Here is a 461,373-nt window from a genome sequence, read left to right on the forward strand (position 1 = left end):
CAATCTCAACATTAACGGAGCCTTTCAACCTGACAAATTCATTATTGAGCTGATTCCACTCAGTAATAAAATCAGAAATACATTGCGGCGTATTGTCATTGTGACCATCAAATACGCTGCTGTTGTAAGTGCATACCATTGGTATAACGATACTGGAAAATATGACATCAAGCCGTTGGTGTTTATCCATCAAAGCCCGCCAATGCTCAATATCGGGAATGTTATTAGGCAGCTTTTTTGAGATTAAACTAAACTCACGACGTAAATAGTCCCCGTTTACGTGTTTGGTAATATCACCAGCCAAATCTCTGATACCACCGCTCCCGGATTTATATAATTTAGATTCGCCCAGCCATAACTTTTTTTCATCACCATTGATGCTGATTTGAACACCGTCAAAACCATGCGCAGGTACATTGTGAGAATCTTTAAAATAGATTTTAGATATTAAAGGTACGGTATTATGAAAATCTCGTAGCAGCAAGTGTAAGATCAGTTCACCAAATTCGCCTCTGGTTTGGTATTTTTCTGTCAGATAAACGGTCTCCGCGGCCTCTTTAAGGCGTTCTATGATTTCGGTGAGGGGGACTTGTTCCCCGCAATGATAGCCCAAGGCAAATTCTGGAATGACATTTCTGATGACATCTACTAAGGGCACAAAACGGAATTTGTTTTGGTCAAAACCGACATAGTACGCTTTAAGCGTAGCGTCAGAAATCTTTTCTTCAAGAACTAAATCAGATTTAAACGGCCGAAGCATTGGTATTACGATATGTGACAGAAGGTTTATTAAGCATACTCTTTTTTAGAATATTTTATAAATATATATAATAAACATCAAAGTCCATATTTTCAGCACACTACGGCTTTTTTACACTCAGCGTCAATATCAAATAAAAAATAAGTTCTCAATAAAGCCGATAGCCAAAAAAAGTGTTGATTAAAACGCTGTCGACAATTTTCTAATTTTTAGCTATCACTAACGGCTACACGACTTCCCGTAAGGGCTTTCAATCGTGTCTTTTTCCGCAAACCTATTACCAGGTCCAGCGCCAGGCCATGATCTACCGCTAACAGCTGGCGGACACGCCCCAGTTCCTGGTAGTGGCCGTCCGTTTCCATTTGCTTAATTTTTACTTCTGTATTCAGGGAGAACAGCGCTAATAGTGTCGCTGCATACGCCAGGTAGCTCCAGCTTTCATTTGCCAAAGCCAGCAATGCGCGGGCTTCATCGGATGCGTCCGCCGCGTTTGCTGCTTTTGCCAGATTTTTCAGCTTCTTACCCAGCAATCCTGCCGCCGTTTCCAGTTCAGTTGTTGTATAGTTGCCGGGCTTCATGCCGTATAAGGCTGCCAGCACCGCTTCCGCGCCCGGCACCTGTCTTAATTGACGCAAAGCCTGTAGCATCGCACGGATCTTCGCATCCACTTCATCTGTCACCAGCCTCTGCACGATTACCGGCAACTGACGGTCGTTTACCGCCAGTTCCAGGATATTCCGGAAATAACGGATTACATCCCGCGGTAAACCGCCCGCGAGGCAGAAAGCCAGCGAAAAGAATGGCATCGGCTTGCCCACTATACGGCGCTGAAGTAATAATTGTGTAGCGGTCAGGTTCAGGTAATCCACGTAAACAATACTGTCAAAAGAACTGTCGAACACATCCCGGAACGGCATACCCCGTCGCTCAAAACTGTTCATCGCATTTTCGGATACCGAGATCAGGTAAAACACCCGCGGGATACCGAAGACCGATTTGATCTCATTCAGGAATAATTTGGCATCCTCTTCAGAAGCCATTTTATCCAGCTCATCAATCCCGATGATTACCTGATAGTCTGCCGTGCACTGTACAAGGAACTCCGTAAAAGCCGCTATAATCTCCGGGTTGCTCAGCTGCTTTTCTGCGAGGGTCATAGCCCTCGATAGACTGCCTTCTAAGGCCACCGGCAATTTCAGGCTTCCCGACCAGCCTGTTGTATAGCTTTGCTGAAATTTCAGCTTTTTGAGCCAGCGGAGTGCAGATTCAGGCAGTTCCGGGGAACGATTTCGTAGCGCCTCCCGCCTCCGCTTGACCTGGTCAGTCCGTAGCATCGCCCGGATGACTGAGAAAAAAACCATAATTCCGCTGCGGTCACGCTTACCAAAAACAAGAAAAATAAATCCCATGCCGATTAACAGCAATGCTATATTAAAAAGAGTGACGGGCGCAGCATCGCTTTTGCTGACCTGGTAGGTATAAAAACCAAGAAAGGATGTGGTCGAATCCGGCCGCGCGACAGATGCAGTGTCCACTGCGGCTTTCATTTTAACTTTATTTGTATCACTACCCGCAAGCCGCTTTTTAAGATTATTCGCTACCGTAGGTTTCACCTGTATACTGTCCGCTTTGCCTTTTACCTGTGCCTTCGATTTAAGCACGGAGTCGGCCATTGCCGCTTGCCGTTTTCCGATGGTGGTATGTAGCTCCTGGTGCCATCTGTACAAGGTTACTGACATGATCAGCAAGAGTAGTCCTGTCAGGATAGACAAAACCGGCAGGTAGCTCCAGATCCAAAGTCGTGAGGAACGGAAAGGCTGTTCCTGATTGCGCCGCATTTCATCCTCAAAGATGTCCGCCGGCATCCGGTCCGTATCCTTCAGCACACTCAGACAAACTGCAGAGAACAGGTACAGAATAAACTCCCGCGGATCATACTTTACCGGCGCCAACACCATAGTCGCCAGTACCTTTTTTTCCTTTAACTGGCTAACCGCCCGGTTAGGCCCGCAATAAGTCTGGATTAATGTGCTCTTGCCCGCTCCGCGTGGACCCGCGATACCTATACTGCCTCCGGGCATATTGTCAAACAGGAAATCCAGTTTTTGCTTCGCCTGGGAATCGATTGTTTGACTCACATCGATCACCTCGGCCAGACCTTTACCTTCGATATGGGCGAGCGATAAAGCATAAGACGGCGTAATCCGCTCATTTATCATTGCCCGAATCATTTCCAAGACTCCCTTATCTCGCAGGTTGGCATCCGCCAGCGTAGTCAGATCGGCATGCTTAGTTTGCCAGGACAAATAGTCATTATATCCATCGGGCCCGGTCATTCGCTGTAAAAAACGTCCGTTCCACTGTTTGATGACTAGGTAGACCATCCATTGGAAAGCACGGTAGAAGAAGACCAGGACACTAAATAAAATCAGACCTGCAAACCAGCTCCGAAGAGCAGAATAGTCCCAGCGGAAGGTATCCTCACCGCCCGGTAAATATCTGGTTAGCCAAACAATAATCGGGAACAGTACGAAGGTTACTACTAAAGACATAAAAAGCGGGATCAGCTTTAGCCGGTAGGCTTTCACATAGCGCACTTTCGGTTCACATAGATATTTGTCATTGGCCGTTTCGAACTGGGCGATCCTCTGCTCTAGTTTGTCCAGCTCCAGCAGATCGCTTGTAGCCGTTTCCCAGATCTTGTCCGCAGCATCTAGCAGCGCCCGGCGAATGTCGCCCAGCGAGAGCTGGCCTTCCGCCATCCCCCTGGAGATGGCCGGGTCCTGCAAGCAGTCTTCGGCCAGTTTCGCTAAACGCTTGTCATCTTTGTAAGGTTCCATTATAAAAGGATAAGGTCTTTAAAAGTAAGCATTTGCCCAACAAAAAAAAGAAGACCTAGCTAATGGGATCAGACAGGTTGATAAGCAAACTCAGCCTGTTTTTAATGTGCTCACTTTCTTATCCACGATATTTGATGGTCATATCTTATCGGGCTTAAAACCAGTCTTTCTTCGTTGTAGTGGTTCACTCTTTTTGTCAATTAGTTCATCAAGATAACGAAATACTATTTCCATATTTTTATCTTGACTGTTGACCTTGGATTTAATTTTTTTGATTTCGAGTAATACCCTTCGCCCTCCGCTCCCTTTCTTTGACATCACAATTTGTGATGTCAAAGATGAATATTCATTTTCCGAAAGCTGAAACATGAAGTCAGGCGGGAATCGTTTTAGATTTCTATTTACTGATTGATTTAAAACACGCGTTTCAATATTGTATAATTCCGCCAAATCGCTTGCCAGCATTGTTTTATGCCCACGGATATAATAGATTTTATTCCTGATGAAATCATCAGGAATAAATTGATTTTCCATTTTTTTAGATTGAAAGGATAAGATGAGAATAAGCTCTATAAGGTGCTATTTTGCCACCTTATAGAGCTGTAACTATTAAACGGTTAGATATTTCTGTTTAAGAGCTGCCATATCCTGGCTCACTTTTAAGTCAAGGATTTTAGCATAGTGCTGGGTGGTCTTGATATTGGTATGCCCTAACATTTTGCTGACCGTTTCTATCGGTACGCTATTGGAAAGGGTAACTGTTGTGGCAAACGTGTGCCTCGCCAGGTGGAACGTCAAATGTTTAAGAACATCCGATAGGTCAGCTATTTCTTTAAGGTAAGCATTCATTTTTTGATTGCTCAATACAGGCAATAGCAGTCCTTTATTTTCACATTGGGGATGATCCTGATAACGGTTTAATATCGTTAAGGCTACAGGGAGCAGTGGTATGCGGGAAGATGTGTCCGTTTTTTGGCGACTGGTAAATATCCACTGCTCACCATCCATGCCGATGCCGATCTCGCTGCGTTTTAGCTTCTTTACATCAGCATAAGACAAACCGGTGTAACAGCAAAAAACAAAAATATCTCTTACTTGCTTCAGGCGCTCAATCGTAATCTTTGGGGATGTCGTAATATTATCAAGTTCCTGCTGTGTAAGAAAAGTGCGTTCTTTTGCCTTAGCAGTGGATTTAAAATTGATGAATGGATTTTGCTTTAGCCAGCCATTAGCAATACAGTGATTAGCTATTTTTTTAAGATGCTTAATGTATTTGGCGGCAGATACCCCGGTAATTTTACAATCTGCTTTCAGGTAAAACTCAAATCCTGTAATAAAGGCGTAGTTTAATTGGCTAATCTCTATATCTGTTTTGCCATATTTTTTTTGCAGGAAGCCAGTAAGGTGTTTTTCAGAGGTATTATATCCTTTTAATGTATTCGCTTCAAACCCATTACCAATCAATGCCTTTACTTTAGCATTATGTTCAGCAAACAGTTGCATCAGATAGCGGCTCTTTTCTGTTTTTCCTGTGAATTGGTTCTGCAGGCTTTCAGTGGTGATGCGCTGGTTTGCATCAATCAGCACCTGGTGCGCATTTCTAACTTTGGTTAGCAGGCTGTCCAGATAATTATTAAGCGATTTGATCTCTTCTTTTGCGCCGATGGCCCGACCCGCATGGCTGTTCCATTTGGCCGGATCACATTCACGTCCGGCAGACATTTCTACGCGTTTACCATTTACGGTAATGCGCATGTAGACGGCCATAGGGCCGCATTTGTAGTTCTTTTGCTTTCTCAGGTAAAAAAGCAGGTGGAAATTACTTTTCATAATTACAAGCTTAAAAGTGAAACAAAAGTAAGTTTGTAGCCTGCTATTATCAAGATGTTTAATGATTGAACATCTTGATAATCAATTAATTATAAGCAATTCGGTGCGTAGCAATTTTCCATTTAGGTACGCACCGAATTTGCGTCTTTTTCGTTGCAATTGGGTGCATAAAATGGTGTTTTGATATAAACAAAAAAACCTGCAATCATTTGATTTGCAGGTTTTTAGCATCTTTCGATATTGTTTTTAGTAGCCCGTAGGGGAATCGAATCCCGTTTATGAAATTTTTAATTCGTTCAATAACTTCAATTGTTCGACCAAATGGTTCGAATTATGTCCAGTTTGGGGAACGTTTTCGAAACAATTCAAAAATTATTTATGCGGTTTAGTCTCTAGTGCTATGTTAGATTTGATAGTCCGATGGGAAGAGTGGCAAAGCAAAAAGGAATCGATCAACTACTTATTTCGTGGTTTCAAGGGGGCACCCGGGTAGATCCGGTAGCTTAATTATTAGCAGCGGCTTTAGTAGACAGCTAATTTGTACTTCAGTAAGGCATAATTAGACAAAGCCCTTATGATTTAAATTTACAGCACATCATTATTAAACTGAACTACTATTTAAATGAATTCAGTCACTTTAATTGCAACTTTATCATCGGGTACAGGTCTAATTAATCAAAGTGGAACATCATTTGGAAAATCATGCGGCAGATAAACAACTGGTTGAGCTGGTATTGGCCGGTAACCGCTATGCTTTCGGTAAGATCATCAAAAATACCGAAGGGCTGGTGGCGATGATTGTTTTTAAAATGATCACTAACAGGGATGACCGCAAGGACCTGGTACAGGATATTTACCTCAAAGCATTTCATGGGCTGCCCGGCTTCCGGTTTAAGTCCAAACTATCCACCTGGATCGGGCAGATCGCTTACCATACCTGTTTGCATTATCTGGAGAAAAAAAAGCTGCTGCTATTGGACCAAATCGGTAACCGTGAAGAATCAGATAATCTGACTTTGGAAGGGCTCAGCAGCCGCAATTTAAGCATTTTCGAAAATGAAATCGAAACAAGGCTGAACAAAAAGGAATTAAACAATATTCTGGAGAAAGAGATCGATAAGCTCCCGCCGGTTTATCGCACGTTACTTAGCCTATACCGGGAAGAACTGAGCAACGAGGAAATGGTGCAGATCACGGGCTTACCCGAAGGTACAATAAAAAGCTACCTGTTCCGTGCGCGGAAAACATTAAAAGAAAATATATTGGCCAATTACAAAAAGGAGGACTTATGAATAAGGTTCATTTGAGCGAGGAAGAAATTCAGCAATACGCGCTGGGGAAGGGAAATTTAAATACGATAGAACATATCGGCTCCTGCGTATCCTGTGAAGCAAAAGCGGCCAATTACCGGCTGATCTTCTCAGAAATGGACGAGTTGCCCCAGCCGGCTTTTGACTTTGATGTGGCAAGCCTTGTACTGGCGCAGCTGCCCCAGCCTGAAACCACCGTTGCCGGGGATGAGCGCTGGTTTTATCTGCTCATTTTTGCCGCACTGGCTTCGATCGGCATCCCGGTTTATGTCTACCGGCTGTACTTTTTTAAAATGTTCAAGGGTATTTTGCCGGAGGCTATGTACCTGGTTGTTCTGATCATCCTGTTTATACTCGTTTTCCAGGGCATCGAAATATTCCGAAAGTACCAGAAACAGCTAAATATCTTAAATTATAAATAAACTGCAACTTTAAAAGTAGCTGCCGCTCTAATACCCTATAAACAGCATTAGAAAACAACATGAAAAAACTCATCATCACCATAGGCACTCTGGCAGGAACATGGACCACCGCCGCCGCCCAAAATTCAAACGCTGCTGAAGATACCTTCAAATATGATGCGCTTCACCTGTCCAGCACCATTCTGACCATTGTAGTATTTGGCGTAATGATACTCACCTTTATCAGATGGCTGCTGGACTTTCGGCTTAAAAGCAAGCTGATCGAAAAAGGCGCGCCGGACCATGTAGTATCGCAGCTTTTACAACCTATTACCAGCGACAATAAAAATGTAACCATTAAGTGGTTTGCCCTGTTAATGGGCTTAGGTACGGGTCTCTCCTTTGTAGATTATTACCAGCCCTTAGGCATCCATTCCCTGGCGATCATGTCCTTCAGCCTTGCAGCCAGTTTCCTGGGCTATTATTTTTATATCAACCGCCGGGAAAAACCATAAGTAGTTCGTAAAATATTGAAACAATCTTTTTGAAAAATACTGCCCTGAAAACGGGCCTGGAAAAATACTGCCTTAATTAACCTTAAATGTATATGAAACCAATTAAACGATATACCATCAAACCCATTTGCATACTGCTTTCTGTATGCTACCTGATCCTCCTTACCGGGTTGTTTTCCCGGGTTTCGGCCCAGGACCTCAAATCTGCCTTCCCGGTAAAAGGTTACAGGGAAACCGCTGCCAAAGTCAATGACCTGGTGCATACCAAACTCAACGTGCGTTTTGACTATAAAAAGCGCTATTTATACGGCAGGGAATGGCTTACCCTGCATCCTCATTTTTATCCGACCGACACCCTTCGTCTGGATGCCAAAGGGATGGATATTCATACGCTGGCGATCCTGAAAAATGGTAAAAATATACCCTTGCATTTTTCTTATGACAGTCTGAGCTTAAATATCAAACTGGATAAGGTTTACGATCCATTCGAAAATTACACGCTGTATATCGCTTATACGGCGAAGCCCGAAGAATTGAAGGGAAGGCGAAATAACGAACACGGCTTGTATTTTGTTAACCCGGACGGTACCGAAAAGGATAAGCCAACGCAAGTCTGGACACTGGGCGAACCGGAAAACAATTCTTGCTGGTTCCCAACGATCGACAAGCCGAATCAAAAAACCACCCAAGAGATCAGCATGACCGTTCCCGGCAAATATGTGACCTTATCCAACGGCCGCCTGGCATCGCAGAAGAATAACGCTGACGGTACCCGTACCGATACCTGGAAGATGGAGCTGCCCCATTCACCCTACCTTTTCATGATGGCAGTAGGTGATTTTAAGATCATTAAGGATAGCTGGCACGGAAAGGAAGTTAGCTACTACCTGGAGCCGAAATACGCCCCCTACGCGAAAGATAATTTCGGAGTTATACCAGAAGCCATTGATTTTTTCGCCAAAACTTTAGGGGTGGACTTTCCCTGGAACAAATATGCAGAGGTGTCCGTCCGTGATTATGTAGGCGGGGCGATGGAAAACACCACTGCAGCTATATTCGGTAACGTTTCTACCAGAAGAGAACTGGCCGATAGTTATTACAATTCGGGCATGGAACATGAGCTGTTCCACCAGTGGTTTGGCGACTATGTGACCTGTGAAAGCTGGAGCAATATTACCCTCAATGAATCCTTTGCTGATTTTGGGGAACTGATCTGGCTGGAGCACAAATACGGCAAGGATGCAGCGGATGCACATCTCCAAAACGGGTTGCAGAACTACGTGGACCGGCAGGATGCCCGTACCAAAAATCTGGTCACTTTTTATTATACAAATCCCAAAGACCCATTTGGCATTACGTATTCTAAAGGCGGGCGCATTTTAAATATGCTGCGCAACTACCTGGGCGATGCGGCATTTTATAAGGGCCTGCACCTTTACCTGGCCACCTACGCCTTTAAAAACGCCGAAGTACCACAATTGAGAATGGCGCTGGAAGAAGCCAGCGGCCTCGACCTGAACTGGTTCTTTAACCAATGGTATTATGGCGCGGGCCATCCGGTACTGGATATCCGCTACCAATGGGACGAGGCGGCAAAAACGCAAAAGGTTTTCGTGCAGCAAACCCAGGATGGGACCGCTTTTACTTTACCCATCGCAGTGGATGTGTATGTTAATGGCGTAAAAGAACGACATAAGATCTGGCTCCGCAGTCATTCAGATACCTTAGTGTTTAAAACGTCCTCAAAACCCGACCTGGTTAATGTTGATGCGGATAAAATGCTGGTTGCAGAGAAGACCGATCATAAGACCCTGGCAGAGTTGGTCTACCAATATTTCCATGCGCCGCTTTACCTGGACCGCTATGAAGCCATGAACCTTGCAGAAAAGAACGCAGATGGCCCGGAGGCGCAGCGCGTGCTGATAGCTGCTTTAAAAGACCCTTTCTCAGGCTTGCGCCGCAAAGCGATCTGGGCACTTAATCAAAACAAGGAAGATATCCGTAATATGAACGCCACGCTGCGGGATGCCGCTTTGCCTTTGCTGGTAAATATTACCCGGACAGACCCGAACAATTTAGTGCAGGCAGATGCGATCAATACGCTCTCAGTATTGAAGGACCCGGCCTACCTGAACCTGTTCAGGCAAAGGCTCAACAGTCCATCATATTCGGTATCCGGAGCCGCTCTTAACGGGATCATCCGCATAGATCCGGCATTGGGCTTGAGTTTAGCCAAACAATTTGAAAACGACAACGAGGGGCAACTGAGCCAGGCGATCATCAGCGTGTATGCGGATCAGGGCGGGGATGCTCAATGGCCCTTTGTTTACCAGCGTTATCATGAAGCCGAAATACAGAACCAGATCCACGTGTCTAAAGCATTTTCGGGGATGATAGGCCACCTAACCAGGCCGGAAGCCGTTTTACAAGGTATTGAGGAACTCAAACAAGTGGCTATCCGGTACAAGGGCGATGGCGTGGCCCCTTTCATGATCAAGATGCTGGACAGCATCAAAGACCAGCGTACCCGGCTCAACGATGCTGCCGGTGCTAAAGCATCCGCGGATGCCATTCAGCAAATCAATGATGCCAAATAATGATATTTACATTAAATACGAATGCGATGAAACTCCTGTCAAAACCAATAATACTAATACTTTTTCTATTATTTATCCTTTTTAGAACTGCTTTTGCGCAATCTGTAAATGATATTTCAAAACAGATTGCGCCCGAATTGCTGCAACAGGATTTCACCGCGTTGCGCGACACACTGCAAAAAATACATGCCGGGCTATACCGCTATAAAAGCAAAGCGGAAATGGACAGGCTGTTTGACCGCTATTTCAAAGAGCTGGACCATCCGATGAACGAAGTGGCTTATTTCGCGATCATCAGCCAGCTGATCAGCGGGATAGAGGACGGACATACCGAATGCTTTCTGCCAAAGGACTTTATCAACCAGTTCATAACTCAGGTCAAGCTGTTCCCGATCCAGCCCAGGTTCATTGGCAACAACGCCTATGTGCCCTGCAATACCAGGGAGTTACCGGCAGGGACAGAGATCATATCTATTGATCATCGAAGCATTGGCACAATCAGGAAGCGGCTATTTGAACACTTATCATCCGATGGCCGTATCCAGACAGAAAAATATGTCAAGGTCAATGACGGCCATGATCCCTTTGCCTATTTGTATAACGTGGTTTATGGAATTAAGGAAAATTTTGAAATAAAATATAAAACAGTCGGAGGTGCCACGGCGGTAAAAACCATTGCAGCGGATTATTTTAAAAACATGGAATGCCCTCCTCCTGGGAGGGTTATACCCAATCGTTACCTGGAGTTGGCTTATCAGCCAGGTAATGTTGCTGTGATGACCATCCGGACCTTTGCTAATGAATACCTGGTTCAGACCAAAGAAAACCTCGCTGACTTTTTAGCCGCATCATTTAAGGAGCTGGAGAATAAAAAGATTGGCAGCCTGATCATTGACCTGCGGGAAAATGGCGGCGGTGACGACAGCAACGGGGCTTTGCTTTACAGTTACCTGACGGATCACCCGTTTGCCTATTATGCCTCCCTGAGTTCAACTACGAAAGCCATAAAGGACCATCCCGACCTGGTGGAATTACAACAACCGCATAAGGGTAATTATAAGGGAAAGGTCGTTTTCCTTACCAGTGGTAAAAGCTTTTCCGGCGCAGCTGAATTTTCATCCATTGCCAGATCAAATAATCGGGGTGTTTTTGTCGGTGAGGAAACCGGGGGCGGCTATTACGGAAATACCTCGGGAAATAAAATAACATTCTTCCTGCCGAACACCCAAATCAAGGTAAATATCCCCGTATTTAAATATGTCATGGCAGTAAAAAAAACCAAACATAAAGACAGGGGAACTATTCCTGATTATTTGATCGTACAGTCTATGAATGATATTATTCAACACCAGGATGTCCAAATGAATTTCGCGATAGAAATAGCACAGCAATAAGAATTTACCTTAAACAAAAAGACTTATATCCCATTTCGGCTATTTACATAAAAGAAAAAGCAATTCTCAACTTATAAAGCTCAATTAGGAGTGCCATTTTAATCGTCTATACGAAAATCATCTCTGCAACCTAACCCAATTAATTAAAGAAAAAGCAGGCTTTTTTCATGCTTATGATATAGGCTATAGGTGGTCAATAGAGAAATGGAGCCCTTTTTATGCAACTTGTAGTTTGTTCAATAACACCAGTTGCTCCACCAAATGGTTCGAATTATGTCCAGTCTGGGGATGAAAATCTAATTTGAAGTAAGTTTCCTTATTTGTTCTGCAGCATTTTTATTATTTGGATTTAGCTGGATTGATTTTTTATAATTGGTGAGTGCCTCGGGTTTATTACCGGCTATCTCCAATACTTCTGCATAGCTATCATAGGCATTAGCACTGCCCGGATAGAGGATCGTATTCAATTTAAAGATATTAAGTGCTTCGGAAGTTTTCTTTTGATTCAACAACTGGTATCCCCAGGTGTTAAGTGAATTTTCTTCCAACCGGAAAGAAGTATCTCGTTTTTTTAAATAAGAAGCAACAGAAACAGCCTTATCAAAACCTTTTGTTAATAATTGGGCTCTTAATTTTTTAAGGTTCGGAGCTAAGCCAAAACCATTTGCCTCATGCATATCGGGGATATAGTACCCGGCGATTTCGTCGATGAACTGATCAGGGTTACCACCCATTAGATTGGTCAATACAACAATGGAAAGATCATCTTTTAGGTAAACAAACAGTGCAGACCTGCCGCCGCCTACCGGGCCTACAGCAGGATGCTCATCCCTGGTAACTGTTGGCCATCCCAAAGCATAACCATTGGTTAGTCCGTTAAATCCGCCTATTTTTCCATTATTCAGGATCGCCGGTTTCCACAGGGTTTCAATACTTGCTTTGTCCTTCAATAGCTTACCCTCTTTTAATGCAATAATCCAAGTAGCCATATCCCCAGCTGTAGACAATATACCAGCTGCGGTTCTAAAAAACAAAGGAAATTGGATATATGCTGTACCAGGCGTTTTGTTCATCGTAAATTGACCATCAACCATTTTGGTCATCCTATAAGCACCTGCAGTATTTGGAATGACGTCATAAGAGTCTCCGAACCGGGTTAAAGGCATGCCAGCCACTTTGAATTGTCTTTCTTCAATGAATTGAGTGAAATGCATGCCGCTTAATTTATTGATGATTTGGCCAAGCAATACATAACCTGTTTGGTTATAACTGAATTTTTCACCTCTATTAAATTCCATTGGCAAGGCTTTTACCTGTTTCAATGCAAGTTTTTCTATTCCATGTCCAAGTACCATTTCATCTTCGTCAAGTATATCGGGCAATCCGGAAGTATGCGTCAACACCTGTTGTAAAGTAATTTTTTGCCATGCAACAGGCAAGCTATCCAGGTACATGGATATAGGGTCTGTGATTTTGAGTTTTCCTTCCTCGGCCAATTGCATAATAGCCACACCTGTGAAGGCTTTTGTGATAGAGTTTATAGAAAAGATACTTTTATCGGTAGCAGCAATATTATATTCAAGATTAGCTGTACCATATGTTGTTGTTTTAATGATCTTGTTATTGTGTATTATAGCAAGTTGCAATGCAGGGATATGTTTCTGATGCATCTTTTGTTTAATAAACACATCAATGCTGTCGGATGTAAGGTTTTGTGCTTGCGAAGAAATTGGTGTGAGAAAAGCTGCAACTAAAAGGATTTTGATAGTATTTGTAAAGTTCATAAATATAAAGTATGCTTGTAAGATATCCGATTTTGCCCTATGTTACACCACGAAATAAGATTTTATTTTGGAATAGTGAATGGGTTTTTATGAACAAAAATCACGAAAATAATCTATGTTCAGCTAGATCTCGATGTTTTCACCGAATTATAAGAAAACAAAAAGCCGCTCAACTTTCGCAAAGAATCTTCGTAGGTCACACCGGAATTGACTACTGTCCTAAGCAATCTGTAATCCGTTCAAAATCATCAGTTGTTCAATCAAATGGTTCGAGTTATGTCCAGTCTGGGGAGCGAAATGGCTTTTACGATATCGTAAAAGCCATTTTTAATTTTATCCCATTTTTAAACCTGCGTTTAAGTGAAATAGGGGCACATTTTGGTTCAAGCCCATTCTCCTTACGGGCAGTGGGCAAATATATTAACGATTTTTTTATTTTAATTTACTGTTTTACAGGTAATTATTTGATTTTTTATAGTAGTTGATTTTCTGGAAGAAATTTAATGAGGACATTGCATTGCTATCCGCCCGATGCTAAACCCTGGTCCTGGCGGGAAATACTGGTCAAAGAGCCGGAGGGCACATCATGTGCCCTCCCTGTAGTTATGCTTTAGATACTTGCTATCCTGTTTAAATGCCAAATACAGTTGCCATGCTAATTTTTAGTCTTACCCATTTAATATTGATCGTAAAATACCAAACTTGCCTTCGCCAGGGTATTTTTATAAATCGTAAATCCGACGCCAGGAGGAAGGGTGCTTGCATTTAATCCCAGTTTATCGGTTTTAAGTGCATACACCGTTATAATATATTGGTGTATGCCTGTATTAGCAGGCGGGCAAGGCCCACCATACCCGCCAACACCAAAGTCGGTGAGAGATTGTATTGCACCTTTTGGAGCCAGGTTTGCCGAAATCTTTCCGGCATTTGTAACAAGCTCATTAACGTTAGCGGGAATATCGAACATAATCCAATGCCACCAACCACTTCCGGTCGGCGCATCACTATCGTACATCGTAATAGCAAAGCTTTTAGTACCTGCCGGAGCGTTTGTCCATGAAAGCTGCGGAGATTGATTTTGACCGGTACAGCCGGCTCCATTCAGTCTTTCTTTCATGGTAGCCTGCCCCTGCAGGTCTTTACTATAAAGCGTAAATGTCTTCTGGGCAAAACCTGTAGCTGTGATTAGCAGGAAACAGATGATTAAACTTGTTCTTTTCATTTTATTTGTTTCAAAATTGTTAATACGATCCGGCTTCTTAATCGCAGGGCACCGACTGTCTTCAGGTGTTTTATTTTAAATTGGTTTTAAAGAAAGCTTCCAGCTTATCAAAAGGAATCAAATCTGTCCGGTCGTAAAGGTCAACGTGTCCGGCATTTGGAATTACAACCAATTCCTTCGGCTCCGCAGCCCTTTTATATGCATCAAAACTAAATTCCCTTGAATGGGCATTTGAACCGGTAATAAAAAGCATTGGGCGCGGCGAAATGGTTTCAATATCATCAAAAGGATAAAAATTCATAAATTTTACTTCCGCAGAATTGGTCCGGTTCTCTGTTTCCATCAGGGTATGTCCCTTGGGGATATGAATACCACGCTTTGTTCTGTAAAAGTCAAAGAACTCCTTGCGTATTGTATCAGCGTCCGCAGGTAATTTTTCCGGCAGATAATTCATATAATTGGGTTTCCCGCCCAAGAAATCAGCATAACGGTGCTCTGCAGCCGCAGCCAGGAATTGCCTGCGCTGTTCAAGTGTTTGCGACTTGTTCAACCCATTGCGGGTAACAGCACCCATATCATACATACTCACGGTTGCAATTGCTTTCAGCCTCGGATCGATTTTAGCCGCACTCACCACAAAACTTCCGCTACCGCAAATTCCGATAATGCCGATGCGCTCTTTGTCAATAAATGAACGTGTACCCAAAAAGTCGACCGCAGCACTGAAGTCCTCGGCATACACATCCGGCAAGACCGCATTAATCGGTTTACCCTCACTTTCTCCCCAAAAGGACAGATCTATGGCCAGTGTAATAAATCCACGGTCTGCCAGTGTAGAGGCGTACACATCCGCACCCTGTTCTTTAACAGCGCCCATTGGATGACCTACGATGATAGCGGGTTGCTTTTGCTTCTGATCGAGATTTTTAGGAATAAAAAAGTGGCCTATAACCTCCATCTGATACTGGTTTAAAAAAGAAACCCGGTATAAATTTACCTTATCGCTTACCTTAAAGGTAGTAAAGCCTGTTGCTGAGATCTGTTCCATTTTCAATTTGTTTTTTTGTGTTTGTGCCTGTATATGTCCTGTCATCATCATTGAGAACAGCACTATTCCTGCTAAGTATTTCATTGGTCTATGTGTTTAATTATTTATATTATTTGTTTTCTCTTTTCTTAAAGGCCAGCATAGCGGCCAGGGCAGCGACGAACGTAAAAACAGCGCTGGCAAGGAAAACGCCTTTAACGCCGGTGTGATCCATCATGATTCCGCCTGATGCCGCACCCGTGGTTATAGCAAGTTGAATAATCGCGATTTGCAAGCCGCCGCCGCTTTCAGTTTCATCCGGTACCGCACGTGTCAGCCACGCCGTCCAGCCTACCTGGATTACTCCCAAAAACATTCCCCAAAATGCAGTCAATAAAAAAGCGACCGGGATGATGTTCCCGAATATTGGCAGAAGAACAGCTACGCCGCACATTAAAAATGGCATAAGGATCAGAGAGCGTTGTAAGCTCCACTCAAAAAGGTATTTCGATAGTACTGTTCCAATAAGATTCGCGACACCGAACCCTAGGAGCAAAACGGAAAGCTGGTCATTAGCAACCCCAGTAACTTTCTCCAGGAACGGACGGAGATAAGTAAATAACGATGCATAGCCGATGAACATGAAGAACGTCCCCAGCATACCTCCTTTGACAGCGGGGCGCTTCAGCAGTTTTAACACGGAACCTAAACCGGGCGGGTTTTGTGTTGGCATCGAAGGCAGCGTTGCCGCCTGCCAGACCAGCGCACCTACACTTAGTCCTGATACAATGAAAAAAACGTTTCGCCAACCGAGCAGCGTTCCCAAATAGCTTCCCAATGGTGCCGCCGCTACTGTGGCAACAGATACTGCCCCAAATATGATGGAGAGTGCTCCGGGAACCAATTTAGGTGGTACCAGGCGCATAGCTGTCGCTGCGGCCATACCCCAGAATCCGCCGAGCCCGATGCCTAATAAAATTCGGCCAGCCAGCAAAAATGTAAAATTCGGTGAGAGCGCTACCAGGAGGTTGGATAAGACCTGCAACACGCAAAATGCTAACAGTACCCATCGCCTGTCCGTTTTTTTAGTTAACACGCCCGTAAACAGGCTTGAGGCCATGGCAACTATTGCCGTTACCGATATTGCCTGACCGGCTGTTCCCTCGCTTATATTTAGGCTTTTAGCCATTGGGGTCAGCAAACTGACTGGCAAGAACTCCGAAATGATCAGACAAGCTACACCCAGAGAAATAGCGTACACTGCATTCCAGGATGGTTGGAGATCTGCAACAGACGTATCAAATTTTAATTCCGGACTTTCCTTTCCTGCGATGTTCATAGCATCTGATTTGTTTTTCAGATGCAAAAGTACTGCAGGTGCTGCCGCCCAAGTTAAAAGATTTCAAACCAATACTTAAGAATTTCAAATCTCGGACGCCCTGAAATTGCGGGGATTCGTGCCTGCTAATTTTTTAAAGAAGTTGTTGAAGTAAGAAGGATAATCAAAGCCGAGGGCATAGGCGATGTCAGAAATGTTCCAATCGGTATGCTGCAGCATGGCCTTGGCCTCATGAAGTACCCGTTCGGATATGTGCGCTGTCGTTGACTTCCCGGTAATTTCATTAACTGACCGGTTGAGATAGTTGACATGGACATTTAGGTTCCTGGCATAATCCTGTGCGGTCTTCAATTGCAGGGGACGGTCAGCCGTTTCTATCGGAAACTGACGTTCAAGCAATTCAAGAAAAACCGATGTGATGCGGGACGCCGCATTTTTATGCTGATCAAAGTTCTCTGAAGGCTGTAATTTAAGTGCCTCATGTATGATAAGATTGATATAATTACGGATCAGGTCATCTTTGTAAACATAATCTGTGCGTTGTTCTTCAATCATTTTCAGAAAGATGGTATTTAAAAAATCCCGCTGCTGATGATTAATTTTTAAGACCGGCGTACCACCAATCTTAAAAAACGGAGATTGTTGTAAGCTTTCGGAGCGCTCAGAAAGCTTTAAAAAATCTTCAGAAAAAAGACATGTATAACCGACATAAGTGGTTGAAAGCGTCTCCCAGGAATAAGGAATATGGGGATTGCCAAAAAACAACACCGTGTCATTGGCTTCAAAGCTTCTGTCAGCATAATGAATAATACTTTTGCCGGTCGTTAAGCAAATTTTATAAAAGTCTTTCCGGCTGTAAATGCGTGTGGCGTTACTGTCTTCCTCAATTTTGAATATATTAAAGCCTTTTAGTTTAAGTTCCTTGTTAAATTCCGAAACTGCGCGAGGCGTTTGATCTTTCATGCACAAAATTATAAAATTCAAACCTGGATGTCAAGCAACTTATGCTGAACATTTAGAACTGTGTAGGCGATTAAGGATTTGATGCGCAAGAAACTATTTCTGGATTGAACAATCCATACCTTCGTTAGGGGTGTATTTTATGTTTTTGTTTTTTTCTGCCGTTTCTTTTCCCCATTCAGCGATGGATTTAAGTAAAGGAATAAGAGATTTGCCAAAATCTGTCAATTCATAATCTACTTTCAACCGTGTAAATATTGTTAGCCCTGGGCCAACAGATACCCCTAACTATTCTAAACTTGGTTTCCCTGAAGAAGCGGTAGGTCAATTTAAAGCGCACTATGCTTCCAGCACCGCCGTAAAGAGAATGGGAAGTGCTGACGAAATTGCCAAAGTAGTTATATTCTTAGCTTCCGAAGATGCAAGTTTTATTACAGGATGCGAACTGATTGCCGACGGCGGTTTTATAAATTATGCGCTGAAATAATCAGCACTAACAAATCAAAGCAAACCTAAAAGCGGCGACTTCCGCTTTTAGAGCTTTTCGCTCTACAAAATAAAATAGTGATTTAAAGAAATCATACGATCAATATTAATTTAGAATAAGAGTTCAGTGTTCTCATCAATCAGCATTCGGCTACTTTGTGTCAGATCTTTCATTTTTTTAAATTTTTATCTTTGGACGGAAAGTCCGGGGAAGGCGGCAACAAAATAGAGATACGTGTGGCCACCGGCCAGTTAAACAGCTTTATAGGAAAGGCAAAAAGCGGGGATCAACGATACCTGCAGTTTAAAGCCAGTGATGACCAGGTGATGTCGGCAGGGCTAATCGGACCTGTAACAATTAGACCCGCTATTAATGTAAAACGATGAAGATTGTAGCGGAAGTCAATTTATTATTGTGCTCTTTACAGCTCGGCTTAGGCGGCTTATGATGTTTACATGAGGTATTAATATCATTTTCCATGCCTCATGTCATTCGCCGGATTAAAAACTTCTCAGTTTATCATCTAAAAAATCTTAATTGCCAATAGTTTTAAGTCATCCAAAAAGCAATGCAATATCCTTGTCGAATCTCTTAAGCAACTTTTAGTTCGTTCAATAACTTTAGCTGGTGAATCAAGTGGTTCGAATTATGTCCAGTCTGGAGCCAGAATGGGCAAGCACCAAAAAACGGTCGTTTGGTCTTCTTTTTTACCTTTTATTTCGCTGTTATCAAGTAGATACAAGAGTATAATTCACTTGTAAAAGCGGTTCGATGTTGCAATTCTTCGAAAGTGAATTTTTGGGGGTACATCGAACCGATTAATTGCCTCTTGTTATAACTTTCTGATTTTTAATAGATTGTATTTGATTTTGGTTAACGTGCTCATCGCCGGTCTAAGTAGCGGTTCAATATTCGCAGTTGCCGCAAACAATGATTTCACTCACACGAATTTGTTCATAGGTATAAACGGTTTTGCACAGTTTTCGTTCCTGGATAACCGCGAAAATTTGCCTATTGACTTAGATGTTAATTTCAATGAAATGACTGATTTCTATTCCCATTATACGGAAGTTAAAAGAAATTATGTATATCAACAAACCAATTATGTGTATGTGTGCCTAAGCCGAGTAACTGGAAAACTGTTTTTAGTTAGGGAAGGTGATTTTAAGAAAACCTCAGACATTAACTCCCAAGGGGCGATGTTGAACTTCTACAGAACTATTGAAAAATATTGGACTGTTTATTTATCGGATAGGTTAGAAAGTGATTTGCAAAGAGATGCTCATATATTATTTTCACTTTATTCTCACGAAAAAAACATTTTCCAAAAGTACATTAAAGTAGTTATCGGTTTTATTACATTTATTAAGCCAACTGGACGGGAGTTTACTTACAAATTTAATGATATAAAAAAAATGTATTCAAAAGAAGGTGAATTACGAATTCAACATAAATTTTGAAACAACTATGTTTTTCTTCAAATCGGGAAACGAAGATGTTATACCAATGGTAAACCTGTGTAATAGATTCTTTTTTTTTAAAGCAATTGAAATTTTGTTAGGCTATTCAATTTAGTTAGTAATGAGCTTGCCATTAATGAAGACGGCGGAAATAAAAGACCTATCCTGAGCATGATCACAAAAGAAAAATTATTAATAAATCTTCATACTTTAAAGGGACGTATAGCCCGAAAGCCCGCGGTTTATACCACAGATTTTCCAAAGACAATGAAAGAGGGCTTATATAGATTTAATCAAACAATAATTGCCATGAGAATATTCCAGACCATTTTTTTTCTGCTGATCTTCGTATCTCCTTTAATCGCCAATTGCCAAATGGCCCCTCTGATAACACCGCGTATGCGTGTAATCATAGACAATGATTTTGGCGGTGATCCGGACGGTCTTTTCCAATTAACACACCTGCTGTTGTCGCCATCGGTTGAGATAAGGGCTATTATCGGTACGCACCTAAATGCCCGCGATGGTTTCGACCCTTCTAAAACACAGGCGGATAACGCTGCAAAAAAAGCGCATGAATTATTGTCGGTGATGAAAATGGATGGGAAGATCCCGCTTATAGCCGGATCCAATACCGGCATGCCAAACGACAGCACGCCGGTAAAAAGCGATGCCGTTGATTTTATTCTAAAGGAAGCATTACGCACCGATACCAAGTTGCCATTATATGTGTTATGCGGCGCCGGGCTTACCGAAATTGCTTCGGCGGCATTAACCAAACCGGAAATTGCTGAAAAGCTAACACTAATATGGATCGGCGGCGCTGAGTACAGCGGTCTTGCCTTACCTCCACCCAATGGTTCGGCAGTAGAGTATAACCTGAATATCGATATTTTTGCCGCAAGAGCTTTATTTAACCGCAGCCAGGTAAATTTATGGCAGGTGCCGCGAAATGTTTACCGGCAAGCATTAATATCTTATGCGGAATTGGCAACGCGGATCAAACCAAATGGAGAGATCGGCAAGTACCTTTTCAACACCCTTGAGAATTTGATAGGAAGACTGCAAAAATACAAGTTTAATATCGGCGAAACCTATGTGCTGGGGGATAGCCCGTTGGTTTTGCTAACCGCTCTTCAATCATCGTTCGAGGCCGATCCGTCATCAAGTGATTACATGAACAATCCTTGCCCCATCATTACGAGCTCAGGTGTTTACCAATCAAATCCCAGCGGAAGAAAAATTAGGGTATATCAGCATATCGACACCCGGTTAATGTTCGGCGATTTTTTTTCGAAACTGGAATTGTTTAAAAACTGAGACATATAAAAATGAATTTTTTGAGAACGCTGTCGAACTGAAGTCTGTTTAACATGACGATAGTCTCTGAGTGGACATTCCGAAGCCCTTGATCACCATGTATGGAAATAACGAACCATTTGTTCTGCAACACTTTGATCATATTAATTCATTGATCAATAATTGTAATTCTCTAAAAGTGATAATACAAATCGGTGCTTCACATTGCACGGAATCGCCTGGTCAAGCCTCCCAGAATATCCAGACAAAGCTGGAAAGAGCATAACGGATTGTTTTTTGAGCACGAAGGTAGCCACGCTGTAAGATTGGGTGACTGGAAATTAGTATCGCAACGACCTGAGAATAAATGGAATCAGTACTGACCGCTCCAAATTAAATGACTTGAGCGCCAAATATCCTCAAAAAGTAGCTGAACTCGAAGCAATGTACAGCGCCTGGGCCACCCGGGTAGGTATGGTGGAATTTGATAAATTATCAAAATCAAAGGTGAATAATTTAATAAGGTAGTAAGTAAGTCAAGTGTCAATACTAACCATACCCAAGTTAAAAGAGAATGCTTTTTCGCAGCGGATCAGCTTCGGGCGAAAGCAGGCAGAACGATGGTGGGTATGTGTAATGGAAAGGGCATAGCAAGTTTTTGCAGAAGTGGGGGTAAGAGCGGCGAAGCGGGGCAAAATAATTGCAGCCCGTGGTTCAGTCCGGTTTGCAGGCAAAGGCTTGAGCGCAAAGAAGCCTTTCTGCTGCAAGCCTTTTTGGTTACATTTTTGGCAAAAAAAGTAACTGGCTCTCGCGCGGCCAAGAGCGCGACGAAGTAAGTTCATTGACCAAAGATAGTTACCTGCACGTCTTGGACTGCTTTGTTCCTCGATATGTCATTTTAATCCTGATTTAAAATAGAAACTCGGTGCGGCTTTCAGACCGCTCAAAATTTGCGCAAACGTTTCTGGGAACGTTTGCACGTTTTTAGTTAGCCAAATCCTTTTTTTTTTTGCTGTCAGCCACTAATCTTGTTTAGGATTTAACGGTCCTTCCAATTATAAGGCGAGAAATAGCTGTGTTAAAATAAAAACATGTCGGTAATAAAAATAAGGTTTGGGATAGCGGTTTTGCTTTTGGCAGGTTGCTTTACATCGCGGGCGCAGGTTCAGCAATATTCCTGGCAGCATTTGCCGCAGGCAGGTAAGCCCGTGTTTAAAAAGGATACCATCAATATTTTAAAATATGGAGCTAAGGCAGATGGCCTTACGCTAAATACAACCAGCATCAACAAAGCAATTGCCGCATGTAGTGCAAAGGGCGGCGGTGTGGTGCTCATTCCGCAGGGTTTGTGGTTAACTGGTCCGCTGGTTATGAAAAGCAATGTAAACCTGCATGTAAGCCGTGCAGCGCTGTTGCAGTTTACTAACGATAAAAGCCAGTATAAACTGGTTGAAGGCAATTATGAAGGCCATGTCGCGGTGCGTAATGAATCGCCGGTATCCGGTACTAATCTTACAAATATTGCTATTACCGGTGAGGGGATCATTGACGGGCACGGCGAGGCCTGGCGGGCGGTCAGTAAAGACAGGCTCACCGCAGCCGAATGGAATAAGCTCGTAGCATCGGGCGGTATAGTGAGCGAAAATGGCAGATCGTGGTATCCATCCCAAAGCTATGTTAAAGGGCTCAAAACTTCGGGAGCAGGTGTAATAGGTAATGGAAAAACCCTCAGGGACAATGAACCTTTTAAAGACTTTTTCCGGCCTAATATGCTGGTGCTTACCAACTGTAAAAAAGTATTGCTGCAGGGTGTTACTTTACAAAATTCGCCCGCCTGGGATATTCACACTTTATTATGCGAAGACCTTACTGTACAGAATGTAAGGGTTAGAAATCCCTGGAACGCGCAGAATGGTGATGGCATTGATGTGGAATCCTGCCGGAATGTTTTGATTGAAGGGAGCACTTTTGATGCGGGCGATGATGGCATCTGCATCAAATCGGGCAGGGACGAAGAGGGCCGTAAACGAGGCAGGCCAACCGAAAATGTAATCGTAAGGGATAATGTGATTTATCGCGCCCATGGTGGTTTTGTAATAGGCAGTGAAATGTCGGGCGGGGCGCGTAATATTTTCGTGTCTGACTGTACATTCATTGGTACGGATATCGGTTTGCGTTTTAAAACCACGCGCGGCCGCGGAGGTATGGTTGAAAATATCTTCATCAAAAATATCAGCATGAGGGATATTGCCCATGAGGCCATTCTTTTTGATATGTACTACAGTGGTAAATCGCCGGGCGAATCAGATGATGTAAACAATCAGACCGTTGTGGCGGTAACAGAAGCTACACCCTCATTTCGCAAGTTTTATGTGGACAATGTGGTTTGTAACGGTGCCGAAAAAGCGCTCATGATCAGGGGATTGCCGGAAATGGGGATTAAAGACATCCACATCGAAAACAGCACTTTCAAAACTGTTAAAGGTGCCGATGTAATAGAGGCACAGAATATTTTCTTAAAAAATATCTGCTTCAAAAGCAAAGAAACCAGTCCGCTCATCAATATTCAAAACAGCAGCAGCGTAACTTTTAACCATATTACCTATGGCGATACCAGGCTGCTGTTCAGGATCGCCGGGAAAAAGTCGCAGCAAATTAAATTGCTTGATACGGATGCCTCAAAGGCAAAAAACAAAGTTGAGTTTGTTTCAGGCGCAGCAGAAAGCACGCTAACCAGTTCAAAATAATGAATGGCGAAACAAAGATTGTGGCTGATTGAAAAAATACATTGAACAGCACCTGTGCCGGGAATGATAACCGGATGTAACATTGATAAAATGAGCTATATGATGAAGAAAATATTGATGCTATGTGCTTTCCTGCCTGCAGGAATTGGGCTCAGGGCACAAACACAGCCATGGTCGCAGCGGATGGCTAACACCGCTATTCGTATTTGGAAAGATTCGTTGCCGGGAACTAATTGGTCGTATGATCAGGGGATCGTTTTACAGGGACTGCAAAGCGTTTGGCAGCAATCGGCAAAAGGCGAATATTTTAGTTATATCCAAAAATCAATGGATAGGTATGTAGGCACAGACGGAACCATCCGCACTTATAAGGCCAATGATTATACTTTGGATAATATCCTTTCGGGCCGAAGTTTGTTGTTTCTGCACCAGGTATCAGGTGCCGAAAAGTACTATAAAGCAGCTTCACTACTTCGTAAGCAATTAAATGGGCAGCCCAAAACAGCTGAAGGAGGCTTCTGGCATAAAAAAAGATATCCCAATCAAATGTGGCTGGATGGCTTATATATGGCCGAACCTTTTTATGCAGAATACGCATCGGTTTACCATGAGGATGTCGATTTTGACCAGGTAGCCGATCAGTTTATCTGGATGGAGCAACATGCGCGGGATAGCAAAACAGGGTTGTTGTATCATGCCTGGGATGAAAGTAAAAAGGAGCGCTGGGCAAATCCTCAAACTGGCCTGTCGGCAAGTTTATGGGCCCGTGCCAATGGTTGGTATGCCATGGCACTGGTTGATGTGTTACCCTATTTTCCGACCAATCACCCTAAACGTGCCGCGCTGCTCGCCATTTTGAACCGCCTTGTTGTGGCGATACAAGGTAGCCAGGATAAAAACTCGGGTTTGTGGTACCAGGTGCTTGATAAGGGGGGCAAAAAAGGTAATTATTTGGAAGCATCCGCATCTTGTATGTTTGTTTATACGCTGGCTAAAGGTGTAAGGGAAGGCTATTTGCCTCGAAAGTATTTACCGGCAGCCCGGAAATCATATGATGGCATTATCAAAAATTTCATCGAAATAGATGCTGATGGGCAGGTAAACTTTAACGGCACGGCAGGCGCTGTTGGTGTTGGTGGTGAGCCATACCGCGACGGTAGTTACGAATACTACACCGGCGTAAAAACTGTTACTAACGAAACCAAAGGTGTAGGCGCTTTTATGTTAGCAAGTGTGGAGATGGAGCGCCTAACTAACCTGAATTTAGGCAAAGGAAAAACCGTGCTTTTGGACAGCTATTTTAATAATGAGCATCACAATGATGTTACCGGCAAAAGTATCCCGTTCCATTACAAATGGGAGGAGCAAGATAACAATGGCTTTTCGTTTTTAGGGCAGATCTTTAACAATTACGGTCTGCAAACCAAAACTTTAAATGAAGCGCCGGATGCGAATAACCTCAAAAAGGCAGCAGCCTATGTTATTGTTGATCCCGATATCCCAAAGGAAAACCCTGATGCTAAATATATTGAAGAACCGCATGTTAAATCGATTAGCAACTGGGTGAAAAATGGCGGGGTATTGGTTGTATTAAACAACGATACGGGCAATGCCGAGTTTGTGCACCTGAACAAACTGATGGCAAAATTTGGTATTAGTTTTAACCTAAATAGTGTTAACAGGGTAGTAGGGCGCAACTTTGAACAAGGGGCAATTAATATTTCCGCCGGCAATTCCATCTTTAAAACGGCGCGCAAGGTTTACATCAAGGAGTTGAGTACGTTGCAGCTAACTAATGCCGCTGTTCCACAATTAATCAATGGTAAAGATATCATTGTAGCTACTGCCAAATATGGCAAGGGCACCGTGTTTGCAGTTGGCGATCCCTGGTTTTATAACGAATATACAGACGGCCGGAAACTGCCTCCCGAATATGACAATTTTAAAGCAGCCAACGATTTAGTAAGCTGGTTGGTTAAACAAATCCCTCAAACAAAAAAATAGCAACTTCATTACAACCCATAAGCACATGATATTATCACGATATAACCTAAACAAAACAACTGTACCGGCAACTGAATTACCGCCTGCTAATGTATTCGATCTGCCTGAAAAAGTGCTGCAGTTCGGAACGGGGGTATTACTGCGAGGCCTTCCCGATTACTTTATCGATAAAGCTAATCGTGCCGGGATCTTCAACGGCAGGGTAGCGGTTGTTAAATCTACCGATAAAGGCTCAACTACTGATTTTGATATGCAGGATGGTTTGTACACCATTTACTCCAAGGGGATTGAAAACGGCGAAGAGGTTAATGAGCAGGTGATCTGTTCGGCAATCAGCCGCGTGCTTTCTGCTTCAAGCGAGTGGGAGGAGATTTTGGAAATAGCCCGCAGTAAAGATTTACAGGTAGTGATCTCTAACACAACTGAAGTGGGTATCCAACTGGTGAAGGAAGATGTGCGCAAACATCCGCCGGCATCATTTCCCGGCAAATTGCTGGCTATATTGTATGAGCGCTATAGGGCATTTGACGGAAGGCCTGATACCGGTTTGGTGATCATCCCAACCGAGCTGATCATCGATAACGGCAAAAAACTGGAATCCATTGTGCTGGAACTTGCGCATTTGAATAAACTGGAGCCCACTTTTATGGACTGGCTGGAAAGCAGCAATAGTTTTTGCAATTCGCTGGTGGACAGGATAGTGCCCGGCAGACCAGATCAGCAAATGAGCGACGCCATGGAAGCCGAGCGCGGTTATACCGATAACCTTAGTATCATGTCTGAAACTTATAGTCTTTGGGTTATCCAGGGCGATGAAAAAATTGCCGAAGTATTATCTTTTGCCCAGGCAGATAAAGGCGTGGTAATCACGCCTGATATTGAATTGTTCAGGGAGTTAAAACTCCGGTTGCTTAACGGTACGCATACACTGAGCTGTGCCGTAGCTTATCTTTCAGGTTTTAAAACGGTAAAGGAAGCAATGGACGATGCCCATTTTACAAAGTTCATTACCCAGCTCATGTTTACCGAGATCATGCCGTCCATCCCTTATCAGATTGATGAAGATGTAGCCCGCGATTTTGGTAATAAGGTGCTCGACAGGTTTCGCAATCCGAACATCAGGCACGAATGGTTAAGCATTTCGGTGCAGTACGCCACTAAAATTAAAATGAGGGTTATTCCGTTATTATTAAACTATTACAAACAAAATAATAGAGCACCTCAATTGATGGCCCTTGGTTTCGCGGCTTTTATCCGCTTTATGCAAATTACCGAAATTGCCGATGGTAAGTACACCGGAACAGCGTATTCAGAGAATTATGCGGTAACTGATGACCAGGCACCCACTTTAAGCAAAGCATGGAACGCTGCCGATGTCGAAACAGCCATAGCCTCTATCCTTAAAAATAAAGGCCTTTGGGATGCCGATCTGACAACGTTATCCGGCTTTACGGAAGCGGTGACAGCGCAGTTTAAGCTTATTAACAAACATGGAAAACTGGAAATAAGTGCTATTTAAACAGGAAGAGAGATGAAACAGAATATATTAAAAATACATCCTGCCGATAATGTACTGGTAGCATTGACCGATCTACAGGCCGGCGAGCAGGTTACTTACAAAGGTGAAAGTTATACAGTAAAGGAACCAGTACCGGCTAAACATAAGTTTGCCATTGTGGAAATCCCTGAAGGGGGCGAGATCATCATGTATGGGGTATTGGTAGGTAAGGCTCAAAGTCCGATAGCGGTTGGCGGTTTGCTTAGTACTGCCAATGTAAAACACGCGGCAAACAGCTTTTTAACAGGCCAAAGCCATACCGATTGGCACAAGCCGGATATTAGTAAATGGGAAGGCAAAACATTTAACGGCTATCACCGGGGCGATGGCAGCGTAGGCACCGCAAATTACTGGCTGGTTGTGCCGATGGTGTTTTGCGAAAATCGTAACATTGAAGTATTGCAGGAAGCTTTGGTTAAACCTTTAGGCTATGGCCGAAAAAAAACATACGAGATCAAGGCACAGGAGTTGATTGGCAAAATAAAGGCGGGGGCAGAGATAGATGAGGTTTTATATACTGAAATAGGCAGTGATACCGCGCAAAGCGCAGGCAACAAGGTTTTCCCTAACGTTGACGGCATTAAGTTTTTAACGCATACAGGTGGTTGCGGCGGTACCCGTCAGGACTCGACTGCGCTTTGCGGTTTGCTGGCTGGTTACATTACGCATCCGAATGTAGCCGGAGCAACGGTTTTGAGCTTAGGCTGTCAGAATGCCGAGGTGAAAACTTTGCAGGAAGAGATCAACAAACGCTCACCACAGTTTGACAAACCCTTATATATTTTAGATCAACAGAAAACGGGCAAGGAGGCCGATTTGATGGAACTGGCGATCAGGCAAACACTTGCTGGCTTGATGCAGGCCAATCAGTATACCCGTAAACCGGCTGCTTTAAGTAAGCTGACCATTGGGTTGGAGTGCGGCGGTTCAGATGGCTTCTCGGGCATTTCGGCAAACCCAGCTATCGGTTACACTTCGGATCTACTGGTAGCTTTGGGTGGTTCCGTTATTTTGGCCGAGTTTCCGGAACTATGTGGCGTGGAGCAAAACCTTATTGACCGTTGCCTGGATAAAACCAAGGCCGAACGCTTTGCCGACCTGGTACGTACTTATAGTCAACGCGCAGAGGAATCCGGTTCAGGCTTTTACATGAACCCATCGCCGGGCAATATTAAAGATGGTTTGATCACCGATGCTATCAAATCTGCCGGGGCGGCTAAAAAAGGAGGTACATCGCCGGTGGCCGATGTGTTAGATTATCCCGAAAAAGTAACACAACCGGGTCTTAACCTGCTGTGTACACCAGGCAATGACGTTGAATCAACCAGCGCCGAAGTTGGCTCAGGTGCCAACATCGTACTGTTTACCACGGGCCTGGGGACACCTACCGGTAACCCGATAGCGCCGGTTGTAAAAATTGCAACCAACACCGCGTTATTTAACCGTATGAACGATATTATCGACATCAACACCGGTACTATTGTGGAGGGTGATGAAACCATTGAACAAGCAGGAGAACGCATTTTGGACTATGTTGTAAAAGTGGCGAGCGGAGAAATTGAAGTCCACGCGGTACGTCACGGACAGGATGATTTTATCCCGTGGAAAAGAGGAGTTTCGCTTTAAATTGCATATTTACTTTTTCCACCCGTGTGCGTGTCCCCACAAACACCCATAGAAAGGTGTTGAGGGGTATGTGGAATGAAGAGAGTTAGAAGGAAGAAATAGCCAAAATAAAAAGCACCAAGTTTCCGTGAGGACACGGAAACAGGAGAGAAATATGACGAAAAACTGATGAAAATACTAACCTGTACCACACCCGGTCAGCTGGAATACGGCAATGCCGATATGCCGCAATTAAAACCGGGTTATTCGTTGCTCAAAATAAAACGCATAGGCATTTGCGGTACCGATTTGCACGCTTTTGAAGGGACACAACCTTTTTTTAGCTACCCACGAATTTTAGGCCACGAGCTTGCAGCCGAGCTGGTTGAAGCCGGCGATGCCCAAGGTTTTGGAATGGGTGAATCTGTTACTTTTATTCCGTATTTCAATTGTGGGCATTGTATTGCCTGCCGCTCCGGTAAACCAAACTGCTGTGTAAATATCCGGGTTTGCGGTGTACATACCGATGGTGGCATGGCCGAATACCTGCAGGTTCCATCGCATTTACTGGTTCATGGCGAGGGATTGAGTTTTGATGAACTGGCATTGGTTGAACCGCTGGCAATAGGCACTCATGGCGTGAGACGTGCCGACGTAAAACCGTCCGAGTTCGTATTGGTTATCGGTGCAGGTCCAATAGGCTTAGGTATTATCGAATTTGCCCGAATTGCCGGTGCAAAGGTCATAGCTGCCGACGTAAATGAACAACGCCTTAACTTTTGCCGTGAAAACCTGAAAGTCGATTATACCATCAACGTAAAGAACGAAGATGTAGCCGAACGCCTGAAAGAGATCACCAATGGCGAGATGCCTACGGTGATTATCGATGCAACCGGCAATCAAAGAGCTATAAACGGGGCATTCCTGTACCTGGCGCATGGCGGCAGGTACGTGCTGGTTGGCTTGCAGCGCGACGAGATCATTGTAAGTCACCCCGAATTTCATAAGCGAGAATCTACCTTAATGAGCAGCCGTAACGCCACCCGCGAGGATTTTGAGCATGTGATTCGTTCCATGAAAAGCGGACTGGTAAACCCGCAAACGTATATCACCCACCGGGTGACTTTCGATGAAGTAAAAGATCAGTTTGAAAGCTGGCTTAACCCCGCCAACGGAGTTATAAAAGCAATTGTGGAGGTATAAGTGATAATGAAAAGGGCGTTTTTGATCGGCTTGTTTTTTTGCATTGTGGTAAATGCTTTCGCACAGCAAAAGCATGTGCTGAGTTTTGAAAAGCTAAAAACCTACGTAAACGGTTTTAATAAAATAGATACCGAAACGGTAAAGAATTACATTACCAATGACCATGCCTACGAATGGCTTGTCAAAAATGTTCCTTTGTTTGAATGTCCCGATTCGGCAATTCAGAAGATCTATTATTACCGCTGGTGGACGTTCAGGAAACACCTCAAACAAACGCCCGACGGCTTTATTTTTACCGAATTCATAACCCCGGTAAGTTTTACGGGCGTTTATAATAGTTCAAGCAGCGCTCTCGGTCACCAGGTTTATGAGGGGCGCTGGCTGCATGATCTGCAATATATCGATCAGTATATTAACTTTTGGCTTTATATCGATCCTAAGCAAAAGAAACCGCACCTCCACGCTTTCAGCAGCTGGATTGATGACGCGGTTTATAATTACTACCTCGTAAACCCTAACAAAAAGTTTATTGCGCAGGCGTTGCCTTTGCTCAATGCCGATTACCATGTGTGGGAAACAGAAAAGCAGCTGCCTTCAAAACTGTTCTGGCAGTTTGATGTGCGCGATGCCATGGAGGAAAGTATCAGCGGGGGACGCAAGGTCAAAAACATCCGGCCTACTATTAACAGCTATATGTATGGTAATGCGGTAGCCCTGTCAAAAATGGCAGCGTTAACCGGCAATGATTCACTGAAAACAAAATATGCACAAAAAGCTATCAACCTGAAAAAGCTGGTGCAGGACAGTCTCTGGAACGATAGCGCTTCCTTCTTTGAAGTGCGCAAACCCGACGGGCATTTTGCCGGTGCTCGTGAGGAACTGGGCTTTATCCCCTGGTATTTTAACCTGCCCGATGATAAGCCGGTATATGCCAAACAATGGGATCAGTTGATAAATCCCAAAAGTTTCAACGCGCCATGGGGCATTACCACTGCCGAACGCAGGCACCCACTGTTCCGCACCCACGGTACCGGGCATGGTTGCGAATGGGATGGAGCGGTGTGGCCATTTGCCACCACGCAAACCTTAAAAGGACTGGCCAATCTGCTTACCGCGTATCAAAATAAAGGCACTATGACGCCGGGTGTTTTTTATAATGAACTGCATAAATATGCCCTTTCACACATTAAGCGGGGACAGCCTTATTTGGGTGAATACCAGGACGAAAAAACAGGCTATTGGCTTAAAGGTGATAACCCGAGGAGCAGCTATTATAATCATTCCGGCTTTTGTGATTTGATTATCAGCGATCTTGTGGGTTTAAAACCCCGCGAAGATAATATTTTGGAGATCTTCCCGCTGGTTCCTCAAAACCAATGGAAATGGTTTGCATTGGATAATGTACTTTATCACGGGCACACTATCAGCGTGGTTTGGGATAAAACAGGCACAAAATATCACAAGGGCAAGGGGTTCATCATTTATGCCGACGGTAAGGTGATATCCAGGAGTGTACAATTAAAACATGTACTGGTAAAGCTCCCGGCTTAATCCTGACTCATTTTCTCTCTTTTATTGGCTTTGCTGGCTTAAATGATGATAATATCGTATAGTAGATAGAGAAAATATCAGATGAAATTACAGCAGCGTACTGATATTTTTGAATACTATACGACCAATTAAGTTCACAACCAAAGGTATCGTTTGAGATACTGAAGCCTTCGTTTTAAAAAAACGGGCTTTGGTAAGCCTGTTTAATACGAATGAAAATGAAGATGTCCAATCGTTATCTCCTGCTGTTATTCGCGCTGATCTTTTCTTTTCATTCAAGCTTACACGCGCAAAAACCTTCAAAAAAAATCACCATTATTACCTTGCCTAAACATCACGCAAGGATAAGTTATGGTGTGCAAAAACTAACGATTGCCTTGCAGCACGCAGGCTATTTGGTTGCAGAGCAATCCTATAAAGGCACACTCCCTTCAGGCAATGCAATCATTATCGGTTTACTTACTGATGCACCTATTGAGAAATTAATCGGTTCTGCAGTCAATCGTCCCGGCAAAGAGGGCTTTATCATCAGTGATCAGGGACTTAAAAATAAACTGCTGATAGGCGGTGCCGATAATTCCGGCGCGCTTTACGGCTGCCTTGAACTGGCCGATCAGATCGCACTGAATAGAAAGCTGCCTGTAAATATTAATATGCATGACCAGCCTGAAATGGTTTTGCGGGGTGCGTGCGTGGGCGTACAGAAGCCTGCCTTGTTACCCGGTCGCGGTACTTATGAGTATCCTTATACACCGCAAAACTTTCCCTGGTTTTATGATAAAGCCCTATGGATACGCTACCTGGATTCGTTGGCCCAAAACCGCATGAATTCATTGTATCTGTGGAATGGCCACCCGTTTGCATCATTAGTGAGGGTAAAAGAATATCCTTACGCTGTTGAGGTTGATGATGCTACCTTCAAAAAAAACGAAGAGATCTACAGTTTTTTGGCGGATGAAGCTGATAAACGGGGCATCTGGCTTATCCAGGGCTTTTATAATATCATTGTATCCAAACCCTTCGCCGAAAAAAATAACCTGAAAACGCAGGACAGGAACCGGCACATCGTACCCGTAATTGCCGATTATACCCGTAAATCTATCGTTGCATTTGTACAAAAATACCCACATGTAGGTTTATTGGTTACGCTGGGCGAAGCCATGGAAGGCGTTGGCCAGGATGATATTGATTGGTTCACGCAAACTATTATTCCGGGAGTGAAGGATGGCTTAAAAGCTTTAGGCCGCACGGATGAACCGCCGATTGTACTCCGCGCACATGACAGTGACGCGCCGGCGGTAATGAAATATGCCAAACCCTTGTATCACAATTTGTATACCATGGCCAAATACAACGGCGAAGCCCTCACCACCTATGAGCCACATGGCCCATGGGCCGATCTGCACCGCACCTTGAGTAATATCGGTACCGTGCAGATAGAAAATGTACATATCCTCGCCAACCTGGAGCCATTCCGATATGGCTCAGCCGATTTTATACAGAAATGCGTGCAGGCCATGCATACAGTTTACGGCGCAAATGCCCTGCATTTATATCCGCAGGCATCCTACTGGGACTGGCCTTACACGGCTGATAATACCGGAGGCAAGCGTTTGTTGCAGTTAGATAGGGATTGGATCTGGTACAAGGCATGGTCGCGCTATGCCTGGGACAGCAAGAGGGACAGGGCAGGGGAAATTCGTTACTGGGCAAGGCAACTGGGCAATAAATATGGATGTGACCAAGCCGGCGGCGAGGCCATTTTAAAAGCTTATGAACAATCGGGCAATATCTCGCCCGAATTGTTGCGCCGTTTCGGTATTACTGACGGTAACCGCCAAACCATGACTTTAGGAATGCTGATGAGCCAGTTGGTCAATCCCGAAAAGTTTGGCTTGTTTTCTTTACTGTATAATTCGGAAGGCCCTGTTGGTGAAATGATGAGCGAGTATGCCGAAAAGGAGTGGAGACACCAACCTCACACCGGCGAAACACCGGTTAAGGTTATCGATAGTGTAATACAGCAAGGGCAAAAAGCGGTCGAGGCTATCGACAAAGCCTTTCCCCGGGTAAGTAAAGATAAAGCTGAATTTACCCGTTTAAAGAACGATATATACTGCTATAACGCGATGGCCAAAAGTTATGCTTACAAGGCAAAGGCAGCCTTATGGGTACTGCGCTATAAATATTCGGACAGCGTTGCCGACCTGGAAAAGGCACTGCCCGAGCTGCAAACCAGTTTGGATTACTATAAACAACTGGTTAAACTAACCGAAAATACTTACCTGTACGCCAACAGCATGCAAACTAAACAGCGCAAAATCCCGGTTGGCGGTAATGATGCAAAAATGAAAACCTGGGTTGAGTTGTTGCCGGTTTACCAAAAAGAACTGGACAATTTTAAACGCAATATCGATTCGCTAAAATCGCCGCAAATCCAGCAAAAGCAAAAAGAGGTTACCGTTTTGAAAGATGCGCCTGTACAATTTGAAAATAGTGGCAGTGGTAGTAGCAGTTATCAGGTAAACGTAGGTGAAGCGATTTACACCGATACATCTGCCCTGATAAAAAATATAGCCAAAGAATTGGCAGGTTTAAAAGGTATCAAGTTATCCAGGGCGGATCAGCAGAAGAACGGAACGACGATCAGTTTTAAAAGCGATAAGCCAGTAAAAGTACTGGTTGGCTTTTTTAATAGCAAAATGCCCCAATACCTGTCCGAGCCGCAACTGGAAACAGATGCCAGCGCCAATGATTACGGCCAGGCCGATATCAAGATTGCCAATGCTATTCAAGTTGATGGCTTACCGCCTGTAAATATTCATACTTATACATTTAAAGCGGGGGCAAACACCCTTACCTTAGGCAGGGGTGCGGCGCTTGTGTTGGGGATTATTGATGCAGATGCCAATATACCGGTTTACGATGCAGGCTTAAGCAACGAAGGAAATATTAAAGACTTACGCTGGCTTTTTAATTGATATGGTGAACAGCAGGAAGAGTTTATTTATTGTGATATTCATGTTTGGAGTTGTGCAGGCATTTAGCCAGTCGCAGCCCCTGAAGCTTTGGTATAAACAGCCCGCCCAAAAGTGGACTGATGCCTTACCCATCGGGAATGGCCGGATAGGAGGCATGATCTACGGCGGCGTTACCGAAGACCATATCCAATACAACGAACAAACCCTGTGGACAGGCGGTCCCCGCGATTACAACCGTAAAGGTGCTGTGAAATATTTGGAGCCTATCCGCAAGCTGCTTGCTGAAGGCAAACAGGTCGAAGCGGAGGCATTGGCGCAGCAGCATTTTATGGGGATGAAAAGCAATGAAGCCACTTATGCCGCTGATTCGGCTAAGTGGGTTAGTATGATGTTTGCTATGTATGGTCCACAGGATGAGATGATGCGTGATGATAGCTGGAAAACCATCACACTACCTACAGAACAGGGTTGGGAAGCTCAACCCGGATTTGAGGGTGTAGATGGTGCAGTTTGGTTCATTAAGCATTTTAATATTCCTGCCGGGTGGAAGGGGAAAAACTTAGTAATTAGCTTAGGCAGGATACGTGACATAGACCGAACCTGGCTTAACGGAGATTACATTGGCACTACTTCGGGTAATGGTTATAGAAAATACATCATCCCTGCTAATAAATTATTTGTTGGCGATAATAAACTTGCCATACAGGTAATCAATTTTTACGATAAGGGTGGCTTTACAAGTAACGCCAAAACTTTATCAGTTTATCCTGAAGGACGTGAAAGCGATGCGATTAGTCTTGCAGGTCAATGGAAATATTTTATACAGGATGATAACCCGCCTGCATACCCCCGTTACAACGCCGATTATCAGCCATTTGCCGATCTGTACCTGCAATTTCCAAAACAGGAGGTAACGGACTATAAACGCGATCTCGATCTTACCAATGCCACGGCTCATGTAAGCTACAAAGCCGATGGCGTTACCTACACCCGTGAATATTTAAGCAGTGCACCCGATCAGGTTATGGCTGTGCATCTGACGGCGGACAAACCCGGTAAAATTACCCTGAATGCGTTGTTGGGCAGCTTGCATAAAAACTATGTCACCCGTAAAGTTGATGATCATACACTTGCCCTGTCGTTGAAAGTAAAAGGCGGCGTTTTACGTGGTGTAAGCTATCTGTACGTGCAGGCAAATGGCGGTAAGGTTGTGGTTGGCCCGAAAAATATAGCCGTTAGAGGAGCTAACGAAGCAACTTTTTATCTTACAGCGGCAACTAATTTTAAAAACTATCGTGATGTTTCGGGCAATCCGGAGGCTATCTGCAGAAAACAGATCGCCACTATAACCCATAAGAATTATGGGGGTATCAAAGCGGCCCATGTCAAGGATTATCAAAGGTATTTCAATACGTTTTCCGTTGATTTAGGTAAAGGAGAAAATGCTGATCTGCCAACTGATGAGCGGATCCTGAAGTTTGGACAATTGCCTGACCCTTCTTTTATCAGCTTATATATGCAGTATGGCCGGTATCTGTTGATCTCGTCTTCAAGACCCGGTAATGGCCCGGCGAATTTACAGGGTTTGTGGAATAACCTGATTACGCCGCCGTGGGGCAGCAAGTTCACCACCAATATCAATCTCCAAATGAATTACTGGCCTGCCGAACTGCTTAATTTATCGGCTTGCAGCGAGCCGTTTTTTAGCATAGTTGATGATCTCGTTAAAACTGGTCATGAAACCGCTGTTGAACATTACGGTGCACCGGGTTGGGTATTGCACCACAACACCGATTTATGGCGAGGGACTGCGCCGGTTAATGCTTCCAATCATGGCATCTGGGTGAGCGGCGCGGCCTGGCTTTGCCACCAGTTATGGGAACATTATTTGTATACCGGCGATAAGGGCTTTCTGCAAAATCGGGCATATCCCGAAATGAAAGGAGCTGCCGAATTTTTTGTACACTTCTTAGTGAAAGATCCTAAAACAGGCTACCTCATCAGCACACCATCCAACTCGCCGGAGCATGGCGGTTTGGTCGCGGGGCCGACAATGGATCACCAGATCATTCGCGATCTGTTTAAAAACTGTATTGAAGCCGCCAGAATATTAAACATTGATAAAGCTTTTGCCGATACGCTAAAACTCAAATACAGCCAGATAGCACCCAATAAAATTGGCAAATACGGTCAGCTGCAGGAGTGGCTGGAAGATAAGGACGATACTACCGATACCCACCGGCATGTTTCGCATATGTGGGGTGTTTATCCCGGTACGGATATCACCTTTAAAACTCCTGAATTGCTGAAAGCTGCCGAACATTCCATGAAATATCGGGGCGATGAAGGCACAGGCTGGAGCATTGCCTGGAAGGTAAATATCTGGGCGCGCATGCACCAGGGTGATCACGCTTACCTGATGCTGACTAAATTATTGTCGCCAGCAGATGTAAGTTCGGGGAAGGAGAAGGGCGGGGTTTACCACAACCTGTTCGATGCGCACCCGCCGTTTCAGATCGATGGCAATTTTGGCGGCGCGGCTGGTTTAGCTGAAATGCTTTTACAAAGTCAGGGTGATGCTATTGAGTTACTGCCCGCTTTACCAACTGCGTTGCCAAAGGGAAATATCAAAGGTATCTGTGCAAGAGGTGGTTTTGTGCTGGATTTTGAATGGCAAAATGGACGGTTGGAAAACCTGCAGGTGCTTTCAAAACTTGGTAATCCCTGCCGTTTAAATTATGCCGGTAAAACGGTCAATCTCGATACTCAAAAAGGTAAGATTTATCGCTTTGATGCGTATTTGAAGCAATTGTAAAATGCGGGTAACAGAGACATTTAATGAGCAAAATGGCAGGCTGATTTATCGGTTGGCATTTTTGTTTTTTATGACACTGTTAGGCTTTAATTTATCTACAGTCAACGCTCAGCAGAATATCCGCAGAGAAATCTCATTAAATGCTAATTGGAAAAGCATTGCTGATGATTATAACTCCAAAGCGCACAACGGTTTTGAACAGCAAAGTTTTAACGATGCTAAATGGCAAGCAGTAAACGTACCCCATAACTGGGATACGTATGAGGGCTATCGCCGGCTGAAACATGGCAACAGGCACGGCACCGCATGGTATTGTAAAACATTCGCGCTTGAAAAAAAACAAAATGATAAACGCTATTTTCTGTGGTTTGAAGGCGTCGGCTCTTATGCAACAGTTTGGCTTAACGGTAAGCAAGTTGGCTATCATGCCGGTGGCCGCACTTCATTTACTCTTGATGTAACGGATGCTGTTAAAGCAGGCAAGCAAAACCTGCTGTGTGTTAAAGCAGATCATCCCTCTTTTATCAAAGATTTGCCTTGGGTTTGTGGCGGTTGTTCTGATGATCCTGGTTTTTCAGAGGGCTCGCAGCCAATGGGGATTTTTAGGCCGGTACATTTGATAGTTACCAAGGACGTGAGGATTGAGCCTTTCGGCGTACACATCTGGAATGATACTACCGTTCGCGAAAAATTGGCAACGCTTAATCTTGAAACTGAAGTTAAAAACTATGGAGCCAAGCCATCTACTATAGTTGTCACAAATAGTTTGGTCAACGCCGGTGGTAAAACTATCACGCAAGCTAAAACAATTAAAACACTAAACGCCGGAGAGACTAATGTAATAGCTCAACAATTTGCCGATGTTAAAAATGTGCATTTATGGTCGCTGGAAGAACCTTATTTGTATCAGGTAACTACAGAGGTTTGGGCCGATGGGAAATTGATCGACAAAATGCAAACGCCTTATGGTATCCACTGGATCAGCTGGCCTATTGGCAGGAACAACGATAATCGTTTTTACCTCAACGGAAAACCTGTTTTTATCAATGGCATTGCCGAATATGAACACCTGATGGGGAAAAGCCATGCTTTTAGCGATCAGGAAATCAAGGCTCGGGTAATGCAGGTAAAAGCTGCCGGTTTTAACGCTTTCAGGGATGCACATCAGCCCCATAATTTAGCTTATCAGCAATATTGGGATAAGCTTGGCATATTATGGTGGCCGCAGTATTCGGCACATATCTGGTATGATTCACCCGCGTTCAGGGCCAATTACAAGGCTTTACTGGTTGATTGGGTAAAGGAACGCCGCAATAGTCCCTCGGTTATTCTTTGGGGCTTGCAAAACGAAAGTAAATTGCCCGCCGATTTTGCCCACGAGTGCAGTGAGATCATCCGAAAACTTGATCCTACGGCTTCATCGCAACGCAAAATAACCACCTGTAACGGCGGCGAAGGTACCGATTGGGATGTGCCTCAAAACTGGACGGGCACCTACGGTGGTAATCCGCTAACATATGGCGATGACTTGAAAAAACAGATCCTGGTTGGCGAATACGGCGCCTGGCGAAGCCTCGGCTTACACACCGAAGGCCCTTTTAATGCAAACGGCCCGTTAAGTGAAGATCGCATGACCCAGCTCATGGAAACCAAAGTCCACCTGGCCGAATCCGTAAAAGCTCAGGTTGCCGGGCATTTTCAATGGCTGCTGTATTCACACGAAAATCCCGGCCGTACACAGGGCGGCGAAGGTCAGCGTGAGCTCGACAGGGTTGGCCCTGTCAATTACAAAGGGCTGTTTACACCCTGGGGGCAACCCACCGATGCTTTTTACATGTACAGGGCAAATTATGCACCAAAGGATAAGGAACCAATGGTATACATCGTATCGCATACCTGGCCAAACCGCTGGATAACTCCGGGAAAAAAAGATAGCATTATCGTTTATTCCAATTGCGATGAGGTGGAGCTTTTTAATGATCTCAACCATGAATCTTTAGGTAAAAGAAAGCGCCAGGGTATTGGCACACACTTTCAATGGGATGACGCGAATATTAAATACAATGTGTTATATGCAGTGGGATATATAAATGGTAAACCAGTAACGCATGATGAGATCATGCTGAACCATTTGCCGTCGGCGCCACATTTACCAAGGGAGGATCCTGCCATTCTGAAGCCACAAGCCGGTTACAATTATTTATATCGGCTCAATTGCGGCGGCCCTGATTATACCGACAGTTACGGCAATAAATGGACGGCCGACAGGCATCAGGGCAATAAACAACAGCCCGGCTCCATATCATGGACGGATGATTATCCCGGTATGCCATCCTTCTTCGCCAGCCAGCAACGCACTTTTGACAGGATTGGCGGAACGGCAGATGGTGAACTGTTCCAGACGTTCAGGTATGGTTTAGATAAGCTGAAATTCAATTTCCCGGTACCCGATGGAGATTACCGCATCGAACTGTATTTTACCGAGCCCTGGTATGGTACGGGTGGTGGAATGGATTGCTCCGGCTGGCGTTTGTTTGATGTAGCCGTGAATGATAAAACTATGCTTTATGATCTCGATATCTGGAAAGAAGCCGGGTATGCGAAGGCGCTTAAAAAAAGTATTAACGCACATGTTACTGGCAGGATGCTAACTTTATCTTTTCCAAATGCCGCTGCCGGCGAAGCTATCATCTCTGCTATTGCTATCAGTACTTTAAACAAACAAATTAAACCTCACCAGGCGGGTTCCGGAATAATTGGTCAATTGCAGGGCAATAATAAATGGACAGTAAAAAGCTGGATGGATATCGGCCAAAAACAGTATACCGATGCCGGGATAATCTTCAATGATTTGCCGCCCATATTTTACGGTGCCAATTGGATCAGCCCCACCCAACCCTTCCCGGAAGGGAGGGCTTTAAAAGTCTCGCTTACCGGGGGAGATTTAGAGGGGGCTTTTACCTTAAATGCTAATGCGGACGTTTATGTAGCGATGGATGTACCCGCATCTCAAAGACCAGCCTGGCTCTCAGATTATGAAAACACCGGCTTATTTGTAAAAACTGACGCTGATGGCGGGCATCCATTACCTGTTTACAGGAAACGTTTCAAAAAAGCTGATGTAGTCACTTTAGGTGAAAATAAGGGTAAGTTCATGTATACTGTAGTGGTACTGCCTGTTACTTCGCTGCAACCGGCAACGGACCTTCGCAAAACCGTGAGCTATAAGGCCGAGACTGCTGAATTAAAGGGCGACGGCTTAAGGCCCGACACCCTGAACGGAAAAAAAGTAGTTAAATTTAGCAGCGGAGCAGGTGGCAGTGTGGCATTCGCGATAACCCCGGGTGTTGCCGATCTGTACGCTTTGCGCATCAAATATTATAACCAAACCAACGAAATTTTCACGGCAAAAATGCAGTTACTGGCTGCCGATGGTACGCTGATGAAGGAGGAAGAACTAAGTTTTAAACCGGTCGCTAAAAATAAATCGGGCACGGTTGCAACTAACACGGGCACAAGTATCAACGCGGGTAATTATAAACTGGTAATCACGGGCATTAAAGCTGATGGTTTGGCTGTTTCGGGCATCGAAATGCAATAAATATTAAAATGAAAAGAAAGATCTGCCTGTTGTTTCTGCTGCTTCCTTTCGGCGCTTTTGCTCAAAGCCCGAAGGTGCTTAACCTGCAATGCGAGTACAAAACAAACCCGCTGGGTATTGAATCGCTCAAGCCAAAACTCAGTTGGCAAATGCAAAGCGATGCCCGCAATGTAATGCAAAGGGCTTACCGGGTTTTGGTAGCTGATGACGCAACTCAGCTTACAAATGACAACGCCGATATTTGGGATTCGGGCAAAGTGCCCTCAAGTTCCTCGTTGCAAATATCCTGCAATAGTAAGCCAATGCAGGCTGCCAAAACTTATTACTGGAAGGTAATGGTTTGGGATAATCATGGCAAAGCATCTGCATGGAGCAGTACCGCCAGCTGGCAAATGGGTTTGCTCACAAAGGCCGACTGGCATGGCGCAGATTGGATAGCCTATGATAAATTGCCCGATTCATCGGCCATTGTGCCATTTTATCATGGCAAGGGACCTAAAAAACTGGGTGCTGCTAATGATGTTTTGCCTTTGATGCGCAAAGCCTTTAATGTGGAAGGCAAGCTAAAAAAAGCCACGCTTTATTTATGCGGATTAGGACATTTTGAATTAAGCCTGAACGGTAAAAAAGTGGGCGATCATTTTCTTGATCCCGGATGGACAAAATATGATAAGCAGGCATTGTATGTGCCTTTTGATGTAACCAGTCAACTCATTGCCGGTAAGAATACCCTTGGCGTAATGCTGGGCAACGGGTTTTATTATATCCCACGTGACAGGCGTTACCGCAAGCTAACCGGTGCTTTCGGCTATCCTAAAATGATTTGCCGTTTAATGCTGGAGTATGATAATGGTAAAGTTGACAATGTGGTAAGTGATGGCTCCTGGAAAACTGCTCCTTCACCGGTTACTTTTAGTAGTATTTATGGGGGCGAGGATTATAATGCCAACCTCGAACAACCCGATTGGGATACCAATAATTTTGACGATTCAAAATGGCGAAGTGTGGTTAAGGTAGATGGCGTGCCGCAGTTAAACGCGCAAATGGCCGAACCTTTGAAAATCATGCAGGAGTTGAAGCCACAAAATAAAAAGCAACTCGCTAACGGTGCATGGATCTACGATCTTGGTCAAAATTTTTCGGGGATCCCTGAAATTAGCGTTAGGGGTAAAAAGGGCGATACGGTGAGGATTGTCCCGGCTGAACTCGTGAATGAAGATGGCAGCGTAAATCAAAAGGCCTCCGGCAGTCCACATTATTATAACTACGTTTTAAAGGGCGATGGGCTTGAAACGTGGCACCCGCTATTTACCTATTATGGGTTCCGGTATTTTCAGGTTCAGGGCGCTGTTCCTCAAAATGAAGCTAACAATCAGCAATTGCCCATAATTGTTGGCATCAAAGGCTTGCACACCCGTAACGCCGCTGAAACTGTGGGTAGTTTCACCTGCTCAAACCAACTGTTCAATAAAACTTTTAAGCTGATTGACTGGGCCATGAAAAGCAATATGGCCAGCGTATTTACCGATTGCCCTCACCGCGAAAAGCTGGGCTGGCTGGAAGAAGCGCATTTGGTTGGCAGTTCCCTGCATTACAATTATGACATAGTAGGTTTGGCGCGCAAGTGTATCAATGATATGCGTATCTCGCAAACCGAAGACGGGCTGATCCCCGAGATCTCGCCCGAGTACGTGATGTTTGACGAACCTTTCCGCGATTCGCCGGAGTGGGGGAGCAACGCGGTGATCCTGCCCTGGTATGTGTATCAATGGTATGGCGATAAAGAGGTGCTTGCCCAAAACTATGACATGATCAAACGGTACCTCGCCTACCTGGATAAAAAATCTCAAAAACATTTACTGTACCAGGGCCTGGGCGATTGGTATGACCTCGGCCCGAACCCTCCCGGCGTTTCGCAGCTAACGCCGCAGGGTATTACAGCTACTTCGCTGTATTATTATGATCTGGATCTCGCCGGTAAAATAGCAACCCTGCTCGGCAAAACTGATGATGCCGCATCATACAAAAAACTGGCTGCCGAAGTTAAACAGACTTACAATCAAAAGTTTTTTAATGCCGACACCAAACAATACGGCACAGGCAGTCAGGCTGCTAATGCTATGTCTGTTTATGCTGAACTGGTTGAACCGCAATACAAAAAGGCGGTTGTAAATAACATTGTAAAAGACATCCGCGATCGTGGCAATGCACTTACCGCCGGTGATATTGGTTACCGTTACCTGCTGCGTGTGTTGGATGATGAAGGCCGGTCGGATGTGATCTATGATATGAATAGTCGTGCCGATGTGCCGGGCTATGGTTACCAGCTTGCCCATGGTGCTACAGCCTTAACCGAATCATGGGCTGCACTTACTTCGGTATCTAATAATCATTTTATGTTAGGGCATTTGATGGAATGGTTTTACCGTGGTTTGGCCGGAATCCGACCTGCGGATGATGCTATCGCATTTAATAAAATCGAGATCCGGCCCGAAACTGTGGGTGATGTTACCTGGGCTAAGGCCAATTACAAATCGCCGTATGGCAGCATCATTAGCAGCTGGAAAAAGGAAAAAGGACAGTTTAAATTGGAGGTGAGCATTCCCGCAAATACTATGGCAAGCATTTATCTGCCTGCTAAAAATACTGCTGTAATTATGGTGGATGGGCAAAATATCAAAGCAAGGCACGATCTTAAGTTCGTCGGTTATCACGATGGAAAAGCGGAAATAAAAGCCGGTTCGGGTAATTATACATTCATTGCCAAATAATATTAAATCAACATGAAAAGCATTTTTAAACCCTTTACACTTTTCATTTGCGTTTTTTTACTGCTGAAGGCACACGCACAGGAGGTGCCCGAAAAGGTGATGAAAAGCATTTACAAACAGGTAAAAACACCTCATAAATATGGCCTGGTAATAGCGCCCGAAGATAATAGTCAAAAAGCCGACTGCCCTACGGTTTTTCGTCAGGACGATAGCTGGTATATGAGTTATATTATTTTTAACGGCCGAGGTTATGAAACCTGGCTGGCCGATAGTAAGGACCTGCTGCACTGGAAAACCCGCGGCCGCATCCTCTCGTTCTCTGACGATACCACCCGGTGGGACAATAACCAAAAAGCAGGCTATGTAGGCCTGCAGGATTATAAATGGGGCGGAAGTTATAAGCTGCAACAATATAACGGCAAATATTGGTTATCGTATTTCGGGGGGCAAAGTAAGGGATATGAAAAAGGCTTATTGTCAATAAGCGTAGCTTCTACTGATAAGAATCCGGGTACGGTGCATGAATGGCGGGGATTAGATCATCCTGTGCTGTCAAGCATCGATAAAGATGTAAGCTGGTGGGATAACCATACCCAATATAAGCAAACCTTGGTTTGGGATAAAAAGAAGCTGACCGGTCACCCTTTCATTATGTATTATAATGCCAATGGCGACAGCGTAAATAAAAAGCGTGGTGCCGAGCGGATTGGTATGGCTGTATCTGACGATATGCTGCACTGGCAACGTTTTGGAAAAGACCCGGTGCTTAACCACGGCGATGGCATTACCGGCGATCCCTACATCCAGCAGATAGGAAATGTGTATGTCATGTTCTATTTCGGTGCCTTTTGGAAAACCGGTGACCCGGGTGTGTTTAACCGCTTTGCTTGCTCGTATGATCTGGTACACTGGACAGATTGGACAGGCGAAAAGCTTATTCAGTCATCCGAACCTTATGATAATATGTTTGCCCATAAATCATGCGTTGTGAAGTATAAAGGCGTGGTTTACCATTTTTATTGTGCCGTAAACAAAGCTGATCAGCGGGGCATAGCTGTGGCTACCTCAAAAGATCTGGGTAAAAGCGAATTGAACTTTGTTGCCCCTCCTGTTAAGAAAAGCAAATCAAAATGAGGCTCTGTTATCTATATGCACTGTTTTTAATGTTTTTCGTGGTTGATTTTGCATCTGCTCAAAACGCACGCAAAACAGAAAATTTCAATACCGGCTGGAAGTTTTTCTTGGGCGATGATACTACTGCCAAACAAGCAAAATATGACGACAGTCGCTGGCGTAAACTTGATCTTCCGCATGATTGGAGTATTGAAGGGAAATTCGACGGTAAAAACCCAACTACCCAAGCCGAAGGCGGTTTGCCTGCTGGTACAGGCTGGTACCGCAAAAACTTTGTGATCCCTGCATCGTCAAAAAGCAAAAACGTTTTTATTGATTTTGACGGCGTTTACCACAACAGCGAAGTTTGGATCAACGGGCATTATTTAGGTAAAAGGCCCAATGGTTATATTTCGTTCAGGTATGATTTAACGCCTTATCTCAAGTTTGGAGCGCGGCAAAATGTGATCGCGGTTAGGGTAGATAACAGCGATCAGCCTAATTCACGCTGGTATACAGGTTCGGGCATTTACCGCAATGTATGGTTAACTACTACGAATAAAACCTATCTGCCGCAATGGTCGTCATTTATAACTACGCCGCAGGTTGGTCAGCAAAATGCGACGATAAATATCCGTACGGTTTTACCTGGTTCTGTTAATCGCGAATTGAAACTCAAAGCTTCTATTTTGGATGCTAAGGGTGAGGTTGTCGGCGCTACAGTGAGCGCTGTAAAAGATACTGTAATACAGCAGGGTATCCAGTTAAACAATCCTCAATTGTGGTCGGTGAATCATCCGTGCCTGTACAAAGTGAAATTGCAATTGATAGCTGCTGATCAGGTTATTGATGATTATACCACAACTATAGGTGTTCGCTATTTTAGCTTTGATGCTGATAAAGGCTTTAGTCTGAACGGCGTATCGATGAAAATTCTTGGCGTTTGCCTGCATCATGATCAGGGTGCTTTAGGTACGGCTGTTAACGTACGCGCCATTGAGCGTCAATTGCAGATCTTAAAAGATATGGGCTGTAATGCTATTCGTACCGCGCATAATCCACCAGCACCCGAATTGCTCGACCTATGCGATAAAATGGGTTTCCTGATAATGGATGAAGCCTTTGATATGTGGAAGAAGAAAAAGAGCAAACATGATTACCACGAGGATTGGGGAGAGTGGCACGTAAAAGACTTGCAAGACCAGGTTTTACGCGACCGGAACCACCCATCCATTTTTGCCTGGAGCATCGGCAACGAGATCAGGGAGCAATTTGATAGCACAGGTGTAAGCATAGGCCGCGAACTGGTAAAAATTGTAAAGCAACTGGATAGCACAAGGCCCGTTACATCAGCATTAAGCGATGCTGATCCTAAAAGGAATTTCATTTACCAGTCGGGTGCGCTCGACCTGGTTGGGCTAAACTACCACCAGGAAGTATATGCCGATTTTCAGAAAAACTATCCTGGTCAAAAAATTATCGGTACCGAAAATATGTCGGCACTGGCAACGCGCGGGCATTATGATATGCCATCGGATAGTATCAGGCGCTGGCCAAAGGATGGTAAAACGCCTTTGAAGGATGGCAATGTCGATTTTACTGTATCGGCCTACGATAATGTATCGGCTTATTGGGGCTCAACGCACGAGGAAACCTGGAAGATCATCAAGGAATATGATTTTCTTTCGGGACTTTTTGTGTGGACGGGCTTCGACTACATTGGCGAACCAACTCCATATCTGTGGCCGGCCCGCAGTTCATACTTTGGTATTGTTGATTTGGCCGGCTTCCCCAAGGATGTGTATTACATGTATCAAAGCGAGTGGACAAGCAAACCTGTTTTACATATTTTTCCGCACTGGAACTGGAAACCTGGCCAGCTGATTGACGTTTGGGCCTATTACAATAATGCTGATGAGGTAGAGGCTTTTTTAAATGGGAAATCGATTGGGGTTAAGAAAAAGAACGGTGACGACCTGCATGTAATGTGGCGTGTAAAATATGAGCCGGGAATATTGAAAGCGGTATCCCGCCGTAATGGTGAAGTAGTTATGACCACGCAGGTAGTTACAGCAGGCGCACCTTATAAAATACAGTTAAAGGCCGACAGAAGCAAAATTAAAGCCGATGGAAAAGACCTGTCATACATTACCGTATCTGTTTTGGATAAAAATAACGTTCCGGTGCCCGATGCCAATCAATTGGTTAAATTTAAAGTAACGGGGCGGGGAATCCTGAAAGCTGTTGATAATGGTTCGCAAACAGATCTGGAACCATTTGTATCCAATCAGCATCGTGTATTTAACGGTTTGGGGCTGGCTATTATTCAATCTAAATCTGTTGCAGGGGAAATTATTATTAAGGCTGCTGCCGATGGGCTACAGTCTGCCCGCTTAATTATTGAAAGCGCGCGTTAATGAGTCATTACCTTACGGAAAAGTGCGGGTTTGTGCGATTCTTCTCGTAAGAGCAGGACTGTTGCATTCTAATATATAATCGCAAGTTCAAGCGTCTTTCGCTTGAATTATGGTTCAAGTAAGTGTCCACGCTTACCTCTTTGATTATTACGCGAGCATGGACGCTCGAAAAAAGACAACACTCGGGCGTGGACGCTCGACCGTGCTTTTTTATTTTCTGTTTGATATCCTTTCCGTTGAAGATAATATCCTACAATAGCCGGCGAAAATATTACAGTAAAGACTAACACTAGTAGATTACATTTGTTATGCAATTTTAAACCATAATACTAAATTTACTGTACCACCCGATAAACGCATGAAAGTGTTGCCCGTGTTAGATTTTACCATTATAGGTATTTACCTTATTGCCATGGTGCTGGTGGGTTTTTATTTTTCGCGTAAAAATAAAAATGCAGAGCAGTTTACCGTTGCATCCGGTTTAATACCGGGCTGGGCTATCGGTTTATCTATTTATGCCACTTTTTTAAGCAGTAACACCTTTTTGGGAGTACCGGGCAAAGCCTACGGCGGCAACTGGAACGCTTTTGTATTTAGCTTATCCATGCCTTTTGCAGCCTGGATAGCGGTTAAATATTTTATACCATTTTATCGTAACACCGGCAACATATCAGCATATACACATTTTGAAAAACGCTTTGGCCCCTGGGCAAGGGTTTACGCGGTTATTTGTTTTTTGCTTACGCAGATCGCCCGTATGGGTTCTGTGTTTTTTGGCATCGCGCTGAGTTTGCAGGCACTTACTGGCCTATCTATGAAAACCATCATGATTGTAATGGGGATCTCCATTGTCCTGTATACGGTATCCGGCGGCATCAAAGCCGTGATCTGGACAGAGGTTGTTCAAGCCATCATTAAAACTTTGGGGGCCCTGCTGATCATTTACCTGGTGGTAAACAGCATTCCCGGCGGTTTTGGTAAGATTGTAGAAATTGGCAAAGCCGATCATAAATTCAGCCTGGGCAGTTTTTCGCTTAACCTTACCGAGCCAACATTTTGGGTGATCCTGTTTTACGGTTTCTTTATCAATCTCAATAACTTTGGGATGGATCAAAATTATATCCAGCGGTATCATGCGGCTACATCTACCAAACAGGCAGCAAAATCGGTATGGCTTTGTGTTGGTATTTATGTGCCGGCATCTTTCCTGTTTTTTGTAATAGGCTCATGCTTATATGCGTATTACAGCCAGCACCCGGATCTGATCTTAATCCTTAAACATCAGGTAGCTATTGAACGCCTGCCTGCAACTGCTACGGCAAATGAGGTTACCGCATTTATGGGCAAACTTACGCCTGCCGATTATGGTGATAAGATCATGCCGCATTTCATGGTCACCAAAATTCCTGCGGGCCTGGTTGGTATTATCGTAGCCGCCATTTTGTCGGCGGCCATGAGCACCATCAGTTCGGGCATGAACTCATCGGCTACCGTATTTACCATTGATATCTACAAAAGATATTTTAAACCACAGCTCAACGAAAAAGATACGCTGAATGCATTGCATATCGGTACTGTGCTTTTTGGGTTTGCAGGTATGGCGGCGGGCATAGCCATGATAGGGGTAAAGAGCATCCTCGAATTATGGTGGCAGCTTTCGGGGATTTTCGCGGCGGGCATGCTTGGTTTGTTTTTGTTGGGGATTATCAGCAGACAAACCCGTAACCACGAGGCTATTATTGCCAGTATCATAGGTGTTTTGGTGATTCTTTGGCTTACTTTTCCGGCCCTCATTCCAGAACAATACGCTGCCCTGCGCAGTACGCTGAATACCAATATGATCATTGTTGCAGGCACATTGGCCATATTTTTAACAGGGATATTCTTAACCAAAACAAGGCAGTTAACAGTTTAATTTAATCATCAAATGGAGCAATCAAAAAAGGGTTTTATCCCGGTAATGTTAACGCCTTTTAAAGATAACGGTGCGGTTGATTATGCAGCGCTAACCCGTTTAACCGAAATGTACCTGCATGCCGGTGCTGCCGGTGTATTTGCCAATTGCCTGTCGAGTGAAATGTTTGAACTGAGCGGCGAAGAGCGCCTGGCAATAATCAAACATGTGGTTGAAACTGTTGATGGCGCTGTTCCGGTTGTAGCCACCGGCACTTTTGGTGGCCCAATTGAAAAACAAGCCGACTTTATAAAACGGGTGTATGATACGGGCACTTCGGCGGTAATTGCCATTACAAGTTTACTGGCCGATGTTGATGAGCCGGATACTACACTTAGCGACCGCGTATTTGAGCTGTTCGATCAAACCGAAAAAATCCCTTTGGGTTTTTACGAATGTCCGGTGCCATACAAGAGGTTATTATCGGCAGAACAGCTTCATCACTTTGCTGTCACCGGCAGGGTAATATATCATAAAGATACCTGCCTTAACCTGGATATGGTAAAACAGAAACTGGAGGCGAGTAAAATTAATCCGGCTTTTGGTTTGTATGATGCCTACATGGTCCATGCGGTTGAATCGCTGAAAGCTGGTTCGGCAGGTTTATCCTGTATCCAGGGGAATTTTTTTCCGGAGCTTATTGTTTGGTTGTGTGATCATTACGCCGATGCATCGCGCCAGCACGAGGTGGCCATGGTACAAGAGTTTTTAACCGAAAATATGGACGTAATGCACAATGTTTATCCGGTTATTGCTAAATATTATCTTACCAAACGGGGTTTAAAAATAACTACTATAACGCGCCGCGATGTTGGGTATTTTTCGCAGGCTATCCGTAACAAAATAGAAGATCTGTACAGTAACTATACCGCACTGCAAAGCGAGATAGGTATTTATTAGTCTTAAGTCGAAAGTAAGAAGTCATGCTTTTTTATTTTTACTTCAGACTTCTGACTAACAACTTAAGACTTCACTAAATCAAGCAGAAATTGCCTGCTTTTGTCCTTTAATATACCGGCGTTTATATTCAAGCGGGGTCATGCCGGTAACCCTTTTAAAGTGCCGGTAAAAGTTTGAAATATTATTATAGCCGCATTCAAAGCACAAAACCTCGGTAGGCAATTTATCTTCTATCAAAAACCTGCAGGCATGACTGATCCTGATCTCGGTTAAAAAATCAAAATAAGTTTTCTTGGTCATCAGCTTAAAATATCGACAAAAGGAGGTAACGCTCAGGTTGCCAATAGCGGCTATTTTTTCCAGGCTGATCTCCTGTTTATAATTGGCCAGTGTATATGAACATACTTTATTGAGGCGGATGGTATCTGATTCGTTGGATTGGTGAAAGTCACTGTGCGACAGTGTTATCGGTTCAAAGTCTTCATTTTCGGCCAGCACTTTTAATATCGAAAGCAGGATAATGATCCTGTCGAGATTAGTAGCCTCAACCGCTTGCCGCATCAGTTTGGCCAACTCGGTTTTTGCCTCGCCCTTGATGACCATACCACTTTTGGCCTTTTCAAAAAGTTTGGGCAACATGAATGCTTCGGGTAAATTTAACAGGTAACGACCGAGACAGTCTGGCAAAAAATGGATTACGATTACCTCAACATTCAATCCGGATTCGGGCAAAAAGTATTCATCCTTGCACCGCCAGCAGTGCGGGAGGGCTTCACCAAGCAATGTAATTTCGCCAGGCGAAAAATTGCTGATATTATCACCAATAAACCTAACCCCTTCGCCCTTGATTACGAAGTGTAATTCAAGCTCAGGATGGTAGTGCCAGATGCCGCGGAAGGTGGGCAAAATATCGTGCCTGATACTGAATGAATTTTGCGGTTTTACCGCAACCTTGAGAAAATGGGGCTTCATTTTGTAAAAATCAATAAAGGTTAGCAGGCCGGTCGGCAATTAGGTGCGCGCCTCGTCGGTTTATATTTTTAAAAGTAGCAATTTTTAATTAAACCGAATTTGCAGCAATGTAATTTTCTTTTGACAAAAATTTAGCTGAACAGGAAAAATAGCTTATGATAAGATTGTATAATAAATGGATAAATACAAACAGGAAACGCAAAGGCTAACCATTGATATTTGTTAAAGCAACTTGTAAATCAGGCTGCAAGATACCAGGGAATAAACCAATAAAATTAATTATACTTTTTATCAGGCTTTTAGAACTGACAAGATTTTAATACTTAATTAATTGTAATGTAAACAATTAATTAAGTAAAAAATGGCAGTATATTATAAACTTTTTGAAGGCTTTAGATAAGCTGTATAAAGAATTTAACCAATTGAAACAACCATGAAACACTTTAAATATATAGCAATATTGTTATTATCAGTTGCAGGCAACGTAGCTTTTGCACAAACAGCAACCGATAATAACTATATAAAGGTGATTACCGAACGCGCAAACAAAATTGTTACGGGGGCCGGCATTACCGATTCGGTGAAATTTAAAAAGGTACGTGATATTGTGGTTGCGCAGTACAGCGGTTTGAATGCCGTTTATGATGCCCGTAAAACAAAAGTGAACGATATCAAAACGCAAATGGGTGACGATAAAGCCGGGGCCAACGCCAAAATTGCCCTTGTTGACAGCGATGCGGTAAAGCAGGTTAAAGTACTACATGCTTCATATATCAAAAAGCTGAACAAAGAGGTAAGTGCCGATGAGGTTGACAAGATAAAAGACGGCATGACCTATCGCATCTATCCCATTACCTACACTGCCTACCAGGACGAAATCCCTAATCTTACCGAAGAACAAAAAGGTAAGATAAAAGGGTGGCTGCTGGAAGCAAGGGAGAACGCGATAGATGCAGAATCGGCGGAAAAAAAACATGCGTGGTTTGGCAAGTTTAAGGGCCGCATTAATAACTATCTGTCTGCACAAGGCTATGATATGAAAAAGGAGGGGGAAGAATGGCAAAAAAGGATCAAGGAGCGGCAAGCCGCAAAACAATAATTTGAACTAACCTAATATTCCCGGTATCATGATATAAGCTTTAGCCGGGCAAACCAATTATACCAATTAATTAACCTGATCATGAAAATTAAATTATCAAGTTTATGAGAAAACTTTTCCTCTTACTTTCGGTGTTGCTGTGCATAGGCAGTGCGCTAAAAGCCCAGGATCGTAACATAACAGGTACTGTTGTGGACGAAAAAGGTGCTCCTTTGCCGGGAGTTGCCATCCAGGTAAAAGGCAGCACCACCGGCACTATTACCAATGCCGATGGTAAATATTCAATTAAGGCTACTAACCTGCAAGCTATTGTGGTTGGAGCTAAGTTTCTTGGGTACAATTACCAGGAAAAATCATTGAAAATTGGCGAAATGAATGCCGATTTTAAAATGATGCCATCACAAAATGCCCTTGACGAGGTGGTAGTAGTAGGTTACGGTACCCAAAAGAAGATCCACTTAACGGGTGCGGTTGCGCCTGTGGATATGAAAGCTATTCAGGATATCCCTACTACCAACCTTGCGGCCGCGCTACGCGGAACAAATGCCGCGGTTAGTGTAACCGGAGGTATTGCAAGGCCGGGCCAAAGCGGAACAATCACTATCCGTAACCCTGTTTTCCTGGCAAAAAATGGCGGCAGTACTACACCCTTATATATCATTGATGGCGTGCAGCGTACCGAATCAGATTTCAACCTGCTTGATCAAAGCGAGGTTGAGAACATTTCGATACTGAAGGATGCTGCAGCGGCCATTTACGGTATTTTGGGCGCGAACGGTGTTATTGTTGTAACAACCAAACGTGGCCAGGCCGGCGGGCCAAAGGTGAGCTTTAGCTCCTCTGTTGGTGTGGCCGATGCCATTCAATTGCCTAAAATGATGTCGGGCTTTCAGATGGCTACCTATTTAAATGATGTTGAGCAAACAAGGTATAACCATACCATCACTCCCGAAGGTTATATCAACGGCGATTTAAGCAATAAAGATTTAAAATATTACACGCCTGATGAGCTTGACTATTTCAAAGCTAATAATCAAAATTTTTTGGAGCAGGCATTTAAACCGGCAGTAACAACCCGTAACGCGCTTAGCATAACAGGCGGTAACGACAAGGTGACTTATTTTGCAGGTGCTAACTATGTAAATCAAAACTCTAACTTTAAAGGTGTAAATACCAACCGCTTTGGGTTTAGGGCGAGTGTTGATGCAAAGGTGGCAAAAGGCTTAAAACTGTCATTGTCATTGAGCGAAGATCTCGCCAAAAGCAAAATATACTGGTATAAGCTTTCAAGCACCAGTGAAAGTCCGGACAACGACTTTCTGTCGCTTAACCAGGCACCACCATGGCAAAAATATTTTATTGACGGACACCCTGTATACTTAGGAACCAGCAATAACGATAACCTTAACTTTTTTGCTGTTCAAAACTCCAATAACTACACAGGTAATAATAATACCATATTTAATGGTTTAGCCAATTTGAGTTATGAAATTCCGGGTATTAGCGGGCTAACGGCCAATGTAAGCTATAACCGTAACATAAATAATGCTTTCAACAAGCAATATGGCTCAACATTTTATTACAATCAATATTCCGGCGAAGGGGATAACAACCATATTCCGGGAGGGACTGTAGTAGGCGTAAAAGCCATAAAAAATGGTGACAAGGTTCGCCTTACCCCGTCACTGGCCGATAATTACCAGTTCAACGCGAACCTCACTTATCACAAAAAGTTTGGTGCACATGAAATTACTGCGCTGGCATTATATGAGCAGTACGAATCATATAGCGAAGGTGTGGCAGCTGAGGTCATCGGAGTAATTGTGGGCGGAAAAGACAACCAGAACTTCACCACCGGCGATCAGTCATCAAACCAGGCTACTTTGGTAAAAGAATATGGCCGTAAGGCTGTTGCTGGCAGGGTAAATTATGCTTATGCCGATAAATACCTGGTTGAACTGGCCATGAGAGCGGATGCTAATACCAACTTTGCGCCGGGCCATCAATGGGGATATTTTCCGTCCGCTTCAGTAGGCTGGGTGCTTTCAAAAGAAAATTTCTTTAAATCAGTAAGCTTTGTTGATCTGCTGAAATTCAGGGGATCGGTTGGTTTGCTGGGTTCTGATAATACACCATCGTACTTATACGCGGTTAACTACCAGTTTGGTACCGGTAACAAAGGCGGCGCGGTTTTCGGTGGCAATGGCGACAGGGGTTTGGGTGCGCTGTTAAATATCGCTATCCCTAACGCTAATTTAACCTGGGACCACGACTTAAAAACGAACTACGGTTTGGATGCTGCTTTTCTGAATAACCGCTTATCAGTTTCTGCAGATTATTTCTGGGAGCACCGCTATGACATGCTTGCTTCATTAAACACCTCTGTTCCGGTAACTATTGGTGCAGCGCCATCTGCCGAAAACTATGGCATCATCAATACTTTCGGTTACGAGATCTCTGCAAGCTGGAAGGATAAGATAGGATCAAACTTCAGTTATAGTTTCAGCCCGTTCTTTGCCTGGAGCGATAATAAATATATCAAATATGATATCGCTGCCGCACAGGTTGGTACCATCCAGGATTTGACTGGTAAATCAGGTGATCCCGGTACACTGGGTTACAAATCGCTTGGTATCATCCGTACACAAGCCGATGCTGATGCTATCATTGCCCAAAGGGCTGCCGCCGCCGGTGGTGCGCAAAACGTTAAGATCTTCGGTTATACTCCGTCTCCCGGTATGATCAACTATGTTGATAAAAATGGCGATGGTATCATCAAACAAAATGATGTTAATGATCAGTTTTATTTAGGTCATAAAGCATCAAACCACTACAATCTTGGTCTGAACTTTGGCGGCACATACAAAACTTTAAGCTTAAATGTGGTGATGGGCATGAGCTGGGGTGGTAACCAGTCAATTGAGAGCGCGGCCATTAAACAGGCTACAGCTAACCAGAACAGGCCGGTATTTTGGACCGACCACTGGACCCCATCTAACCCAAATGCTAAATATCCCGATCCTTATTATTCAGACGATGTGAGTGCTACAAGTGATTTCTGGTTTGTTAGTCCCTTTACCTGGAATATTTCCAGCGCTAATTTAAGCTATACCCTGCCTGTTGGTTTAACCAAAAGGCTCGGCATGTCAAGCATAAGGGCATATGTGGTAGCTACAAACCCAATCAACTTTGTAAACCCGTTCCCTGATCATTATCGTGACATTTCATCACCATTTGGTGCATATCCGAACTTACGTACAGTATCTTTTGGTTTAAACTTAGGCTTCTAAACTTTGAAAGACATGAAATTATTTAAAACCATATTTGCAGCTTTGATCGTATCAGCCCTGTTTACAAACTGTAAAAAGGTGCTCGATAAAGAGGATCTTACCCATAGCACCCCAAGCCAGGTATTTAATGACTCAACGGTTGCTATATTAAACATCAATTACCTGTACACTGCTAATCAGCCGGGTTGGTTTGGCGACACCGGCGGAGCTATAGGCGGCGGCGGTGATAAGTGCGACGAATTTTACAGTGATAACGCTTTTGTAAAAGGAACTGTTACTATTGAAACCGTTGGTGATATCGGTACATCGGTAAACATCACCAATAACTACGGCCGTATCCGTAACATTAACCAAACCCTGCAGGACCTTGATGCCAGTACTTTACCGGCTTCTACCAAAAACAGGTATAAAGCACAGGCTTATTTTTGGAGGGCCTTCCGGTATTTCGATCTGGTAAGGCTATACGGTGGTGTTCCGCTGGTATTAAAACCGCTGGATGCCATTGGCCAGGATGCCAAAAACGCGGCCTTATTGCCTCGTAACAAAACTTCTGAGTGCTTTAAACAAATTGTGAGCGACCTCGACAGCTGTATCAAATACCTGCCCGCAAAATGGAACGGAAGTGATTACGGCAGGATCACATCGGCAGCTGCTGCCTCATTTAAAGGCAGAGTGTTGTTGACCTATGCAAGTCCTCAGTTTAATCCAAGCAATGATGCCGCACGCTGGCAAACCGCTGCTGATGCAAATGATAAGGCAATGCAGATCCTGACCGCCAATAATTACGGTTTAAACCCATCGTACGATAACATGTGGTTTACCGAAAGTGGCAGCAACCCTGAAGCTATTTTGGTTACCGGTTTTAACACGTCAACAAGCGATCAAAACCAAAATAACAATACTTATGATAACGCAACCCGTCCGGCTTATTTAGGTACTAAAGGTGGTTCAAACCAACCTACCTGGGATATTGTAAAATCATACCCAATGCTTGACGGTAAGGCTCCGGGAGCATCAGCAAAATATGCTTATGACGATTCAAAGTTTTTTGATAACCGCGATCCAAGGTTTAACAAAACTATAGCATACAATGGTTGTAACTGGCCTATAAACAGTAACACTTCATACCGTTTGTGGACCTACTTTTACTACAATAAGGCAGATGGATCGGGCGTTAAAACTACTGAACCTGCATCAGCAACAAATTCCGGATTTTACCTGCGTAAAGCTATCGATCCAAACGTTAGTGTAGCCAATGCACCATATGTAGGTACCGATTGGATGGAGATCCGTTATGCCGAGGTTTTACTAAACCAGGCAGAATGCGCCGCCGCATTGGGTAATGTAACCACCGGTTATACCAATATTGCCGCTATCAGGAAACGTGCAGGGATTGAGGCAGGTACCGATAACCTGTATGGTTTAGACGCAGGTATGAGCCCTGACCAGATGATTACAGCTATCATGAACGAGCGGAAAATTGAGTTTGCTTTTGAAGGTAAACGTTACTGGGACCTTCGTCGCCGTAAACTGCTCGAAAGCACGTTGAATGGTAAAAAGAGGACGGGGCTTACAGTTACGCTTAACAACAACGCGAGCGGCAAAGATTATATCACCGGTACACGTGATGCTTCCGCAGCGGCATCTTTAGATGATATGTACAGCACATTGTTCACTGTTAAAACAAAAACTTTGGATTCGTATACCATCGCGGTTCAGGCGGGCGATTACTTTTTCGGCATCCCCGCGGCTGCATTGTTAAACAATGTCAATTTACAGCAAAACAACACCTGGGGCGGGCCGTTTGATCCGCTTCAATAATCAATTAATTGAACGGCGGGTGCGCCACTTTAACAAGAGAATACATTATATAGCATATGAAAAAACACACAGCTTTATTTTTAGTAGCAGCGGCATTGGGTTTAGCTAAACCGGCTTTTGCCCAATACCCGGAGATACCGGAGAAGGTTAAAGCAGAAAGTGAAGCTTTGATGAAAGAGGCTACCCGTCGTTCAGATTCAGCATGGGCGGTTGCCCTGCCTATAATACAGGCCGATCAGCGCCGGGGAAAAGTATATGTACCATGGGCCGCGCGTCCAACCGATCTGCCTCAGGCAAAGATCCCGGCTTTCCCAGGTGCCGAAGGCGGTGGTAAATTTACTTTTGGAGGTCGTGGCGGCAAGGTATATGTAGTTACCAGTTTAGCGGATAGCGGCCCGGGTACTTTGCGTGAGGCTTGTGAAAAAGGTGGCGCACGCATCGTAGTATTTAACGTCGCGGGTATCATCCGCATCAAAACTCCGATCATTGTAAGAGCGCCATATATCAGTATTGAAGGGCAAACTGCTCCGGGCGACGGTGTTTGTATTGCCGGCGAATCATTTTGGGTGAACACGCATGACGTTGTAATCCGCTATATGCGTTTCCGCCGCGGCGAAACCAATGTTGGCCGCCGTGATGACGCTTTAGGCGGCAACCCGGTTGGTAATATCATTGCCGACCACGTATCTGCAAGCTGGGGTTTGGACGAAAATTTTTCCATGTACCGCCATATGTTTGATCCGGGCGATGGCTCGAAAGAAGAGAAACTGGGTACTGTGAACATCACTATCCAAAACTGTATCTATTCCGAATCGCTTGACTACTGGAACCATGCTTTCGGTTCAACAACAGGCGGCGAAAACAGCTCATTGATGCGTAACCTTTGGGCCGATAATACCGGCCGTAACCCATCAGTTGGTTGGAATGGTGTTTACAACTTTGTAAACAACGTCGTATTTAACTGGCACCATCGCTCAATGGACGGCGGCGATTACACCACCAATTATAACGTGATCAATAACTACTTTAAACCAGGGCCGGTTACACCTAAAAACGAGCCCGTTGGCCACCGCATCCTGAAACCGGAATCGGGCAGGAGCAAGTTGAAAGAAAAAGTATTCGGTCGTGTTTACGCCTCAGGCAATATCATGGAAGGTTATCCTGAAGTTACTAAAAATGCATGGAACGGCGGTATCCAGGTTGAAGGACCTGGCGGTAAGGAGTTACCTGATGCAGGCCCGTACAAGGATTATATGAAAGCCAACGAGCCTTTCCCTATGCCGCCGTTAACTATCATGTCGGCAAAGGATGCCTTTAAATTTGTCATCGCAAACGCCGGCGCGACATTGCCAAAACGCGACCCGGTGGATGTGCGCATCACTGAACAGGTACGCACGGGTAAAATCACTTATAAGGAAATGGAAACCGATACCGCTTACCAGTTTAAAGTGCGTAAACTGCCTAAAGACTCGTACAAACTTGGCATTATCACTGCCCCATGGCAGGTTGGCGGTTACCCTGAATATAAAGGTACGCCCTATAAAGATTCGGACAATGATGGTTTGCCTGATGCCTGGGAACTGGCACATGGTTTAAACCCTAAAGACGAAAACGATTCGGCGCTGCCTGCAAAAAATGGTGGCGGTTATACCAATATCGAAGTATATTTAAATACGGTAGCTGCCAAAGGCGAAAAGAAACTGGCTGCTTTGAAATAAAGGCTGCCATTGTAGAAGATCATTGCCGTTGGTTTTAACCAACGGAATAATTAAATGGGAACAAAGAGGGCTTTAGCCCAAATGCAGCTTGCATATTTAGGCTAAAGCCGGGATTTTTTAGCTTCTGTTACCGTTGGTTAAAACCAACGGCAATGAATGACATTTTAAAAAACTGCTATAATGCGGGGATTGAGGTTTATAAGGATTTATTTTTTGGTTGGTTTAATGACTGGGGGGATGCTTTTGCATACCCCCTTATTTGCGCAGGATAAAAAGAAAGCTCCTAAACCGCAACCGCCTGTAGCTGCCGACAAAAACGGCAAACTGGTTTACACAGTCGCTCCCAACGGCGACCGCATTCCCGATTATTCGTACTGTGGGTATATGGCTTCCGAAAAACCGGTCCCATTTGTGCCTGTAAAAGTTGTAGTGCCCCTAAAGGCCGGTGACGGTACATTGAGGATCCAGGCTGCCTTAGACTACGTGGCCGGTTTGCCTGCCGATAAAGATGGTTTCCGCGGAGCAGTATTGCTCAATAAAGGCGTGTACCAGGTAAACGGCAACCTAAAAATTAAGGCTTCGGGCGTTGTTTTACGGGGAAGCGGGATGGCTGCCAATGGTACTGTATTATTTGCAGCCGGAACCGACAGGGAAACTTTTATTCATATTACCGGAAAAAGTGACCGGCAAACATCTAAAGAAATTAAAATTACCGACGCTTATGTGCCGGTAAATGCCAATACCCTGCACATTGCCGATGGCGCAGGTATTAAAACCGGCGACATGGTTTTGATCCACCGCCCAAGTACGCAGGCATGGATCAATACAATAAAAACTGACCATTTTGGAGGTGACTTGACCGCTTTAGCCTGGAAACCCGGCGAGCGTGATATTTACTGGGATAGGAAAGTGGTTGCGGTTGATGGCAACGCGGTAACCCTTGATGCTCCTTTAACAACAGCTTTAGATTCGGCTTATGGAGGCGGCTTAATAGCTTCTTATCAATGGCCTGGCAGGATTGCACAAGTTGGTGTCGAAAATATAAAACTACAGTCGGCATATAATACAGCTAATGCTAAAGACGAGGCCCACCGTTGGGTGGCCATCACCATGGAAAACGTGAGTGATGCCTGGGTACGCCAGGTAACATTTGAACATTTTGCAGGTTCGGCAGTATTTGTTGCACCAACAGGTAACCGCATCACGGTTGAGGATTGTAAGTCACTTGCACCGGTTTCTGAAATAGGTGGGCAGCGCCGCAACACGTTTTTAACCATGGGCGGGCAAAACCTTTTTCAGCGCTTATATTCTGAGCAGGGCTTTCATGATTTTGCTACCGGATATTGTGCGCCGGGACCAAATGCTTTTGTACAATGTATGTCGGCAGGCTCGCTAAGCTTTAGCGGAGGTATCGATAGCTGGGCATCTGGTGTTTTATTTGATATTGCCAATATAGATGGGCAACCGTTAAGTTATATGAACCGGGGGCAGGACGGACAAGGCGCCGGATGGAGCGCCGCTAATAGTTTGTTTTGGAATTGTACTGCCGCCCGTGTTGATTGCTATCAACCTCCAACCGCTCAAAACTGGGCTTTTGGCACCTGGGCACAATTTGCCGGTGATGGATACTGGAGTACATCAAACAGCACCATAAGCCCAAGAAGTTTTTACTACACGCAATTAGCTAACCGACTGAATAAAGACGTAACTAAACAGGCCGGGATCTTGTATCCGGCTACCGAACCATCAAGCAGCCCGACGGTTGAACAGGCTGCTGAGCTGATGGCCGCTGCCCGGAAACCTGCGGTAACTATCAGCAACTGGATAGATCAGGCACCTAAAAGAAATTCGATTAATACTTCATCTGCAAATGCAAAAATTATTGATGAAATAGGATACAAAACTGCTGCAACTGCTGCGTTAGCTCCCAAAATGGTTGTTACCAACGGCTGGTTAACCCGTGGTAATGTGGTATTAACAGGCAGGCATTTTGAAACCCCATGGTGGAGCGGCACCGTTCATCCTGATTATACCGAAAAGGAAGCCAAACCGGCCATCACCCGCTGGGTACCCGGCCAAACCGGTACAGGTTTAACTGATGACCTGAACGCTGTAACTGATTGGATGCGGAAAGATAATGTCGTAGTTTTTGAGCATAATTACGGTTTATGGTATGACCGCCGCCGCGATGATCACGAGCGCATCCGCAGGATGGATGGCGATGTTTGGGCCCCGTTTTATGAACTACCCTTCGCGCGCAGCGGAAAGGAACTGGCTTACGACGGCTTAAGCAAATACGACCTTACAAAATATAATACCTGGTACTGGAGCCGCTTGAAACAATTTGCTGATCTCGCCGATCAGAAAGGCCTGGTGTTGGTTCATCAAAACTATTTTCAGCATAATATTATTGAGGCTGGCGCGCATTATACCGACTTTCCGTGGCGCACAGCAAACAATATTAACGGCACCGGTTTCCCCGAGCCTGTACCTTACGCCGGTGACAAGCGCCAGTTTATGGCCGAGCAGTTTTATGACGAAAACGATCCATCAAGGCGCAAGCTTCACATTGCGTACATCAATAAATGTATGGACAACTTTGCCGGTAACACCGGGGTGATCCAGCAAATCGGGGCGGAATTTACCGGTCCGCTGCATTTTATGAAGTTTTGGGTTGAAACTATTAAGCAATGGGAAGCAACGCATAAAAAGAAACAATTTATTGGCTTAAGCGCTACCAAGGATGTACAGGACGCCATCCTTGCCGATCCGGCAACTGCTTCGGTTATCAACGTGATCGACATCCGTTATTGGTATTACCAGGCCAACGGAACGGCTTATGCACCCATTGGTGGCCAAAGCCTGGCACCACGCCAGCAAGCCCGGATCTTTAAACCCAAGGCTGCATCATTTGAACAGGTTTACCGGGCGGTACATGAGTATCGCACTAAATATCCTGATAAAGCGGTATTGTTTTCTGCCGATGATTATGACCGTTTCGGCTGGGCGGTATTTATGGCTGGGGGATCATTACCCGTGCTGCCTGCAGGTACCAATAAAGCTTTCCTAACTGATGCAAGCGGTATGAAACCCATTGCGTTGCCCGGTTCGCCAAAAGACCAATGGGGGCTGGCATCGTCAAAAGGATATATTATTTACAGCAATAGCGGTGAGATCCATCTTGATCTATCAGCTGGTATCAGTTACAAAGCACAATGGATCGATCCAAAAACCGGCGAACTCTTGCGTGGTGAAGAAACGATAACAGGTGCCGCTAACACAGAAATTAACGGACAGGGGAACGGGGTTGCTATTTTGTGGCTGAGACGTAATTAAATGATTTGAAAAAATACATAAAAGAATAAAAAAGCGGGCATAGGGCAGTGCGATTCCCCTCTTGAGAGGGGCGGAGGGTTGTGTTTATTAAAGCGATAATAAACCGCGGATCAAACACACCCCTGCCATCACTCAACCCAACGCGCCCCCTTCAAGAGGAGAACTTTAAAAAATGCTATCGTTACTATATTATGCTTAAAAAAGCCACCATATTAATTGCCATTGCCTGTTTGTTTTTTGCATTTAAAAGCAATGAAACAACTATGCCGCCTTTAAGCATATCCACCAACCATCGCTACTTTATGGCCGGCGATAAGCCTTTTTTCTGGTTAGGCGATACCGGCTGGCTGCTATTCTCTAAATTAAAAAGGGAAGAAGCCGAACAATACCTTGATACTCGCGCCAAGCAGGGCTTTAATGTGATCCAGGTGATGGTGGTGCATAGCATCAAGGAAACCAATGCCTATGGCGATTCGGCCCTGAACAATAAAAATATAGCTCAACCTAAAATAACTCCCGGCAACACTTTCGGTAAGGGAAGGGCGTATGATTACTGGGACCATATCGACTGGATCATTACCAAGGCTGCCGAAAAAGGTTTGTACGTGGCGCTCGTACCCGTTTGGGGATCGGTTGTAAAAGAGAACCACATTGGTGCTGAAAAAGCGAAAGTGTATGCCGGATTTTTAGCCAAAAGATACCGTGAACGATCAAATGTGATCTGGATGAATGGCGGTGATATTGCCGGTTCAGATTCAGGGAAAACCTGGAATTCTATTGGTAATACTTTGCATGATTTGGACGGCTCGCATCTCATTACCTACCACCCGCGGGGACGAACACAATCATCAAAATGGTTTCATAACGAAAGCTGGTTAGATTTCAATTGCTTTCAGTCCGGCCATCGTACTTATGTACAGGATACTTCAAAAAAAGATTTAAAATACGGTGAAGACAACTGGCGCTATGTGGAAACGGATTACAATCTATCACCCGTAAAACCAACGCTTGATGCCGAGCCATCGTACGAAAAAATCCCTTACGGATTACATGATATCAAACTACCCCGCTGGACGGCTGCGGATGTAAGGCGCTATGGCTACTGGTCGGTTTTTGCCGGGGCCTGTGGTTATACTTATGGCGATAATGACGTGATGCAAATGCACAAACCAACAGATAAAGGCAGCGCATATGGCTCGAAAGGCTATTGGTATAATTCGGTTAACGATCCCGGTGCAAAACAGATGGATTACCTGAAAAAGTTGATGCTTTCGCGCCCGTATCTTGATCGTATACCGGATCAGTCATTAATTGCCGGTAATAACGGCGAAAAGTATAACAGGCTCATCGCTACCCGTGGCACAAACTACGCCTTTTTATATACCTATACTGGCAGGGAAATCAATGTAAATACGGATAAACTGGAAGGTACAAAGCTCAAAGCTTCCTGGTTTAATCCCCGTAACGGACAAATTACAGCTATCGGCACATTCGCGAAAGCCAAAACAATCAAATTTAAACCGCCCGGCAAAATATCAAACGGTAACGACTGGGTGCTCATTATTGATGCGATATAAGTGAACAGGACAATTAAACATATCAGCTTATTATTAGCTCTTGCATTGATGTTTTCATGCAGGGCAAGTAAAAGCGTGTACCTTTTTACATCGTTTCATGAGCCGGCCAATGAAGGTTTGCGCTTTTTGTATAGCTATGACGCTTATCACTGGAACGCTATAGACCACATCTTTATTAAACCTGAAGTTGGCGATGCCAGGATCATGCGCGATCCTTCCATCGTGCAGGGGCCCAATGGTACATATTATCTGGTATGGACGACTGGCTGGAAAAACGATAAAGGCATCGGTTATGCCAGTTCAAAGGATTTGATACACTGGTCGGCACAACAACATATTGAGGTAATGGCCAATGAACCTACCGCGGTGAATGCATGGGCACCGGAGTTGTTTTATGATGACGAGAACAAATATTTCATTATTGTTTGGGCCTCAACTGTTCCATTTAGGTTTCCAAAAGGACAGGAGGATGAGAATAATAACCATCGCCTTTACTACGCTACTACCAAAGATTTTAAAACGTTTAGTCCCTCAAAGCTTTTCCTTGATCCGGGCTTTAGTGTAATTGATGCGGAGATCGTAAAGCGGGCAAAAGATGATTATGCGCTGGTTATGAAGGATAACACAAGGCCCAATCGTAACATCTTGGTAGCATTTAGCAACAATCCTTTAGGGCCTTACAGCAATTATACACCAAGATTTACGGAACCATACAGCGAAGGCCCGAGCATGACTAAGGCGGGTAACAGTTGGCTTATTTATTACGATTCGTACCGCTTAAAAAGATATGGTGCTATGCGCACAACCGACTTTAAAACTTTTATAGATCTGGCCGATAGCGTAAGCGTACCGGTAGGGCACAAGCATGGTACCATATTTAAAGTCACCAAAAAACAGCTGGGGCAGCTTTTACAGGCAGCCGGGCAAACTAAGGAAGCTAAACATGAATAAGTTTATTATCATATTGTTTTTTATATCGATGGCCGGGATTGCCAAGGCACAGGATATCGTGCATTACAGCGGTAATACGGTTGCCAATGTCGATTATCATCATGGGCAACTGACGCCGGTAATTGGTGTGCATAGTAAGCAGATCTTCCGGGCCAACCGGAAGCATCCTGAACTGGCCGACGGTTATGGCTTTACCTATAACCATGCCCCCATGCTGGCTTACTGGAATAATACATTTTATGTTGAATACCTGAGCGATAAGGTAGGCGAAAGCGTGCCGCCAGGCCAAACCCTGCTCATAACCTCGAAGGATGGCGAAACATGGTCGAAACCCACGGTGGTTTTTCCTCAATATAAAATCCCTGATGGTACTACTAAAGAAGGGTATCCCGGAGTGGCTAAAGACCTGTATTCGGTGATGCACCAGCGCATGGGCTATTATACTTCCAAGTCAAAACGCTTGTTGGTGTTGGGCTTTTATGGTATTTGTTTAGACGGTCATGACGATCCGAACGATGGCTTAGGCATAGGCCGCGTGGTGCGCGAAGTTTTGCCGAACGGCAAATTCGGGCCGATATATTTTATCCATTATAACCCTAAATGGAACGAAAAGAATACCTCATTTCCTTTTTATAAAACCAGTAAGGACAAAGGTTTTGTACAGGCCTGTGATGAGCTGATGGCCAATCCGCTGATGATGATGCAGTGGGTAGAAGAAACGAATAAGAAAGACCCTCTGATCCCGCTGCATAAAGATTATAAAGCATTTAACTTTTATCACCTGCCCGATGGCCGGGTTGTTGGCTTATGGAAATATGCCCTTACTGCTATCAGTACCGATAACGGTAAAACATGGCCTACCAACGCTTCCCGCGCGCCGCGTTTTGTAAATGCCAACGCCAAGATCTGGGGGCAGCGCACATCTGATGGTAAATATGTTACCGTGTACAATCCATCGGAATTCCGTTGGCCGCTGGCATTATCGGTTAGTAAGGATGGATTGGATTATACCAACCTTTTGCTGGTTAACGGCGAGATCACCACCATGCGTTATGGCGGGGCTTATAAATCATACGGTCCGCAATATGTGCGTGGTATTGAGGAAGGGAACGGTACCCCGCCCGATGGCAAGCTTTGGGTAACCTATAGCATGAACAAGGAGGATATCTGGGTATCATCGATCCCGGTACCGATCACCGAAAAGGCGGATGCACATGCCAATGAAGTTTTTAACCAACTGCCGGCCGGCAAAGAACTGGAAAAATGGAATACCTATAGCCCGCAATGGGCACCTGCGGATATCGACAAAACACCAGACGGAGAACGTGCTTTGACATTAAAAGACAGCGACCCTTTTGATTTTGCCAAAGCCGAGCGGGTAGTACCTGTTTCAAAAAAATTAATGACCGATTTCACCATCACAGCCGGGCAAAACAACACCGGTATGCTGGATATTGAATTTCAGGATGAGAAAGGCACGGCTGCGATCAGGCTTACGCTTGATTCTGCCGGGCAATTCAGGACAAAGGCCGGGTACCGTAACAAAAACTTCATGAAATATGAGGGAGATACCCAGTTCCATGTAGTGATAAAGCTGAATACAGATACCCGCTTTTACACTGTGAATGTAAATGGTAAGGATGTACTTACCGGGCTGTTTTTTGCCCCGGTGCTGAGCGTAAACCGGGTTGTATTCCGTACCGGGGATATCAGAAGGTTTCCGGATGCCGATACGCCTACCGATCAGGACTATGATCGTCCAAACGCCGGCGAAACCGCGAAGCAAGCAGTTTTCTATATCAAGTCATTTAAAACAAGTAATTACTAATAATGCCGCGCCTGATAAAATATTGTTGGTTGACGATCTGCCTGCTCAGCTCCGGGATTGCCGGGGCGCAGGTGGTTTTGCCTAAAATATTGGGCAACAATATGGTATTGCAGCGTAATGCCCCCGTACCCGTTTGGGGTACCGCGTCGCCCGGCGAAAAGGTGACTGTAAAGTTCAATAAACAGAGCAAAACAACCACAGCCGATGCATCTGGCAAATGGATAGTGAAACTTGATCCAATGCAAGCATCCGCCAAACCAGCAACATTAACGATATCTGGTATAAACACTATAAAACTCGAAAATATTTTAGTAGGAGAGGTGTGGCTTTGCTCCGGCCAATCTAACATGCAGTACGAAATGCGCAAGAACAGCAAAGTGAAAAAGCCGGATACCAGTACGGAAAATTCCCCGGTTGATGAGTTGGAACGCGCGCATAACCCGCAGATCAGGATTTTCCTCACTACGCAGAAAAACTTGATTAAGCCTGATTCTATCCATTCTGGTTGGAGTGTTGCCGAGGATTCGGCTTTGAGAGCGTTTTCGGCGGCGGGGTATTTCTTTGCTAAAAACCTGCAGTATGATTTGAAAGTACCGGTGGGTATTATTTCATCGGCAGTGAGCGGAAGCCGGATAGAGCCATGGGTATCGCGGGAGGGTTTTGATGCTATCCCATATTTCAAAGCAAACAATATTAAGATCGATGGCGATCCAGGTAAATTCTATACTAAAATGATTGAACCGCTTGCCCCGTTTGCACTTAAAGGTTTTTTATGGTACCAGGGCGAAAGCAACTGCTTTTTAGGCGAAACCATCAGCTATACTTACAAAATGGAAGCGCTCATCAACAATTGGCGCAAATTATGGGGCGATAAAACACTGCCGTTTTACTACGTGCAGATAGCGCCCTATTACTATACCCAGGGTAAGGGACCGGTAACGTATACACCGTTCACTGAGCCGGAATTTCGCGAAGCACAGGCCGCCGCCTTGCAGGTTCCGCATACAGGTATGATCATCACTACCGACCTGAACGATGACCTTAAAAATATCCACCCGCCTTTTAAATGGGAGGTAGGCCGGAGGCTGGAATTACAGGCATTGGCCAATACCTATAAACACCCTGTAGTTTTTTCAGGGCCGGTGTATAAAAGCATGAAGATAAGCCGCAACAAGATCATTCTGGAATTTGATCACATAGGTGCCGGACTAACAAGCCATGATGGTAAACCGCTTACCGATTTTACCATTGCCGGTGCCGATGGAAATTTTGTTGCGGCCAACGCTACAATAAAAGACAATACGGTTGAAGTATCTGCCGGATCGATTACCAAACCCGTAGCCGTGCGTTTTGCCTGGTCGGAATCTGCACAGCCCAATTTTTATAATAAGGATGGTTTGCCTGCTGCATCCTTCCGCACGGATAACCCTTTGAAGTTTACCTTAACTGCTAACTGAATATACTAATGAGATCTGCCTGTTTTAAAATATGGATTATTTTGCTGTTTGTGATAAGCGGGATAGCAGCCCGTGCCCAGGAAACACAAAAGCTGTTCCTGTCGGGCACCGGCAGCGATCATACCGTAAACTGGCAGTTTTACTGTACCGGGGGCAATAACGCCGGCAAATGGACTACCATCCCCGTGCCATCAAATTGGGAGTTTCAAGGCTTTGGCAAATACAATTATGGACTTGCGAAGGATAGTGTAAAGGGTAAAGAGCAAGGCCTTTATAAATACGGGTTTAATGTGCCTGCATCATGGCAGGGCAAAGCCATCAATATTGTTTTTGATGGCTCTATGACCGATACTGAGGTGAAATTAAACGGCAAATCGGCAGGGCCAGTTCACCAGGGCGCATTTTACCGTTTTAAGTATGATGTAAGCGCTTTGCTCAATTACGGTAAACCGAACTTGCTGGAGGTAACGGTATCTAAACATTCTGCCAACGCATCGGTGAACGCGGCCGAGCGCAAGGGTGATTTCTGGATCTTTGGCGGTATTTTCAGGCCGGTATTTTTGGAAGCATCGCCAAAATCTCACATCAGCTACTATGCTGTTGATGCTAAAGCTAATGGTAATATAAAGGCGCAACTCAGACTGGTTTCTGTAAAATCGGGCTCGGTAACAGGGCAAGTTTATACACAGGCAGGGCAAAAGTTCGGCGCTCCGTTTTCTGTGAAGGTTAATGCTGGTGACACCGTTGCTTATATCAGTATGCATCTTGCTTCGCCTAAATTATGGTCGCCGGAGTTTCCTAACCTGTATAATGTGGTATTTACGCTGAATGAGAATGGCAAAGCTGTTCATACAGTAAAACAGCGCATCGGTTTCCGTACGGTTGAACTTAGGGCGCACGACGGCATTTACGTAAACAACGCGAAGATTAAATTTAAAGGCGTAAACCGCCATTCATTCTGGCCGACAACAGGCAGGGCGCTCAATAAAAAGATCAGCATTGAAGATGTACAGCTGATGAAGGATATGAACATGAACGCCGTACGCATGTCGCATTATCCGCCCGATGATCATTTCCTGGATGTGTGCGACTCTTTAGGCCTTTTTGTGTTAGACGAACTCACTGGCTGGCACCACGCTTATGATGACGTAGTTGGTTCAAAGTTGACAAAGGAACTTATCGAAAAAGATATTAATCACCCTTCCATTGTGGTGTGGGATAATGGTAACGAAGGCGGTTTTAACTTTAACCTCGATCATTGGTTTGATGAGTTGGATATTCAGAAACGGCCGCTGGTCCACCCATGGGGCATCTTCCGGGGAACAAATACACAGCATTATATCAATTATGACTACGGTACCAATACCGGCATCAACGGTCATGACATATTTTTCCCAACCGAATTTTTACATGGCCTGTACGACGGCGGTGCTGGTGCTGGTTTAGATGATTTCTGGAAACAGATGTGGCATACGCCAATTTCGGCAGGTGGATTTATATGGGATTTTGCTGATGAAGCTGTGGTTCGCACCGATAAGAACGGCGAACTCGACAGCGACGGCGATCACGGCCCCGATGGAATCATCGGCCCGTATCATGAAAAAGAGGGAAGTTACTACGCCATCAAAGAGATCTGGAGTCCAGTTTATCTTGAACCTCGGGAGATAACGCCAGCTTTCAATGCCGCGCTTCGCTTAGAGAACAGATATTCTTACACCAACCTCAAACAATGCACATTCAGTTATAAACTGGCTACGCCCAATGGTGCCAGTTCAAAAACTAAAACCGGTAGCATCGCTTCGCCGGATGTTGCACCGCGGCAGTATGGGAACCTGCAATTACAACTACCCAAAGGCTGGCAAAATTTTGATATACTGTATATCTCTGCATTTGATGTAAACAAGCATGAACTGTTTACATGGAGTTTTCCGATAAGCAGTCATGATCAAATCACCAACCGTATCATTAGCAAAACAGGAGGAAACAAAGCGCTGATCAGCGAAACCGATTCGCTGTATAATGTGAGAACCGGCAATGGTATAGAGCTGGCTTTTAACCGCAATTCGGGCATATTGGTTAGTGTAAAAAATGCCAAAGGCGATATCCCTTTTAACAACGGGCCAATATTAGTTGAAGGGCAGGATCAAACAGGTTTTCAAAAACTCACTTATCATTACGATGGGGATAACCTAATAGTTGAAGCAGTATTCCCACCTAAAAAATCCGAGCCTTTATTAAAGTGGACGATCTACCCATCGGGCTGGGTGCAGCTTGTTGTTAAATACTGGCCTATTGGCGAGGAAGCCACCCTGATGGGTGTCAATTTTTCTTTCCCCGAAAAAGAGATCAAAGGTGTTACTTATATGGGCGATGGCCCTTACCGGGTATGGAAAAACCGGATGAAAGGTACTTCGCTGGGCGTTTGGGATAAAACTTACAACAATACCATAACCGGGCAAGGCAAGGTCGTTTACCCCGAATTTAAAGGCTATTACTCCAACCTCTACTGGATGAAACTGCAAACCACCGGGCAGCCGGTAACCATTGTTTGCAATAGCAGGGATGTGTTCATGAGGTTGTTTAACCCAGCCAATCCTAAAAATGTGTACAACACTGCCCCGCTTTTTCCTTCGGGCGATATCTCGTTTATGCACGGTATAACCCCGATAGGAACCAAATCGCAAAAGCCTGAAAAACTTGGGCCTGGGGGCCAAAAGAACCAATATTTTAATTACGATAGGAATATAGAAGATGCGCTCACGCTCAACCTGTATTTTGATTTTTCGGGTAAATAATAAATGAAAAGGATATTCACATATCTCATTTTGGCTGCTGCGGTTATTGTAAACTGCCCCGGCAATTGCTATGCGGATAGCCGCATCGGTTTACAAAACCTGCGCTGTGAAATGCTGAACAATCCTTTAGGCATCGGCACAATAAAGCCTCGCTTAAGCTGGCAGATCACAAGTGATGCTCGTAACACAAACCAGGTAGCCTATCAAATCCTGGTAGCTTCAACTCCCGAAAAGTTAACAGCAGGGCGGGGTGACCTGTGGGATTCGCATAAAGTGAGTTCTGATGCATCTGTTATGGTTAACTACTCGGGTAAGGCGTTAGATAGCCGTGCAGCGTGTTACTGGAAAGTTAGGGTGTGGACTAACAATGGTGCAACGGCCTGGAGCAAACCGGCAAAATGGAGTGTAGGCCTTTTAAACCCCACCGACTGGAAAGCCAAATGGATAGGCTGCGACCGCGGTTTTGCCTGGGATAGCGTATCGAAGTTTTCCCGTCTTTCGGCGCGGTATTACCGTTGCCAGTTTGATTTGAAGCCGGGCATTAAAAAAGCTACGGCTTATATAGTTGGTCTTGGCCATTACGAATTATATGTGAACGGTCAACTCCTTGGTGACCAGGTCCTGGCCCAGGCCCCTACGGATTATACCCAATCTGTCAAGTACAACACGTTTGATGTTACAGATCACTTGAAAAAAGGTGACAATGCCATCGGAACGGTATTGGGCAATGGCCGCTATTTTACCATGCGCCCAAAATACAAGCCTAAAAAGATCAAGGAGTTTGGTTTTCCAAAAATGTTGCTGCAACTGGAGGTAGAATATAATGATGGTACAAAGCAAACCATCATAAGCGATAACAACTGGAAATTCACTGCCGATGGCCCTATCCGTACCAATAACGAGTATGATGGCGAGGAATACGATGCCACCAAAGAATTTCCGGGATGGAGCAAGCCAGGCTTTGATGACAGCCAATGGCTTAAGGCCGAATTAGTACAGGCACCCGGCGGCAAGCTTGATGCGCAGATGAACGAGCCCATCAGGGTAATGGATACCATCAAACCCATCGGCATCAATCAATTGAAAAAAGATGTATGGATCCTGGATCTGGGGCAAAACATGGCCGGTTGGCTTCAAATGCGGGTGAAAGGGAACAGGGGCGATAAAGTAACCCTTCGATATGCCGAAACCGTGCAGCCTAACAATGAGCTTTATGTAGCCAATCTGCGCGACGCCAAAGTAACCGATGTGTATACGCTGAAAGGTGGAGCAGAAGAGATCTGGCACCCCGTATTTGTGTATCACGGATTCCGGTATGTGGAGATCAGCGGTTATCCCGGTAAGCCCGAATTAAATGATTTTGAGGGACATGTTGTTTACGATGCCTTGCCGACCATCGGCCATTTCGAAACATCCAACGATATCGTCAACAAGATTTATCATAATGCTTATTGGGGAATATTGAGCAACTATAAAGGTATGCCGGTTGATTGCCCGCAGCGTAACGAACGGATGCCATGGCTGGGCGACCGTGCTGTTGGTTCGCTGGGCGAAAGTTTTGTGTTCGCCAACGATAATTTCTATGCCAAATGGCTGGATGATATCGCGCAATCGCAGAAGCCGGACGGCGCTATACCGGACGTAGCCCCGGCCTACTGGAATTATTACAGCGATAACATGACCTGGCCTGGCACTTATATTTTGGTGGCCGATATGCTTTACCGGCAGTTTGCGGATAAAGCGCCTATCGAAAAGAACTATGCCTCCATGAAAAAGTGGATGGATTACATGCGGTTTAAATACATGAAAAACAACATTGTCACCAAAGATAAATATGGCGACTGGTGCGTACCTCCTGAATCTCCGGAGCTGATCCATGCCAAAGATTCTTCGCTTAACACCGATGGGCAACTGATCGCGACAGCTTACTATTACAATCTTTCGGGCCTGATGGAAAAGTTTGCCCGTATGCTGCACAAACCTGCTGATGCGCAGTTTTTCGCCACAATAAAACAGAATATCGGTAAAGCATTTAATGATAAATACTTTGATAAAACCACGTCAAAATACAGCAATAATACAGTTACGGCCAATCTGCTGCCGATGTATTTCGGGATCACTCCAACTGCCAATAAACAAGCTGTATTTAAAAATATAGTAGCAAAAATAAATGACGCTCATGACCATATCAGCACGGGCGTTATTGGCACCCAATGGCTCATGCGGGGGCTTACCGAATTTGGTCGCCCTGACCTGGCCTGGAGGATAGCCTCCAATACAACTTACCCGAGCTGGGGTTATATGGCCAACAGGGGCGCAACCACTATTTGGGAATTGTGGAACGGTGATACCGCTAACCCGGCTATGAACTCCCGTAACCACATTATGCTGCTGGGCGATCTGATTGCCTGGTTTTACCAGGACATAGCCGGTATAAAAACAGTTAATGCCGGTTTTAAGCAATTGGTTATGCAGCCCGCAATTACTGGCGAATTGGATAGTGTTAATGCCTCGTACCAAACGCCTTATGGCCTTGTGCGCAGTAATTATACCAGCACCAAAAAAAGTTTTAACTGGCATGTCACTGTGCCGCCAAATAGTTCGGCCCGGGTTTATGTGCCTGCAAAAAATATAAGTGAAGTAACCGAGGGCGGGGCTAAAATATTAGGGATAAAAGAAATTAAGCCCCTGAAGATGGAAAATGGCCGTGCCATTTTGAGCATAGGTTCAGGTGATTATGATTTTGAAGCTAAGTATTAAAGAAACATCGATATGAAAAAATTAAATATTGCGGGTATTATGCTGATTGCATTGCTTTCGCTTTCAAGCACTGTTAATGCTCAGGAACAGCAGGCGGCCAAATCAATTCCAACGCCGGAGACCCAGGCCAAAGCCGATGCCGAAGTTGATAAAAAAGCTACCGATTGGGTTGCCTCCTTGTCCCTTACCGATACAGCAAAGACTATCCGTGTAAAAAATGTAATAGCAACCCACCTTAAGGCAATCCGCGATTGGAACAACAACCATTCATATGAAATGGTTCCCGCAGGTATTGACCCTGCAACGGGCAAGATGCTGAGCACAATGGACAGGCAGATCATCATCAATTCGTCCCTGCCGAAATCTGTTCACGAAAACCTGATGGCCGGTTTACGTGCCGATTTAACCGAAGAGCAGGTGGAAAATGTGCTTGATAAATATACCATCGGTAAGGTGGCTTTTACTTTGGCCGGCTACAAATCCATAATACCTGATCTGACGACTGTTGAAGAGGCAACCATTCTCGCTAACCTGAAACAGGCCCGCGAACAGGCCGTGGATTTTAAAAATATCAAACAGGTATCGGCCATATTCGAAATCTACAAAACCAAAAACGAACAATACCTCAACAGCAACGGCCGTAACTGGCACAAGCTATATGGCGATTACACCAAGGCCATCATTGCAAAAAAGGCTGCTGATAAAGCGGCAAAAGATAAAGCTGTCACTCAAAAATAATAATACGATGCTAAAAAAGATCTTGTTTATCAGTATCGGGGCTTGCCTATTCATAGCTAATGCATTTGCCCAAAATCCATGGCGCAAGGGCATTATCAAAGATGAGTTTATTTATGAGAAAGCACCTTACCCGGAATGCCACGCGGCAACCATCGCCGAAACACCAAACGGCCTTGTAGCCTCATGGTTCGGAGGCACTAAGGAGCGCAACCCCGATGTATGTATCTGGGTGAGCCGTTTTGTTAATGGCATATGGACGGAAGGTATTAATGTTGCCAACGGCATCCAAAACGATACCTTACGCTATGCCTGCTGGAACCCGGTACTATATCAGGTACCCAAAGGTGAATTACAGCTTTATTATAAAATAGGCCCAAGTCCGGCAAAATGGAAGGGTTTTATAAAAACATCCAAAGACGGCGGCATTAGCTGGTCGGAGCAGAAAGCTTTGCCAGAAGGCTTTTTAGGGCCGATCAAAAACAAACCTGTGTTATTGAAAGATGGCACATTGCTGAGCCCGGTAAGCACGGAAGGTAAAGCATGGCAGGTACATTTTGAAGCCACTAAAGACTTCGGCAAAAACTGGACGATGATAGGCCCGATCAGTGACGGTAAAGACATGAAAGCCATACAGCCGAGTATTTTAACTTATAAAGATGGCAGGTTGCAGGCGCTTTGCCGCAGCCAGAACAGGGCTATTCTCAGCACATGGTCTAAAGATAATGGACAAACATGGTCTGCTTTGGAGAAAACTTCATTGCCAAATAATAACTCCGGTACAGATGCGGTGACATTAAAAGACGGTCGGCAGCTATTGGTTTACAACCATGTTTTGCCGCCGGGAAATCTGGCCAAAGGTGCCCGTACACCGCTTAATGTGGCTGTTTCCAAAGATGGTGTTACGTGGTATGCGGCGTTGATTTTGGAGGATTCGCCTATCAGCCAGTATTCTTATCCATCGGTTATCCAAACTTCGGATGGTATGGTACATGTGGTTTATACCTGGCGCCGGCAAAAGATAAAGCATGTGGTTATTGACCCTTCAAAGTTGGAGCTGAAAGAAATAAAAGATGGTATTTGGCCTAAGGTGGAGGGTTATACACTTCCGGTGGCCAGTGGTGAAACTAAGGATTTGTAAGGTGGAGAAAATGGCAGCAAGTTGAACGGGGTATCATACTGATGCCCTCGAAGCATGGTGGGCAGACCTTTACGCGCGACCCTCTGACAGGCAGGCTAAGGCTTACGAAGTTTTTAAAACATCGTAAGTCGGGACTTTATTTGATTGATTGTTTAAATGTATAGACGCATTACATGCGTCTCCCGTGAGCAAATTAATTGTAAAGCCACTTGTCCTAAAGGAGACGCATGTGATGCGTCTACACAAAAAAAATAAAGCGATGAAAAAACTAATCTACATACAACTAACCTGCCTCACAACAATGTGTTTCACTGCCCATGCGCAGCAAACAACAGACGCCATGTACAGGAAAACCCTGAAAGATGTGCTTAATGAGGTACAGGAAAAATACCACGTAAAGATCAAATATACCCCTGCGCAGGTAAATGATAAATGGGTTAACTATGCCCAGTGGCGTTTCAGGGCCAATGTAGATACCACGCTGGCCAATATCCTTACTCCGCTCGATTTAAAAGTGAATAAGGAAGCCCTAGGCAGGTACAAACTGAAGGAATATGAATACTTCCGCTGGTCGGTAAGCGATGGCTGGAAGGAGCTTGACAGAATAGCCGCCCAATACCACGACCGGGATAGCTGGGAACAACGTAAAGCGATACTGAAACCCCAATTGTATAAAGCTTTGGAACTATCGCTCTTGCCTGCTAAACCTGCTTCAAAACCCATCATCACACCTAAACGGATCTATGACGGTTACACGGTTGAGAATATCGCTATCGAAATTTTGCCTGGGTTGTACATCAACGGCTCTCTTTATAAACCATCCAAAATAAAAGGAAAGATCCCGGTGATCTTAAGTCCTGATGGGCATTGGGAACACCAGCGTTACCGCGCCGATTGCCAGATCCGTTGTGCCTCGCTGGCGCGGATGGGGGCTATGGCTTATAGCTATGACCTTTTTGCCTGGGGCGAATCCCTGCTGCAATTTAAGGATGAAGATCATCGTCGCAGCCTGGCACAAACTATCCAGGCACTTGGCGCTATCCGGATCCTGGATTATGTGCTATCGCTTAAGGAAACCGATCCTGAACGGGTGGCAATTAGCGGAGGCTCGGGCGGTGGAAGCCATACCGTGTTAATGACTGCCATGGATGACCGGATCAAACTAAGTGCTCCTGTTGTATCGGTATCATCTTATTTTTATGGGGGATGCCCTTGCGAAAGCGGGATGCCAATTCACCAATGCGGCAACGGGACTGATAATGTAGAAATAGCTGCCATGGCTGCACCGCGCCCGCAATTACTGATCTCCGACGGGCAAGACTGGACAGCCAATATGCCCGAACATGATTTTCCTTACCTCCAAAAAATGTACGGCTATTACGGTGCTGCCAATAAAGTAGAAAATGTACATCTGCCCAATGAAGGCCATGATTTTGGTCCTTCAAAAAGAGCGGCGTTGTACGCCTTTATAGCCAAAAACTTTCATCTCGACATTAATAAAATTAAAGATAGTAAAGGTGGTTTCGATGATGGAAAGGTCACCATTGAAAAAGAACCCGCTATGTATGTATTTGGTGATAAAGGCGAAAAACTCCCATCGAATGCTATAAAGGGATTTGAGCAATTGGAAAAAGTATTTGGACAGGCAACAAAAAAATAAACTATGAAAAACAGATTGATCCCGGGGTTGTGGATAGGATTAATGATGTGTGCTTTTGGCCCACCGTCGGTTGCACAAACGGTATCAAAGCAACGCTATAAAGTAGCGGTCGTTGATCTGATGATCCTTAAACGGCAAAAGTTAGGGGCGTTTCAGCTGGTTAAAGATATCGGTGCGGATGGCGTTGAGGTAGATATGGGTGGTCTTGGCGACCGCGAAACTTTTGATAACCAACTGGCCAATGATTCCATTAAAAAAGTATTCCAGAAAAAGGCAAAAGAGCTGGATTTGGAGATCCCTTCCATGGGCATGACCGGCTTTTTCGCTCAGTCATTTGCCGAGCGGCCAACAGCGATTAAGGCGGTTACTGATTGCATCAACACTATGAAACAAATGGGCGTTAAGGTTGGCTTTTTGCCGATGGGCGTAAAGGGCGATTTAGTGAAATTTCCTGAATTGCGGCCCGCTATTGTTGCCCGCTTAAAGGAGGTCGGCAAAATAGCCGAAAAGGCGGGTGTTGTAATAGGCATTGAAACCGCGCTGGATGCCAAAGGCGAATTACAGCTACTCAAAGATGTAGGCTCATTAGCTATTAAAAGCTATTTCAATTTTGAAAATGCTATCAGGAACGGTCGCGATTTGAGCAGCGAGCTTAAGGTGTTGGGCAAAAATAATATCGTTCAGATCCATTGCACTAATGATGATGGTGTTTGGCTGCAAAATGATCCAAAAATAAATATGGAGCAAGTAAAGGCTACTTTGGATAAAATGGGCTGGACGGGCTGGCTGGTTATCGAACGCTCACGCGACGCCAAAGACCCGCGCAATGTAAAGTGGAATTTCAGCGCCAATACCACATATGTAAAGTCAATATTTCAAACTAACTAAACCATAAATGAAGCGCTGCCGCATAGTTGTTTTGATGCTCCTGTCAAATTTTATTTTGACCGGTAGCGTTTTTGCGGCCGAGATTTGGGTATCGCCAAAAGGCTCCGATAAAAATAGCGGAACCCAGCAGCAACCGCTGGCAACCGTAGCTATGGCACTCCGAAAAGCCCGTGAACTGAGGCGATTAAATGATGAACCGATAAAAGGCGGCATCTATATTAAAGTATTAGCGGGAGTTTACCAGTTAGCTGAACCTTTATTTGTCCGCCCGGAAGATTCAGGTACAGCCGATAGCCCGACCATTATTGAAGGTGAAGGTATAGGCAAAACCGTTTTAAGCGGCGGCGTTACTGTAACGGGATGGCGTAAAGTAAATACAGTGATTCCCGGTTTGCCCGCCGAAGCTAAAGGCAAAGTTTGGGAAGTAGATGCGCCAATGATTGGCGATGAACCTTTACAATTCAGACAGCTTTGGGTAAATAACGTAAAGGCGATCCGCGCTCGTGATACCGATGCCCCGGTAATGAACCGCATTCTTTCCTGGGATCACAAAACCGAAACCTGTATTATTCCATCAGCGGCTTCGCTGGATGCCTCACATATCAGTGGCATGGAAATGTTTATTCACCAATGGTGGGCAATTGCCATTTTGCGGGTTAAGGCTGTTAAAGTAATGGGGGATAGTGCCCGCTTATCGTTTTACCAGCCAGAAAGCCGCATCCAGTCGGAGCACCCATGGCCCGCACCATGGATCTCCAAAAAAACGGGCAATTCGGCATTTTATCTTAGCAATGCTATCGGTTTTTTGAACCACCCGGGTGAGTGGTATCATGATCGCGTGGCCAATAAGATCTATTATATCCCACGCAAAGGCGAGGATCTGCAAACAGCTATTGTGGCTGTGCCGGAACTGGAAACATTAGTAAAAATGGAAGGCACTCTTGACCGCCCGGTAAATTATTTCGGCTTTAAAAATATCAGTTTTGAGCACAGCAGCTGGCTTCGGCCATCAAAAGAGGGTTTAGTACCTCACCAGGCCGGGATGTATATGCTGGATGCTTACAAGTTAAAAGTCCCCGGCACGCCGGATAAAAAAGGGCTGGAAAACCAGGCATGGGTAGGTCGACCGAAAGCTGCTGTCGAGGTGGCTTATGCATCGCACATCGCTTTTGATGGTTGCGGTTTTGAACATATGGCCTCAACTGGGCTGGATTTTAAACGCGGTATGCATAATGATGTGGTTAAGGGATGTCTGTTTAAAGATATCGGCGGTACGGCAGTCCTCGACGGTATATATTCCGATGAGGCACAGGAAGTTCACCTGCCTTATAATCCAACTGATAAACGGGAGATCTGCACCAATGATACCATCGCCAATAACCTGATAATTGATGCCACTAATGAAGATTGGGGATGCGTTGGCATTGGTGCGGGTTATGTAAAAGGCATCAGCATAACGCATAACGAGGTCTGTGATGTAAACTACACCGGCATCAGCATGGGTTGGGGCTGGACAAAGACTATCAATGCCATGAGCGATAACCGCATCATGGCCAACAAAATTCATCATTATGCCCGTAATATGTATGATGTGGCCGGCATCTATACGCTCTCGGCCCAGCCCGGTTCGGTGATCAGCAATAACTATGTCGACAGCATTTACAAAGCCCCTTACGCGCATGACCCGCAGCATTGGTTTTACCTGTATACCGACGAGGGCTCGTCATACATCACGCTAAAAAACAACTGGTGCCCGGCCGATAAATTCCTCAAGAATGCAAACGGCCCCGGCAATGTTTGGGAAAATAATGGTCCGCAGGTTGATGTGGTCATCAAAAATGCCGCCGGGTTGGAAGTGCCTTATCGCTACCTGTTCCAATACAGATCAATAAATCGGGACAACCGGCCAATCAATCATAAAACAGAATGAAAATATTAAAAGCATATATAGTTTGGCTAACGGCGGTTTTACTGTTGCTGGCATCTGATGTAAAAGCAGCTTCAAACCCTTATGCCATTATCGAAGTGACGGGTTCGCAAGGCAAGCAACTCAATTATGCGGCCTTATTGAATATCGCCCGTAAGCAGGGGTTACCGGCTTCGGCTGTTTACCGTTGGGATAATCATCTCATTGTTTATGGCAAGCATTTAAATACGGCATCCATCCAAAACAGCGCTCGGGCGGTATACCCATCATGCCAGGTTACGGTTTACAGCAGCCCGTTTTATGATTTTAACCGCGAACAGCGTTGCGGCGGGAGTGGCCTTGCTAAGCAATGGGATAATATTATACTCACTGCGAACCTGGTTAATGATGAACGCCTGCAGCAGGAATATATCGATTACCACATTACCCAGTTTAAAAATTGGCCCGAGGTGGCTAAGGGCTTTTGTAATGCCGGTTTTCAGCAATTACTGGTATTCAGGAACGGGCGTCGGCTGATGCTGGTGATCAGTATCCCGAAAGGCAAAAAGCTTGACGACCTCAATCCTAAAACCATCGAAAATAACCCGCGGGTAAACGATTGGAACAGGTTGATGAAAAAATACCAGGAAGGTGTGCCCGGCACGCGAAAGGGCGAGATATGGGTATTTTTTAAACAGGTAACAGACAACAGCGACACTAAACGATCATTATAAAATGAAAATAGGAATATTAGGATTAGGCGAAGGGCGCAGCACCATGTCGGCAGTATTGAAAAGCGATAAGCTTGAACTGAAAATGGTGTGCGACAAGAATATTGAATTGTGCAAACAACGCGCCGAAGAATTTAACTTTCATAACTACACTACCAGTTACCAGGACCTGCTCAATGATGCTGAAATAGATATCATTGCCATTTATACGCCCGATCATCTGCATGCGGAACATGTTAAACAGGCTTTATTGCATGGCAAACATGTGGTGTGCACTAAACCTTTTATTGATGATCTGAGCAAAGCCGCCGAACTGCTTGAACTGGTTGCACAAAGCGGCAAAAATGTATTTGTAGGTCAAAGCTCCCGCTTTTTTGAGCCAATGAAAAAACAACGCAAAGATTATGAAGCCGGTTTAATAGGGGATTTGATCACGGTAGAGGCTTATTACCATGCAGATCACCGGTGGTTTTTGGAGAAGCCATGGTCGTTACAGCAGGCTTTTAAGTGGTTGTACGGGGGCTTAAGCCACCCGGTAGATTTTATCCGCTGGTACCTGCCCGATATTGAAGAGGTGATGGGTTACGGCATGCTGAGCTCTAACGGAGCAAAAGGAGGCCTCAAGAACCCGGATACGATGCACTTTATTTTCAAAGCGAAGGACGGTAGGATAGCACGTGTAAGCGGTTGTTATACCGGTCCGGTGCAGCCCGTTACCCGCGACAGTGAGATGAGCTGCATTTTACGCGGCACCGAAGGCTGTAGCCAGGGTGATTATATGGACCTGCGCTATGCCATCACCGATAATACCGGCGAAGAGCGCATCCTAACCTGGGAACATAAATTGAAACATTATTTCAGGTTTGAGGGCAAAAGCCACCACGCCGGCGAGTATCAAAATTACCTCGAATATTTTGCGGATAGTATCACCCAAGGCTATACAGCTTATCCCGATATTAAAGAAGGCATCGGTACTATCGCTTTGCTGCAAGCTATGGACCGCTCCTTACAAAGCGGTAAACCCGTAAAGGTTGATGATATCCTCACCGAATTTAATTTAACCGTAAATGAGTTAAGCGCATGATATTGGGCATGAGCAATATCGTATCGCGCCTCACGCTGTTAGATTACTCCGTTGTGGCTGTGTACCTAATTGTTTTAATGGTAATCGGTTATCGCGCCAGTTTCGGCAATAAAAACAAAACGGATGAAACGCTTTTCCTGGCCAATAAATCGCTGGGATGGGCGAGTATTGGTTTTAATATGTGGGGCACCAACGTGGGGCCGTCCATGCTGCTGGCTTTTGCAAGCATCGGTTACAGTACAGGCATCGTAGCCGTAAATTTTGATTGGTATGCTTTTGTGTTCCTGATGCTGCTGGCGCTGGTATTCGCGCCGAAATATATCGCTGCCAAAGTATCAACCATGCCCGAGTTTATGGGCAACCGTTATGGCGATTCTACCCGTAACATCCTGGCCTGGTACGCTTTGATCAAAATGCTCATCTCGTGGCTATCCTTAGGTCTGTTTGCCGGTGGATTTCTGGTGAGGCAGATCCTCGGGATCCCCATGTGGCAATCCGTTATTGTACTGGTTTCATTTGCCGGTTTGTTTGCCTTTACCGGCGGTTTAAAAGCTATCGCCAAAGCAAATGTATTCCAGATGCTGTTGCTCATTGGCGTATCATTAATTTTAACTGTGCTGGGAGTAAACAAAGCAGGCGGGTTATCAGCAGTATTTCATCAAACGCCCAATAATTACTGGAACTTGATTCACCCGGCAAGTGATGTTAAATATCCCTGGTATGCTATTTTGCTGGGTTACCCGGTATCGGCAGTAGCTTTTTTCTGTACAGATCAGGCCATGGTACAATCGGTATTGGGTGCTAAAAACCTGGAACAGGGACAGCTCGGCGTTAACTTTATTGGCTGGCTCAAAATATTATCCCTGCCGTTGTTCATCCTCACCGGTATCCTGTGCTTTATCCTCTACCCACATCTGAGCGATCCGGCACTGGCCTATATGACTATGGTCACCAATCTCTTCCCGCCGGGTATGAACGGGCTGGTTATTGTGGTATTGATCGCTGTTTTGGTGGGTACCATCGGTTCATCGCTTAACTCATTGAGCACGGTATTCACCATGGATATTTATGCTGAAAAGATCAATCCTAACGCTACTAACAAAGACCTCATCAGGGTTGGGCGCTATACCGTAATTGCCGGCTGCCTGTTTGCTATAGGCATGGCGCTGGCAATTGACAGCATTAAAGGCCTCAACCTGTTCGATGTATTTCAATCGGTATTGGGCTTTATTGCGCCGCCGCTGGCCGTGGTTTTCCTGCTTACGGTTTATTGGAAACGTACTACCCGTAAAGCTGTAAATGTCATCCTGTCAGCGGGTTCGGCTTTTAGTCTTGGCACCGGTGTGGTTTATTTATGGGTGTTGCCATCCGCAAAGTACAGTTTTTGGCCGCATTACCTGATGCTGTCGTTCTTCATCTTTGTCTTCCTGGCAATATCGGCGGTCCTGATCTCGCTGCTCGATAAAGAACCAACAGTTTACAGGGCCACCTTATCCGAAATACACAATACCGCGAAGCCTACCAGGCGCGTAAAAGTGGCCTGGGCACTATTAACAATAGTGATGATTGCTTTATACCTCATTTTCAACGGACATTAAACTATGTACAAAACATCTATCCATATAAAATTTAACAAACTATATGTATTGGTCATACTGCTGAGCCTGATGTTTTTTGCCGATACAGCTAAAGCGCAAAAGGCAACCTGGATCTGGTATCCCGGCGATTATGAAGTATGGCTGAGTAACCGGATGCAGAACCGCCGCACCGAGCGCGGGGCCTTCTTTCCGCCGTTCTGGAAGCTGGACAGTCATTATGTACTGGTTGATTTTCATAAGGATTTTACGCTTGCAAATGCTGAAACTGTTGAGTTTGCCGTTGAAGGGCAATACAATGTAAAGCTTGATGGAAAGGCTTTTTCAGGTTATCCAAAAAACATTCATATGCCGGCTGGCAGGCACAGGCTTAGTCTCAAAGTTTATAACCAGGCTGCTGCACCCGCCATATTTGTTAAGGGGCAGCAGCTAATGTCAGATACCTCCTGGCTGGTAACCTATGAAGATAAGGAGTGGATTGATGAATCGGGCAAAACCTCTGATGTATCGGCCACCAAATACGTGAACGCCGGCAACTGGAACTTTGATTCGGCAGATAAATTACCTTCAGCATTCCGTTTGCCTACGGAGGAGCACAAACCGGAAAAGACTGAGCGAAAAGAGCATTCCATTTTGGTAGATTTTGGTAAGGAAACTTTCGGTTATGCGAAACTCATCGGCTTGAAAGGAAAAGGGAACGTTAAACTCTGCTACGGCGAGTCCAAAGAAGAAGCTTTAGCTACAGCAACCTGCGAATTGCTGGATAGCATTCACATAGATCAGCCTCAAAAAGCTGATTATACTATGGAGGGCTCGCGCGCTTTCCGTTACATCAATGTGTTGTTTGATGACAACGTAAGTGGCGATGGCGTTTCCATGTTTTATGAGTATTCGCCGGTTGAGCAGCGGGGGAGTTTTAAATGTTCGGATGAGCAGATCAATAAGATCTGGGATGTTTCGGCTTATACCCTGCACCTGAATACAAGGGAGTTTTTTATCGATGGGATCAAGAGGGACAGGTGGATCTGGTCGGGCGATGCTTATCAAAGCTACCTCATGAATTATTACCTGTACTTTGACTCACCAACGGTAACGCGCACGCTGTATGCCCTACGCGGTAAAGACCCGGTAACCAGTCATATCAATACCATTATGGATTATACCTTTTACTGGTTCATGGGTATTTATGATTATTACCAGTATACCGGCGATAAAAGTTTTATCAAACAAATGTACCCGCGCATGCAAAGCCTGATGAGCTACTGCCTGCAGCGCCGCGACAAAAACGGACTGATGGAAGGCCTGCCCGGCGACTGGGTATTTATTGACTGGGCCGATAAACTGAGCAAAAAGGGAGAAGTAAGCTTTGAACAATTGCTGCTTTGCCGCAGTCTCGAAACCATGGCCTTATGTGCCAATATCATGGACGATAAAACAGGCAACGATCAATATCAAAAACTCTCAACCGGATTGAAATCAAAGATCTTTGACCTGTATTGGAACAAAGAAAAACATGCTTTTGTGCACAGCATAATTGATGGTAAACAAAGCGATAATGTAACCCGGTACACTAATATGTTCTCCATATTTTTCAATTACCTGACGGACACTCAGCAGCAGGAGGTAAAAAAATATGTATTACTGAACGATAAGATCCAGAAGATCACCACCCCCTACATGCGCTTTTACGAGCTCGAGGCCCTTTGCGCCATGGGCGAACAAAGCTATGTGCTGAAAGAAATGAAGGATTACTGGGGAGGGATGCTGAACCTCGGCGCAACTTCTTTTTGGGAAGAGTATAACCCCACTAAAACCGGTGCCGAGCATTACGCCATGTACGGGCGTCCGTTTGGCAAAAGCCTGTGCCATGCCTGGGGAGCAAGCCCGATATACCTGTTAGGAAAATATTATCTCGGTGTAAAACCAACGGCGCCGGGCTATCAGCAATATGTTATCGAGCCTAACTTGGGTGGTTTACAATGGATGGAAGGCAGTGTGCCTACCGCCAATGGCGATATTAAAGTATCATGCAGCATCAAACAAATCAAGGTAAACAGCGGCACAGGAACCGGTCTGCTTCGGTTTGCGAGTACATCGAAACCGGTTTGTGAGGAGGGGGAATTAACTGCAAAAGGAAACGGCATCTATGAACTTACCATCCAAAAGCAAAAACAGTATACTGTAAGCTATAGCGCGAAGAAATGATGAAGAAGCGATTATTTATCCTGTTTCTAACGGCATTTTCGTCAACCGGGCTTTACGCGCAGCTGGTTGATAAAACACCCGCGCCTATCCCAAATGTGCCTGCAGTTTATGATGCCGAACCATGGGAAAACCCCTTGGTTGATGGTATCAACCGGGATGCTGCACGGGCTACCGGGTATTCATACAGCAACATTAAAGATGCGCTGGCGGGCGATAGGGAAAAATCAGGCAGGATGCTATCCTTAAACGGCTACTGGGATTTTAGTTATGCAGCTAAACCTGCCGATGCCCCAAAAGATTTTTATAAAAGTAGGGTAAGCGGCTGGAAAAAGATCGTCGTACCCTCAAGTATTGAGATGCAGGGTTACGATAAACCTATTTATAAAAGCGCGGTTTATCCTTTCCGCCCGGTTAACCCGCCGCATATACCGCAAGATTATAATGGCGTTGGCAGCTATCAGCGTACGTTCACCCTGCCTGCCGGTTGGAAGGATATGAACATCACCCTGCATTTTGGCGGGGTAAGTTCAGGCTTTAAGGTTTGGTTGAATAGCAAGTTTTTGGGTTATGGGGAGGATAGTTTTTTACCTTCGGAGTTTAACATTACCCCATACCTGCAAGCAGGCGAAAACGTGGTATCTGTGCAGGTGATCCGCTGGAGTGATGGTTATTTCCTGGAAGACCAGGATCAATGGCGCATGAGCGGCATCCACCGGGAGGTGATGTTGCTGGCCGAGCCCAAATTGCGGATTGCAGATTTTCAATGGCAGGCCAAACTGGATAAACAATATAAAGACGCCGTTTTCAGTATTCGACCACGGATCGAAAACCTGACCGGTAAAGCTGTACCCGGCTATAAAATTGAGGCCCGGCTTTTTGATAGGAACAATAAAGAAGTACTTCAACAACCCCTGGAGCGGAGTGTGGAAAGCATCATCAACGAGATCTATCCGCGGCTGGATAATGTAAAGTTCGGTCTGCTGGAAACCACCATGAAAAACCCGGAAAAATGGAGCGATGAAAAGCCGAACCTGTACACACTTACCTTATCTTTAGTTGACAGTGCCGGTCAAACATTGGAGGTTAAAAGCTGCAAGGTTGGGATCAGGAGTATTGAGTTTAGCAAAGAGGATAGCAAGCTGCTCATCAACGGTAAAGTGACTTACCTGTACGGCGTAAACCGGCCGGATCATGACCCGGTAAAAGGCAAAGCGCTATCCCGTGAGGACATTTTGAATGATGTGCGTACCATCAAACGCTTCAATTTTAATTGCATCCGCACCAGTCATTACCCCATGGATCCGTACCTGTACGATCTGTGCGATGAGTACGGTATACTGGTCATAGACGAAGCCAATCTCGAAACACATGGCCTTGGCTCAAAACTAAGTAACGACCCGATGTGGACCGGCGCTTACCTCGATAGGGCAACCCGGATGGTGATGCGCGATAAAAATCATCCAAGCGTGATCATCTGGAGTTTAGGGAATGAGGCCGGTCGCGGGCCAAACCATGCGGCTATGGCCGGTTGGATCCATGATTTTGATATTACCCGGCCGGTTCATTATGAGCCTGCACAGGGCACACCGCAGGCCGAAGGCTATATCGATCCAACCGATCCGCGCTATCCCAAAACTAATGATCATTCGCATCGGCTGCAAAACCCCATTGATCAGCCTTATGTGGATATCGTGAGCCGGATGTATCCCGGAATTTACACCGCCCCCTTGCTGGCCAATCAACAAAATGGCGATAACCGCCCGATATTTTTTGTGGAGTACTCGCACGCGATGGGTAACTCCAACGGAAATTTAAAAGAGTTTTGGGACCAATGGCGATCAACTAAGCGGATAATTGGCGGGGCTATCTGGGAGTTTAAAGACCAGGGATTGCTAAAACATGATTCAACGGGTAAGGCTTACTACGCCTACGGCGGTGACTATGGCGAACGTTATTTTGATAATTTCACCATCAAAGGCATTGTAGCATCCGACGGCAGGCCGAAGCCCGCGATATATGAGTGCAAGCATGTTTTTCAGCCCGCAGTTTGCGAACTGCTTGACGCTGATAAAGGAACCATCCGCATCAAAAATTGGCATAGTGTGGCTTCACTGGCCGATTATGATGTGGACCTGCAGGTTAGGGAAGATGGTAACGTTATTCTTAATAAACCAATCCCCCGCATTAACCTTGCGGCCGGGCATGATACCATCATCAGCATAAAACGATACCTGCCCAATTTAAAGCATAATCATGAATACCTGGTCGATATCCATTTTACCCTTGCTGAAAATAAGCCATGGGCAGCTAAAGGTTATGAAATAGCAAGCGATCAGTTTCAGCTGACTAAGCCCGAATTTTCAGCGGTTCATCCTGATGCTAAAAAATATTCGGCAGTGAAAATCTCAGAAGATGACAAAGTGTACCACGTCAGTGGTAAAGATTTTGAGATAGGCATCAGTAAAGTTAACGGGGCTTTAAATTCCTATATCAGCAAAGGGCAGCAACAGGTATTTGCGCCGCTGTTGCCTCATTTTACCCGCCCGGTTACCGATAATGACCACCGGGGATGGAAAATGGAGAAAAAACTAAAGGCGTGGTTTAATGCTGTGCCTGTATTGAAAAAGATTTCAGTCTCTAAACCCGGCGACGGTTCGGTGATCATAACCAGCATTTATTCTATGCTGAATGATAGCGCTTCGGTAAAGATAAACTACACCATTCGCGGTGATGGGTTGTTAAAAGTTTCTTATTTTCTTGATGTTAAAACGGGTTTACCAAACCTGCCCAAAGTTGGTATGCAGATGGGGATAGCACAGGCTGACAGTAATATTAGCTATTACGCTCGGGGACCTTATGAAAACTATATTGACAGGCGTACGGGTTCGGAAGCGGGGACCTATTCACAACCAATCAGTCAATTCATGGAGCCTTATGTGGTACCGCAGGAAAACGGTAACCGCACCGATGTACGCTGGATGCTGCTGCACCATAAAACCGGCGGCTTGGTGGTAACTGCCGATAGCCTGCTCAGCATGAGCGCCTGGCTTTATACCGAAGAAAACATCCAAAAGGCAAAACACACCAATAAACTCCAGGATGCAGGTTTTATAACCCTTAATATCGATCTGGTACAAATGGGCGTAGGTGGTAATGATAGCTGGTCGGAAGTAGCCGAGCCCTTGGAGCAGTACCACATCCCGGCAAAAAACTATGGTTACAGCTTTTATCTGAAGACTTATCAGGGCAAACCCGATGCTGCCGGAAAAGCGGCGTATCAAATGAAATTTAACAAAACGCAATGAGGAAGCACGTTTTTATAACCGGTATTTGCCTGTGCTTCCTGGTTGTTCAGGGGATGGCCCAGCAGCACAAACCGTTACCCCAAAAAGATGCTTTGAAACAAGCTTTTCTACACCCGCCCGAATCGGCAAAGCCTTGGGTGTTCTGGTACTGGATGCAAGGCGCTGTAAGTAGGGAAGGTATCACTGCCGACCTGCTGGCCATGAAGCAAGCCGGTATTGCCGGGGCTTATTTAATGCCTATCAAAGGGCCGGCTAATCCGCCATATCTTACGCCGTCAATTAAGCAGTTAAGCCCCGAATGGTGGGCTATGGTGAAATTTACCATGCAGGAAGCCGACAGAATAGGTGTAAAATTAGCCATGCACGATAGCGATGGTTTCGCGCTGGCAGGCGGCCCCTGGATAACTCCTGAACTTTCCATGCAAAAAGTAGTATGGTCAAAAACTGAGGTTGAGGGCGGCAAAGCTTATCATGATACTTTGCCTGTACCTTTGCACTATAAAAATTATTATAAGGATATCGAAATATTGGCTTATCCATCGCTTCCCGGCGAGGGTCAGAGTAGTTATGATGAGCATTCAAAGGTAACTACCAATCTGCCGAATACCGATGTACAATATCTTGCTGAAAAAAGGAATACCAAAAGCTTTACCAGTAATGAGTCTTGCTGGCTACAGTTGGAATTTGAAAAGCCATTTACCTGCCGTTCTCTCATTATCCATACGGCTGGGAACAATTACCAGTCGGAGCGGCTACTGCTTGAAGTAAGTGATGATGGTAAAAATTTTCGCTCATTAGGCCGACTTGAGCCACCGCGCCATGGCTGGCAGGATGGGGATGCCGAAATTACCAATGCTATTGAACCAACAACTGCAAAATATTTCAGGTTTACTTATGATAAAAATGGATCAGAACCAGGGGCGGAAGATCTTGATTTTGCCAAATGGAAGCCTACATTAAAGCTTTCGGGGATTGAGTTGTTAAGCGAGCCGCGCATCCATCAATATGAAAGTAAAAACGGTGAGGTGTGGCGCTTAAGCAAGTGTACTACAGAAATCCAGTTACCGGCTAATCTTTGTGTCGATAAAAGCAAGGTTATTAACCTTACTAATAAATTAAGCGCGGATGGTAAACTCAACTGGATTGCACCTGCGGGCAACTGGACTATCATTCGTATTGGTCATACTTCCACCGGGCATACCAACGCTACAGGCGGTGGCGGCATCGGTCTGGAATGTGATAAGTTTAACCCTGAAGCTGCCAAAACGCAGTTTGAGAACTGGTTTGGTGAGGCTATCAAACAGGGGGGGGCTGAACTGGCCAAACGGGTTTTGAAGATTTTTCATGTAGATAGCTGGGAATGTGGCAGTCAAAACTGGTCGCCGATTTTTGCCGGTGAATTTAAAAAACGGCGAGGGTATGATCTGTTGCCATATCTTCCATTAATGGCCGGTGTGCCGATGGAGAGCGCCAAAAAATCCGAAAAGGTATTGGCCGATGTGCGGCAAACTATAGCCGAGTTACTGGTAGATAATTTCTATGGCACAATGGCTAAGCTGGCACACGAAAAAGGCTGCACATTTACTGCTGAAAGCGTTGCCCCAACCATGATGAGCGACGGCATGCTGCATTATCAAAAGGCCGATATCCCGATGGGAGAGTTTTGGTTCAGAAGCCATACGCATGATAAACCCAATGACATGCTTGATGCGATATCCGGCGGCCACATCTACGGAAAAAATATTATCCAGGCCGAGGCTTTTACGGAATTAAGGCTTTTGTGGGATGAACATCCCGGTATGCTCAAAACTGCTGCCGATCGTAATTTTGCCCTTGGCATTAACCGTTATGTTTTCCATGTGAATGTACATAACCCCTGGCTCGATCGTAAGCCCGGGATGACGCTTGACGGGATCGGACTGTTTTTTCAGCGCGATCAAACCTGGTGGCAGCCAGGAAAAGCCTGGTTTGATTATATCGGCCGTTGCCAGGCCATGTTACAGCAAGGCCACCCGGTTACCGATATCGCTGTTTTTACTGGCGAGGAAACCCCACGCCGTGCTATTTTGCCCGACAGGTTGGTGAGTACCCTGCCGGGGATCTTCGGTGCTGAACGGGTCAAACAGGAAGCTGAACGTTTGGCTAATAAAGATGTGCCTGTCATCAATTCGGTTGAAGATGCGAACCACTCAGCCAATATGGCTTTACCTGAGAATTGGATCGACCCCCTGCGCGGTTATGCTTATGATTCTTTCAACAAAGACGCATTGCTGCGTTTAGTTACCGTAAGAAATGGCCGGATCATTTTGCCTGGGGGGGCCAGTTATGCCATACTGGTTGTTCCGGGGATAAGTCAAATGTCACCGCAACCATGGCAGTTATCGGCAGAGGTTATTAAAAAACTTCAACAATTGGTGAACGAGGGGGCTACGGTTTTGTTGGGCGACGAACGGATGAAAGCTACTTTAAGTGGCGTCAAGCAGACATCGGAAACTAAACTGCTGATCGGCCCTTACCAGAAAGATACTTTTGATGAAATCGGCATTTCTCGCGATCTGATCGTTATGGATTCGGTAAATCAATCCGCAAAAGATCTGGCATGGACACATCGCAGGGCTGATAATCTTGATATCTATTTCATCTCCAATCAGCAGGCTTTAAACCGCACTGTCAATTTATCGCTGAGGGTATCATGCCGTGTTCCTGAATTATGGGATCCTTTAACCGGGGATATGAAACGTTTGCATAGTACCAGTGAATCGGCTCGTACAAACCTGAGTCTTAACCTTGTTGCAAATGGTTCCGCTTTTATTGTTTTCAGAAACAGCCACCCGGATACAAAACTTGAGTTGGATAAAGCGGTACATTTTAAAACGGTACAAACTTTTACAAGCTGGCAGATACAGTTTGATCCTAAATCCGGAGGACCTGAAAAGCCGATTACGTTTGATAAACCGGATGACTGGTCGCTTAGTAATAATGACAGCATAAAGTACTACTCCGGAACGGCTGTTTACAACCGCACTTTTCAGTTTACCGGGAAACCGGACAGCAAACTATACCTTGATCTGGGCAATGTTGCCAACCTTGCTGAAGTATACGTAAACGGGATCAACTGCGGCACTGCATGGACATTCCCTTATCGTGTAAACATCAGCAAGGCGGTTAAATTTGGAGAAAATAAGCTAATAATTAAAGTAACCAATACCTGGGCCAACCGCCTCATGGGCGATCATGTGCTGCCGGAAAATAAACGAATTACATGGACAAATGCACCTTACAGGTTGGAAAGCCGCCCGCTTTTGCCGGCTGGATTACTCAGCCCGGTTAGGTTGCTCACTTATATCCCTTAATAGTATGAAAACATCATATAAGTATCTCGCCGTCCCCTCTGGGTCTCTCGCAGAGGACCCTGAGGTTCCCTCCTCCTCTCGAAAAGCTAAAATGAAAACATTGTATAAATATCTTATCATCACATTATTGGTAATTGCCGGCGGCAGGATTTCGGCACAAAACAAAGCATTGGTTAACACCAGCAAAAGCAATTACGCCAAGTTAAGTAGCCTTGATATGGGCTCGGTACAGTGGACGGGTGGTTTCTGGGCCGACAGGTTTAAAGTTTGCCGTGATACCATGATCCCCAACCTGTGGCGGGTTTATACCGACCCAAAGATCAGCCACGCTTACCGTAATTTTGAAATAGCCGCCGGATTGGACACAGGCTCACACGAGGGGCCGCCCTTTCATGATGGGGATTTTTATAAGCTGTTTGAAGCAGTAGCGAGCATGTACGCAGCCACGCATGATCCGGCACTTGACCGCTTGATGGATAAAACCATAGCCGTTATTGCTAAAGCGCAACGGGCCGACGGCTATATCCACACGCCAACCATTATTGAGGAGCGCAAGAACAGCATTAAAGAAAAGGCCCTTAGTGACCGCCTCAACTTTGAAACGTATAATCTTGGTCACCTGATGACCGCCGCCTGCGTGCATTATCGCGTTACGGGTAAACCAACTTTGCTGAAAGTAGCTATCAGGGCAACCGACTATCTTTACAAATTTTATAAAACCGCTTCGCCAGAGTTGGCCCGGAATGCCATTTGCCCTTCGCATTATATGGGCGTAGTAGAGATGTACCGCACCACCCGCGATCCTAAATATCTGGAGCTGGCCAAAAACCTTATCGATATCCGCGGCCTGATGAAAGATGGTACTGATGATAACCAGGACAGGGTGCCTTTCCGCCAGCAAACTCAGGCCATGGGGCATGCAGTGAGGGCCAATTACCTTTTTGCCGGTGCTGCCGATGTGTTTGCCGAAACGGGCGACACCTCCCTGATGCATACTTTAAATTTAATGTGGAACGACGTGGTGAACCGTAAAATGTATATCACTGGTGGCTGCGGATCGCTGTATGACGGTGTTTCGCCGGATGGGACTTCCTATAATCCGAACGAGGTACAAAAAATTCATCAGGCTTATGGGCGCGATTACCAGTTGCCCAGCTTTACCGCTCATAATGAAACCTGCGCCAATATTGGCAATGTTTTATGGAACTGGCGCATGCTGCAAATAACAGGCGATGCAAAATATGCCGATGTGATTGAACTGGCACTATATAACAGTGTGCTTTCGGGCATCAGCTTAAGCGGTCGCGATTTTTTATATACTAATCCCCTGGCCTATTCAGATAGTTTGCCGTTTAAACAGCGCTGGTCGAAGGATAGGGTTAGGTATATCAAACTCTCCAATTGCTGTCCTCCAAACGTGGTGCGTACCATTGCCGAGGTGAGCGATTATGCTTACAGTGTATCGGATAAAGGTTTGTGGTTTAATTTGTATGGCAGCAATACCATAACGGCTAAACTGAAAGATGGAACGCCAATAAAAATGACCCAAACTACCAACTATCCATGGGATGGAAAGGTCCGCATCCGGTTTGATGATGTGCCGGGAAATAAAGCTTTCTCGGTGTTTTTGAGGATCCCGGGCTGGTGTAAAGGTGCAAGTATCAAAATGGCCGATCAGCCGGTGCCACAGTTAGGTGCCACTCCGGGAGCTTATACCCAGTTGAACGCCGTTTGGCGAAAAGGAATGACAATTGATCTTGACCTGCCTATGCCGGTAACGCTGATGGAAGCTAATCCGCTGGTTGAAGAAACCCGCAACCAGGTAGCGGTTAAACGTGGCCCGGTGGTGTATTGCCTTGAATCGGCCGATCTGGCGGAGGGACAAAAGATCTTCAATATAGCGCTGTCAATTGGCAATGTACTCAAACCGGAAATGATCAGGATAGATAACAGCGAGATTATGAGCCTTGTTGGAAAAGCCGACGTTCGGGATGAAAACAATTGGAGTAACAGGCTTTATAAAGAAGTATCCGCACCAAAACAAAACGCTACTGATATCAGGCTGATACCATATTATGCATGGGGAAACCGTGGGCATGTGGATATGGAAACCTGGTTGCCGCTGGATTTTTAAGAGGGAAGGTTAAAGGCGAAAGGTTTTTAAGGTGTTCCGCGTTTTCACGCTCAAAAAATGGAATGGCCCTCTTTTTACAAAAAAGAATACCGGGACTTTTTCGATTGTTTTTTTCCGGAATCAAAAAATTGGGACACCCGATTTGTTACAATTGAGAAGAGGGTTTTATCGGCTTAGCATCACTGTAATATCTTTCCTTCTCTCTTCCGGAAAAACTTTCATATCAACTATTTTTCCATCCTTTAGCTTCGCTTCAACAGTGGTGTTGTAAGGCGCGTGAAGTAAAAAATGCACATCCCAATCCTTTGGCCAGGCAGGAAAAAGCAGGATCTTTTTATCATCCACCTGCATCAGCATTTCCTGCAGACCGATCATGCCCGAGCCACCCCAATTATGGTCGGGTGCCCAGTCGAAACCCGGTCCCCAGAATGCGGGGAAACGCCTGCCTGAATTTTTGAGTTTAAAGGTGGTCAGTTTGGCAGCTTCACTGGTAAGTCCTAAGCGGGCAGCAAAAATGTTATCTTGTTTCCAGCCTATGCCGCTCCTGAATTTGGCTACGAGGGTATCCAGTTTCCATGTGTTCAAAGCGGTATCTAAGCCCGGTTTGCCTAAGCCGAAGATTCCCCATGGAAATACCGGGTAAAACTGGGTGTTCTCTTCGTTACTAACCCGTTCCCATGATTTGGCAGGAGTGAGGGTTTTGCGACCATCAATTTCTGCAAATGTTAATGGGGGGATGCGTTTCAGTAAGCTGGTCAATTTCAAGCGCTCGTCGCCCGTTAAATAGGTATCTGGCAGGGCCAGCATTCGTTTGGTGATGGTTTGCAGGGCTGCTATGGTAGAGTTGGAATTATAAGCCATCTTAAAAGTTTCGGCGGATGAACCGGGGTATAAAACCAAATGGCCATTCCCATTAAGTGCTTTAGCGCTTCGTTTGTGGGAAAGGTATTGGTAATGCTCGTCAAAGAAAGTAAGGCAACTTTCAATGAAAGGAATGTATTGGTGGATATCATCGCCTTTGTACCGCTCAGTTTCCAGCATCATGAGGCAAAACTCAAAAACGGTATCCCAGGTATATTCAAGCCAGGCGTTGTATTCTATGCCCTTATCAAAATCGGCGGGGCGTTTCCAGGTATATTCGGCACTATTCGGCAAACCGAAATTCTCTACTTGTTCGGTAAAGCAGGCCCCGTTATGCCCCCAATAAACCTGACTGCGCAACTCGGCGTTTTTTAGGGAATGGAGATAGAAATCAAATTCCGGTTTCATCATGTCAATATCGCCGCTTTTCAACATCGGAAAATATACCAGCCGTTGATTTTGGGCAGTCATTAAACCGCCGCCCCAATTACGGAAATCGGGTGTAAAGGCATATTGCGGATTTACAAAAACGGGATCGTAAGTAAAAAGGCCACCGTTAAATTTAGTGGGGGCTTGTCCATAAGCATTACAGCCCAGCATGTACCTGAATAACTGGTAATTTTTACCGTTTTGCCATGCTGAAGTATCATTGGCAGGCTTATCGTTATTGATATAGATAAAGCTCCGGCCCCAGTACTGCTTCCACCAGTCGGCTGTTTTTTGCCATACTGTTTTGTGGTTGGATTCTGCTTCGTTAACTACTTTCTGTAATCCCTGTTGCCATTCATTTATGGATGTGGTTTGTTGAGTGCTTAGGCAGATCTCAAGATCCTGTTTGGCAGCGGGTTTGATGCTCTCCAGCCTCCAGCCTTCAAAGTCAGTATTAAGATATTGCCCATTTACAGTACCAGCAGGTTTCAGATTTTTGCCTTGCATCAGCCCTCCGAAGGTGAGGTTCTTAAGCGGATTGTACATCTGATCTTTAACCGCATCCATACCCTGCTGTTTTACAGTAACGTCAAATATGGTAGAATCGAGGTTGTGATGGTAGAACTGGATGGCGTCGCCTTTAAATGCAATATTATCCTTCAGCGTTTTTATATCGTTGCGAGGGGCAAATTTCCAGGAGCCTTCATTTTTTTCGAGGCCTTTAACCTCCCTGTCGCGGTAGCGCCAGCTTTCAAAAGTGGCTTCGGTTTTAATGGCTTTATTGCTGCTGATATTAACATGAATCACCGGGCGGTAAACATCAACCCAAAGTTTTATTTCGGCTTTTAAATCGCCGTTTTTTCCGTGGATGAGAATAGAGCCATTTTGAAGTTTTAGCTCCTGTTTAAAATCACTTCCACCGAAAGGATTTGGCGATAGTTTGATCCTTATGCGGCCGGGTTTGAGCATGGCGTTGTTTTCATCAAAGGTGCCGCTGCGGGCTATATAAAAGAGCAGTTCGCCTTTTTCAACCCATACATTCAACCCGATATCGCCGCCGCCGCAGGGCATGGACTGGCCCGAGTTTTGGCTCTGGCTTGTCCAAACTTCGTTGTATTGTTCAATGCCTTTATTTTGGGCTAACGCGATATTGCAGTACAGAAAGCAAAGCAGCAACAAGAGTTTTTTCATATTACCAATCGTCGGTTCTGAATGAGGAAACGGGGAGCCCGTTAGTGCCGAACAGATCGCCCACCACAAAATCCCTGAAGGCGTAACGCACAGCCACAGGCTCTTTTACCAAAGCTGAAGATACAATAATTACACTGCCCGATATCATGGCTTGCGCCGGGTAAAATATTTTGTCCTTACCCGCTATTTCAAAGTTTTGGATTGGTTTATTGAAGGAGGTCAATCCGTTCTCAGCATGTTCAAACCTGATGGTAGCCCGGTTGCCATCCACCGTCATTTCTTTATACAGCGGGCTCGCATAATCGAACCCTTTAATACCATAAGTTTGCGCTAAGGCGAGATAGGCCAACCGTGTACCTACGGGTTCTTTCCTTGGCGGGTGAATAGTCACCTGCTCACCAATATCAAGCAATACGGCCATACCACTGTTAGGTATAACTTTTAACGATTTACGCTGAGCGTCGCGCAGGTAAGCTGAATTGTATTTGCCGCCAGCATTGTATGGTGGTAGCTGGGTATAATCATAAGGTGCTATCTGCGTATAATAAAACGGAAAATCGCCTTGTTGCCATAACTCGCGCCAGCGTTTCACCATTGCCGGGAAAAGCTTTTCATATTGGCCGGGCCGGTCATAATTTGATTCGCCCTGGTACCAGATACAGCCTTTGATACCGTAGTCAATCACCGGGTTCAGCATGCCATTGAACAGAGTAGTAGGTGTGCGTGATACGGCTTTAATAGAATCTGTTTTAGCCGGGACCTTGATCTCCGGGAAGTCTTTCAGTCCCTCAGGATCCATCCATGCTTCTGCACTCGAACCACCGTAACAATCGCTAATGAGGCCGATAGGCACATGCAGCATTTCGTTCAGCAACCTGCCAAAATAATAACCGGTTGCACTAAAGTTGGCAACAAATTCGGGTGAAGCAACATGCCATTCGGAAGGTTTGCTATTTTCCTGTACTTCAGTTACTGATGAACGGGGAACAGTATAAATATGGATGTTGTTATTAGCAGATTTTAGTATCGCATCAAGGGACCCGTTTATCGGCTGGCTTTTATAACCCTTCATAGGGATCTCCATGTTTGATTGCCCGGTGCAAAGCCAAACTTCGCCAATCATTACGTTGTTTAGTTTGATGGTATTACCATCGCTGATGGTTACGGTATAAGGGCCGCCGTAAACCGGGGTGCTTACTTTGGCTAGCCATTTGCCGTTTGCATTTACTTTGACTTTATAGCTTTTCTTATTCCATGAGGCGTTGATGATAACGGTTGAGGCGGCTTTGTCCCAACCCCAGATCGGGGCTTCGCTTTGCTGTTGCAGCACCATGTTATCAGTAAAAATGGATGCCAGTTTTACCTGTGCCTGCGAGGATATAAACAGGAATAAACCCAGGCTTGATGCCAGTAATTTTTTCATTGCAGTAAATTATTTTGTAAGCTTTCCCGCGCGCTTAGTCTCAAGCCATCCGCTGAAAAGCAGGTTTTTATTCAAGTCGGGTTTAGGGAAAAACAGGCTGGCCAGGGATCCGATTATAATCACCACCAAATGGCTGTACACGCCCAACATGTACTTATGCTGATTAAAATTGTATTTACCCAGATCAAGCAGGATATGTTTATCGGCATCCAAGCCTATTTTGGTAGAGGTTAAAAAGGCATAAGCCGTAAACAGGATACAGGCTATGATCCCGATATTTAATCCCTGCCGGTTAGCCCGGTTGTTGAATAAGCCCAGTAAAAAAATGCCCGCTATGCCGCCCGAAAATATAGCGTACAGGGTAAACACAATACCTAAAGCGCCCTCATCACCGGCAAGCAGGTATAGGGTAGCTATGCCCATTGCCCCTAAACCTGCCAGTATTACTATCCATCTTCCGGCTTTCAAATATTCTTTATCTGATTTATTGGGTTTGAATTTTTTATAATAATCCTCCACACCGATAGCCGACAGGCAATTAAGATCGGCTCCCAGGCTGGAGATAGCCGCTGAGATCAATGCGGCCAATATTAATCCCACAACACCTGTAGGTAGTTTGCTCATGATAAAATAAGGGAAAACAGCATCAGCCTTAATACCTGCCGGTAAAGGGTTTTGCTGGTAGAAGGCAAACAAAGCCGTACCGATAAACATAAATAGTGCCCAAAGCGGTACGGTAAGCGTTATACCTAATATGGATGCCCTGATGGCCGCTTTATCTGTTTTGGCAGTAAGATAACGCTGAACCATGGTTTGATCGGTGCCGTATTTTTGAATGGCGTAAAATACACCGTTGATAGCCATTACGATGAAGGTGAGCTTTTTGAAATCCCAGGAATAAGGACCGAAGTTGTTTTTATGGTTCACGCTGGCAATGTGCCATAGTTCGGGGAAGCCACCTTTGATAGAGCAAATGAGGATAATGAATGATGCTATCCCGCCGGCTATCAGCAAAAAGCCCTGTACCACATCAGCCCAGATCACCGCCTCAATACCCCCTATGAGCGTAATTACAATGATCACAACACCAATTATCCAGATGATCACAAATGTATTGGTGTTGGTCATGTTAGCGAGCGCCAGCGCCAGCAGGAAAAATACCGTACCCATTTTTGAAAAATGGGTTAATACGAAACTTACAGAACTATAAAACCGGGCAAATAAGCCAAAGCGTTTTTCAAAGTATTCATAAGTACTTACGCCTATCACCTCGCGATAAAGGGGCACTATAAACCAAACCATCAGGAGCAAAACTATGGGTACCATTAAGCCCTGCACCAGCAAGATCCAGTTGGATGTAAAACCTTCGCCGGGATAGGCCAGAAAGGTTACACTGCTGATAAGCGTAGCCATTAATGACATACCTATTGCCCATGCAGGGATTGAACCGCGCGATACGAAATATTTTTTAGTGGAGTTTTGTCCTTTTGAAAATCTGAGACCGATGGTTAATGAAATGGCCAGTGCCAGGGCTATGATGATATAGTCTGCCAGGTGCAGGGTTTCATGTTTCATATGCAGGTATAGTTATTGGTTCCCCAAACGGGAGCCGGCCAGGGGTAGCTGCCTGGTTTTAAAGTTAAACATAATTGGTTATTGCCGGCTACGCGCATATGAATAACTCCGGGAGCTATTAGTTTTGAGGGATATAATTTTTCGATGTCTAAACGTTCAAGTATAGCCCAGGCAGTTGCGCCACCCTCAATCAGTAATTCATGAAGCGAGGTGTGCTCGATAACCTGTCTTACAATAGCTGCCATTTTGTGGCTCAGCAATACCGGGTCGACTTTAATGTTCTTAATAAAATCGGGGTTTATAGCAATGATGGCATTATTACCAGCGATGATACTGGAAGCTACGTGGCTGGCAAAAAGGGCATGCACATTATCGCCGCTGGTTTCGGCACAGATGGTTGCCGCAGGTACGTAATGTACCGGGATATTATTATGCTTGCCATTGTTTAAGTTTAGCTTGCCCTGGTAAAAGGTACTGCCAAATACAAACAATCGCCTGCCGGTGGTTTCAGGATCAGGCGTTTCAATCTTTTGAGCTGAACGCAAGTGTTGAAGTAGGTAGGTAAACAAGTTTGCCGAACCTGCCAGCAGGGTGTCGCTATCTGTTTTATTTATCCAATATCCAAGGTCTTGCTCATCATTAGCTGCACCCATAAGGATTCCCATTGGGGGCAGTTTTTCTTCTTTTTTTACAAGGCGAATCTTTTCATCAGCCCTCAATAATTCAATGATATTTGAGCTTAAGGCAGGGAAAGTTGGATCGTTGGCAAAATCACTGAGATGGATAGGCACACCGTTGTAATAAAATGTATCGCCAATGAGTTTTTTTGAGTGATAAGGATTGCCAGGCACAATGAGTGCCCTTTTTAATCCTGATGCTATCAGCTGGCTTTGTAGTTCCTCAACAATGTGCCCCCGTAAAACTGAGTCTATTTTTTTGAAAATAAACCGGGGCTTTAGTTGTAGCAGTTGAACCGTAAGGTCATGCATGATCGCCTTAGCCTTATCTAAAGGAAGTGATCGGGTGTCAGTAGCTATAATCAACAGATCGGCATCGCAGCGTTCATCAACAATGGTACTAACCTCAGTTCTTAACCCGTGGTTGAGGCCAATTCCGGCAAGCTCTGCCGCACCTGTTAAATCATCTGCAATTACAGCGATCATATCCTTATACTTTTATCCTGTTTTTGCTCAACTGTACGGCAGACTCAATAGCCAGGATCATAGCATCACTGCTGGCAACGCCTTTACCTGCAATTTCAAAAGCCGTACCGTGATCAACCGAAGTACGGATGATAGGCAAGCCCATAGTAATGTTAACGCCTTTTACACTATCCATCTGCTGTTTTTCGGCGTTCCATTTAAAGCCGGTGAGTTTAAAGGGGATATGTCCCTGGTCGTGGTACATGGCCACTACGCCACCATAATACCCGGTTGATGCTTTGGAAAACAAGGTATCGGCAGGCACCGGGCCTTCTACATCATAACCTAATTTTAGCGCCTCTTGTACAGCTGGCAGAATCTCCAAATCATCTTCGGTACCAAACAAGCCCGAATCGCCGGCATGCGGGTTAAGCCCGGCTATGCCGATCTTTAGGTTTTTTTCTCCAAGAGAGATGAGGCCATCCTGTAAAAGTTCAACAACTTCAACAATCCGGTTTTTTTTTACCAAATCGCAAGCCTGCCTTAACGACACGTGGGTTGATACATGGATCACCTTCATATTATGTTCTACCAGAAGCATCGCATATTTTTTTGTGCCGGTGTAATGGGCATATATCTCAGTGTGCCCTGCGAAATGGTGCCCGGCCTCATTAATCGATTTTTTGTTGATAGGCCCGGTTACAGTAGCGTCAACTTCGCCGTCAAGCGCCAGTTCAATTGCTTTTTTTACTGCTTCAAATGAGGCGTTGCCAGCCATCGCCGAGATTTCCCCAAACTTGAGTTGTTCCAGATCTACATTATGGAGATCGAATACATCAGGCTTTCCAAATTCAAAGTTTGCTTTGCGGATATCTTTTATGGAGTTGATATGTGCATCTAAGTTCAATCTTTTTACGATGTCAAAAAATACGCCAGTGTCGCCAATAATTACCGGGCGGCAAATCTCAAACAGCCTTTCGGTAAGTAAGGCCTTAATCGCTATCTCGGGACCAATACTGGCCGGATCGCCCATGGTTATCGCTATGATTGGTTTCTCGGCTGTCATTGGTATATTGGTAAGCTAAGATTTTCAATATTAAGCATGCTCTGTAGTTTCTTTTGCAGGTCGGCAGCTTCGGCATCACTAACTTTCAATAGCGGTGGCATCATGTACGGACGACACAATCCGGCGCTTTGCATTAAGGACTTCAGTGCTGCCAGCGATTCGCCCAGCAGGCGTTTGCCCTGGTAGATATCACCCACTAAGTTAGAATGCCTTTGTAATTGCAGGGCAGCAGGCTCATCATCATTATCGGCCGCGACAATCATTTTATAATAGATATCGGGGAACAGGTTTCCGGTACTTGGCACCAGGCCATCGCTGCCGGTAAATAATGCATGGGCAGATTGTGCGCCCCAGCCCAAAAAATGACTGAAATCGGCGCGGCCGATCCATAGTTTGAGCGAATCTCTTAAGCGGTCATAGTTCCGTTCCGAATCCTTGGTGCCTACGATATTATCATGATAGCTTAATTCATCGAGCAGGTTTAAGTTGATAGATACATTGGTGGTGGCGGGGATGTTGTAAACTATCAAGGGGATAGGTACTTCATTGGCTAGGGTTTCAAAGTATGTTTTAATTTCATATTCAGTTAGTGTGAAATAGGCAGGCAGGTGCGCTACCGCAACATCAATCCCTTCACCAGCACAACGCTTGGCCAGTTCAATGGAATCGGCCAGGCAATTTGATGAAATACCTGCATAAATCAACCGCCCCGGCTGCCTTACTGATGTTGCCAGTTTAATAAAATCGAGCTTAACATCGTTTGGCAATGAGGCAGATTCACCGGTGGTACCCAGTATGAAAGGTACACCGCCGTAATTGAAAATATTATCGAATATCTTTTCAACCGCTTCATGGTCAAGTTTATAATTGTCAGTAAGTGGTGTAATTGATGGCACTACCAAGCCATTATATTTCTTTTTTAGTTTCATTAGTATGTTTTAATAAGCAGCCTCGTAAATGTTAACAGCGTCATCTATGTTTATCGGTCGCGGGTTGTTTTTAAGCAAGCGCGTAATTTTCATGGCGTCGGCCGCCATTTGCGGTATGGTGTTTTTATCTATGTCTATTTCTTTTAAGCTTGCAGGGATGCCGCAGTCTTTAATCAACTGACGGATCTTTTCTACTCCGGCCTTAGCTGTTTCAAAATCATTGACACCGCTATTGCAACCCAATGCACGGGCAACAGCGGCATATCGTTCCGTGGTTGCCGGAATGTTATACTCCATTACAAAAGGAAGCAATAAAGCATTTGATAAGCCATGGGCAATATGGTACATACTGCCCAGCGGATAAGAGAGGGCATGGACACCGGCCGTATTAACAGGACCTAAACAAAAGCCGCCCATCAAGCTGCCGATAGCCAATTGTGTGCGGGCTTCTTCATCGGTACCATCATTTACTGCTTTAACCAAATTGCCGGCTATAAGCCGGATCCCTTCAATCGCATACATGTCAATAAAAGGATGTGCATACAAATTTGTATAAGCCTCAAGGCAATGCGTTAGCGCATCAAGACCTGTCGCGGCGGTAACCTCTGCCGGGAGACTGACCATCAAATCCGGATCAATGATCACAACATCCGGAACCAGGTAAGGGCTGATAATGCCTTTTTTCTGATCATCTACATTATCTATCAATATCGCATTTGGCGATGCTTCGCTGCCGGTACCTGCTGTCGTAGGTACGCAGATCAGTTTTTTAGTACGGGTTTTAAGCAGACCATTGCCTGTTATCCCTGCCAGCGTTTGGTCGTTGTTAATTTGCGCTGCTATGAGCTTGGCTATGTCAAGGACGCTGCCGCCGCCAATACCTATGATTACATCAGCCGCGGTGTGCTTTACTGATGCAAGCAGATCTTCAAAGTCTTTAAATGAAGGCTCTTTCACTATTGAGGTATCAACGTGAACAGCAATCCTGGCTTCTTTAAGCTGAACTAAAACAGGTTCAAGTTTTCCTGACAACGGGCTGATGGTAATGATCAAAGCCGATTTATACCCGCTGTTAATAATCTCATCAGTTAATTTTAAAAGCGATTTTTTGCCAACAATTATCTGGCCCGGAAACCGGATAGTGATGTCGCGATAAGGATGTTCAGTTTGCGGCATATACTTATTATATTATAATGGCGGGCCTTTTTAATTGGTTTTGATATAAAACAAAGATGGATAATGCCACCCCCCATTTTTATCCAACCGTTATCCAATTATTGTACGATATTATCAAAAGGTATATCTGCCCGTAAGTCATTATGATATGATATGCCTGTAATTGGCTTTTATGGATAGCAATGGTGATAAATGATCTCTGAAATGCAGGGAGACGGCTCATGACAGTTCGATAACAAAGGCCCGGTAACTTAGCAAAAAGGTGATTTTGAGATAATAGGGTAAATTTTTAGCTGTCTGAATAGCTACTGTCGCTCTTATTCGAAATCAATCAAATCACCATAGCATAATTATAACTCACCCGGTCAGATACGGTACTTTTAATATTTTCTGTTAACTCAATAAATACACACGCCCATGAAAGTAGTAAAAACAGTAGGACAATTTATTATAGAGAAACCGGCAGGTTTTCCTTTTGTCAAAGGCGAGCTGTCACGGTTTTTACGTGAAATAGGCATTGCCGCTAAAATTGTAAATCGCGAAATCAGCAAGGCTTGACTTATTTGATATCATCGGCGAAACCGACTCGGGAACTCCCATGGTGAACGGCATATACTAATGAGCAATTCATTTCGGCCTTGCGCATCGGCAGCGAGTGCTGTGTTGTAGCATCTGAAGAAAATGATGAACCTATCCAACTACCCCAACAGTATCCAAACGGAAAACTAAGATTGGTATACGAATGTAACCCGATGGCCTTTATTGTTGAACAGGCAGGCGTCGCTGAATCTACCAGGTTAAATAATAAATGCGCTAAAAGACACTGTTTTTAATATCGGCTCCAAGCAACTCATCCAGCTTTAGAAAAGCCGATTGTGCTGGCCATTTAGTGTGAACCATCCAGGATAGATCAAACAAATACAAAATAAACTGGATTTGCTGCAAAGAGGGTTCAATTATTGAACATTTTAGACCAATTTTTAAACCTCTGTATAGAGTTCTGTTAATATGTTTGTTTCAACCAACTATAGACCTGTTTCTCTGAAAAGGATTTTTTCTATCCGATATTTTATGGACCGGCTATTTGCGGATGAACTTATACCTAATATAACATGCATCTTAAAAAACTGAACTTATTAGCAATTTTGCTATTTTGCTTATGCGTAGAAGCAAACGGGCAAAAAAAAACATCCGTTTATTCCTGGCAACATCTGCCCACCGCCGAATTGCCATCCTTTAAAACCGACACCTTCAACATTGAAAAATTTGGTGCCAAAGCGGGCGGGTTCACACTAAATACGCAACGCATCAACGCTGCTATCAACGCGTGCAGCGAGCATGGTGGCGGCGTTGTACTCATCCCTTCCGGATTTTGGTTAACCGGCCCTGTTGTAATGAAAAATAATGTTAATCTTCATATCAGCCGGGCGGCAGTACTACAGTTTACATCTGATAAAAGCAGTTTCGCGCTCATTGAAGGAAACTTTGAAGGGCACAAGTCCATCCGCAATCAGTCTCCGATCTCAGGTAAGGACCTGCAAAACATCGCCATTACTGGCGAGGGTATTATTGACGGGCACGGCGAGGTTTGGCGCGCGATGGGTAAAGACAATATTATCGACCGCGATTGGAAAATACTCATTGCTTCGGGCGGTGAGCTTAGCGATGACGGCCGTACCTGGTACCCATCGGCCAGCTATGCTAAAGGTGCCCGCACCCGTAATGCAGGCTATATACAAACCGGTAAAAAACTGGACGATTACCAGGAGATAAAAGACTTTTTCCGCCCTAACCTCATCGTATTCAGTAATTGTAAAAAGGTGCTGCTGCAGGGTACAACCTTTCAAAACTCCGCAGCATGGTGCCTTCATACGCTGCAATGTGAAGACCTGACATTTGATGGCGTGCATGTCCGCAATGCGTCAAATGCGCAGAACGGGGACGGTATGGATATTGAATCCTGTTCAAATGTGCGGGTGGTTAATTGCACTATTGACGCCGGAGATGACGGGATCTGTATTAAATCGGGAAAAGATGAAGAAGGCCGAAAAGTTGGCAAACCCTGTCAAAACATTTTGATCCAAAACAATGTGGTATACAGCGCGCACGGTGGTTTCGTGATCGGCAGTGAAATGTCTGGGGGCGCACATGATATTTTTGTTTCAGACTGCAGTTTTTTTGGCACCGACAACGGCTTGCGTTTTAAAACTGTAAGAGGACGTGGCGGCGTGGTTGAAAATATTTATATCCGTAATATTTCCATGCGCGATATTGTGCACGATGCGATCCTGTTTGATATGTATTATTTTACTAAGGCGCCTTCATTGGCCCAAACCGGCGGTGACGAAGAAAAGCCGCCTGTTGACGCCGGAACTCCTCAATTCCGTAATTTTTATATTAATAATGTAGTTTGCGATGGTGCCAACCGGGCCATGCTCATCCGTGGCCTGCCTGAAATGAGCATCAGGGGCATCCACCTGGAAAATATTTCGATCAAGGCCGATCAGGGGGCCGAAATTATTGATGCCAGCGACGTTAGCCTGACCAAAGTAACGCTGCAGTGCAAAACCACCCGACCGTTGGTTCATATAGAAAACAGTAACAAAATCAGGGTCGACTCTCTTGCATCAGCAGTAAAGCCTGATCTGCTGTTGAGCATTAATGGCAAGCATATGGGGCAGGTTGATTTATTGCATACAGACACCAGTTCGGCCAGCCAGGTGGCAGAATTTAAATATGGCGCGGATAAATCTGCATTAACAACAACAAAATAAGCCGACAGGATAAATGATGAACCATTTGTTTTTCAAATTGACGGTACTGGCATTAGTGATCTTTTCAACCCATACACAGGCCCAAAATTTTATGGAGATATGGCCGCATGGTCATATCCCAAACTCTAAAAACCTGCGGCTTACTGACAGCGTAGCAAATGAACGCATCTATAGGGTAATGCTGCCGGGAATGTACGCGTTCTTTCCCGGGAAACAGGAAAACAAGGGCGCCGCAGTGGTTATTTGTCCGGGCGGCGGCTATGAGCGGCTTGCCTACGTGATCAGTGGGTTGCAACTGGCTAAATGGTTCAACACCATGGGGGTTTCGGCATTTGTGCTTAATTACCGCCTCCCTAACTCTCCTGACTTGAAGCAACGTGAAATCGGCCCGTTGATGGATGCACAGCGAGCCATTCGCCACATCAGAGCCAATGCAGCAAAATGGGGCATCGACCCAGATAAGATAGGCATCATGGGGACATCGTCAGGTGGGCATCTTGCTGCTACCACAGCTACCCAAACCACCGACGTAAGTGCAATTAAGGATAGCCTTGACCGTGTTTCATTCAGTCCTAATTTTGCTATTCTGGTTTCGCCGGTGATCGACCTCAGTACGTCGTATGCACATGCGGGTAGTGTTAAAAATTTACTGGGGCCTAACCCTACTGAAGATCTGAAGCGGCATTTTTCGGCCCAGCTTAACGTAAGCAGCACCACTCCCCCATGCTTTATTGCCGATGCGGTTAATGATAAAGCAGTAAACCCAATGAACAGTCTGATGTTTTACCAGGCACTATTGCAAAACAACGTGCCGGTAAGTTTTCACGCATTTCCGCAAGGCGCACATGCAATAGCGCTGCGCAATAATCCCGGGTCGACTGAGTTGTGGACCAAACTATGCGAAATGTGGCTGATTGAAATGAACATCATCCCCGAAAAACTGTCAACCAAATAACTATAACATCACCATGAAAAAACCGCGTCAAAGTAAAATCTATCGGTTTAGCCTGGCAATTATGATGCTGGGCGGCATAGCATTAAGCTTTATCCCGCCTAAAAAGAAGTTAACCATTTTTTTAGCAGGCGATTCAACAATGGCTGATAAAAAGGTAAGTGCATATCCCGAAACCGGTTGGGGCACGAGTTTCAAGAATTTTTTCGACTCAACTGTGGTTGTAGTTAACAAGGCCCAAAATGGCCGCAGCACCCGTACTTTCATCACCGACGGCCTTTGGAAACAGATTGCCGATAATTTGAATGCAGAAGATTATGTGCTGATACAATTTGGCCATAACGATGAGGTGCCTACCAAAAAATCGGCTACTACAGAAACGGAGTTTAAAAACAACTTGATCTTTTATATTGATCAAACGCGGAGCAGGAACGCAATACCTGTACTGATCACCCCGGTAACACGCCGCAGCTTTGACAGTACAGGCACAGTAACAGATACCCATGCGCGTTACGCCCGGATTGTACGCGATGTAGCCACAGAAAAACGTGTACAATTGATAGATCTTGACCAGGAAAGTACGGGGCTGGTGCAACGCTTTGGCCCTGAACAGTCTAAATTGCTGTACAATCACCTGCAGCCCGGCGAAAACCCCAATTACCCTGACGGGAAAAAAGACGATACCCATTTCAATGAACTGGGTGCCCGCAAAATGGCCGAGATTGTATTGGCAGACCTGCGCAGGCTGTCGCCTGAAATTAACAGCCGCGTAATAGGATCTGATCGGGGACTAACCAGGTAGCATCATGAAAAACAAAACCCTTCTATTGGGCTTAGCTTTAGGCCTGCTTGCATTTACAAAAGTTTCGGCACAATCTCAACAATGGCTAACCGCTACCCCGGATACCTCCTTTAACATCACCCGCGACTTTAAAAACAATGTAAAGAAATATCCCTTTATTAAGATCGTCCCAGATAGCCCTTCAGCGGCAGTAACTGAAGCCCGAAACCTGGTTTATGGCAAAGTAGGCAGCCGCGAGCTGCATATTGATGCCTTTACGCCATCAGCAGCTAAGAAAAAGCCTACCCCCGCGGTAATTATCGTACACGGCGGTGGCTGGCGTTCGGGTAACCGTGCGCAGCATGTTCCGCTGGCACAGCATTTGGCAGCCCTGGGTTATGCGAGCTTTACGGTAGAATATCGCCTGTCTACCGAAGCGCTTTACCCGGCAGCGGTGAATGACATCAAATCGGCAATCCAATGGCTGCATGCTAATGCTAAAAGATTTAATATCAATACAAATAAGATCGCCGTTTTGGGCTTTTCGGCTGGCGGGCAATTGGCCGCATTGGTAGGAATGACTTCAGGTTCAGATAAATTCGATGTGCTGGACTCAAATAAAGGTTATTCAAGTTCTGTACAGGCCGTGATCGATATTGATGGTACGCTCACATTTGTGGCGCCTGATGCATGGGAAACTCAAAATCAACAAACGGTTGCAGCCTCAACCATGTGGATAGGCTACAAACGGACCGAAAACATTGAGATCTGGACAGCGGCCAGTCCGCTTACTTATGCCGAACGTAATAAGCTGCCTTTTTTGTTCCTGAATAGCGCGGTTGACAGAATGCATGCCGGTCGTGATGTATTTAAAGAGATGATGGATAAAAAAGGCGTATATGTGCGGATTGATAATTTTAAAGATACGCCGCATACTTTCTGTTTATATCAGCCCTGGTTTAACCCTATGGTAAACGACATTGATCAGTTTCTAACTAAAATATTAAAATAAACACCATGATGAAAAGCTTTTTACGCCTGCAAATACTTGGTTTTATATTGTTAACAGCTCAAGCGGTCAGCGCACAATCCGCCAGGCCCTATTCTCAGCAAATGGCCCACACGGTGATGACTATCTGGAAAGACAGCCTGCCCACAGGCAATAGGTGGACTTATGACCAGGGTGTTATATTGAAGGGATTTGAAAATATCTGGCATCAAACCGGCGACAAGCAATATTTCGATTTTATAAAGCACTGTATGGATAAATTCGTACAGCCCGATGGCAGTATCCGTACCTATAACCTGGCCGATCATAACCTCGATTTTATCCTTTGCGGCCGCAATGTGCTGATGCTTTACCGGCAAACACATGAGGATAAATACCTGAAAGCGGTACAAATATTGCGCGAACAATTGCGTACACAGCCCCGTACATTTGATGGTGGTTTCTGGCATAAAAAACGTTACCCGAACCAAATGTGGCTGGATGGGCTGTATATGGCCGGGCCGTTTTACGCCGAATATGCGGCCACTTTTCATGAGGATACTGCTTTCAATGATATTGCCCGGCAGTTTATATTAATGGAAAAACATTCGCGGGACGAAAAAACAGGATTGCTGTACCACGCCTGGGACGCATCAAAGAAAGAGCGCTGGGCCGATCCGCAAACCGGCCGTTCGCCAAACTTTTGGGGGCGGGCCATGGGCTGGTACGGTATGGCGCTGGTTGATGCTTTGGATCAATTTCCGGCTGATCATCCAAGGCGTAAGGAACTGCTGGCCATCTTGCAGCGTTATGCCGCGGCAGTGCAGCGCTGGCAGGATCAGCCTACCGGGCTCTGGTACGAAGTACTGGACAAAGGCACTGAAAAAGGTAATTACCAGGAAGCGTCTGTATCATGTATGTTTGTGTATACGCTGGCTAAGGCTCTGCGTCAAAAATATCTGCCGGCAAACTATATACCTGTAGCACAAAAAGGGTATGCAGGTATTATTAAAAAATTTATCCGTACCGATGACAAGGGCCTTTTGGCGTTGGATGGCACGGTTCAGGTGGGTGGCCTGGGCGGAAAGCCTTACCGTGATGGCAGCTACGCTTATTACCTGAGTGAAAAGGTAATTACCAATGACGCCAAAGGTGTGGGCGCTTTTATACTCGCCGCTACAGAAATTGAATGGTTGAAAGGGACAAAATAACATCATATGAAAAAGGTCATACTTGGCTTGTTGTTGCTGGCAGCAGTTGCTGTTTGCCATGCTCAGCCTGTTACTAAGGTTTATAAAGAAATAACTGTGGCGCAGGATGGCAGCGGCGATTTTAAATCCATACAGGAAGCGGTAAACGCTGTTCGTGATCTGGGTGCTATACAGGTACCTATCCACATCAAAAAAGGTATCTATCACGAAAAGCTGGTAATACCATCGTGGAAAACACATATCTCACTTATTGGTGAGAATAAGGAAAATACCATTATCACCAATGATGACTATTCGGGCAAACCCGTACCTGGCGGTAAAGATGCCTTTGGCAGGGATAAATTTTCAACTTACACCTCCTACACAGTACTGGTTGCCGGCAATAATTTCATGGCAGAAAACCTGACCATCATCAATTCGGCCGGCCGGGTAGGACAAGCCGTGGCGCTGCATATTGAAGGCGACCGCTGCATTGTGCATAACTGTAAGCTGCTGGGCAACCAGGATACGCTGTATACCGCTACGGCTACATCGCGTGAGCTATTTCAGGATTGTTATATTGAAGGCACTACAGATTTTCTGTTTGGCGAAGCTACCGTTGTTTTCCAGCGCTGCATTATTAAAAGCCTGGTCAACTCCTATATTACGGCAGCGGCCACCACTTCTTTGCAAAAATATGGTTATGTGCTGATGAACTGTAAGCTGATCGCTGATGAATCGGTAAATAAGGCATACCTGGGCAGGCCCTGGAGATCATACGCTAAAACGGTATTTCTGAATACCGAAATGGGCGCACACATCGTTCCCCAGGGCTGGGACCCGTGGAAAGGCGACAGCATGTTCCCTGACAAGGAAAAGACTGCCTATTATGCCGAATATAAAAATGCCGGACCGGGCGCTAACCCTAAAGGCCGGGTACAGTGGTCGCACCAGCTAACGGACCGGGAGGCAAAACAATATACCATTAAAAACATCCTTGGCGGCAGTGATAACTGGGACCCGGAAGCTAAATAATTATGAAAAACACCATCTGCATACTGGCTTTTGCCGCCGCTATACCTTTTGCAAACGCGCAGGTAAAACCTGTTGCAAAAAGTAACTATAGATCTAAAGTGTGGGTTGCCGACCAGGGCAATGGCACCTATAAAAACCCGGTGCTGAATGCCGATTATTCCGATCCGGACGCGATACGCGTAGGCGATGACTTTTATCTTGTTTCTTCCAGTTTTGAGGATATACCGGGGTTGCCCGTATTGTATTCAAAAGATCTGGTAAACTGGCGTATCATTGGCCACGCCCTGTTACGCCAGCCTCCGTTTGATCATTTCGATATTCCGCGTCACGGGGATGGCGTTTGGGCGCCCGCATTACGTTATTACAAAGGTGAGTTTTACCTGTATTATCCAGATCCAGATTATGGCATTTACCTTATAAAAGCCAAAAACGCGGCCGGGTCCTGGAGCAACCCCGTAATGGTTTACGCAGGCAAAGGTTTGATTGACCCCTGCCCGCTGATGGATGATGACGGCCAGATGTACCTGGTGCATGGCTTTGCCGGCAGCCGTGCGGGTATTAAAAGTGTTATCGCTGTAAATAAGCTGAATGCGGATGGCACCAAAGTAACTGATACCGGCGTAATAGTTTATGATGGCCACGAAACCGACCCAACCATTGAGGGGCCTAAATTTTACAAGCGGAATGGGTATTACTACATTTTTGCACCGGCTGGAGGGGTGCCTGCCGGGTGGCAGCTGGTATTAAGGTCAAAAAATATTTATGGCCCCTATGAGCGTAAAGTAGTGATGGATCAGGGTAAAACAACTGTTAATGGCCCGCATCAGGGTGCCTGGGTAACTACCCAAACCGGCGAAGACTGGTTCCTGCACTTTCAGGATAAAGAACAATACGGCCGCGTAGTACACCTGCAGCCTATGGTTTGGAAAAATAACTGGCCGGTAATAGGTACAGATAAAGACGGCGATGGTAAAGGCGAGCCCGTAATGGTTTACAAAAAGCCAAATGTTGGTAAAACCTACCCTATCGAAACACCGGTTGAAAGCGATGAGTTTAACGGAACCACCCTCGGCTTGCAATGGCAGTGGATGGCTAACGCGCAGGCCAGCTGGTATTATATGAACCCGGGCAAAGGCGCGCTAAGGCTTTATTCGGGTAAGATGCCAGAGGGCGCTAAAAACCTTTGGGGCGCCGGAAATGTGCTGCTACAGAAGTTTATGGCCGACGAATTTGCGGCTACAACCAAAATGACCTTTACTCCCAATGTTAAATTGGAAGAAAAAGCCGGCTTAGCCATCATGGGTTTCAGCTATGCCGGCATAGCGGTTAAAAATAAAAAAGATGGCGTATACCTGGTGTTTGATCATTGCAAAGATGCCGATAAAGGTAACGCCGAAGAAGAGAAGACCATTGCTAAACTGGATAAGCCTACGGTATGGCTGCGTGTAAAAGTAAGCGCCGGGGCTAAGTGCGATTTTAGCTACAGTACAGATGGGCAAACGTTCATCAATGTTGGCGAAACGTTTCACGCCGAAGTTGGGCGATGGATAGGCGCTAAGGTTGGCATATTCTGCATGCGCGATACACAGATCAACGATTCGGGGTATGCTGATTTTGACTGGTTTAGGGTTACGCCTATTGACAAATAATTATCGGGTAATAAATTGTTTGATGTTTCAGTGAACACCCGGAGATATAATAAGCAAAATAAAATTTATAGATTTAACGGTGTTGCGGCAATCCGCCGGTATAGCCTAATTGTAAGTGAATATTTTTTGAGGTAGAAATCATATGAAGCTCAGGTGTTTTTTATGCATGTTTTTGCTTTGGTTATTAACCGGATCTGCTTTTGGCCAAATGCATTGCATAACAGAACATTACTCAACCGAAGACGGCTTATCTCATGACGTTATTACATCAATATTTAAAGACAAGCAGGGATATATGTGGTTTGGCACCTGGGATGGCCTTAACCGCTTTGATGGACGTAAATTTACAGTCTTCAAATCATTAGCCGGCGATTCATCGCAAATCAATAATAACCGCATCGATCAGATTACTGAAGACAATTACGATCATCTTTGGATCAAAGCTTATGATTCCCAGATCTATCGTTTCGATAAAAAAACCGGCCGTTTTCTTTCACTCGCTGTTATCCTCAACCTCAAAGAGAAGATCATTTTTGATAAGATCTTATCACTGGATCAGGACGCCCTGTGGGTTAGCACAATAAACAACGGAATTTTTTGCGTTAGCGGGATCAATACCGCGGGGATAAGCTACAGGAGTTATGGTCAAAGCGCCACAACAGCCCCGGAGCAGCCTTCAAAAAAATATAAATTTTTTTACGGGGATAGTGAAGGAAAGAAATGGATAGGCACAGAACACGGTCTTCTATGCCTTGAAAAGCGGCAAAAAAACGGTAGCTATGAAATAGCCGATTTAGATAAACATGCTGAAGAAGCATTTACCTGTGTTGCCGAAAGCAAATCGCAATTATTTTTTGGCACAAGAAGCGGCACCTTGTACCTATATGATAAACAGGAAAAACAGTTCTCGAAACAGAGAATAAGTACTGCCGATATAAACGCGATACTGGTTAACCGCAGCCATAAAAAAGCTTATTTAACAACAGGCAACGGCGAACTGCTATCATTTACTATAGGAATTGGCCTGTTATCGCGCACGGTTTATCAAGCAGGCGAGTCATTACATACGATTTTTGAAGACAATTCGGGCGCGCTTTGGATTGAACCGCGCATAAAAGGAGTTATTCGCTTTGATCTACTGACTCAAAAATTCACAACATTTGTTCAAAAGAACGATGCCAAAAAAAACAATTTTGCGAATCACTTTAAGGTGATAGAAGATAAAAACGGTGTTGTTTGGTGTGTGCTCAGAGATGGTGGGTTTGGCTATTATGATAACGTTTCAAAACAGTTTAACTACTTTTATAATGAACCAGGTTCAAATAACCGTCGTTTTTCAAACCTTGTAACTACCGTATATTATGACCCTGCCGGTATCTTCTGGCTGCATACAGATGAACATGGCATTGAAAAAATAATTTTCCCGCCAAGTGTTTTTCAAACCAGTTTACTAAATGAGCATGCCGATTTCCAATCGGATAATGAGGTGAGAGGAATTTGTGCCGACCGACAAAACAGGTTATGGTTTGGATTAAAAAACGGGCAGGTTTTAGTTTACAAAAACGGGAAACAGCTACCGGTTACTTTCGCCAATTTTGTAGAGCAGAATATTGGCGGGGTGTATTGTATTACCCAGGACCGTAACGGGGTTATTTGGATGGGTACTAAAACCAAAGGCTTATATCAGGCCATACCTACCGATCCTTCAGAACTTCATTACCGGCTGATAAACTACCGCTATGATCCCTCCAACCCGGCATCCATTAACAGCGACGAAATTTATTCGATAAAAGAAGACAAGGAAGGCCACATCTGGATAGGTACGTTTGATAATGGGCTATGTTTGCTCAGCAGGAACAATGGGAATGTTTCATTTACCAGGCTTTCTGACAACGGAACCGGGTACCCGCAAACCTGTCTTAAAATAAGGCATTTGGCAATGGATGCAAACGGGCGCTTATGGATAGCAGCCACAGGCGGGCTGGTGATCCTGAATTATAAAAACGGTAAACTTTTATACGAAACTTACAAAAAAACACCCGGCAACCCTCAAAGCCTGGGTAACAACGATATTCAGCATATTTATCGCGATAGCAAAAACCAAATGTGGCTTGTAACGTCTGGCGGCGGGTTAAACCTGGCTGTTAGCGATCCGCAAACCGGTTTGCAAAAGTTTAAAGCATACACTTCAAAACAAGGTTTGGCCAATGACTATGTCATGAGCTGTATCGGCGATGGATATCATCATTTATGGCTGGCTACCAAGGCCGGTTTATCCATGTTTGATCTGAATACCCGTAAGTTTAAGAATTTCAATTCGTATGATGGCATTCCTAAAAAGGGGTTTTCTGAAAGTTCATGCCAGGCAGCAAAAGATGGCAAACTGGTATTCGGCGCGGTAAGAGGCTATATGATTTTCGATCCGGGCCAGGTCAAGAACGATGCGATTAAAGTAAATTTAGTGCTAACCAACCTGCTGGTGAACAACCGGGATGTGGCCATCAAAGATAGCACCCGGATCCTTGATCGCGATATCAACTACGCTGATGGTGTCAGATTAAAGCATGATCAAAATATTTTCAGCCTGGACTATGCTGTTTTGGATTATCGCTCGGGTAACCACCTAACCATCGCTTATCGTTTAAAAGGGTTCGACAATGAATGGCATGAGGACAGCGACCAACAACGGGTTACTTATACCAACCTCCCCGCGGGTAATTATACTTTCGAGATAAAATGCAATGATCCCGACAGGTTTATAAACGTTCCTTATAAAAGCCTGGCCATTACGGTGCTTGCCGCGCCCTGGGCAAGCTGGTGGGCATATATTATTTATGCCATCATCATTTGCGCAATCCTGGCTGCTATCAGACAAAACGCTTTAACTGTGCTGAAGTTAAAGCAAAAGGTGGCCGTTGAGCAGAAAATGACCGAGTTAAAGCTGAGTTTTTTTACCAATATTTCGCACGAGCTGCGTACTCCGCTTACGCTTATTATCAATCCCATCAATGAGCTTGTTCAACGATCTTACCTTAGCAGGGACGATCGTCAATACCTGACAATTATTCAGCGCAACGCAAACCGTATGGTCCGTTTTGTAAACCAGTTACTGGAGTTCAGGAAGGTGCAAAGCGGCAAGGCAAAATTAAATCTTTCGGCTATCAATATGGTAGAGCTTATTGCAGATGTAGCCGGTTATTTTGAAGAGATGCGGCAACTGAAAAATATTGAATTTGCCTTTAAAACAGATGTAGATACGGCCATGGTTTGGCTTGACCCCGAAAAAATAGAGACCGTATTATATAACCTGATCGCCAACGCCTATAAGTTTACCCCCGAAAGAAAAAAAATCACAGTGCACTTGCAGATGAAGGACACCGGCGATATGATAATTGATATTACCGATGAAGGGTGCGGAGTACTGCCATCTGAGATCGATAGCTTATTTGATCTTTATACCGAAGGCTCACACCCTAATACCGGCCATTTAAAGGGCACGGGCATTGGGCTGGCCTTATCGAAAGAATTGGTTGAACTTCACCAGGGAACCATCAGCGCGCAGAACGGTGAGCCGGGAGGCTGTTGGGTACGGGTAACCTTGCCGGTAAATGCGGTTAAAACCATAGCCCCGGTTGATGCTTCAGTGCCTGAAGGCAAACCAAGGCCCGCATTGTTACAGCCACCCCATGCAGACCTTAAAAATGAACAAATCGTACACAATGAGCCTTTACTAATTTTGGTAGAAGATAACCAGGATATGCGCGAATTGATCAGGATGCAGTTAAGCGGCAAGTACCGTATAGAAACTGCTGCCAATGGCGTTGAAGGTTGGGAAAAAATATTAAAACTACAGCCCGATGTGATTTTAAGTGATGTAATGATGCCGCGGATGGATGGATTAGAGCTATTGGGTAAAATAAGGAATGACGCTGCTACCAGCCACATCCCGGTAGTATTACTTACCGCTAAAACAGCTGTTGAAAGCCAGATAGCGGGTTTAAGTTACGGTGCCGATTACTACATTACAAAGCCTTTTGATACCAGCTTTTTGTTAACTACCCTTAAAAATATTATAGAACGGCGGAGGAGGCTGGTTAATGAACTGATGACCGGTAAGGCAGTAGTGAGTTTAAATCCGGGGGATATTATAGTAACATCAAAAGATGAAATATTTTTAAAAAAGGTGTTAGAATTGATTGACGCAGGGATGGATAACCCTGATTTTAATATCGAGTCGGTTGCCGAAGTGATCAACATGTCAAGACAAACCTTTTATCGCAAACTGAAAAGTCTTACCCAGCTCAGCCCTGTTGAATTTGTTCGCGATCACAGGCTTTTGCGGGCGCAGCAATTACTGGATGCCGGTAGCGATAACATCTCCCAAATAGCGTATGCCGTAGGGTTTAACAGCCCTAAATACTTTGCTACCTGTTTTAAAGCAAAGTTCAATATCTCTCCCTCCGATTATCAAAAAATGCCAAAGCCATCTCAAGAGATCATTCGATAGCCCCACGGCATCCTGTCAGTTCCAGATATGCTGAAACCCACGCGAAAACCAAGGGCTAAAAACGCACCCAATTGCCCTTTAAGCACAAACACGCCCTTGTTGAACTAATTTTAAACCTTTTTGGCCAAATTTCAACCCTGTTGCGGGAGGTATTTATATAGGTTTGTTTTTAACACTACCGATCACCTGGTTTATCAGGGCATCGAAGCTGATCAATAATTATAACCAATTTTAAACTTCCCGGCAACAACCAATAGCCGGCGCCTTAACTTTTTTGCTATGAGAAAAATTTTACTTTTTTTTCCAACAATTATTGCGCGGTGTTTTATTCATGTGCAATCACAACACCCACCTAACCTCTGGTTCCGCTAAAAATGCAGACCGAGAAATACAGCCGTTGCAGCGTAAACATATTGCAAAGGTAACCGGCGCCTCTTTACTGATAAAAAACAGGCAGATTGTTGTTCGCTTTGCCTGCATTGTTTAATTCAGTCCTTCTAATTTATAAACCAAATTATCAAACCAATTAATAATGAATTTACCTGAACAATTACTATCCAATGCCGGGTACGGGCGGCAAAAGATCAGGCTTCTTAACCGAAGCTTAGTGCTCAGCATCTTTTTTTTGCTGGCGATGACTTGCCAGCTGTTTGGCCAGACAGACAAAACAGTGAGCGGTACCGTTAAAGATGAACATGACCGGACATTGCCCGGTGTAAACATAACCCTTAAAGGTACACCAACGGGCACAACTACCGATGCGAATGGCCATTACAACTTAAAAGTTAAAACCGGCCAGGGCATACTGATTTTTTCTTTTATCGGCTATGCCTCCATCGAAGAAAGCATCAACAACCGCACAACCATTAACATATCGCTGGCCGGAAGCCAAAAAGAGCTGAATGAAATTGTGGTTATCGGCTACGGTACGGTTAAAAGGCGCGATTTAACCGGTGCGGTGGCTTCGGTTAGCGGAAAAGACATCGCGGCCACACCGGTTCCTAACATAGCGCAGGCCATGCAGGGTAAGTTGCCGGGGGTAAACATTACCTCGCAGGATGGCCGCCCGGGTGCAGGTGTTAACATCCGTGTACGCGGCGGGACCTCCATATCGCAAAGTAACCAGGCACTGGTACTTATTGATGGTGTACCCGGCAATTTAAATGATATCCCCGGTGACCAGGTAGAAAGTATTGACGTGTTAAAAGACGCCTCATCCGCAGCCATCTATGGTTCACGCGGTGCTAACGGCGTAGTACTTGTTACAACCAAATCGGCAAAAGCGGGCAAAACCAACGTAAGCTATAATGGCTATGTTAAAATTAACAGGCCAAACAAATATTTACAGGCGTTAAACCCTTATGATTACCTGCAATATGTGTGGGCTAACGCGGCCGCAAACGGAAGCGCTTATCAAACACCTTTTGAACAATTATACGGCCTGGGCGCAAATGCCGGCAGCAATTCCGGTGGAATAGAGAGTTACCGGAACCTTGCAACAGATGATATCCAAAAACAAGCTTACAAACAATCGGTATCATGGAACCATGCCCTTACCATAACAGGCGGCACTGATAAAACAAAAGTACTGTTCTCCGCCACTTACAGTGATGATGAGGGTATGAAACTGCAATCATATCAGCGCCGGGCAACAGCAGCGTTTAAACTTACCCAAAAAATATTTGATAATGTTACGTTTGACATTAACACCCGCTATGCCAATACGCCAACACTTGGCGATGAAGGTGTTACCAGCGGCAGCGGGTCAATATTATCTTCTGCCTATCGCTTTCGCCCTATTGCCACCAACCATATTTTAGGCGGCTTGTCTGCATTAACAGCAAGCAACAATATATCGCAATACGGTAAAAATGCTTTATGGGATAGCTATAGTCCTGTAGCACGTATCAGTGACTACGACCCACTTAGTCTTTCCTCAAACTTTGTGGGGATAGCGTCATTGAACTGGGTGATCATTAAAGGCTTAACCTACCATACCGATTTTAGCGGAAACGGCACCTGGACACAGCGTAAATACTGGTCTGGCGCTACTTATAATGGCTATATCGATGATGCAACCGGTAATAAATTGTATGCCGGTAATGCCGACTATCGCAAAAACGACAGCTGGGGCCTGCGCTGGGCAAACACATTGGGCTATGAGTTTAATATTAATAAGGATAATAAAATCAGTTTATTGGCAGGTACGGAATTCTTCAATTCGGGAGGTACCGGTATTTCTATACAGGCAAATTACTTTCCGTCAAACTTTACCGAGCAAACAGCTTTTGCCCAGATCAACCAATACGACAGGACAAAAAACTCATTCGCATTTTCATCCAGCGTAAATACCCCCGACCGTCTTAATTCATACTTTGCCCGTGCCATGTATAACTTCATGGACAAGTATTTATTGACACTCACATTCCGTGCCGACGGTTCTTCCAGGTTTGCGGGAAATAACCGCTGGGGATATTTCCCGGGCGGCGCGTTTGCATGGAGGATATCGCAGGAACCCTTCATGAAAAATGTTAACTGGGTGGATAACTGGAAACTTCGCGCTTCTTTCGGTGCCGTTGGTAATAATAATATCCCTACGGGACTTAACACACAATCATGGGGTTCTGTGACTGATCCAAGAAACCAGTACGACATTAACCACACTACCCTTGCCGCGTATTCATTAAGCAACCCTAACGTTTTATCTAATCCAAATTTGAAATGGGAAACTACCATTACCCGCGATATTGGAACGGATTTTAGTTTGTTTGGTGATAAGTTATCGGGTACCGTTGATGTATATTGGAATACCACTAAAGACGTACTTACCCAAACTACCATACCCGGTGTTACGGGCTTTACTTACACATATGCCAATATCGGGCAAATAAGTAACCGGGGCGTAGAACTGTCGCTTTTAGGTACCGTATTCAAAAACCAAAATTGGAGGGTTACTGCAGGCGGTAACATTACTTTCAATAAAAACAAGGTAGACAAGCTTGCCGATAACGTGACCGGGCTCTACGGTTCAAGTTGGGCAGGCAGCGCAACTTACCCGGCATCTGATTACCAGCTTGTAGTGGGCCGGCCTGTTGGTCTGGTACGCGGCTTAACTTATGATGGCTTTTACACCCCAAATGATTTCACCTACAACAATGGCTTGTATACGCTAAAAACCGGTGTGCCCGATCTTACAAGCGTTTCGGGCGGCGTAGCCCACGGACTTGCCACCGGAACAGATCGTCCGACCGGCCAAATCGCTTATCCAGGCCTGCCTAAGTATAAAGACTTGAATAACGACGGCAAAATAGACGATAAAGACCTTTCTGTTATTGGCAATACCACTCCGAAGTTTACAGGCGGCTTCAATATTAGTGTCGCGTATAAAAATATCGACCTGGGGCTAAACTTCAATTACAGCGTCGGTAACGATATTTATAATGCCAATAAACTGGCGTCGTTATATGGCCCTAAAGAAGGAGGCGTTTACGAAAACAAACTGGCTATCATGGCTAACGCTTACAAAATTTACAATGTTGTAAACGGACAGCTTGTTCGGTTACAAACGCCTGAGGAGTTTAATGCGGCAAACGCAAATGCCGATTTGCCTTTGGCTAACAGCGAAACGGGAGTTACCTCAACACTGGGCATTGAAAAAGGTTCCTTCCTTCGCCTTAACACGCTTACTTTAGGGTATACTGTCCCTAAATCAGCGCTGAAAAAAGTTGGCATTGGAAGCCTGCGTGTATACGGCAGCGTTTATAACCTGCTTACCATTACCGGGTACAGCGGGCTCGACCCGGAAGTAGGCGTTAATGACAATGCCAATAGTTCGCCTTATCCAACCACTGGCTACGATTTTGGGTCCTATCCCCGTGCACGGTCATTTGTTGTAGGAGTAAACCTTAATTTCTAACAACTTAAACGCAAAACATGAAAACATATATAAAATATATAGCCGCAGTTTCCTTGTGTCTATCTTTTACCCAGTGTAAAAAAAGTTATCTGGATGTAACATCGCCATCCACTGTGGATGATAATTTCGTTACCACAACAACTTCTGAAACATTCAAATCACTTTCCTGGTGCTATTCCAACTACCGTCAAAATTGTATTATGGGCGTTTACCGCTGGAATGATCCCGTTGGATCGGACGCGGAATATTACCCTGAAGACGGATCAACAAATAATCTGAATGCCATTGGCCGTTCCGATCAGTTAGGGGTTGACGCGGTTGCAACCGGGTTTAACTCACTTTATCAAACGCTTGCCCTGGCCAGCAGGTTAGCCAACGTCATAGCCGGCAAAGACGCTTACAAAGCTGATGTTGCCGCCGGTAAAACCACCGATTGGACACAACTATATGGTGAAGCGATAACCATGAGAGCGTTCTGTTATTTTCAATTAACACTGCATTTTGGCGATGTGCCGTACGGTTATGAAAATACAAGTGTCAGTGATTATTCATTAACCTCACGCTTTGATATTTACGATAGCTTGATTGATGGCCTCAAAAAGGCAGAGCCGCTGATGTACAGCATAGGTCAGGGCAATATCAACCAGGAGCGTATGTCGCGCACATTTTGCGATGCTTTGATTGGTCAGATAGCGCTTTTTGCCGGTGGATATCAAACCATACGTACTGATGTAAGCGGACTGTACGGAAGCGTTACCTTTACCAAAAAAGGCACCGAGGCCAACAAATGCGTATACGCCCGCCGTACTGATTACCTCACCTATTATCAAACAGCAAAAACCTACCTGCAGAAAGCTATTGACAACAAAGGCACAGCTGGTTTGATCACTACCGACAGCAGGGGCGCTAACGTCAACAACCCGTTCCAGCGCCACTTCCAATATTTTAATGATTTAACGGTGAGCCCCGAATCAATATTTGAAATAGGCAACATACAAGGCGGTACGCTGACAACCACCAGCGAATACCCATATGCTTTTGGCCGTCCGTCTGATGGGGGATCATCTGTAGGTGCACCCACAAAAACTTTCGGTGCACTGCGTATTATTCCTACTGTTTATTATGGTGAGTATGAAAATGCAGATCACCGCAGGGATGCCAGCGCCACGGTTACTGCAAGCAATGGTGACGGAAATGAAAAGATGATAGCCTTCACGCCGGGCAGTAAAAGCCTGGGAGGTATAGCCACCAATAAATGGGACGATAACCGTATGGCTACTCCAAATGTAGCCTCTCAGCGGGCATCGGGTATAAACTGGCCTATTTTAAGAATGGCCGACGTTATATTAATGCTGGCCGAAGTTAAAGCTGAATTGGGGGAAAATGATGCTGTTACCTTGGTTAACCAGATAAGGCAGCGGGCTTTTGGCAATGCGCAGCACAACATTAATCTTGCTGGTCAGGCATTAAAAGATGCCATATTGGAGGAGCGTAAACTTGAGCTGCTTGGCGAAGGGACGCGCCGCTGGGACCTGATCCGTTCGGGTACTTATGCCGAAAGGGCCATTGCAGTTCAACAGGAAATGGCAGCTACCATTAACGATATAAAAACCCTTGGATACCATCACTTTGCCAATGGCAATGATTTTCCGGCTTATATATGGATCAAGAGGGTTGCATTAACTAATCCGCTAACTTATGATTGCGCGGCAACAGATACCCTGACTAACCCGGCTGCCTATCCGGCGTGGAGAGGGCAGTACAATTATAGTGCAAATGCCACTGTTGCCAGTAAGGTAGTTGGTACAACCCACAACGTAGCCATACAGGGCTTGTTCCGCTATATTGATCCTGCCGGTACAGAAGCGGCTGCTTTACAGGCTGATGGTTATGCCAAAACTAACTGGGGAGTTGATTTGGCCAAGGCTGTTACCGTGTACCAAAGAAACATTCTTTCGGGCATAACATCAGCCGGTGACCCACCACGAGTTTATTGGCCCATTCCATCTGAAACGATCAGCAAATCCAAAGGTAAGGTAACCAATGGCTATGGATTAGCACAGCAATAGTTATCGGTTTCGGCGATTGATACGTCTTTGTATAATGTAATCATTGAGCTGTATCTGTAAAAGAAAGCGGGCTGTGTAAAAATGAAGTGCACTCCAAAAGTTAGACGAACTTAATTTAATTATTCATAAGGTGAGCTCGGTATTTTACCGGGCTCATTCCTTTTAGAACGCCCGATGGACCAGGAAGTATATGAGGTTAAAAGTCCGTGTAGCGCTTTTGGTTTTTAGGCTAAAAGCAACGATGAAACATTGCAGATCTTCGGGTTCTTTGACGCTCAGTACGACGGATCTGGTAATTGTTGCTTGCACAAAAATACGTATCCGACTCGGATAATCTCGGAGCGATTGCCCCTTGTCGTTTCTCATCTTTGTCGAACAAATATTCACAACTGCATTTGAACAAATGTGCATTTGCAGCAAAATGAAAGATTATGGCAAAGATCATCACATTGGCACATCAAAAAGGAGGAGTCGGCAAAAGTACGCTGGCACTGAACCTAGCATTATGCTTCAAAGATCAATTAAGTGTGGCCCTGATTGATTCGGATTTGCAGGGAAGCATTTATCATCTCAAAGAAGATTTTCCGGAACTGGATATTCTGGCTCCGGAAAAAATAAGCGAGCTTTCGAAGCTGGACTATGATCTGATCGTAGTAGACACGCCGCCTTATTTATCCAATCGTTTAAACGAATTATTTACCCATTCTGATTATGTTCTGGTTCCGACCAAAGCTGGTTTTTTTGATGTCATGGCTATTAAATCTACTTTGGCATTGGTTAGATTTTCCCAGGCACAGAATCAAAAGCTAAAAGCTGGCATCGTCCTGAATATGATCAAGCCGCGATCCGGGATAACTACAGAAGTGGTCGGGTTATTGAGTACGCTGGGTACTCCGCTATTAAAAGCACGCGTTTTTGATAGGGTGAGTTTGGCACGGTCATCAATGACGTCCGGCATTCTAAAAAGTACCGATGAAAAGGCCATCCAAGAAATCACCGCCCTTGCAGAAGAAATCGTCGATTTGATCAGTGTATAAATCTAATTTCTAATATTTGTTCAATTGTTCATTTGAATAAACCTTCAATTGTCGCGATGTTGATTTGTTTAAATGTTCATTTGTCGGTGTCTCCAAATGGAGAAGTGTTCAAATGTTCATTTCTGCATTTATAGCATTTTACAAATGTTCATTAATTGTAACTCCCATGGATGATTATAAAAGAAAATTAGGGTCTCTTGCGGAAAAGATAAAAAAAGAAACACCTCAAACACCTATTCAGCAAGTACTGCCTGTAAAGCCTATGCTAGCATCTACTACGGATTTGGCAGAGGTCCGTTTCAATAATTGGATCCCGAGAGATCTTAAAAGGAAAATAAAAGCATACGGAGTTCAACACGATATAACGCAAAAGGGTATTACGATACGAGCTTTGCAGGATTTCCTTAAAAATAATGGACAAAATTAATAATATGATAGATGGTGCTTGTGGTAATGGATGATGGGATCAAACCGCTGTCTTTTTGCGGTTAGCAAGATGTAAGTTTGTGTCACAAACTAATCTTGCCCTCCCTTCCGGAGTCAGTCCGGGGACATGATCAAACGCTTCAAAGTCGGTTTGATTAGAAATTAGAATCATGAATAAGCAGGAAGAAAATCGGGTCAGGTGGCTGAACATCCGCTTAAAATTGGATGAATATAAAGGCTTAGAAAAAAAGTTCAGCAAGACATCATTTCAAACCATGAGCGAATATCACCGGGCTTTGCTGCTGGGTGATCCGGTGACGGTTATCCACCGGGACAGATCGATGGATGATGTACTGGAGGAGCTGGCTTTGCTCCGGCGGGAACTGAATTTTGTAGGTAATAATTTAAACCAGGCGGTCAGGAATATCAACAGTGTGCATGGGTTTCCGGATACCAGGTTATGGATGGATCTCTTAACACTTATCAAGGGAAAGCTGGAGCCATCGATCACGGAGATCAAAGAAGGAATGAATAAATACACCGATCTATGGTCGCAAAAATTAAAAGCGGAAAAAGCCTGACGGGCGCTTTAAACTATAATGAGCACAAAGTCAGAGCGGGTAAGGCGGAATTGATAGGGACTAACGGCTATACCAAAATCGACAATGCGCTATCCTTTCATGACAAGCTCTTTAGGCTGACCGACCTGGCCGGCAGGAACCTGCGGACCAAAACCAATACGGTGCACCTGTCCCTGAATTTCCATCCCGGCGAATGCATAGAAAACGATAGGCTGGCGGCTATTGCTCATGCGTATATGACCCGGATCGGGTTCGAATACCAGCCTTACCTGGTCTACAAACATAACGATGCGGGACACCCGCACATACATGTGGTGACAACCAACATACAGGCAGATGGCAAGCGCATCAATCTGAATAATATCGGGCTGTTAAAATCTGAACCGGCCAGGAAAGCGGTTGAAATGGAGTTTGGCTTAGTTAAGGCAAGTGATCAAAAAAGGGTGCTTGACCACGTGGGTGATGTAACGGTCAGGCCGGCGGAGTATGGTAAATCTGATACGAAGCGATCGATCACGAACGTCGTGAATGAGGTGGTCAGGTCTTATAGGTTTACCAGCTTGTCCGAGTTAAACGCCATTCTGCATTTGTATAAGGTGACTGCAGGTAGGGGTTCCAAAGAATCAGTGATGTTTAAAAATGGAGGACTGAATTACTGGATCACCGATACAAGGGGGAAAAAGGTTGGCGTACCTATTAAAGCGAGTAGTATCTATCAAAAGCCCACGTTGAAATTATTGGAGGGCAGGTTTAAGCTGAATGAATATTTACGAAAGCCATTGAAAGAAAAACTAAAGGCGAAGATTGATCAGGCGATAGCACACGCAAGCTCATTGAAGCAGTTTGAAAGTGAGCTCCAAAGGGCCGGTATAAGCCTGGTCATCAGGGAAAACAGCGAGGGCAGGATATATGGCTTAAGCTATGTCGACCAGTTGAACAAAGTGGTATTTAACGGGAGCGATCTTGGAAAGGCCTATAGCGCTGCGGGGGTAATGAATGCTTTATCCTATAAAACGGCTGAAAGCAGATTTGTAGCTACCGCCAGGGTTTTCGAAAAGGTTGACATGGAATCGCCGGGCGATCCATCGATATGGACCGGGTCTGCCGGGCGGGGTTTGCTGGATGAGTTATTAATGCCCTACGAAACCAATCAATCGGAGCCGAATCAATTGGAGCTGACAAAAAGGAAGAAAAAACGCAGGAAATTAAATCTCTAAGCTTACGCATATGCAAACAGGAGAAAATGAACAGGCGCTCAGAAAAATCATTGATCTGATCAGGTTTACCGGAATTCTGATATTGATCCTGCATTTCTATTTCAGTTGTTATGGCGTGTTTTACGAATTACACCTATCGCTTCCTATTGTCGACCAGATATTGGCACACTTCTATCGTTTGCCGGTTTTTAAAAGCGCTCTGCTCGCTAAATCGGTTGCCATCGGCTTTGTGATCATTTCATTGATCGGCACCAAAGGAAAGAAGGCGGAAAATTTTAAACTTTTGAATGCCTTAACCTGGTCCGGCTTAGGTTTGGCCTTGTACTATGCCAGCGGCATTTTATTTAAACTCCGGGTGTCGTACTTAGTGATAACTGCGCTCTATATTTCGGTGACGCTAACCGGATTTTTGCTTTTTTTAACCGGCATAAGCATATTGTTCCGGATACTCCATGTGAATTTGAACGAGGACATTTTCAATCGGGAAAATGAAACTTTTCCGCAGGAGGAACGAAAACTCGAAAATGAATATGCTGTCAATCTTCCGGCCCGGTATAATTTTAAAGGTAAAATCAGGAACAGCTGGATCAATATCATCAATCCGTTCCGGGGCACCCTGGTGATGGGTAGCCCCGGCGCGGGCAAGTCCTATTTTGTTATCCGTCACATTATCACGCAGCATATCAAAAAAGGATTCAGCATGCTGATCTATGATTTTAAGTTCGACGACCTGTCGGTTATCGCTTATAATGCGCTGTTAAAATACGCGGGTAATTATAAAGTAAAACCCAGTATCTGGTTTATCGATTTCGACAATATCAAACATCGCTGTAATCCCCTGGAACCTGCAAGCATGGGCGATATCACCGACGCGATGGAGTCCTCGCGGACATTTATGCTGGGGCTAAACCGGGAATGGATCAGGAAACAGGGAGATTTCTTTGTGGAATCACCGATCAACTTTGTGACCGCGCTGATCTGGTTTTTAAAAAAGTACCAGGATGGCAAGTATTGCACCTTGCCACATGCGATAGAACTGGCGCAGGTGGATTATAAATATCTCTTTGCCCTATTAAAGATGGAGCCTGAAATAGAGGTGCTGATCAACCCCTTTATTTCCGCCTGGCAGAATGAGGCCTATGATCAGTTGGAGGGCCAGGTGGCCAGCGCGAAGATCAGCATGGCCCGGTTAGTCTCACCGGCCCTGTATTATGTGTTGTCAGGTAATGATTTTACCCTGGACCTGAATAACCCCGATGATCCGAAAATTATTTGCTTGGGTAACAATCCCTTAAAGCAGCAGGTGTACGGAGCGGTTTTGAGTTTGTATATGTCACGTACCATTAAGGTCGTCAATCAAAAAAACAAATTGAAATGCAACCTGGTCGTGGACGAGTTTCCGACGATTTACTTTAATAACATGGACAGCGTGATCGCTACGGCCCGTTCGAATAAAGTGGCAACCACATTGGCCCTGCAGGATTACAGCCAGTTAAAAAAAGACTACGGCCGGGAACAGGCGGAAGTGATCATGAACATTGTAGGGAATATCATATCCGGACAGGTTACAGGAGATACGGCAAAGCAGCTCAGTGAGCGTTTTGGCAAAATCATGCAGGAACGTCAGAGTGTCACGATTAATAGCCAGGATACCTCCGTCAGCAAATCAACACAATTGGATTTCGCGGTGCCGGCATCGAAAATAGCGACCCTGTCTTCCGGGGAATTTGTCGGGTTGGTAGCGGATGACCCGGACAATAAAATTAATTTGAAGGTTTTTCACAACGAGATCATCAACGACCATGAGGCCATCAGGGAAGAGGAAAAAGCTTATAAACCATTACCCAGGGTGAGACGGATCGATAACGAGATGATTTTCGCGAATTACCTTGCGATCAAAAAAGATATTGAGCAGATCATCAGCCGGGAACTGTCCTGAAAGTAGTTTTGCGTAAATAATTTAAAACATGGGGGGATAAGGGGTTGTAATATAAATAAGGTTTTTTTACATCTTTTTGGGTGTTTCGCAGTTTAAACGAGATCTGGTTGAACAGGAAATAGCCGTATTAAGCCAAAATTAACTTCCGATTTGTTACAACCCTTTTCTCCCTGTTTTACCCTTTGATTATGTTGTTAATTTGGATAACCAAATCATAGCCATGAAAAAGGATGTCTTGTCAGAAATTGGTGTCGCCCTGCTGATCTTATTATTTACCTATACCGCGGTCAGTAAGTTTTTAGATCATTATCGTTTTGTATTCCAGATGCGCCTGGCTCCCTTGCCGCTCATGAAATCCCTTGCCCCGGTATTGGGCTGGCTAATGCCGGCCATGGAAAGCCTGACCGTGCTCGGACTGCTGATCCCGGTATACCGGCTGAAGGCGCTTTATGCGTCGGTTATCCTGTTGTGCAGTTTTGAGATCTATATTACCGGGATGTTATTGTCCGGGTTGGAATTGCCCTGTACCTGCGGTGGCATCATATCCCGCATGAGCTGGGGCCAGCACCTGGTATTTAACGCGGTATTTATCGGGATCGGTTTCATGGCTATTTCCTGTCTTCGAAGATCCTCCGGTCGTTTAGACAATAAACGAACGGCCACGTCATAAGAACTTTCACGCGCGTAAGCAGGTGGTACCGTTGCCTGTGACTAACGGTGTAATCAATGATTTAATACAATAACCATGAAAAAAGTAAGATCGGGCTTAATCGCCCTCGCATTGACCATTGGGGTTGCTGCGGCTTTTGCGAACAGTTCGGACGCGAAAGCAGGAAAACTGGTAAACTTCAACTGGCAGACCGTAGATGCCAGCGGTAACCAGGTAAAGGTAGCCGATGGAGGTATTTACGACCCTAACCGCTCACTGGCCGAAGCCAAGGCTGATTACGGGTGTGCCGGTTTGGCTGCCACCTGCGCCTCTACGGTTCCGGCTCAGGATGTAGATCCTACGCCATCGGCTCTTTACATCAGGCATAATTAATGTGCTAAAGGAAGCTGCCTGACGCAGCTTCCTTAATTTTTGTTATTCGTTTTCTGATATCACGAAAACGGGAATAATCCGTTTTCCTGCCTCCAGGGAAAAGCCAAGGGGATTAATCACAGCGTTGATCTGCTCTGGTGTAAGTCCCTTTTTGATCTGGACGTTCACGTTGAAGATTTTGCTCAAAGATATCCCGGACTCATTGATGATTGTTCCGTAGCCGATGCGGTGATTTAAGAGCTCCGTCAATTGCTGGATATTTATTGGCTGGTAATTGCTTGATTTATTTGCGTTGTCAGGTAAGGTATTTGCCTGGCCTTGTGAACTTTGGTTTGCTGGCTGCCTGGCCAGCTTAAGTACATAACAGTCCATGTTTCGCCGCTCGTACCGTCCGTTTATATTCAGGTACCGGTTGAGGTCGGCTATCATGTATTTTTGCAAAATGGTGTCTGCCACCCGGTAGGGTAATTTCAGGTCGTAACAATAAGAATTGGCATCAGCCCAGGCGCTGAAGCTCGTATAGGAAGAGTTTCGGAAACTGATCGGAGCTAACTGGGGGAGCATATATTTCAGAGAGTCTTTAACCTCGAAGATCAGCCGGCTGTAATTTTGCGCGCTGTACCAGTGACCGATAACAGCGTTCCAGTAAAGGTCCCGGATCGTCAGGTTACCCATAAAGATCCGGTTAAATTTCCGGGGTTCCTTCGCGTCGTTGCCCAGGAAAGCGTCAAAAGATAGCATTCCTTTAACTGCACGGGTAAATATGGAGCGGCTCTGGAAGCTGGTGTCCATGATATGGAATGGTTCAGTAATACTGGACGTGCCCAGGTTCATTTTGTCCTGCTTGATACTTGCCGCTATCGGTCGGTTACTCAGCGCATTCCTGATATTGGAACTGGTGACATCCGTGCCCTCGGAGATCATGGTCACTTTCCCGGTTTGGTCGATCCAGACGATATGTGGTAAAAGCTTGTGCGGGAACAGCCGCCGGGTCAGGATCGAATCGCTGGTCAGGGTCAGGTAAGCTTTGGAATTTAAGTCGGGTCGTCTTTTGAATAGCCTGTCGATCTTCTGGTAACTTTCATAACCTACGGCCACGATCTGCAATTGGTCCCCGAACTCTTTTTTGAGCTCAATTAACCGGGGCATTTCCTCCAGGCAGCCGGCACACCAGGTGCCCCAGAAATCCAATAGCAACAGTTTGTTCCGGTAGAGTTCGCTCAGCTTGACTTTTTTCAGGGTGTCCCCGTAAAAGCCGCGAAGGGTAATGTCGGGTACATGCTCCCCTATATGAATTTCCTGGGTTCCTTTTTCCTGGCTCCGGACTTCGGAGCACGATCCTGCCGCTAACAACAAGAGCAGGGTGATCTTTAAATAATAGAAGGTTTTCATTAGTATCCTGGATTTTGAGTAAGATTTGGATCATTCAGTATTTCGGCTTGCGGTATAGGGAAGAGCGCCGATGATGGCTTCCACAAGGGCTTAATTGGTGACAAGACCTGATCGATGGTTTGATACCTTTTCAGGTCAATGAAGCGGTTGCCGCCTTCGTTGAAAAGCTCGGCCTGCCGTTCCTGCCGGATGGCGGTCAGCAACTCATCAGCGGTAGTCGCCGTTGTTGCGGGCAAACCCGCTCTTTGCCGGATGGTATTCAGGTCTGCTCTGGCGCCGGAGAGGTCCTGTTGTCGCAGCCTGGATTCTCCTCTGATCAAATACAGCTCCGCCAGCCGGATATAGGTGCTGTATTCCGCCAGCGGGCCTGTAGTCGGGTTACGTTGTTTATACGTATAGGGATAATAATACTGTAGGCCGGAAACGGTTACGGAATTGACCCAGCTTGTCCTGCGTTTGTCTCCTGTTTCGAAGGAAGCCAGCAACTGCGGCGACACCTGATAGACGGGAATCCCCGATGACGGGACCGAGTTTAAGGTGGATGCTCCCGTGGAATTCCATAATTGGAGAATAGCTTCGGCGTTATTCGCGGTGAAGACCTGATTCAGGTTGCTCAGCAGGTTGTATTGCCCCGAGCTAATGACCTGGTCCGCCTGTGCTCCGGCATGGACGTAATCGTTATTGAACAGGTAGGCCTTGGCCAGCAGGGCAGCGGCCGCCCATCGGTTGGCCTGGATCTTTTCCCCGCCAAAAGGATAGGCGGCGGGCAATAATCGCTGACCTTCGGTCAGGTCGAGGATGACCCGGGTCATCACCGCTTTTGCGGGCGACCGGGCGGCTTTGGCGTTTTGGGTGACGGCGGTGGTCAGTACCAGCGGGACATCCCCGTAGATATTGACCAGCTGGTAATAACAGTAGGCCCGGACAAATCTCGCCTCACCCATGCACGTGTTTTTCAGCGTCGGTGGCAGGCTTTTCACCGGCTGAATGCCTTCAAGCAAAGCGTTGGCTTTATAGATCGTAGCATACAGGTTTTGCCAGATGCTCAGCACCGCGGTATTGCCGGTGGTTAGCGATCCATTGGTAAACTCGGTGGACACGGAACTGACGGTCGTCGTTTTCAATTCGTCTGTATAAGTGCCGATATACCGGATAAAGTTGGCATCCACCGTACCGAACAGGGTATAGAGGTTGGCGGTAGCCGCGACCGCGGAACTGCTGTCGCCGAATACTTTGTCAGGCGTCAGCTGGTTAGGGGGAAGATCGGTACTGGCCATCTTCCTGCACCCGGTGCAGGTGAAGATAAGCAGCGCGGGCAATAGCAGCCCGTATTTCAGGATATTTTTCATAGTGTTGTTTTTAGACCGAAAATGATGCTTTTCAATGGAGCCACGCCTCCGCTTCCTCCGCTGATCTCGGGATCAAAGCGCTGTTTGTTGGCGATCACCCAGAGGTTTTGGCCGTTAATATATAATTGGAGGTCTTTCAGGCCCAGGCGTTTTAGCAGGGCGGCCTTGGGTGTATAGGAAATGGCCAGGTTCTTTAGCCTGCCGTAGGAGGCGTCCGGTAACTGGGTGGAGTTGTATTGGGAGGAAACGATATTCACGGAGGCGCGGGGGATATCGGTGACATCACCGGGCTTTTGCCACCTGTTCAGCACGAACAAGGGGTCGTTATAGGGATAGGCTCCTAACAGTGGCTGATAACCCAGGTAACGCCTTTTCACGAACTCCATGGTTACGTCAAGCGCGAATCCTTTATAGGAAAAGGAATTGGTCCAGCCACCGAATAGATCCGGACTGGTCTTGCCTAATACCACGAGGTCCGCGGGTGTGGTGATCTTACCGTCGTTATTAATGTCGGCGAATTGCGCGATACCGGTTTGCGGATCGACCCCTAACAGCTTCAGTCCTTTTTTGACACTCAGGTCCTGGCCGACGATATAGGTGTTGGCATAGCTGGACCCTTCGATATTTGGAAAGCTTTGAAGCTTGTTTTTGGGCAGGGTCAGGTTGATCGTGCTGGTCCAGTTCAATCCCTTGCCGCTTAGGGCTTGTACTTTCAGGTCGAGCTCCAACCCGGTATTTTGGATCACTGCCGGGAAGTTGGCCTGGTAGGACGCGAATCCTGCGAGATAGGGGATCTTATAAGCGATCAGCTGTTTACTGCTGTTATGCCGGTACCAGGCCGTAGTGAACAGGATCCGGTCATGGATAAATCCCAGCTCCAGCGCTGCTTCGAGCTTGCGGGTGGTTTCCCAGCTGTAATCCGGGTTGGCGACCCGGGCCGGTGACAGGGTCGACGTGCCCCCGTAAACGGTTCCGGCATTATAACTGGATATATACTGGTAGTCACTGATCTGGTCATTCCCGGTCGTACCATAGCTGCCCCGGAGTTTTCCGTAGCTCAAAAAGGGGAGGCTTCTTTTGATCCCATTTTCTTCCGTGAATATCCAGGCTCCACCGATCGCGTAAAAATTGCCGAATTGCTTACCCGGTCCAAAGCGGCTGGAGCCGTCCCGCCGGAAGTTGAGATCGAGCAGGTATTTTTTTTTCCGGTTATAATTTACCCGCCCAAAGACCGAAACATATTTATACAGGGAGTAGGTGTTAATCTGGTTGACGATGGTGTTAGCGGCTCCGAGGTTACCCAGCAGGGCGGGGTTGCTGACCCCGTCGCCCTCCAGGGTGTATCCGGTATTCTCTACATGTTGGAAAGTGCCGGCGATCAGGGCGGTCAGCACATCCCCGGAAATCTCTTTCCGGTAATTGAGTTGTGGTTCCAGGATATAACGCTGGGAAACACTGTTGGAGAAATAGGCGGTAGGCAAGGGGTCAAAGGAGGGGTCCTGGGAATCCTGAGGCAGGGTGGCCACCTGGTCTAATGCGTAACGGTTATAACCCAGGCTGATCTTGGCATCCATTCCCGGGAACAGCTTGTAGCCTAACGAGGTGCTGACATTGATATAATCTGTATTGCTGCGCTGTTTTTGTTCCAGCGCCGCTACCGGGTTACTGATGTCCCAGTTATAGCTCCCGTCCGGGTTGCGGACCAGGAAATTGGGGGGAATGGAAAAAGCGCCGCTGTTGATGGCGGAATAAAGGGTGTGGTTGTTGTCTTTATTATAGTTGACGGACAGGGTGAGGTTGAACCGCTGATCATTACTGCTATGGTTGAAATTGAAATAACCGCCGCCCTTTTTATAGTTTTCATCACCGGGCAGGATGGTCCCCTCATTCCGGTAATTCAGGCTGAACAGGTATTGGTTATTCTCGTTACCGCCGGCGATACTGGTCTGCAGCGTGGTAACCTGTGCGGTTTTGCCATAAAAATAACGCTGCCAGTCGGTTGACTTCGTCGTATCCCATTTAAGCAGGTCGGGCGCTGTGTTCACATCTGGGATGACGCCATCATTGGCAAAAGCCTCCCGCCGGAGTTTCAGGTAATAGGGCAATCCTAATACAGGGTTTATCCGGCTGATCTTGCTGATGCCATGGGTGAGGTCCACCGTGACCCGGTCCCCGCCTTTTTTTCCTTTTTTGGTGGTGATCAGCACCACGCCGTTAGCGGCCCTTGATCCGTAGATCGCCGTAGCGTCCGCGTCTTTTAAAATATCGATGCTTTCGATATCGTCGGGGTTGATGATACTTAGGGGGCTGATGATGCCGTTAGCGCCATTCAGCGCTCCGCTTCCATAGGGTGAGGTTGACAGGAATGGAACACCATCTACGATGAACAGCGGGTCTGTACCGGAGGCCAGCGAGCCCTGGCCGCGGATTTGTACTTTGATGCCTCCTCCCGGCAAGCCGTTCGTCGTTTGTACCAGGACGCCGGAAGCACGGCCTTGTAATGCCGCTAATGGATTGCTGACCGGCTGGTTTTCGATCTCTTTGGCGGATATGGACGCGACGCTCCCCGTATTGAATCTTTTCGTGGTTGTTCCGTACCCGATGACCTGCACTTCATTGAGGGCGCTGAGGTCTGGTGTCAGTTGTATGGACAGGGGTGCTGTCCTGGTATGCTCAAAGGGAATACTGGCTTTTTGGAAGCCGATAAAACTGACAGTAAGTGTTCCGCTCTTGACGGTTACAAACAGCTTAAAGGTACCATCGGCGCTGGTAATGGCCGGTACCCGGGTACCCTGTAGCAGCACGGTAGCGCCGGGCAGGGGCTTGCCCTGTTCGTCGGTTACTTTACCGGTCAGGGTCTGGGAAAACTGGGGGCTGAGTTCCTGTGCGGGCAGCTTAAAAAAAAGGCAAAGCGTGGCCAGCACCATAAAAAATATCGTTTTTTTCATGTGTGTTTGGGGTTGTTTAAAAAATCGGGAAGAAATGCCCGTTCGGGCATGGATGGGATAGGTCAATAACGGCAGCCGGAAGCTTAACTATTAACTGATCGGACTGCCGTTATCGTTACTGGTCATTCCGGCGGGCAAATGACAAGTAACCATTGGTTCATGTGAATCGTGGTCATTTGTCGGCTCCTTTCTGCATTTCTTTGTGGTAGTTATACAGGGCAAGGGCCAGGTCGGGGAGCTTGTCCATGAAGTCGCCTAACTCTTCCGGCGTTAAGGTGTGCAGTTCTTTGCCTCTGCCGGTGGTACCGAAGGCAAACCATTTGAACAGCTCACTTTTTAGCGCGGGAGAATCAATGCCGGCAAAGATCCGCTCTAACGCTTCTTCAGCGCTGAGTAACTGGATCCGGTTGATTGATTTGAGTTTTGCGTCCATCCCTGTATATCGTTAAAGAAGGGTTTCTGCTGCTTTGCCGGAGCAAAAGAAGGCGTGGAACCCGACTTATTGCTCTGGAGGTACTGGTATACCGGGAAACAAATAAGTGAGCCCACGCCTATAGCGTAGGCATTCCACTTATCGACTCGTTTCCATTAAATTACCAGTTTCCCAGAGCGAGTTTTAAGTGCGAATGCTTCTATTTATCTATGAAGAATCGCAAAAATAATTAAAGTATTCACATCTAATCGATGCTTAAAACACTAAAGTAAGTAATTTTTTCCAAATGGTACATAACTATGTACCATTTATTTTACAAAGTAGAATGATATTTCGCTGATGCCAATTAGTGAAAATGATTTACGATTACGCTTAGGGGAGAAAATCGAAGAATTAAGGTCTTCGAAGAATCTTGGCGTTCGTGAATTTGCGTTAATTGCAGAAATCGAGCATCACCAATTGATAAATATTGAAAAGGGAAGAGTCGATTTACGGCTTAAAACGCTCAGAAAAATAGCTATTGGTTTAGACATCGAAGTACAGGAGCTTTTTAATTTTAAGAAAATTTCCTGATTTTTTTGGCGTTGCCTTTGGCCCAGGCTTTTCGTTACAAGTCCTCGCTTCGCTGTGGGCTTTTTACTGCAATCCTTAACGCGAGTATGGTCATATAGGCTATTTATGGTGGCCATAAGGAGGGATAAGGCACAGCAGAAACAGCAATATTCCACCCATTATCAAGAGATTTGCAAAAATAACCCCGAGCCATTCTATAAATCTGATGAGTCTCATTTGCTCATAAGATTTAAAGCCTTCAAGTCCTGTAATGCTTCTCCTGTAAAATCTTCTTCTGCCGATCCAATATTTAAATATGGCAAGACCCTTCATACCTGCGTTTGTAACAAGAATTGACGAGATGATTTGTTGCTGTTTCATGGCAAAAGGTTATATGCATATTTAACAAAATAAATATTTGTTGGTTTGTGCTTTTGAATTACAAGCTTGTGAACTCTTAACTACAATACCTAACTCGTTGTTAAAGGCTTATTAAATTTAAGGCATTGTGAAAAAAATCAGATAGCATCGACTCTGAATTTATAACTTTCTCATGCTTGAAATCCTATTCGATGGGTTTGTTCTACTACCTTTGATTAGATCAATAACCAACTCAATCTTGAATGTTTTATAATAGCATTATTTATGGTCGTATTTTTAAACTTATTAGTAAATGAATAATCTCAAATTTAATATGGATGTAAAATCTTATTTTAAGTATTTATTTTAATCTGTAGCTTTTATTACTGAGAGACTTACCTACTCGTATTCTTAGTCGTTTAAAGTAATTGAACTCAACCTTATTATTATGCCAAATCAGTATCAAGAACTAAACCAGAGAGATTACCAAACTGATTACGAAGATTTTGGCATCAGGCCACCCGCTAAATATAATTTTGATCGCTTACCTTTTGGTGACCTGTCTCCCCGCAGGTTTGAACAACTTTGCTTAAAATATTGTTACAAAAACTATGGAATGGAACTATGTACTCTGTACGGATATCCTGGCCAAAAACAGTATGGGCTTGATATCTTGGTGCGCACCGATGACGAAAAATACATCCTTTATCAGTGCAAAAGGGTCGAACAGTTCACAGGAGATGACCTCATAAAAGCTATAAACGTTTTCAGCGACGTAAAAAGCCAGCAAAAATGGTTTGCCAAGACTGCCGAATTCGTTTTGTTTTCTTCTAATGAACTCATTGATACTTCCTTCGTTGATACGCTGGAAGAACAAAGGAAACTGCTGGAAGCAGAAGGAATAAAACTTTCAAAATTAGGCAGCAACGAGATTTCTGAGGAAATTAAAAACGATGTTGATATTATATATGAGTTTTTTGGAGAGCTGTGGGTAAAAGCATTTGTAAAAAGAGAAGTTTATGAACCATATTTCGCCAGCCTGATTAGATTGCCTGAAAAAAAAGTTTACGGCCAAGTTCGTGACTATATTCCTAGAAAATTAACTAATCCCGAACGACCAACGAAAAAATATGGATATACCTATTATGATTCACAGCTATTAGCAGATCACATCAGTGATTGTCATGCGGAAAATAGGCCCGCCAGAGTAATTATTCGCTCGGATGCAGGGTTGGGAAAGAGCAAAGAGCTGGATTACCTAGCCTTTCATTACAGTACGACCAGCCGACTTTTTCCTATTATTGTCCGGTTAAAATTATATCGAGGCGACTTGGACAAGTTAATCAGCGCATTCTATGAATTTTGGCTACAGGTACCCAAACAAAGATTGTTGCTGTTATTCGATGGTCTCGATGAAATTCCTAATAATCTCCTTGAGAATTTTATAGGACAATTTAATTTTCTATTACAAAACTATGCTCCGGCCAATATCGTTACCACTGCTCGAAGCAGCTTTTCATTAAAGTCTATAGGAGACGGTGCAGATGAAATGAGCCGTCTTAAACCGCAATACCTTAAACCGTTAGATCAATATGATATTGCCAAGTATTATCAGGATCGGGGGCTTTCGGTTGCCAGCATAAAAAAATTCGACGATCTGTGTAAAAAGACCCGGTTGATGGATCTGCTGAACAATCCTTTCTATCTAAAAAATCTGGTGGATTTATTTGAACATCCCTCGTTATCTTTTCCGAAAGACCGCGCAGAAGCCATCAGTCAGATTATCGAACTAAAGCTGGAGGAGGACAAAATAAAATATCCATTTATGTTGCCAACAGCAGACTACCTGCTATTTGCGAAGAAGCTTGCGGTTTACCTGACACTCACCGGCCGAAATTCAATCGTCGAGGGACAGCTCAAAGAATTAACAATGCTGAGAGCAGGAGATATTCGTTATTGCTCACTATTAAGCTGTGAAGAGAATGATAAGGCGTTATCCATTTATTTTGAACATAATAATTTCCAGGAATATTTGACTGCCAGTTACCTGGATAGCCTCGATTGGGGCCGATTACAGCGATTACTGTTTCATGAACCTGTATTTCTCATCCTAAAACCGCGCCTGGTGAACACTGCGAATTACCTTTTCACCATAATGGAAAAGACGAACGACAAATACTCAAGATTTTTTCATACCCTTAAAGAGCATAATCCGGAATTACTATTGAGGTTTGAGAAAGATAAAATTGAGTTAGAAACCCGACTAGTAATTTTCAAACATTTGATCTTTCAAGGAAAAAAAGAAGGGTTATATTATTTGCGTGGTTCTTACGAGGTTCAGGATCTCTTGGCATTTGTTGATCACACTCCTGAAGCTCTGAGCTTTCTGTTCTCTGAACTTCAGGACGCTAACTGCACACCTGTTCATCAAAGATGTTTACTGGATATTTTACTCAATTTTCAAACCGAAAACATAACTGGCGGTAACCGGCAGCTACTTCGGAAGGAGCTACGGCATATCGTACAGTCAGATGAAACTCCGGCCATTCACGACATGGCAATTGATGTCATGACTAAGCATCTGTTTTTGGATCTTGCCGATATCCGTTTTTGCGTACGAAAATGTCCAAACGCAGATAATAAAATGGTTCGGGAAGCCACATTAAAGATGATCAAAACTGCGGCGGCAGAAGAATATTTTAACTATATCCTTGAGAGTGCCTCGATAATATTTCCAAAGGAATCAAATAGTTCAACTGTGTTAGGAAATGACTTTCTGGAAATTGTTCTCGCTTTTATTAATCCCCAAAGAGCGGTCACTTGGCTGAAATTTGCAATAAAAAATATTGAACAGCTGAGCATCATTTTGGACTCCATTTACGATCTGTCAGAACGCCAAACTATTCAAAAAATTAATGAAAAGCTGGCCGACCTATATTTAGTGACTGGAGATCAAACGATCCTGAATGAATATACGGCGTTCATTGCTGCTATCCATGCTAATCTTTCAGAGGGCAACAAGTGGGGTAACCTAGCATTATTTTTCATTAAGACGAACACCAGGGAAATCGCTTTGTTTTCATTATTGCGGGGGGAAGACAGTGTATTGTACCGTAGTTCAATTGGGGCAGATTTAGTCGACAATAACCTAATTGACCAACTCATAGCGCAGGTTCAGAGCGGTCAGATTGAAAAGGATGCACTGCGAATGACACGTATTTTCCTTGATCATTTCGATCGAAGGGATTGTTTTAAATATCTTGATGAAAAGATAGCGATAGCCTATCCTGACTTCTTTCAGCCAGTAACCAAATCTGCGTTTAATTGGGTCGAAATAAACCGACAGCGCACAGAAAGAGATTTCGAACTCCTTAAAAGCAAGAAAACATTCGTTGATGAAGCGAAAAGAATTTATAAGGAAGTAGCTCGGTTAAATGATTTTGACGAGGATTGGTTTATGCTTGAACGCAGCGAAAAAACAGAGATCAAAAGTATCGTGACTAATAATATCATTTTTCGAATGATCGAAAGTCAAAAACTGAACGGGTTTGACACGTTTATGCAATGGATCAACGAATGGAACTGGGATTATTATGTGTTTACACAAATGACAGCTTACGGTGTTGAGCAGAAAAAAGAATTACCCCAATATTGGCTAGACTGGCTGCAGTCTTACGTTAACAAGGTGATGTTAAGGAAAGTAGATTTTAAAAAGTCGCTTAAAAAAACGCCGGATGGTAGGTATGTTGGCACCTACGGCGCACGCCATCTTCGCTCCTTATTTATGCAAGGTCTAATCCAGCTGCCGCAAGTAGTTCTTTTTGATATGGTTTCATTCGATGCGAGCGGCTTTGTACAATTGACCCCAATGCCGGTTAATAGGGAATACCTCTTCCAAAGGATCCTGGAAAAGGTTGATGACGTCAGTTTATTCAAAAAAAGGATATTGATGAACCTAACGAAAAGGTTCCCTGAAACCAGAGTTCTGGAAACCCATTGTAGTATCTGCATCGTTTTGCAAATCACTGAATCGATTCCTTTGCTGATTGATCATTTGCAAAAGAAATCCACCCCTAACGATGTCAAAGACTCCTTGGTGACAACCTTGGTGGCACTCGGAGCCAGTCCTGAAATATTAGCCAGTGAACTAAAGCAGGTAAAGTTTATTACGGAGGATTGGCAATGGGGGCTTTTCAAACCTGTATTTAATGCAATCCTTAACGGAAAAAATATATGGGATAAACACGCCTGTCTCAAACTTGCCGAGAGGTCTGCTAATAAGCATCAGATCGAAAGTCGTTTGAAATGGCGTTTAATTAAAGCATCTCTTAAACTTGGGTCAACAAGAGCCGCAACTAATTTCTTTAAATACCTAAGCAGTAATAAAAGCTGGAGTGATTACGCCGATATTGATGCCAAAGATTTCGAAGCCATAGGTTCTTTCAATCCTAAAGAGATGATCAGGCGATGTATCAAAATACTTGGCCCATCGGTGCTTAAACATAGACAAGATGGGCCAAATTTGAGCGAACGGTTCGTCACTCAATTAATCAGACAACTGGCTGTAAAGCATTACGATTTAATGCTTTTTTCTCTCCAGTGTTATGAAGCCATGATCGAGGAACTCACCAAGCAAAATCCCGACCTAGTTTATTTACGATGGTATGAAAAGGACCTGGTTACCGATTATTACATCAAGGCCACAACATTTGAAAATGAACAGGAAGTATTAAATATGATTGATATGCTGCATTGAGATCCTTATTGTATGCCGCTATAAATTTTAGTCCGGTTTAAACCTTGTTTATGTACAATAATTATGTGGAGAGGGTGGTATTGGCCTATTATAAACTGAATGAAATAAATAGATTAATAAGCCTTTCAGAACTGTTTCCATGATATCGTTTTTCATATCTTGCCAGTTTTTTCCTTTTCTTCTTGAATAATGGAGATTAAGGACATTTTAACGTCTGGATTAAACCCCGGTAGGAAACCCAGCAGAAACTACCAGGTATTCCCAGCACTAGCACGCCCAATTTCTTTTAATAATGGTGGACGTCCAGGGAATCGCTTTTTTAATGCCGTTTAGCGCGCGGTTGCTTTTGCGCATTTATTCTAATTTTTTTTGTTTCTCCATCACAGATTTCGAACAATTTATTTCGCCATTCGACTCTGTTATAGTCAACGCTATTATTAACTTCAATTCCATGGAAATATCGCTTATTTTTATGAATAATGCCAAATTGCATAGCATTAAATCGATTATAAAGCCCAACTAACTGAGGAGGCCCTCCAACATAGTTATTGGTAATATTCTCAAGTGTTTCGCAAAAGCACTGGAAAACGGCACGGCTGGTTTTGGCCTCATTGCTTTTTTGAAATTCCTTAAACCGTTCTTCAAACTCAATTCTGCCGGAACCAATAATAAATAGCTTATCCGAATGTTCAGAAAATGTTTGGTTCCCAACGGACCATGAATCGCCAGCTTTCCTCCAGGTTATTTTCTTACAAAGGAAATCTATCTCTCCACTCCTACAAGCAAATAATATTTGAATAGTGTCGTCGACAATACCGATTGTCTGTGATGGGTAATCCGCGAACAATTCTTTTAATTTTTGGTAAAAGGCATCAAATTTTTCATCGTTCGTGGAAATAGCAGGGAATAAAAAGCCTTGATCAGAAAGATCAATCAACTGGTTAATTACGATAGACGGAAATAATACGTCTCCACAATAACCAATTATTACAGGGTGATTTTTACAGCCAAAAACTTTCCGTCCAAAGTCATAAGTTGCGGTTATTCCCCATGATATTCGGCTATCACTTGCAATGTTTAATGATGAAATTTTTCTGGAATCCATACCGATCCAAGAAACTACAAGTGTCATTTAATATTTTTTGTTAAGGTAATATTTATTTTTTGCTTCTTAGTCAACATGCTTTGATCAATCGTTATTTGGGATACAGTAAGTCGATACGAACTACACAGTGCAATCAATTTGGTCTGATCCAAACAGATAATATGCGTAAAACATAGAATTATGTGAACCATTTAAGCGCTCTTCGGTAGCCATTTTTAGAAGAACTGTGCTAAAAAATGAAAGTACTCATTACTCATTTTCCTTTTTCTCTAAGCCAATTGATTTATGCTGTCCATGAGTGCCTCATATTGATCTGCGTCAGTAGTTTTTATCCGGTTAATAACTGCGTTTGATACCCGGTGGATTTCGTCCATATCTATAGGCTCCATGCCTCTTTCGAAATGCTCTCCGATATGAGAATACTCATTTATAACCCGATTGATGAGGTTAATGGTGATGCTATCCCCGGCAAAATATTTGCGCAGCTTCTCGTCTGGTGTCATTTTATGACTTGGGTACTTGTAGAATAGGTAAGCTTCCAGAAATTTGCGCATGTTATTGCCAAAACTATATTGATAATTATGGTTGATGATTTCACGGTCACCTACAGAGCACTGGTAGATTTGATCGAACAGATAATTAAATTCGGTAATATAGTTTTTGAGATAGTCCGGTGCCAGTTTCAAGATAGTGTTACCTTTTGTTTTCCGTTCAATGATAAAATGCTTGATATCTGCCTTGTTTTTGCTGCCGGGCTGCGGTTTAAAATAAGGCGTTGTTAGTTTTTTTAGGTATTTTAAGAAGTCGAGGTTGTGGGTCGAAATAAACAGTTGTCCATATTTTTTTGGGCCAGCTATCACACTTTCGATCAGACTGAACATAAAAAAAATATGGTTACTATCCAGGCTCGATATTGGGTCATCAATATAAATAACCAGTTTGTGGCCATTGACTTGATCTTTGAGTTCATCCTCCATTTTTGCTATGAAATAACAAAAGGAGATAAGGCTGCATTCTCCTTCACTTAAATTGTTAGCATTTATGCCTTCCCGTTGGATAATAAATTTCATATTGGGCGATTCTCCTTCCGCGACCAGCTTTAATTCGTTATGCCCAAAAAAATGGGTCAGGTGCTGATTGACAAGTTCTGCACCTTTGCTTTCATCTTTAGCCTGCGCTTCTAAAGTTCTTTTTTCTTCAGCTAACCTTTTGATTTCTGCTTTTTTAGGCGTAAGGTCGGTGTGTAATTTAAGTAGTTCGGCATCTTTGGTATCAATGGTTTCCAATTCTTTCAGATAGTCGATATCTATGAGATAGGCAGCGATGTGTGCAAATCGTAAATCTTTCCTTGCCCGTAATTGGTCAAGAGCTAGTGAACTCGTTTTTTTATTATGGTCAGTTAGGATATTATTAAATTGCCTGAATACATTCAGAATGCTTTCTGAAACATCAGTAATCTCTGGGAGTTCACGCTCGCGAAAGATATCTTTTTCTCGTGCCCGAAGCTCAGTGATCAGTTGATCTATACTTTCGCTGTAAGTTTTGCTTGCGGATTTCCATGTTTTTAGCGCACCATCAAATTGGGGTTGTAGGGTCACGTAAAAACTTTCTTTTTTTAAGGTTAAAAACTCATTTAATCCTTTTTTTGCTTGCTCCAAAAGGTCTATTTTGCTCTTTATTGACGCTCTTAAATCCTCAGACTCTTTGCTGAAGTGTTCATCCAATTTGCTCCAGAGTTTATCGTCGATGATATTGCCGCAGAAACCGCAGGTTTTACGCTTGCCTTTGTGTTTATCTATCCCTTGCCTTACCCATTCCTGTAAAAGGTTATCGCTGATCAAGTCGGCTATTGGTGTACTGGGCTTGATCTTCTTTAAAAGAATTTCCTTGCAGTCTTTGTAATAATCCGCGAATTTTGGTTTGGATTCAGACAAGGGGTTAATATCTTCCAATGCACCTTCCTTTAATAATTTGACCTTTTCCTGTGTTTGCTCTGGGCTTAAGAAGTGTTTATTGAGATCTGTTCCCAATAGTGTGATATCCGCCTTAATGTCAGTTATTGAATAAGCCTTTTTTGCATTAGTGGCCAGGAAGAGATTACTGTCGATCTTGATTTTGTCACTGGCCCGCCTCTTCAATTTTTCATCCAGAGTGTTGGTCCTGTCCTCATTTAATTTCGCCAGCCGGTCAAGCTCTTTTTGCAATTTGTCTATTTCAAATAAAAGACCTTTGCCATCATCAACTTTTCCAAGAGCCTCATCAATTGCTGTAATTTCTTTATCAAGTTCTATATTTTTCGATCCGAGTATGGTAAATGGTTCTATGGTACCGTCATCATTGTACAACCACCCCAAGTTTTCCCTTACAAAATCGGTATTATAAACGCGGATCTTATGATGAGCAGCGAACTCATGGAGATTTGCCTGGGATATAACCTTGCCATTATCCAACGTAATTTGGAACTTACACTCAAGGTAGTTCTTATGCATGAGGTTGTCTTCAATGCATTTAAACATTCGAGCCAATGTCGTTTTACCGGAGTAGTTCCTTCCGTAAATAATATTTAATCTTTGGAATATATCATCACGGCCTATTGCTGTTTGCCAGGAATAACTGTTGAATAGTCCAAAATGACCTATATCAATTTTAGTAATCATTTGCTGAGGTTTGTGAAAGGTCGTTTGAAAGGTTACCAATCAAACTTAGGTATTAATTATCTTATTTTAAATACTAACGGATTACTAATAACTCGATGCAAAATATCAGATATGCCTTAACTGTTTAAATATTTCGTTGCTAAAAAATTTCCCTCAATTTCCAAATTAACTCCAGTGCCTCCAACCATCCGGAGTTTGCAAAGTGGTCCAGGATGGAAAGTAAATGATTAAAGTTTGCCTGATCTTTCAATATACCTTTATGGTCTGCAAGTATTCTCTCCGTCAGTTTCATGGTTTCCTGCATAGTCGTCTGGTCGTAGGTAAAACTATTCGCTGAAGCGCAGGCAACAGTATCCGAAGCTAACTCAAGAATGTAAACAGGATCGGCAGGAAATAAAAAGTTTAATAGCTGCATGAGGTAATAACCTGAATGTGCGACCATAAAACCTTGTTTTATATTTTTTGATTGGGTCAGGATTAGTGATAGCAATGGCTTTACTTGTTTAAGATAATCCTTTTTGTCTTTCAAAATCGCTAGCTTCGACTTACTTTTCACGTCTTTATCAACTTTAAAGAATAGTTGATCAATACATAAGTCTATCGTATGGAGCGGAGCGGTTATGGCAGGATCATTGAGTTCGAGTCCCTTAACCAAATCAAACTGACCAAGTATAAATTCTTCGATCAGAGAATATAGCTCCCGCTCGCTTGTTTTGCCTAATAGTGCTTCCTTTTCTTTGTTTTTAGAATCAAGGATTTCAAAGGTGCGCCATATGAATTCCCTGCAAAAATCTTCATTGACCGAATTGTGCCTGACTAATTCTAGTGCTGATGAATTCTCATGGTTCAAAATAACTTCCAGCAATAAATAAACGTACATTTTTTCAAGTTCGTTCTTTACCTTGATGTTATGGATTCTGGGACTAACCGTCCAAAGCGAATCAACTACTTTTTCGGTATTTTGAGTAATGACATCCTTGTAATACATCGCATGAATAACTTCATGGAGACAGTCGCCGTCTGTCTCATTTCGCATTCGCTCAGCAATAACAAACCAGTACAATTCTGGCGCTGCTTTATAAAAATACGACAATTCCCGTAACGCCTGAAAGCGCACATGTTGTGTGTTATCAAGCATTAACAAAAGCAGTTTATCTGCAACAGTCTGTTTTTTCTCCTGATATAACAAATTGATCAAAACGCTTGTGGCGTAAATTCTCGGACTGGGTGTATAACTACTAAATGGTGTGGTCAGGTCACCCACCTGGTATTCGTGATGGTACCTGGGGTCATCTAAAAATTCGAATGCAAGGACTTCCGCCCATGCCTTCAAATCGGCCGGAATGCTTTTGAGTTTTTGCAAAATTGTGCTTAGATACTGACTGATCGCCTCATCGCATGCCTCCAGTAATTCTTCCGGGTAGCTGTTTGTTCGCAAACGGTATAAAGCTTTTACCGGTTTCAAATATGGCCGATAGTGTTTAGGGACAGGCTCAGGCCTGTTTTGAATTAAAACATGACTGTCATTAAATTCTTCAATCTGTTTGATGAGGGTATAGGCTTCATGTTCGGAGGTCATTTCATCACGAATGTCAAGCCTTTGTTTATCTTCTGCTACGGTGCGTTGAAATGATATGGAGCTTTCAATCCTTTTTATCTCTTCACCGGTGATGATACCCGTTGAATGTAAGTGTCGAACGCTTTCTTCCAATACCAATTCGCCTTCCGGCACGCAGCTAAAAAGTACACCTTTTATGCGATTCATGAAAGGCTCATCATAGTATTCGAATTTTGGTAAATTATAAATAGTTGATTCAATTTTCTTTTTTTGGTCGAGCGAAAACAGGCTCCATGATCTCTCAATTAGAAGACATACTTCTTGTCTTGTTTTGGAAGATGAATAAATGCCGGAATTAGTCAATATAGCGGCTGACATTTCCGGATTTACTTCGGGTCGTTTTTGCAGAAAATTCAGTAAACGTGTCCAAAGTGTTCTTGAACGGGCATGTTGAGAGTAAATATCCAGTAAACCGTTAAGCACGGTTAATTTCCCCTCATCGACTAATGTGTGAAAATAGGTCATAATCCGTTTGATGTGGGAGAGCGGGCCGTAATCTTTCTCGATTTTGTAGTCGTAAATGCTGCCATCTTCGATAATGGTCCCGGAAATGCCATTTATTACAATTGACTCCTGATGCCGTACTTTCCAGTACAACTGGTCATGTAATAGTTGTTGATCAACGATCTGCAATCCGAAAGCAAGAGATCGTTGCGGATTTAATAATAGTAAACCTTCAAATTCAGCCTCTAACCGGTGATGTACACTGTTGAAATCTTGCTTTCGGTTACTTCTTAACGGCATAACGACGCTATTGCCCATAGAAGTTTCCTTATCACTTATCTCTGTATATGCATAGACGGTCTCATAGATAGCAAATGCGAACGCCAGATCGTACCTAGCGATACTATCGATTTCGTCGGCCAGAATAAAAAATAGGTGAATGTTAAAATCTGGCACTTTTAGGAAATTCAAAAGCTTATTGAGTAAAGGCTTAGGCTTGTTGATTACATGCAAACATTGGATGTAATTACGGAGTGCCCAATATTGTCCATTACCCTCAATACGCGGTTTAAGTGGAACATTATCCAAGGCGTCGAGGTAATAATTCAGATAGTTATAACATACTCGTCCAAGCAGTTTCAGCGTTTTATTGTCTTTTGAAAATTGCTTGATGGCTCTCTCCGTCAAATTCCCCAACTCCCAGATGGTTAAGGGCGCAATATCTTCAGAAACGGCAAAGAAGAAGCGAACGTCTTTTATTTGAAGATCATCAGGACGGGTGAATCGTATAGCTTCCAGAATCTTTCGAAAAACGGCTGACCGTTCTTCGTCATCGGTAATATCTTCAAGTGGTGCGAAGTCTTCGACGGTTTTGAAGTAGTAGGCTAATACGTAATTTAATATGGTTTGATGGATGAGGCGGAACAGCGGTTCTGAGATCTTTTTTAACGCAAGATAATGTTGCCAAAATTGCAGACGTTCATGACTCCATAATGTACTGTAAAAATAAATGTAGCTTGACCTGAATAGAAATGGTTGCCGTTCATTTTTCTTCAGGTAAGAAATTAACTCGTCGGTACTTTCCGGTATTGCATATTTAAATAAAGCATATTCAAGCAAAATATTATGGACAAAAGCCAGATTTTCGAGTGTATAGGATGTTTCCGTAATGATACCATCGCTAAGCAATGTTTCAAAAGCCACTATATTCTGCTCTGTTAAAATAGCAGATTTTTTGCAACTCAGGTTTTCCTGCGTGCTCAATATAGTGGTTAGCTTGCGCAAAAACAGATCCTTAGCCGTATCTCTGTTTACCCGTTGATTCCAATAGAGGGTGAGCAACTGTTCTTCCGTATGGACATTTAAAGGTGCTTTTTCAAACACGACTTGTTCAAAAAGGTTTAGAAAATAAGGAATGCGAAGCATGTCCTTCAGGGATTGGTTTGCACGATCATAAGAATGCTTCAAAGCGATGTGATGTTTTATCGCCGTTAGAACTTCATTTTCGGAAAGGCTCGGAATTTCGAGATACCGGCATCCGATGGCATTTTTGATTGAACTTTTTGGAAATAGCTCTGCCAATTGGTGCGATTTTAAAGCATCGTAGGAACGGGTGCTGGCGATTACATGCCAGTTAACGTCCAGATGATTAATTGCGGTTTTAATATGGCTCAGCATATTTGCTTTAAAGGACTCGTCCTTCGCGGTATCAAACGCATCGAATATCAGTAGAGATTTAGCCGCAGTTGCAGGTACTGCTTTTAGCGCATCAAGCCATTTGGAAGTTGTTCCTAACTCCGTACTTAATTCTTCGGATTTCCCTTTTATAAGTTCATTGATCCTGATTACAAAACAAGGGATGCCAGCTTGATGATAATATCTTTGGAGTTCTGTAATCGTAAAACTTTTGCCGTAACCCGGCCCTCCAGTGATTAATCCGTTATTTTCCTGAGTAAAATTGAAGAGTTCGATAATCAGTGCTTTTCGGTCGACAAGGAATTTATCCTTATGGATTGGTTTTAACAACTGCTGTGGCAATGATATTATCTTGGCTGAAACCTTACTTGACTTATTCGCTGGTATAACATTCAACTCATGATGAAGAAGGTCGAACACCGGCCTTAATTTTAATGCAGATTTTTTTTCATAAAAAATGTAATCAGAGAGTTTGGCCATGTCCCAGCCCTCATAATTCGTGCCGCCAATTAGCTTTGTTTTAAGGAACTCCTTATCAACCTTTTGAGAAATATAGAAAAGATAAAAGTTGCGATATTTTGAATTTGAATTTTGTTTATTCAAATCTTTAACCACCTTACTATATTTCGCCTGATGCGATTGATTAGAAGTAATTTGAACAAAAATCTCGTTGCTTTTATCGACCAGGTCGAAGCTTTTCTGATTTAATTTAGTACGGTTGCCGTTCTCAAGCTTCCACGAAAAAACTAAATTCAACAGTTCACACAAAAAATTCTCAGCATGGATCGCATCGTTATGCAGATGAAGTGCATTTGCACGTTCTATATCATCAGCTAACCGGAATAACAGTGTCTTTATTTGTGCGAATAAGGCGGTTGAGTTCATTATCAAAATTAATATTATTGATAAATTAAACCTAATGACAAAAGCCTAGAGGTACATGCTGTGGAAATAATCATTCATTAAGTTAATATAATTTGCCCCAGATTGTTATTAACCTCGAATAAAAAGAAATTAAATCTCATTTCTAAGGATTTAAGTAATCCTAAAGGCAAAATAATTGAGTCGGGCAAATTGATTAATCAAATCGCATTAGTTATCAAATTAATATTAGAAGTGATAAAATATTCTTAATGTACAAATTATCTTACTTCAGGGAATTTGAATAAGAGAATTTCTTCAATTACAATTCAGGCATCGTATGTACATCAAAATAAGGTCCGCTAAGCGCTCGCTGCTGGGGGCTTTAACCTTATCACAATACCAGGCAAGGATGATGAACAAGGGCTGCTAAATAAGCTACCATATCTATGTCCCTTATTTGAGTACATGTTAGCCTGTGTATTTTCTTTTCCATCATACAAATCTTCTTGCAATAGTGAGCTTCTGTGATACGAAATTAAACAACCCATACGAAATTGAATGGCCCATTAAATTCTAAAGGAGTAAGTAAAAGGGGCTTAGGATGCCCGGATTTTTTTCTACATTCATGGCAGCCAAAATATATTGGTCCCTAACCCTAAGTGATGAGCGATAAATCCCAGAAGCTTTTTAAATATCATAAAAATGCTGCCACGGCATTAATCAAACTTCGCGGCGATGGCTACTCCTTTTTGGAGCTTGACAGCATCTATCAAATACTCATTTACCAATTGGATTGTACGGAAGTTTATACCGAGATAATCCATAAGGAATTAAGTTCGGATGAAATGGTTTACCATATCAAGGAGTTTTTCAAGACAAGTGGTTTACCTATTGGCTCGGTCGTCTTTGACATAGAGGACGAGGAAGACGGCAGGAATCTGAATGCTTTAGAAAAAGCCATATTCAGGGAGAATGGTTCTGTGTGGATTATTCATAAAAATGATGCTGACCCATTCCCCTCCAATCCACATGCACATAAATTGGATAGCTTTGTAAAGCTCCATTTAGGCAATGGGAAATTGTATAGGAAAACCCAGGTATACGGGCAGCTACCCAAAAAAGAATTGGAGAGATTGCGGGATAAAATTGCGAAAGGGATGAAAGATATTGTATTGCCGGTATTAGAATAGGCGTAACTTTATTTGAATTATTCTGAACAGCACAATGACCACAAAAGACCTTATAACCATTATTATTGCGCTTTATGCATCCTTACTTTCAAGCTATCTGGCATACATTAGGTGGCGAGAACGTAAAGAAGAAAGATTCAGGCTTATCGTAAAATTTGCTATCAACCCCAATGGCCCCGATGAGAATGAAATCCGTATCACTAACCGTTACAAAAATCCAATTACCATTGATGGCTTTGAACTCTATTGGGCAAAACGTAAAAATGCATCTCAAATTCTCAGTGTGCGAACAAGTCTGGAACAAAGTTGCCTGATACAAATAGAAGCCCACGAAACCAGAGTTTTAGTATTTAATGAAGAAGATCATTTTGTTATCAGACAAGGGCAAGGTAAACTATTTTTAAGGTTACATATTGCGGGAAGAAAAAGTGTAACACAGATGATTTTTCCATTCGTCCGATAAAGAAACGGTTGTTCATAAAAAACATTAGGACAGGAAAATGACATTTACACTAAGTGTATTTTAAGTAAAAGATGAATAAAAAAGTATTTATTTCCTATAGCTGGACAAATCCGGAACATGAAGATTGGGTGCTGTCATTGGCACAAAGACTGGTACATGATGCCGTAGATGTAAAGCTCGATAAATGGGACCTCAAAGAGGGGCAGGACAAGTATACCTTCATGGAGTCTATGGTTACCGCAGCGGACATCGATAAGGTGCTCATCATTTGTGACAAGAAATATGCCGAGCGTTCAGATGCAAGAACTGGAGGTGTGGGTGCAGAAACGCTGATTATCACACCAAAGGTTTATGAAAGCACTGAGCAGAAAAAATTCGTCCCATTGGTTACTCAGACCGATGAAAATGGGAAAGCCTATCTGCCAACCTATATCGGCTCCAGAATCTATATTGATTTTTCAAAAGAGGATGACTTTGAAGGGAGTTATGAGCAATTGCTCAGGAGTATTTTTGAACGCCCTCTTTTGAGTAAACCGGCACTTGGGGCTAAACCTCCTTCGTATCTGTTTGAAGATACCCCAATGTCTTTTAAAACAACTACCATGGTTCGGGGATTGGAAGCGCAATTGAATAAATATCCCCATCGGTTAAACTCCTTGTCAAGGGATTTCCTGCAAGTATTTCAGGAGGATCTCTCCACTTTTATCATAACTCAACCTGCTAATAATCCTAAAGACCTGGGTAAACAAATTTTTGACATATTACATCAATATTTACCCCTGCGTAACGACTATATACAATTTTTAGATATCCTAATCAAAAGCGGTTTGGAGTTTGATGGCGATGTCATTTTTCGTTTCTTGGAACGATTGTCATTGCTCTTAGCTCCACAAAATGAGCAGGTCTTAAATTGGAATCACAGGAGCTATGAACATTTTAAATTTATCATCCACGAATTGTTTTTATATACCGTTGGTATTGCGCTTAAGAATGAGAACTATAATTTCCTTGAAAATATTTTTCAGGGCCGGTACTTTATGCAAGGAAGAGACAGGAGCCGCCCTGAGCCGGAAAGTTATGCCTCTTTTTATCACTATTATGATTCTATGGATGTTTATTATAAGGATTTACACGGACAGAATATAACCTCTGTACACGCAGACATACTGATAAAATTTGTTCCTGAGTATTTGGGCAAAGATGTACTGGTTAATGCCGACTTATTGTCATACCATGTGGGGCAGGTTTATGGTGATGACTGGTTTCCTATCACCTACATTTACAGGAACCCCTATAATCATTCCTTTGATTTTTTCAGTAGACTTCTTTCTAAAAGGCATTTTGAAAAAGTAAAGGGTGTACTCGGAGTTGAAAATATAGGCCAGCTCAAAATGGTCCTGACAGAGCTTCAGGACAAGCAGAAAGAACGAGGCTATAGTAATGCAAGGGGATGGATGCCGGTTATTGCCGATTATATAAAAGTCGATGCCGTTGGCGAATCAAAATAGGTTATTCTAAATTACTTTTCTTTTCAATGAAAGCAGGGTGATGATTTTTACTATTAGCCTGTTTATGTTAAATTACATTTCCTAAATCACAGCACTTCGTGCTTTTAAGAATTCAGCCATGAGCATAATTAGAAAACCACATAATTTGATTACTTACTATTGGGATGATATGGAATATTTTCTATCGGAAGCTGAAAAATCTAACGATATATATTCAGTTCAAAACTCCTTTTATAAAATAGCGCTTAAATCCATACCGGATAATGAAGAGGTAAAAATAAAAGTGCCCAATCTTCCTGTTTTTGATAAAAGAAATATTCGGTTTTGCATACTGTCATCATTCCTTTTTCTTGAAGCATTTATTAATGGGGAATACTTTGAAAGCCTGGAGTTTAAAAACACAATAAGAGAATTAAATCCTTCACAGATTCAAACATTAGAAAGCGAAATGGTAAGAACCTATTTCGACGAAAAATGGTCTAGGTGGGTTGCCTTATTTATGAAAGACCCCCATGCTAATTTAAAGGGTGATTTGGCATTTCAGAATATGAAAAAGTTAAAAGAGTGGAGAAATAGACTAACTCACTATAAAATTCAGGAGCTAATGGAAATTGCTCATGATGTGCAGTGCATTGAAAATGCCCGTGAGGCAAAACGAATAGTTGTAGACGTCATAGCCTGGTATTATTCTAAAACAAAAAGGAAAATACCTGATTGGGTTCGGAGAGATATTTTGAGCACACCGCAATCTCAGAATTTATAAAACAGGGGTGAAATTTCACTCCTGTTATCGTTACGCCATAAACTATGATCTTTAGTTTGATGTTTCTCAATTGTCTGAAACAGTACTTACTTGAGCTTCAATGTCTTTTTTACTAGATTATTGACAGTAATCAGGTATATGACAAAACCAATAATATTCAAAAGCGCAGGCAATGACATCAGAAATGCATTCCTATGATTAAGATTTAAGGATTTCAATATAAAGATGATCTTTTCTACATCTAATATGCAGGGATGGCACAAATTATTAGCTTGCTTTTCGACTTAATGTATTTGACGTTTTTGGGCAAAAAGATTGATTGATGTTTACTGCAATCAGATAGGAATATTCGTATGAAAAAAGCGGAGTATTACTATATTTATCTGAGTATATCAGAACGAATCAACCTAAAACAATCTAAACCATGGAAAGAACTTTGCTTTACTATCCAACGATTGATATTCCTGCTGCTGATTGGTTGGCATCTGGACTTTTATATGCAGACAGTGTTTCCTCTATTCTGCCTTTTTATGGTATCGAAGATCCAAGGATACCAGCCAATCTACTTTTTCTGATAGATAGTGGACAATATAAACCGGTTTTCATTGAACGGGTATTAGGCCGTTACATGGCTGACTTCCGTGAATTTCAAGATCTTTTTATAGCTACGACCAGCTCAGCGGAGTTTATAAGTAAGAACAACAAGAAAAAGGAAATCCAGGGCGCGCATTTTGAGCTGCTTTACGGACAAAAGATGACAGGTGAAATCAGATGGCATTTGCAGGAAAGGGGATTTATTTTCAAACAAGGAAATGGCAATGTATTGGTAGATGAATTAGTAGCACTTTATTATATGGGACTACTTGCACAATATGTTGCCAAAGTTGAAAAAAATGATCTTATCATTCCATCTACGGATGATAAACGGTATGAAGAAATTGCCTTTGGTATGGGAGCACACAAGGCGCCTGTATTCAATCTAATTTTAGAAAAGGTATTACCCGTACCGGTGGCGGGAACGGATATTAAAGCGATCATAAAGTTTAAGAAGAATTATGAAGGAGAGCTCATTGAGTTTCGCAAATTTATCAGCAGGATACAAGATAAGATACGCAATGCAGGCACACCAGAAGAAGCCAAGGAGATACTTATTGAAACCGCAGAAGCGATAAAAAAGGGCACCGCAGATATTGAAAAGATATATAAGGATGGCGGCATCAAAACATTTTTCTCCTCCTTTGAAAGCCTTTTTAAAGTGGAGAGCCCGAAAATGTTTCAGACCCTGATGGCAGCAGGCGTTATAAGCGCGCCCATAAATCCTATCGCTGGCGCTATTACGGGGCTGATCGGCATTACAGGAGGTGTTGCCTCTTCCTATTTTAATAATAAAAAGGAAGCAGACAAATCGGAGTTCTCTTATTTGTTCAAAGCTAAAAAACAACAATTCATCTAAAGGGCCTTTTTAAAATATTCATCTTATGGAAAAAGTCTTAAATATCCTTGTTGGCTAATGAGTTAAGGAGCAAATTAATTAAAGCAATGAGCGAATTTGTTTTACAGTATTTTCTTGCATTTTTTATAGCTGATTATAACCTTAAAATAACAAAGTTGGCAAATTGCTACGCAGCCTATTTGCGCAGCAAAATAATTCTTTTTGACAGCAGTGGAAAATTAGGGGCCTTGTAAAGCTGGCGAGCACGATTTAAAGGCTACTAAAAATGTTATCACCATCAACAGTATGGATATGGATATATCCGGTCCTCGGCCTTTGATCGGTGTTATCATCGTGCCAATAATCTAATAGAAATCTAAGGCATAGGGATGTCTGGGAAAGGTGAGCGGTTTGGTAATGTTGCACATACCGGCTATTTCCTTTAAATAGCTGTCATTTTATTCCTGTTCGGTAACGGCGAGTATGTCACCGTGATATATCCAAAAACCTTACGCATCGAGCAATACTCTGCTCTGGTAATCTGGCTTTTCGCCGTAGACGGTAGATAACTGGTAACTGATTTCCGCATCCTTACTTTCCGAATCTGATAGGATGCGCATGACCCATCAGGGCCGTTTTTGCGCTTTACCCAGGCTCTTACTCCTCATTGTAAAACAAAAGTCGAAAATATTTTGTAATTCTTTATATAAATTGCTAATATTTTTAGTATAACTTTACAGTCCCAAATTGAATTAGATGGCCAACACCAAAAACGATATCATCAGCCAGTTGCAAAAGGATATTTTGCAATGGGAAGGCTACAGGCCGCCGCCTGCTGGTAAACGGAAATTGGTTGGTTTAGGCCCGGTAGAAGCCGCTTTTCCAAATGGTGTTTTTCCTTTGGGGACCGTACATGAGCTGGTCTGTGCAAATACAGAACAGGCCGCGGCTTGCGGTGGCTTTGTAAGCGGGGTGCTTTCGATACTCATGCAAAATGGCGGTGCCTGTTTATGGATCAGCCTTTCCGGGAACTTATTTCCCGGAGCTTTAAAAGCTTTTGGTATGGAACCCGACCGGGTGATCTTTGTCAATCTGACCAGGGATAAAGAGGTGCTTTGGGTCATGGAAGAAGCATTAAAATGCGCTGGCCTGGCCGCGGTTATCGGGGAAATGCGGGAAATTGATTTTAAGCAATCCCGGCGTCTGCAGCTGGCTGTTGAACAAAGCCGGGTGACGGGTTTTGTTCTGCGCAATCGTACGGATAAAATGGGATCAACCGCCTGCGCGGCCCGCTGGAAGATCAGGCCATTACCCAGTGAGCCTGTTGATGGATTGCCAGGCCTGGGGTTTCCACGCTGGCAGGTCGAACTATTGCGGGTACGTAATGGGCAGCCGGGTAACTGGATCATGGAATGGTCGGAAGGTAAATTCAGACCGGTTGAAAAAGAACTGCCGGAACAACAAAAACAAATGGCGGGATGAGTTATGGAAAAGCGCTTTATGGCTATATGGTTTCGTCACCTGATGACAGACTGGCTAACCCTTAAACAGCCGGAGTTAAAGGAAATACCTTTCGTTTTTGCAACACTTGACCGTAACCGTATTGTCATTACCGCTGCCAACCCGGTAGCGGAAGCGCAGGGTGTTCATTGCGGTATGGCGGCAGCGGATGCCAAAGCAATTACAACAGATCTGCGGATATTGGACCATATCCCTGGAAAAGAAGCCAAATTATTACGGCAATTGGGATTGTGGTGTATCCGTTATACGCCTGTAGTAATGATCGATCTGCCAAACGGCCTGATCCTCGATATTTCCGGTTGCGCGCACCTGTGGGGTGGTGAACGTGCCTATTTGAAAGAGATTGTCAATAAACTGCGGACATCAGGCTATGATGCCCGCGCAGCCATAGCAGACACCATCGGTACCGCCTGGGCGATTGCCCGCTTTGGAAAAAAGACGCCCCTTGTGGAAGCCGGTATGCAGGCACAAGCCTTGCTGGACCTGCCGCCTGTAGCGCTTCGTCTCGAACCGCTGATATTGGAAAAACTGCAAAAGCTGGGTTTCAGTACCATCCGGAGTTTTATACAGATCCCGCGTACGGTATTACGTCGCCGTTTTGGGGAAGGCTTTTTATTAAGATTAGCGCAAGCTTTGGGCCTGGAAGAGGAAACCCTGATACCATTGGTTCCGCCGATGCCCTATACAGAACGTTTACCTTGCCTGGAACCGGTCAGAACAAAAAAAGCCATTGAGATCGCTATTCAAAGACTATTGGAAATGTTATGTATGCGTTTACAAAACGAAGGTAAAGGCATCCGTAAAGCTATCCTGAAATGTTACCGTATCGACGGTAAAATGGTGCAGGCGGGTATTTCCACCAACCGGGGTTCGCATAGTGTTTCCCATTTAGTAAAACTGTTTGAGTTACAGATCAGCAAAATAGAACCTGCTTTGGGTATCGAGTTGTTTTTGTTGGAAGCTCCTAAAGTAGAAGATATTGAACCCCTACAGGAAAAATTATGGGATGGGAAACCCGGTTTACAGGATGCTAGTCTGGCAGAACTGCTGGACAAATTGGCGGGCAAGATTGGCGCGAATGCTATTCACCGCTATTTACCCGCGGAACATAACTGGCCGGAAAGATCGATAAAACAAGCTGCATCTTTAATGGAAACCCCGGCCATCAAATGGAGGATTGATCGGCTGCGCCCCGTACGACTATTACGCCGGCCCGAAGCTATTGAAGTGATGGCGCTTCTACCCGATTACCCGCCTAAAGTATTTACTTATAAAGGACGGAGGCATGTGGTTGAGAAGGCTGATGGCCCAGAACGCATTGAACGGGAATGGTGGCTGGAACAGGGGGAACACCGGGATTATTACGCGGTAGAAGATACGGCCGGGCACCGTTATTGGCTCTTTCGCTCGGGGCATTATGATGACGCGCCGCAATGGTATTTACATGGTTTTTTTGCATAAGCTTATGAGGTACGCCGAGTTACAAGCCACATCCAATTTCAGTTTCCTGCGGGGAGGGTCGCATCCCGACGAACTGGTGGAACAGGCAGAAGCACTTGGTTATGAAGCTATCGCCATTACTGACCGTAATAGCCTGGCGGGTATCGTGCGTGCGCACGTCGCGGCAAAAAAACTCGCTATCAAATTTATTCCGGCCTGCCGGCTGGACCTGTTAGACGGGCCAAGCCTGCTGGCTTATCCAACTGACCGCGACGCCTATGGCAGGCTTTCAGCATTATTAACCGTTGGGAACCTGCGGGCTGAAAAGGGGGAATGTCATTTATATAAAACGGATGTCTATCAGCATCAGGAAGGTATTCAGTTTATTATCATCCCGCCGGATGAGTTAAACGCCCGGTTTGATTATGACGATGATTTTAAAAGCAATGTAGCGGAATACCGGGCTAACCTGGGCCTGGCATTATATATGGCGGCGACCCGTTCCTATAGCGGGGATGATGCCAAGAGACTGGCCCGCCTTGCTCAATTGGGTATTCCCCTGGTGGCTGTTGGCGATGTGCATTACCACGAACCTAAGCGTCGTGAGTTACAGGATATCCTGACCTGCATCCGGGAAAAATGCACGATACATACGGCGGGTTTCCGATTACACGCCAATGCGGAAAGGTTTATAAAACCCATAGAAGAGCTGCACCGCTTGTTCAGGGGATATCCTGACGCATTAGATAACGCGTTGAAGATTGCTGATGCATGCCAGTTCTCCCTGGATACCCTGAAATACATCGAACCGGAAGAAAAAATACTGGATGGACTGACGCCACAGGAACGCCTGATCAAATATACCTGGGCAGGTGCACATGAGCGGTATGGGGAACATATCCCCATAAAAGTTCAGGATCAGTTAAAATTTGAGCTTGCTTTTATTGATGGCCGAAAGCTGGCTCCTTACTTTCTCCGAGTGTATAAATACACGCAAAAAGCAGAGGAACTGGGCATCCTGCACCAGGGACGTGGTTCCGCGGCCAATTCCACAGTTTGTTATTGTTTATCCATTACAGCGGTAGATCCTATGAAATCCCGCTTGCTGTTTTCCCGGTTTATGTCTGATGCAAGAGAAGAATGGCCGGATATCGACGTCGATTTTGAGCATGAGCGACGGGAAGAGATCATCCAATATATTTATGAAGATTACGGACGTGAACATGCCGCGATCGTGGCGACAGTTACCCAGGAACGTCACCGTGGCGCCATCCGGGATGTGGGAAAAGCGATGGGGTTATCCGAGGATTCGATCAAACGGGTCGGTGCTACGATATGGGATTTTAGCGAGGAGGGTTTTGACGAGCAACGATTGCGTGAACAAGGGTTAAACCCGCATGATCCGCTCATTCATAAAGTATTAGAGCTAACCTCGCTGCTGATGGGCTTCCCGAGGCAATTAGGACAACATACCGGCGGTTTTGTTATTACGGATAATAAGCTATCGGATCTCTGTCCTGTACTGAATGCGCGGATGGAAAACCGTACGCAGCTGGAATGGAACAAGGATGACCTGGAAGCTTTAGGTATTCTGAAGGTAGACGTTCTGGGGCTGGGCATGCTGACCATGATCCGTAAGGCATTTGATATGGTAGCGCAGCATTACGGTAAAAAATTGACACTGGCCAATGTTCCCCAGGACGATCCCAAAGTTTATGAGATGATCTGCCATGCCGATACCATCGGCGTGTTCCAGATCGAAAGCCGGGCCCAGATGTCCATGCTGCCGCGCCTCAAACCCAAATGTTTTTATGATTTGGTGATCGAGGTGGCCATCGTACGGCCGGGACCTATACAGGGGGAGATGGTTCACCCCTATTTACGTCGGCGTAACGGGGAAGAACCGGTGGAATACCCTTCTAAAGAATTAGAAGCGATATTAGGAAGAACTTTAGGGGTACCACTATTTCAAGAACAAGCGATGGAGATCGCTATTGTTGCCGCAGGCTTTACACCTGCTGAAGCAGATGAGCTGCGCCGCAGCATGGCCAGTTTTAAAGCTAATGGCAAATTAGGCATGTATGAAAAGAAGCTGGTGGACGGCATGGTGGCCAGGGGGTACGAGGAAGGATTTTCCAGACGGGTCTTTAAGCAATTGCAGGGTTTTGAAGGGTATGGGTTCCCGGAAAGCCATGCAGCTTCCTTTGCCTTGCTGGTTTACATATCCTCCTGGCTGAAGTACTATTATCCGGATGTATTTTGCGCGGCACTATTGAACAGTCAGCCAATGGGCTTTTATCAGCCGGCGCAGATCGTCCGCGATGCCAGGGATCACGGCGTTAAAGTCTTGCCGGTGGATGTCAATCATTCTGGCTGGGATAATACACTGGAAGAAAAAGATGGAACATACCTGACCGTGCGTTTGGGTTTCCGGCAGGTCAAAGGATTACGGAAGGAGGATATGACTTTATTGATAGCAGGCCGGGGCCAACATTATGGCCATATTGATCAATTGCGAAGGGCAGGTGTACCCGAAACGGCTTTGGAAAAACTGTCGGATGCGGATGCTTTTCGCTCCTTAGGTTCAGACCGGCGCCAGGCTTTGTGGGAGGTATCGGCTTTGGGGGATCGGCCGATAGCACTGTTTGATGGTACGCCGTCAGAAAGCCTGCAGGAAATACAGGTTCAGCTGCCGCTGATGACCGAGGGCGAACATGTGGTACAGGACTATTCAGCTACGGGCTTATCCCTGAAAAATCACCCGGTGGCCTTAGTGCGGGAAAAGCTGAACCTCTTGCATAATACACCGATCGCTGAGCTTAAAAACAGGAAAGATGGCGACCCCATCAAAGTTGCCGGTTTGATCACCGTTCGTCAACGGCCGGGAACCGCTAAGGGCATCCTGTTCATGACGCTGGAGGATGAAACAGGTGCGGCTAATATCGTGGTATGGGAGAAACTGTTTGATACCTATCGCAAAGAGATCATCCAGTCCCGCTTGTTCATGGTAGAAGGGAAACTGCAGATCGAGGGTGAAGTGATCCATGTGGTTGCCAAACGCTGTTTTAACCTGAACAGCCTGTTACGTGGTTTGACCATAGGCAACCCCGATGATTTGCCACTATTAACCCTGGCACGGGCAGATGAAACGACAGCGCCCGGTCCTGACAGCAGAGAGGCTTTTCATAAGGGAAGAAATTTTAGGTAGTTGCTCATCTAATAAATGCTAATTTATTTAGTATTTATTATTCTTTTTTGCACTTTTTTCTCGATTTTTGTTTTGATGAGAAGTAAGCTATTCCAGGAGAAGCCGAAGATGGCTAAAATAGGGGGAGAAAGATGGGTGCGCATCATACCGGATACGGGAGAGGGCTATCTGCTTTACGACGTCTTACAGGAGGTTTCTATCGGCTGCATCCTCTTTGATGCCGATGATAATTGGATATATGACGGGGAGTCATTGACCGTTGATGAGCAGGAAGAAGCGGCCGGATTTATTAACGGTAATCATAAAGAAATGGATAGATTGATCAGGGATTTAGGAAAAAGATGATGGAGCAATTGTGTTTTTTCCCTGATGCGGGACAAAGTAAAGGGCTGCCAACCGACTTCCTGGAATACTTTCCCGGTATATTCAGCGAGGAAGAAGGTAATTGGTTTCTGCAAAAGTTGATAGCGGAAGCGCCATGGAAACAAACTGTACAAAAAATGTATGATAAAGAAGTGATCACCCCACGACTAACAGCCTGGTATGGTGACCTCGGCACTGATTATTCTCACCCTGGAAGGATATCTAACCCGACCCCGTGGACGCCCGAATTACTGGCGATTAAGCAAATCGTAGAACCCTTAGCGGGTACTCAATTCAATAGTGTTTTGTTAAATTATTACCGTGACGGCAATGATTCCGTTGCCTGGCATAGTGACAAAGAAAGCATTTTGGGCAAACATCCGGTCATTGCTTCGGTTAGTTTTGGCCAGGTCCGTAGTTTTGATATCCGCAACAAAACAGACCACAGCGAAAAATATTCAGTTCGGCTGGAACACGGTTCCTTCCTGCTGATGAAAAGCGGGTTACAGGAACATTGGGAGCACCGGATCGCCAAATCCCTTAAGCCTATGAAGGCGCGTGTTAACCTGACCTTCCGGGTAGTGATCTGATATTTACCAAAGAATTTAATTTTTAAACTATCCACCATATATATTCGCAGCATGAAGAAACTGTTTATTTTTTGTTTGATAGCCCTTCCGGCAACACTGATCTCCTGGGGTTTTAAAGGACACCGGGCTATCGCGACAATCGCGCAAAAACATTTGACCAGCAATACCGCCTATGTCGTTTCAGCTTACTTAAAAGGTGAAAGCATGGCAGAAGTAGCCACCTGGGCAGATGAAAACCGCAATCCGACTACCGCACCCTGGCATTTTTTAAACCTGCCCCTGGGTTTAACGCACGAACAGTTTGTCAAATTTGTAAGTGAAAGCGATAATAATGTTTATAGTGCGATCCTGAAGACGGAAGCAAGCCTGCGGGACAAAGGTTTAACACCCGATCAGAAGAACGAGGCGCTAAAATATCTGATCCATCTGGTTGGTGACGCTCATCAGCCGATGCACGTCAGTCGTAAAGAAGATAAAGGTGGTAACACCATCCAAGTACGTTTTGACAATAAGGGCACTAACCTGCACAGTCTTTGGGATAGCAAACTGATCGATCATGAAGGTTTCAGCGAAGCGGAAATTGTCAGGTCTTACGATGTAGCGACAACCGCGCAGATCAAACAATGGCAATCAGATAGCCCCATGGAATGGATCTGGGAAAGTTATCAGGTCAGCAGCGAACTTTATGCACAAGCCAAACCCGGTCAGGAAATAGATGAAACTTATTACCAGAAATACATCACCGTTATCCATAAACGTATCGGTCAGGCCGGTATCCGTTTGGCTGGTGAACTCAATAAACTGTTCAATAATGAGCAGGTGAAGGTGAACAGCGTATTGCCCTCGCCGTCAGCTGGTGCTCAAAGTGTAAGTGCCGTAAAGCTGGAGGAGATCAGGAATGCGATTGGGAGAAACGTGAGTGTGCAGGGCAAGGTGTACAGCAGTAAGGATATTGGCAGTATGGTACTGGTCAATTTAGGCGCAGCCTATCCCAATCAATTATTGACGATCGCGCTAAAAGGTAAAGCAAAAGAATTGGGAAATCAGTTGAGCGATAAGATGATCACGGTGGAAGGGGAGGTAATTGACTATAAAGGAAAGCCGGAAATTATTATCACGGATACATCAAAGGTCAAATTTTAATTTATGCATGAACCGTTTATCATACCCGTATCCTACCAGGGACAGGAGTACGAATTTAAAGCGCGTTTTGAGCGGTGGGGTTACACCCATCGCATCGCCGTGCTGATCGATGAAATGACTTTTACCTTTGAGCCTGATGAGGAAGGCAGCTACCGGGCTTTGATCAATCCGGAGCAGCCCATGGCACCGATTCCGATGAATCTTCATCTGCTTCAAACAATTGCGGAGAAACTGGCTAAACTGAGCAATGCTTAAATTTTTCTTAGGCTGACTCTGGGCCACTGATCTTTAATCAATAGGAAAATTAAAATGGCCTGTTAAATAGCTGGTAAGGCAAGGCCTTTTTGTAAGATCGCTTCACTGTATTGAGACTCCAACGGCAAATATATTTTAGGGCATGAAGACCGGTCAGTAATGTAGAACCGCTGTTCATCGTTATCGTTTACCTGCATATGAAACCTTACTTTCTTCCGCTCAAACAGCACATAAACCTGGAATAGCTGAAGCCTTACCCTGTTCATGGTTATAAATTCAAATTCCGTTCCTTCAAACGTGATCTTAAAATTCGTAGTCATGCCGCGAAGTTAGAAAAGAACAGCTCAAATCATAACTTATAAGTATCCGGTCCCTCTTGATATGTTATTTCCCGAGATACTAAGTTATAAGTGATGTTCTGACGGCCTGCAGGTTCTTTTTCTAATATTCTTTTCTCGATCAGCTCTTATATATCCCTTAAAACAGTATCTGGGGCATTCATTCATAGACCAACTCAGATAAAGGTAAATCTCGTCAGATAAAGGTAAATCTCGAAATTGCAACTTTATTCTTATGAAGACGATAAAGCTTAAGTATTATACACGCACCTTAAGCTAAAATCCACAATGCTGATGGGTTGACATTTTCCTTATCAACTTCCATGTAAGCTTTTCCGTTTTTAAAAGTTACCATCAAGATGCTGTCATAATCATTATCTGGTCAAATCAAACCCGTTTTATTGTTGATGCCAAAGCCCTAACGATGAGAAAACAGTGATACTCTTTAAACTGAACATAGGACCATACCCATAATTATGTCGCTGTTACATGTTAAACGAACGCTCCGTTATTTCGGAAATCGATGTCCGTATTATTAAAACTGATATAATAAGCATAAACATAACGATCGTCATAAAACCTTTCTTAAACTGTCAACCAGCTCTCCTATACTTCCGTTTTGCTGATTTCTAAAAGCCAAATCGGTATAAAGAGTAGCGCAATATTTACTGGATGACTTTAGAGCCTTCCATTCCGACCATAAGAGGTCGTAATGGTTAATGGCCTGCTTAATTACCCCTATATTGAAACTGCCGCCCCGTTTTGCGATGCCGTTTTCTATCATCAATATCCACATCTGTTCGACCAGTTCATATTTTATCCGGCCATAGGTACATGACACTTCAACAGCTTCCTGATCAGCAGCATTGTTTACATAGATTTGTTTCGACAACGCTTCAATCTGCCTCCATATGGCTGAAGCCTCTGCTTTTTCAGCCAATATTTCTCTTTCTTTTTTTTTGTTAATGATTTCATTGACTATATTTTTGTTTTCTACCGCCGAAAAATATTGATCACGACTCCACCAAACGGCATTAGATGTATAACTGTTCAATTGTCCTTTCCGCACACCTTCTATGGTCAATAGATTTAGCTGTCTGAACAGATCGGCTTCATAACCAGTTAACCCAAGCCTTTTAGCGAACTCATAAAAGAGGGCTTCTTCGGACTTTTCGGGATGCTGCGCCCATTGTGAAAGCACGTATGTATTCAAATCTGCCCATAACTCATTAGTGATATACGGGCCGTCCCATCCGCCTCCATTTGACCATGTCATAACTCCTTTTAATAATCCTTTACCCAAAATATCTTTTATTCCCCGCGGATTGTCTGGATCGTTAAGCTTCCCATTGAATTCATGTCGCCCAAAAACGATTTCATATTTCGTCTCCGGCCAGCCGTCTATTACGCCTTTGGCCGTATAATACGGATGCGCACCTTTCCCGTAAGCTTCCATCCTTGATTGTGCCTCCACTATCTGTGCATGGTTGCCGATGGCGAGCGTAGGATTAAACGGTGTCATGCGGTGAAAATCGTCCTGCTGATATTTAATGACAAAAATTAAATTAGGATGCGGTTTTATTCGATTGGTAACTGCCAGATAATAATCGGGGTTGTTATGGAAATTATATCCAAAATCCCAAGTACGATAAAACAGCTTCTTATTGCGCTTTACACAAATCTCATCCCGTAAAATGTTTATCAAGGTCACTTGATCTTCTATACCACTCTTACCATCACGTATAGGCCCACCTCCCATATGATAAGGAGCATCCTGTAAATATGTTTCGCCAAAGCGAAGTGTCAAACCGTCCAGTTGAGGAAACCGTTCAAAAATCCCGGCTATCTGTGCACGGAGCATATCCTGGGTCCTTTTGCTTTGCATATCGGGCTTTCTTGACCGTTCGTCCATGCCGCCAGTCCCGGCTACCTTGCCTTTCCCCGTTATTTCGCTGCCATATCTTGTCCACAATGATTTTGGAAAAACAATGAAGTCGGTAAATGGATAAACACACATACCAGCCTTTTTACAGGCATTCAGTTTTTTATCGATTTCCGCAGCTTTCGCCATTATCCATTCCCGCTCTTTACTGTTTTCAGGAACAATGCCTTTTTCGTAATTATCATAAGTAATGGCGCAATTGACAAACCAATGAGTTACCATTCCATTAAAACCCTGAGATTTCATGTAAACTGGATCATTATACTTTGTTACATAAGGTACTTCTCCTGGGTTATTATGCACCATGTCCAGAATGTATGGAAGTGGTTGAACCGCTGACTGTGCAAATGCCTGTCCAATCATTATGGACAGGCATGCAATTAGTGTCAGATACTTAATTTTTATCTTAAAATTATCCATTTAAAATAAGCTTTGTTTTTTTAGCATTACACTAATAGCCAGGATTTTGAATTAATTTGGCGTCTTTGTTTCTTTCTATTTCACTTTGAGGTATCGGCCAAAGATTGTTGGTTGGTTTGATATTGGCAGCAACTGGATTATGCGCTACATTTACGGTCCTATCGTAAACCAGGTTAAGCCGGGCCAGAGTAAGCCGTCGCTTTTCTTCAACACCTAATTCGCGCATCCGCTCATCTAATATGTAATTAATATTGACCGCAGAAGATAATATGGGTGAGGCATTTGCCCTCGCTCTGACAACATTTATATCTTTTGCAGCGTTTTCCAACAATCCGGCACCGAGGTATGCTTCCGCACGTATTAAATAGGTCTCGGCCAGACGGAACATATATTGATTACAATATGTACCGCCTGCTGCAGAGCTCAGTAGAAGCGTAGACTTATTGATGAATAATCCATCGGGGTGTTTTCCTGGAGTTGTGCATTTAGATTGATAGGCGTAAAATGCCCTGCTTGGCACGATAACTCCCGGTGGCGGATTTTCTGTCGAAACGGTCTGACCAAAATACGCGGGTTTAGCTGGATCGTTGTAGGTGAAGGTGCGGACAAAATTATAGTTTGAATTTCTCATGTCATTACTAAAATCACTGGTCCAGATGGAGTTGGTAAAATATCTTGTGGAAATGGCCCAGCCAATACCCCTTCCCCCGGTATAATCAGATACCGGCCATAAAAACGGTTTTGCGCCATCGCTTAATGTGAGATCCCTTATTAAAGGGGCGTGCTGTCTTTCCAAACGATAGCTGCCGTTAATGGAGGTGGCGGAAGAAGAGCCTCCCGGCACATCGTTTTCAAATTGAATTACCCAGATAGCCTCTTTATTACCTGAACTACGGTTTTGGTTCTTCGGCCTGAATAAATCCCAATAAACATCTCCTGGATCTGCGCTTTGCGACCCAAATCTGGTTTTCATTAAAGCCATATTTCCGTCATCGATTACAAGATTGGCCGTTGTAACCGCATTATTAAACTGCCCTGCGGCTAAATAAACTTCGGCTAACAAATGCTGGGCTGCCGTTTTGGATATTTGGCCATCTTGCACCGCCGAAATTGCCGGCAGGTTAGCAGCGGCAAACATCAGGTCGTCAATTACCTGCTTATAAACATCCGCCTGACTCGCCCTTACGAAATCCGTCTTAGGCGAAGTCACTTCGTTCAACACTAACGGAACCCCACCATATAAATAAGCTAGTGTCCGATAGGCAAAACCTCGAAAAAACCGGGCATTCGCCTGAACAAGATTAGCATCTGCACCAGTTACCGATGAGGATGGCAACCTGTTTAAAATAGTGTTCGCTTCTGAAATGATTTTATAGAGGTTAGTCCAATGGATTGTTAAATAACCGTTACTGGGATTGGTTGAAACTGCGTAATCACTGAACCTTTGAGGGCCACTTGGCTGGCCGTCATATACCAGGTCCAATCCGTAGATGTAATCAAATGGACTTTGTTCATCGTAAGTATAAAATTCGGTACGAACTAAATTATATAAGTTATAAACAGAAGCGTTAAAATCCTTTAAAGTGCTGAATGAATTGACCGTACTTGCAAAATCGAGTGGTTTTTCATCGAGGAATGTCTTCTTACATGATATTGTACTCAGTAATACAGTACACATCAAAATTTTATATAGATTTTTCATGTTTTTAATAATTAAAAGGTAACATTTAATCCTGCGGAATAAGCTTTAATAACCGGGGATGCTCCATAAGCAAAGCCCTGGATGGTTTCAGGGTCCCATCCTTTCCACTTCGTCCATGTTGCAAGGTTCTTACCGCTCAGGTAAACACGCAGATTTTTTATTCCCACTTTGTTGATCAGTGCGCTACTAAAATTATAGCTGAGTGAAACCTCTTGGAGCCTGACGAAGCTTCTATCCTGATAGATGCCTGGGTCGATAGCCGGCACGCTACCCGTGATGCGGTAAGCTGCATTTGGATTTGAAGGTGTCCAGTAATTGACTTCTTTAAACCAGTTATTTCTTATGGCATTATCTCCCTGCTGAATGCCAGTATCGCTCCATGGATTATTGTAGCCCAAATAGCCATTTTTTCCACCCTGTACAGAGTTGATAAATACAAATAAAGAAAACTGTTGATAAGAAAAAGTATTGCCTATACTAAACCTGTAAGCGGGTTCGGTATGCCCTAAAATTACCCGGTCATCTGATGTTACTTTACCATCCCCATTGACATCCACCAGCTTATTGCCGCCTGTGTAATAACCGCTCGGGGGTGTTTCGCCAATTTGCCATATACCATCGGTTTTATAGTTGTAGATAGCACCCAAAGGTTGTCCGATAAACAGGTTGCTGGATACAAGGTCACCGGAGCCCAATAACTTTTTGATCTTGTTTTTATTGGTTGCATAATTTAGTACGGTGCTCCATTGAAAATCTTTTACTTTAACGTTTATCGTATTTAATGTAAATTCGGCCCCCGAATTATTTATTTCCCCGACATTGGTATTGATAGACGAGAATCCCGTAATTGTAGGGATGTTAACACTAAAAAGCAAATTATTGGTACTGGTATTGTAGTAATCCACAGCTCCACTTATCCGGCCATTGAGTAAAGAAAAATCTACACCAATATTAATACCGGTTGTGGTTTCCCATGATAGGTTGTTGTTGGCTAATGTAGCTACCTGCTGGCCAAATAAGGTACCGCCGGCATCCCCGAAAACATAAGCAGCTCCCTGCGACACAGTAGCCAAAGAAGCATAACGGTTGGTTAAATTGCCATTGGAGCCATAACCCACCCGTAACTTTAAATTATCAAGCCAGTTGATTTTAAGAAAGGACTCATTACTGGCTATCCATGCAGCTGCCACTGATGGAAAAACACCAAATTTCTTATTACTCGCAAAGCCGGAAAAGCCATCCCTTCTGATCGTAGATGTTAACAGGTATTTGCTTTTATAGCCATAACTCAGCCTGGCAGTTTGATAATTATAAGTCTCGCTATAAGCGTTGGATGATATTTGCTGGATAAGTCCTTGCTGTAAACTATTATAACCCAACGATATATTGTTGTATCCCGTGCCTGAAGCAGATGTGGTTTCATACTTACGCTCTCTTGCGCCATAAACCATGGTTAGGTCAATTGCATGATCAGAACCAAAAGTTCGTTTATAATTTAGAATGTTGTCCAAAGTATAATCGTAGGTGGCATCATTAACTTTTGAAACCGCCCCTGTAAAATTAGCGGAGTATTGGTTAGCCATATAATGTTGATTCCAATAATATCCGTTGCCATAGTTCAAACGATAGGTAAGTCCTTTGACATGAGGAATATTGAAAATCCCGTAAAAATTACCTGACAAAGTATTTCTGTGGTTATAATCGCTTCCATAGGTACTTAAAAAGGGGTTATTAATGGATGCATTAGGCGTCAGATTGATGGCTCCGGCAGGGCTGTATGGAGTGTTCAAAGGACTGTAAAGCATGATGCTTCGTAAATCGGGAGGGTTACCGGAATAATCAGCAAGTGAAGTAAATGCCTGCGCTCCGACAGTAAGCCAATCGAAAACTTTCGTTTCCAGATTGATTCTTACCGATTTCCTGTTGAACTGATCATTAATAACAAAGCCTTTTTGTTTGGTATAGCCGCCAGAAATGAAAAAATTGGTTTTTTCGGTAGCGTTACTCACACTTAGCTGCTGGTCATACAACAAGCCCGGATTAGTGGCTGCTTTGTACCAATTGTAATCGGTTCCATTATCATAGCCCGATACCTGTGTAGCATCTAATTTTGAGCGGAGATCGAAGGCCGGATTTGGTGTAAGGTAATCAGGCGCTAAATAAGCTTGTCGCCAATTGATATCTTTTACTTTTTGTATAAACTCATTCCTGTCTAAAGGATGTAACTGGCTAGCTGGGTTCTGTGTAGCATAGGAAGATGAAAAGTTAATAACCGGCTTGCTGCCTGCTTTCCCTTTTTTTGTGCTGATCAACAATACGCCGTTTGCTGCTGATGCACCGTAAATGGCTTTACTGCTTGCATCCTTTAAGATATCGATGGAAGCGATGTCATTTGGATTAATGCTGGATATATCGCCACTATAAACAATTCCGTCCAGAACAATCAAAACATTTTGGGATCCGGAAATTGTAGATTGTCCTCTGATTTGAATCGTAGGCGACTGGCCCGCAGATGATACCTGTCCGATATTTAAACCGGGCACCGTTCCTTGCAACAACTGTACTAAATTAGTATTGGGCGATTGTCTGAATGACTCCAAATCGGCACGTGCAACTGAGCCGGTAATGTCCGATTTCTTTTGAGCACCATAGCCAATCACGATAACCTGATCGAGGGATTTAAGGGAAGGCGTAAGTTTGACGGTCAAGTTTAGTTCTCCGTTTAACGCAATTTCCTGCGACTCATACCCGATAAAGGATACAACAATGGTAGCATGTTCCGGAACCGTGAACGTAAATGAACCCTCTGAATCGGTGACGACCCCAGTATTTGATCCTTTGACTTTAATTGTGACGCCTGGTAAGGTTTTTCCGTTTTCATCGAGGACTTTACCTTTTATTGTTACAGGCGGAATACCGACGTCTTTTGTAGCATCAGTTCCTTCCTTCCTTTTTAAAACCACAGTCTTATTGACAATAGAATAGGTGAGCGGCTGGTCCTTTAAAATCGCGTTTAGGGCTTGTTCAATATTTACATCCTGTAATTCAACAGATACCCTTATATCTTTGACAAACTTGTATTTGTAAAAAAAACTGTAACCGGTTTGCTTATGCAGCTTGGTAAACACTTCAGCTATTTGGATGTTTTTTTCTGAGAGCGTAACCATTTGCGCGTATCCTTTGGCGGATACTTGCACACAGGCAATAATTAAAAGGAGTGTAGTGAGTTTCATCACCAGAATGATTTTAGATGGAAAAATCCACCCAATGGCAGCTAATTTGCCACATAGTTTAAATTTCATACTTTTGTTAAGCTTGGGTTAGTAATGGATTCGTTTTTTGACTGGCCCGACGTAATTAGCCGAAAGTGTTGGAAGCACTTTCGGCTCTTTTTAGGCATGTGGGTAATTGTATAGCTATTTCTTCATATCATTGAGCTTTTTTGGTTTAACAATTGTTTGATTAAAAAGGTCATTTAAGGCAGCACTATTAATTTTTTGTCTTTTATTTTAAAGTGGACATCTCCCAATTCCAATATTTTTAATGCTTCAGATAATTTGGAGCTTCGCGGTATCTGCCCTTCAAAAAAATCATCACTTATTGCTCCCTCATAACTTACATCAACATCATACCATCTGGAAAACTGCCGCATCAATGACTGCAGGTCAGCATGTTCAAAGCGGAAATAACCATTCTTCCAGGCAACAGCAATTTCAGTATCCACTTGTTGTATGTTAATAGGCGCCTTGCCGGGTTGAATAATTGATTGTTGCCCGGGTTTAAGAAACTTTGCACTGGGCTGGTTAAGTTGAGATATCTTTACCGATCCTTCCAGTAAGGTTGTTGTTACTACCGATTCGTCCACATAGGCGTTAATGTTGAAATGTGTGCCAAGTACCTCGACTATTTGGTTGTTACTGATTACACGGAATGGTAAATGTTTATTTTTTTTAACTTCAAAATAAACCTCTCCGGATATTTTTACCTGCCGCTCATTTTCCCCAAAAGCGAGCGGAAAGCTAATCGACGAACAGGCATTAAGCCACACATCCGATCCGTCCGACAGAGTAATTTGATATTGTCCTGCCCTTGGCGTAGTTACCGTATTATATAGCATTTCGCCATTGTTTGGGCCAGCTCCTAAAGCTGTATTGTTATAGGCTAGCCGCCCATCTTTTGTCTTCTTGACAATGGCGCTTTTTTCTCGGGCTAATATTCCGCTTTGGGCTTGATCAAGGTCGATTTTTTCGCCGTTTGATAAAGTAAGTATTGCTTTATTACGACCGGGACTGGCATCGGTTTTTATAACAGCAATTTTGTGCGCGCTGTATTTTATTGACGGCCTTAAAAATAAGTATGCACCGACAGATAAGCAAAGAAGGACAATTGCTGCGGCAGCAACGCGATAAGAAAAAAACGTTGTTTGTGCAGCTGCCCGGTCAGAATTGCTTTTCATTTTCATAACAGACCGAAGCATTCGTTCCTTTAATGCCTCGGGGCTATCACCCAGGAGATCGGGCATGCCGGTGTCATCAAAGGATTTATACCAATCATTGAATTCCTTACGTTCGTCTTCTGTAATGCTATCATCCTGCCATTTCCTGGCAAGTTCCCATATGCGTTCCTGGTTTTCCTTTGCAGCCATTAAAGATGTCGTTTTATATATAGACAAAACAAAGGCACAAATCCCTATGCAGCAAAAAAAAATTGCGACCTACATGCAGGTATTGAATATTACCGTTACGAGAACAAAAGAAAAATGGAGATAAGGAATAATGAGATATGAAAAAATGTCCCCTTGAGCTTTTTACGGGCCCTTGATAAATGAGCTTCTACTGTTTTTTCGGAAATTGTCAGTTCCTCGGCAATTTGTCGTTGTGAATATCCCTGAACGTACTTTAAGTTGAAAATTTCCCTGCATTTGTCCGGTAAGCTGCTTAAAGATACCTGTATGTGTTGTTGGAGGTCAAGTAAGTCCAGCCGGTGAGTTGTACTTTCATCAATTTCTGATACTCTTTCAGCAATCTCCTGAGAATAAGTCACTCGCCGGGCTTTTTTTGATAACCTGTTAATTACGCCGAACTTTACTGCTGATGAAAAATAATTATCAAATCCCTTTATCAATTCGAACGACCTTCGATTCCGCCAAAGGCTGTAAAATATATCTTGAACGACTTCTTCTGCTTCGCAGGAGTCATTTAATCTGTTTCGCGCCAATATATAAAGCTTACTCCAATAGCGTTCATAAATTTCAACGAATGCAGCCTCATCATCTGACGTTAAAAGATCAGCAAGTTGATGATCATCAAAAGCTCCGTAAATGGACGCCATGTCTTATAAAGTTTTAAACATAAAGTGAATAAAAGAGGTCGCCTTCTATTTCCGGTTTGGCAATAATTACTACGATCTTAATTGCGTTCAATACATCACAAGTGTACTGAAACGAATCATTAAAATCATCAAAATGAAATTTACTGGTTTCGTTTATAATTGACTCGACGAAAATAGTTATTTATAATTGTTTGCAAAATATTATGTTTTGGTTTAACTATAACTGGCATCCTCTTTGGACTTCCTGGATTAGTGTAAGTTCCCTGATAGGGTCTGCTCCCGCGGCCAACAAACCCATTCTGGCGCATACTCCGCAAGATTCACCTAATATAGAATTTGAATTTGACACCGTTTTTTCATTCCGGATCCGGGCACTTCCGTAACTTACAGACCTGCCCTTGTATATAGAAAAACCAAACGTCATTTTAGGGCCTAAATATCATTACACCGTTTAAAAACCAGTCAACCGGCGTCGAGTCTTAGCTTCAAAGTAATAGTCGCGTTCAGTTTGCGTGATTTAGTTAAAATTATATCGGGTAACCAACTGTAACCGTTGTTTTTCCCTTCTAAATTTACATCGGTAAAATTAGATAGGAAGAGATTTGCGAAGCGATGAAATTGATATATAGCTATTAAGAATAAATATCAGAAAAGGTTATGGAGTCCGAAAGCTGCAAGTTGATCTACGATTGGCAAAGTATTTAATCCTTTGTCCGTTAGTCGGTATTCAACTCTGGGGGGAATTTCTGCGTATGATTTCTTAGCAACAAATTCATTTGCCACCAAGACGTTCAATTCGTGCATTAGCACCTTCTCACTGATTCCGGGAATACATCTTTTTAACTCGCCGTACCTGATAGTCCTTTCATTTATTTGGAACAGTATTAACAACGTCCATTTGCCACCCAACAATACTAAAGATTTTCTAACCGGGCAGTTTATATCCGACTGCATGATTATTTTCGGAGTTTCTTCCATTTGATTATCAATATATCTAACCTACAGGTAAGTACCTTACCGGTAAGTAAGTACTTGTGCAAAAGTAAGATATCACATTACTTTGCAAAGTAAACATTAAAAAAATCAAATATTATGATGCCAAAGGAAATAATTTCAGCCTATTTGGAAGCCTTAGGAAAAGGCGATGTAGGCCTTGCCTTTTCATTCTTTAGTCCCAACGCACAATGGCATCAACCAGGATCCCACAAATTTTCAGGAGTAAAATCAGGAATCGAGGCAATCGGAAAAATGCTCGGTGGTATGATGGAAGCAACCCGGGGAAGTTTTGCATTGAAGCCATACGGAAATTTAATGGTCAACGGCAAGATGGCCGCATTGCCAGTTCGCTTTAGCGGCACAATTGACGACCGAAACATCGATATGACCGGAGTAGACCTGTTTGAAGTAAATGAAGGAAAGATCACAGGAGTATGGCTATTTTCCGATGATCAGGAACTCGAAGACAAGTTTTGGGGTAAATAATTCTTTTCAGGGATTCAATGACGAAGGATCCGAATTAAAAAAGAGCTTCAAGGTATTTAATTACAACAAAGTACCATCATTTCCAGTCCATAAGGGAGCTTCCCCTATTAGAATAGTAACGGCAATGACAATTATCGATACAAATTCAGGGTTGTCCCCATTGAAGAGTATTCGAATAATAGTTATTGCCAAAACTTTTTTGAGATTTAGATAATGATCAACTTATGAATATCAAAAGGTATAAACATAAACTTCTTCTCCTTACTACCTATTACAAAAAAACAATTAAATCTCTTTAGTACCTACCTATATGAAAAAAATACCACTTGTAATTATTGTATTGTTTACTCTCCGTTATTTTGCTGATGCACAGAATGTACAACCAGTAACCGTGATCAAAAAGCACGAACAATCAGCTTCCGGCTCCTTAAAATGGCGAGCCGACCACTATATTGTAAATAGAGATTCGGCATTTACCGACCCGGGAGTAGCCATAAAAAAGCTTATGGGAGGCAATAAGAGATTCGTCGAAAATAAATCCATTCGCCCCAGACAGGATGCGGAAACCATTAAAAAATTAGGCTTGGGTCAAAAACCTTTTGCAACCATTGTAAGCTGTTCTGATTCACGCGTGCCAAATGAAATCGTATTCGACCAGGGTGTAGGTGATTTATTTATTATCAGAACCGCAGGGCAAGTTTCATCGGCGGCCTCTTATGGAAGCATAGAGTATGCGGTGTTAAAATTGTACACCAGGTTAATTGTTGTTTTAGGACATACTGAGTGTGGCGCCGTGGCGGCGGCAGTGCAAAGACCTGAAGATGTTCCTGGCCACATAGTGACTTTAATAAATGAAATTAAACCTGCTGTAGCCAAAGTAGCACACATGCCGGGCGATCCTGTAAATAATGCAGTAAGACAAAATGTAATCGATCAGGTGAATATCCTCAGGAATTTAGATCCTATCTTGCATAAAAAATATTCAAAAGGCGAGATACTGATCGTAGGCGCCGTTTATGATATTCACACTGGAAAGGTAGAACTCTTAAAGGAAACCTTGCATGGTCTTCCGGAAAAGAAATCTAAGTAAGCCATACCACCATGAAAATTAGGGTCAGCGCCTTCTATAATGTTTTTTGTAGCTGGATGACTCTTTTTTTATACATGGCATTGCTCTGCCTTTTAAGGACGTAGCAATTAAATAAACATCTGAATTTATGACTTAATTCTTTATACTTTAAGTTTAGAATGCACTCGAATAACCTGTGGTTTTGTTTATATAAGTCCCGATTGAAAATTTCAAAGGGAATTAATTGTGTTTTTTACACTTTTAAATTTTATTTATATATTAGTCCGCTAATCACTAAATTTTTTAATTCAAACCAATTACTTACGCAATAACCGATCTGGACGAAAGTTCATCTATCGATTATTTGCTAGAATGCTTATATCTAAACGAGTAAATATTTTTTAGCAAATGAAAAGTCTGATGGAGATGACTGATGAAGATATCCTGCTTCAATTAAATACAAAGGACGAGACCGCAGCGTTTATTGAAATATACAATCGTTATTATGTTCAATTGTATAATGCAGCCTGTAAACGTTGCTCTTCAACCGAAGTTGCTGAAGAAATTGTACAAGATCTTTACATCAATCTATGGAGGAACCGGGCAACCATCAAAATTAATTCTTCTCTAAGTGGCTATCTGTTTACCGCCGTTCGGAATCTGATACTGAACCAAATTCAGAAAGAAACTGTCAGAAGGAGGGTTTATGAATCGTTTGTTCATGACAGCATTGATTATGATAATTCCACGGAAGAAATAGTGATGGCTAACGACTTAAGCCATCAATTAAATATAAACCTCGGTTTTCTGCCCGAAAAATGCCGTTCCGTATTTGAGCTCAGCCGTAAGCATCATAAAAGTAATAAACAAATTGCTCAGCAATTAGGTATTTCAGAAAAGACGGTTGAAAATCATATTACAAGGGCCTTAAAATATTTACGTATCGGCCTTCATTATATTCTTTTATCCCTGGCCGCCTTTGTTTTTTTTAAGTAAAGGTAAATTCTTACTTATTCTTATCCATAGATTGCTCGTTTAGTTTTATCGCTTTCCGCACAATATATACGTACCAATGAACCTCCGCTGTGTGGGTGTGATATGTTTTAATTAAATATTTCATGGCAAATAAGGGGGTGAGGCTTTGAGAACTGTCATATCTGTATAGCCGCTAATTTAAAACCGATTAAATGGAACCTATTTCGCCTGAATTAATACAGAAATACCTCAACGGTGCCTGTTCGCCTGAAGAAGAGAACATGGTACTCGAATGGTATAATTCTTTTGAAAGCAAAGCAGATCCATATGATCAGTTAAGCATCCAACAGCAGCAGGAATTACGGTTGAGGATGCTGGCGAATATCGAGTCGGGCCTTAATGCTGATCAAAACGGAAAAACTGTAAGAATGAAGTTCTTAAAATACATTGGTTATTCCTTAGGTGCTGCCGCTGCGCTTTTATTGTTTCTAAAAATACCAGGCTTTTTAGGTGATCAAAAAGCAGCGCAATCGACTGCTCATCTTCAGAATGAAGATATTGTTATCAACAATCATACTGGTACTATCTACAAGCAAACCCTACCTGACAAAAGCATTGTTTGGCTTAGCCCGGGTGCGCACCTAAGTTATCATAAAGTATTTAAAAAAGATTTAAGGGAAGTTACATTATCAGGAGAGTCGTTTTTTGAGGTAACCAAAGACCCAGCGCACCCATTTGTGATTTACAGTAATCATATCACTACCAGAGTATGGGGCACCACTTTCCGTGTGCACGATAGTGAACGGGAAACCACTGCAGAAGTGGCTGTAGTTACCGGTAAGGTATCTGTTGAAATTGCAAATAAAAATAAGCAAATATTTGACGTCAAAAACCAGAGGGATAATAACGTAATGTTGTTGCCGCGGCAAAAAGTAATTTACGAAGAAACCCGGCATGGTCTGAAGCTCGGGCGGATAGCCGAAATTTCCTCGTTAAATATGTGGACTAAAGCGAATCTTTCGTTTGAGAAAACCGCTTTACGTGATGTTATTCAGACGCTCAATAAGCAATTTAATGTTGAAATCGTGCTACAGGATAAAGAGTTAAACGGATATATATTGCAGGCAGACTTTACGGATCAGAGTTTGCCCGACATTATGGAGATGTTAAAAAAACTATTAAAACTAACCTATGTAACGGATGGGAAAAAATTTACGTTGCAGAAGGAAACCTCTAGATAACCAATTATTATTAACCTTAAATCCCTCATATGAAGAAATCGTAACTACCCTTAATCCCTAAAATGAAAGAAAGAGTGCTTGCGACACCCTTTCTTTTAGATTCCCCCCATGTCTCGGAAAAGAACACCTTAGTTAAGGTGCAGGGGGATTTTTGTCTCATTTTTTAACCAAATAAAACATTCTAATGTATGAATATTAATTTACAAAGATCCATTGACTGGTGTAGAATCATGAAAATAACATGTAGTCAGCTATTGATAGCAATTGCGTTTACAGGGGTTTCCCTGGCCAGCCCCAGCCATGCCCAGGGGATATTATCACAACAGGTAAATATCTCTGCTAAAAATATGGATTTGAGCAGCTTTTTAAAAAAGCTGGAAAAAAAGACCAACGTCAAATTTATTTATTTTCAAAATATACTCGAAAGCACAAAAAAGATAAATATCGATGTACATCAGGAAAAGCTTAAAGATTTGTTAACTGAACTACTGAGGCCTTATAACATTAGCTATGATATTGTAAATGACCGGATAGTACTAAGTAAGAATACCAAGGAGCTTTCCATAACAGCTACCGACGCCAAATCAGGTATCGAAGAAATGCAAGTGGTTTCCGTTAGTGGAAAAGTTACTGACGAGAGCGGCCAGGGCCTCCCCGGCGTAGTTGTGAGATTAAAGGGTACGGCTACCGCGGTAAGTACTAACGAACAAGGTGTTTATATCATTAATATACCAGATTATAATGGAACATTGGTTTTCACCTTTATCGGCTATGCCAGTCGCGAAGTATTGATTAACGGCCAGAAAAACATCAACGTGAAGTTAGAGCCTGAAAGTAAAGATTTAGGCGAAGTTGTCGTTGTCGGTTACGGAACGCAAAAGAAGGTCAATCTTACCGGTTCGGTATCCAGTATATCTTCAAATGACTTGGATAACAGGCCGATAACACAAGCATCGCAGGCTTTGGCGGGCCTGGCTGCGGGTGTGCAGGTTTCCCAGGGGAGCGGCCGTCCGGGAAATGACGGAGCAGGTATCACTATAAGAGGAATAGGCTCTTTTGGCGCCGGCCGGGATGCGCTGGTGTTAATTGATGGATTGGCCGGGTCACTCAATGATATTGATCCGGATAATATAAAAAGCATATCTGTACTAAAGGACGCCGCATCGGCATCTATTTATGGAACCCGCGCAGCAAATGGGGTGATCCTGGTGGAAACCAAACGCGGACAAAACGGTAAAATGCAAATTGCCTATAATAATTATTTAGGATGGCAAAAGGCAACTTCTCTGCCTGATTTTGTGAATTCCTGGGAGTACGCGCAACTCACTGGCGCATCGGCAGATGTGGTCGCCAAATACAAAAGCGGTACCGATCCTGATAATTATCCGAACGTATTTCACCTTAAAAATTTACTGAACTCCGGCTCCGGCTTTCAAACGGACCACAACGTGAGTTTCACCGGTGGTGATCAAAAGAATACCTATTTGCTTTCCCTTGGATACCTTAACCAAAATGGTATTGTGGCAAAAAATGATTATGAGAAATACAATTTTCTTTTAAATGTAGATAGTAAAATCAAGGACAATCTGACGTTAAAAGTAAATTTGAATGGTTATTCCGCTAACACCACAGAACCCCGGCAAAATAGCGGAGATATGCAAAGCATTATCGGATATGCCGTTCGTGAACCCAATACTTTTGCCGGGCTGAGATCCGACGGTACTTACGGACATCAGGATGCTTTCAGTCCGGAGGGCTGGCTGGCCAGCCCATCGTTTAATGATACCCGCAATAAATATTTGATGGGTGGCCTTGAGCTTACCTGGGAAATTATTAAGGGACTGACATTAAGTGGTAAAGGCGGCTATAAATACTATGATCTTACCAATACCAATTATGTTGCCGATGTTCAGTTTGATGCCAACACGCATATCGGCCCCAACAACTTAACTGTATATAAAGGTGACGGCACGTTAACAACCCTTCAGTCCTTATTACAATATACCAGAACAATTCAGAAACATAGTTTTACCATTTTGGCAGGCTATTCGCAGGAATCAAACCGGGATAACTGGATCCGGGCTTCCAGAGACAATTTTCCCAGCAACCTGTTATATGAACTGAACGCAGGCGCCGCTACCAATATGCAGTCATCGGGTTCCGCATCGGAGTGGGCGTTGAGGTCCTATTTCGGACGTTTAAATTATGCGTTCGGCGGTAAATACCTCTTTGAAGCCAATGCACGCTACGATGGTTCTTCGCGCTTTCCAAAAAATAACCGATGGGGATTTTTCCCCTCATTTTCTACCGGCTGGAGGATTTCTGAGGAGTCCTTTATTAAAGACAATATCAGTTGGATCTATAACCTTAAGCTTCGTGCTTCCTGGGGTGAGTTAGGGAACCAGAATATCTCCAATTACCCGTATCAAAACGCCATCAGCTTAGGGCAAAATTATACTTTTGGTGGAGCTCTTGCACCAGGCGCCGCATTAACCACATTATCCAATGCCGGCATTAAATGGGAAACAACGCGGATCACTGATGTGGGACTTGATCTGGATGTTTTTAAAGGAAGCCTGAGTATGACTTTAGACTACTTCGATAAAACGACCTCCGATATTCTTTACAATGTACCTGTTTCTTCGGTGCTGGGCTTAACACCATCAGAAGTTAACGCAGGTGCAATGAAAAATACCGGTTTTGAGATCATGCTTAAATATAACACTTCGATCGGTAATTTCCATATCGGTTTATCCCCTAACTTCTCCTATGTTAACAGCAGGGTTACCAAAATTGCAGGAAATATTCAGCAAGACATAGGTGCAGGTTTTTTTGTGGGTCAATCACTTAACCCGGTATATGGTTATGTAGCCGACGGTATATTCAAAGATGCTGCCGACGTTGCTGCTTATCCAACACAGCCGATCGCCGGTAGCCCTGGTGTTATCCGCTTTAAGGATATCAGCGGACCAAACGGAGTCCCGGATGGAGTAGTGAATTCCTACGATCGGACTGTGATCGGCAATACCACCCCTAAATATGCTTATGGCGCGACACTGACAGCCAACTATAAAGGGTTTGATTTTACAGCCTTGTTGCAGGGCCTGGGAGGATATTCTAAACAGATGGGGTCCTATCAGGCTTTTGCTTATTACAATTCGGGCAATATTCAAAGATGGCAGGCAGATAATGCATGGACCGCCGCCAATCCGAATCCGAATGCCGCCTATCCGGCCATAACTAATTTAAGCCAGGGAAGTGAAAATGTACAAACCTCTACTTTCTGGAACCGGAATGCCACCTATCTCCGTGTAAAGAACTTACAGCTCGGTTATTCGTTTTCCAACAGCGTGACACAAAAACTTCATATCAGCCGGTTAAGGGTTTTTATGGGCGGTCAAAATCTGTTTTCGTGGAACCATTTTTATCCTGGATGGGATCCGGAGATGTATCAAGCAACAGGGGACGGACCAAATTTTTACCCTATCACCAGCGTTTACACCTTCGGCGTAAATGTTAAATTTTAACGTGACACATCTTTTTAGATTTAACCATAAAATCACTAAAATGAAAAAGAGCTATTTAAACTCAATTATATTTAAAATAAGAATTGTTTTGGTATTGCTGGGGGCATTAACCACAAGCTGTAAAAAGAATTTCTTAGATAAAGAACCGTTAGATTCGGTTTCTGATGCAACTTTCTGGAAAACCTCTGCGGACGCTACCCTGGCCCTGAACGGTTGCTACAATACAGGCGCCAATTGGACTGATGAGGATTTCTGGACACCGAAATCCCTGCTGATACTTGACATGATGGCCGGCGATGGTTCGGAAAAAGAATCTATACCGGATCATGTAACCGATGGAACGTTAACGCCGTCGTATTGGGTTACCGGGGCATATTGGAAGAATGCTTATAAGCATATCGCCACCGATAATAACTTCCTGGACCATATTGGTAAAGTAACTATGGATGCAACACAAAAAGCGACCATGATCGCTGAAGTACGTACGCTCCGGGCCTATGAATATTTTAACCTCGCTTTATATTTTGGAGATGTTCCGTTGGTCCAGCATGTGCTGACGATTGCAGAAGCCAACAGTGTTACCCGAACTCCCAAGGCCGATATATGGGCTTTTGTTGAATCGGAGCTGAAAGCCAGCTATCCGGTGCTACCACATTCCAGGCCGGATGGAGAAAATGGCCGTGTTACTTCTGCCGCTGCATTGGCGATATTGGGTAGGTTGCAAATGGCGGAAAAGAAATGGGCAGATGCCGCTACCACTTACAAAACAATCATGGACTACAACTATTACGTTGTTGATCCAAAATTTCGTGAGCTATTTCAACAGGCCAACGAGTTCAGTCATGAGTTTATCATGACATCGCAGTATCTTAAAGATGTTTACTCTAACGTGCTTTTCATATATCTTACACCCGAAACCTGGGGAGGCTGGCACCAATTTTCGCCTTTTAATGAGTTAGTGAAGGATTATGAATGTACAGATGGCAAAAGTATTGAAGCATCTCCTTTATATGACAAGAATAATCCATACAATAATCGTGATCCGCGGCTGGATGCGACCATTATGATCTCGGACCGGACTGTTTTCAGAGGAACAACGTTTTCTTCCAAGCCGGGAACAACATTGTCCGACAGGCTTAACGAGTATCCCGGGATCTGGAGTGGGTACTGCATTCATAAATTCCTGGAAGATGATCCGGCGGTTGGTCAAGCATTTAATTCCGGAACCAATTTTCCGTTGATCCGCTACCCGGAAGTACTTTTAGGCTACCTTGAATCTGAACTTGAATCCGGCGCCTCAATCAATCAATCGCTGCTTGATCAGACCATCAACAAAGTCAGGGGAAGGGCTGCGGTTAACATGCCCGCAGTAACCACAACAGATCCGACCGCGCTAAGGACAATAATCAGGCGCGAGCGTCATATTGAATTTGCTTTCGAGGGATTGAGATATTATGATTGTCTTCGCTGGGGAATTATTGCTTCAGAAAACGACCGCCAGTTTACCGGGATGAAGCTTACCAATACACCGGCATCCTACACCGCATATCCCGTTGATGCCGATGGTTATTATATTTACAAAAAAAGAAGCTTTGTGACCGGGAAGAATGAATTGTGGCCGATACCGCAATCGGAACGCGATCTGAATAAAAATTTAACTCAAAATCCAGGCTATTAAGTCTTGCAATCTCCGATTAAAGTATCTTAACATTTATCCGGGAAGGATAGGGCGTAGTTCGTACCGATTGTCCTTCCCGGTTGTTTGCAAATTAAATCTACCGCACTGAGGCCGCATTTGCTTTCTAAATTAAACAGCATTTAAAATCTATCGTTGCCTGATGATGTGATTCGAAGGGCGGATTGATCAGATTACCAAACATTTGATAATAATAAAATGAAAGATAGTCCTAGCCCGAAATTTAATAAAACATACTACCGGACAGCTAAAGAAATTTACTTCCCACTTGATACGATTGAATTAATTTAAGCAAATAGTTATACGTGAGTTTAGGCAATTTTAAAACCAAAGTCAATTAAAAAACAATAATCTGTAATTAATCATGAGCAGAATTTTAAGCGTTATTTTTTTTATCGCAATAGCGTCATTTAAGCTAAGTGCACAAAACATTAACAAAAAAGTAAAAATTACACCAAAAACACAGTTTCCACAGCTTTCCCCGTTTCCAGCTACTCCTGTTCGGCTACCTATTGATAGTGTGCTTATGGGTGATTGGAAGTCATTTCCTGAAGTCAAATTGGATATCCCTATTGCTGACGGCCCGTTTAAGCCGACCTGGGAATCAATAGAAAAGAATTATCCGGGTGAGCCTGCATGGCTTCGTCAGGCGAAGTTTGGTATATGGGTCCACTTTGGACCGCAAGCGGCAGGTGAGAGCGGCGATTGGTACGCGCGCAGGCTTTATACGCCGGGGACAAAAGCCTATAATAATCACCTCAAGAAATATGGTCACCCTTCCGAAGCTGGATACAAAGAAGTGCTTCGTGATTGGAACCCTATCAAACTTGACCCTGCTAAATTGACTAAGATATATAAAGATGCTGGGGCCCGGTTCCTGATGATTCAGGGTGTACATCATGACAATTACGATATGTGGAATTCGCGTTATCAGCCATGGAATTCTGTTAATATTGGTCCCAGGCGCGATATAATTGGCGAATGGGCTAAAGCTTGCCGGGCAAATGATATGCGTTATGGAGTAACTTTCCATCACGAATATACCTGGTGGTGGTGGCAAACAGCGTTTGGGAGCGACAAAGTTGGCGAAAAAAAGGGCATCCCTTACGATGGTAACCTCACCTTAGCCGATGGTAAAGGCAAATGGTGGCAAGGGTATGATCCGCGTTTACTTTACGGAATTGACCTGCGCGAATATAAAGGCGTTGAAAAGGAAGCGGCTTCTCCATGGAACCCACCGCCAGCCGGCATTTTTAACAATCATTTGGACTATGCCAAATGGTATGCCACTCGATGGGCGTTAAGGATGATGGATGTGGTAAAACATTACGATCCTGATTTTATTTACACCGACGGCACGGTTCAAGGGCCATTTACAGGTAACGGAACAGGCACCGGGTTAAAAGCCAATGCCATGCAAACAGTTATTGCAGATTATTATAACCGTACGCTCAAAAAGCGAGGGGCGGTAAACACATTTAGCATCGTAAAATTCCGCGATAAAACAAATGGCACAGTAAATACCGAGGAATTCGGAATTCCGGCGAATATAAAAACCGATCAACCCTGGATAGCTGAAGCGCCGGTAGGCGATTGGTTTTACGAACCTGGATTTACATATGACTCGGGTATGGTGATCCGTTATATTATAGAGGCCATAGCCCGCGACGGAAACGCGGCAGTATGTATCTCGATTTTGCCCGATGGATCACTGGATAAGGGCAGCCAGCAGCTATTAAAGGAAGTGGGTGTCTGGATGCGCCGCAACGGCGAGGCCGTTTATGGAAGCCACGCTTGGGTCATCGCTGGCGAAGGAGAACAAGTGAATGGCAAGCTGAAAATGCTGCCTCCGGGCGCATTGACTCGCAGGCAGGCCGAATTTAAATTCGATCTCCGGGATTTTCGTTTTACCAGAGGCAAAAATGGAGCGTTGTATGCTTTTTGCATGACCGTACCTTTATCCGGAACACGCTTAATGATAAGATCATTGGGTACAGATTCAAAGCATCTTACCAAGGAAATTAAATCTGTGACACTGTTGGGTTATAACGGTAAACTGCAATGGAAACAGGAAGCCGAAGGGCTGTCTGTCATCTGCCCATCGAACATGCCGTACTCGACTTCCATTGTGTTCAGGATTGATTAAGGACAGTTAATCTTATCAACGACAATAAGGGAATCTTTTAATCCCCTTATTGTCGTAAGTTAAAGAAATTCGAATTTAAAGTTGGTAGTCGTTTAAATGGATTTTTTTACATTTTGAGGTTGCAGGTCAAAAACCGACAATGAAAATTTTCTGTGCCTGGTAACGGCTGATCATTTGTATATAATCTGATGATATTATTTTTTATTCTTTGCCCATCCCTATTGTATGCCACCGCTGCCCCATCGGACAGACCAGGCACTTCACTGCCTCGTTATAATACAGGCTGTCGTTACTGAATGCTTTGATGTCTTCTTTTTGTTCTTTATCAACCTTATTGTATTTATGTAGGCTTCGATGCCCTTTCCCCGCAATATGACGTGGTTTTCGTCAGAGCAGTAACCCACATCTGCTACCACCGCTTCAGGAAGTTGATCTGAAGATAATAGCGGTAACAACTTCTCCAATTTATATGCTAGCAGTGTCAGCTATCCGGGTCAAATGGCTTAAAGACTACTTTCCCTCCTATAACTTTAAATAGCCAAACCTTTTAAAAATAAAAAGGGCCGCCTCGCTTTTGAGACGGCCTCTTATTTTATACAGGCATTTTCCTTTTACTGCTTTGCTTTTTTGCGGGCAGCTCCTCCTTTTGCTGCTTATCTTGCTTTTGGTTATTGGTCTGCTTTTGTTCCGGTTGTAATAGCTCTTCCCGTTTGATCTTTTTCATTTGATGATCGTACAGGTCAACGGTCTTGAATTGTGGGCTTGCTGAGATAAAATATTTCTTTTCTTCGCCGTGTCGCTCCACGGTGATCTGTTGGGCATTCCCTTTCTTTAAAGAGCGCAACAGATTATCCTGTCCTTCCGCGGTGCCCATTTCTTTTATGCCCTTACCCGAGATCACCTGCTCAACGTCAAAACCGTAGTTTTCACTGAAACGTTTAATTTCTTTGCTGCCGTTTTGGGCTAGGTTATCATTGTCCAGTTGCAGCCAGGCATGATACTTTTCACCTTCCTTATTGAACAGTTGTTTGTGTACAGCGCGGCCTTCCATCAGGTTAAAGGCTTCTTTGGCGGTGATGCCATTGCCTTTGTTGATGTAAAAAGTTTGGTTTTGTTCTTTCTCCTTCCCTTTACCGAGCGTGGCATCGAACTTGTTAAAGAAATACATTTCCTGGTTATCCCCGCTTTTGAAATGGAGGGTGTAATCCACTTTTTGCTGGTTAAACTCATGCTTTGCCGGCAGCGTAAATTCCAACATTTTTTTGTCGATGTTTTTCTCTAATGCTTCGTTCACCTGTTCCCCAAATCCGAGGTTCAAAAGGCTTTTTTTTAGAAATTCTAAATTTTGCGTGTTCATAATTGTATTTGTTTTTAGTAAATAAATATGCTGTTGTGTTTCGGTGCGGTTTAGCGGTATAAAAACGTCACGGTTCATCTTCGGCTGGCATTGGTACAGTTGCAGCAGGGTGATTGCTTCTTCGGCAGGGACATCTTGCCGGAAATATTGCAAGTGTTGACAACCGGGCGTGGTCAAATTGTCCATAGCACATTCCGTGCATATTAGCTCATACCGCCCATCAGTATCACGTCCAAAATAAAGGGTGAAAAAAGCCAGATCATCACCGGCTGGTTTGCTCAGCTCAATGTCCGGTAAGCCCAAATCATTGCTAAGGATGAACGTGCGTAGTTGATCGACTACCACCGGCTCGTTGAAGCCAAGGTCAGCCAGCTGGGTTTTGAGTTCATAAAAATTGATGCCGGTATTCATGTCTTTTCGCTTTTGTGTTTGGATAACGCTAAGCCTGTATAGGGTGTATTTGCTTATTGATGATGTCCGTTTTTAATCCCTTTTCTTATTTTTTTTACAGGTTCTCCGAGTGTTTTGATCTTGATCCCCTGTTTCGCGATGTTCTGGTTCAGCTTTTCAGCAGTAACCAGTCGCAATTTGTCATCCAGCAATTTGATGCACCGGTTGGCTGGGTCCGCTTGTATATAAATAGGGTGGTATTGACGGCCCTGTCTCCAATGGGCCGATACTTGCTGCCCGTTTTCCAGGTAACGGATCAGTTCTTCCTTGTTCCTGGTGATCGCCGGCATGGCGTTCAACGCGGTTTTAATATCAAATGCGTAATCCGGGGCATAATAATGGGGCGTTTGGGGACCAAGTTCGACCCAGCGATGATTTTCGTGACCAGAAGCGTCTGTGTATCGTTGCTTCAGTGCCCGTCCTTCCAATAGGCTCCAGATGTGATTGCTCTTCAGATCCGGCCAATTCCTGAGCTCAAATTCATGTGTCCTGACCAGCTGGTCGTTTTGAAGCAGGGAGCCACTGATGCGGTTCAGCTGAAAGTTACCATAGGCGTCCTTTTCAAAATGCAGATCGAAGCTCAACCGCTTTTCCGGACCGAGCTTACAATCCAGGGGCAGGCGGATTTGCTTTTGATCGGGATCCAGATGATGCTCCAATCGGCCACCGAAAGAACCAAGCCCGGCTTCCTTCAGTTGTACTTTTAGGCTTTCGATATTATTGTTCCTTAACCGTTGTTGCTCCTTGAGGTAGGCAGGGCCTTCAAAAAGCAGGTCTTTCATTTGCGCGAAGAACCTAAGGAAACGGTTCGGGTACAATTGTTTTTCGAGCCTGCTGATTTGCTTATTCAGCAGGATCACGAAAGGCTTTTCATCAGGACGCGCGGTTTGGCGCAGGCGATGTCTGGCCTGTCGTAGGTGGTCAAGCTGCAGCCGCGACAGTGTATTCGTATCTGCCACGCCTGCTTTGAGCAAGGGTTCTATTTCCTTTTTGCGTTCTTCCCAGGTTCTGAAAGCCAGGAGGACTCGGTTAACGAAAACTGCCATAACGTTCTATTTATTGATTTTGAGCAATACCGGGAACTTGTCCTGAAGCTTGACTTTGATCTTTCTCACCTTTTTGCTGAACAGATCTTTAGCCGCGTTGATCCCGCCTGCTGCTGCCTGTGCGGAAATGGTTTGGTCCATACTGAGAAATTGCATGCTTTGCAAGGCATTGTCGGCACCATCTGAAGCCGCCCCGCTCAACTCCGCCTCGGGCGCAGGAATCCCGGGCATGCCGTCCAGGCTGAAAACGGTAAGAGCCGTGGGAAGGATATCTTTCCCGATCCTGATATTCTGTATATTCAACAACAAACGCTGGTTGGTTACCTGGCATGCGCCAAACAGCAGCTGACCTTTGGGAAGTGTTATGCCTTTTAAGTTTACGGAATCGGTTAGCTTCAATTTGACGGTACCGCCGTTCATTACTTTTTGTTTACCGTCAATAATTGCCGGTATCGCCCGGAATGCACTGTCGTTTTCTCTTTTTGGTGCCACCGGCACTTTCACCGATTCCGGATTCTGGATCGCCTGGATCTTGGTCAGCATATGGTCGAGCTGCTCCATTTCCGGATCACTGGCATTGGTGGAATTCATTGTTTTCATGAGCTTGTGCAGGCGGCGGATCTCGCGGTCTGATGACTGTTGGGAATAGGAGGCTGGCTCGGGTTGATTGATCTGGCGATTGATCTGTGTTAACCGGGCTTCGATCCGGGCCGATTGCTGGTCGGTGGTATTTGCAGGAATGGTCGTGAATGATTTACCCGGTTTTTCGGCATCCGGACTGACTTCAGCGGAATGATTAAATCCCATCGCTTCGATAAAACTCTTGTTCACGCCATCTTTGGTTTTGGTCGCATCTTTCCCGGCAGACCGGTAGATATCCATTTTGTCTTTTTCCCGGGTATCCCTGAACTGCGCCGACGGCAGCACCATATCGATCCCGTGATCGGGAATGGCGGCTTTAGCTTTTCCACCGTCTTCCCCGCCACCTAATGCCACGAAGGCCATAGTCAAAAAGGGCAGGGCAAGCACCGGAATAGCTGTGTAGAATTTGCGTTTTTTAAGAAATTCTTCAGAGTGTTTGGGCATTACGCTGCCTTGCTGTTGATTTTCCATCATATTTATTTTTTGAGTGTTAATGAATCTGTTGGTAGAACTTGTCTGTTGACCGGCGGGTCTGACGGCATACCGATATGTACAGGCTGATCATTTGGGGCATGCGTGATCGTGCCAATTTTTCGGGAGGACAATCCAAGACTAAGGATCAGTCCGCCTGTGATGACGCTGAAGCAGACCCAGAAAAATCGTTTCTGCCGTTTTTTAGAGCACTTGTTGACCCGGGCATTCAATGTAGTAGCCAGCAGAATTTGCCACCCGATAATTCGATCGGCAATGATCTTAGCCAGGTGATCCCGTTGATCAATGGGCAATGCAGGTTTCTTTTTGAAAAAGATCATGTTTATTGATTTTGAATGGTAGTATCCCGGTTCGCTAAAATTTGCCAGCGCTGGATGAGAAAGCCATGCGGGTTGTTATCAGTCTGGTTTTGCAGGTCACGGACCTCACCCTGGGTGACCAGTTTGCGATAGACGGTTCCGCTGGAACGAACCAACTTTTCCGTAGCATAGCAGATGAAGGTATAAGGGAATTGTTTTCCCCGCAGTTCCGTGCTGTCGATATTGATATCCTGCGAAATATTGGCGGAGATCAGGTTATTATAATATCCTGACTCCTGGAGATTATCATATTGCCTTTTAGCCGATTCGTCCGCCAGGTACAATGCCTTGGACACATTGGCCTGTATGGCTTTGTCATCCGGGCTCAGATCGAAGAAATATTGATGAAATGTTTTGATATGGTCGCGGAGTTCCACTGGTAGGTTATTTTTCCGGTCTGTGGCGATCGCCTCCAGTACTTTACCATTATACAGGATATGTACTCGGCTTTCCGCTTGGTGAATTAATTGACTGCTTTTATAAATGCAGAAACACATGGTGACCACATTCCCGAGGATCAGGAAAAAGCTGAATTGCCGGATATGCTTAAAGGCAGTGTCGATATTTTTGAGATGTGTAAACATAATGGAGAAGTTTAATGGTGAATGATTTATTTACCGGATAGCTTTTGTTCCTGGTATCTATCCGATTGACTGTTGCTGCCTGCCCCGTTATAGCCTTCCATGAAATGACCGGGTGCCTTAAGCAGGTTCGCTGCGCCCTGTTGCATACGGCCGCTTGTTGCGGATCCTGTCTGCATGGCTGTACTGGAAGCATGGCTGACCATCGAATTGACCTTTTGAAGCAGCCCGTTACCGCCACCGGCATGAACAATATAGCCAGCGACGCTGGGCACGGTGAAATAACCGATGATCCCGATGATCAGGAAAATGAGGTAGGCGGTGTCCGTCGAACTGAAGAAGGTATCTCCGGCATTTTGAACCTGTGTAATATCCAGCTTCAGCATATTCTCTTGTACCTTACCGATGATCGCACCAAAAATATTGGAGACAGGTAACCATAGGAAAACATTAATATACTTGGCCAGCCAGGAGGTGAGACTATGCTGAAAACCATCAAAAACAGATAAGCCCAAAACGATCGGGCCAAGAATAGCCAGTACGATCAGATAAAAGGTGCGGATGGTATTGATGCATAAAGAAGCCGCTTCATAACATACCTGCAGAACCTCCGACATCCATTGTTTGATCGAATTACGAAACTGATAGGAGGCCTTAGACATCTCAAACTTGATGCTGTTACTCATGCTGTTCAGCATGCCGGTATTGCCTGCTCCGCTTTTATCATTCGGGTGCGTGTATTTGTACCAGTGATCCTCATCACCATTACCATTAATGCCCACATAGGCCTGCCAGGCATCCGTTTTTTTTACCGCTTCATCCTTGGCCCGGAGTAGCCGCTCAATAGCCGCGTCGGAGTTTTGAACCATGCCGGCAGTAGCGCTCACGGTAGGTGCCATTACCCCGTTGAATACCGGTATAACCAGTACAGTGTAGAGGATGACTGCGAGCCCAATACAGAAGGGGCGAAGCAACGGGAAAAAATCAATGGGCTCGGCGCTGGCGATCTGTCGCCAGACCCTCACCGAGATATAGCATAGGGCACCAAAGCCGGCTATGGCCTTGCCTACACTGATCAGCTGCCCGCACATGGGCAGCATGTCATTATAAACGCCGTTTAAGGTTCCCTGCAATCCCTGGACATCGCTGGCCAGCCCTTCGGCATGAGAAAATAAAGGAAAAAATATCCCTGTTACCGCTGATAAGGCGGTTATTCCTATTGTTTTTTTCATGATGGTGCTATTAATTGTTTAAGCCATAAAGCTGTTTCAATGTCCGCGTATCCGCTGCATCCTTCACACGCTGAATGGATAGCGCGACCCCCTGGATATTAAAGTACCGCAGGAATTGAAGTTTATCGGAACTCCGGGCATAAATACGGTCTATCGCTTTGATCCGCTCGGCATCGGACATCCGTAATTTGTTGGCCGTGATGATGGTGGTTAATTCCTCGACGTTTTCCAGTGTACTGTTAACCAGGTTGGCATATACCTCACTCATATAACTGAGTTCAGCGGCGCTAAAGGTCCCGCTTTGCTGGAACAGGCTTTTTTTTCGTTTATACTCGCTGATCAGACTGGCTTCCATAGCCAGAATTTCGGCTACGCGGCCATAATTCCTTACTGCCGGGCTGATCGCCATCAAGCCGTCAATATACATGTGATGGAGATCAAAGTTTCCTTTGGACAGGGACGAGATGGTTCCATAGCCCTGTTGATAGATCTGGTAGCCGGTTTTCATATCCGATAGTATCGCCTTCATTTGGGTCAGCTTTTCAATATCCAGCAGCAATTGCTGCATTTCGGATGACTGTGCCTGGCCGGGAGTGGCACTAAGCACGCCGATGCCGGTAAGCAGTGTAGTAAGCCATATCGAAAGGTGCTTTTTCATCATCTTCATTATTTGTTTATCCCGTAAAGCCGCTTTGTCAGTGCGGCTTGACCTTGTTCCTGCCGCCGTTGCCCTGCATATATTTGAACCTGTGCTGTAAATCCAGCTGTAAACCGGTAATTGTCCTGCATACAGGCATGCACCTTATTGATCAGTGTGATCCGTTCCGCATCACTCATTTCCAAGTTTCCGTTATGGAGCAAATTTTGCAGGGTGTTGATCTGGTTATCGCAATCTTTTAAAACGGCTTCGCGTACCCCGCTGAGATAGCTTAGCTCTTCCCGTGTTAATCCAGTTGTCCGCCCGATCACAGCCAGTCTTTTCAATATGTCCTTTTGCCAGGTAAGGATATCATTCACCATGGGGTTGTTCTTGACTTCGCCATCGACTGTTTTTAGCCGGTTATAATAGGCGGTATGCTGGCCGTTCTCCATTTTTAAGGAACCGGTTATGGAACCCAGTCCATTTGTAGCGATACGATATCCTTTTTTTAGGTAGTCAGCATACACCGCTAAGGCCCCGATCTGTTGTACCAGGTATTTCTTTTGCGTCTTTTTCTGTTTGAACCATTCCGCGAATGTTTGCGCTTTCCCTGTAGCTGACATCCCGGTGCTGATCGCTGTGAACAGGGAAAAGACCAGTAAGGTACGGGCACGCCGCCTGATCGTGGCGGACTGCCGGCTGATGTGGTTAATGGATTCCATACAATGCTTTTGTTGTTTGTGTATCGTCGAGATCTTTACTGCGCTGAAGGCTGAGCATTTTGTTTTGGGTATTGTACCTGCACAGGTCGCTGTAGTTCTCATCAAGCTGATCCCCGGCGTGATTGATCAGTTCCAGTCGTTGCTCGTCGGTCATCTGGGTTTTATCACGTTTCACGATCAGCAGGATCTGATCCAGGTTTTGTACACTGGCATTCAGGATTCCGCCATAAACCTCCTGCATCGCGGATAGCTCCGCAGGGTTAAAATGTTTGTCCCTTTTGAGCATGCCCCAGGCCTGGTTATATTCCTTCACCAATGCCACCTGTTTGACGGTCAGGTCCTTGATGCGCTGGTAATAGGTGATGATGGATTTAATTTTCCAGAGCTCGTCATAATAGCTGCTGTAAAGCTGTTGTTGCTGACTGGACCAACCGGAAATTTCCGCGAGCCTTAATTTAGACAGTTGGTTTTCCAGTACTTTTTGCGCATTCTGTAACCAGATCGTCTGGTTCTGCATTCGCTGAACTTTCAGATCGATCGCTTTGATAACCCGGCTTACAGTAAGCTTGATGACCTCGGCGGCCACAATCTGTGCGTTTGCTCTTCCCGCATCAAAGGAAACCAGTATAATGGCCAGGCTTACCGGTAATGTGATCTTTAAAATTTTCATAAAAATCCCCCTTTCTCCCGCCAGATGACAGAAGTAAATTTGAACAACCAATTTTGATAATGCTTTAATCTATCTTACGGTAGATTCCGCCAAAAGAGAGGGAACGACCGTCGTCCTTAATATAGATTTGCCGTCCGTAGATAGTCTCCTGGAGAACCTGTTTGTCTTTATCAAAAGTTGCCATCCAGTGCTCTTGCCGGTATTCTTTTGGTAAGGTCTTCCCATCGCGTATACGGTGATAGCCATCTCGTCTTTCCACCTGATAAGTGCCGGCAGCCAGGTTATAGGATTGTATAACCAGCGTATCCGTGGCAATGCTATACTCATTTTTGAAGCTCATGACGTATACGCCGGAAACAGAATAATCGCTCTTGTTGCAACCCATGATGGTGATTGCACACACGAACAGTAATAGAAGTTTGAACGTTTTCATATGAATTGATTTTAATTTATACTGTTTTCATGCTTTCACTGACCAGCGCGGCGATGCCTTTTTCCATGCTGCCGTATTTCGCGGCATATTCCTGGACCAGGACGCGTTCGGTCCCTTCGGTGGTATAGGCGTAATATTCCTCGGGTGACAGTTCGTTTTTATAAACCTTCATCACCTGCCCGCCCAGGTCGATATAGATCTCCCGGTTATCCTTGTTGACCGATAAAACCTGTTGTTTGCCTTTATCTGACATCCCGAGCGTTTCCTGAAGTTTATCGAATTTGTTCATGTAGCTGCGCATATCCATCAGGATTTTAATGGACGCGTTATTGATGATCGCATCCTTGACAATGGGCGAACTGACCAGGTCATCCAGTTCTTGGCTGACAACATTCGGTACGCCATTGAACTTGCGCATGGTTTTGAACGCGTATTGTATGAATCCCGCCATGCCGGAATTGGCGATGGCTTTCCAGGCCTCGTCAATGGTGAGTACTTTCCGGACACCTTTCAATTTGCGCATTTTGGAAAGGAACAGTTCCATGATGATCAGCGTTACCACCGGAAAGAGGATCGGATGGTCTTTGATCGCGTCCAGCTCGATGACCACAAAACGCTGATCGAGCAGGTTGAGGTTTTCATGGGCGTTCAGCAGGTAATCAAATTCACCTCCCCGGTAATAGGGCCGCAATACGTAGAGGAAATTGTCGATGTCGAAATCCTTATCCTTGACCCGCTGCGCTTTGAGGACCTGTACATAATGACTCTCCAGGTAGTCATAAAAGGAATTAAAACCCGGCAAGTGCTGTTGATGCGCAGTGAGGTGTTCATAATAGCCTTGTAAAGCATTGGAGAGCGCCACGTACTCGCTCCGCATAAAACTCTCGTTTTCCTGTTTCCAGAGGGTAATGAGCAAAGCCTTCAGGCTCTCTTTTTTTTCGGTATCCAGTGATTGTCCATCGGGCAGGTAAAACGGGTTGAATTTAATTGGGTTGCTTTCCTCATAGGTAAAGTAATAACCGCCCACCAGTTCACATAAACCTTTATAACTGCCCCCGATATCTACCGTGACGCAATGAGCGCCCTGGTCGTACAGGGTGCGGAGAATATGGTTTACGGTCATAGACTTGCCGCCGCCGGATGTTCCGCAAACCAGCATACCTAAATTGGAGGTGATCCCTTTTTTACGAGGCGAGTCAAAAAGGTCGACGAAAACCGGCTTTCCGGTTAGCCGGTCGCAAAACCGGATACCCTCGGCAGGAGGATCGGACCGGTAGTTGCTTTCGAGGTTTAAAAAACAGGTGGCCTGCTCCAGGAAAGTATCAAAAGTGTCGTTCCCCGGAAAGTCCGCCGCGTTGCCAGGTATACCGGCCCACCATATCTGCGCCGCCCCGTCTGATTCCTGTTTGCTGCTGGCACCGAGCTGCGCCATGGCCGAACCAACCTGATTTTTGATGCCCTGTAAATCGGCGCGATTGTCTGTCCAGGCGATGACATTGAAATGGGCTTTAACCGGCAGCCGTTGCTGGCCAATGGCTTCATTCAGGAAATCATTGGTCGCGTCCCGGCCGATCGCGTTTTCACGGCTGTAGGCGGAAAGGGATTGCAACCGCAGTTTTTTGGCTTCCAGTTGTTTGAGCGTTTTTCCGGTGTCACCAATAAAAAAGTATTGATTATAGAGATGATTACAGTCCAGCAGGAGGTTGAGCTGCGTAGCAAATCCGATCGGGAATTTAGTTTTGTCGGTACTATACTTGTCATAGCTGATCCTGCTCCCGCAAAGGGATGGCAGGTACTCCGCATCACCCAGGGTGAACAACTGGGCATGCTGGTCTCCAATCTGTAGCCGGTCTTTGAGGTGAATGTCTTTGAGCATAGGTCGTTCATCTGCCTTTAGCAGAAAACAATACTGCTCCAGTATACCCGCTTTTTTTTCGGTGCCTGCTATGGCCTCATTGTCCAGCCTTTTTAATTGGATAAATCCGTTGTCACCAAGGATACGTTCGAATTGTCCGGCTTTCTCCAGGAAGGCCGGTAGCGAACGGTCGTCAATGGTTTGCTTCGGTGTAACGCTTTTGCGCAGGATGCCTGAAAATCCACTGGTAGCTGGTTTCCGGTCATCGGCCTTTTGGGTCAGCATCAGGTAACAGGTATGGTCGAGGAATGGCCTGCCGCTGAAATGACGGTCAGCGGCCGCAGTGAGAAAGCCGGCCTGGATACCCCGCGTTCCGGTATAGCTATTCCTCATAAATATATCCTGCTTGTGGACAATACTGTGTTTGGGCAATACTTTAACCGCCCTGATCCAGCTCTGGTGATAGGTCTCATAATCCTCATCTGAGAGGGTAAAGATCTCTGGCATAAAAACCTGGTAGGCAATGGTCAGGTCGCCCTGGACCGAAACCATGCAGTCATGCTCGACTTTATAAACGGGAAAAACTTGTTCAGCACGGGTGAATAGGGCCATGATCAACGGATTAATCGGGTGAATACTTGACGTGAATTAAATTTGAGGTAACCGGGCAGGTATCGTTTAGCGGTATATTTCATCAGGCCGTGCTGGCCGTATTTATGGCTGAGCTTAAATACCTGGAAAAACAGGATGCCACCCAGGGCCCCGATCAGGATAATACAGATCACTATGGGCAATCCTGAAATGTATAACACGGCGAAAAAAAACAGCAGCGCTACTAACCCGGCGGCCAGGTAACCGATATATTGAGCCTTAAGCCCCTTAAATTCGATCGGTTTATTGATTCCTTTATTGATTTGATAGACAGGCATACGTTGATATCCTTTCTGTTGATGAGTTAAATTCCTAAAAATGCTTTGATAACCGTGGCGACGATCACCAGGAAGATCATGCTCCCAAACCAGCTGGACGCGATCTTACTCGTATCATGATCTCCGTCTCCCATTTTTTTATAAACTTTGATAGCGCCGACCAGGCCATTGATTGCTCCGATAGCGTACATGAGTTTGGTACCCGTATCAAAATAACTTTTAACCTCGGAGGTTGCCTGGTTGATCCCGGCGTTGCCATCCTGTGCCATCGCGGCCTGGTAATTCAGGGCGATTAGCGACGCGAGTATGATGGATGTTTTGATCGCTGCGACCAGTCGCTCATTTCTATTTTTTAAAAACAGCTTTTTCATAACAGCAGGTTTAATCTTCGTTTGTCCAATAGTTTGCTAAGTCGGCATCCGATAGAGGAAAGGGAAACTGGGCAGCGCCTTCATCCAGCAGGAAATCATTGATCTGCCTTTGATAGTCTGTTCCGGATAAGGACGGGTATTTTTGTATGATCAGGCGGAAAAGCATCTCGAAGTTCTCCTTGCTCTCACCGGATTCGTTGATGACGCGGATCAGTGTTTTGACTTCAGAGACCATCTCAGAAAAATCACCAACCAACCGGCTGGAATTTCCACTCGGGAGGATGGCGGACGTGGGGTCTTCGTCTGGCCATTCGTCCGGGCTGTCCGGCGGCCCGAAGGAAAGCTCTTCCTGGTCGACAAAGGTTATATCATCTGCCTGGGCTTTACCGATGATCGCATAGTCAGCGAATTCCAGGTCTCCCCGGCCGGAACTTTTTAATGTGGGTTGCCTGCCGAGCAGCTTGTCCATGAACCCCTGGATTTCGGCGTGGTAAAAGGTCAGCCCGACATACAGGTAATAAATCGCGATGATAAAAAGGACGCTGACCGCGTAGGTGTACCATGAAATTTGGTGTAGCATAATGTGAGATTTTGGCGGCAGTTCCATTACTGCCGGCGACAGGACAAAATTTGGAAACACCCGCCCCGAAACACTCCGAGTTTATCCGACTCGGAGTGCAACTATTTTTATTTGATATAAAAAAAGCGGCGTTTAGCCGCTTTGATCCATAGATTCTTACTTGAATTTTTTCTGTACCCGGAGTAGGAAAGCCTCCTTCATTTCGTCGATATAAACCGTTGGGCTCGGTCGTCCGCAGAGCCAGTCATAGGTGTCATAGAAGTTCCCGAGCGAGATATTAAAACTCTTCTCAATGAATTTGACAATGCTTTTGAGGTTTTTTTTGCCAAAGGCTTCTGTTGCATGCCAACTGTAGATGAGCTCGATCAGGGCGCATTTGGTTTGCTTCCAGTTAAAATCCCTGAATTCGGAGTCGATCTGCACGATGGCTTCTTTTTGATTGATCTTTTGTATGGAATGTTCCAGGTATTCCTGCATCAGCTCGCTGGCTAAAACCTGTGCCAGTTTGTGATCATGAGTAGTGCTGAAAGTTGGGTCAAAGTCAATGACGCATTGATCAGGGTCGAGATGGACGTCGTAATTTCCCCGGACAAAGTAATATTCATCCAGATAGGTTGCCTGGGTCCGGACATACTGATAAAAAGAGAGGTTGCTCTCAAAGAAATGATAAAGGACCCTGATTTCATTGGCGTAATACTCGGCCACAACCTTTCCGTCACCAATGGGCTTTCGGATCTCGATATGGAGCAACGATTGGTAGAAAATGAGCTGGGACTTGAATTTGGGCTTGATATGTTTGAAGAACACGATCTCTTCTGCCGGCGTTCCCGGATTATTCAACTTGCAGTAATCTTTCAATTTTCGCAGGTATTTTAAGCAGGCGTGTATGGATTTTTCCAGTCGTTTGATCACTTGGTCTTCTTCCAGTACCAGGGCATTCAGATCCCTGTTCAGATCTGCATAAAGCCGTTCGCTAAATTTAGTTATCATCATAATTAACCGTTAGGTAAAGGGCCTTGTCACCGGTTAACAGAAACTGGTATCACAAACAAAGCCGCACAGGTAATCATTTTTTCATAGTTCAGCCTTTCTGTTTTAATTCAGGGAAATAAGTTTTATGAACATAATTGATCATCTTTTGCAGGTAATCCCGTACGACGGCAGCGGAAGTCTGATCAAGGCCGTAAAATGCCCGGGAGAAGCTTTTTAGAGAAATATTACCCTGCTTTCGCGTGCTGAAGTGCCGGGAAAAAAAACGGGTTATTTTGGAGACATTGGTATCCGGAAAACAGCCTGTCTGCGAGAAAATACGAATAAACATGGCAAACTGCGGCACGGAGAGATTGAGCGGCAAGCGAACCGGAACATTCGTTTTGATTAATAAACTGCTTCGGAGGTCCTGGTTTTCTGTTTTTTCATAAAGCCAGGGTAACAAAGCCAGGTCGACGGATAAAAGCTCGGGTTGCCATGCCTTCTCCGGGTTAACAGCAATGGTTGATAGTGTTTTAATTTGCTGCACAATGAAAGTTTCCCGGTCAGCTTTGTCGGGTAACTGGTTTAAATTGGACTGGATATAGTCCTGGTACCAGTATAAAAGATGCAGAGTGTTCAGGTTTTGCCGGTAAAGTACCCGGGCCAGTTGGTCGGTTGTAGTTCCCCCTGGCGCATGGATGAACTGCTGAACGGTCCCTAAGAGGTTCTGCGCGTGTTCGGCCTGGCGATAGGAGAGGCCGGACTGCAAAGCATCAGCGATCATTTCCTCTACCGAAATGTCAATAACGCCGATCAGCGCCGGTTCAATCCCAGCCGCTGGATGTGAAATGATATCCCGCCGGTACCCGGCCAACTTTCCGCACTGCTGGCGGCAGTTGTAAATCGTCGTTTTATAGTCCGGGTCGAAATAGGAATAGCATTGATGTTGAAGAAAATCCAAAAGCTGTTCTAACTCGTTGAGGATTTGCTCATCATATGGCGGTGTGGGTTTCTTCTTTTTTGCAAACGTATCAGCAGCCGGTATTATATTGCTGATTTGATTGGATAACTGGGTAAGACCAGCCTGGTGGTATTGTACATACCTGGTGATAACCAGGTCTTTCGCGGAACTGAAAAGCTCATGTACCCATTTTTCCTTCATGTTTGTGCACAGGGATTTTATGTTTCTTCGCTGAGCGGCGAGTTTTAAGTGAAAGCCGGTTTTATCGGTTTCCTCGGCTCCTTTAAGTAGGTCTCCGATAAGCTTTTCCAAATGATATAATTCCGATTTAATCAAAACCTAAAAAATAAGGGAAAATGGTTCTAATGAGCGATTTTTAGGCGTAAGTAGGGATGTTTTTAATAATTAATTAACTTTACGTTAATGTTTGGCTGGTATCCCCGCATTGGCGGTAGTGATGACTATGGTCACTGTGGCGGTTGTCGGATCGGTCTCCGTCGGATTATTTATATCGGAAAATGAACCCCTTAAATTTTCGCTGTTGAAATCACAGATGGTATTGATCCTTTTGTTAAACTTCTTTGGTCTTATATTTTTCATGATTTTGATATTTTGACCAAAGCTATTTTGACAAAGAAAGGCGCAGAACTTTATTACGCAGAGAGCCGATTGCGCGATGTAGAAACCGCCAGTTGACATTATTATGATAGATCAATTCAGTTAGCTAATGAAAAAGCGAGTGATCATTTTCCGGCACCTTTTGGCATGGGTATTATATATTGGTTATGAGCTGTCTCTCATACAAATTACCGTAGGTTTAAACCCATCTGCATTTCATTACTTGATTTTCTATCTGCTGAATATTTGCCTGTTTTATTTTAATGCCCACGTAATTCTTGACTTTGCGTTTTTTAAAACCAGGAAACCTTATCTGGTATCAAGCGTTTTAATTTTTTTAGAAATTATCACCTATCTCTTTATCAAGCTGGAGTTGGATCGTATATTATCGGGAGCCAGGCATTTAAGCCTGACGGTCAATCTTGTCAATGAAAAACTTTGGTTGACAAATATCTGGCGGGAGATATTTTTTATAGGATTCAGCATCGCTTATTGGTCTATGCTCTATATGATGAGGTTTAAAGAAAAGAACCACGCGATGAAAACCGAGCAGTTGAAGACAAAAGCAGCAGCACTCGAACTGGAGAACAAATATATCACGGCAGAAAATGCCTACCTGCAAAATCAGATCAGCCCGCACCTCCTGTTTAATTCTTTGAATTTTATTTATAATTCCATCCATAATTTGTCGGACAGGGCAGGGAGAGGGGTTATGCTCTTAGCGGAGATCATGCGCTATTCGTTGGTTTCAAGTGAAGACAAACGGACAGTCTTGTTAAACAATGAAATAGAACAAATCAATAGACTTATCGAGTTGAGTCACCTTAGGTTTCAGGAACAATTCTTTCTCAAATTCAGAAAGAAAGGAAAATTCTCCGGTGTCAGGATCCTGCCGCTGATCTTGATCACGCTTGTTGAAAATATGATGAAGCACGGAGATCTCGGAGAGATTGGAAAACCTGCCGTGATCAGACTGGAACATAAGGATAATTTACTTGTTTTTGAAACCAGGAATAAAAAAAGATCAGGAAGCCCCCACCCAAAAGGGGGCCTTGGTCTGAAAAATATTGAAAAACGACTGATTAACTTCTACCAGAACCGGTTTCAGCTGGATATCCTGGATAGAAGTGACGAGTTTTCAGTTACACTAACCCTAAGCTTATGAATTTCACCTGTTATGTCATCGATGATGAGTCCGACGCGATAACCCTTTTAAAAGAATATATTGAACTCACACCCGGTTTGGAACTGATCGGTTCGAATCAAAACCCGCTGATCGCCCTCGACGAGCTGACCAGCAGGAACGCGCCGGATATTGCTTTTATTGATGTCGATATGCGTCAGCTCTCCGGGATGGAGCTGGCTGGGATGGTCAACCTGTACACAACAGTGGTATTTACGACAGCCTTCCCGGAATATGCCCTACAGGCGTTTGAGAAAGAGGCGTTTGACTTCCTGTTAAAGCCGATCAATTACGAACGTTTTGCTAAATGTATACAGAAAGCTAAAAGAAAAATAAAAAGACCGGGTTATGAAGAAATTGGTATGGAAGATTTCTTCAATATAAAAAGTGAAGTTAAGGGCCGAATGGTAAAAATTAGATTCGACGAAGTAGTTTACATAGAGGGGGCGGTTAATTATATCCAGATTCATACGTTAAAGGAAAAGCATATCACTTACTTAACGATACAGGAAATCGAACGTCATCTGCCCAGGCAGACATTTGTCCGCATTCATCGCTCTTTTATCGTTAATATTAATTTTGTAAAAGTGATCGAACGAGCGCGGATTAGATTGGACAATGGCGAGTTTCTGGGCCTTGGAGACCACTACAAACAGAAATTTCTGGATTTTATGGACGCCCGCTTAATTAAAACGAATCGGGTCTCCTGAAACGCGGTGTTATTTGATTTTATTTTTGCGTTTCGCCCACATGAGCGCTTGGTCAAAACAAACTGTTAACCGGTCCATTACGGATCGTTTATGCCTGCCTTTTACAGAACGCAGGTATTTATGCAGCAGGTAGTAGCAGATCATTTCCTGTTTGCGGGATTCATCTGTGAAAATCCGGTTCAGATGCATGTGAATAATGCTGCGCAGGTAATCTAAATCCGGTATTTTTCCCGAATATTTTGATATGACCTGCAAGCTTTGACTGAAACTGATACCTGCTTTCAGGGAACCGCTGAGAATGCCCGGGTCGGCAGCCTGGAATGCCGATATGATTCCGGGTGTAAGCTCACGGTACTTTTTATCCAGATCAACCTTAATGGGTTTATCGGTAAACTCCGTCAGGAATTGTTGAAAGCTGATAAGCGTGAAGTCAAGCTGCTCCTCCGGATCGGCGATGAATGCCCTGATCATGACGACAACTGAATAAAGCGCAAATATATGGGTGCCGGTAACCGTTTTTGTCCTCGCCTGTTTTAAGAAATGCAACACCAGCTCACTGCTGGCCCAAAAAAAGTGCTCGGTATTTTCAATGCCGCCTGCAGCATAACGTTCCAGTTCACGGTTGTAGACATCGATCTGGAATTCCCGGATTACATGCTGCTGGATGGGGCCTTCCAGTTTCGTTTTAAAGGCCTGAAGTATTTCGCTGATCGAATCAGGATTTACTTTGAGCCGCAGGCGAATGTGTGGCGCCTGGTCTTCGTAACGGATAAAGAACCATTGACCGATCTTGTGCCCACCATAGCGCCTATTGAGCAAAGGGGCCAGCCGCAGGAGCAGTCGGTTGGCACCGATCTTTGGTGCATATACTTTCAGGTAAAGCCAGGAGGAACCCGGAATATATTTGCGCTGCTGCTTGGGTTTAAATGTGCGCAGATTAATTGGTTTTGGCAGGACAATCGGTTCGGCCGGCAACAGGTAAGCGTTATATTGCTTTACTTCCGGTTGTTTCAAGAACTCCTTTAACACCACTTCTTTCTTTTGCCGGATGCAGTTACAGAAAAAAACGATATCACGCTCACTTTGCCCGTCAAAGACCAATTCCTGGTCGCCTTCCGCAAGCGAAAAATAACGTGGTAGCCGGATAGGTGTACTTAGTGCGGTAAACGCTTTGCGGATGTCCTTAAGGTCACCCTGTAACTCTGCTATGTGCTGCACTTTGATGATCCACGTTGCCAGGCTTAAGATGGTATCCTTATACTCAACCCGCGGGTAGAAGCTCAGGCCAGGAAAAAACTGCCGCATGTCCAGTCCCAGGTTTGACCGCCCGTATTGATAAGGCAGGTCCGCTAGAAAACGAAATAAGGGCAGTTGATTCAGGCTGTGATTGTAGGCCGAGGTCAGGCGGGGGATCACGAGCTTTTGATGCTGCTCGGAAAAAAGCATCACCTTGTTATTAATAATCCGCACATACAGGTCGGAAAGCTGAAGTTGCTGTTCTGCCGGTAAGGTAGATGCGGCTGTGATTGGTATTTCGTAATGATAGATATGAGCTCTGCGATTCACGTTATCAATGTGCGGATCGGCCAGGTGCAACAATTCGGCAAAAATAAGATCGGGATTTTGTGCCTCCAGCTGACGAGCCATCAGCTTCGCGGCCGAGGCGGTTCTTTCATTGACTACCGTGAACCGGCCCATTAAAGCAGGTGCATTAATGCCGCCCGCATTCTCGATGAACACCTTATTTTCCGCAATGCGAAAGAGAACCGACATGCCCAATATGGGCTCGGGTTTATCGGTGACGGTCAAGCGTTCCAGGTCGGTATCCTGCAACCTTATTACCGGATCGGCTGATTTATCCCGAAGCCAGGATTCCATCAGCATACTATGAACTGGGGACCAGGTTCCGTGCGGTTTTGGCTGGTTACCGTAAGAGATATGCAACGTTTCGAGGAGCGGGTTGTTTTTCTCGGTTTCAGGGTACTGATAGCCAACCCCGGCTTCAGGGTCAAGCGCCTGCAACAGGGGTAATGTCTGACCTTCAAAATGCTGTTGAAAAGAAGTAATAAACTGCGACATCCTGGTTGACTGCCTGGTTGGAGAAAGCAATTCCAGCGCACTAAAGCCATTCTGAAGCTGGCTCCGGCAACTCATTTCCACTTGTTCAGTCGCACCTTCGCGTTTTAAAATAACACTTAGTTTATCCTGTGGCATTTCTTTTTCTGGGAGTAGAGCGTTAAGATCATGCTCCAATTGCTCGATTAACGAAGGATTAAGAATGTTTTTTTCGTTGCTTTGCCGGTCCAGGATACTTAGAAGATCATGTTTTACCGGGCTTTCATTAAGCTTGCCGGCCAGTCGCGTTAGGTAATCCGCACCGTTAATTGACATGCGATCCTGGTTGATAAGTAATTGCGCTTCGATCAGAAAATCGGCATAATCTTCAGCATCATGAAGAAGGCAGTCAGCGGACCTTGCAATTCGGCTGACGATTTCCTGCCGGGAACATCCTCTGGCGCATTGGTTGAGCAGGTCCTTGAGTAACTTAGAGAAAGCAATGGACTGTAGCTGGTATTCGCGCCGTTTACCTCCTTCTTCCAATCCCACTCTAAGAAAACGGTATTCATTTAATACCCGGTAAATGGACGGATTGCTTTCAAACCTTGCCTGATCTTTCAATTCGTATTCCAGCAGGTAGTTGCCCAGCATATTTTGCAACGGCATGGCGGTCCGGATGTCAGCGCTGAAATTTGCCGGGGAATGATCGCTGTCGGCCTTGTCTACCCAGTTCACCAATGATACAGAAGAGAAAAGGCCGAATGGCGTTGGACGAAAACAATAACGGTTGATGTATTTTTGTACCGTAATCGTTTCTTTTTCCGATAGCCTTATACCCTGAAACTGATGGTGATCGAGGACAGCGTAAAAGGCGGGTGTGGCGACTTTTATCGCTGTGCGAAAAAATTCATCATCCAGAAAGCTTTGTTGTTCCCCGATATAGTCAACTGGGGTTTTAACAGGCATTCGCAAAAGCAGATGCGGCGCAAAATGGTAATTCATGATGGCAATGTAGATAAATGCAAATACTCATTGATGATAGGATCTGGCACCCGTTAAATTTCTAAAGCAACTTTAGGGCCACTTCCCCGATAATGTCTGGGTATACCAATCTTCTTTAAGTACATAAGTTATTACGAGTTACAAACCGGCATCACCCTGAGTATGGAAAATAGTCCTTCGACAAAAAGATCAATTCACTGCAGATGATTTGTTGCGATCCTAATTAACCGACCGAAAACTAAAATATAAAATTATGGATGTTCCGATAGCAAAACGGTACCAGCCTACTGTTTTTCAATCGAAACGGATAAAACAGGCGGCTAAGGTTTTGCTCGCATACTTGTTGGTCATGAAATGTCCGCAAAAGGAGACCATCAGCGGGCAAGCATCCTGGAACATTGAACGGCCTGAAAATTTTTCAGGCCGTTCAATGTTCGGTCATTAATTAGAGACCAATGTCGTTATACTTGAGGGAGTGAGGTTAATGTTAAAACTGCTGCCCGATACGCTAAAACTGTTGGATGCCAGATTTGAGGAACTGTTGGTGTAATAACGATTGAATCCGCTTACCGTAATGCCGCTCAAACTAAATACCTGGTTTGTTGTTGCCGTATTCTGATTGACAATAACAAGTACCAGCGTGCTGCCGCTTTTGTACGCGGTAACGTAAACCCCGGTGGATGGGTTAGCTGTACAGGATACCTTCATATAGTTAGGCCTTACATAGCGCGCATACTGCGCCATGACATACCCAAGCTTGGTAATATTGCTGCTTTCGTCGATAGGGCCGTAGCTTCGGCGAATATACCACCAGGTATAGGCAGCATATCCGGCAGCCATACAGTCGTGAATTTCTTTAGCAGCGTTCATAGCATTGGACCAGTCATTACCGCTCACACTGGAGTTGGTAAAGTGTTCCGTCATCCAAACTGATTTACCAATGCTGCCTAAGCTGTAAGGCGTCTTGCCATAAATATGTCCGCAAACAAAGCTTGTCTTTGATTTGGCAGTTGCGTTACTTAAATAGGCGTTAATAAATGTCTGATCCATATTAAAGGGCTCCGGAGCCATAATTGGTGCACCGCAGTTGCTTCCCTGTGCTGCTACAAAGTTAGCTACTTCCGTGGCGGTTGCCTCCATCCAGCCGGTACCCGACAAATTGGGTTCGTTGAACGGGCTAATCGCATAAACGCCGCCCACCGCGGTGTTGTACGAATTTAAGTGAGCCGCGTAAGCAGCGTATGATGCGGTATTCAGATTGACACCTGTCATCATACTTGAGGGAGCGTTCCAAGCCGTGGCGATTACTTTGGCGCCATAACTTTTGGCTACATCAATGGTCGGTTTTTCAGCCGCAAAGTTGCTGCTGCTTGTAGGAACCATTACACGAAGTATACTCATACCAATGCCGCTGGTTGGCGAAAAAGCTTCGGTACGCTGAGTGGGAGTAAGGTCGGCTATCCAGGTCAGGATGCTTGCACCGCCAAACCCCTGAATGGTTTGTTGTTCCGTTGCTGCATCTATCGCGGCTGTGCCGGTAGTGGCCGTGGTTTGTGCTTTCCGTGTTTGGTCGGGCGTAGGTTCAGTTGTGCGCGGTTTGGTGTTTTCGTTTTTTGAACAACCAGCAAACAGCAGGACCAGGCAAGCCAGTTGCCATAAGTTTTTTCTCATGATGATTAGATTTTGGTTAATAATTGGTAAATGTCAGTGACTACTGATAGAACAAAAATATTTTTATTCGCCGTGACGAAATGTCACGATTGAATTGAAATATGCAACAAATGATTAAATCGTATTTCCTTAAAGAAAAGAAGGCCGCAAGTAGCAGGAGGAGGTTATTTTTCCGGAATAGCGGGAACGGCTGCCATTTTCGTCATAACAGCGGTCTAAAGCGCTTGAAATGAACATTTGTCATAATATTTTGCCGAAAAGTTCTACAGGAGAAAGCCGAAACCACTGAACTTAGCAATTCAGCCGCAACCGTGTGCGTTGCACTAAAATTTATAATTATAAGCCGTAAATCATTTTTTTAACCTCTGTAAACGGGGAATTATTGAGCCATGTTGTGATATCGATTGCATAGTGTAATTGACATCCTTTGCGTAGCCGCGGAAGCGGATTAATTAACTACTTTATTTTAATAGAAGACCATGGAGACATAGATAATACCGTAAACCTGCTCGTCCAGGACGAGCAGATGAAAACAATCTGAACTTTAATTATAAATCCAATTATATGAGAATACTTCAACTTTTTAAATTAAAATGCCCCACACTGTTGCTTACCTTTATATTGTTAAATGGAATATCCACTGTTGCTCATGCGCAGACAATCGGGCTTAAAGGAAAAGTGGTGGATGAGAAAGGGGAGCCGCTTACGGGCGCTACCATCCGGATCACCGGAACTACCACAGCAACAACAGCTGACCTCAACGGTAATTTTACATTGAATGTTCCGGCCCGTACCAACAGCGTCACTATTTCCTTTGTTGGTTATGTGGATGCGGTAAAAATCATCAATCCCGATAAACCCAATTTGGCAACAGTGACCCTAACCAAAAATAATAAAGACCTGAATGAGGTGGTTGTCGTGGGTTATGGCGCGCTGCGAAGGCAGGATGTAACCGGTACCGTTGTGTCTGTAAGCGCCAAGACACTTCAGGAAGTACCTTCTGCCAACGTTTTCGAACAGCTAAAAGGTAGAGTGGCTGGTCTTGATGTAGTTAATAATGTGAATAATGGCCCCGCGATAACGATCAGGGGTAACCGCACGATCGGTAATCCGGGTGCGGATGGCCCGTTGATTATTTTAGATGGCGTGCCTTATTATAATTTTATTGAAAATATCAACCCGAATGATATTAAAAGCGTGGAGGTGCTGAAAGGTGCGTCCGCTACAGCTATCTATGGGTCGCGGGGCTCCGGGGGGGTGATCCTGATCACGAGCAATCGTGGAAGAGTTGGTCAAACACAAACAGCATATGACACCTATTACGGTATTACCACGCTGGAAGGCCAGCTTAAAACGCTGAATGGTCAACAATATGCACAACTCAAAACCGATGCACTTCAGGGATCAATCATGCAAAGTAATGGCCCTTCACAAGCCTACCCGTTAACGGCCACCGAACAACAGGCGCTTAAGGATGGGACTAATACCAACTGGGTTGATTTATTGACCAAACCCGCGCAGGTATGGGATCAGAGCCTGCGCGTGTCCGGTGGCACCGAAAAGACACAATTTAACGTTGGTCTGGCTTACCGGAACAGCACCGGTCTGGAGCCGAATAATTCCGTTAAGCGAATTACGCTGAATGCGAACATTGATCACAAGATCAACAACTATATTAAATTTGGTGTAAGTATTTTAGGTAGTATCAGGCTGATCAATAGTGGGGGGGGAAACGAATACGGCACCGCACAATGGTTTAGCCCGCTTGCCTCTCCTTATAATACCGATGGTTCTATTAATCCTACCCCCCTGGTAGGGCAACTGGATGCGTCTGCCCGTAACCCCCTTCTTAAAGGTCAAAATCCCGACACGTTTTATAACTATACGCGAGGTTTTCTTAACAATGATATTGTCTATCTGGAGGTAAAGCCGCTTAGCCACCTGACCTACCGCTATAGCGCTAATTATAACTTTTCGCAATCATTGCAGGGGGTCTATAACGGTATAAACGGTGTGGATATCCTGACCATCGCCAAGACCAGCGCGAGTACGACCAACAATTATGCTTACCGCCTGTATCAGGAACACCTGCTCACCTATGACAATACCTTTTTTAATGATCACCACATCAATTTTGTAGCCGGCTTTACATCGGAAAAATCACATACCGAAAATTCCAATATGAGTGCAACCGGTATTCCGTCTGATGCGGTAAAAAACGCCAACCTGAATCTCGGAACCTTCAACAGCTTCGGCGGCAGCTGGAACGAGACGGGCTTACTGTCTTTTGTTGGGAGGATAAATTATACCTATGCCAACCGGTATAACCTGACGGCGACGATGCGTTCGGACGGAGCCTCAGCCTTAGCCGACGGTCACAAATGGACCAGCTATCCTTCCATTGGATTGGGATGGGTAGTCAGTAACGAATCGTTCATGAAGGCTTATAACTTTGTCGATAACCTGAAGTTGCGTGCCGGTTATGGCATCACGTCCAACACCGTCAGTGCCTCTTCGTATAACACCCTGGGCCAGTTAACCTCTAATAAATATCAGTATGGTGGTGCCTCATCGGGCGATGCTTCCGGGGTATTGGTGACATCATTAGTAAACAACAGCTTAACGTGGCAGCGTACTGCTGAAACGAACCTGGCTTTGGATTTTGCCTTTTTTAAAAATCGCCTGACAGGTTCGGTGGAAGTGTACCATCAAAAGACGACCGGTATCATCCTGAACAATATTCTGCCCGCAACGAGCGGAGCCGGGTCGCAAACCAGCAACCTGGGTGAATCCGCGAATAAAGGTCTGGAAATATCATTGAGCAGTGTAAACATCCGAAACGCATCAGGGTTCAACTGGTCTACGGATTTCAACATCGCGTTCAGCCGTGAAAAAATAGTTAAACTACCAAACGGCAGTATACAGAATATAGGCGTGGGTGAGTTTGTGGGTTCTCCGCTCACCGTTTATTATGATCTTCGTAAAATCGGCATCTGGCAGATAGCTGATTCGCAGGGCGTTAATACAGCAAAAAGTGCTTCTGACGGTGGTACGGTATATCTGCCGGTAAATGGACAAACTTCCCCCTTGCAATATCCTGGACAAATCCGGGTGCAGGACCTGAATGGCGATGGTAAGATTGATGCCAAGGACAATCAGATCCTGGGGTCTCCGCAGCCGAAATATACATTTGGGTTCACCAATCGTTTTAATTACAAAAACTTCGATCTGAGTATTGTTATTCAAGGCCGCATGAAGTTTATGACAACGGTTCCCTATGTTTCTTCGTCAAATTCAAACGTGTGGGGATGGCAGTTTCTGAATCTGGGACGCCACAATCAGCCGGTACTTGATTATTGGACCCCGACTAACCCTAATGGTGAATGGCCTATGCCCAACAACCAGTTCCAGAGCCAGTTTTACTCCACGCTGCAGTATTTCGACGGTTCTTTCATCCGTGCAAAAAGTATCAACTTGGGTTACACTATTCCAGCCAGTGTGCTAAAACGCCTGGGCGTGGCCTCATTACGTGTTTATGCGAATGTTACAAATCCGTTTATTATTTACGCGCCTATTCGCAATCATGGTTTTTCCGTACCTGATCCAGAGTCGATCAGCGGCATCGGGCCTGTGCCGGCGAATGCAAGCGGTAACGTAGGCGGTTTCGACGGAAACAATGCCAGTTCTTATCGTGGCGTAGGTATCAGCGCAGGAGAACAGACACGTGATTTTATTTTTGGTATCAATGCAAGATTTTAATTTAACTAAAGGAGTCATGAAAATTTTAAATAAAACAGGTATCGTCATAGCTGTCTTCGTGTTGTTTTTTTCGGGTGTAGGTTGTAAGAAGTTACTGGATGAAAAGCCGCGCGCATCCTTGTATCCGGATTACCTTGGTACACCTGGTGGCATCCCCGCAGGGATAACAGGAGTATACAATGATCTGAGGGGCGTTTTTTCGGGCGAGGGCGTTTACTGGTGGAATGGTACAGATGAGTCTATTTACGGTTCAAGTTCCACTTCTGGCGGGATTGCGTTTGATACCTATAACGGCATTAACTCGTCCAATACGATTTACTTCAATAACTTTTGGTCAGATATCAATACCTTAAACGGTGTGCTTAAATATTCGGAAACCACCACGCTTGCTCCCGAGCTCAAAGTACAATATGTGGCGCAGGCCAAATTTTTACGCGGGTGGATCTATTTTCACCTGGTTCAGGCCTATGGCGGAACAACCGCCACACAAAAAAGTGGTATTCCACTGCATACCACATTTATCACTGCGGCCAATACAAGTGATGCGCCAGCTCCGTTGGCAGATATTTACAATCTGATTATTAAAGACCTTACGGATGCAGCAGCAGCATTGCCGAATACGATCACTTCTTCAAATCCATTTTCCGCCGGCGGTATCGGTAAAACGGCCACCGCTGCAGTGGCAAAAGCTTACCTGGCTAAGGTGTATTTGACCAGGGGCTATCTCAACGAAGTGGCGCAGCCAGGCGATTATCAGAAAGCCGCAGATCTGACCAGTGATCTCATTGCCAACAAATCTGCTTATGGACTTGATCTGTTTCAGGATTACAACGATGAACACAAACCGGCTAATGACTATGGCAAGGAGAACATGTTCACTATTGATTACGGCATGACTGATCCGAGTTACTCTGGTTATACCCAACAGGGAAGTGGGGGTTATGGTTTGAACCAGTTACCCGTAGTATGGCGCTGGAATTATATCACGCAAGCCGGTGTTGACAATGGCTCCGGTATTGATGCTGTCCCGCAAAAAATTAATACCAACAAACAGCCAATGCAGCGTGATGTTTATAATGGCCGTCCCTATGTGCGTGTGGCGCCTAATGGACCATATGTTAATCAGGTTTTTTTGGATCAGGTGCATGATTGCCGTTGGGACGCTACTTTTCAAACTTTTTGGATTTGTAATCAAAAGGTGGCTGCCGGCGTAACCAGTACGGGCGGGTCTAAAGGCGCCCTTACACCCACGTCAAATTTTTCACAGTCCGCTTACAATATTCCTATTGATGGCGACACCGCTATATTGATGCCAGGAGCAGAGGTTACCATGGCCAGGAGGGATGCTTTTAAAGGTTTGATCGTCACCCCGAAACAATACAATAATAACGTGTTCCCAACCGTCAAGAAATTTGACGATCCGTTGCGTACCGGCATGAATGATTTTTCAAGCCGCCCCATCGTTCTAATGCGTTTTTCGGAAGTGTACCTCATGAACGCGGAGGCTAACTATATGCTGGGTAATGCTGATAAAGCTGCTGTGTCATTGAATGTCATTCGCCAGCGTGCCGCTTACCGCGTTCCTGCTGATGGAAATACGATTCCCCAGGGACAATTCAGGGTGACAGCTGCCACTCAGGGAACGGCCAACGCGGCGAATGTCGCCGCAATGGCATTGACACCGGCACAACAGGCGCAATTGTCCATTCCCAACAACCTAACGCCGGGTTCGCCGCCCTGTGGGATGGATCTGATCCTGGATGAGTATTCAAGAGAATTGTTTGGTGATCCGCGTCGTTGGTATGATCTGGTGAGGACCCGGCAGCTGGTTCGCCGTGTAAAAATGTACAATGCGAACGGCAGACCGAACGTTCAGGAATATCACATGCGGAGGCCGATACCGCAGAGTCTGATCGACGCGGTACTTACAGGGCCTAAGTATCCGCAAAACAATGGTTATTAAATCTTAAATTTACCCGTGATTAACTAAAACAGGCCGCCGGATATCCGGCGGCCTGTTTTAGTTAGGATTTTCATTTAAGGATTGGCGCCCCTGTTTGCCAATAATTAGCGGATAAAGTATCCGCTGTAGAGTAATAGAAGACGCGCGGTTAACCCCTACAATTGTAACTTCTTAGTATACCATGGCCTGAATCAAGGATAGATCATCTTGATTTTACCATCAGCAGTATGATATAATTTGGTCACTTTGATATTGCGTAGATAGGTTTTGCCAAATAACTCTGTATCATGGTAAAAAATATACCACTTGCCCTTGTAGGGAATAATAGATGGTGTGTAGTCCTGCCTTGTACGGGTTGCATGCAATTTCCAGGTAAATTCATGTCTGTGCGAGGCACGAGCCAGTGATAACGGTAAAAATACCTTGATCCGGGACTCCTTTCTGTTATAAATGATGATGTTTTCAGTACATATGTTTTAAGTGAATAGATTGTTTGTTATTGCGGTTACGAATACCGGCACGGCACGGGAAGTATTTAGTGGAAATAAATTATACGCCACTGAACACGGCGAAACCACCATCGACGTTAATAACGGTACCGGTAACAAATTTAGAGGCGTCGCTGAGCAGCCAGATCAAGGCTCCGCATAACTCGTCCGCATCCCCGAACCGATGATACGGCGTTTGTTTCAGCACCAGCTTACCTCGTTCTGTATAAGAGCCGTCCGGACGGGTAAGCAGGGTCCGGTTCTGTTCAGTGAGGAAAAAACCGGGTGCGATAGCGTTCATACGAAGTTTGTCACCATAACGGTTCGCCATTTCAACCGAAAACCACTTCGTATAGATATCAATTGCCGCCTAAGCCAAACTATACCCCAGGACTTTGGTAATCGCGCGCTGGGAGGCCATGGATGAGATATTTACAATGCTACCGCCTCCTGACCTGACCATGGCCTGGCCGAAGACCTGTGTAGGAAGCAGTGTGCCATGTAGATTGAGATCGATAACCTGTTTCAGACCTGCCATATCCAGATTGAACAAGTCATCTGCCGGTTGGACAGTGGCAGTTGGCATATTGCCACCTGCACCGTTAACCAGGCCATCTATACTGCCATAGGTTTCCATTAATTGCTGTCTCGCTCCAATCAGTTCCTCCGCCACGGTGACATCAGCAATTAATGCTGTTGCGCTCCCGCCGGCATCGGTTAATTCAGCTACCCGTTGCTCTGCGATCTGCCTGTTCGTTCCGTCCTAGAACGGCGACAGTGGCGCCTGCGGCGGCAATGCCTTTGATAAAAGCGTGACCAAGCACCCCTGTTCCGCCTGTAACTACAATAACCTTGCCTTCCAACGAAAACTCTTCAATATATTTCCTATTCATGATGTAGTGAAATTTTTAATTCTCATTAACTCCTAAAACTAGGGAATAGAACCGGAAGTTGCCCCGCCGTTTTCTTTATACTTTTAATACAAATGTTCATAGCCGAATAGTGTGAGGGGTTTTATAAGTCCGTGGATTCCTGTTGAAACCCAAAGGATTCGGCTTGAGGGTTGGGACATACAGGGATTCTCTTGCCCATTTGTTGATACTTGTACCACTTATGTACAAACTCGTCTGCCGGCGTTGTAAACCTCCAACTGATTGCCGTACTTTGAACAAGACCTCCCTGCATCAATAGTAGAACTATGACACGTGTTCCTGATTTGAAACAAACTTTCCGATGGTTCGGCCCGAACGATCCGGTAACTTTAAAAAAGATAGTCCAAACCGGAGCAACCGGGATAGTGACGGCTTTGCATGATATCCCGGCTGGTGAAATTTGGTCGGACCAAGCCATAGTGTACCGTAAAAGGATGATCGAAGAAGCCGGCTTGATATGGTCAGTTGCCGAGAGTGTAAACGTTCATGAATCCATAAAAACTGCCGGCCCGGAGCGCGATAGCTACATCGAAAAGTATATAAAAACATTGTCTAATCTTAGCCGGGCAGGTGTAAAAACCGTTTGCTATAATTTTATGCCAGTATTAGATTGGACGAGAACGTCGCTGGATTACCGGTTGCCCAATGGTGCAATAGCCCTGCGTTTTGATGCGATTGCACTGGCTGCGTTTGATCTTTTTATCCTTAGACGGGATAAGGCACAGCTGGGTTATACGGAAAGTCAGCTACATTCGGCTAAAATATATTATGATAATGCAGACAATTTTGAAAGAAACCGGCTAGCTAAAACTATCCTGGCAGGACTCCCCGGAACGGATGAGGTATTTTCACTGTCTGAATTCAAGTGCCAGCTGGATAATTATAAGGGTATCGGTCGTGCCGAACTGAAGCAGCATCTTTATTATTTTCTCCGTGCTGTTGTTCCAATAGCAGAAGCTTTGGGAATTAAAATGTGTATTCACCCGGACGATCCGCCCATATCTATTTTGGGTTTACCCCGGATCGCTTGTAATGAAACCGATCTGACCGAAATAGTGAATGCTTGTCATTCACCTGCAAATGGTTTTACACTTTGTACCGGGTCGCTCGGCGTGGATCCGCAGAACGATATCCCCGGCATCATTAAACGATTGGGTAAACATATACATTTCCTGCATTTACGAAATGTAAAGCGGGAGGCGGATGGCAGCTTCTATGAAGCGGATCATCTCGGGGGAAGTACAGATATGTATGATGTGATGAAAGCGGTTGTGGCGGAGCAGATACGCCGGTTTGTGGAGGGCCGAATTGACCTGGCAATTCCTATGCGCCCGGATCATGGACATAAACTGGCTGACGACGAACAATACGACACCTATCCGGGTTATGCTTTAATTGGTCGACTGAAGGGTTTGGCTGAGTTACGAGGCCTGGAACTTGGTATCAGAAGAAACTTACTTGCCGATTAAATCAACAGGACCCATAAAGCGGTTCCGGGAAATCGCCTTATGGGTTCATAATAGGTACTGACCCGGGATAGAATATGGTTCTGTCAACCCGAAGATGATTGATGCAGGCGTTTGTCCGAATTAGTTATGCGTTAATAGAGCGCTTGATCATTGCTTAAAGACTTTAGCTGGCGGTATGAAAGTACTCTCCGGAGGGCCGAGATAGCTGAACGGCAACGCTCCGGAACTGATCACGATTTTCTCCAGAACAATGGCCGGGGTAACCACCCAGATTTTTAAAGTATGAACTCCGGGCTGATCAATGTGGTGTGTGCTCTTGTAAATATTGATATTATCGGCTACCGCCATATTCCACAAATGACCATTCGCCTCCGCGTTAACGCTGATCACCTGTGGTTTTTCTTCATCTATGGAAACAGCATACTTCAGCGATTTATCCGCCGTAAAATCAATGGAGGGAGCGAGATAGGTCCTGACATCATAGTCTCCGGGAGTTTGTATATCGATCCGGTATTCCACGTGGGCGCTGTTATTGTCGGGCTTTTGGGTTTCGGCTATAACCGGCATAGGCGTAATGGCAGAAAGTGTTTTTCCATAATCTGGTAGTACTGTCCAACTCGCGCCGCCCTTAACCACATTCCGCTGGAAGTGGGCTGCTTCAATTGATATAAAATTGGAAGTTTGCTTAAAAGTGTTCGCCACGAAAGTCGCCTTAGCGGGTACGGGAACAGTTATTTCTGCATGGGTACCATCATCTGCTGATATTTTAATTATACCCTCCCGTACCTGCCCGGATAGTTTGTTCCTGTTCAGCATAACATAAATTCGTTGCTGATCGGTAACCGTACCAGTAAGGACGTCCAGCTCTAAAAATGGTGGTGCATCAATTTTGAACTTAACCGGCAGACTTCCACGGACGAATAACTCTAAAAATCGCGTATCTCCGGTTTCCCTGAGGCCAGTTAACCGGAGCGTTTTGTTAACCGGCCACGCAAGGCTGTCTCCCTCCATCGCAATGCCGAGTGCAGCGCTCTTTGCAGGTGTAACCTCTTTTAAATCAGGCATCAGATTGACTTTCGGCTCTTGCCAGGAAGTGTAGCCAATGTGGGTTTGATCCATCATATGATCCCATTTGCCCCCCGCCAATTCCTTATTGTAATAATAGGCTATTGCCGCATCGGTTTTAAAAAGAGATTTCGCCCGTTCCGCCATTTTATTGGCACTTAATCTTCCCTGTGCCGCATAAAAATGATTCAGCGCTACAGTGTAATAAAGATCATTAAGGTTAGCACAGGCCTTAACAGGATGTAAAACCAACTCGTAGAAAGCGTTTTTGGTATCAACCGGCATCATAGTGTAAAGAGAATCCGCGCGTCGTTCCAATGCGCGATAATTCGAAACCATCGTTTCAAACTCCCTGAAATTAAGCAGACTGTACGTCTTTTCATTCAGTAGTTCTGGTTTCCGGCGACCATTAAACTTACTGTATACCTGGATAATCGAAGCAGCCTGTCTGGCATATTTTTCTCCGAATTGCTGGCTTGCCCATTGTCTGGTATAATTTTCCAGATCACTTGCTGAAATAGCGGAGGGACGCCAGGCATAGTCCAGGAAAAACGAAATGGGAAATTCCATCGGCTTGAGGTCACCAACATTTACAACCCAAAGCTGCCGGGCATGATGAGCGTAAGCCAAATGCATTTGTTCCCATACCTTGGTGATTGGGTTGGTATTTAACCATTTATAATTCCTGGGTCCGCCCACATAATCAAAATGATAATAAATGCCGTATCCGCCTTTTCGGGGTTTTTCGCCGGCTGGGGGAAGTTTGCGGATATTGCCCCAGTTGTCATCACACAGCAAGAGCGTAACGTCATCAGGTACCCGCATGCCCTTATCATAATAATCCTGTACTTCCTTGTATAACGCCCAAAGCTGGGGAGTTTGCCCGGCGGGCTGATGTGTGACATCGGCAATGATCTGGCGCTGGTCAGCTACAATTTTCTCCAGGAGCGAGATATTAGTACCATCCTCCATCGCTTTGTCGCCGTCGCCGCGCATGCCGATCGTTACGACGGTTTCAGCCTTTCCCATATTTTCAATTCCTTTTCGCCAAAATGCCCGAAGCGTATCCCTGTTTTGAACATAGTTCCATTCTCCTCGCCCATAACGCTTCCACTCCTGTTGTGCCCGGTCCATGGGTTCATGATGGGAGGTACCCATGACGATCCCATACTCGTCGGCTGTTTTTCGGTTAAGCGGATCATCATCGTTGAACGCGTTGCCCCACATAGCAGGCCATAGGTAGTTTGCCCGCAGCCTTAACAGTAACTCGAACACATGTTTATATAGCTCATGGTTAACACCGCCAAATTTGGCTCTGGCCCAACTGGAAAATGCCGGTGCTTCATCATTGATAAAAATGCCTCTGTATTTTACTTCCGGCTCACCCAAGGAATGCCGGCCGGCAGATACAACCAGGGTGCTGGAATGTCTGACAGGAACGTCTGCCCACCAATACCATGGTGATACACCGATTTGCCTAGAGAGCTCATAAATTCCATAAATGGTTCCCCGTTTGTCGCTTCCAGCGATGACCAGCGCCTGGTCAACTCCCGGAAACGGCTTGTTAATGGTTTGCAATACAAAAGTCTCCCATCGTCCCATGATGTCCGCCACATTCAGCTTTTTGCTGGTGACCAGATCGTTGATCAATCGCGATTTACCAATCGTACCAATGATCACTATCCGTTTCCCAGTGGGTATTTTGCTGGATAGGGTTGGTGTAAGGCCGGTAACGGAAGTAAGGTCCCGCTGAAGATCAGCGGCAGCTCTCAACACACCCGGATAATCGTCAGTGGAGATGAAGAGCGGGGCAACGCTGTTGTTTCCGGCCAATGGAAATCCGCTGCGGCTTGATGCCCTGCTGACAAACGTCGAATCAGGAAAGGCAGCTTTTGCCTGCGAACAAATGCAGATACAGGTCGCGGCCAGTAATATCGCCTTAAAAAAAAGTTTGTTGAATGAAAGTATAGTCATATCCTTTTGCTGGTTTTTGCAAATAAGAATTGGCGGAACGAGTTGACGCGTATGCCCTTTCATGGCAATGCATTTCGTGCTTGGCCCATTCATTAGATTTCAGGCTAAAGTCTGTAACTTGTCTGTATTTCAGCAGGACGATTGAATATATAAATAGCAAAAATGTTTTAACTATCAGTTGTGTTGATTAATTGAAGGCGCACTTCGGCCATTAATGATTGACCGGAAAGCATAATAAACGTTAACATCTGGATCAACTTCATAGTTGGAATAGCGGTAATTTGAATTTTAAATAGCTAACCACAAGCCGATTTTGAGGCAGGATAACCGGTTAATAGCCGGGCCAGTCTTATGATCAGTAGCTTGCATGATATAAATGTCATGATTTTTGTTCAGTGGGTTTGGTCAATATTAGATATATTTATGTCAGAAATGTTTTTGCAAAACGTTAATTGATGTTGCCAATTGGCGCGTAATGCTTCATTAGCTACGGTCGACGGATAGTTCCATATTTGGCGGATTAATTTTAACGTCTTTACGATGCAAGGCGACATAGTCGGAGGGAAGCATTTTAAAGCCTAGTTTAAACTGCCGTGAAAAATAGCTGGGTGTTCCAAATCCGGTCATATAAGCGATTTGAGTAATATTCAGATCACTTTTAGCCAGCAATGATGCCGCACGCTCCAGCTTAACGGCACGAATATACTCAACAGGCGTTAAGCCGGTAAGGTCCAGTACTTTGTGATATAAAGCACCCCTGCTCATGCAGACATGCCGGCTGAGTTCTTCGACGGATAATTCCGGCGTCGCCAGTTTATCTTCGATATATTTTACGATATTATTGATCAGCTTGACATCCTGTGATGGAACTTCTATCTCGTTTCCGACTACTTGTATTTGGCGGGAATAGGTGTCTTTCAAAGAAAAATTGTAGGTTAAAAGGTTGCGGATCTTGGCGTTAAGTATGTCAAGATTAAACGGTTTGGTAAGGTAGTCGTTGGCCCCAATTTGAAGCCCCCGAAGCTGGTCTTCCTCTGCTGTCATTGCGGTCAGCATAATTACCCCGATATGGCTTGTTCGCCTGTCTGCTTTGATTTTTTTACAAAGCTCGATGCCATTCATCTCAGGCATATTGACGTCACTGATGATCAGGTGCGGATGAGCGGCGAGCGCTCGCTGCCAGCCTTCCTTGCCATTAGCGGCTTCAATGACGGCGTATTGTTCCAGTAATTTTTCTTTGAGGTATTCCCGAAGTTCTTCGTGATCTTCAATAAGCAAAATGAGAGGTTTGGGCAACGGGTTGTTCGTCGTTTGCTTTGAGGGCAAATTTGCTTGGCCTTCATTTTTCAGACCAGTGGTTTCCTGAATACTCTCGCGTTGAGTGGTCTCATTATATACAACAGGTATTTTTACTATAAATGTTGTTCCTTCCTGAGGTTTGCTTTGAACCTCTATCTCCCCGCGATGAAGGGCAACGAATTCTTTGACGATCGCTAGTCCTATACCGCTGCCTTGATTCAAAATGCTTGCCGCCGTGTTATGCTGGTAGAAGCTTTCAAATATTTTTTTCTGCTCCTCCAGAGGGATACCTATGCCGGTGTCAATAATGGTAATAATAAGAGTGTCACAACCGTCATTTAGCGCTTGAGCCAGATTGAGTGACAAGTTTACAGACCCGTCTTGTTTTGTGAATTTGAAGGCGTTAGAAAGCAGGTTAAAAATAATCCGTTCGATTTTGTCGTGATCGAATATGGCAGATAGGTGTTCCAATTCGGTATTAACAAAAAAATCGATCCGCTTTCTTTCTGAAAGGTCCTGGAATGACCCGGCCGCTTCTTTGATAAAAATGATAAAGTCACCAGGTGCCGCGTTCAGTTGAAGTTCTTGTTCTTCCATTTTTCGGAAGTCCAGCAATTGGTTAACCAGGTTCAGCAGCCGACGGGCATTGCGTTTAATGATATCAGTTTGACGCTGCAATTTTACATCTTTGACTGCTATCGAAAGTTCATCGGCAGGCGCCATAATGAGCGAAATGGGTGTTCGAAATTCATGGCTGAGATTGGTTAGAAATTTAATTTTTAACAGATCAAGTTCATGCAAGCGTTCAATCTCTCGTTTTTCGCGTTCTGCTTCCTGCCTGGAACTGGCTTTTTCCTGCTCCAATTCAAATCTTCGCTCAATTTTCTTAATGCCTCTGTGTCTGACAAATAAGAGTATAGAGAATGCAACTAAAACATAAAAGCAGTAAGCATAAACCGTGCGCCATAATGGGGGAAGAATAATGATTCGGATACACGTTGCTTTGTCGCTCCAAACCCCCTCATTGTTTGTAGCTCGAACATAGAAAGTATAGGTTCCAGGGCTAATATTGGTATAGTGAGCTGTTTTGGAATGGGATACGGCCATCCAGTCCTTATCAAACCCGACCAATTTATAGGAAAATTGATTTTGCTGAGGTGAGGTATAATTTAGCGCTACAAAACTGATTGAAAAATTCTGCCCGTAATCCAGTTTTATTTCCTTCGCAACCCCGATCGCTTCCTTAATAGGGGCGTCCTCACCGGGTACAACCGTAATGTTCGATACTTTGAAGTCTGATAACAATACGGAAGGGTGATTATCATTGGTTGGTAGGGATTGCGGGTTGAAGTAGTTAAATCCATCTTCACCGCCGAAATACAGTTCACCGGTTGATGCCCGGATTCCGGAACCATACTTAAATGGACTTTCTTGGACGCCATTGTAGTGGTTAAAATTCTTGAAAAGCTTTTTTACCGGGTCAAAACTGCTGATACCTTTGTTGGTGCTCAGCCAAAGTAAGCCTTTACTATCAGGTAATATTTTGTAAATTACACCATTATCCAGTCCTTCGCTCCCCGCGTAGTGTTTGAACCTATTTGCGCCATGGGAAAGTAAATTTAATCCGCCACCATCAGTCCCTACCCAGATATTTCCCTTTTGATCAATGTAGCTGCAATGGACATTATCATCTGAGAGATTACTGTTTGTACGATTAAATACGATGATAGAATCGCTTTTAACGTTCAGATAAGCCAGTCCAGTCCCGTTGGTACCGATCCACATGTTCCCATAGCGGTCTTCGTCAATGTCCCTTATGAACATGTTTACCGTTAGCTTTCTGTCATTCTCGACAATCGGATTTTTTATGTATCTTTTGAAATGCCCGGTTCGTGGGTCATAAATATTTACTCCGCCGCCGTTCGTGCCTATCCAAATCCATCCGCGGCTGTCTTCCCTGATGCAGAAAATTTCGTTATGATTGGGTTTGTCGATTCCTGGACCATTGAGGAACTGTTCATAAGTAAAGGTTTTTGTATTAATTTTAAAAAAACCATTCTGATAGGTGCCCATCCAAAGATTGCCCAAATGATCAATTTCGAGGCACATAACCGTAAGGTTGGGATTGGATGGATTGATTTTGCTGCGGATATTGATATGCTTAAACAGATCTGTTCTACGGTTAAAAAGATTTAGTCCCCCACCGTCGGTTCCGATGAAGTATTGATTCGGCCGTAACTCTGCGAATGACGTTACAATAGGCGCTGAAAGGCCTTGCGCATCAAACGGATCACTTTGTACATAGTGAAATAGTGCCAGATTGGGATCATACTTGCTTATACCGCCCTGGAAGCAGCCCAGCCACGCAATGCCCTGGTCATCGACATATACGCTCCGGACCGATTTGTTGACAAGACTAAAGTTGTTGCGGCGGTTTGGTACATAATTGATTGCCGTCTTCCGGTGAATATCCAGAATGCTAACGCCTCCCTCAGTACCTACCCACAAACGTCCGGCCTTATCGAGGGCAAGGTCATAAATTTTGTTATGGATGATCGAGCCCGGCGACGAGTCATGCAGAATTGCTTCAAAGCTTTGACTATCAGGTAATAAACGATTCAGTCCGTTCCCGGTGCCAAACCAAATCTGTCCCTCTCTGTCCTGTAAAATGCTCTGTATCTGGTTATCGCTCAAACTATGTAAATCCGCTGTATCGCGGCGGAAATGGCGGAAGGTATGCAGTTTCCAATTGTATAAAAAAAGGCCGTTATTTGTACCGATCCACATTCTTTTTTGACGATCTTCAAATATCTTCAGTATTGCCCTGGAGTTGATACTGCTTTTAGGATCGATAGTCAGGGAAGTGATTTTTCCGGTGGAGGGATCAATTATTTTGAGTCCCCAATAATATCCGATCCAGATATGGCCAAAATGATCTTCGCCAATTGCGCTTATGGAAATATTGTTAACAGAGGGCCACAGGCCATTTCCATTGAACCGCACAAAATTATCTGTTTTGCGGTTGTAATAAGCAATGCCGCCGCCGCTCGTTCCCACCCATATCCGGCCTTTGCTATCTTCAAGGCAAGAAGTAATCTCATTTCCTGGTATACTTTCCGGCTTTGTGCTGTCATGGTTATAAACCGTGACATTGCTTCCGTCAAACTTATCCAGTCCGTCGGAAGTTCCAAACCATAACAGGCCGGACTTGTCTTTTAAAATTGTGTACACGGTGTTGGAAGATAGCCCGTTTTTTGTGGTTAGGGAAGTAAAATTGAGATCATACTGCGCAAGCGCAGAAGAAGATGTACAGGCCGAAAAAAAACAAATCAGCAATAACCGCCGATAGCCGTTCAAATTTATTGATATCATCACCTTTATGTCCTTATTGGTTTTCGTAGCCGTCCGGTTAAAATATCGTAGTAAACGATGTAGAACCCGTTTTGAAAGGCTGCCCTAATTGGTAAATTAACAACTGATATCTAAAGCACGCATATCATTACGGATATACCCTGACCTTCTCACAAGATATCTTTTTAAAGCAACTTACGAAGTTATAACTGAAAATACAATCGATTGCATAAATTATTTGAAAAATAATTTTCCTAAGTTAATAATAGTTACCATATGGCAGTTCTGTCATGGTTCATGGTAAATGAAGGGCCAATCAATTGCGATTGATTGGGACAAGCTGATATCCCAACTGAATCTTCTAATCGTTTTGCTAAACATTTGTGCTATTAATATATTCAAACCTCTTTCTCTGATCCATCAGCTACAGGTAGATTTGGTTTAGAAAACCAATTGAGCCGAATCGCTATACCTTTTGCCTGTCCATTATAATCCGCGAATGATAAGGGACTGATTCGTAACAGTTGAGACCCTTAAGGTCGGATAAGTAAAACCAATTAAATATTGTTTATGAAAAAAAATTTACTCATTTGCTTAATAGGTGCGCTCTCCCTGATTTGCAATACCTACACATTGGCGCAAACACAAATAGTTTACGATTTCGATGCAGGCCATGGCCTGGGCGATATAAGCCAGGCTTCCGGATCGCTCGAGATATCTACACTCGTTAATGCTAATGATAATGGTGTGGCCAATACGACGCAATTACTGCATCCCCTGAGTGTTGGGACACTCAATCAAACCGGAGTGTCTGATCTGACTTCGTTTGTAACTAGCACTGATTACGCCATAAGTTGGAAAGAGTATATTACCCAGGGTGCTACGACATACAAAAAAGGATTTCTATTGCGCGGAAGCGGTACCGGCGGATACGCCACAGGCATAAAAAAGGGTTATTACTTCATGGTGCAGAATAATGGCACTACAGGATCGGTATCCTTTCGGATTTTAAACTCATCCGCTTCTACTGCCCTTGCTGAACTAAAGAACGTTTCTTTAACGATACCGGGGTTTGCGGTAAATAAAGCCTGCTGGTTTCGCGCTTCCATAAGCGGTAATGTACTGACGTTTGCTTATTCTATGGATGGAACGAATTTTACAACAGGTGCGATCTATACCGATGCCGCAAATCTTTACTCATCAGGCGCTACGCAGCTCGTTTATGGAATTGCCAGCCCAGTTGGTCAATATTATTACGACGACATTGCCTTTAAAGCGTCGGTGAAGGCAAGCTCTACAATAACCGTGACTGGCGCATCAAACTACCTCTACAATGGTTCAGCTCAAGGCCCGCAGACGGCAAATGTTACGGGGTCAACAGGAACCGTCAGCTATAGTTACAGTGGTACCGGCACCACTTCCTACGGCCCGTCCGTTTACCGGCCGGTTGTTGCAGGGACCTATCAGGTAATCGCGACGGTTAACGCTGATGATAACTATCAAACCGCAGTTTCCGCCCCGTTTCCTTTTTCCATTAGCTCTAATCCCAGTTTTCCCGTGGCTGCAATGAGAAGATCACTGTCTCCCACAAGACCGATGTATCTTCTGCATGCCGATGTCTGGGCCCATCAACCACAACAGGTCATCGATCTTATCCCTGCGGATATGAGGGCTAATGTTGTTATAAATATTTCTTTGTCTACCTCTATACTCGGGAACAATGGTTATAATTGTGCAGAGTCCTGGTTAAATACCTGCGCCCAAAACGGCATCTGGGCGATGGTTCAGGTAAGCAGCGGTATTCAAAATGCATTTGCGGCCGACACTGCGCTAACTTTGTATGAGTCGCTGTATAAAAAATACCCGAATTTTATTGGTTATAATTTTGCTGAACAGGCATGGGGTTTCGATGCTAATACATTTCAGTCCAGGTTAAACCTTTTTGTGAACCTCCTGGCAATGGGTCAGAAATATGGAGGTTATCTGTACATAAACGACAATTTTTCCGTTTCCAACGCTAGTTTTAATACGGTCGCCAAATTAAAAACGAGCACCGAATTTGCCAATGCCACCAAAGTCTATAAAGATCATATGATTTACGGTGACAAGTTCACCCATTCCTATGGGTATTATGACAATGAAAGCGGAGCCCTGGGTGCATTTTTATCAGGCCATGCCGGAAATTATGCCATCCGGTATGATCAATATTCCTGGCCATTCTCCGGAAGGGGACAGGTTTTCGGGCCAGAAGTGGTCGGCGGGCAAAATACCGACGGTAACCGGGGGCTTTTCGCATGCCCTGAAGCAGTGATGGGGGTACCTATTGTCGAACACCTGATGCTGACAGGCGCGACTGTGATAGATGGCCCCGAAGTCCCATGGATGACTACCGTCATCGGCAATTACCGTCTTCCGGCGTTCAATAACATGCTGGCAGATGTCTTCAGAAAAGTGTTGGACGGGACTATCCGGATACCAGGGGTGGATGAAGTGGCTGGCAGAACAAAAATAGCGTTTGTTAACGATGTGGATTATAATACTACCGATTCACTTTTCGCTGGCTTATACGCGATGGATGGTGCGTTAAAGAATAACAGAACCTGGTTTAAAAAAAGTGGTCGTTATGCCTCGATCCCGGAATTGTATTCTTCCGCTTCTTATGAGACTTCTTTGCTGTCCGGTGCAGCGTTGGTAAAGAAGTCGGAATACAAGACACGATGGACAAATGAGGTTAACAAGATCAATGAATTTAACAGTCTTTATCCAACAGAATCCAATGGTGACATGTTTGTTGCCAGAATGAACAATAGCTTGTATACCTACAATCCATACATCAATACTGACAAGTCGGCTATGGCATCTATTCCGTTCAAATACAATACCTGCGACAGTGTAGTACTTTCCTACCCGGCACACACACTTGGTGTGATCAATGAATCCAACAACAAGTTGAAAATTTATCTGAACAATTACCGTACGGATAAAAATCAGTTATGGTCACAATACCCGAACGATTTTACTTGGGGGGTATTGCAAAATACCATACTTCCCGCATTTGCAGTAAGTCCCTGGGACGGAACTTTGCGGACCAGCGTCATCAAGATTTATGGTGCCACTCTGCAACCGGGTTTTATTATAACTGAAAGGGGCAGCCATCAGTCAAGTACGGCAAATGCTGTCTGGACAAACGGAGTTTATACATTGACGGTCACCCATAACGGACCGGTTGATATCACGGTAGACTGTGCTGGTGCGGCGACGGGGAGACTGACCGCACCTCTACCGGTGACCATGGACCCGCTTGCTGCGGCTGATCCATACACCGGCGACAAAGAGTACGAAGCAGAGGGTGGTATCATCATTGCGGAAGCAAGCACCGCCAAGAGTTCAAAAGGTTATCACGGAACGGGATATGTTACATTTTCAAGCAGCAGCACAGCAGGATCTGCAGTTGGGTTTAAAGTGTTCAATATCCCTGCCGACACGACTTATCAACTGCAAACCAGGTATACAGCGGCAAAGGGGAATGTGACTAAGCTCGACCTTTTTGTGAACGGTGCGAAGATACGAACGCCGGTATTCGCCGCTACGGCAACAGACAGCACGTGGACCGTCTTTACGCAAAATGTGAAACTGAAAGCAGGGATCGATACGATAATGTTCAAAGCCAACGCCGCAGGTGCAAACATCAACATGGATAAAATAATCTTGACCAAACAGGTATTGCCCTTTTCGTTCGTCTCCGTTAATGCGGTCCAAAAAAATAACTCCCAGATTCAGGTTGACTGGAGGGTGGCAGCTGAAGAGAATTTACTGGAGTACGAATTGCAAAAAAGTACAGACGGCGTAAATTTCAGTACAATTTATACAGTTAATGCTAATAACACAGAGGATAGTTATTATGTTCACCTTGATACGCTGTCTGCTAACCTCACCTATTATAAGGTAAAAGCCACTGATCAAAAAGGAGTTATTACTTACAGTGCCGTTGCAAAAGTATCGAAGAAAGCCGCCGTCGTGGTACAGGCAGAATCTGGAAAGCTGGGGACCGACTGGTCTGTAGTTACATCAGATGTGAGCTATATTACTTCAAAAACAGACCTTTTAAATTCAGCATATCCTGGAGACAGTTCAAAGGTGGCAACCTATCAGGTAACTTTTGATAAGCCCGGCAGTTATGACCTGTATGCGAAAATTTGGGTGGGAACCGGTGCTGCCAATGACGATAGTTTCTATTACGGACAATCCTTTGGTATAAAAAATCCATTTGCGGATAATTCCGACTGGATAACAGCTAACAATTTGGCCGGTAAAGGTTATATAGCACAGGGAGACACAGTTAAGGCGGATGGAACAGCCGGTAATAGTACCTGGAAATGGATCAACCTTTCCGGATTCAACGGCGGAGATACACCGGTGACATTTACTGTTCAGCAAAATGCATTAACGCAAACCTTTCAAATTGGTAGCAGGGAAAACGGTTTGCAGATAGATAAGTTTGTGTTTGGTGCATCAGATCAGCGTTTTACTGTTTTAGAGCTGGATAGCCTGGCTGGATCCAACTGGCCGCCGATCATCAAAAGCGGACAAATTTTCACTGTTAGCGAAGGTGCAGATTCCTCCCTGGCCATCGGAAAGGTGATCGCTTCTGATCCGGATGCCGGGACCGTGCTTGGTAATTGGAAGATCACAGGCGGTACCGGTGCTGCACTGTTCGGCATCAATACGCTTGGTGTCATCAAAGTCTTACCGGCTTCCCAGATCGACTTTGAACATGTAAGTTCTTATACATTAAAGCTAAGGGTAAACGATGGCGCTAATTGGAGTGAGGAACAAAGCATCACGATCAATTTGATCCGTGCGAAAAAGGCACAAACAATTACGTTTGAACCGATACCGGCGAAATTACTTGGCGACACTGACTTTACTATCGCAGCTACTTCAACATCTAATTTACCCATCGCCGTCACAAGTTCGAATGAATTGGTAGCTACAGTGGTGAGCAATCAAATTCATATCGTTGGTGTTGGTCAGTCTGTAATTACCGCCTCGCAACCCGGCGACAGCACATACCTGGCGGCTGACGGTATTGGACAAAACCTCGCGGTTAGTCCGGTAGATCTTGCTGTTCAGTATGTCAATAAAGACAACAGTACTTCTGATAACACTGTTCGGCCTGAAATACAGATCCTTAATAACGGTAACAATGCTATCAATTATAATGAAATCACCCTACGTTATTGGTTAACACCTGAAAATTATGCGGGCATTAATACCTGGATAGATTATGCCCAGATTGGAAGCAGCAATGTTAATCTGCTATACAAACCCTTATCGTCTCCTAAAACCGGTGCTTTAGGTTATCTGGAATACAGCTTTAAACCTTCTGCAGGTTTACTGTCGCCAAAAGCCCAATCAGGCCCGATCAGATCAAGGGCAGCAAATATCGATTGGTCGAACCTGGATGAGACGGACGACTATTCCTATTTAAAAACCAGTTCGCCGGTCACTAATAACCATATCACAATTTATCGTAATGGCGTTCTGATCTGGGGAATTGAACCGGCTGCTGCGACACAGAATCTTCAGCTTACAGCATCAATACTGACCGTTAACACAGCGGCAATAACGAATGCCATCAGTAATTATATTAAGATTAGCAACATCGGGAATATACCTGTTGATTATGGTGACTTGTCTTTCCGATATTGGTTTACGAATGACGGTAATACATCATTGAACTACTGGCTTGATTATGCCAAACTTGGTAATGGTAATTTAAGCGGGGCATTTTCCCTTCTGAGCCCGGTTAAAAATATGGCTGATACTTATCTTGAAGTTAAATTTAACAGCAATGCAGGACAATTATACCCACTAAGTTCGACTGGAAATATACAGCATAGGATTTCTAAAGGCAATTGGTCAAACTTTGTCCAAAGCAATGATTATTCCTTTTCCGGTTCTTCCGCCTTCGTACTGAGTAACAAAATAACCATTTACTACAAGGGAGCAATCATTTTTGGCAATGAACCCGATTTGGCAAGTTATGATAGCAATTTAATGACAAGCCACAATTCCAATTCAATTTCAACACACCGGTTAAGCGATAAAAAGATTGAAACCAATATGATTTATCCCAATCCCGTTGCCGGTGCGTCCTTTAACGTAAAGACAACCGCTGATCTGCACGATCAGCTGATCAACGTCAGAATATTCGATATGAAAACCGGTAGTGTCATTCTGAACAGGAGGTTTCAAAACTCTTCTGACGGTATTCTGAGAGTCGATTTAAATTCAGCGCCCCAAAAAGGGGTATACTCGGTACAACTTAATAGCCTGCCGATGATCAAAATGATTGTTGATCATTAATAACAGTATTTAAAATATCAAGGTTTTTAGAAATACATAGCCTTGATATCTGCGTACCAGGAGATGGAACAGGAACAATGCGATCATGCGGTACTTACAACGATGGTTTAACGTGCTGGAATTGCCGGCAATATAACTATGGTCGAAAATAATTGATGAGAACCGATTTGGAATTTAAGGTATACTGTCAAATATTCCTCAAACGGTAGATTTACAGCTGGCTTTCCGATTAAATGTTTGGATAATAATTAAATGGAAACCGAATGACTAAGCCTGATTCGGTAACACAGATACAAGCCTCATCCTACGGGGCTTTTACCCTGATGTGGCAAGAATTATGTCGGCGCTAAGTCGAACAGTGCCGAATTCTTTATTAAAAAGTCAAAAGCTAATATTGATAAACAGCAAACCATGTCAGACGCAGCATTTGAAGCAAGCCTTCGGGGAAAGTAAGTTGGCAGATAAAAAGCTGAAAGAATTAAAAGGAAAAACCCAAACGCCAGCAAAAACAAAAAAGCAAAAAACAAGAGTACCAGCAAGCATTTAAAGAGCCGTTTCTTTTGGGGGCCCTGTGCGGGCCAGGCCGGGTCAAGTCAATTCCGGCAAGTAATTTTGGTCTGCAGCAAATAGTATAACGATACCAGGATATAAGAATCAAAAAATAAAAACTATTTATAGATAATTAGAGTATGAGAAGGCTTGAAAATCGGTCTTATATTGATATTGAATAATTATAATTAATATGTCTTTTGCCACGAACCGACGTGTGTTTTTGAAAAATGGAAGCCTTGCCTTCGTTGGATTGGCTGCTTTTCGCTCATTTGGAGCTTATGGTTTTAATGACAACGGGGTGCATCCTATCCCCGCTAATGAGTCGTTGTTGTTGGCTCAATCAGAGCGCATTCTTTTTGATTCAGCATGCCTGACTATCGATGGAAAAGACACCTTTATCTACAGCGGCGCATTTCATTATTTCCGCTGTCCAAAAGAACTCTGGCGCGATCGTTTTGAAAAAATTAAAGAAGCCGATTTTAATACGGTCGAAACCTATATCCCGTGGAACTGGCACGAGCGATCAATGCCGGACTCTCCGGATGATTTTTCGAAAATCGATAAGTTACAAGACCTTGACGAATGGCTAACGATGGCCGAGGAATTCGGCTTCAATATCATTGTCAGGCCTGGCCCTTACATTTGTGCTGAATGGGATAACGGCGGCTTACCTTTATGGCTTAGTGCGTTGAAGACGCCAACTAAACCCCTGCACAAGGATGGCTGGATGCGTTCAGACGATCCGGTTTTTTTGACATGGACAAAACATTGGTTTGATGCGGTATGCCCAATTATCGCGAAACATCAGATCACGCGGAAGGAGCCGGGCAAGCCGGGTGTTTTATTACTGCAACTGGAAAATGAATATGACTCTGCAAAGTATACTGACGATATAAAAATCAATCAGATCAAGGCGCTTGCACGCTTTGCACGAGCCGGGGGCATTGACGTTCCGTTCATTACCTGTTGGACAAAACAGGTTCGTGATTCTAAGGATCCAGTGCTGCGGCAGGTCTTTGATAGTTGCAATTTCTATCCGCGTTGGAACGTTTCAAGGGAACTTGGAACGCAGATTTTAAAATTACGGCAGGAGCAGCCGGGAGCTCCCCTTGCCACAACCGAATTACAAGGCGGCTGGCTTTCTGTGGTGGGTGGTAAATTGAGCGACCAACAGGATGGGCTCACTGCCGCGCAAATCCAAAACATTACCCTTTATGCCTGGCAGATGGGCGAGACGATCACCAATTATTACATGTTGTTTGGAGGTACCAATTTTGATGACTGGGGCGGATACAATATTACCACCACATACGACTATGATGCGCCAATCCGAGAACACGGTGGTATTGATGTGCGTTACCAGAGTGTTCGGTCGCTTGGTCAGATGATCCGCGAACATGGAGGCAAACTTGTGCGCGCTCAATTGGTAGAGATTGACACAAAAACGACCACCAATGACGTGGTGATCTCGGAGCGTCGAGCCTTCGATGGTAGCCGTTATTTCTTTATTCGGACCGACGATTATCATACCCGGCGTGCCGGACTGGCACGGGTGAAAGAGAAAGATGGCACGGAATTTTCATTCGAATACGACCTTGAAGCGTTTGGTTCAGTCGTATTTTACCTTCCTCCCGGTGAGACCGATACCCGCAAAGGTCAATGGCTGCCAAAGACCGCGCCGGTTATCAAACGTCCAACCGATCTTCCTTCAACGGTGGAGATCGATAAACTGGAACAACTTAGCGATCCGTTGCCATTTGTCTGGACACCGCTCCAATCCAATGAGTTGATTGAAGCACACGCTGTGTTTGGTAGTCACTTTGTATATTATCGGATTACCGCTAATTCCGGAGCGACTATTGATATTGAAGTACAACCAAAAGACGGGATTATTGGAAGTGCTGGTGGAAAAATGCTACCTGTGGCTGTCAGCGAAGACCATAAATATTTTACTTTCACACTGCCTCCGGATGCGAAGGAATTGATTGTGCTTCATGATAAACGTGGCCACCGCAATGGTCCGAAAGGGATGGAAACGGGCGGTACATACGGCCTTCTTTCAGTCAAAGGGGCAAATGAAAGCGTGCCACTTCAATTTGCTCAAGGTGGATCGCTTGGCAAAGAACATGCGGTTGGCGAAGCCCTTTCAGACGCGAAAACGGAAATTGCCCATGGTTGGAAGAAGGTGACAATAAAACAAAGTTCCGCGCCGGCCACCCATGCACTCCTGACCTGGTATCGGATGCAGTTCGAATTGCCATCGCCAAAGCCGGGTGTATGGGTGCCCTGGCATTTGCATCTGGAGGCTACCGGAAATGGCTTTATTTACGTTAACGGGCAATGCCTGGGCCGTTACTGGCAGGTTGGACCTCAGCGTGATTTCTACATACCCGAAACCTGGCTACATTTTGGTGCGGGTAAGATCAACACGATCGCCTTGAGTCTGCGACCGGTCAACGAAGAGTTGTGCGTGCAGGATGTCCGGGTTGTTCCGGACAATGCCTTTGCCGAGTTTCGCTAAACAAGCCATACCAATATTAAAAGCAGGAAGTTGGATGTTAAGCTTAACTCTTGGCTTATATCTTTAAATTTTAACAGAAACACGGAAAGCAGGCGTTTCCTGAAATAAGGATGTTACCTTCAATTTACAAGGCATTAGCCTTCATTTGCCTGTAAAAAAAGTTCCTGTCAAAGAGATGACAGGAACTGGTAAATGGGTTTCGACTGATGATCAATCCTGACTCATCAGTTTATTATAACAAGGATATGTTATTCAGGTGTTTCCCAAAGCGATAGGTCAGCATCACTTCATGAACAGCATTGTTAACTCCGCCCAGGTTATTTCCGGTTGTACCAAATTGGTAGCTATAACCGATACGGACGTTACTGGAATTGATACTAATGATCCCGGACATATGTTTGTCTGTGCGGTAGTCGGCACCTAGACCGATGATGTTCTTCACATACAAAGTCGTTGAAAAATCGGCAATCAGGGGTTCGTTTTTGGTATAATATGCCAAAAATGCCGGCTTAAATTTGAAATCAGATCCATTGTCGATCAGATAGGCTGCAGAAAAATTGAAATGGCTGTTGAAATAGATGTTATCTTCCAAAGATCCTCCGCCTAAGGCTGCTACGGTAAGTTCCGGAAGTGCAAATCCTACATAATAATTTGTTGCATATAGCATGACTGAAAAGCCGACATTAGGCCGCGTTTGGTGAACATCATTACGGAACGACGGATCGGACGTGGTGAGTGTTGAATAATTGGCCACATACTGCCTGACTCCGGCGTTTAAAGAAACCCCAAGGAAGCTTTCGTTGCCCAGCCGGACGCCTTTCGCTATAAAGAAATTGGCTTCAGACACCCGCTCAATAGCGAACTGGTCATTCAGAATGGTTAGTCCGGCCGCTCCGTTCATGCTTTCCAGGGGGATGGCTGTATTAAACATGAATGTTTTGGGGGCGCCTTCTATCCCCGTCCATTGGCTGCGGTAAAGCCCCGTTATGGAACCATTTTTGTCCAGCAGGGAATAGGCCTGGTTTAGCGGAAGCGGGTTATTCATATACTGGCTGTAAGTGAACGAGTTTTGTCCGCTGGCGGTAAATACGTGGGCTAATAGAAAATAACCAACGGCAACCCATAGGCGGCCGTTGGTTTGAATAGATTTTGAAATATTGCTCATCCTTCTTTCCTTATAATTAATCGTTATATTTCAGTAGAAAATATCCGGTTTTCCTGACCTTTTTACCTGAGTTATCTACATATTCGAGCAAGTACAAGTAAGTCCCGGCGGCAATCAGCTGACCACCGGTACTGCGCCCGTTGAAGACTTTATCAACGTTGTTATAGTTCCTGATTTCTGCCATCAATGACCCGGTACGATTGACAACGGTGAGCTTGTTATTGGGAAAACTGGTTATCCCTTCAATAATCAGAAAATCGTTAATGCCGTCTCCGTTAGGCGATACCGCCTTGGCGATAGAGATTTCAGGGATAACATTATTGGGGTTATCGCTTACCCCCGTCATCTTGCTGTGGAAAGCCGCCGTACTCAAAACAGATCCAGAAGGCTCAGTGCCGTAAATAAGCTGATTTTGATAGTAAACGCAGATATGCGGGTTTTCTCTGCTGGTGCCTGACTGGTAGGAGTAGTCGTTTGTTTGGGTAAACGCTGACCAGTCGGTCTTGGCGATCCTGTATTGGATATTTCCGGTGGTGCTTAATGGATATAATTTACCAGCGGAGGAATCTACGCTGAGCTGGAAATAGGTATCGGCCATCGTGTCTGCTGGCAAGAAGGGGCCGATCTGGCCGTTAATTTTAGATATGCCGATCTTTGCGTAATCGATCCAGTAATTTAACGGCTTAGAACCGTCATTCGTAAAGAAATAACGAATACTCAGATCTTTGTAATTGAGTGGAACATTTCCCTGGTTATCGATACTGAGGTAAATACTTATGGTATTTCCTGATGACGTTTTATTCTCGGTGTAAACCTTAACCTGGCGGTTTTTATCAACTAAGACAGGCTCGGTACCCCAGATAAGCACACCGTTGCGATAAAGCGTGATGTTGGGGTTATCCGCATAAACGGCAGAACCTTGACGGTACGAGTAATCATTCGCTTCTGACAAATTTGACCAGTCACTATTACCGAAACGGGATTGGATGGCACCGGATGTGCTCCCAGGATTTAAGTTGCCGGTTGTGGCCGCAAAAGCATATTCGACGTAGCCAAATGCGTTACTACGCGGATTTGGTAATGGTATGTACGTTGCGGTGATATTGCCTGTACCTAATTGTGCGTAGTCAATATAGGTATTTATGCCGGCGTAGTTTTCGGCTGTAAACCAATATCGTGCGGTCAACTCGCTATACTTAACGGCGACTGAATCCTGATTGGATATTTTAAGATAGGGCTTGATTAAATTATTGGTTAGCTGGCCATTATCGCCGTCTAAGGATTGCATATGGATATTATATGGTAAAACGGTGAAATTCTGACTTTGTGCCGCCGCTGAATACTGGGTATTACCGTTCTGACCGGCAGTTATTATACTAGTACCCGGTCCGAGGATATGCAATTTATTATTAAGGATTATTGCTACATCGGTGTTGGAACTGCTGTAGTTGATCTGCAGTCCCGAACTTGCAGAACCGTTAAGTAATAGATCAGGATCACCAGGCCTTCCGGCGGGCAGGGCAGTAAAGCTGATGGTTTGTTCCAACTTATGAATCGTCACATTTTGACTCAGGGGAGGAGCCGCCGTGTAAATCGCGTTTCCGGTCTGCGATGCCGTGACGGTCGCCCTCCCTGCTCCTGCAATATGTAAATTATTGTTGATCACCCTTACCACAGAGGTATCGGAACTGGCGTAACTAACTGCCAGCCCCGAGCTGGATATCGCGCCGGCGGAAAAATCGGTGTCGGACAGTATTTTATCGGGGATAGCAGCGAAGGTGATGGTTTGGGATGCTTTTTGTACCGTCAGTGGTTGGTTCAGCGATGTGGCCGCTTTGTAACTGGTATTCCCTGGTTGTGATGCATTTATAACCGTTGTGCCAGCTGACTTTACATGAACCTTGCCATTGAGAATGACTGCAACCGTTGTATCGGAGCTGGTAAAACTTAGCGGTAAACCCGAGGTTGTTGTAGCCACCGGAACAAAATCAGCATCAGTAAGCACTTTTACAGGCATTGCTGCAAAACTAATCGCTTGGTCACCTAACATATCTGCTGTTATTTCAGAGCTGTTCAGCGCCCGCCCGTAAATTTTGAAGTTATCGATGGAACCTTTGAACATCGGGTCAGAAAACTGTGATTTCCCCAGGTAATTCAACGAGGTATTGCTGAGCGCAGACGGTTTGATCGTAATGTTCGTCGATGAAGCTACCGAAGTGCCGTTCAAATATAAGGTTGTCGTATTCCCTGCCCGGGTCACCGCCAGATAAGTCCAGGTATTTAAGGGAAAGGTATAGTTATAGCTTAGGCTTTGTTCTGCAGCTGAACCGTTCTTGGTACCATACCGAATAATGGACTTACCACTGGAAACACCAGCCTGTACGGTAAGAAACATATATTGCGTAGTGCTTGCCCCAAAATCAAACACGCGCATCCAGGTGCTGATTGCATCCATTCTGACCCATGCGCTGATCGTAAAATCATTAAGGTTGCTGAATATCCCGGCCGGCAGCGTCGCATAGGCAGTTGCCGATCCATTCAATAGCAGCGACTGTCCATATTTACCTGCCGAGCGGCTTGCAGCGACAGCCAGTACAGCGTGATTAGCCCCCCAGGCATCAATACCCTTCAAACCCCCGGTTTCATCAACCTGATAAAATTCCTGCTGTCCTAAATTAGGTTTGGCTACAATTTCAAGGCTGTTGTCACTTTCGCCGGTGCTGTCAACTGAGGTGACTACGTAAAAATAAGTGTTACCGTTCGTTACATTACTGTCGGTATAGGTCGGACTGCCCGTTGTGCCAATGGTGGTGTAAGGGCCGCCGGATACCGAGGCGCGCTTCAAATTATAGCTGAACCCATTGATAGGCTGCCATTCCAGAATGTTTTTGGCATCGCCCGCTGCAACTATCAGAGAACCGACTGTTCTGCTTTGCACATTTAAAACCAATGTGGCCGTACCGGTAGTATTGCCGTTCCCCGCCGTCAGCATAACATTGAAAACACCCGTTACACTTGGCGTGCCGGAGATTTTGCCGGATAATGAGTCTATCCGAAGACCTGCCGGCAGTCCGCTGGCCGAGAAATAGTTTGGCGACTTAATTCCGGTCACCGTATAGGTCATCGGCCGGCCTACAAGTACAGTATCAATTAATGCGCTGGTAATGGTTACTCCCAGGGTTCGGTCATCAAGCAGTACTACATCATTGCCTGTACCTCCTTTATAGGTGATGCGGAAGTTATACGCCCCGCCATTGACAAGGCCCATTTCCGGAAGATTCTTGAAAGTACCGGATATGGGGTTGCTGCCAGTGTTATCAATTATGGTAAAAGAAGTACCTGAAGGCAATGTTCCTGCTATTGGCGTTATTGCTAATGCAGGATGGTTAACCAGGTTGGCTGAGGTAACAATAACCCTGTCGCCTGTAATGGCTCCATAATCAAGTTCTAAGGTATAAGTCGCATCCGAATTCATTATAAGTGCTCCAACACTTAAAGTACCGACCTTTAAAAACCCGGGTTCTAATATTGTACCCGCACCTGACCCGGTTCCCAGAGTGGCCGAGGACTGACTTACGCCGAAGCCTCCCAGTGAACCTGCTTCTATTATTACCGGGCTGCTAAAAACGCCATTACTTGGATTGTTATTTATCAATAACTTTCCTCCTTTTACAGTGGTAGTTCCTCCATAAGCCTGATTACCCCACATTTCTAAAACTCCTGTACCTATCTTTACAACGGTTAAGCCACTGCCATTTGCGTTAATGGTTCCGCCATAACTGGAATAAGTATTAAGGGCGCCTATACTGATAACAGGTGCACCACCTGCATCGGCACGGATATAACCACGACCGTTAAGCGCACCAAAGTTTAGCGTTCCATTTGAAAAACCGATACCTTGACAATCAACGGCATTCGCATCTAATAACCAGGTTGCATTTGCACTTCCTGATTCAGGAACTCCAAAACGTATTCTCTGCCTGCCACTTCTCAGCTTTGAAATAAAAGTACCCGCAAATTGGCTATTGTCGCCCAGGAGATTAAGGCCGGCATAATCGTTTCCGTCATGCTGCAGCGTACCAGAGCCTAACAGCTTTCCGTAAAGAGTTATTGAATTAACATCTTCATACATATAACTCGTTCCGGGCAATACTTGTATGTCGTTATACAATAAAAGATCGGCACCGGCTGTAGCTTGCAGCGCTCCCCCGCTCATTTGAATTTTACCGGTGCCTAAAGGTCCCGCTGTTGGATTGCTCGCCGTTCCCGTTCCTAGGCCAGCCGCCGCAAGTGTACCGCCAACAATAATGGTATTTCCGGTATAGCTATTATTGCCTCCTCTAACATATAATGCAGCCGCCCCGGATTTCATTAAAGATCCCGAGCCGCTTATCCCGCCGTTCAGAACAACATCACCTTTGGTATTCACATTTAGCTGATCAGTTAACTGTATGGGTGTGCTTAAGGTCTGAGTTTTTGTTGAGTTGTTAACCAGGTCATTTTTCAATGTCAGGGCATTACCGGAAATGGTATTATTTGCATTGGCGTCTGGGCTAAACTGAATTCTTGGGGCTGCCAAACCAGTAATATTATTGGTTAATGTACTATCTCGCGTTTCACCAAAAGTTATAATGGCTGGATTTACCGGAACTGTATTTTCAACCCAATTGCCTGCGAGGTTCAATGAATCTGTAATTGCCGTTGGATTCCATACAAATGAGTTTGAACCAGGTACGCCAAATGCTTCAGGCGAATTGGCACTTTCCTTTGTGGCGCCTACAGAAGAAACGACATAATAATAAGGGTTTCCATTGCTTACATTGATATCGGCATACGAATTAGTCGATACATTGACTATGGTAGTATAAGGGCCGCCGCTTACTGTTGCCCGTTTTACATTATAGGTAGCTGCTCCCGAAGCGCTGTTCCAGCTCAGATCAACTTCGTTGTTTTTATTAACCGCAGAGGGTTGTGCCGGTGCTGTAGGAGGAACGGCAGCGAAAACTTCGTTTGAATTACCGCTTTCCTTATCACCTGTAAGGGCCGTAATAACATAATAATTATTCACTTCTGGTATAGGAGATACATCTGTAAAACCAGTACCGGTAATTCCCGTCTGAATCGTTGCATAAGTTCCTCCCGGCGTTAGCGACCGTTTTACCGAATAACTCGTAGCGTTTGCAGAAGCTACCCAAGTGAGATTAATTTGTGTGTTAACTATCGATGCCGCAGCCGAAGTCGGTGCAGGTGGCGTTTCGTTATTGATCGCATTCAGCATAAGCGTTGCTGTGCCTGTTCCGCTGGCATTGGTGGCAGCTATGGTAATTTCACTTTGTCCTGTTGTAGAAGGTGTACCGGAAATGACGCCGGTCGCCGTATTAATGCTAAGCCCTGTGGGCAAGCCGCTGGCGCTATAAGAAGATGCATTAGCACTGGCAATAATGCTATAACTGAACGGCGTGCCAATGGTAGCTGTAGCGGTGGTTGCACTGGTGATGTCGGGAGATCCGGCTGGCGCGGTTTGACTATAGGCCACATTACTAAACGTAGCGGTATTCAATGCTGAAGTATTATTGGAGAGGGTATAAAATCCCGCGTACAAATTAGTTGGGAAACCTGTTGCAGAATACCAGCAACCATCATTAGTCCAGTTTACACCATCCTGCGTATGGTAAACAAATATGCGGGTGCCAACACGCTCAATTTTTAGCCACCAGGGAGCTTTGGGTTGCCAATGCCTGCCGGCACCGCCGGTGGCGTTAAGATAAAGATCATAAAATGCGGAACCGGGCGCTAATGACTCGCGTAACATGACGCCGCAACCACCGGTATTTAACGACATATTCTCAACTTTTACCACCAGACCTGCATCGCCGCTAACTTTTTTAAAGGTAAAGCTGAAGGCATTACTGGTGGAAGTTCCCGCACCTTTAAGTGTCCAAATTCCGTTATTGAACGAAGCGTTGCCTGCCAATCCGGTGTTACCGATATCTATATTGGTGAGGTTGCTCACCGCTTGCACATGATCAGCAGGATAATACACCGCCGGCAGTTTAACTGCGTTAGAAGTATCCGATGATTTCAGATATAAAAAATCACCACCGGCCGGAGAATAATTGGTGGCCCCGGGTTGCATCAATGCAGCCCTCATCCTGTCGGTATTAGGGGTAGGTATTCCCTTACGTACAGCATAAGCGCTGTAAATGAGGTTGGTCATGTCGCCGGTTCTTGCTCCGGGCTGAATCCCCCAACTGGTCCAATAACTGGCATACCCCCCCAACGGGATATAGGTCATCGTAGCTCCATCAAAGGCGTATTTATGATAAAGTTCGCCGATTGCCAATACCCGGTTATCCAGTTCAGCAAACATATCTACCCCCTGCTTGTAGGCAACTTCTGCGCCCCAGGCCAGAGCCGTTGCTTGTACACGCCAGTGGTCATCGCGACCTGAATCCCCAATTTCGCCATCGGGCAGTGAATTGCGCATCCCTCCTCCGGCATCCATCCTGTACACATCCACCGCCTGGTTAAATCGGGTCGCATCATCACAAAAAACCGATGCGGCAAGGGCTATTTTTAACTGAAGAGCTCCTTTGTTTGCATCGCGTAAGGGACCGGGCACCCAGGAGGTCGGAAATAATACATTAGCAAAATAATTTTTTACATGCTGTGTATTGGCTGCCGTCCAGCCGGGAAAAGTTGAGCGGAGGATTTCGGCACCTACGCCCCAGTATTGGGCATAGTCGCCAATATCCAGCATAGATTCATTACCGCCCCAGGTAGTATTGGTTACCGCCCAACCATCAAGTATGTTAGTAGCTTTGCGGGCATAAGTAGAGTCTCCTGTAAACCACCACATCCAAGCCAGGTTGTGGATGGCAATCATATCGGTCTTCCATTGACCATTATTCAAATCCGGAGCACGGGTTACGGTTTGCTGCGGCGTAGAGGGACTGTAGCTAAGTTGGGAACGGTAATCACTCTTAAATGTATTGTAAGCCGAAAGCCAGGGCTCCTTGATAATATTGGCTTTGAGCTGGTCCATGTCGGCCCGGTTAAAGGCCACACCGGGATGTACAAATGTTTGAGCATTTCCATCGATGGAGATCAGCATTGCTGCCAGGTAAAAAATCAAGGGCCACATGCAGCGTTTGCATAATGTTAATTTGTTGAGCGTAAAAATTCTTTCCATTAGAGTTGATAATTTAGGTGAATCGTAGTTTGCGGTTGTGCCTGGGTTGGTCCAACGACCTTACAGGATACTTAGCAAGATATTTTATAACTGGATATGGGAGAAGACAAGCAAACTTGAAATGGATACTCATCATCAGATGCTTATCAGAAAAAAAGTATGCATTTATCAAAAAAGCGGGGGCCGGTGGTTAGACCCTGTTGAAGGCAGGATTTGGCGGTCCGGAAAATATCCCTGGCTTTCAGCATTTAAATGTGAGCCAGGAAGGCGACTAAGGGTGGCCTACGAGCAGAGATTTGCTCAGGTGAAATCCTGAACATTAACCTGAAAGTATCTGCAATCAGGGTTTCAAAAGTTTTAACTCACCAATCGCGATTTGTGTATCGATAAGTGTTGATCCGGAGGCTACAAGAACGCCCACAACCGAACGGGTCGCCGTCTTAAAATCAGCTTTTCCCAGTGTTGTCCACTGTCTGCCATCTGCCGAATAACTTGATATAAAGTGATTTTCGGACTTGTTGATCTTAAACCATAATGACCCGGTCATTCGCCCAGATGTCACAACGGGGGATTTTAGTTCATCACTCGAGGCAATAACCTCGGTCCTGCCATTTTCAAGGTGCCGCAGAAACTGCATCCGCCAGCCCGGCGATTCTGGATTGGATTGGGTCACGGAGCGCAGCAACAACGATACACTCCCGGCATTCGCGTCTTGTCCATTGCGGATAGTTAATCCAAGCTGGGTTGCCTGTGCACTAAGCTGTGGTACGTATCTCATCATAATACCGGTCGATTGCTTCAGTGGCTGGTAAAGCATGGTGCAATGATCGCCTTGGCTATCTGTACCTGTGCCGATACCATGCAGTTCAAAAGTAGCACCATTATACGAGGCCATACTTTTCTTACCACCTGTTGAGAATAAGGTATCCGGATCTCCTTCAACATGATCGCCACCTATGCCGATATCGGCAATTTTCCATGGGAACGGCAATCCCGCGCATATGGATTTTGAAGTTGAAAACGCGCTTTGGCCATTAGGATTTACCGCAGCAACCGCGTAATAATATAACCGGCCTTTTATGAGGTTACGGTCAATAAAATGATCGCTCATAATTTTGCCCGCTAATAATTCATAAGGTCCATCAGGCTTTGTTGCCCTCCTGATCCTGTAATAGCCAGCGTTATTTATTGAGGGCCAGGTAATGATATTAACATCTCCGGAGTTCGTCACGATAACGCCGGCAGAACGATAGGGGACACTCGCAGTAATACTGTCCGGATACAGCCTTGAATATAAAAGTGTACCAAAGCCGGTATGATCGGCCCCAGGCGCTCCTTGTGATTCAGGCCGCAACCGGGCAGCGGCTTCAGCGGAAAATGGGGCCTGTTGGCCCCGCCGGCGGACGTAATGGTTATAAACCTCTTCATAAACGGCTCTAAGCCTGCCCCTGGTATCCCCGGAAATATGGTAATGCCGGTATTTGCCTGTTCTGTCTATGGTCGGTGTAAATGGAACATCGTAACCGAGGTTATACTTCGCAGTATATTCAAATCCTTTCAGTAACCTGTTGTTTTGTAAACCATACAGATCCAGACCTTGGTGCCAGGCCATTTCACAGCAATCCGCAAGATGGGCAATTCCAAGCTGTGTATGGCTCTGGTCCCGCCCGCTTTCCTGGCTCTGCCCAGAATCGTTAATGATATAGTTGGTCAAGCTACCGTCTCCTGCTCCTCGCTGGTAATAATCGAGTGTGTTTTCAAAGATCTGATGATCATTGCAGAAAATAGCTATGGACATAGCCGTTTTCAGGGCTGCGCTATCCCAGTTCCCGTTTGCGAATGGAGCATAGTTTTGAATGACAGGGTAAATTATTTCCCGGAAATGTTTTTCTGTACGGAGGATCTCATTTTTGGTCCAGCCGGAATTTGTATAACGTAATAACTCCGCTGCATTGACCATTTTGAACGGGCCCAGGCCAGCCATTAACACTGCATCTTTTCCGGTGATAGCCGTCAGTGTGTTTGACCAGGCGTTAACGATCTCTATAGCTTTCTTCGCATGACGGATATCGCCTGTAATAGCCCACATCAAAGCATTCTGAAAAGCGGCGTTTGCATCGTTGTCATAAGCACCTTGTCCCACAGTAGGATTCCTGCCTACCATCGTTAGCGGGCCTTGAAGCTGGTAGGTGAATTGTGATTGAGGGTGTCGGCTGAGTTCTTCAAACCCTGCCTTAATGTCCGGCTGACCGGTAGTTAGCCCCATCTTTATTCTCGCTATATCTTTATCGTTACTCAAAAGGCCCGGATGGATAAACTGCTGGGAGCGGGCACTGCCATAAATGCCCGAAAATAAGACTATACAAAGAGTTTTTTTTAGACTTCTCATCATTTTATTTTAATATCAAATGCCAACTTTGGCTTCAATCCTTTTATCCTCCCAGGCGATAAATGGGTAGAACGAACGGCCTCTTCAATAAGTTCAAAGGAAAGATCACGCGTAGACCCGGAACAAAATACAAATTCCAGATCATTCACTGGTCACGAATTTCATCCCGTCCACATGTTCACCGATAAAAATGTTTGCCATATCCCCTGTTTTATAAAAGGCTGGTTTATCCTTCATTGCGTCATAGATCAAAGTGCCATTGATTTTGAGATTCTCGAAAGTTATGTTTTTGATGGCGTGCTGCTCATCATATCCGCTGATAACAGACATATTCGCATGTGATCCTGAGTAGATAACGTTCTTAAACAAGATGTTTTCAATTCCGCGGCCAGGTGACGTATTGTATTTCCGGTTAAACATAACCCGCAGATTGAAAAGCTGCCCTTTACGGATATCCCCGATATTGACATTTTCAAAGCCGATGTTCCTGATCAGATTACTGTCTCCCGCGTTTAAGGCAATGCAGCCCTGGTAATCGAGCTGATTTTCATGATGGTCGAGTACCGTCATGTTGCGAACTCTAATGTTCTGCAACGTATCCGGATGGTCAGAATCGCCATGGGTACCGATCAATAAAGGATGGGCCACATCCGCCCAAAGTATCACATTATCAATGGTAATATCAGTCGTATTGCCGTAATAGTTCCAACGATGTCCGTAAATAGCGATGCAATCGTCTGAATTTCTCATAAATATATGGTTGATCGCCACATCTTTACTGCAAAAGATATCGATACCGTCAGCATTTCCGGTAGAACTGAAGGCTTTAAAATCATTGATGTGTACGCTTTTCGACTCTCCTATCATCACAGAATACCCTTTTGACATCTCAATAATCCCGCTGATTGTTATGTTTTCACTGAACTGAATGAGCAACTGGTCATCCCTCGACTGCTGAGGCGGCACCGTTTGGTTGGGCACAAAACTATGCTGCCGGACGGGGAATTGTGTCAGGATGCCGCGTCCACAAATGTTTACGTTTTTAACGTGGTCAATTATTAACGCTCCGCTTACCACAGCTCCGCCGGCTATATAGATGGTCTTATTCGACGGTATGGTCATCCTGCCGATATCATGGACTCCCGGGCCAAAGTAGATCACATTGGGGTCATTAGGGTTAGGGTGTTCTTTTTCAATGGCATTGGCAAAAAGCTGTAGGTTTTCAAAAACATCGGCATTGATCTCCAATGAAAGATATTCGGAAGATTTCATAGCAAATTCTATGATGTTGCCATTGATTCGTGGAGTGATCCTATGGCCGGAAGACCTGATTTTCGCATCCCACACCGGTGTGTAATTTACCTTTACTCTGACGCTTACGCTATCTGAACAATCAAAATAAGCAAATGATGTTTTTTTAGTTATAGGTCTTGAATCGAATCTCGCGGCAACATTTACGTTGTAAACCCCGGTGTTTTGCCATTTGCCATGACTATCCCTCACCTGGACCTCATAAGTGTGGCTGATAATTGTGCAATCCGGCTGTTTGTAGGTAAGCACTTCGGCTTCGGAATATTTACAGAATAACAGGCTTAGGGTCAGGAACAGGCAGATTTTAGTCATAGAGTATTACAGTTTACTTATCTGAATAAAGACAGGGAGCGTAATTTTATATACTCATAAAAAATTGACTTTTATTTAGCGATCATCTCTAAATGACTTCCAAAGTCACTCTGGCATAACCTCTGATTTTTTACAGCGGGGAATTACAGACGGTAGTTGCCGCGGCAGGATGTGTAGCAAAAAAATAGATACAATTTAGATGAGTATATTTAACATTCTGATTTGTCTTTTTCAACACATGCAAACCAATATATTCTTCCCCAGTCAGCGAAATAATTCATTTTATAGATTCCTGATCAGCATATCCTTTCTAATTTACCTGGCAACCGCTGCCGGCGCTCAGGAAGTGGTATTCAGAATTCAATCGCCCGACCGGCTTACCGAGGCTCAATTCAAGCTTGATAAACAGGGGAAGCTCTGTTACAGGTTAACTTGCGATAAACGGGTGATTTTGGACTGGTCGCGCCTGGGAATTAAAACTGATGGGCCCTCGCTCGATTCGCTCATTTCGGTCTCCGTTTTAAGTCAACACAGGGTAGAAGAAAAGTTTTCATGGCCGCTTGGCGAAGATGCTACCATAAAAAACAGCTATCGCGGCATTACCTTCCATTGCAGGACCGAGACCGGAACATTTGAGCTCCTAACCCGCGTTTACAATGGCAGTCTGGCTTTTCGTTATGCGTGTTACCTGTTGCCGCAACGTCCTGTCCGGCTTTTAGCGGAACTGACGGAATTCAACATGACCGCCCGATACCGGATATACCAGTACCATGAAGAGTCGGTTTTTAGCCCGGTAGCGGTGGATTCGCTGAAGGGGATCAGCGATTTACCATCTACGCTGGTTTCCGATGTGCCGGGTTATGTTAGTATTGGGGAGGCGGACAACCGCAATTATACCAAGTGCGTGCTGGTCCGCGGACGCCGTCCTAAGAGTTTAGCGTTTCATTTTTATATAGATACGATTTATCGGAATCAGCAGGTTTCGATCCGGACGGATTCGATAATTATGTTCAGGGATAGTCTGGTCACGCCGTGGCGGACGGTAAGTTACAGCAAAACCGCCATTGGCCTGCATAATTTCAGCCAGTTGAACTTAAAGCTTGTGAAACCACTTAATAACAAAGTACCTCTTGGGATAAAACCAGGAAAAGTTTTCCGGGTTCCTATTAACACACAGGGTGCCTTGGATGGGGTGGATTTTGCTTCTAAAATGAATTTTCAGTATATCCTGATTGATGCAGGATGGTACGGGTCGGAATTTCGCACGATATCCGACCCAACGAAGCCGATCCCCGGTTTTGAACTGGACCGGATTATCGCCCACGCGCGTCAAAAAGGAATTGGCGTGATATTATATGTAAACTATGTGGGATTAAAGTCTAAAATCGACACCTTGTTATCCCTTTATAAAAAGTGGGGGGTGAGTGGATTTAAATTCGGATTCGTAGACGGGGGCACGCAAAAGGGCCTGGCATGGCTGGATACCGCTATGAAGAAAGTCAACGACAACGGGTTTGTACTCAATGTACACGATCATTATAAACCTACAGGCCTGAGCCGGAGATATCCATTCGTGCTGAGTTCGGAAGGTATCCGTGGGGACGAAAATAGCCCCGACGCGTTTCATACCACGGTATTGCCATTTACGCGCTTTCTTGCCGGCGCGGCGGATTTCACTTTTTGTTATCCGAACAAATTTAATTCCTACAGCAAGAACGTTAAAGTGAGCAAAGCGCAGCAACTGGCACTGACCGTTATTTATTTTGATCCCCTACAGGCCATATTCTGGTATGGGCGTTCGCAGGATTACCAGAACGATACCGAAATAGAATTCTTCAGATATGTGCCAACGGTTTGGGACGAGAGCAGGTACCTGGCGGGGGAAATCGGCGAAGGTATCAGTGTGGCGAGGCGCAAGGGAAGTATCTGGTACCTTGGAAGCGCTGCGGGCCTGCAGCCCTGGAAAGGAAAATTTCGACTTGATTTTCTTGATAAGAATAAGCGCTATGCCGCTACTGTTTATGAGGATGATGGAGCCGGCGGCATCCGCTCGAGAACGATAAATGTAACATATAGCGACACATATCTGGTGAACCTTAGTGGTAAAAGCGGCCAGGCGGCCATTATCACGCCCGACCGTTAGTTTCCGCCTTTTGCGCGGTACTGCCAGGAGAGAATATTAACATATACGCTTTTACATCAATTAAAATGAAAAAGAAACTGGCCATCAAAGATATTGCGTCGGCATTGAACGTTTCCGAAGCTTCAGTTTCCATCGTTTTAAATGGAAAGGCCAGGCAAAGCGGTATAAGTGTAAAACTCGAGGATAAAATCATCAGCTTTGTAAAAAAGGTAGGTTACCAGCCTAACCGATTGGCAGTTGGCTTGCGTACTGGTAAAAGTAAAACCATCGGTATGATCGTCGAAGATATCAGTGATCCCTTTTTTTCGGCCATAGCGCGTGTTGTTGAAGAGCATATTTACCAATATGGTTACAGGCTGATCTATGGAAGTTCAGAAAACTCAACAGAGATCGCTAATGATTTGCTGCAAACTTTCAAAAATTACCAGGTTGACGGCTATATACTGGCGCCCGCACCCGCGCTGGAAGAGGTATTAGGGGACCTGATCAGAGCCGGAACTCCTGTTATATTATTTGACCGTACGTTGCCCGGCCTGCCATGTTCAAAAGTAGCCGTAGACAACTTCCGTGGCAGCGAATCCGCTACCATCCACCTGATCGAAAATGATTTCAGGAACATCGCTTTTGTTACGCTTTCATCCCCTCAGGATCAAATGACTGAAAGGGCAAATGGCTACCTGGCAGCTTTGAAAGCTCACGATTTACCAGCGGTGATCAAGGATATAGAGTTCAGGGAAGCAAAAGAAAAAACCGTTCAAAGTATCAAGAACCTGCTGAAGGGAAAGCCTGATATTGATGCGCTGTTTTTTTCTACCAATTATCTGGCATTAAGTGGGCTGGAGGCCATTAAAGAGCTGGACATGATTGTTGGACAAGACATCGGTGTAGTTGTTTTTGACGACAATAACAATTTTTCGCTATTTACCCCGGCCATCACCGCTGTTGCTCAGCCGATCCGGGAGATTGGGTTGCAGGTAACAAAAATATTACTGGATCAGTTGCAGGAAGATCATATGATTGATTCGCAAAATATTTTGCTGAAAACCAAACTGATTATACGGGATTCATCAGCCCCGCTGCGCAAGCTTGATTAAACCTAAATATTAGAGCGATTTCTTGCTGTTAACAATACTGCCGCTGTACATTAACTCACCGGTTTCTGAACATTTGCAGAAAGTCTTTTTGATGTATAGAGTGGGGACGTTATTGCAATCCGGCCTTTAGGAGTTATTTAAATTCAAATGAAGCAGGTGTCGGTAATGAATCTTTATCATCATCCGTCGAAATGTAAAAAAAAGGAGTATCGATAGTTTTTTCTGCTGTCTTTGTACCAAACTCTTCGTATTCGACCGTCCGGTTGTTAAAATTGGTTAAAAGGCTTCTTGCAAAGAAGCTTTTTTGCTGATAACTGGCTTTTAAAAGTATGGCGAAGCCTGGATTACATCAGCCGTATTTGCCGGGAATTTTGCGCGAATGAGTTATGACTGTTAAAATCATCTTTAATATGAAAGGGAAACCAATCTTCATTGTTACCATTTTTTTATGTTTATCATCAAGCCGTTTGTTGGCCCAGACCAGCCCGCAGGATGCCCCCGCTTATTGCGTACAACAGGCGAAAAAAACGCTTGCAAACGTCCACGCTGGTACTAAAAACCTGCCGCGTTCTATTTTGACAGGAACAAAAGAATGGAGTTACGTGAACGAGCGCGACTGGTGCAGCGGTTTCTGAAAAATCTGGGAAAACATACTGAGCAGGCATCCTCTTTTGTTGCTATGGGTGTAGTCGCTGGTGCTGTTTTTCCGCTCCTCATGGAACGTATTGCTGATCATGATGTTGCATACGCATATTACCTGCCGGTTATATGCTATTTTGTTATATTTTTGTTTGGGGTTAAATTTTATAAGGTGCAGAATGCTATCGGTATCACCAATGAAAAAAAATTATAAAGAAGCGGACATTCCGGCTCTTTTTAAACTGAAAAAGCCGAAAATTGACGAACAGCAAATTAAAAATAGTTGGGAATCGATTTCCAAAAAGCTGGGCAAGCTGCCTGAAAAGGTAAAGCCGGACCGTTAAACCGCATAGTCAGGAGCGATTAGGCTATTGATGATTTGAACAAAGATTTTCAAAAATTGGATAAGCGTACAATCAGGAAAAAGGCATGTGTTTTTGCAGGACTATCAATGCACTTTGATTTGCTTTTAAAAATGGCCCTGATCATCTTATTCTGCTCCTGTAACCATGCAGACGCGGTAGTCGCTCCTGCGTCACATATAGATCGTATAAGCCTGAAAGAGGGGCTTTCCAATAGCGAAGTCAGGTGTATATTTCAAGACCGTCGCGGTTTTCTCTGGTTTGGTACTTATGATGGCCTGAACCGTTATGATGGTTATGACTTTAAAGTATATCGTAACCAACCGGAAGATAGTTCTTCCATTATTCATAGTTATGTGAATTGTATCGCCCAGGATGCACGCAATAATTTATGGGTAGGTACCAGGCAGGGGGTCAGCATGCTGGACCCGCTCACGGATAAATTCTCTGCTGTTTATGCGGTACTGCCCGGCGGCCGGAAGATTGTTATTAAAAGTTATATACGGGATATCAAGGTAGACAACAGTGGAGATATAATCGTAGCCTCTCAAGGTAACGGCTTGATTGTCTTTAACAAGGGTAGCCGTGTAGGCAGGCCCATACCTCTTGATATTATTGCGCAGCTTAAATGGAATTATAGTGTAGAGGCATTATTAGTGCGGCCCGGTAACCGCATTTATGCAATGATCGCTGATCTGGGCTTATGCGAGTATGACGCAGCCGGGAATAAATTTCATTTGCTCAATAGTACGGTGCGCAGTGCTACCTGTATTTACCCCGATAACGGTAACCTTTGGCTGGGCACCACAAAGGGGCTATACCATTTCAACACCCGCTCTGGCGCCTATGACCGATTTTTAAATGAGTCCGAGGGAGAATTCAGATCAAACAGAGTGACCAGTTTACAGGCAATGCCGGATAGTAGTTTATGGGTTGGAACAGATGGGGGAGGAATCCAGATATTGAATAAGAGCCGTACGCAGATCTCTTATTTGGCGGAAGGAAACGACGAACAGGGGCTTTCTAGTAATGCCGTGTATTCACTGCTGCTGGATAGGAATGGACGAAAATGGATAGGTACGCTCAGGGGAGGAATAAATGTGATCGACGAGGTTAAAGACAGGTTTCAAAACGTCCGTCATGATCCGCTGAATACCAACAGCCTGATCAGCAATTTTGTAAAATCACTTTTTGAAGACCGGGACGGAAAGCTGTATATTGGCACAGATGGTGGCGGGCTGAGTATCTGGGACCGGCGCACCGGCCATTTTTCCAACTTCAGGCACGAGCCAGGGGTGCCAGGGTCATTAAGCTCAAATTTTGTCACCAGCATTATCCAGGATTCAGCGGAAAATTTATGGATCGCCACTTTTGACGGAGGGATTAATCTTTACAAGACCCAGCAAAAACGATTCAAAGTTTACCGTGGACTCGATGTGCACGGTAAAGAAAGCCGCATAACCTTCTGGTGCCTCTATGTTGACCACGCAGGGAACCTTTGGGCGAGCGGTTTACAGAATGGCTTGTTCATTTATGACCATAAGACGGACCAGTTTAAATTGTATGACGCAAAATTGTCAAACATTTTGTCGCTATCTGAAGACCGGGCCGGAAACCTTTGGGCCGGAAATTTCGACGGACTTTATAAAGTCGATATCAAACAAAAGAAATTTAAATTCTACACAACCGGAAAACCGGTCCGGTCTATCCACCAATCCGCTGGCAGCGACCTATGGCTCGGAACAGAAGCCGGCCTGGTGTATTTCGAGACATCCGTCGGCAAAGTCACCCGGCAGTTTACGACCCGGGCCGGCCTGAGTAACAATAATGTATTGGCAATAGAAGAAGATAATTCTAAGCAGCTTTGGCTAAGCACGTATAACGGGCTTTGCCGGTTTGATCCTTGGCGAAATACATTTACTAATTTTTATCAAAGTAACGGGCTTGCAAGTAAAGAGTTCAATTTCAATGCTTCACTCAGGTTGAGGAATGGCCAGCTGGCATTTGGTGGCACAGGCGGGCTTACCCTGTTTTTCCCCGAACAACTCGTTCCGTTGCGTAATGCGCCGGATATGGCGTTTACAGATATTAGGATCGACGCTCAACCACTGGATTTTTATCCCGGCTTTTTCAAAGCTAATGAACATAACGAACTTGTTTCGCTGACGGTACCTTATAAAAACGCGTCGTTGTCTTTTCGGTTTGCCGCTATAGAGTTTACGGCGCAGGAAAGAATAAAGTACCGTTATATTCTTCAGGGATGGGATAGAAAATGGATTGATGCCGGCCATCAGCGCAACGCATTGTATACACGGCTGGATCCGGGCAGTTACGTTCTGAAAGTCAATTGCACGAACCCGGAAGGACAATGGACCGAAAATCAACTTACCCTTAACATTGTGGTTCTTCCGCCCTGGTATGCCACCGTGTGGGCATTTATTGCTTATGCATTACTGATAGCCGGAATAATTTATTGGTATGTACGCAATAAATTTAGGGAAACCAAGCTGAAGTATGAAATTAAGCTTGCAAGTGCAGATGCCGAATACCAACGTAATCTTCAGGAAAAAGAAAAAGAACTGAACGAACGGCGCATTGAGTTTTTCACTGGTGTTGCCCATGAGTTTCGCACTCCACTTTCACTGATCATCAATCCTGTAAAAGATTTGCTGGCCAGGAGTAACGCCAGTGAACGGCAGGATCTGAATATCGTTTACCGTAATTCAAGGCGTTTGCTGAGCCTTGTTGACCAGTTGTTACTCTTTCGTAAAGCTGATGCAGTGGCCGACGAGCTTCACATCGCACCGATGGACATCGTGCTCGTTTGTCGCGAGGTTTATCTTTGTTTCTTTCATCAGGCAAAGGTCTCGGAGATTAACCTGGTACTCGACGCCCCCGGCGACGCTATTATTATTTACGGAGATCGTGAAAAGATCGAGATTATCCTGTTCAACCTGATCTCCAATGCAATTAAATATTCTGCAAACGGGAAGACGGTGACGGTCCGGTTAAATGACACGCCGGAAGAAGTCATTATAAAAGTAATAGATAATGGCCCCGGAATACCCAAGGAAGCTGGTGGCCATGTGTTCGAGCGATTTTATCGCTCTGCCAAAACGGGGCAAAAGGCCGGGTTTGGAATTGGGTTATACCTGGCGCAACAATTTACGCTGCGGCATCAGGGACAACTCTATTTCGAGAGTATCCCGGGTAACGGGACGACATTTAACCTGGAGCTTTTGAAAGGTACAAGTCACTTTCCCGGGGTTATCGTCTCTGATAGGGTAGATCTTATTTCGCCGTTGCTGAATGAATTGTCAGATGAAGGCGGTAGTGCGGAGACCGATGAGATTACTTTTGAAACAAAAGCTCTTGTCAGCGATAAAAAAACTATCCTGGTGATCGACGATGATACGGAACTGCGGCGCTATATCCGGTCTTTGCTAATAGCTTATTATATTGTATATGAAGCTGAGAATGGTCAGATCGGCTTAACAATGGCCCGGGACAAGCGGCCCGATATGATCATATGTGACCTGATGATGCCGGAGTTAAGTGGCATTGAAGTTTGTAGCGAGATAAAAAACGATCCCCAGCTCAGTTATATTCCGATGATCCTGCTGACGGCAAGTGCGTCTCCCGAAAGCAAGATCAAAGGCCTTGAAAGCGGGGCGGATGATTACATTCAAAAACCGTTTGAAAAAGAAGTATTGATTGCCCGTATAGCAAATCTCCTGCAGAATCGCGATAATTTACAACAGTATTTCTATAATACGATTACGCTTAAAAAAGCCAACATAACCATCTCAGATGAATACAGGCAGTTCCTCGAAAAATGTATTGACATTGTGGAAAAGAATATTACCGACGATGACTTTTCCATTAAGGTGCTGGCTGCGCAGATCGGGATGAGCCATTCAAACCTGTACCGTAAAGTAAAATCCTTGTCCGGGCACACGATCAACAGCTTTATCCGATATATCCGCTTGCGTAAGGCTGCGGAACTGCTGATTCAGTCTAATCTGAATGTTAATGAGGTGGCAATTGAAACAGGGTTTAATAGCATAAAATACTTCCGGAGCCAGTTTTTTAAATTATTTGGTGCTAATCCCTCAGACTTTCTGAAGCAAAAAAGACCTATCTTTAAAAAGAGATTTAATGTAGATAGTTGATATTTAGTACTTTAATACTTAAAATTGGTGCGCCTTAATCCATTTAGGTTTTTCTTAAAATGTCGAATTTGTACCGCCAAAATGATTAATTTGTGTCCCTTCTTGATCATCAAAACCTCTCATATTAGCTTTCATAAACCAATTATTAAGCCGGGAATAAAAGCTCCTTAATCGATTTTGGAAATCGTTGTTGAGCCTGCTTGCCTGACGCGGCCTATTAAAAAACTCATGGAGCCAATATGAAGAACGGTACCGAATTAACGAAGTGGTGGGCGCAAACCCTCGTAGGAGATGTGAAATCTTTTAGTCGTATCCACGATACATTGTATTCTCCTTTGTATTTCTATCTGTTTAAGATCGTTAAGGATGAAGATATCGCCCAGGATATTTTGCAGGACCTTTTTATTAAATTTTGGGAGCGGAAAGAAAGGTTTGGACCGATAAATAATGTCAAATATTACTTTTTTAAGTCGGCCCGGTCCCTCGCAATTAACTACCTGAAGGCTTACCGGCCGGAGTCGCTTGATCCCGAAAATCATAAACAGGTAGATGTTGTTTTTTCCGCTGAAGACCTGATTGTTAATATTGAAGTCGGCAGGGAAGCCCGGCAGATCCTTGCGATGGCTTTAAATACATTGCCCAAACGTCAGAAAGAAATGATTTTTCTCCGGTATTTTGATGAATGGAACTATGACCAGATCGCCGAAGTGACCGGTTTGCAGTATCAGTCCGTTGTCAATCACGTACACCGCGGTGTTAGTCAGCTTAGACTCAAGCTAACGGAAAATAAAAAAACTTTCCCGAGGGAGCTTGTCGCCTGATCATAACTTTTAGAAACCACCTTTATCCATAATTTATTTAACAAAATGTCGATCATAAAATATTTATTACAATCTGCTATTCTTTCCCTTGGGCTAATCTCTGGCATGCATATTTCAGCACAGCAATTAACTAAAGTAAGTCCCGGGGGAGTATGGCCGGACGATAAGGGTGAACATATACAGGCCCATGGTGGTGGTATAATCAAGGTAAAAGATACCTATTACTGGTACGGCGAAGAAAGAAGACAGGGCCTTGATAGCAACAAACGCTATGTAAGTTGTTATACCTCCAAGGACCTGATGAATTGGAAATTCAGGGGAGATGTTGTTCAGATGACAGACCCGGAGAACCTGGGCCGGCATTGGATACTGGAACGGCCCAAAGTGTTTTACAGCAAAAAAGATCATCGGTTCGTCATGTATTTTCATCTTGACAACGCCACTTATAAGTATGCCAGGGTTGGCATCGCGGTTAGCAAAAAACCCGATGGTGATTTTCAGTATCTCAAAAGCTTTCGACCTTTAGGGCACGAGAGCCGGGATATCGGGCAGTTTGTGGATGACGATGGTACACCATACCTTATCTTCGAGGATCGCCCACTTGGTTTTCACATCGCCAGACTGACCGAAGACTGCCGTAATATTGACAGTGAGGTATGCTTAATACCTGAACACATGGAAGGCGGTGCCATTGTTCATTATAAGGGACTTTATTACGCTATAGGGTCTGCGCTGACAGGCTGGAAAGCTAATCCTAACCAGTATGCAACTGCCAAATCTCTTGAGGGGCCGTGGTCGGAATTTAAGGATATTGCGCCAAAGGAAACCAATACCTACGGCTCACAGTCAACGTTGTTGCTGAAGGTAACAGGCAGAAGGGATACCACTATCCTGTTTTTGGGCGATATCTGGAAACCCAAAACACAGTGGGACTCACGATACCTTTGGATGCCTGTTGAAATCGGCGATGGGAAGCTTTGGTTACCTCAGCCGGAACCTTTTAAAATAGATGTTAAGAGTGGTACGGCGGTAAAGACCCCACAATAAACTTTTAACTATCAGGCCGAAAAGGAAGTAGCTTTGACTGTTTCCGCCGCTACCGATTTGTGGATTTGGCATCCCTGGATTGCCGCATAAACTGGTTGGCCTGGGTCTTCCACTGCCTGTTGCAGTACCCGCTGCCCGGTATTTATTTTGCTTACACGCACCGCACTCAACTTTATTGACGGATGACCGCTCCGGAAGTGCACGTGTTTTTCAAGCGGTTTGAATTAAATTGCAATTTTTCTTGCAACAGCAGCACACTGCTGTTGCAAGAAAGTGTATATGATACTAAACGAGTAATTATTTTGCTTGCTGCCACATAAAATACTTTATCGTTGAGTATCAATCTAAAATATCCGCGTCTTTGTAAAAGATCATACGCTGTCGCCGATGCTACACCGTTATTTTCATCCCCTGATTATTCTTTATGAGTCTAACCTCATCGGTTATCAAATATTGTTTGGCCAACAGTGAAGCAGCCTGTCTTCATCAACAGGTAAGGGAAAGTTGCAGCCCTGAAAAATGCAGCGTCACCATTTTGTTTTATTTATAATTCCTTAAGAGTTGTTGTTTCGGAGCGATTTATTGACCGCCGCTAGTATCAAATACAGCTTTTTAGGAATAGAAGGAGCGTTTTTTATAACCAATTGTAAACGGTCCCAGTAAATAACGGCGGCTACGTGCTGCCTGTACTTTAACAATTAAAAATATGAGAAAAAAGTTATTAGTATTATTTGGCTCCTGTTGCATCATTGCAGCTCTGGGCTGTAAAAAGACGATTTCGCCTGGTAACCTAAGTTCGGAAAGCAATCTGAACGGGGCCACAAAGCTGAAAACAAATGCGGTGTTCAGTTTTATACATCCGGGTATGCTGCATACCTCTGCTGACCTGATCAGGATGCAAATCAAAGTGAATGCCAATGCTGCTCCCTGGGTAGACAGTTATAATTTACTTACTGCGAATTCCTACGCGCAGCTAAACTACACGATGGCCGGCCCGAACGATACCATTACAAGAACCAATACGGGCGGCAATTATGTACATCTCATGCGGGACGCAGCCGCAGCCTACCAGGATGCGTTACAATGGTACATTTCGGGCAATAATGCCTACGCCGATAAAGCCGTGAGTATCCTCAACGCCTGGGCAACCACATGTAAAGCGATAGGCGGGGATTCGAACTATGCCCTGGCTTCTGGCCTTTACGGATACCAGCTTGCAAATGCTGCAGAGATTCTTCGCTCGTATAGCGGCTGGGCTGCTGCTGATTTCAGCAATTTTAAAACATTTATGTTAAATGTTTTCTATCCGGCAGCCAACGGATTTCTTACTGTTCACAACGGCACCTGCGATACGCATTATTGGGCAAACTGGGATTTGTGCAATATGGCTACTATTTTGTCTATCGGTATTCTATGTGACGATCAGGCCAAATTTAACCAGGCCATAACTTATTTTAAAAGTGGCATCGGGAATGGCAATATCGACAAAGCGGTGTTCTATGTTCATCCCGGCAACCTGGGACAAAACCAGGAAGCAGGCCGTGACCAGGGGCATGCAACGCTGGATATCTCACTAATCGGTGCATTTTGCCAGATGGCCTACAATCAGGGACAGGATTTGTTCGCTTATGAAAACAACAAGGTACTTGCTTTAGCTGAATATACCGCAAAATATAATCTGAATATGAGCGTACCTTACAACACCTACAATAATTGCGATAATGTAAACCAAACGATTATTTCAGACGGTTCCCGTGGTATCATCAGACCCTGCTGGGAACTGATTTATAATCATTATCAGAACGTCATGGGTATAACAGCGACCTATAGCGGCCAATTTGCCACTCAAGTCAGGCCGGAAGGTGGTGGTGGAAACTACGGCTCAACCAGCGGCGGTTTTGATCAGCTGGGCTTTGGTACGCTTACCTGCACTGTCGGCACACAGCCGATTGCCAATGGGACCTATCACCTAGTTAACCGGGCAACTGGAAAATACCTCGACAATCTCGGTGCAACTGCAGACGGGGCTGACGTTGGACAATGGGCTTCAGGTTCCAGTGATAATCAAAAATGGACATTGACCTATAGTGGTGGCTATTATAAGCTGGTTTGCGTATCCAGTGGAAAAGCTTTGGATAGTTATAACCATTCTGCCGATGCTTCAACCGTTGCACAATGGACAAGCGGGGGTAGTACGAACCAGCAGTGGACAATTGTTCAGATCGGTTCGTTCTATAAAATCGTGAACAGGACTAATGGCAAATGCCTGGATACCGGCGGAGGTACAGCAAATGGTAGTTCCATGACGTTCTATGGTAATAATGGTAGTCTGAATCAGCAATGGCGTATCGTGCCATGATCGGCTATCGTTAAGCTTACGAAAATAGAATAAGCACAAACTATACAGATGTCGTGTGAATGCTTTCGACCTTTTCTGCATGAATAGGCTTAAATGTGCCATTGTTCATTGCTGGGGTCGCTGTTATTTGCAAATAAAAAAAAATTCCTCAATCCAATTACAGGGTTGAGGAATTTCTTTTCTGGCCGGTAGGATGCCATCAGGCTAATTATTTTTATTGGCCTTCGTTTTCGTTTTGTTTTCGCGGTGTTCCCAATAATTCCTTAGGGTTTCTGCCTCCTCGCTTGTCAAATGGACGACCGCCCCGTGTTTGGGTGAAGTAAAGTTGGTTGTTTTCATCACACCTTCATTAAAATGCCCGATATCTTTAATATTGACAAAGTCTGAAGTTTCAGAAAAGCCAAAATTGCTGGGTGTTATCCCATAAACATCGTACATCAGCACCCATTTGTCTTCACCAATCCGCTTCCATACCGTAGGGGCTTCACATGCTTTTGATTCCGGATCATACCAGCGTGGGTCATAATAGTAATCGCCGTTGATTTTATCTGAAACTGCCTGTTTAATGCCCGGCGTACCATCATGGGAAACGTAAAATAAGTGATACCTGTCGCCAATTTTAGTGATATCCCCGTCAATGGCGGCAATTTTTTCGTCAGGATACTGAAATAGCAATTCAGGTGTTGATTCGAGCCGGTTGAAGTCGTCGTTCACATAGGCATAGTAAAGCTGGTTAGGCCCGTTACGATAACGCATGGTGAAATAAATCATCAGTTTTCCTCTTACTTCATCATAAATTGTTTCAGGAGCCCAGGCGCAACCTATTTCATTGAACTGTGCAGAAACCTCGTTCAGGCGCAAGTTAGTGTGTGTCCAGTTGATCAGGTCCCATGATTTCATCAATACAAGGCCGCGGTTGTTGCCCCATCCGTAAACTTTGGGATCTCGCTCCCATTCTGTGTCCCTCAGGCCGTCACGCTTTGCAAAAACATGCAAGTCGGTCATGGCAAGATAAAAAGCCCCGTCGGGCCCGCGGTAAATATGCGGGTCGCGAATTCCCTTTTGATCTGCAATCGTGTCGCCGGCAATAACTGGTTTACCTTTATTGACATCTGTAAATGAATAACCGTCATCACTTAGCGCCATATAAAGTCCGTGTGTTTCGTCTTTATGGTAAACCATCAGGTACGCGCTCATATCGTGCTCCGCAGGAATGGCGTTTTTGTAGCGGAACTGTTTAAAAGAGGCAACACCCTTACCAGCCGAAATAAGCCCTATGCGTAAAGCATAAAACCCGTGGTATTTGTTGTGGTTCATTGAAGATACATCCACGTTTGCCGCTAATGTTGTCCATGTTTTGCCATCCCTGCTGGCGAGGAAAGTGCAGCTATTACCGCGGTTTTGAATTTTTAGGAAAAAGGTGTTGCTGAATTTAGCGGGTAGCCCGATCTTTTCTTCTGCGTTTTTATAAACGGTGATCTGCTTCCCGTCAGATAATACGCCGGCATAAGCCTTCTCATTGTAAAACAGGATCAAACCCGCGGTGTTTCCTTTACCCGGCTTTATCTCTACCTGGGTTTCATAGTTTTTATCGGTTGCCGTTGTTAGTAACAGCCGGCCATCTGCGGGGCTTGTTCCCTTCGCGGATATCAACAAGCTCTGATTTTCTATTGAAACCGCTTTAGCCGCATTTTCTTTCCAGAATGTCCATTGCAGGCCGAGTTCTTTATGATCAAAATTGTCGGAGAGCGGCATCCCGTTAGGTATATTTTTCTTTGGTATAATAGGCGTCGTGGTTGCCTTTGGCCTGGGCCAACCGTCCTTTGTCCATTCAATAGGCTCAATCAGCGTTTGCCGCCCTAAGGTATGATAGCCCTTAGCATAAGCGTGATAAACAATCCACCAATTACCGTTCACATCGTCAATAAGGGTCCCATGCCCTTTCGACCACCAGTTATCGGTGTCGCTATAAGTATGGATCAGCGGATTATATGGAGAGTTTTCCCATGGGCCATTTACACTTTTCGCCCGGGCAACTACCGCCATGTGGCTCGTTGCAGGGCCGGCCGTGCCGCCTTCTGCCGATGTCAGGTAATAATATCCGTCTTTAAACAATAGCTTGGGGGATTCCAGGCACATGCATTCCGTATTCCATTTTTTAGGATATTGCCAACCCTTATATACTTTTTTCTTTTCGCCCATGGTGGCCAACCCGTCATCGGTAAGTTGTATGACCTCACCTTCGTTTACATACAGGTATCTTTTGCCATCCTCACCAACGATATGGCCAGGATCAATACCTTTTACTTTCAGGTCAACCGGTTTACTCCAGGGGCCTTTAATATGGTCGGCCCATATCACCCAATTCGTCCCCGCGGAAGGGAAATAAATGTAAAATCTGCCTTTATATTTCAAAAGGTCTGGCGCCATAGCCGAGCCTTCATATTCGGGCATTACCCTTACTACCGGTTCCCAGTTCATCAGGTTCTGGGAATGCCAGATGAGAAAGCCTGGTGCATAATAAAAAGGAGAATGGGTCATATAATAGTCGTCGCCGTCCCGCATAATGGTAGGGTCTGCATAATCACCAGGTATGATCACCCTCGGATATTGCTGTGCTTTTAGAATTGAAAAGATGGATGATGTGCAAAGTAGAATCAGAATTATTCGTTTTATCATTTTGTGGGTTATTTGAATGCCTTCTTTACCAGCCGTACGTAAACCCGGCTATCTTATCGTTATAGCATTCGGATACTGTTTAATTACTAATAAGCAGACCCTTGGCTACAATGATCAGACAAAAAAAAATCACCGGTATACTCAATGTTTAAAATTAAGAATACCGGAACAAAAGACAGAGCTTCAAATTCAGAAAAAAACCATGGTGTTAAACTTAAATAAGCCGGTTGCAACATTTTAAACAAATATGGAATAGCAGAAGGACAGGCAACGCTGAAATAGGAGGTTAAAGGCGAATTTGTACCCCTTATTTGACGATTTTAGGCATAACATGCCAAATCGGATTTAATTTACTTTGATTTGCATTATAACGGCACGCCGATATTTTGTCGCTAACCAATTTTAACCAAAATAATATAAGGATGAAAAGAATCTCATTACTGGTACTTTGTGTTTTGTCATTTTACGGCGCTTCCGGGCAGAGCCGCGAAGGCAAACCTGCTCCCAAACCGTTATTCCGTGATCCGGTTTATGATGGTGCTGCCGATCCAACCCTGATCTGGAATTCCGCCCAAAAAAAGTGGTTTATGTTTTATACCAACCGGCGTGCAACCGACACCGCCGATGGTGGCGTGGCCTGGGTGCATGGCACGGAGATAGGTATCGCAGAATCCACCGACGGCGCTGATTGGAAATATCACGGTATTGCTAAAATCAGTTATAAGCCCGATTCAGGCTATACTTACTGGGCTCCGGAAGTGATTGATTATAAAGGTATTTACCATATGTACCTTACTTATGTACCCGGGGTGTTCAATGACTGGCATCATCCGCGGAACATCATCCACCTCACCAGTAAAAATCTGTTGGATTGGAAATATGAATCTAAATTACACTTGGTCAATAATAGCGTTATTGACCCATGCGTCCTGCGGCTTCCGGACGGTACCTGGCGTATGTGGTATAATAATGAGAAAGACCATAAATCTATTTATTTTGCGAACAGCCCTGATTTATACCATTGGACCGACGGGAAGAAAGCAATTTACGACCAGCCGGGAGAAGGGCCCAAGGTTTTTAAATGGAAGGACAAGTATTGGATGATCACCGATGTCTGGCAGGGGTTGGCTGTCTATTCCTCCGACGATCTGCTTTTGTGGAGCCGACAGCCCGGTGCCAACTTGCTTACCGAACCAGGCAAGGGACGGGATGACGGTGTGAAGGGCGGGCACTGTGATGTGCGGATAAGTGCGAACGGTCGCGCTTACCTGTTTTACTTTCTACACCCCGGAAACACCGGAGCAAAGGTGAACCGCTACGAAAAGCAACGATCCAGTATCCAAGTAGTGGAACTTAGGTATGCCGACGGGAAACTGTCTTGTAATCGTGATTTGCCTACCTATGTAGAGTTGAAACCATAATTGATTGTCAGTTCATTTTTATTGGCATAAGCCATCATATTTGAGACACCGGTTATAGGAAATCAACCTGGGATAAGCCAATGGGTAAATATCTTCCGGTTTTTAAAATGTTCAAAAATATATGGTGATACAAACTTCAGTGTTTTTGATTTATAGGTAATGTAAAAGCTGGAAGAGATATTTCATGCTTTTTTGTTTGTGCGGGTCCGACTTTAAATTAATGAAAAAAAATGAACGGGAATAGAGTATCCGGCAACACTTTTCATGTCCAAGTAATAATGACCTTATGATGTGATCCAACTACGCTGGCTTAATTAAGCGGAAGAAACTAGTTACCTAATTATCAATAAGTGAAATTATGAGTAATCTGCTTTACATCTCAAAGAAAGAACTGGTCTGCCAACCTATTCCTGGTGGTCATTCTCTGTTATGATCTGTGCATAGAAGCAAAATCAGCGGAAAAATTATAGACGGGGGTAGTAATGACATCGTTATTGGTATCCACGTCCGAATGAATGGGGCGACTACAGGTAGCGTTTCGGATGCCTAAAGGCGTGCTGAGCTAAATGTTTTACCCGGTTCAATTTGAAGATCAGTTATGAATAGAGAATGCTCACCTGCACTTTCGTTCTGCCGGTGTCGTTAACCAGGTTTAATTGTTGAAATTACAATTGTATTCGCTCTTCTTTTAATGATAGTTTATATTCCTTCTTTAAGGTCCTCCTAATTCACTATGAGTGTAAAAATTGTCAATATGATCAGGGATTCGACTCCCGTTCACGAAGCGGTTCCGTGAAGAGTATGATGTTACCTTCATATCATGAATAGATATGCCCGGTTGCTTTTTAACTATGGTTATCAGGTCTGCAGATTTTTAAAACTAAATCAGGTGTTATGACCCGCCTGATTATATAAAGCTCATAAAAAACATGAAGAAAACAATCATTTTTGGGTTTTGTGTCTTTCGGGTATTAAGTGTGTCCTTTTTACACGCCCAACCAGCCATCGATACAACAGCAAAACAGTATTTCCTTTTTTCCTACTTTCTTAAACAGGACGCCGGCGTTAATCTTGCCGTAAGTACCAATGGCATAAACTGGGTTCCCGTTAACAAGGGAAATGTAGTGGCGACGGCACGGGTCGGCGAAAAGCTGGTCAGAGACCCGAGTATCAACCTTGGCCCGGACGGTGTCTACAGGATGGTCTGGACAACCGGTTGGAAAAGTAAGACCATAGGATATGCTGCCTCTAAAGACCCTGTACACTGGGGTGAAGAACAGGCAATACCGGTAGGCGCGGCAATCGACAGTACCACTAACTGCTGGGCTCCGGAAATTTATTATGACACAGAGCGAAGGAGATATATGATTTACTGGTCCTCGAACGTCGGCCCTTGGAAAAAAGGCGGGGAGGGCAGGATCTATTATGTGACCACCCCTGATTTTAAAACGTTCAGTAAACCTGAAGTTTTGTTCAGAAATGGCTTTCCGGCCGGAGGCGCGCCCGGAAATAAAGGGCCCATCGATGCTTTTATTTATAAGGACACAGAACACAGGTTCCTTTTGTTCTATAAAAAGGATGATAACTCAAAGGTTCCTACCATTTATTTCAGGGCTGGTGAAACGCCTGAAGGTCCGTGGGGAAACGAACATGGACCTGTAACTCCTTCAACCGGGGATGAAGGTCCCTCTGTAGTCCGGATCGGTGACCGTTATTGCCTGTTCACAGACCCATTTGAAAGCGACTTCGCCTATATGTTCGTATCTGCCGATCTCAAAACCTGGCAGCGGGAAGTTACCGACCTGAAAATGGCTCATGGTACGGTGATCGAAATACCTAAAAATGTGGCTTTGAGGCTGATCGGTCGATAATATCTATTGCTGGATATCATTCCAGATACATGCCCGGAAACGAATCAGTTAAAAATACGCAGGTATTTTAACAGGAAAGCAAGCAATGTGCGAAATTCAAAAACTTAGTTAGTGCTATATGTTCCCGGGTTAAATCGGAGCTCGCTTTTTACGGTGATGATCGCTTTGGAAAAGATATAAATTAATTGTTAAAAAAACAATTAATTATGCCAGAAATGCAAAAATGATTAATTTGTGTCGCCGATTATCAAATTTTTTTGGATTCAAGTAAACCAAGTATGCGCAATTACTTGGACTTAAATATGATGACATAACCAACGTTATATGAACCTTTTTAACAAAAACTTACTGTACCCTCTTTTATTAACTACCTTGCTGCCGGTAACCGGGCGGGCGCAACAGCACATATCCGTGCAGAGCCATATTGGCCAAAAGTCGGTGAAGCCGATCAGCAAGGATCTCTTTGGTGTTTTCTTCGAAGATTTGAGTTATTCGGCAGATGGGGGCTTATATGCGGAATTGATACAAAACCGGTCTTTTGAATACAGCCCGGGCGATAACAAAAAATGGAATCCGCTAAGTTTCTGGGATTACACGACGGAAGGTCACGGTTATGGAAAAATAACTGTCGAAAGTGCACAACCCATTGCTTCGGTTAACCCTCATTATATTGTTCTGGATATAGATGATCCCGGGACAGAAGGTGTTGGCATCACCAATAGTGGTTTCGACGGGATCGCCCTGCATTCAGGTGAAAACTATGATTTTTCTGTATATATCAAACTGATTACAGGGAGCCGGGTACCTGTTAAGGTGGAGCTTCGTGGCAAAAATGGCATTTCCTACGGCCAGTTTTCCTTTAAAACGGCCGGAAAAATATGGACGAAATATACCGGTTCGATTAAAGCACTTGCCGATGCTGATTCTGCGAAGTTAACAGTTCTGGCACTGGCCAAAAGTAAAATTGCCATTGACGAGGTTTCCCTTTTTCCCAGGAATACATTCAGGGGTGAAAAGAATGGGCTGCGTGCAGACCTGGCGCAGGCAATCGCCGACCTGAAACCTAAATTCATGAGGTTCCCGGGCGGCTGCCTTGTTCATGGGGATGGCCTTGACAATATGTACCGCTGGAAGAATACCATAGGCCCTGTAGAACTCCGCAGCCAGCAAAGGAATATCTGGCATTACCACCAGAGTTATGGTCTTGGTTTTTTTGAGTATTTCCGCTTCTGTGAAGATATTGGTGCTAAACCTTTGCCGGTTGTTGCGGCGGCCGTGAGTTGTCAGAATTCGGGAGGGGTAGGGGGAACTGGTCAGAAGGCCTTGCCACCGGCGGATATGAAATCATATATCCAGGATGTCCTCGATCTTATTGAATACGCTAATGGGCCGGTAACTTCGAAATATGGCGCAAAAAGGGCTGCAGCGGGCCATCCTAAACCCTTTAACCTGCAATATATCGGTATCGGCAATGAAGATAAACAAACCGCCGATTTCAGGGACAGGTTTAAAATTATTTATGACGTGGTGCGTGCAAAATATCCGGCAATTATAATAGTTGGTACAGTTGGCCCCTTTCCTTCGGGCGAAGATTACGACCTGGGCTGGAAATTTGCAGACAAATTGAACGTTCCTGTTGTTGACGAACATTTTTATCAAAAGCCGGCCTGGTTCCTGAACAATAATAACCGCTACGATGGGTTCCGGCGGCCAAAATCAAAAGTTTACATTGGAGAATATGCCTCATGGGGCAACAACCTGATCAATGCATTATCCGAGGCTGCATTCATGACCGGTCTTGAAAGGAATGGCGACATTGTTAAAATGGCGTCATACGCCCCTTTGTTAGCCAATCTTTCGCATGTCTCGTGGAACCCTGATCTGATTTATTTTAATAATAAAACCCTTTTCCGGACAGCCAATTATTTTGTTCAGCAAATGTTTTCTGCCAATCAGGGGGACATTTATCTATCCGATGTGATTAAATTTAGATTGCCTGCCGCCCAAACAGATTCAACGCTCGCGGCTTCTTGTGTAAAAGACAGCGGTACAGGGGATATCATATTGAAGATTGTAAATGCGGGGGGAAAGGAAGCGAATACAACAATAGACCTTGCCGGGTTGAAAATCCAACAAAGAAATGCTACCCTCGAGTTATTGAAAGGTGCGCCTTCAGATAAAAATTCCATCAGTGGTCCTGACGTGGTGCGATCAGTAAAAAAGGATATCGGATCGTCCGAACTTGAAAATTATGTAGCACCACCTTTTTCCCTGAGTGTGATCCGGCTTAAAACTGAAAAAACAACCGGCCATGACTGAAATGGGACCGGTTAGCCAACTGTAAGACAGTCTCCCTTGTTGAAAAATAGCTGGATTGCGAGGGAAGGTCTGCCCCGGATCAGCGGATTTTTCCGCCTTTAGTTCTTTAGACAGCAATGGCCGGGATCACTTGAACAACCAATCTGGCCCCCAAAAGAATTATGAAATATTCCTATCAATTTAAGATTGCAACAGTCGTTCTTTTGTTCCTTTCAGTAGCGGGAAAAAACCTGTATGCACAGAACAAGAATGGTCGTAGCCATGTTTTATGGGAAACAGGTACCTGGGTGTCCGACAATGGCAATGGTACTTTTACAAATCCCTTTTTTTATGAGGAGTTCTCCGATCCGGATATGATCAGGGTTGGTAATGATTACTACCTGACCGGACAACCATGCATACCATGTCGGGCCTTCCCGTTCTGCACTCGACAGACCTCGTGATTTCGGGACAGAACGTAATCATAAGTTGTCCATTTTAGTAAACGACAGGGAACTGAAAAAAGTCGATCATATCAATGCTAAACAGGATTCCTTTTTTACGTTGGCTTATGACCTCCCCGGTGGTTTGGATTACGCTGGTGATCTATCCATCAACGTTAAATTCCTGGCGGAAAAAGGGTCGGTCGCCGGTCCTGTATACGAGATCCGTTTGTTGAAAAATTGATCGCAGAATTTTCATGTTGGCCGGTGCCGGTTTCCCTGCCCCACATGAAAGTTCTGTTACAATAGGAATACGACTCAAATCGCAGCGAAAGCCGTAATTTATAATCGCAATGATAAATGGAATTATGGTATCTGAATGAGCAGCTATGTCGATACCCAAATAACATTGCAGAGATTGACCTGAGTCCATTGATTCTATGGGAAGACTAAGAGGAAACGTCTCAAATTCGATCTTGTCAAAACATCAATATATCACTGATATTCTGGTATTTGTTGATCAAACAATGGCGCAAGTTCGTATTGGTAATCTGCCCTTAATATATTTAGTCTTTATAAATTCAATACTGCATTGATAATCCGAACAGGTTCGCTGGATGAGGAGATGGAGTAGCAAGGGCCTGTGTTTGATTATATGGGCTTGAAATCCTGAATAATGGATATAAAATCAAATAACAAAAGGCTGTATCAGTTATAATACAGCCTTTTGTTTTTAATAACCTGGATTTTGCACGATGTTCGGATTTAGAGAACGCTGATCATTTGGAATGGGCAGCAGATAATGCATCCGTTTAAAATTCCGGTTACTGGCCGGGTCCAGTATGACCGCGCCAGTTTGATTATCGATACCGTAAACAAATTTAGCCGGATTATAGATCGGGCTCTGGGTAATGGGATTCGTGCCGGTCGCGGTTTCAGTCGGTTGGCCGTTGTATTGCACAACCATACCCTCGATTGGCTTATTCAATTCTGTTTCGGCTATGCCCCACCGTTTCAGGTCATCAAAGCGGCTGTTTTCCAGGTAAAGCTCAAGTGCACGTTCCCTTCTGATCTCCCCCAGCATGGTAAGACTTGCGTATGGGGCAATTAAGGCGTTGGTAAGCGGGGCAACCGCGTTACGTGCCCTGATTTTGTTAATCGATATGTTCAGATCTGCATCTGAAATAGAACCTCCGCCCAACTCACATTTTGCTTCCGCGTAAATCAGATAGACTTCCGCAAGGCGTATTTGGGGATAATCATAAGATTCCTGGTAATCGGCCCTTGTTGATTCTTCAGAACAGAATTTACGATTCGGGTAACCGCCGTTTATATTCGTATATAGGTCCGGATAGTAAGGCTTTATGATAGCCGGAAAATTAAATGTCGTAATATAATTAGCCAAATTATAATTTGCTCCGGTCGTTGAACCAAATCCCCAATATTTCTTTTTAGGTATAACGACTAGGCTGCGTAATCTCCATTCACGGTTTTCAAATTCGTCCGTCATTTTTGCGTACCCTTTAGCCAGTGGGGACACCGTAAAAGGAAGCCCATCCGTGCAAAGATACATATCCATCATTTTCCTGGAAGGTCCCCAACCTACTAAAGTGTGGGTTAAGTTAGCGTTGCCTTGTAAAAGCGTATAGTCATAGTGGCTTGATAGGAGATATTCTTTATTAGCTGTTTTGGTCAATCCTTTCGGGTTTGAATTGGCATCATCGAGGTTGAACATGTAATAATAACTCAATGTGTCTACTCCATTGAACAACGAATAGGTATTGTCTGTCATTACCTGGGAGGCTAAGTTAGCAGCCTGCGTAAGCCATGTTGTTGTACTGTCGGCCTTTTTCTGGTTTTGAGCCCAGTCAGTAGAGGTACTAACGTACTTCTCCCAGGTCGCCTCATAAAGCAGCACACGTGCTTTAAAAGCTTTGGCTGCTTGCTGACTTACTTGTCCTTTATCTGCTGCTGCAATGGATGCCTCTAATGGCAAGCCTGCGATAGCAACATCGAGGTCCTTAAAAATCTGATTTGCTACTTCGTAGCGCGTGTTTCTCGGTGCCTGAAGGTCAGCTGAATTTACATTCAGTACTTTGGTCGCCAGTGGTATTCCGCCAAATCTCTTCAAAAGCAAAAAATGGTGCCAGGCGCGAAAGAAATAAGCTGCCGCCACATATTGTTTGATCGCTGCCTTGTCACCGGTGTAATTATCCGCTGCTTCGATCAATACATTATTGGCACGGATATAGGCATAGGTATTTAACCAGTAAATATCGGTCTGCGGTGTCGATACTGCACCTTGACCGTAAGTGCTGATTGCTTCTGTCAAATCGGAGCCTGCGTCCATGAAATCGTAAATATTACTATTTCCGGCACCCTGAACATCGGATTTTACAGGACGAAAGCCTATCATTTTATTGTAAAAATCATTGGAAAATGATTTGAACTGGGCCGCATTCTGAAAGAACGAGGCTGTCGTAGGCTGGTCGATCGGGTTCAGATCCAAAAATGTCTTTTTGCATGCGCTTGCTGAAATAATCAGGAATAGCGCTATTATATAGTTTAAATTTTTCATTTATCCACAATATTTAAAATCCAACTTCCAGGCCGAATGTATATGTTCTGATGAAAGGATAGCTGCTGTCAGACGAGGTTCCTCTTTCCGGATCAAAGCCGTCCTTAACAGATGAGAATGTCAGCAAGTCGTTCCCGGAAACGTATGCCCGCACCCGCTTTATGCCTAATTTGTCCATCCATTGTTTTGGTAGGGTATATCCGATGATCATATTTTTCAGTCGAACATAACGGAGAGTTTCCATGTTTGCGTCATTAACTGCCCAGTTCCAGTTATTCCGGTTACTGTCAAATGATAACCTCGGGTACAGGGCATCGGTGTTATCCGGTGTCCATGTTTTTCCAATATAATACGTATTGATATTTAAGTAATTGCGAAAGAATGGAGCTCTGCCATTCCCGCCACGCAATAAATTTTGTTTAAGTACTCCCTGGAAGAAGGCGGAAAGGTCGAAATTTTTCCAGCGTATACCAAGATTTGTACCGAATGTATAGTGGGGATCAGCATCACCTGCAAAATACAGGTCACTTGTATTCAAAACACCGTCACCGTTCAAATCAACAACGCTTAGGTCGCCTGCACGCAGTTTACTATTTCCGGTCATGGAGCCAAGGTTGCCAGTGGTGCTCGCGGTGTATTTCGCGGTATAGGCATCTGCGGCAGCCTGTGTTGGGAATACCCCATTCGTTTTGTAAAGGAAAAGTGAATTGAGCGGATATCCTTGTAAAGGAAGGTTTTGTCCGGGTGCGATGGCAGTTGCGCCGGTTCGCTTCACCAAAAGGTTTTTGTTGTTGCTTAAATTCAGGCCGATATTGTAGGAAACCTCGCCAATTTTATCACGCCAGTTGAGCGTTGCTTCAAACCCGCGTACCCTGAGGTTGCCTGCATTGCTTGGGGGCGCATTTGCACCTAATACGCCAGGATAAATCAAGCTGAGGATTAACCCTGTGTTTTTACGTTCGTATACATCAAAGGATCCGCTAAGCTTGTTGCTGAATAAGGTGAAGTCAACTCCTATATTTTTGTTCAGCATCCGTTCCCAGGTCAGCTCGACATTGTATATATTGGAGATTGAGTTGGTACCCTGTACGGCGGCTGTACTACCGAATATTGCGGTTCCGGCGCCAATGCCGGATACATAGTTGAAAGCGCCAATTGCACCATTTGTGCTTGATAAGCCATTCGTGCCGCCCCCGAGTCCGCCGGTTTCTCCATAGCCCGCACGCACCTTAAGGTAGTTCACAAACTTTAATGGCTTCATGAAACTCTCTTCTGATAAGGCCCACCCGGCCGAAACGCCGTAAAAGTTTTGCCGACGATGATCAGCATCGAAGCGGGAAGAGGCATCACTACGGCCAATCAGTTCCAGAAGATAGCGTTTATTATAATCGTAGTCAAAACGTCCAAGGTACGATGTTAGCCCTACCTTAACGTCTGAGCTGTTATTGGTCGCGTTTACCGGGGTCGCGGTATTCAAATCGTAAAGGCCCGGGTATAACAGGCCTGTGCGCCCAGCGCCCAAAACCCTGTCTTCCTGAAGCTCGGCAGTACTGCCTAATGTAACTGCCACATTGTGCTTTTGCGCGAAGGTCTTATTGTAATCTGCGAGGACACCGAAGTTGTTATAGATGGTATTTGTGATCGTTTCCCCTACGAAAGCTGGATTATAAATGGTTGAAGTTACACGGTCTCCGGTCCAGCTGTAAAGATTATAAGTTTGATTATATTCGTTTTTCATGCCGTCACGTTTGGTGATTGCTGCTGTTCCGCTTATTGTTAAACCGTCAATGATATTTGCCGAGAGCCGGGTGTTGAAACGAAAGAAGTTGTCCGTATTCCTGATACGACCACCTGCCTGCGTCATCGCGACCGGGTTGCGGTAACCATAATCATCATAGTAATTACCAACGCTGTTGTAGACGGGAAAAATGGGGGCATCAAAAAAGCCTGCTCCGACGCCATTTCTGGGGCTTTTTACTGTTCTTGTATCGTACGCGATACCTGATTGCCATTTTACTTTTTTAGAGATCTGGTAATCATAGTTAAAGCGGGCATTATATTTTACTTCGCCGTCATAAGCTGTTTTAAGAACGGACTTATTGTTCGAATATCCCAAAGATGCTGCATAACCTGTATTATCTGTTGAACCCGTGAGCGAGAGATTCTGTAATTGTGAATTTGAATTTCCGTAAAGTGCCCTTTGCCAGTTATTATCACCATAATGCGATACCAATCCGCTTGGCTGTGTATAATCAAATGATTCTCCGTTTGCCATTCTCTGCAGGTTGGCAAGTGTCCATTGCGGAAGATACTGGATTGGGGTGCCAGACGCATCGACCCTGTCCTGCATTGATGTTTCAAGATAAAGGCTGGCCCACTGCATCATATTGGCCCAGGGAACTGTTTTAGCAACCGTGTTTATGCTATAACTTGGATTGTAATTAATCCGAGGTTTTCCCTTGCCTCGTTTGGTTGTGATCAATAATACACCTCCCTGCGCACGTGCACCGTAAATTGCAGCAGATGCATCTTTAAGTGCGGTGACTGATTCAATGTCATTAGGATTTAAAGTGCTGATCTCAAAATCTGCTACAGTCGGCACACCGTCAATAATGATCAGCGGTGAAACAGCCGAAGTGGACGATTCCCCGCGTAGCCTGATGGTCAAATTTTCATTGCCCGGCCTGGGTGAGTTTCTGGTAACTACCAAACCCGGAATCTCTCCCTGCAGCGCAAGTGCCACGTTGGGTACCGGTCTGTCTTTGAACACTTCAGATCCGACTTGGGAGATCGCACCCGTTAATGTTTCTTTTTTCCTGGTGCCGTAGCCGACTACGATTACCTCGTTGAGGTCATTCGGCACAGCGCTAAGGCTGATATGCATAATCGTTTTGGGATCCGCTTCAATTTCTAAAGGACTGAAGCCCAAATAACTGATTTGGAGGATCTCACCCTGTGAAGCGGCAATTTTGAAGTTGCCTTTCACATCTGTCGCAACTGCTGTTGATGTGCCCTTTACCTTTACTGTGGCACCGATAATTGTTTCATGCGTCTTTGCGTCGGTGATTTGTCCCGACACTGTCGACTGGCCGAAGCCGCGAAAACTTACCAATGCCAGCAGTATGGTAAATAGCGCTGCAAACGCTTTGTAATTAAGTACTGCTTTTCTCATAATTTATTGAATGTTTAATTAATTGGTTGTGCTAATTATTGAAAACTGCTCTTCGGAGGATGGGAGGCCGTCGCTACTAAATTCCGCATGGTTTGGCAGTGAGGACTTACCCACAATGACCATACTTAATCATCCAGTTGGTATTTTAAACGGATACTTTTTTGTCGTGAGAATCTCGGATACCCGCACCAGGTGGCTTCTTGGTTTTAAATGGCTCATTGTTTAAGTTTTAATTATCAGGAATATGATTGTGAAAAGCCGGAATTGCGTTTCTTTAAACTAAGGACATGATTTAAATAATGTCATACTCATATTATTAAAATTTTTATCGAAAAAACATGCAGATCTGCCTTTTCCAACAATCACCAAGGCCCTTCGATATTACCAGGTAGCATTGACCAGGCTATCGTTTAAAGGCAGGGCCACTTGGTCAGTAAGCAGTTAACGGGCTTTGAATTTAGTACTTAACGAACCTCAATTAAATGGAAAGTGCTAGACGATACAACTTTTATAATAGGGATTATAATGGAGAAAAAATAAGTGTTTTGAATGCCCCTGCTGCTCATGCCGGAATGCAACTTTTTGCAACAAATCCTGAATACTGGTTTCGTTTATCTTGAATATTTAAACACCCGGGTATACCCCGAGACTCAAATGCACTGCTTTATAATTGGAGCCGATTTTGATCTGATCAGGCAGGCCGCCATTAGGTAATATAAGAGCGCGAAATATTTATACTCAAAAAAATACAAGTAAAATTCTAATCGCTTTAAAATAAAACATACGCGTACCTCAAATCGAAAGATTCAAAATGTAACTGAAATAAATTGGAAATATAACGACCTGGTTTTACGGGCTGAAAGCTTCGTTAAGTAAGAATTGCTTGTTTGAGTATCCCGAATGTTTCTTCTTGTCTTTCACGAAAAGCAGTAAGCGCTGTTCCTAATATTTTATGAAACAAATTAGAACGTATCGAACATTCGGACAATTTTTATGTATTATATGCTTTCTGCTTGTGTTTGTAAGCCGCGGACGAGCTGAGAATAAGCTCAAAGCCTATCCGGCTCCTGTTGGTATCGCCCAAAATCAATCCTTTACAGTGCGTGTAAGAGTTCCCGGCGGAAAATGGCAGGATCTGCCCGCATATCTCATTAAAGTTGATAGGGTCATCGGCACTCAACATCAGCAACAGGCTTCATCAATGGCCTATTTCGATTTCTCTGGTGAGGTTGAGGTTTCCGTTACCTTCAATAAAGGCCCGGTCAAGACCGCGAGAATCAGGCCGCTTTCTTATGGTATTCAACATGATTTGAAAAACCGGACGATTTTTTTCAAATTGAAAAAACCGGCCAATCTATCAATAGAAGTTAATGGCGATATTTTCGGTAACCTTCAGCTTTTTGCAAATCCAATAGAGGAAAATATACCCGCGCCAAACGATACAAATGTGATCTACTTCGGTCCGGGATATCACCAGATAGCTGGAGGGAAGTTAAAAGTTCCTGCTGGAAAGACCGTATATATCGCCGGCGGGGCGGTGGTAAGCGGCCAGATATTAATCGAAAAGGTTAGTAACGTTAAGATACAGGGAAGGGGTATGCTCGAACAGGCTGCCGGCAAAGGGGTTAGAATTGCCTGGTCTAAGAATGTAGAGGTAGACGGTATTATTTCCAGTCAGTGCTTCACCGGAGGTTCGAAAAATGTCATGATCAACAATGTAAAAGCAATCAGCTACTGGCGGTGGGGAGACGGGATGAATGTTGTTTCAAGTAAAAACGTCGTATTCGATGGGGTATTTAATAGAAATTCGGATGATTGTACAACGGTCTATGGTTCCCGTGGAGAATTCAAAGGCGGCTGCAAAAACGTAATAATGAAAAATTCGACACTTTGGGCTGATGTGGCCCATCCGATACTGATCGGTACGCACGGCAGCACAACAGACCCTGTAGTTCTTGAAGAACTGACTTATCAAAACCTGGATATATTGGATCATATGGAAGGTCAATTAGATTACCAGGGATGCCTGAGTTTAAACGCAGGCGATAGCAATCTGATCAGAAATGTCAGTTTCGACAATATTCGGATTGAGGATTTTCGGCATGGGCAATTGCTTAATCTGCGTGTGTTTTTTAATAAAAAATATTGTACATCACCAGGAAGGGGCATAGAAAATGTTACGTTCAAAAACCTAAGTTACAATGGCAACAACGCAATGACGTCAATAATCGCCGGCTACGATGATCTCAGGAATGTCAAAAATGTGGTATTCGAAAATCTTCGCATTAATGGAAAACTGATAACTGATAAAATGCCGGGTATGCCGGGATGGTACAAAACATCAGATATGGCAGGCATCTTTATCGGCGAACATGTGGAGAATGTCTCGTTCAGGAAATAGCCGGCTGATTGATATTGTTACGCTTATATGAAAAGTGATACAAAACACACATGGCCGGGAGAATTGCAGCCTGATGTATGTGCTATATGATTGACCGTGATAGGTGTATTGATTTAATTATCAGATTACTTCAATTAACCAATTACTCCTCTGGAATGTTAACTTTATGGTTTAATAATGATCATGAACTGGAGAGTAATCGTTCAAACCTTTGCGAGGGCAGGCATTATATTTTTTTTTACTCTTTCCGGAAAGATGGCTGTAAATGCCCAGCAAAACCCTTTAAGGTTTTCTTATCTGACTGTTGATGATGGACTATCGCATACGGACGCTAAAGAGATTAAACAGGATAGGCTTGGATTTATCTGGATTGCTACCTTGTTTGGATTGGATAGGTATGACGGACATGCTATCAAAAGGTTTTATAATAACAGTGTCCCAAAGAGTAATTCCTTCAAGAACCGGATCAGAAGCATGTGCCTTGATGAAAATGACAGAATTTGGTTAGGTTCAGAAGATGGTATTCAATTCTTTGACCCCCAATCAGAGAAATACACGGATGTTGATAACGTACAGCACAATACCGGCAATAAAACCTACACCCGATTGCTTGCTTTAAAAAGTAATTTGTTAGCCACTCTTGCAGAAGATCAATTCAGGTTATTTAAAATAAGCGGTAAAACTTTAGTAGATATTTCCTTAAACTATCCACGTGGCATCAGATATACTGATATGACCCTTGATAACGCAGGTAATATCTGGTTATCAAGCAATCGTGGTGCCTGGGTATTGGATCGTTCGTATCATTTCTGGCATTTTGATATTATTGATGGTGTAGGGCGTTACTTCAATAATTTAAGTAAAGTATTTCTTAACCGCAAAAATCAGGTGTTGGTTGTGCAAGGTACAACCATTGTTTTAGCTAAGGAAAACAGCCGGGAATTGTTGTCGTCACTAGGTGCACCGGCTTTAAAAATACACTCCTTTCAACATTTTCTGATCCCGGGCTGTTCATTTATCAATGATATTATACAGGACAAAAAGCTGAATTATTGGGTTAGTACCGATGCCGGGCTATTTTTATTGGATAAGGCGTTTAATTTAAAACAAACTATTACCACGCAGAGTTTTGTCAAAAGCTTGAATACCAATTACCTGGATAAAATATTTATTGACCGTTCTGAATGTTTATGGGTATGCACTTTTGGCGGTGGAGTTGATTTTTGCGATCTGAATGCGAAACTGTTTTATACCTTTCAGCATAACCCAGAGGTTCCTAATACTTTGTCAGGGAATCACATCAGATCAATAGTGGAGGAATCCGGTCAAAAGGTTTGGATAGGTACCAATGCCGGCGGTTTGAATGAGTATGATCTTCATACTGGAAAATTCACCCGTTATAATGCTGAAAACAGCGCGGTAAAACTGAAAAGCAATGAAATTGATGCTTTGGAATTAGACAATGACCACAATTTATGGATAGGGACTGATAAAGGTATTGATATCGTTAACCAAAAACGCAATAGTTTGTGGCACCCTGCCGGTTATGCAAAATTTCCGGTCCATTCCATTGCCAGTTTAACAAAGGATTGTTATGGTAATATGTGGTTTGGCAGCTATTATAATGGGTTTGGCTGTATAAGCCAAGATAAAAAAAACCTATACCGGGTTAAATATTGGGGTTCGGGCTCGGGTTACCTGATATGGGCAGACAAAAGCAAACCTGAATTACTTGTTTCAAGTATACATGGTCTTACACGGCTGGTTATTGATAGCTCAGGCCATGTTATCAAAACTTTCCACTACCAGGTAAATAGCCGGCCTAATTCTTTGAGCTCCAACTATATTTTTCCTATACAAAAACAAAGTGACAGTTCATACTGGGTGGGTACCATAGGTGGCGGTCTGGACTATCTGGTGTTAAAAAAGGATAACACCTATCGGGTAAAAACGTACGGCAGCCGGTATGGTGTATTTAATGATGTGGAAACCATTGAGCTGGATGATAAAGGCCGAGTATGGATGGGTGGTAATGGGTTGGAATGTTTGGATGCTGGCAATAACAAATTGGTAAGGTTTGATAAAAATGATGGTTTACAGGGAAATAGTTTTAAAGTAGGCGCATCCTATAAGGGTAAAGACGGAAGATTGTATTTTGGAGGGATCAACGGCCTCAATTATTTTTTTCCGGATAGTATTAAAACAAACAAAATAGCAGCCCATCCTGTATTTACTGATCTCATCGTCAATAGTAAAAGAGTGGTAGTAGGTGAGGAGAGGACTTCGGAAATTATATTGGAAAAATCAATAAGTTATAGCAACAGGCTTAATCTGAATTACCTTCAAAACAATTTTGTAATCTCTTTTTCTGCTATGCATTATGCAAATCCGCAGAAGTGCAGGTACCGGTATAAACTGACAGGATTTGATAAAGATTGGAAATTTACGAATGGCAATAATCCTACAGCCGCATATAACAATCTTGATTATGAAGATTATTCCTTAATAGTAGAAGCAACTAACAATGATGGGGTTTGGAGCAAAGACAAAGCCATTCTCTCAATTATTGTTACTCCTCCCTGGTGGAAATCAACCATGGCCAAAATTATATATTTTATACTAGCTCTTTCTGGATTGGTTGGCATCTATGTTTATCAGGCCCGGTGGTACAGGCTAAAAAGTGAGCTTGCCGTACGTGATGTGGAAGAAAAGAAACGCGAAGAGATGCATCAGCAAAAAGAAGAGCTTTATCAACAGCAATTGCATTTTTTTACCAATATATCGCACGAATTCAGGACGCCGTTAACTTTGATAATTGGCCCTTTAGAAAGTTTAATTAAAGAAAATACCTATACCGCTTATCAGCATACCTACCAGATCATGTACCGGAATGCTAAAAGGCTGATCAACCTGATCAATGAGTTGATGAATTTTCGCAAAGTGGCAGACAGCGCCGTTAAGCTCCGGGTAACCCGGATAAGCCTCAGTGGGTTTATCAACGCCCTGTTTGATGAATTTGAGGAGCTGGCCGATAATAAACACATAGCCTATACTTTAAAACTTGCAGAGCAGCACACATCAATTTGGCTTGACCAGCAAATTGTTGAAAAAATACTATTTAACCTGTTAAACAACTCATTTAAATATACGCCCGCCGGAGGTGGTATTACCCTTGATGTTTTTTTTGCTTTTGATGATTTCAAACCGGCTTATGATGCCGGATACCGTTTGTTAAATGAACATCGTGCCGGCTCATATATATACTTCAGAGTGGCAGATACAGGTATTGGCATTTCAAAAGAATCAATTAGTCAGATATTTGACCGTTATTACCGGATCAGTAATAACCACCTGGGTTCAGGTGTGGGACTTGCACTGGTGAAAAGCTTAACATTATTGCACAAAGGCGATATTTATGTTTACAGTGAGCGTTATAAAGGGACTGAAATTATTATAGCGCTTCCGCTTGGCGCGGTAAATTATTCACAGGCTGAAAGAAATGCGCATAATGCAGGTCAAGCAGTAACTATGCTGGAGAAAGTTGACCATACAGAGATTCTTATGCCCGCTCAGTCTGAGATACCAGTGCAGGAAACCAAAATGAAAACTGCTGCTAAGCAACATATTTTGCTGGTTGAAGATAATGATGAGCTCAGATCTTTTTTAAAGGATGTGTTACAGCCGCACTATTTGGTATATGAAGCGGTTGACGGGAAACAGGGACTTGACCTCGCTATTGAAATAGTTCCGGATTTAATAATAAGCGACGTGATGATGCCGGTTATGAATGGCGTTGAGCTATGTAAACAGATAAAGGAGAAATTTGAAACAAGCCACATCCCTTTTTTGATATTATCAGCAAAGGACGCTTTGGAAGCCAGGCTGGAAGGGCTGGAATCTGGCGCCGATTATTATTTTTCCAAGCCGTTAAGTACCGATTTGCTGTTGTTAACTATACATAACCTGTTTGAGCAAAAGCAAAAGCTAAAAATAAAGTACACGCAGGATTATTATGCAGAAGCTACCGAATTGGTACATTCGGCTAAAGACAAAGCATTTTTAGATAAATTAATTAAGCTGATTGAAACTAATATTCAAACACCGGAACTGGACGTAGATTTCATTTGCCGCCACATGTTTACAAGCCGCTCCAAGCTTTATCAAAAAATAAAAAGTATTTCAGACCAGTCTATCAATGAGTTTGTGAGAACTATCAGATTGAAAAAAGCCGCTTATATCATGACCCACGAAGATGTAACCCAAATTGAGCTTATTGAACGTATCGGGATACTGAGTGTTTCATACTTTCAAAAAGCATTCCGAAAAGAGTTTGGAAAAACGCCATCTCAGTTTATAAAAGAAGTTAAAACAGGTTAGTCAATACTTTAAATAGCTAAAAAGCCTCATAATGCTCATTATGGGGCTTTTTTAGGTTATTTGAGCGCATAATATGGACGTTACAGCGCACTCACCTGCTTGTTTTTTCTATTCATTTGTATCAACCAATTGTTATATCCCGCCTCCTTGAGTTGACTGATTTAGCTGGCATGGATGGTAACGTTCGATAACCTAATTATTTACAAAATTATTTATTATGAGTAAAAACTTACATTCCATTAATGGGGCTTTACCCATTACATTACCGCTGAATATTGATTCCGGGCAAGTGTTTCGGCGAGGAAAGCTGGTAGCTTTATTTGTCCTGTTATTTGCGTTCCATTCATTTATTGCCGGTGCCCAAACATCGAGCGTTTCCGGTATTGTAAAAGATGAAAAAGGAATTACGCTACCCGGGGTAAGCGTAGGGGTAAAAGGCACTACAACGGGGCAGGTCACCGATAATGCCGGCCATTATTCAATTAATGTGGCATCAGCAAATGCCACGCTGGTGTTTTCGTACATCGGATATATAAAACGAGAAGTCGATATCAACGGTCGGTCTACGGTTAACGTAAAGCTGTTGCCAGATAGTAAAAACCTGTCAGAAGTGGTTGTTATCGGTTACGGCACGCAAAAGAAATCTGATGTAACCGGTTCCCTATCCAGCCTGTCATCCAAAGAATTTAAGGATCAACCGGTTACCCGTGTTGACCAGGCTTTACAAGGCAGGGTTGCCGGGGTGCAGGTGGTTAGCAATTCCGGAGCACCCGGTGGTGATGTTAAGATCAGGGTGAGAGGTTCCAATTCGATACTTGGGGATAACAATCCGCTGTATGTTATTGATGGTTTCATAGGCGGCGATTTTAACAACCTGAACCCTGATGATATTGCAAATATTGAAGTTTTGAAAGATGCATCGAGCACCGCAATTTACGGTAGCAGGGGAGCAAATGGCGTAGTTTTAATTACCACCAAAAAAGGAAATGCTGAAAAGCAGGAAATAACCCTTACACCCATATTTTATTCATCAAGGGTTATCAAGAAAATGGATCTGCTAAGTGCGGCTGATTTTGCTACCACGGTAAATGCCCGAAATACGGCTCTTGGTATATCACCTTATTTTACCCAGGCGCAGATAGATAATTTCAGGGTTACTGGCGGAACTAACTGGCAGGATGAAGTTTTCAGGACAGCGCCCGGACAGGAATATAAATTAGGCTATTCAGGTGGCAATGCCAAAACCCAATTCTTTATTTCAGGAGATTATCTGAATCAGGATGGTATAGTTATCAACTCAAACTATAAACGGTATGCCCTAAGGTCAAATATTAATTCACAGTTTTCTGATAAGTTATCCACCCGGCTTAACATTTCAGCCATACGAAGAGAAACCCTGAATACAAATAATCAGGGTACCGGTGGCTCTGTTAACCAGGCTTTGGCATGGGCACCCACTACACCGGTAAGGACAGCCGCCGGAACATATACCATTGTAGATCCGCTGGGCTCTATTCGTTATAATCCGGTTGCTTTGGCAAACGACGTGGAAAATATCGTCGACAACTCTAATGTAACTTTAAACGGAGGTGCGAATTACCATTTTTTCAAGGACCTTTCATTAGACGTAAGTTTTGGTGTAGATTATCAAAATATTCAGGGAAAAAATTATTCCGGACCATCTGTCACCAATAACATTCCAAACGCCAGCCGCACATCTACAGAATTGTTCAATTTACAAAATACCAATACCTTAAACTATTCGCACCTGTTCAACAACGTACATAGCTTAAATGTAACCGCGGTATTTGAGCAACAAAAATATACCTCAACGGGATTTAGCGCCAATGCTAATAGCCTTACGTTTGCCAACCTGGGCTATGATAACCTTGCCTTATCTACTACACAATCGGCAGGTTCTGCTTATTCAGGATCAGCTTTAATCTCTTATTTAGGCCGGGTAAATTATGCTTATAAAGACAAATATTTGCTGACCGTTTCTGTCAGGCGGGATGGATCTTCAAAGTTTCAACCCACTAACCAGGAAAGTACCTTTCCATCAGTGGCTTTAGGCTGGAAGCTTTCTGAAGAGCCCTTTATTAAAAAATTGAATCTTTTTGATACATTTAAAATCAGGGGCAGTTGGGGTTTAACGGGTAGCCAGGCCATTAACCCTTATGCTACGCTTTCAACCTATCTTAGCGATGCCTTTTCTGCTGCCAACAGTTTTAACAATACGTCGGTTTCTTCAGGGATTGTACTGGGTAATGCCGCCAATCCTTTTCTGAAATGGGAAACAACACAAGCAGAAGACGTGGGCTTAGACCTGTCATTATTTAACAACAGATTGAGTTTTACAGCCGATGCCTATATTAAGAATACCAGGGACCTGCTTTTATCCCTTCCGTTGCCTGCCTATGCCGGTGGAGGGAACATTATCAGTAATGTAGGGAAAATGAAAAACAGCGGGCTTGAATTTAACATTGGTGGTACACCTGTACAATCAGGTAAGTTTACCTGGTCGAGCTCATTTAATATAACGTTTCAAAAAAATCTTGTTAAAAGCTTAGGTACATTAGCCAGTGTGTTTTCAGACAAAAGTGTTGCAAACGCAGGTGCGGGCCTGTCAACCCAACCTGAATTTATTATTAAACCCGGTTATGCGCTTGGGTCATACTGGGGATTGAAATATTTGGGAACCTGGAAACCAAATGAGGCTGCCGAAGCTGCCAAATATGGCAATAAGCCGGGTGATTCACACTATCAGGATCTGAACGGGGACAATGCGATAAACGGTAGTGATTTTCAGATCATCGGAAACGGTACGCCTAAACAATCGCTGGGTTGGAATAATACCTTTACTTATGGTGATTTCTCAGTAAATATATTTGTACAGTCGTTATTAGGTTTTAGTAAGCTTGATTACACTTATGCCAGTTCCATAACCGCTAATGCAGATGCCAAGCAAGCTACCAACGTAGGGGTTTTGAACAGGTATATACCCGGTGTTAATGAAACATCAAATATACCTGCATTCAGTTCAACCAATACAGACTATTTTGAATCGAGCCGTTTTTTGGAGAACGGAAACTTTGTAAGGCTAAAGAACTTGAATATTTCTTATCACCTGCCAAAAGGAACTATTAAAAATGTGGACCTTAAGCTATTTATAGGTGCAACCAATTTATTTACCATAACCAAGTATAAAGGATTTGATCCGGAATCCACTAACGCGGGTTCGGGTTCGGATGTTACCCAAAGCATTGACTTTGGTTCTTATCCTAACTCGAAGACATTTAATGTGGGCGCGATATTCAAGTTTTAAACTTATAGAAAAGATAAATTATGAAAAAGATATTAATTATAATAATGATCCTGTCGGTAATGGGCTGTAAAAAGGCGCTGGTAGAAGACCCTAAAGGACAGGTAGTAGGAACGCAGGCATTAAGTACCGTAGCCGGTTTAAATGCAGCATTGGTAGGTGCTTATAAACCATTGTCAACCACCTGGGTAAGCGGGTTTACTACAGCAGCGGTAGTTGCTGTGTTAATGGGCTCCGATGACCTGACCACACATCCGGCCAGCAACAAGGCCGATTTGCGGGAGTTTGATCAATACCATGTTTCCAATCTTAACGGAAGGATGCTCAATATCTGGAACGGCTGTTACAAATCTATACAGGGTGCTAACAACATCATTAACAATTATAAATCAACCACAGGCGATGCTGCCACCATCAATCAAATCCTGGGCGAAGCTTATTACCTGCGCGCGCTTGATTATTACTGGCTTATCAGACTATGGGGAAAGATCCCGCTAATCACATCGGAAGTTTATAACCCGGATGTTTTAAAGGTGGGGACATCTGCTCCTGCCGAAGTATATAAACTAATCGAAAGCGATCTGCTGAATGCTGAAAAACTGATGCAGAACAAAAAATTAGATGCCGGTCGTACGTCAAAAGGCGCCGCGTCAGCACTGCTTGCAGATGTTTACCTTACAGAAGGCGGTTGGCCCGTTAACGATAATACAAAATATGCCTTGGCAGCTGCCAAGGCAAAAGAGGTAATTGACAATAAGGCTGCCTATGGTTTTGATCTGGTATCTGATCTGAGCACATTATGGCAGAATACAAGGGTAGGAACAACAACATCTGAAGAAGTATTTGCCATTCATAATTGCGGTACCTGTAACTGGTTTAATTCAAATGCACTTTATGGTTCTTCTGCAATGCCCGGAGAAGAAAACGGCTGGGATGATTATTTTACCGAAATCAAATTTTTCAATGATTTCCCGGCCGGGCCAAGAAAAGATGCCACTTTCCACACCGTCATTAAAAAGTCTGATGGTACAACCATACCATGGCAGAGCGATGCTGTAAAACATCCTTATTTTGAGAAATTCAGGGCACCCGTTGAGGGCAGTACTGACGGTTCAAGTGGTACCGTTCAAATGATGCGCTATGCCCATGTTTTATTGATATATGCCGAAGCACAAGCCAGGAGCGGCGCTGCCAATGACCAGGCTTACGCCAGTGTTAATGCAGTACGTTCACGTGCCGGTTTAGTTCCTTTGGGTGGTTTATCAAGTGCAGATTTTATAAAAGCGATCATTAATGAAAGAGCATGGGAATTTGCGGGCGAATATACCAGGTGGTTTGATATAGTACGTTTACAGCTGCTAACCCAGGTTATTGCTAACAGAGATCCGTCAGAAAATGCCCCAATTGGAACGCCGCAATACTATTTGCCTATTCCATCCGGCGATCTGCAATTAAATCCGAACTTAGGAAACTAAACAGCAACACTGCTCCATATTGGGCCTGAATTGAAAATAATTAAAAAGTTAAACAATTTTGACTGGAATCGCCGATAATGATTCCAGTCAATTTATATCCTGATAACGTCAACCTAAATGAAAACGAAACACATCTCACTTATTACATTATTAATAGTTATTAAAAGTTTAGCCTTTGCAAATACGAACAAATCTATTGCCGATACATCTGCACATGGTAGGGTATTACTTGATACAGATGGTAAGCCCATCAATGCCCACGGACCTGGTGTAATGTATCATCAAGGTGTTTATTACCTTTTTGGCGAAATAAAAAATGGGAAAACCTGGCTTGTTCCAGGCCAGAACTGGGAAGATTACCGGGTTCCGGCAGGAGGGATATCTTGTTATTCATCTGTCGATCTGAAACATTGGAAATACCGGGGAATAGCCTTAAAATCGGTTGTTAATGACCCGGGTAATGACCTGGATACCGGCAGGGTGATAGAAAGACCTAAAGTGATCTATAATGGACGTACAAAGAAGTTTGTGATGTGGATGCACATAGACAAGAATGACTATAACTACTCACGGGGCGGAGTTGCCATAAGTGATAGTCCGTCCGGGCCGTACCAATACCAGGGCAGCATAAAACCCAATGACCAAATGTTAAGGGACATGACTTTGTATAAAGATGAAGACGGTATAGCTTACCTGATTTACTCTTCTGAGGATAATAACACCATGCATGTTTGCCTGTTGAGTGATGATTATTTAAAACCAACAACAACTTACGTAAGAATATTTGAGAATAAGAGAAGGGAAAGCCCTGCTATCTTTAAAAATAAAGGGAAGTACTATTTAATTACATCAGGTTGTTCGGGCTGGTCGCCGAATGCGGCATCATACGCGGTTGCTGATCATGTTATGGGGCCATGGAAAGAGCAGGGCAATCCATGTAAAGGGTCAAATGCAGAGGTAACCTTTTTCTCACAGGGAGCATTTGTACAACCTGTTATTAACAAGCCAGGAGCGTTTATTTTTATGGGTGATGTTTGGGATAAAACCAATCTGGAAAAGTCCGGGTATTTATGGTTGCCTTTGAACTTCAATGATGATAAAATAGAGATTTATAATCCTTAATTTATTATACCGAAATTAGGCTTAATACGGTGATCAAAGTTGGATATTCCGCAGAAATTGACCAGTGATCCATAAGTAAAGGCATTGCGGGGCAAGTAACAACAGCAATGACGTCAATAATCGCCGGCTACAGTGGTCTCAGGAAGTTCAAAAATGTGGTATTCGAAAATCTTCGCATTAATGGAAAACTGAGAACAGATAAAATGCCGGGTATGCCGGGATGGTACAAAACATCAGATATGGCAGGCGTCTTTATCGGCTGATATGTGAAGAATGCCTCGTTAAGGAAATGGCCGGCTGATTGATATTGTTAGGCTTATATGAAAATGATACAAAACACATAGTCGGGGGAATTGCAGCATGATGTTATGAGCTATAAAATTCAGAGAATAAAAAAAATGTTACAGATGGTGGAGTATGAATGGTCTTGGGATCTTCTTATTTAAACAACTACATTCGAAAGTCGAGACTTCTGCTGGAATTCAGTTAATATCAAGATATTACCAGCCGATCGGCTATCGCGATTGGACAGCGGAAATCTGAGTAAAGAATGCTTATGAACAATAGTTTTTTTAAGAGTTTAGGTTTATTGGGGCTCTTATTTGTCGGTTTTGAAGCTAAAGCGCGGCAAAATAACCGGCCTTTACCTCAACCGGTCATCTCTTGACCATGATTTGCAGGAAATGAGACCGCCAGTAGTATGGACCTCAAAGGACCTTGTTAACTGGAGCTATAAAGGAACGCTTTTTTCCGGGCATTGATTGGAACAAACATTATACCTATGGCCCGGAAGGGAAAAAAAGCGCTATTTCAGATATGGGACCCCTGGCATGGTAATTAAAAAAACGTACACCTTATCATTTGTATGCTACCATTGTTAAGCCTGATTCAAGGCTCGGTACTTATCATTTAACGGCGAACAGACCGGAAGGTCCCTTTATGTTCAGCAATGGAACGAGTGTTTTTTTTAACCAGCCCAAAAAAGAAAGGGAAGAGACAAAGCCTGTTGTGGCTGACATAGACGGGGATCCTTTTGTGGATAAGGCTTGCAAGCCTCCGTATTCTGGTGCCGTCGAAAAGCAGCCAAACTAAGTGAAGACTGAAAAACTATGGAAGGCCCGGAAATTTCTATTCCAACCAAAAGAATTGGTTATTCTGAAGGCCGGGTCCTATTTAAACGAAACGGCATCTATTACTATTTCTATACATTATCTTGGCGGAGCTAATTACGCTTATGCCTATATGATGACCAAAACAGTCCTTGTGCGCTCACAAAAGACCCGTCGGAAAGGATAACCGGGCCCTCCGGATGCCTCGTCCGGCAACGGTAGCCGGAAGGGCAGTTGTCCTTTTAGCCGGATAAAATCCTGACCTAATTACCTCAAACTTTCTTTTCCATAACTTTTCCCGGACTGCTGCCAAGTTTGAAATCCTGTTTTATTTAGCCTTTGCTGGAGGCAAATTTACCCCTCTTCAGCGGTCAAGGCCATGCGAGTGCCGCTTTAAAAAATCTCCACACCTCGCTGCGCTCGGGTCGTATTTTTTGCGGCAGCCTTGCCCCGCTTGCCCCCCGCGCAAGTTTTTTGCCTCTATCAAAGGCCAAATGAGGGTTCTGCCGAAATGGTCATTGACAAACAGATTTTTTTAAGAATTAAAATTAAAAGCAATGGAAATCATCGGAAGAGTAGTAGCAGACGCTGCTGTGAGAACAACAAAAAACGACAAAAAAGTAACCGGGTTCCGGGTGGCGATTAACCACAGGTACACATCGAACGGGGAACAAAAAGAGGAAACTACTTATGTGGATTGCGCTTACTGGCGTACTGCTAAAATAGCGCCTTATCTGACCAAAGGACTATTGGTCCAATTGTACGGACACATGACCGCACAGCCCTGGGTGAGCCGTGACGGTGAACCAATGGCAAGCCTGAACTTTTATACTAATGAAATCACCTTGTTAGGCGCATCAGCAAAAAAATTAGCTTGAGGAACGGCAGTTTATCAGAAATCAAAGCGAGAGAGATGGAAAGAGTTAGAGATATCTATACGGTAGCCCACAATTGGGCGAACCGTATCGGGGAAAGCGCTAAGGCAAGCAACTTGTTTTTTGAGGATGACAACATCTATTCCTATGGGCGTCATTTCCTGATAGCCAAACATGTGGCCAATCAAAGGGGAGAACAGGCCGTGTTATTCACTGGGCGTACTTACAGCAGGTCAACTTCGGCGCATGTAACGATCGTCCGGAATGCTTCCCGCCATTTGGATAAACTGCCTGTGCCTGATCCTGATTTGTCAAAGGAAGACCTTTTTGAAAAATGGTATGGCGACATCAGGAATATTGCTGATTCACTTGCCGGTGCCCGTAAGCCACAAAAGCACATTCTGGAAATCGGGCGGGTATTTGACGAAGCCAGGCGCTATGCGGATTTCTTTGACTATGAACTGCCCGAAGTGTTGGTAAAGGCGGGTGAAATTCAAAGTGGTGAACAATACCATGATTTATTGCAACAGGAGCGGGAACTGCGAAAAACACAGGAACAAAGAGCGCAAGCTGAGGCCCTGCGTTTGCAGAAAACACGGTTGAAGGACTGGCGGAAATTCAAAGTTCATTATCTGCGGACTGCTGACGGTTTTGATTACCTGCGCTTTCATAAGGCTAATCAAATAATCGAAACCACCCAAAGGGTTGAATTTTCATTATCCGCAGGCCGTCTGCTTTACAGTTTCGTTTTGGCGTCCCTTGAAAAAGGCGGTTGTGAAAATTGTGGAGAAACCTTTTTAGGCAGGTACAATATCACCGAAATCAACAGCAGATTCATCCGGGTGGGTTGCCATAAGGTATCCTTAACAGAAATCAAATCTTTTGCCAAAAAACAGAGGTGGTAACGGCCACCTCTCATTAAAAATTACGAGATAATGGAAAAGCATCGTGCATACACCTTAACGTGCGGCTTGCTATTGATAATCATCGGGTTATTTGCCCGGTATAACATCGGCAGGCGCAGGTTTAACCGCCGGGGCATCGGTGGCCAGCAGCAATTCCCGACTTACGGCAGGTTCATTTTAACGGTCATCGTGGAGAGAGGCATTTATTTTATCGGGACAATTTGCCTTTGGGCGGGCGTTTTTTTCCTTGCCATCACAGGCTTTAACCACTTTAAATTTTAACGATATGAAAACGAATTTTTTTGAACAGATAGCAGGTTTGCAAATCAATGGCACGCTGCAAATCAATATCCAGCCACACGAGGGCGGTACGCTTACCGTATCGGTGCTATTGGCGAATAACAACCCCAAAATCACCTCGGGTAAAAACATCCCGCCGATGCTGTTAAAAGCCACTGCGCAGGAATTGGATGAAGAGTTCTTTACGGAAATAGGCGAACCCACGAAACAAACCGTGCGGCTGTTTGCCAATCTTGAAGCTTATCAGACCGAACTGGACAAGGCCAAAAAACAACCCGAAAAACCGGGCGGTAAAACGGCAACGGTCGATAATACGAAAGCCGTGGATAACAGCCTGTTTAATCAACCTGCGGAGGAACATGAGGATGATGTGCATGATGATTTGGAGGAACAGCACGATGAAACGGAAGCTTTAGTGGAAAAAGCACGCCTGTATGACGAGGCTATGCAACGGGTGAACCGGTTGAACACCGACATGAAATACAAGGAAGCTATTGCCCAATTGCCTGATGTGGATGAATACCCTGATAAGGCAAACGAAATCAACAAAAGGCGGGAGCAATTGCAGCAACGGCAGAAACTCTACGCCAGTTTACAAACCGAAGTTTAACGCTAATCATACGACCATGATAGTTAACCAATTAAAAAGGGTGTTTCTGCATAAGGAAAACGGACAGGAAGTACGTTTGGCAGACCCCGGAGCGGAATTTACCGCAAACGATGTACAGAATTTTTATTCCGCTAATTATCCCGTACTCACCAATGCGAAAATCATCGGCCCTGAAATTAAGGATGATGAAATGCAGTACCGATTTGAGAGTACGATGGGGTTTAAAGGATAAGCCATGATAAGAGAGCTAAAAACAAGGGTGGTTAAGATAAAAAAGGAGAACAGGGAATGGAAGCTACAACAGCAATTCGGGGCGTTCGTGGACAAGTTAAACCGCTTGCCCGATGCCGGAGAGGTTCAGCGCAACCCTATGCGGAGCGCACCCGCCGGGCTGACCGAAATGGTTTTTTAAGACACAGGTTCACACCGTTTTGGCAATATAGCGGAAGCAGGGAAAGGGCAGAAAGGGAGTTTCTATATTCCCTTTCCATCCTTTGCCAACACTATGATTTGCAGATACCCGCTTGTGTAAATGATAGCTTCCCGCAAAATATCTACCAAACACAGCAAAGCATCTATCAGCAACTAAAGGCCATCGATGAAAAGCTGTTGTGCATCATTGCAAAGGACGAAAGGCATGTGGCCACATTGGCGACCGTTAAACGGTTCGATACCAACATGACCTTATATTATATCCCCGTGCGTCCCTTATGGCATTGGATGCAATGCGGTCAAAGTCAAAGCTTGGCTGAATTGATAATCAGCATGTTCGCTTACTTGGAGCAGGTGGTTGGAGTTCCGTTTTATACGGAACAGGACAGTTATCTGGCAAGCCAGTACGAAACCTTGGAACAATGGGTGAATGATGATCAGGAAGATGATGCCTGCCGGGACAAACAACTGGACGAGTTGTACACGATGCACAATGCGGGCTTGAAAATCTATGCGCAAATTATTAACCCGCAAAAGCTGATAACATTTGAAAGTGTCGTTCAGAACTTTCAACCCCGTGAAAAGGAACAGGATTGGAAGTTGGTAGCGGATGGTTTTTTACAGCTTTACAGGCAGTACCCCGCACGCTCCATATTCGATAATATCCATTCCGCCTTGTTATATCCACAGGACGCAGATCGCATTTACGCAGACCAGTACATCAGCTTTTACTGGAGTGGAAACGATTGTTTTCAGGATTGCCTGTTTGAGATGATTGATAACCATTTTCAGGAAATTGCCTATATGGATGAACCTGCACATGTAACTTTATTCGATTACCCGCCTGAAAGTATAACAGCTGATTTTGATTTTGAAACCCGCCTGTTTGACCTCATAAACGACCTGAGCAGGCTGTTAAACCGTTACGATCATGAACAATGTGAGCCAGCAATTTAATGAACAATACCTGCCTGTCAAAGCCCTGCTGATATACCAGTCAGCCGAACAGGAAAGTGAGAACTATGAGTATAAACCAACCGAGATTTACGTGGAAAGCTATGACATCGGTAAACACGGCAATCCCATTAATGCGCATCCTTTATCGCTGAAAGAAATGAGCACCTTGAGCGAGTTATTGCAATCGACACAGGAATGGCAACATAATTATCTGCAATGTAAGGGGGTGATACCTTCAAACTTAATTTATGTCAACAGTCAAACCAATGGCTATGCGGTTTGGTACACGACACCACAGGAAGTCAACCTGTTTTTTAGCGATGCTTTAGGTATTCCATCGGGTAAAGCCAAAATACCCGCCCTGTTATGGAAGGCGGCGAAAGAGCGGTTGGAGGTCTTTGCCCTGAAAGGTAAAAACAAGCCTAATGCTGATACTCCGCTTTATTATGCCCCCTTATTCAATCTGTCTCAAAACGGTAGCGTTTGCATGGGTACGGTTAATGTGCAGATTGACCGGCAAACCTATTTGGAGCAGTTGATGACCCAATGGGAGAGCTATTTCTTTAACAGCTATTTCACGCATACGCTCGGCAATCATCGGCATTCTAAGGGCAATCTAATCCAGTTATGGCAGGGACAGATCGGCACAGGCAGGGATTTCCCGCAGGATGAATTAATCAAAAGCGGTAAAACATTAAAAGACATTATCAGATGAAAAAGCTAATCAAAAAAGACAAAAGAACTGCGGTTCATATCGTGAACAATGAGATATTACAGCCCTATAATCCCGTTACCGTCAACCTGATTGGTGCAGGCGGTACTGGTGGGCAGGTACTGACCGTTTTGGCAAGAATGAACCAGTCTTTAGTATCGCTCAACCATCCCGGCTTGATGGTCAGGGTGTTTGATGACGATACGGTAACCCGTGCGAACTTAGGCAGGCAGTTATTTACCACCGCTGAATTGGGCTTATATAAGTCTGTCGCCCTGATTAACCGCATCAACCGTTTTTTCGGCTCGAACTGGAAAGCTGTGACCGAAAAATACGATAAGTCATATAATGGAGAGAACGCATGGGCGACAATCACCATAGGCTGTGTAGATACTGTACAGGCCAGATTGGAGATAGCTGCGATTCTTAAGAAGCTGAACAAAAGCATGGGAAACAGCCGTAGCCAACCGCTGTACTATATGGATTTTGGCAACAGCAGGGAAACAGGGCAGGTTATCTTATCCACCATCGGTAAAATCAAGCAGCCTGAATCTAAACAATACCGCACGACAGATATGTTACCAATGGTAACTGATGAATTTGGCGAACTTTTGTCTGTATCAGAAGCTGGCGATAATACGCCAAGTTGTTCGCTTGCCGAAGCCCTGACCAAACAGGATTTATTTATCAATTCTGCATTGGCAAACTTGGGAGCATCGTTGTTATGGCAATTATTCCGGGAGGGAATGTTGTTTAACAGGGGGTTCTTTTTGAACCTTAGAGATTTCAGGACACAACCGCTGAAAGTGGCTTGAGTTTCCTGGTGTCAGTCAGCACTAAATATATTAAGGCGGATTAACACCATCCCTCAAAACTCCCAAGGGGCTCCGGCGCGCCGGAGCCCCTTTCGCCCCCTATTTTCGCTTCGCTATTCGTACTTTGGTGAAAATACGGGGGCGCTCCATTACAAAAAGATTATTCCATGAATTTATATATTTGTTCATGGAAATATGGAAATGCTTCAGAAATCTAAAAATCTTTCTCAACGAAAGTTAGTTGGTATGGCAAGGATGAATCCATCTCACTTGAAGCAAGATAGAAAATGCGAAAACCGATGCGAAGTCCGCGAGCCTGTTTTCGATCATCAGTGCATAGAGCCTTTCTTGACATTAATGTTAAAATGTAAATATAATTGCAATTTTGTTGCATTATTACAATTGATCAATAAAAAAACATATCCATTTCTACTATTCTCCAGGATTGGAGCATTGCAAGGTCACCCGCACTTATCGTCTGTCGGCAATTGTGCAAGTAGCACTTGCACAATTAGAATTGGGATAACGGGCTATTCCAATTGTTTTTTCAAATCCTCCTTACTTGGCAGATAGAGCTTATATTCTTTGCTGAATATTTGATCATTATCTAATGGAAGGGTAAATTCCACGACAGATTTATTATCCTGCTTACAAAGAATTATTCCTAAAGTTCGGTTTTCGTCAGGCAGTTTTATTTTACGGTCATAATAGTTAACATACATCTGCATTTGTCCGATATCTTGGTGAGTTAATTTTCCAATTTTTAAATCGAATAATACAAAACATTTGAGTAGCCTGTTATAAAAGACCAGATCAACATAGAAATGATCCCCCTCTAATGTGATACGCCGCTGTCTTCCTTCAAACGAAAAACCTTTTCCCAATTCCAGCATGAAATGTTCTAACTTGTTGATGATCGCGGACTCCAGGTCATTTTCTGAATAGCGATTATCTTCGCGTAAGCCAAGGAACTCCAAAATGAGAGGGCTTTTTAAGGTGTCGGTAGATTTTTCTATTACCTGCCCCCTTTGGGCAAGTTGTTTGATTTCTTCTTTGTTTCTGCTTAATGCCAGTCGTTCATATAATGAGGTACTAAATTGTCGTTGCAATTCCCGAACTGACCAATTGCCGTTTGCGGTTTCAATTTCGTAGAATTCTCGCTCGCTTTTATCCTTGATCTTTAAGAGCTGTACATAATGCGACCAGCTTAAATTAAAGGTTATGGGTAAATTTCGATATACTGTCTCGGAATTTGGAGCTGGAGATACAGAAATACTAGACACTGTCTCGTAATTTCTGTATTCGATAAAAAAAGCGCGCATATTTTGCAGATTGTCAACTGAATACCCTCTGCCAAAATCCTTTGTCAAAGATTGACTTAGTTTCTTCAATGTTTCCTTAGCATAATTCGCACGTTCTTTGCCATTCTGTTCATCTTCAACGATCATCTTTCCAATCTGGAAATAGGTGAAGACCATAGTTGAATTAATATTTCTTACAATCTGATTTTGGGATCTTTCGATCAGCTCTTTTACAGACTGGAAAAGCTGGTTAATTTGATTCTTCTTCATTTTTATGATTATTTTAGTTTCTGATATTAGTTATTAGAGGTAACGCAAAATGCGATTCCATAAAATGGTATTGTTTACCTTTCCGTATTCATAGTTGTTAATCTTTTCTTTAACACTGCCATATCCTCACTTATTTTCTGTTCAATTACACGTGCGTAGATCTGAGTTGTTCCCATCTTCGTATGCCCAAGTATTTTACTCACGGTTTCAATGGGTACTCCATTAGATAGAGTGACTGTTGTGGCGAAAGTATGCCTGGCCATGTGAAAGGTTAAATTTTTTTTGATCTTACATAAGTAGGCGATTTCCTTCAGGTAGCTATTCATTTTTTGGTTGGAGATAACCGGAAATAATTTATTGTTGGACATGGCTCTGTGATCACTTTGATATTTAAGTATAATTGCCGAAGCTTTGGGGAGTAGGGGAGTATTGACAGGTGTTTTAGTTTTTTGACGATAGGTTTTGATCCACCATTCTCCGTCTATGCCTTTAGCTATCTGCTCTTGCGTTAAGTTCATCGCATCCACGTAAGCCAGGCCGGTATAACAGCAAAACACAAAAATGTCCCTGACAAATTCCAGTCGATACAGATCGAAAACTTTTTTCTCGATTTTCAATAATTCCTCCTTAGTGAGATGCGCCCTTTCCTCATGCTTAATCTTGATCTTGTAACTTTTGAACGGGCTGGTACTGATCCATTCCATATTGATGGCCATGTTGACCATTTTTTTCAATCGGATCAGATGCGTCATAGCGCCGGTGTTGCCAATTGGTTTTTGATGGTCTTTGGGTTTTAAGCTCCGGAGATAGACCTCAAAGTCCGTCAGGAACTTAAAATTGACGTCCTTGATATGCAGATCGTTTTTATGGTACTGGTCTTTTATAAACGACCTTAAATACTTTTGAGACGTTTCATAATGACTGAGTGTATTTGGCGAAAGCTGGTGGACAGCGGTCTTATTGTGGTACGCAAAAAGGTGACTTAAGGTATGCTCAACTTCCTCCGTACGTAAAAAAGTGTTTTTAATAGCCTCCGCGGTTATGGGCAGCTTTTTAAGCTGCAATTCCCGGTAGCACTCGCCAATTTCAGTTCGGACATCTTCTAAATAATTGTTCAGAGCGCGTACTTCGTCCCTGCTGCCTTTGCCAAATCCACGCCTGGTATCCCAGGAACGGGGTTCAATGTATTGTTTCAGTCCGAGGTGAATGATCTCCCGGTTTACGGTAATTCGTGCGTAAATGGGAGCCTTTCCGTCTTTTAATTTGTCCGGTCTGATCAGGAATTGCAGGCCGAAAGTGTTTACTGTTCTCATATCCTTTGCGTTTAATTGATAATTTATGGCACATTTTGAACAGATTTGAGGTATAAAAACGGCGCAAAATTACCCAGATTTTATGCTATTTCGATGTGGCATAATTAGTTGTATTACAATTAATTACATCGCTTTTCAATACCTCAAAGCTAAAGATCAAAAACAGGTTACGGAATAGGTATCAGATATGCTGCGTTGTTTTGGGTAGTTTTGCGTTTGGGGCTAAACGAAAAAAACCTGTAAATCAACGATTTACAGGTTTTTGATATGAGTTGATACTCTTTTTTGTGGTATCAGCTGGGATCGAACCAGCGACACAAGGATTTTCAGTCCTTTGCTCTACCGACTGAGCTATGATACCTCCGTTTGGGGAGTGCAAATGTAGCTTTTTTTTTATGTTTGAAAAGTTTTTTTTGAAAAAAGTTTAAAAATATTCTGAGGAAAGTATGTGCCGATTTTTGAAATTAAACAATTTGCCAGTTAATCAGTTACTTAGCTTTAAAGATATTTTTCAATCCTAAAACATTTTTCTCTTTCAACAATTCAATTAACTTTGAATAAAATACTATGCACGCATAATGATTGCACAAGTTATATTTATTATCATTTTAGGAGCTGCCGTTTACCTTTTTGCAAAAAATGCAGCTAAAATAAGGCGCAATATTTTGCTCGGGAAAGATACTGACCGATCTGACCGGCCCGCTGAGCGCTGGAAAGTAATGGCAAAAGTGGCTCTTGGACAAACCAAGATGGTAAAACGTCCGGTGGCTGCAGTTATGCACTTTTTTATTTATATCGGGTTTGTGATCATTAACCTGGAAGTGCTGGAGATCATGATTGATGGGGTATTCGGTTCACATCGTATATTTTCACACCCATTGGGAAATTTGTACGGATTTTTGATAGGTGGCTTTGAAGTACTGGCAGTGTTAGTGCTTATAGCCTGTGTTGTTTTCCTTGGCAGGCGTAACATTGTCCATTTAAAACGCTTTACAGGCACCGAGATGACAAAATGGCCCCGGTCTGATGCCAATTATATCCTCATTACCGAAATTTTGCTGATGAGCGCTTTTTTAACCATGAACGCAGCTGATTACAAACTGCAATTATTGCATTTTAGTCATTATGTTAAAGCAGGCAGTTTTCCGGTGAGTTCATTAATAGCGCCGCTATTGCCTGATGGAGCAGGCGCTCTCGTTATTGTTGAGCGGGTATGTTGGTGGTTTCACATTATGGGGATACTAGCATTTTTGAATTATTTGCCTTATTCCAAGCATTTTCATATTCTGCTGGCTTTCCCCAATACTTACTACTCTAATTTAAATAACAAAGGGAAATTTACCAATATGGCATCGGTTACCAACGAGGTAAAGGCGATGCTTGATCCCTCTTTTGTTCCAGAGAGTACTGGCGAACCTGCACGTTTCGGGGCCAAAGATGTTACCGATTTGAGTTGGAAAAACCTGATGGAGGCTTATACCTGTACGGAATGTGGCAGATGTACTTCGGTATGCCCGGCCAATATTACCGGCAAGTTGTTATCGCCCCGGAAAATTATGATGGATACGCGCGACAGGCTTACCGAAGTGGGTAATAACCTGGATAAGCACGGAAAAGACCATGATGATGGTAAAACTTTATTGGATAACTATATTACCCGCGAGGAGCTTTGGGCCTGTACAACCTGCAATGCCTGCACTGATGCCTGCCCGGTAAATATTAATCCGCTGGAGATCATTACCGAAATGCGCCGTTATATTGTGATGGAAGAATCACAAGCTCCGGCCAGCCTCAACAATATGTTTGGTAATGTAGAAAATAACGGAGCCCCATGGAAATATAGCCAGGCAGATAGGTTTAATTGGGCAGAGGGCGATTAAGTTGGGGATTTATAATAGATAATAAGGATGTTACAAGATATAGCAACAATTGAATCAAAGTATAAACTATTTATAGAAAAGACTGCTGCAAGCAAACTGGTGTGGGCATTAAAGAGCAAAAGTGGCTGGGCTAACTCTCATTCAAGTAATAGTGAAGAAATTGATGTAATCCCATTTTGGTCAGATAGAGCTTATGCTAAGATCTGTGCCAGGGATGATTGGAAAGGTTACTTACCCGTTGAAATTCCGTTAGCGGAATTTTTAGAAAGCTGGTGTACAGAGATGGCTGATAATGAAGTTTTAGCCGGTATTAATTGGGATGCCAATATGCTCGGAAAGGAAAGTGCTGCTTTAAACCTGGCGCTTGATATTCTTGAACAATTGAATGCCATTAACTCAGCAATTACTTTTAAAAATTATAACAGTATAAACGAATTTATAACAGAGATCAGTGAATCACTTGATTAACTGAGGAAAATCATAAATAATGGATCAAAAAATACCTACCATGGCCGATATGGCTGCACAAGGACAAGAACCTGAGATTTTGTTCTGGGTTGGCTGTGCCGGTAGTTTTGACGAAAGAGCGCAGAAGATAACCCGTGATATTTGTAAAATATTACAACATGTGGGTATTAATTATGCCGTTTTAGGTACCGAAGAAAGCTGTACAGGTGACCCTGCCAAACGTGCCGGTAATGAGTTTTTGTTTCAGATGCTGGCCATGACCAACATACAGGTGCTTGATGGCTATAATATTAAAAAAATAGTGACTGGTTGTCCGCACTGTTTCAATACTATCAAAAATGAATATCCTGGTTTGGGGGGGGATTACGAAGTGATCCATCATTCACAGCTTATTCAGCAATTGATTGATGAAGGAAAGCTGAGGGCAGAAGGCGGTGAAAGTTTCAAAGGTAAAAGGATCAGCTTTCATGATCCTTGCTATTTGGGTCGTGGCAATAACGTTTATGAGGCCCCGCGTGCGGCTCTTGAAATTTTAGATACTGAACTGGTTGAATTGAAACGCTGCAAGTCAAATGGCTTATGCTGTGGTGCCGGGGGCGGCCAGATGTTTAAAGAGCCAGAGCCTGGCAAAAAAGAGATCAACATGGAGCGCATGACAGATATCCTGGAAGCAAAGGCCCAGGTTGTGGCAGCAGCCTGCCCATTTTGCATGACCATGCTTACCGATGGGGTAAAACATCATGATAAAGAACAGGAGATACAGGTGTTGGACATTGCCGAGATAACCGTTAGGGCAAATGGCTTATAAAGCTTTTGCCTTAAAATAGTTCAACGCATTTTTCAAACTATCCAATCGGGCTGAACTCATGTTCCGAACAGGCAGTTCAAGTACCGTCGACATGGAGTCAATATCTCCCTTCGGATCCTCGTAAGTTTGTACAATAATGTCATCGGCATTGGTGCTTAATTCCAGGGTGCCTGTTTGCTCGTCTCCCTGGTAATTTACCCCATTTAAGCGATGTAAATTAAACGAAAAATACTCCTGCCGACCATGTTGATAAGTTTTTCTGAGGCGCAGAAAATAGTCGTTGGTAAGGGTCAGTTCCCACTTTTTTAATTTAACATCGGGTGGCGGATTGTATGATTCCGTGAGGCATTTATTGCTCCAGCTGAGCCATTCCTGGTCGTCTGTTTCTGGCCTGAAGCTATAATTTAGCCATCCGGCGAGCAAAATGAGGATAAATACTAAAATCTTTTTTGTTTGCGGCTGAAGTGATTTTTTCATGACAACAAAATGTAACCCGAAGTTAATAAATTGATATTTTTGTAAATGGAATTTTCTCAACACTCAAGAGTTTGGATATATCAATCCGATAAGAAATTGACCGATCCGGAAGTAAAACAGATACAGCAGGAACTGGATGATTTTACCATCGGCTGGACAGCCCATAACAACCAGTTAAAAGCCCGCGCCGAGATCAGGTATAACCGTTTTTTGATTTTAATAGTTGATGAAAGCCAGGCGGGGGCCAGCGGCTGCTCTATCGATAAATCTGTTCATTTCATGAAGCACCTGGAGCAGCACTATCATATCAATTTGTTCGACAGGTTTAACCTGGCTTACCGGGAAGGCGGAGAAGTGCTTTCATTACCTCGCCATGCTTTTGAAGACCTTTTGAAGCAAGGGAAAATAAATACCGAAACCATTGTTTATAATAACATGGTGCAAAATGTAAGCGAGCTGGAAAGTAAATGGGAAGTGCCATTTAAAAATAGCTGGCATATACAATTATTCCGAGATCTGGTTAATCAATAGTCCTGTTGCTAAAGTTAAGCTGTTTGCATAAATTTATTTTATGGAACAATACGATAACCGGGTAGATCTTTACATAGCTAAATCAGCTGATTTTGCAAAACCGATACTAGAATATATCCGGGAGGTGGTTCACGAAGCATCACCCCTCATCACTGAAACCCTAAAATGGGGGATGCCCTTTTTTGACTATAAAGGGCCGGTGTGTCAAATGGCTGCCTTTAAACAGCACTGTGCTTTCGGTTTCTGGAGATGGTCGTTGATGAAGGGTGATTTAGAGGATACCAGTGATGCTGCCGCGGGTAGCTTTGGTCGCGTTACTGATATCGCTGATCTGCCTGCAAAGGAAACATTAATCGCTTACATATTGCAGGGGATCGAATTAAACGAAAAAGGCATAAAAAAAGCTACTCCCCAAAAAGCTCCTGCTGAGAAGGCTGAATTAGTGATTCCAGATTATTTTACAGAGTTTTTAGCGGCTTATCCTAAAGCCGTACAGGTGTTTTATGACTTTAGTTATTCCAACAAAAAGGAATATGTGGAATGGATCACCGAAGCCAAAACAGAGGCTACCCGCCAAAAAAGACTCGAAACAGCCGCGGAATGGATGAGCGAAGGTAAATCAAGAAATTGGAAATATAAGTAAGGTAAAATTGGGTTTACATGGTTTACACTTTTTATGGTTTACACTTTTTTAATTAACTGATAATCAATTAATTATTTATATTTTATCATAAAAAAACGGTTTACAGTGTAAACCATGATTGAGTCTTACTTTATGCGTATCACATGTCACCCACGAGATATGCCACGCTAACCTCGCGGAAGCGAGGGGATAGCATAAAGTATAGTTGATTCACAGTCTAAGATTTTTAATACGCGCGTCATTGCTGTAAGGAGGAATGACATATGATGGTTTAAGCATTCCAAACCTTTACTCACACAAAGCGTCATAGAGCGCAAAGTATTCCGTGCCATGTCCGTAAAAACAGGCGCTAAAAATCCAACGGACCTAACCTACGCATATTTTTCATGATGAGGTATTGCCTGTGCCTTAAGTAACGGGTAGGGTTGGTGGCCGACCATCTGAGCGGGCTTGGAAATATAACCGCTATAGCAGCCGCTTCGTGCTTGGTTAAGTCTGCTGCCGATTTATGAAAATAAGCTTGTGAGGCGGCTTCTATGCCATAAATGCCGTCACCCATTTCAATCTCATTGAGGTAAACCTCCATGATGCGTTTTTTACTCCAGAAAGTTTCGATCAATACCGTAAAATAAGCTTCAATGCCTTTACGTAATAAGGAACGGCCATCCCATAAAAAAACATTTTTGGCTACCTGTTGCGATATAGTGCTACCGCCGATAAGCTTTTTACTATGCGCGTTTTTTTCAATAGCCTTTTCAATGGCCCGGAAATCAAAACCGTGATGCTCCAGGAAGCTTTGATCTTCGGCTGCCACGGCTGCCCGTTTCATATTATCAGATATCTCATCAAAATCCTTCCACTGCTTATCTATCTTCCAGTCCTTACCAGCAGCCTTGCGCTGAAAACCGCGCTCGATCATGAGCCAGGTAAAGGGTGGGTTTACAAAACGGTAAAAGAGCACACCTAAAAGGCTCAACCCTACAAAAAGTAAAAAGGCAAGTTTTATAACTCTGAATAAAAGCCGGGCAATTCCATTGTTTTTAAGCTTTGAAAACCACGACTTTGATTGGGAGCTTTTTTTTGAGGATGAGGCGGAGGTGCGTTTCACAATTGATAATAAATTCTATAAAACAAAGAGGGTGTTTTGCATTGGCAAAACACCCTCTAAAATTCTACAATTAAGTTCAAAATCCGAAATCAAAACTCCGAATTCCGAAATATAAATTACTCAGCTACTACTGAGAAAGGAACCTGAACTTTTACTTCTTTGTGCAGGTTTATGTTTGCGATGTAATCACCAACAAACTTAGGCTCCTGATCAAAAGTAATACGACGGCGGTCAACTTCAAAGCCTTCTTTTTTCAATGCATCCGCAATTTGAATAGTGTTGATGGCACCGAAAATTTTACCGCTTTCACCGGCTTTAGCGCCAATGTTCAGTTTAACACCTTCTAAACGGGCAGCTATAGCGTCGGCATCCTTGCGGATTTTTTCTTGTTTAAACTGAGCTTGTTTCAAGTTTTCAGCTAAAACTTTGCGAGCGCTTTCTGTAGCTAATATGGCGTAGCCTTTTGGTAAAAGGTAGTTACGGCCATAACCTGGTTTAACGTTTACAACATCGTCTTTATCACCCAGGTTTTTTACATCTTGTTTTAAAATAACTTCCATTTTCTGAATCTCCTATTATTTTAATGAATCTGTAACGTAAGGTAATAAACCAATGTGGCGTGCGCGTTTAACGGCTTGAGCCACTTTACGCTGGAATTTTAATGAAGTACCAGTTAAACGACGTGGCAATACTTTACCCTGATCGTTAATGAACTTTAATAAAAAGTTTGCGTCTTTGTAATCGATATACTTAATGCCATTCTTTTTGAAACGGCAGTATTTTTTACGGTTATCCTCCACTTTTGGAGCGGTAACGTATTTAATTTGTTCGTTAGCCATTAGTTTGCGTCCTCCACTTTAGCTGCTGGTTTTTTGTTGAAAGCACCGCTGCGTTTTTTGTCATTGTAAGCAATGGCATGTTTGTCCAAAGCAATGGTCAGGAAACGCAAAACACGCTCATCGCGCCTTAACTCTATCTCCAATTTGTTAATTAAATCACCTGGAGCCTTAAATTCAGTTAAGTGATAGTACCCTGTAGTCTTTTTCTGAATAGGGTACGCTAATTTTCTCAAACCCCAATTATCCTCCTGGACAATTTCGGCTCCGCCATCAGTTAAGATCTTGCTAAATTTGGCAATGCCTTCTTTAGCTGTTTCTTCTGATAACAACGGGGTTAGAACGATCACGATTTCGTACTGTTGCATTATTATACTTTGATTTTTAATTAATTACCCGCTATTACGGGGCTGCAAATATATAGAGAATATTTGCAAAAACAAAGCTTGTAAATATATTACTATAACATTTTGGTATTGAGTTGTTTATTGCTTATATTTAAGGAATCTAAACCACTTATCATGATTCAACTATTACTCCAAAGGCGTAGTGCCAATTTCGTATGTCTATTTTTGATATTTGCCTTGCCAACAAGTGTTGTTCTCGCTCAACAACCCACAACTGTAAAAGCGCCTGTAGAAAAAAAAGCAACTAAGCCAAATGCAGTAGTACCAGCCATTAATAATAAAATAATTATTGGCAGCGGCTACATCAATGCTTTCCAAACGTTGACAAACATCCCTACTACAGGGAAGCCTTCAATATGGTACAGTGTAATTAATGTCCCTTTTATTATTTCGGGCGGCGTTCCTAAGAATAATATACCGGTAAAACTAAAAATCATTAGCTATACATCTGCGAGTCCTCAGTTTCTTACCCAAACAGGACCATCAGCCAGTGATAATGAAGTGATACTTAAAAATCAGTTTAACGGAACCACAAAAACAATTTATATACCAGTAAGGATAACGTTCAATAACCCAGCAGAAATGAGCGGGGATGCATATATAAAAATTGAGAATCAGGAAAATGAATATTATAGAATAAATTTTGATAGCCCATCTGAAACTACAGCTACAAATAATAAAACTTCGTCACCGATAAAAATCGCGCGAGCTAAAAATGAAGCGGTAGGTACTAAACCCGTTACTCTTTTAGATAGCACTTCGACATTTACATTAGATACAGTAAGGCCAAACGTAATTAATTCGTTCCCGGTAAAGTTATATTTAAAACTGGGTAAAAGAGCCGTTGGTAAGGATACTGTGCTAAACCTTGCAATTAAGTCTGATCAGCCTCTGCAAAACTTGCAATTGCCGGATGGTGATCAAAAACTAAAGGTGAAAATAGATAGTGCCGACTGGAATGATACTACAGATGTAGCTGTAGTTAAAACTATTGACCTGCAGGTACAACAAACCGCACTGGTTAAAAGCGAGCAGGGCCTTAAAATAACTTTAAAAGGAGTTAAAGATAATGGCAAACATGTGGTGAAAATTATGCCTTATAAAACAAAAGGCAAAAATGATTTGCTACAACTGGTTGAATCGGGGGGCGCAGAAATTGTGGCGCATAGAACATCTGCAATTACCCGCGATTTTCCTTCTTCGGTAAATTTAATTGATACCATAATAGTTAAAGTAAAGCTGCACGGTGAGTACAGCTCCCAACATAATCAATTGGTTTTTGCCTTTTTAGATACTACACTATCCAAACATTTTCAAATTTTAGAAAACCCTATTGAAATAACCGAAAATGAATGGAAGGCATCTCAAAAAACAACAGACACAATAACAAATCCGATAACCAACGAAAAGAAAATAATAGAAAGAGATGGTTCGATTGATATCCCTCTTCATATAAGATCTGTGGCTATCAGCGATTCCCTGAAGAACATTCAACGTATGGATCTGATAATTAAAGGCCAGAATCAGGCTCTTCGTGGCAGCCAAAGAATAAAAATAAACACTATGGATAAACCATTTTGGGCAGAAATAGGTATGAACTTCGATTTGCTGGACAATATAAAAACGAACAATTTTTATGCGGGCGTGTACATGTTTGATAAAGACATAGCAAAATTCAGACTATGGGGCAAAGATAATGGCAATAATGTAAGTTTTACAGGAGGTGTTTATGAATCTCAATCGGTAAGTAGCAGGTCAACAAATAACCTCTTTGATTATAAAGATGGAGGCTCGACAATTTTAGATACAACAACCGGCAATATTAAATCATATAAAACTTATCGTGATACAGGAGTAATAAATTCAACCACCAAAATTAAACGAATAGGTCTTTTCTTCTCGCCCCATTTTCGTTTAACCAATGAAAAAACCGAAGTAAATGGGCTTCATATTTTCTTTTCGCTTCATTTGGAAATGCTTTGGCAAAGAGTTTCTTCTACCATTGACTATTCAAAAGCAAAGCAAACATATATAATCACTACCGATACGGGAGCCACAGAAAAAATAAGGGTAGCTGGCCTGCCATATAAAAACCAATCTTTTGATTTTGATTTTCGGTCACATTATCTTGGTGTTGGGCTGCCTTTGTATATTAAAGAAAACGACTTTAATTTATATTTAAATCCAGTGTTGGGTCTTACTACACAAGATTTTGCAATAATTTCTGATTACAACCTTGATCATGCTAAACCAGGGACTTATTTAGACATAAATAATACAGCTTTCGGATATGATCAGATATTAAACATCAAGAGGCCTAAAAAAACATGGAACGGATTCTTCCTTTTTCAATTCAGGCTTAATGATGTGGCTTATGGTATCACCTTTAGTGGTGAGGTAAGGGGGATAACCGTTCAGGGAGCTAAACCGGTTATTACACTGGCCTTAAGTAAAAAATTTGATCTTTCTGGCTTACTTAAGCCATTGGTAGCCCCATTTAAATAAACCCTGTTTTTTACATTATGGAAAAGGATATCAAACCGAATGGGCATCAAATTCTGGATCTGGTTGTAACACCTGGTGATGTGCAATGGGTGACAAAAAATACGGCTATACTGGTAGTACATGGCATAGGTAACCAGCTACCGCTTGAAACACTTGATCAGTTTGGCCGGGGGCTTATAAGTCAGTACCGCAAAGTCTTTGAAGAGGAGTTTACGATAAGCCATGAGGTTGTAGCAAAAAAAAAAGATGGAGGTACCTGGTTTGATAATGTTTTGCGTATGCAAAAGGAAGGTAGCGAACACTTTATTGATATTTACGAATATTACTGGGCCGATTATACAGAGGATAAAGCCAGTTGGAAGGACCTTAATACCTGGTTACAGGGCGTTGTGAATGGTGCCGAAAGATTTTATAAGAGGAACGCCCAGATTGGAGAGCAATACAAAGATAAGAGCCCATTTTTTGATACTAAAACAGGCAGGTTTAAAGTAGGGACCTACCGGTTATTTATGTCGGCTGTATCAAAGGTTTTTATATCAGTTGATCTCTTGTGGCGCCTGATGATCGGACTTGTTTCGCTTATACCTTTTTTAGGAAAACTGGCCGACTCATTATTGCAATCCTATGCTGATACTATGATCCATGATCTTACTAACATATTAGGAGATGTAGCCGTATATAACGTAGTCGACCCAAAGTCAAAATTTTACACCGTTAAACGCAATATATTAGATGGGGCGGTAAAAGCCATCACCTATTTAATTGAACGTCCAGTAGAAAATGGTTTTGATATAAAGGCACTCACAGATAAATATAAAGAGGATAAACTGCGTAAGGAGGGTGATCAAGCCGAAAAATTAAATCAGGAACTTTCAAATAAGCTTTCGGATCAGGAGTTATACTACCCAAGTGTAATTATCGCCGGTCATTCCCTGGGGTCGCAGGTTTCTTATGATGCTATTAATAAGCTAAACCTGCTTGTAAATAAAGAGGGGGTGCTCAATTATGATAAAAATGGGGTGTGTAAGTTTAATAAGCACAATACACTTAAAGAACAATTATGCGGTTTTATAACATTTGGCTGTCCGCTGGATAAAATTGTATTTTTTTTACGTGAAAATGTGCCGGATGAAGCTTATTTGCGACAGCAGATTATGGATAATTATCATGGTTTTAAACAACGCAAGCTTGATTTTGATAACAACCAAAAAACAAATAAGGCATATTTACCAGTTCCGAGTGATCTGAAAAAATTACTTGATAAAATACAATGGCGAAACTATTACGATAATAAGGATTATGTAAGTGGTGGCCTGGACTATTATACGGGCTTAACAAATATTGATTGCCAGTTTAAAGCGGGAACATTTGGCTTTACGCATGGTAATTATTGGGAATGTGATAATTTTTATATAGATATAATTTGTAATTATTTAGTATAAATGATATTAACTCAACTAATATGGAAATCAATACAGAGGCTCGGCAACAACAATTGATCGAATTTATTACTGAAATCGGAAAATCAGCGCTACTTAGTTTGGGCTTAGGCGTAGGCTTGATATTAATTGGTTTTGGCATTATGGCGATATCAGCTCAGTTTAATCTAACCAATATAATTTATAATAATTGCTCCTTCCCCCTTGGTATAAGTAATGTTAGTACATTCATTATTGCATTATTGCATTATTGGCCCAAATAGCAGCTGTTTTATTAATTATGACTTATAAAATCAGTATTAAACAAGCCGGTATTTTCAGGAATGAACTTATTGTATTACGTGATTTAGAAATAGCTTTGAAAATATGTGATCAAATTTCGGTTGAAAATGGTGATAAAACGGTGACTAAAGACAAAAACCATACAATAATCAGGCAAAAAAGCCAGAAGTCAAAGATGGAGCAATCTATCATAGAGGCCATATTAAGCAGGTGCGGTAAATAAAATATTTGTTGCCAAAACATATCAATAAAATAACCGTTAACACTAAAAAATCAAGGATGGAATTTACTGGTTACGAAAGCGATAATCCTTATGCCTTCGCTACCTCAGTCATGCTGGCTCCCGGTGACGAAGATGACGAGTTTGAAAGCGATTGGAACGATGAGGACGATGATTTAGACAATCAATTGGACGATCTGCATGAAATTCAGGTAGATGATGATCTGAACGAACCAGACCCGGAGGATGATTACCCACAACCCGACGATGATGATGAATAGGGTGGCGTAGTTTTATTACATAATCATTTCATCGATACTTTAACTTCAGGCATTTTCTTGCTAACTTCGTAGCTGTGGATAATTTTATTGTTTCGGCTCGTAAATACCGCCCGGCTACTTTTGAAACTGTTGTTGGTCAGCAACATATAACCAACACACTTAAAAACGCTATTAGAAATAATCAGCTGGCTCAGGCATTTTTATTCTGCGGGCCACGCGGTGTGGGTAAAACTACCTGTGCACGTATTCTGGCCAAAACCATCAACTGTACCAATTTACAGCCCAATGGCGAGGCTTGTGGTGAATGTGCATCATGCAAAGCGTTCGAGAATGGTAATTCCTTTAACGTACATGAGCTGGATGCGGCGTCAAACAATTCGGTTGACGACATCAGGAGCCTGATAGACCAGGTACGCATACCGCCACAGGCCGCACGGTATAAAGTTTATATTATTGATGAGGTGCACATGCTGTCGCAGGCGGCTTTTAACGCCTTTCTGAAAACGCTCGAAGAACCACCTCACTACGCCATATTTATACTGGCCACTACCGAGAAGCATAAGATACTGCCTACCATACTTTCGCGCTGCCAGATATTTGATTTTAACCGTATCAGGGTTGATGATATGGCCGGCCACCTGGCATCAATAGCAGGTAAAGAAAACATCAGCTACGAACCCGATGGATTGCATATTATAGCGCAAAAAGCCGATGGTGGTTTAAGAGATGCCTTGTCTATGTTTGACCAGATCGTTAGCTTTTCTGGCGGCAAGGTTACTTATCGCTCGGTAATTGATAACCTGAACATACTTGATTACGATTACTATTTTAACATAACAGACAGTCTGTTACAAGAAGATACAGGCAAAGTCCTGTTGTTTTTTGACGAAATATTATCGCGGGGTTTTGATGGAGCTCACTTTATTGCCGGCCTGTGCGAGCATTTCCGCAATCTGTTAGTCACTAAAGATCAATCAACCCTGAAATTACTCGAGGTAAGTGAAGGAATTAAAAATAAATACCTGCAGCAATCGCAAAGCAGCCCGGTATCGTTTTTACTTTCAGCCATGAATATTGCCAATCAATGTGATATCAATTATAAGTTGAGTAAAAACCAACGACTTCAGGTTGAGCTCGCCTTGCTTAAAATGTGCCACTTGCCCTCGGCATTTAATATGGTAGCCTCACCGCTTACAGCAACATCCGCCGCAGACGGGTCATTAAAAAAAAAACCTGATACCTCAACAGTAACAGCGCCAGTACAAACTAATAAGATCAATAATGAGGCAGCAGTATTGAGTGATACACCGCTAACTTATAATACAACGAAATCGCAAACTGTTGAAAATAAACAGGTAACAGAAGTAAAAGAGCAAGCACCTACAGAAAAACCTAAAATATTTATACCCTCGCCAAGCCTGGGTTCCTTATCCATAAAAATACCTTCGCTTACAGATACTGGTAAAACAGCTGAAGAAGCAGCAGCAGAAGAGGAAGACCCTTATTTAAAAGGAAATGACCGTGATGATTTTACCATGGACAACTTTTTACAATGCTGGAGTGATTTTGCTACCAAGATTAAGGCAGATGGTAAAAAGAACCTGGTAACTATTTTTATAGCCAATGCTCCGCGGATGATTAAACCTTACGAGTTTGAGATAGTGGTGGGTACCAAACTGCAGGAAAACTTATTTAAAGAAGAAAGACCTGCCTTGCACAATTACCTACGGGGCCGCTTAAAAAACTTTACTATTGAAGTAAACGCACGCGTAGATGAACAGGAAGTGGTAAGAAAACCGTACACGGCTATAGAAAAATTTCAGTACCTGGCCGCCCGTAACCCCCAGTTGGTTGATTTGCGTAACCGCTTTAACCTTGATTTTGATTGATAAAACCCAGCGAGTATTGTCATGCTGAACTTGTTTCGGCATCTCACATACAAAGTTGCAGCATGCAGGTTAATTGTCCAGAGAGATCCTGAAACAAGTTCAGGATGACTATTGGGTTCTACCCAAAACAGACAAACTTATTTAAAAAACTCCGTGTCATTTTTAGGGTAGCCTTCATCGTCAAGATCATCACGATCATCTTCAGGAGTGTGTGCTAATGCAGAATCTGCAGGGTCAACTTCTACAATTTCGCCCTCGTCAATGTGCATGCCAAGATCATCAACATCCGTTTCAAGCGATCTTTTACCTGCATACTCTTCATCCGTATTATCGTATGGGTTGGCTTCGTCATAGGTTGAATTCATGTCGTTGCCATTTTTAACGGAAGTGTTATAGGGATCGGGGTGATCATAATCCGGATCGTCGCTTTTTACATCATATTCAAAGCTGTTGTCATCAGGATTGTATTTAAGATCCTCCTTGTCAATGGTTTCGCCTAATTCGTCTTTTAATGTTCTGTCCCGATCGGCGCTGTTATCATTTAAAGCGTCATCGTCTTCATAATCATCATCAAATCCGGGGTTTATATTTTGATTGCTCATCGGTTTTTGCTTTGATTAAATATACCAAAAAACCTTGCCAAAACCAAAGCAGGGGCAATTAATAATAATGCGAATCAAGGGTCAAGAACCAAGAGTCAAGAAAACAGCCAAATATGGAATAACAACCTACAAATTAGAGGAAGTTTAGTCCTACCAATAGTAAACGAGCAGTTTTTCTTATTTTCTTCTTGATTCTAATATCTTGACTTTTGATTCTAATAATATATTTGTTTGCGGTAAGATGTTACACCGCCAATGGCCACTTTTACGCCCAGGGTAAACTGTGTAAATATATCATTATGAAGCCCGGCCTTGTACCCGTCAAGGTTGTCATCCATTACCCTGTTATACTGATAACCCAGGTCTATTTTAATACTGGGATCGTTATATTGGTTAAATAACTTAATCTCATAACCTATTCTTATGGGTATAAAAGGTACCTGACTGTTGTTATCACCCGGAGGTTGAACACCAGCCGGCAGACCATTTTCTCCGCCCTTTTTTACATGGTTCACCAGGTACCCGATGCCGGTTGAAAGGTAAAGGCCTTTAAATGCATTAGCCATTGGGCTATTAGAGTAATCCATCAATTCGCCGGCTTGCAATTGTACCCTTAATGCAAAGGCCCAGAAATGGTTTTCAAATGTACGTCCGTATCCCAAACTTGCGTCGCCCGCTTTAAGGCTGCCATATTGCCCTTCAAAAATATAGTTAATAAATGGGCCATGGTTATAATTGAAGTTAAGTTGAGCCGAAGGGGTGTACTTTAAAGCTTTGGTTACATCTGTGCTGATGGGATAGTTAAGACCAAGGCCGATGCCTACATCGTATTGAGCATAATCGTAACCTAACTGGGCTTTCGCAAAAAATGCGCTGGTGCATAGAATAATTGTAAGGACTGTTCTTAATATCAGTTTTGTCATAGATAGACATTAGGGGGCTACTAATTGGCAATCTGTTAATTTATTTAACTAACGTTTAATTTTATAAAAATAGTATTCGCCCCTGCAAACACAATAAACTTGCCACAATAAATAGTCAGGCCCAGGTAAATCAATAAATTTCATCTATTATTAATGAAAATGGTAAAGTCTATTTAATATATTTGAAGCCATTAAAATAAAAAAACAACATCAGGTATGTCAAAAATTAAAGTAGAAAATCCGGTAGTTGAACTGGATGGCGATGAAATGACCCGAATTATCTGGAAATTTATCAAAGACAGGTTGATAATTCCTTATCTGGATCTTGATATCAAATATTATGATCTGGGTATCGAGTATCGTGATGAAACTAATGATCAGGTGACCATTGATGCCGCTAATGCTATCTTAAAATATGGCGTAGGTATTAAATGTGCCACCATTACGCCTGATGAGGCCCGTGTAGAAGAGTTTGGCTTAAAACAAATGTGGAAATCGCCAAACGGAACTATCCGTAACATTTTGGATGGTACTGTTTTTCGTGAACCCATTGTAATGGCCAACGTACCACGTTTGGTTCCTAACTGGACTGCTCCGATATGCATTGGCCGTCATGCTTTTGGCGATCAGTACCGTGCTACCGATTTTTTAACCAAAGGGAAAGGTAAATTAACAGTAACCTTTACTCCCGAAGATGGTAGCGCCGAGCAATCATACGAAGTGTATAATTTTAAGGGCGATGGTGTAGCCTTAACTATGTATAATACCGATGAATCAATAAAAGGATTTGCACATGCCTGCTTTAATCAGGCATTAATGAAAGGCTGGCCTTTATATTTATCAACCAAAAACACCATCCTGAAAAAATATGACGGTCGTTTTAAAGATATTTTTGAAGCGATATATCAACAGGATTACAAACAAAAGTTTGCTGAAGCAGGCATTACTTATGAGCACCGCCTGATTGATGACATGGTTGCATCTGCATTAAAGTGGAACGGTAACTTTGTATGGGCTTGTAAAAATTATGATGGCGACGTACAGTCTGATACGGTGGCACAAGGTTTTGGTTCATTAGGTTTAATGACCTCTACTTTAGTTACCCCAGATGGTACTGTTATGGAAGCCGAAGCTGCACATGGTACCGTTACCCGTCATTACCGCGACCATCAAGCCGGTAAACCAACCTCAACTAACCCTATCGCTTCTATTTTTGCGTGGACAAGAGGACTGGAGTTCCGTGGTTTGCTGGATAACAACCAGGAGCTAGTAAACTTCTGTAAAACTTTAGAGCAGGTTTGTATCGAAACTGTAGAAAGTGGTAAAATGACCAAGGATTTGGCCATCACCATTAAACCAAAAGTTGAACATGGTACAGATTACCTGTATACCGAAGAGTTCTTGGCTGCTATTGACGAAAACCTGAAAGTGAAATTAGGTAAATAAGCTATAATTTAATTAAAAAAGCCCGGTCAGGATTTTCCTGAACCGGGCTTTTTGTTTGGTATCGAAGCTTAATCATAGGAGGCCCCCTCCGGAGCCAAGGGGGATTATTGTACGTTTAACTATAAACATGGGGCTCCGATGGAGCCGCCTCTTGTCAACAGTATTTGAGAACGCTCTATAGGAGCATCGTGTTTATAGCATATTCCATTTGGGAAGTTTGGCTCCAGCGGAGCCTCCTTAACTGAACCGGGCTTTTTGTTTAAGATAAGTTTTTAGTAAAAAAAGCTGAATCGGTTTATCTGTTTCTTTTTTTAACTCCTAACTTAGCGCTATAAAAACAAAACAGATGTCAGCATTATATCCGTTAAAATTTAAAACTATTTATAAAGACAAGATATGGGGTGGTCAAAAGATCAAAACCTATTTACATAAAGATTTTGGTGCTTTGCCTAACTGCGGCGAAACCTGGGAAATATCAGGCGTGAAATCTGATGTATCTGTAGTTGCCGATGGTGAACTGGCTGGTGAATCACTGGCCGATTTGCTGGAGAAGTATCAAAGTGAGCTGGTAGGCCAAAAGGTTTATGCCCACTTTGGCAATATATTTCCTTTGCTTGTAAAATTTATTGATGCTAATGAGGATCTGTCTATCCAGGTGCACCCGAATGATGAACTGGCCAAAAAACGCCATAATTCATTTGGAAAAACCGAGATGTGGTATGTAATTGAAGCCGACCCGGGCTCAACCCTGATAGCTGGCTTTAACCAGGAACTTACCGAGCAGATCTACCTGGATAAATTTAACAGCGGGCATCTTACCGACATTTTGAATAAGGAAGATGTAACAGCGGGCGATGTGTTCTTTTTGCCAGCCGGCAGGGTACACACCATTGGTAAAGGTTTGTTGATCGCCGAAATTCAGCAAACATCTGACATCACTTACCGTATATATGATTTTGACCGGGTTGATGATAAAGGTAACAAACGCGAGCTACATACCCAGGAGGCGCTTGCTGCTATCGACTATAAACATTACCCGGAATATAAAACCAATTATCAGCCTAAAAAAGATGAAACAGTAAAACTGGTTACTTGTCCTTATTTTACAACTAACCTGCTCGATTTTACGCATAACACTTCTAAGGATTACTCAACCCTTGATTCATTCGTGATCCATGTATGCGTGGAGGGGGCTTACTCTATAAAATGCAACGGAGAAGTATACTCAGTAAAAATGGGTGAATGTATCTTGCTACCTAAAAGCATCAATCAGGTTGAATTGGAAACAACCGGCGGCTTTAAAATATTGGAAAGCTATATTGAATAATATAACTAATTAGTGCAGGTACTATTGCAAGGCCTGTACTAATTTCTTCTATTGTCTTGCTATTCCCTGCAGATCTTTGAAGATCTCCTGAAGACGCTGAACATCCACTGGTTTAAAAATATAATCAGAAATGGAAGGAATATTTTTCGCACGGTCAATATCTTGTGAGTCAATAGATGAGCTAAGTATATAAACGGAGATTTTTTTCCCCAGTTGCGATTTTATTTCCTCAAATTCTTTCATAAATTCCCAACCATCCATTACGGGCATGCTGAGGTCTAGAAATATAATATCAGGCAAATTCTGAGCATTATCAGGATCTCTTAAATGGGCAATTGCTTCACTACCATTATCAAAGTGAGTAACCTGATTGCTTAGGTCTTTTATGCTGAGGAGCTTTTTAAATCCGTAAGCGTAAATTTTGTTGTTATCAATAATACAGGTATTAACAGCGGAGGTGGGTATGATCATTTATCAGTTTAAATTACACCAGTTTAATGGTAAATTTAGTGCCAATATTTACAGTGCTTTCAATTTTAATGGTGCCACCAAGCGCTTCTATCTGGTTACGGGTAATAAACAGGCCTATGCCTTTGGCATCGGGGTTTTGATGAAATGTTTTGTACATGCCAAATACCTTGTCGCCATAACGATCAAGATCAATACCTATCCCGTTATCTTCAAATATCAGGTAAATATGATTTCGCTCTTTCATGGTATAACACCTGATGAGAGGCTGCCTGTCCAGGTGGCTGTATTTCAGAGCATTAGTAAGCAGGTTTTGTAAAATGCTCTCCATATAAGCTGGTATATAGCTTATTTGCGGGCACTGACTAAAATCATATTCTATACGGGCATTAAGTGCTTCTATATTGCTTTTTATAGCAGACTGGATATTGTTGAAAATGGCTTCAAAACTGATGATACTCCGTTCGTTGGTAATTTCAGTCTGTATTTTAACAATTTCGTTCAGGTGTTCAATAGTGGCATTTAAGCTACTGCTGATCGATTTAATATGCGCGAAGATCTCGGTACGATCTTCCGCCAATTCTGTCTCTTCGTATAAGTTCACCATGAACTGCAGGTTGCCGGTATGCGAACGCAGATTGTGTGATACGATATACGCAAAATTTTGCAGGCGCCTGTTTTGATCGGTCAGTAAATTGAGTGACGATTCCAGGCTGAGCCCCTTGCGTTTGTTGCTGTCAATATCCTGTAAAATGCCCCGTATGGTAACACACCGGCCATATTCGTTAATAATGGGTACACCTTTGGCCCGTACCCAGATCACATGATTTTTAGCGGTTCTGAACAACAGCTCCAGATCATAAGGCTGGCAAAACTCCAGCGCGTTGTTAATGGCGTTTTGTATAACGGGGCGATAAGGTGGTTCGAAAAAACTTACAGTCTCTTCAATGCTGAGCTTTATTTCGGCTTGTAACTCAAAAATATCGTAGATCTGTTTGGATAATGTTAAATTGAGGGTGGCGGCATCAATTTCCCAGCTGCCTAACTTAGCTATCCTGATAGTATCGCCGTAATGTTGGTCATTGCGGCTAGCCTGTAGTTCGGCTTGTTTATACTGGTTAATATTGATAATAGAACCATAAATGATCTGCCCGCTTTTATCATACTGCCGTTTGATAGTGCTTTCAAACCAATGGTATCCGGATGATTTGGTGAGTAACCTGATTTGAATCGGTTTAGCAGGACTTGTATTTTGATCATTTAAAGCGTGCAGAAAAACAGCCTTGTCCTGGTGATATAAAAGATGTTCAAAAAATATGTGATTGGAGCACTCAATTTCATTGGTATCATACCCCAGGATACTGTAAAAACCTGCCGACCATTTAATAGCCCTGGTATTAATATTATATTCCCAGATACCTGCATTAATGTTATCAATTATTTGAGCAAGATGCAGCCTGCTGTCATCAGAAAACTTATCCTCAGAAAAACTCATATAAATTAATACCTACTCATTTATTTGATAACAACACGCTCTCTATAAGAAAATTATGTGCCATAATTTAAAATCACGGAAATTACAACCATACGTTGTGTATGTTTTTTCTGATCTGCGGTATTAAAATCTAAATCACCAGACTTCAAATATAATATTTGAAATTATATAAACAACTCTAATACTGATGATTACAAAATAAAATTTATTGTATTAAAATATAGCCATTTGGGTAGGTTCATAACTCAAAATAATTAATTTGGATATAGTTTGTATATAATTTGTCTGCATTTGATTATAAAAGGATATTGCAATGATGATTTGAGCAGCAATTTTTTTTGAAAAGAGGTGATAATTGCGCTACAAAAGAAAAAAGACAGTAAAAAAGTGATATTTTTAGAGAGAATGTCCTGTTTTTAATCCGGTTTTATGCCTGCGGAAGATGATGATCATCTGGCTGTTAATTCAGCAAGGGCATTTGAGGCTATCCATTTGGCTGCTTTATGGTCTTGTTTTAAAATATTTTGGGCTGTTTGTATAGCTATTGCCTTTAAAACATCATTCCTTTTTCCGATCTGCCGGAGTGCCCAGTTCACCGCTTTTTTTACAAAGTTCCGGTTATCCCAGGCTTCCCGTTCAATAATTGGCATTAACGCTATAAATGATTCGTTTCCAGCTTTTTTATTGTGTACCGCGTATTCGGCCATAAGCACAAAACCTGCCCGTTTTATAAATTCTGCTTCATGAGCACTAAATTCAATGGCCTTTTTCATAGCAAATGGAGTACGATCAAACAAATTACCGCATACCTGGTCACATATATCCCATGAATTGAAATCCTTTGTCCAGTTATCGATCTGTTCTTCGGTAACCAGGGCCGGGTCGTCAATTAAGGATGCCAGCAGGCGGGCTTCGTGTACGCCTGTATCCCAAAGATCAAGCGCCAGTTGGTGATCTTTTTTGATGGTTTTGGCCAGCTTTCGCAATTCGGGAAGGCGAACGCCAATAGCATTTGTATTGTCGATGCCGAAGCGTTGCATGCCGGCCAGGTACCCGGCGTCGGCCTTGTATTTTAAAAAATCAATGATCTCCTGAACAGCCATGTGTCAATCTGTTATGCTTTTACTTTGCAACCTGCTGTGTATATCCACCACTTCCATCAGCGCGGCCGAGCAGTAAAAAGGGTGTAGTTCCATAACTAAACTACCTGCTTTTATGGCCGGGTCGGTTTCGGTTAGTTTTTTGGCTTCCTCAAGCGTTTCTACATTAAAAATAAATATACCCCGGATAGGTTGATTATCCAGGAACGGACCTGCTACTACCAGTTTACCTTCGGCGGCTAAACGGGTAATGTTTTTTAAATGGGCCATTTGCAACTGCATCCGAGCTGCCGAATCTTTTAATTGAGTAGGGCCTTCTTTTAAAAAGGCAAGCACATATTTTTTCATGCCGTACTTATCGGCACCCAGCTTTTTGGCAAGGGCGGCATCGTAAGCAGGTTTGGAGGTATCCTGTGCAAAACAGTTGATACTAAAAGCAATTGTTGCGAAGAGGATGATGAGCTTTTTCATGTGTTTTGAATTTAGGTCCTATCAAATATAAAAAATCACGAGGCAAAAAAGCCGGGCAATTTTGCCCGGCTCAAATTAAAACATCGCTAATAGTTAATAGAATATTTTAGATGGGTAATACCTTTAATTAAAGGTTCCCTCTTATTTCCTGTTCGCGTTCAATAGCCTCAAACAAGGCCTTAAAATTACCGGCACCAAATGATTTAGCACCTTTACGCTGTATGATCTCGAAGAATAGGGTAGGCCTGTCTTCAATTGGCTTGGTGAAAATTTGCAGCAAGTAACCTTCATCGTCACGGTCAACCAGGATACCCAGCTTTTTCAAGGGCTCCAGATCTTCGTCAATATGGCCCACACGATCAGTTAATTCATCATAATAGGTAGTAGGTACGGTCAGGAATTCCACACCGCGGCTTTGCAAGTCGGTTACGGTTGCCACAATATTGTCGGTAGCCAGGGCAAGGTGTTGAACGCCCTCATCCTCATAAAATTCCAGGTATTCCTCAATCTGCGATTTCTTTTTACCTTCGGCAGGCTCATTGATCGGGAACTTTACGTAGCCATTGCCATTGCTCATTACCTTGCTCATCAGAGCAGAATATTCGGTACTGATCATTTTATCGTCAAAGGTTAAAATGTTTTTGAAACCCATGATTTCTTCATAAAAATTCACCCATTCGTCCATCTTGTGCCAGCCTACGTTGCCCACGCAATGGTCAATATATAAAAGGCCGGCGGAAGGTGGATTATAATTGTTCTCGTGCTTTTGATAGCCGGGTAAAAACAAGCCATTATAGTTTTTACGTTCGATAAACATATGAACAGTTTCGCCATAAAGTTTGATACCGCTGGTGCGTACCTCGCCGTACTCATCTTTAAGTGTTTGCGGTTTCTGATAAGGCACAGCGCCCCGCTTAGTGGTTTGTTCAAAGGCGTCATAAGCATCATCAACCCACAGGGCCAGCACTTTTACGCCATCGCCGTGTTTTTTAATATGCTCGGCAATAGGATGGTCGGAATGCAGAGGGGTAGTTAACACTATCCTAATCTTGCCTTGCTGTAATACGTATGATGCCCTGTCGCGCACACCGGTTTCGGGTCCGGAGTAGGCCAGGTTTTGAAAACCAAAAGCGGTTTTATAATAATGGGCAGCCTGTTTGGCATTACCCACGTAAAACTCCACATGATCGGTACCGTTAAGCGGTAAAAAATCGGTCACCCCCTCTAAATCTCCCCCGATAGGGGAGACTTTTTTATCTATTGTTTCCATAGTTTTTTTAATTTGTGTGCTTGCTCTGTTTAGTAAGAGAACAAGGTGTTTTGGGTTTAATTGAACAGTTCAGTTCCTAAATCCCTCCCCAAAGGGGAGGTTAGGAGGGGGCTGCCCAGCTCTTGTAATAATTTTCGTCTTCAATTTTTATAGCGTCTTCGGTCAGCATCAGCGGACGGAACGGATCTATCATTACCGCCAGTTCATCCGTTGATTCTTTACCGATTGATTTTTCGACCGAACCTGGATGAGGGCCGTGCGGTATGCCACCGGGATGCAGGGTGATCTGACCTTTTACCACGCTTTTGCGGCTCATAAAATCGCCATCTACATAGTATAAAACCTCATCACTATCTACATTACTATGGTTGTACGGCGCCGGGATCGACAGCGGGTGATAGTCGAATTTGCGGGGTACAAAAGAGCATATCACAAAGTTGTTGCCCTCAAAGGTTTGGTGCACAGGTGGTGGTTGGTGCAGGCGACCGGTTATCGGCTCAAAATCATGTATAGACAGCGCCCATGGATAATGAAAACCATCCCAACCAATAAAATCAAAAGGGTGGGTGCCATAGATATACGGATAGATCAGACCCTGTTTTTTGATCAGGATCTTAAAGTCACCTTTTTCATCATGTGTTTCCAGGTCGGCAGGGCGTTTGATATCACGCTCACAATAAGGAGAGTGTTCCATCAATTGTCCGTATTGGTTACGGTAACGCTTAGGTGGCCTTATCGGACTAAAACTTTCTACAATAAACAGACGGTTATCGGGCGTATCAAACTCCAGTTGGTAAATAGTACCACGGGGTATCACCAGGTAATCGCCGTATACGAATTTGATATTGCCAAAGCCCGTTTTCAGGGTACCGGAGCCCTCATGTATGAATACTACCTCATCGGCCTGACTGTTTTTATAGAAATAATCCGTCATGGATTTACGCGGTGCGGCCAATGAAATATGCAGATCACTGTTTACCAGAACCGGCTTGCGGCTTTGCAGGTAATCATCCTCGGGTTTTACATTAAAACCGATCAGACTGGTATGTTTCAAGTGCTTTTCGCGCGCTATTTTGGGCTCAACGCTGTATGGCTCGCCCAGGTTTTTTACAATAGTAGGCGGATAGGCGTGATATACCAGCGAGTAAAGGCTTGAAAAACCTTCTGTTGATACCAGCTCTTCGGCGTATAACGAACCATCGGGTTTGCGGAACTGCGTATGCCGCTTATGCGGGATAGCTCCTAATGTATGATATAAAGGCATGATGTTTTAATTGGTTAACAATAAAACGTTTAAAATATCAGGATAGTTTTCTTGAGAGCAAGGAATAAGGATTTGGAGACTATTGGATTGTGCGAAAAGCAGGAACAAGCCTTACTTATCCTTACTCCCATATGGTCTTTATTCCAAAAATCTTTTTAGTATTGAGCCAGTACTATTTTGGCAAGCATAGCATCCCTGAACGATGATGCATCGCTCATGCTGGTGAGGCCCAGTGAAAACAGAAAATGTTTTTGTATGCTTAACATGGTCAGTACGAAATTAGAAGTAATATTTTTAATATGCAAGCATAATATTTTTGCCGTGCATAAGGTAAATTGTTTAGTTTTGGTCCAACCAATTACCGGTTATGATAAAAACGAAAGCTATATGGTTAGGAATAGCCATCTGGATCATAATTACCGTAGTATTTTCAAAATTTAATGCTGCCTCGGATGGATTTACCTTAGTTGGGTTTCCATGGCACTTTTACGCGTACTCCAGCGGGAAATCTGCACTTGGGAGTGGGTTTGCAGTTAAATTTCTTTTCCTGTACTTTTTATTAGACTTAATTGCTTTATTAGCTTTTATAATATTGTTCAGTATTATTTTACCAGGCAGGCGAAAGCCATTTAAAATTCAATTATAAACACATCGCCCTATGAAATTAGTATCCTATAAAACCGAAGACCGCGAGCATTTAGGTATTTTTATAAACAAGCATATTTATAACCTAAACTCCTGCGATAAGCTGATCCCCGACAATATGAACGAGTTTTTGTGGGGTGGCGATGAGCTGATGGATCATGCCCGGCGTGTTCATGAGGCCATTAGTTCGGGAAAAATGGAGGCTAAGGAGGAATTGTTTTTTGAACTGATAGCTCCCGTGCCTCACCCTGCCTCATGCCGCGATGGTTATGCCTTCAGGCAGCATGTGGCCGCCGCGCGTCGCAACCGCAAGGTGGATATGATACCCGAATTTGATCAATACCCTATATTTTATTTCACCAACCATAACGCCATACAGGGCCCCGGCGAAATTGAATGCATGCCCGACCATTTTAACAAGCTCGATTTTGAGCTGGAAGTGGCTGTAGTGCTCAACAAAAAAGGCCGTAACATTAAAGCAGCCGACGCGGATAGCTTTATTGCCGGATATATGATCATGAACGATATGAGCGCCCGCACCCTGCAAATGGAGGAGATGCTGCTGAACCTTGGGCCTGCCAAAGGCAAGGATTTTTCGACCGTTATTGGTCCATGGTTGGTAACACCCGACGAGCTGGAACCTTATAAGGTGGCCGCCAAACCTGGCCATACCGGCAATAACTACAACCTGCAAATGAAGTGCGTAGTGAACGGTAAACAGGTATCAGCCGGTAATATGGCTGATATGGACTGGACCTTTGCCGAGATCATTGAACGTTGCGCCTACGGCTGCGATGTGCTGCCTGGCGATGTCATAGGCTCAGGCACCGTGGGTACAGGCTGTTTCCTGGAACTGAACGGTACCGGCTTGCTGAATGATGCTAACTATAAGCCTCAATGGCTGCAAGACGGCGATCTGGTTGAAATGGAGATCACAGGCTTGGGCATGCTGGGCAATATCATCACAAAAGCCAACAGCGATTTTTCGATATTGGGACTGAAGAAATAAGCTAAATACCGATGCTATCACTAAAAGTCAGCGAGCTTTCTATTTTTCAGTTACAAAACTATTTGAACCATGCTATAGCGCCGCGTCCTATTTGCCTGGCCAGTACGGTAGATAAGGACGATAATGTTAACTTGAGCCCTTTCAGTTTTTTTAACGTATTCAGCACCAATCCGCCCGTTTGTGTGTTTTCGCCCTCGCGCAGTGTGCGGGATAATATCACTAAACATACGTTACAAAACATTTTAGAGGTTCCGGAATGCGTGATCAATATTGTTGATTATGATATGGTGCAGCAGGTTTCCCTCTCGAGTGTGATGTACCCAAAAGGAGTGAACGAGTTTGTAAAATCGGGTTTAACTCCCGTAGCATCCGAGCTGGTTAAACCACCCCGAGTGGGCGAGGCCCCGGTGCAGTTGGAATGTGTGGTGACCCAGGTGATTTCCCTTGGCGATACTCCCGGCGCCGGTAACCTTATCTTAGCGGAAATAAAACTCATCCACATCAAAGACCATGTTTTAGACACCGATGGCAAAATTGACCAGGCTAAAATGGACCTGGTGGCCCGTCTTGGCGGCGACTGGTATTGCCGTATAACCCAGGATAACCTGTTTAAAGTAGCCAAGCCCAATGCCAAAATAGGCATAGGCGTTGATAGCCTACCGTATGCCATACGCAACTCCCGGGTGCTTACCGGCAACAACCTGGGGCAGCTAGGCAACCTGGAGGCCCTGCCAGCCGATGATGCCATTGAGCTATACAAGCAGGACTCTGCTATAAAAGAACTGTTAGACGCCACCATAGGCGATAACCAGACCCGCGAACTGCAGCTACACCTGAAAGCCAAACAATTGCTGGACGAGGATAGGGTAGCAGAGGCGCTGATGGTATTGCTGATGGATTAAAAAAAGAGTGATAAGAGTCAAGAAAGACGGCAAAGTTTTATCCTTATCTTGATTCTTGACTCTTACCTCTTGATTCTATTCCCCCTAAAACGCGTAATCCTTGCCCTCGATATGATAATCGGCCGGGATGTGTTTTTTTTCAAACAGATCATAGCCGGGTTTTAGGGTTTTCCAGAACGGCATATAGGGTTGCTGAGCAAAAATATCCATATAGTTTTTAGTCATCCGGAAAGGGTATATATCCAGGTTGATCTTTTGCTGGCCAGCTTCAAAGGCCTTGTAGATCAACGTATAAATTTCTTCGATCCGCTGGTCGGTCATGGCATAGCAGCCGATGGAGGCGCAGTGCCCGTGTATCATTACCGCGTCGCCGGTATAGCCCTTTAGCAGTTCAACCTTGTTTGGATAGCCAATGTTGATAGCCAAATGGTAGTTACTCACAGGGTTAAGCTGCTTAGGCTCAATGGTATAAAATCCTTCAGGGCTTTTGCCATCGCCCGAGCGGTTTTTGGTACCTACACCGCCCGAATAATAGCAAATATCATAAGTTTTGAACAGGCTATATTTCGAGCCTGTTTTTAGCCATACCTCCAGCGCATCCTGATATTTGAATATGCGCAGATAAACCGCAGAACCTGCTTTGAACCCTTTACTTTTTAACTCCTTTTGCAGCCGGGGCCATACTATGGTACGTACGTCGCTGGCACGTTTGCTATCGGGGAGCTCGGTTTTTGAGCTTGTTATTGCCAGGAATGACAGCAACAGCAATTGTAATAATTTAGGCATTTAGGTTGATCGGTTTTTGTATAACTATACTTGTAGTTGTTCTGGAATTCTAACGAAATAATTCCAACGTTATTTTAACACATCCCTGCCCCTAAAACTTTTTAAACCTTAAATTTTAACAGTTTTCTGGCCAAAATTGGATGAAAATCGCTCGAAAACTGTTTCAAAAACCCTCATTTTAACACTTTTTAACAAATTTTAACGTCGTTTTGGGCAGTTTTTGAAACTTTAAAAAGTATTAATTTATTGATTGTCAAATAGCTAAGTTGAAATTGGTTTGTTTTTGGCTTTGTTTTTCCTTTAACAAAACAGCCCGGTTTCCTGATAAAGAGGAAACCGGGCTGATGGTTGATATAAATATACGAAAAATGATCGGACTATCCTAAGAATTCTACACTATGTCATTGCGAGGAACGAAGCAATCTCCTCGCGTTCTAACTGATTAGAATAGCTACGAGATTGCCACGTCGTTCCTCCTCGCAATGACAAGGTTGTTAGGTAATGGGCACAAAAAAAAGACGCATGTGATGCGTCTATATAAAAAATATTTTAAATCCTGTTTTATATGCCCAGTACTTGTTTCAGCTTTACGTAGCCGGTTTTGCTTACGGGTATTTTGGCGCCTGATTTGAGGATGGCCAGGTGAGCGTCTTTTTCGTAAGGATCGATACGGGTAATTTGCTGTATGGCGATGATGTAGGAGCGGTGTACACGCACAAACTGGCGGGCATCCAGGGTTTTTTCAAAAAAGTTCATTGTCTTGTTTTTCAGGTACGATCCTTCTTTGGTAAACACGCTTACGTAGTCATCATCGGCTTGCAGGTATTCCACATCGGCCACGGGGATAATTTTAACTTTGGTGCCTGTTTTTACCACAATACGTTCATTTTGTGCCGGCGATTGTGTGGCGGCGGTTTCCAGCAGATCTTCGGTTTGCTTGGGTGCGTGTTTTTCGGGCGCTGTTGCCAGGAATTTTTCGATGGCCTTGGTAAATCGGTCTTTGCTGAAAGGTTTTAACAGGTAATCTACAGCATGGGCTTCAAAAGCTTTTATAGCGTACTCATCAAAAGCGGTAGTGAATATAACGGCAGGCGGTTGTTCCACCAGCTCCAACATTTCAAAACCATTTATTTTGGGCATCTGCACATCCAGAAAGATCAGATCAGGTTGGTGCTGCTGTATGGCTTTTAAACCTTCAAAGCCATCGTTACACTCCTGTATCAATTCAATTTCACTAAAATTTTGCAGATATTCCTTTACAACCATTCGTGCTAAAGGTTCATCATCAATAATTAAGGCTCGCCTCATAACTGTGGTATTTTTATAATGGTTGTAAATATATTATCATTTCCATGAGTTTCCATCAAATCGTTACGGGCAAAAAGCAAATATAGGCGGCGTTGTACCCCACGTAAGCCAAAACCAGTGCCTTTTTGCGGGCGCGAGGTTTGCGGATCATAAGGGTTTTGAACCATCAGCACTAAATAGTTATCCTCCATTTCGCTGCGGATGCTTACGGTTACTTCGCCGATGGTATCATACAAGCCGAATTTTATAGCGTTCTCCACCAGGGGCTGTAACAGCATGGAAGGCATCACGGCACTACCACATTTGTCGTCACAGCTTATTTCGGTTTGCAGGCGGTGCCCGAAACGTACTTTTTCAATCTCCAGGTACAGGTTCAAGTGTGCCAGTTCTTCGCTCAGGGGTACCTGTTGCTGATCGTCCTTTTTCAGGGTACCCCGTAAAAAGTCGGATAGTTGGTGGATCATCTTGCGGGCCTCATCGGGTTTAAAGCCGATAAGCGCGTTGATAGAGTTAAGGCTGTTGAACAAAAAGTGTGGTTGCAATTGCTGACGCAGATTATACAGCTCGGCATCACGGGCCAGCTGCTCGGCCTCGGTTTTGCGTTTCTGCGTTTCTTTCTGGTCGAGTTGTGAATACCAGAGCAAGCTGATCATGGCCATCCAGCCAATGGCCAGGAAGTCGGTAAAAAAGCGGATAGTTATGGATTGCTGTATGAAATTAATAAACACCTTATCGGTATTGATAAGAGGCAGCAGATAGCGACAACCCAGGGTACAAATACCGGCTAGTGCTACGCACCAGATAAACAGGTTAATATAACTGCCCTTACCCGGCTGGTAGTAACGCAGGTTATTATTAATGAGCCAGCAGGCACCCGAAAGTAATATGGCGCTCAGGAAGCCATCGGTTGAGGCAGCGAACCAGTAAAAGCCAAAACTATGCACAATATAAGTTTGCAGGCCGGCCCAAACCAGGCCGCAAACAATAAATGCGCCGTATAATCTTGAAGCTGATATAGAGGGTAGTGCCAAAACTTATATTTTATTAATGTGAGAGTCAAGAATCAAGAACCAAGAATTAAGACAGGCAAACAGGAACAAGTCACGTGTAAGATGTGCGTTTTGTACTCCTGAATTAACTCTTTTAACCATATTTTTCAATGTGTTTCTCTTGATTCCTGACTCTTATCTCTTGATTCTTTTACTCAATTTCTTACACCCAATAATGCCGATTTGTGGTGCGCCCAGGCAATGTACAGGTCGGCATCGGGTGTTTCATGTATATTATAGTACAGCTCGGCGCCATCGGTAAGCTCGCCTATCTGGTTTAGTTCGGCCACATCAATAAACTGCCATTTAACGGTTTGTTTTTCGATATTTTTAAAGCTATCCTGATTGGCATGGCCAATTTTGTTTGCTTTTTCAAAGGCTGTCAACTCAGTATCTGCGCAGATTAAACGTAACTGCTCATCAAACTGCGCCTGGTGATCGCCTGCACCACTGATCACCCTGAAAACTAATTTTGCTACGTACCAGTTCATTATCTTTGTTTTATAGTTAATTGGAGTTAAGAATCAAGAGCCAGGAATCAAGACAAAAGCCTGTCTTTGATTTCTTTAGCTATGTTCCCCTGCGTATTAGGTATTTTCTTAATACTTGACTCTTGATTCTAATATCTTGACTCTAGTAGTTAATAGCTGCGTATATCAACCCCGGCAAAAATGGAGGTTCCTTTAAGTACCAGTATTTTATCGTTATTGGATGATGCGGTACTGCGGATGCGTTTATCGTCAACCCCGGCAAAAACCGCGGCCAGGTCTGATACCACCTGCCAGTTGGATGGTACAATGATCTTGGTGCCGCCGAATACCTGGGTAATGTCTATATAAACCCTGCCGTTAATGTCGGCCTGGGTAAAGTCAAGTTCGGCACCGCCAAAAATGTTCACTATTTCGCCGCCCTTAAAGTTTTTGGATAGTATGGTTTTGTTAACCCCACCAAAAATAGAAACAGCATCCAGGTAGTCGTCACCGTTATGGTAGCCAAACGGAGGTGTATTAGGATCCTTGGGTGGTACATCGTCACCATCTTTTATCGCGTAATCAGCTTCCGGAACGTTTTTACCAAAATCAAAATTGGCTGCTTGTTTACTCCACGTGCCATCTTGTTTAGTCCATTTGCCATCCTTGATGTTCCGTTCCCAGTCATTATGCCTGCCGCGTCTTAAAATAAGCCATATACCAAATGCAATAATGGCTATGGGCCATACTACACGGTCGGCGTTGCCAATATTATCGTTTAATAAAAAGATGATCCCTAAAATGATCATGATGCTCCAGGTGGCTTTCCTGAAGTTATGTTTAGCGCCAAAATAAAGACCTATCACTATAAGCCCCATGGGCCAGCTGAATATCCAATCAGGAATTAAAAACTCGGCAAATTGCCTTAGGAGCAGCACTCCTCCTACGGCAAGTAGTATAACCCCAGCCATCGCTTTTCCTTTATTGGGGTTGGTTGTATGTTCTATATCGTTGTTCATTTGTGTGCAAATTAAATCATATCCAAAACTAAGGTAACATTATACATGTGCCAAACAAAAACTGGCGATATATTTAAAGAAATCGGTGGAGAGGTAGGTTTTGTCGGTGAAAAAGTTGATCACCCCACCCAACCCTCCCCAGAGGGGAGGACTTTTTAATAAATCTCTTGTGAAAACGAAGAGCTTTATTTGTATGTTATTTTTTAGTAAGCTGATCAGGACCCTCCCCAATGGGGAGGGCAGGGTGGGGTTCCACAACAAAAGGGAGCCCGCAAACCGGTACTCCCTCATGAATTGAAAACAAAACTATTAAATTATGAAAAATTAGACTTCTGGTCCGGTTGTTTTATCGAAATGAAAAGTATCCTTAGGCTTTTCAAAGTAAAGCTCTTCCTTGTGTTTACGGGGCTTAAATGCTACCCAGGCACCAAAACCCATAATGGCTACCGGCCAAACAATGCGGTCGGCATCGGCTATGTTCTCGTCGAGCAGGAAGGCCACACCCACCAGGGTGATCAGGATCCAGGATGCTTTGCGGAAATTGTACTTGGCACCCATGTATAAACCCCAGGCCACTATCCACATCGGCCAGCTAAACAGCCAGTCGGGGAAAAGGAAAAGATCAAATTCTCTGATCAATAGTATACCACCAATGATCAGTAAAATTACCCCTGCAGCAGTTTTGCTATTATTGGGGGTAATGGTAGTTTCTATATCGTTGTTCATCGCTTTAAGTATTAATATTATACCCTAAAGGTACAGCGGTATACAAAGCAGGACAAGGTGATATAGGTGAACAGCGTGTAAGAAATCGGTAAAAGTATGGGTTTATCCGGTGAATGAGACCTCTCCTAAATCCTCTCCAAAGGAGAGGACTTTGATTTGTATGCTACTCATCAATAAATTTTTCAGAATCCTCCCCAGTGGGGAGGGCAGGGTGGGGTTATTCTGGTTCCTGTTGACTCAGGCAGTGGAAACTGCCCAGCCCCCAGATAATATCGGTTGAATCGATGCCGATCACTTCGTGATCAGGAAAGCATTGCTGTAAAATATCGCAGGCTTTATCATCATTTACCGAGCGGTATGTAGGTACAATAACCGCGGAGTTGGCAATATAAAAGTTAGCGTATGATGCCGGCAAACGGGTATCTTCGTAGATCACGGCTTCAGGCATAGGCAGCTCCACAATGTTAAGCTGTTTGCCATTGAGCAGGCGCATGGTTTTTAAAGTCTCGAGGTTTTCCTGCAGCAGGTGATAGTTCTCGTCGTTCTTATCTTCCTCTACCACGGTAACCACGGTGTCCTCGTTCACAAAACGGGTAATATCATCAATATGACCGTCGGTATCGTCGCCAACAATGCCATCGCCCAGCCATAAGATCTGTTCGGCGCCATAATAGCTGCGCAGGTAGGTTTCTATCTGGTTCTGGTTGAGCAGGGGGTTACGATTTTTGTTGAGCAGACAGGCGGTAGTGGTAAGGATAGTGCCTTTACCGTTAAAATCAACAGAGCCACCTTCCATCACAATACCCGGGTTAAATACGGGCAGGCCAAAATGCTCACCAATTTTGGTAGGTATTACATCGTCAAGATCAAACGGCGGGTATTTACCACCCCAGGCATTGTAACCCCAGTCGATAATGGCCTTGTGTTTGGTGTCGGGATTGATGACAAATGCCGGTCCGTGGTCGCGGCACCAGGCATCATTAGTGCCAAAAGCAAAAAGTTCTACCCGGTTCATGTCGACACCGGCATGCTGCAACTGAAAGATCACTGCGGCTTTCATTACCTCGTCGACCACGTTGATGCGCACCAGCTCGTTACGGGTTAAGATTTTTATAAACTCGATGTACGAAGGATAAATGGTATCCAACTTACCCGGCCACGAAGCTTCTTTATGCGGCCACGAAAGCCAGGTAGCTGTGTGTTTGGCCCATTCAGCAGGGAAATAAAATCCCTGCGAAGCAGGTGTTTGTATGGTTGAAATGTTTTGGCTCATATTGGTTAAAGGCAAAATATACATACCACTACGTCATTGCGAGGAACGAAGCAATCTCTATGCTATACAGAGCGGCTCTGCTTATCGGGGATTGCTTCGTTCCTCGCAATGACGCGTGGGGATTAGTCTTCGTCAAGTAGTCTCTTGGTAATTGGTTGATAGCTGTCGATCCTGCGATCACGAAGGAACGGCCAGTGACTGCGATAATAATCAGATTTATCCAGATCAAGCTCTTGTACCACCACTTCTTCCTGATCATGCGAGGTTTGGTGAATGATGGCGCCAAACGGATTGGCAAAGAACGATCCACCCCAGAATTTTACGCCGGCTTCTTCGCCTACACGGTTTACGCTTACCACGTGTATGCCATTGGCCACCGCGTGCGAGCGCTGTATGGTTTGCCATGCATTGTATTGCTCCACGTTAGTTGCTTCGTCCTGGGTAGTGGCCCAGCCAATAGCGGTTGGATAAAATAAGATATCGGCACCCATTAAAGCGGTAATGCGGGCAGCTTCGGGATACCATTGATCCCAGCAAATAAGTACGCCCAATTTGCCATATTTGGTTTTAAACACTTTGTAACCCAGATCGCCCGGAGTGAAGTAAAATTTTTCGTAAAAGCCCGGATCGTCAGGGATGTGCATTTTACGGTATTTGCCAAGGTAAGTGCCATCGGCATCTAACACGGCAGTAGTATTATGGTAAAGCCCCTGCGCACGTTTCTCAAACAAGGAGGCAATGATCACCACGTTCAGTTCGGCGGCTACTTTCTGCAGCTCGTCTGTTGATGGGCCAGGGATGCTTTCGGCCAGCTTAAAATTGTCGTAATCCTCCACATCGCAAAAATAAAGCGAGGTGAAAAGTTCCTGTAAACAAACTATTTGCGCGCCTTTTGCAGCGGCTTCCCTTACTTTAACAATAGCCTTTTGCAGGTTCTGCTGTTTATCAGCAGTGCAGCTCATCTGTACCAGGCCAACTTTTACTTTACTCATACTCATAAAATTTGCGCAAAAATAACAATTGCTATGATGATTTGCACTCAATTAATTAATGATTACACACGGTTGATGATCAATGTTTTTACACAATTGTGAAACCATAACTATATAAACTGCGTTGTTGGAGCAAAGTTGCCGCTATTAAAAAAAAATTAATGTGTGCAATCAAATAATTAGCTTTGCAGCCAATGACAGAAGACGAAATACCAGCGCCAAAAACATTTAAACAGCAACTGTGGAATGTTACAAAAACTGTGTTAAAAATAGCTGTTACCACAGCGCTGCTCATCTGGGTTTTTAGCAAGGTACCTATCCAACTGGTCAAATACCGTTTGCTGCACGCCAATTACTGGTGGATGGGCGCCGCGGTTGTTTGTTATTTCTGTTCGATGGTGGTGTCGTCATGGCGCTTGTTGAGCTTCTTCAGGTCGATAGGCTTAAAGCTGAACCCTAAATATAATCTGCGACTTTATTTCCTGGGACTATTTTATAACGTATTGCTGCCTGGTGGTATCGGTGGCGATGGTTACAAGATCTTCATTCTGAACAAAGCACACAAAGTTCCCGGCAAAAAATTGTTCTGGGCTATTATGTTCGATAGGCTCAGTGGTCTTTGGGCTATCGGCCTGATCACCGTTGGACTGATATTTCTGATCCCGCAGATCGATATTCATAAAGCCCTGCCGGTAAGTATATTCCTGGGCGGTTCGGCGGTTTACTATTTCGTAGCCTACATGTTTTTCAAAGAGTATACCAAATACTTTTTCGAGGCGCATTTAAAAGCCCTGGTATTGCAGGGTTTCCAGCTACTGGCCATTATCTGTGTGATGTTTGGGCAGGATTTCAGTGGTAAATTTTCACCGTACTTGTTATCGTTCCTGATTTCTGCGCTGGCATCAATCATACCTATTACAGCGGGTGGGGCAGGGGCGAGAGAGGCTATATTTACCAAACTATCCGATTATTTTCCGATGGATAAGGGGCTCTCGGTTTTTCTGCCCTCGTCATTTTACCTCATCTCGCTTTTGGTGGCCTTGTTTGGCCTGTACTATGTGATACGCCCGAGCCGCCTGGATAAGGGCCTGAAAAAATATGACGAAGAGGTGGCTGAAACAGCTGTGGATCCAGGAGGTGAATAGCGAAAATAAAGTGTGTGAGTACACCTAATTTTCTAAATTTGCGTTTCCTATTATAAACCACTACAACGTAAATGAGCCATTTTAATGATTTTAACAATCCGCAGGTTGCGGCCTTGCCCGGTCATTTAAAACAATTTATAGTCGACCAGCATTACGAACATTATACACCTATTGATCATGCCGTTTGGCGCTATGTAATGCGCCAAAATTACAGCTATCTGAAGGATGTTGCCTACTACCCTTACATACCCGGTTTAACCAAGGCGGGCCTTACTATTGAACGTATTCCCGATCTGCAGGAGATGAATGATGCACTGGCCAAAATAGGCTGGGGCGCCGTTACGGTGGATGGTTTTATACCACCAGCCGCCTTTATGGAATACCAGGCCTACCGGGTGCTGGTTATCGCGGCAGATATACGCCAGTCGCGCCATATTGAATATACACCGGCGCCGGATATTATCCATGAGTCGGCCGGGCACGCGCCTATTATTGCCGATAAGGATTACCATGAATACCTGAGTTATTTTGGTTCGATAGGGGCCAAAGCCATGTTTTCGGCGCAGGATTTTGAGCTGTATGAAGCTATCAGGGCGTTATCCATCCTAAAAGAAATGCCCAATGCGGACGAAGCCGAGATTAAAAAGGCTGAGGAACTGGTGGCCTATCGCCAGGGAAATATGGGTGAACCATCGGAAATGGCCTTATTGAGTCGTCTGCACTGGTGGACGGTAGAGTACGGCCTGATCGGTACGCTGGAGCAACCCAAGATCTATGGCGCGGGTCTGCTGTCGTCCATCGGCGAAAGTTCCAGCTGTATGAAACCCGAGGTTGAAAAACTATGGTACACCATTGATGCCCTGAATTATAGCTACGACATCACCAAGCCACAGCCGCAGCTGTTTGTAACGCCAACTTTCCAGAATCTGATAGATGTACTGGAAGAGTTTGCTAACACCATGTCTTTCCGTAAGGGTGGAGCCTATGGCCTGACCAAAGCTTTTGAAAGTAAAAATACCTGTACCGCAGTTTACAGCTCGGGCTTACAGGTATCAGGTACCATTACCGAATTTAAGGTTGATGGGCGCGATAATCCGTATTTTATCAAAACTACTGGTCCAACAGCTTTAGCAGTAAACGGCAAGCAACTGCCTGGACACGGTAAAAACTATCATAAAGATGGTTTTAGCTCGCCGGTAGGGAAACTGAAAAATGTCCATAATCCGCTCGAGGATCTGACAGAAGAAGAGTTAGGGAACATAGGCATAGTTAAAGGTAAAGCGGTGGAGCTCGATTTTGAAAGTGGTATACAAGTTAAAGGAACGGTTAAAAGTATATTAGCATTCCTGGGCAAAACACAGCTGATCACTTTTACTGATTGTACGGTTACCGATAAAAAAGGTCACGTATTGTTTGACCCATCATGGGGCGTATACGATATGGCTGTTGGCGAAAAGATTGTTTCGGTGTTTTGCGGCGCTGCCGATAAAGCGGCTTATGAAGAGATCGTTTATAAGTCGCAAACAGCTACCCATCACGTGGAGTATGATCTGCGAACCAGGGAGCTGCATAAACTTTACCAGCAGGTGCGCAACCGTAGGCAAACAGGCGGCGACTTTGGCTTTTTGGGTAATGTATGGTTCATGCTGCAGAAAAATCATCATGACGACTGGCTTTGCGCCCTCGAAATACTGGAATTGCTGGAGCATGAAGATGTTGAACCCGCACTGAGAGCCGAGATCAGGAAGTTCCTGCAACAGAAAGCCAAAGATCAGCCTGAGCTAAAAAAACTCATCAGCGACGGTTTTTATCTGATCGAGCATCCTGTTGAACAAAAATTGGTATTTTAGGCGTCACGATAAATGCGATAATAAAACGCGTCATTGCGAGGAACGAAGCAATCTCTATGCTATGCAGAGCAAAGCGTTAAGTGCAAACTTATCTAAAGGACCTGCCTGTGTAGAGATTGCTTCGTTCCTCGCAATGACGGTAAATAACAGAACGGGCTTATGAACATCATTATAACAGGCGCCAGCAGCGGCGTGGGATTTGAAGCAGTAATTGAACTGATACTTTCGGGTAACAATAAGGTAATTGCATTGGCCCGCTCGCAGGACAAGCTGGAGCGCCTGCTGGAAATTGCCCACGGTCTTAATCCAGATTGCCAACTATTTGCCCTTAATTTTGATATCGTACATGATGATTATGAGGGCCTGCAGCAATTTATAGCCTCCAATTTTGATAACCAGGTGGATGTATTGATCAACAATGCGGGTATGCTCATCAACAAACCATTTACACAATTGCTCGAGACCGATTTTGTAGAAATGCTGCAAAGCAATTTTATTGGTCATGTGCGGATGATACAGGCGTTATTGCCGCTGATGCCGGCTGGCTCACACATCCTGAATGTGGGCAGCATGGGTGGTTTCCAGGGAAGTGCCAAATTCCCGGGATTATCGGCATACTCGGCCAGTAAGGCAGCTTTGCATACCCTTACTGAATGCCTGGCGCAGGAACTGATAGAACAGGATATCAAGGTAAACTGCCTGGCCCTGGGTTCGGCGCAAACGGAAATGCTGGAGAAAGCCTTCCCGGGTTATCAATCGCCGGTAATGGCTTTTGAAATGGGTAAATATGTGGCTGATTTCGCACTTACCGGGCATAAGTTCTTTAACGGGAAAGTGTTGCCTGTTGCGGTAACTACACCGTAAATATCACACATACGTCATTGCGAGGTACGAAGACAACCGACCAGCGGGAGCTCATTAATACCAATAAGAACAAACACAACATTAATAATCTCTATGCTGTACAGGGCGAAGATGTCTGTCGTAGAGCGCTCAATTGCCGCTAAGGCTGTTACTTTTGTCTTGATACAAAAGTAACCAAAAAATCAAGTCATCAGAAATGCTTCTATACGCTCCTAGCCTTTGCCCTGCAAAGCGGGCAGAACCACGGCTGCTAAATTTTGCCGCTACTGCGTTCACTCATTACCCTCCGCTTCAGACAAAATTCGCTAATGCCCCGCCAACCACACAAGCCACCATTGTTCTGCTCGCTTTCGTCCGAAGCTGTTCTGCTGACGGGAAAAAGCAATAAAAGAAATCTAGGTAATCTCATAATCCTATAAATCATGGTTCAGACAAAAGCTGTTCTGCTGACGGAAAGAAATCACTAATTCACTAAATCATTAATTCACTAATTAATCAAATCACTGAATTCCAAAATCTCAAATCTCATATCTCACATCTCACATCAAATTTTTATCTTTGCCCATGCAAGAAAAAATCCTCATTCTTGACTTTGGCTCGCAATTCACCCAACTCATCGCGCGCCGCGTCAGGGAGCTCAATATTTACTGTGAGATCCACCCCTTTAATCATTATCCCGAAATTGACAGCACTGTAAAAGGAATCATCCTTTCCGGCAGTCCTTATTCTGTAAGGCAGGAAGATGCGCCTCATTTTGATTTCGCGCAGTTCCATACCACCCGTCCAATCCTGGGGGTTTGTTATGGTGCACAGTACGTGGCCCATTTCCATGGCGGCGAAGTATTAGCTTCGAGCACCCGCGAATATGGTCGTGCCAATCTGGATTATATCAACAAAGAAAATCCACTGTTTAAAAATATCCCCGAAAACTCGCAGGTATGGATGTCCCATGGTGATACCATTGCCCGCATCGGTGATAATTTTGAGATCATTGCCAGTACCGATAGCGTAAAGGTGGCGGCTTTCCAGGTAACCGGTACCCAAACTTATGGTATCCAGTTTCACCCGGAGGTAACCCACAGTATTGATGGCAAGCAATTGCTGGAGAATTTTTTGGTCGACATTTGCGGTTGCCAACAAGACTGGACACCAGATTCGTTCATCGAAACTACCATTGCAGCCCTGCGCGAAAAGCTGGGTGATGATAAAGTAGTACTAGGTTTATCAGGCGGTGTGGATTCATCGGTAGCGGCGGTTTTATTGCACCATGCTATCGGTAAAAACCTGCATTGCATATTTGTTGATAACGGCCTGTTGCGCAAGGACGAGTATGAGCAAGTGCTCGACTCCTATAAGCACATGGGCTTAAACATAAAAGGTATTGATGCCAAGCAACGTTTTTACGATGCATTGACCGGCCTTAAAGATCCCGAAAAGAAACGTAAAGCCATCGGTCGCGTGTTTATTGAAGTATTTGACGATGCCGCGCACGAGGTTCAGGATGTAAAATGGTTAGGACAGGGAACTATCTATCCCGATGTTATTGAATCTGTTTCGGTAAAAGGCCCGTCTGCTACCATCAAATCGCACCACAACGTTGGCGGTTTGCCCGATTTTATGAAACTGAAGGTAGTTGAGCCTTTGAATACTTTATTCAAAGACGAAGTAAGGCGTGTAGGCAAGGCTTTAAACATCGATCCGAATATTTTAGGCAGGCACCCTTTCCCGGGACCGGGTCTGGCTATCAGGATCTTGGGTGATGTTACACCAGAAAAAGTAGCTATATTGCAGGAGGCCGATGCGATTTATATCAACAATTTGCGGTCATACGGTGTTTACGATAAGGTTTGGCAGGCCGGCGCTATATTTTTGCCGGTACAATCAGTAGGGGTAATGGGTGATGAGCGTACTTACGAGAACGTGATATGCCTGCGTGCTGTAGAATCACTGGATGGGATGACAGCCGATTGGTGCCATTTACCTTATGACCTGCTGGCCAAGATCTCCAATGAGATCATCAATAACGTAAAAGGAATTAACCGGGTAGTATATGATATCAGTTCGAAACCACCTGCTACCATTGAGTGGGAATAAATGGTTATTGTTTTTTAGCGCGGCGCTGATACTGGGTGCATGCTCACCAAAGGTGCGGCCTGTATCAACGCCCGTAAAAAAAGTTGAAAAACCCGAACCCAAGCCTGTAGAAAAACCTCCGGTAAAACCCACAGCAAAAGTTTCTGTTATATCCATGATATTGCCCATGGGGCTTGATCATGTACGGCCACGTAACTACAGTGGCGCCGGACTGAGCCAGGCCAATATGAGTATTGAATACTACCAGGGTTTTAAACTGGCGCTGGACTCGTTGGCTGCCCAGGGCGCTAATTTCAAATTGCAGCTTTTTGATTCTAAAGATGATGCCTCAGCGGCGCATAGCCTGGCTTACAACCCACAGATCAGAACAAGCGACCTGGTGGTTGGTCCGGTGTATCCCGACGGGATGAAATTGTTTACCTCCACCATGGGTACCCGTACGGCTATCCTGTCGCCATTATCACCCGCGTCGCCTGCTACTATCAGAAACAATAACTTAATTACCGTTATCCCCCCGCTGGAATATCATGCTGTAGGTGCGGCGCAATACATCAATGATAAACTCAAACCTAAAAAAATATTTATCCTGCGTTCGGGCTTTAGCCAGGAGAACGATTATGTGGTAAACTTTAAAAAAGCAACCGATAGTTTAAGCAATAAAAAGGTTAAAATTGTAAGCGTTATTATCACACGGGGTAAATTGAGCGGTTTGCTGCCGCAGCTGTCAAAAACAGAGCGTAATGTGTTTGTGATACCGGCTACCGATCAGTCGTTTTTGGGTGTTACGCTGCGATCATTGGATACTTTAAACAAAAACTATCCCGTGGTGCTGTTTGGTCACCCCAGTTGGGAGAAGTTTAGCTTTTTAAAGACCGATATATTGCAGCGGCTTAAAACGCATATTACTTCCAGCGATAAGGTGAATTATAAACAGGAAGGCACAATTGCTTTTTTGCATAGCTATCGTAAAGTGTATCACGTTGAACCCACAGATTATGCCATAAAAGGCTTTGATGAAGGGATGTATTTTGGCAGGCAGCTGCTGGAGGGCAATAAAGATATGGCGGCGATTGACAAAACCGATTTTACAGGCATACACAATGGTTTCCATTTTGTAAAAAAGCCTGGCTTGGGTTGGGTCAACACGCATGTAAATATATTAATGTATAGTAACTTTGAGTTAAAACAGGTAGAATGAAGGCTATAAACCAGCTTAAAACGTTTCAGCGAATATTGGGTGAATACCCTGCCGATACGCCTCTAAGTAAGTTTTTACCCGGCTTCTACAGGCAAAATAAACAAATGGGATCAACCGACAGGCGTATTGCTAACAGGTTGATGTACAATTATTTCCGGATAGGGCTTACCCTTCGTAGTTTACCTGCCGATGAGCGTTTGTTTGTAGCCGAGTTTTTATGCAACACACAAACCAATTCTTTTTTACAAAATTTTAAACCCGACTGGGCCGCTTGTATCGGTTTTCATATCGACGACAAACTGGCCCTGGTAAAAACAGCACATCCCGATTTTGACCTGGAGGATGTGTTTCCCTGGGTAGCGCAATTATCGCCGGGTATTGATCGTCATGCTTTTTTAAGATCATTCTTTTCACAACCCGATCTTTTTATCCGCGTGCGCAATGGTTATGACCATTTGGTTAAGGGCGAACTGACCAAAGCACAGATCGTATTTAAGGACGAAGGGAACGGTTGCCTGTCGTTACCCAACGGTACCCGGCTCGAAACCATATTTTCCAAACAGCACTGGTTTGAGGTGCAGGATTATTCGTCGCAGCAAACCGGCGATTTCTTCCGGCCGCAGCGCTGGGACAGCTGGTGGGATGCTTGCGCGGCATCAGGCGGTAAATCATTACTACTGCATGAAGATGAGCCCAACATTAAGCTGGTGGTATCGGATATCCGCGAATCGGTACTGGCCAATCTGGATGAGCGTTTTCACCTGGCCGGTTTAACCAAATACCAGAAAAAAGCGCTCGACCTTACTACCAATGTCGATCAAACCCTGCATGATTATGCTTTTGACGGCATTATACTGGATGCCCCCTGCAGCGGCTCAGGTACCTGGGGCCGTACACCCGAAATGATAGCCCAGTTTGATCAGCATAAGATCGAATTTTTCCAGAAACTCCAAAAAAGCATCGCCCAAAACGTAGTAAAATACCTGAAGCCCGGTAAGCCGCTTATTTACATTACCTGCTCGGCCTTTAAAGGGGAGAACGACGATGTGGTTGATTTCCTGGTAAAAGAGCTTGGCTTAAAGCTCGAAGAAAGCAAAATACTCAAAGGCTATGAACGCCGGGCCGACACCATGTTTGTGGCTAGGTTGAGCCCACCGGCCGCCTGAAAATAAAAACCATGTCATTGCGAGGAGGAACGACGAAGCAATCTCGTAGCTATTCTTGTCGATGAGAACGCGAGGAGATTATTAATGCTGTTAATTCTTTCTTAAGGTATTAATGAGCTCCCTCCGGTCGGTTGTCCACGCTATCGCTCGCAATGACATGTTTTTTACTGCACCACCATTGTAACAAATCAAGGCATCTGCTCGTCTGTATAGGCAAACAAAATATACTATGGACATCAACCTGATCAGCGTAAACGATTTTTATATAGCCGAGATCGTAACCGATATCATCGAAATTAACAACGCGCAGGACGCGTTAGATATATTGGCCAATTGCGCCTACCAGGATGCCCGGAGGATAGTGATGTACCAGGAAAATATCACTGACAGTTTCTTCGACCTGAAAACAACGCTTGCGGGCGACATACTCCAAAAATTCTCCAACTATAATGTTAAACTGGCCATCATAGGCGATTTTTCAAAGTATAGCAGCAATAGCCTGCGCGATTTTATTTACGAAAGTAATAAAGCCGGCAGGATCAGTTTTGTAGCAACCCGGGATGAGGGTATAGATGCTTTATCAAAGGGGATCAGGGTTTAAGCAGCTCCCGGGAAAAAATTGAAAATAAATTTGTGCAATTGATCGGTTGCGCTTATATTTGCAATCAATCGGTTGCAAATAATATGAGACGAGACATTTTTCAAGCTATTGCCGACCCTACCAGGCGGGCAATTTTAGGTTTACTGGCGCTGCAGGCGATGACACCAAACGCTGTTGCCGAGCATTTTGATAGTTCCCGGCAGGCGGTATCCAAACATATCCAGATCCTGACGGAATGCGAAGTGATCAAACAACAGCAAACCGGCAGGGAAATTTATTACCACTTTAATCCGCAGAAGATGAAAGAAATTGACTTATGGCTCGAGCGTTTCCGCAAATTGTGGGACGATCGTTTTGATCAGTTAGATAATCTATTAAAAAACCTATAAAACAAATTCAATATGAGTACAAAAACAGAGATCACCAAAGATCTGGCTAACAAAAAAATACGCGTTACACGGGAATTTGCCGCTCCCCTTGAAAAAGTATGGAAAGCATGGACAGATGTTAGTCTGCTGGAACAATGGTGGGCACCCAAGCCCTGGAAAGCGGTATCTAAATCATATGATTTTAGTGAGGGCGGTTTCTGGCTGTATTGTATGACAGGGCCAAATGGGGAGGAAGCCTGGTGCCGGGTTAACTTCAAAACCATAGTACCACAGCAAAGCTTTACCACTACAGCCTTGTTTTGCGACGAAAATGGCGTTGTAAACCCTGATTTTCCAGCGATGCACTGGCTGGTTACTTTCCAGGCGGTTGGCGAGCTTACCCGGGTAGTAGCAGAGCTTACTTTTGATAACGAGGCGGATCTGGAAAAAATTGTTGTAATGGGCTTCGAAGCAGGCTATACCATGGCATTGGACAACCTGGACGAGCTATTAGAAGCTTAAATTTATTATTATCATATTAAAGAAAGGGAGGCTGCCGGAAGGAGGGTCTCCTTTTCTTTGTGCAAATCAAAAAGCTTTTACTTTAGAGAGAGTAACATCCAAAAGAAGGCTGTCACCCTGAGCTCCGTCGAAGGGTCGAGCGCAGAGGCCTGCCCACCATGGTTCGACAGAGCTCACCATGACACCCTGTTTTGACGACTGTCGGGGCTACAAATGCGTATTACTCCTGAACAGTTTAATAGCGATGGCCAGCAAAATGATCCCGAATGATTTTCGCAGAATGCTCAGGCCAACCGGGCCTAAAAGCTTTTCGATCCATTTTACATTTTTGAGCACTAAGTATACTACAACGGTATTTAATACAATGCCCACCAGAATATTCTGGGTTTGATATTGCGATTTGAGCGAGAGCAGGGTGGTCATGGTACCGGCACCGGCAATCAGCGGAAAAGCCAAAGGCACTATCGAAGCCGACAGCGGAACTTCCTCTTTAAAAAAGTCAACGCCAAGCACCATTTCCATCGCGATGATGAATATCACCAGCGAACCGGCAATGGCAAAGGAGGCAACATCCAAGCCGATAACGGCCAGTAATTCATCACCTACAAAAAGAAACACCACCATCAGGATCAACACCGCGATGCTGGCTTTTTCCGATTCGATATGCCCTACGCGCTGCCTTACCTGGATAATTACGGGTATGGCACCCAGGATATCGATAATGGCGAAAAGGATCATGGTAACGGATAGTACTTCCCTGAAAACTAATGGATGCATGGCTGTAGGGTTTATGCTGGTGCAAAAGTGCGATTAAAATATAAAGAAAGATAAAAAGAAAATACGATGTGTCGAAATTTATGCGGCAAATCTTTGTAAAAGCAAAGCACAAAAAAAGGTCCTGATTAATCAGGACCTTTTTTATAATATTTATAAGATGATATCCTTATTCAACAAATTTAGGGTTGATAGGGTCGTTGGCAGCTTCAACTTTACCATGTCTTACATGGGAGCGTTTGATGCTGTAACCAAAGTAGATCACAAAGCCGATCAGTAACCAAACAATAAGACGGGCCCAGTTTTCCCAACCTTCGCTGGCGATCATACACAAGCAGATCAATGCACCCAGCGGACAAACGACCATATAAATCGGCGTCTGGAACGGACGTACAATGTTTGGATCGGTTCTGCGCAGGATGAATATACCAATACAAACCAGTACGAAAGCGAACAGGGTACCGATACTCACCATATCGCCCACATATTTATCCGGGATAAAACCGGCAAATATGGATACAAACACAAAGAATAACCATTGTGATTTATATGGTGTGCGATGTTTAGGGTGCAGTTTGGAGAATATTTTAGGGATCAAACCATCGGTGCTCATGGTATAAAATACGCGGGTTTGGCCCATCAGCATCACCAGGATCACCGAAGAGAAACCAGCCAGGATAGATACCGTTACAAATGAAGCTAACCAACCATAACCAGGCATCGCTGTTTTAATAGCATAACTCACAGAAGCTTCTTTACCCTGGATAAGGAAATCTTTGTAAGATACCAAACCGGTAAGCACGTGTGAGAATAAGATATATAAAGCAGTACAGAAAACCAATGATATCAGGATACCTTTTGGCATATCTTTTTGTGGGTTCTTAGCTTCCTGTGCCGCTGTTGAAACAGCATCAAAACCAATAAAGGCGAAGAATACTACACTGGCGCCGCGTAAAACACCCAGCCATCCGTGGTTAAAGGTATCGCCATAATCAACAACACCTGTACTTACTTTTACAGTACCCGCATCAGCAGGGATCATATAAGGTGTATGAAATGCCGGATTGATATAGTGCCATCCCAAACCGATGATCAGGAGCACAATGGCTACTTTAACAATTACAATGATGTTGTTTACTATAGCCGACTCTGCCATACCGCGTATAAGCAATAAGGTAAGCAGGAATATAATAAATATAGCCGGCAGGTTAACGATACCCCGGGTACCCAGTTCTGCGGCATACATACCAGTGGTGGTGTTTGACACTTCGAAGAAGGAGTGTGTCCACTGGTAGGGGATATGGAAATTGAAAAATGTTATTAAAAACTCGTTGAAGTACTGCGACCAGCCAATGGCTACGGTAGCCGCACCAAGCGCGTACTCCAGTACAAGATCCCAGCCTATGATCCAGGCTATAAATTCGCCCATGGTGGCATAGGAGTAGGTATAAGCCGAACCGGCTATAGGTATCATACTGGCAAATTCTGCGTAGCATAAACCAGCCAGGGCGCAACCCGCGGCCGCGATAAGGAATGAAATGGTAACGGCAGGACCCGCATGTTCACCGGCTGCCGCTGCTGTACGAACAAAAATACCGGCTCCAATAATAGCACCAATACCCAGTGCTATAAGCGATCCAACGCCTAAGGTTCTTTTCAGCGATTTCTCCGTCTCGACAGAGGCAGCCATCAATTGCTGAATAGGTTTCTTAATAAATAACTTCATTTGAAAATTGTAAGATCAGTTTTAAAATTTAAAAATTCACATTCCCCCAAACGTACTTAAATTTATTGAAATCCTAAAGGGCGGAATGTAACAATGGAATAATGAGGTATTTCCAAATAAAAGTGTGTAAAAGCGAGTAAATCTATAGGTAATCGGATTTTTATAAGTGCTTATATAAGTGCCTCATTTGTAAGGGGAGCGGGCAAAAGCAGTGTTTGAGTAACACTTTGGATTTTGAGCAAAAATAAATGTTAAATGAACACCGGTAAGATCAAAAAATGTTTTTAAAGTTAAACAGAGCAGCCTTCTTTTTTCGGCTGATTTATTCTTGTTTTGCTTAAAAAGATATTTTAATTGTAAAGTTTTGTTGATTTACTAATATCTGCACTAAGGTATTTAGGTTTAATTATTTCTGGTAAGATTTGGAAAAAAGTGTGCAAGTAGATTAAACAAAACTGTGAGTATTATAATAAAAAGAATCAATCGACCCGTTCGCCTTGTTTTTAATTGAAAAGCGACAAAGAAAGAAAGTGCTGCATTAACTAAAGTGATTGTAATAATGCCCGATAAAAACTCGTGCAAAGTGTAATCAACGGTAATGATCAGCATCACTCCGTGAAAAAGACACTCTGCAATAAAAAATATCCATGTACTATAAAGCATCAAAAGAATTATGCTTATATCATGTTGCACTTTTATAAGTCTTTTTTGAGCAATGATGAGTACCGTAATGAAGATGGTACATAATATAGCTCCGTTTGTCTTAATGGGTGTAAAGGGTATATATTCAGGAATATTCAATGGAGATTCAAATACTACATACCATGTGGCTATGAACGCTACAAAAGTGATAAGGCTGTATTTGATAATGATCTTGTGGAAAGGTTTCATAATTATGAGCTAATATAAAAAAAGAGCCACCCTTGCAGGCGGCTCTTCTCAACACTATTTATTCGAATTAAAGCTTTTTATCGGTCTTGATCACTACGTGCGTGTTCAATGATTGCCTGTGTATCTCCCGTTGGATACGCGGACTGGTATCAACCAAATGATTCAGGTGCGGCGCGATCACCAGCGAAACGATCGACATCAATTTGATGAGGATGTTCATCGATGGACCTGATGTATCTTTAAACGGATCGCCTACGGTATCACCGGTTACAGACGCTTTGTGTGGTTCTGATTTTTTGTAATGGATCTCGCCATTGATCTCTACGCCTTTCTCAAATGATTTTTTGGCATTATCCCATGCGCCACCAGCATTGCTCTGGAAAATACCCATCAGCACGCCCGATACAGTAACACCGGCCAGTAGGCCGCCCAAAACTTCGGGGCCAAAGGCAAAACCAATAATGATAGGGGTGATGAGGGCTATCAGACCGGGAGCAACCATCTCGCGGATAGAAGCTTTGGTTGATATAGCCACGCATTTTTCGTATTCAGGCTTGGCTTTGTATTCCATAATGCCCGGGATCTCGCGGAACTGGCGCCTTACTTCCTCCACCATGGCCATAGCCGCACGACCAACGGCCGATATACATAATGCCGAGAAGATGAAGGGGATCATCCCGCCCACAAATAAACCGGCCAAAACATCGGCCTTGTAAATATCAATATGCTCAATACCAGCCACACCCACAAAGGCCGCAAATAAGGCCAGTGAGGTTAACGCTGCAGAAGCGATAGCGAAACCCTTACCGGTAGCCGCGGTAGTGTTACCTACAGCATCCAGGTTGTCTGTACGGTGACGTACTTCTTCGGGCAGGCGGCTCATTTCGGCAATACCACCCGCATTATCAGCTATAGGGCCAAAAGCGTCGATAGCTAATTGCATGGCTGTAGTGGCCATCATACCGGCTGCCGCGATAGCTACACCATACAAACCCGCGAAGTGGTAAGAACCATAAATACCTGATGCCAGTACCAGGATAGGCAGCACGGTTGATTCCATACCCACGGCCAAACCGCCAATAATATTAGTAGCATGACCGGTTGATGATTGACGGATGATGCTCAATACCGGGCGTTTACCCATAGCCGTATAATATTCGGTGATGATGGACATTAAAGTCCCAACGATCAGTCCGACAACTATCGACATGAAAACACCGTCTTTAGTGAATGGGATGATCCCGCTTTTTATAACATGATTGGCATCTTCATCACGTACCATGTGGAATTCTCCAGCCGGTAACATCCACTGTACTACAAAATAGGTAGCAATGGCGGTTAATATGATAGATGCCCAGTTACCCATGTTCAGGGCTTTTTGTACGCTGTCGGTCTCATTTTTGATCTTTACGAAAGCTGCGCCAACAATAGAGAATATCAAGCCTAAGCCGGCTATCACCATCGGTAACAAAATCGGGGCTATACCACCAAAAGCATCATGCGATACAATCTCGCGGCCCAGCACCATGGTAGCCAGCATGGTAGCCACGTATGATCCGAATAAATCGGCACCCATACCGGCAACATCCCCTACGTTATCGCCCACGTTATCGGCAATAGTAGCCGGGTTACGTACGTCATCCTCAGGAATCCCGGCTTCCACTTTACCAACAAGGTCGGCACCTACGTCGGCCGCTTTGGTATAAATACCGCCGCCAACACGGGCAAACAGGGCTATAGATTCGGCACCTAAAGAGAAGCCTGCCAAAACATCAAGCGCTTTGGCCATATCCTCACCATTTACGGTGCTGCCTGCAACGTTTTTAACGTATATGGTATAAAAAACAATAAACAACGAACCCAAACCTATAATGGCTAAACCGGCAACGCCTAAACCCATCACCGTGCCACCGGTAAAGGACACTTTTAATGCTTTAGCCAGGCTGCTGCGCGCGGCCTGCGTAGTGCGTACATTAGCTTTAGTAGCTATACGCATTCCCAGGAAACCTGCAAATGCTGATAAAAACGCGCCAATTAAAAATGATATGGCGATTACCGGGCTTGATGTAGCCACCGTGGTGCCAGACCAGGCCAGTAAAACGCCTGCAACTACTACAAAGTAGCCTAATACTTTCCATTCTGCACGTAAAAAAGCCATTGCCCCATCGGCAATGTACCCGGCCAGCTGGGCCATGTCGCCGTCGCCGGCATCTTGTTTGGTGACCCAGGCAGCTTTAACTGCCATGGCGAGGATGCCAATAAGGCCTATCACCGGAATTAAGTAGATCAAGTAATTGTTCAAAAAATCCATGTTCACAAATTTGGTTTATAAGTAGTAGTTAGGAGCAAGGATTTTTGGAACAAAGAGCAAGGATAGCTTCAAAACGGACATTTTGCGGTATATCTAAAATCTTGATATTCGATACCCGCCCCCCATTTCAAAAATCTTTGCTCCAAAAATCCTTAATCCTTAGTCTCTATTAATTGGTGGATGCAAAATAGTAATTTTATTTTCTTTATAAAGGCCTGTCAATTATAAAGTTTTTTGAATAGTTTAGGGCCTTCAACCTTTAAAAACACTTATGGCAAACAACTCCGGACAACCAAAAATGAAACACGAACTGAGCCTGCTCGACGGCACCATGCTGGTAGCAGGTTCCATGATAGGTTCTGGGATATTCATTGTAAGCGCGGATATTATACGTAATGTGGGCTCGGCAGGCTGGCTGATAGCTATTTGGGTACTAACCGGTTTCATGACGCTTACCGCAGCCTTAAGCTATGGCGAGCTAAGCGGTATGTTTCCCAAAGCCGGCGGCCAGTATGTTTATCTGAAAGAAGCTTATAATAAATTTATTGCTTTTTTATATGGCTGGAGTTTATTTGCCGTAATACAAACAGGAACTATCGCTGCGGTTGGTGTGGCTTTCTCTAAATTTACCGCTTACTTAATACCTGCCTTTAGTGAAGATAATATCCTCTGGAAGCTAAAAACAGGTGTTGATGCTGCCGGACAGGACAAGTTTTTTTCAATCAGTGCGGCGCAAATTGTATCCATCATACTTATTATCTTTTTAACCTTCGTAAATACCAGGGGTGTGAAAAGTGGGAAGATAATTCAAACCACTTTCACGCTAACCAAGCTGATCAGTTTATTTGGGCTGATTATTTTTGGTTTTATCATGTTGAAACCCGATGTATGGCATGCCAACTGGACAAATGCCTGGGATCTGCATAATTTAAATAAGGATGGTAGTATTACCACCTTAACAACAGGGGCAGCTTTAGGCGCTATTGCCGCAGCTATGGTTGGTTCTATTTTTAGCAGCGATGCCTGGAACAGCGTAACCTTTATTGCCGGCGAAATGAAAAATCCTAAACGAGACGTGGCGATAAGCCTGGGATTAGGCACACTGATAGTTACCATTATCTACGTATCGGCAAATGTGGTGTACACTGGTGTTTTACCATTGCATGAAATAGCTACTGCCGAGAAAGACCGCGTCGCTGTAGCGGCTTCACACATCATATTTGGCAACATAGGCACCATTATTATCGCTTTAATGATCATGATATCAACCTTTGGCTGTAATAACGGGTTGATATTATCAGGTGCCAGGGTTTATTATACCATGGCTAAAGACGGATTGTTTTTTAAACAAACAGGTACTTTAAATAAATTCTCGGTTCCGCAATTTGGTTTATGGTTACAATGTATTGTGGCATCATTACTTTGTTTAAGTGGCCGTTACGGCGACTTGCTCGATATGATATCTTTTGTGGTAGTTATATTTTATATATTAACCATTGTAGGTATTTATATTTTACGCAAAAAACGACCAGATGCAGAACGACCATACAAAGCAGTGGGATATCCTATTTTACCAGCTATTTATATTTTGATGGGACTGGCCTTTTGCGGTTTACTATTTGCTTATAAAAGAGATTATGCCTTATACGGATTAGTAATTGTATTAATTGGTATCCCGTTATATTTTATATCGCAGCGGAACGTTAAGCATGAGGATGAAACGGTTATTGATAGTTAGTTTATTTTTGATAAGCGGGCAGCTTTATGCCCAGGATCTTCAGCAAAAACTCGCTAATGCTTTTGGCAGGTTGCAGGCCGATAGCCAATGTAGTTATGCATCGGTATCGTTAACCGTGCTGGACGCTAAGACCGGCGAACAGGTATTTGCCGCCAACCCCAATATGGGGCTGGCAACTGCATCAACCCTCAAAACCATCACCAGTATTACGGCCTTTAATATTTTAGGGGCCGATTTTAAATACCAAACCCAATTGGGTTATGCAGGTGAAATTGCCGCTGATGGTACACTGAACGGCGATGTGATCATCAAAGGTGCCGGCGACCCCACCCTGGGCAGCTGGCGATACGAGCAAACCAAAGAGGCCCATGTATTAGCCCTGATGACTGATGCCTTGCAAAAAGCCGGTATAAAAAAAATCAACGGTAGAATTATTGGCGACGATAGCATTTTCGGCACCCAGTCTATCCCCGAAGGATGGATCTGGCAGGATATCGGTAACTATTATGGCGCGGGTACATCTGGCCTGTGCTGGCGCGAGAACCAGTTTGATATTAAATTGCGTACTGGCGTGGTGGGTAACCCGATAGGCGTATCCCGTACCGTTCCCACCATCCCATACCTTACTTTTAAAAGCGAGTTGGTAAACGGAGAGGCTGGTAGTGGCGATAACGCTTATGCCTTTTTGCCTGTTGGCAGTTCGGTGATGTATCTGCGCGGTAGTTATGCCATTGATAAGGATAAAAAAAGCATATCGGCAGCCACACCCGATGCTGCTTATGATGCCGCCCTGCGTTTATCAGACACACTCAAAAAGTTAGGCGTTTTGGTAACAGGCGGACCGGAATCGGCGGCTACTTTAGCTGCTAAAGATCTGAAGTTGCCCCTCATCAGCAAAAACTTAACTACTATATTATCGCCGCCATTGAGCCGCATCGTTTATTGGCTTAACCAAAAAAGCATTAACCTATATGCCGAGCAATTGCTCAAAACCATTGCCTGGAAACAGGGCCGCAAACCTACCTCGGCAAACGGTGTAGAAGAAGTTCAGAAATTCTGGAAAGCGCGTGGTATCGACCCTAACAGCATCAATACTTACGACGGCAGCGGCCTCTCGCCTGGCGATAGGGTAACTACCTTAACGCTGGCCAAAATACTGCAATCGGCCAAAAAAGAAAGCTGGTTTGCCGATCTGTATGAGAGCCTGCCGGTTTATAACGACATGAAAATGAAAAGCGGCAGCATCAACAGTGTGCTTTGCTATGCCGGTTATCAAACCCATAATGGTCGCGAGCTATGTTTCTCCATTATGGTGAACAACTTTAACGGCTCAAGCCGCGGCATTAAGGAAAAAATGTTTAGGGTGCTGGACGTGCTGAAATAACCCCAACCCCCTGAAGGGGGAATAGCCCATGAAAAGACATAACAAATAAATAATGTCTTGAATGGGGGCTGTCACCCTGAGCATCGTCGAAGGGTTGAGCGCAGAGGCCTGCCCACCATGCTTCGACGGAGCTCAGCATGACACCCTTTTGAACAAAGTTCAGCGACGGGCTTATTGTCCTGAAGAAGGGATTTTTGATTTGCGGTTTCTTTATAAAACTTTGTAAGTTTATATATCAATAATAAACCATGAAAAAACTAAGCATAATCGCCATTCTGATCGTATGTGCCTTCTTCGCCTGCAAACCAAAAAACAACCCGGCTGATGAAGTTAAAAGCATCCAATTTAAATTTACCGAGTTGGGCCGCCAAACGCAGTTCAGGATAACCTGCGATAAGTTTGATTATTATTTCCCCGAAGGCAAGGTTAAAAATTTTACGCAGAAAGCCGCTGTTGATAGCGTGATGCTGTTGTTAACCGATATGAAAAGGACGGATGATGGCTTTCAGCCTGATGTGCGCGGCAAGATCTATCTTACACATCCTAATAACACCGTAGATACGTTATGCGTAGGCGTAAAAGTGCTTACCTATAAAAGCGCTACTTACGAAACGCCGCAGGCTTTGCTGGCTTTGATACAGAAATAAAATTCAGAGGTAAATATGTCATTGCGAGCGTAGCGTGGCAATCTCCTGGCGTTCTCTCGAATAAGAATAGCTACGAGATTGCTTCGTCGTTCCTCCTCGCAATGACATGTATAGAAAAATTTTAAGCGTAAGTAACGTTTAAAGTAATAGGCACACTTAGTGCTTTTGAAATAATGCAATTGGCTTTGGCGCCTTCGGCAATTTGTTTGAAAGTAGCCTCGTCAACACCGTCAATAAGTGCTCCTTTAAGGTCCAGCAGAATACCGGTAACCGCCAGGCCAACCATGTCCAGATCCAATATGGCATCGGTGGTTAAATCGTTAGGAGTGAAGCCAGCCTGGGTTAAAGCAGCGCCAACCGCCATGGTAAAGCAACCTGCATGCGCTGCAGCAAGCAATTCTTCGGGGTTGGTACCGATGCCATCGGCAAAACGGGTTTTAAATGAATATTGGGTTTTGTTTAATACAGTGCTCTGGGTAGTGATCTCTCCCTGACCTGCTTGTAATGTGCCGTTCCAATGGGCGTTTGCTGTACGTTTCATAGTGGTTTGTTTATTGATTTTTTATTTAGTTCATTGTTCATAGATCATTGTTCATAGTTTTTTGGCTCATGTATCTGATTATAGTTTTCAACCATGATCTATGAACCATCCGCTATGAACTATTACCATTTGGCACGTTCATATTGAACAGGCCATTTTACTTCGTGCCCCAATTCATGCGCGGCACGTAAGGGGAAATGCGGATCGCGCAGCATTTCGCGGGCCAGGAATATCAGGTCGGCCTCACCTTCCTGTATAATTTCATCGGCCTGGTAGGCTGTTGTTATTAGGCCTACCGCTCCTGTAAGTATACCACTTTCCTTTCTAATTTTCTCTGCAAACTCAACTTGATAACCTGGTTTTAACGGTATCTTAGCATTGACCACATTTCCACCGCTTGAGCAGTCGATCAGGTCGACGCCTTTATCTTTCAGGATCTTCGCCAAAGCCACAGAATCATCGGCGGTCCAGCCACCTTCGGTCCATTCGGTTGTGGATAAACGTATAAACAAAAGGTTTTCTTTTGGCCAAACCTCTTTAACGGCTTCCACCACCTCAAGTAGTAAACGAATGCGGTTATCAAATGTTCCACCATATTCATCAGTTCGTTTATTGCTGATGGGTGAAAGAAACTGGTGCAGCAGGTATCCGTGGGCGCCGTGCAGTTCGATCACTTGAAAACCTGCAGCAATGGCCCTTTTGGTAGCCGCTTTAAAATCGGCTTTTACTTTTTCAATACCTGCTTTATCCAGTTCAAGCGGTGCTTCCTCGTCGTCCTTAAATGGAACGGCGCTTGGAGCTACTGCTTTCCACCCATTAGGTTGGTTTGATGGTATTTGTTTGCCGCCATTCCAGGGTTCCACATGGCTGGCTTTACGCCCGGCATGGGCCAGTTGCACGCCGGCAACGGCACCATGCGCCTGTATAAAATCGGTAATGTGCTTTAGCTTTTCGATGTGTTCATCGCGATAAATGCCCAGATCGGCAAAGGTGATACGGCCTTCGGCTGATACTGCGCAGGCTTCGGTAATGATGAGTCCCGCACCGCCAACAGCCCTGCTACCCAGGTGGATGAAGTGCCAGTCGTTAGCAAAACCATCCTCGCTGGAATACTCGCACATGGGTGATACCGCGATACGATTTTTTAATTCGATGTTCTTTATTTTTAAAGGGGAAAACAGATGAGCCATTTTAAATTTTTAGGTAAATATGATAACTAACAGCGGTAAAGCCTTCACTGTTTTGTAAAATACCTGATAGGGAAAGCTAAGAGCCTAAAGCCGAAGGCTGAAAGCTTTTGAGTGGGTGTATTACTAACCGTGACCCCGAAGATTGGTTATATGCCAACTCACCAAACAATAACTAAATTACAACTGTTAAGGCTCATTTACATACGGACATTAAAGCAACCTGATTTGACTACATACACAACCCTCATTATCCTCAGCGGACTGGTCATATTCTCCTACCTGTTTGATCTGCTGGCCGGTAAAACCAAAATCCCTTCGGTTATTTTATTACTGCTGCTGGGCATCGGGCTGAAACAGATTGTGGAGTATTTTAATATCCCGATGCTTAATTTTTCGCTCATCCTGCCTACACTGGGTACATTGGGTTTGATATTGATCGTGTTTGAGGGGGCATTGGAACTGCGCTATAACAGTGATAAAAATGCCATTATCAAAAAGGCATTCTTTTCGGCATTGAGTATATTGTTACTGAGCGCGGTGGCCATCACGGGTATCATCTACTATTTAACCGGCGAGAGTATTTATAAATGCTTTGTAAATGCGATACCTTATTGTGTAGTGAGTTCATCCATCGCCATACCATCCGCGGCCAATCTGATCAAGAGTAAAAAAGAATTTATCATTTATGAGTCCTCGTTCTCGGATATACTCACCGTGATACTGTTTAATTTTATAGTCAGAAACCCCAAGATTGACATCGGGTCATTTGCCAAATTAGGCGGCGAGCTTACAGGTATTATCCTGGTGGCTATTTTATCATGCCTGGCCTTATTATATGTTATCGGGCGGTTAAAACATCATATCAAATCGTTCCTGATCATATCCTTACTCATCCTGGTTTATTCCATCGGTCAGTCGTACCATTTGTCCGCGCTGATCATCGTACTGGCCTTAGGATTGTTCCTGAACAATGCCAGCCAGATCAATTTTGCCTGGTTCCGGAGAACGTTTATCTATCCAGCCTTTAAGCATGATATTAAACAACTGCACCAGCTTTCGGCAGAGAGCGCGTTCCTGATGCGTACCTTCTTTTTTATCGTTTTTGGCTATACCATGAATATCCGCGAATTGAATGATATGCCTATTTTGCTAAGTGCCGGGGCTATTTTGCTGTCTATTTATATTGTACGGTTCCTGTATATTAAACTGGTATCCAAAACCGATCTGATGCCTGAGCTTTTTATTGTACCCCGCGGATTGATCAATGTACTGCTGTATTATAACCTGCCAGCCAATTTGCGCATCCCACAGGTCGGTGCCAGTTTATTATTTGTAGTAGTATTAGGCACAAGTATTATACTAAGCCTCGGTTTGCTGGTAACCAAACGGCACGAAACAAGCCCAAACCAGGAATTTAATAATGTTTAGCCTCACCCTGCCCTCTCCATCCAGATAGCTATCGGGGGAGCGGAGCAAAAATAATAATTTGAAGTTCGCCCCTTTGGGGGCGATAAATCATGGTTTACACTATAAACCCAGAATATTATGTAAAATATATTCAACTTGTTTATTATCAATTAGTTGTATTTGTGTTAACCATAAAAAGTGTAAACCATGTAAACCCAATTTTAATAAAATGGGCCGAGCGACTGCGGGGGGCTTGGAGCCCTCTCCACGCGTCATTGCGAGGTACGAAGCAATCTCTAAGCTATACAGAGTGGCTGTGCATATCGGGGATTGCCACGTCGTTCCTCCTCGCAATGACGTTTTTTTCTGTTGTTCAAAATTCCCTCTTTGCGGCAAAGCCGGAGAGAGGGTCGGCGAGCGTAGCGTTGCCAGGGTGAGTCGGCTCTGCGACAATTTGAATTGCACCCGGGCCAAACAATTGCCAGGAATTTAATGATATTTGATAAAAGAGATTATACTATACCAATGACTATTACTACACGCCTCGCCACTTTCGAGGATATACCTTTTTTACAGCAATTGATAGGTGCCTCCGTACGTGGGTTGAGTACTTCTTATAATACCCCTAACCAGATAGAAAGTGCCATTAAATATATTTTTGGTATCGATACACAGTTGATCATCGACGGTACTTACTATGTGGCCCAGGTTGATGATACTATAGTGGGCTGCGGTGGCTGGAGCAAACGGAATACGCTATACGGCGGCGATCAGCATAAAGCGATAGAAGATCCACTACTTGACCCGGCGCAGGATGCCGCACGTATCAGGGCCTTTTTTGTACACCCCGATTGGGCCCGGAAAGGTATTGGCAAACATATTATGCAGGTATGCGAAAACGCGGCTAAAGAGAATGGTTTTACCAATTTTCAGTTGGGGGCTACTTTACCTGGCGTACCGCTTTACGAGGTGATGGGCTATCGTCCGCTGGAGCATATTGAACAGCCTATGCCCGATGGCGAAGTGCTGCCCATTATAAAGATGTATAAGGCTTGTATAAGCGGGTAAACAGCGCAAGTTTCGGGTTTTATAGGGGCTGATATCGGGGTAAATTTGTTTATCAATAATTAATAAACAAGAAGATGAACACACAAGAAAAAATCAATTACGACCGTATCGCCGAGGCGATCAACTATATAAAGCTGAACTTTAAAAATCAACCCAACCTGGATGATGTGGCCGAAAAGGTGCATTTAAGCCCTTTCCACTTTCAGCGTTTATTTACCGACTGGGCAGGTATCAGTCCCAAGAAATTTTTGCAATACCTGAGCCTGGATTATGCCAAAAACCTGTTGAAAGATAAACAAGCCACTTTGTTTGATACCGCTTTTGAAACCGGTCTGTCAGGCACAGGCCGCCTGCATGATCTGTTTATCAACATTGAAGGCATGACCCCGGCCGAATACAAGAATGGCGGCAAGGAGCTGGATATTAATTACAGCTTTGCCGAAAGTCCTTTTGGTAACATCATCGTAGCGTCAACCCCCAAAGGTATTTGCTACATGGCTTTTGCCGATGATAGGGAGGATGCTTTTAGTAAGCTCGAGGAGCAATTCCCGAATGCTTCATACACCCAGGTGGTGGACGTTGCCCAGCAAGATGCCCTGCATATCTTTAAAAAAGACTGGTCGGAATTGTCCAAGATAAAGCTGCACCTGAAAGGCACCAGTTTTCAGCTTAAAGTATGGGAAACGCTGTTAAAAATACCTATGGGCGATCTGAGCACTTATTCAGGCATTTCCAAACAGATACATCAACCCAATGCCAGCAGGGCCGTGGGTAGCGCGATAGGGGCCAACCCGGTTGCTTTCCTGATCCCTTGTCACCGGGTTATCAAATCAACAGGCGAATCTGGTGGTTATCATTGGGGGCCAACCCGCAAATCGGCTATCATTGGCTGGGAAGCCGCTTTAGTTAACAACCAGGCTTAATTGTACAGGTATGAGCATTAAAGAAAGAATTGACAGTCTAAACTGGACGGATATCACCTCGTCGATGAATAGCAAAGGCTATGCGCTGGTGAAAAATGTATTGAAGGCTGATGAGTGTGATAGTCTCACGGTTCAATATGCAAACGAGCAGCTATACCGTAAAACCATAGTAATGGAGCATCATCAGTACGGGCTGGGGGAGTATAAATATTTTAAATACCCCCTGCCCGCACTTATCCAGCAATTGCGGGAGAGTGTTTACCCCAAGCTAGCCCCAATTGCCAATGGCTGGATGCAGTTTTTGAACAAAGAGCAACGCTTCCCGGATACATTGGAAGAGTTGCTGCAGCACTGTCATGAACATGAGCAGTTGAGGCCAACACCCCTGATATTACAATATATCCAGGGCGGCTACAATGCTATGCACCAGGATTTGTATGGCGAAGTATTTTTCCCGATGCAGCTGGTTTTTATACTGGATGAACCTGGTCGGGATTATGAAGGCGGCGAGTTTATACTGATGGAGCAAAAGCCAAGGGCACAATCGCGCGCTATGGTGCTGAAACCCGCTAAAGGCGATATGCTGTTATTTACTACCAGCTATCGTCCGGCAAAAGGCAGCACGGGTTATCACCGGGTAAATATGAAACATGGAGTGGGCGAAATCACCTCCGGTAAGCGTCGTAGCATGGGTATCATTTTTCATGACGCCAAATGATCAAACATATTGAACTGGGCGATATCGCTTTTACCCGCAGCAGAAAGTTAAAACAGCTACTCGATACTAAGCAGATCAGATTTGGTGGTAATGCCCGGCTTAAAATTTATGGTACGATAAATTGTCAATCAGGCAAACGAATGAAACCGGAGAACCGTGTTTTCTTTACTTCGGAAGCAGAAGCAGTTGGCCTGGGATACCGTCCTTGTGGGCATTGTATGGTGCAGGAGTACCGGAGGTGGAAGAATTCCCAACATAATTAAAGCATGCCTTATTGCGTTAATAAGATTGGCTAAGTACATTTAGCCAATCTTATCATCATGCTAAAGAAAATACTCTTCATTATATGTATCCTTATTGCTGGCAGAACTACTTACGCGCAAACCGCCGACGAAGTGTATGACCGCTATGTTGATTTTAACGAGGCTTTTCTGAATGCCAATATGGAAAAAGCCATGACCCTTGGCGAACAAATACTACCCGATACAGCCAAACTGAAACCAAACACCCGTACCAGCTTCTATAATTTTATGGCACAGGTTTATGAAGGCGATCATCAAAGTATGAATGCTATTTTGTACTACAATAGGGTAATCGCTGCTCAGCCCAATTATTATGTAGCTCACCGGGCGTTGGGATATTTATACATCAAGGATATCTCTGGCAAGCCAACTAATGAGGTGGTTGTGGATGCAGCTTATATCGACAAAATAAAAAAGGCCTTGCCGCACCTGGAAAAGGCCCAGGCCTGCGACCCGGACGATCAAACGCTCAACCTCATCAAACTACTTTACCGAAACATAAAAGATCAGCGTAGCATTGATACTCTACCCGCCCGGCTTGCCCAACTGAAAAAGAATTGCGAAGATATCCTGAGCAGCCAGTAGCCCCTAAAGGGGCTAGATGTGCAAATATGCGGATGTGCAGATATGCAAATGATCCGCGCTCTAAGCAGATATTAAAATCATCTGCACATCTGTAATTTGCATATCTGCACATCCACAAGCTATTTCTGTCTGAAACTATCGCCTATAAATTCCAGGGCATCGGTAATGCCGGTACGCCAGTAGGTCCAGTTGTGGCCACCATCACGGATCCTGAATTCATGCGGAACTTTCTTCTCCATCAGGGCAATGTGCAGCAGGGAGTTGCCTTTGCTCAAGGGGTCATCATCACCGCAATCTATCCAGTAACGCACGCTTTTCAGTTCGTCAGTGTTTTTGCCTTGCACCAGGCCCAATATCGAATAGTTTTGCCAGGTAGCGTTTAATCGCTCCTTGCCCTTCAGGTCTGGACCGATCACTTTACTGTATACTTCGGCCCAGCGGGTATCAGGAATGGCCATTAAATCCTCATCACTACGTACAGCCGCGCTCAGGGCTGCCGCCGCCGAAAACATTTCGGAGTGTTTGATACTATACACCAATGTACCAAAACCACCCATGGATAACCCGGCTACAGCCCTGTATTTTTTTTCGGTTTTGATATGGTATTCCCTTTCAATATCCGGGATAAATTCTTTGAAAAAGAAATCCTCGTAATTCTGTTTCCCGTCGTAAGAGTTGATGTAGAAGGTGCCCTGCGCATCGGGCATCACGATGATCATGGGTGGGATTTTACCTTCGGCGATAGCTTTATCGGCATAGCGGTTCACCTCGCCAAACTGCAGCCAGCCGGTTTGGTCGTCGCCATAACCATGCAGCAGATACACCACCGGGTATGTCCGGTTTGATGTTTCATAATCGGGAGGCAGGTAAATAGCATATTTTACATTATGCTTTAAAATGTCGCTTTTTATGTTTTGTTCGTCTATCACTTTACCAATATGCTGGGCAAATGCGGTGCCAGTGCTTAAAAATAATAAAAGCAAGGAGAGCTTAAGGTATATTTTCATAAATTTTGGTATCGATTTAGTATCAAGTAGCTAGTATCAGGTATCAGGACATAAGATACACAGGCTATTATCTGCACATCTGTAATTTGCACATCCGCATATCTACAAGCTATTTCTGCCTGAAACTATCGCCGATGAATTGCAGAGCATCTGTTATGCCGGTACGCCAGTAGGTCCAGGTATGGGCGCCATCGCGCACCCTAAACTCATGCGGCACTTTTTTCTCCATCAGCGCGATATGCAGCAGGCAATTACCTTTGGTTAAAAAGTCGTCATCGCCACAATCAATCCAATAGCGTACGCTGCTTAATTGTTCGGTGGTTTTATCCTGTACCATACTTAAAACGGAATTTGTCTGCCAGGCCTTGTTCAGCCGGTCTTTACCTTTGAGCCCACGACCATACAGTTGTGCAAATACATGGTCCCAGTTCTCGTCGGGCATACCAATCATTTGATCGTCGGGGAATACCGCCGCGCTCAACGCTGCGCCTGCTGCAAAAAGCTGTGGGTATTTAATAGTATAAATAAGCGTGCCATACCCACCCATGGATAACCCGGCTACACCGCGGTATTCTTTATTGGCTTTAATGTGGTAAATTTTTTCAATCTGGGGCATAAACTCTTTGATAAAAAAGTCCTCATATTTCTCTTTACCATCATAGGAGTTAATGTACCAGCTGGAGTCGGCATTGGGCATCACAATAACCATTGGTGGAATTGTACCATTGGCAATAGCTTTATCGGCATAACGGTTTATTTCGCCAAACTGAAGCCAGCCGGTATTATCATCAGTATAACCATGCAGCAAATAAACAACAGGATAACTGCGATTGGCTGTTTCATAATCTGCAGGCAGGTAAATGGTATATTTTACGTTACGCTTTAAAATGCTGCTTTTAACGCTTTGCTCCTCAATTACTTTGCCCTGCGGTTGCGCAAATGAGGCGTTGGCCCATAATAATATGCAGCAAAGCAGCAGGCATTTCTGAACGGTATTCATAGATAGGCGGTTTAGTTTTGGTTGATGGAAATTTAGGTAATTTTTGGCGTTAGCCAAATACTATCTAAAAATTAAGCGCTTTGCCCTGTACAGGGTATATCAGGTTCAGCTGTAACTGATTGGCGGCTTTAAGCTGGGCTTTGATCCGGGTGATGCTGTTTGCCGGTGGTTTAAGATGCGTAACAACAATGTTTAATCCCTTTAATTCAGCCGGGCTTGTTAGTGTGGCCAGCTTATCCATTTCGGTCATGAACCAATGTGGTGTTAAATGGCCAAAAAGTGTTTTATCCGGTTGCTCATTCGGGAAGGATACCTCGATAAGGATAGCTTTTAATTTTTTGTTTTTGATGAGCGGGGCAATAGCCTCCCACAGGTTTTGCAGGTTCGTGCTCTTCTCAACAGTATCTGATCCTGTATCGCCCAGATATAAAACGTAATCATTATTACTTTGTACCAGAAAGGCGGTGCTGGTAAGGTTGGAATGACTCAGCGGGAATGCCTGCACTTTAAGCTGGGTGTTTTCGATATCGGTTTCGATACCCGGGTTAAGTACCTGGTATCGATATTTTTTTAAAGCGGGTGTTTCGCCCTGATCAGCAAAGTTGGCCCAGCTTGCCCAGGTAAAATAATGGGTTTTGATAGTTTCAATAGTGCTCTGAAGACCATAAATGTTTTTACTGCTGTCTTCAGGCGAATTAATGATGAGCCCGGCTATATGATCAAGATGCGCATGCGATATAAAATATCCTTTGATATACTGTCTTAATACCCTGTTGCCAGGTACCTGGAACGCTTTGTTGACTATTGCCTTTTGGATGCCATCATGCAAGGTACCTGCATCCAGGCAGATATACTGATTGGTACCGGAAGCAGCCAGCATATAGGCCGATAAGTTACTTTCATCAATACCACCCAATACTCCCAAAGGTACCAACCGAAAGGTAGGTTTGTTTTTGGATTGTGCCAGTGTAATAAAAGGCAGTAAAATATAAGTGATGATCAATAAAGCTTGCTTAAAGCGCATGTTTAGTAAGTTTTTCAATTGCAAACCTTGCAACTGCGAAGCCACTAAATTAATGATCCCACGGCATTAAGCGGAGTGATAATTAAAAAAGATAACGTACTTTAAGGCAGCGCGTACAAAAGAACTTTTTTAAGGGAAGCCAAAAGAGGAAGGTTTTGATGAATGGATTCCTTTTACGACGTAGATCAAGTACTTCATTACATTTTTTGCACCTGTAAACAGGACGCTGGGGGGCATTAATAATTTGCATTAGTTGGGGGGATTAATACAATAACAAACCTAAAATAAAAGGCCGGGATTCTAAAGTGACTATCCGTAAAAGGGTGTTATTTTTCTGTTAAATTGACACTACTCTGTTTTCATTTTGGCAGCGGCGGATTTTTTGTATTCGTAATCGCCACCTAACAGGTAACCCCATGGTTTTAAGCTCTCTATGCGGTCAAATATGATCTTGAAAATAGCAATAACAGGTATGGATAAAAACATGCCCGACAGGCCCCAGATCATTTCGCCTAAAATGATCCCAATAAATGATATCAGCGCGTTAAGCCTTACTTTTGAGCCCACAATGGTAGGCAGCAGGAAGTTGGCATCAACCGCGTGAATACTTACCACGCCAACCATCACAAATATGGTATCCTTGATACTGCCGGTAGCGAAAGTAATAACCGCGCTTAACAGCAAGGCCGTAAAAATGCCTATATACGGGATAATGTTAAACAGGCCTACAATGATACCCAGCAGCGCGGCATATTTGATACCGATGATCAAAAATACACTAATAGCCACAGCTGCTACGATCACCATTTCTAAAAGCAGGCCCAGAATGTACTGTCTTAATATAGATTGAATGTTCTCGACGATATCCATCACTACATGTTCGTTTTCATCCCGGAAAACCCAGATAATGAAACGTAATAGCAATCGTCTGTAAAGCAATATAAAAAAGGTAAATATCAGGATAAATACATAAAAGAGCATGAGTGATGAAATAGCCCCGAAAGTTGTACCCAAGACATCGCTACCCGAAGCCATGATCCTATCCGCGGTGCTGTGCACATAGTTCATTTGTTTTTCGGCATTAATATGAAAAGCTGATTGTACCCAGTCCTGCAGGTCATGCAATGATTGGGCTACCTGGTTTTTAAGCATAGGCCAATCGCTGGCCACTTTTGATATCTGTGAGCCTACCAGGTATAATATGCCGTAAACAAAACCGATAAGCAGTAATATGGATATTAAGGATGACGCGCTACGTGGCAACCTGCATTTTTTTTCAAGAAAATTGGATATGGGTAACAGTAGTATCGCGAAAATGAACCCGAATATCATAGGGTCAAGCAGGTCCTTACCTATAATGATCAGGTATCCGAGTGCCAAAAAACCGATTAATGTTAATGCAAGTCGTTCGTAAAATGGTGCAATCAGCTTTTTGGTGGACATATTGGTAATTTTCAGTTGGTAACGTATATGACGAGCGGATGTTTGAAGTTAAGCAATAATTACAGATAATAATTTACCATTTTGATTTTTTGTGAATTCGAAATTTATTGGGTTGTTGATCCTGGCTTGCCCGCAATAGCTGCTCAGCAGGATAATTTTTGGCAAATATTTTGCACGAGTTAAATTATCTACTTAAAAACTAAAATTATGGCAAAGTATTCAGAAAAAGCAGGTGAAAAAGTTGAAAAAACGATGCACGAAATGAAAGAAGGTAAGCTTAAAAGCGGTAGCGGTAAAAAGGTAACCAGCAAAAAGCAGGCTATTGCTATCGGCCTGTCGGAGGCACGTAAAGAAGGCGCTAAAGTGCCCAAAAAGAAAAGCTAACTTTTTTAGGTTAAAAGCGTTTTTGTAGGCAATAACGCTTTTACACCCCGACTGTAAAAGCGTCCAGTATATCCATCAATACAATGGCCTCTTCAATGCTGCAAGGGTTAGGGCCTTCGTTTTTAAAATAGGTTACTATCTTTTCGATCATAGGTTGTTGGATATGTTGGGGATGCGTAAAGGTGATGGTTTCATCCTCGGTATCGGTTTTCCAGCTGATGTAATTGCCAAAAAACGGGAAAGTAATCTTGCCCTTGGTGCCGATGATCTCGCAGGTATCGGTGGTGAGGCTTTCGGCTACATTGAAGCACCAGGACCCATTTACTACTACTTTGTTTTTAAATAAGATCTGCCCGCACACATGGTCGTCGGCAGGTGAGGCACCTGATTGATTGAGCGAGAATCCGTGGTACTTTTCGGGCACGCCAAAATAATACAGCATGAGATCGAGCTGGTGCGGGGCAAGGTCATGAAAATAACCGCCGCCGGATAACTCGGGGTTAACCCTCCAGTTGTCCTTGGTTTTAGCGATCAGCTCTGGTTTGCGGCTTTGCCACATCCTGATCTGCACGGTGCGGATATCTCCTATCTTTTTAGTGTCGATCAAATCCTTAACTGCCAAAAACATGGGTACGGCGCGACGGTAATGGGCAACGGTAAGCTTGCTATTGCCCAGTTTTACAGCTTCGGCCATGGCGCGAGCCTCGGCAGCGTTGCGGGTAACCGGTTTTTCGACATAAACGTTCAACCCCTTTTTTAGGGCACTGAGGGCATACTCCAGGTGCGAAGACGGGGGAGTGGCGATGTAAATGGCATTTACCCCGGCCTCGTCCATGAGCTTTTCGGCATCGCTGTACCATTGGTCTACCAGGTGACGTTGCGCATAGTCGGCGGCTTTGGCCGCATCACGCCGCATCACGGCTAACAGGTTACTATCGGCTATTTTTTTAAATGCCGGGCCGCTTTTTAATTCGGTTACGTCGCCGCAACCAATGATACCCCAGTTGATATTGCTCATATAAGCCCTCTCTAAATATCCCCCTGAAGGGGGAGACTTTTTAATATCTTAAATTTAATTTATAACTGATTAACTCATCGATTTACTGTCTTGATATACGAACGCAAGTCAGTTCCCCCTTCAGGGGGTTAGGGGGCTAATATTTTTTCTATCTGGCTAAGTTCGTCGGCAGAGAATGTGATATTATCCAACGCTTTTAGCGAGTCGGCCAGTTGCTCGGCACGGCTTGCTCCAATCAGCACCGAAGTTACACGGTTATCTTTCAACAACCAGGCCAGTGCCATTTGTGCCAGTGTTTGACCGCGTTTCAGGGCCAGGTCATTCAGTTGTTTTATCTGTGCTATCCTTTCGGGGGTTACCTGGTCCTTTTGCAGGAAACCGGTTGATTTTGCCGCCCTTGAATCTTCAGGAATGCCATGCAGGTATTTATTGGTCAGCAAGCCCTGCGCCAGTGGCGAAAAAGGGATACAACCCACACCAGTGTTACCAAGAACGTCCAATAAACCTTCTTCCGGATCGCGCACGAACATGGAGTATTTAGGTTGGTGGATCAGGCACGGGGTACCCAGATCTTTCAATATCGCAATAGCTTTCGCGGCTTCTTCAGCCGGATAGTTGGAAATACCGGCATATAAGGCTTTGCCCTGGCGAACGATGAGATCAAGCGCGGCCATAGTTTCTTCCAGTGGTGTTTCCGGATCCGGACGGTGATGATAAAATATATCCACATAATTCAAACCCATGCGTTTCAGGCTTTGGTCTAAACTGGCTACCAGGTATTTTTTGGAACCCCAGTCGCCGTAAGGGCCGTCCCACATGGTATAACCGGCTTTGCTGGAGATGATCATCTCATCGCGATAGCCACGGAAATCCTCTTTTAAAATACGGCCAAAATTTTCTTCGGCAGAACCCGGAGGCGGGCCGTAGTTGTTGGCCAGATCAAAATGGGTAATACCACTGTCAAAAGCCAGGTGCAAAATTTTGCGGTAATTTTCGGTTACATCCACATGTCCGAAATTGTGCCACAAACCCAGCGAAATAGCCGGAAGTTTGATGCCGCTATTGCCGCAGCGGCGATATTGCATTTTTTTGTATCTGTCTGCTGATGGTAGATATGTCATAGAATAAATATGAGCATTATGATGATTTTAAGAAAGGCAAAAATAGAATTTTATACAGACAACGAAAGTAAATTATTTGTTAAGTCTAAGAACGTCCAGGCATGGCTTCAATATGGTTTATCAGCATTTGCTCTTTAGCCCAATCTCTTAATATGGATAAAAAAGGGAGTAGCCCTTTACCTGTATCTGTAAGGGTATATTCAACCCTGGGAGGTACTTCTACATACACTTTGCGACTAATCAGCCCATCGTCTTCCAGTTCTCTTAAAGCCTGTGTAAGCATTTTTGATGTTACTCCGATTACTGTTTTACGCAGTTCGCCATAGCGTAATGTGCCAACTCTTAAGCGCCATAGGATACGGCCTTTATATTTGCCTCCAATTCGTTGAAAAGCGTAGTCAATTCCGCATTTGGGTGCCTGTCTTTTTATTTTTTTTTCCATTAATTGAAAATAAAATAGCTGATTTACAGCATAGTAACTTATTTGTAAGCAGGCTACTTTTTTGTGCCTACTTGATAAAGGTACACAGCAAATTTAACTTTGATATATGAAAAGCACCCTGATGTTAATATTTTCTATTTTTTGCTGTTTGCCTGTTATGGCACAAAAAAAGAACAGCTTGCTACCAAACCCGGCAACTGTGAGCCTCGCAGGAACATATTCGTTAATTGCCGTTGATAATATATTGGGGGATGGCAGTAGGGTGCATTTGTATGGCGATAGTCCGCAGGGCTTGCTTATTTTAAATAAAAGTGGTCGTTATGCACTACAGATATTTAGTGAGGGCCGGGCCAAATTTGTGGCAAATGACAAAAGCAAAGGTACTGATGAGGAGAACAGGGATGCAGTAAAAGGCAGTAATGCGCATTTTGGGACCTATAGTGTTGACGACGCGGCTGGTACCATTATTTTTCATATTGACCACGCATCGTTTCCAAACTGGGAAGGCACACAGCAAAAACGACCGTTTACATTGGTAGGGAATGTTTTTAAATATACAGTACCCGCTCCAACTACTGGTGTTGCAGTAACCGGAGAAGTGGAATGGAGACGGGTAGACTGATTCAATAAACCACTAATTCCATAATTAACTCACACCACTTCGGCTACAACAAATGTGCTGCCGCCTACAAATACCAGGTCGTTATCTGTTGCGTTGGCCTGGGCTGCTGATAAAGCCGCTTTTACTGATGGATAGGTATTGCCGTGCAAACCGAAGTTTAAGGCTTGTTGCTGCATGCTTTCGGCTTCAAGGCCTCTTGGGATATCTGGTTTGCAGAAGTAGTAGATGGCTTTTGTTGGTAGCATGGCTAATACCTTGGTAATGTCCTTATCATTCACCATGCCTATTACAAAATGTAGCTGCTGGTAATCAACTGCGGCAATATTTTTAACCACTTCCTGTATACCGTCCGGGTTATGGCCTGTATCACAAATGGTCAGCGGCTGCATATTTAAAACTTCCCAGCGGCCATGCAAGCCGGTGAGGGTTTTCACCTGTTTCAAAGCGGTAACGACGTGCTCGTCGGTTATGGTAAATCCCTGATTGCGTAATTCCTCTACAGCCGACAAAACCGTTTTTACATTTTTTAGTTGGTAAAAGCCTGTGAGGTCGAGCGCGATGCTCAATGGTGAGTGGTGATTGGTGAGTGGTGAGATTTTTGTAATGATTAGATCCAGAAGTTCAGTTCGGGCTTGGTTTTTTGACTTTTGACTTTTGACTTTTGATTTTTCTTCAATAGTCCAAACTTCCGATGCAAATTGAATAGGGCTGCCTTCCTGTTTGGCTTTATCGATAAAAACCTGCGCGGTTTCGGGTTGGTTTTCGCCGATAACAACCGGGATACCGGGTTTAATGATACCTGCCTTTTCGCCGGCTATCAATTGCAGAGTATCGCCCAGCATGTTCATGTGGTCCCAACCTATGTTGGTAATGACAGATAGGAGCGGAGTAATGATATTGGTGGAATCCAACCGGCCACCCAGGCCCACTTCAACTATAGCTATATCTACCTTTTCTTTGGCGAAAACATCAAAGGCCAGGGCTACGGTCATTTCAAAAAAGGAGGGGGCTATCTCTCCAAAATCCGCACGGTGACGGGCAACAAAATCAATCACGGTTTGCTCACTGATCATTTGCCCGTTTACCCGGATGCGTTCCCTGAAATCTTTCAGGTGGGGCGATGTATACAAGCCGGTTTTGTATCCCGCCGTTTGCAGAATAGCCGCCAGCATGTGCGATGTGGAGCCTTTGCCATTGGTGCCTGCTATGTGGACACTTTTAAACCCGTGTTGGGGATCGCCCAGTCGTTTACAAAGCTCAATGGTATTGGTGAGGTCCTTTTTAAAAGCCGATGCCCCATCACGCGTAAACATGGGGAGTTGGGTGTATAGGTATTCGATGGTTTCTTGATAGTTCATGGTTGATGGTTCATAGTTCATCGTAGTGCCAGATGAGCCATGAATGAGCACAAAGTTAATGCAGATGTGTTTAATTGAGCCCCCCGTTAATGTAAAATATAGCTATGAACCATCAACTATGATCTATGAACCAAACCTAATTTACCTTAAACACAAATACTACTGCGCCTTTCTGGGTATCGGGGGCGTTATCTGCTGAACTGATACGGGAATTTTTTACGGCATCCTCGCATTTTTGGATCAGGTTATAATCTGATATGGTGGTTCCGCGGCCTGCCTTGGCATAAGTTACATTTCCTGCCTTATCTACCTGTATATCTATCACTACCTTGCCGGTAAAGCGATTGCCATCATCAACATTAGGCTTACTCACAAAGTTGCGTGATTGCAGATTGAGGTTACCGCCATTGCCAGACCCTGTTCCGTTATAGTTGTTGGTAAGGGTTGTTCCGGTTGGTTTGCCCTGGTTGCCTGGGGCATTGCCGGTTCCGTCGCCTTCGCCGGTACCGGTTGTGGCCTTGCCTTTATATAAAGCATTTTGGTTCACGGTAGGCTTGGCCGGTGTTTTGGTAGGCTGCGGGGTAGATACGGTATTGGTCGGTTTTTTTGTTGGCGCGGCCACTTCCGGGGCGTCCTCGGTATTCTGGGTCACTACGGTTTTGTCGCTGGTTTGCGGGGTGGGTTTATCCTCGGTGGGTTTTTCTTGGGTAACTTTATCCGGTTTGGTATTGTTGGCCTTTTCGGCAACCGAAGGTTCTTCGGTGCTCATATAATCATTACCCTTACCTTCATCAACCGTACCGTAATTTACCAATATACCGCCGGTACCTTCTTCCTGTTTGGGCGGATTTTGAAACACGATAAAATAACAGGCAGCAATAAGCACAGCCAAAATAATGCCTGTTGCCGCAAATGCCTTTGGATAGTTATTTTCTTCCCTGTATTCCATTTTTTTAGTTTGCAGTTGCCAGTTTGCGGTAGGCAGTTTGCAGTCTGTTTGTTATGTTATTTAAAATTATCAGTTTAGTTTTTTGGTAGTCAATAGCAAATGAATTTACTGCTAACTGCCTACCGCAAACTGCCAACTGATACTACTTCGGTTCCGTTGCCAGAACCAGTTTGATGTTTAATTTTTGTGCTATATCCATTACCTGTACCACATCCTGTATGGCTACGGTTTTGTCGACATATAAAACTATGGTGAGTTCTGTTGCCAGGGTTTTATATCCGGATAAGGTAGTTTGCAGGGCATCTACCGGAACTTCCTTTTTGTCGACGTAGTACTTCAGATCTTTGGTTACCGATACTGTAATGGTTTTTTTGGATACCGATTGCCCGCTTGATGATTTGGGCAACACCAGTTTGATCACGTTTGGGTTGGTAACTGTAGAGGCGATGAGGAAGAACAAAAGCAGGAAGAACATGATGTCGTTCATGGCCGAGGTATGAACCTCTGCCGATGCCCCTCTATGTCTTTTTCTTAAATTCATTTGCTCGGCTCCTCTAACAGGTCAATAAATTCAATAGCATCAGTTTCCAGGCTCAAAATTACCTTATCAACCATCATATTCAAAATATGGTAACATACGTAAGCTACGATACCTACCATTAAACCAGCGGCTGATGTAACCATTTTTACATATAAACCACCAGAAATAACACCCATACTGATGTTATCTGTTTTTGATATATCATAAAAGATTTTGATTACCCCGGCAATAGTACCCAGGAACCCAAACATGGGGGCAATACCTGCCACGATACCCAGGATACCGATGTTTTTTTCCAATTTGGATACTTCCAGCTTACCTACGTTTTCGATAGCGCCTTCGATATCTTTAATAGGGCGACCGATACGCAGCAAACCTTTTTGCAGCATGCGGCCCAGCGGCGAATTATTATTGCGGCAAAGCGCTATGGCCGATTCGAGGTTGCCCGAATGGATACTGGCACGTACCTGTAACATCAGGTTGGCTTCGTTCTTTGAGGCTTTACGGATAGTAAAATAACGTTCAAAAAATATCACTAAGCCTAAAACAGCCAAAATACCTATGGGAACCATTACCCAGCCACCCTTGATCAATAGATCGCCAAAGCGCAGCTCTTCGGGCTGTGTGGTGATGGGTTGTGTAATGTGACCTGCGGTGTCTGCCAGGTGTTTCGCGGTATCTGCTATCTGCTGTATCAATAATAATGTCATTTCTTTTCGTTAATTTCTTGGCTGTATGAGAGTTTGCTTATTTTTTTTTCTTTTATTAATTTAAGTCTTTCGGCTTCTGCCTCTGCAGATGTGGCAAAACTGCCTATGATTATTTTAATATACTTACCAGAACCGGGGCCATGCCATGCGCGGGCATCAACCCCAACGCTTTTGTAAATTTTAACAGCCAGATCACTTTTAGTCTGGGTTTTAAATGAGCCGGCAAATATCACAAATTCAGGTTTGGCGGTGGTATCGGCAGCAGCCACTGTTTTCTTTAACGCAGTATCGGGTTTAGAAATTGCCTTTGATGCTGTATCTAAAAGCGGGGGAGCTGTTTTATTGCTGTCATTATCAACGCTATCTGTTTTGGCAGCGGGTTGTGTTTGGGCTTGTTCGGCACCGGGTTTTGCCTGTTGTTTGGTGAAATTAAATAATGCCGGGTTATATTTATAAAGCGCGAATGCCGCTACCCCAATAACTACCAGAATAATAAGGGCGATAATCCATGGATTGGCCGAACGCGTTCTTTCTTCAGTTTCTTCCTCCTCATATACCTCGGGCTGGTCGGCCGTTGGTGCAGGCGGGGTGGTAGGCGTAATTGGCTGTGGCGCTACTGTGAAAGGCACCGGTGCCGAAACCTGACTTTCGGACGTCCCGACTTCCGGATTTCCGGTCTCCTGGTTAAACTTTTTGATAGCTATAGGCGCAAGACCATAAAACTCAGGACCTTCGTTATGATTTTCGGCGGATTTAAAGGCTATCTCCCCGTTGTTCATATAAAACCAGCCCAGGTTAGCAAAAGGGACTTCTTTAAAAACCACATCTTGTTTTAGACCCGTAATATATTTTTCGGTAAAGTATTTGGATGATGCCAGCGAGATGTTTTTCTTTTGGGCGATATGCTCCACCAGCGTATCATCATCAAACGGTTCGGAGCTGAATTGTACCTGGTAACCGGGTGGATATAGCTTGCCTTCGGCGCTGTTATAATAACCATTTACACGTTCCTGTGTAAAAAAACCGAGACCCGGCACACCTACTTTGCCATGCCGGCCTAACAGTTCGCTTAAATAATTGGCTATATCCATTCGCTAAAAATACGGTTAATTATAAAACATCAAAAGAGCCCCACCCAACCCTCCCCAAAGGGGAGGGCCTTTAGGCATATAGTTTAAAACGAATACCCAACGCCGCCAAAGATATTAAATCCGTAGTTAGGATAGTATAACCAGTTTTGATAACTGGTGCTTAAAATATTATTAGCCTGTACAAATACGGTTATTTGGCGGGTAGCCTTGTATTGAACGCCGCCGCTTAAGTCGGCAAATGAGGCTATCGGTTTTTGAACCATAGTTGATGTACCGCCTGTAGTTGTAAATGTCCTGTCGTTTGTTGATCCGCGGAACAATAACGAACCGGTAATGCTTACCTGGTTGTTAATATTGATAGCTGTACCAGCGGTTAACAAAAATTTAGGCAGGTTCCAGGGCTGTGCTTCTGATGCCATCTGGTAATCTTTGATCTCTATACGGCCAAAGATGTTAAAATCATCACTGGCTTTAAAATCAAGCTCGCCGTTAAAGCCATTCACGCGCGCTTTGCCGTCGTCATATATCACCTTGAATTTGTTTACTTCGGCGTCGAAATTGCTGACCAGTAACGGCATGTTTTTAATGCTGTTGCGGAACACGGAGGCCTTAAAGCTTAAGCCGGGAGCAAGGGTGCCTTTTAAGCCCGCGCTGATATCCAGCTGATCAACCGAATTTTTGATGTCGATATTTTGACCAAGGAATGGGTTGATGTAAGCCAGGTCATGTAAAGATGTCCGGTTGATATCGCCTTTGGCTTCTACAAACAAACGCACATATTTCGGGATCACCTGTACCTCTAATTTAGCGGCAGGGAAAATGTAGAACTTGCCAAAGTCGCCAAATTCCTTCTCGATGTTTACACCCGCGTCAATTTTATAATTGGTACCCTGAAATTTGATATAAGGGTTTAAGCGTAAAATATTATTACTGAGTTTGTAAAGACTATCTTTTTGCGAGTTCAGATCAACAGAGCCGCTTAAACCCGCGTAAAACTGTTTTACAGTTTGGTTAAGAAAGCCCGAGATCACGATGTTGTTTTCCCTGGCCTGGTAGGCATTGCTAAAGGCATAGCCTTTTATTTTCAGGGCGTAGGTAAAATCGTTCTCTACGTCTTTATAGTTCTTGGCCAGTTCAGCTTCGGCGCCAATGGTGTTAAAATGTTGCTTGCCGGGTACAAATGTGCTGGCCGGGGGAACAGATTGATCATACCCGTAAAAATTGGTACCTAAGCGGTTATAAGTAATGCGACCGCTGATGTTATTATCGCCCAGGATGCTTTTGCCAAATACGCCAACATCATCCTTGCTCTGGCTTTGTTTTTCTAATGACCCTGATTGTGAAAAATGTTTCAGGTATCCGCCAACCTGCAAAGCTTCATCGCGACCGTTGGAAAAATATGCTTCACCAAAAAGAGATTTCATATTTCCGGCGCCTACTTTAACATAATTGTTTAGTAGAACGGAGTCCTGCTCAGGCGGCCTTTTCATAGCCTCCAACTGCCTGATCTCGGAGTTTTGCTCCTGTCTTTTATCAAGCGGGGCGTATACCAAAGGGGCTTTAAAAGGAGCTTTATCTTCCAGGTCGGGGTTACGGCGTATTTTCACCGCGTCGGCTAGTACCGGTTTGTAAGCGGTGGTTACCACGATTTCTTCAGAAAGACTGCCGCCATTATCAGCGTTGTTGCCATTACCGCCTTTTTTGGTAGTATCAGCAGCAGATTTTGCCGCCGCATCACCTAAGTTTTTTGACGTTGCTTTTTTAGGTGCGGTGGTTTTTGCAACAGGTTTTTTGGCTGCCGGTTTTGCCGCAGCTTTTTTTGCCGGAGCCTTTTTCGCAGCGGTTTTTGTGGTAGCCTTTTTTGTCGGTTTCTTTGTTTGCGCTTGTGCAGGGACAAAGTATAATGCTATTATTAAGGTAAGCAGCGTATAGACGTATTTTAATTTCATTGCTTGTCTTTTTATATTATTCTTTGCCATCCTGTTAGTTTTGACCGGTTTTGGTAGTATCCGCCGGGGCCGGTTTATTATCACTTGTATCTGGTGCAGGGGCCTCTATTTTTACAGGTTTGCCCGTTAATACGCCCAGCTTTTGCTTAGCTGTCGATAGTATATCGTCATTACCCTTATAATTCTCAATGATACTTTGCAGCGTGGCTTTTGCCTGGAAGTTATCTTTTAGCTTCACATAGTTATCGGCCAGCAAAATGTAGGTTTTAGCCACCCAGTAATCATAGTTTGGCATTTCCTTAGCCAGGTCGAAACACATTTTTTGGGATGTTTTGTACCTGCCTTTTAAATATTCTACATTGGCAATATTGTATTTGGCTTCGGCGGCGGCTACGGTTTTGGTGTTGGTTACGGTGTAATCAAACTCTTTAACCGCGGCAGTAGTATCTCCTTTTAATAGGTAAGCTTCGCCGGCATATAATCCGGTACGGAATTTATCTTCCTGGGCTGCCTTGTCATTACCCCTGATCTGTTTTACGTAGTTCAGCACGTCATCAGGCATGTTCATCTGCGCGTAGCAAAGCATCAGGTTATTGATAGCGAAGGAGTAATCCTCTTTAAACTCGGCGTTGGTTTCCAGTTTTTTCAGGAACACGATAGCTTCGTTATATTTTTTCTGTGAAATATACAGCTTAGCCATGCTGATCAATGATTTCTCGGTATAAGCGCTTGTCCAATCGTTCAGGATGATGTTATAATCAACAACAGCCTCTTGCGACCTGTTCAGGTTAACCAAGCTTTGCGCACGTATAAAACGAGCTTGTTTTTCGTAGATCTGTTTGCTCGGGAACTTATCCAGGTAGGCGTTAACCGCGCCTACAGCACCCTGCCAATCGCCTTTTAAATAAAGGTTGTTGGCAGCGGTGATCATCAGATCTTCCTGTTGCGAAGTAGTATAGTTACCAATAGAAGTGGTACCCGCGTAATTGATAAACGTTTGGGCATCGCCTTTATCGGTATATATTTTTTCAATTTGTTTGAGCGATTGTTTGGCTTCGTCGGTTGAGGAATAGTCGGCAACCACTTTTTTGAATGATTCTATCGCCAGGTCATCATGGTTGGCATTGTAGTCGATCAAACCAATGGTAACCAGTGCCCGCGGTACATAGCTGCTGTGCGGGTACTTCTGGATCATGGCATTCAGATCGGTTTTGGCTTTATCGCCATCATTCTTCAGGAAATAGGTATAAGCTATCTCGAAGGAGGCGTCATCCGCATAATCCGAGTTCGGGAATGTGTTCAGCACATCATTCATCGTAGCGATCTTGATATCCAGTGAGCCTTGTAATCCTTGTATCATACCGCGCTGAAACAAGGCGTAATCTTCGCCCTGGTTGTGCATGGCTATAATGCGGTTATAATAATCAAGCGCGGTGCTGTAGCTTTTCAATACAAAATAGCTGTCACCCAGCCTGGTTATGGCGTCGTTCTCGGTGTTTTTATCTTTTACATCGCCACGCAAGAATTTTTCAAAGTAGTTGGCCGCTTTTTTATATTGCTCGCCATAAAAGGCAGCGTAGGCCAGCGCATAGTTGGCGTAGTTACCCAGATCGGTTTGTTTAGCTTCAGGCATGCTTAAAAACGCCTCAAAATTCTCTACCGATTCACCGTATTTACGTACCTCGTACATGGCCTCTGCCATCCAGTAGGTGGTCAAAGCCTGGGTTTTTGGATCCACCGGGTTTTTTAATGAACGCAGAAAGATACCAATGGCATTTTCAAAAGCACGCTCATTGTAAAATTCCAAACCGCGGTAGTAGGTCACTTTTTGGTAAGCTATCTGTGCACTTTCCGATTTGTTAGGTATCGGCTCCAGTATCTCAACTGCTTCTTTGTAGTTACGGGAGTTCAGCAATTCTTCACCGAGTAATACCTTAACCTCGTCGTTACGACGCGAGCGCGGATAATTCTTCAGATATAAACGGGTAGCCGCCAGTGCTTCGGTATTAAAATCAAGCTCGTAAGATAGTTTGGCATATTCGTACAAAGCGTCTTCCTGTAATTGCTTGTCGTAAGTTAATTTGGAAGCAGCTAAAAACGCGTTACGTGCGCTTTGCTTGTTATTCATTTTCAGGAAAACATCGCCCAGCGTATAGTTACCGCTTTGGCTGTACACGTCGCCCTGTTCTATTAAACGCTCCAGCTCAGCGGCGGATTTCGCGTAGTTGCCCACCTTGTAATAGGTGTAACCAATTTGGTAACTATCCTGCGTGTTTTGGGTTTTGCCCTGATCGCCATTCTGGAAACGGTCGTAATATTTAACCGCGTTATCATAATCGGCCTTGGCAAAGTATGATGCGGCAATAATGCGCAGCATTTCGGTTTCATGCTCCTGGCGGGTGCTATTTACAATGGGCACAGCGTAACTGATCACATCATCATAGCGTTTATCTAAAAAGTAAACCGCCGATATGTAATAAGGGTAGCTCCGTTCGTACTTTTTGGAGTTTTTGAGTTTTTCAAAATTGGCCAGCGCCAGGTGATAATCTTTATTCAGATAAGCTATGTACGCAAAATAGTAGGTGGCATCCTCCGTATACTCCGACCGTTTGTTTTTTACTTCGGCAAAAAGCAACTGGGCATTCTTGTAATCTTTAAGGGAGAAATAAGCATAGCCCTTACGGAATTTATACTCAGTGTTATCGTGCCCGTTAAGTTCACCGGCCTGTACTTTATCAAACCAGCGGATAGCATCCTCATACTTGCCTTGTTTAAAATACGATTTACCGATCTGGAAATAAGCCAGCTTGGTTAGCGGATTTTCGGGATGCTCCTTAATAAAGCGTAAAAACATGCTTTCGGCATCATCGTTACCCAGGTTAAGGGCGCAAAAAGCCTCGTAGTACTGGCTGTTTTCTTTTACCATCGACAGTTCCGATTCAAACTGGGGCTGGGTTGCTGTTTTAAGGCGTGATGCTTCAACAGAGCGAAATTGCTCGGCAGCGGAGGCAAATTTGCCCTTGTCCATCAGGTCCATAGCGGTATGATAAGTGCGGTATACCTGGAAGGATGGACTTTGCTGCGCGCTGGCCGTTGAAACAATAAATACGGGGATTAACAGGGAAATGTATTTTATTTTGATCATAAAGCGCATACTAACGATGGTGCTAAATTAGCGAAACGAAAAAGAGCTATTAACATAAGTAATTAACAAATGTGGATAACACGTTTAATTAACGAAGGTAATACTAAAGACAATATGTGTGTGGAAAACTTTAAAATTGTTGAACAAAAACCATAGCACTGGCATCGATGGCCAAAGGTAACCAAATACTACACTTACGGGCAATTTATTTGAACATTATGCATTATATAGTATGATCTGTAGTGTTGTATTGGTTATACTGTTTGCGGCCTGCTTTTGGCGCCTGCCAGGCTTGCAGGTTAAGCTGTTGTTATTCATTATTTTAGCTTCATCACCGGTTTTAAAGGCCCAGAAAGTAATAGGTCCGCTTGTTTTAAATAACGAGCGCTTGCCCATAACAGCCAAAGAATTTTATGTGGCCGGTATAACAGATAACCGTGCCGACCGCAACGCCGTAGCATGGTTATTGCCACCCGGTCCCGGTAACCCGGAAAAATATACGGTTGACCTTAAAGGAGGAGCATTAGCCTCCATAAAGCAATTTGTAACTGCCGCCCTGCCTCCCGACAAAACCTTAAGACCGATCATTATCCATATTGAACAATTCAGGCTTGATGAAACAGCCCTGCCGGGTAATCATGTAGAAGGCAAAGTAAAAGTGTCGCTATCCTTTTACCTGCAAAAAGACGATCAAAATATACATCTTACCAATTACAATGGCAGCGCGGGGTATAACCGGCACATTAACCAGGAGGTTGATATCGAAATGGTATTACGCCACGCGCTGGAGTATAGCCTTACATTTTTTAACACCTGGATAAATAAAGAGGCTGGTACCAACATTAAACTGGCCCGGGATGTGAAGATCACTTTTACTGATTACACCGAACAAACTGAAGGGGACACTATTTATTACTCGCCTAAGCGGCCCTTGCAGTGGGATGATTTTAAGGCCACGCCCCTCCGCAATAGCCGCTTTGGAGCCGAGGTTTTACCCAGCATTGGTTATGATGAAGATGTGGAGGTAAGCAAAAGCATTATCCACGTGCACCTGAGCACGAAAGCCTTTGTACCCAAAAGCGCCTGCTGGGTAAAAGATGATAGCAAAAATGCTTACAGCCTGAACCATGAACAGCGGCATTTTGATATTGTGAAGATCATCATAGAACGGTTTAAACAAAAACTGAAAGCGGAAAAACTCCCGGTAGATAATTATGATGGCCCCATTAATGTAGATTACCTGGAATCGTACCATGAAATGAACGTGATGCAGGAGCAGTACGATGCAGAAACCGCCCACGGTATGAATGTTGCCGTACAAGAGCAGTGGAATAAAAAGATAGATAAGGAGCTAAAAGTGGTGAATAGTGAGAGGTGAGTTGGAGAAAATATCCCTGCGCCTCGCAATGACGCGTTTTGGTCGATTCGCGTTTTGCACCGAAACCAAGGATCTTCTTCAATATGCCTGTTGTTCAATGGATACTTCGCTGCGCTCAGCATGACAAACCTTCTAAATCCGAAATCGAACATCCGATATCCTAAATTTCCAAATAACCTTTCATTTATTTTTGAAAGTTTAAAAAGTTATTTATATTTGTATATGGAACTGGCAGAAGCAAAGCTGAAATTTATTGAGGCCTGGGGTAAACTGGGGTCGGAGTGGGGCATTAACCGCACCATGGCCCAGGTACACGCCTTGCTGCTGGTTTCGCCAGAGGCTTTAACTACCGAGGAAGTAATGGCCGAGCTAAGTATATCACGTGGTAATGCCAATATGACCCTGCGCGATCTGATAGACTGGGGCCTGGTTGAAAAGCAACATAAAACAGGCGAGCGTAAAGAATACTTTTATGCCGAAAAAGATACCTGGATAATTGCCAGGCGGGTGGCCGAAGAGCGCAAAAAACGGGAGCTTGACCCGGTGATCAAAATATTAGGTCAGCTGACGGAGGTGAAAGGGGATAAAAAAGACCCTGCTTTTAAAGCATTCCATTCATCCGTAACCGACATCAGCAGGCTGGCCAATAATGTGAACAAAACTTTAGACACAATGCTGAAGGCCGAAGAGAACTGGTTTTTTGGATCGATATTTAAAATATTCAAGTAACGTGTTGTGTGATTAAAAAGCAGATCCGGAAAAATAAAGTTAGCTGGCAGGACCGCTTCGCGGCACTCCTATTGAATATAACCCCCATCGCTATATTCGATACGTGAACTATGGTTTGCTGATCCTACTCATCTGTTGGCTCCCAAAGCTCAATAATGTTTCCCTCCGGATCGAGTACATGCACGAATTTGCCATAATCATATTCCGCAATTTCATCAACAATGGTCACGTTTTCTTTTTTTAGTTCATCTACCAGTGCAACCAGATTTTCCACCCGGTAATTAATCATAAATGGCTTTGCTGAAGGATTAAAATATTTGGTATCCTGCGGAAACGTGCACCAGGACGTAGAGCCTTTTTTCGACGGATCATCGGCTTGTTGCCACTCAAACGTTGTTCCGTATTCACTGCTAGGTAATCCAAGGTTTTTGGTGTACCATTCGTTCATACCTTTCGGATCATCGCATTTAAAAAATACACCGCCAATGCCCGTTACTTTTTTCATATTAAACGTGTTGTATGATTAAAAATTGATATAAAGATGGAAGAAAAGAGGTGCATTGATCATTAATGTATTAAAAAATATTAATGCCAATTAACTGTTTCTCTATACACAACTCTTCGAGCAATTTCCATTTATTTTTGGATATTACCAAATCTGTTTTCAAATCTTCTATTAATACTGATGACAATTTTAAGTTTTGCGTGATAAAATTAAAATCGGCTGATTTTCAAATAATTGAGATGTTTTCTAGGGCTGGAACTATCGGTATCGATCCTGAGAAATTACCTCTTTGGTGAGTTTAAAAAGGACCTTAAAAACAAAACGGGCTGCTTAATTAAGCAGCCCGTTTTGTTTTATATTTTAAGCAGCGCTATCCAGCTGCCGGTTAATGCTCCTGAGCAAAACGTCAATGTCAAAAGGCTTGGCTATAAAATCGTCGGGGGCGCCAATTTGGTTTAGTGTTTTGGAAACCTCATGGCTTGCTGATATCAATATAACCGGTATATCATGTGTTTCTATACGGGATTTAACACTTTTACAAAGATCGCGGCCGTCTAAATTGCCCAGCATAATGTCTAATAATATGAGGTCGGGCTGGCTTTCTTTTATTTTATCAAAAAGATAATGCCCGTCTGCAAGAGTTATTACCTCATAGCCAGAATCTTCTAATATGTATTGTAAAACCTCCAGTATGTCACTGTCGTCATCAACCGCTAATATCCGTCTCATATTTTATCTTTAAGTATCGTCTACAAATTGCTTTCAGATAGTAAAAAAGCAAGCTGTGTTGAGTTTAGCAATTCTTGTACCAAAGTAATAGTTAAGTATCTAAAGTACAGTTTAATATTGCTGTTTATACTTAATAATAAAGCGATTTTTTTTCGTGAAAGGTATTAAATGAAATACAAACAGGTTTTTAATGCCCGTTTAAATAAACACCTGCCGCGATTAAGCATGAGATTTATCAACAAAAATATAAGACGCTTTTTTGCATTTGGCGCAGAAATATTTTCTTACGGGTAAAAAGTACAATACTTTTTTTACGAACCAGCTTCTCTTTAACTGGAAATGGAACGGTTCACCACATTTAGAGCAGTGATACTTTTTTCTCTTCTGGGTACTTGAATTTAGGTCGGTCACTATAAATAAAATAGTTTGCAAAGTACAACACTCGCTATGAATATAGGGTATTAATTAATGCAAACTTACTATTACGTATGTATTAATTAATTAAAAACAGAAAAAATAATGTTTTGATTAATTAGCGTAATACATAACGTTTACGCTGGCATCTGTAGCAGACGTAACGTTTTAAGGGTAGGAAGAAAAGTACAGTTTTTACGAAAAAGCCTCTTGGTATGCGGTTGTCAAGTTGATTCTTACATTTAGGGCACAAAGGTACTTTTTTACCTTGCGACCTTATAGATTCAATTGAGTTTACTGGAATAACCATATACGATCCGGGGTTTGTTGTATATCAATATCCTTTAACGCTTGTTATTAACAAATTTAATAATAATTATCAATATTTTAACTCGAGTGCTTGATTATTAGTTAAATGTGATTTTTAAGGGGATATTTTAACAGATGTGGCAATAAAATGGCATTTTGAAGAATGTTTTTTATTTGTATGCTAATGTTTGCCGGATGGAATAAAAAAACTGATTTATAGCTGATTGGAAAAATAGAAGCACAGCTTGCGATAGACCATAACCATGAAGCAGATGGGATACCCGTATTTAAACAGCTTTTATGAGGTTATTAACCTTTTCAACCAGTTCAGAAAGATCAAAAGGTTTATTAATAACACCATCACAACCGTAATTGAGTAAGTGATCGTCGCTATTCAGATAGGCCGAAAATATGATGACGGGTATGTTATTGAATTTGCTATGTAGCTTGATACTCTTGCAGATTTCACCACCAGTGGTACCAGAAACCCGGTAATCCAGTATAACCAGATCTGGGAGAAACTGTTCCATTAAAGGCAATACCTCAAGGCTGTTGGAAGTGCTTTTTACCTCAAACTGTTCATAAGTAAGGGTTTCATGCACAATATCTAATATGTCCTGATTATCATCCAATACTAAAATACGTTTTGACATAAAAAATATTAAAAAGTGAAAAGGCTGAAAAGGTGCTCAAGTATGTATGTAAAACTAATATATAGAAAGCAAAAAAGCTATGGGTTGGGCTAAAAACTTTATCGGGTAAATAACATACAAACTTAACTATTTTTTATATCATTGAGTCAGAAAAAAGGCCGATCCTGATTTATTTTTTGTTTTAATTAATGTTTTGAAAAATAAAGATCAAAATATAGCTGTAAGGCAAAGTGTTGATGACCTGATCATACAGGCTCCAGTAGCCATCAGTTTTTTAAAAGGTAATAATCTTGTTATTGAATCGGCTAATCCCAATATACTGGAACTATGGGGAAAACAGGCCGATATTATTGGTCGGCCGCTTGCCCTCGCCCTCGATCCATCCAACCAGCTACCTTATGTAAAACCGGTACAGGATGTTTATAAAAGCGGTCACATTCATTTTGGTTATGAAACTCCAATAAGGCTTAACCGTAACGGACATCATAATTTATTTTATTTTGATTTTGTTTACAAGCCGGTTAAGGATAGAACCAATAATACGGTTGGGGTGATGGTTGTGGCCACCGAAGTAACCAAACAGGTAGTAGCAAGGCAGCTTTTGGAGGATGCGGAAGAGCGCCTGCGCCTGGCCATTGAAGCCACAGGCATAGCCAATTGGGATATGGACCTGCTAAGCAATGAGGTTATCGCTTCGCCAAGGTTATCTGAAATATTTGGTTTTGATCCCGATGAAACGTTAACCTATCCGCAATTATTTGGCTCGATACACCCGGATGATAGAAATTCGGTAGACAAGGCTTTTGAAGAAGCGATGAAAAGCAGCATTTATTTGTCTGAAACCCGCATAGTTTGGACCAATGGGTCAATCCATTGGATCAGAACAACAGGTAAGGTTTTATATGATGAACATCAGAAACCTTTGCGGATGCTGGGCACTACCATTGATATCACCAAGCGCAAGCAGGAGGAGATCATGAAAAATGATTTTATAGCCATGGCCAGCCATGAATTAAAAACCCCGCTCACCTCGCTTAAAGCCTATACGCAGTTACTGGTATCAAAAGCTAAAAAAGCAGGCGATGATTTTTTTATAAATGCCCTTGAAAAATCAGAAAAACAGGTCAACAAAATGACCCGGCTTATTCATGGTTTCCTGGATATGTCAAAAATTGAGTCGGGTAAGCTACAGCTCAATACCCAAACCTTTGATATGAACGAATTGGTTGCCGAAATGATAGCCGATAAAATGCTTATAGCCCCCGATCATGTTTTGTCTTTTAAAAGTGAGCAAGCTATCCAGGCTAATGCCGACAAAGAAAAGATAGGCCAGGTAATTGGTAATTTTATTAGTAATGCCGTAAAATATTCGCCTAAAGGTGGTGCTATAGCCATTACAACCCAAAAGCTTGGTGAAAATGTGAGGGTAAGTGTAAAAGACGAGGGCATGGGTTTAAAAGCCCAGGATCAGCAAAATGTTTTTCAGCGTTTTTACCGGGTGGAGGACGAGAGCACCCGTGGATTGTCGGGCTTCGGCATTGGTCTTTATTTATCGGCCGAGATCATCAGGCTGCACCAGGGTAAAATTGCTGTAGAGAGCGAAGAGGGCAAAGGCGCCGAATTTTATTTCCTGCTGCCTTTACAGGCTGATTGGGATCAGCTTTTGTAGCAACTGATCCGTTAATTGTAACGGTTTTGTCTATAAAAATCCGAAACTCAAATATTGTTATTACTTTAGGCAGCTAACAATGCGGCCTGGCTTCACCATGCTGCTTACCTGTACATAACGGTTTTAAATCATGGCATTACTAACTATACTGATCTGTATTATCCTGCTTGTTTTACTGGTGAGCTGGGCAAAGGTTAATCCATTTATAGCTTTTCTTTTGGTATCCATTGCCGCCGGTTTGATGCTGGGCATCCCCATCAATAAGGTTACAGCATCGGTACAAAAGGGCATGGGCGATATTATGGGCCAGTTGCTTATTATCATTTGCCTGGGCGCTATGCTGGGTAAACTGGTAGCCGTAAGTGGTGCCGCCCAAAAAATTGCCGAAGTGCTGGTGAATGCAGTTGGCCAAAAATACATACAATGGGCCCTGGTAACTGCCGGTTTTATTATAGGTATCCCGCTGTTTTACGGTATCGGTTTTGTGCTGATGGTGCCACTGATATTTTCGGTAGTGTACAAATACAAATTACCGGCGGTATATATAGGTTTGCCCATGCTGGCGTCGCTATCGGTAACGCATGGTTTTTTACCGCCGCATCCATCACCATCGGCGTTGGTGGTATTGTTCCATGCCAACATGGCCACCACCTTTGTTTATGGGTTGATGATAGCCATCCCCGCCATTATACTGGCCGGACCTGTATTTGCCCGTTTCCTGAAAAAGATACCCTCAGAGCCGCTGGCTACCTTCCGGGCCGAAGAATTGCCCGAAGATAAACTACCGGGAGCCTTCAATAGTTTTTTTACCGCTCTGCTACCGGTGATGCTGTTAATGCTTACCGCGTTTTTCCCGTACCTGGGTATAAAAGATCCAGGCTTGTTAAAACTGGTAGCTTTCCTGGGCGATCCATCCATCGTGATGCTGATTGCCCTTATTGTGGCCACCTTTACTTTGGGCATAAAACAGGGCAAAACAATGAGCCAACTGGCCGTTAATTATACCGATGCCATTAAAGATATTGCTTTGATTTTGTTGATTATAGCCGGTTCGGGAGCATTTAAAGAAGTATTGACCGCCAGTGGTGTAAGCGGCCAGATAGCTGCCCAGTTACAGCAGTTTAACCTGCCGCCGCTTGTTTTAGGCTGGGTTATCGCGGCTATCATCCGTATCAGTTTGGGCTCGGCAACTGTGGCAGGTTTAACGGCCGCGGGTATTGTGGCTTCGCTGGTGGTACAAAACCATGTGAACCCCAACTTAATGGTACTATCGATAGGGGCAGGCAGCCTGGCATTTTCGCATGTGAACGATTCTGGCTTTTGGCTGTATAAAGAATATTTTAACCTGAGCATCAAGGACACCATCAAATCATGGTCGGTGATGGAATCGCTGGTTTCGGTTATTGGTTTAATAGGTGTTTTGATCATCAACCAGTTTGTCAAATAGTATATCTCATCGTCATGAAAAAAAGTATCATCATCCTAAATGTCCTGGCGTTGTTATTATTGACTGCTTATAATGGTCATGCACAACAATCCACCGGTAGTTATTATACTGCTGTTGATGGTACCAAAATATATTACGAGGTAAAAGGTGTTGGCTTCCCAGTGATATTGGTGCACGGTTTTTCTGGCACGGGTGAAGGCTGGAAAAAAGGTCAGCTTTATACCGATCTGTTAAATGCCGGTTATAAAGTGGTCATTTTAGATCTGCGGGGCAACGGCCGTTCAGACAAACCCCATACCGATGCTGGTTACGCCAATGATGCCGAAGTCAAGGATATTATGGGATTGGCCGGCAGCCTTAAGTTTAAAAAATATGATGTGGTAGGTTATTCGCGCGGCTCTATTATTGCTTCGCGGCTATTGGTGCTGGATAAGCAGGTACAAAAACTGGTGATGGGCGGCATGGGCGATGCCTATACCAATCCGGAATGGCCCAGGCGCATCCACGCTTACAAAGCCCTCATGGGCGATACTACCTTTCATGACGTGGATGGCATGATCAACTACATCCACAGTAATCCCGCATTTGATGTTACAGCCCTGGCCCTACAGCAAAAATATCAACCCTCAACAAGTCCGCAGGAATTGGCCAAAGTAAAAATACCCGTTATGATCATTTGCGGTACCGACGATCATGATAACGGATCGGAAACTGCCCTTAACAAATTAATCCCCGGTTCAAAGCTTAATTATGTTCCCGGCGATCATAATAGTGCATCCAGAACTATACAGTTTTCGGCAGCTGTGCTGGCTTTTCTAAAGTAAAATGTCATCCTTAGGTTATTTAAAGGCCCTTTTTATATATACGGCTTGCTATTTGCATGAGTATGTTCAGAGATAATTTATTAACACTTATCAATACATATTTTATGAAAAAGCTAATGATATATGCCTGTCTGTTTGTAGCGTTTCTGCTAACGCTGACAGTTAATGCGCAGGCGCAAACTAAAAAGAAAATGAGCAAACAGGCTAAAGGTGCCATCATCGGCGGTGCCGGCGGTGCCGTAGCGGGTGGACTTATAGGCCATAATGTTGGGGGAGCCCTAATTGGTGGTGCCATCGGGGCCGGCGGCGGTTATATTATAGGTAACGAACAACGCCGTGCTGATGAGAAAAAACGCCGTGCCGCATGGCGCAGGGCGCATCCAAAACATCACCACCACTATACCCAAACCACAACACACTAAATGTTAATTATAGTTAAAAAGCCCGCGGTTTATTTAAATCGCGGGCTTTTTATGTTATTTTAAGGGCAATTGTTATTTCGGGCATGCCAGTTCCGTATTATAAAACAGCAACCGCTGTGCGGATAATTTGAGATTTTATAGCCGAAATGAAAATTTAAACCCCGTTTTGAGCGTTAGAGCGTTAATATAACAGGCATTTTACAAAACAGTAACATTCAGTATTTGGTTTAATATATAATGGTTAAAGCGTTTTCGGCATTACTTTTTTGTTTGTTTCCTTTTGTTGCAATGGCCCAAAGCACGGCTACCGTTACCGACACCGCTAAAGTTCCTGTTGATACAGTTGTTCAGAAAGATCTTATTGACATTGCCAGATCCTTGTTTAAAATAAAACCGCGGAAGATAACTGCATTAGAGAAAAAGAAGGTTTACTTCTCCATTTTACCTATTTCTTCGTCGGATGGCCGGAGTGGTGGTAAAGCCCTTTTTACATCAACATCATTAGCAGTATACCTTGGTGATCCTGCAACAACCAACCTGTCCAGTTTTATATTTACCCCTTATTTTAACTTTAAAGGGAGGTATGGCCTGCCCATCAGGTCAAATATCTGGCTCAACAACAATCAGTGGAATATAGTTGGCGATACCCGTGTATTGGTATATCCGCAATATACCTGGGGTCTGGGAGGCAAACAACCCGAAGGTAACCGGTTTTTAGTGAATTACAATTACGGGCGTTTTTATCAAACTGTAATGAAAAGAATAAAGCCTTACTTTTATGCAGGCTTAGGCTATGACCTGGATTATTACCAGGATATTGATAGCGACGGAGATGTTAACCTGCAAAGTTTTACAGGCTATAAATATGGCACCACCAAAGATCAGAACGTTTTTTCATCGGGAGTAACTTTCAATTTACTATACGATACCCGCAAAAACTCTATAAATCCCTTGCCAGGCGCCTATGCTAATATAATTTACCGCGTAAATTCAAAAATGCTGGGGAGTAATACCAACTGGAGCTCTTTGTATATTGACTTGCGCAAGTATATATCCTTAACCAACTCAGGCCCTAAAAATGTACTGGCGTTCTGGTCTTATTTCTGGACATCACTTACGCCGGGCACCCCATATTTAAACCTGCCCAGCCTGGGTTGGGAACCTTACCAGCGGTCGGGCAGAGGCTTTGTGCAAAACAGATATCGGGGCGACAGGCTGGCATATTTTGAAACCGAGTACCGGCGCGATATTACCCGCAACGGTTTGTTGGGCTTTGTTTTGTTTGCCAATGTAAACTCGGTTACCGAGCCCAATACCCATGATTTTGTTTACTGGCATCCCGCAGGTGGTACGGGCCTGCGTATCAAATTCAATAAAAAATCAGGAACCAATATTGCTATAGATTACGGTGTGAGCAAAAACTTCTCATCGATAAACCTTAACCTGGGGGAAACGTTTTAGGGTAATAGGATAGAATCTTCAATAGGATAAAAAACCCCGCAATGACGCGTTTTTATAACAAGACATTATCTCTTTTTCCTAAAATGACAAAATAAGGATACGGGTTTTGAAATTTAAATTTTATTTTCGCTGTATGTTTTTATCCGGCCATTCGTAGTAAAAGATCCTTCTGTACCTAGCCGGTAATATCCTGTATTTATTCTGTTTACCCTGGTCAAACTGACCATCTGCCAAAAATCATATGACAAAAAAACGTTACGTATTACTGATACTTATTCTGGGTTCATTAACCGCATTGGGCCCGTTTTCTATAGATATGTACCTGCCTGGCTTTACAGCCATCGCCAAATATTTACATACCACTACCGATAAAGTGGCGCTGTCCCTGTCGAGCTATTTTATAGGTATATCTGTAGGGCAATTGCTGTATGGTCCTTTGCTGGACAGGTATGGTCGTAAACGGCCTTTATATTTTGGATTGGGCCTTTATATCGTTGCCTCCATCGGCTGTTTCTTTTCCAATTCATTGGAGATGCTGATCGCGATGCGATTTTTCCAGGCGATAGGCAGTTGCGCGGCTACTGTGGCGGCTATGGCCATGGTGCGTGATCTTTTCCCGGTTGAAGAGAACGCTAAAGTATTTTCGTTGCTGATACTGGTGCTGGGCGCTTCGCCCATGCTGGCGCCAACTATTGGCAGTTATATTACCGCGGCGTTTGAATGGCAGGTGATATTTTTAATATTAACCATTATTGCGGTGCTAATATTGTTGGCCGTTATATTTTTACTGCCCGAAAGCTACCAGCCCGATCCTTCGTACTCTTTAAAACCCGGACCTATCATTGGCAACTTTTTGCAGGTACTAAAAAATAAGCAATTTTTAACTTATTCACTTTGCGGCGCATTCGCGTTCGCGGGTTTGTTTGCTTATGTATCTTCGTCGCCCATTGTATTTATTGATGTGTTTAAAGTGAGTCAGAAAAGTTTCGGGTGGGTCTTCGCCGGCCTTTCTGTTGGGTTCATCGGCTCGAGCCAGGTGAACAGTATCCTGATGAAAAGGTACAAAAGCGAGCAGCTGGTCAACGCCTCGCTGATCTGGATGGTGTTTATTTCGGCGGTGTTTTTAATAGGGTCGTTTAATAACTGGTTTGATATTGGCGGCACCATTGCCATGATATTTGGCGTATTGTGCGGTGTGGGTATCAGTTACCCTAACACAGCGGCTTTATCGCTGGCGCCATTCACCAAAAACGCGGGATCAGCATCGGCACTTTTGGGTGCATTTCAAATGGGGATAGGTTCGCTGGCATCGGTAGGTATTACCCTGATCAAAAGTCACAGTCCCTTGCCTATGGCAGGAGTTATGGCGACATCAGCTGTGGTGGCGCTGCTCACTTTATTAATAGGCAAGCGGTTTATTAAGCATAAAGTTGAGGCATCGGCGGATGCGGGTGTGATAGCGCATTAAGGACCGTTTTATCCAACACGTCATTGCTGTAAGGAACGACGAAGCAATCTCGTAACTATTCTTATCTGTGAGAACGTGAAGAGATTGCCACGCTATCGCTCGCAATGACATATTGGGTATAAGACTTGCGCTAAAACGAGGATTTTTTGGACAAAAGATAAAAGACTTAAGGACTATTGGACCCACTTGCGCACTTCAAAACCCGACGAACAAGCACAAGTCATCAACCCACTAACAGCCGCACAAGACTTGCGCTAAAAAAAGTGCTGACTTGTGACTTCAAAACCCGACGAACAAGCACAAGTCATCAACCCACCAACAGCCGCACAAGACTTGCGCTAAAAAGGGTATCGGCCATATTTTGAAGGCTATTTCAGAACCCTCTCCTTTGGAGAGGGCAGGGTGAGGTCCTACCCCAATACCTCGTCAATAATGCCAAACTCTTTGGCTTCGCTGGCTATCATCCAGTAATCACGATCAGATACATCATAAACCTTTTGGTAAGGCTGGCCGCTGTGTTGGGCGATGATCTCATACAATTCCTGTTTCATTTTTTTGATCTGGACGGAGGCTATTTCGATGTCTGATGCCATGCCCTGCGCCCCGCCCGATGGCTGGTGCAACATGATGCGGGAGTGTTTGAGTGCGGCACGCTTACCGGCAGCACCGGCACATAACAATACCGATCCCATGGAGAGGGCCATGCCGGTACAAATGGTAGCTACGTCGGGTCCTATAAAATGCATGGTATCATAAATACCCAAACCGGCATAAACCGATCCGCCCGGCGAGTTGATATACATCTGTATATCATTTTTGGTATCGGTTGACTGCAGAAAGAGCAGCTGGGCCTGGATGATGTTGGCCACATGGTCGTCAACGGCTTCGCCCAGGAAGATGATCCTGTCCATCATCAAGCGCGAAAATACGTCCATCTGGGCTACGCGCATTTCGCGTTCTTCGGTAATGTAGGGTGTCATGGCTGTGGGAAGGGCGCTTTTTTCAACCTTCGAAATAAAACTATCTACCCGGGTACCGGCAATAGCATGGTGCATGACCGCATATTTGCGGAATTCCTGTTTATCGATATTCATAATTTTTTGTGTTTTTTTAGAGGGGAGGCAAGAATCAAGAGTCAAGAATCAAGACAAAAATGGGGAACCTAATTTTTGTTTAATATGCTGACTTTCAGGATGTTTTAAATTGTGATTATTTTTTGTCTTAACTCTTGATTCTTGGCTCTTGATTCTTATCTAAATAGGCGTGCTATTTTTTGCCTGAAACTCAGATGTTCGGGCTGGTTAAATAATTGCTGATGAACGGCTTCTATCTCGGCCTTTACCTGCTTGCGGCCATATTGTTGCACCAGGGTATATACCTGCTGTTGTTGTGAAACACGGGTTTGTAACTCCTGATCAAGCAAGGTCTTGGCCTCGAATAACAGCGCGTTAGCTGGGTTTGCTCTTTTAAGCAGATAGGCTTCGGTTTGTGCTATATTATTCAAGGAAGTCCTCATAGGTTAATGCTTTTTGTTTAACGGATTCCCTTACTTTTTCAATGCACTTATATTTTTGCACAGTTGCCGAGCGCACCCCGGAAAAGCCGAACAGCTGCGCCACTTTGGTCATCGGTAACTGATCGTAATAAAAGGAGCGAAGCAGCTCCATACAACGTTTGCCCGCAGTTTCTAAAAAATGCAATAATTTATCTTCGGCGAGTGGGACGGTGGTTTCAAGAGCCAGACCTGCGACTGCGCTGTCGTCCAACTGGGTAGTTTGCTGGCCTTCCTTGTACCGTTTGATCCACAGATAGCGGGCGGTACCATAAATGTAGGCCCCTTCGCTGCTCTTGATATCAGCATCGGTCGATCTGCTTTTTTCGTAATAGCTGAGCAGGGCATCCTGGAAAACATCTTTGGCTTCGTCAAATGATCCGCCGCATTTGCTCACATACCGGGCCACCGCCGGGAAAACTTTCTGGTATAATGTGATGAAAAGCTGCTGCCGTTCTGCAACCTGCTCTTCTAAATTAACTGCATCCATTGTTTACTGTTTATTACGATGTGTAAATTATAACAGATATATCACCTTATTGGATAAAAGATTTTTGGAGTAAGGATTTTTGGGACTACCTGTCATCCTGAACTTGTTTCAGGATCCCTCAGGACAAGTAGGAATCATGCTGAACACCAAGCAGGTGGGATGCCGAAACAAGTTCGGCATGACCTATCTGCACATACTAAAACTTACTCGCCCTCAGCGCCGTAACCTTTGAACCTTCTGGTCCGGTGCTTTCAAAAACGATCTTATCATCCGTCAATTCCGATACGTAGAAAACAAAATCGCGGGTTTTGCCGTCGGGCAGTACTTCTTTTACATTCATATTGCTGCCGTTAAGCGTGAATGTGCCGTGCGACAGGAATTTACCGCCCCAAACAATCAGGTATTTCATCTCCGGAGTAAATTGTATGTAAGGGACAACCTCATCCAGCTCGGCCTTTTTCATGGTATCCGGCGGACTGGCATTGGAGTGCTCTATTTTAACATATTTCCATTTGCCGATAAGCGCCTTGGTGGTAACTGCGGGTTTGCATGATGCCATAAAACCTAACACCAGTGCAAATAATATAAAGCCGTAAAATTTCATGATCACATTAGTTTTATCTAAGCTATGCAATTACGGTTAAAGTATAAAATCAAGGTTTATGTTTCTGATGCTTGTTTGTCCGTTCCTCAGCTTTTTTTACTTCGTCCTTTTCGCTAAGTGGCAAGTCCGTTTGTAATTCCTTTGTTGTGTTAGTCCTAGTAGTTTTTTTGCCGGTACTTTTTTTTGATGCTGAAGTATTCATGATCGTGGAGATTAAATGAGATACTATTGTTTTAACTCCCGGCTAACCGAATTGTTTACAATTATTTATTATGAATTGTTACCGGAAAATAACAACTTAGGTAAAAATCCTATAACCCTTAATCCAGTAAATCATGTCTCAACGCAATCAACGAAATCAAAAAAATCAACGGTCAAAAATAATTTTAAAAAAAGTTGTAACATCCTGTAATTGCAACTGTCTTAATGACACTATATAGCCAAGGTACTCCAATCCAGTTTAAGCTATAAGTAATTGTGAGGGCCCGCACCTTAAGGGTTCCGTTAAAAAATCAAAAAATTAAATCTTAAAAAAAATGAACAACAATCTAATTGTTATGCTTTGGTGGGCTGTGCCTGTCATCCTGATTTTTGTGATGTACAAATTTGTTTTGCGCGTGTTTTTCGGTATGGTGATCGTGCCGGATAGCCGTATTGGCCTGGTGGTCAAAAAGTTCACCTTGTCCGGCAAATCGCGTTTGCCCGATGGTCGGATCATTGCTATTCATGGCGAAGCCGGTATGCAGGCCAAAGCGCTTGCGCCGGGTTTGTACTGGGGCTTATGGCCATGGCAGTACGGTATTACCATGGAGGCGTTTACCGTTATTGAGCAAAACAAGCTTGGGCTGGTAAAGGCAAAAGACGGTGCATCGTTGGATACCGGCCGTGTGCTGGGTAAACCGGTTGACTGCGACAAATTTCAGGATGCTATTGCCTTTTTGGACAATAATGGTCAGAAAGGTCCGCAAGCTGCTTTCCTTACGCCGGGTAGTTACCGTATCAATACTTTTTTGTTTGAGATTGAGATGGTGCCTATTACCCAGATCCATGAAAACAAAGTAGGTATCGTAACCACGTTGGATGGTGAACCGCTGGACAAAGGCGAGATCGCCGGTGAGTCGGTATCGGGGCATAAAAACTACCAGGACCCTATCGCGTTCATTAACGCCGGTGGTCGTAAAGGTTTGCAGGAGGATGTGATACTGGCCGGTACCTATTACCTGAACCCCTGGTTTGTGATTGTGGAGCAGGTGGATATGACCTATATACCTATCGGTTATGTAGGTGTGGTGAACTCCTTTGTGGGCCCCGAAGGTAAGGATACCAGTGGTGATGCCTTTAAACACGGTAATATTGTTCACGTAGGGCAGAAAGGTGTTTGGGAAGATCCGCTTGATCCGGGTAAACACCCTATCAACATCTATACCCATGCGGTTGAAATTGTGCCAACGACCAACATTGTGCTGAATTGGGCCGATAGCCGCACAGAAGCGCATGAACTGGATAAAAACCTGTGTACTATTACGGTAAGATCATCAGATGGTTTTACATTCAACCTGGATGTGTCACAGATCATCCACGTGCCACGTAACGAAGCACCAAAGGTAATAGCCCGTTTTGGTAAGATGAAAAACCTGGTATCGCAGGTATTGGAACCTACCATCGCCAACTATTTCCGTAACTCGGCACAAAAGAGTGATGTGATCGGCTTTTTGGCTAACCGTATCCAAAGGCAAAGTGATGCCCGCGACCATATCGGTGCTGTATTAACCACCTATAACGTGATCGGTGTGGATACCCTGATAGGTGACATCGTGCCACCAGCCGCCCTGATGAAAACCCTCACCGACCGTAAACTGGCCGAAGAGGAAAAGGTTACTTACGAGATACAACGCCACGCGCAAATTGAACGTAAGGAATTTGAAAGCGCCCGTGCCGGTGCCGATATGCAGCCAGAGGTGGTAAAATCAACCCGCCAGGTTGAGATCAACACCCAGATGGCCGCTTCAAAAGTTGCCGCGTCACATGGTGAGGCCGAGGCCAAAACCATTAACGCTAAAGCTGATGCCGAAGTAAGGATCACCATAGCCAAAGCCGATGCCGAAGCTAAAACAGTGAACGCCAAAGCCGACGCTAACGCCACTGAGGTGAATGGTATTGCTGAAAGTACCAAGATCAAAGCCATAGGTTTGGCCGAAGCCGAGGTTACCAAACAAAAAACCGAAGCCATGGGTACCGAACAATACGCCATTGTGCGTGTAGCCGAAGCTTTGGCCAGCAACGGTATTAAACTGGTACCTGAAATATTGGTGAGCGGTAAAGACGGCGGCGGTAACGGTATGATAGATGCCCTGATAGGCACCGAAATGCTCAAAAAATTACAGAAAGCAAATGAGGAGGGAAAAAGTGTAGAGTAGTAGAGTAGTGGTGAGTGGTGAGTGGTGAGTGGTGAGTGGTGAGTGGTGAGTGGTGAGTAAAAATGGCCGATAATTTAGTGAAAATCAAGCTAATCCCTTAATCCTAAAAATCAAGGTTCAGACAAAACTCACCACTCACCATTCTCAATATGTTAAATTAAGTTAAAAAGTTTATCTGTAAATTTGTGTTTTGATTTTTTGGCTTAATTTTATTCCATGCCTCGTCAGCTTCTGCTTATTTTGATCGCCTGTTTTATTTCGGCACTGGCCTATGGGCAGGGTGTGCAGAAAGGTACTGTTTATGAAATCAAGTCGCATACCGTAGTCTCTGGTCTGCGGGTTGAAAATTCAACTAATGGTAGAGTTACTGCAACCGATAAAGCCGGTAAATTCAGCATCCCGGCAAAACCTGGCGACCTGCTCCTGTTTAAAAGTGCTTTCTATCTTCCAGATACCGTTCTGGTAACCGATCTGCGCGGAAGAGACGTGTTTGTAACCGCCAAGCAAAACGAACTGAAAGAAGTTAAGGTAACCAATGTGGAGATCAAAAAGCCCGCAAGTGGTTATGTCGATCCTGAATTTCATGGGCAAACCATGATCTATCAGCGTAATGCCCCCAGTCCCGGTAATCCCAAAGGAGATCCCAAGGGTGGCGTAATACTCCGCTTGCATTACTGGAACAAAGACGAAAAGGATAAAAAGAAACAGGCTGAATTTTTAGAGAACGAAAAGACCCGTGATGAGATAGCCAGAGTATTTACAGCAGATAATATAGCCAAATATGTACCACTCACAGGTCCTGAGTTGGATAACTTTATCTTGCTTTACATCCCATCTGTTAAGGTTTATACAGCCAGTGAATTTAACCTCACTAATTATTTAAGCGCCAGCTATAAAAGCTACCTCGCACTCCCACCAGATAAACGCAATGCAGGGCAATTGATCAAATAATTGCAAAGCGGTGTAACTAATTTGAAAAAAAAGCATCCTTTAGAGGTATCAAATTATAAAACATCCCTTAACCTACACCAATGCAAGTTCAAACCGTTGTATCACCCGTTACCGCTGGCAGTAATACACAAACCGAAAAAATTGTATATATCGATAATCTAAAAGTACTGCTCACCGTTCTGGTGGTGTTGCATCATACTTTTATTACCTATGGCGCTCCCGGAGGCTGGTATTATGCCGAAAAAACCACACACACCGCCGCGTTGATACCCATGACTTTGTTTGTGGCGACCAATCAGTCATTTTTTATGGGCTTTTTCTTTTTTATCTCGGCTTATTTCACCGAATCGTCCTACCATAAAAAAGGCGCGGCACGTTTTATTGCCGATAGGTTAAAGCGATTGGGTATCCCCCTTATATTTTACTCTTTTATCCTGTCGCCGGTATTAAGCTTCCTGGTTTACCGTTTTGCGCTGGGTCATGATATCACCTATATTCAATTCCTGGGCGGTTTTCATCCCTGGATAGATTTTGGGGTATTATGGTTTGTGGCGGCCTTGCTGCTGTTCAGTTTACTGTATGTGTGTATCATGATGCTGTTTAAAAGCAAACCCTCATCATCAGGCAAAATGCCATCGGTCCTCACCGTGGTTTTATTCGCGCTTACGCTGGCTTTGGGCAGCTACCTCGTCAGGTCGGTATTTCCGGTTGGCTGGGTACTCAAACCGGTAGGTTTTCAGCTGGGGCACTTTGTACAGTATATAGCCTTATTTGCTTTGGGTATAGTAGCCTCGCGTGGGAAATGGCTTAATATAGTCAGTTATAAAATGGGCAAAGGCTTTGCCTGGATGGTTGGCGTCATGATCGTAGTGGTGTTCCCGATAATTTACTACGTGAAAGTAACAACCAACAGTCCCATAGAAACCTTTAATGGCGATGGGCACTGGCAATCATTAATGTATGCCTGCTGGGAGCAGTTTATCGGCATCTTTATTATCGTGGCTTTGCTGGGCATTGCCAGGCAAAAATGGAACTTGCAGTCAGCGTTCATGAAAAGTATGTCGAGAGCTACATTTGCGGTATATATCTTTCATCCGCTGGTACTAATATCCCTGGCCATGCTGTTCAGACCACTGAATGCCGATCCAGCTATCAAATTGCTGTTTGTAGCGCCGCTGGCCGTGATCGGGTCGTTTGCCTTAGGTAATTTACTGGTGAAGATACCAGGGGTGAAAGCTATTATTTAGACCTCACTTTCTCTCTTAAAAACATGTCATTGCGAGCGGAGCGTGGCAATCTCCTCGCGTTCCTATCGGTAAGAATAGCTACGAGATTGCTTCGTCGTACCTCCTCGCAATGACATAGTTGAATAGAGATGGTGAGTCAATTATGCCTGCTGAAACCTATCCGCAAACTCCTCTGCAAAGGCTTCCAGATTAATGCTGCCCTTTACCTTGGGTTGATTTTGATCATAGTCGCCCCATAATATGCCAGAGCGTATGGCTGTACCCATTTCCACAAAGTTGCGGGCAATTTCTGGTGGCAAGCCGTTTTGCAGCATACCGTTCAAAGCCTGTTCATCGGTAAATTCAACCCAGGGCAATTCGGGTTTGCCAATGGCGGTACCCAAAACGGTAGCTATCGGGCCCAGGGTACGGTCGTCGCTTACCAGGTAACGCACGCTTTTTCCGGTAAACTCCTGCTGTAGTTCTTCCGCGGCAACGGCAGCGATATCCTCCGGGTGAACCATAATCAGCCTGGCCGTAGCCGGATAATTGGAACCCAGGATACCCATATGCCTGATCATATCGATATTACTCAAAAAGTTTACGTAAAAAAATGGTGCACGCAAGTGTTTTACAGCTACGTTACTCAGTTTGTTTAGCTCCAGCTCAACATCATGATTTCCTGCTATTGGACCTGTGCCCTCGTTAAGATGCGCGCCGATACTGCTTAAATTCACTACGCGCGATACGCCTGCCTGCTCTATAGCCTTTGCGTAATTTTTGCCGATACTGCCCACATATTCCCTATAATTGCTTGCCCCAAAATTGGGTGGAACCATAGTATATACCACATCCGCGCCTGTAAAAGCTTCGGTCAAAAAGTCGACGTCGGTAACCAGACCGATGGCGGCTGTTGCCCCTAAGGCCTCAATAGCTGCTACTTTTTCGGCATTACTGCTGATGATGGTTAATTGGTGGCCTGCTTTTATTAATTGTTTTGCCAGTGGTTTGCTGATATTGCCCAATGAGCCTGTGATGGTGATTTTCATAAATTTATATTTTGTTTTTATTACCAGCAAAGCTATCTTAGTACTTACTTTTATACAAGTACTTACCCTAAAGTATGTATCCATGACAGCAATCAAAGAAAGTTCAACCATACAGGAAAATAAGCAGACAGCATTTAAAGAATGCCCGGTGACTTACGTAATGGAAAAGATAGGCGGATACTGGAAACCGATCATTTTGTTCCACCTGTTATCGGGCAGCAAACGGTACAGCGAGCTCAAGAAGGCCATCCCGGCCATTACCGAAAAAGTGCTGATCCAGCACCTGAAACAACTGGAAGCCGATGGACTGGTATCGAGAGAAGCCAAGCCCATAGTGCCACCGTATGTAACTTACAGCCTTACCGTCGCCGGCTCGCGATTAAAGCCCATTTTATACACCATGGCGGTATGGGCCATAGAACAAAGCGGCACAGATCCCAATATATATTATAAAAACCTGGATGAATTCCCGGGAAAGATCCTGCACCCGGATACGGTGGCATAAAATAATTTTGCCATGCTGAACGGTTGAAGCACCTGTTATGCGATAGGCGTATTGAAGAAGATCCTTCGTTCCTCAGGATGACAAACTTTTAATGTTTGGTCAACCCTACTTGTCATGCTGAACGGAGTGAAGCATCTTCTTCGCCCAGTGCATAGATACATCCTTCGTACCTCAGGATGACAAACTTTTTATATCAACATACCTGTATTCTTTATAGATTTGATCATGCGCCAGTATAATTTTTTTACTTACATCCTTACCAATTACAGTAAAAAGGTATTGTACACCGGTGTTACTAATGACTTGAATCAACGTTTGTATGAACATTATTTTGGTATTGATCAAAAAGAAAGTTTTACATCAAAATATAAATGCTATTATTTAGTCTGGTTCGAAAGGCATCAGTATATCGATCACGCGATTGAGCGTGAAAAAGAGATAAAAGGCTGGACAAGGGATAAAAAAGCGAAGCTAATTGAGGAGGAAAACCCAAATTGGAATTTTTTGAATAAGGAGATTATGGTATGGCCGCCTTTATTTATGGGCTCTTCAGAAGAATAAAAAGCACTTATTGTACAGAAGGCATGTTGAAGAAGATCCTTCGTTCCTCAGGATGACAAACTTTTATGCTCGGACAATCCCTTCCCTTTGTCATGCTGAACGAAGTGAAGCATCTTCTTCGCTCGGTGTCCGAATAGATCCTTCGTACCTCAGGATGACAAACTTTTATGGAATGTGCAGGCAGAGCTTACCCCTTATATTTCCGCCCGCCTACATTGACAATAACAACCCACAAGAGTACAATAATGCCAAAGGCTATCATCATGGGGTCGTTGTGGTTGGGCATCAGGGTAGCCGCTACGGCCAATAAAAGACATAGTAGCCCGGTGATCATTAAGCTGCCGCCTATCCAGTTGGCCAGGCCGTCTTTATCTTTGCATGTCCTCTCGTCATAGCCGGCAATGATCCCAACCTGTTTTTTGTATTTAATGAGGTACGCCAAAAATATGAGCAATATGGCTGCACAAGCCTCAATAATTCCCAATACCACACATCCCGTTTGCATCATACGTTAAATGCTTATTGAGCTTTTAAACTATCGGCCTTAGCTTTTGCTTTCTTCTTGAAAAAGCCGCGCAGCAGGAAATTGTGCTGTACCGCTTCCAGGTCGTCATTAAGTTTAACGGAGCTTTGTTGCAGGTAGTTTAGGGTAGTTTGTACCTGCGCGGCACCTTTAGGGTCATTCAGCAATACACCAATAGCGTTATCGGTAGTGTTCAGTTTATTGCTGGCCTTGGTGAGGTTATCTGTAAGTGTGGAGGCATTAGCAGCTGCTTTTTGCAGTTGACCAACCGACTGGCTTATTTTGTTAAAAGTAGCGGTGTCGGTGAGTAGTTTATCGGCAAAGCCACCCTTGGTATTCATTTTAGCGCTGAAACTGTTGAGCTGCACGGCCATGGTTGCAGCGCTTTGTGTGGCAGCCTGCAAATTACGCATGGCGGCACGCAGTTGCATGGCCATGGTGCTATCGGCCATTAAGGCGCCAACGGTGCCTTTGCCTTCCAGTATTTTATGACTCAGGACTTTAAAATCGGTGGTAATGGCCAGCAGGTTCTGGTTATTGTCTTGCAGGGTTTTGAGCATATCATCGGTGGATAGCATTTTTTCGGCCTGCAGCACATCGCCGTCCTGAATTTCAGGAGCTTGTGGGCTGCCTCCGTCAATCACAATGATCTTGTTGCCTATCAATCCATCTGAGCTTACTTTGGCGCCCGCGTTACGGTGTATATATTGTTGGGAGGCCTCATCAATGTTCATAAACACCTGTACCTGTGATGGTCCGATGAATTTAACATTGCTGATGGTACCTACTTTAACCCCGGAAAACCACACGTTATTGCCTTTTTTTAAGCCAGCCACGTCACTAAAAACGGAGCTTATTTTTATGTTTTTTACAAAGCTTTTTTGCTGGCCCCCAAGCGTGAATACCCCCAGTATAAATACGATAAGGCCAAGCGCTAAAAATATGCCTACTGTAATTGCTTTTCTATTTTCTGTTGCATCCATGATAATGGTATAATATCTGTTCTTAGTGAATAAAGTTATAGTCAAAAAATGGTTTAACCCGGCTGTCATCGGTATCAAACACTTCGTCAAAAGTACCGGTACGCTGAAACTGTCCGTCGAGCAGCATGGCAATCCTATCGCCGGTTTGTTTGGCGCAGGTTAAATCATGTGTAATGATGATAGATGAGGTATTGTAACGCTGCTGCACTTCGTTGATCAGATCGTTGATCTCGATACAGGTTATCGGATCAAGCCCGGCTGTGGGCTCATCATACAACATCACCTCCGGGTTCAGGATCAACGTTCGGGCAATACCGATACGCTTGCGCTGACCACCCGAGAGCTCGGAGGGCATCTGGTTAATGGTTTGCGACAGGCCAACGGCATCCAGTACCGTTTCAACCGCGGTATTGATCTCGGCGCGGGTGATGCCCTTGCGATTGCGTACCAGTGGAAACTCCAGGTTTTTGCGTACCGTCATGCTATCATACAAGGCACTGTTCTGGAACGAAAAGCCGATCCTCACCCGCAGGTCCTGCAGTTCTTTTTCAGTTATTTGCTCCATGTTATGGCCCAGTACGGTTATTTCGCCCGCGTCAGGTTTCAGCAGGCCTGAAATGATCTTGATCAATACAGATTTACCCGTACCCGAACGACCAAGCACCACCAGGTTTTCGCCCTGGTAAAGATCAAGGTCGATACCGCGGAGCACGGCATAATCCTGAAAGGACTTTTTAAGTCCCCTGATGCTGATAACCGGGTTGCTATGATCTGCCTGTGTTTGTGTCTTTTTCATATTAACGGAACCAGCTGGTTATCTGCACAATAATAATTTCTTCAATAAATACCAGGAACATGGCCGTAACCACCGCGCCGTTGGCCGCTTTGCCAACACCTTCGGTTCCTTTGGTTGAATTATAGCCCTGGTAGCAACCCACAATACCTATAGTAAAACCAAACACGATTGATTTGATTAACGATGCCACAAAATCAACAAAAGTTAAAGGCTCAAACACCTGCTGTATAAAGGCACTCCAGCTGGTGCCCTCGTTCTGGCTTACGTTTAAATAGCCGCCCAGTATGGCTATTAAGCCGGTATAGGTTGATAGGATAGGGATGGTGAGGGTGGTAGCCAGTACGCGTGTACACACCAAAAACTTAAAAGGTTTGGTGCCCGACACTTCCATCGCGTCAATTTGCTCGGTTACCCGCATAGAGCCCAGCTCGGCGCCAATACTTGAACCTACCTTGCCTGATGCGATAAGCGCGGTTACCAAAGGCGCCAATGCCCGCATAATAGCAATAGATACTAGTGATGGCAGCCATGATTGCGCCCCAAACTCCGATAGCGAAGGGCGTGATTGCTTGGTGAATATCACCCCAACAATAAAGCCGGTTACCGATATGAGCGTAAACGAACGCACACCTACTTCAAAACACTGCCGTACAATTTCTTTAAGTTCAAACGGGGGTACAAATGCCTCCCTGAAAAAACGTAAAATAAACTGGTTGATCTTATACAGGTCGGTAAAAAAGTTGATGAGGCTTTGCTTAAACTTCGAATTCTTTTTAACCGTTGTTGCGCTTTCTGCTGTATCCATTAAATATGATATAGTAGGTATTTGTACAAATTAATTATGGTTACTCTACAATAACTTATGGCAATTGTTTGAACCTATATATAATATGGCAATTTCATGTTTTTGCCTGATAAATTCGAATTCATTATACAATTAATAAGCCAAATTAAAAGTCATGAGCCCGCACTCCTGTAAGTTAAGGAGGCGGAATTTAATAACATATTAAATTGAGTTTAAGTTTCTGACCGTTTGGGTAAAAAGTTAAAACCGCAATTGCCTGCAAACCTAACAGTTATAATTTATATTGAATAATTCGCCCGGAAAAATATGGTTGATGGAGTGTAAAATTTCATTGACGTACTTTTATTATCCAGGGGTGACGATGAATGAAGCCTGCCGGACTAGGCTCAAACAAGATTAATAATTCATTAAAAGGCTTCATCCAAACAGGGATGTCATGGTGAGCTCCGTCGAACCATGGTGGGCCGGCCTCTGCGCTCAACCCTTCGACGGAGCTCAAGGTGACACCCCTCTTTTTAGGATACTGATTCGCTATACTTTTTAAACCTTGCTAAAACCGTGTTAAAATTTGTTAAAAAGTGTTAAAATGAGGGATTTTGTGCCAGGATTTAAGCTTTTACAGGCTGTTTTGCCCTCATTTTATGTTAAAAAGTGTTAAAATAAAGCTTTAAAAAGTGTCATTTGAGGCAAGAAGGTAAGATTTTTGATTAGGATAAACTAAATATATACTATATTTATGTTAAATTCGTATTAAAACCAAAGCCAATTTTTATATACCCAATTGCGATGATCAATAACGTAATGCGCGAAATAACGCCGCTAACTCCGAGCGACTGTTTTACTATTTTTTCGAGGGTTAAGAAGAAGTTCGATTTCCCGCTTCATTATCATGACGAGTATGAACTAAACCTGATTGTTAATGCCAAAGGCGCCCGGCGGGTAGTGGGCGGTAATATTGAAGTTATTGAGGACCTGGAACTGGCGCTGATCGGTCCGAATTTGTACCATGCCTGGTTTACGCATCAATGCCAGAGCGAGGAGATCACCGAAATTACCATCCAGTTCCATAAGGATCTTTTTGACGAAAAGTTTCTGAAACGCAATCAGTTAAGCTTTTTAAAAAGCATGCTGGAGCGCTCGCAGCGGGGTATCGTGTTTTCGCCCGAAACTATACAGGCGCTCAAAGGCCGTATCATTGGTCTGACTCAAAAGAGTGGGTTTGATTCGGTATTGGAGCTGATGTCTGTTCTGCATGATCTTTCCATATCGCGCAATATGCGCACCGTATCAGACGCCAGCTTTAGCAACGAAAAGCTCTATTACAACAGCCGCCGTATTGAAAAGGTATTTGAACATATGAACCTCAATTATCACAAGCAAGTAACCCTGGCCGAAGTAGCTAAAATAGCCAATATGCCCGAAGCGTCGTTTAGCAGGTTTATCAAAAAACGCACCGGTAAAACCTTCATAGACAGCCTTAACGAGATCAGACTAGGCCACGCCTCCCGCATGCTTATCGACAGTACCAACACCATAGCCGAGATCGCGTATAAATGTGGCTTCAACAATATCTCGAATTTTAATCGTATATTTAAGAGAAAGAAGCTCTGCATCCCCAAAGAGTTCCGGGAAACCTACACTGGCAATCGTGTTTTTATTTAGGCTTTTAGCAATCGGGTAAAAATTAGGTTAAAATAGTATTATAAATTAATCCTGAATAAGACTATTTTTGATAACCAGTTTAATAGACATCCATTTTATACTTTTTACATTTTTGGGCCAATGAAGCTTCACTTTTTGGATGTTTTCATTATCGTTTTATACCTGCTCAGCACCATATTCATTGGCTTATGGTATCGTAAAAAAGCACGCGAGAATAAAGAAAGCTACATGCTTGGCAGTAAATCGCTACCCTGGTATAAACTGGGTTTAAGCGATGCCTCCGATATGTTTGACATTAGCGGAACCATGTGGATGGTGAGCCTGTGTTTTGTATACGGGATGAAAAGCATCTGGATACCCTGGCTTTGGCCGGTATTTAACCAGGTGTTTTTGATGATGTACCTGTCGCGCTGGTTGCGCAGGTCAAATGCCGCTACTGGCGCCGAATGGCTGGCTACCCGCTTTGGTAAAACCGGTATGGGTGTGGGGAGTTCGCACCTGATCGTGATCGCTTTTGCGCTGCTTAGTTGCTTTGGTTTCTTGGCCTATGGCTTTATCGGGCTGGGCAAATTCATCGAAATATTTGTCCCCTGGGAGTTGGTTAAGGTTTATATACCCTTCCGGGTTGCGCCGCAATATGTGCCGCACGTGTATGGTATTGTGTTCACCTTGTTTGCTATGTTTTACTCTATTTTAGGAGGTATGCACAGCATTGTACTGGGCGATATGATTAAATACGGCATCATGACCGTAGCCTGTATCTGGATAGGTTTTATAGCTGCTCATAAACTCATGGGGCAGCATTTGAACGTACCCAACGGTTGGTACAGCCCCTTTTTTGGCAAGCAGTTAGGTTTAAGCTGGTCGGGTATTATTACGGAGGTTAATCAAAAGATAAAGGATGATGGCTATTCGCTGTTCGGGTTGTTTTTTATGATGATGACCTTTAAAGGTTTCTTTGCCGCGCTTGCCGGACCCGCACCCAATTATGACATGCAAAAGATCCTGTCAACCCGCTCGCCCGAGGAGGCCAGTAAAATGAGCGGCTTTGTAAATATCATCCTGTTGCCCATCCGTTACACGCTTATTGTGAGCCTTACCGTGTTGGGTTTGCTGTATTATCATGAAATGAACCTGAAGGATGCTACCGGTGCTATCGACTTTGAACGGATTTTGCCCGCGGTGATCAATAATTTTTTACCTGTTGGCCTGGTGGGTTTACTGCTGGCTGGTTTGCTGGGTGCTTTTATGAGCACATTTAGTGGTACCATGAACGCGGCGCAGGCTTACATCGTTAATGATATTTATCTCAAATATGTAAATCCAACAGCATCAAATAAAAAGATCATCACCATGAATTATTTGGTAGGCATAGTTGTGGTAGCAATAGGTGTAATACTGGGATTTTTTATAAAAGACGTAAATAGTGCCCTGCAATGGATCGTATCGGCCCTTTATGGCGGCTATGTGGTATCCAATGTTTTAAAATGGCATTGGTGGCGTTTTAACGCCAATGGCTTTTTTTATGGGATGCTGGCCGGGATGTTATCCTCAATGATATTTTCTGTTTTGATACCATCCAACGAACTATTATACTGGTTCCCGCTGCTGTTCCTGCTATCATTGGCGGGTTCAATTATTGGTTCGTACGCTACGGAACCTACTGATATGGCCGTGCTAAAATCATTTTACAGCACGGTACGTCCCTGGGGATTTTGGGAGCCCGTAAAACAATTGGTGATGGCAGATGATGCCGCGTTTATACCTAACAAGAACTTTAAACTGAATATGCTCAACGTGGTGATAGGCACTATAGCGCAACTGTGCCTTACCATTTTACCCATGTACCTCATACTACATCAGAAACTGCCTTTGCTGGTAACTATAGCCTTACTGGCAGTGATCGTATTGATATTGAAAAAAACATGGTGGAATAAATTAAAAGATTATTGAATATCAGCGCCTAAGTCTATCTATATGAAACAGGAATTTGAGTACCGTTTAACCCGGTTACAGGAAGAACAGCAACAACTGATAGCCAGGCCAAATGAAATAGCCGGGACCGGTAACGGCATATTTAATCGCTATAAATATCCGGTGCTTACAGCGGCACATATCCCGCTTAACTGGCGCTACGATCTGGATGCCAAAACCAACCCTTATTTAATGGAACGGTTTGGTATCAACGCGGTTTTTAATGCTGGAGCTATCAAATTTAATGGCAGGTACCTGGTAGTGGCCCGGGTAGAAGGAACTGATCGCAAATCGTTTTTCGCTGTTGCCGAAAGTGCCGATGGTGTCAAAAATTTTACTTTTTGGGATTATCCCATACATCTGCCAGAAACACATGAGCCCGATACCAATGTGTATGATATGCGCCTCACCCGTCATCAGGATGGCTGGATCTATGGCTTGTTTTGTACCGAAAGGCGCGACCCTGCCGCGTCGGCGCATGATCAGTCGATGGCGATAGCGGCTTGTGGTATAGCGCGCACCAAAGATATGGTAACCTGGGAACGGTTGCCCGATCTTAAAACCAATTCACCCCAACAACGCAACGTGGTATTACATCCAGAATTTGTTGATGGTAAATATGCCTTATATACCCGCCCACAGGATGGTTTTATCAGTGCTGGTACTGGTGGTGGCATAGGTTTTGGTTTGTGTGATACCATGGAGCATGCCTCTGTTGATCACGAAGCTATCATCGATAATAAAAGCTACCACACGGTTTACGAAGCCAAGAATGGCCAGGGGCCAGCGCCGCTTAAAACCAAAAAAGGATGGTTGCACCTGGCACATGGGGTGCGCAATACCGCTGCGGGACTACGTTATGTATTGTACATGTTTATGACCGATCTGAAAGAGCTTACCAACGTGATACACAAGCCCGGTGGTTATTTTTTAGCTCCGGAAGGGGAGGAGCGCGTGGGAGATGTTTCCAACGTAGTATTTTGCAACGGTTGGATAGCCGATGAGGATGGTACAGTTTATATTTACTACGCATCGTCAGATACACGAATGCATGTGGCCACTACTACTTTGGAGAAGTTATTAGATTATGTGACCAATACCCCTGCAGATGGCCTAAGATCTTCAACCTCGGTTGATACTGTTTATGGTATTATCAACAGTAATAAAAATGCACTTACAGCAAAGTAAAGGGATATTGTATCGGTGGATGAGCACAACTTCATAAAAAACACGTCATTGCGAGGTACGAAGCAATCCCCGATAAGCAGAGCCACTCTGTATAGTTTAGAGATTGCTTCGTACCTCGCAATGACGTGGGATGAGAAAGAAATGAGTCGACTATAAACCCTGCAATTATACAAATGCTCTTAAAAAAATGATCAGTCACAAAAGTACTCAACCGCAATTGCTTAAGTATAAAAATGAGCTGAACACCGAGTTAAGTAACATTCTGAATTATTGGCTTAAAAATACACACGATGAAGTGAACGGTGGCTTTTGGGGCAAAATTGATCAAAATAACCAGGTGATTCCAGGAGCGGCAAAAGGCTCGGTATTGAATGCCCGTATTTTGTGGAGCTTTTCGGCAGCCTATAACCATCGACCCGATGATGCGGTTTTGCAAATGGCTCACCGGGCTTATGAATACATAACCACCCATTTTGTCGATCCGAAATTCGGCGGAGTATATTGGTCGGTTGATGAAAAGGGCAATCAATTGGATCCCAAAAAACAGGTTTATGCCAACGCGTTTGCCATATACGGATTCAGTGAGTATTACCTGGCTTCAGGAATAGAGGCAGCTAAACGTCAGGCTATTGAACTATACCGGCTATTGGTTGATAAAAGCTATGATCAGGACAAAACCGGATATCTGGAAGCCTTTACACGAGATTGGCAGCCTATTGATGATCTGCGCCTGAGCTCTAAGGATGCCAATGAAAAAAAGACCATGAATACGCATCTTCATGTGCTGGAGGCTTATGCCAACCTGTACCGGATTTGGCCCGATGATGGGTTGAAAAAACAGATAGAAACCCTGATAGATAATTTCCTGGAACATTTTATTGACCCGGATACCCATCATCTTATCCTGTTTTTTGATGAGGACTGGAATCGAAAGTCTGACACGGTATCCTATGGGCACGATATTGAAGCCAGCTGGTTATTGCTGGAAGCTGCCGAAGTGATCGGTGATCAGATCCGTGGCAAGCAGCTAAAAAATATCTGCCTGCAAATTGCCGATGCCACATCAGAAGGGTTGGACACTGATGGCGGCTTAGGGTACGAGTACGAACCCGCAGCCTGGCACCTTATTAATGAAAAACACTGGTGGGTACAGGTCGAAGCTATGATTGGCTTTTTTAATGCCTGGCAAATAAGCGGCAATCCTAAATATCTTAACTTTTCTATGGATAACTGGAATTTTGTTAAGGATAAGATACTGGATAAGCAGAACGGTGAATGGCTTTGGGGAATAGCTACCGATGGCAGCGTTATGCCCGGACAGGATAAAGCCGGGTTATGGAAGTGTCCCTATCACAACAGTCGCGCTTGTATAGAAATTATTAAGCGAATAGGTTAGTCACAAGAATTTTAATAATATTAATTTAGTCGCTTGCCCGATCAGTTAACATATGCATGTAGTTTTGAGGTATATAAGCATTACGGCTTTATTTTTATTGTTTTATAATTTGTTTGCCAGCGCGCAATTATATAGCCCGAGTGATAAAAGAGTCACTGCCGAAACCAGCGCCCTCTTTTTCAGTATGCAGCGCCTGCTGGGTGTGGGGATCATGTTCGGTCATCATGACGATACAGCCTATGGTGTTAACTGGAAGTTTGAGCCCAATGGTTCAGATGTAAAAAGTGTTACGGGATCCTATCCGGCTGTGTATGGTTGGGATCTGGCTAAAATTGAGCACGATAGTATCAGTGATATTAACGGTATCTCTTTTAAACTGCAAAAGCAACTGGTAAAGGAGGCCTATGAACGTGGGGGTATCAATACATTCTGTTGGCACATGGATAACCCGACCAATGGCAAAACGGCCTGGGATACTACCCAACATACCATTAAAGATCTGGTCCCGGGTGGAGCATACCATGATGTTTATGTTTCCTGGCTGGATAAATCGGCGGCTTACCTGGCCGATTTGAAAGGCTCAGGAGGCGAAGCCATCCCTATCCTGTTCAGACCTTTTCATGAGCTTACCGGCAATTGGTTTTGGTGGGGCAAAAACACCAGTTCGCCCGATGAGTTTAAAACCTTATGGCGTTTTACTATGGATTATCTGCGTAAAAAGAAAAAATTGCATAACCTGCTCATCGTATATTCAACGGCCGATTTTGACTCGGAAGAAGAGTTCCTGGAGCGTTACCCCGGCGATGACTATGTCGATTTTGTTGGCTTTGATAATTACTGCTATATAAATATTGCCGACTACCAAACCAAATTGGATAAACGTCTTACTATATTAGAGGCCATAGCGGCTAAACATCATAAAGTAGCCTGCTTACCAGAGACCGGCTATGAGCAAATACCACAAGCCGACTGGTGGACAAAAGTTTTACTGCCCACATTAGCAAAACATAGGCTATCCTACGTATTGGCCTGGCGAAATGGTGCTTCCAGTCATTATTTTGTGCCCTATCCCGGACAGGCAAGCGCTGATGATTTTGTGAAATTTTATAATAGCTCGCAAGTGATATTCCAGAACAGGCTTACACCGCTGAGCGTGTATGGCAAGCCGAATGGAGGGGAGTAGTTGGTTGTTTTTTTTTATTCCCTCCCCACGGGAGGGGGGCGGCTGTCAGTGCGATGGAAGGGAGGGGTTTATTGAACTATTTATAGTCGACTCACCCGGTTATCTACGCCTTCCTCAGCACCAGTACCCCAAGCACACCAGACAATAGGGAAGCTAACAAGATACCATATTTAGCCTGATCAACCATCTCCGGATGGGAAAAGGCAAGTCCCGATATAAACAACGACATGGTAAAGCCCACGCCTGCCAGCAGGGCTACACCAACAATTTGTTTCCAGGTAGATTTGGCCGGCAGTTGGGCACCAAGTTTTACCATGAGCCAGGTGGCCAGCAGCACGCCAATAAACTTACCAGCCAGTAAGCCAATGGTTACCCCCAGGCTCACCGGGTTAGCCAGCGACGAAAAAAAGTTAGCACCAATCACGATACCCGCGTTGGCCAAAGCAAAAAGTGGCATTACCACAAACGCCACCCATGGATGCAGCATAAACTCCACTTTTTGCAGCGGCGTTTCGGCATCCATACTTAACTCTTTTATTTTTTCGATAGTGTCATGCTGCTCGGGTGTGGTTAAAGTACTGTTATTGGGGATGGCCTTTTCAAAATCGAGCAAAAGCTGACGAAGGTTATCGGCATAGCTTTTTTCGTTGATACGGGTACGGGCCGGAATAGTGAAGGCCACCAATACACCGGCTATGGTAGCATGTACGCCCGAAAGTAAAAAGGCTACCCAAACACCAAAACCGATCACCAGGTAAAAAGTAATGTTCCGGATGCCCATTTTATTACCGATAAGCAGGATCACTAATAACCAAACTCCAATAGTTAAAGGCATTAAGGCGATGTGCGAGCTGTAAAATATAGCGATCACCAACACCGCACCAAGGTCGTCGGCAACGGCCAGGGCCGATAGGAATACTTTTACCGATGATGGGATATGTTTACCAGCGATAGAAAGCAAAGCCAGTGCGAAGGCGATGTCGGTAGCCATGGGGATACCCCAGCCATGTTCAGACGCGGTACCTTTATTAATGAAAAAGTAAATAAGAGCCGGTACCAGCATACCACCCAAAGCGGCAACCATGGGTAAGGATGCTTTTTTGATGGAGGATAGCTCGCCAGCCATAAACTCCCGCTTTAACTCCAGGCCTATCACAAAAAAGAATATGGCCATCAGTCCGTCATTGATCCACAGGTGCAGGGAATGATCAAGTACATGACCGCCAAAACCTAAGGAAAATTTAAGATCCCACAGGTAATGATAAAAATGCTCCAGCGGCGAATTGACCCATATAATGGCCACTACCACGCTGATAAAAAGCACAATACCACTGGTATGTTCCTGGTGGATGAACTTGTTTACCGGCGCGGTGATTTTTTCAATTGGGGTTTTTTGCCTCATCGCTCCTAAATTAAGAAATTAAAAGTTTTGTATTCCGAATTTCGGCAGGTGGTGATCTGAACCGGGAATAATCAGATCTTGGCTTTGGTAGATACCACTACAACGGATACACCCATGCAGGCTATCAGGATAAAGGAGGCTCTTAAAGTAGCTAAGCCTGCTATAAAACCAATTATTGGGGGGCCTACCAAAAAGCCCAGGAAGCCTATGGTTGATACCGCTGCCAGAGCAACGCCCGGCTGCATGGTTTTTGACTTACCGGCTGCACTGAAAACCATAGGTACAACGGATGATACGCCAACACCCACCAGTAAAAAACCTGCTATGGCTGTGTATATATAAGGAAATACCACCGCGAAAAGCAAGCCAGTAGCTGTTAATGTACCGCTTACCTGCAAGGTACGTTTTAAGCCATAACGATGCGCGAATTTATCGGCAAAGAACCGGCCTGCAGCCATGGTAAGCATGAAAGCGGTAAAGCCCACGCCTACAAGAGCCGTTGGTGCAAGTACTACTTTTTTAAAGTAAATAACGCTCCAATCAAACATGGCGCCTTCACATATCATGGAGCAAAAGGCAATAACGCCCAGCTTGATCAGCGAACTATCGGGCATCACGAAAACCGGACCCGCATTAGCCACTTTATCATCTTTAAGGTAGCGTGCAGCTATAATTACACCGATCATGATCACTATCATCATCAATAAAAAATGTAGATAAGGCGTCACATGATTGGCGATCATAAATGTACCAACGCCCGCGCCTACAAATCCAGCCAGGCTCCATAAACCATGAAATGAAGCCAGGATGGGGCGTTGATATAATTCTTCGGCTGCTACGGCCTGGGTGTTCACAGAAATATTTACCGCATTGCTGCTGAACCCGAAGCATATGAGGCAGATGATCAACTGGAAAGGGTTTTGTGCCAGGCCCAGTGTAACCAAAGCCACAGAATACACCAACAAAGCACCGATAAGCAGTTTTCGGCTACCGATCTTGGTGATGATCCAACCAGAAAAAGGGAGCGAGCACATTAAACCTACCGGGAGCGAAAATAATACCGCCCCTAATGCCGCGTCAGAAAGACCCATGTCTTGCTGTACTGTAGCAATACGCGATGCCCAGCTCGAAAAACTCAATCCAGCCATAAAAAACATGGCTCCAACAGCAATGCGGAGTGCTTTTTTTGATACAGAAGTTGGTATAGCCGGCGCGTCGATCATTTATATTTATGTAAGTGTATTTAGTACACTAAGATTCCTATATACAAAGGTATAACAAATATGTTACAACTTGAATAGGCTAAATCGTTTTTTGATTTACCTGATACATAAATATTTACCTGCGGCATCAAATTATCCGCAATCGCCATCGGGTGAGCATGATTCACCTTCAATAATGGTCAATGAGAGTTTCTTGTTTTCCTGTTGCCATTCAGTAAATGATTTTTCGATAGTTTCCAGGAATACCGGTACAGCCTGTGCACCTGATACGCCGTATTTATTGTTCATCACAAAAAATGGAACGCCGCGGATACCTAATTGCTGCGCCTGGGCAATATCGTATTTTACCTCATCGGCATAAACATCACTTTCCAATACCTGTTTAACTTCGGCGGCATCTAAACCAATGCCGGTTCCCAACTTAATAAGGGTGTCTTTATCGTCCATGTTCAGGCCTTCGGTAAAATAAGCTTTAAACAGGGCTTCTTCAGCGGCATCGCCTAAACCGTGCTTTTTAGCAAGATGCGTAAAACGGTGCGCATTGAAACTATTGGCTACTACGGCGCGGTCCATATTATAGGTTAATCCTACCTCTGCGGCCATTTGGGTTACATGATCGTTCAGTTGGGCAGCATAATCCAGTGTCCAGCCTTTTGCATCGGCCAGGTACTGGTTAATATTGATGGACGGGTCGGTTTTGATATCCGGGTTAAGCTGAAAGCTTTTCCACTCAATTTCTACCTGCTCCTGGTGCCCTGATTGTTGCAGCGCATCTTCAAACCTGCGTTTGCCAATGTAGCAAAACGGGCACATCACATCAGACCATATCTCTATTTTCATATTCTCTCTTTCTTTAGAAAGTGCAAAGTTAGCATACACACATCACCCGGTAGTAAAAGCAAAGTAAAATTTGTAATACCATGGAATAATGTATCCTTTAATATTTGCCGGATTGCCGAAAAAACGATTGTTTTGCTGCCACATTTACAACACATTACTTATTTATGAAAAATACCCCTATCTATCTCTTAATGGCTGTGATTTGTTGCAGCTTTACGGTTTCTGCACAGCAAAAGGCGAAGCCTGATAATACTAATAATTTATTCAGCGCTGGTTTAGCTTCGGCGTTTATTGGAGGTTTGTATGATTCGTATTATCCTTACAAACAATTGAAACAACACGGCAATTTTGGTTTAGGCGCCCCGGCCCGGCTCGATGGTGAATTACTTATTTTTAAAGGACATCTTTATCAAACACAGGCCACCGGCAAAACCACCGAAATACCCGACACCGGCAAAACCCCTTATGCGGTAGTGTGCTTTTTTAATGCTGCGAAAGTGTATAAGCATAACGGAACATTAAACAAAGCCGCGTTTTACAGTTATTTGGATAGTTTGCTGACCAACCAGAATGGTATTTATGCCATCCACATCAGTGGTAAATTTAAGCTGGTAAAAACAAGGGCATTCCCGCCGGTTGAAAAGCCGTATTTGCCACTGGCTTCGATGCTGGACAGGCAACACTTTTTTGACCATGCGAATATGAACGGCGACCTGATCGGTTTCCGGATCCCCAAGTTTATGGAAGGCCCGCATATTGCCGGTTATCACTTTCACTTTTTGTCGACTGATAAAGCATTCGGTGGGCATGTGGTTGATCTGATAGCCGAAGATATTACGGTTGAAATTGACCCACTAAGTAGCTTTACCCTGGATGTGCCGCAAACCTCCGATTTTGATCATTTCGATTTTGCGAAGGATCGTAAAGAAGAGATCAAAAGCGTAGAGAACGGCAAAAAGCAGTAGTACCTGTTTAATGGACAGGCTTTTGGCTAAAAATAATTATGGTGATGGCTATTCTTTATAAAAGTAATTTTTAATAAATTCGGAATAATTATAAACCCGATTATTAGAAACTTACTGACCGGCGCAAGCCGGTGCCCTAAAATTGATATGCCATACATACCTTTGCCATCGCCAAATCGCTATGCTGCCTTAAATCCCGAAGTGTAATGAAGCATAAGAACAGATCGCGGATATTTTGGCTTGGTATCATCTTATTGATCGTACCAGGGCTGGTACATGCTTACCTGCTGATGCCTTTCCCGGGAAGCCAGGATCTGAATGCTATTACTATATGTTATTATCTCGAAAAAATTGTAAACCCTTTGCGTGTTATAGGTGCTTTACTGATTGTTTGGTATCTGGTTAAATATTACGCGAAAAACACGGTAAGAGGTAAAATTGTAAAAATAGTACTACTACTGCTTTGTTTAGGCAGCTTTTACTTTACAGATATCGCCTACAAGGCCGAAACCATGTTTAAGGAAACTGATGCTATAAAATTTGCTAACGGTCTTACCAACAAAGTACCTCTCAACTATGTGATCATAGGGGTTGTGAATAATGGCGTGGCCAAAGCTTATCCGGTAGTTTACCTGGGCTATCACCATAAAGTACAGGATCAGGTTGGGCAACAACCTGTTTTGGTAACCTATTGTACCATGTGTCGTACCGGTAGGGTATACAATCCGGTTATTAACGGTGCCCGGCAAAATTTCAGGCTGGTAGGGGCGAGGCATTATAATGCCATTATTGAGGACGAAAGTACCAAAACCTGGTGGTACCAGGCTACAGGTAATGCTGCAGTGGGTGAATTGAAAGGCCATCAGTTACAGGAATTGCCTTACGAGCAATCAACCCTGGGCGCATGGCTGCAAAAGCATCCAACCTCATTGATCATGCAGCCTGATAAATTGTATGCCTCCGATTACGCCGATCTGAAAAATTACGACCGCATACAAGCTATTGATCGCGATAGCACCCTTAAAAATAAAGATTCCCTGATCCGTAAAAGCTGGGTGGTGGGTGTAATTATCAACGGGAAAGCCAGGGCATATGATTGGAGGCGTTTAAATAATAAACACTTGCTTAATGACGAGTTTGACCACCACTCGTTGCTATTGGGTATTGAGCATGATAGTCTTACTTACCATGCCTGGAATACTGTCGTAAATGGCAAAACCCTGCATTTTAACCTGGGCAATGATGGTCTGCTGACCGACCTGGAAACGGCTTCTGTTTGGGATTGGGATGGCTTGTGTATCTTCGGGACTCAAAAAGGGCAGCGTCTTGCTAAAGTACAGGCTTACCAGGAATACTGGCGCTCCTGGAAACATTTTCACCCGGCCACTACTTTCTGGAAAGGTGGCGAAATGGAAGAACCAATGGCTGGTATTTATTAAGCTTATCCTTCAATAACTGCCACAATTTTACCAATGTCGGTATCGCTCATCAGTTCTTCTTCGGGCATGTTGGGGTAGTATTTGTTCAGGATCTTTTTAATGAGGAGGTAGCTTTCTATAGATTGAATAGGAGGATTGGCCAACTCATTGATGATAGAACCTACCATCTTGATCTTTTTAGCCTCGTACTGGTTCAGCACGAAATCTGAGGTCTTTTTTTTGCGACTGGCAACAATCAATTCATCAAGTTTCTTGATGTCTTCAACCAAGTCCATCAGCTTTAATACTTCCACCTTTTTCATCGGGTCAAAATTAAACAATTATTTGTGCCGCTAAATAACATTCAGTTAATATGTAAAAATAAAGGGCAAAACATTTTTTAACCAAGGGTTTTAGCTTAACTTTTATATGGTTTAAATGGTGATTCTGGTTAAATAATTACTTTTTATCTACCTTTAAAAAGTATATTGTTCAATTGATATTGAAACATATTTATGCCTGTAAGCCAAGTCTCTAAACCAATCCCCACACGTCTGCTCTCCCTTGATCTTCTTCGCGGCTTTATTATGGTATTGCTTGCCATAGAGTCAACAGGGATATATGATTATTTGTACGAGCATACACACGGGCGCTTCATAGAGCAATTTACGCATCATCCATGGCATGGACTTCATTTTTGGGACCTGGTACAGCCCGTTTTTATGTTTATAGCTGGAGTGGCTATGGCGTTTTCGTTAAATAAACAATGGAGTAATGGCGTTACATGGAACCAAACATTTAAAAAAAATTTGATCCGCTGCGGCTGGCTGTTCTTTTGGGGTGTGCTGGATTATGCTGTTCGTCCGAAAGGCTTATCTTTTGAACTGTGGGACGTATTAACCCAGCTTTCATTTACTACGTTAATAGCTTTCCTGATCATAAGATGGAACCCACTGGCACAAATTGGCGTATGCATCGGTTTGCTGTTACTTACCGAAGCACTCTACCGGTTTATCCACATACCTGGTTTCGACCAGCCATTTACCGATCAGCATAATTTTGGTAATTATATCGATCTGCTACTCATGAATAAGATCAATAGTGGTGGCTGGGTAGCTATAAACTGTATCCCAACCGCTGTACATACCATTGCAGGGGCACTGGTGGGTAAGCTGCTGTTAAACGGTAATCATAAATTAAGGCAACTCCTGCTTTGGGGGCTCGCCTGCCTTGTAATTGGTTATGGCCTTGACGCATTGAGCATAACTCCCATAATTAAGCGCATAGCAACAACTTCATTTACAATTACCTCGTTAGGCTGGTGCCTGTGGTTTTTAGCCATCTGTTACTGGTGGGTTGATGTATTGGGGCATCGTAAATACCTAACCTTTTTTACTATTGTTAGTATGAACTCCATTTTTATTTACCTGTTTTTTGAAATTGTTGGCGGCCGCTGGTTCAATGGCTATATAAGCAGTATCAGTAATGGTGTTTTAAGCTGGCTCAACGCCGGTGAATTACTTAAAGTGATTGTGGCTGCTATTTGCATTTTTGGACTGGAATGGCTGCTCTGCTACTTTCTTTATAAGAAAAAGATATTTTTCAAATTGTAGTTAAACAAGCTGTGTGTTTTGTTAGGCTGACAGCGATTTTTATCTTAACTTTTGTATGGTTTAAATAATATGTACTTAACTGATTTTTAACAAAAAACACATTATCTTAGGTAAATAAAAAATACGTTATGAAAAGAAAGTTTTTTACTACCGCGATGTTGGTAGGTTGCTTTATGGTTTGCCTTGCAGCCATTGCTGATTTGAATGGAAAATGGTCAGGAAAATTAGTTTTGGGTGATGGTTCCGAATACCCATTACTATACAATTTTAAAGTTGATGGCGACAAATTAACCGGAACAGCTTTAACACCAGATGGCGATGTACAAATAGCTAACGGTAAAACAGATGGTACTACTTTTTCATTCAGTGTTACTACCGGCGGCATGGATATTCCGCATACTGGAAAATTCTACGGTGATTCAACAGGTATCGACCTGGAGATCAATGGCGCAAAAGTACACTCCGTGTTAAAAAGACCCGAAGAAAAGAAATAAATCACATTCCAAACTCTGGAATAACAGAGCCTTAAAGTATTTTCATACTTAAACCTCACTATCAAAACCTTACTAATAAGTAAGGTTTTTTTATTTGGTTAAACTATTTAACCAAAAGTTTGTATATCCATAGCAGGAAGAACATAATGCTGCCTGCAACGCCCCCATGAAAAAAAAGATAGTTGTAACGGCGATGTTATTGGTATGTTTTGTGATCTGTTTTGCCGCGGTGATGAATATTAACGGAAAATGGACAGGCACACTAAAGTTGCCTAACAATACCACATTTATATTAAACTACACCTTTAAAGTTGATAGTGATAAGCTTACCGGTACAGCACATATGCCCGAAGGAGATGTGCAAATTACCGATGGTATGATCAACGGCAGCGATTTCTCCTTCAATGTACCAGTGCCCGATGGCAATGCTCCGCATACTGGCAAAATTTACCCGGATTCTATCCAGATGCATATTGTTTATAAAGGAGAGCATCTGAGCACGGTGCTCAAACGGGCTAATTAAACTAAGCGAGCGTACCTGAGTTTGGGAGTAGCCTTTGTAATTGAAATGGTTGTTTTGGCTAAAGCCAGCAAATGTTTCCATTATCCGTCCCATAAATGGGACGGCAATGAATAGATGATTTACCTTTCATTGCCGTTGGTTTTAACCAACGGATCTCAAATGGGAGGCTATTGGCTTTAGCCCAAAACGTTATTAAATATGTCTGAGTCTTACCCAATTAAAACTTATTTTTTATTGGGCATTGCTTATTAAACGTACAGCTACTACCTTTGCGGCAACATGCTGCAACGTTTTACAGCCTATTTACTCATCGTTTCGCTGATCACGGTTAATTTCTCGCGGTTCTTTATTTACGCGGGTTTTGAACTGAACAGGAACTACATTGCCACCAAGCTTTGCGAAAACCGGAATAAACCCTGGTTGCATTGCGATGGTAAATGTTATTTCGCGAAAAAGATAAAACAGGCAGAGGAAAAGCAGGCCAGCGATGAAAGGCAATCGCAAAAGAGCCTCTTTCAGGAAGTTTATGTAGCCAGTTCAACGGTTATTAAATTTCACTCCAGCTTGTTGCAAGTTATTGTGACCCCTTATGATTGCACCCTTCCGGTTAAACCAGACGGTGCCATCTTCCAGCCTCCGCAGTTAGGATAATTCCCATTTTATTTTCCCGGATCTTTTTGATTGATGGCTTTGCTATGCGCTTTCGCGTGTGGTATTGTCTGAATCAGAATTGACAGAATTTTAGGATTAGCAAAATAAGTTTGAAACTTATGCGTGTGCTTTTGCATACCAATTGTTTCGCTACATTTTATCTGAACCAGAATCCTGTTAATTCTAAAATTCTGTAAATTCTGATTCAGACAACATCAATTCACCCCCGGGAAACTCATCATTCTATACTAAATTTTATACCGGGGCTTCGGCTCCTGATTGTTTATTCATGAAAAAATATCTAAGTCTATTTATACTTTTTATATCAATTTATACCCGGTCATACGGCCAAACTACTTTACAAGGAACCATTACAGATGCCAATACGCATGAAGCACTGGTGGGCGCATCCATATGTAAAGCCGATGCCACAACAGGCGTAAAGCTGGCAACAACCAACGCAAAAGGTCATTTTACCATTAATGCGCAGGGCGTTACCAAACTTAAGTTTGCCATGGTAGGTTATAATGCACGCATGGTAGATGTGACCACGTTAAAAGGGCATGATCTGGACATCGCCCTGGAACCATCTACCGTAGATCTGCAGCCCGTGGTGGTAACCGCCAGCAGGGAAGGGCAGGCCCGTCAGGATGCGCCTATCGCCATCAGCAAGATAAATTCTACCCAAATAAAAGATGCCAAAGCCACCGCCTTATATCAGCTATTGAACAAGGTTGCCGGTGTGTATATGGTGAACCTGGGCAACGAGCAGCACACCATGGCTATCCGTCAACCTATTACCTATAACGCGTTGTATTTGTACATGGAAGATGGTTTGCCGATCCGTCCTACGGGGATCTTTAACCATAATTCCCTGTATGAGATCAATATGTCGGGGGTTAAGGATATCGAGGTGATCAAGGGTCCGGCTTCATCGCTTTATGGCAGTAACTCCATTGGTGGTGCGGTTAACTTTATTACCCAGGGGCCGCCTACAGGTTACGCCGGCAATGTTTCTGTTCAGGGCGATAATTACCACTACCGCCGGGTTGATGCCGATGGTGGTTTTAGTCAGGGTAAATTTGGTTTGTATGTGGGTGGTTATGTAGCTCACCAGAAAAACAGCTGGCAGGATTACTCCGACTTCGACAAGTACTCGGTTAATTTTAAAACCACGTATGATTTTAATGCCACAACTCGCTTAACCACGGCTGCTGCTTATAATTACCTCGACACCCAAACACCGGGTAGTTTGGATAGCACCCGTTTTTACAGCCGTAAGTATAGCGCCAATCAGCGTTTCACTTATCGTAGAGTCAAAGCTTTCCGGGCAAGCACCCGTCTGGATCATCAGTGGGACGATAAGAACAGCACTTTTGTAACCTTGTTTTTCCGCGATAACTCTACCGCACAGCTGCCCAGCTACTATATCTCCGATGTACGGGACAATACGGGCAAATATGTAAGCTCGAACGGACAGGTGAATGATCAGAAATTCCAGAGCTACGGTTTACTGGCCCAGCACCGTGTGGATATTGATTTTCTGCATTCGCGTTTAATTGGCGGTGTTTATATGGATGATAGTCCGAGCTCGTACTATGCCCAGTATCTGAACATTGATAAAGATGTGCAGAATAACTACTACACCGGCTTTACCAATACGGGCAGGTACATCGATAACTATAACATCAAGCTATTCAATACGGCTGCTTACTTACAGTATGAAATAAAACCGATAGAGGCTCTGCGCATTGTAGGCGGGCTGCGTTACGACCGTGTGCATTATGATTTTACCAACAGCATCCCGGCAGGCCAAACCAAGTATAAGGAACAGGAAACCAATAACTTTAATATTCTAGCACCAAAACTGGGTTTAACTTACGATCTGGGACATAACAAAGGTTTCTATGCCAACTACAGCGTAGGTTTTCAACCACCAGAAACCGGCGATCTGTACAGCTCGCGCCAGTTAACACCATTGAAGCAAGCCACTTTTGATAATTATGAAGTAGGCGGATGGTTTTCGGCGTTCAACAAAAAGCTATACTTTGAATTGAGTTTGTTTGATATGGAAGGGCGTAACGAGATCATTAGTCAGCTGTTGCCCGATAATACTACGCAAAACCAAAACGCGGGCGCAACCCGTCACCGTGGTGTAGAGTATTCCGTAACCGTAGCTCCTGTTAAAGAATTGACCTTCAGGTTTAGCGGCACCAACGCTCGTCATACTTATGTAGAATATAGCGAGGTACGCACCAGCAACGGAACCAGTACGGTGATCAGCTATAATGGTAACCGCATGAATAATGCGCCGGCCTGGATAGCCAACTCCGAGCTTACCTATAAGCCGCAGTATCTGCCAGGTTTCAGGATAGCTACCGAGTGGCAGCACATCAACCAATACTATACCAATCCGGCCAATACCAAAACCTACAGCGGTTACGATATTTATAACCTACGTTTGGGCTATGATATCAAAAGCAGCGTGATCAAAGGGGCGGGCATCTGGTTTAACGTGTTGAACCTAACCAATAAGTTGTATGCCACCACGGTAACCAGCAACCAATACGGCGATACGTATAATGCCGCGCCGCCGCGTACTTACACTTTGGGCATCAGTTACTCTTTTTCAAAATATTGATCATGGCATCATCAGCAATAAAAAGTAGTTTTTATAAATGGCATCGTGTACTGGGCTTAATAGGTCTGGTACCGGTGATCTTTTGGACATTGAGCGGTCTGTCGCACCCTTTTATGTCCAACTGGTTCAGGCCGACTATCGCTAAGGAGGTGTTTAAACCTTTGTCGCAAAGCAAAATGCAGCCGGCTTTATCCCTGCAACAAGTAATGGATAAGAACAACCTGCACGAGCTGCGGAATTTTAATCTCATCCATTTTAACAAAGGCACCTTTTACCAGGTGCTGGGCCGCGATAGTGTTTATCAATACTACTCGACTACCGACGGTATATTGCTGCCCAATGGTGATGTGCAGTATGCCGAATACCTCGCCCGTTTTTTTACACAGGACTCTACATCTACCCTGAAAAGCATCCTGCTGCAAACCACTTTCGACGCGCAATACCAACCCATCAATCATCTGTTGCCCGTTTGGAAAGTTTCCTTTAACCGTCCCGATGGGATGGATGTTTATATTGAAACAGGCCATAACCGCATGGGTACTTTTAATAACAACACCCGCAAAGCATTTTTGTGGGTGTTTGAGCAGTTCCATACCTGGCAGTTCCTGGCCGATATTGCCGGCGATACTTTCCGCAACGCGTTCCTGCTGGCTATTATGTGTGTGATGCTGTTCTCGCTCATAAGTGGGTTAACCATCTACGGTTTGTTCTGGAAAAAGTTTAAAACCATACAGCAAAACCGCAAAGCCAAAGGCATCGAGGATAAACGCTTTGTTCACCGCTTTCACCGGCAGATAGGACTGATCGTATCTTTTGTGATGTTCACTTTTGTAGTAAGCGGGGCCTTTCACCTGGTGGTAAAGCTGTATCATAACGAACCGGTGAAAGCCGATTACGGGCAGATAATAAGCCGCAAGCAATTAAGTATTTCAAATCTTACTTTACCCATTGCCGATAGCACCATCAAACAAACGGGCCTGATAAGTTTTAGCGGCAACACCTTTTACCAGGTGGTCGACAGTAAAAAAGAAGTGCTTTACTTTGACACCCAAACCGGCAAAGAGCGGGAATTGGGTGATGAGGATTACGCCCGTTTTTTAAGCACCTATTACCATACAGAAGCCTCTGGTTTAAAAACATATAAAGGCAGGGTAAAAGTAGATGTGATCAAGCAGTTTAATAACGAATACGGCTTTATCAACAAACGCCTGCCGGTTGCCCGGGTGAGTTACCCCAACGGCGATAACTGGTATATCGAAACCACCTCTTCAAAACTGGCTACCAAAGTTGGCGGTATCGACAGGGCCGAGGGTTTATCCTTCATCTTCCTGCATAAATATTTTGGTATGAGCTGGGCCGGTAAGGATATCCGCGATATAGTGAGTATGTTGGCTGCGCTGGGTGTGCTGGTAGCATCGCTGTTTGGCTTTGCCGCTTTTATAAAAAACAAGTAATCATGAAAAGATCAATCATTATTTTGTGTTTAGCTATATGGTCATTAGGTGCCATCACGGCTTGCAGCAATGGCAATAAAGCCACTAAAAGCCATCAAAAGAAAAGTAAATATACCTGCACCATGCACCCCGACCTGAGTTTTGACAAACCCGGTGTTTGCTCCAAATGCGGTATGGATTTGGTTGAAAGGGACACAACGGAGAAATAACCCCACCCAACCCTCCCCTCGGGGAGGGTTTTAATATATAATAAAGAACCCCCTGTTTCTCAAAGCCCTCCCCCTCGGGGAGGGTTTTAATATATAATAAAGAACCCCCTGTTTCTCAAAGCCCTCCCCCTCGGGGAGGGTTGGGTGGGGTGTTTTACTTCTTCCTCAACAGCGTTGTATGCGCTTTGGTATCACCCACAGCAATATCAACCCCGATAGAATCAGCATAAAATTTACCGGTGTGCGCTATTTCCATGTCGCCCAGTGTTACGGTGAATTTAAAATCATTGCCGGTTATTTTGCCGTCATCAATAGGCAGGTCACCTTTGGGGGTTTTGGCAGTCCCGGTTAATTTATCACCATCAATTTTAAAATCGTAAAGCAGTGGATATACCTCACCGGTTTCAACTTTTAAGGTGCCTGTCCACATGCCCGAAAAATCGGCGATAGCTGCAAAGCTGACTAAAAAGCAGCAAATTAATAAGACGGTCGTTAAAATTGTCCTTTTCATATTGTTGTTTTTCAATACTTAAAGGTAAAATCCCAATTATAACTCATGGTGAACAACAGGTTAAATTTCAATGTATTCCATGCTATATAATTGTTAAAACAATAATTGTTAAGCATACATTTTATGGGTTAATCATGTATCTTAGTCGCTCCTGAATTTTCAAAAAGAGAGAACCGTTTAACCTGTTAAATTACTTTGAATGAGAAAACTATTTTTACTTGCTTTACTTGCCGCGGGCTTTTCAAGCGTCCGTGCGCAGGATTTATCCCTTACCAAGGGATGGAAACTGGCCGTTGGCGATTCGGCGCAATGGGCCTCGCCAACCTATAACGATCAGCATTGGAAGGCTGTTAATGTAGCCCAAAGCTGGGAGCAGGAAGGGCATCCCGGTTATGACGGCTTTGGCTGGTACCGTATTCATGTGGCTATCCCATCGTCATTAAAACAAAATGCATTTTTAAAAGATAGCCTGCGCATTAACCTGGGTAGTGTTGATGACAATGACGAAGTTTACCTGAACGGTAAATTGATCGGCAGGTTCGGTGGGAAAACCGGCGATATTAAAACCGGTGCTTTTTATGGCCCGCGTACGTATACCATCGCGGCAAATAATCCGGCTATTTTGTGGGATAAAGAAAATGTTTTGGCCGTTCGTATTTTTGATACCGGCGGCGATGGTGGCATTTATGGCACCAACTTTAGCATAGGTATGGCCGATGTGATGGATCATGTAACTGTAAATTCCGAAGGCGATTTTGAATATGGCGAGCGCAACAGCCTGAGCAAATCAGTAAAACTACTCACCACTAATCATTATGATTACAAAGGTAAGCTGGCCTTTAAAGTTACCGACCCTGAAAACAACGCCGTTTTATACGAAAAAACAAATGATGCCGCGTTTACAGCGGGCAAGCCATTTACCTATTCGTTTGTAATAGCCCGTTTAGAGAAAAAATCATACACCATTGTTTACACCTTTACCGACGAAAAATCGGGCAAGGAAGTAAGCCATACCGAAACAACACCTTACCTGCTTACCCCATATCCATCGGCTAAACCAAAAATAAATGGTGCCGATGTTTTTGGCGCCCGCCCGGGTAATCCTTTCTTATACCTGATACCGGCAACTGGTCAAAAGCCTTTAACTTATAAAGTACAAGGTTTACCTGATGGCTTAAAGCTGGATGCGGCTACAGGTATTATTACCGGTGTGGTAGCTCAAAAGGGTTCTTATCCTGTAACGTTTACGGTGAGCAACAGACTGGGCAGCAAAACCAAGACCTTCACCATTATTATAGGCGATAAAATTGGTTTGACACCGGCGCTGGGCTGGAACAGCTGGAACGCCTGGGGTTTAAGCGTGGATGATAAAAAAGTACGTATCTCGGCAAAGGCCATGGCCGACAGGTTAAGCGCACATGGTTGGGCCTATATCAATATTGATGACGGCTGGGAGGCTAAACAGCGCCAGGCCGATGGCAAAATAACCGCAAACAGCAAATTTCCGGATATGAAAGGGCTTACCGGCTATGTACACAGCCTGGGTTTGCGTATGGGGATCTATTCGTCGCCAGGGCCACGTACCTGTGGTGATTTTTTGGGTAGTTGGCAGCATGAAGATCAGGACGCACAAACTTATGGCGACTGGGGTATTGATTACCTGAAATATGACTGGTGTTCGTACTCGGAAGTTACTCCCGCAAATCCCGATCTGCCGGCATTGAAAAAACCTTACCAGGTAATGCGTAGCTCTTTGGATAAAATAAACCGCGATATCATGTACAGCCTTTGCCAGTATGGCTGGGGTAAAGTATGGGAATGGGGTGCCGAAATAGGCGGTAACAGCTGGCGCACAACCGGCGATATCCAGGACACCTGGCGCAGTTTATCGTCAATTGGTTTTAACCAGGATAAAGCGGCACCATTTTCACAACCGGGTAATTTTAACGACCCCGATATGCTGGTGGTTGGTAAAGTAGGCTGGGGGCCAAGTCTGCATAATACCCGCCTCACTTATGATGAGCAATACACCCACATCAGCTTGTGGAGCTTGCTATCATCGCCATTATTAATAGGTTGCGATATGGGCCACCTGGACAGGTTCACGCTTAATTTGCTCACTAACGACGAAGTGTTGGCTATTGATCAGGATGCTTTAGGCAAAGGAGCAAATCAGTACCTGAAAAAGGACGATTACCAGGTCTGGGTAAAAGAACTTAAAGACGGCGGTAAAGCGATTGGCTTATTCAATCTGTCGGACAAATACCAAACCATCAGCCTGGATAAAAATGACCCGGCTTTAAAAGGATACGCCAAATTCAGGGATGTATGGCAGCAAAAGTATGTGGTTACCACCGGTAAAGATTTCAGCGCCAAAGTAGCGCCGCATGGTGTTATGTTGATCAGGGTAGAGAAATAAGATTGGAAAAATAGTCAGACTTACGAAGTTTTTAAAACTTCGTAAGTCTTTCAATACTACTAAACACCATGTCATTGCGAGGAGGAACGACGAAGCAATCTCATCGCGTTTATAAACAATGAGGAGATTATTAATGTTGATAATTGTTTTTCAAGGTATTAATGAGCTCCCTCTGGTCGGTTATCCACGCTATCGCTCGCAATGACATATTATATATTTATAACCTTCAAAAAGGCTGTCACCCTGAGCCCGTCGAAGGGCGCGCGCAGAGTCCAGCCCACCATGCTTCGACAAGCTCAGCACGACAGCCTTTAACTTACTCCGGTATTTCGTAATAATAAATAGGTGCAAAAATCCCTTCACTGGTAGTATAATATGCTTTTCCATCGGGAGTAAACCCTATGGCTTCGCCTTGTTTTTCTACTTTATAATTTAGCTCATCCGGTTTCCTAAGCATGGTTTCCCAGATGTGTTCTTTGGGTTCGCGTTTCCAGTAGTAAACCTTTTCATAACTTTTCAGTAGTATTTGTTTTCCGTCTTTTGATATATCACCGGCGGTGATCCATTTAAAGGGCTTAAACCCCGGGAAAAACAATTGGGTACGTTTGGTAAGGGTTACGGTATCTTTAGCAGTATATATTAACGGAGTAGTATAAACCGATACGGTGTCTTTTCTTTTGCTTACAATACACAATAATTTTTCAACTGGGTCAAGCATCAGGGTTTCGGCATCTTTGGGCCCATCGGGGTATTTCAAATAAAGGGGTTCTGCTTCTGCGTGGGTCAGGCTGTCGGTTACCCATGATCTTTTTTCGCGGATCCGGTAAATGGTAATGTATGGCCACCTGGCACCATTATCGCCAATATCGCCTATATATACGTAGCTTTTGCCTTTGACGGGACCTGGGCCCACGGCAATATCTTCACAATCGCGTACGCCTAAGGGTATCTCCTTAGCACCCGTAAAGTAAATGGTGGTTTTTAATTTTCCATCGGGGGTTATTGCAAAAAAACGACTGGTATCACCACTATCGTTATGTACATAATAAATGTTAGGATTGATGGATGAGGCAGCTATGCCCGATATCTCGTCCATTTGCTTACTGTTGAGTGTACCAGATTGAGCAACCCGGTCAAACAGCCTGTGCTTGGCAAAGGCTCCCACAAAAATAATGATGACTAAAGGCGTAATTAATTTTAATTTTTTTGATCTCGTCATCTTATTTATTGCAAATAATAACGCAAATTAACCAAAATATTATGAAGATAGCATTAATTAAATCGCCTGGGTTTATAAGCAAGTCATTGGGTCGCAATAAATTAGTGGCTATAAGCCGATATATCAAAGTTGTTTTTTACCGACTTTTAATCCAACTGCTGAGGTTTCCGTTCGAATTTCTGGAAGGGCATTTTAACAGCGCCAACAAAACTTCCGTTTAATTCCTCGCTCATGTGCGTATCAATACCAAATACGGTTTCTTCTTTGCTCAGTTTGCCAAAAGTGCCAAACAGCCTGTCCCAGATGCTTAATACATCGCCATAATTGCAATCGGTATAAGGTAGCTGGTAATGGTGATGCACATGGTGCAGGTTGGGGGTTATAAATACCAGGCCTACCACCCGGTTAACTTTTTCGGGTAACCTGAACTGCGTGTGTGCGATGATATTGGAGAATGATTGAAACGTTTGACGCAAAATTAAAACACCGATAGCCGGACCGCAAATAAATACCCAAAGCATCAGGAAACAGGTACGTATGCCGGTTTCAAACGGGTGTTCGCGGGTGGTGGTGGATACATCAACGCTCAGATCGCTGTGATGTACCAGGTGAAATTTCCATAAAGCCTCAACCTTATGCATGGTGACATGATAAATATACTCGCACAGGTCAAGCAGTACAAATAGGCTGGTATAGTATACCCAGGGGTTGTTATGGTACGGAATAAAGGTAATAAGCCCCCAATGATGAGCGATAGTCCATTTGGATATCAGGATAACAAAGGTGGTTAATAGCAACTGTATGGGTAAAGCTGTAAAAATAAATAAAGCATTTACAGTGGAGTGTTTCCACTTGTTCAGGGCACCTTCTGATGAAACCATTACTTCGGCAAACCATAAACTGGTGATGATGCCTGCGTATAAAATTACCTGAGTGAGATCTTCGTGATGTGAGAAAAATGAGCGCAGCTCTGCCATTGATTAAAATTAATAGGAAGTTAAAGATAAATTAATTTAGCATGATTTTAACAATGGATGTTTACGTCTTCATCATTTGTTCATTTTTCGGCCTGTTTTTTTTGCATAGTGCCTGATGAGAAGTGGATGGTAAAAAGCAATGGGGAAGTGCGATTCCCTCCCTTGGGAGGGTAGGGAGGGGTTTATACGTGATGCCTGTTGCATAAACCCCTCCCTGCGTTTGCGCACGAGCCAACCGCACCCCTCCCGTAGGGAGGGAATGTAAGATGATATCCCCATAGGAATTGATATGGAAGGGCACAATACCAACAATACTTGTCATCCTGAACGTAGTGAAGGATCTTCTTCGCTTTGTATATCGATGGCTTGTCATTTGAAGAAGATCCTTCGTTCCTCAGGATGACAATTCTACTTGTGCCCGTTTGCAAGGATACCAACAAAAAAGGCCCTCGAAGAGGGCCTTTTTATAATGTTTTTATATTTACACCTGGCTTGGTTCAAGCGCGGGTTTCACAGTTTCGGCCCGGATTAAATCAGTATCAGGTTTTGATATATCGGTTAATGCAACCTTGCCGCGTTCTTTACGCAGGATGCGGTTAAATAAGGATATTTCACGGTCGAACAGGAATCGGAAAAATAACTTTGTCCACGAAGTATGGTAATGTAAGGTATCATAATACTCGGGAGCCGTCTTCTTGATATCCGGTAGTTTATTCCATGGGATAGACGGAAAGTCATGGTGCTCATTATGGAAACCTACGTTAAAGGCTACCACATTAAAATTGCCATAATAGCTATATGTTTCCTGCTCAACGCTGTGAGTAAGATAATGTTCCTGTATCCAGCGGGCACCCAGCGGATGTAAGCCAACCGAGAAAGAAAAGCTTAACAATAAAAAGGCAACCGCCGGCCAGCCCATAAAGTACCATATAGCGGTAGTAAACACTGCCTGCAATACAAAGTTAGTCAGGATCCAGCCATCAAAAGGATGTATTTCTCTTAGCCTTGACAGGCGAAAAAGTTGGAAAACCGGGAAAAATAACAGCCACAGTGCCTTGCCAAAAAATGAATTGCTGATCAGTTTTGCTTCCCATTTGTTGGGCAGATCGGCATCCAGTTCATGTACACCCTGGAATGAATGGTGTTTGATGTGGTATTTTTCGAACGATATGGCGCTTGGCAGTATTTGCGGCAAATTGGCAAACATAGATGCCCAGCGATTGGCATTACGGTTTTTAAATAACAGTTGATGGGTGCATTCGTGTATCATCACAAACAAAGCATGATCGGCAAAGGCGCCTAATAAATAAGCCGCACCAAAAATAAGCCACCAGGATTGGTCGCGTAAAAACCAGGCTAAAACTACCTGGAAAGCTACTAAACCAATGATAGCCCATATGGTTTTTGGGTTTTTACCAATCAGCTTACGTAGTTCTGGAAATTGCTTTAAGATCTTTTTTGTACGGATACGATGAGGTTCAGACTCCTGGGAATAAACAAAATCAGTTTTCTTAGTCATATAAAATGTAAACGTTAAATATAGCAATAACGTGTTGAAACTATCATTTTTTTGTAAAAAATTATCGTCAGATGGCAAAACTTCATAAACATTTCACGAATATTTTATATAAAATTTACTTTGCCGATACCTGAACACCAGTGCTTTAAGCGTAATATGTTTAAACGGATTGAAGAGTTGTACCCATTAACGTTTACTTTGCTCAATAGGCTATGAATGGCTTCATGAACACCTGCAGGGATTATTTTACTGGTGCTTTTGCCATGATCAGATCTATGATAAGGCTTATCATAAGCGTTCCCGAAAGTGCTGAAAATTTTCATGATATTGGATTAATTGGTGTTATTTTTTATTTACAACACTTACAATAGTTTTTACCCTTATTCCTGAGCATTTACTGATACGCAAGTTATAAAGTCAATTTGTAGACATTTTGTATTTTGACCAGATTTAATACAGTTTTAGTCCGGAGGTTTGTGTACAGGGGCTTAGGTATTCAATAAAATATTGCGTATTTTTGTATATACAGCAGCCCGGTTTTCCTGATAAAAAGGAAACCGGGCTGTTTGGTTAAAGGAAAATACAAGCCAAAAACAAGCTGTTTGGTATGTAGTTAATTGGTTGTCAGTAATTTAATACTTTTTAAACCTTTCAAAACCCATCAAAAATTTGTTAAAAAGTGTTAAAATCGATGGTTTTGAATGATTTTTGAGCTGTTTTTGACTCGTTTTGACCCGGTTTTTTGTTAAAAAAGTGTTAAAATAAAGCTTTAAAAAGTTTTGTGCAGGCCTGGTGCTATCGATATGTTAAAAAGATACTTAAACTCATAACGCTAAACGTAGAAATCAAAACTCAAAAATTATGTGGTGGATATACGCTTTATTTTCGGCCTTGTTTGCGGCCCTTACCGCAATATTTGCTAAAATAGGTATCAAGGGAGTTGATACCGACCTGGCAACTGCCATACGTACCGTGGTGATACTGATACTGGCCTGGGCCATTGTATTATTTAAAGGAGGTAATCAGGGTATCAGTGGTTTAAGTAAAGTTAACTGGACATTCCTGGTGCTTTCGGGCTGCGCTACCGGGCTTTCGTGGATCTGTTATTTTAAAGCGCTACAATTGGGCAAGGTATCGCAGGTGGCGCCGGTTGATAAACTGAGTGTGGCTATTGCCATTGTTTTATCGGTAATTTTTTTAGGCGAACCCCTTACCTGGAAAACCGCATCCGGCGCTCTGCTCATCATTGGCGGTACTTTAGTGCTTATATTTTAAGGTTTTATCACAGGTATTTTACTTTGGCTTAATCATATTGTAACAAATACACAACAATTCATAAAATTCAGTTTTAATCCAATCTTTCTTGGCAAATTCGCGGCTTGAATAATCCTTTTAGCACAATAATGAAGCCCGTTTATATACTCTTTTTGTTTGTTGTTTTTTTTGTGAATGCCCAGGCCCAGGTTAATCCCGCTGCCAAAGGCAAAATAAGCGGTAAAGTTACCGATGCCACTAACAAGCAGCCGGTTGACTATGCCACTGTATCCGTTTATAAACAAGGCAGCACATCGCCTTTTAACGGCATCAGTACCGATACAAAAGGAAATTTTACGGTAGATCATATCCCTACAGGGGAGTATAAAGTAACCGCCGACTTTTTAGGTTATCAGCGGGCTACTATTGAGCATGTGATCGTAAAGGATGGTAATGTATCCATAGGCGAAATAAAACTAAGCCCGATGCCGCACCAGCTTCAGGGTGTAACCATAACCGCCAAAACGCCAACGGTTGAAAACCGGATAGATAAAATGGTGTACAATCCTCAAAATGACCTGAGTGCTCAGGGCGGTGTGGCTATTGACATATTAAAAAAAGTGCCACAGATAACGGTTGATATTGATGGTAATGTTGAGTTGCAGGGTAATGCCAATATCCGGTTTTTAATCAATGGTAAACCTTCCAGTATTTTTGGGGCAAGTTTGGCCGATGCGCTTGCCAGTATTCCGGCCAGCCAGATCAAGAGTATCGAGGTGATCACCAGTCCGGGTGCTAAATATGATGCTGCCGGTACGGGTGGTATCGTAAACATTATTTTAAAGGATAGCAAGGTAGAGGGTGTGAATGGCAGCGTTAACCTGTCGGCAGGTACACGTCGCGAAAACGGGTCGTTTAACCTGAATGTACGCAAAGGTAACTTTGGAGTGAACGCTTTTTTTAGTGGTAACGCGCAGATCAATAGTAACTCACCCAACACCCGTAACCGTGATTCTAAAGATTCGCTGAATAACAATACCAACCTGTTTCAACAGGGTAGTAATAACTTTAAGCGTAACGGCTATCAATCGGGCCTGAATTTTACCTGGAACATTACCAAGCACGACGATCTGAATGCTTCTATCGGCTTTAATCATTTTGGTAATCATGCCGATGGCTTAACCAATGAATTTTCTCGTAAAACAGACCCCAGTGGTAATTTACTGTCAGATACCAGCGATATCCGCCACTCTAACAGTAAATTCAACGGTACATCTACTGATGTGAGTGTAGGGTACAAAAAAACGTTTGATAAAGAAGGGCAGGAGCTTAATGTGCTGTATACCTCCAGTTTTGGTAATAATAGTTTCAGTTCCTTTCAGCAGCAGGATTATGCTAACAATGTTAAACCTTCAACGGGCATATCAAATACCAATCCGGGAAAGGATCATGAAACCACGGTTTCTGTTGATTACACGCACCCGGTGAGTAAAAGTTTTACTGTTGAAACAGGTGGCAAACTCGATTTTAACAACATCAATAACAGCGTAGCTACCTCCGTATTATCGCCGGATGGTGTGTTTGAGCCAAGTCCGGGGCAAACGTATAGCTTTACGTATGACCGCAAAATATACGCGTACTATTTGTCGGCTTCCGCATCGTTATTTAATAACTTTTTGGATGTAAAGGGTGGTTTAAGGGATGAATATACGGTTACCACAGCAGATTTTCAGGGCGTTAATATCCCGAACTATAATATCCTGGCGCCATCGCTGGTGTTCTCCCATAAACTGGATGCTACACAATCTGTCAAGTTGAGCTATACCCGCAGGATACAACGCCCGGACTATGGCGATCTGAACCCATTCTTGAATATCAGCGATGTGCATAACATCAGCACCGGTAATCCGAACCTAAAACCTGAAAAGGGAGATAATTTTGAACTGGGTTACAATAAAAGCTTTGACAAAGGAGCTAATATTAACATTGCCGCTTTTTATCGCCGTAATACAGATGATATACAGTCGTTCACAACCTTTTACTCTACATTGGATGTAAATGGTACTACTTATACCAACGTATCCTATAACCAGCGATACAATTTAGGATCTGAGACCCGTGCGGGTATCAACATTTATGCTTCGGTACCAATTACCAGTAAATTGAGTTTGCGTACCAATATGATCTTTAGCGACAGAAGAAGTAACAACCCGGGTTTTACAAGCGTAAGCGCTTTTGCTTACCGCTTAAACCTGAATGCTCAATACAACTTTGGGCATGACCTGAGCGCGGAATTTTTTGGTAACTACAATTCGTCGCAGAAAGGGATACAGGGCACCAACCCTAAATTTGTGTTCTATAACCTGGCTATGCGCAAAATGTTCATGAACAAAAAGGCCAGCATCGGGCTTACAGCATCAAATCCGTTCGCCAAATATGTTAGTCAGAGTTCAACAACTTTTGGAAACGGCTTTTATCAAACCAATCTGCGATTGGTTCCCGTGCAGTCATTTGGCATCAGCCTGAGCTACAAATTTGGTAAGCTTGAATTTAAGAAAGACAACAGGGACAACAAAGAGGATGACAACATGAATAACAATTCAGATAATCCTCCTACAGAAAAACCAAAGGATAATAACGGCGGCGGCGGAAAAAGTAAGTAAAGTAAAAAGCGACGCTGAACTTATTTCAACATCGCTTTTTGTTTAGCAGCTTTAAGAAAAGAGCTATATATTGTTATCCATTCTTGATCAGGATGCTTTCAATAATCAGGGTTGCATCCTCACAGCTGTCGGTAGCGGTTTCCATCGCCATAAATACATCGGTGTATTTGATCAGTTGTATGGCATCCGTTTCATTGGCCAGTAGATCGGCAAAGGCTTTATTGTAAACGGTATCGGCCTGGTATTCCAGTTTCTTGATACTGCTGCAAAGTTCAAATATCTGTGCGGAATTGCCCAGGTTATTCATGGCATTAATAGCTTTTTCAAGCTCTGTACTGGTTTGCAGTATTAAATTGGCCAGACTTAAAATAGGGGATGTTATTTTAGGTACATCATATAAATGTATCCGGCGCGATGCCATCGCGATACTATCGGCCACATCGTCAATAGCAGCTGCCAGGTCACACATATCCTTACGCTGAAACGGCGATACTAGTTGTTTGCCCGATTCTGAGAATACCTGGTGAGTAAGCTCGTAACTTTTGATCTTTAATTTATCAATATGGGTAAAACTGTATTTTTGCTCAAAAACATCTTTTGAGTTTACAGCCATATCCAGCAATTTAGCCATTTCGGCTACATTGGCTGCTGCTTTGTTAAACAGGTCATAAAAAATCTTATTGGAATTTGGAAGTATCGACATACACTGAACTTTATGATTCTTTATTTAATATCATTAAACTAAAATGTTGTATTTTAGTTGATTAACTTGCTTAAGTCCTCAATAATATTTCGCCTAAATGTAGATATTAATTTGCGCTTAAAGGTCATGTTATTGTTAACGTAATGTTAATTTAATATTATTAATTAACGTATATTTATAACATGCCCAAGCATCATTTACCTACTTATGCCATTGTTGAGTTGTTGATAAGACTATCGCAGCATAATTATTTGATAGGCGATTACAGGAACCATAGCGCGTTTGATACGGGTGTTATGGTTAAAACTTCGGGAGGGAGCATCAGTTTCCCAACCCATATTGTGCTCAGGCAGTTTGAAGATCCCACTACGATTAGTGACGATGAACTGTCGCAAATGGCATTACGTTTCAGGAAGGCTTAGTGTCATTGATAGCTAAGGCTTTGTAACATTTGAGGGTAGGTAAAACAATATGCTCGCAGCCTTACTTATATTTAATATAAGTTCATTATTTATGAAACCCGCTGATAAACATTATAAATTTATAAACAGTAAAACTGGTTATGTAATTTATTATCATTCCATAAGCAGCGACCATACCGCCGAACAGATCAGGGCCGAATTGCAGGAGATAAAAACCAGGGTAGCCATTCAAAATAGAATATACCTCGAAACCGTTTACTGGGAAGAGTTCAAAGACGATGTTAACGTTTAAGCTTCCCACTTGATGATGGAAAAGATAATATAAAAAACCCCTGCCTTGCGGCAAGGGTTAAAAACCACAACAATTGTTTAATCTTAAGGCTATGAAACCCTAAGATCAATTCCTAACTGCAATGTGGCATTCTGAATATATAACGTTACTGACTGTCAATTAGTTTAACTGTTTGCATATATTTTACAGGTAATGTGTTAAACTAACTTATTTGCATGGTAAATGAAAAGCAAACAAATTTCATCTTATATTTACCAGTAAAACTATAAAACACACTATGAGAAGATTATTACAATTTAAAGCAGGATTGCTTTTTGCATTCGTGCTTTTAACTTCAGTCGCCTTTGCTCAGGATAAAAAACCGGCAAGCCCGCATGACAGTACAACAGCGGTGGTAGCTGGTTCAACTATCAAAATTAAATATGGTAGTCCCTATGTAAAAGGTCGCAAAGTATTAGGCGAATTAGTGCCGTTTGATAAAGTGTGGCGTGCCGGAGCGGACTCAGCAACCAGCATAACAACCAGCAAAGCTATAAAAGTAGAAGGTAAAACGCTTCCTGCCGGAAGATATGCTTTTTTTATGATCCCATCTAAAAGCGGAACATGGACTATTATTTTCGACAAAGACCCTAAACAATGGGGAGCTTATACTTACAAAGAAAGTAATGATGCCTTACGCGTAACAGTTAAAGGCAAAACCGTTCCTAAAACCGAAAGCCTTGTTTATACAATTAACAAAAAAGGCTTCAGCCTGAAATGGGATACATTCGAAGTACCTGTTTCTATAAAATAAGGATTTTTGAATTAACCTGATCACATTAAAGCCCCTTCGAGGGGCTTTTTTTATGACATAATAACCCCGAATAACTGTTTAATAGTAAATTAGCAAATTACTATTAGTTTATACTTATACCCCAGATGCGTTATAATCTTCGCGAAAAACCTTTGTTAAAGAGGGTAGCAGTTATATTATTACTGGCATTGGCCATTTTTGTACTGATGCAACTGGCAGATCATCCCAAATGGGTTGAGCATTATTATTCGGAAGGGTTTTATATATTTATTTGCAGGGTGCTGCATCCGATTTTTAACCTGTTTCCTTTTAGTATAGGCGATGTTATATATATAGCCATCATATTTTATCTCATTTATAAAACTATCGGTTTCTTTAAATTGCTTTTTAAAAAGAAGTTTAAGGAAACCGGTATCATGTTATTGGGATTGGTGATTGGAGTGCAGGTAGGAATATTGGCATTTTATCTTTTTTGGGGGATGAATTATTTCCGGCCATCCGCAGCTGAACGACTTAATTTACAGGATACCTCTTTTACAACTGCCGATCTGCGTGTAGTAACCCAATTGCTTATAGATAGCGCAAATGCCACACGAGCGCGCGTTACCGCAACCGACATGGCACAAAGCAACAATACTATTTACCAAACCGCCGAACATGCGCTGAAGTCATTATCAGCAGGTTCGGTTAGCTTTCGAACATGGCACCCGGGTGTTAAGCCCTCCATGTTAACGTTTTTACTCAACTTTATGGGTACATCCGGATATTATAACCCTTTTACCTCCGAAGCACAGATCAATTATCAGATGCCTGTTTTTAACCGGCCATTTGTGGCTTGCCACGAGATGTCGCACCAGATGGGCTACGGTGCCGAAGATGAGGCTGATTTTGCAGGTTTTGTAATTGCTGTACACTCAAACGACAGGCTGTTGCGCTATTCGGCCTACCATCTGGCTGTCAGCGAATTTATGTACTCACTGGGTAGGCGTGATAGTGTTGCTTATAAAACGTTAAAAGCTACCATATCAAAGGACGCACGCCGTGATTATGCCATCGAACGTAGTTACTGGCTGTCTTATGAAAATAAGCTCAACGCTATCAGCAGTATTTTTTATGATAGTTTTTTAAAGGCGAATAATCAACCTAAAGGGCTCGAAACTTATAACCGGATGGTACTGCTTGTGATGGCCCAGGAACGTAAAAATTGGATCCGTCGTTAAAAAAAGCGTTCCGGTATCTCACCCCCGGAACGCACTGCAATATCATCAAATGATATTGTATCAACTAAATCTCAGATATCATGCTTAATGAGTACCCAAGCTCTTATAAATTTACCATTGCAAAAAAGCGTTCGGTAAACAAAACTTTATTACTTTGTAAGTATGCTGTTTTATAGCAGTAAGATTGATCAGTTTAGTATTCAATTATGAATAATTGAATGAAAACGCCTTTATGTTATAAACATTGTACGCTTGAACGGCAAATCTACTTTAATTATTATTAAAACATTTTAAACTTTATAATCAAAAAGTCAAATTGGCCAGTAAAAATATCGTTACCATGAAGCCTTATATAACTATAGTTTTAATATTTTTCCCGATAGTAACTTTTGCTCAGATATTTAACCAAAACGAAATAAAACGGGCAAAAGAACAGGCAAAAACAGTTACCATTATACGTGATAATTGGGGAGTTCCGCACATTTATGGAAAAACGGATGCTGCTGTAGTTTTTGGGTTGATGTACACTCAATGCGAAGACAATTTTAAAGGTATAGAGCGAAATTACCTGTACCAGTTGGGCCGGCAAACAGAAGTTGACGGGAATAGCAAGCTATATACCGATGTACAATTACAGTTGATTGCTGATAGCGCCGAAGCCATCAAAGATTATAAGGCCAGTGCTCCCTGGTTTAAGAAACTCATGGACGCCTTTGCCGATGGTATCAATTATTACTTGTACAAACACCCCGAAGTAAAGCCACAGGTGTTTAAACGTTTTGAGCCCTGGTATGCTTTAATGTTTACCGATGGCAGTGTTGCCGCTACCGAAACCGGGGGGATTCATCTTAACGAAACAGAAGAATTTTATAATGGAGGAAGCGAAAAGCTTGGCGTTCTGAACAAAAGGCCAAGCCCCGTTTATGATATGGTGAATGAGCGCGAAACCGGGTCAAATGGTTTTGCTATAGCGCCTTCTAAATCGGCATCGGGACATGCTTTATTATACATTAACCCGCATGTGCCTTTTTACTTTCGTAGTGAGGTTGAACTGGTGAGCGATGAGGGGCTGCATGCTTATGGCGCGGTTACCTGGGGACAGTTTTTTATTTACCAGGGTTTTAATCAGCATTGCGGTTGGATGCACACCAGCAGTTATGCCGATGTGGGTGATCTATATGCCGAAAAGATGAGTAAGAAGGACGGGAAATGGTATTATGAATATAACGGATCACTTAAGCCGGTTATTACCCGGAAACTGGTACTGAATATCAGGAATGGCGATAAGCTGGAACAAAAAACAATCACGGGTTATTATACCCACCACGGCCCCGTGTTAGGCAGCCGCGGTGGCAAATGGCTGGCGTTGAAAGCCAATAACCGCTCCTACAATGCGCTATTAGAGTCGTGGCTAATTACTAAGGCCAATACCCTTGCAGAATATAAAAAAGCCATGGACCTGGTATCAAATGCATCCAACAATACCGTTTATGCTGATGATAAGGGTAATATCGTGTTCTGGTATGGCAACTATATCCCCAAACGTAATCCTAAGTTTGACTGGAGCCTGCCTGTTGACGGTAGTACCCCGGCAACCGAATGGCAGGGTGTACATGACCTGAAAGATATCATCACCGATATAAACCCGGCGACCGGCTGGATCCAGAATTGTAATTCAACACCGTATACAGCCTCCGGAACCAACAGCCCGGATAAGAGTAGGTACCCGGTTTATATGGCTCCTGATGGAGAAAACTACCGGGCTATAACCGCTATTAAATTGCTTAAAGATGCCAATCATATCACGCTCGATGAACTAATTGCAAAGGGCTATAACCATTACCTGGCTGCCTTTGACGATTTGCTGCCATCTTTGTTCGTAGCTTATGACAATGCACCAGATTCTGTTAAACAGTTGCTTAGTGAGCCCGTGCAGTTACTAAGGCAATGGGACAAGTACAGCGCTGCAAATTCTGTAGCCAGTACCGTTGCCATTGAATGGGGCACAGCAATGATGAAAAATTTACCGCCACCCCAAACCGATCAGCAGAGCACTTTTATTACCCAACGTGTGAAAAAACTTTCTCAGATGGATGGCAGCCAGCAGCTTGAACTTTTAGCGGTAGTTTTAAAAAACCTGCAAAGCCGCTTTGGTACATGGAAAATACAGTGGGGAGAGGTGAACCGGTACCAGCGCCCGGTTGATGGCACTACCTTTGATGATAAACTATCGAGTATTCCTGTGGGGGCAACCGGATCGGGCTTTGGGCAGCTGCCATCGTTCCAGAGTCGGACCATGAATACGCAAAAACGTTATGGTTATTCAGGTAACAGTTTTGTGGCGGCCGTGGAGTTTGGCCCCAGGATAAAGGCCAAAAGTATTATGACTGGCGGGCAGTCTTTTGATGCCACATCAAAAAACTTTACCGACCAGGCACAGGGGTTTATTGATGGCAAGTTCAAAGATGTGTTATTTTATAAGAGCGATGTGCTTAAACACGCTCAGAAAACCTACCATCCGGGCGATTAAGCCATTGGGTTAAAAATATATTTGGATATCAAAAAATGAAGAAATATCTCCTGATCGCCTTTATGGCATGTTGTAGTGTTCATGTATTTGGCCAAAGTATTACGCTGAATGATTTGATCAACATCTCTAATCTGGCCAATGACGACGCTCATAGTTACCTGGTGAATGGTAAAGGATTTAAAAATGAATACCTGCAGGAGGTTAATGGCCACACGGTAGAACACCTGCGCAAGATTGCCGGTAATAAAACCCAGGAAACGGTGATCATTGGTGAAGGCTATAAACTCAGTAACGGAACCTCGTTGCGTACGGTTACTTACAAATCGCAAACCCCTCAGCATCTGTTCAATTTAATAACACAGGCTAAAAGCGCCGGACTAAAAATGAATATCCAGGGTGCCGATGCTGCAAATAATATTTACCTTTTTGATAATAGTTTTTATCACATAGCTGTATATGTTAACCGCGACAATACATTCGGATCAATAGAAGTAAAACAGAAGGAATTCCTGGGTTTCGATTGAGTTTTTGCCGGTCAAAATTCAACACAGCTTTATTATATTGCATAACCAATTGATAAAGCCTATGAAAACCATCAGTCGCAAAAAGTTTCTCACTACGGCCGCGCTGGCAGCAGCCGGTATGCCCCTGGGATTAAATGCCCTCGGAAAAATATCTTCGGTCCCTTTAGCTTTTAAAGATCAACATGGTGTCGGTGATCCAGCTGCCGAAAAGATCAAAGTAAGCATCTTTTCAAAACACCTGCACTGGCTTAATTATACCGATATGGCTGCGCTGGCTGCCGAAATAGGTTTTGACGGAGTTGATCTTACTGTACGCCCTGATGGTCATGTGTTGCCTGAAAATGTTACTGCCGATCTGCCAAAGGCGGTTGCCGCGGTTGAAAAAGCCGGGCTGAAAGTGTATTCCATCGTTACGAATATTAAACAACCCGATGAAAAATACGCTGTCGATATTTTAAAAGCGGCTTCGGCATTGGGTATTAAATATTACCGCACGGCCTGGTTTAACTATGATAAAGCCCTCACCATACCTGCAAATTTGCAGGCTATCAGTAAACAGCTTGCCGGTCTGGCTGCTTTAAACAAACAATATCATATGCACGGTGCTTATCAAAACCACTCGGGCGATTTGTTTGGCGCGTCTGTTTGGGACCTTTGGCTGGCGCTTAAAGATCTTGATCCGGCATCTATCGGTTGTCAGTACGATATCAGGCATGCCACCACCGAAGGGGCCGATACCTGGGCTACTTCCATACAACCCCTGGTACCTTATATTAAAACTACCAACGTCAAGGATTTTTACTGGGAGAAAAAAGCAGGCAAATGGCAGGTAAAAAGCGTGCCGTTGGGCGAGGGTATGGTTGATTTTAAAAAATACTTTGAAGTAATTAAACAACACAGTATCGGTGGCCCGCTGAGCTTGCATTGCGAATATGAACTGGGTGGTGCCCAGGACGGCGCCAAACAATTAACTATCAGCAAACAGCAATTTACCAGAGCTGTACAAAAAGACTTATCCACATTGCGGGAATGGCTAAAAGATAATGCTTTAGGATAAATTGGTAGATAACTAATGAGTTGTCCTTGTTTTCAATTACTTACCTGTATTGGTGTCGATAAAACAATTTGCATATATAACAAGTTTGTTATTATATTTAGTAAAATAAGGTATGCCCCTTTAACTCATAAAGCCGCTGCCTTTTATACCAATTAACCTTTAAAAAAAGGAGGCTGTCATGAACCTGGTTCATAAAATTGAAAATTGGGGCGATACTCATCACCCTAAAGCCCTTGATTTGATACGTATTGCCCTTGGTGTATTTTTACTGCTGAAAGGTATAGCCTTTATGGACAATACCGCTTACCTTAAAAGTCTTATTGATAGTCAGGATGTGGTGGATCTATCGCCTATTGTATTGATGGCGCTGGTTTATTATGTAACGTTTGCACACATGGTTGGCGGTGTGTTGATAGCAGTAGGCATACTTACCCGTTTGGGTTGTATTATACAAATACCTATAGTTTTAGGCGCTGTGTTTTTGACAAGCATTTTCCAGGAACCCATCAACGCCCTGGCATGGCCATCCATTGTAGCGTTGATATTGCTGGTGCTTTTCACTATCCTGGGTTCGGGACCTATATCTTTAGATAAGTATTTGAGTGAGAAATCATAATTGACAAACCTTAACCCTTGCGCTCGTCTGTGACGAGTGCTTAATGTGGGTAAGCATTTACAATGCGTATATAAAAAGAGTTGTGGCGATGCAATCGCCGAACCATTTTAAGCACTCGTCACAGACGAGTGCAAGAAGCTAAAGAAAAAACCCTGCGAATCCTTTAATCTGATAAATCAAGGTTCAGACAAAAACCTAATACCCCGTCGCTAACTCGTCTACATAGCACCAAAGCCAATGTTCGCCTGGCTCGGCAGAGATCACTACCGGGTGGCCGGTTTGCTCAAAATGCCTGGTCATGTGTGTATTGGGCGAACTATCACAGCAAAGTGTAACGCCGCAGGTTTGGCAGGTGCGCAAATGCATCCACGAGGAATGTGTTTTCACGCACTCCTCGCAAATGTAATCCTGGGGTTGTTTGATATCCTTAACGGCAGCTAAATGCTGGCATGTTTCCTCTTCCATTATCTTTATTTGATTAAACTTCTGCCAGATATTTATGCACAAAGCTAATGGCCATAGAACCTTCGCCTACGGCTGATGCTACCCGGTTCATGGCTCCGGCACGTACATCGCCGGCGGCAAATATGCCAGAGCAGCTGGTTTCCAATAAAAAGGGGTCGCGTTTAAGCTTCCATATCTTACCAAAGCCTTCGTAGCTGCGCAGCTCGCGCCCGGTCTCAATAAAATCCTTATTGTTTTTGATAATGTCGAGTTTGATCCAATCGGTATAAGGTTTTGCTCCGATAAAAATATACAGGGCATTGGCCACCTTTTTTTCTGTCTCCTGTGTTTTACAGTTTAACAGGGTCAATTCCTCCAGGCAATTGGTACCGGCAGCTTCGGCAATCTCGGTATTGGGTACCAAATGAATATTAGGTGTATCTGCGATCTGGGTAATAAGATAGGCAGACATGGTTGCTACCAGATCATCACGGCGGATAATGATGTATACGTTTTTAGCAAATTTGGACAGGTGCATAGCTGCCTGTCCCGCAGAGTTGCCACCGCCAATTACATATACTTCTTTACCTGTGCAGGCTGTAGCCTCGGTAGTGGCAGCGCCATAGTAAATACCAGCGCCGGTGTAATTTTCAACACCTTTAACCTCCAGTTTACGGTAATCAACGCCTGTAGTAATTACTACCGTACGACTGATAATTTCGGGGCCATCATCCAAAATAATGGTTTTGTAGCCATCTTTTTGTTTGATATCACTTACAGATTGGGGTGATAAAAATTCGGCACCCAAACGCATAGCCTGGCTTATGGCACGTCTGGTCAAATCAGCTCCGCTTAAACCTGCCGGGAAACCCAGGTAGTTTTCAATACGCGAACTGGTACCTGCCTGGCCACCGGGAGCTTTGCGCTCTATTAATAAGGTTTTTAACCCTTCCGATGCACCGTAAACCGCTGCTGCCAGTCCGGCAGGCCCAGCGCCGATGATCACTACGTCATAAACATCGGTCAATTGCTGCGGACTTTTATCCAGTTTTTCGGCAATGGCCCTTATGGTTGGTTTGGCGATATGGCTGCCATCCTCAAAAACTACCAGGGGCAGATCGTCGGTGGTTAAATTATTTAAGGTTAAAAGACCGGCGGCATCAATGTTTTTTTCGATATCAAACCAGCGGTAAGGTATCAGGTTACCTGCCAAAAAATCTTTGATCTGGTGCGATTGCGGTGAAAATTGAAACCCTACCAACTTAATGCCTACAAATTCGGGTACGTAGTTGTTTTGCCAGTCGTCCAACAGATCGTTGATTACCGGGTACAGCTTTTCTTCGGGTGGATCCCAGGGTTTCATCAGGTAATAATCGAGCTGCACGTCGTTAATGGCCTTTATCGCGGCCTCGGTATCTGAGTAGGCCGTAAGCAAAACACGTTTGGCATCGGGATATATTTTTTTTGCCTTCTCTAAAAATTTCACTCCTTCCATCTCGGGCATGCGCTGGTCGCATAGGAACAAAGCGACCACGTCCGAGCTGTTTTTTAGTTCGGTAAGGCTTTCCAGGGCCTCATTTGCTGATGTGGTGCTCAAAATTTTGTACTCTTTACCATACTGCGACCTCATGTCGCGGCTTATGGACCGCAGTACCTGCGGGTCATCGTCAATGGAGAATATTATAGGGCGGCTCATAGGGGTGTTTTTCTAAAGGTAAAATTATTAATATTTTAAGATAAGTATCAAGTAGTTAGTATCAAGTATCAAGCTTTTTGAAAGTGTATAAAAACAAAGCTGTCTTGATACTTGATACTAATTACCTGATAATAAAAGAGCTTATCCATCAATCAGGAAACAAACGCTGAATACAGTTTTGCCCGGTTCTGATTTTACTTTGATGGAGCCACGATGTTGCTTTACAATTCGTTGCACCACTTCAAGCCCCATGCCTGTGCCTTTGCCCATGTCTTTGGTTGTAAAGAAAGGATCAAATATCAGGCTTTGTATTTCGTCCGGTATACCGGGGCCATCATCAACTATAAATACCTCCACAAACTCACGGTCGCGGCGGGTTTTTACAGTTAAGGTCCCCGTACCATTGGCGGCCATGGCATCAATGGCATTATCAATCAGGTTAGTCCATACCTGGTTAAGTTCCCCTATCAGTGCCTTTACCTCGGGTAGGGTTTCGTCAAAATCTTCAATAACGTTGATATTTCCTTTCCTGATCTTGTAGCCCAGCATGGTAAGGGTGTTGCGTATACCAATGTGTATGTCGGCATATTGTTTATCCTGCCCGCGATCCATGTGGGTAAAAGTTTTAACAGAACTTACCAGCTCGGCAATGCGCCTGGCAGATTCCTGTATATCACTGATCATTTTTTCGGAGATCAGTACATCACTTATCCAGTTCAATATATCCGACAGGTTTTCAGATGCGACAATCGCATTGAATTTTTCAAGAATATCTGTGCTGAAATTAAAATCAACAAAACTTTCAGCAATGTCATAACCATTCTCTATCTCATGCTCATCAAACCACTCCATTATTTCATCTTCGCGATGGGTCCGTTGTTTAAGGCTTAGGCGGGTTGTATTTTGCTGCGAAATTTGCTGAAACAGAAGATCGGTGATGCCGGTAACCTGATCGGGTTCAAGCTTCATGGTAAAGATAGCCTTCACACTTTCGGGTTCCTGTTCCAGGTGTTTTTTTAATGTGAGCGAATCGCGTACAATGGCCGATGCCGGGTTGTTAAGCTCATGCGCCAAACCGGCGGAGAGTTTACCCAGGGCCATCATCTTTTCATTTTGCTGCTGCAGGGCCGTAAAATCGCGTACGCGGGTGGTCATGATATTAACCAGCGATTGCGTAAGCTCATAATGGTTCCTGATCATATCAGGTATCAGGTCGGTATTAAAACTGCGTATATGCAGTTTACCAACTGCCTGTGCGTATCCTTTGGATATTTTACCTCTTGAAAACGGAAGGTAGCCGCTAATATTACCCGGGCCAACAACCGTAAACTCACGCCTGAAACCGCCTTGCATCATAAAAAAACGCAGGCTGCCATCAACCGTAATATGAGGGCCGCTCATGGGTTCGCCGGGTTCCATAAAAAGCTCACCATCTTCAAAAATATTATCAACACTATTATCCAGCAGCCATTGCAGCTGGTCTTCGGGTACGTTATTAAATGCTTCGAGCGATTTTAACCAGGATACAGTTACCGTTTGCATGTATTAAAATTAGCTATTATTATTCAACAGTTTAATGAGCACAATATTGCGCAGCACTAAACCCAGCAAAATTGCTTTTGCTAAAATACGTATGATTTTTAAATTGGATGACTTAACCCAAACGATTTACATTAAGAGGAGAAATCTATTATCAGAGGACGATTTTAAGTATAGAGGGTTTGTGTTTTTATATGTATATTATTGATAATAAGATTATTGTAATTTTATTTTTAAACAAATTGCATTCATATTTGTTGCTCCTCAATAAAGTTTAAATTTCTAGAAGATACAAACAACTTCCCGGTGGCAGCCAGAAGCCGCCACCTTGTTGGGGAGATAAAGCATTTAAGGCCTTACCATCCCTGAGAAAGTTGGTAAGAAAGATCAAACATGAGATTGATCTGGATTTAGTTGATGTTATTGATTTAATCAGTAACTGCGCGTTCCGGAGGTGAGATACCGGAACGCTTTCTTATTATTATACGCAAAAGTACCAGCATTGGTTTTCGGTTTTGTCGATCAGATTAAAGATTCTATCGAATGTGTCCCCTTTGATGATCTATAGAATATTCTTAATATGAGTAGATGCTATAAAATTAAGCTATTTATACATTTTTTGTCTACATTTACCCTGTCAATTGTAAATTAGCTTGAATGAAACCGCTTTTGTTAAAAGTTTCTTCGGGACCCGCACATTCATTTAGTGTAAGGCGCGATGTGTTGCCCGATATCAATAACCGCTGGCATTGCCATCCGGAACTTGAACTTATTTACTTTAAAAAAGGTGGCGGTACCCAGTTTATCGGCGATAGTATTAAACAGTTTAAAGCTGGTGATATGACGTTGGTTGGCTCAAACCTGCCGCATTACTGGCGTTTTGATGATGTTTATTTTGATCATAACGGGCACGAAAAAGTAGAGATAATAGTTGTGCACTTTTGTGAAAACTTTTGGGGCGACCATTTTTTGCAATTGCCCGAAAATAAGCTCATCAAAGTTTTACTGGAACGATCAAAAAGGGGCTTGCAGGTCAGCGGGAGCACCAAAGAAAAATTAACCTTATTGCTGGAAGATATGCTGGATACCGATGGTGCCGAAAGGATCATCATGCTGCTAAAAGCCCTCAATACCGTAGCTGTGAGCAACCCGGTTAACTATCTTACTTCTATCGGTTTTAAATATGACCATAATGAATCAGAGAACGACAGGCTTAATAATATATATGAATACTCGGTACGCAATTTCAGGAAAAAAATATACCTGGACGAGATAGCCGAAATAGCGGGGGTAAGCTCCAACTCTTTTTGCCGGTATTTTAAATCAAAAACCCGTAAAACCTATTCACAGTTTATTATTGAAATAAAGGTGGGTTACGCCTGTAAGCTGTTGATAGAAAACAAAATGAACATCAAGCAATTATGCTACGATAGCGGCTTCAATAATTTTTCAACTTTTCATAAACATTTTAAACAGGTAACCGGGAAAAGTCCGCTGATGTATCAAAAGGAGTTTACCAAGAATCCGTAAGGGGGCAGGAAGAGATACTGAGTGGGTTTACATGTAAACCCACTTTATGATGAGTTTTGTTATTTAATTTATTGATTATCAATGATATAAATAAATGTAAACCATGAAAAGTGTAAACCATGTAAACCCAATTTACACAGGTAATTGCTACTGACTTGATGTAGTGACGGCTTGATAAATAGGCAATTATCCTTATATTTAGCCTTCAACCTTTTCAAACTATGATTCGCAATATTCTACTGGTTACTTACCGCAACCTGATAAAAAACAAAATATACACTTTTATAAATGTAACGGGTTTGGCGCTGGGTATGGCGGCATTTATACTCATTACAGCTTTTGTGAATTTTGAAAAAAGCTTTGACCGCATACATCCTGATGCACCTCATATTTATCGCGTGGAAAGTCAGTTTTACCGGGGCCATGATCTTACTGACAGTTGGCCAACCAGTACTAACGGCTATGCCCCGGCCATGAAAGCCAATTTCCCGGAGATAGCCTCCTATGCCCGAATCAGCTGGGCCAATTCAGAAAGGGTGGTGAAATATAATAACACCAAATACCGGGAAGCGCATGTTTGCTTTGCCGATAGCAACTTCTTTAGTTTTTTTGCCTATCCACTGGTAAAAGGCGACCCATTAACCGTACTTAAAGAGGTAAATACCATAGTGATATCACAATCGGCAGCAAAAAAATATTTTGGTAATGCCGATGCTATAGGCAAATTTCTGGATGTAAGTACACTTGGCGATAAATACCATTGTATGGTTACCGGTGTGTTTAAAGATGTTCCGGCTAATTCAACCATGCAGTTTAATTTCCTGATGTCCTGGGCAACTTCATCTAAGTTCATTCAGAATTTTTGGTACCAGCATGAAAGCTACACTTTTGTAAAATTGAACCCGGGCGCTACCATTCAGGCTGTAGAAGCTAAATTTCCAGCACTGGCCGAGCAGTATAAAACAGGCCCGTCATTAAAAGAATTGAAATGGGCGGTAAAATTGATCCCACTTACCGATATTCATTTAAACCCGGCCAAACCTTATGAAATAGAGGTAAAGGGCAATCGTTTCGCGGTTAATTTTTTAAATGTAATAGCCTTCATTATCCTGATGATAGCCTGTATTAACTATATTAACCTGGCCACCACCAAATCGGTTGATCGTGCCCGTGAGGTAGGTATCCGCAAGGTAAGCGGGGCGCATGCTTCACAGCTTATCCTGCAGTTTTTGACAGAATCGTTCATCATTAATATAGTGGCTCTTTTTGTGGCTATTATATTGGTATTAGGCGCCCGATACGGATTGTTACATTATTTGTATGACAGCAACACCTATGGCCTGTTATTTAACAGCGCCTTGTTGTTAAAAGTAAGCGCTGTGTTTTTGGGCAGCATTTTAATATCGGGCATTTATCCGGCTATGGTACTGGCGCGGTTAAAACCTATAGCGGTGCTAAAAGGGCGATTCGCCTTTTCAAAAAGCGGGATACTGCTGCGCCGGGGAATGGTGGCCTTTCAGTTTATGGCATCGGTACTGCTTATTGCCGGCACTTTTGCGGTTTATAGGCAAATTGTTTACATGAGCAGCCAAAGCACAGGCGTAAACATCAACCAAACCATAGTGATCAAAACACCGGTCAATACCAGCAATTACGCGCAAAAGGTCAGTAGTTTTAAAAATACATTACTGGGTTTTTCGGGTGTAAAGGCGGTTACGCTTTCGGGCGCTGTGCCGGGCCGAGAAGTGCGCGAGTTTTTGGCCAACAGGCGTTTCGGTGCCCCAAAATCTGAAGAACGCACATACGAGATGCTCAAGGTTGACCATGATTTTATGCAGGCCTACGGCATGCAGCTGATTGCGGGGCGGGCTTTTGATAAAAGCCGCCCGGCTGATTCCGTAGGCGTAGTATTGAATGAATCGGCGGTAAAGCAGTTTGGTTTTAGTTCGCCGGAGGATGCTGTTGGGAAAAAGGTATGGCTCGAAACGGTTGAAAGTCGCCCGGATGAAGTGATCGGTGTCATCAAAGATTATCATCAGCAATCACTACAGCAAAAATATACCCCGGTCATATTGTTTATGGACCCGGCTCTGGCGTGGATCCCGGCCGATTATTTTTCGGTTAAAGTGAGCCAGAACAACATGCCCCAAATGGTAAATAATATTAAAAGTACCTGGAACGAGAATTTCCCTGAATCGTCATTCGATTTCTTTTTCCTGGATGATTTTTATAATCGCCAGTATAATCAGGAAACGCAGTTTGGTCATGTGTTTACACTGTTTTCATCGCTTGCTATATTTATTGCCTGTATCGGCCTGTTTGGTTTAACCGCTTACTCGGCCGCACGCCGTACCAAGGAAATTGGGGTGCGCAAAGTTTTAGGTGCATCGGTACAAAGTATCATCTCCTTACTTACCTGGGATGTGGTAAAATTGATACTGGTATCAAGCCTTTTCGCTTTGCCGGTAGCCTATATTTTTATCAACCAATGGCTTAATCACTACGCATTTAAAGTAGCGCTTACCTGGTGGCAGTTTGCATTGCCTGTATTCGCGCTGGTGGTTATAGCTATAGGCACCACGTTTTATCTCACGTTCAGGGCGGCACTCACTAACCCTACGTCCTCATTGAGGAATGAATAAATATGTTTGAATGTAGCTTTAAACACTATGTCCGAAATAAAAATTAAACCTTTAAACGGTACGCCAGAAACCATTATAGCGCTGAGCGTTATGTTAATTGAAGTGGTAGCCAACGGCGGTTCGGTTGGTTTTATGCATCCTTTAAGTCCAGTCGAAGCCATTAACTTTTGGACAGGCTCGCTGGCTGCCGCCGATAGTGGCGAGCGTATTGTGCTGGGCGCTTTTGACGGTGATGAACCGGTGGCTACGGTAACCCTGCTGCTTGGCCTTCCGCCCAACCAGCCGCACAGGGCCGAAATAGCTAAAATGATGACCCGCATCAACCACCGTGGTAAAGGCATAGCCAAAGCCCTGTTGCAGGCTGCCGAACGTTTGGCAGTGGAACACAAGCGTAGCCTCCTGGTACTTGATACCGCACAGGACGAAGGTGCTTCTGGATTATATGAAAAACAGGGTTTCAATTTAACTGGTATCATCCCCGATTATGCCCTGAAACCACACGGCGGGTTAACCGCAACTATGATTTATTGGAAGAGGATTGGGGCTCATTATAACATTTAAAAGCTTTGGCCAGTGCGATTCCCTCCCAGCGGGAGGGGGTAGGGAGGGGTTTATGCTACAGGCAATCACGAATAAACCCCTCCCTGCTTTTGCGCGCATGTCAGCCGCACCCCTCCCGTGGGGAGGGAACCAATCAGTGTTACTATCCTTGTCCTTAATCCTTGCTCCCAAAATCTTTGTTCCCATAACTCCCATGCCAAAAAAGCTTAACACTTTGATGATTTCGGGATAACTATTTAAAGCCAAACCTTATTTCTTTGTATTACCAATGTAACCAGCTTTATAAAACAGCTATGGCCCACAGATATTGCTTAACACTTGATTTGGTTGATGACGAAGCCCTGATTGCCGGGTACGAAAAATATCACGAGGCCATCTGGCCCGAGATCCGTAAAAGCATCGTTGATTCTGGCATCACCAACATGGAGATCTATCGTTTTGATGTGCGTTTATTTATGATCATGGAGACCGATGATAGCTTTAGTTTTGAAAAGAAAGCGGCCGTTGATGCAGTCAACGAAAAAGTACAGGAATGGGAAATCCTCATGTGGAAATATCAGCAACCGGTAAAGGGAGCATTGAAGGGTGAAAAGTGGGTTTTGATGAATAAAATATTTGCCTTGTAAACCAATTCAACTCAATAAATTATGTTTAAGAGAACTCAATTGCTATTTGCGCTGGTGCTCCTGTCCTTCTCACCGGTGTTTGCACAAAAAATGATCGGCACCGAAACCGATGCCCAGAAACAAAAACGTATGGAATGGTGGACGGACGACCGTTTCGGGATGTTCATCCACTGGGGCCTGTACTCCGGCGCGGCCAGGCACGAATGGGTAAAGCATAATGAAAAGATTGATAACGCGGGCTACCAGAAATATTTCGACCAGTTTAACCCCGATCTGTTTGACCCTCAAAAATGGGCCAGGCAAGCTAAAGCCGCAGGCATGAAATACGCAGTGCTGACCACCAAACACCACGAAGGTTTTTGTCTGTTCGACTCTAAATTTACTGATTACAAGGCACCTAATACCAAAGCCAAACGTGATCTTGTTCGTGAGTATGTGAACGCCTTCCGCGGGCAGGGCCTTAAAGTAGGTTTCTATTATTCCCTGCTCGACTGGCATCATCCTGATTATACTATTGACGAGATCCATCCACAATCGCCAAAAGACAAAAGCGATGCCTCTTACGCTGCTTTAAACAAGAACCGCGACATAGCCAAATATCGCCAGTACATGCGTAACCAGATCACCGAGCTGTTAACCAAATATGGTAAAATTGATATCCTTTGGCTCGATTTTTCTTTCCCGCGTAAAGATGGTCACGGAAAAGGTAAGGACGAATGGGGTTCTGTTGAGCTTTTAAAGCTGATCCGCAAACTGCAACCGGGCATCATTGTAGATAACCGCCTGAATCTGGAAGAATATAAAGATGGCGCCGACTTTGAAACTCCCGAGCAGGTGAGTACAGCCGAGCTGGCAAAATATCGTGGTAAAACCTGGGAAACCTGTCAAACTTTTTCGGGCTCATGGGGTTATTATCGCGACGAAAATACCTGGAAAACACATCGCCAGCTGCTTGATCTGTTAATTACTTCAACCAGTAACGGTGGTAACCTGATATTAAATGTTGGCCCAACCGCCCGCGGCGAATTTGACTACCGTGCAACAAATGCGCTGGATAGCCTAAGCCGCTGGATGCATGCCAACAATCAGTCAATTTATAACTGTACTTTTGCACCCGATAGCTATAAGATACCAGAAGGTACCAAGCTTACGTATAATAAAGTGAACGGACGTTTATATGTGCATTTGTTTGATTACCCTAAAGATGGTAAATTAACGCTGCCAGGCTATAACGGTAAAATTAAATATGCGCAGTTTTTAAATGATCATTCAGAGCTTTTAAGTAAAACTGATGGGCAGAACGTAGAATTAACCCTGCCTGTTAAAAAACCAAATTACGAGATACCTGTAATTGAATTAACCTTAGTTAATTAAGGTAACAGAATTCGGATAAGCCCCCTAATCGTAAAGTTTAGCGTTTCGGATTTAGAGTTTAGAATTTAGGATACAATGTCAGTACAAAAAGAAACATTTTTAAGGATACACCCGCATGATAATGTGCTGGTAGCCCTGCAAAACCTGGAGCAGGGAACACCGATCAATTTTGAGGGTAACACCTTTACTTTGGCAGATCGTATTGCCGCGAAGCATAAATTCGCCATTAACGAACTAAAAACCGGTCAGGAAATTTATATGTATGGCGTACTGGTGGGCAAAACCACCAGTACCATACCGCAAGGTGGCTTGCTGAGCACGCAAAATGTGCACCATGCCTCTGACGGTTACCGTTTGGGCGAGCGTAAATTAAGTTGGCACCAACCCGATACCCGTAGTTTTGACAGTAAAACCTTTAATGGTTACCACCGGGCTGATGGCTCTGTAGGTACTGCCAACTATTGGATTGTGGTGCCGCTGGTATTTTGCGAAAACCGCAACATTAACGTATTAAAAGAAGCCCTGGTTGATAAACTGGGCTACAAAAAGGCTAAAAGCTATGACGGAGATGTGGAGCAGTTGATGGAGCTTTATCAGGCAGGCAAATCTGTTGAGGAGATATTGAATGCCGATATCCAGGCATCAGCAGAAAAAGCAGATTCCAAACGGCTGTTCAAAAACATCGACGGTATAAAGTTCTTGAATCACAGCATGGGCTGCGGCGGTACCAAGGACGATTCAGACGCGCTTTGCGGACTGATAGCCGGTTATATTACGCATCCCAACGTGGCCGGTGCAACAGTTTTAAGTTTGGGCTGCCAACATGCACAGGTAAGTATTTTACAAGCCGAGATAGCCAAACGCGATCCCAACTTCAGCAAACCTATGGTAGTACTGGAGCAACAAAAAATAGGTACCGAAAGCGAGCTGTTGAAACAGGCGCTGAAACAAACCTTTGCCGGTTTGGTACAGGCTAATCAAAATCAGCGTCAGCCCGCGCCATTATCCAAACTATGTATCGGTATGGAATGCGGTGGTTCTGATGGGTTTTCGGGTATTTCGGCAAACCCAGCATTGGGTTATGTGTCCGATCTGCTGGTAACCATGGGCGGTTCGGTGATATTGGCCGAATTCCCGGAACTTTGCGGTGTGGAGCAGGAATTGAGCGATCGTTGTGTTGATGAAGAAACGGCCAACCGTTTTATGCAACTGATGACCACTTACAACGCGCGTGCCGAAGCAGATGGTTCTGGTTTTTACGCCAACCCATCACCCGGAAACATTCGCGATGGTTTGATCACCGATGCCATTAAATCGGCAGGAGCGGCAAAAAAAGGCGGTACCTCACCGGTGGCGGCTGTACTGGATTATCCGGAAAAGGTAACCAAACCCGGTTTAAACCTGTTATGTACACCTGGTAGCGATGTGGAAAGCACCACTGCCGAAGTAGGTTCGGGAGCGAACATTGTATTGTTTACCACTGGTTTGGGTACACCTACAGGTAACCCCATTACGCCGGTAGTGAAATTATCAACCAATACCGCTATGTTTGAGCGTATGCCGGATATTATCGATATTAACTGCGGAACGATCATCGAAGGCGACGAAACCATTCAGCAGGCCGGGGAGCGTATATTAAATTATGTGATCCAATTGGCCAGCGGCGAGGTTGAACCCAAATCGGTAAAACTGGGCCAGGATGATTTTATACCCTGGAAAAGAGGGGTATCGTTGTAAAACAAGAGCATAAAACAGGGTGTCATGCTGAGCCCGTCGAAGCATGGTGGGCATAGGCCTCTACGCACAAGTCTTCGACAAGCTCAGACTGACAGGCCCTTTTAAAGACAAAGGAAGCTCCCTCTTTCCGCCGAAGGCGAAGAGAGGGATGTCAAGCGAAGCGATGACAGGGTGAGTCGACTCACCGGTAAAAAATATAAAAAGAGTAACATGTTTAAACTAACCAATAAATCGGTAGTGATCACAGGCGGGGGCAGCGGCATAGGTAAGGCCATGTCGGTATTGTTTGCGCAGCAGGGTGCTACCGTTCATATCATCGAACTAAATGATAAAGCCGCGGCCGAAACCGTAAGCGAAATTGAAGCGGCCAGCGGAAAAGCTATCGGTTATGCCTGCGACGTTAGCAGTCAGCAGCAAGTAGTGGATACTTTTAACAAGATAGGTAAGATCGATATACTAATCAATAATGCTGGTATTGCCCACATCGGCAGGGCTGATAATACCAGTACCGAAGATTTTGAACGGGTATTTAACGTGAACGTTAAAGGCGCTTACAACTGTCTTTTCGCGGTGATCCCGGTGTTAAAAGCCAATGGTGGCGGTGTGATATTAAATACGGCTTCTATAGCGGCAAGCGTAGGTATTACAGATAGGTTTGCCTACTCCATGAGCAAAGGTGCCATACATGCCATGACGCTTTCTGTAGCGCGCGATTTCCTGCATGACAATATCAGGTGTAACTGTATTTCGCCGGCACGCATCCATACACCGTTTGTGGATGGCTTTATAGCCAAGAACTATGCAGGTAAAGAGGATGAGATATTTGAAAAGCTATCTAAAAGTCAGCCTATCGGCAGGATGGGCCGGTCGGAAGAAGTAGCAGCTCTGGCCCTGTATCTTTGCTCGGATGAAGCCGGCTTTATCACTGGTACCGATTATCCTATCGATGGCGGATTTATCACCTTGAATAACTAAGGACGTAGGACGTTTTAGGTTGTACGTTATACGCTGCAACAACTACTACCTCAAATAAAGAAAAACGTAAAACTTACGACGTATAACGTAAAACAAAAAAATAAAAATATGAAGCTGATACGATTTGGAGCAATTGGGCAGGAAAAGCCAGGAGTGATCCTTAACGATAAAAAATATGATGTATCTGCCTTTGGCGAAGATTATACCGAGCAGTTTTTTGAAACTGATGGTGTGGCCCGCCTCGCAGCTTTTATAAAAGATAAACAACTGCCCGAAGTTGCCGATAGCGTACGTTTAGGTAGCCCGATAGTGCGCCCTTCAAAAATTGTGTGTATCGGTTTAAATTATGCCGATCATGCTAGAGAAACCAATGCTCCCCTGCCACCCGAGCCGGTTATATTTATGAAGGCCACCACCGCTATTGTGGGCCCGAATGATAATATCGTGATCCCGAAAAATTCGGTAAAAACCGATTGGGAAGTGGAACTGGCTGTAGTGATCGGCAAAAAAGCATCGTATGTTGATGAAGCCGATGCGATGAGTTATGTAGCCGGTTATGTACTGCACAACGACGTATCCGAGCGCGAATTTCAGCTGGAGCGCAACGGCACCTGGGACAAGGGAAAAGGTTGCGATACCTTTGCGCCGCTTGGCCCGTTTCTGGCTACGCCTGATGAAATTGCCGATCCGCATAACCTGCGTTTATGGCTTAAAGTGAACGGTAAAATCTTACAGGATGGTACCACCTCTAACTTTATTTTTAACCTGCCCCATTTAATTTCATATACAAGTCAGTTCATGACGCTGTTGCCTGGCGATATCATTTCAACAGGTACACCGGCCGGTGTTGGTCTGGGTATGAAACCGCCGTTTTATTTAAAACCAGGCGACGTAGTTGAATTGGGCATCGATGGCCTGGGCGAATCAAAACAAAACGTGGTAGCTTATGCCTAAAATTGATGCACACCAGCATTTCTGGATATTTGACCCGGTTCGTGATAGTTGGATCAACGATGAAATGCTGGTGATCAAACGCGACTTTTTACCAACCGATCTGCTGCCCGTATTACAACAGAACGGCATCGATGGTTGTGTGGCCGTACAGGCCGATCAATCCGAACAGGAAACCCAATTTCTGCTGGAAATGGCAGCCGCTAATCCTTTTGTAAAAGGCGTAGTAGGCTGGGTTGATCTGAAGGCTGATAACCTGGAGGAACGACTGGAATATTTTAAACAGTTTGACAAGCTGAAAGGCTTTCGTCATATTTTACAATCAGAGCCCGACAAGCAGTATATGCTGCAGCCTCGTTTTCAGAAAGGGATTGCCAGCTTACAGAAGTATGGTTATACTTATGATATACTGATATACCCGGAACACCTGCCTTATGCCGGATTGCTTGCAGGAGGTTTCCCCGATCAAAGGTTTGTGCTTGATCATTTGGCCAAACCACATATTAAAGATCAAGACATTCACGACTGGCAAAAAGATATCCGTGCTTTAGCCAAGTATCCCAACGTACATTGCAAAGTATCAGGCATGTTGACCGAAGCCGATTGGCACTCCTGGAAAACCGAAGATTTTACGCCTTACCTGGATGTCGTGTTCAACGCCTTTGGCATCAACCGGGTGATGTTTGGGTCTGATTGGCCCGTATGCTTGTTGGCCGGCGGCTACGAAGGTACTATGCAGGTGGTAAACAACTATTGCTCAGGTCTATCGGCAACAGAACAGGAATTATTCTGGGGCCAAAATGCTACACTATTCTACAATTTATAAGCTTGAATTTCAAAATGATAAGGATGAATCATTTTGAAATTTTTTGTTGTTAAATAAAATAAATTAAGTATCTATGTACTGTGGCAGCAGCACGGTAATCTTCTGTTAAGTATAGCTGATTTGTGCAGAAATACTTCTGTTTTACCGTTAACCTACCTTATATCGTTAACCAGCCCCCTGCGGTTAATTACCATCTTTTACCAATTATTTATAACTCAGGTCATAATAAAAGTGTAATATTTTGTGTTAGTAAGAATTATGGCACATAATTAGCTGTATAATTATTTGACGGTGGTTGAACCGGGGACAGGGCAGGCCTATTGCTTTGTTTGTTGTTGATAACCAATGCCTTCAAACAAATTTATTAAGTAAAAGTCATGTATATTATTTTATTAGAAGTTACCGCCCTGCTTGCCGTAATCATTCTTCCGTTACTGGTTGTGCGTAAAAAGTTCAGGAAAAGATCAAAGCCCGTTTATAAGATTGATACCAATACCGAGTATGCCCGCTATGCTATCAACGAAGATGGTTTCCTGGAAGAAATTAACGTAAGCAATTTATCAAAACACAGGCATTAGTATTAATCATACCTCATGCAAAAAGCCATTGTCATTTTACAGGACAATGGCTTTTTTGTTTTTCATAGGTAGGTATTTCTTTAAAAACCGCCTTCGTCTGCGCTTGGGCCGTAGCTGCCGGGGATAGGCACATTCAGCAAACGCAGATAAACGCCCATTTGTGCCCGGTGATGCACGGTTTGCGAATAAGCCATCCGGATTACTTCGGCTTTGGTTCTTACACTTATAAGTTTACCGTCATAACGCAGGGTCCAGTTTTTTTGCAGATCTTCATCACTGGTTTGTGCTAAATGAGTTTTTCCGCTTTCGAGTGATTTTTCAAAAAATTCCAATACGCCCTCTGTATTATCATGAGGTTCAAATTTATAGGGATTATGAGCCAGATCAAGCTCATCGGTAGTAAGAGCCATGGTTACCCAGCCCGGTATTTCAGCAATGTGATTGGCCAGGCGTTGTACGGTCATACTCTTTTCGTGCGGCTGCCATTCATATTTATCGTTAGGTATAATGGCCAGCATTTTGCGAGTGGTTTGAGCTTCCAGCTCCATTTCTTTTAGTAATGCGGTGATAGTTGACATAAATTATCGTTTTAAATATTTACTGTTCTTGTTTGATGATTCAAAGTAACAAACAGCTGGTGACAGCCCTATGTCAGCAGGTTTTTATAAATGAAAAAAAAGATGAAATAACCTATTTGCGCCAGCACTAAGACGAGGTTGAAGTATACAATTTAAGAGAGGGGATGGACAGGGTTGCCGCTTTAAAACGCAATTGATATCATTGAATTACCAATTATGAACATGAAACCTATACTGCTTTATCTTTTACTCTTTTTCCCGGTAGTGTGCATGGCGCAAACCCCGGCAGCCGATGGCTTAACCTGCGAATACCTCAGCAATCCCGTAGGTATCGATATCGTAAACCCACGCCTCAGCTGGAAGATCAATACCACCCAGCGCAATACCATGCAGCAGGCTTACAATATCAGGGTGGCTACAGATGTGTCTTTTTCAGCATCCAAAACAGTTTGGAACACAGGGAAAGTAACAACAGATTCCTCTATCCTGATCACGTACGCTGGCACTTCCTTAAAACCAGCTACCCGCTATTACTGGCAGGTCAAGGTTTGGGATAACCATAACCACGCATCGGCCTGGAGTAAACCGGCTTATTTTGAAACGGGTATGTTTTCGCCCGCCGACTGGACAGCCAGTTGGGTACAACCCAAGCAGGATTCCGCCGCACGTAAAATACCCGCGGCCATGCTGCGCAAACAATTCAGCGTATCCAAAAAGATCGTATCGGCCCGGGCATACGCCACAGCGCATGGTTTATATGAGCTATACCTCAACGGAAAAAAAGTAGGCGATCAGGTGCTTACCCCCGGCTGGACGGAATATAAGAAACGCCTGCAATACCAGGTTTATGATATTACCGCCATGCTGCAACAAGGCGATAATGTAATAGGCGCTATGGTAGGAGATGGTTGGTTCCGCGGAACAACGGGTTACACCAATCAGTGGGGGTTCTGGGGTAAAAAATTGGCCCTGCTATGCCAACTACAGATCACCTATGCCGATGGTACGGTGCAGCACATTAATACCGATGGCTCCTGGAAAGGCACAAATGAGGGCCCTATACGCCTCGACGGTATTTATGATGGCGAAAATTACGATGCCCGCAAAGAGATACCCGGCTGGGCCAGCAAAGGTTTTAACGATGCCGGCTGGGAGCCTGTTGATGTGGCGGCCTTTGATAATAAAATACTGGTAGGGGTGCAAAGCGTACCCGTACACAAAATACAGGAGATCAAGCCTATTGCCATATTTAAAAGTCCCAAAGGCACGCAGATTGTGGATTTCGGACAGAATCTTACCGGCTGGATACGCTTAAAAGTAAGCGGTAATGCCGGGCAAAACGTAAAGATCCGCCATGCCGAAGTGCTGGATAAATTTGGGGAGTTTTATACCGCCAACCTGCGCTCGGCAACGGCAACACTTAACTATACACTTAAGGGTAGCGGGGTAGAGGTGTTTGAACCGCACTTTACCTTTATGGGTTTCCGTTATATCGCGGTAGAAGGTTTCCCAGGCGAGCTGAAACCGGAGAATTTTACGGCGGTAGTGGTACATTCAGATATGCCAATCACGGGGCAGTTTGCCTGTTCCGACACCATGATCAACAAGCTCCAGCATAATATCCAGTGGGGGCAAAAAGGCAATTTCCTGGATATCCCCACCGATTGCCCGCAGCGCGATGAGCGCCTGGGTTGGACGGGCGACGCGCAGGTATTTTCGCGCACGGCAGCCTTTAATATGCAGGTAGCTCCATTTTTTGCCAAATGGATAAAAGACGTTGCTGCCGATCAGTCGGCCGATGGGCGGGTGCCATTTGTTGTACCCAATGTTTTTGAAACCAACCACGCTACTTCAGCAGGCTGGGGTGATGTGTCGGTTATTGTGCCCTGGACCATGTACCAGGTTTATGCCGATAAACGTATCCTGCAAAACCAATATGCCAGCATGAAAGCTTATGTGGATTATATTATCAAAAAATCCGGGGATAAATATATCTGGCGCGGAGGCAGCGTTTTTGGCGACTGGCTGTTTTATCGTCCCGGTATTTATGATTTTTCGGAACCCAATGGCTATACCAACCCCGATCTGATCGCCACTGCCTTTTATGCCTACTCCGCTAAACTGCTAAGCCAATCCGCAGGGGTATTAGGTAACACTGCGGATGAAAAGTACTACAACGATATATTTGAACAAGTTAAAAAAGCTTTTGTACGCAATTACGTGACCCCAACAGGACGCATTTTTGCCGACTCACAAACCGGCTACGTACTGGGCCTGAAATTTGGCCTGGTGCCCGACAGTCTGAAAGCCAAAGCTGCGGCTTACCTGGTTGAAGATGTGCGCAGCCGCAATAACCACCTGTCTACAGGCTTTTTAGGTACGCCTTATTTATGCCAGGTACTGTCGCAAAACGGCTATAGCAGTGTGGCTTATGACCTGGTGCTGCAAAAAACATATCCTTCATGGCTGTACCCTGTAAAAATGGGTGCCACTACTATCTGGGAGCGCTGGGACGGTATCAAAACCGACAGTACTTTTGAAGATAAAAGCATGAACTCCTTTAACCATTACTCCTACGGTGCCGTTGGCGACTGGATGTACCAGCAAATGGCCGGTTTACAATTGGGTAAGGCCGGTTACAAGCATATCATTATAAAACCCGAACCTCATCACAAATTCAGCTTTGCCAAAGTAACATTCCAAAGTATGTATGGCCAGGTGTTTTCGGGATGGGAAGTGAATAACGGCACTATGCAGATCCACGTGACTATACCCCCTAATACCACAGCCGATATAACCCTGCCGCAGGCCCATGCCGAAGATGTAAAACTCGACGGCAAACCGATAGCTCCTGACACGGCGCATACGGGTGATGACGGCGTTACCATCAGCGTTGGCTCCGGCGATTATACCTTCAGTTATCCCTGGGTAGAGATAAAAGAGAAAAAGGCCGTCACGGCTACGATGTAGTTAGAAAGGGGGATACCCATCCTCTCCACACGTCATTGCGAGGTACGAAGCAATCCCCGATTTACAGAGTCGCTCTGTATAGGATAGAGATTATTAATGTTGTGTTCGTTTTATTTTGTATTAATGAACTCCCTCCGGTCGGTTGTCTTCGTACCTCGCAATGACGCCATTTTTTACATATTTTAAAAAGTGGAGGGCCCGTGCAATTGAAGGGGAGGAAGGGGTTTTATGAAATTCGAAAATTTATACCGCTTGGCTAAACCCCTCCCTGCCTTTGCGCTCATGCCAGCCACGCCCCTCCCGTGGGGAGGGAACTCAAATACAGCTGTGACTGCAAAATTTATTTATATTAGCTTAAAACAGACCAATTATGCTCAAAAAAGGCGAACATATTGAAGGCATACCTGCCGAGTTGCAGGTCTTGCTCGACCAGAACGCGGAAGCCAATGAATTTTTTGAAAACCTTTCCAGGTCGTATAAACAAGGCTATTGTGATTGGGTAGGATCGGCCAAACAGGAAGATACCCGGAAGGTACGGGCCGATAAAGCGCTCATTATGTTGCTTAATAAACAAAAAACACTTAAAACCTAAAGGAAGGATTTCGGTACAGGAAGAACTTAAAAGCGGTGGTCCGTGTGATTCCTTCCCTTGGGAAGGGGAGGAAGGGGTTTCAACGCTGGATAAACCCCTCCCTGCCTTTGCGTTCATGCCTACCGCACCCCTCCCGTAGGGAGGGAAGCCATTCGGCTTTTTTTAGGCCGTCACTCTGAGCTTGTCGAAGGGTGTGCGCAGAGGCCTACTCACCATGCTTCGACGGGCTCAGCATGACACCCTTTTTCCTCGCCTCGGGACTCATTCAACTCCGTCTCTTCTTCTGAAACTACAAAAAGTAAAATTCTGTGTGGTATTAAATGGGGTTTGATGATCTTCAGTAATACATCGCAGTTTTTCAAAAGAATCTGCAAACCGGGTGGCCATCGAAGCTTCAGAATATTGTTTGATCTCCAGGCCGCTACATTTGGTGGGGCCATTTTCTGAAAATGTGCCCAGTACCAGGTAACCGCCCGGATGAATGGCATCCTCCGCAATGGATACGTAGCTGGCTATTTTATCTTCGGTGGTTAAAAAATGAAAAGCAGCCCGGTCATGCCATACGTGGTACTTTACGGGCGGGATGAATTCGGTGACGTCTGATACTATCCAATGCACTTTGGCCGCATTTGTACCTAATCTTTTTTGGGCCTTTTCGATAGATGCCTCGGAAATATCCAGCACCCATATATTCTGATAACCTTTATCCAGCAAGGCATCCACCAGCCGACTGTCGCCACCACCGATATCAATGATGTTGGCCGACAGATCTACCGGCAGCGATCCCACAAAATCCATCGAAGTTTTAGGATAGGTTTGAAACCAGCTTACATCATCTTCGGCTTTGCTGCCGTATACATTTTCCCAATGTTGTTTTTCTGAATCGCTCATGATATGGGTGTAAATTAAGTATCAATAAGTGCGTCATTGCGATGAACGAAGCAATCTCTAAGCTATACAGAGCAAGCATGAATAATTGACCTGCTTTTGTAGAGATTGCTTCGTTCCTCGCAATGACGTTTGGTAATAGAATGTTTAGATGGCCAGTAAACCCATTACGCTACCAACTGCTCAAATAACTTATTCAATGTGGCTTCGGCATCCAACAGCAAGCCCGGGTGTACCTTTGACGATTGTACCACCGTGCTGCGGGTAGCCGTAAGCCAGCGAAAACGGGAAGCCAGGTCCAATTTGGCTATAGGGCCTGCCTGTTTATCGCCATGGCATATCCTTTCAAAGGAATTGATATTATCTTTCAGGCAATCCAGGTCCAGGCCCGGGGCCAGTGCGCTTATGCGGGCTTCGTTCCACACAAACCTAACTTTCAGGAATTGTTGTTTCGGGCAGTAAATGATCACCCCCACATTAATAAATTCCTCGCGCTCTACCCTCGGCACAACGCGTACTACGGCGTACTCAAATAAGTATGGCTCTTGCATATTGTGCTTCTTTTACAAAATTTTCAGACGCGGCTACGCGTGTGGTTAAAAAACGGTAGTAAACATCTCGGCGTTCGGCTGGTGTGCCATTTTCCGAATCGTCGGTAAGCCATTCGTCAGGGATCAGGTTAACAATGGCCAGGATGCGCTCATCCGTCAGGATCGAACAAAATTCGGCATCAACCTCATCCAGCATCGAAGCCTGGGGCAACAGCACATGATCTTTCACGGGCATAAATGGACGGATGGCCTGCTCGTCCCAGTTATACCAGGAGTGATGAAAATACAGCGAGGCACCATGATCTATCAGCCAAAGCTCCTTATGCCACATCAGCATATTGGTATTACGAGGGGTACGGTCAACATTGGTCAACAGGCAATCCAGCCACACAATTTGCGAAGCTGTTTTGGCATCAAGCGTGGTCACTACCGGGTCGAACGTAATAGCGCCCTGCAGGTAATGCAGCGCCAGGTTAAGGCCCACGCTAAATTTAAGCAGGTCCTGGATCTCCTCATCCGCTTCGGAGCGACCAAAGGCCGGGTCGAGGTTGGCGAATACCAGCTCAGGCACGCGTAAACCCAGCAGGCGGGCAATTTCGCCGCCTATAAGCTCGGCTATGAGGGCTTTTACGCCCTGGCCCGCGCCGCGAAATTTAAGTACATATAAAAACTCGTCGTCACCCTCGGCAATGGCCGGCAGCGAGCCGCCCTCGCGCAGGGGGGTAACGTAGCGTATCACATTAATGGTTCTGAGTTGTGGTTCAGTGTAATTCATTGCAGATGTTCAAATGAAGGCAGGCAAATATAACTAAAAACATAGCGGTAAGTAGGAGAATCACTCTTCAGTGTTGAGTTGTAAAAAAGTTTGGCTAAAGCCTATTTAGGTATTTTTATTTAACCGTTGGCTGAAGCCAAACGGCAATGAATAATAAATGCAGCTATATGTAGATCAGCATTCAGTTGCATATAAGATAAGACCAGCATTCATTGCCGTCCCATTTATGGGACGGATAGATAGTTAAAAAAGGGGGCTTCAGCCAAACAATCTTAAAGAGATTTCAGCCGGCCGGCTTCACCTATATCATTTATTGGCGCAAGTCTTGCGTGATGGGTTGTGTATGAAGGCTGACTTGTGACTCTTCAATAGGCACAAGTCAGCAACTCGCTGGCAACCACACAAGACTTGCGCTAAAAGCGTATGATACCCGCCAACAAAACTTTTATGTTTAATTATTGTAATGTAAATGTGAATTAACCTTTAGGAAATCATATGACCCAAAATCACAAACAACCTGCAAAAGAAACCGTCGAAAAAGAACTTACCTATATTCAGAAAGTATGGCACACGGTAGCTATTGTGGCCCTGCTGGTAGTGGTGATCCTGATAGCACGGGTAGCTTTCAATGTACTGCTGATGGTGCTAGCCGGTGTGCTGGTATCGGTTTATTTTCATGGCCTGGGCGATATGATACAACGCAAAACCAAATGGAGCAGGCGGGCCTGTATGATCATTTCTGTAGGGGGCACCTTTATAATCCTCACCGTTTTATTTTGGTTTATGGGGAGCAAGATCTCCCATCAGATAACCGTATTGAGCGATTCGCTGCCTAAAACGGTGAACACGGTTAAAGCAAAATTGTCCGAATCGCCGCTGGGCAATAAGGTGTTAACGTACCTTTCGGATGATAATTCCGACAAGCTGTTTGCTACCGCCAAACAATTCTTCAATACCAGTTTTGGCGTTTTGGGCAATATCTATATCATCATGTTCCTGGCCATATTTTTTACGGCCAATCCCAATTTATATAAAGATGGCATCATTAAACTGATCCCTGAGGACCGGAAAGAGCTGGCCCGGTGTGTTTTTGACCGCATCAGCATGGCACTCAAAGGCTGGTTGAAGGGAATGATGCTCTCAATGGTGCTGGTGTTTATTTTGATAGGCGTAGGCTTAAGTATTATGAGTATCCCGGTAGCGCTGGTACTGGCGCTGCTGACGGGTTTGCTGAAACTGATCCCCAACTTTGGCTCCCTGGCCGCCATGATCCCCGGTGTACTGCTGGCACTCACTATTGGTACCAATACGGCCATCATCGTAGCGTTGATTTATATTGTTTCGCAAACCATTGTTAGCAATATTGTAACCCCGCTGATCCAGAAAAAAATGATCAACCTGCCGCCGGCGCTCACCATATTGTCGCAGGTATTGATGGGGACGCTGTCAGGTGTACTGGGTATTATACTGGCGGTTCCGCTACTGGCTATTGTGATCATATTGGTGGATGAGCTGTATGTGAAAAAGATCGATGCGGAGGCGGAAGTTTTGAGTTCAGAGTCCTGAGCCTACTCTCCCGGTCATCACTTCGCTCGCCCATCCTCTTTTCGCCTGCGGCGGAAAGAGGGTGGGCAATATTAATAAATTACGTCATTGCGAGGTACGAAGACAACCGACCGGAGGGAGTTCATTAATACAAAATAAAACGAACACAACATTAATAATCTCTATACTGTACAG

Annotated in this window: 343 protein-coding genes, 1 tRNA gene and 2 pseudogenes (1 of these 346 running past the window's edge); 209 read left to right on the plus strand and 137 right to left on the minus strand. The window is 43.9% G+C overall.

All coding sequences use genetic code 11. The features are described 5' to 3' along the window. From BLR84_RS01520 to BLR84_RS01535, 4 genes are all read right to left on the minus strand, one after another. Positions 1 to 760: the 5' portion of a HamA C-terminal domain-containing protein gene (locus BLR84_RS01520; RefSeq protein WP_090463352.1), read on the minus strand. 83 nt of this gene lie to the left of the window's left edge; only the first 760 of its 843 coding nucleotides appear in the window; its start codon is at positions 758 to 760; its stop codon lies off the left edge, out of view. Positions 761 to 969: 209 nt separating this feature from the next. Further along, on the minus strand, positions 970 to 3,600 hold the full coding sequence (locus BLR84_RS01525; RefSeq protein ID WP_090463355.1) for a hypothetical protein: 2,631 nt from the start codon (positions 3,598 to 3,600) through the stop codon (positions 970 to 972). 138 nt (positions 3,601 to 3,738) lie between these two features. Then, positions 3,739 to 4,134, minus strand: coding sequence for an ORF6N domain-containing protein (locus BLR84_RS01530; protein ID WP_090463359.1), 396 nt, complete (start codon positions 4,132 to 4,134; stop codon positions 3,739 to 3,741). Positions 4,135 to 4,209: 75 nt separating this feature from the next. Further along, positions 4,210 to 5,430 (minus strand): site-specific integrase, encoded by a 1,221-nt coding sequence (locus BLR84_RS01535; RefSeq protein ID WP_090463363.1) that lies wholly within the window; start codon positions 5,428 to 5,430, stop codon positions 4,210 to 4,212. A gap of 680 nt (positions 5,431 to 6,110) precedes the next feature. On the opposite strand from BLR84_RS01535, the gene BLR84_RS01540 reads away from it, so the two are divergent. The 5 genes from BLR84_RS01540 to BLR84_RS01560 all read left to right on the plus strand — a co-directional run bounded on the left by BLR84_RS01540 (position 6,111) and on the right by BLR84_RS01560 (position 11,647). Next, complete coding sequence (locus BLR84_RS01540) at positions 6,111 to 6,722, plus strand: RNA polymerase sigma factor (RefSeq protein ID WP_090463367.1); 612 nt, start codon at positions 6,111 to 6,113, stop codon at positions 6,720 to 6,722. Further along, positions 6,719 to 7,162 (plus strand): hypothetical protein, encoded by a 444-nt coding sequence (locus BLR84_RS01545; RefSeq protein ID WP_090463370.1) that lies wholly within the window; start codon positions 6,719 to 6,721, stop codon positions 7,160 to 7,162. Before BLR84_RS01540 ends, BLR84_RS01545 begins: the two co-directional genes overlap by 4 nt. 59 nt (positions 7,163 to 7,221) lie before the next feature. Next, positions 7,222 to 7,656 carry a hypothetical protein gene (locus tag BLR84_RS01550; RefSeq protein WP_090463372.1) on the plus strand — a complete coding sequence of 145 codons (435 nt, stop codon included), beginning with the start codon at positions 7,222 to 7,224 and terminating at the stop codon, positions 7,654 to 7,656. Positions 7,657 to 7,748: 92 nt separating this feature from the next. After that, positions 7,749 to 10,253, plus strand: coding sequence for a M1 family aminopeptidase (locus tag BLR84_RS01555; protein WP_176851913.1), 2,505 nt, complete (start codon positions 7,749 to 7,751; stop codon positions 10,251 to 10,253). 26 nt (positions 10,254 to 10,279) lie between these two features. Then, positions 10,280 to 11,647 (plus strand): S41 family peptidase, encoded by a 1,368-nt coding sequence (locus BLR84_RS01560; protein ID WP_176851914.1) that lies wholly within the window; start codon positions 10,280 to 10,282, stop codon positions 11,645 to 11,647. Positions 11,648 to 11,943: 296 nt separating this feature from the next. Here BLR84_RS01560 and BLR84_RS01565 read toward each other — a convergent pair whose 3' ends face one another. Beyond that, entirely contained in the window at positions 11,944 to 13,431 is a 1,488-nt protein-coding gene (locus BLR84_RS01565; protein ID WP_090463382.1) for a serine hydrolase domain-containing protein, read from the minus strand. A gap of 11 nt (positions 13,432 to 13,442) precedes the next feature. On the opposite strand from BLR84_RS01565, the gene BLR84_RS29595 reads away from it, so the two are divergent. Continuing rightward, positions 13,443 to 13,916: a hypothetical protein gene (locus BLR84_RS29595; RefSeq protein WP_143013798.1), complete on the plus strand. Its 474-nt coding sequence runs from the start codon at positions 13,443 to 13,445 to the stop codon at positions 13,914 to 13,916. A 191-nt stretch (positions 13,917 to 14,107) separates the two neighbouring features. Here the strand turns inward: BLR84_RS29595 and BLR84_RS01570 are convergent, their stop codons facing one another. From BLR84_RS01570 to BLR84_RS01590, 5 genes are all read right to left on the minus strand, one after another. Beyond that, complete coding sequence (locus BLR84_RS01570) at positions 14,108 to 14,653, minus strand: YbhB/YbcL family Raf kinase inhibitor-like protein (RefSeq protein ID WP_090463385.1); 546 nt, start codon at positions 14,651 to 14,653, stop codon at positions 14,108 to 14,110. Positions 14,654 to 14,723: 70 nt separating this feature from the next. Continuing rightward, positions 14,724 to 15,785 carry an alpha/beta hydrolase gene (locus BLR84_RS01575; protein ID WP_218128192.1) on the minus strand — a complete coding sequence of 354 codons (1,062 nt, stop codon included), beginning with the start codon at positions 15,783 to 15,785 and terminating at the stop codon, positions 14,724 to 14,726. Between the two features lie 25 nt (positions 15,786 to 15,810). Further along, complete coding sequence (locus BLR84_RS01580; protein WP_090463388.1) at positions 15,811 to 17,019, minus strand: MFS transporter; 1,209 nt, start codon at positions 17,017 to 17,019, stop codon at positions 15,811 to 15,813. A gap of 84 nt (positions 17,020 to 17,103) precedes the next feature. Further along, positions 17,104 to 17,982 (minus strand): helix-turn-helix domain-containing protein, encoded by an 879-nt coding sequence (locus BLR84_RS01585; RefSeq protein ID WP_090463391.1) that lies wholly within the window; start codon positions 17,980 to 17,982, stop codon positions 17,104 to 17,106. A gap of 93 nt (positions 17,983 to 18,075) precedes the next feature. Continuing rightward, on the minus strand, positions 18,076 to 18,225 hold the full coding sequence (locus BLR84_RS01590) for a winged helix-turn-helix transcriptional regulator (protein ID WP_255366831.1): 150 nt from the start codon (positions 18,223 to 18,225) through the stop codon (positions 18,076 to 18,078). Between the two features lie 10 nt (positions 18,226 to 18,235). Between BLR84_RS01590 and BLR84_RS01595 the strand changes: the two genes are divergently transcribed. The 4 genes from BLR84_RS01595 to BLR84_RS01610 all read left to right on the plus strand — a co-directional run bounded on the left by BLR84_RS01595 (position 18,236) and on the right by BLR84_RS01610 (position 21,246). Next, a complete protein-coding gene (locus tag BLR84_RS01595) occupies positions 18,236 to 18,466 on the plus strand; it encodes an SDR family oxidoreductase (protein ID WP_090463397.1) in 231 nt (76 codons plus the stop codon). A gap of 191 nt (positions 18,467 to 18,657) precedes the next feature. Further along, positions 18,658 to 18,852, plus strand: coding sequence for a hypothetical protein (locus tag BLR84_RS01600; RefSeq protein WP_090463400.1), 195 nt, complete (start codon positions 18,658 to 18,660; stop codon positions 18,850 to 18,852). 477 nt (positions 18,853 to 19,329) lie between these two features. Further along, positions 19,330 to 19,926 (plus strand): hypothetical protein, encoded by a 597-nt coding sequence (locus tag BLR84_RS01605; RefSeq protein WP_143013799.1) that lies wholly within the window; start codon positions 19,330 to 19,332, stop codon positions 19,924 to 19,926. A 309-nt stretch (positions 19,927 to 20,235) separates the two neighbouring features. Continuing rightward, a complete protein-coding gene (locus BLR84_RS01610) occupies positions 20,236 to 21,246 on the plus strand; it encodes a nucleoside hydrolase (RefSeq protein WP_090465677.1) in 1,011 nt (336 codons plus the stop codon). A gap of 515 nt (positions 21,247 to 21,761) precedes the next feature. Here the strand turns inward: BLR84_RS01610 and BLR84_RS29600 are convergent. After that, positions 21,762 to 22,067, minus strand: a complete 306-nt coding sequence (locus BLR84_RS29600) for a hypothetical protein (protein WP_143013800.1) — start codon at positions 22,065 to 22,067, stop codon at positions 21,762 to 21,764. 249 nt (positions 22,068 to 22,316) lie between these two features. On the opposite strand from BLR84_RS29600, the gene BLR84_RS01620 reads away from it, so the two are divergent. From BLR84_RS01620 to BLR84_RS01685, 14 genes are all read left to right on the plus strand, one after another. Then, a complete protein-coding gene (locus BLR84_RS01620) occupies positions 22,317 to 23,972 on the plus strand; it encodes a glycoside hydrolase family 28 protein (protein WP_090463408.1) in 1,656 nt (551 codons plus the stop codon). Positions 23,973 to 24,071: 99 nt separating this feature from the next. Next, a complete protein-coding gene (locus BLR84_RS01625) occupies positions 24,072 to 25,976 on the plus strand; it encodes a glycoside hydrolase family 88/105 protein (protein ID WP_255366832.1) in 1,905 nt (634 codons plus the stop codon). 25 nt (positions 25,977 to 26,001) lie between these two features. Continuing rightward, positions 26,002 to 27,495, plus strand: coding sequence for a tagaturonate reductase (locus BLR84_RS01630; protein ID WP_090463411.1), 1,494 nt, complete (start codon positions 26,002 to 26,004; stop codon positions 27,493 to 27,495). Positions 27,496 to 27,507: 12 nt separating this feature from the next. Further along, the gene (locus tag BLR84_RS01635) at positions 27,508 to 29,160 is read left to right on the plus strand and encodes a UxaA family hydrolase (protein ID WP_090463414.1); all 1,653 of its coding nucleotides are present in this window, start codon (positions 27,508 to 27,510) and stop codon (positions 29,158 to 29,160) included. 168 nt (positions 29,161 to 29,328) lie between these two features. Continuing rightward, positions 29,329 to 30,342: a zinc-binding alcohol dehydrogenase family protein gene (locus tag BLR84_RS01640; RefSeq protein WP_090463417.1), complete on the plus strand. Its 1,014-nt coding sequence runs from the start codon at positions 29,329 to 29,331 to the stop codon at positions 30,340 to 30,342. 6 nt (positions 30,343 to 30,348) lie between these two features. Beyond that, positions 30,349 to 31,893 carry an MGH1-like glycoside hydrolase domain-containing protein gene (locus BLR84_RS01645; protein ID WP_090463419.1) on the plus strand — a complete coding sequence of 515 codons (1,545 nt, stop codon included), beginning with the start codon at positions 30,349 to 30,351 and terminating at the stop codon, positions 31,891 to 31,893. 218 nt (positions 31,894 to 32,111) lie between these two features. Further along, on the plus strand, positions 32,112 to 34,874 hold the full coding sequence (locus BLR84_RS01650; protein WP_255366833.1) for an alpha-d-galacturonidase: 2,763 nt from the start codon (positions 32,112 to 32,114) through the stop codon (positions 34,872 to 34,874). 40 nt (positions 34,875 to 34,914) lie between these two features. Continuing rightward, entirely contained in the window at positions 34,915 to 37,689 is a 2,775-nt protein-coding gene (locus BLR84_RS01655; protein ID WP_218128193.1) for a glycoside hydrolase family 95 protein, read from the plus strand. Between the two features lies 1 nt (position 37,690). Continuing rightward, the gene (locus tag BLR84_RS01660; protein WP_255366834.1) at positions 37,691 to 41,290 is read left to right on the plus strand and encodes a malectin domain-containing carbohydrate-binding protein; all 3,600 of its coding nucleotides are present in this window, start codon (positions 37,691 to 37,693) and stop codon (positions 41,288 to 41,290) included. Between the two features lie 8 nt (positions 41,291 to 41,298). Beyond that, positions 41,299 to 44,061 (plus strand): family 78 glycoside hydrolase catalytic domain, encoded by a 2,763-nt coding sequence (locus BLR84_RS01665; RefSeq protein WP_090463429.1) that lies wholly within the window; start codon positions 41,299 to 41,301, stop codon positions 44,059 to 44,061. A gap of 12 nt (positions 44,062 to 44,073) precedes the next feature. Beyond that, complete coding sequence (locus BLR84_RS01670) at positions 44,074 to 45,195, plus strand: glycoside hydrolase family protein (protein WP_090463432.1); 1,122 nt, start codon at positions 44,074 to 44,076, stop codon at positions 45,193 to 45,195. Then, positions 45,192 to 47,591: a beta-galactosidase GalB gene (galB, locus tag BLR84_RS01675; protein ID WP_090463435.1), complete on the plus strand. Its 2,400-nt coding sequence runs from the start codon at positions 45,192 to 45,194 to the stop codon at positions 47,589 to 47,591. Before BLR84_RS01670 ends, galB begins: the two co-directional genes overlap by 4 nt. A 358-nt stretch (positions 47,592 to 47,949) precedes the next feature. Then, complete coding sequence (locus BLR84_RS01680; protein WP_090463438.1) at positions 47,950 to 49,506, plus strand: sodium:solute symporter family protein; 1,557 nt, start codon at positions 47,950 to 47,952, stop codon at positions 49,504 to 49,506. A 12-nt stretch (positions 49,507 to 49,518) separates the two neighbouring features. Further along, the gene (locus BLR84_RS01685) at positions 49,519 to 50,445 is read left to right on the plus strand and encodes a dihydrodipicolinate synthase family protein (protein WP_090463441.1); all 927 of its coding nucleotides are present in this window, start codon (positions 49,519 to 49,521) and stop codon (positions 50,443 to 50,445) included. Between the two features lie 78 nt (positions 50,446 to 50,523). Here BLR84_RS01685 and BLR84_RS01690 read toward each other — a convergent pair whose 3' ends face one another. Further along, positions 50,524 to 51,417 carry an AraC family transcriptional regulator gene (locus BLR84_RS01690; RefSeq protein WP_090465686.1) on the minus strand — a complete coding sequence of 298 codons (894 nt, stop codon included), beginning with the start codon at positions 51,415 to 51,417 and terminating at the stop codon, positions 50,524 to 50,526. A 433-nt stretch (positions 51,418 to 51,850) separates the two neighbouring features. On the opposite strand from BLR84_RS01690, the gene BLR84_RS01695 reads away from it, so the two are divergent. The 23 genes from BLR84_RS01695 to BLR84_RS01805 all read left to right on the plus strand — a co-directional run bounded on the left by BLR84_RS01695 (position 51,851) and on the right by BLR84_RS01805 (position 94,786). Next, positions 51,851 to 52,516, plus strand: a complete 666-nt coding sequence (locus BLR84_RS01695; protein WP_090463445.1) for a DUF3826 domain-containing protein — start codon at positions 51,851 to 51,853, stop codon at positions 52,514 to 52,516. Between the two features lie 104 nt (positions 52,517 to 52,620). Next, a complete protein-coding gene (locus BLR84_RS01700; RefSeq protein ID WP_090463448.1) occupies positions 52,621 to 55,806 on the plus strand; it encodes a SusC/RagA family TonB-linked outer membrane protein in 3,186 nt (1,061 codons plus the stop codon). A 12-nt stretch (positions 55,807 to 55,818) separates the two neighbouring features. Beyond that, positions 55,819 to 57,627 carry a RagB/SusD family nutrient uptake outer membrane protein gene (locus BLR84_RS01705; protein ID WP_090463451.1) on the plus strand — a complete coding sequence of 603 codons (1,809 nt, stop codon included), beginning with the start codon at positions 55,819 to 55,821 and terminating at the stop codon, positions 57,625 to 57,627. Positions 57,628 to 57,683: 56 nt separating this feature from the next. Then, a complete protein-coding gene (locus BLR84_RS01710; RefSeq protein ID WP_090463455.1) occupies positions 57,684 to 59,345 on the plus strand; it encodes a polysaccharide lyase in 1,662 nt (553 codons plus the stop codon). Positions 59,346 to 59,582: 237 nt separating this feature from the next. After that, positions 59,583 to 62,681 (plus strand): DUF6298 domain-containing protein, encoded by a 3,099-nt coding sequence (locus tag BLR84_RS01715; RefSeq protein ID WP_255366835.1) that lies wholly within the window; start codon positions 59,583 to 59,585, stop codon positions 62,679 to 62,681. Positions 62,682 to 62,872: 191 nt separating this feature from the next. Continuing rightward, positions 62,873 to 64,258: a glycoside hydrolase family 140 protein gene (locus BLR84_RS01720; protein ID WP_090463458.1), complete on the plus strand. Its 1,386-nt coding sequence runs from the start codon at positions 62,873 to 62,875 to the stop codon at positions 64,256 to 64,258. A 75-nt stretch (positions 64,259 to 64,333) separates the two neighbouring features. Continuing rightward, positions 64,334 to 65,209 carry a glycoside hydrolase family 43 protein gene (locus BLR84_RS01725; RefSeq protein WP_255366836.1) on the plus strand — a complete coding sequence of 292 codons (876 nt, stop codon included), beginning with the start codon at positions 64,334 to 64,336 and terminating at the stop codon, positions 65,207 to 65,209. After that, positions 65,202 to 67,037: a sialidase/neuraminidase family protein gene (locus tag BLR84_RS01730; RefSeq protein ID WP_090463461.1), complete on the plus strand. Its 1,836-nt coding sequence runs from the start codon at positions 65,202 to 65,204 to the stop codon at positions 67,035 to 67,037. Before BLR84_RS01725 ends, BLR84_RS01730 begins: the two co-directional genes overlap by 8 nt. 2 nt (positions 67,038 to 67,039) lie before the next feature. Continuing rightward, entirely contained in the window at positions 67,040 to 68,494 is a 1,455-nt protein-coding gene (locus tag BLR84_RS01735; RefSeq protein ID WP_255366837.1) for a sialate O-acetylesterase, read from the plus strand. Between the two features lie 8 nt (positions 68,495 to 68,502). Next, positions 68,503 to 71,289 (plus strand): glycoside hydrolase family 2 protein, encoded by a 2,787-nt coding sequence (locus BLR84_RS01740; RefSeq protein WP_090463464.1) that lies wholly within the window; start codon positions 68,503 to 68,505, stop codon positions 71,287 to 71,289. 3 nt (positions 71,290 to 71,292) lie between these two features. Next, positions 71,293 to 74,049 carry an alpha-L-rhamnosidase gene (locus BLR84_RS01745; protein ID WP_090463467.1) on the plus strand — a complete coding sequence of 919 codons (2,757 nt, stop codon included), beginning with the start codon at positions 71,293 to 71,295 and terminating at the stop codon, positions 74,047 to 74,049. A 12-nt stretch (positions 74,050 to 74,061) separates the two neighbouring features. Continuing rightward, on the plus strand, positions 74,062 to 74,787 hold the full coding sequence (locus tag BLR84_RS01750; RefSeq protein ID WP_255366838.1) for a DUF3826 domain-containing protein: 726 nt from the start codon (positions 74,062 to 74,064) through the stop codon (positions 74,785 to 74,787). 7 nt (positions 74,788 to 74,794) lie between these two features. Continuing rightward, positions 74,795 to 75,925, plus strand: a complete 1,131-nt coding sequence (locus BLR84_RS01755; protein WP_090465701.1) for a sialidase family protein — start codon at positions 74,795 to 74,797, stop codon at positions 75,923 to 75,925. 259 nt (positions 75,926 to 76,184) lie between these two features. Then, positions 76,185 to 77,585, plus strand: coding sequence for an alpha/beta hydrolase family protein (locus tag BLR84_RS01760; RefSeq protein WP_090465704.1), 1,401 nt, complete (start codon positions 76,185 to 76,187; stop codon positions 77,583 to 77,585). Between the two features lie 3 nt (positions 77,586 to 77,588). Further along, positions 77,589 to 78,473, plus strand: a complete 885-nt coding sequence (locus BLR84_RS01765; protein ID WP_090463470.1) for a sugar phosphate isomerase/epimerase family protein — start codon at positions 77,589 to 77,591, stop codon at positions 78,471 to 78,473. 7 nt (positions 78,474 to 78,480) lie between these two features. Next, complete coding sequence (locus BLR84_RS01770) at positions 78,481 to 80,403, plus strand: hypothetical protein (RefSeq protein ID WP_176851915.1); 1,923 nt, start codon at positions 78,481 to 78,483, stop codon at positions 80,401 to 80,403. After that, positions 80,400 to 81,113, plus strand: coding sequence for an L-rhamnose mutarotase (locus BLR84_RS01775; RefSeq protein WP_090463473.1), 714 nt, complete (start codon positions 80,400 to 80,402; stop codon positions 81,111 to 81,113). Before BLR84_RS01770 ends, BLR84_RS01775 begins: the two co-directional genes overlap by 4 nt. Before the next feature lies 1 nt (position 81,114). Beyond that, on the plus strand, positions 81,115 to 82,194 hold the full coding sequence (locus tag BLR84_RS01780) for a Gfo/Idh/MocA family protein (protein WP_090463477.1): 1,080 nt from the start codon (positions 81,115 to 81,117) through the stop codon (positions 82,192 to 82,194). An 8-nt stretch (positions 82,195 to 82,202) separates the two neighbouring features. Beyond that, complete coding sequence (locus BLR84_RS01785) at positions 82,203 to 83,792, plus strand: sodium:solute symporter family transporter (RefSeq protein WP_090465710.1); 1,590 nt, start codon at positions 82,203 to 82,205, stop codon at positions 83,790 to 83,792. A 3-nt stretch (positions 83,793 to 83,795) separates the two neighbouring features. Continuing rightward, a complete protein-coding gene (locus BLR84_RS01790; protein WP_090463480.1) occupies positions 83,796 to 85,994 on the plus strand; it encodes an alpha-L-rhamnosidase-related protein in 2,199 nt (732 codons plus the stop codon). After that, positions 85,991 to 89,299: a glycoside hydrolase family 2 TIM barrel-domain containing protein gene (locus BLR84_RS01795; RefSeq protein ID WP_218128194.1), complete on the plus strand. Its 3,309-nt coding sequence runs from the start codon at positions 85,991 to 85,993 to the stop codon at positions 89,297 to 89,299. The genes BLR84_RS01790 and BLR84_RS01795 overlap by 4 nt, the downstream gene beginning before the upstream one ends. Further along, complete coding sequence (locus BLR84_RS01800) at positions 89,296 to 92,652, plus strand: glycosyl hydrolase (RefSeq protein WP_090463484.1); 3,357 nt, start codon at positions 89,296 to 89,298, stop codon at positions 92,650 to 92,652. The genes BLR84_RS01795 and BLR84_RS01800 overlap by 4 nt, the downstream gene beginning before the upstream one ends. A gap of 91 nt (positions 92,653 to 92,743) precedes the next feature. After that, positions 92,744 to 94,786, plus strand: coding sequence for an aceric acid hydrolase (locus BLR84_RS01805; RefSeq protein ID WP_090463487.1), 2,043 nt, complete (start codon positions 92,744 to 92,746; stop codon positions 94,784 to 94,786). A 165-nt stretch (positions 94,787 to 94,951) separates the two neighbouring features. On the opposite strand, the gene BLR84_RS01810 is transcribed toward BLR84_RS01805, so the two are convergent. From BLR84_RS01810 to BLR84_RS01840, 7 genes are read right to left on the minus strand one after another with little or no spacing between them, the layout of a single operon-like run. Continuing rightward, entirely contained in the window at positions 94,952 to 97,267 is a 2,316-nt protein-coding gene (locus BLR84_RS01810; RefSeq protein WP_090463490.1) for a DUF5703 domain-containing protein, read from the minus strand. Position 97,268: 1 nt separating this feature from the next. Further along, positions 97,269 to 98,690, minus strand: a complete 1,422-nt coding sequence (locus BLR84_RS01815) for a sialate O-acetylesterase (RefSeq protein ID WP_090463493.1) — start codon at positions 98,688 to 98,690, stop codon at positions 97,269 to 97,271. A gap of 9 nt (positions 98,691 to 98,699) precedes the next feature. Next, the gene (locus BLR84_RS01820; protein ID WP_090463496.1) at positions 98,700 to 100,265 is read right to left on the minus strand and encodes a sodium:solute symporter family protein; all 1,566 of its coding nucleotides are present in this window, start codon (positions 100,263 to 100,265) and stop codon (positions 98,700 to 98,702) included. Continuing rightward, positions 100,262 to 101,428, minus strand: a complete 1,167-nt coding sequence (locus tag BLR84_RS01825; protein ID WP_090463499.1) for a four-carbon acid sugar kinase family protein — start codon at positions 101,426 to 101,428, stop codon at positions 100,262 to 100,264. Before BLR84_RS01825 ends, BLR84_RS01820 begins: the two co-directional genes overlap by 4 nt. Before the next feature lie 4 nt (positions 101,429 to 101,432). Further along, entirely contained in the window at positions 101,433 to 102,473 is a 1,041-nt protein-coding gene (gene pdxA, locus BLR84_RS01830; RefSeq protein WP_090463502.1) for a 4-hydroxythreonine-4-phosphate dehydrogenase PdxA, read from the minus strand. Next, positions 102,470 to 103,402, minus strand: coding sequence for a dihydrodipicolinate synthase family protein (locus tag BLR84_RS01835; RefSeq protein WP_090463505.1), 933 nt, complete (start codon positions 103,400 to 103,402; stop codon positions 102,470 to 102,472). Before BLR84_RS01835 ends, pdxA begins: the two co-directional genes overlap by 4 nt. A 9-nt stretch (positions 103,403 to 103,411) precedes the next feature. After that, entirely contained in the window at positions 103,412 to 104,578 is a 1,167-nt protein-coding gene (locus BLR84_RS01840) for an iron-containing alcohol dehydrogenase (RefSeq protein ID WP_090463508.1), read from the minus strand. A 417-nt stretch (positions 104,579 to 104,995) separates the two neighbouring features. Between BLR84_RS01840 and BLR84_RS29880 the strand changes: the two genes are divergently transcribed. The 19 genes from BLR84_RS29880 (at position 104,996) to BLR84_RS01930 (ending at position 130,681) form a co-directional block, all read left to right on the plus strand. Beyond that, positions 104,996 to 105,136, plus strand: coding sequence for an FIG domain-containing protein (locus tag BLR84_RS29880; RefSeq protein ID WP_176851916.1), 141 nt, complete (start codon positions 104,996 to 104,998; stop codon positions 105,134 to 105,136). A 173-nt stretch (positions 105,137 to 105,309) separates the two neighbouring features. Continuing rightward, complete coding sequence (locus tag BLR84_RS30515; RefSeq protein WP_369829169.1) at positions 105,310 to 105,411, plus strand: hypothetical protein; 102 nt, start codon at positions 105,310 to 105,312, stop codon at positions 105,409 to 105,411. 279 nt (positions 105,412 to 105,690) lie between these two features. Further along, a complete protein-coding gene (locus tag BLR84_RS01850; protein ID WP_090463512.1) occupies positions 105,691 to 107,352 on the plus strand; it encodes a glycoside hydrolase family 28 protein in 1,662 nt (553 codons plus the stop codon). A gap of 13 nt (positions 107,353 to 107,365) precedes the next feature. Next, positions 107,366 to 108,307 (plus strand): alpha/beta hydrolase, encoded by a 942-nt coding sequence (locus tag BLR84_RS01855; protein WP_255366839.1) that lies wholly within the window; start codon positions 107,366 to 107,368, stop codon positions 108,305 to 108,307. Between the two features lie 13 nt (positions 108,308 to 108,320). Then, positions 108,321 to 109,106 (plus strand): rhamnogalacturonan acetylesterase, encoded by a 786-nt coding sequence (locus BLR84_RS01860; RefSeq protein ID WP_218128195.1) that lies wholly within the window; start codon positions 108,321 to 108,323, stop codon positions 109,104 to 109,106. Between the two features lie 4 nt (positions 109,107 to 109,110). Beyond that, positions 109,111 to 110,097, plus strand: coding sequence for an alpha/beta hydrolase (locus BLR84_RS01865; protein WP_090463518.1), 987 nt, complete (start codon positions 109,111 to 109,113; stop codon positions 110,095 to 110,097). Between the two features lie 5 nt (positions 110,098 to 110,102). Next, the gene (locus BLR84_RS01870) at positions 110,103 to 111,284 is read left to right on the plus strand and encodes a glycoside hydrolase family 88/105 protein (protein WP_090463521.1); all 1,182 of its coding nucleotides are present in this window, start codon (positions 110,103 to 110,105) and stop codon (positions 111,282 to 111,284) included. A gap of 6 nt (positions 111,285 to 111,290) precedes the next feature. Then, the gene (locus BLR84_RS01875) at positions 111,291 to 112,298 is read left to right on the plus strand and encodes a pectinesterase family protein (protein WP_090463524.1); all 1,008 of its coding nucleotides are present in this window, start codon (positions 111,291 to 111,293) and stop codon (positions 112,296 to 112,298) included. A gap of 2 nt (positions 112,299 to 112,300) precedes the next feature. Beyond that, positions 112,301 to 113,947 (plus strand): glycoside hydrolase family 43 protein, encoded by a 1,647-nt coding sequence (locus BLR84_RS01880; protein ID WP_090463527.1) that lies wholly within the window; start codon positions 112,301 to 112,303, stop codon positions 113,945 to 113,947. Positions 113,948 to 114,155: 208 nt separating this feature from the next. Beyond that, a complete protein-coding gene (locus tag BLR84_RS01885; RefSeq protein WP_176851917.1) occupies positions 114,156 to 118,454 on the plus strand; it encodes a hybrid sensor histidine kinase/response regulator transcription factor in 4,299 nt (1,432 codons plus the stop codon). A gap of 532 nt (positions 118,455 to 118,986) precedes the next feature. Beyond that, positions 118,987 to 122,370, plus strand: coding sequence for a SusC/RagA family TonB-linked outer membrane protein (locus BLR84_RS01890; protein ID WP_218128196.1), 3,384 nt, complete (start codon positions 118,987 to 118,989; stop codon positions 122,368 to 122,370). Positions 122,371 to 122,387: 17 nt separating this feature from the next. Further along, positions 122,388 to 124,439: a RagB/SusD family nutrient uptake outer membrane protein gene (locus BLR84_RS01895; protein WP_090463533.1), complete on the plus strand. Its 2,052-nt coding sequence runs from the start codon at positions 122,388 to 122,390 to the stop codon at positions 124,437 to 124,439. A gap of 431 nt (positions 124,440 to 124,870) precedes the next feature. After that, entirely contained in the window at positions 124,871 to 125,476 is a 606-nt protein-coding gene (locus tag BLR84_RS01900) for a ParA family protein (RefSeq protein WP_090463536.1), read from the plus strand. Between the two features lie 166 nt (positions 125,477 to 125,642). After that, positions 125,643 to 125,903: a hypothetical protein gene (locus tag BLR84_RS01905; RefSeq protein WP_143013801.1), complete on the plus strand. Its 261-nt coding sequence runs from the start codon at positions 125,643 to 125,645 to the stop codon at positions 125,901 to 125,903. 169 nt (positions 125,904 to 126,072) lie between these two features. Continuing rightward, positions 126,073 to 126,483 carry a plasmid mobilization protein gene (locus BLR84_RS01910; RefSeq protein WP_090463542.1) on the plus strand — a complete coding sequence of 137 codons (411 nt, stop codon included), beginning with the start codon at positions 126,073 to 126,075 and terminating at the stop codon, positions 126,481 to 126,483. Next, the gene (locus BLR84_RS01915; RefSeq protein WP_090463545.1) at positions 126,450 to 127,700 is read left to right on the plus strand and encodes a relaxase/mobilization nuclease domain-containing protein; all 1,251 of its coding nucleotides are present in this window, start codon (positions 126,450 to 126,452) and stop codon (positions 127,698 to 127,700) included. Before BLR84_RS01910 ends, BLR84_RS01915 begins: the two co-directional genes overlap by 34 nt. A gap of 10 nt (positions 127,701 to 127,710) precedes the next feature. Further along, a complete protein-coding gene (gene mobC, locus BLR84_RS01920) occupies positions 127,711 to 129,639 on the plus strand; it encodes a conjugal transfer protein MobC (RefSeq protein WP_090463548.1) in 1,929 nt (642 codons plus the stop codon). A 220-nt stretch (positions 129,640 to 129,859) separates the two neighbouring features. After that, entirely contained in the window at positions 129,860 to 130,309 is a 450-nt protein-coding gene (locus BLR84_RS01925) for a MauE/DoxX family redox-associated membrane protein (RefSeq protein WP_143013802.1), read from the plus strand. 75 nt (positions 130,310 to 130,384) lie between these two features. Further along, positions 130,385 to 130,681 carry a hypothetical protein gene (locus BLR84_RS01930; RefSeq protein WP_090463554.1) on the plus strand — a complete coding sequence of 99 codons (297 nt, stop codon included), beginning with the start codon at positions 130,385 to 130,387 and terminating at the stop codon, positions 130,679 to 130,681. Between the two features lie 42 nt (positions 130,682 to 130,723). Here the strand turns inward: BLR84_RS01930 and BLR84_RS01935 are convergent, their stop codons facing one another. From BLR84_RS01935 to BLR84_RS01950, 4 genes are all read right to left on the minus strand, one after another. Beyond that, on the minus strand, positions 130,724 to 132,073 hold the full coding sequence (locus BLR84_RS01935; RefSeq protein WP_090463556.1) for a TlpA family protein disulfide reductase: 1,350 nt from the start codon (positions 132,071 to 132,073) through the stop codon (positions 130,724 to 130,726). Beyond that, positions 132,073 to 133,422: a RagB/SusD family nutrient uptake outer membrane protein gene (locus BLR84_RS01940; RefSeq protein ID WP_090463559.1), complete on the minus strand. Its 1,350-nt coding sequence runs from the start codon at positions 133,420 to 133,422 to the stop codon at positions 132,073 to 132,075. The genes BLR84_RS01935 and BLR84_RS01940 overlap by 1 nt, the downstream gene beginning before the upstream one ends. Then, positions 133,419 to 136,370, minus strand: a complete 2,952-nt coding sequence (locus BLR84_RS01945) for a SusC/RagA family TonB-linked outer membrane protein (RefSeq protein ID WP_090463562.1) — start codon at positions 136,368 to 136,370, stop codon at positions 133,419 to 133,421. Before BLR84_RS01945 ends, BLR84_RS01940 begins: the two co-directional genes overlap by 4 nt. A gap of 172 nt (positions 136,371 to 136,542) precedes the next feature. After that, positions 136,543 to 136,803, minus strand: a complete 261-nt coding sequence (locus BLR84_RS01950) for a hypothetical protein (RefSeq protein ID WP_090463564.1) — start codon at positions 136,801 to 136,803, stop codon at positions 136,543 to 136,545. A 339-nt stretch (positions 136,804 to 137,142) separates the two neighbouring features. Here BLR84_RS01950 and BLR84_RS01955 point away from each other — a divergent pair, with 339 nt between their 5' ends. Further along, positions 137,143 to 137,376 carry a helix-turn-helix domain-containing protein gene (locus tag BLR84_RS01955; protein ID WP_090463567.1) on the plus strand — a complete coding sequence of 78 codons (234 nt, stop codon included), beginning with the start codon at positions 137,143 to 137,145 and terminating at the stop codon, positions 137,374 to 137,376. 787 nt (positions 137,377 to 138,163) lie between these two features. Beyond that, positions 138,164 to 142,471, plus strand: coding sequence for an NACHT domain-containing protein (locus tag BLR84_RS01965; protein ID WP_090463574.1), 4,308 nt, complete (start codon positions 138,164 to 138,166; stop codon positions 142,469 to 142,471). Positions 142,472 to 142,790: 319 nt separating this feature from the next. On the opposite strand, the gene BLR84_RS01970 is transcribed toward BLR84_RS01965, so the two are convergent. The 3 genes from BLR84_RS01970 to BLR84_RS01980 form a co-directional block, all read right to left on the minus strand. Continuing rightward, entirely contained in the window at positions 142,791 to 143,603 is an 813-nt protein-coding gene (locus tag BLR84_RS01970; RefSeq protein WP_090463577.1) for a hypothetical protein, read from the minus strand. A gap of 242 nt (positions 143,604 to 143,845) precedes the next feature. Further along, positions 143,846 to 146,233 carry an AAA family ATPase gene (locus BLR84_RS01975; protein ID WP_090463580.1) on the minus strand — a complete coding sequence of 796 codons (2,388 nt, stop codon included), beginning with the start codon at positions 146,231 to 146,233 and terminating at the stop codon, positions 143,846 to 143,848. A 139-nt stretch (positions 146,234 to 146,372) separates the two neighbouring features. Then, positions 146,373 to 150,875 (minus strand): SMEK domain-containing protein, encoded by a 4,503-nt coding sequence (locus tag BLR84_RS01980; protein WP_090463583.1) that lies wholly within the window; start codon positions 150,873 to 150,875, stop codon positions 146,373 to 146,375. 641 nt (positions 150,876 to 151,516) lie between these two features. On the opposite strand from BLR84_RS01980, the gene BLR84_RS01985 reads away from it, so the two are divergent. The 12 genes from BLR84_RS01985 to BLR84_RS02045 all read left to right on the plus strand — a co-directional run bounded on the left by BLR84_RS01985 (position 151,517) and on the right by BLR84_RS02045 (position 164,730). After that, positions 151,517 to 152,044, plus strand: coding sequence for a hypothetical protein (locus BLR84_RS01985; protein ID WP_090463586.1), 528 nt, complete (start codon positions 151,517 to 151,519; stop codon positions 152,042 to 152,044). A 34-nt stretch (positions 152,045 to 152,078) separates the two neighbouring features. Beyond that, on the plus strand, positions 152,079 to 152,507 hold the full coding sequence (locus tag BLR84_RS01990; RefSeq protein ID WP_090463589.1) for a hypothetical protein: 429 nt from the start codon (positions 152,079 to 152,081) through the stop codon (positions 152,505 to 152,507). 71 nt (positions 152,508 to 152,578) lie between these two features. Next, positions 152,579 to 154,015: an SEFIR domain-containing protein gene (locus BLR84_RS01995; protein WP_090463592.1), complete on the plus strand. Its 1,437-nt coding sequence runs from the start codon at positions 152,579 to 152,581 to the stop codon at positions 154,013 to 154,015. A 118-nt stretch (positions 154,016 to 154,133) separates the two neighbouring features. Next, positions 154,134 to 154,778: a hypothetical protein gene (locus BLR84_RS02000; protein WP_143013803.1), complete on the plus strand. Its 645-nt coding sequence runs from the start codon at positions 154,134 to 154,136 to the stop codon at positions 154,776 to 154,778. 424 nt (positions 154,779 to 155,202) lie between these two features. Continuing rightward, positions 155,203 to 156,231, plus strand: coding sequence for a DUF6236 family protein (locus BLR84_RS02005; RefSeq protein WP_090463598.1), 1,029 nt, complete (start codon positions 155,203 to 155,205; stop codon positions 156,229 to 156,231). Between the two features lie 735 nt (positions 156,232 to 156,966). After that, positions 156,967 to 157,692 carry an ImuA family protein gene (locus tag BLR84_RS02015; protein WP_090463602.1) on the plus strand — a complete coding sequence of 242 codons (726 nt, stop codon included), beginning with the start codon at positions 156,967 to 156,969 and terminating at the stop codon, positions 157,690 to 157,692. A 3-nt stretch (positions 157,693 to 157,695) separates the two neighbouring features. Next, positions 157,696 to 159,192 carry a Y-family DNA polymerase gene (locus BLR84_RS02020; protein ID WP_090463603.1) on the plus strand — a complete coding sequence of 499 codons (1,497 nt, stop codon included), beginning with the start codon at positions 157,696 to 157,698 and terminating at the stop codon, positions 159,190 to 159,192. 4 nt (positions 159,193 to 159,196) lie between these two features. After that, a complete protein-coding gene (locus BLR84_RS02025) occupies positions 159,197 to 162,379 on the plus strand; it encodes an error-prone DNA polymerase (RefSeq protein WP_090465719.1) in 3,183 nt (1,060 codons plus the stop codon). 75 nt (positions 162,380 to 162,454) lie between these two features. Next, positions 162,455 to 162,724, plus strand: coding sequence for a hypothetical protein (locus BLR84_RS02030; protein ID WP_090463606.1), 270 nt, complete (start codon positions 162,455 to 162,457; stop codon positions 162,722 to 162,724). Beyond that, the gene (locus BLR84_RS02035) at positions 162,721 to 163,332 is read left to right on the plus strand and encodes an alpha-ketoglutarate-dependent dioxygenase AlkB family protein (RefSeq protein ID WP_255366840.1); all 612 of its coding nucleotides are present in this window, start codon (positions 162,721 to 162,723) and stop codon (positions 163,330 to 163,332) included. Before BLR84_RS02030 ends, BLR84_RS02035 begins: the two co-directional genes overlap by 4 nt. A 51-nt stretch (positions 163,333 to 163,383) precedes the next feature. Further along, positions 163,384 to 164,475 (plus strand): S1/P1 nuclease, encoded by a 1,092-nt coding sequence (locus BLR84_RS02040; RefSeq protein ID WP_090463609.1) that lies wholly within the window; start codon positions 163,384 to 163,386, stop codon positions 164,473 to 164,475. 3 nt (positions 164,476 to 164,478) lie between these two features. Beyond that, positions 164,479 to 164,730 carry a hypothetical protein gene (locus BLR84_RS02045; protein WP_090463612.1) on the plus strand — a complete coding sequence of 84 codons (252 nt, stop codon included), beginning with the start codon at positions 164,479 to 164,481 and terminating at the stop codon, positions 164,728 to 164,730. Between the two features lie 62 nt (positions 164,731 to 164,792). Here the strand turns inward: BLR84_RS02045 and BLR84_RS02050 are convergent, their stop codons facing one another. The 7 genes from BLR84_RS02050 to BLR84_RS30520 form a co-directional block, all read right to left on the minus strand. Next, positions 164,793 to 165,050: a hypothetical protein gene (locus BLR84_RS02050; RefSeq protein ID WP_090463615.1), complete on the minus strand. Its 258-nt coding sequence runs from the start codon at positions 165,048 to 165,050 to the stop codon at positions 164,793 to 164,795. A 589-nt stretch (positions 165,051 to 165,639) separates the two neighbouring features. After that, the gene (locus tag BLR84_RS02055) at positions 165,640 to 167,256 is read right to left on the minus strand and encodes a hypothetical protein (protein ID WP_143013804.1); all 1,617 of its coding nucleotides are present in this window, start codon (positions 167,254 to 167,256) and stop codon (positions 165,640 to 165,642) included. A gap of 205 nt (positions 167,257 to 167,461) precedes the next feature. Next, positions 167,462 to 169,132: a RagB/SusD family nutrient uptake outer membrane protein gene (locus BLR84_RS02060; RefSeq protein WP_090463621.1), complete on the minus strand. Its 1,671-nt coding sequence runs from the start codon at positions 169,130 to 169,132 to the stop codon at positions 167,462 to 167,464. Positions 169,133 to 169,143: 11 nt separating this feature from the next. Continuing rightward, positions 169,144 to 172,434: a TonB-dependent receptor gene (locus tag BLR84_RS02065; RefSeq protein WP_090463624.1), complete on the minus strand. Its 3,291-nt coding sequence runs from the start codon at positions 172,432 to 172,434 to the stop codon at positions 169,144 to 169,146. Positions 172,435 to 172,607: 173 nt separating this feature from the next. Further along, on the minus strand, positions 172,608 to 173,777 hold the full coding sequence (locus tag BLR84_RS02070; RefSeq protein ID WP_090463627.1) for a FecR family protein: 1,170 nt from the start codon (positions 173,775 to 173,777) through the stop codon (positions 172,608 to 172,610). Positions 173,778 to 173,872: 95 nt separating this feature from the next. Next, positions 173,873 to 174,463: an RNA polymerase sigma factor gene (locus BLR84_RS02075; RefSeq protein WP_090463630.1), complete on the minus strand. Its 591-nt coding sequence runs from the start codon at positions 174,461 to 174,463 to the stop codon at positions 173,873 to 173,875. Between the two features lie 645 nt (positions 174,464 to 175,108). Next, the gene (locus tag BLR84_RS30520; RefSeq protein WP_218128197.1) at positions 175,109 to 175,441 is read right to left on the minus strand and encodes a winged helix-turn-helix transcriptional regulator; all 333 of its coding nucleotides are present in this window, start codon (positions 175,439 to 175,441) and stop codon (positions 175,109 to 175,111) included. 114 nt (positions 175,442 to 175,555) lie between these two features. Between BLR84_RS30520 and BLR84_RS02090 the strand changes: the two genes are divergently transcribed. From BLR84_RS02090 to BLR84_RS02120, 7 genes are all read left to right on the plus strand, one after another. Next, positions 175,556 to 175,945, plus strand: coding sequence for a nuclear transport factor 2 family protein (locus tag BLR84_RS02090; RefSeq protein WP_090463636.1), 390 nt, complete (start codon positions 175,556 to 175,558; stop codon positions 175,943 to 175,945). Between the two features lie 310 nt (positions 175,946 to 176,255). Further along, a complete protein-coding gene (locus BLR84_RS02095) occupies positions 176,256 to 177,035 on the plus strand; it encodes a carbonic anhydrase (RefSeq protein WP_218128198.1) in 780 nt (259 codons plus the stop codon). 387 nt (positions 177,036 to 177,422) lie between these two features. Further along, positions 177,423 to 178,010 carry an RNA polymerase sigma-70 factor gene (locus tag BLR84_RS02100; protein WP_090463639.1) on the plus strand — a complete coding sequence of 196 codons (588 nt, stop codon included), beginning with the start codon at positions 177,423 to 177,425 and terminating at the stop codon, positions 178,008 to 178,010. Positions 178,011 to 178,201: 191 nt separating this feature from the next. Beyond that, a complete protein-coding gene (locus BLR84_RS02105) occupies positions 178,202 to 179,230 on the plus strand; it encodes a FecR family protein (RefSeq protein ID WP_090463642.1) in 1,029 nt (342 codons plus the stop codon). Positions 179,231 to 179,460: 230 nt separating this feature from the next. Further along, the gene (locus BLR84_RS02110; RefSeq protein ID WP_255366841.1) at positions 179,461 to 182,757 is read left to right on the plus strand and encodes a SusC/RagA family TonB-linked outer membrane protein; all 3,297 of its coding nucleotides are present in this window, start codon (positions 179,461 to 179,463) and stop codon (positions 182,755 to 182,757) included. Between the two features lie 40 nt (positions 182,758 to 182,797). Next, entirely contained in the window at positions 182,798 to 184,435 is a 1,638-nt protein-coding gene (locus tag BLR84_RS02115) for a RagB/SusD family nutrient uptake outer membrane protein (RefSeq protein ID WP_090463649.1), read from the plus strand. A 382-nt stretch (positions 184,436 to 184,817) separates the two neighbouring features. After that, positions 184,818 to 186,599: an alpha-L-fucosidase gene (locus tag BLR84_RS02120; protein ID WP_090463651.1), complete on the plus strand. Its 1,782-nt coding sequence runs from the start codon at positions 184,818 to 184,820 to the stop codon at positions 186,597 to 186,599. Between the two features lie 592 nt (positions 186,600 to 187,191). On the opposite strand, the gene BLR84_RS02125 is transcribed toward BLR84_RS02120, so the two are convergent. From BLR84_RS02125 to BLR84_RS02205, 17 genes are all read right to left on the minus strand, one after another. Next, a complete protein-coding gene (locus BLR84_RS02125) occupies positions 187,192 to 188,367 on the minus strand; it encodes a hypothetical protein (protein ID WP_090463654.1) in 1,176 nt (391 codons plus the stop codon). Between the two features lie 53 nt (positions 188,368 to 188,420). After that, positions 188,421 to 189,452, minus strand: a complete 1,032-nt coding sequence (locus BLR84_RS02130; protein WP_090463657.1) for a hypothetical protein — start codon at positions 189,450 to 189,452, stop codon at positions 188,421 to 188,423. Positions 189,453 to 189,458: 6 nt separating this feature from the next. Further along, on the minus strand, positions 189,459 to 190,568 hold the full coding sequence (traM, locus tag BLR84_RS02135; RefSeq protein ID WP_090463660.1) for a conjugative transposon protein TraM: 1,110 nt from the start codon (positions 190,566 to 190,568) through the stop codon (positions 189,459 to 189,461). Between the two features lie 2 nt (positions 190,569 to 190,570). Further along, on the minus strand, positions 190,571 to 190,906 hold the full coding sequence (locus BLR84_RS02140) for a hypothetical protein (RefSeq protein WP_090463663.1): 336 nt from the start codon (positions 190,904 to 190,906) through the stop codon (positions 190,571 to 190,573). A 2-nt stretch (positions 190,907 to 190,908) separates the two neighbouring features. Then, positions 190,909 to 191,529, minus strand: a complete 621-nt coding sequence (gene traK / locus BLR84_RS02145; protein WP_090463666.1) for a conjugative transposon protein TraK — start codon at positions 191,527 to 191,529, stop codon at positions 190,909 to 190,911. Between the two features lie 26 nt (positions 191,530 to 191,555). After that, positions 191,556 to 192,758: a conjugative transposon protein TraJ gene (traJ, locus tag BLR84_RS02150; protein WP_090463669.1), complete on the minus strand. Its 1,203-nt coding sequence runs from the start codon at positions 192,756 to 192,758 to the stop codon at positions 191,556 to 191,558. Between the two features lie 10 nt (positions 192,759 to 192,768). Then, positions 192,769 to 193,416 (minus strand): hypothetical protein, encoded by a 648-nt coding sequence (locus tag BLR84_RS02155; RefSeq protein ID WP_090465731.1) that lies wholly within the window; start codon positions 193,414 to 193,416, stop codon positions 192,769 to 192,771. Positions 193,417 to 193,424: 8 nt separating this feature from the next. Next, the gene (locus BLR84_RS02160; RefSeq protein ID WP_090463671.1) at positions 193,425 to 194,120 is read right to left on the minus strand and encodes a hypothetical protein; all 696 of its coding nucleotides are present in this window, start codon (positions 194,118 to 194,120) and stop codon (positions 193,425 to 193,427) included. After that, positions 194,107 to 194,790, minus strand: a complete 684-nt coding sequence (locus BLR84_RS02165) for a conjugal transfer protein TraI (protein ID WP_090463673.1) — start codon at positions 194,788 to 194,790, stop codon at positions 194,107 to 194,109. The genes BLR84_RS02160 and BLR84_RS02165 overlap by 14 nt, the downstream gene beginning before the upstream one ends. 64 nt (positions 194,791 to 194,854) lie before the next feature. Further along, positions 194,855 to 195,175, minus strand: a complete 321-nt coding sequence (locus tag BLR84_RS02170; protein WP_090463675.1) for a hypothetical protein — start codon at positions 195,173 to 195,175, stop codon at positions 194,855 to 194,857. Between the two features lie 64 nt (positions 195,176 to 195,239). Then, on the minus strand, positions 195,240 to 197,690 hold the full coding sequence (locus tag BLR84_RS02175) for a TraG family conjugative transposon ATPase (RefSeq protein WP_090463678.1): 2,451 nt from the start codon (positions 197,688 to 197,690) through the stop codon (positions 195,240 to 195,242). A 2-nt stretch (positions 197,691 to 197,692) separates the two neighbouring features. Further along, the gene (locus BLR84_RS02180; RefSeq protein ID WP_090463681.1) at positions 197,693 to 198,007 is read right to left on the minus strand and encodes a DUF4133 domain-containing protein; all 315 of its coding nucleotides are present in this window, start codon (positions 198,005 to 198,007) and stop codon (positions 197,693 to 197,695) included. Between the two features lie 26 nt (positions 198,008 to 198,033). Continuing rightward, a complete protein-coding gene (locus tag BLR84_RS02185; protein WP_090463683.1) occupies positions 198,034 to 198,378 on the minus strand; it encodes a DUF4134 domain-containing protein in 345 nt (114 codons plus the stop codon). 10 nt (positions 198,379 to 198,388) lie between these two features. Then, positions 198,389 to 198,958, minus strand: coding sequence for a hypothetical protein (locus BLR84_RS02190; RefSeq protein WP_143013805.1), 570 nt, complete (start codon positions 198,956 to 198,958; stop codon positions 198,389 to 198,391). A 156-nt stretch (positions 198,959 to 199,114) separates the two neighbouring features. Further along, on the minus strand, positions 199,115 to 199,951 hold the full coding sequence (locus BLR84_RS02195) for an RteC domain-containing protein (protein WP_090463688.1): 837 nt from the start codon (positions 199,949 to 199,951) through the stop codon (positions 199,115 to 199,117). Between the two features lie 88 nt (positions 199,952 to 200,039). Next, positions 200,040 to 201,203, minus strand: coding sequence for a hypothetical protein (locus BLR84_RS02200; protein ID WP_090463691.1), 1,164 nt, complete (start codon positions 201,201 to 201,203; stop codon positions 200,040 to 200,042). A gap of 108 nt (positions 201,204 to 201,311) precedes the next feature. Further along, on the minus strand, positions 201,312 to 201,491 hold the full coding sequence (locus tag BLR84_RS02205) for a hypothetical protein (protein ID WP_090463694.1): 180 nt from the start codon (positions 201,489 to 201,491) through the stop codon (positions 201,312 to 201,314). A gap of 127 nt (positions 201,492 to 201,618) precedes the next feature. On the opposite strand from BLR84_RS02205, the gene BLR84_RS02210 reads away from it, so the two are divergent. After that, complete coding sequence (locus BLR84_RS02210; RefSeq protein ID WP_090463696.1) at positions 201,619 to 202,674, plus strand: sensor histidine kinase; 1,056 nt, start codon at positions 201,619 to 201,621, stop codon at positions 202,672 to 202,674. Next, positions 202,671 to 203,402, plus strand: a complete 732-nt coding sequence (locus tag BLR84_RS02215) for a LytR/AlgR family response regulator transcription factor (protein ID WP_090463699.1) — start codon at positions 202,671 to 202,673, stop codon at positions 203,400 to 203,402. The genes BLR84_RS02210 and BLR84_RS02215 overlap by 4 nt, the downstream gene beginning before the upstream one ends. Positions 203,403 to 203,411: 9 nt before the next feature. On the opposite strand, the gene BLR84_RS02220 is transcribed toward BLR84_RS02215, so the two are convergent. Beyond that, positions 203,412 to 206,462 carry a lantibiotic dehydratase gene (locus BLR84_RS02220; RefSeq protein ID WP_090463702.1) on the minus strand — a complete coding sequence of 1,017 codons (3,051 nt, stop codon included), beginning with the start codon at positions 206,460 to 206,462 and terminating at the stop codon, positions 203,412 to 203,414. Between the two features lie 253 nt (positions 206,463 to 206,715). Between BLR84_RS02220 and BLR84_RS02225 the strand changes: the two genes are divergently transcribed. Continuing rightward, entirely contained in the window at positions 206,716 to 206,907 is a 192-nt protein-coding gene (locus tag BLR84_RS02225; protein WP_090463705.1) for a hypothetical protein, read from the plus strand. Here the strand turns inward: BLR84_RS02225 and BLR84_RS02230 are convergent. Beyond that, complete coding sequence (locus tag BLR84_RS02230; protein ID WP_090463708.1) at positions 206,904 to 208,133, minus strand: glycoside hydrolase; 1,230 nt, start codon at positions 208,131 to 208,133, stop codon at positions 206,904 to 206,906. The genes BLR84_RS02225 and BLR84_RS02230 overlap by 4 nt on opposite strands. A gap of 564 nt (positions 208,134 to 208,697) precedes the next feature. Here BLR84_RS02230 and BLR84_RS02235 point away from each other — a divergent pair. Next, entirely contained in the window at positions 208,698 to 211,892 is a 3,195-nt protein-coding gene (locus BLR84_RS02235; protein ID WP_090463711.1) for a SusC/RagA family TonB-linked outer membrane protein, read from the plus strand. Positions 211,893 to 211,908: 16 nt separating this feature from the next. Next, on the plus strand, positions 211,909 to 213,855 hold the full coding sequence (locus BLR84_RS02240) for a RagB/SusD family nutrient uptake outer membrane protein (protein WP_090465734.1): 1,947 nt from the start codon (positions 211,909 to 211,911) through the stop codon (positions 213,853 to 213,855). Between the two features lie 549 nt (positions 213,856 to 214,404). Here the strand turns inward: BLR84_RS02240 and BLR84_RS02245 are convergent. Further along, positions 214,405 to 215,088: pseudogene (locus BLR84_RS02245) on the minus strand (SDR family oxidoreductase). Then, positions 215,066 to 215,236, minus strand: a complete 171-nt coding sequence (locus BLR84_RS30325) for a hypothetical protein (protein ID WP_255366842.1) — start codon at positions 215,234 to 215,236, stop codon at positions 215,066 to 215,068. The pseudogene BLR84_RS02245 and the gene BLR84_RS30325 overlap by 23 nt, the downstream one beginning before the upstream one ends. A 305-nt stretch (positions 215,237 to 215,541) precedes the next feature. On the opposite strand from BLR84_RS30325, the gene uxuA reads away from it, so the two are divergent. Continuing rightward, complete coding sequence (uxuA, locus tag BLR84_RS02250) at positions 215,542 to 216,744, plus strand: mannonate dehydratase (RefSeq protein WP_090463713.1); 1,203 nt, start codon at positions 215,542 to 215,544, stop codon at positions 216,742 to 216,744. A 147-nt stretch (positions 216,745 to 216,891) separates the two neighbouring features. On the opposite strand, the gene BLR84_RS02255 is transcribed toward uxuA, so the two are convergent. Beyond that, positions 216,892 to 219,783, minus strand: coding sequence for a glycosyl hydrolase 115 family protein (locus BLR84_RS02255; protein WP_176851918.1), 2,892 nt, complete (start codon positions 219,781 to 219,783; stop codon positions 216,892 to 216,894). Between the two features lie 483 nt (positions 219,784 to 220,266). Further along, positions 220,267 to 224,454, minus strand: a complete 4,188-nt coding sequence (locus BLR84_RS02260; protein ID WP_143013806.1) for a hybrid sensor histidine kinase/response regulator transcription factor — start codon at positions 224,452 to 224,454, stop codon at positions 220,267 to 220,269. Positions 224,455 to 225,003: 549 nt separating this feature from the next. Between BLR84_RS02260 and BLR84_RS02265 the strand changes: the two genes are divergently transcribed. Both BLR84_RS02265 and BLR84_RS02275 read left to right on the plus strand, forming a co-directional pair. After that, positions 225,004 to 230,802, plus strand: coding sequence for a glycoside hydrolase family 98 domain-containing protein (locus BLR84_RS02265; protein WP_090463722.1), 5,799 nt, complete (start codon positions 225,004 to 225,006; stop codon positions 230,800 to 230,802). A gap of 742 nt (positions 230,803 to 231,544) precedes the next feature. Then, positions 231,545 to 233,875: a beta-galactosidase gene (locus BLR84_RS02275; RefSeq protein WP_090463728.1), complete on the plus strand. Its 2,331-nt coding sequence runs from the start codon at positions 231,545 to 231,547 to the stop codon at positions 233,873 to 233,875. A gap of 232 nt (positions 233,876 to 234,107) precedes the next feature. On the opposite strand, the gene BLR84_RS02280 is transcribed toward BLR84_RS02275, so the two are convergent. The 4 genes from BLR84_RS02280 to BLR84_RS02300 form a co-directional block, all read right to left on the minus strand. After that, positions 234,108 to 235,040: a PorP/SprF family type IX secretion system membrane protein gene (locus BLR84_RS02280; protein ID WP_090463731.1), complete on the minus strand. Its 933-nt coding sequence runs from the start codon at positions 235,038 to 235,040 to the stop codon at positions 234,108 to 234,110. A 16-nt stretch (positions 235,041 to 235,056) separates the two neighbouring features. Further along, entirely contained in the window at positions 235,057 to 242,232 is a 7,176-nt protein-coding gene (locus BLR84_RS02285) for a cellulose binding domain-containing protein (protein ID WP_090463734.1), read from the minus strand. Between the two features lie 340 nt (positions 242,233 to 242,572). After that, complete coding sequence (locus BLR84_RS02295; protein WP_090463740.1) at positions 242,573 to 244,624, minus strand: alginate lyase family protein; 2,052 nt, start codon at positions 244,622 to 244,624, stop codon at positions 242,573 to 242,575. Positions 244,625 to 244,762: 138 nt separating this feature from the next. Then, entirely contained in the window at positions 244,763 to 246,244 is a 1,482-nt protein-coding gene (locus BLR84_RS02300; RefSeq protein ID WP_090463743.1) for a glycosyl hydrolase family 28 protein, read from the minus strand. A gap of 238 nt (positions 246,245 to 246,482) precedes the next feature. On the opposite strand from BLR84_RS02300, the gene BLR84_RS02305 reads away from it, so the two are divergent. The 9 genes from BLR84_RS02305 (at position 246,483) to BLR84_RS02345 (ending at position 258,881) form a co-directional block, all read left to right on the plus strand. Further along, entirely contained in the window at positions 246,483 to 248,387 is a 1,905-nt protein-coding gene (locus tag BLR84_RS02305; RefSeq protein ID WP_176851920.1) for a glycoside hydrolase family 97 protein, read from the plus strand. 65 nt (positions 248,388 to 248,452) lie between these two features. Continuing rightward, positions 248,453 to 249,481 (plus strand): LacI family DNA-binding transcriptional regulator, encoded by a 1,029-nt coding sequence (locus BLR84_RS02310; protein WP_090463749.1) that lies wholly within the window; start codon positions 248,453 to 248,455, stop codon positions 249,479 to 249,481. Positions 249,482 to 249,891: 410 nt separating this feature from the next. Continuing rightward, entirely contained in the window at positions 249,892 to 250,116 is a 225-nt protein-coding gene (locus tag BLR84_RS02315; RefSeq protein WP_143013807.1) for a hypothetical protein, read from the plus strand. Continuing rightward, entirely contained in the window at positions 250,074 to 250,334 is a 261-nt protein-coding gene (locus tag BLR84_RS02320; RefSeq protein WP_369829166.1) for a hypothetical protein, read from the plus strand. The genes BLR84_RS02315 and BLR84_RS02320 overlap by 43 nt, the downstream gene beginning before the upstream one ends. Next, a complete protein-coding gene (locus BLR84_RS29890; RefSeq protein WP_176851921.1) occupies positions 250,318 to 250,464 on the plus strand; it encodes a hypothetical protein in 147 nt (48 codons plus the stop codon). Before BLR84_RS02320 ends, BLR84_RS29890 begins: the two co-directional genes overlap by 17 nt. Positions 250,465 to 250,595: 131 nt before the next feature. After that, the gene (locus BLR84_RS02325) at positions 250,596 to 254,654 is read left to right on the plus strand and encodes a two-component regulator propeller domain-containing protein (RefSeq protein ID WP_176851922.1); all 4,059 of its coding nucleotides are present in this window, start codon (positions 250,596 to 250,598) and stop codon (positions 254,652 to 254,654) included. A 239-nt stretch (positions 254,655 to 254,893) separates the two neighbouring features. After that, positions 254,894 to 255,475, plus strand: coding sequence for an RNA polymerase sigma factor (locus tag BLR84_RS02330; RefSeq protein ID WP_090463757.1), 582 nt, complete (start codon positions 254,894 to 254,896; stop codon positions 255,473 to 255,475). A 45-nt stretch (positions 255,476 to 255,520) separates the two neighbouring features. Beyond that, the gene (locus BLR84_RS02335; RefSeq protein ID WP_176851923.1) at positions 255,521 to 256,522 is read left to right on the plus strand and encodes a family 43 glycosylhydrolase; all 1,002 of its coding nucleotides are present in this window, start codon (positions 255,521 to 255,523) and stop codon (positions 256,520 to 256,522) included. A gap of 706 nt (positions 256,523 to 257,228) precedes the next feature. After that, positions 257,229 to 258,881: an RICIN domain-containing protein gene (locus BLR84_RS02345; protein ID WP_176851924.1), complete on the plus strand. Its 1,653-nt coding sequence runs from the start codon at positions 257,229 to 257,231 to the stop codon at positions 258,879 to 258,881. Positions 258,882 to 259,085: 204 nt separating this feature from the next. Here the strand turns inward: BLR84_RS02345 and BLR84_RS02350 are convergent, their stop codons facing one another. Continuing rightward, complete coding sequence (locus tag BLR84_RS02350; protein WP_090463766.1) at positions 259,086 to 261,560, minus strand: family 43 glycosylhydrolase; 2,475 nt, start codon at positions 261,558 to 261,560, stop codon at positions 259,086 to 259,088. Positions 261,561 to 261,982: 422 nt separating this feature from the next. On the opposite strand from BLR84_RS02350, the gene BLR84_RS02360 reads away from it, so the two are divergent. The 4 genes and pseudogenes from BLR84_RS02360 to BLR84_RS02380 form a co-directional block, all read left to right on the plus strand. Then, a complete protein-coding gene (locus tag BLR84_RS02360; RefSeq protein ID WP_090463771.1) occupies positions 261,983 to 262,981 on the plus strand; it encodes a family 43 glycosylhydrolase in 999 nt (332 codons plus the stop codon). A 977-nt stretch (positions 262,982 to 263,958) separates the two neighbouring features. Next, the gene (locus BLR84_RS02365) at positions 263,959 to 264,852 is read left to right on the plus strand and encodes a glycoside hydrolase family 43 protein (protein ID WP_176851925.1); all 894 of its coding nucleotides are present in this window, start codon (positions 263,959 to 263,961) and stop codon (positions 264,850 to 264,852) included. 324 nt (positions 264,853 to 265,176) lie between these two features. After that, positions 265,177 to 267,171, plus strand: a complete 1,995-nt coding sequence (locus BLR84_RS02370; RefSeq protein ID WP_090463777.1) for an alpha-L-arabinofuranosidase C-terminal domain-containing protein — start codon at positions 265,177 to 265,179, stop codon at positions 267,169 to 267,171. Between the two features lie 459 nt (positions 267,172 to 267,630). Beyond that, positions 267,631 to 267,837 (plus strand): annotated as a pseudogene (locus BLR84_RS02380) (DUF6805 domain-containing protein); the annotation flags it as partial. 489 nt (positions 267,838 to 268,326) lie between these two features. Here BLR84_RS02380 and BLR84_RS02385 read toward each other — a convergent pair. Then, entirely contained in the window at positions 268,327 to 270,171 is a 1,845-nt protein-coding gene (locus BLR84_RS02385) for a RagB/SusD family nutrient uptake outer membrane protein (RefSeq protein WP_090463783.1), read from the minus strand. Positions 270,172 to 270,184: 13 nt separating this feature from the next. Beyond that, entirely contained in the window at positions 270,185 to 273,343 is a 3,159-nt protein-coding gene (locus BLR84_RS02390; RefSeq protein WP_090463785.1) for a SusC/RagA family TonB-linked outer membrane protein, read from the minus strand. 952 nt (positions 273,344 to 274,295) lie between these two features. On the opposite strand from BLR84_RS02390, the gene BLR84_RS02395 reads away from it, so the two are divergent. The 15 genes from BLR84_RS02395 (at position 274,296) to BLR84_RS02455 (ending at position 292,755) form a co-directional block, all read left to right on the plus strand. Further along, a complete protein-coding gene (locus tag BLR84_RS02395; RefSeq protein WP_090463788.1) occupies positions 274,296 to 275,744 on the plus strand; it encodes a glycosyl hydrolase family 28 protein in 1,449 nt (482 codons plus the stop codon). 183 nt (positions 275,745 to 275,927) lie between these two features. Then, a complete protein-coding gene (locus BLR84_RS02400; protein ID WP_176851926.1) occupies positions 275,928 to 280,121 on the plus strand; it encodes a two-component regulator propeller domain-containing protein in 4,194 nt (1,397 codons plus the stop codon). Between the two features lie 217 nt (positions 280,122 to 280,338). Further along, positions 280,339 to 283,446: a SusC/RagA family TonB-linked outer membrane protein gene (locus BLR84_RS02405; RefSeq protein WP_090463794.1), complete on the plus strand. Its 3,108-nt coding sequence runs from the start codon at positions 280,339 to 280,341 to the stop codon at positions 283,444 to 283,446. A 20-nt stretch (positions 283,447 to 283,466) separates the two neighbouring features. Further along, complete coding sequence (locus BLR84_RS02410) at positions 283,467 to 284,918, plus strand: RagB/SusD family nutrient uptake outer membrane protein (protein WP_090463797.1); 1,452 nt, start codon at positions 283,467 to 283,469, stop codon at positions 284,916 to 284,918. Positions 284,919 to 285,035: 117 nt separating this feature from the next. Then, positions 285,036 to 286,040: a glycoside hydrolase family 43 protein gene (locus BLR84_RS02415; protein ID WP_090463800.1), complete on the plus strand. Its 1,005-nt coding sequence runs from the start codon at positions 285,036 to 285,038 to the stop codon at positions 286,038 to 286,040. Positions 286,041 to 286,147: 107 nt separating this feature from the next. After that, the gene (locus BLR84_RS29895) at positions 286,148 to 286,303 is read left to right on the plus strand and encodes a hypothetical protein (protein ID WP_176851927.1); all 156 of its coding nucleotides are present in this window, start codon (positions 286,148 to 286,150) and stop codon (positions 286,301 to 286,303) included. 1,403 nt (positions 286,304 to 287,706) lie between these two features. Next, positions 287,707 to 288,027 carry a single-stranded DNA-binding protein gene (locus tag BLR84_RS02420; RefSeq protein ID WP_090463804.1) on the plus strand — a complete coding sequence of 107 codons (321 nt, stop codon included), beginning with the start codon at positions 287,707 to 287,709 and terminating at the stop codon, positions 288,025 to 288,027. 35 nt (positions 288,028 to 288,062) lie between these two features. Beyond that, on the plus strand, positions 288,063 to 288,929 hold the full coding sequence (locus BLR84_RS02425; protein ID WP_090463807.1) for a hypothetical protein: 867 nt from the start codon (positions 288,063 to 288,065) through the stop codon (positions 288,927 to 288,929). Positions 288,930 to 288,959: 30 nt separating this feature from the next. Then, entirely contained in the window at positions 288,960 to 289,211 is a 252-nt protein-coding gene (locus tag BLR84_RS02430) for a hypothetical protein (protein ID WP_090463810.1), read from the plus strand. A 4-nt stretch (positions 289,212 to 289,215) separates the two neighbouring features. Beyond that, on the plus strand, positions 289,216 to 289,839 hold the full coding sequence (locus BLR84_RS02435; RefSeq protein ID WP_090463815.1) for a PRTRC system protein E: 624 nt from the start codon (positions 289,216 to 289,218) through the stop codon (positions 289,837 to 289,839). A gap of 16 nt (positions 289,840 to 289,855) precedes the next feature. Further along, entirely contained in the window at positions 289,856 to 290,071 is a 216-nt protein-coding gene (locus BLR84_RS02440; RefSeq protein WP_090463818.1) for a PRTRC system protein C, read from the plus strand. Between the two features lie 3 nt (positions 290,072 to 290,074). Further along, positions 290,075 to 290,251, plus strand: coding sequence for a hypothetical protein (locus BLR84_RS29900; protein ID WP_176851928.1), 177 nt, complete (start codon positions 290,075 to 290,077; stop codon positions 290,249 to 290,251). 98 nt (positions 290,252 to 290,349) lie between these two features. Beyond that, entirely contained in the window at positions 290,350 to 291,228 is an 879-nt protein-coding gene (locus BLR84_RS02445; protein ID WP_090463821.1) for a hypothetical protein, read from the plus strand. Beyond that, positions 291,203 to 291,943 carry a hypothetical protein gene (locus BLR84_RS02450; RefSeq protein WP_090463824.1) on the plus strand — a complete coding sequence of 247 codons (741 nt, stop codon included), beginning with the start codon at positions 291,203 to 291,205 and terminating at the stop codon, positions 291,941 to 291,943. The genes BLR84_RS02445 and BLR84_RS02450 overlap by 26 nt, the downstream gene beginning before the upstream one ends. Continuing rightward, on the plus strand, positions 291,940 to 292,755 hold the full coding sequence (locus BLR84_RS02455; RefSeq protein WP_090463827.1) for a PRTRC system ThiF family protein: 816 nt from the start codon (positions 291,940 to 291,942) through the stop codon (positions 292,753 to 292,755). Before BLR84_RS02450 ends, BLR84_RS02455 begins: the two co-directional genes overlap by 4 nt. Positions 292,756 to 293,285: 530 nt before the next feature. Here BLR84_RS02455 and BLR84_RS02460 read toward each other — a convergent pair. From BLR84_RS02460 to BLR84_RS02470, 3 genes are all read right to left on the minus strand, one after another. Then, a complete protein-coding gene (locus tag BLR84_RS02460) occupies positions 293,286 to 294,326 on the minus strand; it encodes a PDDEXK nuclease domain-containing protein (RefSeq protein WP_090463829.1) in 1,041 nt (346 codons plus the stop codon). A 74-nt stretch (positions 294,327 to 294,400) separates the two neighbouring features. Beyond that, positions 294,401 to 295,639: a site-specific integrase gene (locus BLR84_RS02465; protein WP_090463832.1), complete on the minus strand. Its 1,239-nt coding sequence runs from the start codon at positions 295,637 to 295,639 to the stop codon at positions 294,401 to 294,403. Positions 295,640 to 295,927: 288 nt separating this feature from the next. Further along, positions 295,928 to 296,000, minus strand: a tRNA-Phe gene (locus BLR84_RS02470). A 217-nt stretch (positions 296,001 to 296,217) separates the two neighbouring features. Here BLR84_RS02470 and BLR84_RS02475 point away from each other — a divergent pair. The 3 genes from BLR84_RS02475 to BLR84_RS02485 are packed head-to-tail and all read left to right on the plus strand — an operon-like array spanning position 296,218 to position 298,795. Then, on the plus strand, positions 296,218 to 297,519 hold the full coding sequence (locus tag BLR84_RS02475) for a 4Fe-4S dicluster domain-containing protein (RefSeq protein ID WP_090463834.1): 1,302 nt from the start codon (positions 296,218 to 296,220) through the stop codon (positions 297,517 to 297,519). A 27-nt stretch (positions 297,520 to 297,546) separates the two neighbouring features. Next, entirely contained in the window at positions 297,547 to 297,987 is a 441-nt protein-coding gene (locus tag BLR84_RS02480; protein ID WP_090463837.1) for a DUF2750 domain-containing protein, read from the plus strand. 19 nt (positions 297,988 to 298,006) lie between these two features. Further along, positions 298,007 to 298,795 carry a (Fe-S)-binding protein gene (locus BLR84_RS02485; protein ID WP_090463840.1) on the plus strand — a complete coding sequence of 263 codons (789 nt, stop codon included), beginning with the start codon at positions 298,007 to 298,009 and terminating at the stop codon, positions 298,793 to 298,795. On the opposite strand, the gene BLR84_RS02490 is transcribed toward BLR84_RS02485, so the two are convergent. Beyond that, on the minus strand, positions 298,790 to 299,272 hold the full coding sequence (locus tag BLR84_RS02490) for a hypothetical protein (protein WP_090463843.1): 483 nt from the start codon (positions 299,270 to 299,272) through the stop codon (positions 298,790 to 298,792). The two genes, BLR84_RS02485 and BLR84_RS02490, sit on opposite strands and share 6 nt — an antisense overlap. A gap of 45 nt (positions 299,273 to 299,317) precedes the next feature. On the opposite strand from BLR84_RS02490, the gene BLR84_RS02495 reads away from it, so the two are divergent. After that, a complete protein-coding gene (locus BLR84_RS02495) occupies positions 299,318 to 299,803 on the plus strand; it encodes an ABC transporter ATPase (RefSeq protein ID WP_090463845.1) in 486 nt (161 codons plus the stop codon). Between the two features lie 40 nt (positions 299,804 to 299,843). Beyond that, a complete protein-coding gene (locus tag BLR84_RS02500; RefSeq protein WP_090463847.1) occupies positions 299,844 to 300,446 on the plus strand; it encodes a YdeI/OmpD-associated family protein in 603 nt (200 codons plus the stop codon). Between the two features lie 349 nt (positions 300,447 to 300,795). Here BLR84_RS02500 and mtgA read toward each other — a convergent pair whose 3' ends face one another. From mtgA to rpsF, 4 genes are all read right to left on the minus strand, one after another. After that, on the minus strand, positions 300,796 to 301,476 hold the full coding sequence (gene mtgA / locus BLR84_RS02505; protein ID WP_090465737.1) for a monofunctional biosynthetic peptidoglycan transglycosylase: 681 nt from the start codon (positions 301,474 to 301,476) through the stop codon (positions 300,796 to 300,798). A gap of 194 nt (positions 301,477 to 301,670) precedes the next feature. After that, positions 301,671 to 302,114: a 50S ribosomal protein L9 gene (gene rplI, locus BLR84_RS02510; protein WP_090463850.1), complete on the minus strand. Its 444-nt coding sequence runs from the start codon at positions 302,112 to 302,114 to the stop codon at positions 301,671 to 301,673. A 15-nt stretch (positions 302,115 to 302,129) separates the two neighbouring features. Next, positions 302,130 to 302,393: a 30S ribosomal protein S18 gene (gene rpsR, locus BLR84_RS02515; RefSeq protein WP_022833472.1), complete on the minus strand. Its 264-nt coding sequence runs from the start codon at positions 302,391 to 302,393 to the stop codon at positions 302,130 to 302,132. Beyond that, positions 302,393 to 302,758, minus strand: a complete 366-nt coding sequence (gene rpsF / locus BLR84_RS02520) for a 30S ribosomal protein S6 (protein ID WP_090463853.1) — start codon at positions 302,756 to 302,758, stop codon at positions 302,393 to 302,395. The genes rpsR and rpsF overlap by 1 nt, the downstream gene beginning before the upstream one ends. A gap of 153 nt (positions 302,759 to 302,911) precedes the next feature. Here rpsF and BLR84_RS02525 point away from each other — a divergent pair, with 153 nt between their 5' ends. From BLR84_RS02525 to BLR84_RS02550, 6 genes are all read left to right on the plus strand, one after another. Further along, a complete protein-coding gene (locus tag BLR84_RS02525) occupies positions 302,912 to 305,302 on the plus strand; it encodes a hypothetical protein (protein ID WP_143013810.1) in 2,391 nt (796 codons plus the stop codon). A 17-nt stretch (positions 305,303 to 305,319) separates the two neighbouring features. Continuing rightward, positions 305,320 to 306,744, plus strand: coding sequence for a hypothetical protein (locus tag BLR84_RS02530; protein ID WP_090463858.1), 1,425 nt, complete (start codon positions 305,320 to 305,322; stop codon positions 306,742 to 306,744). 20 nt (positions 306,745 to 306,764) lie between these two features. Further along, on the plus strand, positions 306,765 to 307,004 hold the full coding sequence (locus BLR84_RS02535) for a hypothetical protein (RefSeq protein ID WP_090463861.1): 240 nt from the start codon (positions 306,765 to 306,767) through the stop codon (positions 307,002 to 307,004). Next, a complete protein-coding gene (locus BLR84_RS02540; RefSeq protein WP_143013811.1) occupies positions 306,992 to 307,246 on the plus strand; it encodes a hypothetical protein in 255 nt (84 codons plus the stop codon). The genes BLR84_RS02535 and BLR84_RS02540 overlap by 13 nt, the downstream gene beginning before the upstream one ends. 56 nt (positions 307,247 to 307,302) lie before the next feature. Further along, a complete protein-coding gene (locus BLR84_RS02545; RefSeq protein WP_143013812.1) occupies positions 307,303 to 307,524 on the plus strand; it encodes a hypothetical protein in 222 nt (73 codons plus the stop codon). 74 nt (positions 307,525 to 307,598) lie between these two features. Further along, positions 307,599 to 309,413 (plus strand): DNA polymerase III subunit gamma/tau, encoded by a 1,815-nt coding sequence (locus BLR84_RS02550; RefSeq protein ID WP_090463869.1) that lies wholly within the window; start codon positions 307,599 to 307,601, stop codon positions 309,411 to 309,413. A 137-nt stretch (positions 309,414 to 309,550) separates the two neighbouring features. Here BLR84_RS02550 and BLR84_RS02555 read toward each other — a convergent pair whose 3' ends face one another. Beyond that, the gene (locus BLR84_RS02555) at positions 309,551 to 310,015 is read right to left on the minus strand and encodes a hypothetical protein (RefSeq protein WP_090463870.1); all 465 of its coding nucleotides are present in this window, start codon (positions 310,013 to 310,015) and stop codon (positions 309,551 to 309,553) included. A 215-nt stretch (positions 310,016 to 310,230) separates the two neighbouring features. After that, positions 310,231 to 310,938 (minus strand): hypothetical protein, encoded by a 708-nt coding sequence (locus BLR84_RS02560; protein WP_090463873.1) that lies wholly within the window; start codon positions 310,936 to 310,938, stop codon positions 310,231 to 310,233. 216 nt (positions 310,939 to 311,154) lie between these two features. Here BLR84_RS02560 and BLR84_RS02565 point away from each other — a divergent pair, with 216 nt between their 5' ends. Further along, the gene (locus BLR84_RS02565) at positions 311,155 to 312,384 is read left to right on the plus strand and encodes an NADP-dependent isocitrate dehydrogenase (RefSeq protein ID WP_090463876.1); all 1,230 of its coding nucleotides are present in this window, start codon (positions 311,155 to 311,157) and stop codon (positions 312,382 to 312,384) included. 346 nt (positions 312,385 to 312,730) lie between these two features. Beyond that, the gene (locus tag BLR84_RS02570; RefSeq protein ID WP_090463879.1) at positions 312,731 to 313,711 is read left to right on the plus strand and encodes a type I phosphomannose isomerase catalytic subunit; all 981 of its coding nucleotides are present in this window, start codon (positions 312,731 to 312,733) and stop codon (positions 313,709 to 313,711) included. A 48-nt stretch (positions 313,712 to 313,759) separates the two neighbouring features. On the opposite strand, the gene BLR84_RS02575 is transcribed toward BLR84_RS02570, so the two are convergent. The 6 genes from BLR84_RS02575 to BLR84_RS02600 all read right to left on the minus strand — a co-directional run bounded on the left by BLR84_RS02575 (position 313,760) and on the right by BLR84_RS02600 (position 319,779). Then, positions 313,760 to 314,182 (minus strand): response regulator, encoded by a 423-nt coding sequence (locus BLR84_RS02575; protein WP_090463882.1) that lies wholly within the window; start codon positions 314,180 to 314,182, stop codon positions 313,760 to 313,762. Between the two features lie 13 nt (positions 314,183 to 314,195). After that, complete coding sequence (locus BLR84_RS02580) at positions 314,196 to 315,674, minus strand: PAS domain-containing sensor histidine kinase (protein ID WP_090463884.1); 1,479 nt, start codon at positions 315,672 to 315,674, stop codon at positions 314,196 to 314,198. 449 nt (positions 315,675 to 316,123) lie between these two features. Then, on the minus strand, positions 316,124 to 316,777 hold the full coding sequence (locus BLR84_RS02585; RefSeq protein ID WP_090463887.1) for a DNA alkylation repair protein: 654 nt from the start codon (positions 316,775 to 316,777) through the stop codon (positions 316,124 to 316,126). 3 nt (positions 316,778 to 316,780) lie between these two features. Then, the gene (locus BLR84_RS02590; protein ID WP_090463890.1) at positions 316,781 to 317,245 is read right to left on the minus strand and encodes a YciI family protein; all 465 of its coding nucleotides are present in this window, start codon (positions 317,243 to 317,245) and stop codon (positions 316,781 to 316,783) included. A gap of 127 nt (positions 317,246 to 317,372) precedes the next feature. Beyond that, complete coding sequence (gene hppD / locus BLR84_RS02595; RefSeq protein WP_090463893.1) at positions 317,373 to 318,515, minus strand: 4-hydroxyphenylpyruvate dioxygenase; 1,143 nt, start codon at positions 318,513 to 318,515, stop codon at positions 317,373 to 317,375. A gap of 100 nt (positions 318,516 to 318,615) precedes the next feature. Then, positions 318,616 to 319,779 carry a homogentisate 1,2-dioxygenase gene (locus tag BLR84_RS02600; protein ID WP_090463896.1) on the minus strand — a complete coding sequence of 388 codons (1,164 nt, stop codon included), beginning with the start codon at positions 319,777 to 319,779 and terminating at the stop codon, positions 318,616 to 318,618. Between the two features lie 658 nt (positions 319,780 to 320,437). On the opposite strand from BLR84_RS02600, the gene BLR84_RS02610 reads away from it, so the two are divergent. Further along, the gene (locus BLR84_RS02610) at positions 320,438 to 321,433 is read left to right on the plus strand and encodes a fumarylacetoacetate hydrolase family protein (protein WP_090463900.1); all 996 of its coding nucleotides are present in this window, start codon (positions 320,438 to 320,440) and stop codon (positions 321,431 to 321,433) included. An 11-nt stretch (positions 321,434 to 321,444) separates the two neighbouring features. Then, a complete protein-coding gene (locus tag BLR84_RS02615; RefSeq protein ID WP_090463903.1) occupies positions 321,445 to 322,335 on the plus strand; it encodes a flavin reductase family protein in 891 nt (296 codons plus the stop codon). A gap of 84 nt (positions 322,336 to 322,419) precedes the next feature. Here the strand turns inward: BLR84_RS02615 and BLR84_RS02620 are convergent, their stop codons facing one another. The 8 genes from BLR84_RS02620 to BLR84_RS02660 form a co-directional block, all read right to left on the minus strand. Then, complete coding sequence (locus BLR84_RS02620; RefSeq protein WP_090463906.1) at positions 322,420 to 323,121, minus strand: L,D-transpeptidase family protein; 702 nt, start codon at positions 323,119 to 323,121, stop codon at positions 322,420 to 322,422. A 561-nt stretch (positions 323,122 to 323,682) separates the two neighbouring features. Continuing rightward, the gene (locus tag BLR84_RS02625; protein WP_090463909.1) at positions 323,683 to 324,429 is read right to left on the minus strand and encodes a LytR/AlgR family response regulator transcription factor; all 747 of its coding nucleotides are present in this window, start codon (positions 324,427 to 324,429) and stop codon (positions 323,683 to 323,685) included. After that, complete coding sequence (locus tag BLR84_RS02630; protein WP_255366843.1) at positions 324,426 to 325,460, minus strand: sensor histidine kinase; 1,035 nt, start codon at positions 325,458 to 325,460, stop codon at positions 324,426 to 324,428. Before BLR84_RS02630 ends, BLR84_RS02625 begins: the two co-directional genes overlap by 4 nt. A 173-nt stretch (positions 325,461 to 325,633) precedes the next feature. Next, positions 325,634 to 325,969, minus strand: a complete 336-nt coding sequence (locus BLR84_RS02635; RefSeq protein ID WP_090463912.1) for a DUF4288 domain-containing protein — start codon at positions 325,967 to 325,969, stop codon at positions 325,634 to 325,636. 149 nt (positions 325,970 to 326,118) lie between these two features. Continuing rightward, positions 326,119 to 326,967 carry a LiaF transmembrane domain-containing protein gene (locus tag BLR84_RS02640; RefSeq protein WP_090463915.1) on the minus strand — a complete coding sequence of 283 codons (849 nt, stop codon included), beginning with the start codon at positions 326,965 to 326,967 and terminating at the stop codon, positions 326,119 to 326,121. A gap of 324 nt (positions 326,968 to 327,291) precedes the next feature. Then, positions 327,292 to 327,693, minus strand: a complete 402-nt coding sequence (locus BLR84_RS02650) for a LiaF transmembrane domain-containing protein (RefSeq protein WP_090463921.1) — start codon at positions 327,691 to 327,693, stop codon at positions 327,292 to 327,294. 217 nt (positions 327,694 to 327,910) lie between these two features. Further along, positions 327,911 to 328,966, minus strand: a complete 1,056-nt coding sequence (locus tag BLR84_RS02655; protein WP_090465742.1) for an agmatine deiminase family protein — start codon at positions 328,964 to 328,966, stop codon at positions 327,911 to 327,913. Positions 328,967 to 329,088: 122 nt separating this feature from the next. After that, positions 329,089 to 329,958, minus strand: a complete 870-nt coding sequence (locus BLR84_RS02660; protein WP_090463924.1) for a carbon-nitrogen hydrolase — start codon at positions 329,956 to 329,958, stop codon at positions 329,089 to 329,091. A gap of 194 nt (positions 329,959 to 330,152) precedes the next feature. On the opposite strand from BLR84_RS02660, the gene BLR84_RS02665 reads away from it, so the two are divergent. From BLR84_RS02665 to BLR84_RS02705, 9 genes are all read left to right on the plus strand, one after another. After that, a complete protein-coding gene (locus BLR84_RS02665) occupies positions 330,153 to 331,103 on the plus strand; it encodes a lysylphosphatidylglycerol synthase transmembrane domain-containing protein (RefSeq protein ID WP_090463927.1) in 951 nt (316 codons plus the stop codon). A 71-nt stretch (positions 331,104 to 331,174) separates the two neighbouring features. Then, positions 331,175 to 332,953, plus strand: coding sequence for an aromatic amino acid hydroxylase (locus BLR84_RS02670; RefSeq protein WP_090463930.1), 1,779 nt, complete (start codon positions 331,175 to 331,177; stop codon positions 332,951 to 332,953). Positions 332,954 to 333,112: 159 nt separating this feature from the next. Next, the gene (locus tag BLR84_RS02675) at positions 333,113 to 333,817 is read left to right on the plus strand and encodes an SDR family NAD(P)-dependent oxidoreductase (protein ID WP_090463933.1); all 705 of its coding nucleotides are present in this window, start codon (positions 333,113 to 333,115) and stop codon (positions 333,815 to 333,817) included. Positions 333,818 to 334,381: 564 nt separating this feature from the next. Then, positions 334,382 to 335,911, plus strand: a complete 1,530-nt coding sequence (gene guaA / locus BLR84_RS02680) for a glutamine-hydrolyzing GMP synthase (RefSeq protein ID WP_090463936.1) — start codon at positions 334,382 to 334,384, stop codon at positions 335,909 to 335,911. Further along, positions 335,868 to 337,109 (plus strand): ABC transporter substrate-binding protein, encoded by a 1,242-nt coding sequence (locus tag BLR84_RS02685; RefSeq protein WP_143013813.1) that lies wholly within the window; start codon positions 335,868 to 335,870, stop codon positions 337,107 to 337,109. Before guaA ends, BLR84_RS02685 begins: the two co-directional genes overlap by 44 nt. Next, positions 337,106 to 338,275 (plus strand): RsmB/NOP family class I SAM-dependent RNA methyltransferase, encoded by a 1,170-nt coding sequence (locus BLR84_RS02690; protein ID WP_090463942.1) that lies wholly within the window; start codon positions 337,106 to 337,108, stop codon positions 338,273 to 338,275. Before BLR84_RS02685 ends, BLR84_RS02690 begins: the two co-directional genes overlap by 4 nt. A 229-nt stretch (positions 338,276 to 338,504) precedes the next feature. Then, positions 338,505 to 338,876 (plus strand): DUF4180 domain-containing protein, encoded by a 372-nt coding sequence (locus BLR84_RS02695; RefSeq protein WP_090463946.1) that lies wholly within the window; start codon positions 338,505 to 338,507, stop codon positions 338,874 to 338,876. Between the two features lie 83 nt (positions 338,877 to 338,959). Continuing rightward, positions 338,960 to 339,265, plus strand: coding sequence for an ArsR/SmtB family transcription factor (locus BLR84_RS02700; RefSeq protein ID WP_090463949.1), 306 nt, complete (start codon positions 338,960 to 338,962; stop codon positions 339,263 to 339,265). A 12-nt stretch (positions 339,266 to 339,277) separates the two neighbouring features. Further along, a complete protein-coding gene (locus BLR84_RS02705; RefSeq protein WP_090463952.1) occupies positions 339,278 to 339,766 on the plus strand; it encodes an SRPBCC family protein in 489 nt (162 codons plus the stop codon). 207 nt (positions 339,767 to 339,973) lie between these two features. Here the strand turns inward: BLR84_RS02705 and BLR84_RS02710 are convergent, their stop codons facing one another. The 4 genes from BLR84_RS02710 to BLR84_RS02725 form a co-directional block, all read right to left on the minus strand. Beyond that, positions 339,974 to 340,543, minus strand: a complete 570-nt coding sequence (locus BLR84_RS02710; RefSeq protein ID WP_090463955.1) for a MarC family protein — start codon at positions 340,541 to 340,543, stop codon at positions 339,974 to 339,976. A 166-nt stretch (positions 340,544 to 340,709) separates the two neighbouring features. Further along, a complete protein-coding gene (locus BLR84_RS02715; RefSeq protein ID WP_090463958.1) occupies positions 340,710 to 342,266 on the minus strand; it encodes an amino acid permease in 1,557 nt (518 codons plus the stop codon). A gap of 402 nt (positions 342,267 to 342,668) precedes the next feature. Then, positions 342,669 to 343,157 carry a hypothetical protein gene (locus tag BLR84_RS02720; RefSeq protein WP_090463961.1) on the minus strand — a complete coding sequence of 163 codons (489 nt, stop codon included), beginning with the start codon at positions 343,155 to 343,157 and terminating at the stop codon, positions 342,669 to 342,671. A gap of 67 nt (positions 343,158 to 343,224) precedes the next feature. Beyond that, positions 343,225 to 345,468, minus strand: coding sequence for a sodium-translocating pyrophosphatase (locus BLR84_RS02725; protein WP_090463964.1), 2,244 nt, complete (start codon positions 345,466 to 345,468; stop codon positions 343,225 to 343,227). A gap of 271 nt (positions 345,469 to 345,739) precedes the next feature. On the opposite strand from BLR84_RS02725, the gene BLR84_RS02730 reads away from it, so the two are divergent. The 3 genes from BLR84_RS02730 (at position 345,740) to BLR84_RS02740 (ending at position 349,237) form a co-directional block, all read left to right on the plus strand. Next, complete coding sequence (locus BLR84_RS02730; protein ID WP_090463967.1) at positions 345,740 to 347,206, plus strand: APC family permease; 1,467 nt, start codon at positions 345,740 to 345,742, stop codon at positions 347,204 to 347,206. After that, entirely contained in the window at positions 347,184 to 348,590 is a 1,407-nt protein-coding gene (gene dacB, locus BLR84_RS02735) for a D-alanyl-D-alanine carboxypeptidase/D-alanyl-D-alanine endopeptidase (protein ID WP_090463971.1), read from the plus strand. The genes BLR84_RS02730 and dacB overlap by 23 nt, the downstream gene beginning before the upstream one ends. 248 nt (positions 348,591 to 348,838) lie before the next feature. After that, the gene (locus BLR84_RS02740; RefSeq protein WP_090463974.1) at positions 348,839 to 349,237 is read left to right on the plus strand and encodes a hypothetical protein; all 399 of its coding nucleotides are present in this window, start codon (positions 348,839 to 348,841) and stop codon (positions 349,235 to 349,237) included. 121 nt (positions 349,238 to 349,358) lie between these two features. Here the strand turns inward: BLR84_RS02740 and BLR84_RS02745 are convergent, their stop codons facing one another. Both BLR84_RS02745 and namA read right to left on the minus strand, forming a co-directional pair. Continuing rightward, positions 349,359 to 349,778 (minus strand): OsmC family protein, encoded by a 420-nt coding sequence (locus BLR84_RS02745; protein ID WP_090463977.1) that lies wholly within the window; start codon positions 349,776 to 349,778, stop codon positions 349,359 to 349,361. A 122-nt stretch (positions 349,779 to 349,900) separates the two neighbouring features. Further along, the gene (namA, locus tag BLR84_RS02750; RefSeq protein WP_090463980.1) at positions 349,901 to 350,968 is read right to left on the minus strand and encodes an NADPH dehydrogenase NamA; all 1,068 of its coding nucleotides are present in this window, start codon (positions 350,966 to 350,968) and stop codon (positions 349,901 to 349,903) included. Positions 350,969 to 351,193: 225 nt separating this feature from the next. Here namA and BLR84_RS02755 point away from each other — a divergent pair, with 225 nt between their 5' ends. From BLR84_RS02755 to BLR84_RS02785, 6 genes are all read left to right on the plus strand, one after another. Beyond that, positions 351,194 to 352,396: a cation:proton antiporter domain-containing protein gene (locus tag BLR84_RS02755; RefSeq protein ID WP_090465747.1), complete on the plus strand. Its 1,203-nt coding sequence runs from the start codon at positions 351,194 to 351,196 to the stop codon at positions 352,394 to 352,396. Between the two features lie 504 nt (positions 352,397 to 352,900). Then, positions 352,901 to 353,443: a GNAT family N-acetyltransferase gene (locus BLR84_RS02765; RefSeq protein ID WP_090465750.1), complete on the plus strand. Its 543-nt coding sequence runs from the start codon at positions 352,901 to 352,903 to the stop codon at positions 353,441 to 353,443. Between the two features lie 74 nt (positions 353,444 to 353,517). Further along, complete coding sequence (locus BLR84_RS02770; RefSeq protein ID WP_090463986.1) at positions 353,518 to 354,366, plus strand: bifunctional helix-turn-helix domain-containing protein/methylated-DNA--[protein]-cysteine S-methyltransferase; 849 nt, start codon at positions 353,518 to 353,520, stop codon at positions 354,364 to 354,366. Between the two features lie 10 nt (positions 354,367 to 354,376). Continuing rightward, a complete protein-coding gene (locus BLR84_RS02775) occupies positions 354,377 to 355,084 on the plus strand; it encodes a 2OG-Fe(II) oxygenase (RefSeq protein WP_090463989.1) in 708 nt (235 codons plus the stop codon). After that, positions 355,081 to 355,347 (plus strand): Ada metal-binding domain-containing protein, encoded by a 267-nt coding sequence (locus BLR84_RS02780; RefSeq protein WP_090463992.1) that lies wholly within the window; start codon positions 355,081 to 355,083, stop codon positions 355,345 to 355,347. The genes BLR84_RS02775 and BLR84_RS02780 overlap by 4 nt, the downstream gene beginning before the upstream one ends. Positions 355,348 to 355,404: 57 nt before the next feature. Beyond that, positions 355,405 to 355,971: a tetratricopeptide repeat protein gene (locus BLR84_RS02785; protein WP_090463995.1), complete on the plus strand. Its 567-nt coding sequence runs from the start codon at positions 355,405 to 355,407 to the stop codon at positions 355,969 to 355,971. A 119-nt stretch (positions 355,972 to 356,090) separates the two neighbouring features. Here BLR84_RS02785 and BLR84_RS02790 read toward each other — a convergent pair whose 3' ends face one another. From BLR84_RS02790 to BLR84_RS02805, 4 genes are all read right to left on the minus strand, one after another. Continuing rightward, positions 356,091 to 356,978 (minus strand): alpha/beta hydrolase, encoded by an 888-nt coding sequence (locus tag BLR84_RS02790; protein WP_090463998.1) that lies wholly within the window; start codon positions 356,976 to 356,978, stop codon positions 356,091 to 356,093. A 109-nt stretch (positions 356,979 to 357,087) separates the two neighbouring features. Beyond that, entirely contained in the window at positions 357,088 to 357,978 is an 891-nt protein-coding gene (locus BLR84_RS02795) for an alpha/beta hydrolase (protein WP_090465752.1), read from the minus strand. A gap of 64 nt (positions 357,979 to 358,042) precedes the next feature. Then, positions 358,043 to 359,002, minus strand: coding sequence for an MBL fold metallo-hydrolase (locus BLR84_RS02800; protein WP_090464001.1), 960 nt, complete (start codon positions 359,000 to 359,002; stop codon positions 358,043 to 358,045). A 348-nt stretch (positions 359,003 to 359,350) separates the two neighbouring features. After that, the gene (locus BLR84_RS02805; RefSeq protein WP_090464002.1) at positions 359,351 to 360,445 is read right to left on the minus strand and encodes an AI-2E family transporter; all 1,095 of its coding nucleotides are present in this window, start codon (positions 360,443 to 360,445) and stop codon (positions 359,351 to 359,353) included. A gap of 207 nt (positions 360,446 to 360,652) precedes the next feature. Between BLR84_RS02805 and BLR84_RS29905 the strand changes: the two genes are divergently transcribed. After that, a complete protein-coding gene (locus BLR84_RS29905; RefSeq protein WP_162996252.1) occupies positions 360,653 to 360,829 on the plus strand; it encodes a DUF6496 domain-containing protein in 177 nt (58 codons plus the stop codon). A 40-nt stretch (positions 360,830 to 360,869) separates the two neighbouring features. On the opposite strand, the gene BLR84_RS02810 is transcribed toward BLR84_RS29905, so the two are convergent. The 3 genes from BLR84_RS02810 to BLR84_RS02820 form a co-directional block, all read right to left on the minus strand. After that, a complete protein-coding gene (locus BLR84_RS02810; protein WP_090464005.1) occupies positions 360,870 to 361,847 on the minus strand; it encodes a Gfo/Idh/MocA family protein in 978 nt (325 codons plus the stop codon). 128 nt (positions 361,848 to 361,975) lie between these two features. Continuing rightward, complete coding sequence (gene mgrA / locus BLR84_RS02815) at positions 361,976 to 362,968, minus strand: L-glyceraldehyde 3-phosphate reductase (protein ID WP_090464008.1); 993 nt, start codon at positions 362,966 to 362,968, stop codon at positions 361,976 to 361,978. Positions 362,969 to 363,053: 85 nt separating this feature from the next. Continuing rightward, complete coding sequence (locus tag BLR84_RS02820; RefSeq protein WP_090464011.1) at positions 363,054 to 363,410, minus strand: winged helix-turn-helix transcriptional regulator; 357 nt, start codon at positions 363,408 to 363,410, stop codon at positions 363,054 to 363,056. A 106-nt stretch (positions 363,411 to 363,516) separates the two neighbouring features. On the opposite strand from BLR84_RS02820, the gene BLR84_RS02825 reads away from it, so the two are divergent. Then, positions 363,517 to 364,032, plus strand: a complete 516-nt coding sequence (locus BLR84_RS02825; RefSeq protein WP_090464014.1) for a lipocalin-like domain-containing protein — start codon at positions 363,517 to 363,519, stop codon at positions 364,030 to 364,032. A 29-nt stretch (positions 364,033 to 364,061) separates the two neighbouring features. On the opposite strand, the gene BLR84_RS02830 is transcribed toward BLR84_RS02825, so the two are convergent. From BLR84_RS02830 to BLR84_RS02865, 7 genes are all read right to left on the minus strand, one after another. After that, entirely contained in the window at positions 364,062 to 365,390 is a 1,329-nt protein-coding gene (locus BLR84_RS02830; RefSeq protein WP_090465754.1) for a bifunctional folylpolyglutamate synthase/dihydrofolate synthase, read from the minus strand. A 136-nt stretch (positions 365,391 to 365,526) separates the two neighbouring features. After that, positions 365,527 to 366,339, minus strand: a complete 813-nt coding sequence (locus BLR84_RS02835; RefSeq protein ID WP_090464017.1) for an energy transducer TonB — start codon at positions 366,337 to 366,339, stop codon at positions 365,527 to 365,529. A gap of 142 nt (positions 366,340 to 366,481) precedes the next feature. Continuing rightward, positions 366,482 to 366,880, minus strand: coding sequence for an ExbD/TolR family protein (locus tag BLR84_RS02840; protein ID WP_090464020.1), 399 nt, complete (start codon positions 366,878 to 366,880; stop codon positions 366,482 to 366,484). Next, entirely contained in the window at positions 366,877 to 367,590 is a 714-nt protein-coding gene (locus BLR84_RS02845; RefSeq protein ID WP_090464023.1) for a MotA/TolQ/ExbB proton channel family protein, read from the minus strand. Before BLR84_RS02845 ends, BLR84_RS02840 begins: the two co-directional genes overlap by 4 nt. Beyond that, on the minus strand, positions 367,587 to 368,681 hold the full coding sequence (locus BLR84_RS02850) for an HU domain-containing protein (protein ID WP_090464025.1): 1,095 nt from the start codon (positions 368,679 to 368,681) through the stop codon (positions 367,587 to 367,589). The genes BLR84_RS02845 and BLR84_RS02850 overlap by 4 nt, the downstream gene beginning before the upstream one ends. Before the next feature lie 83 nt (positions 368,682 to 368,764). Next, positions 368,765 to 370,630, minus strand: a complete 1,866-nt coding sequence (locus tag BLR84_RS02855; RefSeq protein ID WP_176851929.1) for a porin family protein — start codon at positions 370,628 to 370,630, stop codon at positions 368,765 to 368,767. 34 nt (positions 370,631 to 370,664) lie between these two features. Further along, positions 370,665 to 373,775, minus strand: coding sequence for a tetratricopeptide repeat protein (locus tag BLR84_RS02865; RefSeq protein WP_090465757.1), 3,111 nt, complete (start codon positions 373,773 to 373,775; stop codon positions 370,665 to 370,667). 232 nt (positions 373,776 to 374,007) lie between these two features. Between BLR84_RS02865 and BLR84_RS02870 the strand changes: the two genes are divergently transcribed. Both BLR84_RS02870 and BLR84_RS02875 read left to right on the plus strand, forming a co-directional pair. Beyond that, complete coding sequence (locus tag BLR84_RS02870) at positions 374,008 to 375,153, plus strand: hypothetical protein (RefSeq protein ID WP_090464034.1); 1,146 nt, start codon at positions 374,008 to 374,010, stop codon at positions 375,151 to 375,153. A 222-nt stretch (positions 375,154 to 375,375) separates the two neighbouring features. Further along, on the plus strand, positions 375,376 to 375,882 hold the full coding sequence (locus BLR84_RS02875; protein WP_090464037.1) for a GbsR/MarR family transcriptional regulator: 507 nt from the start codon (positions 375,376 to 375,378) through the stop codon (positions 375,880 to 375,882). A gap of 124 nt (positions 375,883 to 376,006) precedes the next feature. Here BLR84_RS02875 and BLR84_RS02880 read toward each other — a convergent pair whose 3' ends face one another. From BLR84_RS02880 to BLR84_RS02890, 3 genes are all read right to left on the minus strand, one after another. Next, the gene (locus BLR84_RS02880) at positions 376,007 to 376,387 is read right to left on the minus strand and encodes a VOC family protein (RefSeq protein WP_090464040.1); all 381 of its coding nucleotides are present in this window, start codon (positions 376,385 to 376,387) and stop codon (positions 376,007 to 376,009) included. A gap of 360 nt (positions 376,388 to 376,747) precedes the next feature. Then, positions 376,748 to 377,116 (minus strand): response regulator, encoded by a 369-nt coding sequence (locus BLR84_RS02885; protein WP_090464042.1) that lies wholly within the window; start codon positions 377,114 to 377,116, stop codon positions 376,748 to 376,750. Between the two features lie 1,010 nt (positions 377,117 to 378,126). Beyond that, complete coding sequence (locus tag BLR84_RS02890) at positions 378,127 to 378,492, minus strand: response regulator (RefSeq protein WP_090464045.1); 366 nt, start codon at positions 378,490 to 378,492, stop codon at positions 378,127 to 378,129. A gap of 193 nt (positions 378,493 to 378,685) precedes the next feature. Here BLR84_RS02890 and BLR84_RS02895 point away from each other — a divergent pair, with 193 nt between their 5' ends. From BLR84_RS02895 to BLR84_RS02920, 6 genes are all read left to right on the plus strand, one after another. Then, complete coding sequence (locus BLR84_RS02895; RefSeq protein ID WP_090464048.1) at positions 378,686 to 380,161, plus strand: ATP-binding protein; 1,476 nt, start codon at positions 378,686 to 378,688, stop codon at positions 380,159 to 380,161. A gap of 130 nt (positions 380,162 to 380,291) precedes the next feature. Beyond that, complete coding sequence (locus tag BLR84_RS02900; RefSeq protein WP_090464051.1) at positions 380,292 to 381,608, plus strand: gluconate:H+ symporter; 1,317 nt, start codon at positions 380,292 to 380,294, stop codon at positions 381,606 to 381,608. A 14-nt stretch (positions 381,609 to 381,622) separates the two neighbouring features. After that, a complete protein-coding gene (locus BLR84_RS02905) occupies positions 381,623 to 382,432 on the plus strand; it encodes an alpha/beta fold hydrolase (RefSeq protein ID WP_090464053.1) in 810 nt (269 codons plus the stop codon). A 104-nt stretch (positions 382,433 to 382,536) separates the two neighbouring features. Continuing rightward, entirely contained in the window at positions 382,537 to 382,854 is a 318-nt protein-coding gene (locus BLR84_RS02910; RefSeq protein ID WP_143013814.1) for a YMGG-like glycine zipper-containing protein, read from the plus strand. A gap of 237 nt (positions 382,855 to 383,091) precedes the next feature. Next, entirely contained in the window at positions 383,092 to 384,315 is a 1,224-nt protein-coding gene (locus BLR84_RS02915) for a BamA/TamA family outer membrane protein (RefSeq protein WP_090464059.1), read from the plus strand. Between the two features lie 241 nt (positions 384,316 to 384,556). Continuing rightward, positions 384,557 to 385,783 (plus strand): multidrug effflux MFS transporter, encoded by a 1,227-nt coding sequence (locus BLR84_RS02920; protein WP_090464062.1) that lies wholly within the window; start codon positions 384,557 to 384,559, stop codon positions 385,781 to 385,783. Positions 385,784 to 386,193: 410 nt separating this feature from the next. Here BLR84_RS02920 and BLR84_RS02925 read toward each other — a convergent pair whose 3' ends face one another. The 5 genes from BLR84_RS02925 to BLR84_RS29910 form a co-directional block, all read right to left on the minus strand. Beyond that, positions 386,194 to 386,877, minus strand: coding sequence for an ATP-dependent Clp protease proteolytic subunit (locus BLR84_RS02925; protein WP_090464065.1), 684 nt, complete (start codon positions 386,875 to 386,877; stop codon positions 386,194 to 386,196). A gap of 155 nt (positions 386,878 to 387,032) precedes the next feature. Then, positions 387,033 to 387,299 carry a hypothetical protein gene (locus BLR84_RS02930; RefSeq protein WP_143013815.1) on the minus strand — a complete coding sequence of 89 codons (267 nt, stop codon included), beginning with the start codon at positions 387,297 to 387,299 and terminating at the stop codon, positions 387,033 to 387,035. Then, positions 387,280 to 387,825 carry an RNA polymerase sigma factor gene (locus tag BLR84_RS02935; RefSeq protein ID WP_090464072.1) on the minus strand — a complete coding sequence of 182 codons (546 nt, stop codon included), beginning with the start codon at positions 387,823 to 387,825 and terminating at the stop codon, positions 387,280 to 387,282. The genes BLR84_RS02930 and BLR84_RS02935 overlap by 20 nt, the downstream gene beginning before the upstream one ends. Positions 387,826 to 388,021: 196 nt before the next feature. Next, entirely contained in the window at positions 388,022 to 388,429 is a 408-nt protein-coding gene (locus tag BLR84_RS02940; RefSeq protein WP_090464074.1) for a lipocalin family protein, read from the minus strand. A 49-nt stretch (positions 388,430 to 388,478) separates the two neighbouring features. Further along, positions 388,479 to 388,631, minus strand: a complete 153-nt coding sequence (locus tag BLR84_RS29910; RefSeq protein ID WP_176851930.1) for a hypothetical protein — start codon at positions 388,629 to 388,631, stop codon at positions 388,479 to 388,481. Positions 388,632 to 388,965: 334 nt separating this feature from the next. Between BLR84_RS29910 and BLR84_RS02950 the strand changes: the two genes are divergently transcribed. From BLR84_RS02950 to BLR84_RS02960, 3 genes are all read left to right on the plus strand, one after another. After that, positions 388,966 to 390,846 (plus strand): SPFH domain-containing protein, encoded by a 1,881-nt coding sequence (locus BLR84_RS02950; RefSeq protein WP_090464079.1) that lies wholly within the window; start codon positions 388,966 to 388,968, stop codon positions 390,844 to 390,846. Between the two features lie 216 nt (positions 390,847 to 391,062). Further along, complete coding sequence (locus tag BLR84_RS02955) at positions 391,063 to 391,797, plus strand: hypothetical protein (protein ID WP_090464082.1); 735 nt, start codon at positions 391,063 to 391,065, stop codon at positions 391,795 to 391,797. 80 nt (positions 391,798 to 391,877) lie between these two features. Continuing rightward, positions 391,878 to 393,044 carry an acyltransferase family protein gene (locus BLR84_RS02960; protein WP_090464086.1) on the plus strand — a complete coding sequence of 389 codons (1,167 nt, stop codon included), beginning with the start codon at positions 391,878 to 391,880 and terminating at the stop codon, positions 393,042 to 393,044. 140 nt (positions 393,045 to 393,184) lie between these two features. Here BLR84_RS02960 and BLR84_RS02965 read toward each other — a convergent pair whose 3' ends face one another. Next, positions 393,185 to 394,072, minus strand: a complete 888-nt coding sequence (locus BLR84_RS02965) for an NAD(P)H-binding protein (protein WP_090464089.1) — start codon at positions 394,070 to 394,072, stop codon at positions 393,185 to 393,187. Positions 394,073 to 394,154: 82 nt separating this feature from the next. Between BLR84_RS02965 and BLR84_RS02970 the strand changes: the two genes are divergently transcribed. Further along, positions 394,155 to 394,577, plus strand: a complete 423-nt coding sequence (locus tag BLR84_RS02970; protein ID WP_090465761.1) for a winged helix-turn-helix transcriptional regulator — start codon at positions 394,155 to 394,157, stop codon at positions 394,575 to 394,577. Positions 394,578 to 394,802: 225 nt separating this feature from the next. Next, complete coding sequence (locus BLR84_RS02975; protein WP_090464092.1) at positions 394,803 to 395,138, plus strand: GIY-YIG nuclease family protein; 336 nt, start codon at positions 394,803 to 394,805, stop codon at positions 395,136 to 395,138. A gap of 187 nt (positions 395,139 to 395,325) precedes the next feature. On the opposite strand, the gene BLR84_RS02980 is transcribed toward BLR84_RS02975, so the two are convergent. From BLR84_RS02980 to BLR84_RS02995, 4 genes are read right to left on the minus strand one after another with little or no spacing between them, the layout of a single operon-like run. Beyond that, positions 395,326 to 395,646 (minus strand): DUF3784 domain-containing protein, encoded by a 321-nt coding sequence (locus BLR84_RS02980; protein ID WP_090464095.1) that lies wholly within the window; start codon positions 395,644 to 395,646, stop codon positions 395,326 to 395,328. Between the two features lie 11 nt (positions 395,647 to 395,657). Beyond that, positions 395,658 to 396,644 carry an MlaD family protein gene (locus tag BLR84_RS02985; RefSeq protein ID WP_090465766.1) on the minus strand — a complete coding sequence of 329 codons (987 nt, stop codon included), beginning with the start codon at positions 396,642 to 396,644 and terminating at the stop codon, positions 395,658 to 395,660. Between the two features lie 22 nt (positions 396,645 to 396,666). Further along, positions 396,667 to 397,440 (minus strand): ABC transporter ATP-binding protein, encoded by a 774-nt coding sequence (locus BLR84_RS02990; RefSeq protein ID WP_090464098.1) that lies wholly within the window; start codon positions 397,438 to 397,440, stop codon positions 396,667 to 396,669. A 1-nt stretch (position 397,441) separates the two neighbouring features. After that, entirely contained in the window at positions 397,442 to 398,245 is an 804-nt protein-coding gene (locus tag BLR84_RS02995; protein WP_090464100.1) for an MlaE family ABC transporter permease, read from the minus strand. Positions 398,246 to 399,031: 786 nt separating this feature from the next. Between BLR84_RS02995 and BLR84_RS03000 the strand changes: the two genes are divergently transcribed. From BLR84_RS03000 to BLR84_RS03020, 5 genes are all read left to right on the plus strand, one after another. Then, positions 399,032 to 399,907 (plus strand): AraC family transcriptional regulator, encoded by an 876-nt coding sequence (locus BLR84_RS03000; RefSeq protein WP_090464102.1) that lies wholly within the window; start codon positions 399,032 to 399,034, stop codon positions 399,905 to 399,907. A 120-nt stretch (positions 399,908 to 400,027) separates the two neighbouring features. Further along, a complete protein-coding gene (locus BLR84_RS03005) occupies positions 400,028 to 401,860 on the plus strand; it encodes a sodium:solute symporter family protein (protein ID WP_090464105.1) in 1,833 nt (610 codons plus the stop codon). Between the two features lie 24 nt (positions 401,861 to 401,884). Then, positions 401,885 to 403,069, plus strand: a complete 1,185-nt coding sequence (locus BLR84_RS03010; protein ID WP_090464108.1) for a glycoside hydrolase family 130 protein — start codon at positions 401,885 to 401,887, stop codon at positions 403,067 to 403,069. A 187-nt stretch (positions 403,070 to 403,256) separates the two neighbouring features. Then, positions 403,257 to 404,465: an AGE family epimerase/isomerase gene (locus BLR84_RS03015; protein ID WP_090464111.1), complete on the plus strand. Its 1,209-nt coding sequence runs from the start codon at positions 403,257 to 403,259 to the stop codon at positions 404,463 to 404,465. Positions 404,466 to 404,517: 52 nt separating this feature from the next. Then, positions 404,518 to 405,648, plus strand: a complete 1,131-nt coding sequence (locus tag BLR84_RS03020; protein WP_090464114.1) for a glycoside hydrolase family 26 protein — start codon at positions 404,518 to 404,520, stop codon at positions 405,646 to 405,648. A 103-nt stretch (positions 405,649 to 405,751) separates the two neighbouring features. Here the strand turns inward: BLR84_RS03020 and nhaA are convergent, their stop codons facing one another. From nhaA to BLR84_RS03035, 3 genes are all read right to left on the minus strand, one after another. Next, the gene (gene nhaA / locus BLR84_RS03025; protein ID WP_090464117.1) at positions 405,752 to 407,050 is read right to left on the minus strand and encodes a Na+/H+ antiporter NhaA; all 1,299 of its coding nucleotides are present in this window, start codon (positions 407,048 to 407,050) and stop codon (positions 405,752 to 405,754) included. Between the two features lie 71 nt (positions 407,051 to 407,121). Continuing rightward, positions 407,122 to 408,273, minus strand: a complete 1,152-nt coding sequence (locus BLR84_RS03030; RefSeq protein WP_090464120.1) for an MFS transporter — start codon at positions 408,271 to 408,273, stop codon at positions 407,122 to 407,124. A 132-nt stretch (positions 408,274 to 408,405) separates the two neighbouring features. After that, complete coding sequence (locus BLR84_RS03035; protein WP_090464126.1) at positions 408,406 to 409,113, minus strand: DsbA family oxidoreductase; 708 nt, start codon at positions 409,111 to 409,113, stop codon at positions 408,406 to 408,408. Between the two features lie 164 nt (positions 409,114 to 409,277). On the opposite strand from BLR84_RS03035, the gene budA reads away from it, so the two are divergent. Together budA and BLR84_RS03045 are read left to right on the plus strand one after the other, a co-directional pair. After that, a complete protein-coding gene (gene budA / locus BLR84_RS03040) occupies positions 409,278 to 410,078 on the plus strand; it encodes an acetolactate decarboxylase (RefSeq protein ID WP_090464129.1) in 801 nt (266 codons plus the stop codon). Between the two features lie 206 nt (positions 410,079 to 410,284). Next, complete coding sequence (locus BLR84_RS03045; protein WP_090464132.1) at positions 410,285 to 411,517, plus strand: DUF3179 domain-containing (seleno)protein; 1,233 nt, start codon at positions 410,285 to 410,287, stop codon at positions 411,515 to 411,517. A gap of 2 nt (positions 411,518 to 411,519) precedes the next feature. On the opposite strand, the gene BLR84_RS03050 is transcribed toward BLR84_RS03045, so the two are convergent. Further along, complete coding sequence (locus BLR84_RS03050; RefSeq protein WP_090464134.1) at positions 411,520 to 411,819, minus strand: hypothetical protein; 300 nt, start codon at positions 411,817 to 411,819, stop codon at positions 411,520 to 411,522. Between the two features lie 192 nt (positions 411,820 to 412,011). On the opposite strand from BLR84_RS03050, the gene BLR84_RS03055 reads away from it, so the two are divergent. The 7 genes from BLR84_RS03055 to BLR84_RS03085 all read left to right on the plus strand — a co-directional run bounded on the left by BLR84_RS03055 (position 412,012) and on the right by BLR84_RS03085 (position 419,081). Further along, a complete protein-coding gene (locus BLR84_RS03055) occupies positions 412,012 to 413,109 on the plus strand; it encodes an acyltransferase family protein (protein WP_176851931.1) in 1,098 nt (365 codons plus the stop codon). 128 nt (positions 413,110 to 413,237) lie between these two features. Further along, entirely contained in the window at positions 413,238 to 413,603 is a 366-nt protein-coding gene (locus BLR84_RS03060; protein WP_090464137.1) for a hypothetical protein, read from the plus strand. Positions 413,604 to 413,769: 166 nt separating this feature from the next. Beyond that, the gene (locus BLR84_RS03065) at positions 413,770 to 414,126 is read left to right on the plus strand and encodes a hypothetical protein (RefSeq protein ID WP_090464140.1); all 357 of its coding nucleotides are present in this window, start codon (positions 413,770 to 413,772) and stop codon (positions 414,124 to 414,126) included. Positions 414,127 to 414,405: 279 nt separating this feature from the next. After that, positions 414,406 to 414,777 carry a hypothetical protein gene (locus BLR84_RS03070; protein ID WP_090464143.1) on the plus strand — a complete coding sequence of 124 codons (372 nt, stop codon included), beginning with the start codon at positions 414,406 to 414,408 and terminating at the stop codon, positions 414,775 to 414,777. A 289-nt stretch (positions 414,778 to 415,066) separates the two neighbouring features. Further along, complete coding sequence (locus tag BLR84_RS03075; protein WP_090464145.1) at positions 415,067 to 417,418, plus strand: TonB-dependent receptor; 2,352 nt, start codon at positions 415,067 to 415,069, stop codon at positions 417,416 to 417,418. 2 nt (positions 417,419 to 417,420) lie between these two features. Continuing rightward, entirely contained in the window at positions 417,421 to 418,872 is a 1,452-nt protein-coding gene (locus tag BLR84_RS03080; protein WP_090464148.1) for a PepSY domain-containing protein, read from the plus strand. A 2-nt stretch (positions 418,873 to 418,874) separates the two neighbouring features. Beyond that, on the plus strand, positions 418,875 to 419,081 hold the full coding sequence (locus BLR84_RS03085) for a heavy metal-binding domain-containing protein (protein ID WP_090464151.1): 207 nt from the start codon (positions 418,875 to 418,877) through the stop codon (positions 419,079 to 419,081). Positions 419,082 to 419,235: 154 nt separating this feature from the next. Here BLR84_RS03085 and BLR84_RS03090 read toward each other — a convergent pair whose 3' ends face one another. Continuing rightward, the gene (locus BLR84_RS03090) at positions 419,236 to 419,592 is read right to left on the minus strand and encodes a glycoside hydrolase (protein WP_143013816.1); all 357 of its coding nucleotides are present in this window, start codon (positions 419,590 to 419,592) and stop codon (positions 419,236 to 419,238) included. Between the two features lie 199 nt (positions 419,593 to 419,791). Between BLR84_RS03090 and BLR84_RS03095 the strand changes: the two genes are divergently transcribed. Next, positions 419,792 to 422,011 carry a putative Ig domain-containing protein gene (locus tag BLR84_RS03095; protein WP_090464156.1) on the plus strand — a complete coding sequence of 740 codons (2,220 nt, stop codon included), beginning with the start codon at positions 419,792 to 419,794 and terminating at the stop codon, positions 422,009 to 422,011. Between the two features lie 316 nt (positions 422,012 to 422,327). Here the strand turns inward: BLR84_RS03095 and BLR84_RS03100 are convergent, their stop codons facing one another. The 4 genes from BLR84_RS03100 to BLR84_RS29610 form a co-directional block, all read right to left on the minus strand. Beyond that, a complete protein-coding gene (locus BLR84_RS03100) occupies positions 422,328 to 423,230 on the minus strand; it encodes a hypothetical protein (protein ID WP_090464158.1) in 903 nt (300 codons plus the stop codon). Positions 423,231 to 423,376: 146 nt separating this feature from the next. Further along, a complete protein-coding gene (locus tag BLR84_RS03105) occupies positions 423,377 to 424,207 on the minus strand; it encodes a sterol desaturase family protein (RefSeq protein ID WP_090464161.1) in 831 nt (276 codons plus the stop codon). A 481-nt stretch (positions 424,208 to 424,688) separates the two neighbouring features. Further along, the gene (locus BLR84_RS03110; protein ID WP_090464163.1) at positions 424,689 to 425,726 is read right to left on the minus strand and encodes a fatty acid desaturase; all 1,038 of its coding nucleotides are present in this window, start codon (positions 425,724 to 425,726) and stop codon (positions 424,689 to 424,691) included. Positions 425,727 to 425,830: 104 nt separating this feature from the next. Then, positions 425,831 to 426,049, minus strand: coding sequence for a hypothetical protein (locus BLR84_RS29610; protein WP_143013817.1), 219 nt, complete (start codon positions 426,047 to 426,049; stop codon positions 425,831 to 425,833). A 538-nt stretch (positions 426,050 to 426,587) separates the two neighbouring features. On the opposite strand from BLR84_RS29610, the gene BLR84_RS03115 reads away from it, so the two are divergent. Beyond that, entirely contained in the window at positions 426,588 to 427,001 is a 414-nt protein-coding gene (locus BLR84_RS03115; RefSeq protein ID WP_090464166.1) for an EamA family transporter, read from the plus strand. Positions 427,002 to 427,129: 128 nt separating this feature from the next. Continuing rightward, positions 427,130 to 429,643 carry a TonB-dependent receptor gene (locus BLR84_RS03120; protein ID WP_090464169.1) on the plus strand — a complete coding sequence of 838 codons (2,514 nt, stop codon included), beginning with the start codon at positions 427,130 to 427,132 and terminating at the stop codon, positions 429,641 to 429,643. 73 nt (positions 429,644 to 429,716) lie between these two features. Here the strand turns inward: BLR84_RS03120 and BLR84_RS03125 are convergent, their stop codons facing one another. Then, positions 429,717 to 430,346: a DUF47 domain-containing protein gene (locus BLR84_RS03125; RefSeq protein WP_090464172.1), complete on the minus strand. Its 630-nt coding sequence runs from the start codon at positions 430,344 to 430,346 to the stop codon at positions 429,717 to 429,719. A gap of 182 nt (positions 430,347 to 430,528) precedes the next feature. On the opposite strand from BLR84_RS03125, the gene BLR84_RS03130 reads away from it, so the two are divergent. The 8 genes from BLR84_RS03130 (at position 430,529) to BLR84_RS03165 (ending at position 437,800) form a co-directional block, all read left to right on the plus strand. Further along, entirely contained in the window at positions 430,529 to 430,768 is a 240-nt protein-coding gene (locus BLR84_RS03130; RefSeq protein ID WP_090464175.1) for a hypothetical protein, read from the plus strand. Positions 430,769 to 430,859: 91 nt separating this feature from the next. Beyond that, positions 430,860 to 431,060, plus strand: a complete 201-nt coding sequence (locus BLR84_RS03135) for a hypothetical protein (RefSeq protein ID WP_143013818.1) — start codon at positions 430,860 to 430,862, stop codon at positions 431,058 to 431,060. 277 nt (positions 431,061 to 431,337) lie between these two features. After that, positions 431,338 to 431,853, plus strand: coding sequence for a DUF2911 domain-containing protein (locus BLR84_RS03140; protein WP_090464181.1), 516 nt, complete (start codon positions 431,338 to 431,340; stop codon positions 431,851 to 431,853). A gap of 125 nt (positions 431,854 to 431,978) precedes the next feature. Then, a complete protein-coding gene (locus BLR84_RS03145) occupies positions 431,979 to 433,073 on the plus strand; it encodes a DUF3810 domain-containing protein (RefSeq protein WP_090464183.1) in 1,095 nt (364 codons plus the stop codon). Between the two features lie 340 nt (positions 433,074 to 433,413). Then, positions 433,414 to 435,603: a penicillin acylase family protein gene (locus BLR84_RS03150; RefSeq protein WP_090465773.1), complete on the plus strand. Its 2,190-nt coding sequence runs from the start codon at positions 433,414 to 433,416 to the stop codon at positions 435,601 to 435,603. Between the two features lie 35 nt (positions 435,604 to 435,638). Next, the gene (locus BLR84_RS03155; RefSeq protein WP_090464186.1) at positions 435,639 to 436,127 is read left to right on the plus strand and encodes a hypothetical protein; all 489 of its coding nucleotides are present in this window, start codon (positions 435,639 to 435,641) and stop codon (positions 436,125 to 436,127) included. Positions 436,128 to 436,188: 61 nt separating this feature from the next. Further along, positions 436,189 to 437,184, plus strand: a complete 996-nt coding sequence (locus BLR84_RS03160; protein ID WP_090464189.1) for a sugar phosphate isomerase/epimerase family protein — start codon at positions 436,189 to 436,191, stop codon at positions 437,182 to 437,184. A gap of 178 nt (positions 437,185 to 437,362) precedes the next feature. Then, positions 437,363 to 437,800: a DoxX family protein gene (locus BLR84_RS03165; RefSeq protein ID WP_090464192.1), complete on the plus strand. Its 438-nt coding sequence runs from the start codon at positions 437,363 to 437,365 to the stop codon at positions 437,798 to 437,800. A 195-nt stretch (positions 437,801 to 437,995) separates the two neighbouring features. Here the strand turns inward: BLR84_RS03165 and BLR84_RS03170 are convergent, their stop codons facing one another. The 3 genes from BLR84_RS03170 to BLR84_RS03180 all read right to left on the minus strand — a co-directional run bounded on the left by BLR84_RS03170 (position 437,996) and on the right by BLR84_RS03180 (position 441,482). Then, the gene (locus BLR84_RS03170; RefSeq protein WP_090464195.1) at positions 437,996 to 438,265 is read right to left on the minus strand and encodes a UBP-type zinc finger domain-containing protein; all 270 of its coding nucleotides are present in this window, start codon (positions 438,263 to 438,265) and stop codon (positions 437,996 to 437,998) included. Between the two features lie 13 nt (positions 438,266 to 438,278). Next, a complete protein-coding gene (locus tag BLR84_RS03175; protein ID WP_090464198.1) occupies positions 438,279 to 439,940 on the minus strand; it encodes a response regulator in 1,662 nt (553 codons plus the stop codon). A gap of 141 nt (positions 439,941 to 440,081) precedes the next feature. Then, the gene (locus BLR84_RS03180) at positions 440,082 to 441,482 is read right to left on the minus strand and encodes an ATP-binding protein (RefSeq protein ID WP_090464200.1); all 1,401 of its coding nucleotides are present in this window, start codon (positions 441,480 to 441,482) and stop codon (positions 440,082 to 440,084) included. A gap of 654 nt (positions 441,483 to 442,136) precedes the next feature. On the opposite strand from BLR84_RS03180, the gene BLR84_RS03185 reads away from it, so the two are divergent. The 10 genes from BLR84_RS03185 (at position 442,137) to BLR84_RS03235 (ending at position 453,279) form a co-directional block, all read left to right on the plus strand. Beyond that, the gene (locus BLR84_RS03185; protein WP_090464203.1) at positions 442,137 to 443,009 is read left to right on the plus strand and encodes an AraC family transcriptional regulator; all 873 of its coding nucleotides are present in this window, start codon (positions 442,137 to 442,139) and stop codon (positions 443,007 to 443,009) included. Positions 443,010 to 443,230: 221 nt separating this feature from the next. Beyond that, a complete protein-coding gene (locus BLR84_RS03190) occupies positions 443,231 to 445,651 on the plus strand; it encodes an ABC transporter permease (protein ID WP_090464206.1) in 2,421 nt (806 codons plus the stop codon). 27 nt (positions 445,652 to 445,678) lie between these two features. After that, a complete protein-coding gene (locus tag BLR84_RS03195) occupies positions 445,679 to 446,212 on the plus strand; it encodes a GNAT family N-acetyltransferase (RefSeq protein WP_090464209.1) in 534 nt (177 codons plus the stop codon). A 293-nt stretch (positions 446,213 to 446,505) separates the two neighbouring features. Further along, entirely contained in the window at positions 446,506 to 446,838 is a 333-nt protein-coding gene (locus BLR84_RS03205) for an L-rhamnose mutarotase (RefSeq protein ID WP_090464213.1), read from the plus strand. Between the two features lie 21 nt (positions 446,839 to 446,859). Continuing rightward, positions 446,860 to 448,212 carry an alpha-L-fucosidase gene (locus BLR84_RS03210; protein WP_090464216.1) on the plus strand — a complete coding sequence of 451 codons (1,353 nt, stop codon included), beginning with the start codon at positions 446,860 to 446,862 and terminating at the stop codon, positions 448,210 to 448,212. Between the two features lie 75 nt (positions 448,213 to 448,287). Next, on the plus strand, positions 448,288 to 449,949 hold the full coding sequence (locus tag BLR84_RS03215) for a UxaA family hydrolase (protein WP_090464218.1): 1,662 nt from the start codon (positions 448,288 to 448,290) through the stop codon (positions 449,947 to 449,949). A gap of 210 nt (positions 449,950 to 450,159) precedes the next feature. Continuing rightward, the gene (locus BLR84_RS03220) at positions 450,160 to 450,924 is read left to right on the plus strand and encodes an SDR family NAD(P)-dependent oxidoreductase (RefSeq protein ID WP_090464221.1); all 765 of its coding nucleotides are present in this window, start codon (positions 450,160 to 450,162) and stop codon (positions 450,922 to 450,924) included. Between the two features lie 108 nt (positions 450,925 to 451,032). Continuing rightward, complete coding sequence (locus BLR84_RS03225) at positions 451,033 to 451,878, plus strand: fumarylacetoacetate hydrolase family protein (RefSeq protein WP_090464223.1); 846 nt, start codon at positions 451,033 to 451,035, stop codon at positions 451,876 to 451,878. Continuing rightward, positions 451,871 to 452,701, plus strand: coding sequence for an amidohydrolase family protein (locus BLR84_RS03230; protein ID WP_090464226.1), 831 nt, complete (start codon positions 451,871 to 451,873; stop codon positions 452,699 to 452,701). Before BLR84_RS03225 ends, BLR84_RS03230 begins: the two co-directional genes overlap by 8 nt. A 377-nt stretch (positions 452,702 to 453,078) precedes the next feature. Next, on the plus strand, positions 453,079 to 453,279 hold the full coding sequence (locus BLR84_RS03235; RefSeq protein WP_076373622.1) for a hypothetical protein: 201 nt from the start codon (positions 453,079 to 453,081) through the stop codon (positions 453,277 to 453,279). Between the two features lie 80 nt (positions 453,280 to 453,359). On the opposite strand, the gene BLR84_RS03240 is transcribed toward BLR84_RS03235, so the two are convergent. Continuing rightward, positions 453,360 to 453,857, minus strand: a complete 498-nt coding sequence (locus BLR84_RS03240) for a DinB family protein (protein ID WP_090464229.1) — start codon at positions 453,855 to 453,857, stop codon at positions 453,360 to 453,362. A gap of 222 nt (positions 453,858 to 454,079) precedes the next feature. Between BLR84_RS03240 and BLR84_RS03245 the strand changes: the two genes are divergently transcribed. Together BLR84_RS03245 and BLR84_RS03250 are read left to right on the plus strand one after the other, a co-directional pair. Further along, a complete protein-coding gene (locus BLR84_RS03245) occupies positions 454,080 to 456,827 on the plus strand; it encodes an alpha-L-rhamnosidase (protein ID WP_255366844.1) in 2,748 nt (915 codons plus the stop codon). A gap of 370 nt (positions 456,828 to 457,197) precedes the next feature. Next, positions 457,198 to 457,419 (plus strand): YdeI/OmpD-associated family protein, encoded by a 222-nt coding sequence (locus tag BLR84_RS03250; RefSeq protein WP_090464235.1) that lies wholly within the window; start codon positions 457,198 to 457,200, stop codon positions 457,417 to 457,419. 261 nt (positions 457,420 to 457,680) lie between these two features. Here BLR84_RS03250 and BLR84_RS03255 read toward each other — a convergent pair whose 3' ends face one another. From BLR84_RS03255 to BLR84_RS03265, 3 genes are all read right to left on the minus strand, one after another. Further along, positions 457,681 to 458,310 (minus strand): class I SAM-dependent methyltransferase, encoded by a 630-nt coding sequence (locus BLR84_RS03255; RefSeq protein WP_090464238.1) that lies wholly within the window; start codon positions 458,308 to 458,310, stop codon positions 457,681 to 457,683. Positions 458,311 to 458,474: 164 nt separating this feature from the next. Then, entirely contained in the window at positions 458,475 to 458,858 is a 384-nt protein-coding gene (locus BLR84_RS03260) for a DUF3037 domain-containing protein (RefSeq protein WP_090464241.1), read from the minus strand. Beyond that, entirely contained in the window at positions 458,836 to 459,633 is a 798-nt protein-coding gene (locus BLR84_RS03265; protein ID WP_090464244.1) for a HipA family kinase, read from the minus strand. Before BLR84_RS03265 ends, BLR84_RS03260 begins: the two co-directional genes overlap by 23 nt. A gap of 495 nt (positions 459,634 to 460,128) precedes the next feature. Between BLR84_RS03265 and BLR84_RS03270 the strand changes: the two genes are divergently transcribed. Beyond that, positions 460,129 to 461,199 (plus strand): AI-2E family transporter, encoded by a 1,071-nt coding sequence (locus BLR84_RS03270; RefSeq protein WP_090464247.1) that lies wholly within the window; start codon positions 460,129 to 460,131, stop codon positions 461,197 to 461,199. Positions 461,200 to 461,373: the final 174 nt, after the last annotated feature.

Origin of the sequence: Mucilaginibacter sp. OK268, from assembly GCF_900103125.1 — a bacterium.
In the GTDB taxonomy this organism is placed as follows: domain Bacteria; phylum Bacteroidota; class Bacteroidia; order Sphingobacteriales; family Sphingobacteriaceae; genus Mucilaginibacter.

Coding starts and splice junctions, on each gene's coding strand:
- BLR84_RS01525 (WP_090463355.1), bottom strand. CDS start 3,600: ATGGAACCTTACAAAGATGACAAGCGTTTAGCGAAACTGGCCGAAGAC.
- BLR84_RS01530 (WP_090463359.1), bottom strand. CDS start 4,134: ATGGAAAATCAATTTATTCCTGATGATTTCATCAGGAATAAAATCTAT.
- BLR84_RS01535 (WP_090463363.1), bottom strand. CDS start 5,430: ATGAAAAGTAATTTCCACCTGCTTTTTTACCTGAGAAAGCAAAAGAAC.
- BLR84_RS01545 (WP_090463370.1), top strand. CDS start 6,719: ATGAATAAGGTTCATTTGAGCGAGGAAGAAATTCAGCAATACGCGCTG.
- BLR84_RS01550 (WP_090463372.1), top strand. CDS start 7,222: ATGAAAAAACTCATCATCACCATAGGCACTCTGGCAGGAACATGGACC.
- BLR84_RS01555 (WP_176851913.1), top strand. CDS start 7,749: ATGAAACCAATTAAACGATATACCATCAAACCCATTTGCATACTGCTT.
- BLR84_RS01560 (WP_176851914.1), top strand. CDS start 10,280: ATGAAACTCCTGTCAAAACCAATAATACTAATACTTTTTCTATTATTT.
- BLR84_RS01565 (WP_090463382.1), bottom strand. CDS start 13,431: ATGAACTTTACAAATACTATCAAAATCCTTTTAGTTGCAGCTTTTCTC.
- BLR84_RS29595 (WP_143013798.1), top strand. CDS start 13,443: ATGCTTGTAAGATATCCGATTTTGCCCTATGTTACACCACGAAATAAG.
- BLR84_RS01570 (WP_090463385.1), bottom strand. CDS start 14,653: ATGAAAAGAACAAGTTTAATCATCTGTTTCCTGCTAATCACAGCTACA.
- BLR84_RS01575 (WP_218128192.1), bottom strand. CDS start 15,785: ATGAAATACTTAGCAGGAATAGTGCTGTTCTCAATGATGATGACAGGA.
- BLR84_RS01580 (WP_090463388.1), bottom strand. CDS start 17,019: ATGAACATCGCAGGAAAGGAAAGTCCGGAATTAAAATTTGATACGTCT.
- BLR84_RS01585 (WP_090463391.1), bottom strand. CDS start 17,982: ATGAAAGATCAAACGCCTCGCGCAGTTTCGGAATTTAACAAGGAACTT.
- BLR84_RS01610 (WP_090465677.1), top strand. CDS start 20,236: ATGAGAATATTCCAGACCATTTTTTTTCTGCTGATCTTCGTATCTCCT.
- BLR84_RS29600 (WP_143013800.1), bottom strand. CDS start 22,067: ATGAACTTACTTCGTCGCGCTCTTGGCCGCGCGAGAGCCAGTTACTTT.
- BLR84_RS01620 (WP_090463408.1), top strand. CDS start 22,317: ATGTCGGTAATAAAAATAAGGTTTGGGATAGCGGTTTTGCTTTTGGCA.
- BLR84_RS01625 (WP_255366832.1), top strand. CDS start 24,072: ATGATGAAGAAAATATTGATGCTATGTGCTTTCCTGCCTGCAGGAATT.
- BLR84_RS01630 (WP_090463411.1), top strand. CDS start 26,002: ATGATATTATCACGATATAACCTAAACAAAACAACTGTACCGGCAACT.
- BLR84_RS01635 (WP_090463414.1), top strand. CDS start 27,508: ATGAAACAGAATATATTAAAAATACATCCTGCCGATAATGTACTGGTA.
- BLR84_RS01640 (WP_090463417.1), top strand. CDS start 29,329: ATGAAAATACTAACCTGTACCACACCCGGTCAGCTGGAATACGGCAAT.
- BLR84_RS01645 (WP_090463419.1), top strand. CDS start 30,349: ATGAAAAGGGCGTTTTTGATCGGCTTGTTTTTTTGCATTGTGGTAAAT.
- BLR84_RS01650 (WP_255366833.1), top strand. CDS start 32,112: ATGAAGATGTCCAATCGTTATCTCCTGCTGTTATTCGCGCTGATCTTT.
- BLR84_RS01655 (WP_218128193.1), top strand. CDS start 34,915: ATGTTTGGAGTTGTGCAGGCATTTAGCCAGTCGCAGCCCCTGAAGCTT.
- BLR84_RS01660 (WP_255366834.1), top strand. CDS start 37,691: ATGCGGGTAACAGAGACATTTAATGAGCAAAATGGCAGGCTGATTTAT.
- BLR84_RS01665 (WP_090463429.1), top strand. CDS start 41,299: ATGAAAAGAAAGATCTGCCTGTTGTTTCTGCTGCTTCCTTTCGGCGCT.
- BLR84_RS01670 (WP_090463432.1), top strand. CDS start 44,074: ATGAAAAGCATTTTTAAACCCTTTACACTTTTCATTTGCGTTTTTTTA.
- galB (WP_090463435.1), top strand. CDS start 45,192: ATGAGGCTCTGTTATCTATATGCACTGTTTTTAATGTTTTTCGTGGTT.
- BLR84_RS01680 (WP_090463438.1), top strand. CDS start 47,950: ATGAAAGTGTTGCCCGTGTTAGATTTTACCATTATAGGTATTTACCTT.
- BLR84_RS01685 (WP_090463441.1), top strand. CDS start 49,519: ATGGAGCAATCAAAAAAGGGTTTTATCCCGGTAATGTTAACGCCTTTT.
- BLR84_RS01690 (WP_090465686.1), bottom strand. CDS start 51,417: ATGAAGCCCCATTTTCTCAAGGTTGCGGTAAAACCGCAAAATTCATTC.
- BLR84_RS01695 (WP_090463445.1), top strand. CDS start 51,851: ATGAAACACTTTAAATATATAGCAATATTGTTATTATCAGTTGCAGGC.
- BLR84_RS01700 (WP_090463448.1), top strand. CDS start 52,621: ATGAGAAAACTTTTCCTCTTACTTTCGGTGTTGCTGTGCATAGGCAGT.
- BLR84_RS01705 (WP_090463451.1), top strand. CDS start 55,819: ATGAAATTATTTAAAACCATATTTGCAGCTTTGATCGTATCAGCCCTG.
- BLR84_RS01710 (WP_090463455.1), top strand. CDS start 57,684: ATGAAAAAACACACAGCTTTATTTTTAGTAGCAGCGGCATTGGGTTTA.
- BLR84_RS01715 (WP_255366835.1), top strand. CDS start 59,583: ATGCTTTTGCATACCCCCTTATTTGCGCAGGATAAAAAGAAAGCTCCT.
- BLR84_RS01720 (WP_090463458.1), top strand. CDS start 62,873: ATGCTTAAAAAAGCCACCATATTAATTGCCATTGCCTGTTTGTTTTTT.
- BLR84_RS01730 (WP_090463461.1), top strand. CDS start 65,202: ATGAATAAGTTTATTATCATATTGTTTTTTATATCGATGGCCGGGATT.
- BLR84_RS01735 (WP_255366837.1), top strand. CDS start 67,040: ATGCCGCGCCTGATAAAATATTGTTGGTTGACGATCTGCCTGCTCAGC.
- BLR84_RS01740 (WP_090463464.1), top strand. CDS start 68,503: ATGAGATCTGCCTGTTTTAAAATATGGATTATTTTGCTGTTTGTGATA.
- BLR84_RS01745 (WP_090463467.1), top strand. CDS start 71,293: ATGAAAAGGATATTCACATATCTCATTTTGGCTGCTGCGGTTATTGTA.
- BLR84_RS01750 (WP_255366838.1), top strand. CDS start 74,062: ATGAAAAAATTAAATATTGCGGGTATTATGCTGATTGCATTGCTTTCG.
- BLR84_RS01755 (WP_090465701.1), top strand. CDS start 74,795: ATGCTAAAAAAGATCTTGTTTATCAGTATCGGGGCTTGCCTATTCATA.
- BLR84_RS01760 (WP_090465704.1), top strand. CDS start 76,185: ATGAAAAAACTAATCTACATACAACTAACCTGCCTCACAACAATGTGT.
- BLR84_RS01765 (WP_090463470.1), top strand. CDS start 77,589: ATGAAAAACAGATTGATCCCGGGGTTGTGGATAGGATTAATGATGTGT.
- BLR84_RS01770 (WP_176851915.1), top strand. CDS start 78,481: ATGAAGCGCTGCCGCATAGTTGTTTTGATGCTCCTGTCAAATTTTATT.
- BLR84_RS01775 (WP_090463473.1), top strand. CDS start 80,400: ATGAAAATATTAAAAGCATATATAGTTTGGCTAACGGCGGTTTTACTG.
- BLR84_RS01780 (WP_090463477.1), top strand. CDS start 81,115: ATGAAAATAGGAATATTAGGATTAGGCGAAGGGCGCAGCACCATGTCG.
- BLR84_RS01785 (WP_090465710.1), top strand. CDS start 82,203: ATGAGCAATATCGTATCGCGCCTCACGCTGTTAGATTACTCCGTTGTG.
- BLR84_RS01790 (WP_090463480.1), top strand. CDS start 83,796: ATGTACAAAACATCTATCCATATAAAATTTAACAAACTATATGTATTG.
- BLR84_RS01795 (WP_218128194.1), top strand. CDS start 85,991: ATGATGAAGAAGCGATTATTTATCCTGTTTCTAACGGCATTTTCGTCA.
- BLR84_RS01800 (WP_090463484.1), top strand. CDS start 89,296: ATGAGGAAGCACGTTTTTATAACCGGTATTTGCCTGTGCTTCCTGGTT.
- BLR84_RS01805 (WP_090463487.1), top strand. CDS start 92,744: ATGAAAACATTGTATAAATATCTTATCATCACATTATTGGTAATTGCC.
- BLR84_RS01810 (WP_090463490.1), bottom strand. CDS start 97,267: ATGAAAAAACTCTTGTTGCTGCTTTGCTTTCTGTACTGCAATATCGCG.
- BLR84_RS01815 (WP_090463493.1), bottom strand. CDS start 98,690: ATGAAAAAATTACTGGCATCAAGCCTGGGTTTATTCCTGTTTATATCC.
- BLR84_RS01820 (WP_090463496.1), bottom strand. CDS start 100,265: ATGAAACATGAAACCCTGCACCTGGCAGACTATATCATCATAGCCCTG.
- BLR84_RS01825 (WP_090463499.1), bottom strand. CDS start 101,428: ATGATCGCTGTAATTGCAGATGATTTAACAGGTGCGGCAGAGCTTGCC.
- pdxA (WP_090463502.1), bottom strand. CDS start 102,473: ATGACAGCCGAGAAACCAATCATAGCGATAACCATGGGCGATCCGGCC.
- BLR84_RS01835 (WP_090463505.1), bottom strand. CDS start 103,402: ATGAAACTAAAAAAGAAATATAATGGCTTGGTAGTGCCATCAATTACA.
- BLR84_RS01840 (WP_090463508.1), bottom strand. CDS start 104,578: ATGCCGCAAACTGAACATCCTTATCGCGACATCACTATCCGGTTTCCG.
- BLR84_RS29880 (WP_176851916.1), top strand. CDS start 104,996: ATGAAAGTAGTAAAAACAGTAGGACAATTTATTATAGAGAAACCGGCA.
- BLR84_RS01850 (WP_090463512.1), top strand. CDS start 105,691: ATGCATCTTAAAAAACTGAACTTATTAGCAATTTTGCTATTTTGCTTA.
- BLR84_RS01855 (WP_255366839.1), top strand. CDS start 107,366: ATGATGAACCATTTGTTTTTCAAATTGACGGTACTGGCATTAGTGATC.
- BLR84_RS01860 (WP_218128195.1), top strand. CDS start 108,321: ATGAAAAAACCGCGTCAAAGTAAAATCTATCGGTTTAGCCTGGCAATT.
- BLR84_RS01865 (WP_090463518.1), top strand. CDS start 109,111: ATGAAAAACAAAACCCTTCTATTGGGCTTAGCTTTAGGCCTGCTTGCA.
- BLR84_RS01870 (WP_090463521.1), top strand. CDS start 110,103: ATGATGAAAAGCTTTTTACGCCTGCAAATACTTGGTTTTATATTGTTA.
- BLR84_RS01875 (WP_090463524.1), top strand. CDS start 111,291: ATGAAAAAGGTCATACTTGGCTTGTTGTTGCTGGCAGCAGTTGCTGTT.
- BLR84_RS01880 (WP_090463527.1), top strand. CDS start 112,301: ATGAAAAACACCATCTGCATACTGGCTTTTGCCGCCGCTATACCTTTT.
- BLR84_RS01885 (WP_176851917.1), top strand. CDS start 114,156: ATGCATTGCATAACAGAACATTACTCAACCGAAGACGGCTTATCTCAT.
- BLR84_RS01890 (WP_218128196.1), top strand. CDS start 118,987: ATGAATTTACCTGAACAATTACTATCCAATGCCGGGTACGGGCGGCAA.
- BLR84_RS01895 (WP_090463533.1), top strand. CDS start 122,388: ATGAAAACATATATAAAATATATAGCCGCAGTTTCCTTGTGTCTATCT.
- BLR84_RS01900 (WP_090463536.1), top strand. CDS start 124,871: ATGGCAAAGATCATCACATTGGCACATCAAAAAGGAGGAGTCGGCAAA.
- BLR84_RS01905 (WP_143013801.1), top strand. CDS start 125,643: ATGGATGATTATAAAAGAAAATTAGGGTCTCTTGCGGAAAAGATAAAA.
- BLR84_RS01910 (WP_090463542.1), top strand. CDS start 126,073: ATGAATAAGCAGGAAGAAAATCGGGTCAGGTGGCTGAACATCCGCTTA.
- BLR84_RS01915 (WP_090463545.1), top strand. CDS start 126,450: ATGGTCGCAAAAATTAAAAGCGGAAAAAGCCTGACGGGCGCTTTAAAC.
- mobC (WP_090463548.1), top strand. CDS start 127,711: ATGCAAACAGGAGAAAATGAACAGGCGCTCAGAAAAATCATTGATCTG.
- BLR84_RS01925 (WP_143013802.1), top strand. CDS start 129,860: ATGAAAAAGGATGTCTTGTCAGAAATTGGTGTCGCCCTGCTGATCTTA.
- BLR84_RS01930 (WP_090463554.1), top strand. CDS start 130,385: ATGAAAAAAGTAAGATCGGGCTTAATCGCCCTCGCATTGACCATTGGG.
- BLR84_RS01935 (WP_090463556.1), bottom strand. CDS start 132,073: ATGAAAACCTTCTATTATTTAAAGATCACCCTGCTCTTGTTGTTAGCG.
- BLR84_RS01940 (WP_090463559.1), bottom strand. CDS start 133,422: ATGAAAAATATCCTGAAATACGGGCTGCTATTGCCCGCGCTGCTTATC.
- BLR84_RS01945 (WP_090463562.1), bottom strand. CDS start 136,370: ATGAAAAAAACGATATTTTTTATGGTGCTGGCCACGCTTTGCCTTTTT.
- BLR84_RS01950 (WP_090463564.1), bottom strand. CDS start 136,803: ATGGACGCAAAACTCAAATCAATCAACCGGATCCAGTTACTCAGCGCT.
- BLR84_RS01955 (WP_090463567.1), top strand. CDS start 137,143: ATGCCAATTAGTGAAAATGATTTACGATTACGCTTAGGGGAGAAAATC.
- BLR84_RS01965 (WP_090463574.1), top strand. CDS start 138,164: ATGCCAAATCAGTATCAAGAACTAAACCAGAGAGATTACCAAACTGAT.
- BLR84_RS01970 (WP_090463577.1), bottom strand. CDS start 143,603: ATGACACTTGTAGTTTCTTGGATCGGTATGGATTCCAGAAAAATTTCA.
- BLR84_RS01975 (WP_090463580.1), bottom strand. CDS start 146,233: ATGATTACTAAAATTGATATAGGTCATTTTGGACTATTCAACAGTTAT.
- BLR84_RS01980 (WP_090463583.1), bottom strand. CDS start 150,875: ATGAACTCAACCGCCTTATTCGCACAAATAAAGACACTGTTATTCCGG.
- BLR84_RS01985 (WP_090463586.1), top strand. CDS start 151,517: ATGAGCGATAAATCCCAGAAGCTTTTTAAATATCATAAAAATGCTGCC.
- BLR84_RS01990 (WP_090463589.1), top strand. CDS start 152,079: ATGACCACAAAAGACCTTATAACCATTATTATTGCGCTTTATGCATCC.
- BLR84_RS01995 (WP_090463592.1), top strand. CDS start 152,579: ATGAATAAAAAAGTATTTATTTCCTATAGCTGGACAAATCCGGAACAT.
- BLR84_RS02000 (WP_143013803.1), top strand. CDS start 154,134: ATGAGCATAATTAGAAAACCACATAATTTGATTACTTACTATTGGGAT.
- BLR84_RS02005 (WP_090463598.1), top strand. CDS start 155,203: ATGGAAAGAACTTTGCTTTACTATCCAACGATTGATATTCCTGCTGCT.
- BLR84_RS02015 (WP_090463602.1), top strand. CDS start 156,967: ATGGCCAACACCAAAAACGATATCATCAGCCAGTTGCAAAAGGATATT.
- BLR84_RS02020 (WP_090463603.1), top strand. CDS start 157,696: ATGGAAAAGCGCTTTATGGCTATATGGTTTCGTCACCTGATGACAGAC.
- BLR84_RS02025 (WP_090465719.1), top strand. CDS start 159,197: ATGAGGTACGCCGAGTTACAAGCCACATCCAATTTCAGTTTCCTGCGG.
- BLR84_RS02030 (WP_090463606.1), top strand. CDS start 162,455: ATGAGAAGTAAGCTATTCCAGGAGAAGCCGAAGATGGCTAAAATAGGG.
- BLR84_RS02035 (WP_255366840.1), top strand. CDS start 162,721: ATGATGGAGCAATTGTGTTTTTTCCCTGATGCGGGACAAAGTAAAGGG.
- BLR84_RS02040 (WP_090463609.1), top strand. CDS start 163,384: ATGAAGAAACTGTTTATTTTTTGTTTGATAGCCCTTCCGGCAACACTG.
- BLR84_RS02045 (WP_090463612.1), top strand. CDS start 164,479: ATGCATGAACCGTTTATCATACCCGTATCCTACCAGGGACAGGAGTAC.
- BLR84_RS02050 (WP_090463615.1), bottom strand. CDS start 165,050: ATGACTACGAATTTTAAGATCACGTTTGAAGGAACGGAATTTGAATTT.
- BLR84_RS02055 (WP_143013804.1), bottom strand. CDS start 167,256: ATGAAATCTCAGGGTTTTAATGGAATGGTAACTCATTGGTTTGTCAAT.
- BLR84_RS02060 (WP_090463621.1), bottom strand. CDS start 169,132: ATGAAAAATCTATATAAAATTTTGATGTGTACTGTATTACTGAGTACA.
- BLR84_RS02065 (WP_090463624.1), bottom strand. CDS start 172,434: ATGAAATTTAAACTATGTGGCAAATTAGCTGCCATTGGGTGGATTTTT.
- BLR84_RS02070 (WP_090463627.1), bottom strand. CDS start 173,777: ATGGCTGCAAAGGAAAACCAGGAACGCATATGGGAACTTGCCAGGAAA.
- BLR84_RS02075 (WP_090463630.1), bottom strand. CDS start 174,463: ATGGCGTCCATTTACGGAGCTTTTGATGATCATCAACTTGCTGATCTT.
- BLR84_RS30520 (WP_218128197.1), bottom strand. CDS start 175,441: ATGGAAGAAACTCCGAAAATAATCATGCAGTCGGATATAAACTGCCCG.
- BLR84_RS02090 (WP_090463636.1), top strand. CDS start 175,556: ATGATGCCAAAGGAAATAATTTCAGCCTATTTGGAAGCCTTAGGAAAA.
- BLR84_RS02095 (WP_218128198.1), top strand. CDS start 176,256: ATGAAAAAAATACCACTTGTAATTATTGTATTGTTTACTCTCCGTTAT.
- BLR84_RS02100 (WP_090463639.1), top strand. CDS start 177,423: ATGAAAAGTCTGATGGAGATGACTGATGAAGATATCCTGCTTCAATTA.
- BLR84_RS02105 (WP_090463642.1), top strand. CDS start 178,202: ATGGAACCTATTTCGCCTGAATTAATACAGAAATACCTCAACGGTGCC.
- BLR84_RS02110 (WP_255366841.1), top strand. CDS start 179,461: ATGAAAATAACATGTAGTCAGCTATTGATAGCAATTGCGTTTACAGGG.
- BLR84_RS02115 (WP_090463649.1), top strand. CDS start 182,798: ATGAAAAAGAGCTATTTAAACTCAATTATATTTAAAATAAGAATTGTT.
- BLR84_RS02120 (WP_090463651.1), top strand. CDS start 184,818: ATGAGCAGAATTTTAAGCGTTATTTTTTTTATCGCAATAGCGTCATTT.
- BLR84_RS02125 (WP_090463654.1), bottom strand. CDS start 188,367: ATGAATACCGGCATCAATTTTTATGAACTCAAAACCCAGCTGGCTGAC.
- BLR84_RS02130 (WP_090463657.1), bottom strand. CDS start 189,452: ATGGCAGTTTTCGTTAACCGAGTCCTCCTGGCTTTCAGAACCTGGGAA.
- traM (WP_090463660.1), bottom strand. CDS start 190,568: ATGATGGAAAATCAACAGCAAGGCAGCGTAATGCCCAAACACTCTGAA.
- BLR84_RS02140 (WP_090463663.1), bottom strand. CDS start 190,906: ATGATCTTTTTCAAAAAGAAACCTGCATTGCCCATTGATCAACGGGAT.
- traK (WP_090463666.1), bottom strand. CDS start 191,529: ATGTTTACACATCTCAAAAATATCGACACTGCCTTTAAGCATATCCGG.
- traJ (WP_090463669.1), bottom strand. CDS start 192,758: ATGAAAAAAACAATAGGAATAACCGCCTTATCAGCGGTAACAGGGATA.
- BLR84_RS02155 (WP_090465731.1), bottom strand. CDS start 193,416: ATGAAAAAGCACCTTTCGATATGGCTTACTACACTGCTTACCGGCATC.
- BLR84_RS02160 (WP_090463671.1), bottom strand. CDS start 194,120: ATGGAATCCATTAACCACATCAGCCGGCAGTCCGCCACGATCAGGCGG.
- BLR84_RS02165 (WP_090463673.1), bottom strand. CDS start 194,790: ATGAAAATTTTAAAGATCACATTACCGGTAAGCCTGGCCATTATACTG.
- BLR84_RS02170 (WP_090463675.1), bottom strand. CDS start 195,175: ATGGGTTGCAACAAGAGCGATTATTCTGTTTCCGGCGTATACGTCATG.
- BLR84_RS02175 (WP_090463678.1), bottom strand. CDS start 197,690: ATGGCCCTATTCACCCGTGCTGAACAAGTTTTTCCCGTTTATAAAGTC.
- BLR84_RS02180 (WP_090463681.1), bottom strand. CDS start 198,007: ATGCCTGTCTATCAAATCAATAAAGGAATCAATAAACCGATCGAATTT.
- BLR84_RS02185 (WP_090463683.1), bottom strand. CDS start 198,378: ATGAAAAAGCTGTTTTTAAAAAATAGAAATGAGCGACTGGTCGCAGCG.
- BLR84_RS02190 (WP_143013805.1), bottom strand. CDS start 198,958: ATGCTACACCAAATTTCATGGTACACCTACGCGGTCAGCGTCCTTTTT.
- BLR84_RS02195 (WP_090463688.1), bottom strand. CDS start 199,951: ATGATGATAACTAAATTTAGCGAACGGCTTTATGCAGATCTGAACAGG.
- BLR84_RS02205 (WP_090463694.1), bottom strand. CDS start 201,491: ATGAAAAATATAAGACCAAAGAAGTTTAACAAAAGGATCAATACCATC.
- BLR84_RS02210 (WP_090463696.1), top strand. CDS start 201,619: ATGAAAAAGCGAGTGATCATTTTCCGGCACCTTTTGGCATGGGTATTA.
- BLR84_RS02215 (WP_090463699.1), top strand. CDS start 202,671: ATGAATTTCACCTGTTATGTCATCGATGATGAGTCCGACGCGATAACC.
- BLR84_RS02220 (WP_090463702.1), bottom strand. CDS start 206,462: ATGAATTACCATTTTGCGCCGCATCTGCTTTTGCGAATGCCTGTTAAA.
- BLR84_RS02225 (WP_090463705.1), top strand. CDS start 206,716: ATGGATGTTCCGATAGCAAAACGGTACCAGCCTACTGTTTTTCAATCG.
- BLR84_RS02230 (WP_090463708.1), bottom strand. CDS start 208,133: ATGAGAAAAAACTTATGGCAACTGGCTTGCCTGGTCCTGCTGTTTGCT.
- BLR84_RS02235 (WP_090463711.1), top strand. CDS start 208,698: ATGAGAATACTTCAACTTTTTAAATTAAAATGCCCCACACTGTTGCTT.
- BLR84_RS02240 (WP_090465734.1), top strand. CDS start 211,909: ATGAAAATTTTAAATAAAACAGGTATCGTCATAGCTGTCTTCGTGTTG.
- BLR84_RS30325 (WP_255366842.1), bottom strand. CDS start 215,236: ATGAATAGGAAATATATTGAAGAGTTTTCGTTGGAAGGCAAGGTTATT.
- uxuA (WP_090463713.1), top strand. CDS start 215,542: ATGACACGTGTTCCTGATTTGAAACAAACTTTCCGATGGTTCGGCCCG.
- BLR84_RS02255 (WP_176851918.1), bottom strand. CDS start 219,783: ATGACTATACTTTCATTCAACAAACTTTTTTTTAAGGCGATATTACTG.
- BLR84_RS02260 (WP_143013806.1), bottom strand. CDS start 224,454: ATGATATCAATAAATTTGAACGGCTATCGGCGGTTATTGCTGATTTGT.
- BLR84_RS02265 (WP_090463722.1), top strand. CDS start 225,004: ATGAAAAAAAATTTACTCATTTGCTTAATAGGTGCGCTCTCCCTGATT.
- BLR84_RS02275 (WP_090463728.1), top strand. CDS start 231,545: ATGTCTTTTGCCACGAACCGACGTGTGTTTTTGAAAAATGGAAGCCTT.
- BLR84_RS02280 (WP_090463731.1), bottom strand. CDS start 235,040: ATGAGCAATATTTCAAAATCTATTCAAACCAACGGCCGCCTATGGGTT.
- BLR84_RS02285 (WP_090463734.1), bottom strand. CDS start 242,232: ATGGAAAGAATTTTTACGCTCAACAAATTAACATTATGCAAACGCTGC.
- BLR84_RS02295 (WP_090463740.1), bottom strand. CDS start 244,624: ATGATGAGAAGTCTAAAAAAAACTCTTTGTATAGTCTTATTTTCGGGC.
- BLR84_RS02300 (WP_090463743.1), bottom strand. CDS start 246,244: ATGACTAAAATCTGCCTGTTCCTGACCCTAAGCCTGTTATTCTGTAAA.
- BLR84_RS02305 (WP_176851920.1), top strand. CDS start 246,483: ATGCAAACCAATATATTCTTCCCCAGTCAGCGAAATAATTCATTTTAT.
- BLR84_RS02310 (WP_090463749.1), top strand. CDS start 248,453: ATGAAAAAGAAACTGGCCATCAAAGATATTGCGTCGGCATTGAACGTT.
- BLR84_RS02315 (WP_143013807.1), top strand. CDS start 249,892: ATGAAAGGGAAACCAATCTTCATTGTTACCATTTTTTTATGTTTATCA.
- BLR84_RS02320 (WP_369829166.1), top strand. CDS start 250,074: ATGGAGTTACGTGAACGAGCGCGACTGGTGCAGCGGTTTCTGAAAAAT.
- BLR84_RS29890 (WP_176851921.1), top strand. CDS start 250,318: ATGAAAAAAAATTATAAAGAAGCGGACATTCCGGCTCTTTTTAAACTG.
- BLR84_RS02325 (WP_176851922.1), top strand. CDS start 250,596: ATGGCCCTGATCATCTTATTCTGCTCCTGTAACCATGCAGACGCGGTA.
- BLR84_RS02330 (WP_090463757.1), top strand. CDS start 254,894: ATGAAGAACGGTACCGAATTAACGAAGTGGTGGGCGCAAACCCTCGTA.
- BLR84_RS02335 (WP_176851923.1), top strand. CDS start 255,521: ATGTCGATCATAAAATATTTATTACAATCTGCTATTCTTTCCCTTGGG.
- BLR84_RS02345 (WP_176851924.1), top strand. CDS start 257,229: ATGAGAAAAAAGTTATTAGTATTATTTGGCTCCTGTTGCATCATTGCA.
- BLR84_RS02350 (WP_090463766.1), bottom strand. CDS start 261,560: ATGATAAAACGAATAATTCTGATTCTACTTTGCACATCATCCATCTTT.
- BLR84_RS02360 (WP_090463771.1), top strand. CDS start 261,983: ATGAAAAGAATCTCATTACTGGTACTTTGTGTTTTGTCATTTTACGGC.
- BLR84_RS02370 (WP_090463777.1), top strand. CDS start 265,177: ATGAACCTTTTTAACAAAAACTTACTGTACCCTCTTTTATTAACTACC.
- BLR84_RS02385 (WP_090463783.1), bottom strand. CDS start 270,171: ATGAAAAATTTAAACTATATAATAGCGCTATTCCTGATTATTTCAGCA.
- BLR84_RS02390 (WP_090463785.1), bottom strand. CDS start 273,343: ATGAGAAAAGCAGTACTTAATTACAAAGCGTTTGCAGCGCTATTTACC.
- BLR84_RS02395 (WP_090463788.1), top strand. CDS start 274,296: ATGAAACAAATTAGAACGTATCGAACATTCGGACAATTTTTATGTATT.
- BLR84_RS02400 (WP_176851926.1), top strand. CDS start 275,928: ATGAACTGGAGAGTAATCGTTCAAACCTTTGCGAGGGCAGGCATTATA.
- BLR84_RS02405 (WP_090463794.1), top strand. CDS start 280,339: ATGAGTAAAAACTTACATTCCATTAATGGGGCTTTACCCATTACATTA.
- BLR84_RS02410 (WP_090463797.1), top strand. CDS start 283,467: ATGAAAAAGATATTAATTATAATAATGATCCTGTCGGTAATGGGCTGT.
- BLR84_RS02415 (WP_090463800.1), top strand. CDS start 285,036: ATGAAAACGAAACACATCTCACTTATTACATTATTAATAGTTATTAAA.
- BLR84_RS29895 (WP_176851927.1), top strand. CDS start 286,148: ATGACGTCAATAATCGCCGGCTACAGTGGTCTCAGGAAGTTCAAAAAT.
- BLR84_RS02420 (WP_090463804.1), top strand. CDS start 287,707: ATGGAAATCATCGGAAGAGTAGTAGCAGACGCTGCTGTGAGAACAACA.
- BLR84_RS02425 (WP_090463807.1), top strand. CDS start 288,063: ATGGAAAGAGTTAGAGATATCTATACGGTAGCCCACAATTGGGCGAAC.
- BLR84_RS02430 (WP_090463810.1), top strand. CDS start 288,960: ATGGAAAAGCATCGTGCATACACCTTAACGTGCGGCTTGCTATTGATA.
- BLR84_RS02435 (WP_090463815.1), top strand. CDS start 289,216: ATGAAAACGAATTTTTTTGAACAGATAGCAGGTTTGCAAATCAATGGC.
- BLR84_RS02440 (WP_090463818.1), top strand. CDS start 289,856: ATGATAGTTAACCAATTAAAAAGGGTGTTTCTGCATAAGGAAAACGGA.
- BLR84_RS29900 (WP_176851928.1), top strand. CDS start 290,075: ATGATAAGAGAGCTAAAAACAAGGGTGGTTAAGATAAAAAAGGAGAAC.
- BLR84_RS02450 (WP_090463824.1), top strand. CDS start 291,203: ATGAACAATGTGAGCCAGCAATTTAATGAACAATACCTGCCTGTCAAA.
- BLR84_RS02455 (WP_090463827.1), top strand. CDS start 291,940: ATGAAAAAGCTAATCAAAAAAGACAAAAGAACTGCGGTTCATATCGTG.
- BLR84_RS02460 (WP_090463829.1), bottom strand. CDS start 294,326: ATGAAGAAGAATCAAATTAACCAGCTTTTCCAGTCTGTAAAAGAGCTG.
- BLR84_RS02465 (WP_090463832.1), bottom strand. CDS start 295,639: ATGAGAACAGTAAACACTTTCGGCCTGCAATTCCTGATCAGACCGGAC.
- BLR84_RS02475 (WP_090463834.1), top strand. CDS start 296,218: ATGATTGCACAAGTTATATTTATTATCATTTTAGGAGCTGCCGTTTAC.
- BLR84_RS02480 (WP_090463837.1), top strand. CDS start 297,547: ATGTTACAAGATATAGCAACAATTGAATCAAAGTATAAACTATTTATA.
- BLR84_RS02485 (WP_090463840.1), top strand. CDS start 298,007: ATGGATCAAAAAATACCTACCATGGCCGATATGGCTGCACAAGGACAA.
- BLR84_RS02490 (WP_090463843.1), bottom strand. CDS start 299,272: ATGAAAAAATCACTTCAGCCGCAAACAAAAAAGATTTTAGTATTTATC.
- BLR84_RS02495 (WP_090463845.1), top strand. CDS start 299,318: ATGGAATTTTCTCAACACTCAAGAGTTTGGATATATCAATCCGATAAG.
- BLR84_RS02500 (WP_090463847.1), top strand. CDS start 299,844: ATGGAACAATACGATAACCGGGTAGATCTTTACATAGCTAAATCAGCT.
- rplI (WP_090463850.1), bottom strand. CDS start 302,114: ATGGAAGTTATTTTAAAACAAGATGTAAAAAACCTGGGTGATAAAGAC.
- rpsR (WP_022833472.1), bottom strand. CDS start 302,393: ATGGCTAACGAACAAATTAAATACGTTACCGCTCCAAAAGTGGAGGAT.
- rpsF (WP_090463853.1), bottom strand. CDS start 302,758: ATGCAACAGTACGAAATCGTGATCGTTCTAACCCCGTTGTTATCAGAA.
- BLR84_RS02525 (WP_143013810.1), top strand. CDS start 302,912: ATGATTCAACTATTACTCCAAAGGCGTAGTGCCAATTTCGTATGTCTA.
- BLR84_RS02530 (WP_090463858.1), top strand. CDS start 305,320: ATGGAAAAGGATATCAAACCGAATGGGCATCAAATTCTGGATCTGGTT.
- BLR84_RS02535 (WP_090463861.1), top strand. CDS start 306,765: ATGGAAATCAATACAGAGGCTCGGCAACAACAATTGATCGAATTTATT.
- BLR84_RS02545 (WP_143013812.1), top strand. CDS start 307,303: ATGGAATTTACTGGTTACGAAAGCGATAATCCTTATGCCTTCGCTACC.
- BLR84_RS02555 (WP_090463870.1), bottom strand. CDS start 310,015: ATGAGCAATCAAAATATAAACCCCGGATTTGATGATGATTATGAAGAC.
- BLR84_RS02560 (WP_090463873.1), bottom strand. CDS start 310,938: ATGACAAAACTGATATTAAGAACAGTCCTTACAATTATTCTATGCACC.
- BLR84_RS02565 (WP_090463876.1), top strand. CDS start 311,155: ATGTCAAAAATTAAAGTAGAAAATCCGGTAGTTGAACTGGATGGCGAT.
- BLR84_RS02570 (WP_090463879.1), top strand. CDS start 312,731: ATGTCAGCATTATATCCGTTAAAATTTAAAACTATTTATAAAGACAAG.
- BLR84_RS02575 (WP_090463882.1), bottom strand. CDS start 314,182: ATGATCATACCCACCTCCGCTGTTAATACCTGTATTATTGATAACAAC.
- BLR84_RS02580 (WP_090463884.1), bottom strand. CDS start 315,674: ATGAGTTTTTCTGAGGATAAGTTTTCTGATGACAGCAGGCTGCATCTT.
- BLR84_RS02585 (WP_090463887.1), bottom strand. CDS start 316,777: ATGGCTGTTCAGGAGATCATTGATTTTTTAAAATACAAGGCCGACGCC.
- BLR84_RS02590 (WP_090463890.1), bottom strand. CDS start 317,245: ATGAAAAAGCTCATCATCCTCTTCGCAACAATTGCTTTTAGTATCAAC.
- hppD (WP_090463893.1), bottom strand. CDS start 318,515: ATGGAAACAATAGATAAAAAAGTCTCCCCTATCGGGGGAGATTTAGAG.
- BLR84_RS02600 (WP_090463896.1), bottom strand. CDS start 319,779: ATGCCTTTATATCATACATTAGGAGCTATCCCGCATAAGCGGCATACG.
- BLR84_RS02610 (WP_090463900.1), top strand. CDS start 320,438: ATGAAATTAGTATCCTATAAAACCGAAGACCGCGAGCATTTAGGTATT.
- BLR84_RS02615 (WP_090463903.1), top strand. CDS start 321,445: ATGCTATCACTAAAAGTCAGCGAGCTTTCTATTTTTCAGTTACAAAAC.
- BLR84_RS02620 (WP_090463906.1), bottom strand. CDS start 323,121: ATGCCTAAATTATTACAATTGCTGTTGCTGTCATTCCTGGCAATAACA.
- BLR84_RS02625 (WP_090463909.1), bottom strand. CDS start 324,429: ATGAGGCGAGCCTTAATTATTGATGATGAACCTTTAGCACGAATGGTT.
- BLR84_RS02635 (WP_090463912.1), bottom strand. CDS start 325,969: ATGAACTGGTACGTAGCAAAATTAGTTTTCAGGGTGATCAGTGGTGCA.
- BLR84_RS02640 (WP_090463915.1), bottom strand. CDS start 326,967: ATGAACAACGATATAGAACATACAACCAACCCCAATAAAGGAAAAGCG.
- BLR84_RS02650 (WP_090463921.1), bottom strand. CDS start 327,693: ATGAACAACGATATAGAAACTACCATTACCCCCAATAATAGCAAAACT.
- BLR84_RS02655 (WP_090465742.1), bottom strand. CDS start 328,966: ATGAGCCAAAACATTTCAACCATACAAACACCTGCTTCGCAGGGATTT.
- BLR84_RS02660 (WP_090463924.1), bottom strand. CDS start 329,958: ATGAGTAAAGTAAAAGTTGGCCTGGTACAGATGAGCTGCACTGCTGAT.
- BLR84_RS02665 (WP_090463927.1), top strand. CDS start 330,153: ATGACAGAAGACGAAATACCAGCGCCAAAAACATTTAAACAGCAACTG.
- BLR84_RS02670 (WP_090463930.1), top strand. CDS start 331,175: ATGAGCCATTTTAATGATTTTAACAATCCGCAGGTTGCGGCCTTGCCC.
- BLR84_RS02675 (WP_090463933.1), top strand. CDS start 333,113: ATGAACATCATTATAACAGGCGCCAGCAGCGGCGTGGGATTTGAAGCA.
- guaA (WP_090463936.1), top strand. CDS start 334,382: ATGCAAGAAAAAATCCTCATTCTTGACTTTGGCTCGCAATTCACCCAA.
- BLR84_RS02685 (WP_143013813.1), top strand. CDS start 335,868: ATGATATCAGTTCGAAACCACCTGCTACCATTGAGTGGGAATAAATGG.
- BLR84_RS02690 (WP_090463942.1), top strand. CDS start 337,106: ATGAAGGCTATAAACCAGCTTAAAACGTTTCAGCGAATATTGGGTGAA.
- BLR84_RS02695 (WP_090463946.1), top strand. CDS start 338,505: ATGGACATCAACCTGATCAGCGTAAACGATTTTTATATAGCCGAGATC.
- BLR84_RS02700 (WP_090463949.1), top strand. CDS start 338,960: ATGAGACGAGACATTTTTCAAGCTATTGCCGACCCTACCAGGCGGGCA.
- BLR84_RS02705 (WP_090463952.1), top strand. CDS start 339,278: ATGAGTACAAAAACAGAGATCACCAAAGATCTGGCTAACAAAAAAATA.
- BLR84_RS02710 (WP_090463955.1), bottom strand. CDS start 340,543: ATGCATCCATTAGTTTTCAGGGAAGTACTATCCGTTACCATGATCCTT.
- BLR84_RS02715 (WP_090463958.1), bottom strand. CDS start 342,266: ATGAAGTTATTTATTAAGAAACCTATTCAGCAATTGATGGCTGCCTCT.
- BLR84_RS02720 (WP_090463961.1), bottom strand. CDS start 343,157: ATGAAACCTTTCCACAAGATCATTATCAAATACAGCCTTATCACTTTT.
- BLR84_RS02725 (WP_090463964.1), bottom strand. CDS start 345,468: ATGGATTTTTTGAACAATTACTTGATCTACTTAATTCCGGTGATAGGC.
- BLR84_RS02730 (WP_090463967.1), top strand. CDS start 345,740: ATGGCAAACAACTCCGGACAACCAAAAATGAAACACGAACTGAGCCTG.
- dacB (WP_090463971.1), top strand. CDS start 347,184: ATGAAACGGTTATTGATAGTTAGTTTATTTTTGATAAGCGGGCAGCTT.
- BLR84_RS02740 (WP_090463974.1), top strand. CDS start 348,839: ATGAAAAAACTAAGCATAATCGCCATTCTGATCGTATGTGCCTTCTTC.
- BLR84_RS02745 (WP_090463977.1), bottom strand. CDS start 349,778: ATGAAACGTACAGCAAACGCCCATTGGAACGGCACATTACAAGCAGGT.
- namA (WP_090463980.1), bottom strand. CDS start 350,968: ATGGCTCATCTGTTTTCCCCTTTAAAAATAAAGAACATCGAATTAAAA.
- BLR84_RS02765 (WP_090465750.1), top strand. CDS start 352,901: ATGACTATTACTACACGCCTCGCCACTTTCGAGGATATACCTTTTTTA.
- BLR84_RS02770 (WP_090463986.1), top strand. CDS start 353,518: ATGAACACACAAGAAAAAATCAATTACGACCGTATCGCCGAGGCGATC.
- BLR84_RS02775 (WP_090463989.1), top strand. CDS start 354,377: ATGAGCATTAAAGAAAGAATTGACAGTCTAAACTGGACGGATATCACC.
- BLR84_RS02780 (WP_090463992.1), top strand. CDS start 355,081: ATGATCAAACATATTGAACTGGGCGATATCGCTTTTACCCGCAGCAGA.
- BLR84_RS02785 (WP_090463995.1), top strand. CDS start 355,405: ATGCTAAAGAAAATACTCTTCATTATATGTATCCTTATTGCTGGCAGA.
- BLR84_RS02790 (WP_090463998.1), bottom strand. CDS start 356,978: ATGAAAATATACCTTAAGCTCTCCTTGCTTTTATTATTTTTAAGCACT.
- BLR84_RS02795 (WP_090465752.1), bottom strand. CDS start 357,978: ATGAATACCGTTCAGAAATGCCTGCTGCTTTGCTGCATATTATTATGG.
- BLR84_RS02800 (WP_090464001.1), bottom strand. CDS start 359,002: ATGCGCTTTAAGCAAGCTTTATTGATCATCACTTATATTTTACTGCCT.
- BLR84_RS02805 (WP_090464002.1), bottom strand. CDS start 360,445: ATGTCCACCAAAAAGCTGATTGCACCATTTTACGAACGACTTGCATTA.
- BLR84_RS29905 (WP_162996252.1), top strand. CDS start 360,653: ATGGCAAAGTATTCAGAAAAAGCAGGTGAAAAAGTTGAAAAAACGATG.
- BLR84_RS02810 (WP_090464005.1), bottom strand. CDS start 361,847: ATGAGCAATATCAACTGGGGTATCATTGGTTGCGGCGACGTAACCGAA.
- mgrA (WP_090464008.1), bottom strand. CDS start 362,968: ATGACATATCTACCATCAGCAGACAGATACAAAAAAATGCAATATCGC.
- BLR84_RS02820 (WP_090464011.1), bottom strand. CDS start 363,410: ATGGAAAAAAAAATAAAAAGACAGGCACCCAAATGCGGAATTGACTAC.
- BLR84_RS02825 (WP_090464014.1), top strand. CDS start 363,517: ATGAAAAGCACCCTGATGTTAATATTTTCTATTTTTTGCTGTTTGCCT.
- BLR84_RS02830 (WP_090465754.1), bottom strand. CDS start 365,390: ATGAACTATCAAGAAACCATCGAATACCTATACACCCAACTCCCCATG.
- BLR84_RS02835 (WP_090464017.1), bottom strand. CDS start 366,339: ATGGAATACAGGGAAGAAAATAACTATCCAAAGGCATTTGCGGCAACA.
- BLR84_RS02840 (WP_090464020.1), bottom strand. CDS start 366,880: ATGAATTTAAGAAAAAGACATAGAGGGGCATCGGCAGAGGTTCATACC.
- BLR84_RS02845 (WP_090464023.1), bottom strand. CDS start 367,590: ATGACATTATTATTGATACAGCAGATAGCAGATACCGCGAAACACCTG.
- BLR84_RS02850 (WP_090464025.1), bottom strand. CDS start 368,681: ATGGATATAGCCAATTATTTAAGCGAACTGTTAGGCCGGCATGGCAAA.
- BLR84_RS02855 (WP_176851929.1), bottom strand. CDS start 370,630: ATGAAATTAAAATACGTCTATACGCTGCTTACCTTAATAATAGCATTA.
- BLR84_RS02865 (WP_090465757.1), bottom strand. CDS start 373,775: ATGATCAAAATAAAATACATTTCCCTGTTAATCCCCGTATTTATTGTT.
- BLR84_RS02870 (WP_090464034.1), top strand. CDS start 374,008: ATGATCTGTAGTGTTGTATTGGTTATACTGTTTGCGGCCTGCTTTTGG.
- BLR84_RS02875 (WP_090464037.1), top strand. CDS start 375,376: ATGGAACTGGCAGAAGCAAAGCTGAAATTTATTGAGGCCTGGGGTAAA.
- BLR84_RS02880 (WP_090464040.1), bottom strand. CDS start 376,387: ATGAAAAAAGTAACGGGCATTGGCGGTGTATTTTTTAAATGCGATGAT.
- BLR84_RS02885 (WP_090464042.1), bottom strand. CDS start 377,116: ATGAGACGGATATTAGCGGTTGATGACGACAGTGACATACTGGAGGTT.
- BLR84_RS02890 (WP_090464045.1), bottom strand. CDS start 378,492: ATGTCAAAACGTATTTTAGTATTGGATGATAATCAGGACATATTAGAT.
- BLR84_RS02900 (WP_090464051.1), top strand. CDS start 380,292: ATGGCATTACTAACTATACTGATCTGTATTATCCTGCTTGTTTTACTG.
- BLR84_RS02905 (WP_090464053.1), top strand. CDS start 381,623: ATGAAAAAAAGTATCATCATCCTAAATGTCCTGGCGTTGTTATTATTG.
- BLR84_RS02910 (WP_143013814.1), top strand. CDS start 382,537: ATGAAAAAGCTAATGATATATGCCTGTCTGTTTGTAGCGTTTCTGCTA.
- BLR84_RS02915 (WP_090464059.1), top strand. CDS start 383,092: ATGGTTAAAGCGTTTTCGGCATTACTTTTTTGTTTGTTTCCTTTTGTT.
- BLR84_RS02920 (WP_090464062.1), top strand. CDS start 384,557: ATGACAAAAAAACGTTACGTATTACTGATACTTATTCTGGGTTCATTA.
- BLR84_RS02925 (WP_090464065.1), bottom strand. CDS start 386,877: ATGAATATCGATAAACAGGAATTCCGCAAATATGCGGTCATGCACCAT.
- BLR84_RS02930 (WP_143013815.1), bottom strand. CDS start 387,299: ATGAGGACTTCCTTGAATAATATAGCACAAACCGAAGCCTATCTGCTT.
- BLR84_RS02935 (WP_090464072.1), bottom strand. CDS start 387,825: ATGGATGCAGTTAATTTAGAAGAGCAGGTTGCAGAACGGCAGCAGCTT.
- BLR84_RS02940 (WP_090464074.1), bottom strand. CDS start 388,429: ATGAAATTTTACGGCTTTATATTATTTGCACTGGTGTTAGGTTTTATG.
- BLR84_RS29910 (WP_176851930.1), bottom strand. CDS start 388,631: ATGAATACTTCAGCATCAAAAAAAAGTACCGGCAAAAAAACTACTAGG.
- BLR84_RS02950 (WP_090464079.1), top strand. CDS start 388,966: ATGAACAACAATCTAATTGTTATGCTTTGGTGGGCTGTGCCTGTCATC.
- BLR84_RS02955 (WP_090464082.1), top strand. CDS start 391,063: ATGCCTCGTCAGCTTCTGCTTATTTTGATCGCCTGTTTTATTTCGGCA.
- BLR84_RS02960 (WP_090464086.1), top strand. CDS start 391,878: ATGCAAGTTCAAACCGTTGTATCACCCGTTACCGCTGGCAGTAATACA.
- BLR84_RS02965 (WP_090464089.1), bottom strand. CDS start 394,072: ATGAAAATCACCATCACAGGCTCATTGGGCAATATCAGCAAACCACTG.
- BLR84_RS02970 (WP_090465761.1), top strand. CDS start 394,155: ATGACAGCAATCAAAGAAAGTTCAACCATACAGGAAAATAAGCAGACA.
- BLR84_RS02975 (WP_090464092.1), top strand. CDS start 394,803: ATGCGCCAGTATAATTTTTTTACTTACATCCTTACCAATTACAGTAAA.
- BLR84_RS02980 (WP_090464095.1), bottom strand. CDS start 395,646: ATGATGCAAACGGGATGTGTGGTATTGGGAATTATTGAGGCTTGTGCA.
- BLR84_RS02985 (WP_090465766.1), bottom strand. CDS start 396,644: ATGGATGCAACAGAAAATAGAAAAGCAATTACAGTAGGCATATTTTTA.
- BLR84_RS02990 (WP_090464098.1), bottom strand. CDS start 397,440: ATGAAAAAGACACAAACACAGGCAGATCATAGCAACCCGGTTATCAGC.
- BLR84_RS02995 (WP_090464100.1), bottom strand. CDS start 398,245: ATGGATACAGCAGAAAGCGCAACAACGGTTAAAAAGAATTCGAAGTTT.
- BLR84_RS03000 (WP_090464102.1), top strand. CDS start 399,032: ATGATCAATAACGTAATGCGCGAAATAACGCCGCTAACTCCGAGCGAC.
- BLR84_RS03005 (WP_090464105.1), top strand. CDS start 400,028: ATGAAGCTTCACTTTTTGGATGTTTTCATTATCGTTTTATACCTGCTC.
- BLR84_RS03010 (WP_090464108.1), top strand. CDS start 401,885: ATGAAACAGGAATTTGAGTACCGTTTAACCCGGTTACAGGAAGAACAG.
- BLR84_RS03015 (WP_090464111.1), top strand. CDS start 403,257: ATGATCAGTCACAAAAGTACTCAACCGCAATTGCTTAAGTATAAAAAT.
- BLR84_RS03020 (WP_090464114.1), top strand. CDS start 404,518: ATGCATGTAGTTTTGAGGTATATAAGCATTACGGCTTTATTTTTATTG.
- nhaA (WP_090464117.1), bottom strand. CDS start 407,050: ATGAGGCAAAAAACCCCAATTGAAAAAATCACCGCGCCGGTAAACAAG.
- BLR84_RS03030 (WP_090464120.1), bottom strand. CDS start 408,273: ATGATCGACGCGCCGGCTATACCAACTTCTGTATCAAAAAAAGCACTC.
- BLR84_RS03035 (WP_090464126.1), bottom strand. CDS start 409,113: ATGAAAATAGAGATATGGTCTGATGTGATGTGCCCGTTTTGCTACATT.
- budA (WP_090464129.1), top strand. CDS start 409,278: ATGAAAAATACCCCTATCTATCTCTTAATGGCTGTGATTTGTTGCAGC.
- BLR84_RS03045 (WP_090464132.1), top strand. CDS start 410,285: ATGAAGCATAAGAACAGATCGCGGATATTTTGGCTTGGTATCATCTTA.
- BLR84_RS03050 (WP_090464134.1), bottom strand. CDS start 411,819: ATGAAAAAGGTGGAAGTATTAAAGCTGATGGACTTGGTTGAAGACATC.
- BLR84_RS03055 (WP_176851931.1), top strand. CDS start 412,012: ATGCCTGTAAGCCAAGTCTCTAAACCAATCCCCACACGTCTGCTCTCC.
- BLR84_RS03060 (WP_090464137.1), top strand. CDS start 413,238: ATGAAAAGAAAGTTTTTTACTACCGCGATGTTGGTAGGTTGCTTTATG.
- BLR84_RS03065 (WP_090464140.1), top strand. CDS start 413,770: ATGAAAAAAAAGATAGTTGTAACGGCGATGTTATTGGTATGTTTTGTG.
- BLR84_RS03070 (WP_090464143.1), top strand. CDS start 414,406: ATGCTGCAACGTTTTACAGCCTATTTACTCATCGTTTCGCTGATCACG.
- BLR84_RS03075 (WP_090464145.1), top strand. CDS start 415,067: ATGAAAAAATATCTAAGTCTATTTATACTTTTTATATCAATTTATACC.
- BLR84_RS03080 (WP_090464148.1), top strand. CDS start 417,421: ATGGCATCATCAGCAATAAAAAGTAGTTTTTATAAATGGCATCGTGTA.
- BLR84_RS03085 (WP_090464151.1), top strand. CDS start 418,875: ATGAAAAGATCAATCATTATTTTGTGTTTAGCTATATGGTCATTAGGT.
- BLR84_RS03090 (WP_143013816.1), bottom strand. CDS start 419,592: ATGAAAAGGACAATTTTAACGACCGTCTTATTAATTTGCTGCTTTTTA.
- BLR84_RS03095 (WP_090464156.1), top strand. CDS start 419,792: ATGAGAAAACTATTTTTACTTGCTTTACTTGCCGCGGGCTTTTCAAGC.
- BLR84_RS03100 (WP_090464158.1), bottom strand. CDS start 423,230: ATGACGAGATCAAAAAAATTAAAATTAATTACGCCTTTAGTCATCATT.
- BLR84_RS03105 (WP_090464161.1), bottom strand. CDS start 424,207: ATGGCAGAGCTGCGCTCATTTTTCTCACATCACGAAGATCTCACTCAG.
- BLR84_RS03110 (WP_090464163.1), bottom strand. CDS start 425,726: ATGACTAAGAAAACTGATTTTGTTTATTCCCAGGAGTCTGAACCTCAT.
- BLR84_RS29610 (WP_143013817.1), bottom strand. CDS start 426,049: ATGAAAATTTTCAGCACTTTCGGGAACGCTTATGATAAGCCTTATCAT.
- BLR84_RS03115 (WP_090464166.1), top strand. CDS start 426,588: ATGTGGTGGATATACGCTTTATTTTCGGCCTTGTTTGCGGCCCTTACC.
- BLR84_RS03120 (WP_090464169.1), top strand. CDS start 427,130: ATGAAGCCCGTTTATATACTCTTTTTGTTTGTTGTTTTTTTTGTGAAT.
- BLR84_RS03125 (WP_090464172.1), bottom strand. CDS start 430,346: ATGTCGATACTTCCAAATTCCAATAAGATTTTTTATGACCTGTTTAAC.
- BLR84_RS03130 (WP_090464175.1), top strand. CDS start 430,529: ATGCCCAAGCATCATTTACCTACTTATGCCATTGTTGAGTTGTTGATA.
- BLR84_RS03135 (WP_143013818.1), top strand. CDS start 430,860: ATGAAACCCGCTGATAAACATTATAAATTTATAAACAGTAAAACTGGT.
- BLR84_RS03140 (WP_090464181.1), top strand. CDS start 431,338: ATGAGAAGATTATTACAATTTAAAGCAGGATTGCTTTTTGCATTCGTG.
- BLR84_RS03145 (WP_090464183.1), top strand. CDS start 431,979: ATGCGTTATAATCTTCGCGAAAAACCTTTGTTAAAGAGGGTAGCAGTT.
- BLR84_RS03150 (WP_090465773.1), top strand. CDS start 433,414: ATGAAGCCTTATATAACTATAGTTTTAATATTTTTCCCGATAGTAACT.
- BLR84_RS03155 (WP_090464186.1), top strand. CDS start 435,639: ATGAAGAAATATCTCCTGATCGCCTTTATGGCATGTTGTAGTGTTCAT.
- BLR84_RS03160 (WP_090464189.1), top strand. CDS start 436,189: ATGAAAACCATCAGTCGCAAAAAGTTTCTCACTACGGCCGCGCTGGCA.
- BLR84_RS03165 (WP_090464192.1), top strand. CDS start 437,363: ATGAACCTGGTTCATAAAATTGAAAATTGGGGCGATACTCATCACCCT.
- BLR84_RS03170 (WP_090464195.1), bottom strand. CDS start 438,265: ATGGAAGAGGAAACATGCCAGCATTTAGCTGCCGTTAAGGATATCAAA.
- BLR84_RS03175 (WP_090464198.1), bottom strand. CDS start 439,940: ATGAGCCGCCCTATAATATTCTCCATTGACGATGACCCGCAGGTACTG.
- BLR84_RS03180 (WP_090464200.1), bottom strand. CDS start 441,482: ATGCAAACGGTAACTGTATCCTGGTTAAAATCGCTCGAAGCATTTAAT.
- BLR84_RS03185 (WP_090464203.1), top strand. CDS start 442,137: ATGAAACCGCTTTTGTTAAAAGTTTCTTCGGGACCCGCACATTCATTT.
- BLR84_RS03190 (WP_090464206.1), top strand. CDS start 443,231: ATGATTCGCAATATTCTACTGGTTACTTACCGCAACCTGATAAAAAAC.
- BLR84_RS03195 (WP_090464209.1), top strand. CDS start 445,679: ATGTCCGAAATAAAAATTAAACCTTTAAACGGTACGCCAGAAACCATT.
- BLR84_RS03205 (WP_090464213.1), top strand. CDS start 446,506: ATGGCCCACAGATATTGCTTAACACTTGATTTGGTTGATGACGAAGCC.
- BLR84_RS03210 (WP_090464216.1), top strand. CDS start 446,860: ATGTTTAAGAGAACTCAATTGCTATTTGCGCTGGTGCTCCTGTCCTTC.
- BLR84_RS03215 (WP_090464218.1), top strand. CDS start 448,288: ATGTCAGTACAAAAAGAAACATTTTTAAGGATACACCCGCATGATAAT.
- BLR84_RS03220 (WP_090464221.1), top strand. CDS start 450,160: ATGTTTAAACTAACCAATAAATCGGTAGTGATCACAGGCGGGGGCAGC.
- BLR84_RS03225 (WP_090464223.1), top strand. CDS start 451,033: ATGAAGCTGATACGATTTGGAGCAATTGGGCAGGAAAAGCCAGGAGTG.
- BLR84_RS03230 (WP_090464226.1), top strand. CDS start 451,871: ATGCCTAAAATTGATGCACACCAGCATTTCTGGATATTTGACCCGGTT.
- BLR84_RS03235 (WP_076373622.1), top strand. CDS start 453,079: ATGTATATTATTTTATTAGAAGTTACCGCCCTGCTTGCCGTAATCATT.
- BLR84_RS03240 (WP_090464229.1), bottom strand. CDS start 453,857: ATGTCAACTATCACCGCATTACTAAAAGAAATGGAGCTGGAAGCTCAA.
- BLR84_RS03245 (WP_255366844.1), top strand. CDS start 454,080: ATGAAACCTATACTGCTTTATCTTTTACTCTTTTTCCCGGTAGTGTGC.
- BLR84_RS03250 (WP_090464235.1), top strand. CDS start 457,198: ATGCTCAAAAAAGGCGAACATATTGAAGGCATACCTGCCGAGTTGCAG.
- BLR84_RS03255 (WP_090464238.1), bottom strand. CDS start 458,310: ATGAGCGATTCAGAAAAACAACATTGGGAAAATGTATACGGCAGCAAA.
- BLR84_RS03260 (WP_090464241.1), bottom strand. CDS start 458,858: ATGCAAGAGCCATACTTATTTGAGTACGCCGTAGTACGCGTTGTGCCG.
- BLR84_RS03265 (WP_090464244.1), bottom strand. CDS start 459,633: ATGAATTACACTGAACCACAACTCAGAACCATTAATGTGATACGCTAC.
- BLR84_RS03270 (WP_090464247.1), top strand. CDS start 460,129: ATGACCCAAAATCACAAACAACCTGCAAAAGAAACCGTCGAAAAAGAA.